Genomic DNA, 461,373 nt, shown 5'->3' with positions numbered 1-461,373 from the left:
GTTTGTTCATTCATTTTTCTTTAACCACCGAGCGAAATTTTCCGTTACGACCACGCGGAATTTTTTGCACCTGCTCAACAGTAACGAGAAAGTCGTCGCCAAGCCTTTGTTTACAATTTGAAATAAGGATATTCTCATTAAATTCTTTTGTTGTATTTTTCACCAGCCTGATTGTGGCTGAGCCAGGTTGTTTTTGAACAACCTGTGCCTCTTGAATACCATCTACGCCTTTGAAAATATGGTCAATGCGTCCTATCTGGCGTCCATCGCTTGTTTCGATGTAGTCGTCGACTCTTCCGTTAACAGATTTTAGCCCAGGTGTGCCGCTAGCCGATAAGGCTGTATCCGCTAAGGTCGCTGTGTCGCCCAGGTTGTACCTTAGCAAAGGCATTTGCCTGTTGGTCAAGCTGGTGGCAAGTAGTCTGCCTGTATCATCCGAGTCTGTGCCTGTTTCAACCTCTGTTATCCCGATTATCGGGTTAGGCCTATAGATTCCTGACTTGTCTTGCCCTGCAAATATCACGTATTCAGCGGTCCCGTAGTAGTCATAAACCGGGCAGCCAAATACAGATTCAATCGTTTCCCGCTGCCACTGGAGGAGAGTTTCTGAATTCGTAATGATGGCCTTCGGCTGAAAGCCAGGCTTTGAATCGGATTTCTGGTAGTGAGTGGCAAGATCGTAGATGGCTGATGGATAACCGATCAGTTCTTCAGGCTGAAAGTTATCCAGTTCATTCTTATAGTGGGGGAAGGTGTTTTCGTTAACGTGGTAACTGGAAAAAAGTCTCTGGTTTTCCGCCTGGTTAAAGCGGGAAAAAGGAGGTTTCATGTCTTCAGCGGGTTTGAGCATTCTGCCTGCGAAGGTGGCCCGTTTAGCGCCAAAGGGAATGCAGTGAGCTTCTTCGTGATCCACCAGTAACGCCATAGCCAGTTTGTAGGTGCGTTCATCAACGTCGAGAGCTAGCGGTGTACCAGTGCTGCCGCTTGTATGTTGAACCATAAAAGGTTTTAGCGGCTCTTTGGGTCGGAAGTTATGACCTTGCTGCAATATTGTCTGTTTGTTGAGAACAGGCAATTTTTGCAGATCTTGAACCGTTGTAATGTCATTTGGTCGAATCCCGTGCTCGGCGAAGAGCTTTTGGTAGTAGGGGACTTGGCTTGAGCAGTAGGTCACCATCTGGTGCAGGCGCTCGTCCTGGTAAGCTTTTATCTCTGGGGCGCTGAGTTCCTTGATGTCGTCAAGCTCTTTGCGGAGCTTATGGTATATGCCGGTGTATCGCTTTTGATAAAGCTTGTACCCGTACGCTGATATCAGAATATTCTGAAGCAGTGGGGGACTACGAAAGTACAGTTTTTCAGCGATTTTCATTGCGAACCGCATCCCCGTTTTTCGTATCTTTTTTGTTCGCGGACAGGTAGTAATCTACGGTTTTTATCTTACAGACCATATCCATGGTTGATCCTGCATCTATACCATTTTTTTGATTCGTGGCTATAGTTTTTAACATCCGTTCTTTTGACCATATATCGGAATTTAGCGAGTCTATAGTGGTTTTGAAAAAATTTCCGGTATAAAGGTGTTCGTAGTTAAACCAGCCAAGGTTAGGGCGGTTTTTCTTTAACTTGAAGAAGGTCTTTTCAAAAACTATTCGTAGAACTCTTGATAGTTCTTGAATGATTATGGGGCGCTTGGCTTTTGCCAGAGTCGCTGCCATGGGGAATTCCAATAAGTCAGTGTTGAGTTCAGAAATTACGCTTCGGGTTAATCTGTTCTGTACCCGTTGTTTAAAGGGCACATTGTAGACCATTTTTAGTAGATCCGGGTGGCTAAGAGGGGAGTAGTAACCCTGAAAGGGTTTAGCCATAGTTGGCTGCTTCATCATGTATTGACGGCTTACATGATCATAGTTGAACTTTTCAATCGCAAAGGAAAAGTCGTCGTCTTCCTCCAGATAATGATCGAGAGTGTCATGAATGCTTTTGGTTATGCTGATAGCGGTTTTGTTAAATCGTCGCTCACCTTTTTCGCTGGTGAACCAGAACTGCTTGGGTGCCGTCACGCTTTTCTTAATATCGTTTATTATCTTTTCTTTCGAAACTATTTTCGGGCTAATCAGGTGTAACGAATTAAACGTTTTTTGGAAACGGCTTCCAACAGTGGGGAAGCCGTTGTGACCGCCTAATCGGGCACCTATCACGCCACTTGTGATAGGCAGGAAAAACTTCTCTGATATAAGTTTGCTGGACAGATGCCATATTGGCCAAAGGCAGTGCCCGTGAAGTTCCAGCATTTCATGGAGCAAATCTGTATCTATCACCATTCCTTTTACATCTTTGAAATAGTGATCCGTTCGTAAAGTACCTGAGAGTTTTTTTGCAATGGTGCTTTCTCGGCTGGAGATATCTCCATGGGTGTAGGCGGCTGTTATTGGTGAGTGTGGCGGAGCTAGAAGCGTTCTGGAATCCCACCCTGCCGACATCATCAATGCCATCGGCCTGTAAGTTTGCATAATGTTAGCAAGCATTTCCGCAAACGTTTTCCCGTTGTCAGGCAGCGTTGCAGAATTTGGTAGTCGGGGAGTGTCATCAGAGACCTGCTTTGCAATCGCCAGGGACTCGGTATTTACGTCTAATTTCTGGTTAGGCAGTGTTTGCTTAATATTTTCGAAAAAAGAACTTTCTCCCAATGTATAGCCAAATGCCAGGTAACAGTGAATAGCATCCCAATTGGGCTGGTCATCGCCTCCCGTCAGATTGTCCAGTCGATTGGACAACTTGATTGTTGAATCATCTACCCGGTAGTAAACAGGCTCGGCGCCGGCCAGGTCTGTCCTTACGATCACTTTCTGGTCCGCAGCAGAGTAGATTACTGACGTGCCATTGATGGGAGTGTTGAAATCGAACGTTTCACTGTCCTTTCGTTCACCAAAAAATAACTGGAAGTCTCCAGATTCATGGACCTGGTGGCGGATATAATAAGGATTGGCATCCTTTACCTGAAGTACCACCTGGGAACGAGGATCCTTAGGCTCAGAACCTTTATTATCGTTGGTTCCAATGGTCACCAGAAATGAGTTCGGCTTCAACATTTGTTACTCTTCCTTAGTTCTAGAGCTGATTCTGGCAGCTGGATTTCCACCCCAAATTGCCCCTGATTCCTCAATGGGCCGGGTCAACACTGATCCAGCCGCGACAATCGACTTATCACTGATGTCTGCCATTACAACGGCGCTGTTTCCAATCCAGCAGTCCTCGCCGACTTTAACTTTCGTATATTTGCCTCCCTGTTGCTGAATAGGCGTTTGCAAATCGTTGAAGTTATGTTGCTGGTTGCCGCTCAGTATGTGCACACCGCTCCCCAGGAGAGTGTTCTCACCGATTGTGCATTTCCCGATGTTGCACTGTGGGCCAATGTACACCCCTTGGTGAATAGACGTATCCCGGTGGGAAAGCACCGTAAGAAATCCAATCAGGATATCGTCTGAGGTATCCGGGCAGGCAAGCCGGTAAAATGCAGCCCGGAGGTAGATCCCGGTTTTCCCCGGGATCAGGCTGAGCATTTGCGAGAATGTCTGGAATGTGCCATCTGGATTGCCCGGCAAGCTAAGAAGCCGGTATAGGGCGTAGAGGGGAAATGCCAGCATAAGGAAAAGGTTTTTTACCGTTCGTTTCAATGTATGGCGCATGTTCAGTGTCGATCCAATCGGGTATATAACCAACGCTTCTCGCGAGAGGGTCGGAAGGTTACGAGAGCCCGCAACACCCGCCCTCCAATCCGTGATAAGAGTAGTCTCCATGTCATAACCGGAGGTGCCCAACGCTGGTGTGCGGGCCTGGGATGATCATTTGATTGAGAGTGCTGGGCGGAAAGCAATTGAGGGCCGTAATTCTGCATGAGAATGATGAGGATTCTGGAGAAATGGCGCTCTTTGCTGTGTTTAAGTGTTTCTGTATGTTCTTTCAGCCATTTCTGGCCGAGTTCAAGATATTGATCGGCGTTTTCATGATCCAGTTCAGACGCCTGGAACATAAGCATAGCTTTTCGCATATCCTGGGCAACCCAGGTGTCGTTGGGAAATTCAAGCCGACTCTTGTCTTCCATAAACGGGCGCTCATTGCTCAGCATCCATTGGGTGTAATGCAGCACCGATTCTTTGGTGTAGTCGTAGTGCTCGTCGTAGCTGTCAATCTGACGTTTTAAATAGAGATAGCGAAAAAGGGCGGCAAGGAGCACGAGATAAGACCACCTGTTTTCAACGTCGAGTAAATCCCGGTGCTCGATCACATCCAGCGGATGAATAGTTTTCCGGATAACTGCTTCGGCCTGTTGCAGCCATGACCCATTCTCATCAAGTATCCAGGCGTCCAGGAGGGTATTAAGGTAATTTCCGGTGCCGCGATTGAAGCCATATCTATGGGTTGATACGGTTTCACCACGAATCATCTTTTTCAAGGAGGGAACTTCTCGTTTCTTCAAGGCAAGTATCTGTTCAAGAAAACCGCCTTGGCCTTCATGAAGTGCTGTCATCCAGCGAGCAAGCTCGAACACGGCCTGGCGGGACTTTTCATTCCCTGTGAGGTAATGATGGTAGAGGAGGCCCGTTGAATAACAATGCTCTTCAGCTGGGCCGCCGCCGGTTTGTCCGGGGGTTGAGCTGGAATCGTTGAATGTTGAAAACGTTCGATGTGTTGCGGTATAGGCATCAAGGTAGTGGTCTGTATGCCAGAAAAGCCCGTTGTTGTATTCGCTTCTGTCTTCTTCAGTATGGTAGATATCTATATCTGTCACGTGTCGTGCCAGATCATCCATTAACCGAAACCAGCGCGTATCGCCGGTGAGGGCAAACTGCCTTGCGAAGCCGTATAGTGGATCGTACTGGTTATTGTAATGAGAGATATACGGTGGCTCGCCCTCAGTTTGGTAAAGAGTTTCATGGTCCGCAAATATATCGCCAAAATTACGCCAGCCAAATTCGTCAATGACTTCTCTCTTTGCGAAAAAGTTAGAGTCGCTCTCTAGTCCTTCCGCTATGAGTTCATCAATTACTCCCGGCTGAGCATTGGCTTTGAACCAGGGGAAGGCGTCTGCCTGCTCATAGCACTCGGGAGTAATCACAGGTACGAGAGGTGCATAGGCAGTTGCAGAGATGCTGTTGCTGGAGTTGTGAGTCATCAGGAAGCGCAGTGTTTTCTGTTCTCCACCCTGTAACTCGTAGGCACTCTTTGCATCTTTAGGGAACAGACCGATTGTTAGCGTGTTTTCTTCTTTGCGGACACTTGTTGGAAAGTTCTGCCAGAAGTCGGGTACAGCCAATGCCAGATGTCCGCCATCATAATCAAGGCTAACCAGTGGATCAGCACGCTTGCCTTCATGTATGAGCCTGTCGGGGCTTGATAATCTGTAACCACAGAATTGAGTGCACACTTCACCGTTACGGTCTATATGGTTGCGGCTTTGCCAGTTCCTGCCTCCGCTGGAATCCTGGTAGAGGTTGAACTCGGGCAGATGAAATACGTCAGAGGTTTTATCGGTCGCCTGGGGAGTCACCTGAGCCAGAATTTCCGCCGGCAGCGTTGTTTCGACGGCAAGGTCCCGAAAGTACACTGAACCCGGATCTCCCAGGTCCCACAAACCGCCGGAATGTCGCGCACGTTTGGGGTTATGGGTTGTGAGTTCTACCTGAATGAGGCCGGTTTCCAGGAAAATACGAAGCTCACAATCGAATTGTGCCAACAGGTCATTATTTTGCGTATGCCATTGGCCTTTTGTACGCGCGGAGACAAAGACAGCGCCTTTCTTGGCAATTTCCCATGTGGATTCTACTTTTGCAGTGCAGGGTGCGCCCGTCTCATCACGCAGAGTTACTTTCGAGTCAACACTTTCACTGCCGGTACTATTAAAGCGCCATGCCAGGGTGCCAGGCTTTAAATGAACGGAGCCAGCGGATGTTTGTACCATAAGGCCGTCAAGCGTTTGATTAAAAACGGCTTCTGGGCCAGTGGAGGACGGCAGTTCTGTTTTGGAAAGGTTTAACTCTTTTGCGCTGCCGGCATCCAGGCTGATCAAAAAGCTGGCATGAACCCACCGGATGCTCCCATCTGGCCAGTGGGCCAGAGGCTCAAGCTGAATGCTGACAGGTTGCGAGGAATCCAGAAGTTCAAGTTGCGCTGCCTTCTGCACGGCACCTCTGGGCAGCGGAATGCCAAGGCTAACAGGCTCCTTAATACGTGTAATGCCGGTATTTTCTACTAAACGGATGGCTATTTTTTCCATAAATCTGCCTACTGCCTGGCTCCCTGTGTGGTGCATAGGATAGTCCGTTGATTTTGTAACATAAAGCTACATTTTGAACCTGACTGCATTGAGAGCTATAGGTTTCAGGCCTTTCCTTTGCCGAGAGCTTTGTTTGCCAGATAACGAAGCTGGCCCCACTCTTCGGTTTCTTTAAGCAAAAACAGACCAATAACCCCAGTGCTTAGCGCTGCTGTTATTACATGAAGAGTGCCAAGAACGAAAAACTGAATCAGAAAATTGCTGCCTGAAAGATCAAGCGACTGAACCACAGCAACAGCCAATGACGTTCCTGCCAGAGTCGGGATGCATAGAAAGAGGAGCTTCATTAGTGAGAACCTTGTTCGTTGCTCCAGGATCAGCAGCAGCGCAACCGTGGTTGCAGCAGCCAGCCAGCCTCGAGCCCAGGCCATGATTTCCAGACCACCTGTAGCCGTCAGCCAGAGAACGGCAATAATTACCGCGGTTGAAATGACGTCGAACCAGAAAAGCAGTTTGACCTTTCCTTGGGCAATAAGGGCATCGCTCACCAGAGCAAACAGGCAGAAAGTGAAGAAAAAAAGCCCGAAGGGCTTCAGCAGTGAGGAAAATTCAGACCAGTCCTGGCCAAGCAATACCCGAATAATCAGTTCGGGATATAGCATGATGAAGGTGGTTACAGGCGTAAGCACCGTTATCATCAACGCAAGGCTCAAACGAACACGGTAAGCGAGAGCCTCTCTATCTGATTTACTGTCTGCGATCGCGGCCAGTAATGGTTCACTCATGGGGATTATGGCTGAAAGTGCTGGCAACAGACTGACTTCACGTACCAGGTTATAACCACCCAGTTGAGTGGTTCCAAACAAGCGGGAGACCATTAGGTTATCAATTTGTGAGCGGGTGAATCCGACGATGCCTCGTAAAAGCAACCACTGAGAAAATCCCCACTGTTCACGAAGTTTTTTTAGGGACCAGCTGGGCCGGTAAGAATCTACCTGGTAGGAGCCAACAGTAAAAATAACGGCGGCAACCAGATTCCCGGCTATGATTGCCCAATAGCTGGGATGGATAAGTGCAATTGTAATAACGGTCAGAAAGGAGATTCCCTTTTGCCAGAGGCTTAGTTTAAAAAGGGGTTTGTAGTTTATGTGCCGTGCAAGGCGCAGCATTCCTGGCGTTTTCAGGGCACGTATTGGTAGGGCTAAAGCGGCAACCGCGAGTGCGAGAGTGAGCTCCGGCTCATTGAACCAAGCTGCGACAAAAGACGACGCGCATATAATGAGTCCGGCAATCAGAGATTTCGACAGGAAATCCAGAGTCCACGCGGTATTGAGATCTTCGTCTTCAAGTACCGATTTCTGAACGATGTATTGCCTGTTACCGGTTTCCACTAATAATTCAAAAAACTGAAGAGCGATGGTAACCAGTGCAACGATGCCAAAATGATCCGGAGTTAATAGCCGGGCAAGAATGAGTGTACTGACAATTCCTAAACCACGATGTATGAGCTGCAAGCCCAGTAGAAATCCTGCGCTTTTGACGACTTTTTGGCTAATTGACATAAATTTCAGGTACGAAATGCCTTATCACTTTGCGAAACTTTTCAGCCGGGCAGTGAGTTCTATAGCAACCCTGTCTGAGCGGATGTAAGTCCAGGAGTAATCGATAATGTTAAGAACCGAATATACAGCAAGTATGAGAATTACCGTTTCAATTGCGCCACCTTTCGAAAAAAAATGCTCTGTAATGAGATCGAGTGCTGCGCCAAACCAAAGCAATATAGTGAAGCCATTATAGGATGTGCTCGCTACTCGGAAGCGGGAAATATAGGACCTGATGCCGGATCTGGTTTCTTTGTGCTCGCCACCATCGCCGTTTTCATTATTTACGGGTTTGGGGCTAACTGATTGCTTTAGTACCTTCGACAGATTGGCGCGCATCATCTCACGTTCAAGCAATGGGTACCGCGATAATTCTTCTGACATTATGTTCGCAGGGAGTTGGGCGAGCAATACACGAAAACGGTTCCAGATATAAAGAATCCACACCGCAATCCATGGCCAGACCTGGCCACTGTCAAGATATAAACCAAAAGCAAGGCAGGGAAAGGTTGCTGACTCTACGAGGAAGTGATTCCAGCGATCCAGTACCGCTCCGTTTACGCTGGCGCGGCCGTTATGTCTCGCAATTTGGCCATCCACGTAGTCAAACAAGTGGTGCACTACCAGAAAAGAGGCGCCTAAGAGAATCCCCCAGGGGCCAAAGATCATCAAAGCAGCTCCAATAAGGCCGGTGATGAACATTGAAGCTGAGGCATGGTTCTCGTTCAGCCCGAGATTCAGATACAGATTGGAAATCCGGAGTGAAACAGGAAGGCCAAACCAACGCGTGAAATAGTCACCTCTTTCCGCGAAAAGAGACCATTCACGTGCTTTGAGCGTTTGGAACTCATTATTTTTATCCATTGTAAGAGTCCTTTCTTTTCGATTAGCGAACCATTTGAAAAGCCCCAAGACCGCATTGTTCTTATCATTCAGTGTAGCAAGGATCTAAAAAGGCTACTCCTTCTTATAGATAGCGTTGATTTTTGCAAGCGTCAGTATAATTTACGAACTTTGTGGTCAATCCGCCGTTTACGTTTGTTTTTAGTCTTGGAAGGACTTTCAAATGATTCTTTAAATGTTTTTGTTCTGAGAGGTTCTGTTGGAAGCACCACTAAAATGCACATGCCGCTCCAGGCGGGGTATATGCACCCCTTTAATGTCGAAGATATTTACACCTACAGCTACATACCGGTTAATTTTTCATTTAACATTATTTCACTTTGTTGATAGGTAACAGTTTTAAGTACGTGGCATGGATGATGCTCTCTACTCTTTAGCGCTGACCGACTGATCTGAATTTCAGCTGCCGGCGTCCACCTTCAAGGAGAGAAAACCATGAAAACATCCCTAAAAAGAACGCTTTTATCATCCCTGGTCGTACCTTTTGTATTAGGCGCGCAGTCAGCCAGCGCTGCTTTGGTTACCGATTGGGGCTTTAACGTCGAAAGTGTGTTCGATAACATTTCCGACACTGGCGGAACCGGCTCTGTTTCCGGGGAAGGCACTAATCTTCTCTCGTGGGGCGTTGGGGCGGGACCTCAATCATCTGTCGGGATTTCGAGCGCCAGTGCGCCAAGCGGTTTAATCACTGATGGAGGTTACGTAAATGGTGGGGTATTCACCCATACCAATAACGTTCTTCCCGCTGCGGGCACAGCGTTGAGCAGCTTTGACTTGATTTCTACCCTCACATTGACTCCATTCAGCCCCGCAGCTCCTTCGCTTCCAGCGGCCGATACGACGTTTGCGAGCTTCTTCACAGAAACACCTAATGGTGGAGCATGTGTCGAGCCAATCGGCGCTCCCTGTGCTGACATTTTCACCATTGCGGACGTGAGCGGTGCTGATCTCCTTTTGGATGGCAGCTATGAATTTAAATCCGAGTTCGATTATAGCGGCTACACCTACTCGTTGTTTCTGAACCTGGCTAACCTGACAGCCTTGGGTGACGATAGCTGCGCAGCAGCGGGTGCTCCAAACGGCTGTGTGGGGCTTGTGACGGCAGAGAATGCTGTTACCAACTTCCAGACTAAGTTCCGCATTACAGCCGTAGAGATGGTACCTGAGCCAGGCACTTTGGCTCTGCTGGGTATGGGTCTCGCTGGCCTTGGTCTGTCACGTAGAAGAAAAGCAGCAAAGGCATAATGTAAAAAAGCCCCGCTAAGAAGCGGGGCTTTTTTAATGATGCAGGATGAAATTACGCAACCTGTCTGGCGTTTAGCTTATAGTCGGTGTCAGGTTTTGCCGGCAAATATCGTCCACCGTCAGTAACCAGAGACCACACATCCGGCCGGCGACTCCTCATGCCTTCAATCAGCGATGCGGCTTCGGTGAAGGCCGGACGGCGGCTGCCGTGATATTCCATTACGGGCCCCACGTGATCGAACTCCACACCAAACCGCTTTAACAGGCGCAGCTGTGCAGGTTCCATGACGGCCATCCAGTGGGTTATGCCGTGTTTGACCGACATCTGGAGAATTGCGCAAAAAAGCCCGAGGCTGATATAGGGCATGGCGCGTTTGCCATTTTCCGAATCGCTGTAGTATGCGGGCGCACTGATGCCGGAGACTGATTTCTCCTCCGTGAGTCGCCGACGAAACTCCCGGCTGACCGCCATTCGTGATATTTCTGCGATCTGTTGGCGGGGCGCCTCGGCAAGTGCTTCCTGTGCGGCCTGGTCCATACGGTGAAAACAGGGACCTTCCATGGGAAAATCGGCCTGTTCGGGATTTTCGCCGGCCATAACGAGGCGAACGGCAGCTACGCTGTCTCCTGTCATTTTGTGACGAATCAGAGCGTGTGTAGATCGGGGATCATAATCATCATGTTCGCGTTTATCCGCGAAGCAATTTGGGTCCTCGAATGGGCGGTCGATGCAATAAACCTGATAGCGCAGCTCGAAAACTTCGTTAATAGTCTCTGGTGACGTCGCCAGTTGGACGTTGAACACCGAGTTAAAAATGCTACTGACATCGGTCTGGGGCAGGTTGTTGTTAGTTATTTCTGCTTTAAGTTGATGAGTAAACCCTGAGTTCATTTTAAAATCCTCATTCTTTCCCGGTCCATGGGTTTTTATGCCGAAAAAGTAGTGCCGTTTTAAAATAGACAGGCGGCTTGCTACGGGTGTGTCGAGGTAACAGCAATCAGACCTCGGAACGCTTTACCCTGGGCACGTAACGTCCGGGTGCCAGGATGAAATTAGGGTCGACGGCAGCTTTCAGTTTGCTGGTCAGTCCAGAGTAAACAGAGCCACCGGTATTAAGAATGTCCATGGCGTCGATATTAAGGCGGTAGGGCAGAAAACCTTCCCGCTGTCCGGCGGCGTATAGTGCGCGATAGCAATCGTTGGCCCGCGCAGTTGCTTCCGTGTCATTTCGATCAAAAAGCAGCGGAACGGTGGAGTCAAAGCAGCGATCGTTTACGGTTGTCAATGTAATGAGGGGATTGACACCGTACTGGGGGCACACTCTTTCAACCATTTGGATATAGCGGCGAGCGTCATTGCTCCGTATTGGAACCAGAGGTGCGAACCATATAAGCCCACAGCCGTCCCGAGCGGGATTTTTGGGTTGCCCGGGAGCGGGCAGGGCGCCCGAACGCCAATATGCCAGTGCCAAAGCCACATCATTAGGGGTGCCGTGCATGATTTCCAGGGCGCCCGCGAGCGTATCGGCCATGCCTTTAACTCGTGTGCCCAGTCCGCCAGGCATTACGCGGGCAAATGTTCTTGCCATCTCAACTTTGCGCTGATTGATAAAAATGAGTCGGTCGGTAGCCGGCCCGAGAAGTCGCCGTAGCGTGCGTCTGGCCGCCCGGGCTACTTCCTTTGAGGCGTAAATCGCGCCAACTCCACTCCACGCTGGAACGCCATGGCGGTTGGCAAGACTTTCAACTTCGTGAGCCGGGAGCACACCGTCAACGGCCTTGTCTTCGGGGAAGGGTGTCATCATCGAGAGCATGCGCTGGCTGTTGAGCAGATTAATTGCCACAACCGAACCTCCGAGTGCTCGCAATACCTCCCGGACTGCCGGTACGAGGGCTTCCAGTTTTTCGTCTTCTTTCGTCGAAAAGAAAAATGCGGTCACTGTGTCGGGAACTGGTGCAAGAGCAATCGTCATGTTCACCACAACGCCGAAATTTCCCTGACTGAAAAGTCCATCGAGATAAGGGCCTAGCCCCCACTTGAAAAGCCCGTCGACTTCCGCACCGCCAAGTTCGCTGAGCGGCGTCCGATAAAGGGAGCCGTCGGGAAGGACTGCTTCTATTCTTGTTACCGCTGCAAAATGGTCCGTAATCGGTGTGATGCCATAACCCCGTTCAAGCGCGTTGCCAAGAATGCTGCAGGTGGGGCCCGCTCCGGTTACCGGGACCAGGTAGTTGCCGTCATGACTATCAAGGAATTCTCTGAGAGCGCCCTGGGTTACACCTGGCTCGACTGTGACTACACCCAATTCTGGGTCGAAACCGGAAATGCGATTGAGCCGGCTAAGATCAAGAATAACGCAGCCGTTTTCGACCGGGTTTGCACTTCCATAGCCCCAGTTATTGCCTGTACTTACGGGGTAAACTGCGACTTGCCACTTTTGCGCTACCTGAAGAACCGCTGCAACTTGTTCCTGGTTTTCTGGTCGGAGCACAGCCGGAATAGAGCGCTTTGTTCCGATTGTCGAAATACCAAAGTCTGCTGCACGAGCCGTAATGACTGCGGGCTCACCAAGAATAGTGACCCATTCGGCAATTGCAGACTCGGTTGAGGTGCGGTTCACTGGCGCTTCCAAGTTGTATTGGTGACTTTACGAACACGTAATCAAATTCTGTGTCGTAGTTTTCATTAGAGGCGACGATTTTAATCGAGAAAGGGTTGACAAAATATGTCGTATAGTTAAGGGCGTGAAAGCACCTTGCCTAAAAGAATGGGCGTGCAAACAATCAGTTGGAGCGAAATCAGAAGAATTTGGCTAAGTGTAATTTTGTTAAATAATGTTAAATTGGTTGTTTTTTAACCTGATGTGAAGGTTTCATTAAAACTGGTTCTCAACCGAAGTTACTGTTGTGCGCATTCGAGGCAGCACCTCTGCGCAATCCCGGGGGCCGCAGAATGTCTGAATGGTGATCAATGCAAATCGTGCTTCACCTGCAAATGCCGCAGGTATCTGCAATAGCTTGGCGTTGCGATAGCTCAAGCTTGTGCGTGAGCCCACCTTATACCATTGAGCTACCAGTACCTTATTCCTGGTGAGGATGTTGCGATACACCCGGAGACCGGGTTCCAGTTGTTCTTCAACATGCCAAATGGAATTATCAAACAGCCGCGGAAGATAGGGTACGAGTTTTTCATCAACATTCTTTTTGTGGCTCTGTGCAAATGAAATCCAGGTGTTGGCGGAATACCAGGCTTGCTCATCAAGATCTCTTGGAAGAGCCATCGGTAAGGGCATTTTCTCAGGTTGGACTTGCTCGAAGTTTGGAAGGTTGATTGTCCATGCTGGTTTTTGGCTTGCTGTGTTTTGAGCGATTACGAGTGCAATCGGGCCAAGAACAACAGCGGCTACAATCGCAATAATGCCTTTCCTGTACACGGTGTCGCCGCTGACAAGAGCGCTTTGCTTTGCTGCGCGCCTGCGAACCGGTGAAAAGTACAGTGCCGGAAGGATGAAAGCCCCAAACACCATCCAGCCCATGGTTTCATGGTCCGCAATTATCTCGCTTTGCATGTCGGTTTCGTAAGCAACGACGACCAGGATGGTTATGCGAACCCAGTTTGCGACCAGGCCAATTAAGGCGGCGCTCAACAAAGTGATCAGCCAGCCGCGCCAGCGGTAGTCGTTAAGTATTGATGTCATCATGGCCAGCAGGATGGCAATCGCAAAATAGCGTATCCCCGAGCAGCCGTCGGCAATGAGAAGGCGACCGTAGGGCAGGGTGATGCTGTTACCTTCAATAAGGGCTGTCATTCCGAACCAGCCAACCCAGGTTCCGACGACAATGCTTGCAAGATCCACGAGGGCCGGCACCACATCTGCCCAGATTGGCAGTGAAAGTGAGAGAAGGAGGATGTAGGGAAGAAACTTCAATGTTCTGGGGAGCCCTAGCAGTGCCCAGGCAGTTGCGATCAGGCCCGCAGGTAACAACAGATAGGCCAGGGTGTCTATGCGAACCAGTTCCAGTAACCCCCAAACCAGCGTTGTCATAATTAACAAAACTGCGCCGGCAAGATGGTAGGGTTTGAGCGGTGCTTGGCGGTCGATTTGCCCGGGCGGATGGATCAGCAAAAGGCCAAGAAAGATAATGGCTGTTGCAAGGCCGTGTGCCAAAACCTGTTCAAACTCAAGCCAGGCTTCTGCGAGTCTGGTCCAGGTGGGATAGAAAATAAGGACCGCAATCGCTGTAACGAATAGATAAGGCCTGGAGAGAGGTAAATTGTCTAACGTTTTCCTTAACATTGTTTGTCCGTCCAGACTGCTTATCAACCGACAGGATACTGTGTATTTCGTTTACATAAAACTCAAATTCAGAACAAAAAAAGCCAGCCGAAGCTGGCTTTCTTATTAATCAACCGAAATCAGGCTTTCTGACGACGGCGAGCTGCACCAAGACCTGCAAGGCCGAGGCCGAGAAGGGCCAGGGTGCCGGGCTCAGGTACCGGAAGGAAGGACTCAACCATAACGACCATATCTGAATAGTCCCGATCAGAACCACTCAGCACGAGATCTTCCCACGCAAGAATAAAATTGTTGGAAGTGAATGACTTAAAATTACCGTCGCCATTCGGATCCATGTTCAGGGAGCCATCTCCACGATAGGTAACCATGTGGTTATCATTGACACCGTTGTTGTCTGAATCGCCGTTTAGCGCAGATTGAGAGTAGAAGGTGTTATTTTGCGGAGTTGTTAAATAGAAGCCAAAGTTCGAGCTGTTAAATGTAGAGCTGTTCTGCCCCGCATAGTCACCGATTTCATCGAAGTAAGTGGCTTTGAACGTGCTACCAATCTGTTGGAGGCGAGCAGTATCGCCGGTTGCAGCGCTGCCTGAGAAAAGCTCAAGCGTTGCGCCGGAATACAGATCGTAAATACCCAGTGTATTTGAAGTGGCAAATCCTGCGACTTCGAACATCATGAGGGCGTTGCCTGCGCTGACTGCGTCCAGTGTCCACACATCTGATGGCGAGTACTGGTCAGTAGTGACGTCTTGGTTGAACGTTCCGCCCTGAGAAGCACTGTTAAGGCCATTTTGAAGGCTGTTGCCATTGATCTGTGTGAGTGCGCTAGCAGAGCCTGCAAAAGCAATCAGACCTGCCGCGAGGACCAAGCGTTTAAATTCCATATCGATTTCTCCAATCTTTGTTGACGTTCCTTCGCAGCCAGGCTGTCTCTTTTTGTTTGAGATCCTTGGCTTTCCGTCCCATCCTCGCGAATGGTTTGGCGTTCAGTCAGAATGGTTTCTAACCTACTTTACAGTTAAGCTATAATCATGCCAATACAACAAGATGTTGATTTATAAAGTTATTCTGGTAGGTATTTAGCGGTACTGTAAAGAGGATCGACACTAAAATAAACAAAGGTCTGAAATGTTTACATTTCAGACCTTTGTTTTTTGTGTTCTTGAATGTTGTAGATAAAGTTTGTTACAACGACTTCTTCACGGTATCAAGGTGTGCCGATATCTCCGCATTCCCCGGCGCAAGGGAAAGCGCCTTTTCTATAGCGGTTTTGGCTTCTGCGTGCATGCCGTTCAGGTGGAGCACCCACCCATATGTATCCAGAACAGCAGGGCTGTTGGGTGCCAGCTCACTTGCCTGCCGTGCGAGGTTCAGTGCGCGGTCGGAGTTTTTCTCGCGCAGCACCCAGGCCATATTGTTCAGCGTAGCCACGTTGTTTGGCTGTTGTGCAAGAATTTGCTCATAGTGGTTCGCTGCTGCAGTTTCCTGGTTATTGGACATCAGCCACTCAGCTCTCGCCATGTGCGCTGCAAGGCTTTGCGGGGTTTCGTTAAGCCAGCTTTCTGTGAGGCTGTCGACGGCGTCAGGGGCTTCGGTTTGTGCCAGCCCAAGTAGGGCGGGCATCAGCTGGACGTCTTTAGTGGCTTGCCAGCTTTCAGAAAGGTATTCATAAGCAGCTTCTGAGCCCTGCTGTTGCTGAAGCAACTTGGCACGGGAAAGTCTGGTTGCAGTCACTTCGCCGAAGGTTTTCTCAACCGCTTCCAGTGCTGAGATGGCCTCTTCTGTTTTGCCTTCTACCTCTGCAATTCCCACGGGTAATAGTGCAAACCTGAGGTTCTCTGGCTCAAGAGCAATGGCTTCGGCAGCTTTAGCCCTTGCTTCAGTCCATTCCTTATTCTTAGCGGCGGCCCGTGCTTCAGCAACGAGCAATTGGGCATAAGCGCGTTTTACTGTTGGGGAGTCTGACTCCTTCAATGGTGACAGAGTTGCTCTTGCCTCTGTCAGTTGGCCTTGGTTGATATCAATCAGCGCGATCAGCGTATCCGTGTTCTGTTTCAGTTCCGGGTGGTCTTTGGCAACACCACTGAGCCAGGTCTTGGCCTCACCTATCGTATGATCCAGCGTATAGATTTGGCCTGCCTGCTGAAGGGGACGGATAACATCCGGAGTTATGGCAGCGGCGTCCACCAACAGGTTGACTGCACGTTCGCGTTTGCCGGATTGTGCATAAAGGCTCGCGAGTGCAACTTTGGGCGCCTGTAATTGGGGGCTATCCTTAACCAGTTTTTCTAGTCGTGCTGCGGCTTGTTCGGGGTTGCCCAGCTTGGCGTCCGCGAGGCTTGCCAGTAAAACGGCTCTGGGCTGATCGCCGTAACCGTTAATTAAGGAGTCGCGGATTTCTCCGGCTTCCTGCTTTTCACCTTGCTGGATCAGCACATTCATATAGGTGCTGGTGGTGGCCCAGTCTGCAGGGTTGGTGGTAAAGGCCATTCGCAACTGGCCTAGTGCCTGCTCGGCCTGGTTGTTCTGGAGGTAGTGCCTTGCCAGCGCGAGCCGCAGGCGCACGCGCTCTGGCTCATTGCTAATGGCTTTGCTGAGGCTGGCAATACCGTCGTTCTCGTGGCCTGGGAGGCTGAGTGCCAGAATGCCATGCATGGCTAAAAGTTCGTTATCGTTGGGTCGGGCTTCTATGGCGCGATCCAGTGTTTTCAGGGCAGCTTCCCGGTCTCCGGTATCAATCTGAGCCATTGTGGCGGCCCTGATGAACTGGGTAGGTGTTGTTTCCGGGTCCAGGTTTTCCTTAAGCAGCTGAGCGCCTTCCTCAAGTTCGCCGGTGCCTGCAGAAATAGCTCCAAGCAGCATGGCTGCCTGTTCGTTTTCAGGGTCCAGCTTGAGGCTATCCCGCAGGATCGTTTTCGCCTCTTCAAAGTTGCCCTCTTTAAGGGCTGCGATAACGGCTTCACCTTGTTCCCGTGCACCGGTGTTAACATTTTCAGCCAATATCCGGTTATAGATCTGGGCTTCGGTAATCTTGCCTTGCTCAGTCAGCACCCGGGAGAGCGTGGCAAGCACATTTCGGCGAATGGGTAGGAAAAAGTCGGATGTGGGGAGTACCCCTACGGCATCTGTCAGAGTAGCAGCTGCCTGTTCCAGTTGGTTCTGTTGATATTGAGCTACGCCTTTCCAGTATAGAACTTCTGGCGCCTGTTCATTTCCTGCTAGCCATCCGTCTGCGGTCTCTACCGCCTGTTGTGTATTGCCGAGGTTGAGTTGGGTTTGAAGAAGACCGGTTACCGCCTCTGTGTCGGCTGAGTTACTGGCGACGAGGTTGTCATATAGCGCCAGTGCTTCGGCGAGTTCTCCGGATTTACGCAAAGCCTCAGCCCGGATCAGAGAAGCTTCCAGTTGGTCTTCCGGGGAACTGGGTGTTTGAAGCGCCAGGGTTTCTACTGCGGAAAGATGTTTACCCTGTTCCACATAGGCGCGAGCGAGAGTGAGGGCCACGGCTTCAGGTTTTTCATCTATCCAGGGGGCGAGGAGTTCGGCGGCTTCTTTCGCGGCGCCTACCTGTAGATAGAGATCAGCCAGGCGAACGATGTGTTTCACGTCGTTCGGGTCTTTCTGGATGGCATTTTTGACTTCAAGCAGGGCCGAGCGGAACTGCCCCTGGTCCGCGTATGTTTCTGCGCGGGTAACGTGTGACATAGCTTCTGACGAGTCTGTGTTGTTGTTACAACCCGTCAGTAGGGGCACTGCGAGTAGAAGGCTGCCCGCCAGCGCCAGCCTTGAAAATGTTTTTAATGTTGTTTGCTTTGCGATCATGTATATCTGCTCCTTGATCCGCTCGCTGCCACCGGGTGCCTGGAAAGTAACTTAGATTTCCGGAGCTTCTGCCGAGGTGTCGATTTTGTATTTATCAGTGAGGTTGTAAAGGGTCGGGCGTGTCACACCCAAAAGCCGGGAGGCTTGCGTCATGTTGAAGCCGCTTGTTTGCAACGCTTGCATGATGGCTTTGCGCTCGGCCTGCTCGCGAACCTGGCGAAGGTTCAAGTGGCATGCTCCTGGCTCGTCGCTACCCGGCAATTCAAGATCTTCACTGGTAATCCGTTTGCCATCGGCCATGATAGTGGCCCGTTTTACCTTGTTGATCATTTCCCGGACGTTGCCGGGCCAGGCGTAACCGCTGATAGCGTTAATGGCATCTTCGGAGAAGGTGAGGTTTTGTCGGTCCATTGTTTTGCCGAGGGATTTGAGCAGGGACTGGGCTATGACCAGCGCATCCCCGTCTCGTTCCCTTACAGATGGCACATCCAGCGTTATTTCGCTTATCCGGTAGTAAAGATCCTCCCGGAAATCTCCGCTTTCGATCAACTGCTGCACATTGCGGTGCGTTGCGCACACCACGCGCACGTCTACGGGTATTGGCTTTACTGAGCCCACTCTGTCGACAACACGTTCTTGGAGAAAGCGCAGTAGCTTCGCTTGCAGGGGCATTGGCATATCGCCGATTTCATCAAGGAAGAGCGTACCGCCGTTTGCGCTTTCAATTTTGCCTTTTTTGGCTTGGGTCGCGCCGGTAAACGAGCCTTTTTCAAAGCCAAACAACTCGCTTTCAAGAAGGTTTTCGGGAATGGCGGCACAGTTGATAGCTGCGAATACGTTTCCAGCCCGGGGGCTCAGGTCGTGCAGGGCTCGGGCGAGTACTTCTTTGCCTGTGCCGGTTTCACCCGTGATAAGGGTGGTTACATCAGTGGGGGCGACTTTCTCTAATGTTCGACATACAGCCATCATTTGCGGGCTTGCCGCAATAATACCCTTGATGTTGGTGCCGTTGCCCTGGTGTGCGAGTGCCTGATTTTCCTTTTCCAGCTCCGCAAGTCGGAAGGCTCTGTTTACCACAAAATTAAGAATATCGGCATCCAGGGGTTTCTGGTAAAAATCGGAGGCGCCCATGCCGATGGCTCTGACCGCGTTTTCTTTGTCTTCGCGGCCGGTTACCACAATCACTTTGGTCATGGGAGAAAGTCGCAGAATTTCTTCCAGAAGAGCAAAACCTTCCGTCGCACCACCCGGGTCTGGTGGCAGACCCAGGTCCAGTGTTACTACATCCGGCTCTTCCCGTCTGAGCGCCGCGAGAGCGGTTTCTCTGTCTGAGGCGGTTGTCACCTCCAGATCCTCGCTGAAACACCAGCGCATCTGGCTTTGAAGCCCCGGGTCATCCTCTACAATTAGCAGTCGTCTAGTCACAACAGCAACAATTCCTTTGTTTGGGTGTTCCACTACTGATGATTCTTAACTGAACATTGACACTTTGCAATGATCGATTTGCCCGTTGTAGAGGGCTGTCATTTAATTGGCGATTTCTTTCGGGTCTTCCGCGTCGGAAATTGAGCGCTTCGCTCCATTCTCACTAGGTGTTCGAGCCTCTCGTTCTGTTGGGCTGGCAAAGGAATCGCCCACCAGCGGAATTCTAACGGAGAAGCAGGAACCTACGCCGGGTTCGCTTGTTGCATCAACGGTACCACCCAGTTTTTGGATGTATTCCCGGGCCTGATAGGCGCCAATGCCCATGCCAGTAAGGCCTTTGGTGCTTTCAAAGGGTTTGAATAGTCGGCTGCTGATGAAATCTTCTGTCATGCCGCAACCTGTATCCTGAATAAACAGCACAACGTTCCCTTTGGCAATTTTAAGAGAAAGGGCAACTTCTCCATCTGGAGGTGTCGCATCCTGTGCGTTCTGGATCAAGTGCCCAAGAACACTCCGCAATTGTTCGGGGTCCGCTTTAATCATGATTTCTGGCGGATCACCCTCAAGCCTTGGCAACGGCTGCTGCCGATCGTAGTGTTTCAGGAGGCTTGTAACGAGGCGGGTCAGGTCCAGTGCTTTGGAGTCATCATCGGCGCCTGCGGATGGTTTACGTATATGCTCAACCAGGTTGGTCATCTTGCTGACTGCATGGTCTGTCGTTTTAATCATGTCATCAACAAACGCTGGGTTGTTCCGGTGTTTTTGAGCGTTGTTCACTAAGAGAGAGAGTTGGGCAATCACTGTTTTCAGGTCGTGGACCATAAACGCAGAGGCTTTGCTGACCGCCTCGAATTGCATGGCTCGTGATAACCGGTGCTGGGCATCTGCCTGCGCCAGTAGATTGCAGGTCTGGCGGGCCACAACTTTGATCAGGTCGAAGTTCTCCCAGTTCAGATCGACCCTGGCGTAGGGTTGGCCAATCATGGCAATACCGTAGAGTTCATTGCCCAGGTACAGGGGTATTAACAGCCAGGCATCCGGAGTGCTGGAAATCGCGTCGGGGATTTCCAGCAGGTTATAACTCACCGGGTCTGCCCTGTACTCATCCAGATTGATAATCCACTCTTTCTCGGAAAAGAAGCGCACCAGATCCGAGTCTTCATCGATGATCATGTATTTGGGGGTGGCCAGGTTGGCGGACTCTTTGAGGGTGAATGAGCCCTGTTCGCTTTTGAGCCAGATAGCGCCAGCGTTACTTTCTACAAGGCCTGTGAGTATCCGGATTGCTCGAAGGGGAAGGGGAGGCTCATCGCTGAGATCCGACAGTTCTTTGGTCATCTTCAGCCATTCTTCACGGTAATCGTATTTATAGTCGAAAAAGTTCTGGCTGATGAGCACCATCAGCTTTGCCCGTATGCGTCGTGAAAGCAAAAGAGTTGCCAGGAAAACCAGTGCCACGGCGGATAAAAGGACCTGAAGAGCCTCCCCCCAGTTTCCACCAAGAATTCGTATGTAATATCCACTGATGGAAAGCAGTAGAAGGTAGGCGCCTGCCAGAACCAGTGTGCCGACATGGAAAACGGCTGAACGTGAGAGCTGAAAATCGATGGGTTGTTTGCGGGTGTTAACTACGTTTATAGCGAACAGTGGCACCAGTGCCGCATTTACAAAACCGCGGGCGTTCCAGAAGGAATCAGCGATCGTGCCGAATAACAGCGCATCCGCGTACATGAAGAAATCAAACAGGAATATGGTAGCTGTGCCGATGCACAGATATTTCATGCTGGACCGGCCGAAGGCGGGGGCGTTGCGCCATATCTGCTCCACCAGAGACAAACCAAGAAGTGATAACGCAATCTGGCCGATGAGCTTGGTTTTTCCGTCTACCAGTGCCAGGCCGAAAATAAATTCAAGGCTGCCGAGCGCCAGCAAGGTGATGAGTACAGTAATCGTTGCGATGCCGAGGAACTTCTTGACTTGCCCGCTCAGGCGCCCCAGCCGGAAGGTGTCCCGCAGCATTGCGAAAAGAAGCAGAATCCAGGCAGTATCGCGGAGAAGTTCTAGGAGGTATCGAATAAAAAAAGCCGGCTCTCCCCAAATACTTTGAGTAACGAGAGCAGAGGCCCACAGGGTTGTTACCAGTGCCGCAAGAAACAGGGCCCGGTCTATGTCACGCCTTAGATAGCGAGTGCCCACGAGTAACGCGAGTATTGCAAATACTACTGCAGCCGCACCGTGGCTTATTACGCTCAGATCTGGAAGCATCTAATCCGCCTGTTCCTTGGATAGCTGTAGTTTGAGGCGGGCCGCAGTTCAGTGCAACTCCGGCTTGTTCCGGAGCTGCAGCTGCAACTATAACGGTGTTTTATTATCCCGGTAAAACCGGAAGATTTCTTTCAGCGGCCGCTTGGGGCTGAAACCGAATTCTTCCGCAAAGGCCCGGCCGTCGATTATTACGGGGTATTTGAAAAAATCCATAAGGTAGGCAGGAAAGCTTCGCATGCGCAGTGCCCGCATCAAGAAACGAGGCAATACTGGCGGGACAGAAGGGACCGGGATCCGGGTGCAGCCGCATAGCTCCAGTGCCCGCTGGTAAGCAACCCAATCATCTGACGCCACATTGAATATTCCTCTGACCGGCTTCTGGTAAGCCAATACGATGGCATCTGCCATATCGTCAATGTGGATAAACTGCATCATGGGCGAAAAGCCGGCAAGTACCGGGGCGCGCTGACTGGAAAGCAGGGTGCTCATGGTATTGCTCACGCTCGGGCCTACGATATTGCAGGGGCGGAGAATGGCAATGTTCAGCTCCGGAAAGCGCCACAGATAAATGTTCGCCAGGTTTTCCAGTTCCACCGAGTCGATCAGATCTGCACTCAGGCCCGCGCTTTTCATGGGGGCGGATTCGTTGATCAGGGCGGGGTTGTATGCCATGGCACCATAGACATGGAAGGTAGACAGCACGACAATTCGCCGGATGTTGTACTTGTGGCTCAGGTCCAGCAGCTTCTGTGTGCCCAGAACATTGGCGTTGTAGCGCCGCATCCGGGTGAGCTGGCTTGAGCGGATCCGGCCCAGATGTATAACCCCGTCAAACTGGTAGCGGCGAAAGAGATCCTCAAAGTTGCGGTGGTTGAAATCGAGGCAGTAGCTGGGAATGTCATCGCCGAGCGGAACCTGTATTCGCGCATCGACGGCGACCAGATCACAGGTTTTGCGAATCCGCTCGATTACCTGCTTTGCCAGTGCGCCAGCGGCGCCTGTTATCAGGACTCTAGGTTTACACTGCCTGGTCTTTGGAGCACTCATCAGAACACCCTTTTCCTTTCTTCCAGTCCTTTGTCGATCAGCCGGTTTATTTCGGCTTTAACCTGTTCGACGCGCTCTTCTATCTGGTCTTCCTGAAGATCCGCGTTATCGAAATACATGGGTGGTCCGAAGTTCAGGTGAACCTTGGCGGGCAACACTACCGGCATGGCAACAGGAACATAAGGGACCCCGAGGGCTTTGGCCAGAGGTTTGATGTTGGCGATGGCAGGTATGGTTTCTTCACAGCCCACCACACCGACGGGCACGATGGCAGCCTTATGCTTCATAGCCAGGTGCATGAACCCGTTGCCAAACCGCTGAAGTTTGTAGCGATCCCGGTAGGGTTTGCCGGAGCCGCGTATGCCTTCGGGGAAAACAATGATGGCTTCGTTATTTGCGAGCATTCGGGCGCAATTCACCGGGTCGCCCAGTACTGCTCCGACTTCATTCAACAGATTGCCAAGCCAGGGTACCGTGGGGAAAAAACGCTCAATCATGGCCCGTGGAATGCGTGGGTTTTTCTCTCTTGAGGCAATTGCGTAACCCACGAGGATGCCATCAATGGGGAGTTGGCCGCTGTGGTTTCCTACAATCAGCACTGGCCCTTCCGCAGGCACCTGATCAACGCCGTGGGCTTCCGCGCGGAAGTACTTCTCATAAATCGGCTTTGTCAGAGAAAAGCCATACTTGAAGGTTTCGTTGTTGTAGCCCCAGGGGTCGTACCCCAATGAGCCTATTGGTTTGCGGATGCGATTGATTTGTTCATCCAGCTTCGCTGGAATCAGCCGGGATTTCAGAAACGATACCAGGCTCATGCATACTCCCTTATAAGCACTATTCAGCCACGCCCTAACAACACGCCGAGTGTGTGGTTCTGGCCTTCATTAAGCACGCGATAATCACTTGCTGCATTGGCAGTTTCGACGCAGAGCATGGTCTTCCAGGCGGCGTCTGGAAAGTCGCTCAATGTAATGGCTTTGTCCGGGCCCGGGTTCCATACAACGGTAGAATCACTCCCAACCCCGGTCAGCTTGCGGCTGACACCAGGCGTTACGATCGTGAGCGGATCGCCGCTTTCGTATATCCGGTCTGTTTCGCCCTCGAAATACACGGCGCCGTCCTGAGTGCAATATTCCCAGTCTTTGAGCGTATCTATGTAGTTGCTGAAACCAAGGCCCAGCACCCTTGAACGCGCAATACTGTTTGTAGGCAAGTAGGTATGCAGGGCCTGGCTTAATGCCAGAGGGCCTGTGCCGAGGTTGGTTGTGGTCAGGGCAAGCTGGCATCCTCTTACCGAGAAGCTGAACGTGATGAGGGCCAGGGCGTGGCCATTCCAAAGGTCGGAAAAGTCGTCGTTTGCGTCCAGGGAAAGGCTTATTTCGACCTCGTGGGCGTTTTCTCTCACATCCTCCAGTTTCCAGAGGGCGGTGCGGGCAAACCCGTGTGGGTCTGGTGTTTTTACCCGTTTGCGTACTTCCGGTGCGTTGCGGGCGGGATCGCCAAACCAGGGCCAGCATATCGGGATGCCGCCCCGAATGGCGCGACCGGGCTCGAAGCGGACATCAGGGCTTAGCCATAGCCAGTCGGATTCGTTCTTCGGGATAAAGCGGGTGAGGTGCGCGCCTTGCAGGAACAGGGTGGCCTCGAAGAGGGGGTGGTGAACCTCCAGTGCTTCCAGTTGTCCAATTGTATTCCAGCGGGTAAAAGACCATTGTCCTGGTAACAGGGATAAAGGTGGCTTGTTGCTGCTCTCGGACATAAGGCTTGGTTCCGGGCTTAAGTGCATCTGCTTACTCAGAGAGTAAATCAAATCTATGTTTCGGGCGACAACTGACCGTAAAATAGTCCCACGAACCCGGGAAATACTGTTTGAAGGAGTGTCATTGGACAAAACGCAGTGGTTGGATGAACTTGCGGAAGGCCTGAGTGATTACGGCTGGATGAGTTTTGACATAACGCCATGGCTGGGCACAGATCTGTTGCAGTCATTGCAGCGGGAAATCATTGCGCTTGATCAAAGTGATGCTCTCAAAATTGCCGGTATCGGGCGGGGTGCCGAGCTTGTCCGGGATCGCTCGGTGCGCCGGGACAAGATCGCCTGGCTGCAGGGCGATACGCCGTCTCAGGCTGGATTGTTCGAGTTTCTCGAAAGTCTTCGTATGGGGCTGAACCAGCGACTCTTCCTGGGTCTAAAGCGGTTTGAGGCTCATTACGCGACTTATCACAGCGGGGATTTCTACCGGGCCCATGTTGACAGCTTTCAGGGGCGCGCCTCCCGGATTGTCAGCCTGGTGCTGTATTTGAACTATGATTGGCAGCCTGCAGACGGTGGAGCGCTTCAGATCTACAGTCGGGGAGACGGGGTTGAAGCCGGTAGTTTAGTATTGCCCGAGGCGGGCAGGGTGGCACTGTTCATGAGTGAGGAAATTCGCCATGAGGTGCTGGAGGCCCACCGCACGCGTTACAGCCTGGCGTGCTGGTTTCGGCAGGATGTGATTCCATTGCCGATATCGGCGGTGATATAGATTCTCGCGCGCACGGGTGGATTTGCCGTTGTAGTCCGCAAACCCTTTTGTTAACATTCGCGCCGCTTTCAGGGATATTGTCCTGAAACGCCGTTATGGTGGCTCCGCTGGTGCCTCCGCAACATGAAACCGTGAACCCGGTCAGGCCCGGAAGGGAGCAGCCGCAGCGGTGGAATTGTGTGCCGGAGTGTTGCTGGTGGGGCCACCCCCAGATTTCTTCCGTATACAGCCCTCCTGCTCAAGTTGAAATTCGCTCTCAAGCCCCTGATTTCTGCTTCTTAATAAACTCTTATAACTTCTTATAAAACGGCGACCATGCTAAGGTTAAAGGCGTTTTTCTCAGCATTTGGCGGATCATGAGCTACCAGGTACTTGCCCGTAAATGGCGCCCTCGCACCTTTGAAGATATGGTGGGCCAGGAACACGTTCTCCAGGCACTAATTCACGCTCTGGAAAACCAGCGCCTGCACCATGCCTACCTGTTTACCGGCACTCGGGGCGTGGGTAAAACAACCATCGGGCGCTTGCTTGCCCGTTGTCTTAATTGTGAAACCGGTGTTACTCCTCACCCTTGTGGTACTTGTGCCAGTTGCGTGGAAATTCAGGAAGGCCGGTTTGTTGATCTGATTGAGATTGATGCGGCATCCCGTACTGGTGTGGATGATATGCGGGAACTGACGGACAACGTTCAGTACGCTCCCAGCCGTGGCCGCTACAAGGTGTACCTCATAGACGAGGTGCACATGCTCACGAATCAATCGTTCAATGCGTTTCTCAAGACCCTTGAGGAGCCGCCGGAGCACGTTAAGTTCCTGCTGGCGACGACCGACCCCCAGAAGCTGCCTGTAACCGTTCTTTCACGCTGCCTGCAATTCAATCTCAAGCGCATGACGCCCGAACACATTGCCGGGCATCTGACCCATGTTTTGACTGCTGAGAACATCCCTTTTGAAGAGCCGGCACTATGGCTGTTGGCTCGCGCTGCCGATGGCAGTATGCGGGATGCTCTGAGCCTGACAGATCAGGCCATTGCCTTTGGTAACCAGAAGCTCTCGGCCAGTGATGTCAGCAGCATGCTGGGTACCATAGATCAGCGGGACATCGAACGGATTGTGAATGCGCTGGTGGAGCGTGACGGCCCGAGCCTGCTGGGGGAGATAAACCGGATTTCGGATTTTGCACCTGATTACAGCATTATCCTCGCGGATCTGCTTTCCCTGTTCCACCGCGTGACCATGGAGCAGGTTGTTCCCGGCAGTGCAGACAATACGCTTGGCGATGCTGCTCAGGTTCAAACTCTGGCGCGTAAGCTGAGTGCAGAAGATGCCCAGCTTTTTTACCAGGCTGCGCTTTTAGGCCGCAAAGATTTGGCAATTACGCCCGATGCCCGGATGGGCTTCGAGATGACACTGCTGAGAATGCTTGCATTCCGACCTGGCTCGGACCGGCGGGCACCACCTGCTGCGAATAACGCGGGATCCAGTGTCGACGGGGAGTCCCGGGACGAACCTGAGCCAGCACCTGTTAGTGCTCCGCCTCAGGCTCCCGAACCGGCACCGAAGCCTGAGCCTGAGCCTGAGCCTGAGCCCGAACCGGCGCCAGAACCAAAACCAACGCCTGAGCCCGAGCTTGCCCAACCTGAGTCTGCACCTGTGCAGGAGCAGGCTCCGCAGGATTATGCTGACGCATCAGCCGATGACGCTTGGCTTGCAAGCCTTGATGCGCAGGCTGAAGCCACCCCTGATTATCCTGAATTAGAACCGGAGCCAGAGGTAAGGGCAGAACCTGAACCAGAGCCGGAGCCGGAGCCGGAGCCGGAAGTGCAGGTAGAGGCCGAACCCGAGCCTGAGCTTACCGCGGTTCCTGCTGCTGATGGGGAGTTTGTCTGGGAGCGGGATTTCCGCAATCTCGGGATTGTGGGCATGCCGGGTAATCTGGCCAGTCACGGTGCTATGTCCCATACCGGCGACACCATTACGCTGCTGATCGATGCAGGCCACGCGCGGTTGCTGAATGCCCGGCACGAAGAAAAAATTCTTGCCGCCTTGAGAAATCAGTTCGGCGACGCCACTCAGTTAAGAATAGAACAGGGCGACCCGGGGCCCAACACGCCGGCGGCTTTTGAAGAGCGGCTGCGCGTGGCCCGTCAGAGTGCTGCGGAGGAGTCGATCCGTAAGGATCCGCTGGTCAAATCCATCGTGGAACGGTTTGAGGCGCGGGTGGTCGAAGACAGTATTAGGCCAATAAAAGACAGGCCAACAGAGACAAGCAGGAGATAGACGTATGATGAACGATATGGGCGGCCTGATGAAAAAGGCCCAGAAAATGCAAGAAGAAATGCAAAAGGCTCAGGAAGAGGCGGCAAAAGCGGAAATTACGGGAGAGGCCGGCGCGGGCCTTGTTAAGGTCACCATGAACGGTCGCCACGATGTTCGCAAAGTGGAGATCGATCCATCCCTGATGTCTGAGGAGAAGGATATTCTGGAAGACTTGCTGGCTGCGGCTGTTAACGATGCGGTGCGTCGTGTTGAAGCCAACCAGAAAGACAAAATGTCGGGAATGATGTCTGGTATGGGCTTGCCACCTGGCTTCAAGATGCCGTTTTAAGGCTTTTCCGGAACTGAAGTTTGAGGATGTTTCATGGCGTTCAGCCCACTGGTTGATGAACTTGTCGAATCCCTCCGGTGTTTGCCGGGTGTCGGTCAGAAAACTGCCCAGCGCATGGCGTTTCACTTGCTTGAGCGGGCACGCTCCGGCGGCACGCGGCTTTCTGATGCGTTGAGCAAAGCCATGGAGGGTGTGCGGCGCTGCGAAAGCTGCCAGAATTTTTCGGATACCGAGGTGTGTGGTATCTGCGAAAATCCTGCCAGGCGCACCGGCGTACTCTGTGTGGTCGAAAGCCCGTCAGATCTTCTGGCCATTGAACAGGCCGGGGACTACAAGGGCAGCTATTTTGTGCTGATGGGTCACTTGTCGCCCATTGACGGTGTGGGCCCTGAGGAGATCGGTATAGAGCGCCTTCTGCGCCGTGTGCGTTCAGATGGTGTTACCGAATTGATTCTTGCCACCAATCCGACCGTTGAGGGTGAGGCAACGGCACATTACATCTCCGACCGGCTTGATGGTTCCGACATTCTCATTACCCGTCTCGCTCACGGTATACCTGTAGGTGGCGAGCTTGGCTACGTAGATGGCTTTACACTCACCCATGCGTTTCGCGGCAGAAAACCTCTGCTGGACTGATTTCTGCGCCAATCTTCTCAAGGCGCTTTTAACTGGCTTTTTCTATGACCTTTTCTTTACCGGCTATTGTTGTGCCACCGGCTCCCGCAACCATTGATTGGATAACCCAGCCGGAGGAGCTGAACACTTGGCTGGACAGCGCTCCGGGCCACCCGCTGGTGCTGGATACCGAATTCGAGCGGGTGAGTACGTTCTATCCTGTTCCCGGTTTGGTTCAGCTCGGCCTTGGCGATCAGTTTTGCCTTGTAGACCCTGACGTTGCAGAGCAATCCGTCCGGTTCAGGGAAGTGATCGCAGACCCTGATTTCACCAAGTTGCTTTATGCAATGAGTGAGGACCTTGAACTGTTCCGCGACTGGCTCGGTATAAACCCAAAAGGTGTGGTGGATTTGCAGATTGGTGCTGCCATGGCAGGTGCCGGTTTTTCTCTGGGCTATGCCCGGTTTGTCGAGACGCTCTTTGGTGAGGAACTGGATAAATCGGTTACTCGCTCTGACTGGATTTCCCGCCCGTTGAGTGATGCTCAGCAGCGTTATGCGATTGATGACATACGTTTTCTGGCACCCATGCACGAGTGGATCACGGCTCATCTTCGTGAACGGGGGCTTGAGGCAGCTCTGGTGGAGGAGTCGACCCGATTTGCGGATGAGCTGGCAGGCCAGGATGACCCTGAAAAACACTATCTTCGCCTGCGTGGAGGCTGGACTCTGAAGCCACAACAGCAACTTGTGCTCCAGAAGCTGGTGGTTTGGCGCGAGCTTGAGAGCAGGGAGCGTGACCGTCCTCGGGGTCGGGTGCTGGCAGATCCTCTTCTCATTGCCATTGCAGACCGCTTGCCGGCATCGATCGGTGAGCTATCTGACATTCAGGGGATTCCAGGGGGAGTTGTTCGCCGTTATGGTGAGGCCTTGCTGGCGCTTGTCAAAGAAGGGCTTAGCGCCGACAGTTCCGGGCTCGAGCGCATTGCGCCACCCCTGAACCGGGATCAGCAAATGTTTTTCAAGCAATTAAAGCGTTTTTTCAGAAGTGCCGCAGAAGCTGCTGATATTCCGGTTGAATTGCTTGCTCCGAGAAAACGGCTTGAGAAAGTTGTTCAGGACGGAACGCTGGCGGACAGCCCTTTTTTCCAGGGTTGGCGTGCACAGATTCTGGAGCCGGTAATGAACGATATCGAGGATTATCTGAAATCATGAAAGATCGGGAGTTCGTGTCTGTTTTTCGAAGCAGCAAGAAAAGCGACACCTATATTTATGTTCGTCGCGGACAGAAGTGGGAAGACTTGCCTGAGAGCCTGCGAAGTATTTTTGGTAGCCCGGTGCACTCGATGGATCTGGTTATGACGCCGGAGCGAAAGCTCGCGCGAACAACCGGTGAGCAGGTGCTTGGTGCAATTGCTGAAAAAGACTTCTTTCTGCAGATGCCGGAAGAGCGGGATTCGTACGTTATTGATTTTCGCACAAAGCCGGGCCTGAGAGATTCATGATTGCCCAAATTCCCTTCTGGCAGCGTAAGCGCCTGAGTGAGATGGCGCCTGACGAATGGGAATCCTTGTGCGACGGCTGCGGAAAATGCTGTCTGAATAAGCTTGAAGACGCAGATACCGGCGAGGTGTACCACACCGACCTGGTGTGCCGTTTTATGGATACCGACAATTGTCGATGTACGGTCTACCCGGAGCGCCTGAAAAAAGTTCCGGGATGCACGGTGCTGACACCGGATACGGTGAAAGACTATTATTGGCTGCCTTATACCTGTGCCTATCGAACGCTTGCAGAGGACAGGCCTCTGGCTGACTGGCATCCGCTGCGAAGCGGACGCCCGGATTCCGTGCATGAGGCGGGCGTCTCCATACGCCATAAAGTGATCTCTGAGGATCTCGTGGCCGAGGAAGATTGGGAAGAACACATCATTCACTGGGTTCTGTAATGATCGATACTGATACACAACTTGCTTACGGCATCTTCTGGGCCGCTTACGTAATTGCTTTCGTCGTGTTTTTTTTCATGATGAAGAAGCTTTTCCGAGTCTTGCCGTTATATGGCCTTCGCACTCTGCTACTTGCGGCATTGGTGGCTTTGTTGCTAACGCCGGTTGAGTCTCCCGAGCTGGCGGGCTGGTGGATACCCGCTTGGCTTTTCGGAGGTTACGAACTCGTTCTGGGCGACGCAGACAATGCCGGCCGGGCAGTGCTTAATCTGGGGATCGCGGGGCTTGTAATGCTCCTTGTCTGGATCCTGGACATGGTCCGTTACCGCTTATCACGCCGGTGAGATAACCCACACAAATTTTTGAGAACAATAATGCCGAGACTCCTTACGCTGGTTTTTTTCACTGTTTTATTGCTGCCCGTAACCTTGTGGGCGCAAGAGCCCACGAAGCTGACATTGCCGGAAAACCCTGATGTCCGGATTATCGTGGACATTTCAGGCTCTATGAAGGAAACCGACCCGAATAATTTGCGACAGCCTGCTGTAAGGCTGTTGGCCCGGGTGCTGCCAGAGGGAAGTACGGCTGGTGTCTGGACCTTCGGCCAGTACGTGAACATGTTGGTGCCACACGGTGAAGTGTCTGAATCCTGGCGTGAAACCGCTATTGCAGAGTCCAGTAAGATCAATTCTGTCGCTTTGCGTACCAATCTGGGCAAAGCGATCGAAGTTGCTAGCGATGATTTTGTTACCGGTGGTTCACTGGAGAATACGCACTTTATCCTGCTGACAGACGGCAAGGTAGATATCTCGGACAGCGCGGATGTAAACCAGGCCGAAGAAGCGCGCATTCTGGGCGCGCTGTTGAATGATCTGGTGGCCAAAGGCGCGACTTTTCACCCGGTTGCACTTTCCGACCAGGCCGATGCGGGTTTTCTAAGGACACTTGCCGAGGAATCGCAAGGCAGTTTTCGTGTTGCCGATACGGCCGAATCTCTCAATCTGGCCTTTCTGGACGCCCTCAATACGGCAGCCCCCCAGGAACAGATTCCCATCGAAGGTAATGCGTTCACGGTTGATGGCGGTGTAAAAGAATTTACCGCATTGATCTTCCGCGGCGAGACCAGTGGAAGCGAAGCGGAAGAGCCAGCCAGCCTTGAGCTTGTGCGGCCTGATGGTCAGAAGCTCCTCTTTGCTGCCCAGCCAGACAACGTTCGTTGGGCGCGGGAAACAGCCTATGACCTTGTCACAATTACAGAGCCCCAGGCCGGCGAATGGCGGGTAACCGGTGAGCTGGGTGAGGGCAGTCGTGTGACCGTTGTCAGTGATTTGAGAATGGTTGTAAGCCCTGTGCCCGCGACCTTCACTCCGGAATCACCGATTGATATTCGCGTAGCGTTCTTCGAGAAGACTGAAACGATAACCAACCCGGAATTTCTCAACGTTCTGAGTGTAAAGCTCAGCGTGACCTCTGAAGACGGGCGCAGCGGAAGCAAGGCGCTTTCAGCGGATCAGCCCCCGGAAGACGGTGTTTACGCAGACGCGATCAGCAAACTGCCGGCGGAGGGTCTATACAGAATAGATGTTGTAGCCGATGGCAAAACCTTTGCCCGTAAATTCACCGCAACAACCCGCTTTTTGGTGCCTGTTGGTATGGTTGAACCCACCATCGGGGCACCCATAGATACCAGTCTCGTAGAACAGTCTGAGCCTGAGCAGGCCAGTGAGATTGAACCAGCGGAACCCGATGAGCCGGCCTCGGCTGTTGAAGAAGAGCCTTTGGCGGAAGAAGCGCCATTGGTCGATGAAGTGCCTTCAGCCAATGAAGAACCAGTAGCTGAAGAGAAGCCTTCACCAAATGAAGAACAGGAACCGGCATCAGCGCTGCCCATCCCACTGTGGATGATAGGAGCCGGAGTCGGAGCGCTCGTCATTATCGCATTGATCATTCTTCTTCTGATTCGCAAACGACGCTCTGCGGCAGCCGGAGAGGATACCGAGAATGCCGAAACTGAGAACTTCGATGATCTGAAACAGGAAATGGCAGATATAGAGGCGGAAACTCCGATTGTAATGCCAGAGCCAGAGCCGGAATCTGAGCCAGAGCCAGAGCCAGAGCCAGAGCCAGAGCCAGAGCCAGAGCCAGAGCCAGAGCCAGAGCCAGAGCCAGAGCCGGAACCAGAGCCCGAGCCGGAACCTGAGCCTGAGCAAGAACCGGAACCTGAGTCTGAAGTTGTGCCCGAACCTGTTTTGCAGCCAGAACCGGAAGAAGAGCCTGCCGACGAAGATATTCCTGTTGCCAGTGCAGTTGTGGAGCCGGAAGAGGTTATCCCGGAGCTGGACGAGCCAGTGGACGAAGACGATGAAGAAGAGTTCGGTCTGGACGATTTTGATTTGTCCGAATTCGACGATTTGCCAGATTATGATGAGCCGGAAAACGATCCGGACGATGAACGGAAAAAGTAACCTTTAAAAAATTCAAAGTAACCGACAGGAACCATACTGATGAAGTTTACCGGTACCGATAAGTATGTAGCCACCGATGACCTGCAAATGGCCGTAAATGCGGCCATTACGCTGCAACGCCCATTGCTGATCAAAGGCGAGCCCGGCACCGGCAAAACCTTGCTGGCTGAGGAGATGGCGAGCGCTCTGGGTATGCGCCTGATTCCCTGGCACATCAAATCTACCACTAAAGCTCAACAGGGCTTGTATGAGTACGATGCGGTGTCCCGTTTGCGGGACTCCCAGTTGGGTGATGAGAAGGTAAAAGACATCAGCAACTATATTGTGAAGGGCAAGCTCTGGGAGGCTTTTGAAGCAGAAGAGCAGGTCGTGCTGCTGATTGATGAAATTGACAAGGCCGACATCGAATTCCCTAACGATCTGTTGCTGGAACTGGATCGCATGGAGTTTTATGTATACGAAACCCAGCAGTTCGTTAAAGCCAATAAGCGGCCGATCATAGTGATCACCAGTAACAATGAAAAAGAACTGCCGGATGCCTTTCTGCGCCGTTGCTTCTTCCATTACATCAGCTTCCCGGATCACGACACCATGAAGAGCATCGTGGATGTTCACTTTCCAGGTATTCAGCAGCAGGTGGTCAAGGACGCTCTGGAAGTGTTCTTTGATGTTCGCAAGGTGCCAGGCCTCAAGAAAAAGCCTTCTACCTCGGAGCTGATTGACTGGCTGAAACTGCTGATGGCAGACGAACTGACAGCCAAGTTGCTTCAGGATAAAGACAGCAGTTCGGCGCTGCCGCCACTTTACGGCGCGCTGGTGAAAAACGAGCAAGACGTACACCTTCTGCAAAAGCTGGCGTTTATGGCCCGTCGTCGCGGCTGAAATTCGGCAAGAGTGCGGTTTTATGTTGATTGATTTCTTTCTCGAAGTGCGGCGGGCCAAAGTGCCTGCCAGCCTGCGCGAATTCCTCGATCTGCTGGAAGCGTTGCAACAGCGCCTCGCGTTTGCGGATATGGAAGAGTTTTATTACCTCGCCCGGCTATGCCTGGTGAAAGACGAGCGCCACTTCGACAAGTTCGACCTGGCCTTCAAGTCCTATTTTGAGGGGATTGAGCATCTGGATCAGATGCTTGAGGCCCTGATTCCTGATGAGTGGTTGCGCGCCGAGTTCGAAAAAAATCTGAGCGAGGAAGAGAAAGCCAAAATTGATTCACTTGGTGGTCTTGAAGAGCTGATTGAGACCTTCAAAAAGCGCATGGAAGAGCAGAAAGAGCGCCATGCTGGTGGTAACAAGTGGATAGGTACCGGAGGAACGTCTCCTTTTGGTGCCGACGGGTACAACCCGGAGGGTTTCCGAATCGGTCAGAAAAAAGGCAGGCACGGGCGTGCAGTCAAGGTTTGGGAAAAGCGTGAGTTCAAGGATCTGGACGACAGCGTTACCCTGGGTATTCGGAACATCAAGGTAGCGCTCCGGCGTTTGCGCAAGTTCGCCCGGCAGGGTGCTGCAGACAAGCTTGATCTTGACGACACCATTCGCTCGACCGCCCGTAACGCAGGTTATCTTGATCTTAAAATGGTTCCAGAGCGCCATAATGCAGTAAAAGTGCTGATCTTTTTCGACGTGGGCGGTTCGATGGACCCGCATGTACGGGTGTGCGAAGAGCTTTTTTCCGCTGCGCGCCTCGAGTTCAAGCACATGGAGTATTTTTACTTTCACAATTTCGTTTATGAGAGCTTGTGGACGAACAACGTCCGGCGCATGAACGAGACAACAAGTACCTGGGATATTCTCCACAAGTACTCGCCGGACTATAAAGTGATTTTCGTAGGCGACGCTACCATGGCGCCCTATGAAATATCTCACGCGGGAGGTTCCATTGAGCATTGGAACGAAGAAGCTGGGGCGACCTGGTTTCAGCGCATCAGCGAACATTTCCGCAAGGTGGTCTGGATTAACCCGCTGCCTGAAAGTTACTGGGGCTCTGGTGGCTCATTGGGTATGACTCGTCAGCTGGTGAACGACCATATGTATCCGCTCACTGTGGAAGGCCTGGAATCGGCCATGAAACATTTGAGCAAATAAAAAAAGCCGATGCGGTTGAGACATCGGCAAAGCTCGGCATATCAAGCGGGGATGCGTAAACGCATCCCCGCCCATCTGGTTTTAGCAATTTAAGGGCCATCAAAATATAAAGTTGTAAAAACAATGGCTTGAGCTAAACCTTATCCAGAATATTATGCATGGCTTTGGAAGTCTCCTTTCCTGTACGTTAAATAATTCGACACTTCCCCCAATTGGCCGGTCAACAGACGGAACTCCGGATTTTCTATTTGGTGATCTGCTTACCGTTCTGCTTTGTTACCTGGTGTTACTCTTCTTGTCAGTTTGTGATCAACAGACGAAAGGTTGAGAGGCGGCAGGGAGCAGGCGGCTTATGTTTAGCCCACAAAAAACACAAGAATGCCGGGGCAGAAAGAATAGAGGCTTAGCGTTTATATGCAGTGGCCTGACCACTCTTTCGCTAGTGTTCAGCCATGGCGAGGCCTTTGCGGCCTCTATCGATGAGGAGATCGCAGAACTGAAGTCCGCAGTCACAGCACATGCGAATGAGGTCTTCAAGTTTGAACAGAGGGTGCTTCACCCCGTCGATACGCGACTGGCAGTTTTTCTGACACTCGCCAGCCGGGATGTCCTTGATCTGGATTCTGTAGAACTGTTTGTGAATGGCAAACCGGCAGCTTCGCACCTGTATACCGGTAAAGAGAACGCTTCTCTGCAGCAAGGAAGTATTCAGCAGCTTTTCATCGGTAATCTGGCTAGCGGAGAGCATGAGTTAAAAGCAGTGATCACGGCGCGGGCAGCTAATGACCGTTTCGTGCGCCGGGAAACCTCTCATCGCTTTCAAAAACGCCCTGGCGTCCTCCGTTTACAGATGGCGCTGGAAGCTAAAGCGCCTGAATTTGAACCTCGCGTATCCGTTGTTGAGTGGAAGTAACCGGTGATGAGGTTATTGGCTATGCGCACCGGTCTGGCTGTTCTGTTTGTCTTGATGGCGGTCCCGGCTTGTAGCGAATCATCTGAACACCTTAAGCCAAGGCAACAGGCTCTTTTCGGGCAGGCCGAGGTTGCCCGTTCCCGCGGAGATGTCGAGGAAGCGGGTAAGATTCTTGCCGATATGGCTGCAGGGTACTGGTCTGCAGTTGGTTACCTTAATCTTTCATCTGACTACGCACGCAATGACCTGAACCCTTCCCGCGCTTTGGTTGCGTTACGAGTAGCGCTGGCCATGGCAGATAAGGATGCCGACACTCAGCGTAAAACCGATCTCCAGGCCCGTATTTTTCTGCGTGCTGGCTATCTTTCGTACATCAATTCCGAGTATGAGAAGGCCATTGGTTTTCTTGAAAGAATACCGCTGAATAGCCACAAAACTCCCCAGGCGCTCTACTTTCATGGCCTGGCGCTGGCAGAACAAGGTCACCATCGCGCCGCCATGCAGAGCTGGCACCGAGCGAAGAAGTACCCACTCGCCTATCCTGGAGTTGCGGAAGCCTGGTTAGGAATGGGGCGTGGTTATGACCTGGCGGGGTATCTTGGGCAAGCTGGCGAGGCCTACCTGTCAGCAAATGCTGCCTATGAAAGTGAGCGCGTTACCCTACGAAAACTGGCACGCCAGATTGAAGATCAGGGTGCTTATAAGGCGCTGGTTCTAGATGCGCAAGGCTCTTTTTTCGATGAGTCTGGCTTTGGCAGCCCGAAAGTAGAATGGTTTCTGGCAGACAGTCGAACGCTTGCTCAGCCTCGTATGGCCTACCTGCTCGGCTTTATGGAGCAGCCCGCTTCGCAAGAAGCTGTAAGCCGGGTCGCGAATCTCGAACAGATGGAGGTTCAGCTCCAGGCTAATGTCCAGGACCTCGATGTTTTTATCGCTTCCATTACTGGCCAGCTTGAATCATCAGACTCCCCAAACGAGACAGTAAAACAGGAAGCCTTGAATCGTGCTCATTCACGCTTACAGACCCGCCTGAATGTTCTGTTGGAGCGTTTGGGCAGCCGTGAGTTGAGCGCCGATCAGCGTCAGCAGCTGAGGATAGCCAAGATGACGCTTCTGGATTCCGGGCGGCAGCTTGCCAAATTTCAGGGACTGTTTGCCAACCGTTCTCGGGATCTGAAAGCCTTGCTTGTCGAGGCCCGGCAGCTACGCGAAAGCTCACTGTCTCACCTCGAGTCTGTGAGTGCTTTGCGTGGGCCTTCAGAAGTTTTGCTTGATGAGTTGGCGCTGGGGTTTGTTAAAAAACGGGACAAAAAGATGATGGTTGCTCTGGACAAAACAGAGCAACAGATCGCCCATCTCTATGAGTATCTGGCCCTGAAGGAACTGGAGTCCGGGGAGCAGGGCAGATGAGGCTCCCAGGCTTTAAAGGCGAAAATTTGAGGAACCTGCGCGTTGCTGCACTGCCACTGTGTTTGTTTTTCAGTTTCGCCCATGGGCAGGAGCCTCTTCGCGTAGAGCTAGGCAAGGACGGCGAAACCATTGCGGACATGCGCCCCGTATTTTTGAAGTTCGAGTCCAGACCGCTTCCTGCAATATCCCCTGCCGAGGTAGCCAGACGTTACCAGCGATTGTTCAATACGACTGGTGAGCCTTCAGTGCGTGTAGATGCATTGAACCGGCTGACTAATATTCGCGATCGCTCCGGTGAAGATAATGGGTTCAGCCCCGCGGAAGAAGCAGACGTTTACCGACAGGCGATTGAAAGCTATAAGACCATTCTTGAGCGAGGCGTGTTTGGCGGGCGCCTTGATGAACTCCTCTACCAGATGGCAAAAGCCCACGCGTTAACAGGGCAGCACCAGGCCTCGGTAAAACGTCTGCAACAACTCGTGGGGCTGTATCCGGATTCGCCTTTGGTTCCGGAAGCTTGGTTCCGGATTGCCGAATCGGCATTTGCGGCTGGAGATTACGCGGAAGCCGAGGCCGGGTATCGGAAACTTGTTGATGGGAACGGCGATCCCGGTGAACTCGAAAACAAAGCGCGTTACATGCTCGGGTGGGCGCTTTTCAAGCAGGGACCGCAGGCGTGGGAGCGGGCAGGGCGCACATTTGTGGAGGTGTTGGATGAATCCCTGCCAAACGCTGAAAGCCTTGCTCAGCTACCTGAATCGAGCGTAGACACCGTAGATGACACGCTACGGATTCTGGCGCTGATGGCCAGCCGCCTGGGCGGCGCAGAAACATTGATGGACTGGCTCCAGCCCGGAACGCCAAGCGTTTGGGCACCACTGGTATTCGATCGCCTTGCCGATTTCTATGCAGTACAAGGTGACGCCGAGGCCAGTGTGGCGACCAACCGGGCATTTGCAGAGTACTTCCCTGAGCATCCGCAGCGGGCCGGTTTTATGGCGCAGGTTGTCGACGTATGGAACCGGGCCGGTCAGTCTGAAATGGCCCGGCGAGCTATGGCTGACTACATTTCCCTGTTTGATGATCAAGGGGATTACGCTGCCCTTGAGGCTGGATACCGAGAAAAGTGGCGTGAGTTCAGCCGTTTTCTCGCAGATTATTACTACGCACAGGGTGTTCCCCAAGCGGAGGATGCCGCTGCACAGTATTCGGTTGCAGCAGCCTATTACGAAGGGCTGGCCAGTCGCAGCAAAGCACCGGGTGAGCTTTTTCGTCTTGCGGGCGATGCTCGGCTACAGGCAGAGGATTATCTCGCTGCGCTCGCAAACTATCGCGCTGCCGCTTACGAGTTAACAGACTACGAATATGCTGCAGATGCCGGCTGGGCTGCAATCGCTTTGGTTCGGGCAGGCACAAGGGATGAATCGGTTTCGGCAGGGTATGCGCCCGACCTTGCAGACCTTGCCGCTGAATTAGATCGGTACGCAGAACAATACGGTAGCGATGGGCGGGTTCCGGGTTTGTTGGCAGAGCTCGCAACTCACTGGCTGGAATCCGGGGAATATGAGCAGGCATTACGTTATGGCACTCAGGCTGTTGTTCACCAAAAGGCCGCACCTGATTCCCGATTCGCCGGCTGGCTGGTTACTGCCCAGGTGCGTCAGCATATGGCTGAGTACGGGCTTGCAGAGAGGGCCTGGCGCGAGGCAATAACCCTGGCCTCCAAGGAGTTCGCAACCGATGCTATGAAACAGGGAATACCGAATCTGCAAGAGCAGCTCGCTACCGCGATCTACCGGCAGGGCGAACAGGCTGCCGACGCTGGCAAAGTTTCGATTGCAGTAGCGCATTTTCAGAGGGTTGAGACAGTGCTGCCGGGCTCGGAAACGGCTATCAAGGGGCGTTTTGATGCGGCAAATACGCTGGTCAGGGCCTCGCAGTGGCAGTTGGCGATTAACGAGCTCAACCGCTTCCGCAATGATTATCCGCAACACGCACTTGGCCCGGAAATAAGCGAAAAACTGGTTCTTGCTTACACCTCATCGGATCAACAGGAGCTGGCAGCCGGCGAGTTAATGTCTATGGCTGACGACCTCGGCCAACAGCCGCGATTGGAGGGTGATGTATGGGGTTATCGGTTACGGGCGGCTGAACTTTTCCATACAGCCGGAGAAGATGAACAACGCAATGCGGTTTACGAAGGTTATCTTGCCAGCGGCCCGGTCGCACTGGAAGCCAATGAACATATCCGCTTGCAGACGATGCGCTACAGACTCATAGAAAAGGGAAGCTCTCCCTCGCAATGGCGCGCTGATATGGTGTCCGCAGAGCTGAAAAGCAGCTGGCATTCGGAAGTTACGCTTAAGTGGGCGGCGGATGGCGCACTGAAACTGGGGGCAGAAGCCGCCGAAGAATTTGCCAGTATTGAGCTCAACAATCCTCTTGAGCAATCACTTGATCGCAAGCAGGCGGCCATGGCCAGGGCGCAGGCCAGTTTCCGCAATGCAGAGTCTCTTGGTGGTTCAGCAGTATTTTCGGAGTCACTGTTCCGCCGCGCTGAGCTTCACCGAATTATGGCCAGAGATCTGATGGCATCCAGCGCTCCGGAAGAATTGAATGAGCTGGAACAGATGCAGTACAGGATGTTGCTTGAGGAGGAAGCCTACCCATTTGAAGAGCGAGCAATTGCGTTGCATTCGCAAAACCATCGGCGCATCACAGCCAACGGGTTTAATTCCTGGATCGGAAAAAGTCTGGGCATGCTGGCAGAGTTGCACCCTGGTCGCTATAGCCGGTCTTTTCGTTGGATGACCGTTACGACAGAGGGCAAAGACGATGCCTGAACAGATTTCTTTCCGCTTGTTTGTGTTCAGGATTTGGATGTTGTGTGGCGCACTGGTTGCCGTTTTTATGTTAGCAGGCTGTGCCACGCAGTCGATGAAAACTTCTGAGGCCATTTCACCGGAGCCGGTTGATGTTGCAAGCCTGAATAATCAGGCGCTTAAGTTTATGCAGCAGCATCGTTACGGTGAGGCCGCCATGCTGCTGGAGACCGGTCTTGAGAGCGCTCCAGACGTTGCCGACCTGCACTACAATCTTGCGGTGATTTCCGAGCTTTACCTGCTTGATCTCGACCGGGCACTCATACACTACCAGCGTTACCAGACACTCTCCGCCAATGAAGACAAAAAGGTAACGGGCTGGATTACTGATCTGAAAAGAAGGCTGGAGTAATGATGGAAGCGGCGTTCTGGATTTATAACCGGGCCATCTTGAATGTCTCATTCGGGCTACTCACCCTGATATTTGTAACGGCTCCGGCTCTTTGCGCAGCTTCGGATAAACCGCGATACCTGGGTATCGAGAGTATTGAGAGTATCGAGGGTATCGAGGGTATCGAGGGTATATCCGCCAGTATGGGAGAAGATGAGCCCCGCGTGCTGAATATCTTGCCTTGGCGAGCACCCACACTACCACGCCGGCCGCGCGCGGAACTGGAAAACACCGCACCGGAACTGGTGCAGCCTCTTGATCCTTTGGTGCTTGAACGCCATCGTGAGTTTCGCCAGAACCTGGGTATTGCGAATCCTGCCGTCCGAGCTGGGGAATGGCAATGACGGCGATGAATACGATGCCTGTGAGTAGCGATTTCGGCGCCCTTGAGCATTTCGGGCGGACCTCTTTGTCGTCGCTATCCTGGAGTAGGGAAGAGGGGGAACGCTTACGGCTGGTACTCATCACAGCCTTGGCCCTTCTACTATTCGTTCCACTTGCCATGATCATTCCTGTACTCGATGTTCCGGAGCTAGAGCGGACGACAACTGAAAGCTTGCCGCCCCAGCTCGCAAGGCTTGTGGTGAAGAGAGAAGCCCTTGAAAAACCAGCCCCTGAATCTGTTGAGACACTGGCTTTGCCTGAGCCAAAACCTGCCAAAACTGAAGCCATGGAGGCTGAGCCCGTAAAGCCTCAACCGGAACCAAAGCCCAAACCCAAGCCGATCACTCAGCTGTCAAAGGAAGTTCAGCCTGTGCCGGTGAAACAATCACCAAAGCCAACTGCCCAGCGTGTTGAATTGGCTCGTGAAAAAGCATCTCGTTCTGGCCTTCTGGCCATGAAAGACCGCCTGGCATCCATGCGCGAAACTGCGCCAGAAAAAGCCCCCGCCATACAGGCCAATGTGAATAATCAGTCTGACACTGTCCGTACCGCTAATGCAGGAGCTCAAGGTTCTGCCGATGCTCTGCAGGGGAGTGGTGGTGTACAGGATGTCCAGGCAATACGCTTAGATGCAGAAGTTGCCGGCCACGAAGTAAGAAAAGTCGAAGCTGCTCGTCAATCGGAACCTGTTGTGGCCAGTACGCCAGCGCCTGACAAGGCTCCGTCGATGGGTGAGCGGGCAATGAGTAACATTCGGCAGGTGTTTGATTCCGGCAAAACAGTACTCTATTCCCTATACCAGAGAGAGCTCAGGCAGGATCCGACCCTGGCAGGTAAGGTTCTACTGGAGCTCGTCATAGAACCCGACGGTTCGGTGTCTGCGTGCACGGTGGTAAGTTCGGAGCTTGAGAACCCGAAGCTGGAGCAGAAAATTGCTATGCGTGTGCGACTTTTCAACTTTGGCGCCGACAAGGTTGAAGCCCGGAAGGTAAGGTTTCCAATCGACTTTTTGCCGGGCTGAAATAGAGATTTTTGCGTTCAGTCACGACCTTCAATTGTGATTTTCGGAAGTGTCGGCTTGTAAAGGGAAACCTTCTCTGTTGGCGCAATAACCCTGGCTTCTCCGGTAACAACCTTTTGGTTGTTCTGGTTTGTCACGTCACACTTTAAAACAACCCGGTTTTTGGGGGCTTTGCGCAGCACTGTAAGGCCAACGGTCAGCGTATCGCCGAGCTTTGCGGGGCGTTTGAACGACAGGCTTTGCTCCAGATAAACCGTACCCGGGCCTGGCATAACCGTCGCAAGTGCAGCAGAGACCAGGGCACCGCTCCACATACCATGGGCTACCCGTTCCTTGAACATGGAATGGGAGGCATATTCAGGGTCCAGGTGTACTGGATTAACATCCCCTGAAACAGCGGCAAACAGAACGAGATCATCTTCCGAAAGTGTCCGGGTAAACGTAGCGGTGTCACCCTCGTTTAGCTCGTCATAGGTAATGTTTTCAAGAGTATCAAGGGTGTCGCTCATCAAGTGCTCCGTGCTTAAGGTTGGCAGGGGGTAGTCCTTCTTGTTATGCGTCGAAACTACCTCATCGGTAACAAAACTGCTATTCTCTCCCGACTTTTTGAGGCTGATACTTATGTCGAGTTGATTTTTTGATCGCACGGCATTGGTAAATCATTATAAAGAAAAGCGCCAGACAGGAGATAGCGATGGATTTTGAGAAGTTCTATCAGGACAAATACCCTGCCAGTGTCCCACGCGAAGTCGATCTGAAAAAGTACAACAGCATGGTGGATGTGTTTGATCAGGCGGTAAAGAAATACGGTGACCGCCCGGCTTTCAGTGCTGTCGGTGCAACTCTGACTTACCGCGAACTGGATACTCAAACCCGGAACTTCGCTGCCTGGCTGCAAAACAAAACCGATCTGAAACCTGGTGACCGTATCGCGGTCCAAATGCCCAACCTGACCCAGTATCCGGTTGTAGTGTTTGGTGCCATGCGTGCTGGCCTTATTGTGGTCAATACCAACCCGCTATACACCACGCGCGAGATGGAGCACCAGTTTAACGACTCCGGTGCCAAGGCACTGGTGGTGCTTGCCAACATGGCTGAAAACGCCGAGAAGGTTCTGCCCCATACCAGCATTGAGCATGTGATCGTTACTGAAATTGCCGACATGCATTCGCCTATTAAGCGCACGCTGATGAATGCCGTCGTCAAGCATGTTAAAAAGATGGTGCCACCGTTCAATATTCCGCAGGCCCATAAACTTCCGGCCGTACTCAGTGCAGGTGCCCGTGAGAAGTTTACTCCAGTTGAGTGTAAGCAGGACGACATTGCTGTGCTGCAGTATACGGGCGGAACAACGGGTGTCGCCAAAGGTGCGATGCTCACACACGGTAACCTGGTTGCAAACCTGCTGCAGGTTCGTCCGATGATGGAAGACACCATCATTGAAGGGCAGGAAACGGTGATTGCCCCTCTGCCTCTTTATCACATTTATTCGTTCACCCTGAACTGCGGCATCATGCTCGAAGCCGGCGGCCATAACGTGCTGATTCCTAACCCGCGGGATATTCCAGGTTTTGTCAAAGAGCTCAAAAACCACAAGTTCACAGCATTCCTTGGCCTGAACACCTTGTTTGTTGCCCTGTGCAACAACGAAGAGTTTCAGGATCTGGATTTCAGCCACCTCAAGCTTACGTCTTCAGGCGGTATGGCGCTGACCAGCGATACAGCGAAGATGTGGGAGCGGGTAACTGGCTGTCCCATCTCGGAAGGCTACGGCATGACCGAAACGTCTCCGGTGGTTACCTTCAATCCCCGCAGTGCCATACAGTTGGGCACCATTGGCTTGCCGGTTCCATCGACCCAGGTCAAAACTATTGATGATGATGGCAATGAGACTGCGCTGGGGACACCGGGCGAGCTGTGCGTGAAAGGTCCGCAGGTAATGCGTGGCTACTGGCAGCGCCCCGAGGACACGCAGAAATCCTTCACTGAAGATGGTTATATCCAGACCGGGGATGTGGCGTTGATTCAGGAAGACGGGTATATCCGAATTGTTGACCGTAAGAAGGACATGATTATCGTGTCCGGGTTTAACGTTTACCCGAACGAGATCGAAGATGTCGTGACCAGCCATCCGAAGGTGGTCGAGTGCGCAGCTGTTGGCGTCCCGGATGCCAAAAGCGGGGAAGCAGTGAAGGTCTACCTCGTTCCGACAGCCGAAGGTGTCACTGAGAACGAGTTGAAAGAGTTCTGCCGTGAGCGCCTCACAGCCTACAAAGTACCGCGCTTCTTCGAGTTCCGCGATGATCTGCCCAAGACTAACGTAGGCAAGATTTTGCGCCGCGAATTGCGTGATGAACCGGGGAACAAGTAATTACGGTGACTTTGCACTCTGATATCCGGGCTGCCCTGCACAAACCAATAAGTTTTCCGGCAGGGCTGCCGGTATCTGATCGCGTAGACGACATCCGGGAGGCGATTGAGAACCACCAGGTTGTCATCGTTGCTGGTGAAACTGGCTCCGGAAAAACCACTCAGATACCCAAAATCTGCATGAACATGGGCCGCGGGATTCGCGGCCTAATTGGTCATACCCAGCCGCGGCGCATTGCGGCTCGTAGCGTTGCATCCCGTATTGCTGATGAGCTTGGTGAGCAGACTGGTCAGCAGATCGGCTATCAGGTTCGTTTTGCTGACAATACTTCGAACCAGACCCGGGTCAAGGTAATGACCGACGGGATTCTGCTGGCGGAAGTCCAGCACGACCGCTATCTAAAACGCTACGACACACTGATTATTGATGAAGCCCACGAGCGCAGCCTGAACATCGACTTTCTGCTGGGCTACCTGAAACAGCTTCTACCCAAACGTCCTGATCTCAAAGTCATCATTACTTCTGCCACCATTGAAGTAGACCGTTTCAGCGAGTTCTTCAACAAAGCGCCGGTGCTTGAAGTGAGTGGGCGCACCTTCCCGGTAGAGGTTCGTTACCGGCCGCTCACTGGTGATGAAGACGATCGCGACCAGGGCTGGAATGACGGGGTTCTCGCGGCCCTTGATGAGATCGAACAGCACGAGCGCAGCGACAAGCTACCGCCGGGCGATGTATTGATATTTCTGCCGGGCGAACGTGAGATTCGCAACCTCAGCAAAGTATTGCGCCACGCAGAACTCCGGCACACGGAAGTCCTTCCTTTATATTCCCGGTTGAGCAACCAGGAGCAGAACCGGGTATTCCAGAACCATCGTGGCCGCCGGATCGTGCTTTCCACCAACGTTGCCGAAACGTCGCTCACGGTGCCGGGTATTCGTTACGTGATTGATACCGGTGTTGCGCGAATCAGCCGCTACAGCGTTCGCTCCAAAATACAGCGTCTGCCCGTTGAGCCGGTATCGCAAGCCAGCGCCAACCAGCGCTCGGGCCGTTGTGGCCGGGTTGCCCCGGGTATCTGTTTTCGTTTGTATGATGAAACGGATTTTCTCAACCGCCCCGAATACACCGATCCGGAAATACTACGTACCAATCTGGCCTCCGTTATTTTGCAGATGGCCACGTCCGGCCTCGGTGAGATTCGTAATTTTCCGTTTCTTGAGGCGCCAGACAAGCGCCTGATCAACGATGGCTACAAGCTGCTTGAAGAACTGAGTGCTGTCGACGGTTCCCGGCGAGTTACGAAGCTCGGGCGCACCATGGCGAAGCTTCCACTGGATCCGCGCCTGGCCCGAATGCTGGTAACTTCCGCAGACCAGGGCAGCCTGGCAGAAACGCTGATTGTTATCGCGGGCCTGAGTGTTCAGGATCCGAGAGAACGCCCGCAGGATAAGCAGCAGGCTGCGGACCAGGCTCATGCGCCGTTCAATGATAAAGATTCCGACTTTATCACTCTGTTGAATATCTGGAATTTTTACGAGGAACAGCGCCAGGAGATTTCCCAGAATCAGCTCAAGAAGGTGTGCCAGAAGAGTTTTCTCAGCTGGATGCGTATGCGGGAGTGGCGCGACATTCATCGACAACTCACCCTGATTTGTCGTGATCAGAAATTGTCATTTAATAAAGACGCTGCTACCTACGACAAAATTCACAAGGCTATTCTGGCGGGGCTGCTGGGGCAGGTGGCGACCAAGGTCGAGAAAAAGGAATACCTGGCCACCCGTAATCGCAAGGTGTTGATTTTTCCCGGCTCGAAAGTGTCCAAAACCGGACCGAAATGGATTGTCGCCACAGAAATTGTTGAGACCAGTCGGGTGTTTGCTCGTATGGTGGCCGCGATTCAGCCCGAGTGGATAGAACCCTTGGCCGGGCATGTGGTGAAGCATCACTATTTCGAGCCTCACTGGGAGCAGAAGAGAGCCCAGGTGATGGGTTTCGAAAAGATTACACTTTATGGCCTGGATGTGGTGCCAAAACGCCGCATAGCGTTCAGCAAAATAGACCCCGTAGAGTGCCGCAACCTGTTTATCCGCCATGCACTGGTAGAGGGTGATTATCGATCGAAAGCTCCGTTTATAAGCCGCAACCGCGAGATGCTGGCCAGTGTAGAGGATCTGGAAAAGAAAACCCGCCGCCGGGACCTTTTGGTGGACGACGAGGTGCTGGTTGGTTTTTACGATGAGCGCCTGCCTCCGGGGATCGTAAGCGGTCGTCATTTCGAAAGCTGGTGGAAAAGCCTCACGGCTGAACAGCTTCGCAATCTGGAATTGACCGAAGAGGATGTCCTGCAAAGGCCTGTTGACGCGTTGGCGGGTGACTTATATCCGGATTTTCTGGAGTGGGAGGGTGTCCGTTATCCCCTGAGTTACGAGTTTGAGCCAACCAGTGAGCGTGATGGGGTTACGCTCCAGGTGCCATTGATGGCACTGCGGCAAATTCCTTCCCGGCGCCTTGAATGGTTGGTGCCGGGGCTGCTTCGAGAGAAGTGTATTGCGTTGGTTAAAGGGCTTCCGAAGTCCCTGCGCCGAAACTTTGTGCCGGTTCCGGATTTTGTGGACGCTGCTATTGCCAACCTTCAGCCGTCCAACGAGCCTCTGGCTTTGCAGCTGGGCGATCAGCTGCGGCGGATGACTGGAGTGCGTATTGAGCCCGAAGCCTGGCCTCGGGATGAGCTGCCTCGTCACCTGAGAATGAACCTGAGAGTACTTGGGGATGGCGGAAAAGTGATCGCCGAAAGTCGTGAAACGGGTGAATTGCAGAGTCAGCTTGAGGGGCGTGCTGAAGAGGCTCTTGCGTCGGCAACAAGCGATACCCGGAATCAGGAGCCTGCGGGCGAGTACGAGGCTTGGGAGTTTGGCGAGCTGCCAGCTCAGGTGCAGACCGAAAAAGGCGGAATGCAGATCACGGTTTATCCTGCGCTTGAAGATTTGGGCAAAAAGGTTCGTGAGATTCGCTGCCTGGATCGCCTCACTGCAGAAGATACAACTCGCAAAGGGGTAGCGCGCCTCATACTTAACCGGTTTGGTAACACTCTGGATGACCTGGAGAGGAAACTGCCTCTCTTTAAACAGTCCGCCCTGATGTTTGCAACCGTCGGGCAGGCAAAGGTGCTTCTGGATGACTTGCTTGTTTCCACTGCAATGGAACACTTTTTACAAGGCAATGTCCCCAATAGTCGGGAGGCTTTTGATGCTCTGTTTGATCAGAACAGAGGCGATTTTATTCCTGCTTTGGAACAGGCGGACGAACGCCTTCACCGGGCGATGACCGGTTATCAGAAAGTCGCAAAACGACTGAAAGGCAAGATCAATCTGGCGCTTGCAAACAGCATGGCTGACTTGAAGTTTCAGATGCAAAACCTTGTTTATCCTGGGTTTCTGGTGGAAACATCCCCGCAATGGCTGGCGGAGTTTGGGCGTTATTTTGAAGCAGCGCTGGTCCGGCTTGAAAAGATGCCCAGGGAGATGGGGCGTGAACGGGAATTTTTGCATACCAGTGAATCGCTGTGGAGTCGTTACGCAAGCAAGCGCGACGAGCAGCGAAAACAGGGTGTTCGTGATCCCGAACTCGTTACCTACCGCTGGATGCTTGAGGAATACCGCGTTTCGTTTTTTGCTCAGCAGCTTGGAACGGTCATGACAGTATCGGTAAAGCGGCTGGACAAACAGTGGGAACTGACCCGGGTATGATCGGTCAAGCCCGCCTTTTGTAGTGGCTTCTGCGGGGCGGGCAAATCCCCGGGACTGTGTTAGTATTTCCGAAAGTACGATATTCCTGTCCTTCTGTTTCCATCTTCATGACGTGGGGTTAGCGTGATTAAAGCCGTCATTAGCGGAACCGGCCTGTATACACCGCCGGCAACCATTGATAACGATGAGCTGGTTGAAGCATTCAACCAGTTTGTCGAGATGTACAACTCTGAACATGCCCAAGAGATTGAGAGTGGTGAGGTTGAGGCACTTCAGCCTTCGTCCTCGGCGTTTATAGAAAAAGCTTCAGGTATCAAGCGCCGGCATGTTATCGACAAGTCGGGTATCGTCGATCCCAAGCGGATGGCGCCCTACATTCCTGAACGTGGTAATGACGAGCCTTCGGTTCAGTGTGATATGGCGGTTGTGGCCTGTAACGAAGCACTGGCTCAGGCAGGAAAGAAAGCCAGCGATGTGGACGCGGTTATCGTAGCCTGCTCCAACTTACAACGTGCCTATCCTGCGGTTTCTATCGAAGTTCAGTCAGCTCTGGGTATAGATGGCTTCGCCTACGATATGAATGTAGCCTGCAGCTCAGCGACATTTGGCCTGCAAGCAGCTGTTAACTCCGTGGAGAATGGCTCGGCGCGAGCTGTTCTTGTTGTCAGCCCTGAAATCTGCTCCGGCCATTTGAATTTCTGTGATCGCGACAGCCATTTTATTTTTGGCGATGCCTGTACAGCCATCCTGGTTGAGCGTGAGGAAAATGCCCCGGCAGGGCAGGGGTTTGAGATTCTTGGCACTCGATTGAAAACGACCTTTTCCAACAATATCCGGAATAATTTCGGCTTCTTGAACCGGGCTGATGAAGCCGGTGTGGGCAAACCGGATAAACTGTTTATTCAGCAGGGTCGTAAAGTATTCAAGGAAGTTTCACCTCTGGTTGCTGAAACTATCCAGAATCATCTTGAAAGTTTGTCGCTGGCACCTGAAGATCTGCGCAGAATGTGGTTGCATCAGGCAAACCTGAACATGAATCAGCTTATCGCCCGTCGGGTGCTTGGCCGCGACGCGGCAGAGGATGAGGCTCCGGTGATTCTTGATGAATATGCGAATACCAGCTCGGCAGGTTCAATCATTGCATTCCACAAACACAAAGATGATCTGAAAACCGGCGATACGGGTGTGATCTGCTCCTTCGGTGCCGGTTATTCCATTGGCAGTGTTGTCGTGCGCCGTCGCTGACTGTTATGCAGCGGCGCGTTAGCGCTGCTGCAAAGCAAAATCAACAACCCAAGAGTTGACCATGACAAATTTTTCACCCCGAGGCTGGTTGTTGGCCACGCCGCTGGTGGCCGTGTTGGCTATTGGAATGTCTGCACAGCCCGTCATGGCTCAGAGTTCGCAAGAGCCGGCCCGCGATGGCTCGGCTGTTCAGGTAAGCGCTGACGACCCTTATGAAAGTTGGAACCGCAAGGTTTACACTTTTAACGATACCATTGACCGCTGGGCTCTTAAGCCGGTAGCCACGGCCTACCGCACGTTTATGCCCGAGTTTGCTGACCGCGCCATAACAAACTTCTTCAATAACCTTTCAGAAGTCCGCAATTTCACCAATAGTGTGCTGCAACTGAAGGGTGAGTCTGCAGTTGTTGCCGCCGGCCGGTTTACCTATAACACAGTGTTCGGTCTTGGTGGGTTGATTGATGTGGCGACTGCATTTGACCTGCCGGAAAGGCCTGAGGATTTCGGGCAGACTCTGGGACACTGGGGTGCTGGCTCTGGCCCTTATCTGATGCTGCCCTTTCTCGGCCCTTCCAGCCCACGCCATCTAAGCGGGTTCGGTGTAGACGGTTTTGTGCTCCCCTCATTGTGGGACAACGTTGATAGCCCGGATAACTATTATGCGCGGGGCCTTCAGGTTGTGGATAAGCGGGCAGACCTGATTCCGGCTGAAGGTTTTATTTCCGGCGATACCTATATTTTTGTCCGTAACGCTTTCCTGCAACGCAGAGAGTTTCTGATAAACGACGGTAAGGTGACTCGGGACCCGTTCGCCAGCGATGACGATGAAGAGCTGATGCTTGACGATTTCTGATCCTGACGGACAGTTGAAGGAGAGACACGGTGCTGCAAGATCCAAGGGTTCAAAAGTTCCGCAAGATGCTGGATGAAGCACCGAACTATGAGGTTTGGAAAGCCGCAGCGCTTGAGCTCGACTTTCTTGAAGGCAATGCCGAGTGGAAAGAGGATTTCGCCTCGGAGTTCTATAACTATGAGCTGCTCTATGATCGCCTGAGCAATATCAAACAGTATCGCCAGCAAAATGATTTTGATCGCCTGAAGCGGGCTTTGCGTGAGGGGCTGCATCATGACCTCGGTAATATGGGCAACCCGGCTCTGTATACTCACTCCAGAGTTGGTACCAAACACCTGATCGAAGAGTACATTGCCCAGGTGTGCGAAGCCCTGGACTTCCTGTGTGATAACCCGGTTCCGGGCTTTCCCGTTGCCGATAAGCTTCAGTTTTTTCGTGACACCCTGACAAGTTATGGGCGGCCGACACTTTTGTTAAGCGGTGGTGCCAGCCTCGGCATGTTCCATTTTGGTGTGATCAAGGCGCTTTGGGAAAAGGGCCTGCTTCCACAGGTTGTGACAGGCTCAAGCATTGGTGCAATTATCGCCGGAATGCTAGGTGTGCACACAGATGCCGAAATCCCTGAAATGCTGGTCCCTGAAAACCATAACCTTAAAGCCTGGAAATGGCGCGGGCTGGTAAGCGCTATGCGAGGGGGCGGTTTGATGGATCAGGATCAGCTGCGTACCTGCCTGAGAACCAACATAGGCGAGTATACGTTTGAAGAGGCCTATCTGCGCACCGGCCGTTCGATCAATATGAGTGTTTCGCCGGTTCAGGCGCATCAGAAGGCGCGGCTGCTTTCCGGTTATACATCGCCATACCTTATGGTGTGGAGCGCAGCGCTTGCCAGTGCCGCGGTGCCAGGTATTTTTCCGCCGGTTACTTTGATGAAAAAGGACATTCACGGGCAAGCGCTGCCGTATATGCCCAGGCTCAAATTTGTGGATGGCTCGGTCGTCAGTGATCTGCCCATTGACCGCTTAATGCACCTCTACGATGTGAACTTCACCATCGTTAGTCAGACCAACCCGCACGTGGTGCCTTTTTTAAACGCCCGTGGTCAGGATGAAAAGCTCTCCCTGACGAGCTTGCCCTGGCACCTGATGAAATCCGAGTTGCAGTTTCATGGGCAGGGAGTTTTTGACTATCTTCGGAAACGGGCCAAGCCTGAGTTACTTCGGCAGATCTCTGGCCAGATGTACACCATCATGGCTCAACGCTATTCCGGAGACGTAACCATAGCGCCCAAATACAGCTTCAAGCATTACCGGCGCATGCTTGCCGATCCCAAGCCTGAATTTGTGCGTGAAATGATTTTGGCCGGAGAGCGCGCAACCTGGCCAAAAATCTCAATGATTCGCTCCCATGCGCGTATCTCAAAAACCCTGGAGCGCTGTGTGCGGCGCTTGAAACAACAGAACCGGCGTAGCGCTGCGGACCTTCGGCTGATAAACAGTGTGGATTCCGCGCCATCCTGAGATGACAGGCCTGCGAAGCGGGCGGTATGATACGCTGCTGAATAGCCCGGCTTGGCAACTGCCCGATCAGCCCGGTGCCTGAGCATTTTACTGGACGCCCATGTATTACGATTTCTTCGGCTTCAAAGAACCGCCGTTCTCTATTGCGCCTGATCCCCGTTACCTTTATCTGAGCGAACGTCACAAAGAGGCGCTTGCGCACCTTATGTACGGTGTTCAGGGACAGGGCGGCTTTATTGTCATTACCGGAGAAGTTGGTACCGGTAAAACAACAGTGAGCCGGTGTTTTATTGAAAATGCGCCAGCCCATGTTGATATTGCCCTGATTCTCAACCCCCGGCTTTCTGCGCGGGAATTGCTTGCTGCAATTTGTGACGAGCTTGAGATTACCAACCCGGCGGGTGCCAGCATCAAACAGCTGGTGGACCTGATCAATCGAGACCTGCTCACGGCCCATGCTGCCGGCCGGCACAAGGTTCTGATGATTGATGAGGCGCAAAATCTGTCTGCCGATGTGCTCGAGCAACTGCGCCTGCTGACCAATCTTGAAACCGCCGAGAAAAAACTGCTGCAGATCGTGTTGTTGGGTCAACCAGAGTTGCAGCAGATGCTGGCCCTCCCAGAGCTTCGACAGCTGAACCAGCGTGTAACGGCCCGCTACCACCTGGATGCGATCAGTCCCAACGAGCTCCCCGCCTACCTTAGCTACCGACTTGGAGTGGCGGGTATGCGGGGCGACGTGTTTTCTCCCTCCGCCGTCCGTAAGCTCTACCGCCTGAGTAATGGTATACCTCGCCTGATCAATCTGATCAGTGACCGTGCGCTTCTTGGTGCTTATGCCGAAGGTGAACATGAACTGACACCGGCACATATCCGGCAGGCAGCAAAGGAAGTCGGTGGCAGCAATCTCGGGCCAAAGCCGGGTCGGGCTGGAGGTAAACAGGGTTTTTCCGGTTATCTCATGCTCGCCGCATCGCTGGTTCTGGCGATCATCAGCACCTTCTGGCTCTATCAACAATGGTTCGGGCCAGAAGCGGTAGCTGAATCGGACGAGTTAGTCGTGGAGCAAGGCGGGACGGTTCAGCGCGAAAGCGAGCCCGAAAGCCAGGTTGTCGATAACAATGGGGACCAGCCTGGGGAAGAACAAGCGGCAGGTGTGGCGCTGCCTTTCACTGAAGCCGAACGCCTTGCGAACGCTGCCCCGAGCGAGCTCTCTTTCGAATTCCCGGAGCAAGCCCAGAACCTGGCGGAAGCTTTTACAGGGCTGTTTGAGCTCTGGGGCATCGACTACAGTCCTCAGGCGTTTCCGGTCGCCTGCGATTTCGCTCGCGAATCCGGCCTCGGCTGCCTTGAACGACAGGGTAGCCAGCGAAGCCTGATGTTTCTGGATAGGCCGGCCATATTGTTGCTTCAGGATGATGCAGGTAATCGTGGATACGTTGTGTTGCAACACCTCAATGGCGGGCTTGCCGACATTACCCTGCCCACAGGGCCGGTTCAGGTGCCTTTCTCAAGCCTGGAGCCGTACTGGTTTGGGGAATATCGGGTGCTATGGCAGCTTCCTGATCATAAGAAAAGTTCTCCGGTCGACGGTGAGGGTGCAAGCGAAGAGCTCTGGATTGGTGGGCGCATGATGGAGCTCGCAGACGCTCATAGTGAGTCCCTTGCCGACAACGCAAGAATCAAACGCTTGTCGGGGAATGAGCAGGTGCGCTGGTATCAGTCATTAAAGGGCCTGACAGTCGACGGTATCGCAGGTGCAATGACGATCATTCAGATCAATAACGATCTTAATGCAGATGTTCCGAGGCTGTCAGCTACCCGATCCCGATCCGGGGGGGAGGAATAGGGTATGTCCTATATTCTTGATGCCCTCAGAAAATCAGAAACGGAACGCCGACAGGGCAAGGTGCCGGATCTCGGGCAACAGGTACAGCTGATTCACCGCCCCAAAAAGCGGCGGATCTCTCCAGTGGTCTGGGTGGCGCTCGCGTTACTCGTGAATGCTGGCGTGCTGGCAGTTGTTTTCTGGCCGGAACGCACAAGCCATTTGCCAGTCGAGCCGGAGGCGCCAATAGCTAAGGCTGAACCTGCACTGGAGCAACCGTTGAAACCGGAATCTACAGAGCCGAAAATCTCTGGCGGTGCGCCTGTTCGCCCAATCCCGGAAGATCTTCCGGAGGCGCAGACGGCCGTTGTATCCCCGCCAGAACCTGAGCCCGAGATGGAGCAGGTAGCAGAACCCGTCCGGGAGCGGCCAACGATAATTACTCCTGCAATTCGTTCGGAGCGGCAGGTGCCGGCATCAAGCCAGGACGATTCACGCGCAGGTATTCGTGAAAGAGTGCCGCACCTTGTAGAGTTACCGCTTTCATTCCAGAAGAGTATTCCTGACCTGATGTTTAACAGCCATATCTATTCTTCCGATCCCTATGCCAGTCGGGTGATGATCAACGGAAACTACCTTCGACAGGGAGAGTCTTTTTCCGGCATTACCGTAGAGAAAGTAACTGAGGATGGTGTTGTGCTGAGCAAACAGGGCAGAAGCTTCCGTGTAGGCATAGTTCGTGACTGGGTGAGCCCGCGCTGATGGCTTTGAGCGACGACATCAAGAGCCAGATTCAGCAGGGTTACCGGGACGTATTGGCGGGCAAGGGTATTCGGGCGCGCTACGGTCAGCGCCTGATGATCGCTGAAATCGCCCGCTATATGGGTGATATCACTGAAAATGATGGCCAGCGTACCTCTCCGCCTGCAGCATGTGTTGTCGAAGCCGGCACAGGTACTGGTAAGACGCTGGCATACCTGATTGCAGCAATTCCTGTCGCGAAGGCTTTGGGTAAAACCCTGGTGATCTCTACGGCCACTGTGGCACTGCAGGATCAGATTGTTCTGAAAGACCTGCCGGATCTGAAAAAACACAGCAAGATGAACTTCACCTGGACGCTTGCCAAAGGTCGCGGTCGATATCTGTGCATGTCGCGCCTGGAGTCGCGGCTGCATGAAGAAGGCAATGGCGACAGCGATACCATGCCTTTATTCCTTCTGGATAACCCCGGAACCGAAGAGCCGGGTACCCGGGCATTCTTTGAGGAAATGCTGGCAAGCTATGGTTCCAGAAAGTGGGATGGTGATCGCGATCACTGGCCTGAGCAGATACCCGATGATGTTTGGCGCCAGGTCACAACCGATCACCGACAGTGCACGAACCGCCACTGCAGCTACTTTGACAGCTGTGCTTTTTTTGATGCCCGCAAAGATCTGGACGAAGTGGATATTGTGGTGGCCAATCACGATCTTGTGCTTGCCGACCTGGCCTTGGGCGGTGGTGCCATATTGCCAGAGCCCGAGAACGCGCTGTTCATTTTTGATGAAGGCCATCACTTGCCGGACAAAGCACTGAACCATTTTGCGGCGTCTGTGCCTTTGAATTCCACGCGCCAATGGCTCAAGCAGTTATCCCAGGCATTGGCCAAAATGCAGCCTTATCTAGCGCCTGCTACCCAGGCAGCCAAGAGCATTGATCGCATAAGTACTGCCGCACGCGATGTGGATCTTGTTCTAACGCGGGTTTATGAGGAAGCCGAGCAGAATACCGGGTGGGAGTTTAACGAAGAGCGCCGTTCAGCGCAGTGGCGTTACCCGGAAGGAGAGCTGCCAGAAGCGTTGGCAGATCTGGCTGCGGAAAGCAGGATTGCCACCGCCAATCTGGTACGGCATCTGGGTGTTCTGGCGGATGAACTGCAAGGCGCCTTTGATGAGCGTAAACAGCACGAGATTGATCGCGATACCGCTGAAGCCTGGTACCCGGTTATCGGTGCATTCCATAGCCGCGCTGAAGATCAGTTGCGTCTCTGGACGGCGTGGACAGAGCAGGTTGGTGGCCGCAAAGCGCCAGATGAAAGCGAGCAGGGTGTTGGTGACGACTCGGGTGATGATAATCAACAAAACAGGGGGCGGATAAATCGTAGTCCACCTCCGGCTCGCTGGAGTGTTCGGCAGCGCTGGGATCATGCCGAAGATATTACGCTGTTCAGCTCGCCGGTACTGGCAGATAACCTGCTGTATTCAAGGCTCTGGTCACGCGCCTACGGCGCCGTGCTTACCAGTGCGACTCTGACAGCACTTGGTCGTTTTGACCGGCTACAGGCGAGAGCCGGATTACCGGAAGCCAGCCGCTTGCTGGTTGTGCCCAGCTCCTTCCGGTACGGAGAGATGGCGACCGTTGAAGTGCCAGCCATGGCTTGTATGCCCACTGATGACGGGTTTGCGGATGAACTGATAAAGCGCCTTCCGGCAACCTGGGCTGGTGAGACGGCCACGCTTGTATTGTTTACCTCTCGCCGTCAGATGCATCAGGTGCGGGATGCACTGGCGCCTGACTACCCGGACCTGATTGTTACCCAGGATGACATGTCCCGGGGTGAGGTTCTGCGGCAGCACAGGAACCGGATTGATGAGGGTAGGCCGAGTGTGTTGTTCGGGGTGGCCAGCTTCGCCGAAGGTATCGATTTACCCGGTAAGTATTTGCACCACGTGGTGATTACGCGGCTACCTTTCTCGGTGCCAGATGATCCTATCGAAGCTGGTCTGGCTGAGTGGATTAGTCAACGTGGAGGCAATCCGTTTATGGAAATCACAGTGCCGGACGCCTCCATCAAGCTCGTACAGGCGGTTGGCCGGTTGCTGCGTACAGAGGAGGACACCGGCCGGGTTACGATCCTTGATCGTCGCATTGTCGCCAGGCGCTATGGACAACTATTGTTGGATTCTTTGCCACCGTTTCGCCGGATTATCGAGCGTTAGGAAAAAAAAGAGCCAGCCCGAGGGCTGGCTTGATTCGAAGGGGTCCTGGAAGAACCCATGTGTAGAAACAATGGTTTACAAGAAGTCTGAAGGCCTGAAGTTTCAGAATTCAGAGGGAGGAGTTGCCTACCCTTGGACACAATAATAAAGCAGTAGGGGGCTTAGCCGAATCGTCCAAAGGGCGTAGTGCGATGTGAAAGTTCTGGCTGAACGTGATGAGTGTCACGAAAGCTTCTGCAGGCTATTGGGTAAAAATGCCCAGTTCCCGCGCCCGGGCAAGCGCTTCCGTTCTGCGCCCAACGTCGAGTTTGCCATAAATGTTGCGTATGTGAGCCTTTACCGTTGCCGGTGCAACGCTCATGCGTTCAGCAATGTCTTTATTCGAATGGCCTGCGTTAATCAGTCCGAGTACTTCCAGCTCACGTTGGCTCAGAGGGTCGGCAAGGCTCGCTTGGACGCTGTCTGTCCTATTTACCTCTTTGTGGGTTTTAAGCAGAGATTTTACGCTTCGCTGCCAGTTTCCGCGGGCCTTCAGGCCAGGTAAATCAAGGAGTAGGTTCCTTAAATGCGGGCTTTCTTCAGCGAACAGACGAACGAAACCAGCCTCAGCTGCCAGGGCGACGGCCCGTTCGAACTGTTCTAGACTGCGTTGGTCCTGATTGGCTAGAGCAAGAGCTTCACCATAAACGAGAAGCGCTTCTACCAGGTGCCGGACATGCTCATTACGTTCGGCTTCCGGAATCACTGTCTCAAGCACCTTCAGCGCCTTTTCTGGCTTACCTTCCGCAACCATAAGCCGGGCAAGGCTGATGCTGTTCTGTTCCCGATGCAGTGGGTTGGTTGCGGGGTTGCTATTCAGTGAATCCAAGCTTCGGCGAGCCTGAATTGTCTGGCCCGCTGCCAGGAAGCACCTAGCCAATAGGGCTGCGCTGGCAGGAGGCTCAAAGACAATCTGCTCTCTGCGCTTCCGGCCCATTTGTTCCGCGTCTTCAAGAAACTCAATTGCGTCCTGATAGCGGCCTTCACTGAAGGCCAGGTGCCCGCGGACATGTTGAATGATGACATGTTGCCCCGGCTCTGTGCCCTGAGCTACATGTTCCAGTAAAGGCGCAAGGTGAAAAACTGCATCCTGTGGTTGATTTCGCTCCCGGTAGATCTCGGTGAGAGTGGCATTGAGCCAACATGAAATCAGTCTGGGCTGGGACGGGTCCGCATAGTGGAGGCCTACCCATCTCTGGATTTCAGTGCAGGTATCCAACGCGAGGTCCATATCGCCACGGTTGTATTGTATCCAGGCGAGCAAACCGCCGCTGGAGAGAACTGTGCTGGGCTTGCGCTCAATCTGCCCGTAATGGACAGCGGATTTCAGGGACTCCTCAGCGCCCTTGAGATCGCCTTTGCCATAGTCATCGAGTCCTAGCCCGTAATAAGTAACCGATTTCAATGGGATTCTTGTGTGATCAATATCGGCAAGAACCTGACGCGTAAGATCACTGGCGCTTTTTTCATCATTTCGCGACCGGGCGAGGTAGGAGCGTATAAGGGATATCTCACTTTGCAGGCCCAACGCGCCTTCGGCGTCTGGAGCTGAGTCTGCGACAAGACGATCGAGTAAGTCTTCAAGGCTGCAAAGTAGCGGCTCCAGCTGCTCAAGCCGGTTGGCAAAGAAGCGACTCCAGATACGCAGCATCTGTAGCTGTGCGTTTTCGGCTACCTGATCTGCAGGGAGTGCATCGAGCCAGGCCAGCACAGGCAAATGGTAGCCTCCGTGAATCAGGTTGTTGCCATGGGCCGAAAGAACTTGCGCAAGCCAGGGCCAATCCTTCCTTCGCACTATCTGCGCAATGGCTTCCTGAACTTGTCCATGCTCCAGAAGCCATTCTATCGTTCGTTGCCAGAGCAACTGGGAGCGGGCGAAGTCTGTGTAGCGTATACGCTGTTGCAACGCATCACGGAACAGGTCGTGGTAACGGAACCATTCATTGTGGTTGTCCAGCGGGACCAGAAACAGGTTCTGAGAAAGCAAAGTTTCCAGCTTTTCCTGACCGTCATCAGTGTTGCGGATGGCGTTGCACAGAGATGCGCAAAGCCTTGGGCAATTGGCGGTATCCAGCAAAAAGGCAACGATTTCATCAGGCTGCTTATCAAGTACTTCACTGAGCACGTAGTCGCTGATGTGCCGCTCATCAATGCTGAGTGAAGGCTTTTGTCTGGCGGGGCTCGCATGTTCGCCATTTAGCAGGGTGCTGTTACTACCTGATAACGCAGAGAGCTGCATGGCGGCGACCCAGCCTTCTGTGCGGCTGAAAATTGCTTCTACATCCTGTTCTGAAATGTCGAGCCCCATTGTCTGGTGGAAAAAATCACGGGATTCCTCTTGGGAAAAGGCCAGCAAAGCGGGGTGGATCTCTTGTATCCACCGGCTGACACGCCAGCGGCTCAGGGGAAGGGGAGGTTCAGTTCGGGATGCCAGAGTAACTGTGACGCCTGGAGGAAGGTAGTCCACAAAGTAGCCGATTTGTTGCTGAATCTTGTTGCTGGCAATGAAATGAAAATCATCCAGAACAAGAATCCAGGGCCCACCGTCGGATGCAAGTGCATTGATCAACGCGGTGATTGCACCGTTTAGATTGTCGTCTGCGTTGTCGGAAAGATTTTTATGACAGGTTTCAAGTCCAGTGAGGCCCGCATGCTCGAAGGCAGCGGCGACGTAGTGCCAGAACCGGTGTGGCTCGTTGTCCTGCTCATCCAGGGACAGCCAGGCGATCGGCCCTGTAGAACGGGAACACCACTGGCTCACCAGTGTTGTTTTACCAAACCCGGCTGGTGCGATCACAAGGTTCAGGCGCTTGGGGGCGCTCGGTGCCAGCAGTGAGCTGAGGCGTTCGCGCTTTACAGCGCGGGGGTCAGAAGCAGGCCTCAGGAATTTGGTGGTTAACAGCATTGCTTTCCCGGATACCGGATAAATGTTGATATCGGATTGTGTGCTTTGTCTCTGTCAAGTCAAGAGCTGGCGAAACAAACATGAACGTCATAAGCTGCGCGAGTGCAATTTTGGTCTAAACTGAGGCAGAGTGCTGTCCTATACTGAAATAGAATGAAAAATAAAAACGTTATGCGTATTCTAGAGCATTGTCAGAATATCTACATTTATATGCAGCCCGCCACAGGCCGGAAGCTCAGGGAGCGACAGAGTCAATGAAACTACAACAGTTGCGCTATATCTGGGAAGTTGCGCACCATGATCTCAACGTGTCGGCAACAGCCCAGAGTCTTTTTACTTCTCAACCGGGTATTTCAAAACAGATCCGCCTTCTTGAAGATGAGCTCGGCCTGGAAATATTTGCCCGTAGCGGTAAGCACCTGACTCGTATCACCCCGGGTGGGGAAATCATTGTGCGCGAAGCCGGTGAGATTCTTCGTCGTGCGGAAGGCATTAAAAAGATCGCTCAGGAATTCAGCAACCAACGCAAGGGTGACCTGAGCATCGCCACAACGCACACTCAGGCTCGGTATGCGTTGCCGCCCATCATCAGCGGGTTTATTGAATCCTATCCGGATGTGTCACTGCACATGCACCAGGGCACGCCGATGCAGATTTCCGAAATGGCGGCAAGCGGCGCCGTTGATTTCGCCATAGCGACTGAAGCTATGGAGCTCTTCAACGATCTCATCATGATGCCTTGTTACCGCTGGAATCGAACGGTGATTGTTCCCAAGGATCACCCTTTGGCGCAGTTGCCCGAGTTGACGCTGGAGAAGCTCGCAGAATATCCGTTGGTGACTTACGTATTTGGCTTTACGGGACGTTCAAAACTTGATGAAGCGTTCCAGTCTAAAGGTCTGACGCCGAAAGTTGTGTTTACTGCAGCCGATGCCGACGTTATCAAAACCTATGTGCGTCTGGGCCTTGGTGTAGGCATCATTGCGAGCATGGCGTTTGACCCCAAAACCGATCCGGATCTGGTTGCGCTCGATGCCAAAAAGCTATTCCGCCCGAGCATTACGCGGATTGGTTTCCGCAAGGGCACCTTCATGCGTGGCTACATGTACGATTTCATCCAGCGGTTCGCGCCGCATCTGACAAAAGAAGCTATTGATGAAGCCGTTGCTCACCAGAGCAGCCGGAGCGAGATAGAAGCCTTGTTCAAAGACGTGGAATTACCCACTTACTAAGCAGGGGCAGGACCCGCCAGTCTTTACTGGCGGGTTATCAGATTACCAGCATGCAGACCACATTCTTTTTGCGTTGCTTCTTCCCACCACCAGCGGCCTTCGCGCTCATGCTGTCCGGGTAAGACCGGGCGGGTGCAAGGCTGGCATCCGATGCTGATAAATCCTTTTTCGTGGAGCTCGTTGTAGGGGGCTTCTGACATCCGGATGTAATCCCACACTTCTTTCGAGGTCCAGTTGGCCAGCGGGTTGAACTTGATGAGTGTTTTATCGGGGCCCGAGAAGGTTGAATCCTCTTGAATGACCGGTACGTCGTTACGGGTACCCGGGCTTTGATCCTTGCGCTGGCCGGTAATCCAGGCATCAACGCCTGCGAGCTTGCGTTTGAGGGGGTTGACCTTGCGAATGCCACAACATTCACTGTGACCATCCTCGAAGAAACTGAACAAGCCTTTTTGATTCACCAAATCCTGAACTTCATTTGTGTCTGGAAACAGAACTTCGATGCTAATCCCGTAGTGCTTGCGAACGCGCTCGATGAATTCATAGGTTTCCGGATGTAGGCGGCCGGTGTCCAGAGTAAATACCCTGAGATTATCCGTCAGCTTGTGGGCCAGTTCGATGAGTACCACGTCCTCGGCACCACTGAAAGAAATCGCGATATTGTCGAAGCGTTTGAAGGCAGCCTTCAGAATAGCTCTTGGGCTCTCGCTGCCAAGTTGGTCCTGTAGCTCACGGATATTGTTCATAAATCGTCATTACCTGATGCGAGTTTCGGTGAAGGTTAGCATTAAATGCCTAATTCCATGAAGGAATGACAATCTATATGGTTATGCCCCGCTTTACACATATATGCTGAATACCTTGCGATTTTATTGCGATGTACGATGCATTCTTTGCCCGTTTTTTTTATGATACCGCGTCAACGAAAGCGGAGCAGGCCTTGCTCCCATTCGGAATTCTCACCTGGAAGATGAATCAGGAGATCACTGTGGAACTGGCATGTCTTGACCTTGAAGGCGTATTGATCCCGGAAATCTGGATCGCGTTCGCGGAAAAAACCGGTATCGAAGAACTCAAGGCGACTACCCGCGATATTCCTGATTACGATGTGTTGATGAAACAGCGCCTCCGAATTCTGGATGAACATGGCTATGGCTTGCCTGCAATTCAAGAAGTGATTGGCACACTGGACCCCTTGCCGGGCGCCCGGGAGTTTTTGGACTGGCTTCGCGAGCGTTTTCAGGTTGTGATTCTCTCCGATACTTTCTATGAATTCGCTATGCCGCTGATGAAAAAGCTGGGTTACCCTGCGCTGCTTTGCCATAAACTGGAAGTTGCAGAGAGTGGCCAGATTACTAACTATCTGCTGCGCCAGAGAGACCCCAAACGGCAGTCGGTACGCGCGTTCCAGTTGTTAAATTACCGCGTAATTGCGGCGGGTGATTCGTACAACGACACTACGATGTTGGGGCAGGCAGAAGCGGGCATTCTATTCCATGCGCCTCAGAATGTGATTGAAGAATTTCCTCAGTATCCGGCTGTACACGAGTTTGAAGACCTGAAGAAAGAATTTCTGAAGGCGAGTGCTGTTCATAGCAACTGATATATAAGCTCGTTGAATCAGGGCGGTTGCTAGTCGTCCTGGTTCAGGCTTTCTAGAAAATCCATCAGTGGTTTCACTTTGGTGAGTGTTTCCTGATACTCGCTTTCCGGGCTTGAGTCCGCAACTATTCCTCCACCGCCGCAACAGCGGATAGTTCCTTTCTCTTCTGATGCATCCTCTTCGCTGTTGTCTTCGCACAGCATGGTCCGAATTGCGATGTTGCTGTCCAGCGTTCCGTCCAGGCCGCGATAGAATACGGACCCGCAGTAGGGACCGCGCCAATGGGGCTCCAGCTCCCGGATGATTTCCATAGCACGGATTTTTGGAGCGCCTGTAATAGAACCTCCGGGAAAAGCATCGAACAGAGCTTGCATGGGTGAGGCGCCGGGTGCCAGCTCCGCGCGAATGTGGCTGACCAGATGGTGAACATTCCGGTAAGACTCGAGTGCAAACAGCTTGTCTACGGTCACCGACCCTGGCGTTGCGTGGACGCTGAGATCATTGCGCAGCAAATCTACAATCATCAGGTTCTCAGCACGGTCTTTCTCCGAAGCTTCCAGTTCAGCGGCATAGGCCGAATCGGCTGAGGGGGTATTTCCCCTCGGACGGGTACCTTTGATCGGGCTGGTCTTTATGGTTCGGCCACGAATCTCCAGGAAACGTTCGGGGGAAATGGATAGGACCGAACCCGAGCCAGTTCTAAGAAATGCGCTGTAGGGCGTCGGATTCGCCTCGGCGAGTGCTTTGAAGGCCAGCCAGGAGCTACCTGTGTAGCTGCCTTTAAATTCCTGGGAAAGGTTGGCTTGATAACAGTCACCAGCGTTGATGTAGTGCTGCACCGCTTCAACACCTGCTTTGAACTCTTGGGCGTGCTGGCGGGCCTTGAAGGGTAATGTCATTTTCCATGCAGTTGTGTTGGGAGTTGGTGCGGAAGATAGCCAGAGCGCTAGTAGGTTGCACGTCGTTTCCGGGCATTCTGGGTGTACCCAGAGTTGGTAAGTATCGGTTTCCCGGTTGTGGCTGGCGCTCCAGAGATAAAAGCCGGCAAAGAGCAGGGGAGTCGCGGGTACAGGGCAGAGTGCCGATAGGCGTTTCTCTCTGATGTACCCAAACTCATAGCTCAGCATGCCTATCCACCCACCCGTGAGAGTGGGTTGCTCGCCGTGCATCGGAACTTGGTACCTCTGAATCAGGCCCTCCATTTCTGACGCTAGCATGCCTGTGTTTAGGGAGTCTCTTTCGCTGGGCTTTATAAACTTCGTGGCAATTGCACCAGCTGTAAACCCACTGAACGAACCTCGTCCGTCGCCACCCCCAACACTTCCAAGGTAGGCAAAATCTGCCTGGCTGGCGGCATGGGCAAGCAGTTGCTCATACATTTCGCGGGTAAGAAGAGAGGAAACAGGAAGTGCCAAATTAACCCCGGTTAATTAGAAGAATGATACTCAGGCCACAAAACGGGCATTGTCGGCTCCAGAGGGCCACTGGTCTAATGAGTACGCTCAAAAACAACAGGTGCCAGCCCAGAATAAGAAAACGCCATTCTAGCGGAGTTGGCCAGTCTTAGCGTGGAAAATTAACGCGACTAAAACAGGAATAATAATGATGCCCTACCTTGGAAAATCCCTGCTGAGTGCCATTTTGGTGACTGCCTTTGCCTTTACATCCGCCTTGAGTGCAGAAGAAACATCCGGCGGTCAACTTTCTGAAGAGCAGGAGTTGGCCATAAAGCAGGAGTTGTCTAAATATGCCGTTCTCGGCCAACAGCAAATACTGCACCTGACCCAACAGGCAATTGAAGACTATTCAGGCACATTGACGGACCCGGTCCCCAATATGCCCTCTGCATGGATGCTCCTAGAAGATGGCACGACGATCAAACGCATCGACCTTGATGGTCAGGCGGAGGAGGCGCCCGCTCAATTACGCATTTTGATGTACCGCGCAGCCTTAAAGTCTGTGGCTCGCCGGGGAAAAATACACGCGACGGCGATTCTTTACACCGGAAAACTGCGTGAAGACAGCGAAGATGAAGCGCTGGTGATCGAGTACGAACACCGCCTGGGTATTGCAGGAAACAAGGTTATTCCCTACCAGATCGAGAATGGCAAAGTGGCCTATGGGGAACCGGTTACCAGTGAAAAACCTTTCCAGATTTTTTACGACAGTAGGGCTGATACGACAGGCAATGCCAATTGATTTGAGACTCAGTCGCGCTTTGTTACAGGCTGTAAGTGATGGGTGAAGAATTGTGAAAGCAGTCACGGACTAGGACTGTTAAACAATCTTAAATGGATTCGTGGGGTGCTGAACTCCACACCCAAAACTAAAAACTCAGATAACAACAAAATGAGTTTATAAGGAGATAACAATGAAAGGCCTGAAAAAAATTGCTCTGGTAGCAGCTATTACTGCTGCACCCTTTGCAGCCAACGCGGAACTGCAAGCTTTGAACGATACCGCGATGGGCGACGTTACCGGTCAGGCCGGTGTCACCATCGAGCTGGAAACCAAAGTCAGCATCGGTCAGTTCAAATATACGGATGAAGGCTCCTTCGCGGTTAACGACATTGTGCTCGGTGGTGCTGGTGTAACGGCTGACGGCGCGACCGCCGGCTACGGCGATTTGCTGGACCAGCTGAAAATTGACATTGACGTTCTCGATGATGGCGATGCCAAGATTCATGTCGGTACACTTGACGGCGCTCCGATTGACTGGGGTCTGGAAATCGGTTCCATGGAATTGCTGGCAGGCGGGACCGGTTCAGATAGCACAACTCTGATTTCCAACCTGAGTGGTTACGGTAACCTCGCACAGCTGGATATTCAGGTTGATACGGCAACGGATCATCTGAACCTTGTGGCGGCATTTGACGTTACTGATATGGACTTCGATGTGGAGTTCCTGGGGGTTGGTATTCGCGACTTGGCGATCACCGGCGCCGGCGGTAACTTCGACTATGACGGTGACGGTTCTGTGATGGCTGCTGACGCGGACGGTGAGTTTGGACTGGCGCCAACATCTCAGGAAGCTCAGGTGTTGGCAGGATTTGCTAACGTTAACCTGGACATCTATAAAGGTTCAGGCTTGGGTGCATCCACTGCAACTGATGTTCTGCGTGTTGACGTAAACAATGTCTACATGGACGTAACAGTTGGAGCTGTTGAAATCGGTGGCACTTCCATTGGTTCACTGGCCATCGACAACCTGGCTGTAACCGACACCAAGCTGGCTGTTTACGGTCACTAATCTGACCTGAACATCAGTCGTGTTGAAGCGCCCCGCATCGCGGGGCGTTTTTTGTTATTGATCAGGTACCTGAATCGAAAGATCGAACCCGCCGCCAGGCCTGGGTGTCAGCCGGATGGGCCCTTCGTTAATTCCTTGTGGAATGTTTATCTGGTCGATTCCCGGCGGAGTGCCAATGGAGAAGTTCAGGTTCTGGCCGTCAAACCCGATGCCCAGCTGATCGTTAAGAAAGGTCTGGGTGAAAGGTTCATCCGGAATCTCCATCTGTTGCCCGAAGATCAGCGGCGGAATGGTTGGCGTGAACTCTGCCGGTGGCTGGGCTCTTGCCAGTTCCTCCTGGGGCAGAAGCAGGGCGCGACGAAGAAACTCTTCTTCTGCATTGGCAAGGGCATCTGACTTCCCTTCGTCGGAAAGTCGCTGAAGCGCTTCGCGATAGGCTTCTTCTTCTGCTTCTGTGACGACGGGCTCACCCGGTGAGATCGTAAGGGCGCGAATGATACGTTGGCGATCGGTTTCCGATTTTCGGTTTTCTCTCGGTACTACGATGACCGCAGAATCTTTTACATAGGTTTCAACCATCTCATCGGACGTCATCGCCTGAACGCCTGCAAAAGCCGGCACTGCAGTTGCGGAAGCAAGTGTGGCTGCCATAGCTGCAGCAATCCGTGTGGCTGTTGAGAAAACTGGCGCGTAGACAGGTGCGCCGTTTGGAAGATTCTTAGGTTTCATAATCCGGCCTCTTGCTGCAATAAGCTCAGGTAGGAGGCGTGTCTGAGGTTACAGCAATCAGTACGCTTCTCATTCCGAGTATTCGGGTTGTCAGACAGTATTTCAAGCTCAGGCAGGCCGGTTTGTGATCAGGATCCTTGATTCGTCGTACTGTTATAAAATTCAGCACTAAGACGGGTAAGATACCCGTTCGCGTTTGCTGATTTGAACTTTTCAGAAATAAACCGGCCTCAGGGGCACAATGCGCAAATTTATTCATAGCCGCTGGCAGCGTTGGGTTAATCGCCGAATTCCACGTTCTGATGTCCAGCTACTTACCCAAAGAAACCTTTTCATTTTGCCAACGGCAGCTGGTGTGGTGTTCGGTATGTTGTTGCTGATCATGCTGATTACCGGCATTAACTATCAGAACAGCTTGATCTACCTGGTAACTTTTCTTCTGGGCGCGGTGTTTGTGGGCGCCATGCACCAGACCCACCGAAATCTTTCCGGACTTGAATTGACGCTTGTTCAGGCAGGCGAGGGGTTTGCTGGTGATGAAATCCTTTTTCGTTTGCGAGCAGCCGCTGGAAAAGACGATGCTGTGGCAATTTCTCTTTCCGGCGATGATGTATCTGTGCGTGTGGGCCATGTGCCGTCTCACCAATCGGTCGATGTAGCTTTTCCAGTGCCTTCTGCGTTCCGAGGGTATCTGCGGCCAGATCAGATAAGGATTGAAACCCGCTTTCCTTTTGGTTTATTGAAAGCCTGGTCGTGGATGCGACCGCATTCCGCTGCTGTGGTTTTTCCACGCCCGCTTGCGGCCCCCGAGGTGATCAGTGCGGTAGACGATGGCGATGAAGCTGCAAGTTCCCGCTCGCCGGAAGGCAACGACCACGCAGAAATAAGACCCTGGCGTGAGGGCGACATGAGCCAGCGCGTAATGTGGAAGAGGTTTGTGCGCAGTGGGCAGATGGTGGTTGCAGATTGGGAAGCGGATAAGGGGAGCCCCCATTGGCTGGATTTCAATGCATTTCCGGGCGCAGACCATGAATTACGCCTCAGCTATCTCTCCTGGCTTGTTCTTGAACGCGGTAAAAACGGTGCCAGATTCGGCCTTAACTTGCCGGGCCAGGTGATAGAACCGGACACCGGCCCGGCCCATGTTACTCGTTGCCTGCGGGCCCTGGCGATCTGGGGCGAAGAGAAACCAAGGGATGCGTTTGCAGAGCCGCATGGAACGCGTAGTGCCAGCGATCCGGCAGGGCGTTCAGGCGCAACCTCAGGAGTTCGGTCATGAGTTTTTGGAACCGTCGGACCGCTGAGGCAGAACAACAAGGTGATGGTTTGCCTTCGCGGGCCTTGCTTTGGTTGATCCTGAGTTTTTCCTTGCTCCTGCTGCCTCAGCTTGATCGTTTACCCCCGTGGCTGATCGCGGCGTGTATTGCCTTGGCAGGTTGGCGCTGGCTTGCGCAGCAGGGGCGTGTGCGTCTACCGGGGCGCTGGTTGCGCACGAGTATCATGCTTTTATTGGTGGCGGTTTATCTGGTTCGCGTGCAGGGAAGTTTTACCGTTGATACTGCTGCCTCATTCTTTGTGCTGGCGGTTGGCTTGAAGTGGCTGGAAACCCGAACGCCACGCGACTTTTATGTGCTCTTCTATATTCTGGTGTACCTGGCTGCAGTGAACTTTCTGTTTCATCAGGAAATTCACTGGGCGCTGATTAATATAGGTTCGATTGCACTGTTACTGGTTGGTCTCCAGGTGCTCAATGCACCGGAACTCCCCGGAGGTTTGAAGGCGGGTTGGAGCAGGCTGGGCGTTATGCTGTTGAAGGTACTGCCGGTGGTTGTGCTGCTGTTCGTGTTTTTCCCCCGGATGGCCCCGTTGTGGAGCGTGCCCTTGGTGTCTGGACAGGCACGCACCGGGATCAGTGACACCATGCGTCCAGGGGACATATCCAATCTTGCGCAAAGCAGTGAACGGGCCTTTCGGGTAACTTTTGGTGGCTCAATGCCTGAGTATCGGGACAGGTACTGGCGCGGGCTGATTCTGGACAATCTTGACGATGGAACCTGGCGCCAAAGCAGGTACGAGCCTCGTCGCCGGCCAGGGCGGGTGAGCGTTGATGGCGGCGTTGGCCAGCTTGCTCCCCTGGAATACGATGTATTGATGGAACCCACGGATCAGCGCTGGGCTTTTGCTCTTCAAGGGTCGGTAGCCGTTTCGGATAACGTAATAAAAGAATCCGATGATCTTTTCCGCTTCCGCAGGCCGGCAGACAGCCCGGTTCGCTACAGGTTGGCCCGTGAAAACGCCGAAAGACCTTCAGAGGAATCCCTGACACCGGGCGAGGCCCGTAGATTTCTTCAGCTTCCTTCGACAGGCAACCCTCGGGCACGAGCCCTGGCTAATGAGCTGAGGCAGTCAAGCAATGATATTGGCGTGATTCGCACTTTGCTGACTCGTTTCAGAGAGCAGCCTTATTACTACACTCTACGCCCACCTCAAATGCCGGAAGATGGCATTGACAGTCTGCTTTTCGATGAGAAACGCGGATTCTGCGCTCACTATGCCGGTGCAACGGCCTTTGTTTTACGTTCGGCGGGGATCCCCGCGCGGGTCGTCGTCGGTTACCAGGGTGGTGAGAGTGGTGTAGGTAACGAATACCTTATCGTTCGCCAATATGATGCCCACGCCTGGGTTGAGGCCTGGGTTGAAGGTCAGGGTTGGGTGCGTATTGATCCAACGGCGGCCATAGCGCCCAACCGGATTGAGTCCGGTTTGCGGGAAGCAGTGGCTGAGGAGGGCTCGTTCCTGGAGAACGATTGGACCTCTGCCCAACGTTACGGCGATGTTGCGGTTATCCAGTGGGCAAGTCTCCAGCTTGATCGGATTAACTATCAATGGCAGCGGTGGGTGGTTGGTTATCAGGGCCAGAGTCAGATGGATCTGATGTCTCGACTGCCCGGCGGGTTCGGGATGCGCGAACTGGGGTATCTTACAGCGGGTATTGTGGGCGCCGGCCTTCTGGTTGCGGGTCTCATATCTGCTCTGCAGCTGCGCCATGGTGGTCAACGGGATGGATACCAGCGTGTGTTGGAGGCTTGGCACCAGTTGTGCGGGCGGGTGGGGGTACCTGTCAGAAATGGCGAAACTCCTGCAGTACTGGCTTCCCGTCTGGCCGTTGCGGAACCTGCATTAGCCGATTCTGCCAGGCTTTTTGCCCGAATGGTCAACAGCCATTACTATAGTGACCAGTCTGCCAGGGGCGCGACAGATGATCTGCAGCGATTACGGAGACTGCTAGCTACCATGAAGCGCCAGCTTCGCAGAACAGATAAAAAGACCACCCGGAATGCTCCGGCTCAAGCTTCACTCAGGAAAACACTGTGACTGATATAGCCCTAGAAATGCCTTGGCTTCAGAATGCCTGGCAGGACGTCCAGAAGCGTTTTGCCGAGGACAGGCTTCCCCATGCGCTATTACTGACTGGAGAGTGTGGTGTGGGCAAGAGGGCCTGGGCTGATGCAGTTGTTGGTCTTCTACTGTGTGCTAGCCCCGCAGTAAACACGGTCAGTGGCAAATCGGTGGCCTGTGGGGAGTGTCGTCAGTGTCAATTGCTTGCCGCTTCGAGCCACCCGGATGTGCGGGTGTACTCGCCCGAGAAATCCCGAATGATAAAAATTGATCAGATAAGATCGCTTTCGGCGTTTGCGGTTTCCTCACCTCAGGTTTCGGCTCGTAAGGTCGCCATTATCGACCGGGCCGACCAGCTCAATATCAACTCCGCAAATGCTCTGTTAAAAACACTCGAAGAGCCGGTCGCGGATTTCGTTCTGCTGCTTCTGCAGGAAAGTGGGCGGCCCGTGCTTCCGACCATTCGATCAAGGTGCCAGGTATTGTCGATACCTCTGCCTTCCGGCGATCAGGCCGGTCAATGGCTTGCCAGCAAGGTGGCAGAGCTTGAGGATGACAAACAGCCCACTGCAGAGTTAATGGCAAAGTCGTTGATGCTGGCGGGTAATGCTCCTCGGTTAGCGTTTCAATACGCTACCGGCGAGTTCCCTGGTTTACGGGATGAGGCGTTCGATAAGTTTCGGCAGTTCATGAAGGGCCAGATCACTGTGTCTGAAGCTGCCAAGGCTTTCAAGGCGTTGGGGCTTGAAGATATGCTCTGGTTGTTTGAAGGCTGGGCTGCTGACCTGGCGCGGCTGTGCGCCGGAGGTAAAGCAAACGATCACGAAGCAGAGGAAATGATCGGCTTTTTAGCTGGCATTAATCCAGCGTGGCGCGCACATGAATTGCTGGACCTGGTTCGGGAAGCCCGGGCTGCTGGCGTATACAACGTCAATCCGGAACTTGAAGCCAGCCGGTTGTTAATCGCCTGGCGTGGCTTGATGCCGTCCAGGCGACGTGCCTCCTGAGTGCGCTTTTGCTTCGAACAACTGCTATGATTCCGGATTATCAGGGATTTTTAAGTATCCGATTATTTAGAACTGACTATTTCTATTCACACTAAACAATTTTTAAAAGGTGTCAGATATGGGGCCCGGATTTGGTGCGCGCAGCGGCATTCTCACCCTGACGATTAAAGACAAGGCGGTTTTATATGCCGCTTATATGCCTTACATCCGCGAGGGTGGGCTGTTTATACCAACCCAGAAACAGTACAGGCTTGGCGACGAAGTTTTTCTGCTGCTGAACCTCATGGATGAGCCAGAGAAAATACCGGTTGCTGGCAAGGTTATCTGGATCACGCCCAAGGGAGCTCAGGGTAATCGAGCTGCAGGCATAGGTGTGCAGTTTAATGGTGATGACCCTAGCGCCAGAAACAAGATTGAATCTTATCTCGCCGGGTCGTTAAGCTCTGACCGACCAACGCACACCATGTGAGGTGAGGCTAAGAGATGAGTGATATCGCAACACTGCCAGGCCTTCACGAAGACGAGGTTGCTGTGCACGAATCCGAATGGCGGCTGCGACATATCACTCTGGCAGGCCTGAGCTGGTCTGCGGGAAATACGTCACAAACAACCAGCCCACCGATTATTATGCTGCACGGCTGGCTGGACAACAGTCTGACGTTCACAAGAATTGCGCCGGAACTCGCGAAACATTCGTCGTTGCACGCTGTGGATATGGCCGGCCACGGTCACTCCGGGCACCGCCCGCCGGGGCAGGGCTATCTGCTGATGGATTATGTTGCAGATATAGCCGAACTTATTGAAGAGTATTTTCACGAGGGGAAGGTGGATATTGTAGGTCACTCCCTGGGCGGTATTGTAGGCGCACTCTACGCGGCTGCTTTCCCTGAGAAAGTACGAAAGTTGGTGATGATCGACAGCCTGGGTGCGCTTAGTCGCCCTGTCAGTGAGACGGTTCCTCAGCTTCGCAAGTCCATTAAAAAACGCATCGCCGGTTCTGGTCGCGCTGCAGTCTATCCCGACGTGGTTACTGCGGCAAAAGTCCGCGAGGGCGGGCTTAGTCCGCTTAGCCACGAGGCCGCACTAAGCCTCATGCCACGCAATCTGAAGCCTGAGGGCGGAGGATACAGTTGGTGCACGGATTCCAGGTTGCGACATCCGTCCCAACTGATGATGACCGAGGAGCAGGTTGTTGCTTCGTTGGAAGCCATCCAGGCCCCGGTTCTGTTCGTACGTGCTAAAGAAGGATTGTTGGCGAACCGGAAAGGAATGGATATCCGGGCAGATGCCGTGTCGTATTTGCGAACAGTGGATGTCCCAGGCGGGCACCATTGCCATCTGGATGGAGACACTCGCCCGGTTGCCGACGCTGTCAGAAACTTTCTTGAGAATGAGTAATACTTTGCCAAAGTCTGTTGTATTTCGTTTTCTTGCTGTCGTTCTGCTTTCGACGGGCTCGGCTTTTGCCAGTGCGTCACTGCCTGAGACGCTGCCGGAGGCTTTCGCCCAGTCAACCCTGGAAACGACGGCTTCGATTGAATCTTCCGGGCACCTCGTTCTTTTCAGCCCTGTTCGCGAGATCAATAACGAGATTCGCTCAGAATCCATGGCCCGACTGCCGGTTAGCGGGGAAGGGCAGTTATATCAGATAGCCCGCGACTCAAGTCGTCGGGAAGCCAGGGAACACTATCTTGGATTGCTGCGAGACCGCGGTGCGAAAATCCTGTTCGACTGTTCCGGCATTCGCTGCGGACGAAGCAATGTGTGGGCAAACCAGGTTTTCAGCCAGTCGGTTCTCTACGGACGCGACGCTACTCAGGATTATCTGGTGGCAGGCCAGGTAGCCGATGATGGCAGTCGATGGCTGACGTCTGTATACACAGTAACTCGCGGCAATCTCAGGGAGTATGTTTGGGTTGAACATCTGAAGGTTGCTGCCGGGGCGACCGTTCCCGGTCTTGGCTCTGTCAATAACCGGATTGTTGGCCCAGTGGTAGTGCCCTGGCAAGGTGGAGTTACATACCGGTTTGACTGGCAGGCGACAGACCGCCGGAGAATAAATGATCTGGCGCGGACCGAAGGCGCCAGAGTGGTACTTGTGGGTTACTCAGAACTGGCCGCAGATGAGTCATTCAGTGATGCGATGGGTCGAGCCCGCAAGGCTACTGAATCGCTTTCTGAGGTCTTGGCTAAAACTGGGGTTTCCCGGCAGCAGCAGGAACTCCTGATTGTTGGGCCCTCAGTACTGGTTACCGATCCGGCCCGGCAGGGCGACCGAGTCGAAGTGATGGTTATAACGAGGTAATCAGGTGGCTGAAAATAGTGTGTCCAAAATTTTGGAGAGCTCCGATATCTCGGCCGCTGAGTCTACCACCACATCCGAGGGCACAGGGCATGAGCGCAAGCGCCCAACGGTTGCTCTTACTCTGGGTAGTGGTGGGGCCCGGGGCTATGCACACATTGGTGCCATAGAAGTACTGGCCGAGCGCGGCTATAACATAGTTGCGATTTCTGGGTGCTCCATGGGCGCTTTGGTCGGCGGAATGTATGCCGCCGGAAAAATGCAGGACTACAAAGATTGGGTAACCGGTTTGGGCCAGTTTGATGTGCTCAAACTGCTGGACCTTACCTTTAACGCTGTCGGCGCGATCCGGGGCGAGAAGATTTTTTCTGTGGTGCGGGAGATGTTGGGTGATACCCGTATCGAGAACCTTCCACTGCATTACACGTCCGTTGCCACTGATTTGCTTGCTCATAAGGAAATCTGGTTTCAGGAAGGACCACTTGATAGAGCCATTCGCGCTTCGGTCGCTATCCCCGGCGTTGTTACGCCTCTGGTTCTTGATGGGCGGGTTCTAATCGACGGTGCTGTGCTGAATCCGCTTCCCATTATCCCGACCATTTCGTCTCACGCAGATATTATCGTGGCGGTTAATCTCAGTGGTGAAGATGATCGCCGTCAGAGAATACCGGATGCTGCATTTGCCGGCCATGACAGTGGTGGGGGAGAAGTGGATGAGTGGATGGACGCTCTCCGTGACAAGGCATCAAGGTGGTTTGACTGGGACGCAATAAGAGCTCTGGGGCCCAAGAAGACGAGCGCCGATGACACGCCAGAAGAAAAAATCTCCAAAGAAATTCAGAAAAAAGAACAGGACAAGCCAGCCGATAAAAAATTGCTGGAAGAACATGAAACTATAGATTGGGACAAGCTCGGCATTGGTAAGTTTGATGTAATGAATCTCACGATTGAAACCATGCAGAGTGCGTTGGTCCAGTACAAGCTTGCCGGTTACCCGCCGGACCTTCTGGTGAATATCCCGAAAAATGCATCGCGCAGCTACGACTATCACAAGGCGCCTGAGCTGATTCAGCTGGGGAGGGAGCGTATGTCTGCTGCCCTGGATCGCTTCGAGGACAGCCGGAGCAGTTCCGGGCCACTGGCGATCTGAGCCGGTGCAGTCGCGGTGCGCTCACGTGGCTGCAGCAAAGCCATGAAACAGCGTATAATTCCGCGCTAAGCCGAATCTACAGGAAACAGTATTTGTGACCAGCCCGATTGACGATCTCCATACCGTTCGCGATTATCTTCGTTTCGCTTCGTCCCAGTTTTCTGCCTCCAGGGTTTTCTTTGGTCATGGCACTGACAACGTTTGGGATGAGGCGGTGCAGCTGGTAATGCGTAGCCTGCATCTTCCGTTGGAAAACAATACGCTGTTCCTGGATGCGCGCCTTACCCGTGGAGAGCGGGAGCTTGTGCTGGAGCGCATTCGCCGCCGCATCGAAGAGCGTGTTCCTATGGCTTACCTTCTCGGGGAAGCCTGGTTTATGGGTATGCCGTTCCATGTAGATGAGCGAGTACTGGTGCCGCGCTCGCCGATCGGTGAGCTGATTGAGAACGGGTTCCAGCCCTGGCTGGGGGATAAGCCGGTTGGTCGGGTTCTTGATTTGTGCACGGGAAGTGGCTGTATCGGTATAGGCGTAGCTTCGGTGTTTGAGGAAGCCCATGTGGACCTGTCTGATATTTCGCAGGACGCACTGGCAGTTGCCGCGTCAAACATTGAATTACACGAACTCAGCGATCGGGTGCGCACAATACAATCCGATGTGTTCGCGAGCATAAGCGGGAAGTACGATATTATTGTCAGTAATCCGCCCTATGTGGATGCGGAAGATCTGGCGGATATGCCGGAGGAGTTCCATCATGAACCGGCCCTCGGTCTTGCGGCTGGCAACGATGGGCTGGATATTGCCCACCGGATTATTGCCGGAGCTGCAGAGCATTTAACGCCGGGCGGTTTGCTGGTGGTTGAGGTGGGGAATAGCTGGGTAGCTCTTGATGAGGCTTACCCGGATCTTCCGTTCACCTGGCTGGAATTCAGTAATGGCGGCGATGGTGTGTTCGCTATTGCCGAACAGGATCTCCGCCAGTGGTGCAGTAATTCTTAAACCTATTTTTAAAATACCCTAACAAGATATTGAATTATGTCGGGAAATTCTTTCGGAAAACTGTTTACCGTTACTACTTTCGGCGAGAGCCATGGGGCTGCGCTGGGCTGCATTATTGACGGCTGCCCGCCCGGGCTGGAACTCTCGGAAGCTGATATGCAGGCGGACCTTGATCGTCGCAAGCCCGGTACGTCACGGCACACAACGCAGCGCCGTGAAGCGGATGAAGTCCGCATTCTTTCCGGCGTGTTTGAAGGTAAAACCACCGGTACGCCGATCGGGCTGCTTATCGAGAACACCGATCAGCGCTCCAAGGATTATTCGAAAATTTCGGAACAATTCAGGCCGGCCCACGCCGATTACACCTATATGCACAAATATGGCGTGCGCGATTACCGCGGCGGCGGGCGCTCGTCAGCTCGTGAAACGGCCATGCGGGTGGCAGCCGGGGCTGTGGCGAGGAAGTTTCTGCAGCAGCGTCTGGGTATTTGTATTCGCGGATATTTGTCTGAGTTGGGTCCTATTCGCGCCGAAAAACTGGATTGGGACCAGGTGCATCAGAATCCGTTTTTCTGCCCGGATGCCGATAAGGTTTCGGAGATGGAAGCCTACATGGATGCCCTTCGTAAGGAAGGTGACTCTATTGGTGCACGAATCAATGTGGTGGCCGAAGGTGTGCCGCCGGGGCTGGGCGAACCGGTGTTTGACCGGTTGGATGCAGACCTTGCTCATGCGCTTATGAGTATCAATGCGGTGAAGGGCGTCGAGATTGGTGCTGGCTTTGGCTGTGTGGCCCAGAAAGGCACGGCACACCGTGATGAGCTGACTCCTGAAGGCTTTCTGTCGAACCACGCTGGCGGTGTTCTTGGGGGGATTTCTTCCGGGCAGCCGATTCTTGCCAGCATTGCGCTGAAGCCAACGTCGAGCTTGCGTTTACCGGGGCGCAGTATTGATGTGAGCGGCAACCCGGTGGAGGTTATTACCACTGGGCGTCACGATCCCTGTGTGGGTATTCGGGCCACGCCGATTGCTGAGGCGATGATGGCGATCGTATTGATGGACCATTATTTGCGCCATCGTGGTCAGAATGGGGATGTTGCTGTTTCTACGCCTGTTATTGGGCAGCTCTGATCTTCACGGTCTCTTTATCGGAGTAGCAGCTTGGGCTGGCCTGGTCGTTCAAAAAACGCCCGTGAATACGTCCGTGTAGGGCTCGGTCGCGCCATCCTTGGCGCTCCACGTTTTTGAACGACCAGGCCAGCCCAAGCTAACCGGCATTCTACGTCTACCCGCCGCGTATGCCTCTCAACTATCTGAATATGCGGGGAGAACGGGTATTTACTGGCGCCTTTCCAATCTCTACTTCTGGTTTTTCGCCCTTTTGGGCGGCCTTTTGCCTTATTGGTCTTTGTACCTCCAGGGGCAGGGATTTTCCTATCTGCAAATAGCCACCTTGATGGCGACCATTCAGCTCACGAAAATTGTGGCGCCAAGCCTCTGGGGGCATCTGGGGGATAAAACCGGCCAGAGGGTCCGGCTTGTTCGTTTAGGTGCCATAACCGGTTCGTTGTTTTTTGCCGGGGTTTTTCTGGAGCCAGGGTTTTACGGGTTGTTGCTGGTGATGATGGCCTTTACGTTTTTCTGGAACGCCATTCTTCCTCTCTATGAGGTGATAACGCTGCGCTCGCTCGGTGAGCATCGCGAACGGTATGGCAAGGTCCGGCTCTGGGGCTCGGTCGGGTTTATTGGTGCTGTGGCGGGGGTTGGCCTGATTCTGGACTGGGTCTCGATCAGCTGGTTGCCTTGGCTGTTGCTGCCGGTGTTTGTTGGAATTGTCGTGTCTGCGTTTCTTTTGCCGGCTGAGCGTGGTGAACGCAAGCCTCCGGCCCCCAAGGGCAGTTTGAAGGCAATTGTGACGCATCCTGCGGTGGTCGCGTTCTTTCTGATGAATTTCCTGCTGCAGGTTTCCCACGGCGCCTACTATACGTTTTTCAGTATTCATCTGGAGCAGCACGGCTATGGCAATCTTGCGATCGGTTTGCTTTGGTCGTTAGGGGTGGTTTCAGAAATCGGGTTGTTTTTGGTTATGCACCGCTTAACCCGTAATTTTACGGTGCGGCAGATTGCGATTGGTGCGCTTGTGCTGACAATGATCCGCTGGGTATTGATCGCGGCGTTAACAGATGTCCTGGCCGTATTGCTGTTCGCGCAACTGTTACACGCGGCGTCTTACGGCGCACTTCATGCGGTTTCGGTTCAGTATGTGCAGGGCTTTTTTGGTCAGCACCACCATGGCCAGGGACAGGCGCTCTACAGTGGGCTGACGTTTGGCGCTGGTGGTGCGCTGGGCGCCTGGATGTCGGGCTTTCTGGTCGAAGGTCTCAGCACGTCTGCCGCTTTTTGGGGCGGCGCAATTGCTATGGCAATTGCGATCGTTATAACAACCCGGTGGCTTCAGGCTCCACCTGATCCCTACTCAAGGCCGTCTTCTTCTTCCTGAACAATAGATAAGAGTGCCTTAGCGGCGTTGCCGGGTTGTCTGCCGGTAAGTCCTATAGCGCCCAGCACCCGGGAAACCCGATGCTCGGCCGCTGTTTTTTTTGCCAGCACACCATCGAGTACTTTCAGGCTCCCGTCTGCCATGCTCAGGGGAAGTACGCTCCAGCCCAGGCCGACACTGGTCATCATCTTGAGGGTTTCCAGGTAGTTGGTCGGCATTTGTGGGTGCAGGGGCAGGTTTTCTTCGAGAAACAGGCGGCTTATCACACGATAGGTCGAGGTTGTCGTGTCGGGCAGTAGAGCAGGGTGTTTTGCGAGGTCAGCCAGTCTTGGCCGATCCAGAAGAGCTACAGGATGATCCGCACCTACGACGAATGCCATGGGGTCGGGCCAGTGGGCGAAAACGTCAAAACCTGGAATCATGCTGTCGCTCAGTGTGACGAAGGCGAGTTCAGCGTTGCGTTTACGCATTTGTTCATAGGCCGCGTCTGATTCCATAAACTGCAGGTTGATGGCAACCTGAGGATATTCACGCTTGAATCGGCGTAACCAGTTAGGCAGGTGGTGGAGTCCTATGTGGTGGCTGGCAATAATCTGCAATTCACCCTCAATCAAGCTTGAGTCCGGAGATAGCGCAATTCGGGCATTGTGGATTTCATCGAGAATTTTTCGGGCATGAGGCAGTAGCCTGGCACCAGAGTCAGTCATGCGTAGTTGCCGATGGCTTCGATCCACCAGGGTAGTACCAAGCTGATTTTCCAGGGCAGCGAGGCGTTTGCTGATGGCGGGCTGGGTCAGATGCAGTTGCTCGGCGGCTTCCGAGAAGGAGCCCTGATCGACAATGGTAATAAAGGCTTTAAGGGCGTTGGAATCCAATGTTCGTGGTCCTGGACGAGTTCCGGTAGGTGAAGATTAATCTATAACCATCTGGAATGCGATGAATGATAAAGATGAATTGCGGTTATTCAGGGGTGGGCGATATGATGGGCCCAGAGAATCAAAAACTGTGCCTCCAGAGAGTGAGAGAGAATCATGGCGGGTAAAACTTTATACGACAAATTGTGGGACGACCATCTGGTCAAGCAGCGGGACGATGGTTCTGCGCTGATATACATTGACCGGCAACTCCTGCACGAAGTGACATCACCTCAGGCTTTTGAGGGGCTGCGCCTTGCAAAACGCAAGCCGTGGCGCATTGATGCCAACCTGGCAACGCCAGACCACAACGTTCCGACGACTGATCGTGCGAAAGGTATTGACGGTATTGTTGATCCGGTTTCCCGTATCCAGGTGGAGACGCTTGGCAAGAACTGCGATGAGTTCGGGATTCTTGAGTTCAAGATCAAGGATCAGCGTCAGGGCATTGTGCATGTTATTGGTCCGGAACAAGGTGCAACGCTACCGGGTATGACCATTGTTTGCGGTGATTCGCATACCTCTACCCACGGTGCGTTTGGTTGTCTTGCCCACGGTATTGGTACGTCCGAGGTTGAGCATGTGCTGGCGACTCAGTGCCTGGTTCAGCAGAAAATGAAAAACATGCTGGTCAAGGTAAACGGTGAGCTGGGCAAGGGTGTGACCGGTAAGGACGTCGTACTGGCAATTATCGCCAAAATCGGTACCGCAGGCGGCACCGGCCATGCGATCGAATTTGGCGGCCAGGCCATTCAGAGCCTCAGCATGGAAGGCCGTATGACCATTTGCAACATGGCCATCGAAGCCGGTGCCCGGGTTGGTATGGTTGCCGTTGATGGAACGACCATCGATTACGTCAAGGGCCGCCCATTCGCACCCAAGGGTGAAACCTGGGACGCAGCCGTTAAATACTGGCGAACCTTGCACAGCGATATGGACGCTGTGTTTGATAAAGTGGTTGAGCTCGAAGGCGCAGATATTCTCCCGCAAGTAAGCTGGGGTACGTCTCCGGAAATGGTCACGAACGTTACCGGCAAGGTTCCGGACCCATCGAAAGAAGAAGATCCTATCAAGCGCGAAGGCATTGAGCGGGCACTGAAGTACATGGGATTGAACCCGAACCAGGCGATTACCGATATTAAGCTCGACAGGGTGTTTATCGGTTCCTGCACCAATAGCCGTATTGAAGATCTTCGTGAGGCGGCAGTTGTGGTCAAAGGCCGAAAGGTGGCTGACAGTCTAAAGCAGGCAATGGTTGTACCAGGCTCCGGACTGGTAAAAGCGCAGGCGGAAGCGGAAGGCCTCGACAAGATCTTTATCGAAGCGGGCCTCGAATGGCGTGACCCAGGTTGTTCCATGTGTCTGGCGATGAATGCAGACAAGTTGGGGCAGGGCGAACACTGTGCGTCTACGTCTAATCGCAACTTCGAGGGCCGGCAGGGCTTTGGGGGGCGCACTCATCTGGTTAGCCCGGCCATGGCAGCCGCCGCTGCAATAGCCGGCCATTTTGTTGATGTTCGCGAACTGCTGAACTGAGCCACAGGAGAGAACTGAACCATGCGCGCATTTACGCAACACCAGGGCCTTGTGGCCCCCATGGACCGTTCCAATGTGGATACGGACATGATCATTCCCAAGCAGTTTCTGAAATCTATCAAGCGTACTGGCTTCGGCCCGAACCTGTTTGATGAGCTTCGCTATCTTGACGAAGGAAAGCCTGACCAGGATTGTTCCCAGCGCCCCTTGAATCCGGATTTTGTGCTCAATCAACCTAGATACAAAAATGCCAGTGTACTTTTGGCACGCAGTAATTTTGGTTGTGGGTCCAGCCGTGAGCATGCTCCCTGGGCTCTTGATGATTACGGTTTCCGGGTTATTATTGCCCCGAGTTTCGCTGATATATTTTATAATAACTGCTTTAAGAATGGCCTGTTACCAATTGTTCTTGAAGAGAAAATTGTTGATCAGTTGTTTCAGGAGGCTGAGGCTTCGGAAGGGTATCAGCTGACGGTGGATCTGGAGGCCAGAACTGTGATCACGCCGTCTGGTGAGTCGTTCGGATTTGATGTGGATGACTTCCGTCGCCATTGCCTGCTTAACGGGCTTGATGATATTGGCGTAACACTGGAAGACGCCGAGCTGATCAAGACATACGAAGATCAGCGTCGCCAAACTGCTCCATGGTTGTTTGGCGCAGGCCAATAGGCCGCTTCGTTAACGCCCATTTCGGCGATACTTATAACTTGCCGGGTCAACCCCGACCCGGCTTACCAAGGTTTGGAAACTCATCATGTCCAGAACTGTATTACTTTTACCAGGTGACGGCATCGGCCCAGAGATTGTCGCAGAAGCCGAAAAAGTCCTGCATGCCATCAATGAGAAATTTGACCTGAAACTCAATTTTGAGTCGGGCCTGGTCGGTGGTGCCGCGTTGGACGAAACAGACAGTCCACTGCCTGAGGATACCCTCGAGAAAGCGGGTAAAGCCGATGCGATTCTTTTGGGCGCTGTAGGGGGGCCGAAATGGGACAGCTTGCCCATGGCAAAACGCCCTGAAAAAGGTTTGTTAGGTTTGCGCTCCAATCTGGAGCTGTTTGCCAATCTGCGCCCGGCAATTCTTTATCCGCAACTGGCTTCAGCTTCTTCCCTCAAGCCTGAGGTGGTTTCAGGGCTTGATATCATGATATTGCGTGAGCTCACCGGTGGTATCTATTTTGGCCAGCCGCGGGGTGTGCGTGTGCTCGAGAGTGGCGAACGCCAGGGCTATAACACCTACGCTTACACTGAATCCGAAATCCGCCGTATCGGCAGGGTGGCCTTTGAGGCCGCACAGCAGCGCAGCAAAAAACTGTGCTCGGTTGATAAGGCCAATGTGCTCGAAGTTACCGTGCTTTGGCGTGAAGTAATGAACGATCTGAAGCGCGAGTATCCGGACGTGGAACTGTCCCATATGTATGTGGATAACGCCGCAATGCAGCTGGTTCGCGCACCAAAACAGTTCGACGTGATTGTGACTGGTAATATGTTTGGTGATATTCTTTCTGACGAAGCAGCCATGCTAACAGGCTCTATAGGCATGTTGCCGTCGGCATCACTGAACTCTGAAAAACAGGGCATGTATGAGCCATGCCATGGTTCGGCTCCTGATATCGCCGGCAAGGGCATAGCCAATCCGCTGGCAACTATTCTCAGTGTTGCCATGATGTTGCGTTACAGTCTTGATGAAGAAAAGGCTGCTGCTGCAATAGAAACGGCTGTTAGCAAGGTGCTGGACCAAGGGCTGCGTACGGCGGATATCATGTCGGAAGGCAGTACTCAGGTCTCTACCCGTGAAATGGGTGAAGCGGTACTGGCTGCTCTGTAATTACGATACTGCCCGACAGCAACGCGATGCGGTTGCTGCGGGATCATTCATCCCGTCCCTGCCGGCGATATAGTCAGGGGTGGGCACAAGAGAGGTTCAAAGGTCGCACATGAAGCGAGTTGGACTTGTAGGCTGGCGCGGTATGGTGGGCTCTGTCCTCATGCAGCGTATGCGCGATGAAAGTGATTTCGCTGATATCGATCCGGTATTTTTCTCCACTTCCCAGACTGGCCAGCCAGCTCCGGACGTGGGGAAAGAGGGTGTCCCGCCATTGCAGGATGCATTCGATATCGAAACTCTGAAAACTCTGGATGTGGTGCTGACCTGTCAGGGCGGTGACTACACCAATGCGGTCTATCAGAAGCTGCGTGACGCAGGCTGGGAAGGCTATTGGATTGATGCGGCATCTACGCTGCGGATGGCGGATCACTCTGTCATTGTTCTGGACCCTGTAAATCGCAATGTCATAGACGCTGCTCTGAACAGTGGCGTGAAGGATTACATTGGTGGCAACTGCACGGTCAGTTTGATGATGCTCGCCCTCGGCGGTTTGTTGGAACAGGATCTGATTGAATGGGTTTCCCCCATGACGTATCAGGCCGCCTCCGGCTCTGGTGCCCAGAATATGCGTGAGTTGCTCAATCAGATGGGAGAACTTAACCGCAGCGTTGGAGATGAGCTGGCAAGCCCCTCTTCGGCGATTCTGGAAATTGATCGGAAAGTGACTGAAACCATGCGTTCCGATGGCTTTCCTACCGAGCACTTTCAGGTACCGCTTGCTGGAAGCCTGATTCCGTTTATCGACAAGCAGCTTGATAACGGGATGAGCAAGGAAGAGTGGAAAGCAGGTGTTGAGACCAACAAGATTCTTGGTCGCTCAGAAAAACCGATTCCGATTGATGGCCTTTGCGTGCGCATTGGCGCTATGCGCTCCCACAGTCAGGCTTTGACCATCAAACTGAAGAAAGACCTGCCGGTCGCAGAGATCGAATCCATCCTGGCCAAGGCCAACGACTGGGTTAAGGTTATCCCTAATGATCGCGACGCGACCATTGAAGAACTGACACCTGCCAAGGTGACCGGGACTCTGAGTGTGCCTATCGGGCGTATTCGCAAGCTGACCATGGGGCCTGAGTATATTTCTGCATTTACCGTAGGTGATCAGCTTCTTTGGGGAGCGGCAGAGCCGTTGCGCCGTATGTTGCGAATTCTGCAGGAACGTTAAGAATTGTTACACAGAGGCAATAAATGCCAACTGTGTCCGGTTTCAGAAAGCCGGTCAGGGGGCGGAGGCTGATTTCAGGCTCCGCCCCTGTTATTTTCAGCGAGACTAGGGAGTTCCGTGCAACAGGTAAATCAATGGTGCAACGATTGCCGCTGATTGATTGATAAAATAGGCTTTATCAACAATACTTGCCGGACTGAAAATTAAAAACACGTCATATCGAACGAGAATTCTGCAGGCGGAAGTTTAAGAGCCAAAGCAGATCCTGTTTGAAAAAAATCAGTCACGAGTAACGGGGACTGGAAAGGAAAAAGCATGAAGGTACGCAAGCTTGCGGTTGCACTGGCTCTGGCTGGAGGACTCGGATCCGGCGTCGCTCAAGCCCTCGGGCTGGGTGAAATTGAACTTCAGTCTTATCTGAATGAGCCAATGGATGCGGAAATTGTTCTGCCACAAAGCCAGGGGGTGGACCCCGGTGATGTGTTCGTGAACATAGCTCCGGAGAGGGCTTATCAACGCCTTGGTCTGCAGCGGAATCAGTTTCTTGGGAAACTTCGTTTCGATGTGGCGACCCGTTCTGATGGTAGCCTCGTTGTTAATGTCTCATCCAGAGAGCCTCTGCGAGAGCCGTACCTTAACTTTCTACTCGAGCTGACCTGGCCTAATGGCCGGCTGATGCGTGAGTATGCCGTTCTTGTAGATCCTCCGGTTTATGCCGAAGAGTCCGGTGTATCCGAGCAGGTTCGTGCGCCCTCAAGTGCCCCGGCAGCCCAGTCCGGAACATCTACGCGCAGCGCCGAATCGGTTCGTCGCCAGGCAAGGGTTGAGCAGTCACGTGCCTCAAGCGCTGGCTATGGTGCTGATACGTTCGGACCTACGGGCGCATCTGACACCTTATGGACAATCGCGGCAGAAGTGCGGCCGGATAATAGTCTGTCGATGCAGCAAGTTATGTTGGCTCTGCAGGATCTGAATCCGAACGCATTCATTGGCAATAACATCAACAGATTGAAGCGTGGCGAGGTGCTGCGTGTTCCTTCTGCGGATCAGATTCGCAGCCGTACACGAGCTGAGGCCACGCGCGCCGTTGCGCAACAGAACGAGGAATTCCAGCAGCCCAGACGCACAGTCGATGCGACGGTTGCTCCGCAGCCTGCAGACGGTGCTGGCGCTGAGGTGGCCTCATCAGGGGGTGACGAACTCAAACTTCTTGTTGCTGATGATGAGGGCGCTCGGAGCGAGACTGAAGGCGGTTCCGCTGGTGGAGACGGTCAGCTTCCAGGAGGCGCGGATGCCGGTACTGCCGTTGCCATGGAAGAACTTGAAAGTGCCCGCAGGGAAAACGACGAGCTTAACACCCGTGTTGATGACCTTCAGGATCAGGTACAAACCCTGCAGCGCTTGTTGGAGCTCAAAAACAGCCAATTAGCAGAGATTCAGCAGACAACCGTTGCAAATGATGCCGCTGACGCGGCTGAGACTGCTGACTTGGCCGAGACTGCCGACACGGCTGAGACTGCTGACATGGCCGAGACTGCTGATGCCGCAGATGACACGGCTTTGGTTTCCGGTGAAGAGGGAGTAGCGCCCGAACAGTCGGAAGAGATGGCAGGCGATGATGAGTCCATTCTTGAGCCCGGCCAGGAAAATTCTGGCGAGCCTGCAGCTGCAGTTGGCGAGATGGATGCTTCTGAATCTGACGTTGAGCAGGAATCTGTCAGCCCATCCGATGAAGCTGCGGATATGGAGCATGGAGAAGGTGATGCGGAGGGTACGGCGACAGGGGTCGAAGAGGATGCGACCAGTAATGATCTGGTCCCTGCGTCAGGTGATCAGCCTGCACAATCAGAACCGGTAGAAAAGGCGGAGGCTGAGGTTCAGCCCAAGCCGGAACCTGTAGTCGCTGACAAAGGTTTCCCGGGCAACGTGATTGATGCCATTACCGGCAACACCTTGTATCAGATCGCCCTCGGTGGCGGCCTGATAATCCTGATGCTCATTCTTCTGCTTCTAGCTCGGCGTAATGCCAAACGTGAGAAAGCATTTTACGAGCAACTCAATAACGAGCCAGATGGCGCCGAAGATTCTTTCGACCTGAGTCTGGATGAAGAGGAATCGGAGCAGGGCGCCACCGGCAATCCCCTGGAGGAAGCCGACGCCTATGTAGCTTATGGTCGATATGATCAGGCGGCGCAGACTCTGGAAACGGCTATTTCGCGGGAGCCAAGCCGTACCGACTTGCGTCTCAAATTGCTGGGTGTCTACGCAGACAATCAGGACCGCGAATCGTTCGAGAAGCAGTTTAGCGAAATTCAGATCCTGGAAGACGATGAAGCAACAGCTCAGGCAAACGAGCTTCGCTCACGTCTTGAAGAAGCAGAGTCGATGCCTAGCATTGATGATCTTGAATCTCAGCTTCGCTCCGGATCCTTGGGTGGAGAGTCAACTGCTTCAGAGCCGTTCAATGCCTCTGAAAATTTTGAAAACGCCGATACATCCTTGTCGGATGAGCTCCTTGCGGATCAGTACGACTCAAGCCGTGAAGAACAGGTTGAGAACGAGTTCGGTGATTTCGATTCTGATCTGGCTGATTTCGACCTCGATACACTTGAAGAGTCAGAGAAGTCTGCTGATGCACAAGACAACGAGGCGGAGAAGAGTAGCAGCGACGATCTGATCGAATATGATCTGACGGGATTAGAGCTTTCAAAGGCGAAAGATGGTGCTGATGCAGATCAACCTGAAGAGGAAAGTGATTTCTCCTCTCTCGAAATAGATCTCGATGAACCTGAAGAACCGAAAGAACCTCTGGCTGACCTGGCCCCCGAAAAAGCCCCGGAAACTGCGCCTGAAACAGAAAGCGCGGCGATTGATTCGCTTGATGAATCTTTCCTTGATGAGCTGGATGCTGAACTGGACAAGGTCGCCAATGAAGAAGACGAGCTTGGTGAATTGGAGATGGAAGAGTCCACGCTTGATGATCTTGAGCTGGATGTGTCTGATGAGGATCTTGCCTTGATGGGAGAATTCTCGGATTCTGCAGATTCTGCCAACGCGAGCTTTGAGGACGATGAGCTGTCCCTGGAAGACGAACTCTCCCTGGATGACGCGCTCAGCGAAGACGACCTGGCAAACGAAGATGGCGCACCTGAGGAATTGACCGAAGAGCCGTCCGACGAAGATCTGCCGGTGGCTTCCGACGAAGTTCAGGACGCCGTTACGAAATCACCTGTTGCTGAGATTGATGAAAATGATCTGGGTGACGACGATGATTTCGATTTCCTCGCAGGAACTGACGAAGCAGCGACCAAGCTGGATCTCGCAAGAGCCTACATTGAAATGGGTGACAGCGATGGGGCTCGGGACATTCTCGAAGAGGTTGCTCTTGAAGGGGACGACGAGCAAAAAGCTGAAGCTCAGGATTTGCTTAAAAATCTGTCCTGATCCGCTATAATCAGACTATTGAGTCAGCAAGCGCCGGCCGCCGGGAATTGTCCCGGCATTCAGCCGGCGTTTTGTGTTTTCAGCAACATACTTCCCGGATGTACATTTGTTTCTCTACCCGCAGGAACTTACAACGGATAACGCTATCGGCGGCGGACGGGTCGCGTTGGCTTTCGAGTATGACGGCCGCAATTTCCATGGTTGGCAGCTTCAGAAATCGGGAGTTCGTTCGGTTGAGGCCGAGCTCACCAAGGCTGTAACGAAAGTCGCTGACCATCCAGTAGATCTTGTATGCGCCGGGCGCACTGATGCCCGTGTGCATGCTAGCTATCAGGTTGTGCATTTCGAAACATCTGCTATCCGCAACCTTCGCTCATGGGTTATGGGTATCAATACCTCTCTGCCATTCGACATTGCTGTTCACTGGGCAGGAAATGGCGGTGCCGATTTCCATGCGCGTTTCTCTGCGGTGTACCGGCGTTATCGCTACGTTATCTACAATAGCCCGGTGCGGCCTGGTATTCAGCGCGGACAGGTGAGCTGGACATTTCGTGAGCTGGATGCGGAGCGCATGCATATTGCAGCCCAGGCCCTTGTCGGAGAGCATGATTTTTCGTCGTTTCGTGCTGCTGGCTGTCAATCCCGGACACCTGTTCGGTTTCTTGAACAGATAAAGGTAACCCGGAAAGGGAATTTCGTCGTAATTGATGTGCAGGCCAATGCTTTTCTGCATCACATGGTTCGGAATATTGCCGGAGCACTCATGGCTGTAGGTACTGGAAATCAGCCGGAGAACTGGATTCGTGACATACTGCTTGCAAAAGATCGCACGCTTGCAGGTGTAACGGCTCCGCCAGATGGCTTGTATCTGGTTGATGTAGGATATCCCGATGATTTTTCAATACCTGCTGCAGAGTGTGGCCCGGGGTTTCTCCGGCCCTGGTTCAGCCGGGCAGAAAATAGTCCGGTGCATCCGACGCACATCCACCCGAAACAACAACCGGTAACAGTGCTATGAATACACGCGTCAAAATTTGTGGTCTGACTCGTGTTCAAGATGTGAAAGCTGCGGTAGAGAGCGGGGCTGATGCCTTGGGGTTCGTGTTCTACGAGCCTAGCTCACGCGCGGTTACGGTTGCTGATGCCGAGGTGCTCGTCAGACAGGTACCTGCATTTGTGTCAGTTGTTGGATTGTTCGTGAACCCATCAGCAGAGCAGGTCAGGGAAGTCCTAGATCGAATTCCGCTGGACTTGCTTCAGTTTCATGGCGATGAGACGGCAGATTTTTGCAGTCAGTTCGGTCGCCGTTGGATCAAGGCTGTGCGTGTTCAGAGTGCGGAGCAGATTGAACAGGCGTTCACAGAATACCAGTCATCAGCGGGTCTTTTGGTGGATGCATGGGACCCTGACCATTATGGCGGTACCGGTCGATCATTCAATTGGGACCTGGTCCCGCTAGAACGTCCCTTGCCACTTATATTGGCCGGTGGATTGTCATCTGATAACGTATTCAAGGCGGTAGAGCAGGTGAAACCCTGGGCTGTAGATGTCAGCGGCGGCGTTGAGAAAAGCAAAGGCATTAAAGACATCGAAAAAATTTCTGACTTTATTAAAGAGGTCCACCGTGTCTGTAAAATTGACTGAAGAAATGCTTACTGCACTACCTGATAACAGAGGGCATTTCGGTGCCTTTGGAGGTCGGTTCGTATCCGAGACTCTGATGGACTCCCTGATGATTCTGGAAAAGGAGTACCTTCGACTCAAGAAGGATCCGGAATTCCAGGCAAAGTTTGACAAGGATCTCGCAGATTACGTCGGTCGCCCCAGCCCACTGTACTTTGCCGAGCGCCTTACCCGCGAAACCGGAGGCGCGCAGATCTGGCTCAAGCGCGAAGATCTCAACCATACCGGTGCGCACAAGGTTAACAACACGATTGGCCAGGCCCTGCTGGCCAGCTTTCTGGGCAAAAAGCGAATTATCGCTGAAACGGGTGCCGGACAGCATGGTGTTGCGACTGCAACCGTGTGTGCCCGCCTGGGACTGGAATGCCACGTATTTATGGGCGCAGAAGATGTGCAGCGTCAGTCGCTTAACGTCTATCGTATGAAGCTTCTGGGGGCACAGGTGCATGCGGTTGAGAGCGGAACCCGCACACTCAAAGATGCAATGAACGATGCTATGCGCGACTGGGTTACTTATGTTGATGAGACATTCTATATCATCGGCACTGTTGCCGGGCCACATCCATACCCCTTGCTGGTTCGGGATTTCCAGTCAGTGATCGGACGTGAAACCCGCAGTCAGTCCCTGGAAAAGACAGGAAAACTCCCGGATGCGCTGGTCGCTTGTGTTGGTGGTGGATCCAACGCCATTGGCATGTTTTACCCGTTCCTGACGGATGAATCTGTGCAACTCTACGGCGTTGAAGCCGGTGGGCTTGGCATTGAAACCGGACAGCACGCAGCGCCGCTCTGTGCCGGGCGCCCTGGTGTACTCCATGGCAACCGTACATATCTTATGGAAGATGAGAACGGGCAGATTGCAGGCACCCATTCGGTCAGTGCAGGTCTGGATTACCCAGGCGTTGGGCCAGAGCATAGCTGGTTGAAAGATATCGGGCGCGCGAACTACGTTTCCGTTACGGACGACGAAGCGCTGGAAGCTTTTCGTATGCTGACCCTGGTCGAGGGCATCATGCCAGCACTGGAAACTGCCCACGCAGTGGCTTATGCAGTCAAACTTGCGGCTACGATGGATAAAGACCAAATGGTTGTCATTAACATATCCGGACGCGGCGACAAAGATATTCATACCGTTGCGCAGTTGGATGGTATCGAACTCTGATGAATCGACAGGAGCAGGCATGAGCCGAATTGAAGGGGTTCTAAAGACCCTCAAAGGACAAGGACGCAAGGCACTAATTCCATTTATCACTGCCGGTGACCCGCATCCGGATGAGACAGTTGGTTTGATGCACACTATGGTTGATGCGGGTGTGGATATTATTGAATTGGGCGTGCCTTTTTCTGATCCGATGGCCGACGGTCCGGTTATTCAGCTGGCCTGTGAGCGCGCGCTCAAACACGGCACATCTTTGCGTCGCGTCCTGGCGATCGTGCGAGAGTTCCGAGAAACCAATGACACAACCCCTGTTGTGCTGATGGGTTACCTTAACCCCATTGAGGCCATGGGTTATGAAACCTTTGCCGACGCGGCTGTGGAGGCTGGCGTAGACGGAGTTCTTACGGTGGATCTGCCGCCGGAGGAAGCCGATGATGTTGCGCCTCTGTTTTCCCAGAGGGGGCTGGATCCGGTTTTCCTGCTGGCGCCAACGACGACTGATGAAAGAATTCGTGCTATTGCCGATCACTCTTCGGGATATGTGTACTATGTTTCATTCAATGGCGTGACCGGAGCTGCCAGAATAAACGTAGACGAAGTCGCCGCAAAAGTAGCTCATATTCACGAATTAACGGCTTTGCCTGTAGGTGTTGGCTTTGGGATTCGCGATGCGGAAACAGCGGCTGCCGTGGGACGGGTATCCGATGGTGTAATTGTTGGCAGTGTGCTGGTCGATACAATAGCCAAAAATCAGGCAGACATCGAAGCTCTGAAACGGGCACTGACCGATCTGCTCAACCCGATGCGCGAAGCACTGGACAGCCTGGCTTCCTGATCCTGAAGGTGAAGGTGAGTCAGAATCAAAGGACAGGATATAACCATGAGTAACTGGCTTGACAAGATAATGCCGGGCAAAATTCGCTCGGAATCCAATCGCAGAACAGGTGTTCCGGAAGGTCTCTGGAAAAAGTGCCCGAAATGCGGCGCCTTTCTATACAAGCCGGAACTGGAGAAGAACCTGGATGTTTGCCCCAAGTGCAACCATCACCTGAGAGTCGATGCTCGCCGGCGCCTCGATATTTTTCTTGATGCCGAAGGGCGTGAAGAAATCGGAGCCGGTCTTGAGCCTTGGGATCGGCTGAAGTTCAAGGACTCCAAGCGTTACAAGGATCGCCTGGTACAAGCTCAAAAAGCTACGGGTGAGAAAGATGCGCTTGTCGCGATGAAGGGCAAAACGCTGAATGTCCCTTTGGTCGCTTGTTCCTTCGAATTCAATTTCATGGGCGGCTCCATGGGGCAGGTTGTTGGTGAAAAGTTTGTCCAGGCTGCCAACGTAGCACTGGCTGAGCGTATCCCCCTGGTCTGTTTTTCCGCGAGCGGCGGCGCTCGTATGCAGGAAGCCATTCTTTCCCTGATGCAGATGTCAAAAACGGCTGCCGTGCTTGAACGTATGAAACAGGAAGGTATTCCGTACATCTCCGTCATGACCGACCCTGTTTTTGGTGGTGTGTCCGCAAGCCTTGCAATGCTGGGCGACCTTAATATTGCAGAACCCAATGCACTGATCGGATTTGCCGGCCCGCGGGTTATCGAGCAGACGGTCCGGGAAAAGCTGCCCGAAGGTTTCCAGCGCAGTGAATTCCTGTTGGAGCATGGTGCAATTGATATGATTCTGCATCGCCACCAGATGCGTGAGCGTATTGCACATGTCCTGGCCAAGTTCACCGGGCAAGAACGGCCCGATACGGAAGACCCCATAGAATTTGAAATATCGGAAAAGCCAGACATTGAGCCAGCCGCAGAATAAACAGAAATCCCGCCCTCCTGAAGCACCGGGGGGCGGGGCGACAGTTGATCAGTGGCTGTCCTGGCTTGAACTGATACACCCTACCGAAATAGACCTGGGGCTTGACCGGGTTCTGGTGGTACTTCGTCGCCTGTTCCGCAAGAAGCCTGCGGTACGGGTCGTTACCGTCGCCGGTACCAACGGGAAGGGCAGCACGGTTGCGACGCTCGAAGCACTTCTTCAGGCAGCCGGGCGGCGAACTGGCGCCTACACATCTCCCCATCTACAGAAATATAACGAACGCATACGTATCGACGGCCAGGACATTGATGATGCGGGTCTGGTCTGTGCGTTCGAAAAAGTGGAAGCTGCTCGTGGCTCAGTAACACTGACTTATTTTGAATTTGGCACACTGGCGGCTTTTGTTGCGCTGGCCGAAGCTGGTGTGCAGGACTGGATTCTTGAGGTTGGCCTTGGCGGCCGCCTTGATGCGGTTAATGTTTTAGATGCCAGCCTGGCGATTATAACGTCCATCGACATTGATCACGTGGCGTTTCTTGGAGATAACCGTGAGGTTATCGGTTTTGAGAAAGCCGGGATTCTTCGCCCTGGAATACCCGCGGTCGTTGCCGATGTTGATGCTCCGCGCTCCGTTATTCAGCAGGCAGAGGCTCAGAAGGTAGCGCTCATTCTTGGGGGGCGGGACTATACCATCCAGGAGGCCAGAGAGGATTCCGGCGACATCACCACAAGGCTTCATGTACAGGAGGCCAGGTTCAGATTGCCGTCTGGGCCTCTTCCAGTTCAGAGTGTCGCTGCGGCAGTGGTAGCAGTGCGTGTACTCGAGCCTGGTCTCGAAAAAGACGTGATCGAGACAGCTCTGTGTGGTGTCAAGGTGCCAGGACGGTTCGAGCGCCTGGGACGCAATCCGGATCTGTATGTGGATGTAGGCCATAATCCTCACGCTGCTGGCTGGCTTTGCAAAAGGCTCCAGGCATTGAAGGGTGAAGATCAGAAGGTTTTCGCGGTTTATGCCGCTCTTGCCGATAAAGACGTGGAGGGCGTGGCCAGCGCTATGGCTCCGGTTGTTGATGACTGGTATCTGGCAGGACTTGATGTTCCCAGAGGTTTGGATTCCGTCGCTTTGTGGCAAAGACTGGAGTCCGGGTCGCTGTTTGGTAAGCTGCACGACGGGAGTAGCAGCCCCCAGGTCAAAGCCTATAGTTCTGTGGCCGCAGCAATTTCCGAGGCAAAGGCTAACGCAGGAGAAAAGGACATCATCATTGTATTTGGTTCTTTTTTTACTGTCGCAGAAGCACGCACTTTGCTCCTTTGAGCGAGTGAACCCGGGCGCCTTAAACTTTGTCCATAGCGGTTCCCGGGGCTTTGAGTTATGGCATGCAGGCGGTTAGTATGTGCTGGGTCAACCAGGCGGGGAGTCAAATAACGTGGATGGATTGAAACAAAGAATAATCGGTGCGCTGGTCCTGGTTTCACTGGCCGTTATCTTTGTGCCCATGGTGTTCGATGAACCTCACTCTGAGCGAACGTCTACTACGATCAATATTCCCGAAGAACCGCCTTTCCCGGAAGTTGAAGCTCCCGTTTCGGATGTGGCACCTCCGCCTCCTTACCAGCAAGATGAGCCTGCAACAGCAGACTCGGGCGTCCAAGACTACCGAATTCTTGAAAGTGATGAATCGGCGCTTCAGCCTGTACCTGATAGCACTGCAAACCCTGAGCCTCAGGCGACGGAATCGGTACAAACTGAGCCTGCTCCCTCTCCGTCTGTCTCTCCAACTACCGCTGCAGCTCCGCAAGAAAAGCCAAGCGCACCCGCACAAACTGAGCCGTCTGCACAGACCGAACAAGAAAGTGCCGAGTTTACCCGTTCCCTGGAAGGTGCATGGGTTGTGCAGTTAGGCAGCTTTGGTAACGGCGACAACGCTCGTCGTCTCAGGGACAAGGTGCGCGAGAAGGGCTACAATTCCCACCTTCAGGAGGTCGTTCGGGGCGACAGCACGCTTACGCGGGTCTTCAGTGGACCATTTGCCGAGAAAACCGAGGCAGAATCAGCAAAACGTGCACTGGATAAGGCGTTTAGCTTGAACAGTCTTGTCACATCTGGCGATAAATAACCTTTTCACACTGCTTTATGTGGTTCCGGCGGTTTGGCGAACCGGCGTTTCCTGATAGAATTCGCGCTTCCTTTTCTCCACCGGGATTTCCATGGAAGCGCTGATCTGGATTGACTGGGTTATAATTGCCCTGATTTCAGTTTCCACTCTCATCAGTTTGAAGCGGGGCTTCGTGAAAGAAGCGCTGTCTCTTGTGACGTGGGTGGGTGCATTTATTCTTGCGCGAACCTTTCATCCCCAGATGCAGGCCCTGCTTGAGGGCACAGTTGAAACGCCGTTGGTGCGTCTTATTGCTGCCTTTGCCATTCTCTTTTTTGGTACGCTCATCGTTGGAGCTATCATAAACAACATGATCGGACACCTCGTTCGTGCAACGGGTCTCTCTGCGACGGACAGGGTATTGGGCATGGGGTTTGGCCTTCTGCGGGGAATTGTTGTAGTGATCGTTGCGATCGCATTTATCCGTTACACCCCTTTGGCTCAGGATACCTGGTGGAGGACGTCAATCATGATCGACCGCCTGGCAGTAGTCGAAGATTGGTCCAGGCGAACGTTTGGTGACGAGTTCGCCCGTTTCCTGGAGCCGGAACCTCAAAAGGCCGTGGAACCCACGTCCGCATCCCGCTAACATTCAGAATTAACACTCGGAGATTACCTTATCCATGTGTGGCATTGTCGGCATCGTCAGTACTTCTCACGTAAATCAGTCGCTCTATGATGCGCTGACTGTACTTCAGCACCGGGGCCAGGATGCAGCGGGCATTGTTACCTTCCAGGATGAACGCTTCTATCTGCGCAAGGACAATGGACTGGTTCGCGATGTATTCCATACTCGCCATATGCAGCGTTTGGTCGGCAATGTCGGAATAGGTCATGTGCGGTATCCGACTGCGGGCAGCTCCAGTTCTTCTGAGTCACAGCCCTTTTATGTGAACAGCCCGTACGGCATTACCTTGGCTCACAACGGTAACCTCACCAACGCCGATGAATTGAGCCAGGATCTGTTCCGTACAGACCTTCGCCATATCAATACCAATTCGGATTCAGAAGTGCTGCTGAACGTTTTTGCGCACGAGCTGCAAAAGCTGCGCAAGCTTGATCCGACCAAGGAAGAAGTATTCTCGGCAGTCAGAGCGGTTCACCAGCGTTGCCGCGGTGCCTACGCGGTTATTGCGATGATTACCGGGTACGGCATCGTCGGCTTCCGCGATCCAAATGGTATCCGTCCGGCCTGTTACGGTGAACGTACTTCCGAGAGCGGCCGGAAGGAATACATGATTGCTTCCGAGAGCGTTGCGCTAAGCGCAGCCGGGTACACACTGGTAAGAGACATAGCACCAGGCGAGGCCGTTTACATCGAAACTGATGGCACTCTTTACACTCAGCAGTGTGCACACGAACCCCGCCTGTACCCGTGTATTTTCGAGCATGTTTATTTTGCAAGGCCGGATTCCATCATGGATGGCGTCTCCGTCTACAAGGCGAGGCTACGGATGGGTGAAACTCTGGCAGATAAGATTCTGCGAGAATGCCCGGACCATGACATAGATGTCGTTATGCCCATTCCTGATACCAGCCGGACCTCGGCAATGCAGATGGCGCACCGGCTGGGCGTGAAATTCCGCGAGGGCTTTATCAAAAACCGGTATATCGGCCGCACTTTCATTATGCCTGGCCAGACCATGCGTAAAAAATCTGTGCGTCAGAAGCTGAACCCCATTGATCTGGAGTTCAAAGGCAAAAACGTCATGCTGGTTGATGATTCCATTGTCCGCGGCACCACCTGCAAAGAGATTGTGCAGATGGCCAGAGACGCCGGCGCACGAAAGGTTTACTTCGCATCTGCTGCGCCACCGGTTCGATACCCCAATGTATACGGCATAGATATGCCGTCGGCCAGTGAGTTGATTGCTCACGAAAGAAGTGTTGAGGAGATTCGCGATCTGATCGGAGCCGATTGGCTGCTGTATCAGGATCTGGAGGATCTGGTGACTTGTGTCAGCGATGTAAACGAGAGCATAGAAGGGTGGGAGTGTTCTGTGTTCACCGGGGACTATATAACCGGTGATATTGATGAGGCCTATCTCAATCGCCTTGATGAGTCCCGTAATGATGTCACCCGCTCAGGGGATGTTAACACCGGGTCAGCTGATAACGGCATCATCGACCTCTACAACGACGAAGACTGAACAGCAAGCCTTGTCAGGAGACGCTAATGACTTTTTACCGCGAAGAAACCGCCCAGATTCCTGAATCGGATCTGGACGGAATGTCTCTGGATACATTGGCGGTGAGGGCAGGGCAGCTCCGAACTGGCCAGCTTGAACACAGTGATGCAATTTTTCCGACCTCGAGTTTTGTCTACAATAGTGCGGCTCAGGCAGCAGCGCGTTTCGGGGGAGATGAGCCGGGCAATATATACTCCCGATTCACCAATCCGACGGTTCAGGCTTTCGAGGGGCGCATCGCGGCGATGGAAGGCGGAGAGCGTGCTGTAGCGACAGCATCGGGTATGGCCGCCATTCTCAGCACCTGCATGGCGCTGCTGAAGAGCGGTGACCATGTTATCTGTTCTCGTGGCGTTTTCGGAACGACCAACGTGTTGTTTCAGAAATACATGGCCAGGTTTGGCGTAGAAACAACCTTTGTAAGTCTTACTGATACGCAAGAGTGGACCGCCGCGATACGACCAGCCACGCGTATGCTGTTTATCGAGACCCCATCGAACCCGCTTTGTGAAGTTGCCGATATGGAGGCACTGGCGAAGCTTGCCCACGATAATGACGCACTGTTCGTGGTGGATAACTGTTTTTGTACGCCCGTGCTACAGCGCCCTCTGGAACATGGTGCGGACATAGTTGTTCATTCTGCAACCAAGTATCTGGATGGACAGGGCCGTTGTGTAGGCGGTGTAGTTGTTGGCGCAACAAAGCTCATGGAAGAAGTCTACGGTTTTCTCAGATCTGCCGGCCCCACTATGAGCCCCTTTAACGCCTGGGTTTTCCATAAGGGGCTGGAAACCTTACCAATCCGTATGCGAGCCCACTGCGACAATGCGTTAGAGTTGGCCGTATGGCTTGAGCAGCAACCGGAAGTCGAACACGTTTATTACGCCGGACTGGAAAGCCACCCGCAGCATGCACTTGCCAAAAAGCAGCAAAAAGGTTTTGGTGGCGTGCTGGCGTTTTGCCTCAAAGGTGGTCGGGAGGAAGCCTGGGAATTCATCGATGCAACACGGATGATTTCAATTACAGCTAACCTTGGTGACGTGAAAACGACGATTACCCATCCGGCGACCACGACACACGGGCGGCTCTCTCCCGAAGACAAATCCAGAGCTGGCATTACAGAAAACCTTCTGAGACTCTCGGTTGGTATCGAAGCAGTCGAAGACCTGAAAGCAGATTTGTACAGAGGCTTTCAGGCGCTTCAGAACGCAAGCAACACTTAACGTTTGAGCATTCATGGCCGAATCTGCAAAAGCGAAGAAATCACCACAGCAACTGACAGAGAAACAGCTCCGCTTTCGCCGCCTTGCAGCTCAGGGCGCGCGCGAAGGTGCAGTGATTGGCCTGGTAGCGCTGTGCATCTATCTGGCCATGGCGCTGGTTACTTTTAACCCCGCAGACCCTGGCTGGGCCAGCATTGGCCATGATACCAGCGTACTTAATTCAGCCGGCCGCTCCGGAGCTTGGCTTGCTAGCCTGCTGAGAGATTTTTTCGGCCACGTAGCCTACCTGTTCCCGGTGATGGTCGCAGGGTACGCTATCATGTTGTTCCGCTGCAGAAACGAACCGCTGGATCTACATTGGCCGTTGTTTTTAATGAGGTTCGGCGGCTTCCTTCTGATTTTGTTATCAGCGACCAGCCTTCTGTCCCTTTATTCGGTATTTGGACTGGGGGCCACGTCGGGCGGTGTGCTTGGAACCACAGTCGCGGACGCCATGGTCCGTTTCTTTAATCTTCCGGCAACAACACTACTGCTTATTGCTATATTTCTCTTCGCATTGACGGTTACCCTCAGCCTTTCATGGTTCTGGCTGATGGATCAACTGGGCGGCCTTGCTATTCGTCTGGGTCAGGCGCTGAAGAAACTGGCGACGCCGGATAAATCCAGGCCGGCGTCCGAGAAACCTGCAATACCTGCAAAAACAGCCCATAGCCCCGCACCTGGGCCTGAACCCGAGCAAGAAAAGGCACGCGGGCGTTGGTGGCACAAAATCCCTGGCTTTGGCCCGAACAAGAAAGCCAGATCGGAAAAGCCAACGAAGGGGCGCCTGGAGCCAGCCCTTGAAGGTTTCTCTGCTGACGAGGAAGCAGAGCCAGCACGCCTGGAAAGCTTCAGTTCCAGAGATGAAGCACCCTCGAAAAGAAATGCACAGCCGAGTGCGTCTGTTAAAGAGAAGGCGCCTTCTGCTAAAGAAAAAGCACCTTCCGGGAGCGGCCGCTCCCTGAAGATCTCGCCGTTCAAAAAAGATGAACAGACACCGCATGCCGGCAACGCTAAAAACTCGCAACCTTCGTTGCTTGAGGACATAGAGAGCCCGATCCCTCCTGTCTCACTGCTTGACCCGCCAGAGGAACACAAAGAAAGCGGCTATTCCGAGGAGGCGCTGGAGCATATGTCGCGCCTGCTTGAGGAAAAGCTGGCCGACTTCGGCGTGTCGGTTGAGGTTGTTGAAGTTAACCCGGGACCGGTGATTACCCGGTTTGAGATAAAGCCGGCTGCGGGGGTTAAAGTCAGTAAAATTTCCAACCTGGCAAAGGATCTTGCGCGGTCCCTGGCTGTGCTCAGCGTTCGGGTTGTGGAGGTAATCCCGGGTAAATCCGTCGTCGGTATCGAAATCCCCAATGAGAAGCGGGAGATTGTTCGCCTTAGTGAGGTTTTGAGCGCAAGAGTGTTCACCGAGTCCAGCTCGGCACTGACAATGGCACTGGGTAATGACATAGGTGGGAACCCGATGGTGGCAAACCTCGCCAAGATGCCCCATCTGCTGGTTGCTGGTACCACCGGGTCTGGTAAATCGGTAGGGGTCAACGCCATGTTGCTGAGTATGTTGCTCAAGGCCGGCCCGGAAGACGTACGTTTCATCATGGTCGACCCCAAGATGCTGGAGCTAAGCATCTACGACGGAATTCCCCATCTGTTGGCCCCGGTCGTTACAGACATGAAAGAAGCCGCAAATGCGCTGCGCTGGTGTGTGGCTGAAATGGAACGAAGATACCGTTTAATGGCGGCTCTGGGTGTCCGAAACCTGGCTGGCTACAACAGGAAGCTGAAAGACGCTGCGGCGGCTGGCGAACCTCTTCTTGATCCACTCTGGAAGCCAGATGAATATCTGGCCAATGACGAACAGGAACGCCCGGAACTGGATCATTTGCCTTTTATTGTGGTGGTTATCGACGAATTTGCCGACATGATGATGATTGTTGGTAAAAAGGTTGAAGAGTTGATCGCCCGGATTGCCCAGAAGGCGAGGGCGGCAGGTATCCATCTGATACTTGCAACCCAGCGGCCATCAGTGGATGTCATCACGGGCCTGATCAAGGCCAACATTCCAACGAGAATGTCGTTCCAGGTCTCTTCCAAGATCGACTCACGCACAGTGCTGGATCAGGGTGGTGCCGAGCAGCTTCTTGGGCACGGTGACATGCTTTACCTGCCGCCGGGCTCCGGGCTACCTGTCCGCGTCCACGGGGCCTTTGTAGACGATGATGAGGTTCACCGTGTGGTGAGCGCCTGGAAGGCCAGGGGTGAACCCGTGTATGTGGATGATGTTCTCAACGGCGCTGAGGGTGAAAGTCTGCCCGGTGTGCCCACATTATCTGACGGTGGCGATAGCGAGGGTGATGCACTGTTTGATGAAGCCGTCGCTTTTGTGACAGAGGGGCGCCGGGTGTCGATATCCTCCGTGCAGAGAAAGTTCAAGATAGGTTACAACAGGGCGGCCAATCTGGTTGAGGCCATGGAAGCGTCGGGAGTGGTCAGTTCAGCGGGCCATAATGGCGCCCGTGAGGTTCTGGCGCCGCCCCCACCAAGAGATTAGGAGTCGTATACTATGCAACAGATTTTTCTGAAACCCCTGGCGACCGTCTCGGCAGCGTTGATTATGGCTCTTGTGTTCAGTAGTTCACTAATGGCTGCAGACACAGAAGGTACAGCGGCTGAGCTCGCCTCTTTGTTAAAAAGCTACGAAACGTATCAGGCCGATTTCATTCAGATCGTGGTCAATGAAAACGGCAGTAAGGTGCAGGAATCCCGTGGTTCACTGAAAGCCAAAAGGCCAGGTCTGTTTTACTGGGAAACTCAGGCACCTCTATCCCAGTACATTGTCAGTAACGGCCAAAGCGTGGAAGTGTTCGACCCCGACCTTGAGCAGGTAACCGTGCACAACCTGGACGACCGTGTTCAGACCACACCTGCGCTGTTGCTCAGCGGAGAAGTTGATAACCTCGAAGACACCTATCGGGTTTCCGGTCGTCAGGTCGGTGATCACACGAGGGAATTCACTCTTGAGCCCAAAAGTGAAGACTCCCTTTTCGTATCCTTGAGGCTGACGTTCTTCAAGAACGAACTGCAAGAAATGCGCATGCAGGATTCTCTGTCTCAGCTTAGCGTGCTCAGCTTTAATGACATTAAGCTTAACGAAAGCGTCGACGACAGCGCTTTTACGCTTGAGTATCCGGAGGACGTTGACGTAATCCGGGACGAAGGCTGAGATGCAGGATAGCCTGTTCACCGAGCAGGTCGGTTTTCGGCCTCTTGCGGCGCGCATGCGTCCGGAAAGTCTTGATGATTACGTGGGGCAGATGCACCTCGTCGGGCCTGGGAAACCGCTCCGCAGAGCAGTAGAGCAGGGCCAGCTCCATTCCATGATTCTCTGGGGGCCACCAGGGGTTGGAAAAACGACTTTTGCCCGGCTTCTGGCTAGCGTGGGTGAATTGAGCTTTGAAACGGTTTCCGCGGTTCTCAGCGGCGTCAAGGACATCCGGGCAATTGTCGAGCGAGCGCGCAACCGCAAGCTCTCTCAGGGCCAGGACACACTTCTGTTTGTGGACGAAGTTCACCGATTCAACAAAAGTCAGCAGGATGCTTTCCTGCCACATATTGAAGATGGCACCTTCATCTTTGTGGGTGCTACCACAGAAAATCCTTCGTTCGAGCTGAACAGTGCGCTGCTTTCCCGCACCCGCGTCTATGTGCTCAAAAACCTGGAAGATTCAGATATCCTCAAGCTGCTGACCCGCGCTCTTGATTCAGCAGAGGGTTTTAATGGTGAGCTAGCGGTGTCGAGCGATGTGTTGAATTTGATGGCTTCGGCATCCGGTGGGGATGCCAGGCGCGCGCTCAATATTCTTGAGATTTCGGCTGATCTGGCAGAGCCGGACACTGAAGGGAAAAACCGGATAAGCGAAAAGCATCTCGAACAGGTAATGCAAACAAGCCTGCGCCGATTTGATAAAGGCGGAGACGTTTTCTACGATCAGATATCCGCTTTGCACAAATCCGTGAGGGGTTCAGACCCCGACGGCTCGTTGTACTGGTTATGCCGGATGCTCGATGGTGGTTGTGATCCTCTCTATGTGGCCCGTCGATTGGTGCGAATTGCAAGCGAGGATATCGGCAATGCCGACCCCAGAGCCTTGCAGCTGAGTATGGAAGCGTGGGACGCCCAGGAACGTTTGGGCAGCCCGGAAGGTGAGCTGGCTCTTGCGCAGGCGGTCACCTATCTGGCTCTCGCACCCAAAAGTAACGCAGTCTATAAAGCGTTTAATCGTTGCATGGCAGACATTCGTGAGGACCCGGATTACGAGGTGCCGGTGCACTTGCGCAATGCGCCGACTAAGCTTCTCAAGAGCATGGGCCACGGTGACTCCTATCGTTATGCTCACGACGAAGAATACGCGTTCGCAGCAGGAGAATCCTATTTGCCGGATGCGATTCACCAGCGCAGGTACTATGAGCCAGTGGATCGGGGCCTGGAAATAAAGCTCTCAGAGAAACGCCAGAGGCTCGACGCTCTCAACGAAAAAAGTCCCAGGCAGCGCCACACCTGATTCACCTGTAACCTTGGATGTCAGCGGTAGCCACAAGTGCCGGCACGGGTATAATGGTGAGCTGATCTACATACATCGCAAACCGGAAAATCCAGGATAATCATGCTCGATCCCAAACTCGTCCGTAACCAGACTGAAGAGATCGCCCGTCGGCTGGCCATCAAGAACTTTGCTTTTGACGTAGCAGCTTTTGAGCAGCTTGAAGAGCGTCGTCGCGGCCTTCAGGTGCGCACTGAAACCTTGCAGGGTGAGCAGAACAAAAAGTCGAAGTCGATTGGTAAAGCAAAGGCTGCCGGGGAAGACATTCAGCCTCTACTGGATGAAGTAGAGAGTTTGAAGTCAAGCAGGTCGGAAGCTGAAGAAGAACTGCGTAAGCTTCAGGAAGAGCTTAACGGGTTTCTGGCAGGTCTCCCTAACCTCCCGGATGAGGGTGTACCGTCGGGAGATAGCGAGGACGACAACGTCGAAATTCGTACCTGGGGTACGCCGAGAAAGTTCGATTTCGAACCCAAAGACCACGTTGCTCTGGGAGAGAGCCTCGGTGGCCTGGATTTCGAGACGGCAACAAGACTTGCTCACTCACGATTTGCGGTGATGCGCAGCCAAGTGGCTCGTCTGCACAGGGCGCTTGCCCAGTTCATGCTGAACCTGCATACCGGTGAACATGGCTATTCCGAAACTTATGTGCCGTATCTGGTAAACGCAGAGACGCTTTATGGCACAGGACAATTACCGAAGTTTGAGGAAGATCTGTTCAAAATTGATGGGGATCATCCGCTTTATCTTATTCCTACCGCGGAAGTTCCGGTTACCAATCTTGTGGCAGATTCCATTCTTGATGCGGCAGATCTGCCCTTGAAAATGGTTTGTCATACTCCGTGTTTCCGCAGTGAAGCCGGCTCCTATGGCCGCGACACTCGTGGCATGATCCGCCAGCACCAGTTCGATAAGGTTGAGCTTGTGCAGGTGGTTCGCCCGGAAGACTCCGATGCGGCACTGGAAGCACTGAGTGGTCACGCTGAAAAGGTGCTGCAGCTGCTTGAGCTTCCTTACCGGGTGGTCGCCCTGTGTGGCGGCGATATGGGCTTTTCTGCTGCGAAGACATACGACTTTGAAGTCTGGCTACCAGGGCAGAATAAGTACCGGGAAATCTCGTCTTGCTCAAATACTCGCGACTTCCAGGCCCGGCGCATGGGTGCACGCTGGCGCAATCCGGAGACGGGCAAGCCCGAGCCAGTGCATACATTGAACGGATCCGGCCTTGCGGTAGGCCGTGCTCTGGTGGCGGTTATGGAAAACTACCAGCAGGAAGACGGCAGTATTATTGTTCCCGAAGTGCTCAAACCCTACATGGGCGGCGTTGAGCGTATCCAATGATGGACAAGCCCGGAAAAGACGTAGGAGCGGGGGTTGGCGCAACGCCAGCGCCCGTACGTTACAGAACAAACCCTGTTACCTTGAACCCGAACAGCTCTGCCGGGGAGGTTGCTCTTGTGGGCGCCGGCCCCGGAGATCCGGAACTGCTCACACTCAAAGCCTGGCGCCTCATTACGTCTGCACAGGTCGTACTCTACGACCGACTGGTGTCTCCGGAAATTCTTGCCCTGATTCCAGATACGGCTGAAATGATCCATGTGGGTAAGCAACGCTCCAACCATACCTTGCCGCAGGACCAGATCAACCAGCGGTTGGTCGATCTTGCGAAGGAAGGTTACCGGGTTGTGCGTCTCAAGGGCGGAGATCCATTTATTTTTGGCCGTGGTGGAGAGGAAATCGAAACCCTGGCCAGCGCAGGCATCCGTTTCCAGGTTGTTCCGGGCATTACGGCGGCCTCAGGGTGTGCTGCTTATGCGGGTATTCCTCTGACCCATCGTGACCACGCTCAGTCCGTGCGCTTTGTTACGGGGCACCTGAAAAATAATACCTGCGATTTACCCTGGAAGGACTTCGTGCAGAACAGCCAGACGCTGGTCTTCTATATGGGTCTGGTTGGGCTGCCGATTATCTGTGAGCAATTGATACTGCACGGAATGGCGGCGGATACGCCAATAGCTCTGGTTTCCAAAGGAACTACTCGGGACCAGCAGGTTGTTACGGGCAATCTGGAGACGATTGTACAGCGAGTAAACGAAGAGAAGGTCCAGGCGCCTACACTTGTTATTGTTGGCCATGTGGTCGCGCTGAGGGACAGGCTGGACTGGGTCGGCGGCTTACCAACCCAGTCTGCTTGAGCAGTTTCAGGCGGGCTTACGGCCCGGCAGAACGTCCTTTAGCTTAGCGTGCATCTCGCGGATGGCCTTTTCTGTTGTTGGCCAGTCGATACAAGCATCGGTCACCGATACGCCGTATTCCAGATCTTCCAGATTCTCCGGGATAGACTGGTTACCCCAATTGATGTTGCTTTCAATCATCAGGCTCTGGATTGAGGTGTTGCCTTCCAGGATCTGATGGCTGACATCCTGCATGACAAGCGGCTGAATCGCCGGGTCTTTACTGGAGTTGGCGTGGCTACAGTCCACCATGATGGATTTGCGCAAGCCGGCTTTATCAAGAGCCTGCTCGCACAGCGTCACGCTGACCGAATCGTAATTGGGCTTTCCGCCGCCCCCGCGCAGAACAACATGCCCGTACTTGTTGCCCTTGGTGCGAATAATGGCCACTTGCCCTTGCTGGTCAATTCCGAGAAAGCTGTGCGGGTAAGAAACCGACTTCATGGCGTTTACAGCAACATCGAGGTTGCCGTCAGTGCCATTTTTAAAACCGATCGCCATCGAAAGGCCGCTGCTCATCTCGCGGTGAGTCTGGGATTCTGTGGTGCGAGCGCCAATCGCTGACCAGGCAATTGTGTCCTGCAGGTACTGCGGCGAGATCGGGTCCAGTGCTTCTGTAGCTACCGGTAGCCCAAGTTCGTTGATATCAAGCAGAAGACGCCGGCCGAGCTTGAGGCCATGTTCAATGTCAAAAGTATCGTTCAGGTGCGGGTCGTTAATCAGACCTTTCCAGCCAACCGTCGTTCTCGGCTTCTCAAAATAAACACGCATGACGATAAGCAGGGTGTCGCTGACTTCATCGGCAAGTTTCTTGAGGCGGGCGGCATAATCACGCGCTGCATCCACATCGTGAATGGAGCAGGGGCCCACAACCAGGAAAAGACGGTGGTCTTTGCCATCGATAATGTCATAAATCGCCTGGCGGCCTTCAGTAACCGTCTTGGCTGCGTCGCCCGAGAGAGGCATCTTCTGTTTTAGCGTTTCAGGGGTAATCAGTGTTTCCTGGCTCGCCACATTCAGATCTTCTAGTTTATTGCCGGACATTTTCTGCTGTTTCCCCAATTCTTATCGTTACAATAGCGCCGGACCCGGTTGTGGCCAACCCCGGCGAGTTCGTTATACTGCTTTATTTATTGGGCCTTTTCAACGCTTCTTGAGCACGGGGAATGGATGTCACAAAACAGGCCGAAGTCGCACCAGGTGGCCTTACGGAAGGCGGTTGCCAAGCAAATTGACGATGTGCTTGCCGGTATTCGGGTCCCCGACCTGCCTTATCCCGCAGGGAAACTCGCGCCAGAAAGCGTAAGTGACTGGCAACCCCTGCTATTTTCATGCTGGAAGGAACAACGAAACGAGCGCGTAACCCATGTCCTGCGCTCTGTGCAGCGTGACTGGTCCGTGCGCCAGATTAATGCAGCCTATGTGGCGGACCGCATCATGGATGTGTTCCTGAAAACCAGCGGGCTCCACTCTCAGATCATCCAGCGTATCGCGCGCTTAAGATTCTATCTTGCGTGGCGTATGAATCTGGACGGCAATTACGCCTTCAGTGACACACTGCTGAACTGGCTGGACAGCCTCCAGGAATGGCGGGGCTGGAGTGATTCTGGTGGCCGGTCATCGAAGGCTTTGCTTGATCAACTGGATGCGTTGGTTGTCGCTGTCTCTGCCGCGTTTGAAACTGGCACCACCGATACTGTCAGTGCTTTCTGCCAGCAATGGCAGGAGGACTCGCTCAGGCGTAATGCACAGGCAGGCAAACTACGCCAGAGATTGCTGGTAACAGAGCAGGGCGCGGCGCGCCAAAGACGGGCAGATCAGACCTCCAGAGCCCTTATCGGGAGGGCCTTACAAGGGCGGAAATTGCCTCAGCCCGTGCTCCATTTTATTTTTGATCACTGGCAAAAGTTGCTGAAACAGGCGGTATGGGATTCCGGTGTTAACGGTGAGACCTGCAGGCATGGCAGCAAGCTACTCGAATGGCTGGTATGGGTGGGCGATCCCTCTCTCTCTGACAAAGACAGAAACCGGCTCTACCACGTAGGTGAACAGATAGGCGATCGACTTCTTGACGTGTGGAGCCGCGTATTCGATCACCCCCTCACACCGAATGCCCTTGCCGGCATCGGAACCGTGATGATGTCCAGGTTGCGCGGTGAATCACCTGAGTTGGTGGAGGCGTTGTCTGATCAGACAAGTTTCTCATGGAGTGGCTCCTGGCTTAGTTTCGAGGTGCCCAAGCAGGCCGATTTTCAAGCCATGGAGAACAGCTGGTTTGTAGAGGGTGAAGGGGCAACGGAGCAGCGTCGTTACTTTTGTGCACTGCTCGAAGACACGGCAGAGATCCTCTGGACAAACGGTACCGGGGTGAAACTTGGACTACAGCCCTGGGATGCATTCTGCGAGGCCAAAACAGCTGGCAGTATTCGTCCACTGCCTGCTCAGACCCCGTTTGGCGAGGTTCTCGCAGGGACCGTCGAACTGTTGGCCAGAGCGTTTGAAAAACAGCGCAAACAGCGTGAGCAGGCTGCAGAGGCGGCCAGAGCCCGTGCCGATGAGCTCCGTAGAGAGAGAGAAGCCCAGGCGTTGAAACGCAGGGAGGCGGAGGCCGCGCGTCAAGAAATTCTGGATCGGGAACGGCAAGAAACCGAAAGCAAGCGTCTTGCAGATGAACAGGCTGAACAGGATCGCCTGTACAGAGAAAAGACAGCTCTTGCGCAAAAGCACGTGGATAACATCAATCTGGGTGGTTGGATATTGGAAGTTTCGGACCAACCGGAGACAGAGGGCACCAGGCTCAAGCTGGCTGTTCGTACAAATGCATCCCGCAAGCTGATTTTCGTTGATCGCCTGGGCCTGAATCGGCGCGAGTTTCAGGAAGAAGATCTGGTTCTCGCAATCGTTGAAGAGCGCATACGTGTTCTTGGTAGTGCTGCGGAATTTGATGACACCTTGAGCAGGGTGGTGGGCCGTATACGTGTCGGGCGGAAGTAACGGAATGAAAAAAGCCAGGAATAATAATGAAAGACGCTGACTATACGTTTGGAACTCGGGACGACCCGCCCGATGGGCAGGATAACCGGTTGTATTACCGCCTGACTGCGCGTGCCAGGATTTCGCTGGAACTGGAGGCCTCCTGTCCGAAACCCCAAGGGCTGCCAATTGCGTCCAACAGAGAACTTGCATGTGGCGTTCGCGACCTGTCGGCAAGCGGGCTACGATTGCTCTCACACGAAAAGCTTGTGGTGGGTGCTTTGCTTTCAGCTTCTGTTTTGCTGGATAGTCAGACGGAACCCTTCGCACTGATTGTGGAGGTGATCTGGTGCCGCTCTCATGGGACGGACTACTTGGTGGGGTTAAGAATTATCGAATCGGAACAGACTGCTTACGTTGAATGGACAGAGGCTGTCGCGAAAGTTATGGAAGCGCCCTGAGTGCAAAGCTGTCCCGCTTCGTGTTTGGCAAAGCCGTGAACGCTGAGCAGGGAGTCAGCGCCTGGCTGCCTCCCTGCGTCAGAGCTTAATCTTCAGATGTTTCTTCTTCCAGTTCGCCCATGCCAGTGATGTTAAAGCCGGCATCTACGTACATGATCTCACCGGTAATACCGCTGGCCATATCCGAGCCCAGAAAAGCCGCAGCGTTGCCCACTTCGTCTGTGGTTACATTCCGGCGTAGCGGAGCGCGCCTGGCGTTTTCCGCAAGCATCTTGCGGAAGCTCTTAATGCCGGAGGCTGCCAGTGTCCTGATGGGCCCTGCAGAAATGCCGTTTACCCGGATTCCGTCACGGCCGAGGCTCGCAGCCATATAGCGTACGTTTGCTTCCAGTGATGCCTTGGCAAGCCCCATCACGTTGTAGTTCTGCAGAACCTTTTCGGCGCCCAGATAACTCAGAGTCAGCAGGGAGCTGCCCTCGTGCATCATGGAGCGTGCACCCTTGGCCAGAGCGACAAAGCTATAAGAGCTGATGTCGTGGGCTATTTTGAAGCCTTCCCTGGTGGTTACGTCAACGTAGTTGCCATCAAGTTCGTGCCCCGGTGCAAAGCCAACGGCGTGGACAATGATGTCGATGTTATCCCAATGCTTGTTCAGTTCTTTGAACACATTTTCAATTTCTTCATCGCTGGCGACATCGCAAGGGAATATGAGGTTGCTTCCCCATCCCTCAGCGAACTTCTCTACCCGCGGCTTGAGCTTTTCATTCTGATATGTGAAGGCCAGTTCTGCACCTTCGCGGGCAAAGGCATCTGCGATACCGTATGCAATGGACAGCTTGCTGGCTACGCCAACAATCAGCGCTTTTTTGCCGTTCAGTATTCCCATGGGTGGTTCTCCCTGTGTTCCTGATTTTGATGCATTATCCCCGAAGTATCCCGTCAGGAGTAACGCTCAAATAGTCGTAGTGGAATCGGCATTTTTCTGGTTATAGAAAAGCGCCGCGTTAAGCAACTCTTGTGTGTACTGTTCTTCGGGTGCGTGGAAAATGTCGCTGGCATTCCCGTATTCCACAATCGCTCCCTGTCGGAGGACCAGCAACTGGTGGCTGAGTGCCCTGACAACGGCCAGATCATGGCTGATAAAGATATAGCTTAGACCATAGCGCGCCTGAATATCCCGTAGCAGTTCGATAACCTGCTTTTGAACCGTTCTGTCGAGAGCGGAGGTGGGTTCATCGAGAATGATCAGGTCTGGCTGCAACACCAGTGCACGGGCAATGGCGATGCGCTGGCGCTGGCCCCCGGAAAACTCATGGGGATACCGGTGGCGGGCCTCTGGATCGAGGCCCACGTCCGTCAACGCCGTAATGACTTTCTGTTCGTGTGTTTGGGCGTTTTCAGAATCGTGTATTTCCAACCCTTCCCGCACTATCTCGGCAACAGACATGCGGGGGCTGAGGCTGCCAAAAGGATCCTGAAAAACAATCTGAATCCTGCGCCGCCAGGGGCGGAATGCGCTTTGGTCGAGCCCGGCGAGCTCTTGCCCGTTTAACTTTATGCTGCCTGTGCTGGAAGTAAGCTTGAGAAGCGCATGGCCAATGGTTGTTTTCCCGCTACCACTTTCACCCACAATGCCGAGTGTCTGGCCCTGTTCGAGGGAGAAGCCGACGCGTTTAACCGCGTGAAAGTACTCTTTTACCTTGCCAAATAATCCTCTACGCACAGGAAACCGCACATCAAGGTTACCTACTTCAAGCAAAGGTTTTCCGCTCCCGGCTCGAGCCAGGGGGGCCTCCGGAGGCTCGGCATCGAGAAGTTTACGCGTGTAGGGATGGCTGGGTGACGCAAACAAAGCGGCGGTTTTTCCTTCCTCGACCAGCTTGCCGTGTTCCAGCACTGCAACCCGGCTGGCATAACGGCGCACTATCGTCAGGTCATGGGTAATCAGCAGAATCGCCATGCCAAGCTTCTCCTGCAATCCCTGCAGCAGTTCCAGAACCTGCTTCTGAACCGTCACGTCCAGAGCAGTGGTTGGCTCGTCGGCGATGAGCAAATCTGGCTCATTGGCCAGAGCCATGGCGATCATAATGCGCTGCTTTTGGCCTCCAGAAAGCTGATGCGGGTAAGCACCCAGCCGGCTCTCCGGGTTGTCTATGCCTACCAGCTGTAACAACTCCAGGCAACGCTCCCTGGCTTGCAGGCCACGCATGCCTTTATGCAGCTCCAAGGTTTCGCTGATCTGCTTCTCAACGCTGTGCAGAGGATTAAGGGAGGTCATGGGCTCCTGGAAGATCATGCTGATTTCCCGCCCACGAACCTGGCGCAAGCGTTTCTCCGGCGCTTGCAGCAGGTTTTCGCCACGGTAGCGGATCTCACCACCGGGATAGTTCGCATGCCGTTCATCGAGCAGCCGGAGAATGGATAATGCGGTGATCGACTTGCCGGAACCGCTTTCGCCAACCAGAGCCAGAGTTTCACCCTGTTGTAGGCTGAGCGACACAGAATCCACGGCCTTCGGGCCCTGGTCAAAGCAGATCGAGAGATTGGTTATCTCTAGCAGCTCGCTCATATCGGTTCGCTCTTATGCGTTTTTTCGGGGGTCAAAGGCATCACGCACGGCTTCACCCACGAAAACCAGTAGCGTGAGCATCAGTGACAGGGAAACAAATGCCGAAATGCCAAGCCAGGGAGCGTGAAGGTTTGCCTTGCCCTGGGCAATCAGTTCACCCAGCGATGGTGAGCCAGAGGGCAAGCCGAAACCCAGGAAATCAAGAGATGTCAGACCGGTAATGGCACCGGTCAGGATGAATGGTAAAAACGTTAATGTTGCAACCATGGCGTTTGGAAGAATATGGCGAAACATGATTTTACGGTTACCCAGCCCGAGTGCTCTCGCTGCTTTAACGTATTCAAAATTGCGGGCTCTGAGGAATTCAGCGCGAACCACATCAACCAGACCCATCCAGCTGAACATCAACATGATGCCGAGCAGCCACCAGAAGTTCGGCTGCACAATTCCGGAGAGGATAATCAGGAGGTAGAGTACTGGCAAGCCGGACCAGATTTCGATAAAGCGTTGGCCCACCAGATCAATCTTGCCGCCGTAAAAACCCTGTATAGCGCCGACTATGACGCCAACAATGCAGCTGGCAATGGTTAGAGTCAGCCCAAACAGAACAGATATACGAAAGCCATAAATTACGCGCGCGGCCACGTCTCGTCCCTGGTCGTCTGTTCCCAGCCAGTTTTCAGTGCTCGGTGGTGCAGGTGAGGGCACATCCAGATCGTAGTTTATGGTGTCGTAGCTGAAACGGATTGGTGGCCAGAGCATCCAGCCGTTGGCGAGTATTTCGTCAGCAATGAAAGGGTCCCGGTAATCAGCATCTGTGGGCAGAAAACCACCAAAGGTCTCTTCCGGCACGGATTCAACTACCGGAAAATACAGAGTGTTCTGATAGGACACGACGAGGGGTCTGTCGTTTGCTATCAGCTCTGCAACGAGCGTCAGCCCGAAAATGGCCAGAAATACCCAAAGAGACCAGAAGCCCCGGCGGTTATTGCGAAAGTTGCGTAGACGTCGCTGTTGAATCGGAGTCAGCGCCTTCATGTTACGCGCCCTCCCGACTTTCAAAGTCGATGCGTGGGTCTACCAGCACGTAGGTAATGTCGCTGATCAACTTAAGTACCAGCCCCATCAGGGTAAATATAAACAGAGTGCCAAAGATAACCGGATAGTCCCGGTTAAGTGCGGCTTCAAAACCCAGCAGGCCGAGGCCATCCAGAGAGAAAATAACTTCAATCAATAGCGAACCGGTAAAGAACAGAGACACGAGCACACCGGGAAGGCTGGCAATTACAATCAGCATGGCATTTCGGAATACGTGCCCATAAAGTACCTGCTTCTCGTCCAGGCCTTTGGCTCTGGCGGTTACAACGTAGTGCTTGCCGATCTCATCAAGGAACGAGTTCTTGGTGAGCAGGGTCAATGTCGCAAATCCACCGATAACGTTGGCAGTTACTGGTAGCGCAAGATGCCAGAAGTAATCTCCGACTTTTTGATACCAGTTGAGTTGGTCGAAGTCAGAGGAGGTGAGCCCGCGCAGGGGGAACCAGTCGAAGTAGCTGCCGCCGGCAAACAGAACAATCAGCAGAATGGCGAACAGGAAACCGGGGATGGCATAGCCAATCACAATGGCTGAACTGCTCCAGACATCAAACCGGGATCCGTCTGAGACCGCTTTACGGATGCCCAGAGGGATAGATATGAAGTAGATAATCAGGGTAGACCAGAGCCCCAGTGAGATAGAGACGGGCATTTTGTCCAGTATCAGCTCGGTAACGCTTTTTTCCCGGAAGAAGGAGTCGCCGAAATTAAACGTGGCGTAGTCCTTTAGCATTTTGAGAAAACGTTCATGCGCCGGTTTATCGAAGCCGTACATCACTTCAATTTCTTTCAGCATTTCATCGGGAATGCCACGGGAGCCACGGCGATCTCCTGACGCGTTGGCCACTTCTCCGCCTGTGTCGCCGCCAGTCGCCCTTGCAAGCGCGCTGCCGCCATGGCCCTCCATTTCTGCAATCAGTTGCTCAACCGGACCGCCAGGGGCGGCCTGTACGATCACAAAGTTGAGAAGCAGAATCCCAATCAGGGTAGGGATAATCAGCGCCAGGCGCCGGAGTATATAGATGCCCATTTAGCGGCAGCTTCCTCAGGGCTCAGCCCACCAGTTGTCGAGGTCAGTACCATTCTTGGGTGTCTGTTCCGGATGCTTCAGGTGGCTCCAGTAGGCAACACGATCTTTCGCCAGGTGCCAGTGCGGCACGACGTAATGCCCGCTAAGCAGAACCCGATCCAGGGCCCGGGTACGCTGTATCAACTCTTCTCTGTCCGGCGCCTGTATAACCAGGCTCACAAGCTCATCAACAACAGGGTCGCTCACGCCGGCATAATTACGGGAGCCGTTAGCGTCTACCGTCGAGGAGTGCCAATACTCCCGCTGTTCATTGCCCGGAGAGTCTGACTGACCGATGGCCTGGGTGATCATGTCATAATCGAACTCCCTTACACGCTGAACGTATTGGTTGCTATCGACCAGGCGTACAGACATCTCAATGCCGAGCTTTGCGAGGTTGTTTTTGAAGGGCAGAACAACTCTTTCGAAGGTTTTCTGAAACAACAGAATCTCAAACGCCAGAGGCTCGCCGGTTTCGGTATTCACCATTTTTCCTTCACGAACTTCGTAACCGGCCGAGCGCAAAAGCTCCAGGGCCACTCTCAGGTTCTGCCTGAGACCTTGCTTGCCATCGGTCGACGGCGCGGCGAAGGGTTTGGTAAAGATGTCTTCTCCCAGTTGCGACCGGTACTGTTCAAGAATTTCCAGTCCCCTGCCGGAGGGTAGGCCGGTTGCGGCCAGTTCACTGTTTTCGAAATAACTGTTGGTGCGGGCGTACTGACCGTAGAACAGGTTTTTGTTGGTCCACTCAAAATCAAAACCGTAGGTCAGCGCCTCCCTGACCCTGGGGTCGCTGAAGACGTCTTTGCGGGTGTTGAACACGAAGCCCTGCATACCGGTGGGGCGGTGGTGTTCAATGGCTTCTTTTTTGATCGTGCCGTTATCAAACCTCTCGCCGGTGTAGGCAGTTGCCCAGTTCTTGGCTGAGGTTTCCACTCTGAAATCAAAGCTGCCGGCTTTGAAGGCCTCCAGGGCCACGGTGTCATCGGTATAGTAGTCATAGCGAATGCGGTCGAAATTAAACCGACCCTTGCGAACGGCGAGGTCCTTAGCCCAGTAATCGTCGAGCCGCTCGTAAACAATAGAGCGGCCAGCTTCAAATGCACCAATCTTATAGGGGCCACTGCCAACGGGTGGGGTGAGACCGTTCTTGCCAAACTCCCGGTCTTCCCAGTAATGCGCGGGCATAATCGGCATCTGTCCAAGAATCAGAGGCAGCTCACGATTACTGGTTTCCTGGAAATCGAAACGAATCCGATGCGGGGTCTCAACCGTTACCTTGCTCACATCTGCGTAGTAATTCCGGTAAAACGGATGGCCCTCTGTGGTCAGGGTTTCAAAGGAAAACTTTACATCTTCGGCGGTAATGGGTTCGCCATCCTGAAACCTGGCTTCCGGCCTGAGGTTATATACTACATAGCTTCTGTCCTCAGGAGTTTCCAGTGACTCTGCGATGAGTCCATACATGGAAAAAGCTTCGTCTGCCGAATACTCAAGAAGTGTGTCGTAAATATAACCGCTGATTCCGGCGGCTGCGACACCACGAATAACGAATGGATTGAAGGAGTCAAAACCGTTCGCCACTACTGCCATTTTCAGAGTGCCGCCCTTCGGAGCATCGGGGTTCAGGTAGTCGAAGTGTGTGAACCCCTCCGGATACCTGGGTTCGCCGTGCATTGCCAAACCGTGAATTGGCTGGATTTGCTGCTCTGAAGCCTCAAGGGTGGTGTCACTGGCATAAAGAAAACCGGGGGAGGCCAGCAAGGTCAGGACTGTAAAAAGCGATCTGGGGCGTAAGGCGGATAGGAATCTTGTCATGGGTCTCGCACATTCTGGAGGTTTCAGGTCGGCGCACCGGGCATCCCGCCCAGTGCTCTTGTCCGCTGAATTTTTATGATTCTTATAGATACTGAAAGTTCCGGGCCCGAGAATCTGTATTCTTTACGGGCTGTTCCGGACGTCGACGTAGAGTACCAGACTTTGCCCCGGTTGAAGATAACGGGAGGTGTTCAAGTCGTTCCAGCTTGCGATATCCCGTACATTCACAGAAAAACGGTTGGCGATGAGTGCGAGTGAGTCGCCCTTGCGCACGCTATAACCGACTTTGCGAACCATGGCGTTACCGCGGGCGCCGCTGGCTGACGCCAGGGTAGGCTGGGCTGTATTGGACCAGATAACCAGTTCTTTACCCGGAATGAGAGGATCGCCCGGAGCCATCCCGTTCCAGGCTGCGAGCTGGCGTACAGAGACTCGATGTTCCCGGGCAATGTCCCAGAAGGTATCTCCACGACGGACTGTATGCCGCAATTTACTGCCATCGCGTTTCTTGTCTTGTTTGCGCTCAAGCCGGTTGGATGCACTTAACGCATAGCTATCAGAGTTCTTGGACGCAGAGGGAATCATCAAGCGCTGGCCGATCCGGATCAGGTCGCTATTAAGGCTGTTTACCTGTTGCAGCACTGCCGGCGTTGTTGAGAACTTTCGGGATATCGTATTCAGGCTGTCTCCCGATTTAACCACATAATTACGCCAGGAAACGCGCTTACCAGGGGGGATTTCCTTTAGAGCGATGCGGAAGGGTTCCGCGTTCTGATGGGGTACCAGTAGCCGGTGCGGGCCGTCTGGTGACGTTGCCCAACGATTGTAAGATGGGTTGAGCAGGTAGATTTCATCAATATCAACGCCCGAAAGCTCGGCGGCCTGGGCCAGATCCAGCTGTCCACCGGTCTCGACAACGTCGAAATAGGGCTCGTCCAAGAGATCAGGTAGCTCAACACCGTAGGCGGCCGGATCATCGAAAATTTTCGCAAGAGCGATCAGTTTAGGGACGTAATGACGGGTTTCCCTTGGCAGTTGCAGCGACCAGAAATCTTCCGGTTTGTTGCTGTTACGGTTGCGGCGCATTGCGCTGGAAACCGTGCCGCCGCCACTGTTATAGGCCGCAAGAGCTAATGTGTAATCACCGCCAAACCGGTTTGATAGGCGGTCAAGATAAGTCAGTGCCGCATCCGTAGCCGCGATGACATCTCTGCGCTCATCATGCCACCAGCTTTGGGTCAGGCCAAAGTATTTGCCGGTCGATGGGATAAATTGCCAGAGACCTGCAGCGCGACCGTGGGAATATGCGAAAGGGTCAAATGCACTTTCGACGATGGGCAGCAACGCAAATTCAGTAGGTAGGCCGCGCTTTTCAGTTTCATTGACGATGTAATAAAGGTAGCGGCTTCCACGTTCAACCACGCGATTGATGTAGTTGGGGTGTTTTGCATACCACTTCAGTTGATCCTGAACGCGTTTGTTGTCGACATCATGGTCAAGTTCAAAGCCTGCTCGCAGGCGATCCCACAGTACTGCCTGCCCGGGCTCCTGGTCTGCGCTCTTGTCAGAGACACTTTTTGCACCAGTTTCCAAAGCAGTTTGCTGAGGATTCTCAAGCTTTTCCCGGGCTTCGCGTGCTGCCGCCTTGAGTTCTGGGGCCATGGCATCATCAAGTGGCTCATTGCGAACAGCATCGCTGTTTTTCCCGGATTCGACCGACTCCTTTAGGCCTTCGTCTCCGGCTGCAACACTTACTTTGTCCGAATCAAGCGGGTTTCCCTGGGCCATGTCTGTTGACGTATAAAGCGAACTGCAGCCACCTGCCAGGGCGCCAAAAAAAACTAGCAGGGGCAAATGTTTGACCGACATAGGCAATTTCCAGGTCTGGGTTATTGCCGGGTCTCCTGTCTGAAAACCCGGCATATTTAGTAAGTTACAAGCAAAATGTTAAATGATTCTATGGGAGCCTGTTTCTAGCGGTCAAGAAGCCTCTCGTTACGACGTTGAAAGGATTTGTTAACCGCTCAGAAATTATCCTTACCGTGCCTTATGGCTGCAAAAATGGCAGTGTCTGAATCTGCCGGCAAACCTTGGTCGGTGCAATATCTTTTGGCTGCGCCTACAACAACCGGGTCATCCCAGCGCAGGAACGGATTGAGTCGTTTTTCATTCTCAAGTATTGAGGGCACAGTAGGCTTACCGGCTTCCCTGAGTTCCTTGCACTGTTGCTCGAAGGCTTCGAGTTCATGGTCGTCCGGCAACCAGCTGCGAGCGAAGCGAAGATTGGCCAGAGTATACTCGTGGGCGCAATATACGGCGGTGGTGCCGGGAAGCTCGCGGAGGGACTTCAAGGATTCAAGCATTTGTGCGGCAGTGCCTTCAAACAATCGGCCGCAGCCACAAACGAAAAGGGTGTCGCCACAAAACAGTGCAGGGCGGCCGCTGATCTCGACATCGGTAAAAAAGGCTATGTGATCCAGCGTGTGTCCCGGAACACTCATCACCTGGAATGTGACATCTTCCCAGACGACCTCGTCACCGGGGTGTACGTTATTGGTGTTGCCTTTGAATGGGGATTCGGCTGGTCCGGTTACCCGACAGTCCGGATATTCCTTTACCAGATCGCTGATTCCGCCAACATGGTCGGGGTGGTGGTGAGTAACCAGTATGGTATCCAGATTGAGGCCATTTTCTGCGAGGTGACGCTGTACTGGCGCGGCCTGGCCGGGGTCCACAATCAGAGCTTTCCCCGTGTCAGTGTCGGCAAGACACCAGATGTAGTTGTCACTAAAGGCCGGGATGGCAGAGATGGTGAGCATCAGATGTCCCCGTATATGCTTGGCAAGTGTGCCTGATATGATAGAGCATTAAGTTGATAGCCCCAAGAACCGCTGAACCAGTGGCTTGTTCAAAGGCTATCTTCCATGAAGGAGTGCAGGCAGTGTGAAAAGCAAAAAGGTCCTTGATTATCCCTCCCGGCATGAGCGCTTTGAACACTGGTTCCAGACGCCTCTCGGGCGCTCGATGCTGGCGGACCAGCGGCGTTTTCTGGATCACAAACTCGCCCCGCTAACGGGTGCGCGGCAGCTTCACGTAAGCGTCAGTCACCGGATACCGCTGATCAATGGTACCGATTTCTCCCACAAAATAATGACGACACCAAAATGGTTTCCCAGTATTCCAGATGGGGTTGTTGTATGTGACGCAAATGAGTTGCCGTTTCCAGGCGACTCCATGGATCTGGTTGTGCTTCACCATACAGCCGACTTCTCACTGTACCCTCATCAGGCGCTCCGGGAAGCGGGCCGGGTTTTAAGGGGCGAGGGAACGATTGCTCTTATTGGCTTCAACCCGGTAAGCATTTGGGGGCTGCGCAGGTTTATGTCACGTCATCACGCTGGCCCATGGGGAGGCCGCTTTCTTATGCGCAGGCGCATGGATGACTGGCTTCATCTCCTGGGCTTTCATGTTGACGTTTCGGTTACCCGTTTTTTTCGCCTGCCCCTCCAGCGTAGCGGCCGCAAGAGCTCGGGCCGGCTCGGGGAGCGATTGACGGGCAACGGGCTCCTGCCAGTCGGGGCTTATTACTGTATTCTTGCCAAAAAAAGGGTGAACGCTCGCATTCCCAGGCGACACGCATGGCGACAGAACAACGTCATCGTGATCCCGGGAACCGGAACTGTGGGCGCATCCAGGGGCTGTCCACCGCAGAACCTGAACCACCCCGACGACTGACCGGCCACTAAGGGCCGCCAACAACTATATATACGCAGGAGTTTTAATGTCCGCAAAGGTGATTCTTTATACCGATGGAGCTTGTAAGGGCAATCCGGGGCCCGGTGGCTGGGGTGTGGTGCTCCGTTATGGCGATGCACGCAAAACGATGCACGGAGGCGAGCCCCATACCACCAATAACCGAATGGAGCTGATGGCTGCCATTCAGGGGCTTAAGGCTCTTAAGCGAGGCTGTGAAGTAGAGCTTTATACCGATTCCCAGTATGTGCGCAAAGGCATCACCGAATGGCTTTCAGGCTGGAAACGTAATGGCTGGAAAACATCGGCGAAAAAGCCGGTGAAAAACGATGACCTATGGCGTGAGCTCGACTTGGAAACGGCAAATCATAAAGTTAACTGGCATTGGGTTAAAGGTCATGCCGGTGTGCCCGATAACGAGCTGGCAGACGAACTTGCCAACAAGGGCGTTGAAGAATTGGCTCGCAACTGAAAACTCTCCAATCCTGAATCGATGTGGACGTTATGAGACAAATTGTACTGGATACAGAAACAACAGGTATTGACCCGGCGGAAGGGCACAGGATCATCGAGATCGGCTGTGTTGAAATGATGGAGCGTAAGCTTACCGGCCGCAACTACCACGTCTATATTAACCCGGAGCGGGAAGTTGAAGCGGAAGCGATCACCATCCACGGGATTACCAACGAATTTCTGGTTGATAAGCCGAAATTCGCAGAAGTTGCCGATGAGTTCTTCGAGTTTATAAAGGGCGCGGAGCTTGTCATTCACAACGCCGCGTTCGACGTTGGATTCATGGACTCCGAGTTTGGCCGGATTAAGCCGGTGCGAAAAACGGCTGATCATTGCGGGATTGTGGACTCCCTTGCAATTGCCCGGGCGAAGCATCCGGGCCAGAAGAACAACCTGGACGCTCTCTGCAAACGTTATGGCGTTGATAACAGTAACCGGGAGCTTCATGGCGCCCTGCTGGATGCGGAGATTCTGGCGGATGTGTACCTGCTGCTCACGGGCGGGCAAACCGCTTTGTCTCTCGACGCCGGGTCAGAGAACGGGGGTGTCTCCGGTGGGGTGCGAAGGTTGAGTCCGGAAAGGCCGGCGTTGGCTGTCATCAAACCGTCCGAAGCCGAGTCTGACGCCCACCAGGCGTTTATGTCCGCACTCGAAAAGAAAGCAGGAGGAAGCGTTTGGAGCAAACTGGAAGGCTCAGAATGAGAACTGTGTCTGCCTGTACCAATTGTTACATTCCTGCCTTGTTGAAGTGCTTGAATTTTATGTTATAAGTAGTGATAAGTACGCTATTTTTGAGATCGCATACTTTGGCCGGAAGGATTACAAACGGCTACTAATAACAAAGGTCTGGCACGGATCGTTGCCAGGCCGTATTTCACTTGGACGGCGCGGAAGTTTCCGCAGATTAACAGGAAGCGTTTATGGTTCAATCGTCTCTGGCGACGAAATCGCAGTCGTTTGATCTGGTCAAAAGTGAAATAGAACAGACCATCAAGCAGGCCGAATCGAGTCTCGAACGCTTTCAGGAAAACCGCGAAAGCGGTGAAGATCTTCAGAACTGTCTGGATTTTTTGAATCAGCTTCGCGGCATTTTCATTCTGGTGGAACTTCGTGGCGGAACCTTGTTGTGCCAGGAAGCGGTAACCATGGCAAATGACGTTCCGGTAGGGGCGAACGACGACAAAAATATCCTGCTGACCACCTTGAGCAACGCGTTGTTTATCCTGCGACGCTATGTTGAGTACTACCATCAGCAGCGAGAAGACCACCCTGAGTTGCTGCTCCCGGTCATCAATGATCTGCGCGAAGCTCGTAGAGAAAAACCTTACCCCGAATCGCGTTTTTTCGAAGTCGACGTAAAAGACCGACCGGATTTTTGTAAGGGTCTTCCGGCTCCGGCTTTCGACGGTAATGAGTCCGAATACGAGATTGTTGCCCGGCGTATGCGCCTGACTTTTCAGGTAGCGCTTCTGGGTTTGCTCCGGGATCGCAACCCGGTGGTCAGCCAGAAACTCATAGGCCGCTCAGCCCGTGGTTTTGTTCGTCTGTGCCAAGGGGCACCGATGGGGCAGATGTGGTGTCTCGTAGCCATAGCCGCGGATACCATGCTGGATCGCGCGATGCCTTTTACCAAAGCCCGCAAGCGTATGTTCATGCGAATCGAAAAGTATGCGCGTGAAGTGGTGTACGTGGGCAAGGTGGCAACAGCTAAAGATGCACCAGACTCCCTCGTTCGTGATCTTATTTATCTTTTGTACCGCAGCGGCTCCGGAAATCCGGAAGTTACTGCCGTGCTCTCAGACTTTCAGCTGACACCTGCAGAATTTCCCGATTCTATTCTGGAAGCCCATTCGCGCCGACTTTATGGGCCGGGCGCTGATGTACTCAAGTCGCTCTCTGAGGCTTTGCAGGATGAGCTGAACCAGCTCAAAGACAAACTCGACATTATCGAACGTGGCATTGAGCCAGACCTGGCAGAACTGTCGTCGATTGCCGAAACCCTTGAGCGTCTCGGCAACACTCTGGTAATGCTCGACCTCAGTCGCTTGGCGACCATCGCCCGCGATGAAGCTGTCAAGCTGCGGACCTGGGAGAGCGAATCGCGATTGCCCGGCGAAGAAGAACTCTTCCGCCTCGCGGATTCAGTACTGGGTATTGAAGATGCCGTTATGCAGATAGTCAGTCGCGGCATTACGTCGGAAACCGATGCGTTGGCGGGAAGTGAGCACAGCCATGAAGAATCGGTTTATCTTCAAGAGGCCGTCTACGTAGTGGCCGACGAAGCACGAAGCGCACTGACGCTGGCCAAACGTGCGATTACTGCGTTTGTTGAATCGGACTATGACAAGCTTCATCTCGCTAATCTGCCGGCAACGTTGCACAGCATTTGGGGTGGGCTGCAAATGGTTAACGATCCTGGAGCCGCGCATGTACTCGAGAGGGTTTCAGCGTCGATACAGGAGCGTTTACTGGATGCCAACGACGTACCTGAAACTCAGGTCCTGGAAGCGCTGGCGGACGCTCTGACATCCCTTGAGTACTATATAGAAAGCATCGGCAAGCCGGAGGAAAGTAACCTGGATCTGCTCAGACTTGCAGAAACGTCTATGGACGACGTGGGTCTTTGATAACGGTTTGATCCAATATTCCAGGCAACAAAAAACCCGCGTTTGGTGCGGGTTTTTTTATGAGCTCAACTCTTGATGCCTCAATAGAGACCATCAGCCCATATTGAACAGCTCGCCCAGTTTGGTGGCCAACATCATGTCGCCTTCGGCGCGCAGCTGGCCTGCCATAAAGGCCTGCATGCCGTCGGTTTCGCCGGAAACAATACCCTGCAGGGTTTCAGAGTTCATGATAAGCGTTACTGAAGGGTCTTCGTGAGGGCCTTCATGCAGTGTGCATGTTCCGTCTTTGATGACCAGATGATGGATTTTGTCATCTTCGATATCAAACTGGAATACAAGATCCAGGCCCTGAGCTGCGTCTGCGTTGAAGTTCTGCTCGAGTTTCTGAAAGATTTGATCTACAGACATTATTTTACCCTTTTTGATGGTTGTCTTGTCATGATAACGGCTTTGGGTGCCTGGCTTTGCAAGCCTCGGCGGCAGCCGGGTAGAGCCGACTTCGCCATTCGACTTTATGGTGAGATTTAATCACTGTCAAGCTCGATCGAACGCTTGTTTTAATTTTTTTGCTCTGCTTATCACCAGAGTTTCGGTAAGTTACACTCTCGTGCTTGCTTAACTGGCTGGAGAAGCGATTTGGAGTTCCTGACTGAATACGGTTTGTTTTTGGCAAAGGTGGTCACTTTTGTTATTGCAGCAATAGTGGTCGTGTCCATTATTGTCTCGGCAACCCATAAAGAGAGGGGGGACCACGACGAGGGTGAGCTGCAAATCCGCAAGCTCAACGATAAATATCGAAAGTTGCGTGAGTCTATTCAGGCTCGATTGATGTCTGATTACGAACGTAAAGCCTGGAGTAAAGCCAAAAAGAAAAAAGACAAGGCAGAAAAAAAAGCGGATAAAGCCAAGAAGTCCGATGCCGATTCTCCTGAGGCTGCTCCTGCACGCATCTATGTTCTGGATTTTGATGGTGACATTAAAGCCAGTGAAACCGATACACTCCGTCGTGCTATTTCTGCGGTACTGAGTGTTGCAGAGCCTGGTAAAGATGAAGTGGTTATCCGGTTGGAAAGTGGCGGTGGACTGGTGCATTCCTATGGCCTGGCGGCAGCACAACTTGACAGGATCCGTAGCAAGGGCATCCACCTCACAGCTTGTGTAGATAAAGTGGCTGCAAGCGGTGGTTACATGATGGCCTGTGTGGCGGACCGGATTATCGCCTCGCCGTTTGCTGTACTCGGTTCGATTGGGGTGGTTGCCCAACTGCCTAACTTTAACCGGCTACTTAAGAAAAATAACGTGGATTTTGAAGTGCTGACAGCTGGTGAGCACAAGCGGACCATGACCATTTTCGGTGAAAATACAGAGAAGGGCCGGCAAAAATTCCTGGAAGACCTGGAAGATACGCACGTTCTGTTCAAGGAATATGTAAGCGAACGTCGCCCGGAACTCGATATTGCGGCTGTAGCTACGGGCGATATCTGGTTCGGGAAGCGTGCTCTGGAAGTGAAGCTTGTTGACGAGATCAAAACCTCTGATGAATATCTTATCGAAGCTTGCGACAGGGCAGACGTAGTTTCCGTTTCATTCGAACGTAAGCGAACCCTTCCCGAAAAACTCGGATTGGCGACCAGTGCGGCACTTGAACACTCTGTATGGAAGGTTCTCAGCGCGCTTCGCAACCAGAAAATCCAATAGTACTTCGAACATTCAGGGGCGGCAGGCCTGCCGCCCCTGAATGTGTAACCCGGCATTAAGGCTAAGACGCTCTGCGTCGAAACAGCGGCAAATCTGTGTCCGTCGCTGCCTGGTAGCCCTGACTGAAGAAGTTCAGAGATTGTGCCGCTTTGCGGATATCTTTATCAGGCCGAAGCTCATAAGTATCAAAGCCGCAACGTTTCATAAACTGAAGTTGATCCAGTAGCACATCGCCAATCGCCCGCAGTTCGTTTTTATAGCCAAACCGTTCTCTCAACAAGCGGCCTATGCTGTAACCCCGCCCATCACTGAACTTTGGGAAATTCACGGCAATCAACGGCAGTTCATGAACATAGTCTGCCAGAATCTCCGGCTCATCATGGCTGTCGAACCACACCCCGATATCATCTCTTCCGGCGAAATGTTGGCGACCCTCAAGCCAAACCTCGGCCGGTATCAGCGCGCTTTTATTATCAGGAATATCCAATGCATCCCCGGCTTCTGAGCGGGGAACAACAACCCACCCGTTCTGACGGACACTGCCGTCCTGAAAAATGATGTCAGGCATAAACCCGCTCCTTGAAAGGTCCGATTCCAACACGACGATAAGTATCCAGGAAAGATTCCTCTTCCGTGCGTTTGGTTACGTAAACATCGACAATCTTGCTGATTACCTCGGGCATCTCATCCCGCGCGAAAGAAGGGCCCAGAATTTTACCGATTGAAGCATCATGCTGTGATGACCCACCCAGGCTGACCTGGTAGAACTCCTGACCCTTTTTGTCGACCCCCAGAACACCGATAGTGCCGACATGGTGGTGGCCACAAGCATTCATGCAACCCGAAATGTTCAAGTCGATTTCGCCTAGGTCATACAAAAAGTCGAGGTTGTCGAAACGGCGCTGAATCGATTCGGCTACCGGAATGGACTTGGCATTTGCCAAGGCACAGAAATCACCACCAGGACAGCAGATAATATCTGTCAAGGTATTCAGGTTGGCTGTTCCGAACCCCATAGGAACAATCTGCTGCCAAAGCTCCAGCAGGCGATCCTGACGAACATCTGCCAGCACCACGTTCTGTTGATGAGTTACCCGCACTTCACCGAAACTGAATTCATCTGCAAGGTCTGCAATCTGTTCCAGCTGCCGGTCGGTCACATCGCCTGGTGGTGTGCCGGTTTTCTTCATGGTTAAAGAAACGATGGCGTACCCGGTTTTTTTATGGGTATCCACGTTGTGCTTCACCCACTGATCAAACTCACGGTTTTCGAACCGTTGCTGCGCCAGCAGGTCAGCTCGGCTGTTCAGGGCAGCATATGCAGGCTCGGTGAAGTAGCCCTGAACCCGCTCAATCGCCTCAGGGGTCAGGCGGCTTGGCGAATCCTTGATGTGCGCCCATTCAGCTTCAACTTTCTCGGCAAAACCCTCTGGCGTCAAAGCCTTTACCAGGATCTTGATGCGTGCCTTGAACTTGTTGTCGCGGCGACCATAGCGGTTGTAGACCCTCAGAACGGCTTCCAGATAGGTAAGCAAGTCTAGCTCCGGTAGAAACTCACGGATAACCGGGGCAACCATTGGCGTGCGCCCCAGGCCACCACCTACATGAACCCGAAAACCAATCTCTCCCGCTTCATTGCGCACAATTTGAAGCCCTATATCGTGCACCCGGATAGCAGCTCTGTCAGTTTTCTCTGAGGCATTGACGGCAACCTTGAATTTTCTTGGCAGAAACGCAAATTCCGGATGAAAGGTCGACCACTGACGAATAATTTCGCAGTAGGGCCGGGGGTCTACCAGTTCATCTGACTGTACAGCCGCAAATTGGTCTGTCGTGGTATTCCTTATGCAGTTTCCGCTGGTCTGGTTGGCATGCATCTCCACTTCCGCCAGTTCAGCCAGAATGTCAGGCACGTCTTCCACTGCCGGCCAGTTAAGCTGGACATTTTGTCGTGTCGTGAAGTGTGCGTAACCTTTATCGTAATCTCGTGTAATCCGTGCCAGACGGCGCAGTTGAACAGAGCGCAACATACCGTAAGGCACACAGATGCGCAGCATGGGTGCAAGCCGCTGAACGTAGAGACCGTTCTGAAGGCGCAAAGGGAGAAATTCGTCCTCTGCCAACTCTCCGGCCAGCGCCCGCGTGGTCTGATCCCGGAATTGTGCAACCCGCTCGGCCATCATTTGCCGATCGTGTTCATCGTATACGTACATAAAGGAAAGTCCTGGATAAAATGTCGTAACGGCTTGCGCCGGACAGATTCAGTTTATGAATTGCCAAGTGCGCCCGAAATCGGGGCCTTATATCTGAAACGAAGGATAACAGCGGCTTTTTATTCTAGAAACGATTATTTCAAGATATGTTTATCGATTCAGGTGATAAGGAGAGATGCGGCAAGCTGGACGAATGTCAATTTGCTGCTTTAATGAGGGAAGAATAACAATTTGCCGTCTTACCGAGAACAAAGGAGCACACGATGAAAAAACTCATGCGATCAGACAGCTACGCCGATGCCATAGCTTCAGTGGCACTTGTGGCGCTTGTAGTTGTGTTCGCCGTGGTTTGGGTTTCAGGGCAGTAGACCTACTACTGCCCGGATAGAACTACCCGCACGACAAGAACGAGTGTGCCAACGAAAAGTGTTGTGAACAGCAGGCCACCAATAATGTATGGCCAGGGGCTATGGCTCGCAAAATCTTCTTCATGGCGCTTGTTGGACTGAACACCCAGAGCGCCGGCTGCGACGCTCTGCATTACTTTAAAAACGCTGGGGCCGGTGCCTCTGGCTTTTTTATTATTGGTTTTTTCTGTATCCGGCGCATTTGTCATAAAGCTCATCCTGTCTGAGTGTGAGACTGATCTTTATTCGGCCGGATCGTATGCCAAGCTGGGTGCCAGCCAGCGCTCCGCTTCCGCCTTGGAAAGACCTTTACGCTCAGCATAGTCCTCAACTTGATCCACGCCAATTTTACCCACTGCAAAAAACTTTGAGTCCGGATGTGAAAAATACCAGCCTGAAACAGCTGCCGTTGGGAACATCGCAAAGTGTTCCGTCAGCTCTATGCCGGTTTTTTCTGTTGCATCCAGCAGTTGGAATAGCGTCTCTTTCTCGGTGTGATCCGGGCATGCCGGATATCCCGGGGCAGGGCGAATACCACGATAGCGTTCTTTGATCAGGTCTTCGTTCGCCAGTTGCTCTACTGAGTCATAGCCCCAGAACTCTTTGCGCACCCGTTCGTGCATGCGCTCGGCAAAGGCCTCCGCCAGACGGTCGGCCAGGGCTTTTACCATGATGGCGTTATAGTCATCGTGAGCATCTTTATACTCTAGTGACATCTCTTCGGCGCCAATGCCGGTGGTTACCGCGAAACCACCAACATAGTCGCAGTGGTCTGAGCCTTCTTCTGCAACAAAGTCCGAGAGGGCCATCATCGCCTTGCCCGGGGCTTTTTCATCTTGCTGGCGCAAATGGTGCAGGGTGGTCAGCTCTTCGGTACGGCTTTCGTCCGTGTAAACGACAATGTCGTCCCCGCGACGGTTAGCTGGCCAAAATCCGATTATACCTGAAGCAGTTACACGTTTTTCCTCAACCATTTTGTGAAGGATGACCTGGGCATCGTCAAACAGGTTGCGAGCCGCTTCGCCGCGCTTGGGGTCATCAAATACCTGCGGGTACTTGCCGGCGATATCCCAGGAGATGAAAAACGGCGTCCAGTCTATATAGGGCACCAACTCATTGAGATCATACTCTTTGAACACCCGGGTGCCGGTGAAGGCAGGCTTGGGCGGCACATAATTCTCGAACGTGATTTCTGGCGCGCGCCCGCGGGCCTCTTTCAGGCTGACCAGTTTGGTACGGTCACCCCGGTTCTTACGGCGCTCCCGGATTTCATCGTATTCTTTACGCGCGGCGTCCACGACTTCCGGTTTAGCCGTTTTGCTTAGCAGTTGCGAGGCGACATTAACGCATCGTGATGCGTCTGAAACGTACAGGGCAATGTCATTCTTATAGTGAGGTTCGATTTTTACAGCGGTATGTGCCTTGGAGGTAGTGGCACCGCCAATCATCAGTGGAAGTTGGAAATCCAGGCGCTGCATCTCCCGGGCCACATGAACCATTTCATCCAGTGACGGTGTGATCAGACCGCTCAGGCCAATAATGTCCACATTGTGTTCTTTGGCTGCTGCCAGAATCTTGTCACAGGGAACCATTACGCCCAGATCAATAACCTCGTAGTTATTACATTGCAGCACCACGCCAACGATGTTCTTGCCGATGTCGTGAACATCGCCTTTTACTGTGGCCATCAGTATCTTGCCTTTGGCCTGCTGGTCTTCGGACTTCTCTGCTTCGATGTACGGGATAAGGTGGGCCACAGCCTGCTTCATTACGCGGGCACTTTTGACAACCTGGGGCAGAAACATCTTCCCGTCGCCGAACAGGTCGCCGACAACGTTCATGCCATCCATCAACGGGCCTTCGATGACGTGAATCGGGCGCTCGGCCTGTTGGCGACACTCTTCTGTGTCTTCAATAATAAAATTGGTAATGCCTTTTACCAGGGAGTGTTCCAGGCGTTTGATCACCGGCCACTCGCGCCAGGCAAGATCTTCCTCCTGGGTTTTCCCGCCTTTACCTTTGAAACGCTCTGCTATTTCCAGTAGGCGATCCGTGGCATCTTCGCGTCGGTTGAGTACAACATCTTCAACCAGCTCTTTAAGCTCCGGTTCAATCTCGTCGTAAATCACCAGCTGGCCCGGGTTCACGATGCCCATGTTCATGCCGGCTTTGATCGCGTGATAGAGGAACACAGAGTGAATGGCCTCACGCACTACATCGTTTCCCCGGAAGGAAAAAGATACGTTGCTCACGCCGCCGGAAATGGACGCGTGGGGCAGATTCTTACGAATCCAGCGGCTGGCGTTTATGAAATCCACCGCGTAGTTGTTGTGTTCTTCGATGCCTGTGGCAATGGCGAAAACGTTCGGATCGAAGATAATGTCGCCGGGGTTGAAACCCATGCCAACAAGGATGTCGTAGGACCGCTTGCAGATCTCGGTTTTGCGCTCATAGGTATCGGCCTGGCCCTGCTCATCAAAGGCCATAACAACCACCGCAGCGCCGTAACGCATGCAGTCGCGAGCACGTTTGATAAAGGCTTCCTCGCCTTCCTTGAGGCTGATGGAATTCACTACGGCTTTACCCTGAATGCAGCGCAGACCAGCTTCGATGACTTCCCACTTGGAGGAGTCAATCATGATGGGTACTCTGGAGATATCCGGCTCTGAAGCAACCAGATTCAGGAAGGTAACCATTACCTCCTTTGAGTCCAGCATGCCTTCATCCATGTTGATATCGATGATCTGGGCACCGTTTTCAACCTGGTCCCGAGCCACGCTAAGCGCTTCTTCGTACTGTTCTTCTTTGATGAGACGCAGGAATCGCTTGGAGCCGGTAACGTTGGTCCGCTCACCCACATTAATAAACAGAGTGTTCTCGTCCCCGGTAAACGGCTCCAGACCGGAAAGGCGCAACGCTTCGGGCCGTGTCGGAATCTTTCGGGGTGGGTATTTGGCTACAGCCAAAGCGATTGCTTCAATATGCTCTGGGCGAGAGCCACAGCAACCGCCAATAATATTAAGGAAGCCGTCCCGCGCGAAGCCTTCAATGATGTCTGCCATCTCTTCCGGCGTTTGATCGTATTCTCCGAACTCGTTTGGCAGGCCAGCGTTCGGATGTGCGCTAACATAGGTAGTTGCCTTGGCTGACAGTTCTTCTACGTATGGCCGCAGGGCGTCAGCACCGAGAGCGCAGTTAAGGCCTACAGAAATGGGCCGCGAATGTGCAACGGAGTTCCAGAACGCCTCCGTGGTCTGCCCGGAAAGCGTGCGACCGGAAGCATCGGTTATGGTGCCCGAAATCATGATCGGAAGTTCTACGCCGCTGTCTTCAAAATACTGCTGGGTCGCGTAGATTGCGGCTTTCGCGTTCAGAGTATCGAAAATGGTTTCAATAAGAATAAGGTCGCAGCCGCCTTCAACCAAGCCTGCGACCGATTCGTAGTAGTTGTCTACCAGAGTCTGGAAATCAACGTTTCGGAAGCCCGGGTTGTTTACGTCCGGCGATAAAGATGCAGTACGCGAGGTAGGACCTACAGCGCCGGCAACAAACCGGGGCTTTTGCGGGTTCTTTTCGGTAAATTCATCGGCTACTTGCCGAGCCAGCTTTGCCGCGGCGACGTTAAGCTCTTTAGAAATTTCTTCAAGACCGTAGTCCGCCTGAGATACCCGGGTAGAATTAAAGGTATTGGTTTCAATGATATCTGCGCCGGCATCCAGGTACTCGGCGTGAATATTCCTCAGCAGAGCCGGCTGGGTGAGATTCAGCAGGTCATTGTTTCCTTGCACCTCCCGGTCGTAGTCGGCGAACCGATCGCCACGGAACGCTTGCTCGTCCAGTTTCTGATTCTGGATCATGGTTCCCATGCCGCCATCAAGAATCACAATGCGTTCTTGCAGGGCTTTGTGAAGTTGTTTCAGGCGAGTAATGCGATCGGTCATAGTCAGTTCCGGATGTCGGTATAAACAGCGTATTTGTGTCTTTGGCGCGCGATCATAGCAAAATGGCGGTGCCAGTCGTAGTTTCGTGCATGGTTATTCTTTACCTACGTCAAGCTCCGGGCATCGGGTATATGATACGGGTAAGTCATTACCCGGCAAAAGACCAACTAATTTACTTGGTCTTTCATGTTGCAGCGAACTGCCTTAAAATGAATACAAACTTACCAACGGGTTTACAAACATGGCATTGGTTACTGTGACAGATCCCGCACGGGATTATCTTGCACAACTTATCGAAAAGCAGGATGTGGAAGGCATGGGTGTGCGAATATTCGTAACTCAGCCAGGCACCAAAAATGCTGAAACCTGCTTGGCGTATTGCCCGCCTAACGAGATTGTACCTACAGATGAGCAGGTAGATCTCGAAAAGTTCACTTTGTACCTGGATCACAACTCCGTACCTTTTCTTGAAGAGGCCTTCGTTGACTACTCCAAAGATCAAATGGGTGGCCAGCTCACTATCAAGGCACCGAATGCGAAGGTGCCGAACGTTGACGATGATGCACCACTGCCTGATCGTGTGAATTATGTACTGGCTTCAGAGATAAACCCCAATCTTGCTGCCCACGGCGGTGATGTGTCACTGGTGGAGATTGTGGACGAGTCCGTCGCTGTACTTCGCTTTGGTGGTGGTTGCCAGGGCTGCTCCGCGGTCAGTCTTACCCTGAAGCAAGGCGTTGAATCGACCCTCAAGGAGCGAGTACCTGAAATTACCGCCGTTCGGGATGTAACGGATCATACGCAAACCGAAAACGCCTACTACCAGTAATGTACAGTGCGGGCGTTCTTGCGCCTGCACTTATTCTTTCGCGGTGGCGGTTCGGCCAATGCCCTTGGTGCCGAGCTATAGCATTATCTACTCCATAAACAGAGGCAGTAAATTCTGCCTCGGCCTGCGGGGAAACGAGATACTCTACAGGCCAGACTTCTGCTTTTATGGGGTACCGCTTGATCGACGCTGCACTTCTTTCCGTGCCCATTATGGCCGCCTTTACGGGCTGGTTTACGAACTGGCTTGCAATACAAATGTCGTTCTATCCGGTTCACTTTATGGGGATCGGGCTAATAGGGTGGCAAGGCGTTATTCCCCGCAAATCAGAAAAGATGGCGCACATCTGTATCGACCGGACCCTCAGGCAGTTTGGTGATCTGAACGCCGTTTATCAGAAACTTGAACCCCAGCGCATAATCGAACAGGTAATTTCCCAGGTAACACCAAGATTGGATGAGTACATCGACGAGGTGATGTATGAAATCCAACCGGTGCTCTGGGACAATCTGCCTTTATTCTTGCGTCGGCGGATATATCAGTGGGCTCGAGAGCAGTTGCCTGACAGGGTGGGGGATCTTGTTGATGATTTTGGTGATGACCTTGGGGAATTGGTCGACCTTAAAGCCTTGCTGAGCACTGAGCTGAAACACCACCCGGATCTCATGAATCGCATATTCCAGAAGGCGGGCGCAATTGAGCTTCGTTCCGTCGTTAACCGTGGGGCTGTTATTGGTGGTCTTTTGGGGTGTGTTCTTGCGCCAGTCTGGTCATCTTATCCAGTGCCATGGCTGCTGCCTGTTGGCGGCTTTGTTATTGGTTTCACCACGAACTGGATTGCCATCAATCTGATTTTTGCCCCGTTGAAGCCCCGACGATTTCTGTTCTGGAAAATTCAGGGTTTGTTCTTGCGACGCCAGCCGGAAATCAGCGAGATCTGGGCCAGGCTCGTTGCAGAGGAACTGATAACCGTCGAGAAGGTCGCTGACGCCATGATTAACGGTAGCCAGGGCGACCGTACCCGGGCGATCATCCAGAAGCACCTCAGGCCTCTGCTGGACAATTCCTTGTTGATGAAATTGGGTGCTCAGGTAACTGTAGGCATGAGCGGATATACCGAGCTGAAAAAAGCCATGAATCAGCAGGCACTACTTGCCACCCATGACGTGTTCAGCGACCCCGAGTTCAATAAAGAACGAGCGCCCATTGTTGCGAGCGTATTGTCCGGGCAAATGAAAGCGCTGCGACCTGCGGAATTCCAGGACATTCTCCGGCCCGCATTTCGTGAGGAGGAGGTTAAGCTCATGTTTGTCGGTGGCGTGTTAGGCGCCGTTGCTGGCGCAATTCAGCTTTATGCGTTGGCGCATTTTGCATTGTGACGTCCGGAATCTCGAAAGGAGAGAGCCATGCCTGAATGGACATTGATTGTTACACAGTTTTTGATAACCGCTGCTGCTGTTTTTGTTGTCCTCTACGGCTTTTGGGTACTCATCATTCGGCCCCATCTGGATCGCAAGGTCGCGGAGCTGATTGCAGCAGCAGAGGGTATTGAACCCCGTGTGGTTCGCGGCGTAAAAGCGGGTGTTTCCGAATCGCTTCGGGAGCTGCCTGAAAGTGCCTGGGACGGGACTGTAAAAGAGTCTACCCGGCAGTTTCTCAAGTTCGGGTCCGGACTGTTCGAGAACGGTTTAAGCAGTTTCCTGGGCGGTGCAGCGGATTTGGAGCGCAAGAGGCAGCAGGAGCAGGCCTCAGCTTCGCCGGAGGCCGAACAGAAACCTGAAAAGCCCACAGAAAACTAACCGCTGCGGCGTCGGCACTCGTCAAATATGGTCTACAGGCAGTTAGTTGGACGCGGCAAGCCGGCTATTCGGCAGGCTGTTTTCGCAGGTGTACCAGGGAACAGTTGCATGAGGTAGATACTGTTGCCCCTATCCTCGCCCAAAGCCTCTTTCACTGCTTTTACGAATAGCCTGTTTGAAGGCGGCGACATTTCATGTTTGCTGTAAAATATACGCAGGAACTCAATGATCTCCCAGTGTTTTTCACCGAGTGATATCTGGTCAGCCTCAGCGATCATGCTGGCAACTTCTGGAGTCCATTCGTGTGCATTTTCCAGAAAACCCTCATTATTTCTGGCTGGCGTTTCGAGGTCTGCCATAGGTCACCAGCTGATTATGTTTTGAGCCTGGGCTGTGAGATCAACCATGGCTGGGAAGTCCACCAGATGTGTCTCTGATGCGCAATCATCAAGACCCCGCGCCAGTACGTCTGCCTTCAGCGCATACACGGTAGTGTTGGGGTCATGAACGTCTGTTGTGGCGATAGCCAATACTGCACTCTCGGTGAGAAGCAAAGCGTCTCCAGCTCTGAGGGAGCGCATGCACTCAACAGAGCGTGAGTGCTCTGGAGCCTTGTTCAGGATGTGAAGGGTAGCAATGGGTTTCATAATGTTTTCCAGCTATCTACGTGAGGGTGCCTTGGGATCAACCTGAAAAAGCCGTGTGGGAATATTGATGTAGCAGGTTGGAGCTGTTTTCAGCTATGGCTACACCTGCCAACATGTTTTCGATTGTAAGCCCATATCGGGCGCAGGCTGAAGCCTCTGCGAACATTGCTTTCACGCCGAAAATGGGCGCCGCGGAAAGGTTCTTTTCTATGGACTTTTGTTCTATCCCGTCTGTTTTCTGGGATTTTCTTAGCCAGTTAACACCTGCCCCCGTGAACAGCAGCGAAACGCTTTGATCAAACGCTGCCAGGGAAAACGCCATATCGAGTGCCTCACGGCCAGCCCATGTTCCATAAGGTGGCTGGTCAATCACTATCAATGTGCTCACGCTCAGCCTCCCGCATGAAAATAGATAATCCGTGACGATGTCATGGTGCTTTCTACCCACTCCCCAAGCCCGGCAATAATAAAAGGCTCAAGGAGGTTGCTTGCTACCAGTTCGTGCCGCTTTTGCTCGGCATCGTCTACCAGGCCACGCCTTAAAGCAGATGCAATACAGACTACACCCGGGATACCGCTTTCTTTCAGGAACCCGGCCCATTCGCCTGGCCAATGAGTTTCATCTGAAGGCGGCGAAGAAAGCGCGGAAGCAAGATGAACTCCGTCGCCGTACAGAAATATCCTGTCTACTCTATGGCCCTTGGCAAGCGTAGCCCGAGCGAATGCCAAAGCCGTCTGCGGGGCCTGAGAAGAGTAGGGGGCCCCGGTAATTACCAGCGTATAGTTTTGCAGTTGGATAGCCGCCATGGTTTCGGTTTCTGCCTGAGGTAGTTCCAGTGTACCAATAGCAAAAACCCCGGCAAAGGCCGGGGTTATGCAAACTTACTGGCGCGAAGAGCGCCGGATATTAATCGTTGCCTGAGAAAGCACCGATGAGGTGGAGCAGGCTCACGAACAGGTTGTAAATGTTCAGGTACAGACCGGTTGTCGCCATGATGTAGTTGGTCTCACCGCCGTTCACAATACGGCTGGTGTCATACAGGATGAAGCCTGACATCAGGAACACAATCGCTGCACTGAGGGCCAGACTGATCGCTGTAACCTCAACACCAAACATGCCTGCTACCATGGTGCCCAAAGCGGCAACCAGTACCACGACCAAACCAGCAACCAGCATGCCACGCATGAAGCTGAAGTCTTTCTTGGTAGTCAGCACATAGCCGGAAAGGGCAAAGAATACCAGACCAGTTCCACCCAGGGCTTGCATGATAATCTGGCCGCCGTTGGAAAACTGCAGGTAATACATCAGGATCGGGCCTAGAGAAAGGCCAAGCAGCCCTGTAAAGGCGAACACAACGGCAATGCCGGCAGAGCTGTTAGCAGTGCGTGGCAGCACCAGCCAGATCAATGCAAGCGCCCCAAGGCTGCAAACAAGGCTCGCGCCCCGGCTCAAACCGATAGACATAGACACACCTGCCATGACTGCACTGAATAGCAGTGTCATCGCAAGCAGGGTGTATGTGTTACGCAAAACCTTGGTCGCTGAAGCACTGATCGGTGCAGTCGCGGACCCGCGGGCAATCATGCCCTTGCTGTCCTGCTGAACGTTGTACTGTCTGTTTTGCATTCTGATCTCCGGTTTGTTCCAGCTTGTTTGATTGCTTGTTTGCGCCCAGCCTCATGGCCTGATGGACGCCAATCACCCGTAATTACACTTCATAATAATGTCGAATTCTGAACTTTCAATCATTTACGACACGAAAGTGCTCTCCAGATTCCATTAAAAGCAGTTAATGTCGAAATATACGTCGGGTTTCACTCAGGGCGTTGACAGCACAGGCAATTCCGGTATCATGCACACCGCTGTCGACAGGCAGCAATGGAAAACCGGTGGGCTGGCAGAGTGGCTTAATGCAGCGGTCTTGAAAACCGCCGTACGTTAGTAGCGTACCCGGGGTTCGAATCCCTGGCCCACCGCCATTTTCCTTTCTTTCAGTGTGTTACCCTTCCTCAGACAATCCCTGAATATGCAAGTTCCATAATTCTCTCGCAGAATTGTCCATAGCCACAGCGATCTTTAAAGCACCAGACTTTAAACTTCAGGCAAACTACCCCATCTTCTCGTATATCGGCATTAATTGAACCTATACACAGGCAATCGGGAGAAGGTTATGTCAGAGAACAAATCAGCCACCGACCCAGATACGGATACTGGCGATCGCCGTGATCGCAAATTTTCTGTTTCCACCAATCGGGGCAAGGCAAGCCATCGCGTTCGCTATGTCGAGGCGGGTGGAGCGGCTGTAGATATTGATGAGTGTACTTTTTGCGAGTCGACGCCAGATCTATCCGAAACGTCGCAGTCGCCAAAGGGAAAAGAGGAAGATTAGGTTTGTCACGAAGGTTGCCGAGGCTGTGAGACGTGGCTCAGAGGCGGTCTGAAAGAGCGCGTCTGAGCCTTTTAATCAAAGATTGCGACCCGGGTAAACCAAGTCCTTTTGTTCGTCAGCGAGCTTCTGGCGGGTGGCCAGCTTATCAGGGTGGTTGTCCGTAGGTTGCCAGCCTTGCAGGTTTTCTTCTATCAGCTGTACCAGAGCATTGATGTGCCCGGGTGTGGCATTCAGGGCGGTTATGTAGCTGAAACCCTCACCGCCGGCTTCCATAAAGTAGCCACGGTTTTCTTCGTCAATTTCTTCAATGGTTTCGAGGCAATCCGATGAAAAGCCGGGGCAAAATACATCGATCGACTTAACACCTTGCCCCGGGAGCGCTTTCAGCGTCTCGTCAGTGTAAGGCTTGAGCCACTCTTCTTTGCCAAACCGCGACTGGAAGGTAGTGATGTACTCATCTTTCGATAGTCCCAGCCGCTCAGCCAGAAGCCTTGAGGTCTTGTGACACTCACAGTGGTAGGGGTCGCCCTTGGTCAGGTACTTTAGCGGAACTCCATGGTATGAAAGCACCAGTTTCTGGTGCCGACCATGGTTGGCCCAGTGTTCTTTGATATGGCTGGCCATGGCTTCGATGTAAGGCGGGTAGTCCGGATAATGGGAGATAAACCGCAAATCCGGTAACCAGCGGCGCTTGGAGAAATTTTTAGCGATCGCATCGAACGTGGATGCAGATGTGGACGCCGAGTACTGGGGGTAAAGCGGCAAAACCACCAACTTTCTAACGCCCTGGTCCTGCATTTCATCCAGTACTCTCGGTACCGACGGATTGCCGTAACGCATGGCAAAGCCAACCACCACGTCGGGACCATATTTCTTTTTCAGGATCTCTCGAATACCCTCGGCCTGCTTTGCGGTATGGATCAGCAATGGGGAGCCTTCGGGCTGCCACACGCTTGCATAGGCCGCTGCACTGCGCTTTGGGCGGATACGGAGGATAACGCCATGCAATATAAGCCACCACAGGGGGCGGGGTAGTTCGACAACTCGCGGATCGGAGAGAAACTCCGCCAGGTAACGTCGCAACGCTGAAGGGGTCGGGGCGTCTGGCGTACCAAGATTGGTGACCAGCACGCCAATTCTATCCGGCTGGTTATGCTGGAAATTCTCTGAACCTTTGTATTGCATGGGAAGGTGAATCCTGAGCGTTGAGCGTTCTAAGCGAAGCGGTTACTGATTTTCGGACTGCTGCGCCATGCGCGGAGCAAGACCACTCATGTCGTAGCCAGCACTACTGGCTTTGGTAAAAATTTCCTGGGCCGGCGTCGTCCGGGCAGCGTTCAGTGCCCAAAGTACCGTGCAGCGGGTTCCTGTCCTGCAAAAAGCCAATACGGGCTTTTCGGCATCACGGATCATTGCCCCGAAATGGTCAACATCGGCATCCGTAACATTTCCGGATTGAACGGGCATGTATACCCATTCCATCCCGTTTTCCCGAGCCGCAGCTTCAATGTCTGCCATTGCAGGCTGACCGAACTCTTCCTGATCCGGGCGATTGGCAACCAGTGTTTTGAAGCCGAGTCTGGCCGCCTCTGCCACATCTGCGTAGGCAATCTGGGGAGCGACAGAAATTGTGTCATCGATCTTTCTGATATCCATGGGGTTTATTCTCCGGATTCGGTAAAAATAGCTACGCCATCATCGCATAGGTGGTGGCACATGTCAGAATGAAACTCTGTAAAACAGCATACTTACGGGCGTTTTGTATCAGTGTTCAGCGAAACGAAATGCAGCTTTTCGTCGTTCAAGGATTTCAAATATTCCCATTCCAGCAACCATGGATGCCACGAAGACCATAGCTTTAACTTCACCAGCCCCTAAAGCTACGAGGCCAGGCCCCGGACAGAAACCAGCGATGCCCCAGCCAATGCCGAACAACAGGCCACCAACGATCAGGCGTTTATCTATGTGTGTGTGCCCGGGTACCTTCATGTCGAAACCAAGAAAGGAAAGGGTTCTCTTGCGGGCGAAGGTAAAAGTTACAAGGCCTACGATAACAGCACCGCCCATCACGAAGGCGAGTGAGGGGTCCCAAAGGCCGGCAATATCGAGGAATCCAAGCACCTTTTCGGGGTTTGCCATACCGGAAACAATAAGACCAAAACCAAACAGTAATCCCGCAAACAACGATGCAACAGCAGATTTCATGGAATTATACTCCCAGCACATGGCGGATAATGAAGACGGTTACAAACCCTGCAAACATAAAACTCAGAGTGGCTGCCAATGATCTGGGTGACAAGCGTGACAGACCACAGACACCATGACCGCTGGTACAGCCCGAGCCGTAGCGAGTTCCAATGCCGACAAGCAAACCGGCGATAATAAGTGCAGGGTATCCCGCCTCTATTTCGATGGGCGGTAATTTTGCGGCCAGGGCCCACAGGGCTGGCGCTCCGATAAGTCCGGCAAGAAAGGCAATTCGCCAACCTATGTCACCGGCAGAGGGGGTCAACAAACCGCCCAAGATGCCGCTAATTCCGGCAATTCGTCCATTCAGCAATAGAAAGCTCGCTGCGGCGAGGCCAACAAGCACGCCGCCAGCCAGCGCCGTCCAGGGAGTAAAACTACTCCAGGCAATATCAATCATTCAGAAACTCCTCGGTGCACGGTCTTGGAACAAAAATTTGGTATTACCGCCGATTTTACCCGAATCCAAAAGCTATTTTTGGAATAACCTTATAAGTAGATGCAATAATACCAAAAAAAAGCCCGGCTGGAATGCCGGGCAGAGGCGTGCGAGTAGTATCCATGAAAGACTTCCAGACAAACCGGCGTCAGCAGAGACTCCGGTATGCATAAGTATTGTCTATATTTTGAACACTTCAAGCGCCGAGGTGTTACGTCTGAAAACATTTTTTCATATGGAATCAATCTTTATATCGGAGCCTTTGATTCTGCGGCGTACAGGCCGACTGAAATCAATGGCAACCTGTAATATAATGCGATTTCGAGAGCATTTTTCTATCCCAGAGGTTGTTACATGTCTGACGAGAACGACAACAAGCCCGAAAATGATCCGCAGCTGGCTGCAAAAATAAAGGGTTCGGCCCGTCAGATATGGCTTGCGGGCCTGGGAGCCTACACAAAGGCGGAAGAAGATACCGGCAAGTTTTTTGAGCGTTTGGTACAGGAAGGCGAGCAGCTGGAGAACAGAACACGCGGAGTGGTAGAAAAACAGATTCGCTCTGTGGAAGACCGGGTTGAGGGTGTGCGTGAGCGGGCGACGGGTACCTGGGACAAGCTTGAACATCTGTTTGATGAGAGGGTGTCCGGAGCGTTGCGCCGGCTTGGCATTCATCGCCGTGAAGATATCGAGGGACTCGAAAAGAGAATTGAAGTACTTGAAGCGGAATTGGCAGAACTGCGCAAGAACAACCGTAGCGATGAAGAAGAATAGTTCGAAACGCCGGTAAGTACCGTATATCGGGGTCAGGTCTATAGATAGTCCTGGCTGGCCAATTTAGCGTGCTCTCGCTCATCCGGTGCGAAATACGGCAGCATAAGGTGCATCATCTGGTACACCCCCCGGCCAGGATCCACAGAATCACGATCATCAAGGTGTGAAAGAGTATCAAAAGCACTCCAGTAACACGCCGTAAGGGTTAGCTGTTTGCAAAGCGAATCCAGCTCCTCCTGCCCAATCTGCATCATGTTCTGGCGCCGCAGGCTTTCGCAGATACTCCTGAAAGCTTGGGTCTTCTTCTTCAAAATACGTCGAAAGCGAACCTGCAAGCGTTCATAACGAGATAGTACGTTAACCAGATCCTGATACAAAAACCGATAACGGGCCACGGCTTCAAAGAGTAGGTGAAGGAAAAAGCTCTGTTGATCTAGGCTGACATCGACGTCCTCTGGCACTGCCAGCAAGTCCAGCACTTCGGCTTCAAACGCTTCAAACAGCTCTTCGACGATATCGCCCTTGCTTCTGAAATGGTAATACAGATTGCCGGGGCTGATATCCAGCTCATCGGAAATCAACAGGGTCGTCACGTTGGGCTCGCCCAGATTATTGAACAGCGACAGGCTGGTGCTGAGGATGCGATCGCGGGTTTTTATTTTTGTCATATCACCCCCGATTAGCGTTTAAAGCTCAAATTTTGCCCACACAGGGCAGTGATCAGATGGCCGTTCCATACCGCGGAAATCGATAGAAACACCCGCTTCGTATGCCTTCGGCAACAAGCTATCGCTGGCCATGATCAGATCAATGCGTAAACCGCGCTTGGGCTCCCTTTCAAAACCTTTGCTGCGGTAATCAAACCAACTGAATGTCTGTGCATCATCTGGGTGAAGGTAGCGAAATACATCGGTGAAGCCGCGACTCTCGACCTGGCCGAGCCATTCCCGTTCTTCCGGAAGAAATGAGCATTTCCCTGTGCGTAACCAGCGCTTGGCGTTATCCGGGCCTATTCCTATGTCTTTATCGGTTGGTGAGATGTTCATGTCCCCCATGATAATTACATGGCCGTCCTGTTTGTTAAGCTTATCCAGGTAGGCCATCAGGTCGGCGTAAAATTTTTCTTTTGCTGGAAATTTGACCGGATGGCTGCGGCTTTCACCCTGCGGAAAGTAACCGTTAATAACTGTCAGCTTTTGACCATTAACGGTGAATTGGCCGGTAATAAGGCGACGCTGAGATTCTTCATGATCACTGGTGTAACCTTTGATTACTTGATCTGGCTCTATGCGGGAGAGCAGGGCAACGCCGTAATGGGTTTTCTGACCATGGAAATGCACGTGATAACCAAGTTCACGAATGGCCTCGACCGGAAACTCTTCATCTCTTACCTTGGTTTCCTGCAATCCGATAACATCCGGGTTATGGCTCTCGATCAGCGCTTCAAGCTGATGCAGGCGGGTACGGATACTGTTGACGTTAAAAGATACAAACATCATGACTGAATACTCTCCGGCATTGGTTGCGGGAGGAGTTTAACACATTGAATCCGGTGCGCTGTCTTCCGTGAGGCGCCGCATTCAACGGGTCAGTTCACATTCCGGATAGCGGCTTACTGTATAACGGATGGCTGCGGTGTAGTTCCGGTCAGCATTCTCTCGCACGTTGGTGAGGCCGGAATAGGCTGTTAGCGCGCCCTTGCTGTTGTAGCCGAGAATGATAGGGTCGACGAGAAATTTAAGTACAAGGTTGACCGGGCGGATTTGCACCACATGATCAGCATCGATTGCCTCGCTCTGTGCTGGTTCAAGAATAAAAGCGTAATCCGTTCCCCGAGTAGGCGCGAGAAAGCGGAATTTTACTGAATTCTTGCTGACAACCTTCTCCCAGTTCTCGCGCACAAGATTGTCAAAACCTGCATCTACCACCAGGTTATCGGAAACCTTCACGCTGGAGCGCTCAATGTCACCCCCAGGCTTTTGCCAGGCAACTGCCACAGATCCGGAATCCGGATAGGTGATTTTCAGTGACTCCTTAAAATCCGGCTGCCGGAAATTCACCCCTGGCCGTATAGAAGATGGGGTGTAATCGAGCATTTTATTCGCGAAAGCTTTTTCACCAGCTTCAGCTCGGCGAATATAGGTCACCTGGTGTTCAAGTGGCTGGAATATGCCGCTTTCACAGAAACCCTCAACCCGATGTTGCTCATCATAAAGTGGTGTTCCATCTGCACGTTCAGCAGAACCCGTAAACTGGAATAGATCGGCCGCGACGGGCATTGCAAGGGCTGCCATGAGCGCGGATGCCGGCCATAGCCGGAGGTGGCGGCTCATCACGTCAACTCCGGATAGAGTGATTTACGGGCAAATAGCAGCAAGGGGAAGACCAACAGCCAGCCAAGAGCCAGAGCGATGAGTGATGGAACCAGTTCAGGCAGTTCCACCACACCTATTTTTGTTGCTGACCAATAGGTAAACGGACCGGCGATTGGTGCAAAAACAAAAGCCAGCCAGACCTTTCGACTGATCCAGTTCAGGGAATGGCTGAGGGTGGTCATGAAAATAGCCCAGATCGCGACGAGCCAGGGCGGAGTAATAAGCACGGCTCCAGTGCCGTCATCCAGTACGCCGAGCCGAAACCACAGCCCGTCGAGGGTAGCGCCCACAACGGTTCCGAGCCCGATGAATTGAAGCTCAGTAAAACGATTCTGACTGACAAAAATAAAATGAAGGATCAGAAGTGCCAGAACCAATAGCGGGCCAAACAGCTCAGGGTAGACCACACAGGAAAACCAACCGATCTGGAACAGCGTGAAATTCAATATATTACGGGTGGTCTCTGAAGTGATCATACACTTAATATGTTTTGCCGCTTGTTGTCTGGCTTTGCAAATACCAACTGTGAAACCCCGATGGCCCGCTCACTGAAGCCCGCTTCGCAATAAGCGAAGTAAAAGTGCCATAGCCTGCGAAACGCCTGGTCATACCCTAAGGATTCGAGTTGCTCCCGGTTGGCCATAAAACGATTAAACCAGTCGCGGAGGGTGCGGGCATAATGAAAGCCTGTGTCCTCTGAATGGGTCAATACCAGGTTTGACTGGTTACGTACGGATTCGAGAATCGCTCCAAACGATGGAATGAAACTGCCGGGGAAAATAAATCGCTGGATAAAATCCACATTTTTAAGTGCGCGCTGATAACGTTGCTCGGGCATGTTAATAGCCTGAACAAGGGCAAGGCCGTCTGGTTTCAGAAGCGCGTTTATCTGGCTGAAGTAACTATCCAGAAATTGTGGCCCCACCGCTTCGATCATTTCGATGGAAACGAGCTTGTCGAACTGGCCGGCCAGATCGCGGTAGTCATCAAATAACAAAGTAATCCTGTCTTCCAGACCTTCACTGCGAACCCTTTCTTGCGCAAGTTCCAGCTGTTCTTTAGAAATAGTGGTGGTGGTTACGTGGCAGCCATAATGCTTGGCCGCGTGAATGGCAAAACCGCCCCAGCCGGTTCCTATCTCGATTACCCGATCGCCTGGGTGCAAGTCCAGTTTCTGGCAAATGGTATCGAGCTTGTGCACGGCGGCTTCTTCAAGCGAAGATTCCTCGCTGGGGTAAATCGCTGAGGAATACATCATGGTTGGGTCGAGGAATGTCTCAAACAGATTGTTGCCAAGATCGTAATGGGCGCTGATGTTCTTTCTCGAACCGTCTTTAGTGTTCCTGTTGAGCCAGTGCAAGCCTTTGAGGGCAGGCTTGGTAACCCAGCTGAAGCGATCCTCAAACTCGTTCATGCGATCGATGTTGCGGGTAAAGAACCGCAGCAGAGCGACCAGGTCAGGGCTAGACCAATCTTCCGCCACATAGGCTTCTGCAGCGCCAACACTGCCGCCGGTGAGCAAATCACGCCAGGTACTCTCATCATTAACGATAAGTTCTGCGGGTGGATGTTTGGTGTTGCCGTCGCCAAAAACCAGATCATCCATTCCGGCCTGTCGTATGGTCAGAACACCTTCGCCCAGCTGACGGAGTTGCTGAACCACCAGACTCTTGGCAACCTGGCTGACGAGGGAGCTTTTTTTATGTGAGCTGGCAAGCGAGTTTGCCGATGTGTTCATGTTCTCCATGAGCTTACCTTTCCTCGAATCTTTTTGGTGTCGTCTGCACTGGTTACGTCCAGGCCCTGGTCACTGTTTCCCAGCCGGTAAGCAGGGTCGGTCCCTGCAAGCTTGTCCGGGTGGGTATAGAAGGGCGCGCCCTTGAGTTTCAGTTTCAGGGCATGCCAGTAGATACCGGCAGCAACCTTGAGCGCTTCCACAGGGAATTGGCGCAGGCTTCTATGGAGAGTTTTACGTGTAAGCGGGGTTCTCTGGACTACCAGAGTGGCATCAAAATGTTTTTTTCCTTCTTCAAGCACATTCATATGAACTCTCAGGTCCGGCCCCCGAAAGCTGAATGTCCATTCGTAGTGCTGTGCCATAGCGTTGAATGGAGAGACATGAAAGCGCTTGGTGAATCCGAATTGCTCAGTGCGCCAGCCGGCAGCATTAGGTTCACTGCCTGTGGTTTCCAGGCAATAAACGTGGCGTTCATGCCAGGGCGTATTGGTTATTTGCGCAACAATCACGGCAGGTACGTCACCATTGGCACCGCTTTCACCAGCGCGGTAACAAAAGTAAAAGCTCACGGGGTTAAACACGTAGCCGGCGTACCGCGGGTGCGTGATCAGTTCTACTGGCCCGTCTGGGAACCAATCGGTTGCGGTTTCAACCTGTTCCCGTACCGCTTCTGAAAGCAGGCCGGCCTCGGGCCTGAAATAGTCCTTGCGCTTTAATGACATCCAGTTAAAGCGTTCAAGGGAAAAGAACGGGCTCACGTTGGCGACCTGGTTCCATTCATCCGTATCCAGAGCCAACATGCCTGTGTGGTACTCAAACTCGTGCCGGACAGGATACAGGCGACGATGGCGAATTGAGCCTTGCAACCATTGGCTACTCATTTTCAGAGCTCCACCCCGAAATCACCGGTTACCCTTAGAGCACTGCGCACTCCATCCTCGTGGAACCCATTGAACCAGTAAGCGCCGCAAAAGTGCGTTCGGTTCTTGTTGCCAATTTCCTCGTAACGCTCCTGAGCCTGGACTGCATCCAGAGTAAACACCGGATGGGAGTAGTTGAACTGCTTTATTACCTTCTCCGGAGCTATGTCATGGCTTCGGTTCAAAGTAACGCAGAAGGTTTCCGGCGCGCTGTGGAAATTCTGCAAGATGTTCATGTTGTAGGTTACCGATACAGGCTCGGTGCTGTGTTTCGGGATAAAGTAGTTCCAGGCGGCCCAGGCTCTCTGGTTTTCTGGTAGCACACTGCTGTCAGTGTGCAGCACTACATCGTTGTCCTGATAAGGAATGGCGCCCAGAATTTCGCGCTCCTTATCGCTGGGATCACTAATCATCGCCAATGCCTGATCACTGTGGCAGGCAAATATAACTTGATCGAACTGGCGGGGCTGACCTTGGGTGCTCACGGTAACGCTGCTTTCGTCCCGGCTGACGGCTTGTACTGGAGAATTCAAATGAATGCGATCTCCAAGGCGTTCCATCATCGCCTTCACGTATTGTGCGGAACCACCGGAAATAACCCGCCAGGTGGGGCGGTCATCTACCGAAAGCATGCCGTGATTATTAAAAAACTGCAGAAAAAAACGTATCGGAAACTGTTCCAGCACGATTTCCGGTGCTGACCAAATAGCCGCGCCCATGGGGACAATATAGTAGTTCCGAAAATACCGGGAATAGCCGTTGCGGTTAAGGTACTCGCCCAAGGTTTCCGTGCTCTGGATCTTGCCAGCAGCCATATCTGCCCGGGTCTCTTTATTGAACCTCAGAATCTCGCGAACCATATTCAGAAAGCGCAGGTTCAATATATTTTTACGCTGGGCGAAAAGTGTATTCAGGCTGGTTCCGTTGTACTGCAGACCGGTGGTGCTGCTATCTACACTAAAACTCATATCACTGACTTCTGAGGGCACACCCAGGCGTTCCATCAAACGCATGAAATTAGGGTAGGTCCAGTCATTGAAAACGATAAAGCCTGTATTCACCGGCCAGGTACGTCCACCTGCCTCGACGTATTCCGTGTTGGTATGACCACCGGCGTAATCACCAGCTTCGAAAACTTCCACATCATGCTTTTCAGCGAGGAGCCATGCCGCCGTAAGGCCGGATACACCGGCACCAATAACGGCAATACGCTGACGTTCATTATTCATTCCTTTGCTTCCTGTTCGCTGGAGCTTTTTCGGGCCATCGAGGCGGCCATCCGATCAATCAAAGACTGGGGAAGGGCGCCCAGACTTTTAAGAATCCATGTGAAACGCTTTGGGAAGGCAACGTCGTTGTGACCTTTAACAATACCGCTAATGATTCGTTCGGCTGCGTCTTCAGCAGTGACCAGAAAGGGCATAGGGAAATCGTTACGATCGGTCAGAGGGGTTTTCACAAAACCTGGGGAAACCAGAACAACATCAATGCCCTCTGCCGAAAGATCTGCCCTAAGGCTTTGGGCAAAATAGGAGAGTGCAGCTTTAGAGGCTCCGTAGCCTTCCGCACGGGCGAATGGGAACCACCAGGCAGATGAACCCACAATAACAAGAGTGGCGGGTAAACCCTTCGCGCGGGTGCGACGCAATGCAGGCAGGGCGATGTCTAAGCAACGGGCTGTGCCGATAACGTTGGTTGTTATGTTTTTTTCAATTACATCGCTATTGTAATCTTCGACATCCAGATATTCACAGGTTCCGGCGTTAAGGATTGCCATATCCAGATCGCCGTGGGATTCCAGCGTTGCCGCAATCGCTTGCAACTCATCTTTGCTTGTCGTATCTGCAGCGGCAGGAGTAATCCGCTCCGGTGCAAGCAATTTCAACTGCTTCAGAGGTTCGGCCCGACGCCCGGTGATAACGAGCTTGTGTCCGTCACGAACCAGAGCGTGTGTTATGGATTCACCTATTCCGGAACTGGCGCCGGTAATCCAGATATTGGAGGAGGTTTCGAGACGAGCACTCATCCTGCGTACCCCTTGACCCAGCGGATGACGCCGCCAACTACCGGGAGATTTTCATAGAGGAGTTGGCCGGCGTCGAAATAGTCTCGGTGATAACAGATTTTTCCGTTTCTGACCTCCAGGTGGCTGATCCCGGCAACCTGTATCTCACGCCCACTGCGTATCCGTTTGTGCCGTAGATGCATCACCCAGGGAATCGTGGCGAAGCGGTCCTGAACAACCTCCGGCTCGAAGGCGAAGTGACACGAAATAACGTTCGCGTAGGAATTTGCGAAGTACTGAGTCAATGCGTCCAGCCCTTCGACAGCGCCAAGCGGATCCTGAAACCGGATATCTTCGCTGTATACCGAGGGTAACTTGTGAAGGTTGCCTTTATCGAGTTCGTTAAAAAGAAACCTGAAATGCTCCAGTGTCGCCGGTACGGCAGAATTCTGATGGCCTACTTCAATAGTTGCGACAGGTTTCATTTATGCGCCCTCCTCATTTGGTCAAGCTGGCGGGTTTCTTCCTGAATATGTTTTGGGATCGGGTTCAGCTCCCAGATGATGCCCAGTTTTGACAACGCCCACAGTCCATACCAGGTAATGTCGACCTCATACCAACGAAAGCCCTGTCGGACCGATTGGGGCCAACGGTGATGATTGTTGTGCCAGCCTTCTCCGAGGGTCAGTAATGCAAGCCAGAAGTTGTTACGGCTGCTGTCTGACGTTTCAAATCGGCGTTTCCCCCAGACATGGGACAACGAGTTAATGGAGACCGTGGCGTGGAATAGAGCAACAGTGGATATAAAAAAGCCCCATACGAGCATTTGCAGGCCATTGGTTCCCAAGCCTGGCGCCCATACAGCAAGGCCTTCACCAAGGCTGTAAATCAAAACAGCTGCGATGGCGGGTACCAGCGCGTCAAAGCGGTTAATCAGTTTAAGTTCGGGGAATTTGAGCCAGTCTCGTATACGCCGTTCGTCAGTAGCGAAACCCGCATCGCATGTAAACCAGCCCATATGCGACCACCAGAAGCCACCTTGATGGGGGGAGTGAAGGTCCTGTTCCCGATCCGAGTGCTGATGATGGTGACGGTGATGGGCTGCCCACCAAAGCGGGCCACGCTGAGCAGCACTGGCCCCAAGCAGTGCAAACACGAACTGGGCAGGGCGGCTGGTTTTGAAGGTCTTATGTGCAAAGTAACGGTGGTAAAATCCGGTAATCGCAAACATCCTCACAATGAAAAAAGCAAAGGCAAACCCGGCGGCAAAAGCGCTGACGCCGGTATAGAATGCAAGCAGACAGGCCAGGTGAAGCGCCAAAAAAGGTATGACGCGTACGAGGTTGAAGGATCGGGAGGTTACGTCCAGGTGATCCGAACCGGCGTCGGAATCGAACCACCTCATAATGTTAATAAACCAGTTTTGCACTCGGGTCATACTGTGAAAGCCCTTTTTCTCTGAGTTGAAGCTGAACAGCGAGGTTTTGGCGAAACTTTCAAAAAGCCCGGGCCCTGTCGCTTAACGGTTTGTACGCTCTCAACACAATACTTGGATTCACCAATTACCATGTTTAATGAGACATTTCATAAAAATCATATACGCCGTATCGCGATTGTTGGTTCAGGTCTTGCCGGTCTGACTGCAGCTATTAAATTGCAGCGGCAGGGCCACAAGGTGACTATCTTTGAAAAAAGTCGAGGCCCCGGCGGCAGGCTTTCAGCAAAACGGGTAGACGGCGGCTCCGTCGATATGGGCGCTCAGTACTTTACCTCTCGCAATCCTGATTTCCTGCCTTTTCTAGCGGAGTTTGCCGGAGAGGACAGCTTTGCTACCTGGAATGGACAGCTTGGCTTTCAGAGTAAAGATGGCAGTTGGCAGTCGTTTCCGGAGGAGCCCCGGTATGTTGGTACGCCAAGAATGACCGCACTGTCGCGCGCGCTCTCCGTTCATGTAAATGTGATTGCAGAAACCCGAATTGAACGTATGTTGCGGACAGAGAAATGCTGGATTTTGTACGATATTACTGGGGAACCTATGGGGCAGTTCGATCAGGTTATCATTACTACGCCACCAGCCCAGGCCCGAGACCTGCTTGCCCAGAGTGAATTGCCGCAACTGGCGGCACAGCTTGATGATGCGGTAAGCCGAGTGTTGCCATGCTGGGCAGTAGCCGTGCAATTTAGTGAAAACCCCTGGCCCAGGCATAGTGGAATGAGATGTGACCACCCGGCGCTATTCTGGGTAGCTAACAACTCCAGCAAGCCCGGCCGTGACAGTAACAGCCCCGATCAAAAGGGCACTTGGTGGGTGCTCCATGCAACCCCTGAGTGGACTAACCAAAACGTAGACGCCCCAGCAGACCGGGTGACAGCAGAGTTAATCGCAGCATTCAGGGAGCTAACGGGTACTGCGGTTGATGTTACAGATGCCATTGCACACAGATGGCTGTATGCCCGTTCCGAAGGCGGCGCCCAACCGGGCCATCTGTGGTTTGAGGAACAGGCTATTGGTGTTGCGGGAGACTGGCTTGGCGGTGGCCGGGTTGAAGGCGCTTTTGACAGCGCCTGTAGCCTGGTGTCGGCATCTGCTGAACCACCTGTTAGCCGTTAACGACTGGCCCGGAATTATTCGTGATATCCGGGCAGTTATAGAAGTGCGTAATGGTTCCATCGCTAAACTTGCTGAAAAAAGCACTTACGTCGGTGATTTTTTTCAGAGAGCGTGTGCGATTGACCGGATCACGGATTAACACCTTGATACCATTAAAATTGTCCTGAATATTGGAAAAACGCGCCCGCATGGAGCAGGTAACAACGTGTGCCGGGTTGAGCTCCATGGCCTCGGCCAGCCAGGCACTGTGGCTCGCAATCCCGCTGACAGAGAGGTCTTCTCGGGTGTCGAGGTGGTTCAGTTTTACCCTGTTCACGATGCAGAAAGCGAAGCTTTCAGGACGCTGGCGCGCAACTTTACGGAAGGCTTCCCAGAAAAAGTTGTCAGTGAGCTCGGCAAAATAGCGCATGTTGCTCAGGCAAGTGTCTATCCACTCAAAGCTCTCCGGGTCTTCCAGGACTTCGTTAATGGCCTCGCGCAGTAGCCAGTCAAACCCCAGCGCTGTTTTGTGGGCGTATACCTTGCGGTACATCTGGTAGCGGCTATAAACAAAGTCTTCCAGTGCCCCCAGGCCTTTTTGCGTAATGGCCAGCCCCAGCCAGGGTTCGGACTCATCCCAGCCAAAACGCAGGTTGCTGAGAAGGTGGTCGAGATTGAATCCGCCAATAGTGACAGACGAGTGGAACCCATCCCGCAGCATATAATCTGCGCGATCGGCGTCGATTTCCCCCGATACGATCGACGAAAGCAGATCCAGCACCAGGCGCGGAATGTTTTCGCTAATCAGTGATTCCGCTTCTGCGTCCTCTCCGGCAATAAACCCCCAGAAAGTGCGGGCATGGCGGCAAAAGGTTTCGCTGGGCGTAACGTCTGTGGTTTCCATAATGCCGATGACATCCCGCGCGTGCAGTCCAGCGCTTTCGAGATCAATGGCTGACAGCACATCATGGGCGACCCTTACCGAGTAGTGCTCGTGCTCGAGTTCATCGGGTTCCGTACTGTGATATGCGGAATAATCCACTCCTTCCCAAAGATCCGCGAACCGGCCGGATCGGGACATAAGCTCACGAATCCGCTGTGCCTGGGTAAACTGATGAGAGAAGCTGGAATGGCCGCTGTCGTGCAACAGACAGCCAAGGCGAATGGTCTTTGCAAGATAATCGATGGCGTCGAGTTGGCTGAGGCTCAGATCGGTTTGCTCGCTGAGCTGACGCTCCCGGAGATAAGCATCAATCATTGAACGGAACATGCGTGTGCCGACATGCATTACGCCAATACTGTGAAGAAAGCGGGAGTGGGTTGCGCCGGGAAATACCAGACTGAGAATATCATTCTGGCAAATATTGCGCAGGCGCTGAAACAGAGGGTGGTCAATGACCTGAACTTCATGCCGATATAATGGAATTGCGCCGTGAACCGGATCCATGATCAGCTTGTCATAGGCACCTAACAGGTCATTTACCGCTCGTCTCATTCGCAGGAATCTCCGGATTTCACCAAACTGGCCTTGTTATATAATGGGGGCGTGCCAGAATAGCCTTTGACACGCCATTTTTCGTTTATCGCTGGTAGTTTAGGGCAGTAGCCATGACCTCGCGCACCGGGCGCCTTTTAGTTCGTATATTGATCATTGATGCAGACGAGAAGGCTCGCGCTGATCTTGCGCGCTTTCTGGAAACCAGAGGGTTTTACGTCTCTGGTTACCACGACGTCGCTTCTGCCAGCGAGATGATTGACGATAACATGCCCGACGTTATCTTTGCAGATCTCCCGCCTCCGGAAATAGAAGGGCTTGCTGATCGTCTGGAAGAATCAGAGTCACTTACGCCAATCGTGGCCTGCTCAGTTACCCAATCCAGTAAAGATGTTGTCGATACCCTTCGGGCAGGTGCATCCGACTTTGTCCTCAAACCTTTCGGTAAAGATAAAAAAGCTATCGCTGACGTTATTCGCAAGCTCCTTGACCGGGTTCGGGTAGGGCGTCTTAACCAGTTGTACCGGCAGGAACTTGAAGATGCCAACCGGGACCTGAGAGACGGAATTGCCGAGTTGCGAGCGGATCAGCGGGCAGGGCGTAAAGTCCAGTTGAGAATGTTGCCGGAAAAAGAGCGTTTCACGGGTGGCCTTTATGTTGACCACCTGATCAAACCCTCCTTATACCTCAGTGGCGACTTCCTTGATTATTTTCCACTCACGGAAGACAAAACGCTGGTTTACATTGCTGACGTGTCCGGGCACGGAGCCAGCTCTGCGTTCGTAACCGTGCTACTTAAAAACCTCAGCAACCGCCTGCAACGCAATCTGCGCCGTGGATCTACTGACGATATTCTCTATCCCGACCGTTTTCTTGAACGGGTTAACTCGGAGCTGCTCGATACCGGGCTTGGTAAGCACGTAACAATTTTCGTTGGTGTTATTTCCTTGAGCGAACGTACGTTAAAGTATGCGGTGGGGGCACATTTCCCGATGCCAGTGCTGTCTTTTGAAGGCGGTGAGACTGCCTTTCTGGAGGGGAATGGCCTGCCTGTCGGACTTTTCGAGTCCCCGGAGTGGGAGGTTTACGAAGTTGCTTTGGAGAAGCCTTTCCATCTGATTCTGTTTTCAGACGGGATTCTTGAAGTCATCAGGCAGAAAAGTCTTGATGAAAAGGAGCAGAGACTACTTGAACTCGTATCTGGAGGCCGTCACACTGTCGCATCTCTTAGTGAGGCTCTCAATCTCGACGAGATCACAGAGTTACCGGATGATATCGGTATTGTGACGGTTACTGATACGATGACAGTGTCAGAAAACACATCGTTGAAATAACGGCAGTGTGAGAGGCATGGCTGGTTACAAAATCCTACAGGCTGAAAAGCAGGGCATTTATGTCCTTAAGTTTATTGGAGAAATCCGGCTGAATCTTTGCTGTACGCTGGATAATCTAGTGGACTCCATCACCCTTGACCCTCAGTTCAAGACCGTGGTGATTGATCTCACTGAAACCGAAGTTATTGATAGCACCACTCTTGGGCTTATCGCTAAAATAGCGATGGCAGCCCAAAAGCAAAGCAATTTTTTGCCTACGCTGATCACCACCAATCCCGACATTACCCGTATTGTCACCTCCATGGGTTTCGACAAAATCTTCATTATTGTCCGTGAGCCTGCCTCCCGTATTGAAGAGCTGGAAGAAATACCCGTGTTGAGGGCAAGCGAGCAAGACGTTCGTGACAGGGTGCTGGCCGCCCACAAAGTTCTTATGGGGCTGAATAAACAGAATCGGGAAGAGTTCAAAAATCTCGTGCGCGCCCTGGAATGCGAAGAGCCCGGCTGAAGTACCGCATTGACCAGCCTGGCTTGTGTGGTTCAGACCTGATTCAAAACAAACGGAACAACTATGCCTGAGAAAAATGAGCCCCTCACGAACGGGGCCAAAGAACCAGTACATGATGTAGCGGTTCTCGGGGGAGGCAGCTTCGGTTCTGCCATGGCGAAAGTTCTCGGTGAGAACGGTCACCGGGTTCATTTCTGGATGCGTGACGAGTCTCAAGTCGAAGAAATTCGCACAACAGGCGTCAATAGCCGTTACATGCCCGGGGTAGAGATTAAAGGAAAGATCCAACCGACTACCGACCTGGCAGATGCGGTAGATAAAGCTGAAATCGTATTTGTTGCCATTCCGAGCAAAGCCTTCCGGGCAGTTATCCATGCAAACCGCGACAAATTCAAAGATGGCCAGATTGTTGTCAGCCTGACCAAGGGTATTGAAGCTCATGGTTTCAAGCTCATGAGTGAAATTCTTCAGGAAGAGATTCCCCGCTGTCGTATTGGTGTGTTGAGCGGCCCAAATCTGGCGAGCGAAATTGTGAGTCGCGATCTCACCGCAACTGTCATTGCGGCCAAAGATCCGGACGTGCGTCGCACCGTTCAGGATCTGCTTGGCTGCGAATATTTCCGGGTCTACGCCAACGTGGACATATACGGCGTTGAACTCGCGGGCGCACTTAAGAACATATATGCCATCGTCGCAGGCCTGGCTTCTGCCCTGAAGATGGGCGAAAACGCCAAAGCGATGCTGATAACCCGTGGGCTCGCTGAAATGAGCCGTTTTGCTGTCAGCCTGGGCGCTAACCCCATGACCTTTATGGGCCTTGCGGGCGTCGGGGACCTGATTGTTACCTGTACCTCCTCCAAAAGCCGTAATTTCAGGGTTGGCTATGCCGTTGGCCAGGGGCAGAAGCTGGATGATGCAGTGGCTGAACTGGGTCAGGTGGCAGAGGGTATCTACACTCTGGAACTGGTGAAAGAGAAAGCGGAGGCAATCGGCATTTATATGCCTCTTGTTCGTGGTCTGTATGAGATTCTGTACGGAAATGCGTCCATCAGCGCAGTGATCAATAGCCTGATGATGTCTGTGCAAAACTCCGATGTGGAGTTCATCCTGCCGCGGACTATCACACAGTAACGAGGTTTAGCACCGGAGGTATGCTGTGTTATTACTCATCATGCGTCATGGCGAAGCTGGCTGGCACTCTCTCGATCAAGAGAGGACTCTCACTGAAACTGGCCGCCATCAGGTTGCCGGGTGCGCTGCACAGATTGCGGCTTCGCCCTGGAGACCGGCTCAGATATGGGTCAGCCCCTACGTGCGCGCACGGCAGACTGCGGCTATTGTTTCGGAGATACTGAACTGTCCAGTTGAAGAAAAGAGCTTTATTACCCCTGAAGACGACCCCGGCTTGTGCCTGAATGCGCTCCTTGAAAACCCTCATCCGCGCCTTATGCTGGTCTCCCATATGCCTCTTGTCGGCAGCCTTTCAACTTTACTGATTGATGGTCATCGGCGCGGCATCCCCTTTATGACCAGTCAGACTGTGGTGCTTGATATGCCCGTGGTCGGCCCAGGCTGTGCAGACTTGAAAACCCAGTTTCTGCCCTGATTGAGTTTTGATCAGGGTCACATCTATAATTTGAGTGCAGCATATGTACAGCTTTCCTATTGATTACGTTGAACCGGTATTTCGTCCACCCAGTGAGGCGAAATCTCTGATTCTGCCTGTTACCAATGGTTGTTCCTGGAATAAATGCACCTTCTGCGAAATGTACACCCAGCCTCAGAAAAAATTTCGGGCTCGAAAGCCAGAGGATGTGCGTCAGGACATTGCGAATGCGGCAAAAAGCCTGGGCGGAATAAAGAGGGTATTTTTGGCCGATGGCGACGCCATGGTATTGCCAACGCGCCGCCTGCTGGAAATCCTGAGTGAGCTCAAGGCTGCGTTTCCGGAGCTTCAGCGGGTGTCCAGTTATTGCCTGCCAAGAAACCTTGCCAGGAAAACCGTAGAGGAGCTCACTTTGTTGCGTGAAGCCGGGCTAAAGATTCTCTATGTAGGAATGGAATCCGGGGACGATGAGGTGCTGGAGCGGATCAACAAAGGGGAAACCTGGGAGTCAACGCGGTCAGCACTGGTCAAGATCCGGGAAGCCGGGCTTACCAGTTCCGTTATGGTGCTTAACGGTCTTGGCGGTTCAACGCTGTCACGCCAACATGCAGTAAATACCGCAACCCTGTGCAACGAAACCCAGCCGGATTACCTGTCCACCCTTGTGGTGAGTTTTCCTCAGGGCGAACAGCGCTTCCGAGAGGGATTCGGCCCGGATTTCGAGCCTCTGTCTCAGCAAGGGTTATTTGAAGAAATCCGGACTTTTCTCGAGCACCTCCAACTGGAGCGCACGGTGTTCCGGAGCGATCATGCGTCGAATTATCTAGTGCTGAAAGGCAACCTGGGCCGTGATAAGCAAAAACTGTTGGATCAGGTCAGCCTTGCCATCACGAATCCGGGCGCGGTGCCACTTCGTACTGAATGGCAGCGTGGACTGTAAATCATGGCTTACGGAGCAAAGATATGAGCCAGAACCCGGAAGATCTCGCCAAACAGGTTCAGCAAGCAGCAAACAACCTTAACCAGCCACCACTCGATAAATGGCGGCCGGAATTGTCCGGAGACATGGACCTGCGGATAAGCCGTGATGGGCAGTGGATTCATAAGGGGCAGCCACTGGGACGGGAGGCTATCGTCCAGCTGTTTTCGACGATTCTTCGGCGCGAGGAAGACGGGCAGTACTATCTGGTCACACCGGTAGAAAAATGGCGAATTCAGGTAGAAGACACTCCATTGCTGGCTCATTCCCTAACGGTTGAAGGTAGCGGTGAGCAACAGATTATAAAGCTAACCACCAACGTGGGTGAAACCCTGGAGGTTGGCAAGGAGCATCCTCTGGAAGTTGGTAGCTATGAGGATACGAAGCAGCCCCGGCCAGTAATAGGTGTACGCCATGGTGTCGTTGCCCGCTTGGTAACCGCTGCGTACTATGATCTGGCGGAGCATGTTGTGGAGCAAACCATGGGTGGAGAGCCAGTGCTCGGTGTATACAGCCATGGAAATTTCTACAAAATCGGGAAAGGTGGTTGAAAAGATTGGGGCCGCCCCCAGAAACGATTGTAGAAAACGCACTATTTCACTTGTTAAACTGTGTTTTCATACTTGTTACGAGCCTGGCTCTCAAACGAGGCCCGGTGGTCGTTAGTCCCTCTGTTCAGTCTGGCTGTTCATGATTACTTTCGATTGCCCTTAATCAATCAAACAGTCATTGCGACACTCAAGGAGATCACATGGCCCAACCTCGCGTTGTTACCATCCACTACACGCTCACCAACAACCAGGGAGAAGAGCTGGACTCCTCCCGCGTAGAAGGTCGTGAGCCTCTGTCGTATCTTGAAGGTGCACAGAACATCATCGGTGGACTGGAAAGTGCACTGAACGAAAAGAGCGCAGGCGACCAGGTTAAAGTTTCTGTCGAGCCGGCTGAAGGCTACGGCGAAGTTAACGAAGAGCTGGTTCAGCCAGTTCCGCGCACCGCCTTTGAAGGCGTTGACACCATCGAGCCGGGCATGCAGTTCCAGGCACAGACTCCGGGCGGCCCCCAGGTTGTTCGTGTTGTCGAAGTAAACGAAGAAACCGTTACCATCGACGCGAACCATCCTTTGGCGGGTGAAACTCTGCACTTTGATGTAGAAGTTATCGAAGCTCGTGATGCGACTGATGAAGAGCAAGAACACGGCCACGCTCACTAAGAGTGTCGGACCGGTTGTTGAAGAGGGGCTCCTGCGGGGGCCCTTTTTTGTTTCTGTAACACTTATTCCGACCAGATTTGCACAAATTAATGTATTTCCCTATTTAGCAAAGCTTAAAAAACTCGCTTAAACTTAGAGCAGGTGCAGGAACGCCGTCCCCTCACTGGAGCTGTAAATAGAGTATCCACCACACCAGCTGGAAATGGATGCTTTTCTGGGGCGATAACTCTCACTCAATATCCATCCTTCATAGTCATACCCGGAGATAGTTATGCGCGCCAAGAAACTCCTTTTTATGGCAACTTTGTTTGCATTAGTCTTCCCAGTTGCTGCGTTGGAGAAAAACGACCCTCTTCCTTCCTGGAGAGACAGCGACGCAAGGGCCGCAATCATCACATTCGTTGAGACGGTTACCGACGCATCAAGCGAGGACTATGTTCCGCCAGAAGACAGAGTCGCTACTTTCGATAATGACGGGACACTCTGGACTGAGCACCCGGTTTATACCCAGCTGGCCTATGCCCTAAGCCGCGTTAAGGAGCTGGCGCCTGATCATCCGGAATGGAAAAGCACGCAACCTTTCAAAGCCGTTCTGGACGGTGATATGAAGGCGCTTGGTTCAGCAGGAGAAGAGGGCCTTGTTGAATTGATGATGGCCTCCCACGCAGGGATGAGTACCGCTGAATTTGAGTCGATCGTCGTCAGTTGGTTCCAGACCGAGAGGCACCCCCGATTTAACCGGCCTTATACGGAACTCACCTACAAGCCCATGGTGGAGCTGCTTGAGTACCTGCGTGGGAATGAGTTCAGCACCTACATCGTCTCGGGAGGAGGGATAGAGTTCATGCGGCCGATGACAATGGAGGCCTATGGTATCCCGTCACAGCAGGTGATTGGCTCGTCGATCAAGACTGAATACAAGGTTGTGAATGGCACGCCGACGTTAGTACGCCTGCCCGAGATCAACTTCAATAACGATAAAGGTGGCAAGCCTGTCGCTATCAACCAGTTTATCGGAAAACGGCCGATTGCCGCCTTTGGTAACTCTGGCGGGGATCAGCAAATGTTGGAGTGGACAGGTGCGGGTGATGGGGCGCGCTTGATGATGTTGGTGTTCCACGACGATGCCGAGAGAGAATACGCGTATGGTCCCGCAAATGGCGAGATTGACACACATTTCGGAAAGTTTCCGCAATCATTGATGGTGAAAGCAAAGGAGCAGGGCTGGCATGTTATCAGCATGAAAAATGATTGGGCCAGTATCTTTAAACCAGTCGCTGAATGATCTTTTCACTTACAGCAAAATAAACAAAGTAGTCGTCTCGACTCAATAAAAAAGCGGAGGAGCAGTCAAACCCGCTCCTCCGCTTTAAAAGCACCAGATTAACCGGCGCCTTGAGCTATCAACCAAATCACATGTTAGGGTAGTTTGGACCACCGCCACCTTCTGGCGTTACCCAGGTAATATTCTGGGAGGGATCTTTAATGTCACACGTCTTACAGTGAACACAGTTCTGAGCATTTATCTGGAACTTCTTACCGCTGCCATCATCCTTCTCAACCACTTCGTAAACCCCTGCAGGGCAGTAACGCTGAGCAGGCTCATCGTATTTTGGCAGGTTTACCTCAATAGGAATATCGGGATCCGTGAGCTTGAGATGAATCGGCTGGTCTTCGGCATGGTTGGTGTTGGAAACAAACACCGATGTAAGGCGGTCGAAAGTCAGCTTGTTATCCGGCTTCGGGTAGTTCACTTTCTTACACTCAGACGCGGGCTTCATGGTCGCGTAGTCTGGCGTTGTATCGCGGAAGGTGAAAGGAAGGCTTCCACGCAGGATGTTCTGCTCGAAGAATGCAATGGCGCCGCCAATATAGTTGCCAAACTTGTGCATTGCCGGGCCGAAGTTGCGCTCGTCGTAAAGCTCTTTATAGAGCCAGCTGTTCTTAAAGCGATCACCGAAGCTGGTGATTTCTTCACCCGACTGTCCGCTCTTCAGTGCTTCGAATACCGCTTCTGCGCCCAGCAAACCAGACTTCATTGCAGTGTGGGAGCCTTTGATCTTGGAACCGTTCAAGGTACCTGCATCACAGCCCAGTAACAGGCCGCCCGGGAAACTCATTTTGGGCAGGGCATTGTAACCACCTTTGGTGATGGCGCGGGCACCATAGGACACTCGCTTGCCGCCTTCCAGATACTTTTTCACTTCCGGGTGCAGTTTCAGGCGCTGAAACTCTTCAAACGGGCTCATGTGAGGGTTGCTGTAGGAAAGATCTGAAATCAGACCCACGTAAACCTGGCCGTTTTCGAGGTGGTACAGGAACGAACCGCCGGTAGAGCCACTTTCCTTCAACGGCCAGCCTGTTGTGTGCACAACCAGACCTGGCTCGTGTTTCGCAGGGTCAATGTCCCACAATTCCTTGATGCCAATACCGTAATGCTGGGGATCTTTACCTTCGTCCAGGTTGAATTCGCTGATCAGGCGCTTGCCCAGGTGGCCGCGGCAGCCCTCTGAAAACAGAGTGTATTTTGCGCGCAGTTCCATACCGGGCATGTAACCGTCTTTCTCTGATCCGTCACGTGCCACGCCCATATCACCGGTAAGAATGCCTTTTACCTGGCCGTCTTCGATAATGGTCTCAGCCGCGGCAAAGCCCGGGTATACTTCTACGCCCAGCGCTTCAGCCTGTTCTGCCAGCCAGCGACACAGATTGCCGAGGCTAATAATGTAGTTGCCATGGTTGTGCATGTTTTTGGGAACAAAGGCATTGGGGACCTTGGTCGCTTTGTTCTGATCTTTCAGCAGAAAAATGTCGTCACGGGTCACCGGAGTGTTCAGCGGAGCGCCTTTCTCTTTCCAGTCAGGGAAGAGTTCGTTCAGAGCGGTCGGCTCAAATACAGTACCGGCCAGAATATGAGCACCGATTTCCGAACCTTTTTCCACTACACACACGGTCAGTTCTTCGCCGGCTTCCTGCGCCAATTGCATAACTCGGCAGGCTGCTGACAAGCCGGCAGGGCCGCCGCCGACGATAAGAACATCAAATTCCATCGATTCGCGTTCCACGTTGGTCTCCTCAAACATCTTGAATGGATCTTATATGCCCGCAGGCTTGAATTCTGGAGCGTCATCATACCGGTAAAACTACCCATAGACGACTACCCAGAGCCAAATACTCCTGTTTTACAGGCTCAAAGGATAACGTATTTAAAAAATCAAACAAACGTTTGTTTGAAATATGAACAAAGCTTTGGCATTGTAGTTTTGTACAGTAATTCAATGCGCTGCACTGGTTAGCAGGTATGCAGATGCCTTGAATTATACAAGATGCAAGGGCGGGTTGGCATAGGGAAGGGGCACGACCGGTTTCATCGGACTATTGACCCACTTTATCTTTGCCTTCAGTATAAGTCCGCCGTGACGGATGGCCCCAGTGCGAGGCCGCTGTTTGTAACGTTCGGCACGAATACCCATAATCCCGGTATCTTGCCGAGACGAAGCAATCAGGAATACTCTGCAAACCCGCCCAAACCGGGCCGGCCTGAGAGCAATTCTGATTGAGAGTCATTAACCCATCGTAGAAGAACGAGGAATCTATGAAGGTTCTGGTCGCTGTAAAACGAGTAATCGACTACAACGTAAAGGTACGTGTCAAGCCGGATAACACTGGTGTTGATCTCGCCAACGTCAAAATGGCAATGAACCCATTCTGCGAAATCGCTGTTGAAGAAGCGGTTCGCCTGAAAGAAAAGGGTGTTGCAAGCGAAATCGTAGTGGTTTCCATTGGTCCCAAGGCCTGTCAGGAGCAGATTCGTACTGCGCTGGCGCTGGGTGCTGACCGTGGCATTCACATTGAAGCTGATGAAGAAGTCCAGTCTCTTGATGCGGCCAAATTGCTTAAAGCCGTTGTTGAGAAGGAAGAGCCCAAACTGGTCATTCTCGGCAAGCAGTCCATCGATTCTGATAACAACCAGACTGGCCAGATGCTGGCTGCGCTGACGGGTATGGGGCAGGGCACCTTTGCTTCAGAAGTGGTTGTTGATGGCGAAAAAGTGAACGTTACCCGTGAGGTAGACGGTGGTCTGATGACCCTTTCCCTGAACCTCCCTGCGGTCGTAACCACAGACCTGCGTTTGAATGAGCCGCGCTATGCTTCTCTGCCAAACATTATGAAAGCCAAGAAAAAGCCGCTCGATACCATGAGCCCGGCTGATCTGGGTGTCGAAATTGCATCGCGCCTGTCCACGCTGAAAGTTGAAGCGCCGGCTGCCCGTTCGGCAGGTGTTAAAGTGGCCGACGTTGCAGAGCTGGTCGATAAACTGAAGAACGAAGCGAAGGTGATCTGATGAGCATCCTTGTAATTGCTGAACACGACAACAGCAGCCTGAAACAGGCGACCCTGAGTGTTGTAGCGGCTGCCAAAGCCATCGGCGGCGATATTGATGTGCTGGTTGCCGGTGAAAACGTTGGCGCCGTTGCCGAAGCTGCCGCTAAAGCGGACGGTGTTGCAAAGGTACTGGTTGCAGACAATGCAGCCTACGGCCACTTCCTGGGTGAGAACCTGGGTGATCTGGTTGCTGAGCTGGGTAAAGGTTACAGCCATATTCTGGCTGCTGCCGGTACAACTGGTAAGGACTTCATGCCGCGCGTTGCTGCGCTGCTGGACGTTGCTCAGGTTTCTGACATCATCCGTGTTGAATCCGAAGACACCTTTGTTCGCCCAATCTACGCCGGCAATGCTATTGCAACGGTAAAGGCGAGCGACAGCATCAAGGTTGTAACCGTACGCCCGACCGGTTTTGATCCGGTAGCAGCTGAAGGTGGTTCTGCCTCCGTTGAGCAGCTGGACATTGTTAAAGATGCAGGTCTGTCTTCTTTCGTGAGCGAACAGAAAGCTGAATCTGACCGTCCTGATCTGGCGAGTGCCGGCATTGTAATTTCTGGTGGCCGTGGCATGCAGAACGGTGAGAACTTCAAGATGCTTGAGCAGGTTGCTGATCTGCTGGGCGCTGGCATGGGTGCTTCACGTGCTGCAGTCGACGCAGGCTTTGTGCCGAATGACATGCAGGTTGGCCAGACCGGTAAAATTGTTGCCCCGCAGCTGTATATCGCAGTTGGCATCTCCGGTGCCATCCAGCACTTGGCTGGCATGTCTGATTCCAAGGTGATCGTTGCGATCAACAAGGATGAAGAAGCGCCAATCTTCCAGGTTGCTGATTACGGCCTGGTAGCGGATCTGTTTGAAGCAGTACCGCAACTTGAAGAAGAGCTGAAGAAAGTTCTGTAACTTTCTTTCAGGCTTATAAAAAGGCACCTTCGGGTGTCTTTTTTATTGCAGTTCCATAAACTATAAGCACGTCCCTGTAACCCGCTTGAAACCCCGGATACCGCGCATGATCATCAGACCGTTTGAAGCTCTTGCCTGCCCAATTGACGGTTCTGCATTGCAACGGAACGAGAGAAGCTGGCAATGCGGTGCCGGGCACAGTTTTGATATTGCCCGGCAGGGTTATATCAACCTTCTCCCTGTACAGAACAAACGCTCTAAAGATCCAGGCGATAACAAGGAAATGGTTGCAGCTCGCCGAAGGTTTTTGAACTCAGGGTTCTATCAGCCAATAGCAGAAGCTGTGGGTAACGCCGTGTTCCATGAAACTGGCGGCAGTGAATCTTCCTTAAGCTGTCTCGATGCCGGGTGCGGAGAGGGATACTACATGCGGTATCTCGCTGAAAAGGCGCCGGAAACCGCAACTCTCTCTCTTATCGGGCTGGATATCTCCAAGTGGGCAGTCCTATCCGCCGCCAAACAGGACAAAACACCAGCCTGGGTTGTTGGAAGCAATGCCAATCTGCCGGTGTTACCTGAAACGCTCGATCGAATCTTGTGCCTGTTCGGTTTTCCCGTTTATCAGGAATTTGCCCGAGTATTGAGGCCGGGCGGCGAGATAGTCCAGGTAGATGCAGGGTCGGATCATCTGATTGAACTGCGAAGCATTATATACCCGGAGCTGAAAGAGGCCAGAAAGCAGCCGGAAATTGCACCGAATGGCTATAAAACGGTGGAGACGTCCTCCGTTCGCTATAGCCTCACGCTCCCCGACAAAGGTGCCATAGCTCACCTGTTAGCCATGACACCACACCTGTATCGGGCAAGTGCAGAAGGCCTGTCCCGCGCGGCGGAAATCGAATCGTTAAACGTCACAGTAGATGCCACCATAAAACGTATCAGAAAAATCTGACCAGCATTCCAGCCTAATGGTCGTTTTTCGGCGCCTCTGTGGGGGGAGCCTTACGTAACAGGGCCCGCTTTTCCGCTTTCGTTATAAAGAGAGTGTCGGCGAGAATGTGTATGGCTTTGTTTGTCGTGCGCACCGCGCGGTAGACCTGTTTGCTGGCCTCATCGTGGGTCTTTCGGGCTTTTTGTGCGCCTTGCCGGAACTGATCATCTTTTGAAAAATGGTCAACCAGGCTGAACGTGGTATTGGAAATGACTCTGTGCACCTTTTCAACTGCCCTGGCACCGCCGGATACAGTGTCTTCCAGAATTTTGGCTCGGTTGCGAACCTCGTAGATATCCATGCGGCGTTTCTGAACAGCGCTGTTGGTCGCGATATGGTAGGAGTTCAGCCTGCGTATCAGCATTCTGGAGCGATGATGCTGCCAGAACCCGTAGCAAAGGGTGCCGGATGCGAGCGCCAGAAAAAGTATTGCCAGAGCTAACTGAAACGTCAAAGTGGGGTTCTCCTAGCGATACTCAATATTCATTTCTACGTCGATGTTTCTTTGGATCATTTCTTCTTCCAGCTCTTTCATCACACCCTGATAGACCATTTTACGGACCATCACCGGGAGCTTGTCTGCTAGCAGCCGCGCAGAACGAGACTCACGTTTGGCCACATCAATCGGATTGAGTACTTTCAGCGTAAGGATCAACTCTGGCTCTTTCTCCATACCCGGGGCAGTGTCCTTCTCGTCAATTCCGGCCATCATGCTTGTTATGATCTTGCGCTGCTCTATAACTTGCAAGCAAAGCACGCCGCTGAAAATGACTAGAAGTAAACTTAGTATCAGGAGGAAAGTGGCCAATTCGTATCTCCGGGTATTTATACAAACGATATTCAGCAGTGTGCCTTATACAACGGGCTGTGCGATTGGCCGTGACGACGCCTCCACGGCTGTAAATGTGAAGTTAGATCACAGGCTCAAAACTGTTAACATCGAATCAATACGACATTCAGTAGATAATGCGCGTAAAACGCATAAAAGGACGGGCAATGAGCAAATCAACAGGAACCACTTACGACCTGGTTATATTCGGTGCTACAAGCTTCGTTGGACAGATTCTTACGCAATATCTGTTCGAGTCATACGGTATTACCGGGGAGGTCCGATGGGCGATTGCCGGCCGTTCCGAATCTAAACTCAGTTCGCTCAAGTCTGATTTAGGAACCGGTGCCGCTGAACTGCCGGTGATCATCGCAGATGCGACTGACGATAAAGCGCTGACGTCCATGTGCGAACAAACCCGCGTGGTGATCTCAACGGTTGGCCCTTATGCGTTGTACGGAGAGCCTTTGGTTAAGGCCTGCGTGGAAACAGGCACTGACTATTGCGACCTGACTGGTGAAGTTCAGTGGATTCGTCGCATGGTGGAGCGCTATGAGGACCAGGCCAAAAAATCTGGGGCGCGGATCGTTCATTGCTGCGGTTTTGATTCCATTCCTTCGGATATGGGCGTGTACTTCTTGCAGCAACAGGCCGAAAAGACCTTTGGTGAAACTTGCCAGGACGTACGTATGCGGGTGAAGGTCGCAAAAGGCGGGCTTTCCGGTGGCACCGTTGCCTCGATGATCAATATAGCCAAAGAGGCTGCCGCGGATCCGAAACTTCGCAAGGAACTGGCTAACCCGTTCTCTATCTGCCCGCCTGAACACCGCTCGAAGGTTCGCCAACCGAGTCTAAAGGGAGCGGAGTTCGATAAGACATTCAACGCATGGCTGGCACCGTTTGTTATGGGCGCTATCAACACCCGCATAGTTCACCGCTCAAACGCCATGCAAAATGCCAGGTACGGTAAGGAATTTACATACGATGAGGCCATGATGACCGGCCGTGGCACCAAGGGTCGTCTGGCGGCTTACGGTATAACAGCTGGACTGGCAGGCTTTTTTACGGCATCTGCAATAAAGCCCACTCGCTGGCTGGTGGAGAAATTTGTACCTCAGCCCGGTGAAGGGCCGACTCCTGAGGATCAGAAAGCGGGATTCTACGACATTCGCTTTGTAGGGCGCACCCAGGACGGAAAAACCATGATCACCAAGGTAACTGGCGATGCTGACCCAGGTTACGGCTCCACCAGCAAAATGCTGGGCGAAGCTGGTATGTGCCTGGCATTCGATGTCCCTGCTGAGCAACCGGGCGGTTTCTGGACACCGGCATCAGCGCTAAGCGACAAATTGCTTGAGCGCTTGACCAGCAAAGCCGGCCTTACCTTTGAGGTGGTTGAGACCCGTTAAGCTTGCCGAATCAAACTCCCAGGTAAAGCACACGGTCGGTGCCCGGCAGGGCGTCCGGCCCGTGTGCCAGACTAATCACCGTTCTACCTTCCAGCCAGGCATCAATTAAAGGGGTTATTCTTTCCCGTGTAGCTGCATCAACGCCGGTAAATGGCTCATCCAGAATCACCAGAGGCTCAGAGCTCAAAAGCACCCGCGCAAGGGCTACACGGCGCGCTTCACCGCCTGAAAGCCGGCTACCTGAACTCCCTAACCAGGTATCCAGCTGGTCCCTCTCCGTCTGGAAGCGGTCTGCCAGGTCAACCAGTTCCAGAACACGCCAGAGCTGTGCGTCACTTGCTTCAGGATCTCCTAAAAGCAGATTTGCCCGTAGCGTATCCTCAAACAACACGGTTTTCTGTGTGAGGTAAGCACAGGGCAGGCTGCTGCAAAAACCGTTAGAAGGCGTCAGAAGCCCAGCAAAAACATCCCCAAGCGATGACTTCCCGCTACCAGAATGTCCAAGAATACCGACTCGTTCACCTGCTTGGATCTGGAGATCAAAATGTGTAAATAGCGGCGCATGATCAGGGTACTTTACCGCAAGATTCTTCACTAGCAGGGCGGTGTTCACCGGCAGGGCTATCACCTCGCCAGCAGCTGGTACGCTATCCGCTTGCCGGCAGTCACGGTTTAGTCGCGCGGCAGAGGCTTGCGTGGCTCCCAGCTTCCCAAATGCTTCAGGTAGCATGCTGTAGACTTCTGCAAGCCCGAGCAGAACAATAGGTAGTAAAACCAGAACTGGCCCGGAAACCTCCCCTGAACGAAACAGCCCAAAACCAGCCCAGAGCGCAAAAACCGCCGACAGATTAATCAACAGATTCGAACCGGCCTGGTGCCAGCCAATACGTGAATCCGCCTTTACCTGCTCCGACGACGATTGGTGCGCTTGCCGCATGAGCCAGGCACCATGTTTGCCTGTGCGCCCGGCGGCAGTGAGTTCGGCGAAACCTTCCAGGTGCTCAACAACCGCAGTTCTCAGTGATTCCTGCTGATCACTCTGGCGAGACGAAATCTTCACTGTACGCGTATATGTAGCGAGGGTTGCGATGCCGAAAGCTGCTACGAGTATAAGGCCGATTCCGGCGGCAATCCGGATATTAAAAAGCACCGATGCCAGTACCACGACCAGCAAGGTAACCAAAGCCGCGAGAGCGGCCGGAGCTATCAGGCGCAGGTATAGAGTATCCAGTGCATCCACATCGCTGGTCAGTCGCGAAAGCCACTGAGCACCTGTTAGCTCCCGTCGCTGGCCTCGGCCAACAGAAGACAGTTTGCGAAACAGAGCCACGCGAATATCCGTTAACAGCCTCAATACGGTGTCGTGGTTATAGAGCCGCTCCAAATAACGGGAAACCGTGCGTGATACCGCAAAAAACCTGATCCCGCCACCGGGAACATACAAGTTGACCGTGGCGGGCAAACTGGCAGCCAAAAGAATACCGACCAGAGCGGTTTCCGTTATAAACCAGCCCGAGAGCGCCAGCAGGCCGAGACCTGAGAGCAGGGCGGCCAGCATCAACAGGGCACCGATAAAAAGTCTTGTAGGACGTGCACCGATCAGCTTTAACCAGGGTTTGAGCTCAAACATCTCTGACCTCTCCGCCTGAAACCAGCAGCACTCGATTGGCGAGCGCCAGCAGTGCATGGTGATGGGTGGAAAAAATCAGTGTCTTGCCGGCCAGAGCAAGCTTGCGCAGAGCTTCGAGAACAAATATTTCAGTGTCGCTATCGAGTCCGGCAGTGGGCTCATCAAGAAGAATCAAATCATAGTCAGCAACGAAAATTCTGGCCAGGCTGAGGCGCCGGGCCTGGCCCCCGGAAAGCCCTTGCCCGTCTTCTGAAACCTTGCTGTGGATACCTTGATCCCGGCTCTCAAGCAATGGGCCAAGACCAACGTTGCTCAGAGCGGTTTCAATGGCCACATCGGATACATTCGGGCTGGTTAGCCGCAGGTTGTCTGCCCAGGTGCCGTGAACCAGAAAACCGGTCTGGCCGAGCCAACCGAAGGCAAAGGTTCCTGCTGGCTTTCCAAATACCTTGATATCGCCACTGTCGGGTGCAAGAAATCCTGCCAGAAGATGCAAGAGTGTGGATTTACCGCTGCCGGAAGGGCCGGTAAGGGCGATCACATCACCTTTCGCAACAGTCAGTCCAATATTCGAAAGGACAGGGTGGTCCGCACGGAATGCCAGTGACACGTCGCTCAGCTGAATCGAACCGCTATCAACAGCAGGCGTAACGAATGAAAGGTCGTTATCGGATTCTTCAACGTCGTGATCTGCAGCAGGCGAAGCGGTTTGTTCATCACCCAGTCGTGCCAGAATCTCAGCGCCAGCGCCAAGAGCTGCTGCGCGGTCATGATAGTACTGAGAAAGCGTGCGTAAGGGCTGGAAGAACTCTGGTGCGAGCAGCAAAATCAAAAGGCCGGAGAAAAGTGTCAAATCCTGGGATGGTCCATAAGTGATATAACCCAGAAGACCAAAACCGATATAGATAGCAATCACTGCAATGGCGACAGAAGCAAAAAACTCCAGAACTGCTGAAGAAAGAAATGCGATACGAAGAGTTTTCAGCGTAACCCTGCGATAGTGATCTGATCTTTGTTGGATCACTTCTGCGGCGCTTTCTGTTTGTCCGAACAACTGCAGCGTGGTCAGCCCTCGAACCTTATCAAGAAACTGGCCAGACAGCCGGCTGATGACTTCAAAATGCTGTTGGTTAAGCTTTTCCGCACCCATACCCACAAGTGCCATAAAAAGAGGGATCAGCGGGGCGGAAAGGAGCAGGAAAATTCCCGCGAGCCAGTCCAGATAGAAGACAAGCAGCAGAATTATCAAAGGCACAATGAGGGATAACGTCATCTGCGGAAGGAAGCGGGCAAAATAGCCGTGCAGAGCATCAACGTGGTCGATCCATTCCCGCGCCAGACTACCTGCAGACGTTTGCCCCAGCGCGAGAGGGCCGCTGTTACGCCAATACCTGTGTATCTGGCGGCGGGCAGTTCGTCGGACCTGCTCGCTACATCTTGCCGCAAGATGGGTCTGCACACCCTGAGCAATAGCCCGTAGAGTTATTGCCAGCACCAGGCCCGCAAAAAGAGGCGCCAGCATGGAAGCTGACGCATTTTCAATCACACCAAGGTGAACAATCCTGGCCAGAAACACCATTTGGATAATAGTGGCGAAACCAGCCAGTGTGCCGGCAGCAACCGAGCCCTGGATCCACCGCCGGTTCCCTTTGGCGAGATCCGAGAGCCAGCGCCGGACAGCACTGCTCTCGACCTGCGTTTCAGTCACTTAGTGATAACCCTCGCCAGCCCGTACCTTGCCCCGGAATACCCAATAGGTCCATGCGGTGTAAACCAGCACAAATGGAATCACGATCAGCAAGCCTAACAGCAGGAACAGCTGCGAGTTGTAGGCGGAAGCTGCATCCCAAACAGTGTAATCAGGAGGGATAAGATAAGGCCAACGACTGACGATAAGCCCCAGGTAGGTCGTTATAAATAACCCCATAGTTGCTACGAACGGCATACCTTCCAACCGATTACGCACTGAGCGGAAAATCTGGATAGCACACAAAAGAGTCAGTACCGGCAGCACCCAGATTATACTGAGATTGCTAAACCAGCGCTCACGCACCATATCGTCAATGAAGGGCGTCCACACACTGATAATACCGAAGATTACCAGTATCGCTCCAAGCAAGGGCAGGGTGATCTTGTAAGCCCATTCCTGCAGCCGTCCTTCGGTCTTCATGATCAGCCAGGTAGAGCCAAGCAGAGCATAGCCTGCAACCAGACCGAGGCCTGTCAGTACAGTAAACGGCGTGAGCCAATCCAGGGCGCCACCTACATATACGCCGTTTGCAGTCTCGTAACCCTGAATGTAGGTGCCTACAACCACACCCTGAGCAAACGCGGCAATCGTGGAACCTCCGGCAAAGGCCCAGTTCCACAGATAGCGCGAAGTACGTGCTTTGAAGCGGAACTCAAACGCAATGCCACGGAAAATCAGGCCAGCGAGCATCAGGAAAACACCGATGTACAGTGCCGGTAACAAAACACTGTATACCAGGGGAAATGCACCCAGAAGGCCAGCGCCCCCGAGTACCAGCCAGGTTTCGTTGCCGTCCCATACAGGCGCGACCGTGTTCATCATGGTGTCGCGATCCTGTTCCGATGGAGCAAAGGGAAAAAGAATACCCACACCCAGATCGAAGCCATCCATCAACACATACATGATGACGCCAAAACCGATAATAAACGCCCAGATTAATGCGAGGTCAAACAGTTCCATTATAAAAGCCCTCCCTGTTTGGCTGACTGCTCGTTTTGGTCGTGAAGCTCAAACGTAGTATGGGCTGCCGAGAACGGCCGTTTGGGTCGTTCACTCTGAGTGTCCGGCTCATGAGGATTGTTTTCCATGCCCTCATACAGGACACGCATCAGGTAATAGACACCAGCAGAGAACACGAGCGAATAGACCACCACGTAGCCAATCAATGTGAACAATGCCATACCACCAGTCAGCGACGGGGTGACCGCTTCGGCCTGGGTCATCTGGCCGTAGACGAGCCAGGGAGCACGCCCCACCTCAGTGACGAACCAACCCGTGAGAACCGCGATGAACGGCGCTACGCTCATGAAGCGCAGTCCTTGTAGAAACCAGCGTGCGCGCCAGAGTCGACCACCGGGCCGCAGCGCCAACCCAGTAAATGCAAACAAGATCATCAGCATTCCGAGACCAACCATAATCCGGAACGACCAGAAAACGATTGCAACCGGTGGCTGCTCTTCAACCGGGACCTCCTTAAGGCCGGGAATTACCCCATCCATGTCATGGGTGAGAATAAGGCTGGCCAGCCCCGGAACCCCGATTTCGAAGAGGTTAGTCTGGTTTTCCTGATCTGGAATCGCGAATAGCAGCAAGGGAACATTGTCTGATGTTTCCCAGTTTCCTTCCATTGCAGCCACTTTCATCGGTTGGTGTTCAAGGGTGTTAAGCCCGTGAAAATCACCGACAACCAGTTGGGTTGGGGCGAGAATTAACAGCATCCAGAGGCACATAGACAGTGCTTTGCGGTTAGCCTCCACTTCACGACCCTTGAGCAGATACCACGCACTGACACCAGCTACAACAAAACCACCGGTCAGGAAAGACGCAATCACTTTATGGGCAAAACGGTACTGGAATGATGGGTTGAAGATCGCCTCGCTCCAGGAAGTTACGTGAAAAACGCCGTCCCGAAGTTCCGTGCCCGCAGGGGTTTGCATCCAACTGTTGGCAGAGAGAATCCAGAAAGAAGAAATGAACGTGCCTGTAGCAACCATAATCGCAGCGAACAAATGCACGCCCGGGGGCACACGATCCCTACCAAACAGCAACACGCCAAGGAATGCGGCTTCGAGGAAGAAGGCCGTAATTACCTCATAACTCAGCATGGGCCCGAGGAAGTTGGCCGAAGCCTGAGAGAAATTACTCCAGTTGGTACCAAACTGGAAAGACATAACTATGCCAGACACGACACCCATGCCAAACACAACGGCAAAAACGGTCGTCCAGAAAGACGACAATTTTGCCCATACCGGATTCTTCGTTTTGAACGAAAGCCCCTCGAGCACGGCAATATAGGATGCCAGACCGATGGTGAACACCGGAAAAATCGCATGAAACGATACGACAAACGCGAACTGAATTCGCGACAGGATAAGAGGATCTAGTTCCACAGGAACACCTCGGTAATGTTAATGTAACAACAAACGAGCGCAGCATACCCGCTCAGCCGCTGCCTTAGCATTAATTGTTATATTGTTATTACCGGCAGATGGCTGTCATGCTACTCGATATGTTAGCAAAATGGATAGGGCAGATTGTCGCACTCGTTGACTAAAAACAACTATGGTAAAAAACATGAGTTTTTACGAAGAGCGAATTCTCCCTCACATCATAGACCGGGCCTGCTCGATGGGCCAGCTCATGAAGCTGCGGAGCCAGCTGGTGCCGCTCGCCAAAGGTCGTGTTCTGGAAGTGGGAATGGGTTCGGGCGTTAACCTGGAATTTTATAACCCCGACAAGGTTGAAATGATCTACGGCCTTGAACCCTCTGAGGGCATGCGACGTAAAGCACTTCCAAATCTGAAGCGCTCGCCGATACATGTTGAGTGGCTTGGCCTTCCGGGAGAGCAGATCCCACTGGCCGATAACAGCATAGACACCATTCTCCTTACGTTTACGCTTTGCACCATACCCGATTGGAATGCGGCGCTTCTTCAGATGAAGCGGGTGCTGAAACCAGGAGGCGAACTCCTGTTTCTTGAGCATGGCGAATCCCCCCACGAGCATACCCGGAAGTGGCAACACAGAATTACACCCGGCTGGAAGAAACTGGCCGGTGGTTGCCATCTAAACCGACATATTGCAGATCTCATCCGCCACGCTGGATTTGAATTGATTGAACTGCAAAACCTCTATATTCCCAAGGCTCCGAAAATAGCCGGCTATATTTATAAAGGCATCGCCCGGAAATCGACTTAAGGACGGCAGAAGTTCTTTACTGAAAAAGAAAAAGGAGTAACGAAAGTGGGCATGAAAAGCCAAGTAATTACAGCCTTTACAATCCTGACTTTCAGCTTGACGGCAGCGCATGCAGTTGAAGGCGATCCTGTGGCAGGGAAGCAAGCGGTAGCCGTGTGCCAGTCTTGCCACCAGCCCGATGGTTCGGGCATGAATATCCCCGGCGGCGAATCCTGGCCGAAATTAGCGGGGCTGAATGCCAGTTATCTGTACAAGCAACTGCTAGATATAAAAGAGGGCACGCGCAAAAGCCCTACAATGAATCCATTCGTCGATATGCTGAATGAACAGCAGCTTAAGGACGTCGCCGTATATTACAGCCAGCTTCCGCCGAACGAAGGCAAAGGCGGGGAGAAGGCTACCGACGAGCAACTGGCGCGTGGCGAAAAGCTTGCGACTGATGGCGACTGGAACCGTTACATCGTTCCATGTAGCAGCTGCCATGGCTCCGATAACCAGGGAGCAGGCGATCATTTTCCGGGCATTGCCGGTCAACATGCGGGCTATATTGCTGACCAGTTACGCGCCTGGAAAAGTGGTAAGCGGGACAATGACCCACAGCACCTTATGCTAGCCATTGCTGAGCGCCTTGATGATGAAGACATCGTTGCAGTTTCAGCCTGGTTGTCGCGTCAGCCTGCCAAGCCAGCAAAGTAAGGGAGGACATACTAATGGACGGCCTATTCACAAAGAGCAGCCTGTCATTGGCGGTTGCAGCCGGAGTGCTCAGCTTTACTCTTCAAGCAGCAAACACCGAACATCGAGTGCCCACCAATATCCCTCAACCTGAAGAAGGGCAGTTCGTGCATGTGCCGCCAACCATGGACGATCTGGAGAAAAGCAACCTGCACCCGGAGTTGAAGCGCGTTATCAGGCGTGGACACGACTTGTTCGTTAACACCCAGCAATTGCGGGGCAAGAACGTGTTTAACGGCATGAACTGTAGCAGCTGCCATCTGGGGGAAGGGCGTCAGCCGTTCTCTGCGCCAGTCTGGCCGGCAGCTGTCGTTTTACCGAACTATCGTACGAAAAACGATCACGTAAATAGCCTTGAGGAGCGGATTGTTGGCTGTTTCTCATTTTCGATGAATGGCAAGCCGCCAGAGTATGGCAGTGACAATATGCTTGCGCTCGCTGCGTATCATCAGTGGCTCGCTAAAGGGGTGCCAATGTATCAAAGCGGCAAATCCATGTATGGCCGTGGCTTTCCAAAACTCCCGGAACCTGAAAAAGGTATGAGCTTTGAGCGTGGCAAGCAGATTTATGAGGCAAACTGCAGCATCTGCCATGCCGCAGATGGCAGCGGCCTTGTGCAGAATGGAGAAGTTGTCTTCCCGCCGTTATGGGGCGATACCTCTTACAACTGGGGTGCCGGAATCTCGCGCAACTTCACCTTGTCTTCATTCATAAAGCACAATATGCCACTGGGCCAGCCTAACAGCCTGACTGGCCAGGAATCCTGGGATGTTGCCTCCTACATCAACAGCCACGAGCGGCCGCAGGACCCCCGCTATACCGGCAATGTGAAGGAGACCCGGGAAAAATACCTCGACACTTTTCATAAATACACAAACTACGGGTTAGAGGTTAACGGCAAACTGCTCGGAGACCACGATAATCTTGGCGGTGAAAAAGACTTCTTGAAGCCAGACGCGTTGCGGCCACGCACTTTTAGCGCTGAATAGCCTTCACACACCGTTAGTGTCATCGCTGGCGGTGTTTTGAATTGCGTTATCGCCCAAGGCCTTATACAATTCTGGCGCTCAAAACCTCCCCCGATTGCTCCGGTGGTGAAATTGGTAGACACAAGAGACTTAAAATCTCTCGACCTCACGGTCGTGCCGGTTCGATTCCGGCCCGGAGCACCATTGAGAAAAATCCCTTTAAAATCAGCGTCTTAAGTGCAGCTCTCCAACTTCTTAAATCGATAAAATCAATGAGTTACGATTCCAGCAACTAGATTTTTGGATTCTAGTAGAGCTCACTATGTACACCTCGGTGTACACCCAGTTCGGTGTACAAGCAAAGATCAAGGCGTAGATCATTCTCGCTACGGAAATAGCTTGAAACACCGGATTCATGGGCATTCATGCGCTTTTGTCCTTGGTATCCGTAACGTGCGGGTTCGATGCTTTTATCCGGAATCGAGAGAATGCCACTAAATCCCCTTTCCGAATCAAGCGGTTTTGACGATTCTCCGACTACTGAGTAGTTTGACTCATTAGGGCGAAAGGGCTCCGCCCTCAAATCTCAAAACCCTACAGGGAATGGTGCCTCAGTGAAGTCAGTTGAAAAGATAAAGACGCAGAAGCTTGTGACTCGAATTGAATCAGGGAACTTCGATGAGAATGACGTTGACAGCCTGTTTATGAAACTTAGGGCTTACTCATACGGCTTCTCGGTTTTCAGAGAGATCGCTGACTTTGTGGCTCACAATGACAATCGGGATCGTGGCCTCGCAAAACAATCTCTCGAGAACATGTACCTGTCTATGAGGTTTTTTCTGGAGTTTAATGCAACGAAAAAAAGTCTCGATCTATCCAAGCCGTTTCCCATTTGGATAAAGAAGCTGATGATTCTCCAAGTAGGGAAATGCGAAAAGGGTGCTCTCAAAGAAAAGTTCAATGTTAATCCTGAAAGACTGGTAAAGCGGATCAAAAAACATTTCAAAGAGGATGCTGAGTCAGGGCTCGTAATTTGGAGTAAAGAAGGAATAAATGGAAATACTTTAAAAGCTATTCAGTACGTAATGAGTTTTATTAGCGGCAGAGCTGCATTTACTCAAGATGATCTCATCCATGATCTCATCGGGGTTCTGAAGAAAAATAGAATAGACTTTGACCCCCTGGTCTTTGAGGGACTATCAGACAAAATAACGGTCTGTGTCCTATTGCTGCTCCATAAAACTCAATTTGAAATCGGCGGTCACAAGACTGCCTTTTGTAGTGTGGCAGCCGAGAAAAGTCGTATTCCTCACAATGTCCAATACGTTGATACCAATGGAAATCCTGTAGATCACCACGAATTCTTTGGGCCGTTGTTTGTTACCGGCACAGTGTTTGTAGAGAGGGATGGGAAGGACTTGGGAGTCTCTCACTCCGTGATGTCGACGAATCTCGATGCTGAGACTTGGTGTTCTCAGAAGTTGATGCGGATCGAACCATGGGCAGATGACAATCCAAATTCACTCTGTAAAAAGCTAGATCTTGATGATGACCTTACGGTAGATGAGGACTTCAAACTGGCGCCCAGCCCCCGCTAGACCTTGCTTCCGGGATTTTGTACACCTGCTTGTACAACTGTCAGTCTCTTCTGCTAACTATCTGATTTATGAATGGAGTTCGATGGTGGCCCGGAGCACCATTAAAACCACCATCCCACAAAGCCTCAATTCCAAACCAGTTCCCTTCAGTTCTATCCTGTTTACAGACGTATTCCCGTTTGCTTTCGAACAACAGCTTTCCAGAGATGCTCTTTTGAGGAAGTAACTCGATGACGTGGTGATACCAGGTGGAGTGAGCTAAGCTTCTGTTAAAATGAAAGATTAAGGCTCCGTGGTAGAAAGCAGAATGCGTCATTATGTTGAACATACTCTTCTGCACTACCGCGGAACGCGGTCTAATCACCGTTAGACGCTATAGGAGCAATCGATGCTTACGGCAGTCGCTTCAAAGGCATTGGTGATTTGGGCCAGCATCCTTGTTTTAGCAATTGCCAATGGAGTACTGCGTGAATTCGTACTTATACCGTTCCTCGGAACCCCGGCAGCTCTTGTGCTAAGCGGGTTGTTGCTTTCAACCTTGATCATCGGTGTCGCGTACTTATCGCTTCCTTGGCTGCAAGTTCGTCGCCCCGTTCAGCTCTGGGCCATTGGGTTGGGCTGGCTCGCACTCACACTCATTTTTGAGATTTCGTTTGGGCTCTGGCAAGGCAAATCGTGGCCCGAGCTGCTTGCGGCTTATACGTTCAAAGGTGGCAACGTCTGGCCAGTTGTTCTCGTCGCAACGGCCGTCGGGCCGTACATTGCCGCTCAGTTGAGGGGGAGTGCGTAGTGCGCCAAACCTGCCAATTAAGTTCGTTCCGGCCTGCGGCCTACACCGGATGCCCCTGTCGGGGCGCCGCTTTGCTCAGGGTTATGTGTTACTGCCAACAGGGGAATTTCGTTGCCTGAGCTGAAAACAGTCGGCCTTTTTCTTGTCACCGCATTGGCAGAGATCGTTGGTTGCTATTTGCCTTACCTCTGGCTTCGTGAGGGCAAAACCATCTGGCTTTTGGTGCCAGGTGCGTTGAGCCTTGCAGCATTTGCGTGGTTACTGTCGCTCCATCCAACCGCTTCTGGCAGGGTCTATGCTGCGTATGGCGGTGTGTATATTTTTATGGCGATTATGTGGCTTTGGGCTGTTGATGGGATTCGCCCAACGGTTTGGGATTTGGTTGGGTCTTTCGTTGCGTTGGTGGGTATGGCTATTATTATGTTTGGCCCGCGTACCACATAACCAACAGCTTTAGTCCGCTGTCCTACATGAACCTTGCTAAACAGGGGCCTTACGTATCAATAGAAGTGCATCAAACGTTACGCTGCCGTCTGAAAGGAGACCTTGACCGAATGGATGAAGACCGCACCGACAACCCACTTACCCTGAAGTTTGGGAACGAAGAGCTGGTCATTCGTCGCCGTTACGAATTAATCAGTATCATCAATGACTTCTTTATCGCTATCTGGTTTCTGGTGGGCAGTATTCTGTTTCTGTTTCCCGAGCACGAGAAGTCGGCTGTCTGGCTGTTTATTATTGGTAGCTTTCAGTTTCTGGTTCGCCCGACCATCCGACTCATCAGTCACATTCATATACAGCGAATTCCTGCCAGCAACTGGGAGAGTTAGAGGAGGAGGTATGCGATATCGTCTCAGCTCTGATGGAAGCTTGAACAAGCACCTTTGCAGGCTGCTTCAGTCTATCAATGATGATATTGCACTCGCTCTTTTACGGGCCGTCCGCGACCCGGAAACCGGGATCCATGAGGCACGCAAAGGCTGCAAGGAGATACGTGGGATACTGAGATTGCTGCGGCCTCAATTGGGGGAGCGTGAATTCAGCTATTGGCAGGATTTCTATCGCTCACTTTCTAGCAAACTCTCGGGCCATCGCGACCACCTGGTTCGGGAGCAGACCTGGCAAAATCTTGTAAGTGAGACCCCGCGTCTTCAACGTAAAGCATTCGTGAGCCTAGCCAGGTTTCTTTCATTGTCGCCCGAACCGGCTATTCCTGATAACAAGAGCAGGGATACATTTCTGGAACTTGCTCTGGATGTGGTTGAAAAGAGTGATATGTTTGGGGGGCGGGACCTTGCGAAATCTCTGGCCGAGCTGCTCCCAAACCTTAAAACTATCTACCAGAAAACACGCGATGCAGAGAAAATCGCCAATGGATCGGATGACATCGAAAGCTTTCACCGATTCCGAAAACGTTCCAAGGACCTGTTTTATTGTCTGAGGGTTCTTAAGCCGGTGTTTGGTAAAAGCATCAAGCCCATAGTTGCTAATCTCCAGAAGTTGACTGAGGTCCAGGGGTTGGCCAATGACCAGGCCGTCTTGCTGGAGTTCCTGACTGAACATCGGGACGCCCTGGGTATTGATGATTCACATTGGGAGCTGGTAGAGAGTCTTATAACTAAAAGGCTTTTGGGGTTTCAAAAACAATCCCACAAAATGGCGAAAAAGCTCCTGTCAGAATCGCCTGGAGCTTTCATTAAATTTCTATAGACGTCAGTCAGAGATGGTTACTAATCACTGAGGATCGGGAGCGCACTATCAATGAAGGTCAAGTTCGATACGAATCGATTCCGCGTCAAAGAAGAAGAGGTTGTAGAGCTTGGTCAGTGGCCCACCAAGGTGAAACCTTTTTACAAATCCAAAAAAGATTATAAAGAGCTTCTCGAAAGTCAGGTGTCTGAGTTGAGTGAGCTGCAAAAAAAACACTATGCCTCTAACCGTCATGCGGTGCTGTTTATTTTTCAAGCGATGGATGCAGCCGGCAAAGATGGGGCTATCAGGCACGTGATGTCTGGCGTCAACCCCCAGGGCTGCCAGGTTTCCAGCTTCCAACACCCCAGCGCCAAGGAGCTCGACCACGACTTTCTCTGGCGCACAAATAAAGCACTGCCGGAACGTGGCCATATTGGTATTTTTAACCGTTCCTATTACGAAGAAGTGCTGATCGTGCGGGTGCACCACGATATCCTCCATAGCCAGAACCTGCCCGATGGATTACTCGACGAATGCACTATCTGGGAGGGCCGGTACCAATCTATCAGCGACATGGAAGCTCATTTACATCGCAACGGGACGCATATCTGCAAGTTTTTCCTGCACCTCTCGAAAGACGAGCAGCGGAAGCGCTTTATTGATCGCATTGATAACCCGGATAAAAACTGGAAGCTCAGCATGGCCGATATTGAAGAGCGGAAATACTGGGATGACTATATGCGGGCCTATGAACATTGCCTGAGCAATACCAGTACCGACGAGTCGCCATGGTATGTGATACCCGCCGATGACAAGAAAAACGCTCGACTAATGATCGCTCAGATCATTATTAACACGTTCAAGAGTCTCCCGATTGCCTATCCAAAGGTTTCTCCGGCGCGCCGGCGTGAGCTCAAGCAAATACGCAAAACGCTAACTCAAGGCTCTGGGGCGGTCTGAATCCTATTGATATCGCCCGTTGGTACCGCTGGCTCATCAATCATGAGCACGTAAATGCCGCCACCAATAATGGCCGCTGTGAGAATGGCTTTGAGTAAATTGGAGTTGAACATTGGCTCCTCCATTTCTGAATTCGTTGCTATAGGTACAGACCTATGGGCGCTTTCGGATGTTAACAACCCTTTGATTTGCATTCTACAAAAGTCGCTTCGACAGCCAGCGCACGCTGTCCGATACTGGATGGCTCTATAGCTCTGGCTTCCAACAAAAAGAGGTAGTGAATCGTGACGGACCTGCTGCTAAAGCATACTGACGAAAATGGCATAACCACTCTCACATTGAACCAGCCTGACCGACGAAACAGTCTTTCCATGGCGATGTTGGGAGCGCTCTCTGATGCGCTTAAGGTCTTGGCAACTGACGACACGACACGTGTGGTGGTTATTGCGGCCGAGGGCAAGGTTTTTTGTGCCGGGCACGATCTAAAGGAAATCCGTGAGGAGCTGGACAGCAATGAGTTCCAATTGGCGCTATTCAGGCGGTGCAGTGCGGTCATGCAGCAGGTTGTCAATTTGCCGAAACCGGTCATTGCGAGAGTAGCGGGTGTGGCAACGGCGGCGGGGTGTCAGTTGGTAGCCAGCTGTGATCTGGCTGTTGCGGCGGATTCCGCGCGTTTTGCTACGCCGGGTGTAAACATCGGGCTGTTCTGTTCAACTCCTATGGTGGCCTTGTCCCGCAATGTTTCCCGCAAGCATGCCATGGAGATGCTCCTTACCGGGGAGCTGATAAGTGCTGCGCGCGCGGAGCAGCTTGGGCTGGTTAACCGTATTGTTGATGAAACACTGCTGGATGAAACGGTTTACACGATGGCTCGTACAATTGCAGAAAAATCCGGGCATACACTGAAGATAGGTAAGGGCGCTTTCTACCAGCAACTGGAGATGTCGCTGTCCGATGCTTATGACTATACGGCTGAGGTAATGGCTGAAAATATGCGTGCCGATGATGCTCGAGAGGGCATATGTGCGTTTCTGGATAAACGCAAGCCAGACTGGAAGGACTGCTAGCGAGGCTTGCAGTCCTGTTTTTCCAGTTTGAGGGTGTCTCCCAAACCGATGCCATTTGCCTCAAAAAATCCCGCGTTCATTTCTACTGCGGAAATGAACGCAACGCCAGATGGATAGCTGGGGCATCGGGAGCCATCCCTGGAGGTGCAGGGCACCATCTGCCTGATACTTCCGATTGAACCCTTCTCGTCGAGGTAAGCAATATCCAGCGGGATGAGGGTTTGGTACATCCAGAAGCCATGATCCGGGCTCTGGCTTTGCTGATACTCAAACAGCATGCCTGAGCTGGCTCCCAGAGACTCTCTCCCCATCAAGCCCTTGCGTCGCTCTTGCGGTGTTGCAACAAGTTCAAGGCTGACATTGATTGTGCGAGTATCGGTGACGAAACAGCCTTTCAAAACCGGCAGGTCTGCCGTGGGCTCCGCATCGGTGCTGGCGGAACATCCCGCCAGAACAAGGGCAAGAAAGAGCAGGGCGCACCGGTAATTCATCAGGAGCGAAGCCGGTAGCCGGTTTTGAATATCCACCAGATGCCCCCCATACAAGCCGCCAGGAATAGCAGGGTCATGCCTACGCTAATACCCACGTGTACATCCGAAACACCATAAAACGCCCAGCGAAAACCGCTGATAAGGTAGACCACCGGATTGAACAGGCTGATGGTCTGCCAGATTTCAGGCAGCATATCGATGGAGTAAAAAGTGCCGCCAAGGAAGGTCAGCGGGGTCACAATCATCATGGGAACAATCTGAAGCTTTTCGAAGCCGTCGGCCCAGATACCAATGATAAAGCCGAACAGGCTGAACGTTACTGCCGTCAGTATAAGGAAGGAAAACATCCAGAACGGGTGCAGTACGCTGTAGTCTACAAACAGCTTGGCCGTGGCAAGGATTATCAACCCCAGAATCACTGATTTGGTGGCGGCTGCACCCACGTAGCCCAGCACGACTTCAACATAGGATACAGGGGCAGAAAGCACCTCGTAGATCGTGCCCGAGAATTTCGGCATATAGATACCGAAAGAGGCGTTGGAGATGCTCTGCATCAACAGAGACAGCATAACCAGCCCCGGAATGATGTATGCACCGTAATCGATGTTATCGATCTCACCCATGCGAGACCCAATAGCCGAGCCAAAGACAACAAAATACAGACAGGTAGAGATGACCGGCGAAAGTACGCTTTGCATCAGGGTGCGCCGCATGCGGGACATTTCAAAGTTATAGATGGCTTTAACACCGTAAAAATTCATGCCTTTCTCCAGTTAGCCTGCGGTTTTTTCATGCACCAGGCCGACAAAAATCTCTTCCAGGGAGCTCTCCCGGGTACGCAGATCGCGGTACTCAATGCCTATGTCGCCGAGGGTGCGCAGCAAACGCGCCACGCCAGCTTGTTCCTGTTGCGAATCAAAGGTGTAAATCAATTCATAGCCATCCTCTGACAATTCCACCGGTTCCAGGGTGAGCTCGCCGGGCACTTTGTCGAGCTTGTGCTGAAGTTGCAGGCGGAGTTCTTTCTTACCAAGTTTGCTCATCAGCAGGCTTTTGTCTTCCACGAGGATGATTTCGCCCTGCCGAATAACCCCGATACGGTCTGCCATTTCTTCCGCTTCTTCGATGTAATGAGTCGTGAGAATGATGGTTACGCCGTCTTCCCGAAGCTTGCGGACCATCTCCCACATATCACGGCGTAGTTCAACGTCTACACCCGCTGTGGGTTCATCCAGGAATAGTATCCGCGGCTCGTGAGAGAGGGCCTTGGCGATCATCAGCCGGCGTTTCATGCCGCCGGAGAGGGTCATAATGCGACTGTTGCGCTTGTCCCACAGCGAAAGATCCCTTAGCACCTTTTCAATATGGGCAGGATTGGGCGCTTTGCCGAACAGGCCACGGCTGAAAGACACCGCATTCCAGACAGTTTCAAAGGAATCGGTATTGAGCTCCTGTGGCACCAGCCCGATGGTTTCGCGGGCTTTGCGGTATTGCTTTACGATGTCATGACCTCCGGCTTTGACCTCGCCGGACGACAGGTTGGTGATGCCACAGATGATACTGATCATCGTGGTTTTGCCCGCACCATTGGGGCCGAGCAGAGCAAAAATCTCGCCGCGGTTTATTTCCAGGTTGATATTCTTGAGGGCCTGAAAACCGCTCTCGTAAACCTTGTTGAGGTTCTTAACAGAAATATCCGGCTGCACGGGTGTATCCTGTTCCAGAAGATGGGTCGTAAATGAAAGCGCAGCATTTTCTCATGTCTGGCGCCGGTTTAGAAATTTTTGAATTGAGGCAGATAGTGTCCATAATGCCTCAACTGTTTTAACTGGGTGTGGGTATGTTACGAGCGATTGTGGTTGTAGGTTTCATCTTGGGTCTGATTTCAGTCATTGTATTTGGCCCCACCTGGATGCAGACCACAGAAAACAAAGCCACTGATACCGACTTGCCCGCTTGCGACCTCCTTTCAGGGCCCTGTGATTGGGAGGCTGAATCTGGCCAATGGCAGGTGGAACTGAAAACTATAGGCGATAAGGGGCAGGGCACAGAATATGAGCTAAGGGTTATCGCCCCAGCAGCACCGGATCGGTTCCTTGCAGTATTACGCGGCGAATCCATGTACATGGGAGAGTATCCGGTTCCGCTGCGGAGTGAGAAAGATGGTAGTTATTCCGCTCACTTTACCGCACCTTTCTGCACCATAGACTCCGAAATGGTGTGGCGCATTGACTTGCAAGCAGGCCAGAATGCACTCTCGGAACCAACCCCATTGAAACTGACATTCCAGGCTCAACATAACCCACGCCCTTAAATTGATTCAAACTCTGAGAAAACGTGATGGATTACGGTGAAAGTGTACAAAAAGTGTTGATGCGAAAGATCCGCAAAGCCGAACAGGATCTGATGCAACTGAAGCTGGACTACTGCCGCTTTGTCTTCGGGCTGGCACAAAGAGCCAGAGTTGTTTCAGGGGGCGTCACTTATCTGGTTCTTTCTGTTGATGTAGATTCTATGGTTTCTACGGAGGAGGGTGCATTTACCCGCCCGGACTTGGCGGGAGTCCCTGTGGACAAGCCAGATCAGGTGGAGAGCGTTCAGCTGGGGAATGACTGGGCACTGGAGCACTGCAACAAACAATCGAAGTAGCTTATATCAGTGCGTTTGCAGTAAAAGCGGCGTGGAGGCTGATGAAGTCACGATGGGTTTTGTATCCTTAAAAGGAGTCCGATGACCATTATTCTGGTGCTCCACACACTTCTGGTAATAACGTTTACTGTCCGAATTCTGCTGCGTGATGACCTTTCGCCTCCGGGACGGCTGGCCTGGTTTATCGTTTTGAATGTGTTGCCTTATTTTGGCAGTGCCATTTACTTTCTGTTCGGTGAAATTGATCTTGGCCATCGCGCGGACAGACGTCATAAAGAAATCTTTGAGGAAATCCGGTCGAAAGCCTCGTGGTTTATGGGTGAGGCCGCGAACACTGAACAACTGATTGAGCCGGTCTATCGGCCGGCCTTTCGCTACGCAGGTTCAATCAACAGGTTCTATCCTTCGGCGGGCAACGCCGCTGAACTCATGGCTGACGGAGAAGAGACGCTCACGCGAATGGTTTCGGATATTGATGCAGCCACAGATCATGTGCATGTGCTGTATTACATCTGGCTCGATGATAATACCGGCCACACCATAGCCGAAGCGCTGATCCGCGCAGCGCGAAGGGGGGTTACTTGCAGGGCTATGGCTGACGGCCTTGGGTCGCGGGCAATGATCAATTCCCTGCTGTGGAAACGCATGAGAGACGCTGGCGTTCATCTTGCTGTTGCACTATCACTTAAGCATCCTATCCGCACAATTCTCACCAGCCGGCTGGATCTTCGTAATCACCGGAAAATCACAGTAATCGATTCACGGATAACCTACTGTGGTAGTCGCAACTCGGCTGACCCCGAGTTTCTGATCAAATCAAAGTACGCGCCCTGGGTTGATATCATGCTGCGGTTCACCGGGCCCGTTGTTGCACAGAACCAGTTGTTGTTTGCGAGTGACTGGATGCAAGCTACCAACCAATCCCTGGATTGTATTTCGTTATCTTCCGCACCAGCGACAGGTGGTTTCCCGGCACAGGTAATGGGCGTGGGGCCAACCGAGCGTCACGGCGCCACGCCACAGCTCTTCGCCAATCTGATAGCCTGTGCCCAAACCGAAATGACACTCTCCACACCTTACTTTGTTCCGGATGCGACGGTTCTGGAGGCTCTGTGCGCGGCTGCTCATCGCGGTGTCGCGGTTTCACTGATCTTTCCCAAGGTAAACGACAGTTGGATCGTGGCGGCTGCAAGCCGAAGCTATTACCATCGTCTGCTGGATGCAGGGTGTGTTATTCATGAATTCAAGGGGGGCCTTCTTCATGCAAAAACCCTCACAATCGACAGCAAGGTCAGCCTGATTGGATCTTCAAATCTGGATTTACGCAGCTTCGATCTGAATTACGAAAACAACATCCTTCTTCAGGATGAAGAGATCACTCTTGCGATCAAAGAACGCCAACAGACCTATATAAGCCGCTCTGAAGTCGTCGATTTGCCTGGGGTTCTGGGCTGGCATTATTACCAAAGAATCTGGCACAACGTGATCGCAACTATAGGCCCGGTTCTATAGAGCCAGGACAGATCGCTAATCAGTGAATCAGCAGTTAGGCAGGGTTTGCAGAGCCAGTTTGCGGCGAATATAACGCCCAAGAGCATCCACGCCGATGTTGAGCAGGGCGGTTACCAGGATCAGTACCATCGCTCGGTCAAACCGGATGTTCTGAATGGCACTGTCGACATAAAACCCGAGCGTATAAATGCCAAGAATCCCGAGGATGGCTGTTTCCCGCATGATGATTTCCCACCGGTAGAAAAGAAATGCCAGGAATGAACGGTACACCCGGGGCACCAGCTCCCAGGTGTACCGGTTAAAGCCGGTTGGCGCATCCGGGCGGAGCTTGAGGGAATTGGTCTGCCTTCCGATCAGGTGCCCGATGATTCCGCCATTGTGGAGTGCCAGAGCAACCACCGCTGGCAGCATCGAGGGCCCCCAGAGTTGCAGTAGAATGTAGGCCAGAATGTACTCAGGCGTCGAGCGTACAATAACCAGAGCTACATGGCCGGCGCTACGCCTCATAGGCCCGCCGAAATGATTGGAGATCAGAGGGAATGCAAGCAGCGAAAGAATACCTGTAGCGACCAGCGCAATCTGCGTTAGCACAACAGTATTCCAGATGCCGGGCATAGCTTCATTGATCATCAGGTCGTTCAGCCAGGGCGTAAGCCCTGCCAGGCCTTCACCATTACGCAATGGTGCTGGAACTATATCTTCGGTGAAGAACCTAAGTACGTTACCCCAGACAATGGGCAACCCCTCACCGAGAAAGAAAGGGGCCCCAAGAAGATAGATGGGAAGCAGCTTTGGACGCACCCAAAGGGGCATGGTGGCAATCAGTACATAGAACAGAATCAGCATTGCGCCGGCGTCTGAATACAGGCCCTGTGAAAATGACGCCTCAAGATAGAAACCTAGTGTAGGCAGGCCAACAAAGCCGAGAATGGCACTGGAACGCAGGCCGCATTCCAGTCGGTAGGCTGTATAGGTTCGCATCTTCACCCAGCAGTCCGGAATTCGGGTATAAAGGAAGGCAACAATGTTCCCCGTGCCCGGCGGCAGGGCTCGTCCAGGCTCTGGATCAGCCTCTTCGAGTATTTCCGAATATACCTTGGCAAAAATCCCGGCGTAGGGGATAGCGATGGCCAAAACGCCGGTGAGTGGATGAAAGCCAAAAAACTGAAGGAAGATCAATGCCCAGAAAAGTTCGTGAATGGCACGGATAAACGCACAGAAGATACGCACGGGCAGAGACTGATAAACCAGCGCCAACAAGAAGCCAAAAAAACTGCCAAGTGCAACACCAACGAATGCGAAAGCGACGGTTCGCAGTAGTGCTGTCAGTAACCCTTCACTACTGAAAAAATTGGGAGTGACAATTCCCAGAAAGAAGTTGCCCAAATCCCGCCATGGGTTGGATGCGGTGATGGCAATATCCGCAAAGAGCAATCCGACCAGGGCGATGGCCAGGAAAATGAAGCTGATACGAACCGTTGGGGAAGCGAACATGAAACGGCCCGTGTTACCTAGTAGAGAGACATTATGTCTGTAGCGGCAAGATTCTCGGTTGGTTGATCCAGAGCAATCTGGCCACTTTCTATACCAACAATCCGGTTACAATAATGTAGCGCGAGATCCACATCGTGAAGCGCGATGACGCTGGTTGAGAATCGGCCCCGGAGGTGCGTCATTACCGAGTTGGCCATGGGGCCATCGAGAGCGGACACAGGTTCGTCTGCCAACAGAACGGCCGCGTTGCGGTAAAGCGCACGGGCAACGGCTACACGCTGCCGCTGGCCGCCAGAAAGAGAGGCAGCAGGTGTCCAGAGTTTGTCACCCATGCTCAGGGATTCCAGCAGGCTAAGCACTTCTGCCTTGTCTTTGGCGAAGGGCCGGGCAAGCGTTAGAGTGCTGTACCAGGTCGCATGCTTGTCCAGTTGCCCCATGAATACGTTATGAAAAACCGAAAGGGCGTTAACCAGGCCCAGGTCCTGGGGAACGAGGGAGGAATTCCTGTTAATCCGTTCATGAATCAAGCGAATCAGCGTGGACTTGCCCGCGCCGCTTTTTCCCACCAGAGCGATTTTGTCACCAGGATTAACCTTTAGCGAAAGCGGGCCAATGACCCGCTTACCGCTAAATGATGCCGTCAGGCCAGAAAGATCAAAACCCGACATCAATCGAGGATTCCGATCTCTTCGGCTGTTTTACGAATCGGCTCATAATCGTCGTTTGAGGCGGGAATGAATCCTGAACGTGGAAAGCTTTCCAGAAGCTCCGGGTTATCGAGATTCAAAAGCGCCTCTGTAACGCGTTGCTTGAAACCTTCCCCAAAACGATCGTTTACATCACCACGAATCGTCCATTGATAGTCCGGGTAAGCCGGTGTTTTCCAGATCACCTGAACCGCATCGGTATCAATGTTTCCGTCGCTCAGCTCTTTCTCCCAAACCTGAAAGTTGAGCGCACCTACTTCGTAGGTGCCTGCTTCAACAAGTCGAAGAGTGCGTGTGTGGTTACCACTGAAGCCGACACGTGAGAAAAAGTCCTCAGGCTTTGAGCCAAAAGTGTCGCGCACATAGAACTCTGGCATCAGCCTGCCAGACGTCGAGCCCTTGGAACCGAAGGTAAAGGTTTTACCCTGTAGCTCATCTTTCAGATCTGAAAGTTCATCAGCTGGCGCAATACCTGTGTTGGAATTGGCAATAAAGTAGGTTTCGAACGCTTCATCTTCCACGCCTTGAGCTATGGCTTCAGAGCCTGGCACCAGTCTGCGGGCCTGAACTCCCGAAAGGCCACCAAACCATGCAAGCTGAACCTGATTATTACGGAATGCTGAAACGGCAGCTGCATAGGACTTCACGGGAATGTAGCGAACGTCCACATCAAGTTGCTCGGAAAGGTAATCCGCTACTCCACGAAAACGCTCGACCAGTTTGGTTTCGTCTTCATCCGGGATCGCAGTGAATACAAACGTCTCAGCCGATGCCGCAGCAGCGGTGAAACATAAAAAGCTGGAAAGCATCAACTTCCGTATGATATTCAAAGCCATTTGAATTCCTTGATTTGTTATCTGATTGATTAAACAGAAATGCCGCTTACGTATTAAATCATAAGCGTCTGTGAGTTGGAGGATACTCTGATTTCCTGTAACCCTGAACCGCTATGGATCTCATCATGGCTACGTCGGGCGCTACTTCTCACTCTCGCAACGTGATCGGTTCTATGGACCCGTTTTCATCCTGAAGGGTAACCCTCCCGATGATAGCTGCGTGCGGATACCCCAGCGCTTTGAGTTCCCGGACGCAGTCTTCCGCGTTATTCACCGATACGCCTGCCAACAAACCACCTGCGGTTTGTGGGTCGAAAATAAGTGGATAGCGAGGGTGTTTTGCCCACGTCTGCTGATCCCGGATACTACAACACATCCGTATATTCGCCGGCTGCAAGGAGCTGAGAACGCCTGCCGCTGCTGTTTCTTCAGCTCCGGGTAAGATCGGGACAGCTGCAAGATCCAGTTCCGCATCCACTCCGGAAGGTTGCGTCATCTCTAACAGATGGCCCAGCAACCCGAAACCGGTTACATCCGTACAGGCTTTTGACCCAAAACGTCGGAAGCAGTCTGCGGCGGATTTGTTGGACTGAACCATAGAGGCGAGGGCGGAATCAATCCAGCGACCTTTGGCTGCAAGGCGTGCGTGGGCCGCAAACAGTGTTCCAGTACCTATCGGCTTGGTGAGGATCAGGACGTCGCCCGCTCGCAAGCCACCTTTACTCATCACCTGATCCGGATCAATCAAGCCATTAACTGCAAAACCCAGCGCAAGCTCACGACCCTCTCCCGTATGCCCTCCAACCAAGGCGCAGCCGGCTTCATTTAGCACATCGACGGCACCAGACATCATCTGGAATACCACGTCTTCAACTTTGGATTCAATGCCGTAGGGTACCGTAGCCACAGCGGTCGCACTCTGAGCTTCCGCGCCCATGGCATAGATATCACCGAGGCTATGGTTCGCTGCGACGCGACCAAAGGTGTAAGGGTCATCGATGAACGCCCGGAAGAAATCGACAGTGTGAACCACGGCTTTTCCGGGAGGTACTCGTAAAACAGCAGCGTCATCTGGGGCATGAAGGCCAATGATGATGTCGTTCCGATCGATAGGTCTGAGTTCACCCAGAGCCCTTAACAGTGCGGTGTTGCCTACTTTAGCACCGCACCCTCCGCAGCGCATGGCAACCGCCGATATAGCCTGAGCGGCGTCTTCGGAATTCTGTGCTGCGGCGGTATCGGGCAGGGTAGCGACTTCTTCCATGGGCGGGAGATCGGTGAATTTTTTCATGAACTGGCGATCAATCCAGTCTTTCCAGCGCCACACCATAGTGCCGTCAAACTGCATATCGCCGCGAGACGCTACTGCAAATTTATCGCCAGTACTGATCAGTGCCAGCCATTTTTTCTGGGGATGAAAGTCCTTTGGTGCTTTGCCCAGAGCCATACGCTTGAGGTTATCCGCAAGAGGCGGTCCTTGGCGTACCGCAAACACTCCGGCTTTTTCCCGTGGGTGATTGATTACATTGGCAATGTCACCTGCGGCGAAAATGCTGTCATCATTTTCAACCTGTAGCGTGTCGCGAACACGCAGAAACAAGCCTTCATCCAATGCGAGCCCGGTTTCCTCAAGCCACGACGGTCCGCCCGCTCTGGTTACCCAGAGAACTTCATCTGTCTGCAAGGTTTCGCCAGCAGCCGTACGTAAAAGCCCTGCGCCAACTTTTTCAACAGGAGATCCAAGGTGGAGTTTTACCCCACGCTCAGAGAGGGTTTTCCGGAAGACTTCACGGACCTTGGCGTTATGGGTAGGAAGAATTTCCTCGGCAGCATCAAATAGATGAAAATGCAGTTGATCGGAATCCTGACCGCGCTGCTTCAGCTCATTTTTCAGGCGATACTGCATTGCCAGTGTAAGCTCGACGCCCCCCGCACCTGCGCCCACAACAGCGACAGTAAGCGGACCCTGGTGACCTTCAATCCGCGTAAGCAAGGCGAGCCAGCGATTGTTGAAGCCGGTAATTGGTTTTACCGGAACCGCGTGTTGTGGAGCACCTTCAACCTCATTCACTCTGGGAGAGGAGCCAATATTGATCGACAGTATGTCATAGGGAGCATCTGGACGATCTTTACAAATCACACGTTTGTTATTTCGATCAATTCCGGTAGCTTCTGCGCGGTAAAAGCGTGCACCGGCAAACTCGGCCAGGCGGCTCAGATCAATATGAACATCATCGTAGGTGTAATGCCCTGCAACATAGCCAGGTAACATTCCGGAGTAGGGGGTATGGGTGTCTCGGCAAATAAGGGTCAGCCGGACGCCGGGAACCGGTTTCATTGCAAACCGTTTGAGTACCCCGACGTGGCTGTGCCCGCCGCCAATCAGAACAATGTCCCGTAAAACAGGCTGGTCAGGCGTTAGCATCAACTAATTTTCTTGGCTTCGACTGTAAACTGGTCAGAACCTTTGATGTTTGTAAAACCCTTCAACGTTTCCAGATCGGCGGCTGATGGGTTGGCAATCTGGTCAATCGAGGTGATTCCTGCCTCTTTCATTTTTTTCGCAGTCGCCGGCCCGATACCTTTCACCAGAGTAAGATTGCTTTTATCAACCGGTTTTTTGGCTCTGGCTGCTGGCGCCTTCGCCACTGCAGGCTTTGAAACAGCTGCTTTCTTGGCTGCCGGCTTCTTGGCTGCGGCTTTCTTGGGTGCAGCTTTTTTAGGTGCGGCTTTCTTGGCTGGCTTCTTGGTAGCAGGCGCCTTTTTGAGCTCTTTTATGCTCTCTTTTTCGGCTTTACGAATATCTTCTTTAGAAGCAACCCCCAAGCGTTCGAGTATGTTGGATTGCAGCTCATGGAACTCGTCCAGGCGGCGCTCGAACTCATCGTTAAGGCGCTTCATCTCACGTTCGCGAAGCTCATCAACGTCTTTCAAAAGCTTACGAACCGGATCCTGAACCTGATGTTGAAGGGTTTCAAACTGCTTCATAGCATCGCTGATCAGTCCTTCGATTTGAGAGGATGTTTTCTCAAATTCCTGGTTTACCTTCTTAACGATCTTTTCAACACTCGCTTTGGCTTTCTTCGCCATGGGGTTGTCTCCTCGCAGACAAATAAAACGGATAATGTGATCAGGCCATCTGCCGGAATCCGGGCATGGAACCTGAGGAACGACGTGATTTTAACGACTGCTTTTTGGTAAGAACTTCTCTGATGCGGCGCAGTTTTTCTTCAAGTGCGGTACCGCCGTCAGACTTCAAGTCAACAAAATCAATAGAATAGAAGAAGTTGCTGCAGTGCTTTCTGCGCTCGGTAATAAGCCCCGTAACATTCTCCGCACGAATCTTATCAAACGGCATGTCCATAATCAGATCGAGTACCACGGTATCACCCGGATTGAACATTTTGTCCGTCTTCATAACGCAACCATATCCATCCAATTCGAAAAGCGCAGCCTCGACCCGTTCCTTTCGGAACAGGCCGTGCCGGACAATGAATCGGGCGACAAGATCGGGCAACGCTTCTTTCATGAATACAGGGTCTCTAACAGAGATTACTTGATATTGATTAAACAATAGACACTGGCAAGCTATTATGCAACGCCATCAGTGCCATACGATAAACCTTTGAGGCTGTTCTTCAACACTTAACGGGTGATAATTTCATACATATCAATTCTGCGGTCTTTAATGTTGGTAACAGAGCCTTCATTGCGTACCAGTTTGAGCTTTTCCAGGTCCATATCCGAGAACATGATCATCTCGGTATTTGGTGTCGTTTCTGCCATCACGGCATCATGAGGAAAGGCGAAATCTGAGGGCGAAAACACGGATGACTGAGCATACTGTACGTCCAGATTTTCGACCTTCGGCAAGTTTCCTACGCTACCGGTAATTACCACGTAACATTCATTCTCGATCGCACGAGCCTGGGCACAGTGGCGGACACGCAAATAGCCGTTTTTGGTGTCTGTCCAGAAAGGCACGCAGATAATATCGACTTCGTTTATGGCTGCAATTCTGCCCAGCTCAGGAAACTCGATGTCATAACAGATAAGAATGGCAACGCGCCCGGCATCTGTGTCAAAGACTTCAAATTTGTTCCCGCCTTCTATAACCCAGTCGCGACGTTCGTGAGGCGTAATGTGAATCTTGCGTTGTTCGTCCACCCGGCCATCCCGGTGACACAAATAGGAAACATTGAAGACCCGGTCGTTTTCCAGTAAAGGCATAGAGCCGGTGATAATGTTGATGTTGTAGCTCACAGCCATTTCGGACATGCGATCCCGAAATTGTTGGGTGAACCCGGCGAGAAAGCGGATAGCGCGGGTTTGGTCTACCTGGTCAGTCAGCCCCATCAGCGGCGCGTTGAAAAATTCCGGGAACAACGCAAAGTCGCTCTTGTAATCCGACAATGCATCTACGAAATACTCAACCTGCTCCAGTACCTCTTCAACAGATAAAAATTCACGCATCTGCCACTGAACGGCACCCATACGGACCTGGGTTTTCTTTTCGTTCAACACTGAGGAGGGCGGGGTATAAAGGATGTTCCGCCATTCAAGCAAGGTCGCATACCCCTGAGACTTCTCATCCTCCGGGAGGTACTTGTGCATTAGCCGGGTGACCTGAAAGTCATTCGACAACTGGAAGCTCAGAATCGGGTCGTAAATGTCTCTGCGGTCGACCCGGTCAATGTACTCGGCAGGTGAACACTGATCCGAATACTTGAAATAACCAGGTATACGGCCTCCAGCAAGGATAGCGCGCAGGTTAATGGCGCGGCAAAGCTCCTTGCGAGCTTCGTATAACCGTCGGCCAAGGCGATAACCACGGTAGTCCGGGTGAATGAAGACATCCAGTCCATACAGGGAGTCACCGTTTGGGTCATGCCGGATTTGTTCGTTGCGTTTGATGAGATCGTCATAGGTATGAGGGTTACTGAAGCGCTCGTATTTGACGGATACCGTAAGGGCCACAGCAACCAACTGCCCCTTGTCCTCAATACAGATCTGTCCATCCGGGAACTGTTCAACCAGCGCTTTGATGGTGTCTTTTGGCCAGGCACCGCCAATATCGTCATACACCCGGTCCATCAATACCTGGAGTTGTTCGTAATCATCAAGTGTCAGGTTGCGAAGATTAAGATGCAGTTCTTCATGGGCCATTCAGCGGGGCTCCTGTATGGCTGGGAATGGATTTGATAACCAAGTTTAACAGAAGGCTTCAAATAGGTCGCACAGGGAGCTAAATACCTGCGTGGGGCTCAGCGACTAAGCAGCTCAAGGCGCCAGCGCAGGTTGCGCAGCGTTTGGCGCCCCAGGTTGTCAGATTCATCACTTAGAAACGGATTTTCCAGAACGATCATCGTGCGACGATCAAGGTTAAGTGTCGAGACCGCGGCTGCGTAATATTGCTGGAGAAAAGCACCGAAACTCCCATCCCGGATAGCTCGTTCCATTCCCAAGTGCAGGCGGTGTGCCGTGGCGAGATCTTCAGGCCCGACAAACAGGTAAGAGGGCATTGGATAAGCCAGCATCAGCGTTGGCTCTATTACCAGCTCCGGATCATTTTCAACTCCAAGGTCGTTCAGAACTTCGCTGACGCCCCTGGCAAAACAGTCGAAGCGCTCATTCTTCAGCATGCCGAACAGGATTTCATAGCGGGAATGGGTAATTACGGGTATCTTATTTTCGATCAGGACCGGCGTGTCCGGCCAATGCGAACCCTGGCCTATCCGAATGCCTTTCTCACGAAGATCTGCAAGAGAATGGATGTCCTCGAACAACGGAAGGCTTTCAGCTGTAACGACACACACTCGAAAACCAAGCAGTCCACCATCCACAGGAACCGGAACTGGGGTGAGAAAAACTTCTCGCTCTACCGAAGTAGCCACATTCGCTATATCCAGCAGGCGGTTATCGCCTTGCGCGAGCTCCCGCAGCGCTCGGCCCTGGCTCAGCTCCTGACTTCTAAGAATGCGGAAATCGCCGTATTCCGGTGTTTTCTGCAAGGCGAGGCTAACCAAAGCATGAATCGCCGGGCTGTCGTAATTCCGGTACCACAGAACATAATCTTGCGAAGGGGGGTTAACTGAATGATCGACAGCCCACAGTGTCGTGGATGTGCCCGCTAATAAAAGCACAACAGCGACAGTTAACCTGACACCCAAACGAACACAAGCTGAAAAGCCGTGGCCACATCTCAATTTCTGAATCCTTTTTCTTGTCTGCTCTGAATCCATTCCTGCGAACTCAATACCTGATCGCACGTGCATCGCGGTTTATGCATCTTCGCTCTTACTCTAGATCAGAATGAATATGGCGAGTGTGAATCCAGCAAAAATATTGTAAAAGAGTGTTGCGATGTGCAGGTGCCATTGTAATGATTCGCTCCAGGCAAAATTCAGGAGCGTAAAAATGGCCTTAATTGACAGTATTATCGGTGCAACCGGAAACTGGATTTCCACAACGGACCCTAAGGCAACCTTGGCACAACCTGTCGAGTGGTTAAAGAAAACCGGGGGATATGCGGCCGTGAATCGCATCATAGGATTGTCGATTCCGTTTGCGCCCCGAAATCGCTTCAGTGTGGAAGAAGTTAGACCAGGATATGTTCGAGCGCGCATACAGCTGAAGGGCAACAAGAACCACTTCGGTAGCTTGTATGCCGGCGCCTATTTTCTTGTAGCGGAAATTCCTGGTGGGGTGCTCACGCTGTTTGATCTTGGCCCGGCCTACACGCCAATCCTGAAGGAAATGACTCTTGAGTTTCTGCAACCGGCTAATTCTGATGTCACAGTGGAGTTCTCTCTGTCGCCGGAAGACGTTGCTTCAATCCGAGCAGATGCCGACTCTACCGGCCGCGCCAAATTCATGCTGAAAGGGGAGTTACGTGATGGTGATGGCAATCATGTTGCTACATCTATCGCGCAGTACCGGGTACGCAAGAAAGGATTCCAGCAGGCTGCATAAATGAAAGCTCCGGCATTTCCTCATGCAGGATCCAGCCGGGCGATGGCAGAGAGGAATATCTCACCATACTTCTCCAGCTTTGCAGCGCCGACGCCGCTTACGCCAGCAAGCTCATCAAGGGTTTGCGGCTTGCGTTCAAGCATATCGAACAGGGTGGTGTCATGGAAAATAACGTAGGGTGGCACTCCCTGCTTGTCAGCAAGCTCCTTGCGACAGGCTCGCAAGGCGTCCCAGCCGGCATGATCAGTTACCTGATCCTTGACCGCGCTGCCGGTTCTGCCGCCAGACCCACGCCCAGCCGATGCCTTAACAACCGGATCCTTGCGCAATTCAACCTTGTGTTCACCTTTCAGTAGTGGCCTGCATTGTTCAGTTAATTGAAGAGCGCCATAGCCCTCCGGGTCGGCCCGCAGGTATCCGTTAGCCACCAGTTGCCGAAACACGGATTTCCACTCGTTTACGGAGAGTTCCGTTCCTATGCCGTAGGTTGAGACCTGATGGTGACCCGACTGCATAACCCGCTCGTTTTCCGAGCCGCGCAGGACATCAATCAGATAGGTAACCCCAAAGCGTTGTCCGGTGCGGAATACACAGGATAGAGCCTTTTGAACAGCAACTGTTCCATCCCATGTTTCGGGCGGATTAAGACAGGTGTCACAGTTGCCGCAAGGCGCCTCAAGCTCGTCACCAAAATAGTTCAGCAATACCTGACGACGGCATTTTGTGACTTCACAAAGGCCCAGCATGGCATCCAGCTTCTGCCTTTCTACACGCTTGAAGTGATCATTCCCCTGAGAGGCTTCCAGCATCTGCCGAAGCTTGATCACATCCTGCAGACCATAAACCATCCATGCAGTAGAAGGCTTGCCATCACGGCCTGCACGGCCGGTTTCCTGATAATAGGCTTCAAGGCTCTTAGGCAGGTCAAGGTGAGCAACAAAGCGCACATCGGGCTTATCGATGCCCATGCCAAAGGCAATGGTGGCCACAATAATTACCCCGTCCTCCCGCAAAAACCGCTCTTGATTCTGGGCCCGGTCATTTGCTGGGAGCCCGGCGTGATAGGGCAATGCGGTGTAGCCTTTTTGCGCCAGCATTTTTGCTGTGGCATCAACCTTATTACGCGAGAGGCAATAAACAATCCCGCAATCTTCTTCATGTTCTGCTTTTATAAAATCCAACAACTGTTTGTTTGCATTGGTTTTCGGGGCTATCCGATACTGAATGTTAGGGCGATCAAAGCCACTTATGAAATGCCGGGCTTCGGTCAGGGATAGGCGTTCGGCGATTTCCTTACGAGTACGCTCATCAGCGGTCGCAGTCAGCGCAACCCGCGGAACGGTTGGAAACTCATTTGCCAATACCGCCAGCTGCAGATAATCCGAGCGGAAATCGTGCCCCCATTGGGAAACGCAGTGGGCTTCGTCGATGGCAAACAATGAGATGGACGCGTCATGAAGCAGCTCCAGGGTACGGGGCTGAATCAATCTCTCCGGAGCACAATACAGGAGGTCCAGTTCACCGGTGCTCAGCGCATATTCGGTAGCCCGCGCCTGCTCAAAATCCATCGTTGAATTCAGGAAGGCTGCCCGCACTCCCAGTTCTCGAAGGGCTGCAACCTGGTCCTGCATCAGGGCGATCAGCGGCGAAATAACGATGGCCGTGCCTGAACGAACAAGTGCGGGAACTTGATAGCAAAGCGATTTACCACCGCCGGTGGGCATCAAAACCAGGGCATCTCGGCCTGCGGCCAGCTCACGGATGATCTCACCCTGCAACGGACGAAAGGACTCATAACCAAACACCTCATGCAATACCTGTTCAGGGCTTCTGCCGGAGGTAGTTGGGCGCTGTGCAGAGAGCTGTTCAAAGTCTTGGTCGGGATACATAGAATAACCGGCTAATCGCTATGCTGGGGTGAAATCTGGTAGCGGATCATACCAGATTCAGCGCAAGGAAAGGCCTTAAGGGCAACCTTTGGGGAGGCAAAACCACAGAAGAAACGTTACAATGGCGCGGTTTCAAACTACCGTTTCACGGCTCAACATAATCGTTACTGATAACAACAGGGCACCCATGCAGGAATTTGACGCCATCCGTCCGTATTCGGACGACGAAACTGGCCCCGCAATTCAACGATTGTTAAACGACCAAGAATTTCTGGATATGGTGGGGCGCTTCAAGTCGCCGGCACTGGCGCGCTGGGCACCCTCACCACTAAGGTTTTTTACGCGCCGCTGGCTCGCTAGCCATTTTGGCCATGTTACAGAGGTGGATGAACTTCAAGCCGGGCTTTCCGGATATATCGGTGAGCTGATTACAGGTACGACCACCCGAGTTACCACCAGCGGTGTGCAGGATCTCAGTAAAGATGGCGCCTACCTGTTCATCTCGAACCATCGCGACATTGTGTTCGACCCGATGGTAGTCAACTACCTCCTTTTTCAGAACGGGCTGCGCACCACACGAATAGCTATTGGCGACAACTTGCTGGCCAATCCCGTTTTTGCCGAAATGATGCGCCTGAACAAGAGCTTTATTGTTCGCCGCAACATGACAAGCCCGCGTGAAATGCGTGACGCCTATATTCTGCTTTCGGGATTTATTAATCACAGCATCGCTAATAACGAGAACATCTGGATCGCCCAGCGAGAGGGGCGTGCAAAAGACGGCCTGGATTTCACCGATCCTGCCATCATCAAGATGTTCTACATGAGCTGTAAGAAGAGCGGCCTTAGCTTCGCTGAAGCAATGAACAAGCTCCGCATCGTTCCGGTATCCATATCCTATGAATACGATCCATGCGATGGCGACAAAGCCCGCGAGCTGGAAACCAAGGCTAGGGCTGGCAGCTATAAGAAAGCGGAAGGCGAGGACACAGAGCAGATCATGAAAGGCCTGACCGGTTTTAAGGGCCATGTGCACGTTCATTTTGGCGCTCCCATTGTAGATGCACCTGAAAATGCCAAAGAGCTTGCAGCCCTGATCGACCATGAAGTGCATGCCAATTACCACCTGCATGCCTCTAATCTGGTGGCCTACGAGAAGCGTGGACTGCATTCCCCCGGGATCATGGATGCAGAGAAGATCCGTGAATCTGTGGTAACTGCCGGAAACTGGTCTGAAGATGACATGCAGGTCGCACGCCTGGAAATGGAAAAAAGGTTGGAGGCTTGTGATCCCGACATCCGACCCTACCTACTGGACATGTATGCTAACCCGGTGCAGACCGCGTTAAATGCAAACACCAGTGAGAACACTCCGGATTAATCCGGACCACACATTCTTTAAAAGACGAGGTACTGCGTGCAGGATCTTCAGTATATTGAGGTAGAAACCCGAGCCAACCCTACAGCGGCCGTTATCTGGCTGCACGGTCTCGGCGCCAGTGGCCACGACTTCGAGCCTGTAGTGCCGGAGCTAGGTTTACCGGACGATGCTGCCGTACGTTTCATCTTCCCGCATGCGCCCAACTTGCCTGTCACTATCAATGGTGGCATGACCATGCCTGCCTGGTATGACATAAAAGCCATGGATATTGACCGGGTTGTGGACACCGAACAGCTGATGGATTCTGCCCGGGCGGTAGGCAAGCTGATCGAGCAGGAAATAGAGCGCGGTATTCCTGCAGAGAAAATCATTATTGCCGGTTTTTCACAGGGCGGAGCAGTTGCCTATGAACTGGGCCTGTCTTTCCCAAAACGCCTTGCAGGTATTCTGGCGCTCTCGACCTACTTCGCCACAGAGAAAACTGTCCAGCCGTCGGAAGCAAACGCAGGTATTCCTATAAACGTCTATCATGGCACTGCCGATCCGATGGTTCCGGAAACACTGGGCGTGCGAAGTGTCGCAGCACTGAAAGGCATGGGCTACGATCCCGCGTACATGACCTTCCCGATGGAGCACAGCGTGTGCCTTGAAGAAGTTCAGGACATAGGGCGTTTTATCTGCAAGCACGTACTCTGACAACCCCGTCGGCTGGATAGGCTCCAGAGACGGCAACGGGCTGAGGCGGGCTTGTTCCGCTGCCTCAGCTGCGCCAGAAAGCTGGTGAAAGCACAATGACCACGCTCAGAATCTCCAGCCGCCCCATGAGCATACCGACAGCCAGCACCCACTTGGCGGCATCGGGCAGTGGGCCGAAGTTCCCCGCAGGGCCAATAATGTCGCCCAACCCAGGCCCTACATTGGTCAAGGCTGTAAGTGCCCCGGATAAAGACGTAATGAAATCGAGCTGCATAGCGGCCAGCGCAACGGTGATCAGCAACAGACACAACAGGAATATAAAGGTGTAGGCGATCATCGACGCGATGATATCGTCACTGACAGCACGGCCATTGTAATTGCGAGTCAACACCGCACGGGGGTGCAGTAAACGGATCATTTGCTCCCGCAGGACGATCACGGATAACTGAAAGCGGAAAATTTTCATGCCCCCTGAAGTGGAGCCTGAACACCCACCAATAAACATCAGGAAGAAAAACAACACAAAAGCCAAGGGTCCCCAGGCCGAATAATCCTCTGACGCGTAGCCAGTTGTTGTTACAACAGATGTTACATTAAACAGCGTTGCAACATAGTTATGCAGAGGATCAAAAGGCACAGGAGAAACAGCCCAACGATATAGAGTGAGAAGAGCAGGCACCACTAGCAAGATAGTCAGGAACAACCTGACCTGCTGATCCCTGAAGAGCACCCCACGCTGGCCGTGGAGCTCCCTTACAAACAGAAAGAACGGCAAGCTGCCGATCATCATGAAAAATGAAGCTTCCATCAATATCAGATCATTGAACTTACCCATGCTCAGATCTGAAGTAGAGAAGCCGCCAGTGGCGATACTGGTCAAGCCATGGTTGAAGGCATCGAAGAGCGTCATGCCCGAAAGCCAGTAGGTCACAACTGCGATGATCGAAAAGCCGAGATAGACAAAAAGCAGACCGCGGCTAAGTGTTTTCATTCTCGGAAGCGCCTTGTCAGTCCACTCCGATGACTCAGTAGCGAACAGCCGCATTCCGCCAACACGGAGGAATGGCAGCACAGCTACGAACATGCCGATAATCCCGATCCCGCCTATCCACTGCAGGATAGAGCGCCAAAGGAGCAGGTCCCTGTCCATGGTATCCAGACCACTTAACACAGTCGCTCCAGTCGTGGTTATACCGGAGGCACCCTCAAAAAATGAATCTGCCGCAGAAATACCATGGCCACTAAGGTAAAAAGGGAGTGAAGAGAGCAGGGCGATGATGAACCAGGAGGAGACCGTAAGCACGAACATATAACGTGGCTTCAGCTCTCGGGGTTGTCTGTACGTGGACACAATACCCAGCAAACCAATGCCGAAGACAATCGCCGCCGACTCCACAAACGACGCTGCGTTCGGCGCTTCCGAGCCGAGTAACAGAAATATCGGCAGCGTCATGAATATGCTCAGCAGCACAAACATAAGGCTGACAATAAAAACAACGGGATAGAGGTTTCGCAATGGATGCCCGAATCAGCTGAACCGAGAGATGCGTCAGAATACCTGCGGTGAACCACATCCGCAAGGTAACCGGGGGCCTGTAGCTTTATGAACCACACATTAAAACACCGACAGTTAGGGCCTCGTGTAGCGGTTGGATATGGAAAAACGGTCAAGTTTGATGCAGTCTCAATAGTCACCATCAACACAAACATACCGGGATTCGAACGTTGAACCATCTCGCCCACCTTTTTCTTGCCCCGGACTCGCCCGAAGCACGGGTGGGCAGCCTGCTTGGGGACTTTACCCGGGGCGTGGATCTTGCGGCGTTGCCGCAGACCGTAAGGTTTGGCGTTCGACACCACCTGGCAGTGGACACTTTTACTGACAGGCACCCCGATGTATTGGCAAGCAAACGGCTTTTTTCCGGACAGCGACGCAAATTTGCGGGCGTGGCTCTGGATATTCTGTACGACCACTTTCTTTTGTGTCATTGGAGCGAGTTTACTGATACCGACCCGAACACTTTTATAAGGGACGTCTACAAGGAGCTACAAGCCAACGAAGATCTGATGACACCAGATATGAGCAGGACAACCCGGCACATGGTGGCGCACGACTGGTTTGGGTCCTACCGTAGTCTCGACAACATTGGATATGCGCTGGACCGGGTTGCAGCACGCATACGCTTCCAGAACTCGTTTACAGGCATCATTAACGAGATACGACCGCTGCACTCAGAACTTGAAGAACATTTTTTATCATTTTTCCCGGATTTACAGGAATTTGCAGGAGGAATTGAATGAAGTCCCTGATACCTTTATCACTCGCCACAGCACTTGTTTTTCCAGCGGTTGCATGGTCAGAAACAGCCCCAAAGAGCGAACCGTCAGTTCCCGAGACACTCGGCTTCGTAGAGTGGGTCGTGATGAACGACACAGGCCTGAGACTTAAAGCACGATTGGACACAGGTGCGAAAACGTCATCATTACACGCTGTGAACGTAGAAGAATTTAAACAAGACGATCAAAAGTGGGTGAAGTTCCAGATACCGCTGGCAGACCACAAAGATCACCCCTCAGAAGGCGATATTGACCACGAAGAGATCATTCTGGAGCTTGAACGACCGGTAGAACGCACAGTGCTTATAAAGCGCAAAGGCGCGCCGTCCCAGAGACGCTACGTGGTAATGATGGACTTCTGCATTGCCGGTGCCAGCCACAAAACCCAGTTTTCGCTTACCGACCGCGGCAACTTTTCCTATCCGGTGCTACTCGGCCGCCGCTTCATGAGAGACGACAATATTCTGATCGACTCCGCAGACAGCTTTATCGCTAACAAGGAATGCGAGTACATGAGCCTGGAAGAACTCGCGGAGGAGAATCAGGCCAAAATCGTCAGTACGGATGCAACTTAGTGATTGGTCTGGTCCCCTAAGGCAACGGGCACCAAATACTCATCAACAAAATCGCTGACCAGACGCACAACGACATCCGGCTTTTCCCGGTGTGGAACGTGTCCGCATTCGTTTAGCAGCTCTAAAACGCAGGGCCCGGCCGGGAGTGAGGTATAAAGTTCCGGGTGGGCGGCTGTCCCGAACTCGTCGTTCTCGCCGTGAATGGCGAGTACAGGGCAGCTCACTCGGGATAAGGTTTCGTTGAGGGTCCAATGCTGGAAGTTTTCTGATAGCCAGGTTCCCGTCCAGGCGCGCAGAACCCAGTCTGCCTTTTCACCGTGGTATTTTCTTAGACGATCGATCTGACCGTCCTGCGCAAAAACCTGTTCTGCATCTCGAATTCCTTTAACCGTAAGATCCTCAACAAACGCCTGGGCCGCTTCGGTGATTAGGGCAACACATCGATCGGGGAAAGTTGCTGCGCAAACGGCAGCCATAGCTCCGCCCACACTGTGCCCGAATGCGATAAAGCCTTTTATACCCAGCTCATCAAGTATCGCTGTGAACGGCCCGGTTGCCTCGCTAATGATGAAGTCTGATTCCAGCGCGTCCGCGCGGGCATAGGAGCGTCCGAACCCGGGGCGGTCATAGGCAATAACCTGGCGACCGAGCGAGCGTGCCAGCAGTTCCGGAAAATCCCGCCAGAGCTCAACACTTCCAAGGGAGTCATGAAACAGCACAACCGGTGCAGTGGTTGCGGGTTTGATGCCTGAAACCGGCGTCCAGCTCTTTACAAAGAGCTCGCCGTCAGAGGTCGAAATAAAGCGTTCGGTTGCTGATACGGAAGGCATGGCTTTTATTCCTGTCAGAGCGTATGCGGATCAGGGAGCAAGATAGTCCACGAGCGACTGGGATGGAAGGTTTGGATGAATTAACATGTATTCTCCCGAGCCCGCCATATTTTATTAGTGAGTGCAGCAACGTGTCGTTTTTGAACCTGTCTTTGTTGTCGGCCTTCATCCCGACCTTTTTTATTGTCTCGATCACACCCGGTATGTGTATGACTCTGGCATTGTCGCTGGGCATCACTATTGGCGTGCGGCGGGCAATGTGGATGATGGCAGGCGAGTTGGTAGGGGTGGCTATAGTTGCATCGGCCTCAGCAATTGGCGTCGCAACCTTTATGCTGCGTTACCCGGCCGCATTTGAATTGTTCAAATACGCCGGCGGCGCTTACCTTATCTGGTTGGGCATCCAGATGTGGCGCTCACGAGGCAAGATGGCCATGCCCGAGGGCGACGCAGTGCCTAACACTGCATCGCGGTGGCAGCTCGCAGCGCAGGGGTTTATTACTGCAATTGCCAACCCTAAAGGCTGGGCTTTTTTTGTTGTATTGCTGCCCCCGTTTATTGACAGCTCCTTGCCTGTTGCGCCGCAGTTGAGCGCGCTGGTCATTATCATTCTCACGCTCGAGTTTGCCTGCCTACAGATATACGCCCACGGTGGTAAAACCCTGAGTCGTGCACTGAGAAAAGGGGGCAGTGTTCGCCTCGCAAATCGCATATCCGGAAGTTTAATGATGCTGGTAGGCGTGTGGCTGGCGCTGGGCTAATTACGCATTCTTGTGCTCTTTAATCAATTTATTAAAAATAATTTGCTCGATTGTTTTTGTCGCCCCACTGCAGTGCCAATATCATTTTAATAAAACAACTCTGCTTTAATGACTCTGAATTTTATTTTCTGCGCATGATATTTTTACCTGCCGACAACTTGGTTAACAATCAGCGTAAGTTGTAAGTTAAGTCCTATAAATAATGCACATTTGTAAAATCCCTAATAAATAATAACTCATATGCATTATTATTTATTAAATCCCTTGCAGTAATGAAGACGCGTCCTCCAGGGCGCCTGATCAACTAGAAGATTGATAATCTGGGGGGTTGGCGCGGAGTTTACCAGCAACAACAGTTAACAATTTTGTTTCGAAGTTGGTTTGCAAGCATCCGATTCGCTCTAAGTGTCAATGTTATAGACATGTATAGTTTTAGCTAGATGAATGATGTAAGACCAGCTGTTTTGATCCTGGCGTTTATGTCTTGCTGTAAAATAAGTTGGAACTTTTTTGCACACTGCCAAACCTTGCCTATACTGATCCCTGTCATAGTAAGTTGTCATGACGCTGTTTGCTGTTAATGGGCCTTGGGCCCGAATCCACGCAACAGGGTTTTGATTGTGCAGTCCGGTCAATCGGAGGAAAGGAAGCTGATCCTCCGCCGGTCAATTAGCCTGCGTACACTTGCCGCGAGGGAAGGCTATGGCAACGTTCGCTAGATCTTCACTAATCGATTTCAGTCGTTATAAATGGCTGAAACCTCTGGATGCCAGCCTGCTTCTTGATATTGGCGACCGGTCTCCTGACTTGCTCTCCGTTCCAACCAAAGATGCCCAGGAAGTTCTCAGTAAAACCGTGCGGCTGGTCTTGGATCTTCCCCGAAATTCAACACCTCTAGTGGTTTGGACTCAGGGCGACAGTGAGCTTCTGGTTCATAGCGATCAAACTCGTATCGGCTTTTCCAGTGGCGTGGTGGCTTTGCGTATTACCGTTGAGTGCGAAGAGCACGGAAAGCTGGTTGTGCCTGTTCCTATAGGTGTCGGGACGAGTCAATCGCCCACTGGGCTAATTATGTCCACCTTCGAAGATCTTGAAGGCCCCACCGAACTGGTTGACGCCTGGCGCGATGCGTTGATTGCGTTTGCCTGGGAAGCCTTGCTGGAGATCGCCCGCGTTATTTGTGCAGAAGTAGGGAACGACAAGCGTGGATTGCCGCTTGTACCAGGGTCGATAGGTGCATCGCCAGACCGGCTTCTGTTACAGCCGGTTTCCCGTTTCTCGTTATTGCCGGGAGCCTGACATGGGTGCACAACCGAATCTCGATGTGTTTGCGACTCTGGCGGAGGCCGTTGGGCTGACGCGCGACGGAGATCTTCAGGGACAGTGGTTTCAGGATCCGCTAGGCCGACCTGATGGGGCCCGGCGTGGCTTGAGTTCCATGATGTATCGCGACGATCAGCGTGATGCTCTGATCGAATTTGTAGACGATGTGCTGGGCGGCGCTGAACGTGACTCTGTGGGAGACGCAATCTGGGTACCGCTTTTCAATGATGCTGGTGCCACTATTTTCGTCGTTGTCCAGGAGGCCAGCGACCGTGTGCTGGTCGGATTCGGTATTGAATACGAGAGCGGCGGTCAGGCTCCTTCTGTCGCTGTTCGAGCTCATGTTCCAGTATTCCAGTTTGAGCGTCAGAACGCTGATACCAGCGAGCCCCTGGGGACGGGCGCTGATCCTGAGTGGCTCGCGCTCGGTCAAAGCGGCGCGAATATCGACATATCTCTGGAAGTCGGCATTTCGAACGAGGCACCGGCACCGGGCGAGCTGTTCATCGGTGGTGTTTACCTGGGACTTCACCTTCCAACCGATCCTTCCGACGATCTGACGTTCAGTGTGGGTTTCCGTCGCCTCCAGTTACCTGGCAGCAGCGCACCGAAAGACTTCGATTTAACCGTTGATTCCATCGACGAACTCGGCGGCGACTTCCTTGAATTCATGACCGGCCTTATCCAGGCACAGGCTGAAGCACTGGATTCAACCAACCCCGCTACGGCTCCGTTCGCCGCGCTAACGGGCTTGGCCGGGCTCAGAGCCGTAAACAACATTCCGGTATTTCCTCTGGAACAACTGATTTCGAGCGGAATTCCGGCGGTAACACACTGGCTTGAATCCATCCTGCTGAATACCGATTCCCGGAATGCCTGGCTTGGACAATGGGCCGAGTTACTTGGGGGTGCGATCAACACCACTCGCAGCTCGATCGAGTTCAGCAACGGCCAGCTAACCGGGTCTGTCGGTTTGCGAATGCAATCGTCTTCGGGCGGCGGACTGATCGTCACGCCCTGGATGGAGGGTTCATTGCGTCCTCAGTCCGGAGCTGAGGTCAACGCTCACGTGGATCTACTAACGTTGCAGACCCAGGCGTCATCCGTCACGGCGTTACCCAATTTGTCGCTATCTGCAGTCTTCGGGCAAGAGGCAGGTCTGGGATCCGGGCTTCTTACGGGTGATCCGGGGCTGGGCTCCGTCAAGGTGGGCTTGGTTCTGTCCGATGGCAGACCCGCTTTTGCGCTGACGGCGCACGATGTGACCCTGGGGGGCGTGAGTCACGAGCTGCTGGACCTCTCCAGCCCCGAGGCTGCACTGGACGCCGCCGATGGTGTGGTTGATACCGCTCTGGTTGCCGCACTGAACAGTCTGGGAAGGCCCGGAGAAATTTCCGCCCTGGTTTTGGGGCTTGATCCGCCAGCCGGTATCAGCGGGCCATCAGCGATTGATTTGCTCACCGACCCGCTGGGCCGGATTTCTGGGTATTGGAACTCTTTGCGAGGGTCCTCGGCATCGATGAATCTCGTTTTGACTGCAATACAGGAACTTATAACTGGTTCTTCATCTCCGGTATCAGGAAGTGGTACCTCAGAAAACCCATGGCAAATCAATCTTGACCCGGTCAATTTTCTTGTCGCTCTGGATGGTGACTGGGTTCATTTCGATCTTCAGGCGAGTGTAGAGCAGGGCGTATTTGAAGGGAAAGCCGCAGAGGTGTTTTTTGAAGCACGCCTGCTTAAAGTAAATTTCAGCAGCCCGGCCGTTGAGTTTTTCAGCCGGGTAAAAGCGGGCGCAAGGCTAAGGGAGTCGGGCGAAGACACCCTCAGGCTGGACCTTGGGCCGATAGACCTCCTCACCCGTTCGATGGGCGTAGCGCTAGGCTGGACTGCATCCGGGGGACTGAATGCAAAGGTGGAAGCGCCGGAACTTCGCGTTGAACTGGAGTCCGCTCAGGATTCCATCAGCTCGACCGTTTCTATACCGGTTCCACTCCCGGAGTTCCATAACGACGGCAGTGTGACCTTTGCGCCAGACTGGGCTGCTATTGAACAGGCCATCGCGGCGCTGCTGCTGCGCATGGAGTCCCCCGTAATCAATGTGGGTCTTGACCTGGCAGGCTGGTCGGGCTCGGGCGCACGCCTTTCTCTCGCCACGTTGCTCTCTGATCCCAAGTCCGCCCTTGAGTCCTGGCTCGGGAGTCTTGTCCTCAATTGTGACCATGTCCGTGAAGCCATGGTTCCGTTGGCTTACCTTTTGAGCGGATTCAGGCAGAAGGCTCCACTGGGCACAGGCAATGAGCGGACACCGTTCCGCGCAGCCATAGCCGCCGAAGCCCAGGCACCGGGCATTGCAGTATGGCTGGATCCCGGCTGCGCTATCCCTCATGGGCGTTATGAGCCTGCAGCCGGCTACTTTGACTACAGCGAGGCGCCAGAGCCATCAACCATGGCGGCGGCCCTCAAATCCGCAGGGGCCGCGCTGCCGGATCTTGATGACTTGATGACGGGCAGGAATAGTCTGGGAGATGGTTTCCAGGCGTTGCTGGATCGTCTCACGGGCACCGATGGCCTGCTTGGCAGGCCGGCGTCACTGCCGGACGGCGTTAACGGTGTCGATATACCCGGTCTCAGTTACCGCGAGTTGGTGGCATACGGTGTTCTGAACCTGTTACCCCAGGAGGCGGCTGGTATTGCTCCGGATTCAGTGCTCTATGTGGGTTGCGAGGATATCTGGGCAGATTGTTTCGGAACAGACAGTTTCGACGCCCGAACCACCAGCGGAAACCCGGTAATTCCGGCCTCGGCTCAAGGCCGCTGGTCAATTTGTCTTCCCGGCTTTGCAGCCGCTGCTTCAGCACGACCTGATCGTGGCGCCGTCGAGGAGCAGGCACACCGGTTGATCATTGTGCTGGAAGATCGTCTTGAACCCGTTACGGTTGTTGCATTTGGTGCTGCAGGTGCAGCGGTCATCAGGGCTGCCAACTCCATAGCCAACATAGATCATGTGATCACAGTCGGCACGCCGTGGAGCCCGGTTTCATTGAATGGATTAATCTCGGGGTTGAGTGGCGACGCCCTCAGAGTGATTGAGCTGATTCGGCGCCCCAATGAAGAAACTCTTGCAGAAGAGGAAATCGCGGGCGAATCAGGGCCTGTGTTGCAGTTCGGGTATGTCATCGACCGTGCCGTTACTGCAGCAGGGTTTACAGCCGAGCAGTTAGGTGGGCTGCCGCGCGCAGATGAGCAAACCCGCCGCACGGGAATGCCCGTTCATGCCGTGTTTGGTTCACTGGATGCAGACACACTCGAAACCGGAATGGCCGCATTGATTGCGGATGCAATTGAGTACCGGTACGAACAGTTTGAAACGCCCGAGACACCACCGCAAAAGCTTCACCTCGGTGTCGATCTTCCGGTCTTCGACGCGGATCTTGGCGGCGTACTTGTTGGCGCTGGCGCAATTCTGGAACTTGCCACCTGTGACAGGGGAGAGAGCGGTGATGGCTTTGCAGTACAGACAGAGCGCCAACTAATTGTTGATCTGCACTTTGGCGTTCACGACGGCTGGTTGATCGGGGGTCCAGGTGCGGAACAGGCGGATATTGAAGTGCGCTGGATTTCTGTCCGGCTATATTTGCCCCTCCAGGGCAGCGCCCGGGTTTCGGGCGCAAGGATAACGCTTCATGAGGCCAACTGCTTTGGTGTACGCAAAGAGCGGTGGGTGATCCAGAATGGCGCGGACCTGGCGGATGCCATCCTGCCAACGCCTGAGATCCACCTGATCATGGCCGAAGTGGTCTCGCGCTTGTCATCGGCATCGTCGTCACTGTCACAACTGTTGGCGGATGTCGGGCTGGTTCAGTCCGGAGGCTATAACCCGGAGGGTCTGGATGAGCTTATTGTAGACGCCGGTTCTGCGGTATCTGCGGCATTAGGCAGTTCTTCTGAGTCCATGGCCAATGCCGTTCGCGCTCTGGGTGGCTTTTCCGGCACAGGTGCTGAAATTTCATGGGCCATCGATGCGGCTAGCATTACGGTAAATCTTGACACTCGAAACATCCGGGTGAGTGTCGAACACATCGCGGGGGATTTAGCGCCCATCTCTTTGTCTGTGGCGGTGTCTGCCGCTTCCGCATCCCTATCGGCCGGCCTTGGGCAAATACGCGAAGATGCAGGAGGGATTCGGTTAACAGGAGGCGCGGAAACCGGCTCTGCAGCCGCAAACCTTGGAATTGAATGGCGGTTGCCGGGTGCACCTGCAACCAGAACCATCAACCTGCTCGCGCCAACCCAGCTTGACGAGCTCGCAAGGCTTGGCGCCTCTTTGATTCCCGCAACACTTGTTGCCGGATTCGCTGACCACCTCCGTGACAACGCGTCTGAAAACGCCCGGCAAGCCATTGACGCCTTGTTGAGCAGCCTCGACTTGCTGGCGCCAGCATCGGAACTCGCAACTCAGAGAATCCTGCTGCCCTGGGCTTTATTCCTCGACCCGGTAAGCTGGTTGAAGTTTGGAACCCGACAATGGGCCCTCGATCCTTTCGGCCAGTCGGTCCAAACCTTGAATGCCTTGGGGCAGCTGCTGATTCCAGGTTTTTCGGGCGATGGGTACGAGCTAAGCAATGAGGTCGCTGTCGGCTATGGTGTCAACGACGGTCGGCTTGAGTTAGCGGTCAACGTAGAAGCCCGCCATGCTCTGGGGCCAACTCCAGTAAGCATATCGGTTGCGGGTGGACTGTCGATTACGACATCCGGTTCGGTTGCGCCCACTATGGCAACGACCGTTACGTTTGACGGCAAGGGCTTGTCGCTGACTGTGTCTCCGGACGTCCGCATTGACCTGATTCGCGCGGATCCGGCAGCACCAATGCCTGTCTATCCATCGGGACCGGGAATAGGCGCTCTCCTTTCCACGGGGGCAGGCATGGCCATTCCTGTGGTCTTGAACGCGCTGATTGCCGAGCGCAATGATCCCGCGCCATCGTTAACAAAAGATGTGGCCGCTGCCATTTATGAACTGGGCAGCGCGTTGGATCTGCTCGAATCAGACCAATTCGCCGACGCCAGTATACAGGTGTTCGCCGCCAACCCGGCGGGCGTTCTGCTCGCCCGATTGCCAAACCTGGTGGTGTCTGCCGTTGATCAATTGGCGAATGCCCTTGATCCATCCAGCACTTTTATCAGCGCATCGTCGGTAGGGCCGGGCATCTCCCGGTTGGCTCTGGGTAGTTCAGACCCGGTGGCGATTACGCTCGATGCCAGTGGTTCTGGCCCCGCCATCGAAGTTTCGGCATTCCTGACGATTACCGATGTCGGAACTATCGGGTTTGAGAAGATTCGGTTAAGCGAATCCGGGGTTCAGGTGTCTGTTTCCTATACAGCATCGGGCTTTGATCTTGGCAACGGTCTGATACTGCGACCTGTTGCCCGTGTTGATGCGGGCATATCCGGTTCCGGTTTTCAGAGACTGGCTGCCATTGGCCTGGCGACCGATGGCGTAGGCGATCAATCCGTGCAATTCCGGTGGGCACTAAACCAGACTCCACCCAGAATGGCCCTGGTCGCAAAAAGCGCTACCGGTGAAACCGAGAACACAGATCCCGCTTCAGTTGCCCTGGCGCTACTTTCCCAGGCTATCTCCATGGCGGCCGGCGTTACGCTTGATGCAATGGGCACTCTGGGCAGCGACACCGTCGATGCTCTGCAGAACGTTCTCTTCACAGGCAACTCCGCCACCCTCGACCCAACCCTGTTTGACGACTTTTCAAATGCAGACCGGATGCTGCAGCGGCTGTTCCAGTTAGGCTTCAACCTGGCAGACAAAAACCTGAAGATCACGATCGACAACAAAATAGAGGTCGGATTCACCCTGAATGGGAACCAGGTGGGGGTGTTCCTCTCGTTGCCTGAAGGTGAACGAATAGCGCTGAACAGCAGTGACCCAACGGTGGATCTTGAAGTTGTTGCAAACTGGATTAACTCGCCAGGCATTGCGCCGGGATTATCCATTTTTCTGTTGGAGAAAGTGGACGAACGCCTGGAACTAAACGCGGGGTTCTCACTTGCTGGCCTCGGGGTCCGGGTCGGTAAAAATTCAGGCCCGCTTCTGAACCTGGGAATCATGAGTATCGATGCCATAGGGGTTCATATATACGGCGAAGCCACCTCTGCCGGGCCTGGTGGTGGTGTACAGGTACAACTTGACGGTCTGGCGATTGTACCTTCGGCAGCAGGCGGCGATAACGCGGTTGCAAACACCATTATGAGCGATGCGGGTAATGATGCTTCTCCTGCCGCTCGCCCGGCATTCAGCCCGTCTTTGGCAATTCAAAAACCACCAGGGCAGGGTCTTGGTATTTCCCTTAGCGCTGGAGATCAGCCCGGGCCATGGTGGTTAACCATCCAACGACAGCTTGGGCCTCTGTACCTTGAGCAATTCGGGTTTGACGTAGCCGAAGCGAACGGCACCGTTACCGGCATTTCACTGCTATTCGATGCACGCATCTCCCTGTTTGGCCTGACAGCATCCGTTGACGAGCTCGGGCTGCATTGGCTCGGCGGAGATCTATTTGAACTGAATAACTGGGCTGTCGATCTCCAGGGCTTGGGCGTGGCAGGGGACTTTTCGGGCTTGTCGATTTCAGGTGGGCTTCTGAAAACCGAACTTGATGGAAAGATCGGTTATCTTGGCATGCTGTCGGGGCGGTTTGGTGTCTATGGGCTTTCGTTATTCGGGGGCTACAACGAAGACAATGGATTACCGTCTTTCTTCGTATTTGGTGCCATTCAGGGGCCGATTGGCGGGCCGCCGGCATTTTTTCTGACGGGTATCGGCGGGGGGCTCGGGATCAAGCGCGGCCTCCGTGTGCCCGACGACCTTTCAAAGTTCGGCGAATACCCGTTCATCAAAGCACTGGACCCTTCTGCCAGCGCATCAAGTGACCCCCTGGAAGAACTGCGGCAATTGGCTGCGTATTTCCCGCCGGAACCCGGAAATTTCTGGTTTGCTGCAGGCATCAGCTTTACCAGTTTTTCACTGGTCGACGGCGTCGCCGTTCTTTCAGTGTCCATTGGAAACGGTCTGGAGTTGAACCTGTTTGGTTTGGCGAGATTAGCACTCCCCAGACCACAAGCTGCTCTGGTGTCGATTGAACTAGGCCTATTAGCCCGATTCTCGTCGTCGGAAGGGCTTTTCCTGATTCAAGCACAGCTTACTGATAACAGCTGGCTGCTGTACCCCGAAGTGCGACTGACCGGCGGTTTTGCCTTTGCAACCTGGTGGTTGGGGCCAAATGCGGGCCAGTTTGTTCTGACTCTGGGCGGCTACCACCCCAGCTTCCACCGGGACGGATATCCGGTGGTTCCGAGGCTCGGGCTTCAGTGGCGAGTGACCGATGAAATTGTCATCAAGGGTGAAGCGTATTTTGCGTTGACCTCTGAAGCACTGATGGCGGGTATTGATGTCGAAGTCAGTGCAGATTTTGGTTGGGCCTGGGCAAGGATAGCGTTTGGTGCCTACGCCATTGTCTATTTTGACCCTTTCTACTTCCAGGCGGGAGCCTACGCCAGAATATCGGCCGGCGTCAGAATTAAAACCTGGTTCGGCACTATCCGCATCAGCGTAAGCCTGGGCGCCCAAATTCAGGTGGAAGGGCCGGACTTCAAAGGTAGGGCCACTCTCGAAATCGGGCCTTGCGATTTCACGGTAAGGTTTGGAGGCTCGCGCGAAATCCGGGAGCCATTCATCGTCTGGGATGATTTTGTAGCCAAGTATCTGGAAGAAGCAGGATCGGGCAGGGCGCGAACTCTTTCCGGTATTTCCGGCAAGGGTAGCTTGCCCGCTTCGACCGATGGCGCCAACTCGGCACCCTCCAGTGACGGCAGCCTGGCAAAGCCATTTGAAGTCTTTGCTGAATTTGAGGTCTCAATTGTCGCGTCGGCACCGATCACCGAATTCGATTTTGGTGATTCTGAGGGTTTTTTCGAAGTTGATGGATTACGCGTGAATAAAGTTATCTCACCCAAGCTGCCAGACTCAACGATAGTGACCATGGGTATCAGCCCAATGAATGCTTCCGGGCTCAAAGGCACTCTCAAGGTCAGGCTTTCGCGATGGGACGGAGAAGACTGGATAGATGAAACATTGCGGCTGCGTCCTTTAGTTAAAGGAATGGTAGACGAAAAAGTATCCAAAGAAGGTCCTACCTATGGCATGGAAGCCTTCCCGATTGGCGTTTGGGGCACCGCAGAAGATCACGAGTCGTCCACGAGTGCTCTCCCCAAAGGCGACGTTATATTCGCAGGCAGCAGGTTAAAACTCGTCGCTGCGGCGGATATGAGCACTCAAACCGGCCCGGAAATAGATTACTACCGTGTCGAGACAGGCCGCAGACTCCTGCCGTTATCTGCCACCGGCAATCGCCGCCAGAACAACATCGATCGGGGCGCATCCATGGGGCTTTCTGCCAACGTCAACTCTGTGTCTGATGCGTTTAATGAGGCCCGGAAATACCTGTTTGCAGAGGGTGTACGAGAAGTGCCCGAAGGTTTGCTTGCCGTTGGATCACGGAGCACAAAATCCCAGGCCATCTATGAAAGTTCAAGAACCGCACCACCTATGTTTGGTTCCCTGATGGATGGGCTTGAACCATTCAATGCTGAGAACGCCTCAGTAAGCGTGATGGCGACAGGCGCAACCGTAGCTCCGCGGAAACCCGCCAGGCCATTCGTGACTGGTGTTATGACCAGCGGTGCCGGTGTGGCTTTGCGAGCGGTGACCACCTCAGTTTCGGATGGGCGAATCAAGCGCAGGCCTGCACCTTCCATCGAATCTGTGCGTGGCCGCCTGGGTCGTAGTTTGCCGATCAAGCTCAACCTTACTCACGCTCCCTCGCGCATGAGCAACGAGACCGTTGTACTCCGGGGTTCACTACCACACACCAGCATTGCGGGCCTTTCGCAAACGTACCTTGGGGACCGCGTAGGCTCGGGTGCTGGAACCGGCTATGTAAAAGGTCTGGTTTCCGGGCCAGCACCCCAGGCGCCTCAAACCAGCCTGCGACCCGGTGACTTCGTCACAATGCGCTGCCCGGATGCAGCGATTGACACAGGTACTGCCCGTCCTCACCTGCGCATTTCCGGTTTCGCTCGCGTTGTCATGTTGCTTGGCAATGGTGCCGTGCTTCATGACACCACGCTTCAAGACTCGAAACTTGAAGTGCCTGCCCAAACCAGCCTCATCGCGGTGCAGGCCAGCGGAGGCGGCGATGGCCGTGCGACGGGGCTGCAGGTACAAGGCTGGCACGATCAGTCACGACTGATACGGTTGTCCGGACGGTCAGCGCTGGGCGCAGGCTGCGTACTCATACTCAACGGCACCAAAGGCCGCACCCGGATAGGTTGGAACATCGCGCAGGATATAGTGCGCGGTGCGGCCTCCGTTTCAACCCGTTTTGGCTCTCATGTCACCTGCATTGGTGTGGTCCTGAAGGGCGCCAGCTCCAACGCTTTGAATGATGTTGAGGTTGAACTATACGGAGCGACTCACCGAACAGAACCCGTGGAGCCCATCGTGGTTCAGGCCGGCGCCAGATCCATTCTTCTGTTCGATGTAATCCCGGATGGAAAAAGTCCAGGCATTTCAGTTCGCGTCATTCAGGGTGGCGCAAAGGAAATAGCCGGCATGATAGCGGCAGTTTCTGACGCAGATTCTCTTGCAGAACTTGTTGCTGAAAAGGGGTTGCCCGTCACCGTTTCACGCTTACGGGCGGTGTCGGACAAGAGCTGTGATATCGAATGGATTCCGGTGGAGGAGTGAAAGCACATGCCTGTTGGTGAAGGAAAATTCAAGCTTCATGCCAAATTGGCGGCGCCATTAACAGCCGGTTTGTGGCGGCTGAGAGCAGATCAGCATTTCACGGCACAATCCGGGGATACACCGCTCGATGAGAGCGACCTGCGCGTGAATCAGGAAAACGTGCACTTGCGCATACGATCGCCCCGATATCTTCTGCCACCGGACCAGATTCTGTCTACCTACCCACCTGCAAACTCATTCGGGAGCTATGGAAGCCGCTTACCGCAGGTGGTGATCAAACGCCGAACGCTGCCTTGGGAAAGAAGCCTTGATGGTGCGCCAGAAAACACTCCCTGGCTTGCTCTGGTTCTGATTGCCGAGGGCGAAGCAAAACTTGAATCCTCAGTGGATGTGAACAACTGCGTAACAGCGGGTGTGGAACTGAAAGGCCTGAAAGAGGTTGCGAAAGGCAATTGTCTGGTTGCCAAAAGGTCTCTGATTAACAGTGTATTCCCTACCAAGAACGATATTGATCTGCTGGCCCATGCGAGGGAAGTGGACATCCGGGACACTGAATTGATGATGGGTGATGACGATGGGTTCCTCGCTGTCGTGATCAGTAACCGTCTGCCGTTGCCAGGAAAGGACGAAGAAGGAAACGACGCACCAGTTAAATACCTGGCGTGCCTGATTAATCTAGAAGGCCAGTACGATGTGTTACTTAATCGCTCGCCAGATCCCGCACCCGCCTTCGCAACGCCGTTCCTGTTCAAGACCCTTCTGTATCAGGAACAGCCTGCGCAGGATGATCATCGGGTTATGGGAACGGCACTTGCACCCGGAGGTCCGGGTATCAACCCTGTAGATCTGGGTGAACTGACCAATCCGGTACCATTAGCACAAGGAATCAAAGGCTCTCGCAGCACCCGGTACCAATCCGGTGCTGCGGTGGGCGCGGGGGCAAAGCCCTTTGCGGGCAGCGGTCAATGGTCAACATCTTCACCGGTGATCAACACATCGGCGAAAGTTTCCCTGCAGATGGCAGAGCCTTTTCGCATTGTCGATGATTTTCAAATGCATCCTTATGATCCGGAATATCGTTTCCCGGTTCTTTTACACTGGAGCTTTACCACAACGGGCGATACCACTTTCCGTTCCCTGATGACCAACCTTGATTCCCGTTTGCTTGGCGACAAGGGCGGTTCTGCAAAGCCTTCAAATGGGCGGCTTCCCCTTGAAGTTGCCGAGAGCGGACATGTCGGGCTGGGGCATCAGACACGCGAAGGCGACCGGGTACGGGCCTGGTATCGCGGTCCTCTGGTACCACACCCTACGAAAAACACCGGCTCTGACAGGCTGAAGCTTGCGCATAGTTCGGACCAACTCAGGATCGTTATCCCCGATGGCCGCGAAGACCTCTCGCTGGCAACGGCCTTCGAAATCGGGCGTTTACTGACGCTTTCGCAGCCCTCCATTATTGCCTCACTGATGCGCTGGCGTCAGGCGGATTACCACGCGGCACGTCTGCATTCGCTAATGGCCAGTAACCGAAGCCTTTGGGAAGAGATGCTGGGTGTCGGTTTTGAAAAGATCGACGCTCACAAAATTGGCCCCCTGGTAGGCCGGTTATTTGCAGACGCCATCGTCAAAAACCCGGATCAGTTCCTTGGCAACCCCCTAGCTCGTGTTACGCCCGGTCGACCGCTGGAGTTCGAGGGCAAGGCAAGCGCCGTGCTGGCGCGAGGGCTTGGGTTGGAAAAGTCTCTTTTTACCGGGGATCTGAGCAAGGTACTCAATGGGCTGCGTGATGCCAAGATTCCGAGGGACGACTTGCTGTTAAACGAACTGGGGCTCGTCGATGTTCGGGACACCCTCGGAGTGGATCTGGACAAACAAAGGATCGATCTGGTTTCCGGTGCGCTTTCAAACAAATTACTGGACGACCACCTGACGGGCCCGGCTTTCCCGGTGACAGAACGCTTCAGGGTAGACGTCCTGAACGACAATCTGGATGTAATCCTGCGTGACCCAAGGCGTCATGGCTTCACGGATGAGGACGAATCATGATCAATATAAGCAGCGATATTCTTGAACACCTTGGCGCTGAAATTGTAAATGCGGAGCGACGTCCCTTTACAGAATTCAAGCCTGACGAAAACACCGCTATGCCGGCAGAACTCAGAAACTGGCTCGTTCGGCTGCGGTTACTGGAAGGTGTGCCTTTTGCCAACCTGGTTGCCGACAGCGAACTGCTTCCACAAGAGTCAATTCGCTGGTTTTATCTGGATCGACGTTGGACAGACGCCGTCGTGCAAGGTGCGCTGAGTGTCGGCACCGTGAACAGCGACGACCGAATACAAATCGATGCCCAGTACCCCGCTATTCGCGCAGAGCTGGATACCGAGGAACGGAATGTTCGACGAGTCGAAGGCATGGCCAGATTCGCAGGGCAGCCAGGCCCCATCAGCGGCTTTCTTTTGCGCTCTTCGGCCGTATCCGGCTGGCCAGGTTTTCATGTCCGTGCATTCAATGTCGATCTGGAAGACCGCGAAGATGACCGATTCCCGGAGGACGATCCCCGTCGAATGCGCCTGTTGCGCCTTGAACGTCTGGCCCCGGCGGTGTTGCTTTGCATGTTTGACGGCATCCCCAAGGTCGTCCACATCGAGGAGCCAAGACAGGGCGTTCAATTCGGATTTATGCATGAGGACAATGGCAATCAGCGCTCTGCCAAGCTGCGCCCCCGTAACAAGGATGACTTTGAATACCTTGATGAAGATGGCGCAAAGGATATAGACGTTCCTTTCCGGGTTGGCTCATCTGGCGTGGTGGATATTCGCCGTTTGTCTGAAGACCTTGCGGCACATGATGAGACAGGTGCCAACGATGACGGTCTGGACAGTGCCGAATACGCTCTCCAGCTAATCCGCTTTCCATGGCGGCAGGTGTTTGGCGAAGTTCAGGTGCCGCCGGTCCATGAAATGTTCCGGCCTTCCATCGAGTATGTGTCGATGGTCAATACCACCTTCAAACTGTGAGGCCGGCCATGTTTAAACACTTGCTCAAAAAGGAAACTCTCACCAAGGCCGTTTTCGACGAACGCTGGGCATGGCTGGTCAGGGCGAACACAGACTTGGGTTCTGTTACAACCTGGGACCCGAACCTGCGCCGAAGCAAACGAATACTGGTTCCCATTGATGTTCAGGCCTACGTCGCCAATGAGGGCAACCGGGAAACCCTGGTACCCGTGACAGGAGGGCCGGGTGATCCATTGCCGTTTGCCGAAGGCACGTTGCCTGAGGCTGGCATACATCTGCACTGGGCGTTACCCGATGCGTTGCTCAGAGGCGGCGATTCAGCAGCAGGCGGCGAACTTGAAATGACCGAACTTCCCGACCGCTGGGTGGTTATTCGCTCGCTGTTTCCTGTGGGCATCAAACGACCCATGCTCCGGGGCTGGGTGGTGGATTCAAAGAAAGGATCCGTAACACCACTGGACCAATATAGTGGTGAAACCAATAACAATGAGGATAAACCGACCTTCGGCCAACTTGACGGAACTATTGGCGGGTCACCCCTGTGGACAGCGTCCTACCAGGCGAGTGCAGGGCGGTTTGGCTTTCACGATGCCCTGGAGGATCTGCCCAGCCTGAAGAAAGTTGCAAAGGACGGCTTCGAGAAGAACGTGGCTACCTACGTGGTGGCAGGCTGGCATACCGACAGCAACAAGGACCCCCTGGCTGTCGGCAAGGGGGATCTGCTGGATGTATTGTCGGAGCTTGGTTGGCAGCTTGACCCGGAGGCCGAACCGCCCGGAAACGAGCCAGACCTTGCTGTTGCAGAGCGGTTACTCGCCAAGGGCAAGTTAAAGCAACCGGCCGAAACAACACCCACGAAAATCGTTTCCCGCGGCAGAGAAGAATCGTTCACTTACATTGATGTTGTCCCGGACATGGCTCTGCCGGTTTTAAAAGCATCCAAAGTTTTGATTGCTCAGAAACCACCTGAATTTCTGTCGCTCTTTCACGGGATGATCACCGGTGTGCCCGTGGATGCATTGCTACCAGACGCTGATGAGCGGCCCAGAAAGGCGTCGCTATCTGTTTCTGCGGGTTTTGATACCGACGACCTGGTTACAGCTCTCGGTGCTCAAACGTTAGGAGCCAGCTTGTCTCAGCGGCGTGCAGCAGAAATGATAGCGGCAGCTTTTACCAGCGATCTGATTGACAGGATTGGAACCCAGGATGGCCTCAGGGATATTGCCGAACGCGAGCACAATGACACGTTCAGCTCCTTGCCCGGAAAGCCCTTGCCGGCAGCGAAGCTCGACCACCTCAGAGCTGAGGACTCCGCATCGGTACATGCCACCACAGTAGGCCGAAAAGGCCGGGCGAAACTCGGGCCACAAAGCAATGATAAAAACCTGAGCCCGGTGCCAAAATGGCGGGACAAGGTGATCTTCCGGCCAGCAGGCAAAAAATCCAGCGGAAACGCACGCAATATTGAAGAAAAGTCGGCTAAAACTGTGCCAGGGAACCGTCGAACCGTGGAGCGGCCAGCCCCCAGAGTATTTATCCCTCAACCGCCCTCTATTGCCATAAAAGGGGCCCGACCCAGCCTGCGTCACCACTTCGATGGCTTACACGACGATGAAGGCCGTTTGCGGTGCCGTTACCCGAACGAAGCCCAAAAAGGTATCGCAGGCGTCGTTAAAGCCCGCGACCTTGTACCAACTCTCGGGTCGGGTGCCATTCCGCCAGAAGTTTTAACGGTCGTGCGCGAGGCAATGGTGCTGAATCCTTATTGCAGCCGATGGCTGGCCAACGCTGCCGCAGACGAAGAAGCGAATCAGGTTCAGTATCAGCATCGCATCGAAGGTGAAATGCTACGGATGTTTTCCATCGATGGGCGTTACGATGGGAGTGGGGTATACACGCTGTCCGAGAGCGAACTTAGTCCACAGGCACCGGGAGAGGAAAGCTGGCGCTCTGTGTCTTTTTCCCGGACCGCGTTGAAGAAACAGGCCGCGGCCGAACTGAGCCGTGCTTCATACCTCGAAGGCTCCAGCCCGGACCCCTTGGGGGTGACCGCATGGCGGCAGCCCTGGGTCCCCCTATGGCTGGAGTGGCGTGTAGAACTGGAAGGATCGACCCGGATCAGCGATTGGGAGCTTGGCCAACTGGAGATGATTCGTCGTGGCGATTCGGCTGACATCCAGTTGGTAGAGATTTCGGGCCGCAGCCCGGTCAACAGGGGGCTTGGCACAGCACTTCATAGCGGCATTGAACGGTGGATAAAAGCCGAACAGGAACGTGAGGCCACCAATGAGTCACTCACTGTGTCACAGCAAAGTTCACTCGAATCACTGGCGGATTTTCTGGAGCCACTGGATCTCGCTTCAGCTTCGTTAGACGGAATCCGCGAACAGCTTTTAGGGCTTAACTATCGCGGCGGTTTTTTCTCTGCCCCCGAAGCCGACGATCGCCCGGAAGTGGTTGCAGACCCACTGCCGCTGTTTGGTGGCACTCTCAAATTCAGCGCACTGCGGTTGGTGGATGCGTTCGGGCGAGTTCTGGATGTGCCCACCAACAACATCCACACGATTACATCATTAGAAATCAGCGACGAGCCCTCGTCCATGAAGATGTCGGCAAGGATACAAGGCGGGGCGCGCTGGCTGTTTCGCCTGGTTGACTCTGCCTACCTGGGCGAGCCTTTGCTCGCACCGGAAGCCTTTGTTAATCAATTGGAGCCGGATCTGGCGGTCAATCCTGTCGCCGGCTTCCTGCTCAGCGATCACATTGATGAATCGCTGGAGGTGTTTGATATTAAGGGAAATGCTCTCGGCCAGATCAGCCATCATGAACTCACGGGGGCCGTGCGCTGGGAACCTGCACCGGGGCGGCCACTACCGCCGGGCGCTGGCCCCATGGCAGAGCTTCCGCTCAGCGCCACGCCTTTGGGCAAGCTGGCAGCCGGTGTTATCCGGTCAGATGTCCGGCAGCGCGACGGCAAACTTCCTCAATCTGAAAGCTCTTTGACCGCGCTTCTCCGCGCAATCGACACCACTCTCTGGACAGTAGACACCTACAGCACACTTGGATCGGCAACAGTCGCCGGGCTGGTTGGCCGCCCGATTGCCGTGGTGAAGGCAACGTTAAGGCTCGATATTCCTGATGATCTGGATGACGTTCGGGTTGACTCGGAAGAAACCGCGAATGCCAGGCGCGCAGCTTTTGACGCCTTACGGGATGAGTCTTTTCCTGTGCGTTTGGGCGACTTGCAGAGAAGCGACGATTCGTTGCTCGGTTATTTCATCGACGACAATTACGACCATTTTCATCTGGTCGACAAATCCATAGCCGCTCTCGCCCGGGATTCCGGTCGCCGTCGTGGCCAGCTTGGCTTGCTGGGCCAAGTCCACATACCCGATGTTCAACCCCTGGATCACCCCTACTTGTTCAGCGACGACACGCTCTATATCCGACCCGGCCAGTCATATCGACTGACGTTGCTGATGCTTCCAGCGGGCAAGGTAAACCTGACGTCGGGTGTATTGCCCAGAAAATCCCTGGCGCTGAACGATGCGTGGATCAACCAGGGGCTGAAACGTGTTATTCCCTCAGTAAGAGTAGGGCCGGTGCTGGTGGACCCGGAGGAAATCAGACTGCCGAAGGTGAATCTGTTGGGAGATCGACAACAATTCACTAAACGAACGGGGCCGCTGACATGGAGAGATGATCCAATCGTGTCTGCGAGCCAATCCGCCTTGTTACCGCGCATGCCTCATGAATTTCAGGAAGGCTGGATTCGCATAATCGAGGAGGATGAATCATGACCAACGCATCCACCGATCCTCGCATTTCCGCGGAAAAAGCATGGAAGCGCAGGCGAGACAGGAAAGCCAAAAAACAAAAAAATTCAACGGCTCGAGATGCCTTTCTCGAGGGGAGTACAGGTTTTGTAGACCGCCAGGCCCTGTCGGCGTCGTTAAGTGCATTCATGTCACAGGCGGGAATTGGCGAATTTGATGAGCCTGGTCGAGCACCGGGGCCGTCACCGATGGCTGGGCCTGCACCCATGGCGTTTGCCGTTAATAACTCTAATCGCTGGGTCCCCATAGGTCCCTCGGTTGTCAGGCAAGGGCAAGCGAATGGACGCCCCAGAGTATCCGGGCGAGTCCGCGATCTGGCCGTCAGCCCCGATGGCTTGCGGGCCTATGCAGGAGCGGCCAAAGGTGGCGTTTGGTACACTGGCGATGGCGGCGCAACCTGGGAACCGCTTGGTGGCTGGGCCAATGAGCCGAGACGAATGGGTGGCCATACCAGTGCTTTTGCTACCGGCTGTCTGTTGGTGTCATTTGGTGCCGATGCGGTAGCTGATTTTGTGATGGTAGGCACAGGGGAAATTGGTGCGGCCCAGGATTCGGCTGGCTCGGCACCAACCCTTGGTATGGGCATTCTCGCGGCCTGGGGTCCAGCACATACGGCTTTGAATGCTGATCCTTGGGAAACGATAACCGGCATCGACAGGCTGGAAGGTGTTTCTGTTGTTCGTATGGTAAGAGTCCCTGGTGCAGTCGCCGGTTCGGATACAGATCAGGTTATCGCAGCAACATCCGGCGGCTTGTTCCGGGGCACACGATCCATGGTAGGTGCCAATCTGGCCTTCGCATGGATCCCGCTGCAGTTCCCACCCGCACCGGCAGTGCCGCCTGCTCGAGGTGTTGCGATCCAGTTCGTCGACCCCACTGATCTCTGCTACGTAGGCAATCGGCTGTTCGTCTGTTTCAGCCACACAGGCGTTGCCTTCTCCGATGACAACGGCAATAGCTTTTCCTGGGCAACGATGAACTTTCTACCGCCCCCGGCAGTACCTGTGATCAGTCGCCTGCTCGGCCGAATGAGCCTCGCCGTAAACGACGATAACAACCGAATCTACGTGCTGGGCGAGGTGGATACCAACCCTTTCGCCGATAATTCCCCCCTTGTTGCTCACGTCTGGCAGATTGCGAATCCCGGTGCGATTGCGCCCGCGGTGCCCAACGCTACCCCACTCAACAATGTGCCCACCACGGCTGATCTCTGGCCGGGACAGCGGGATTATGACCAAGCCATAGTGGTTACTACCCGGGCATCCGACAGTTCCCCTCCGGCCAGAATCGACCGCGTCTACATCGGTGGATCTCTCATCTGGCTGACAAACTGGAACGCGTCTATCTGGGCCTTTGATGTCAGCGGAAACAATCTGATTCCTTCGCCGGGCGTTTCTGATCAAATCACCAACACATCCGAGGGTCCTGTGGGACCGGGGCTCATTGGCCACACAGTTCACCCTGACGTTCACAGCCTGCGTAAGGCCAACAATCCCGACGGAACGAACCAGATCTGGGTAGGATGCGACGGAGGTGTGTTCGTTTCCCTGCGTAACGGACAAACCAACACATTTGCAGCAAAGAACGTGGGGCTAGCCTCCATCGAGTCGGTATTTTGCGCAAATCACCCGACCTCCAGTCACTTCGCGATGCTGGGCTGCCAGGACAACGGTCGACAGGTGAGGGTAGGCAGCACAGTCTGGGAAATGAAAACGAACATGCAGGGCGATGGCGGTGGTGTCATTTTCCATCCGGTGCAGTCGCATTATGTGATGGGGCAGTTTAACACTGCGGACTGGGCTTGTGATCCTTCCGCAAGCTACGTGCCGCCGTGCATACCCCCGAACCCGCGTGACCCGACTGGCAGTGACGCAGAATTCGCCGCCAGTAATTTCTATTCAGGCATTGCCGCCATTCGTCGTGCGGCGGGAAACCTTGGCCGAATTGCCTTGGGCACCAACCGGGTCTGGATCACGGATAACCTGGGAACCCGCAACCCCAATACCTGGAGAGTTCTGGATGCCAGCGCGGCCGGCGGGTTTGTACAGGCCCGAGATCCACGCACGGGCGGACGGGGGCCCAGCACACCCGCAAACCTGGCCTTTGGCGTGCCGGCCGGCGGGCTTGGGCCAATTGTCACGGTGAAATGGGCAGATGAACGCACGGTTCTTGCACTGTTTAATCAAGGTGTTGTCCGATACCAGGAAAGCTTAGACAATCCCGGGCGCTGGAAGTCGACGATCTTGCTATCGCCGGCTACGCTGGCTCCTGCTGCACCATTGGTCCTGCCGAAAGCAACGTTTTTTACAGATATTGAACCGGTGCCCGGAACGAGCGATTTCTACGTTACGGGAACCGGCCAGACCAGCCAGTGGACACCTGCAATCCCTGCTTCGCCCCCAAATGCCGCCGTGGCTGCGGTTCCACCGGATGTGGCTCAGGACACCTGCTACTATTTTGACAATGCCGCAGGCGGATTTCGCCTGACCGGTCTGGGGCAGGTCCTGCCGCCAGTCCCGCCGTTACTGAACGGTCCCATCGATCCGGCGTATTCGGTTGTTGTCGATCCGGCCAACGCCAACGCCGTGTATGTGGGCACCGCGTCAGCGGTTTGGCGTGCCACCAAAATAGCCGGTAACGCTCACGGCCCATGGCAACTGTTTGTGAATGGTCTGCCAGAATCCACCGTTCAGGACCTGACTGTATGGACTGATCCTGCCGGCGCAGCAGGCTCACCCCGCCTTCTGCGGGCGGCGTTGCAATCCCGTGGCGTATGGGAAGTAAACCTTGCAGCCGATGAACCGAGCCGCACTTATCTGCGGGTACACGCCCGGGACGACCGCCGGATGTTCCCGACACCGATGCAGAATCCCAGGCGGCGGCCAGGCGCAACAGCAGAACCCTTTTTCGCCAGCCCCGACATCTGTATCCGCCCCGAGGCACCGGTTGCAACCCCGCCGTCTTTCCGTGGTTCCATTCTCCGGAACAGCAATCTTCGCTACCAGCTTTGGACATTCCAGACGGCTTTTCGTTGGATTTATCCGAGTGTCATTTCCAATGGCCAATGGAGTGACCAGTTTGGTGATCTGGTAGAGAGACACCGCAGATTGCTAACACTTCCAGCGCCCGGATCCCGGCGAGTAGATGCTGCGTTATGGGCAGCTGTTATGGCCAATGCTCAGGATGAAAATGGCGCTCCCGGCGTTTATCGGGCTCCCTGGCAAAACGCAGCAGTTCCCGATCTTCCAGGTTCTGAAATAGACCTGATGGAGACCGTGGTGCCGCAGCGAGATACCAATAATGTTTGGCGGGTTTTTCGAGAGCGAAGCACTGTGGACGTGTTATTGCATCACCGTGACACAAGGCCGGTCGCGGCTAACGGTGCGTTCGTTGTGCTTTTGTGGCGCTCTGATCCGTCCCAGAACATTTTGTTGGCAACCGATTGCACCGATCTCATCCCCTTCGCCAGGAGCCTTACCGGCGGCGCGCCACAGCCAATACCAGCGGGATGGAATGTGCCGCTTGCCGCTGACGGCATGCCTCTGCACAGATTGCAGGTTCCACTGGCTGCGCGTATGCCACGTGCTGTCTCTATCAACATTGACCTCTCAGCAGTGCCCACCGGGCACCGCGTTCTGCTTATAGCGATCGCCGGATCAACAGCAGATCCGTTTTCGGCAGTTCCCGCTGGCGCACTGGAGCGAGTGGAAAACCTGGTTCGGCATTGGCCGCACGCAGCAGCTCGGGTCATCAGTGTCTGGCGCAGGCCCGGAACCCAACTCTTTCCCTGAGTTTTTCTATTTAAAGAAGGAAGCCACCCATGGAATTTGATGCACTGACTATAGTTATCCTGGCGCTGGTTATTCCGGCCTCATTTTTGCTCTCGGCCGCCGCCGGGCTTGGCGGATCACTGGTTCTTGTGCCAGGCCTGATGCTCGCCATCGGAACCCGTGAGGGGATTGCTGTGGCTGCGTTGCTTCTGGCGTGTAACAACATAGCCAAGGTGATCGTTTACAGAAACACACTACCCTGGGCCTCGTCTGCATTGATTGTGGTTGCCGTTATGGTTGGGAGTGCGTTGGGCGCAATCCTGATGCTGCAAATGCCAGAGGTGTGGGTTCGCTATGCGGTCGCAACCATGCTGTTGCTTACACTTGCCGGGGACTTCTTTGTCCAAGGGCCTGTTCGCAAAGCGTGGGCGGTTTTCCTGGCCTTTCTTTCCGGCAGTACCTCCGGTTTCTCGGGTACATCCGGCCCCTTGAAAGGCGTTGCTCTCCGGAGCCTCCAGCTGGAGCGTTTTTACTTCGTTGGGGCGGCGTCGCTGGTCTCAATGGTGGGCGACCTGACAAAAGCTCTGGTATTCAGTCAATCCGGCCTGATTTCCACGAGCCATCTTTTACTGGCTGGCGCATTGGTCCCGGTTATGGCCGGTTGTACCTTACTCGGCCGGAAAATCAATCGCGACATCGGGGAAAAGTGGTACAGCATACTGTTCTGGACCGTAATGAGCGGGTATCTGACTCGTTTAATGGTGGCGTAAATGGCGGACAAAAAGCAGCAAGGCACTGAAAAAGCTCACACCACCAGCCCACAGGAACCCGAGTGCCAGCATGAGAAATGGCATCACGCAGATAAGCACGAGGTCTGCAAACCAGATTTTGATGAAAAAGATTCAAACATCTCACCAAACCGCAAAGCAGCGGGACCGAACCTGAGAACTCTTAACCGGTCAGCGGATCCAGAGAGCAACACATCCGAGCAGGCCCCTGAAAAGGCCAGGCCGCCTGAAGCAAAGATCAAGAATGAGCCACCTCCCGAGCCCGGGCGCTGATCATGACAACCATTGTCGACAACTTTGAACTCGACCTATCAGCAACTGGCGGCCAGGCCGGAACCATCACAGAGCCCAGCTTGGCAAGTTCGGGGAAACGGATAATCGTGACCGGAAACTGGTTTTGCTCACGCTCAACAACAGGAGGGAAAACGTGGAAGTTCATCGACCCATACACAGAGCTGCCCCCGGTGGATGCCGGTTTTTGCTGCGATCAACTTATCCACTACTGCAAATCGCGCCGCCTCTGGATATGGTTGTTGCAGTTTTCCGCAAACAGCAACGGCAACATAATTCGTGTGGCCGTCAGTTCGTCCGGCAAGCCGGGCACCTGGACGTGGTGGGACACTCGCCCTCAGGACATAGAGGAAAACTGGGATCACGTATGGCTGGATTATCCGGACATGGCAGAAACAGATGCCAACCTTCTGCTCTCATTCAACGTGTATTCAACAACCTCGAATCGCTGGCAAAAAGCCGTCGTTTTGAGGCTGCCGCTCGACCAGCTCAACGCCCGCGAAAAACTCACTCGTGAAGCCTGGTCAACGACCGGGTTCGGATCTCTACGCTTTGCTCGAGGTGAGGGCAGTACGGCCATTTTTGCAAGCCTGAGCACCAGCCGACCGTCGCTTGAAATATTCCGCTGGCCCGACTCTGAAAGTGATGTTTCGCAGGTTTCAGTGCCGGTTACGCCTTGGAGTAATGGGCCATACACCTCCAGTACCGACGCTACCAGCGCATGGATGAACCGATTGGACGACAGGATAACTGGCGGCTGGAGTTCCGATGGCGTTCTCGGATTTGCCTGGACAACCTCTGCCGACGCTCTGCATCCGTTTCCCTATGTTCGAGTAGCGCGCGTTGATGGAACAACAAACGAACGCATCGATGAGCCGGACTTGTGGAACTCTGACCGCGCATGGGCTTACCCGGCAATCAGTCCAAACCAAAGAGGTGACGTAGGCATAGTGGCATTTTGCGGAGCAGGGGGGCGGCACCCCACTTTAGGTGTGGGACGTCTCGATCCGTCGACAGGACTTTGGAACATGACGCTGGGTGCCGCTTCAACCCACCCACCTGCAGCCCGAGCCTGGGGTGACTATCTTGATATACAAGCTGATCCCAGGCGCACAACGTATTGGATGGCATCGGGGTTTACTCTCAGAGGGGGTGGCGAAAGGGGCAACATCTTGCCTCGGGTTTTAATTTTCAAGCCTTAACTTTGGCTTGGAGGCCGTCAGGGAGAATTGAAGGTGGCTATTGCCTCTAACCGGGGCTGAAACATGCGGGCGCAGCCTGCGGTGACATTTGCAGGCTGCGCAATAACTCAAGCTTTCGGGTAGTTCTGTGGAAACAGTTCACGCCTTGCAGCTTCGTCACGTTCCGTCTTGAAGTCGAGGTCCTTACCCACCTCACGTGCTCGCGCAGCGGCAGGACGGCTGTTAATGCTGTCAAACCAACGCTTCAGGTTCGGGTAGTTTGCCATCCCGTCCTCACCCAGAATGAAGGGCCCCTTGTCGATCCATCCCCAAGCGGAGATATCCGCAATGCTGAAGCTCTCGCCAACCAGGTAATCGCGGTTTTCCAGGTGTTTATCCAGCACCTCATAATGACGCTGGGTTTCCCGCTCGTAGCGATTGATGGCATATGGAAGTTTTTCTGGCGCCATATGTTTGAAATGAACTGCCTGACCCGAATAGGGGCCGACGCCACTTGAAATGAACATCATCCATGACAGAATTTCGGCGCGATCCTCAGGGGCACCACCCAATTTTCCGGACTTCTCGGCGAGATAGAGCAAAATGGCGGTGGAATCGAAAACGCGAACGCCGTTGTCGTCAATGGCGGGTACTTTGCCGTTAGGGTTGATACTGCGAAATGCGGGTAAATGCTGCTCGCCTTTCAAGGTGTCGACCGGTACCAATTCATAGGGCAGGGCCGTTTCTTCCAGGTAGAGGGCAACTTTCAAAGGGTTGGGCGTGGGGTGAAAAAATAATTTAATCATAGGTCGCTCCATTGATTTTGAGTGATCATTCAAGCATTTCTTGAGCGGTCATTCAAGTTTATTGATTTTTTTTGTGGAGCAACAGTGCTGCCCGAGCCAAAACCGTTCGGTTTACCGGATTGGAGTCGTATCAGAAGTTAGAAACGGGGCTGGGTTTTATCGATTTCAGAACATGGGAAGGCGAAATTAGGGCAAGTAGCAACGAGTCTACTCGCCCCGATGTAAGCGTTAAGAAGATATTACAAATGTGGCGGCTTGTTCGCACCCGTGCGTTCTGCCTGCCATTCAGTCAGGGTCTGTGCGGCTTTATCGCCTTCAAGTGATCCTATCACTTCAAAAAAATCGCTACGCAGAGGATCGTTTACAACCTGATCCCTTTTTTTACCACGGACAACATAAACCGTTTGCAGATTCTGATGGTCAAAGGCACGCCATTGCTGAGTGTCTTTCAGTAGGGTGAATTCGTGACCCTCGAGCGCTTTTATAAGATCCTGCGTGTTTGTAGTGCCGGCACGCTCGACGGCGTCTTTGTATTGATAGACGATGCCATAGGCAGTGGCTGCTGTAGAGGTTGGCCTTACGCCGTATTTCTCAGTAAACGCCTCCGCAAATTCCTGACCACGGACAAATCCAAGTTGATAGGGGATCATCCACTCCCATGGCGTGGTGGATATAACGTCTTCCATAATGGTTGCGCCTGCATTCTGGGCGATTCCCAGAGTAATATTGGGCAATACGATTTTCATCTTGTCTTTCAGGCCCATCTCATAGGCAACCTTGAGCGCTCTGACCAGATCATCACCGTATAAAACAAGAATGAGCACATCAGCTCCACTTGCGTCAGCTTCCGTAAGAGCTTTTTTGAAATCCTTGATAAATGCTCGTGGGAACGGGGTCAGAGCATGGGGATGGGTCTCTGTGTCAGAGGTGTTCGTAAACTTGCGGATGGAGGCTTCCGATGACCAGCCCCAGGTGTAGTCGGCGGTAACGTAGAAATACTTTGCGTCATCAAATGTAGAGGTGAGATAACTGCCAAGTGCGTTTGCTGTCATCCAGGCATTAGGGTACTCACGAAACATATGGTCGTGTCCCTCGCTACCAGTTGTGGCATTCGCGGAGGTTGTTGTACCAAAATAGAGGCGGCCCAGTTTTTTTGCGACTTTTCCAGAGGCAATCGTCACAGCGCTGGAAGCACCACCAAAAATCATGTCCGCTTTTTCTTGCTTGATGAGCTCTTCAGTATTGGTGACGCCACGCTCGGGCGACCCGGCTGTATTACGAATAACCAGCTCGACGTTCTTACCAAGAATACCGCCGGCGTTGTTTATTTCTTCTACAGCCAGAAATGCAGCGAGTCTTTGTTGCAGGCCCAAATCTTTGTAACGACCAGACTCCGGATAGTTAAACCCAAGCTTGATGGTATCTGCCAAAACAGGGAAGCTGCACAGAAAAATCAGGAACCCTGCAAACACGGTTGCTTTTTTGTTCATTGATTATAGACCTCGTCATTATATGACTATTATTTTTGGACCGGAGACTATATAACCAAATCATGACAAAAATCAGGTTTCCAAAGTTACAAAGGGCGCGGTTAACGTTACCGAGTGTAGTCGCGCAAGTGCTTAGAACTGGCAAAAGAGCCTTAGCAGAGCTCTCTGGAGAGCTCTCTGGAGAGTTCTCTGGAGAGTTCTCTGGGTTGTTGAGACGTACGCCCAAAAGACACACAGGATTAACAGCTATAAAATACACCATTTAACATAATATACATTATGCGCAGTACGGTATGCTGGTTTGTTAAAATGGCGACTTATGGACGACCATAGAAAACGCTAAAGAAAAATTACCGCCCCAACAACAGGTACTCGGCCACTGCCTGGTAAGCTGGCAAGGAAATCGGATCTATCTTTCCGTTCTTCGCTGTTGGATAGGAAGCAAACCGGACGATTACCATGTCTGCCTTCGGATCGACATAGATCGTCTGCCCATGGACGCCTCGGGCCGCATACGAATCGTGCTCGTTGTGAAGCAGCCACCACATGCTGTGATAGCTTCCGCCTTCCAGGGTCGTGTAGCCGGCCTTTGCAAAATCGTTCTTACTGCCACCCTTACGAATGTTGGCAACCACCTTTGATGGAAACAGTCGCTGGCCGTTAATTTCGCCTTCGTTTAGCATCAGCAAGCCTATGCGCCCCAGATCTCGCAAGCCTGCACTCAGACCGCCGCCGGCAAACGGTGTGCCCTTGCCGTCTACCGTAATGTAGGCATCCTGCTCGGCCCCCATCCGACGCCATATGCGCTCTGACAGCAGCTCGGTGACTTCCAAACCGGATACACGGGAGATTATCCAGCCAAGGGCGTCTGTGTTGATCGTTTTATAATGGAACGCATCACCATGATCGCCTTCGGGTTTAACAGTTTGAAGGTATTCGAAGTAACCATCGGGCCCCTCATAGCCAGTAGGCTTTGGAAACGGGCTGGCTGCTCTGGAATATATCCAGATGTCGGCGTCGGGATCGGAGTAGTCTTCGCTATAGGCAAGCCCGGTGGTCATATCCATCACCTGCCGGACGGTTGCGGACCCGAATGCACTATCGGCAAGCTCTGGAACGATGGAGGAAACCAGTGCATTTTCGTCCAGCTTTCCTTCTGCCATGAGTATTTCCGCAAGCAGGCCCGCCATCGACTTGGTCATCGACATAGCTCCGTGCTTGCCGGTCTCGTCGAGGCAGCCGAAGTACCGCTCGTAGACAATCTTTCCTTCATGAATGATGAGCATGCCGTCGGTATAGTTTGCTGCCAGCGATTCTTCCCACGTCATCGTTTCGCTGCTGCCCATAGGTGTAAACGTCAGCGCATCGATTGCAGCCTCATTGAGGTTGTACTCAAGGAGAACCGGTGCGCCAATTCCACGGCTAACCTGCTCCGTCGGCAAAAGTTCGCGAAAATGGCAAACGGTCCAACGGAGCTTCGGAAAACTGAAGAAATTGGAGTCTGGCTGCGTTACCAGTTTGTCTGGTGGCGGTGGAAAACCTTGCATCAAACCCAGTTTTTTCGGATCCGATGCCGCCGCGTCCAGAGTGTCGTTTTTGGCGGCCACACCAACAGAGATAAACAGAAGCAGTGAGAAACCAAGCTGCAATATGTGCATTGGCCAGGACACTCCTAGGAAAATTCCGCGATGGTTTGAATTGAGTGTAGCAGCCTCCAATGGCCTGCCCCGTATTAGGTCCACCCCGAGTTGGAAAAATCCGCTTCTTGAGCTGGACGACAAATTAAGTGCTGCCTGGACGACAGTTCGCTTCACCCAAACCGAAAGGCTGAGAGTTGTGTTTCCATAACTCGTTCTGAGTAAACTTGGATCCCAAGGTCTTCATTAGCGGCACCAGCAACAACCATCAACGGAATCAGATGCTCTTCCTCTCCGCTGGGATGACACTCCAATGCATGAGGAGCAAGCGTCCAATCTTGTAAATGCTGAAACTTCTTATCCGGACCTGATTGGATCGTTTCTTTCAACCAGGCATCGAACTGCTCGGAGGCTGTGGTAAAGCGGTCATCTCCGTATCCGGACATGTTGTGGAAACTCATTCCGCTACCGATGATCAATACACCTTCTTTGCGGAGCGGGGACAACGCCTTGCCGGCCTCCAGGTGCGCAGCCGGAGAAAGCCCATGCCTGAGTGAAAGCTGTACAACAGGAATATCTGCCTTGGGGAACATCACCTTCAGTGGAATGAACATTCCGTGGTCAAACCCTCGCTCCGCTTCCTGATGAACCTCCAGGCCGACATCATGCAGTAGATCACTCACACGCTGAGCCAATGCAGGCGAGCCTTTAGCAGGGTATTTCAACTGGTAGGTGTGCTCCGGAAACCCGTAATAGTCATAGATCAAGCCCGGTTGCTCCGCTGCCGTTACGCTGAACTTCGGTGCCTGCCAATGAGCCGAAATCAGGACAATCGCTGTCGGCCGTTGCGGGAGAGAAGTCTCAATGCTGCGAAGAAAATTTTCCATGCCATGCCAAGTGCCGACGGGATTCCAGTCCATAAAGAAGCAAGGGCCCGCTCCATGCGGGATAAAAAACACGGGTTGAACGCTCTTGGCACTTTTACATCCCGACACGGGTTATCCTCTTTGAATCTTGATAACGCATTTGACTAACGTGAAGCTGCAGAGTCCTGGCTATCACTTTGTTTTGCTTTCTTATGCCCATCTTCCGTCTGGCCGATCTTCCAATAGCTGGACACATAGAATTGGGCTTTCGGCACATCAAAAACCTGGCGAAAATACTGCCTTAAGGCACGCATAGAGCCGAATTCACAGGCTGCCCATACCGAAGGTGTGCCCGGCATAACAGCCAAAGACTGCACTTTCTCCAATAGAGGGCGCCCCTCAGGGCATGGTTTTGGGTTGATGACCCAGTGGGTTTCCAGTCCAGGCGGGTGCTTCAAGGTCTGAATGTCGCCCTCCTCGCGAACTTCGATCACCGCATAACCGCGAGCATCCGCGGGGAGTTGTTCCAGATTGACGCTAAGGGCCGGAAGGGCGGTCATGTCAGCTGCCAGCAGGAACCAGTCGCCGTCTTGACTGACAAGCTTCCGCGCCCCGGGGCCTGCCACAAGAATCCTGTCTCCGGGCTCAGCTACACTGGCCCAGGCAGACGCCGGACCATGGTCCTCGTGTATGACAAAATCGACGTCGATTTCTTCGGAGCGCTGATCGCGGATAGTGTAGGTTCGCATCAAGGGGCGAGCGTCACCGCCTTGAGGAAACAGCAGTTTGATATAGGCACTCTCCTGCCCTTGTGGAAAATCTTCCAGCCCATTGCCGCCGAGGGTGATTCGGAGCATGTTTTTCGTCACCCACGAACGCCTTTTTACTTCGAGCTCTCTCGCTTGGGGTTTAGCCAAAACGTCACTCCTGATTTATCTAGGGGGTATCAATAATTAAGGAAAAGAGTGCCTGTGTAGTTTCCAGCCCCTGCACTATAGCCAACGCATCTGTGTGTTAGAACCGGCTATAATCACTGGAGAGCTTTAACTGAGAGTAGGAAGTAAACATTGGACCGGTATACCAGTATGCGTGTTTTTGTCCAGGCGGCCTCTCGCGGCAGTTTGTCAGCTGCGGGACGGACGCTAGGAATATCTCCGGCTATGGCGACCAAACATGTCGATGCCCTTGAAGCGAGATTTGGAGTCAAGCTGCTCCATCGGACAACCAGAGGGCTGTCCCTGACCGATCCTGGCAGAGAATATCTGGAAGGATGCCAGCGTATTCTTCAGGATCTGGACGAAGTGGAATCTGACATCTCCGCCCAGCGGCAAGAAGCAAAGGGGCGTTTGCGGGTTAATGTTCCGCTCTCCTTCGGGCTTCGGTTCATTGCTCCACTGATCCCCGGGTTTACCGAGCGCTACCCGATGGTGGACGTTGAACTGGGGCTGAGTGATTCACGGCACAATCTATTTGACGGCAGCTGGGACCTGATTTTCCGCGTGGGCTATCTGGCGGACAGCGATCTCAGAGCGCGGCGCCTGGGAGATAGCCCCATGAAAGTCTGTGCCTCGCCGGATTACCTCGCCAAGCACGGCACACCTCAACGCGTGTCTGATTTATCCAGCCACAACTGCCTGAGTTACACCCTGTCTCCGTTCCAGAGCAAGGGTTTTTGGGCGTTTGGCCACCATGGCGATATAGAGGTTCCAGTAAAGGGCAACCTCAGAGCCGACAATGGCGATGCCTTGATGGCGGCCGCCATTCGGGGCCAGGGCATTATCTATCAACCCGAGTTCATCGTGGCAGATGCCCTGGTCAACGGCGAACTGATATCCCTGAGCCTGGACCACCCACCTCTGGAGCCAGGCGGGCTATACGTGCTGTTCTCGCCTGATCGGCGGCTACCCCTTAAAGTCCGGGCAATGATTGATTACCTGGTTGAGGTGTTTTCGGCCGAAATCCAGGAGTGACCAGCGTGACCAGTAAGGATGGCGTTAGCCATCCTTACTGGGAATTTCAAAGGCTTCACTTCTCAAAACCTTCCAAAACAATTTTGCCAACCGCTTTGCCGGCTTCCAGCTCGGTGTGTGCAGCACGCAGGTTTTCGGCGTTAATCAGACCAAGGTTTTTTCCGGCCGTGCTTCGAATAACCCCCAGATCCACGAGACTCGCTACCGTCTCAAGAAGGTTGTGCTGCACCTGTATGTCATCGGCGCCGTGCATAGAACGCGCAAACATAAACTCAATATGCAGTGACAGGCTTTTGGGTTTGATTTTCATCACATCCAGCACAGCAGGATCGTCAATCATGGCGATCTTGCCAAATGGCTGGAGCAGAGCCACGTAATCATCGAAATACTGATCGGTGGCATTCAGGCTGGCGACATGTGTGATCGGGGCAATTTTGCCCTCTGACACCAATTGTTCAACCTGCGGCTGCAGTGATTCCCGGTGGTTTACAACGAAGTCGGCCCCCAATGATTCGACCCATTCGCGGGACTCTGGGCGGGAGGCTGTTGCCACAACGGTGGCACCCGTCAAGTTCTTCGCCAGCTGGATCAGAATGGAACCAACGCCGCCCGCAGCGCCAGTCACAAGGATCACCTGCTCACTCGGATGCACATTTCCCGGCTGCTGCTGTTCAAGCCCGAGATGGTCAAACAGCATTTCCCAAGCCGTGATGGTAGTCAGGGGCAGTGCTGCGGCTTCCGCATCACTCAGGCTGGCGGGTTTGCGACCAACAATGCGCTCGTCAACGATCTGGTATTCCGCATTGCTGCCCTGCCTGGTTACATCGCCTGCGTAGTACACCTGATCGCCGGGCTTGAACAATGAGGCGCCCTCACCTGTCGCTACAACTTCTCCGACAGCGTCCCAGCCCAGAACCTTGAACTGGCCCGGCTCCGCGGCTGCTCGCTGACGTACCTTAAAATCAACCGGATTGACGCCAATCGCCCGAATCCGGACCAACAGGTCCCTTCCGTTTGCAATTGGTTTTGGTATTTCAACATCCTGAAGGGATTTTGGATCGTTAATGGGTAAGGATTCAGTGTATCCAACTGCTTTCATGTTGTTCTCCACAGTGAGCCGGTCGTGTTTGATCATGGCCAGCAGTGTGATCTCTCTTTACACTATGAAAAACAGGCCAATCCCATAAACATAATCAAATAATTTTTGAAAATGACCTTTGACGATCTGAACGTTGTACTTAAAGTGGCCGAATTCCGGAACATTACCGCTGCTGCCACCAGCCTCGATATGCGAGCCGCGACCGCCAGTGCCGCCGTCAAGCGCGTGGAACAGGAATTGGGGATTGAGCTGTTTATCCGTTCTACCCGCAAACTGCGACTCTCGGCAGCCGGCGAAAAGTATCTGCCTCAATGCCAACAGGCATTGGGATTACTGAGCAAAGCCAGGCAGTCCATTCATTCAGGCAGCGAAACAGTGGCAGGAGAAATTCGGCTATCCGTCTCCTCCGACCTGGGAAGGAACCGGGTAGTGCCCTGGATTGACCAGCTTATGGCTTCGCATCACGGGCTAAGTTTACGCGTCCAGATTACCGACAGTAATGTGGACTTTTTCCGGGATTCGGTCGATATGGCCCTCCGCTATGGGCCACCGGACGATTCCAACCTGTATGGGTTCAAAATCTGCGATGTTCCCCGTCTTCTCTGCGCCACACCTGAGTACCTGAGCGAACACGGTACGCCAGAACACCCCCACGACCTGGCAGTTCACAACGGACTTTTCTATCAGCTGCAGGATATTCCCTACGATTTGTGGACCTTTAAACGGGACAGTGAAGAGTTCCGGGTAAAAATGAAAGGCAACCGGGCATCGAACGACGGCGACCTGGTTAGACGCTGGTGCGTGGCCGGACACGGCATAGCCGTGAAATCCTGTCTCGACATGTCGGACGACCTGTTGGCCGGCCGAGTAATCAATGTCATGCCAGAGTATACGCCACCGGTTTCGGAGTTATGGTTGATTTGCCCAACACGACAATCCATCACGCCAGCAGTGCGATTGTTGAGGGATTCTCTTAAACAGTATTGCCATGGCATCATGAAAAAAATGAACGAGAAAGGGATCCTATGTCAACAACAAAAACAAGTGTATCACCGGCAAGTTTCCGCGCTTTCAGATTTCTGTCTGGCAACACCGCATCCCTCAGAGCCAGATCGAAACTGCCCTGAATGAGGTCCAGCTCCATATCAGACAATCGCAGAGTGCCAGACACACGCTCATTGCCAAACCCCATCGCGGCCATCGCCGCGGTCGGGTCATCGTTGCGCATCCTTCCTTCGATAACCACTCCGCGATCAGTGATGTTGTGAATGTGGGGTGGCGACTCGACGCTCTGCTTGAATCGAACGAGCTGAGGCTGCGCGAGAACATTTAAGGGCTCCAAGAATCTGTGAAAAAGTGTGCTTCTCAAAGATTCGTCCAACGCTGGGCAAAGAAGTCCAGAAACACCTGAATACGCGCCGACAACGTCGTATTCCGGTAATAAACCGCATTGACCAACTCCCGGGGATTCGGCCGGACTACGTAGCCATCCAGCAGCTCCACCAGGTCTCCTTTTTCGAGGTCATTGGCGATCATAAAGCTGGACAGGTAGGCAACTCCGTTGCCCTGTAGGCAAAGCTGGCGCACCGCTTCGCCGCTGCTCGCTCGAATGGTCGGTCTCATCCTCATTCCCTCTCCCAGGTGCCAGATATTCAACGACTCCGGGGCGGTAAAACCAATAATGTCGTGTTCCTGGAGGTCGGCAGGCGCGGCACACCCACCTCGACGTTCCAGATACTCCGGTGATGCAACCACTGACAGCGGAGAACGACCGAGTACCCGGGCGTGGAGGGTGGAGTCATCCAGTGCGCCGATCCGAATGGCGATGTCGATTCGACGTTCCAGGAGGTCAACGATCGTGTCGCTCGCCGTCAGTTCGAGCTCGAGGTCCGGATAAACGTTCCTGAATTCCCGAACGTGCGGAACGATCTGATGCAACAGAAACGGGTTTGCGGCGTCTACCCTCAAACGCCCGGCCGGCCGTTGCTTGCGAATGGCGAGTTGCTCCTCCGCCTCTTCCAGTGCGGCCAAACCACCTCGCACCTTCTCCACAAACAGGCGCCCTTCCTCTGTCAGCCCTACTTTTCGGGTGGTTCGATTCAGAAGCGTGGTGTTAAGGGACTGCTCTAAGCGGGTAACCGCGCGGGAGACCCGGGTTACGGATACCTCCAGTTGCTCCGCTGCGCCACTGAAGCTGCCACTGTCCACCACCGCGAGCAGGAAGTGGAGATCGTCCGAACGACTTTTCATTTTCATTATCCGCAAAAGTAATTATCAAAAAGCACTGTTTATCGCAAAAGTATGGAAGACCACACTAGGCAACGTCAATCAACTCCAATGGAGAACCGTTATGCCTATTGCACTATTCGCACTGACGTTAAGTGCTTTTGCAATTGGAACCACCGAATTCGTGATCGTCGGACTGGTTCCAACTATTGCCCAGGATCTGGGCGTTACGCTTCCTTCGGCTGGCCTCCTGGTCAGCTTGTATGCTCTGGGGGTCGCCGTTGGCGCCCCTGTACTTACCGCATTAACGGGTCGCTGGAATCGTAAATGGGTGCTGCTGTCGCTGATGAGTCTGTTCATCATTGGCAATGTGCTTGCCTGGATGGCCCCAAATTACGCTTCGCTGATGACTGCTCGAATCCTCACCGGGCTCGCTCACGGTGTGTTCTTCTCGATCGGTTCAACGATTGCCACCAGCCTGGTTTCGAAAGACAAAGAGGCCAGCGCCATCGCGATCATGTTCACCGGCCTCACGGTTGCACTGGTGACGGGCGTGCCACTGGGAACGTTTATCGGACAAACCTTCGGCTGGCGCGCTACGTTCCTGACCGTCGCTGCCCTGGGTACCATTGCACTGATTGGCAGCGCGCTGCTGGTGCCGAAAAATCTGAAGAAATCAACGCCTGCAACGCTTCGCCAACAGCTTGAAGTTATCACCCATCCACGACTGCTCCTGGTGTACGCCATGACCGCCGTCGGCTATGGCGGCACCTTCACGGCCTTCACTTATCTGACACCCATTCTGGAGGATGTCAGCGGATTTGCGCCTGGAATGGTCAGTCTGCTGCTTCTGGTATATGGCATTTCCGTAGCCACTGGCAATATCTGGGGCGGCAAACTGGCTGACCGCCTTGGGCCGACCTCGGCGCTGTACATCATTTTCAGTGGCCTGGCCGCCATCCTCTTTGTGCTCACCTTCACGGCCTACAATCCAGTTGCAGCAGTCATCACCCTGCTTGTTTGGGGCGCCTTTGCCTTCGGCAACGTACCTGGCCTGCAGGTCTACGTAGTTCAACTGGCAGAGCGCTATACGCCCCATTCTGTTGACGTTGCATCCGGATTGAACATCGCTGCATTCAACATCGGCATTGCCGGCGGCGCCTGGCTCGGTGGGCACGTGGTCGAGGATATGGGGCTGATGAACACGCCCTGGATTGGTGGGGTTATTGTACTGAGCGCCCTGCTCCTGACCCGGATTTCTTCAACACTGGATAACCGCGAACCGGCTACGGCCTGAACCATCAGAGGCCTCCCGGAAGGGAGGCCCATTGAGGTGTACGATGACGCTTTCAAAGCTAACCGCCGGCCCCCTGACCATTGGGCTGGAGCTTCCGCTAGACAACGACTGGACCCAGGACGGCCAGCGTCAACGCATGCTCGACAAGCGGCCGTTTGGTGTACCGGATCTCAGCCAACATCAGTCACTGGCCAGACTGGCCGACGAACTCGGGTTCCGGGCCTTGTGGATTCGGGATGTTCCTCTATACGACCCGTCGTTCGGCGACGCCGCCCAAGTTTTCGATCCACTGGTGTATCTGGGTTTCCTGTCCGGGATAACCCGAAACATTCTGCTTGGCACTGCGGCAGTTGTTCTCCCACTGCGCAGCCCTTGGATCGTACGCAAATCCGCGGCATCGGTTCAGGCACTGAGCCAGGACCGCTTGATGCTCGGAGTGGCGAGTGGAGACCGCCCCTCGGAATACCCATTGTTTGGCGCAGACTATGAAAACCGCGGACAAGCCTTCCGGAACAGCGTGGAGATTCTGACCGGCAAACAGGACTCGCGATTGTCACCGGGCCAGGCCATTTTACCGGATACCCGAACGCCACCCCTGCTGTCCGCCGGGCTATCACAGCAGTCACCGGAGTGGATCGGCCAGCACATGAGTGGCTGGCTGGCTTATCCGGGAACGCCAGAGGAGCATGTGCATCGCGTCAAACTATGGCGCAACGTCGCCAGCGACAAGCCCTATGTGTCCTTTATTCACTTGGACTATCTCGACGATCCCAAAGCGCCGCGTCGACGTCATCGCTTCGGCCTTCAGACCGGAAGGGAGGGGCTGCTCCGGGAACTGGAGGAGATGCAGAGTGCTGGTGTAAACCACATTGGACTTCATTTCAGGCGCAACCAGGCCCCGGTGGACGAGTCATTGCGGCTCATCGCCCAAGATGTTCTGGGGGTGTTTCATGATGCGAACTGACAGACCAATGACCTGGGGCGTCGTGGGAAAGGACAAGCCCACCATCGCCCTGCAATGGAAAAACCTCAACTCAATACCCATACCTGGCCCCGACGACGTTGTCATCCGGAATGAATACATCGGCCTGAACCCGGTTGACTGGAAAATGATCCGGAACTGGCCAGAGAACTGGAATATAGGTCACGCACCCGGCGTTGACGGCGCAGGCACTGTGCTCAAATTGGGCGAGAACGTGAAGAGTCTTGTTCCCGGGCAAAGGGTTGCGTACCACCAGGATTTGCACCGAAACGGCAGCTTTGCCAGCCACACGGTGGTCGATAACCGGGCCCTACTGAAAGTTCCTGACATCCTGCCTCTGGTTCTGGCAGCAGCGCTGCCCTGCCCATTGATGACGGCCTGGCAGGCGATCGAAAAAGTCCCGCATCGAGCGGAGGCGGATGTTCTGATCACGGGAGCCGGCGGCATGGTTGGCCGATTTCTAGTTCAGCTGGCGGCGCAGCGGGGCTACCGGGTGACGGCCATGGCCTCGGCCCGGCACCACAAGACGCTTCGTCAGTTGGGAGCCGAAACTGTAATCGCCTGGGAAACCAATTCTTCTCAAAGCCAGTTCTTCGCCGTGTTTGACACCGTCAACGCGCAGCATGCTGCGTCGATGGCCGACTTGATTGAGGCCAATGGCCACCTGGTTTGTATTCAGGATCGTTTGGAGACACCTCCGGTGCCACCCTTTGACAAAGCCTTGTCTCTGCATGAGGTGGCTCTGAACGCGCTGTTTCGCGTAGGCACCGAGCGCCAATGGGCTCAGTTCCGTCAAGCCGGAGAGGAACTTCTCACAATGGTGGCTCGTGAAAACCTGCTCGCCCCGGAACCACGCATCGAACCCATCACAGCGCTACCAGAAGCGCTGGAGGCAACCACAACCCGGGACCGTCCGTTCAAGACGGTCATCGACGTCCGCTATTTTGCAAACCAGGAGTAAAATATGAGAACCGCTATCCCTAATCCCGGTCTTGGAACCTTCCGCCTAAAAGGCGATGCTCTGAAATCCGCTGTTGCTGAGTCGCTGGACCTTGGGTACCGGCACATCGACACCGCTCAGATCTACGAAAACGAAGATGAAATTGGAAACCTGCTTTCTGCCTCGGGCATTGATCGGTCGGATCTGTTCATCACCACCAAGGTTTGGTACGAAAATTTGGCACGCGACAAGTTCATTCCCAGTGTGCGCGAGAGCCTTACCAAATTGTGGAGGTCCATCCTTTCCTACAGAATGACGCGGTAGTCGAGTTCTGCCAACAAAATGGTATTCAGGTCACGGGTTTCATGCCATTGGCAGTCGGCAAAGCACTGGAAGACGACACCCTGCAGAGGATTGCTGAAAACCACAACGCAAGAACACCAGAAGTGGTGCTTGCATGGTTAAGACAAAGGGATATTGTGGCGATTCCCTCATCTACCAAACGAGCGCATCTGGCATCGAATCTGAAGGGAATGGACTTGTTTTTATCTGACAACGAACTGTCTGAAATAACAATGTTGAATAGTAATCATCGAATAGCAGATCCGGACTTTGCGCCAATCTGGGACTAATAGAATCAATGGCGAACAGCGACCATGTACTTTCAGGTTATTTTTGGTCGCTGATGGCTTTAGTAGCGAGAAAGTTCGCTCTTGTTTGAAAGTTTGGGAAGCTCGGCTTGGTCGCAAAGCGAACATTCAGGTTTGGGGATAACGTCAAAAACAGCGACGTATTTATACGTCCGACTGCTTTTTCTTGTTATGAGTCATCTTTACCATGTTGGCTTTATGCTCGAGATCGATGCGTGCTTCGTATAGATGAGTCAGAAGCGATTCTAAGAGATCAATAGATAAGCAAAGAGTGTGTTTGTCAGTCGCATTCAACCGGTGGGCTGCATCATCGCCTATGAACTTAAGGCCATTGAGCCCATCTATAATCGTGTTCGGAATGTTCGGCAATTCTTTCAGCTGTTCAATTTTCTTCGCAAGCCCCCAAGCCTTCTTATCGTCGATTCCCTCAATAACACAGATACCTTCTAACAAAGCACGAACGCCCATTGCCGTCACAATTTCCAAGCCTTGCTGAAAAGCTGTAACTATTTCTTTGAATGAATTGTTGAGCTTTTTATCTACATGGTGAAAGCGTTTTACTTGACGCTCGCCAAGGTTTTTCCTTTTTGGATGATAGCTGTAGGAAAATACCTCATCTCCGTTTTGGTCATACATTCCTGAGCATGTCCACTTTTCTTCCATAGTAGCAGTGTCGCAACCACGACATATGAGAAAACGGAACTGTGTCTCTTCGTAATAGCCAACAAAGGTCTGCCCATGATCTTCAAACTCTTCATGAAACGACTGATCATGAGAAGACTTAACGTCGTGGTTGGTCTCACCTTGACAGGTATTGCAATAGATCTTGACTCTGTCTGTCACTCTGCGCTCCGTAATTCATAACGCTTGCAGCATGCACGTCCACAGAATGAAACCGAAGTCGCAATGGAGGGCATCGTCGTGTCTGCATTAGCTATAAGTCATTTCACTACTCTTAAATAAGGAGGAAGCCTCTTCCCTCCGGCTCTTTGAGTATCCTCATCCAAGAAGGCTTCCCGAGCTTCGTCTACGACCACCTCAAGTTCCTTCAGGTAGTATTCGGAAAGCTCTTCGATAGACTTTTTCTTCAAATCGTCATCATCTGGAACCGGCAGTTCGCTGAAGTGCTGCTGAACCTTTGCCATGCTTTCGGGGAGGTCAACGTAATACTTTTCCTTTGTCCCATCCGGCAACTCGATTTCCCACCCACTACCGCCAGTTTGATCTCCGATGAAAAATCCGCTGGCTCCTGGGGGTGGAGTTCCCAACTTTTCCATGTCAGAAGATGAGAAGTTGATTGAGGCGGAGGTACTGACCGGAAGCTTTCCCTGCTTGAGTATTTCGTTTCTCAGCGTGACGAAATACTTCATCAGAACATCAGACTTCATCTTTGCCTGTATCGGTTGATACCAAGCATCAAACCGATCAGAACCGACAGGCGTTTTTAGGTTTTGAATTACGAAAGTCACCGAGCGGCCAAAAACGACTAAATTCCGGATGCCTGAATATCTTCGGTAGCGATTTCCGGACGTGAGATCCTCGTAACCAAACCGAGCAGTTTGGAGCGTTTCCTCAGCCTTCTGAATTATCGCCCGAATTTCATTATTCACTCAGAACCTCAATGACTGATAACGCTATGGCTTTGCGGCGCACCGGAGCGCCAGCGTAGGTGCGTCCGACAACAGCCACTTGTTAAGTTCTGGCCGGCGACCCGCGCCCGGCGTTGACAATGCTTGCAAGATCTCGAAGCTCATCTCTTTCGTTAGCATACAAATCTTTGAGAACGCTCTCCATCGCTCGGAATCCAAAGGCCAAGTCGCATTCACGCAATGACCCATCATGGCTAGCGTCGTTACCCAACCACTTGATCGCCATTAGCAAGTGCGCTGGCTCCCTGTGGGACTCTGATAATACTTCTAGTTTTTGGTGAAGAGTCCCATTAAGGCTTGGATCTAATTCAAATATCAACTTCTCAACTGCAACTCTCAAACGATTACACCCTGATGCCAGATCAGCCCATGCAACTGAAAATGCAGACTTTAGTATTTTCCCTATGCTATCAGGGCACCCTTTCGGAATCGCAAATAACGGGATCGCTGGCTCAAAATATTTTGGGATAAACTCTATATCTTCGAAATCTTCATCGCCAGCTTCCACTGCTGGGTAAAAAGTCTCATTTCCTATCCCACATACAAAGGTAATACCTGTGCACTTATTGCATTCAAAGGAAGCGGTAAATCGGTAGTCAATCCAGTCAGGCTCCCAATCTGGATGCGAGTGCAAAGATCTCGAATCTGGGGTTTCTTCGTAAAAAAGTGAATCTTTCCTCAGGGAAAGAAGACCGTTTTCACAATGGGGACACTTCCAGTCTGGTGTGGATGACCGATGAAATGGTTTGATGAAACGGTAACTCAGGTACCGGAGGTATTGCTGCTCATTCATACTTTGACCTCAGGAACTCAACGCTTGCAGCATGCGCGCCCACGAAATGGAGCCGAAGGCGCAATGTAGTGGGCGTCGCCGTGCCTGCACTGGTTATGTCTGTATAATCGACACGCTCATAGCAAATAAAAGCATCACAGCGCCGACCAGCGCTGTAATCTGCTTTAGCCCGAACGCTAGGCGCCTAAACCTGTATGAAATGGACTTGTCGTCATATCGGTACCCGTCAATCTCATTACTTAGCGCTGCTTGAACAGCAAAATAGCCAGCAAGAAACTGAGTGTAATCGAGCACAATCGTGAGAACCCCAAAAAAGCCTGCCAACAGCAGCAACTCATTTTTGCTCTCGTAGATACCTGAGAGTGCCCCGGAATCTGATGTGAGTATCGTATAGACTACCGCGACTAGGCCAAAACCAATATACCGAGATAGGTCACTGATTTTTGAGGACACATGCCGTTTCTCCTCAAGGACTGTTGTCCGCTTTTCGCTATCGGTCATGGTCATCTCTCCGACTTGGCGAAATCACTAGGACCTGGATCGTCTGTGCTTCGTTTGACAGTATCTCGGAGCTTTTTGCCAGCCCGTAAAGCCGGCACCTTTGATGGAGCGATTTTCAAAGCTCCGCCGGTTCTCGGATTGCGCCCCATTCGTGCTGCACGTTCTCGAACTGTGAATGTACCGAAACCGGTCAGATTAACAGGCTTTCCACGGCCTAAAGATTTGGAGATGGTACTGAATACGGCATCTACGGCTTTTTTGGAATCAGCCTTTGACAAGCCTGTCTGCTCAGCGACTGAATCAATTAGCTCCTGCTTGTTCATTTTTCTTCCTCACATTCGGAGTTTCTTTGCGCACATAACAGCAGCTAGACAACGCGCTTCATCATTGCAAAAAAATTTAGCTGTGTCGTTATTCCAGACTCTGAACCGTCCATCGCACCGCCTATAAAATTATAAAACAACAGCTTAGCCCACCATCGTGAGCTCTGCCACGGAATCATTTGGCGTCTGTAATTTGCTCCGTCAATCATACTGGATGAAAGGCCAGTGATTCGCTTGGAACCTTCAGGGGAAGGCCTGACTCGAATGTTCGCTTTTGTTTAGGAGCTTCCCTTCGGATGGGTGCCTTCTGTAGTGGTTGCCTAGCCGGTGAATGGAACATCTGCCGGCTTACCCAGGTCGCCGTTTCCTGCAGCACACCGGGGGCAAAGACAGACTTTGTTGGCCTTTTCTGCAGGCACCCGAGCCAAGGCGTGTTTGCTCACGGTTGCATTGAAACACCAGCATGGCGCGGCCACGTCTGCAGTGGTAGCACGCGCGCACTGATTGTCACCGCCACAAAGTGGGCAAAAACAGGCGGGAGTCTGCTCCATGTTTATCTTCTCCATATCAAGTTACCGACTGGCATCACTGGAAATGATGTGACGTATACCGCATAGGAATTTTTTGTTCGCTTCACAAACAACGAGAATCACTACCAAGCCAATCGGGTGAAATTGTTTTTCTCAGTCCTTTCCAAAAGTGGAATCGTTATATGAAAGCTATCAACAAGTTCCTGTTCGTTTTTTCAATTCTTGCCTTCTCTGTACTTGCACAGGCAGAAGGTGTAAGCCAGGAAGATATTGAGCGTGGAAACAATCCGTCTTCTGTCACTGATTCTGGAACAGGTCATTAATTAGCCGGCTCCGGAGCCAATGGGTTAAGAGCTCCTTCACCCATTGGCAATAAAATCCAGACTGGTTCACGCCTACCTGGCTATGACTTGGCCGCTGATTAATCTGACTTTTGCTCGGCAACCAAATTTCTCGATCGGCCACACGGAGAGTTCGTCATGACGTCATGCCAGCGTTCCTGAAGAAGCCTTTCGATTTGATCCCGCATCCAGATGACCCCTGGGTCCCGGTCGTGGCGGGCATGCCAGATAAGGTAGAGACTGGTTGGATCAACGTCGAACGGCAGATCACCCATCCACAAATCATTCACGAAACCGCAATCCTGGCTGATTATTTCCGGAATGGCCGCTATCAGATTTGTTTCTTTTAATATTTCGGGAACACCAGAGAAATGATTGGTGGTGGCCGCAATGCGGCGACTCTTCCCTTTCTGGTCCAGATAGTTGTCTACGAAACCGTGAGCGTCTCCGGACATGCTCACCAGCAGATGACGGGCATCCAGAAACTCCTCCATGGTTATTTGCCTACCGGCGAGTGGATGATCTGCTCTCATCGCCAGTGCATACCCTCCGTCAAACAACCAGCTGCTGCGAAGACTGTGATCGTGGTGATTCAACATCCCAACTGCGAGATCAACATGGGCTTCACGTAAAGCATCTCTAGTACCTTCCGGTGTGTACGGCACAGCATGAAGGTCAATGCCCGGGGCCTCATGTTCAAGTAGCTCAAGCAATTGACGCCAGATCAACTCAACAATTACGTCGGTCGCCGCGACCCGGAACTTCCTTCGAGAAGCCAAGGGATCAAACTGGGTGGCATGTACAGCATTTGTCAGGGCGAACATTGGCCCTCCAACCTGATCCCAAAGGCTTCTTGCGTATGAGGTTGGCTCAATATTCCGCCCCTTTCGCACGAAAAGAGGGTCATTCCAGATATGTCTCATCCTGGAAATTGCGTTGGAGACCGCTGGCTGGGTCATCGCAAGCCTGTCGGCTGCACGGGTGACTGAACGCTCCGTCATGATCGCGTCAAAGATATAGAGCAACTGAAGCTCTTGGGTTTTCATGGCTAAAGTACCTTGGCAAGAAGAGCCGTGTTCAGTCTGACCGGTAAAAGTTACCGTCGCAACCAGGTTAAACCGACGTGTTGAATTCCAGGCAGACCAAAATGAAAAGCCTCCGAACGCGGAGACTTTTCAAAGACGGCTATAAGTGCCCTTTCACAAAACTTCGAAGCTGGCCCAGGCTACCGGCACCGGTCTGCTGCGCCACTACATCGCCATCGCGGAAAAGTACCAGCGTTGGAATGCCTCGAATTTTCATCCTCGCAGTCATTTCAGGACTGTCGTCCACATTTACCTTGACGACAGTTAGCTGATTTTCGAATTCGCTGGCAATTTCCTCAAGAAGCGGCGCCACAGTTTTGCATGGGCCGCACCATGGTGCCCAGAAGTCGACCAGAACTGTCTTTTCATTCCTTTCGACTACTTCGCCAAAGTTCGCGTCAGTTACATGAACAATATCCGTCATCTGTATACTCCGGTTATGGGTTGGTTCTCATCAAAATGCACCGGATTGAACGTGATAACTAATACGCTACAGATATAGTTTGTATTTCCCTGAGTGATACCCCAACTAATTCACCAAAGGCTTTGGCAACTCATCACACGAAATGATGTGTCGCATATTGTTTCAGAATTATCGCCCCACGCTCGTTAAACCCATACTTCTCCCATCTGATATCGAGTCGGTTTTCTACATCGGTATGAGCGTTAACCCATCGAACTTTGGAGAATATGTTATGCGTAAATTTGTACTGATTGCTCTTGCTTCTGTTTTTGCGGCCGCGGCCTTACCAGCAAATGCTACCTTGGCAGACCGGAAATCAGACGAGCGGAACTTCGAGCACGTTCAACCTGCACCATACAGCGGTCAGGTCGTCATTCGCGGTGAAATCCAGGGCCGGGACTCAAAGCGAGATGCTGCCGAACCCGCTCCGTACAGTGGCCAGGTCGTAATTCGTGGTGAGCTAAGGTCTGAAATCCACGGTTGAGTTTTAGGATTGGTTATCTATAGAGCGTCGCCGCAGAGGCTGAATAGCGCCTGCGGCGTAATTCCCCGTGAACACGTTAAAAACCGGCATCTCAGCTAAACGGTATGGGGCGAATTATTCAAGCGCCCTCAATACCCAGTCCAGCCTATCCTGTCCAAAGTGCATTTCATCATTAACGAAAAAGGTTGGAGCTCCGAATACGCCCCGGCTAACCGCATCATCCGTGGCTTCAATCAGCGCGCTTTTAATCTCGGGCAGTGCCATCGCCTCCATCACTTCGTCCGCATCAAAACCTGCTCTGATAAGCGTATCCCTCAGAACCTCGCGAGATGAGAGGTCTTTACCCTCGCCCCATGCAGCAGAGAACATGGCATGGTTGTAGTCTTCAATTCGATCCACGGATAACGCCCAAAGTGCGCCACGCATCGCGTTTACGGTACTGAAAATGAAGTGCGGGTTTTGCTGGAATGGAATGCCATAATAATCAGCGTGGCGCTGAAAATCGGCCTTGATCCACTCCCATTTCGCCGGAATGGTGACAGGAGACGTGTTGCCCGTGGCCTTGAAGACCCCTCCAAGCAGGATCGGTTTGTAATTGATATGGGCGCCGGTACCTTCAGTGAGTTTCGACAACCGCATATACGCAAAATATGACGAAAGGCTTATGAAATCATAATAGAAATCGATGCGCTTACTCATGGTGCATACCTATCTTGAGTTGGTAGTGAATTACCAGGATTCGGAGAAAGGCCGGGCGTCCTGCTCGAATGTCCAGGCCGAACGGGGCTGCTTATGGAGCTGCCAATAGATTTCCGCGAGGTCGTCGGGCTCGATAATGCCCCCCTCTCCTTTACTGGCATAAAGATCAGGCAGAAATTCGGCGGTGGCCTCATTGCGTATGAGCCCGTCAACAATCACATGGCCAACGTGAATACCTTGTGGCCCCATCTCCCGTGCCATGCTCTGAGCCAGCGCCCGCAAGGCGTGCTTACCTCCGGCAAACGCGGCGAATCCACGCCCTCCCCTCAGGCTCGCGGATGCTCCTGTGAACAGGATGGTTCCCTCGCTACGGGGCAGCATTTTTTTTGCTACCTCCCGCCCAACCAAAAACCCTGCCAGTGCACACATTTCCCAGACCTTTCGATAAATCCGTGCGGTTGTGTCGCAGACATCAAACTGAACGTTTCCACCAACATTGAACACGGCGACCCTTATCGGGCCCAGTTCGGATTCCACCCGTTCAATCAATTCGCTGACTTGGTCTTCATCCCGCGCATCCGAATGAATCGTGGTTGCACTCGATCCGAGGGCAGTGATTTCGGTACTGAGCGCCTGCAAATCTCCGCGTCGACGGGTCACGACCAGGTGAAAGCCCTCCCTCGCGAAACGACGGGCAATTGCGCCTCCCAAGTGATCTCCAGCTCCGATCACTAACGCGACTGGCTTGTCTGTGTTGCCCATTCTTATCTCCTGATTGCGTCAAAGAACTGGTAACAGCCTAGACCAGCACTTAGCATAGATAAAATCGATTGTTTAAATTCAAACCACAAGCAATGGTTATTATATGGAGCTACAACAACTGCGTTTGTTTCTGGCAGCTGCCGAAACACAGAGCTTTACTCGAGGTGCAAAGAGAGCCTTTGTTTCGCAGCCGGCGCTATCAGCGTCGATCGCGAAACTGGAGGGGGAGCTGGGAGTCCGACTTTTTACAAGGAACAAACGCAGCGTTGTATTAACGCCTGCAGGAAAAACCCTGCTCAAACGAGCAACGCAGATAGTAAATGAATGCAACAAAGCCCGGGATGAGCTAAAAAACCATGGCCAGTTAAGGATGCTGCGAATAGGCGTTGTGAACACATTGTCTATCGCCAACATAGCCCGTCTGATTGAGCCTTATCGACGTGAGAATTCCAGCCTGAAGCTACAGGTATTCGACGCCTCAAGCGAAGAAATGGAACGACTAATGGAGTCAGGCCGGATTGATCTGTCACTAACCATAATTCCGGAACGATCTGAAAAAAGAAGGCATGTCAGCTATTCAAAGCGTCTGTTTTCGGAGTCTTATAAAGTGGCTATGGCGGCCAATCACCATCTGAGTGAATCGCCTACATTATCTCTTGCCGACTTGGAGACGGAACCCTTTGTCTCTCGCTCTCACTGCGAATACCGCCACATGTTGAAAGCGGTAATAAAAACAGCTGGCGTGCGATTGAATGTTGCGTATATCACCAACCAGGACGACCGGGCGCTTTCCTTGGTGGAACAGGGGGCAGGCATTGCTATAGTTCCAGAGCACTACGAATCGCTGAATATCGTTAAACGCCCAGTTACCGAGCTGTCAGCGACGCGATCCATTGGTTTTGAATGGGGTGAAAGCGAGAATCAACATGAAATCGACCGATTCATCACGTTTGCGTCAACGGTCAGGTGGCCGGAATAGGCTTTAGCATTTTCCGAGGTGCTCCACTGTATATCATCCGAATCGAAAGGCAGACCAGGGCCAGCTCCATGAGGGATAAAACATGGGTTGGACACTATTACCAGGCGGGCTATACGTGCTCTTCTCGCCTGATCGGCGGTTACCCCTTAGTAAGTGAAAGGTGTCTGATAATGTCAGCCTCACGTCATCCAGGGTGGTTTCTGGCCAATTCGCTCCACCAGAAAATCTATAAAAACCCGAACTTTTGCGCTTAATGCGTTGGACTTGGGGTACACCAGCCAAAGGGCCGGCTCCGCGCCCATCCGGTAGTCTGGAAGCACTCTTACAAGAGATCCCTCAGAAAGTTCTTGATGAACACTCCAAAGTGAGTGGATCGCAACCCCCGCCCCCGCCATGGTCGCGATCTTGTAACTCGAACCATCGTCAATGATCAGGCGATTCTGCGAGCCACGAGGGTTGAACTGCCCCTTTTCTCCCTTTGGGCCTGCCAGCGTTATCGTGGCCTGGGATTTAAAAGCAATTAATTGATGGGAGTGTAAATCAACGGGATGCTCCGGAGTTCCCCATTTCGCCAGATAATCTGAAGAAGCACAGAAAACACGCACATCGTCAGCCAGTTTCCGTGCTTTCAGGTTGCTATCCGGCAATACGGAATCTCTCAGTGCCAAGTCGAAACTGCCCTGTATGAGGTCTAGCTCCATATCCGACAATCGCAGATCCAGATTGATACCCGGGTACTTTTCCAAAAACGCCGGTACCAGCGGCACAATGTATTGCTGAGCGAAGGTGCTGGAGGCCGTAAATCGCAGGGTTCCGGACACATGCTCATTGCCAAAACCCATTGCGGCCATAGCCGCGTTCTCCTGTGCCAGGATCTCCCTGGCAAAGGGCAGGAATTCCGCGCCTTCGGTTGATAGCGCCACCTTTCGTGTGGAACGGTGCAGCAGGTCAGCGCCGACGGCTTTTTCAAGCTTGGCCAACCGTGCACTCGCGACGGCTGGCGGCATCCCCAATTCCCGGCCGGCCGCACTAATGTTGAGCTTATCCGCTGCCAACACAAACAGTTTTATTCCCTCGGTATCCACGCTTTATATCCATTTTGCGAATTCTGAATACCATTATTGGTCATTTATCTCGTTTTCGCGACCACTTAACCTATTCAGCACACACTTGGACAACCCAAATACGAATTGGAGACAGACGATGAAAGCAATGGTCCTCAAGCAGTACGGCGCTCAGGCTGCGTTTGAGCAAGCGGATATGGCTGCACCCGAAGCGCGTGCAGGCCAGGTAATCGTGCGTGTTGCGGCAACGAGCATCAATACCGTCGACACCATGATTCGCCAGATGGGTAAAGATCTTCCCCTATCCCCGGACCTTCCGGCAGTCCTCGGCATGGACTTCGCTGGAACTATCGAAGCGATTGGCGAAGGCGTGACCGGTTTTGCTCGCGGTGACGAAGTCTACGGATGTGCGGGGGGCCTTGCCGATCTGCAGGGCGCACTTGCCGAGTTTATGCCCGCTGACGCACGGCTGATTGCACATAAGCCAAAGAGCCTGACGATGCGCGAAGCAGCCGCCTTGCCATTAGTTGGCATCACTGCATTTGAGGGCCTGCAAAGAGCCGGTGTGAAGGCCGGTCAAAATGTGTTGGTGCACGGTGGAACAGGTGGCGTGGGCCATGTCGCGGTTCAGCTGGCCAAACACTTTGGTGCCACTGTGTATTCAACGGCTTCCGGTGAAAAGGCATTCGACATCGTCAAAAGCTACGGCGCAACGCCGATCGATTACAAGACTGAAACCGTTGCAGACTATGTGGAGGCTCACACCTCAGGTGTCGGCTTTGATGTGGTTTTCGATTCGGTCGGTGGCGGCAACATGACCAACAGCTTTGATGCTGCAGCCCTCAATGGCCATGTGAGCACAACCGTAGCCCTGGTTGAACTGGACCTGACCCCGGCTCATTTCAAAGGCCTGTCGATTCACGTAGTCTTCATGCTGATTCCGATGCTGCACGACCATCACCGGGAAGCGCACGGGAAGATTCTGGCTCAACTGGCGCAGATTGTAGATCAGGGCGGCATAAAGCCACTTCTGGATGAACAGGCTTTCAGCCTATCTGAAGTAGGCAAGGCCTATGATCGTCTGACCAGCGGTCAGGCCATCGGTAAGGTTGTCGTGGAGATCTAACAAATTTCGGCGTAAGGACTAAAACCATGACCAAGAAAATTCTGATCACCGGCGCCACTGATGGCATCGGGCTTGAAACCGCAAAGCGTCTCTATTCAGAGGGCCACACCTTGCTGTTGCACGGAAGGAGTGCAGAGAAGCTGGCAACGACAGAAAGAATGTTGGCAAACAGCACAGGCACGGGACTGATCTACACCTATAAAGCGGACCTATCGCGCCGGGCTGAAGTGCATTCACTGGCAGACGCCATCAACAAAGAGCATGAGCAGTTGGATGTAATCATCAACAACGCAGGCGTGATGCGTGTTCCCGAAACCGTCACCCAGGACGGACTGGATGTCCGGTTTGAGGTGAATACGATCGCCCCGTACCTGCTGACAAAACGCCTTCTACCAATTATGGGCCCAACTTCACGGGTGATTAACCTGTCGTCCGCGGCACAGGCCCCAGTAGAGATGGACGCTCTTCGGGGGAAAATACGGCTTCGGGACGACATGTCGGCCTATGCCCAAAGCAAGTTGGCACTCACCATGTGGAACAATGCACTGGCTGCGTCACTTGGCAGCCAAGGCCCAGTATTCGTTGCAGTCAATCCGGGGTCGTTATTGGCATCGAAGATGGTCAAAGAAGGTTTCGGAATCGCAGGAAAGAGCCTGTCGATTGGTGCCGATGTACTCACCCGAGCTGCGCTTTCAGACGAGTTTGCCAATGCGTCAGGCTATTATTTTGACAACGACAAAGGTCAATTCGGCCCTCCCCATCCAGATGCCCTGAATGATCAGAAGTGCTCTGAGGTTGTAGCCGTTATCGAGGAGCTGATTGGCAGCGCAAAGTCCTGAAATATTCAGCTTAGGCAACCACTAATGCCGTATTTCGGTAATAAACGGCATTGACCAGCTCCCGAACGGGAGGCCCACCTCTACTCGACAAATCCAGCTTTATTGCAATGGGCCCGGAATTCCAGCTTGCTGATTCGATCATCTCCGTCAGCATCTGTGATCTGCAAAAATCGTAGTCCGAGGTCAAAGTCTGTCTTGAGTGGTCGCTCTTTACTGTCGTCTGGAACAGGGCCACACGCCAGACCCTCGGTGATTCCGCATTGGCGCAAATAGATCAATTCGGATTTGTCTATGTATTCATTCCCATTACGATCCGCACATTTGAACTGTGCCATTGTTGCTCCAGCAGCCGCTTTGGCAGTCCCAGTCTGCGCAGAGGACTCAGTTGTAGTGCACCCGGACGCGCTTATCCCCGCGGTGACGATCAGTGTAGCTAGCAGTCGCGTTTTCATTGGAAGGATCTCCGATAGGTTCAGGGTTAATATTGTTTTTCGATACCTTTAACGATTGCAGAAGCCTGCGCCCGTTAGTCTATGTTAAGTGGAAAAAGATGATAGCTGTGTAGCCCAACACTGGCTTCGATTAAAAGCCCACCATCAATTAGAGTAAAAAGAGCAACGCCTTTATTATAAGAAGGATTATAGCTCGCGCCCCACAGTACCACCGTCGCGTTGGCCTGACCGGCAAACTGGAAAGTCCTATTCCTGAATAGCGCGACGTCTCTTGCATCTTTCAGGAACAATATCTGTTGGTACACCTGAAAGCCAAGGTCAGCTCCCGCCAGAAACTGCCAGTGCCAGACGATGTCCGTGGCAGCGCCATCCTCGACTAACCAACCTTTACCGACGGCACCTCCGAACCCTGTTCCTGCGCGAAAATTATTGGGCAGGATTACAATGGCCTCAGCGTTATCGAAGTAGTAATCCAGCTCGGGAATGTTACGAAAATCCGAAAAAGCGTTTTCAAGTTCGGTCTGAAACCCGGTGGTCAACTTGCTACTATCGCCATTATCAGGTGAGGAAGCGCAAGCACTGAGCAGAAAAGTCAGCAGAAATCCTATGGTTTTGGGCAGGCGCGACAGGCTCATCGTTTGCACTCCAGGTGACCGGCAACGACATCTGAACCTCCGGATACATTACCCAGGATATCCGAGGTCGCGAAAATGCCTGAACGATGAATCAACGTGATTCCTGCATAGCAATTACGGACGCTTTTAGCCTCTATGAAATTGCGCAAAGGAACGTCCACCTGCGCCTCAAGGTAGTTGAGAAAATGCGACGTATACCGCCCTTTCCTCTCTTGCTTTATTTGCTCCACCATCGGTATTCGTTCTGCATAGTCAAAACCAAAGCCAAAGCCATAGCGAAATACCTCACGCTGGCTCCAGGGTGAGTAACCCGTCCCCATGGCCATCACATAAGCGCTGTAGTCCCAGAAATTTTCCTGCATACCATTCTCGAAGCGACGGTTCATCGAAACTTTGCCCCAGAAATCGAGAACATCTCCATCCGAAAGCAGCTTGCCCAGAGTCAAACCGGCCAGGTAGGCATCTACATCTTTGCTGCGGCTCAAGTCACCGCGGTGAGATTTGTGGAAGGTGCCCTCAGCCTGATATCCAGTCTGAATGCGCCAGGACCAGTCCTTCACTGACCAGTTGGAAGGGCTACTCTGATCGAACACATTGCCAAATTCATAATGGAACCCAAGGAACGCCATATAGATCTGGTCTTCGTCAACCAGCGGACTGTTCCTGATCTCCTTGTCCAGTTGCTCCCAGCTCAGGTTTGCAAAAACATGCCAACCTTCAAAAACACGATAAGAGCTGTTCAAACCCAAGCGAGTCAGGTAAACGGCCTCCGGGTGATATTCAGGCAAATCACTTCTGGATTCTCCAGCGCTTACACCATAGTAGTAATCTACCAGCTCCTCGCTTTGGTAAATCAGACTGATATAAGGCGTAATACGCAAACGGTCGTAATCCAATAACTGGCGATAAGTCAGATCAGTAACGTAGCCATTGTGGTGGCCCTGGATGTCGTTCAGCACGTTCACGGAAAATTCATGGGTACCCCAAAGACGATTTAGCGCGAGACCACCTTCCAACGTCTGGCTGCGCTTCTCCACCGTCCGGTAAAAGTCACTGGTTTCCGGTTCAAGCCGGTCAAAGCGATATTGCACAACGGCATCAACACGGAAGCTGTAGTCCCATAGATGCAGGCCTGCCCGAGTACCATGTGAGAACAGGTACTCACCTTCATAAAGGTACAGTGGCACCCTGTCCGCGTTGTTCTCATTCTCTAGACTGGAGAGTGACTCAACACCCCGGTAAGGGCTCCGCCCGAAACGTAGGCCCGCACCAAGCCCCACTGTACCCGCAGGGGTATCCGCGAAAGGAATCTGAGTGACCTGGTTATCTGCTTCCAGAGAGGACGAAAGGAGTAGTCCGGCCGCAACGACGAAAAACCACTTCTTGGCCATGTGCTTTGCCATTCGCTTGTCGCCCCGCCAACCCTGTTACCTGACGGATAGGGCTTTAGTCAGCTGAAAGTCAATCAAGGTTCCAGGCGGGATAACCACCTGATTACCCCCACTCAAGACAGCGACTCCGGCGCCCACCTTTGCCCCTGTCCGGGCTCCACTGGACCCGTCGGCTAAAGCCCCGACCGCCGCACCTCGAGCCACCTTGCCCGCGGAGGACGCGCCTGTTGGAAGGGTTAGTGCGTTAATGCTGCTGGTCGAGATGGGGACAATAACCCCGTCCAACTTGACCCCGGTAATGGTGATAACCAGACTAGCTTTGCCTGCGACCCGCCCCGATTTTTTGGCCTCAGTAACCTCTCCATAGACCGCGCTGCCGGCCGGAGCGACGGTGGTGCCGTCTACCGATAATGCGCCTTCCAGCGAACCTGTAAACTTGTGACCACGGGAATGCTGTCCACTATTCAGGCTATCCACCAAACGCACAGTAAGCTGAGTGCCAGCAGGCACTATGGCGGAACTTCCGTTTGATGTTTTTTCCGCCGTCTCAGACGAGGCCGCTGGACTCCCAGCCGCGCCCATATCAATCGCCTCGACATCCTCTGCTTTGAACGTCATGGTGATGCCGTCGGCATCAAACTCGATACTGTCCCCCTCACGACCAATAAACGTCCCCTCAACGGTCCTGCCATTTTTGAGCTGGATGGTATCTGCAAGACACAGGGTTGAAATGAAAAGGGTGGCGAAGGAAAACAAGAAAAAGCGTTGCATGAGATTATTCCTCAGTGAAACTCACCAAAAAGGGCTACCCGACGCCGCCCCTCCATTCCTGAATTTCAATTCGAGAAATTTGTTGTTTTTTCGGGCTTAACTGACACTGCCACTGCTTCGGTGTAGGTTACCAAAACCTGATCCCCGGCATTCACTGCCTTAAAATGGTCAGGATTCTTCACCAGAAGCTCGAATATTCGACCCTGTGGACCTTTCAGAGTAATCGTTCCCTTCCCAGGGCTGACAGCCACGACATCGGCAAGGGCCTGAATGACCTGCCCTGCCCCTCCAGAGGGTTTCACGCCTAATTCAGCGCTTGCCGCAGCGACGCCGATTGAGGTGTCACTGTCATCGGAGCGGACTTTCTTCAAGGTCAGTGACAACGATTGGATATACTCAACATAGATTTCATCGTTCAGGCTGATCTGGTCGAAATTACGAATCCGCTCATCCGCAGCGACCTCAACGAAATCACCGTCAGCAAACTCCAGCATCAGTGTTCGGGTTGCTGTTTCGATTCCTTTAACGATTGCAGAGCCAGTGACGATGTTGGTTTCGGTTACGCTGCCAGCCCGGCTGTCGGTTATCGAATGCTCCTGCGGTGGGCTCTGCGCTAAAACAGGCCAGGACACGAAAGACAAAGCCAAACATTTGATCAACATTAAATGACGCATTGTGCTTTCCCTATTTTCAGTTAGCCGTTAATGACTTTTTGATCGCAACATGCGTAATGCAAAGCCCGTCAGCGACATTCTGCCGCTATTCGAAAAGTTAACAGCCTGCAGCAATGCAAGACATTGGCCTTTGGACCTAATGTTGTGCTCCGGTTTTTTAAACCAGTGTGGTGTTGGTACCCCTCATTAGCCACCCAGACCGGTTTTAGTGCCATCCAGAGTCAGAGAAATCCGGTTGATCGACTGAAATACAAGGAATCGAGATCCTCACATGTGAAACGTGAAGATATGCCAACGCTGAGAGGAGAGGGCTACCGAGGGCGAAATACCCAATGCCGTCGCAGGCTTGATCGATGCCGGGAACCTCAAGCGCGCCCACGCCCTGATTAAAACCTGCAGAGCGCAGGGCAAGATTGTAGTGGAGGGTTTCCGAAATACGGGAGCTCAGGCGGCGTGACCGATTTAGCTGTTGGGCTCGTTCGCAAGATCCTTCAGTGCGGCCATGGCCTCATCGGCTCGATCGCTGGGTACAAACATGTGGTCGTGATAAAAGCCGGCGATTACATTTGTGGTGATTCCCCTCTCTGTAAGCAAGGTGGTTACAACCGACGTAAGCCCCAGTGCTTCGAGGCTGGAGTGGCCTTTAAGCGTGATGCGACGAAAGACTCTGTAGTAATCCAGGCCCTCATCTTTGGCCTGCTCCAGAGGAATTACCAGAGTAAGACCTTCCAGTTCCGCAATGCTGACTATGGGGTTGAGGCTTCCCAATTCGCCATACTTTGCTTCAGGAACCGTGCAGTAGACATAGGATTTTGAATCCAGCGCTGGCGAGAGTTGCTTGATCAAATCCTGGAGGAACTGTTTGCGCTTCATCTTTGGGTGTCCTTTAGCCAAATGGCATGGGTGTCGCTTTGCGAAATATCAAAATAGTCTGTTAAAGGATAGACAATTACGAACAATGACACCAACAAGTTACCGGAGAAGCCGCCTGAAAACCGACGCCCTACCCTTTGTTTTACGACCTTGAGTCACACCCTGCAGTTGATCAACTTGAATTTTTTCGAATCACCTTCTGTAGCTCGCCAACCAGACCATTCCGGAATGCCAGCACGCAAATAACAAAAACAACGCCCATCAATACATGGATGTAGTTTGCCAGAGGGCCAGAGGCAAGAAAGTTCTGCATTGAAACAATCGTTGCTGCACCGATAACCGGGCCCCAGATCGTGCCCATGCCGCCCAGCAGTGTCATCAGCACCACCTCACCCGACATAAACCAGTGAACGTCTGTGAGTGAGGCCAACTGGAAGACCAGTGCTTTGGTCGAACCGGCCAGACCGGCCAGTGTTGCCGAAAGCACGAAAGCCATCAGCTTGTACTGATTCACTTTATACCCCAGAGAAATGGCCCGGGGCTCGTTCTCGCGGATCGCCTTCATCACCTGGCCAAAGGGGCTGTGAACGGTGCGGTAGATGGTCAGAAAACCGATAATGAAGACCGCGAGAACAAAGTAATACATGGTGAGGTTGTCGGTCAGGTCGATCAGGCCGAACAGATTGCCGCGCGGGATCCCCTGAAGACCGTCTTCGCCGCCAGTGAACGGTGACTGCAAAAAGAAAAAGAACGCCAATTGGGCTAATGCCAGAGTAACCATGGCGAAATAGATGCCTTCGCGGCGTACCGCAAGTTTGCCGTAAATAAGGCCGATCAACGCGGACATAACAACGCCTGCAAGAATCCCGAGCTCCGGAGTCAGACCATAGGTAACCATCACATACCCGGTAACATAGGCCCCCGACCCCAGAAAAACAGCGTGGCCGAAAGAAAGCAGCCCGGCGAACCCCAGTAACAGGTTAAAGGCGCATGCGAACAGAGCGAAGCAAAGCACCTTCATGAGAAAAACAGGATAGAGAATAAATGGGGCGATCAGCGCGAGGCCCAGCAATACCAGGTTGAGTTTTTTGTTGTACATGTTTGTTACCTTAGAGCGAAACAGCGGCGAAAATTTAGCGAAGTGATTCCTACGCTTCCTTACCGAACAAGCCTGCCGGTTTGATTAGCAGCACCAATACCATCACCAGAAAGATCACGGTATTGGAGGCCTCGGGGTAGAAGTATTTGGTAAGGCCTTCAACGATACCCATTGCCAGCCCGGTGATAATGGCGCCGCCAATGGAGCCCATGCCGCCGATAACAACGATTGCAAAAACCACGATGAGGATATTCGAACCCATATCGGGAGACACAGTGTAGATGGGGGCTGCCAGAACACCGGCTAGCCCTGCCAGGCCAACGCCGAAACCATAGGTCAAGGTGACCAGTAGCGGAACGTTGATACCAAAGGCCTGCATCAATTGAGCGTTTTCGGTCCCGGCACGCAGATAGGCACCAAGCCTGGTTTTCTCGATCATGAACCAGGTGCAGGCGCAGACCAGCAACGAGAAAACAATGATCCAGGCCCGGTAGTTGGGCAGGTACATGAATGGCAATCGTGTGCCGCCCTTCAGCGCTTCAGGCATTGCGTAGGACAGGCCGGATGACCCATACCAGTGGGTGAAGAGACCTTGTAGAATGAGGGCGATACCAAACGTCAGTAGCAAGCTGTAGAGGTGGTCTTCGTTGGCAATAGGACGAATCAGCGTACGCTCAATTACAATACCGAAGGCTCCGACAGCCAGAGGGACCAGTATCAGCGCCCACCAATAGCTGATCCCCAGGTAGTTCAGCGCTATCCAGGCGGCAAAAGCACCCAGCATATAGAGCGCGCCCTGAGAGAAATTAATGATCTTCAATAGCCCAAAGATGATCGCCAGGCCCAACGCGAGCAGCGCGTAAAAAGAGCCGTTGATCAGCCCGATCAGCAGTTGGCCAAACAGGGCAAAAAGATTGATATCAAAAAAAGTCGCCATAACCACACCCGAAAGTCTTTAGATAGAAGCAAGCGCTTCTTTTTCTTGTCGTTAGTCAGGGGTACGGGGCAGGCGCACCTGCCCCGGAACGGTTACTTCTGGTTCAGCGCGAATTCGCAGCCGCCATCTTCGAGCTTCAAGAAGGCGTCTTCACCCTTTATCACTTTCTCTATCGCAAAGATGTCGTTGGCATCACTACGCTCATCAGCGTTTTTGATCCGAACCTGCAACATGTCGTGGACCATTCGGCCGTCTATACGCAGGTACCCGTTACGGGAAAAGAAATCCTCGACTGGCGTCTCCTTCATCTTGGCCATTACGGCATCAGAATCGTCAGTGCCAACCGCTTCGACAGCGTTAAGGTAGTGCATAACCGAGGAATAGGCGCCAGCCTGTGCCATGGAGGGGAGTTTGCCATCCATACGCGCCATATAGCGTTTGGACCACTCGCGGGTCTGCTCATCCATATCCCAGTAGAAACCTGTTGTAAGCTTCATGCCGCCGGCAATTTCAGGGTCCAGAGCCTGGGCGTTAGGGGTGAAAACCAGCAAACCGGCAACGTCGGCCATCTCTGTGACACCGAATTCGGCGGCAGTTTTAAGGGCATTAACCATGTCACTGCCAGTATTGGCCAGTGCGATTACATCAGCGCCAGAAGACTGGGCTTGAAGGATGTAGGAAGAAAAATCGGAGGTTCCGAGAGGCGCACGTACGCCGCCGACTACTTCACCGCCGTTGGCTTCGATGACACCGGTAGCAACGGATTCCAGTGCATGACCAAAGCCATAGTCAGCGGTGACGAAAAACCATTTTTTTGCCCCCCCGGCAACCATCGGTTGCACCGTACCATTTGCCAAGGACACTACATCGTAGCTCCAGTGCGCGTTATAGGGAGAGCATCCTGAGGTAGTAAAGGCGTGACTGGCAGGTGCAGCGATCAAAGTGATCTTTTTGGCATCGCTCATTATTTTGGTTACAGCTCCGGTTACAGAGCTGGCGACTGCCCCGCTAATAACGTCGACCTGTTCGTTCTCGATCCATTGGCGCGCAATCGTCGAGCCGATGTCAGGCTTGAGCTGGGTGTCAGCGCTGACAACTTCGATGGGCTTACCAAGAACTTTACCGCCGAAATCATCGACGGCCATCTGCACGGCCTCAATACTGCCCTGCCCGGTTATATCCGAGTACACGCCACCCATGTCTCCCAGAACGCCTATCTTGACCTTGTCATCAGAAAGACTGGCGTGGGACAGGCTGGCCGCGGTAATCAAAGCGGTAGTAGCAGCAGTTTTGAATATTCGTTTCATGGTTTTCTCCAGTGTCATTGTTTTTATTTCAGGGTGTACTTCGTGAATGAACGCCTACCGGGATCTAAACGCCCAGGTAGGTATTCAAAAGTTCGGTCTTCTCTTTCAGTTCGTGGGCTTCGATTTCGGCTACCATATGACCGTGCTCCATCAGGTAGTGTCGGTCGGCAATCGGCGCCGCGAAGTGAAAGTTCTGTTCAACCAGAATGGTCGTCAAGCCTCGCTCTTTGAGCTTGGTCAGCACTTCAGCAAGCTTTTGAACAATGACCGGAGCGAGGCCTTCGGTGATCTCATCGAGGAGTAATATGTTGGCGCCGGTTCGCAGGATTCGGGCCATGGCAAGCATTTGCTGCTCACCACCTGAGAGTTTTGTCCCCTGGCTTTTCCGGCGCTCGGCCAGGTTCGGGAACATGTCGTAAATTTCCTCAACCGACATGCCTTCAGAACGCACCTTGGGGGGCAACATCAGGTTTTCCTCAACATTGAGGCTGGAAAAGATGCCACGCTCTTCGGGGCAGAAGCCTATCCCGAGGTGCGCAATCTTGTGGGACGCCATGTTCAGGGTTTCCCGGCCGTTGATTACGATGGAACCCGTGCGTTTCCCCACCATGTTCATGATCGCCCTCAGGGTGGTGCTGCGCCCCGAACCGTTTCTTCCCAGCAGGGTCACCAATTCTCCCTGGTTAACCGTCATGTCGATGCCGTGGAGAATGTGGGACTCGCCATAGAAAGCGTGAAGGCCGTTTATCCGAAGCTTTTCGCGGTTGGATTCAACTTTCAGAGCAGTGCTCATATCGTGTCCTCCACCACGGGGATATGGCCTGAAGCGCCCTCACCTTCTTGTTCATCCTCCTGGACACCCATATAGGCTTCACGCACCCGAGGGTCGGCCGAAACTGTCTCGTAATTGCCTTCGGTGAGGATCGCGCCCCGCTGGAGCACGGTAATCGTATCGGAGAGGTCTGAGACCACGTTCAGGTTGTGCTCGACCATGAGGATGGTTCGGTTCTTGCCGACCTCTTTGATCAGTTCGGCAACCACGCTGATATCCTCGTGGCCCATGCCCTGAGTCGGTTCGTCCAGAAGCAGCAATTCAGGATCTAACGCGAGAGTGGTAGCTATCTCCAGCGAGCGTTTTCGGCCGTATGGCAGATCGACGGCCAGCGCCTTGGAGAACTCCCTCAGCCCAACTGAATCGAGCAGATCCAGTGCGCGGTCGTTGAGTTCATCCAGAATCTTTTCAGAGCGCCAGAAGGCGAAGCCATCATTACGTTTTTGCTGCAACGCCACCCGGACGTTTTCGAGTACCGTCAGATGAGGGAACACGGCTGAAATCTGGAAGGAGCGGACAACCCCCATTAGAGCGATGGAGGCGGAATCTTTCCCGGTTATATCCTGGCCGTTGTACAGCAACTTTCCCCGGGTAGGCGTCAGAAACTTGGTCAACAGGTTGAATACCGTGGTTTTGCCCGCGCCGTTGGGGCCGATCAAAGCATGGATGGTTCCACGCTCAATTTTCAGATTGACGTCGTCGACAGCGGTAAAACCTTTAAACTCTTTGACGAGACCTCTCGTCTCGATAATCAGATCCTGGTTCATAGCTTTTCCTTGTTATTATTCGAAACACCGAGCCGTTATTTCTATGCATCTAACTCGCTACGAATCAGCTTTTTATTGATCTTTCCCACGCTGGTTTTCGGAATTTCATAAACAAATTCAATCCGCTCCGGAATGGCCCATTTCGCAATTTCACCGCTTTCGACAAACTGCTTCAGGTGGGCCTTGATAGCGTCGGAGCTCACATCAGCACCTTCTCTGACCACGATGGTAGCGACCGGACGCTCATCCCAGCGCTCATCAGGAACGCCAACCACGGCTACTTCCGATACCGCCTCGTGCTTGCTGATCAGGTTTTCCAGTTCAATGGTTGAGATCCACTCGCCACCGGTCTTGATCACATCTTTGATTCGATCCTTGATCTGCAAGGTACTATTGCCATCAATCGAACCCACATCTCCGGTGTGTAGCCAGCCGCCTTCCCAAAGCTCAGCGCCTTTCTCCGGCTCCTTCAGGTAGCCCTGAGTCAGCCAGGGAGCACGTGCGACCACTTCACCAACAGACTCGCCATCGTGCGGAACATCCTTGCCTTCGGTGTCAACGATTCGAATATCAACCAAAGGTGTTGCGACGCCAGCGAGGATGCGAGCTGCGCTTTGCTCAGCGATCGGCAGCGCACGCTCTTCATCTTTCAGGTTAACCATCGTGATAACCGGGCAGGTCTCGGACATGCCGTATGCAGTTACGAAATTGATTCCTCGATCCGCCATCTGGGCGGACAGAGCCTGGGTCGGCGCGGAGCCCCCGGTGAGCATGTTCCAGCCAGACAGGTCCGTGCTTTTTGCTTCTTCGCAATTGAGTACCATCTGCAGCACAGTCGGGACGCCGTGAGAGAAGGTAACGCCCTCATCGCGGAACAGCTGAACCAACCGGTTCGGCTCGTAACGACCCGGATAGACCTGTTTTACTCCGAGCATTGTGGCGATATAGGGAACACCCCAGGCATGAACATGGAACATGGGGGTCATGGGCATATAGACATCGTCGCTACGCAACATGGCGTTTGCGTCCGAGCTGCCAAGTGAGATAGCTGTAACCAATGTATGAAGCACCAATTGGCGGTGACTGAAGTACACGCCTTTCGGATTGCCGGTAGTTCCCGTCGTATAAAAAGTCGTTGCGATCGAGTTCTCGTCAAAATCCGGGAAGTCATACTCTGAGAGAGCTTCAGCCAGCATCGATTCGTACTCGCCAACAACGTTCAACGTGGTGGGTGCAGCGGTTGAAGAATCTGTCAGCTGAATATAGCCACGCACAGTGTTGAGTTCGGGAGCCACTTGCTCGACCAACGGTAAAAAATCGTCGTGAACCAGCACCATGTCGTCTTCTGCGTGATTCATGGTGTAGATAATCTGGTCAGGGCTCAGACGAATATTCACGTGATGCAACACAGCCCCAATCATGGGAATGGCAAAATAGGCTTCCAGGTACCGATTGCTGTCCCAATCCATGACCGCCACTGTGTCACCGGCACCGATACCGGCCTTCTCCAGTGCATTGGCCAGACGCGCGATGCGCTCATTCAAAGTCAGGTAGTCGTAACGGGTGATATCGCTATACACGATTTCGCGATTTGGGGAATAACGCTTACCTGACAGCAATAGGCTTTTGATCAGTAGCGGGTATTCATAAGCATTTTCGGCGCTGGGGAGCAGCTTGGTTTTTTTCATCATTGGCCTCGTTTTTATTGGAGCTCTGTCATGGGTAGAGCAAGGCCAATGCCAACTGAGGAAAAACCAACAGGCTATTGTTTTTATTAGAAAACTTTACAGGAAAGCCCAGGTGGTGCGGGGGAGCGAGCGGAAAGCGCTCAGTTTTGATCGGACTATGAGCGGGTAACGCTCATAATAAACCCGTTCATGAGCGGACACCGCTCATGAACCATGGGGCAAGGAAACCGAAACTATCATTGGCGTATAATCAGACTGACCGGAGCTCACCAACTTCAACGCTTCAACGGCTCAGCTCCGGCATATAGATCTTCCAGTTCCCCAACATACGTGTTGCGGGTGGATAGTCTTCGTTGGGAAGCGACTCGCCAATAGCGATAACCTGCATCATCTGATGGCTGACAGGGTCTATCCACGATTGAAAGCCTTGAGGATCCTCCGGTAATGACAACTCCAATCCCTCTAATGCCTGGCGCACACCTTCGGCATCTTTAACCTCGGCGTTCCGCCAGGCCTCAGCCACCGCCAGAACGACGGAATAACTGGTCTGAGCCATGAAATTGGGATACCGGCCGCTCCTTCGATAGAACTCTTCTACAAACTCACGGTTAACCGGAGTGTCAGGCCAGTTATTGTGGTGATGCCCTGAAAGAATCACGCCGGGAGGCATGTCATCCCCCAGCGCCGACATCACACTGTACCCTCCTCCGGTATCGAAGTTAGCCAACTGACTTACCTCCAACAGTCCCTGCTGGTGTGCCTGACGTACAAAATTGGCGAAATCATCACCGAAAAAATTGCAGACCACGATATCCGGCGGCGAAACCAACAGTGCTTCGATATACGCGGAAAAATCCGGCTCCGAGAGTTTTGGATAGTACTCATCGGTGAGTTTGAAGGGCACCTCAAGAGACTCCAAGCCCTCTAACAGGTCATCCAAAGCCTGATGGCCATAGTCATAGTCAGGGCCGACGTAGGCCAGTGTGGTCCAGGGATTAGCAGTCTGTATTTCTTTGAGGTAGCGCGCACCGGCCCGCATGGATTGACGACTGTCATTATTGACCATGAAGTACCAGGGGTTGACGGGTACCTCCGTTAGCCTTGATGACGTGTGCCCCCCACCAATGAAAAGGACCTTCTGCCGTTCAGCATAAGCGCTGATCTCAAGAGCAATACTCGAATAAACGACGCCACACAGAATATCAACGCCTTGTTCTTCAACCAGTTGCCGGGCCAGAGTAGCGCTACGGTGGCGTTTGCCCTTGCTGTCTTCGAGGAGTACCTTCAGGCGCGGATAGGGGCCGGGCTCACCGCTGTTTACGAGCGTTTGGTTCAAGTGCTCAATTTGATCCACCGCCATACCCAATGCCACATCCGCGTCACGACCAAAAAATCCCATCGGACCAGTAAGAGGATACAGACAGCCGATCGTCACGTCGGGTTCTACCGGTTCATCAATAGCCCGGGGTTCCTGTCCATAAGCTGAGGGCAATACTGACAAGAGTGCAATGGTCGCAATCAGTGCCTTGCGAAAGGAACGCGATACACTCAAACGACTCTGGAGTTTCATTCTGCAATCCCCAACTTCTGTAATCGTCGTTTGAGTGCATGCCGGGATATGCCCAGCTTTACCGCTGCAACGCCCTTGCGCCCGCCTGCCTGCTCCAGGGTTCTGATGATAATATCCCGCTCTGTTTCGGCCAGGCGATCACTAATAGAAGCATCAGACGGGTCGGCGGATGGCTCTGGAGCGTCGATCAGTTGCATTTCCGGAGGCAGCATGTGAAGTGTTACAACTTCACCAGGATAGAGCACTGTCAGTCGCTCCAGGAGGTTCTTCAGCTCGCGAATATTGCCAGGCCATACGTAACCTTTCAGGTGCTCCAAAACCTCTGGCTCAAACAACACAGGTGAACAGCCCTCACTGGCAGCCATCTTAAGGCTGAAATGCTCGATCAGCAAAGGGATATCGTCCCTTCGCTCTACCAGTGCCGGCACACGAATCGGCATCACATTAAGACGGTAATAAAGGTCTGCTCTGAAGCTGCCCTCTTCCGCCGCCTGCCCCAGCTCGCGATTGGTGGCTGCAACAATACGCGCTTCGGCCTGATAAACGCGGCTGGAACCGATGGGGCGGTAGCTATGATCTTCAAGAAAACTCAGCAGTTTGGCCTGCAGCGCCAGCGGCATCTCACCAATCTCGTCCAGAAACAGGGTCCCGCCATTCGCCAACTCCACGAGACCTGAACGACGTTGGTGAGCCCCCGTGTAAGCACCCTTTTCTGCTCCGAAAAGCTCGGCTTCCAGCAAGTGTTCGGGCAAGGCTGCGCAATTCACCTCAACAAAAGGGCCAGAAGCCACCTTCGATAGTTGATGGATTTCCCTTGCAACGGCCGTTTTACCAGTGCCCGAGGCACCTTGTAACAGCAGAGTTTTGGCACCACTACGCGCGATTCGGGTCAGATCTTCGTGCAAGCGCCGCATTGCCTCGCTCCGACCGATCAGCCGAACTTCTCCCAGTTGGCGCTCGCGAAAAAAACGCACCTCTTTATCCAGCCTGCAGCGCTCGAGCGTGCGGGCAATCAAAGATTTCAGTTCATGGATATCAAAGGGTTTGGTAATAAAATCCAGAGCGCCACTTTTAACCGCTTCGATTGCGACCTTGATGTCACCATGAGCTGAAAACATGACGACTGGACAGCCAGCCAACTGCAGTTGTAACTGTTTTAACACTTCCAGGCCACTGAGGTCCGGTAGCCGCAGATCCAGTAATACCAGGTCCGGCTGACAGTCCAGCGCCGTCTCAATGCCTTCATTACCCGTATGGGCAGCGGCAATCCGGTAGCCATCCGTTTCCAGTGCCAACTGCAGCGAACGCACCAGTCGCTGCTCATCATCAATAATCAGAATCAGTGCCTTATCCATGAGTGCCCTTAGAAGCGTTGAAAATAAGCGACACCCGTGTGCCAGTGCCTGGTTCACTGTTAATGCTCAGCTTCCCACCATTGAGCTGCACCAAACGTTTTGAAATTGACAATCCCAACCCCGTTCCCTGAGTTCGGGTGGTATAGAAGGGTTCCGTAGCCCTCTCCAATGCTTCAGGCGTCATACCAGAACCCGTGTCGCTGACGGTGATCACTGTATTTTGTTTAAACGCCTGAACATCCAGCCTCAACTCGCCACCCTCCGGCATCGCCTGAATGCTGTTGAGCGCCAGGTTCATAAGCACTTGTTGAATCTGATTTTCATCCACACACAGACACGCGTCCATGTCACCCGAGAGAAACAGGTTGGTGTTCTCCCTGACGGCAAGGGGTTCAATCAGCGCCGCCAAACGCCGTAGCAGGTCACCCCCTGTGAACCATACACGTTCAGGATCGAAAGGCCGGGCAAAGCTTAGAAGGTTTTCAACTACGCCATTTACACGATCGATTTCCTCCAGAACCAGCGTAATCAGCTCCTTGCTTCGAGGGTCCTCGTCTACTGGAAAACTCTGGACGCACACTTTGATGGTGGCCAGCGGGTTACGTACCTCATGGGCGATACTGGCAGAGAATTCCCCAAGAACAGCTTTCTTTTCAACCTCCAGACGCGAGTCAATCAGCGCCTTAAGCCTTCCACCCATTCGATTGAAGGCTCTGGCAAGCAGGGTTATCTCATCATTCCCGTCGGGAGGGATATGCACATTCCAATCCCCTCGAGAGACCGCTTCCGCGCCCTCTATTAAGGGCACAAACCTTCGTTTTAGTCGCAGGATAAGAGTCATGAAGAAGCCGCCAACAAGTACCACAGACGCGCCCACACCCAGCAGAAAAACGGGGCGCCTGAGTTCCTGGCTAAGATCAACAGCCGGATCGTGTTTGATTACTTCAATTGACCAACCCGGGGCAAACTCTTCACTGAGCCAGCTGGGAGTCTGCTCCATTGCAGGTTGACCATTCACCGTAAATCTATGCCCTTCGGCGGTACTTAAGAGTGGCCTGAACCCGTCGATCCGAGCCTGGCTTTTGAGTAGTTCGGTCAGGCTGGCAAACCGAACATGTAAGGCCACAAATCCAGAAGAGGACGTTTCGCCTGAAGTCGCCGGTAATGGCGCTGCAAACAAAAACCAGCCTGAACGACCGGGGAGAGGTGCTTGGGGGCCAATCAATACGAAATCAGCAAAATTTCTCCTCGGCAGCCCCGCCAGAGATAACTGCTTTTCGCCCCAATAAGGCGATCCCGATGATACAACACCGGGTAACGCCGTTTTTAATTGCCATTGGGCATCAAAGAAAAGTACACCATAGATATCGAAGCTGTCCGTCTCGAAGCTGATCAACGCACGAGTTGACTCCAACTCCGGTGAGAGCGGATCCCCTGAAACGAACCGCTCGATATCAGGCAAATCTACAATAGTTTCTAGTTCAAACTGCCGGGCTTTCAGAAAGCCAGACAATGCAGCACGGGTTGCATTCATCGAATGCTGAACTTTTTGCTCCCCCAGATTCTCAAGCAATTCGCCAGTGAAACGGTCATAGAGCCAGGTAACCACCAATAGGGGCAGTACAGCGACCAGCAGCGCAAGCACCAGATAACGCCTTAGCAGGCTGTTACGCCATAAACTGATTTTTGTCTGAGTTACGGAAGGTTCCTTCAACGCTGATTCGCTCTTGAGTATTGGCCTGCGCCAGAGTTTGTCACTATTAATAACTATCGAATGAAAAGCAATTAATAGGCCAAGCTCAATACCAGCAGTGACTGCGATCAACAAAGTGGATCAGGCAAACACGTCTACCTCAACTTATTATTGGGTTCATAACAGCTACGAAGAGCAGCTGTAATGGGACGATCCGCCGATATCAAATAACTCTGCAGGCTTCAGCCTGTAGTATTTCTCCTCTACGTCTTCCGATTGCTCTTCATAGGGCTGCGTCATGACTTTCTGGAGCTCTCGAATCAAAGAATAATTACCCGCTGCTGCTTGTTGATACGCAGGCACAACCAACCATTCCCGCAAAATGTATTTCGGGTTGGCAAGTTTCATCTCCCGCGACTGCGCCTCGCGAGAGCGAGATTGAGCGGCCGATTTCCATTTTCCAAGCCATGCCGACCAGCGCTTCTCGAACTCCAACGGATCGGAAACATTCCTTGAGTTTTTATAAAAGCTCTTTTTCAGCGGAGTAATGTTGTCGGGTACGTTTGAGAGCTCGCGGAAGAAAATGGTGTAATCCACTGGCGTTTGCACCATCAGCGTTGCAAGTTCGCTAAACAGTGCCGGGTGAAAGTCTGCAAGCCCCAGTTTTGCAGCCCACATGCTTTCCATTTCCGCCTGCATCACACCCGCAAAACCCTCTCTGATCTCATCAAGTTGCTGCACGCTCTCGCGATACTCGGTAAGCAATGGCCGCAACGCGGAACAAAACGTGTGGAAGTTACGCTCTGCTGCAGCCGGCTGGTTCAGGAATGAATAGTGAAGTCCCCCACCCGTCCATGGCTGGAAACGCGGATCAAACACATCGCAGAATCCGAAGGGGCCGTAGTCGAGTGTGAAGCCGCCGGCCGCGCAGTTGTCGCTATTGAAGTTGCCCTGGCAGTAGCCAACCCGGATCCAGTTCGCCACTAGCGATGTGAGTCGCCTGCGGAATTCGCGTGCCAACAACACCACTTTTTCGGTAGTGGCCAGCGTATGGTCGATCACGTCTCCGTACTCACGGTCAATCAAATGCAACACTAGCTTCTCAAGCTCCTCCATCGCTTGCGGGTGTTCGTGTTTGCGGGCTCGCCGCGCGAAGAGCTCAAGCTGTCCGACCCGAATGAACGACGGCGCTACCCTCGTTGTTATGGCGACGGGTTCAAAGACGAGTATGTCTGGGTTTTGGGAGTGTGAGCCCTCCGAATACCATGGTCGCTGCACCTTCTCCGTTTTCGAAACGTACAGACTCAAGGACCGTGACGTCGGTACCCCGAGTGCGTGCATATGCTCCTGCGCCAGGAACTCCCGTACACTCGAGCGCAGAACGGCCCGACCATCGCCGCCGCGGCAATATGGCGTCCGGCCACTGCCTTTTAGCTGCATTTCCAGACGTCGGCCCTTGATAACCGACTCAAACACTGAAATCGCCCGCCCATCGCCGTATCCGTTGCCAGTCTGGAATGGGCACTGCTGGGTGTATTCTGTGCCGTAGATAGAAAGTGCGTAGCCGCACGCCCAACCAACCTTTCGCATAGGCTCTGGAACGCCCGTCAGATCGCCTGAGAAAACACGAACGAAATCGGTCGACTGGGCCATGCTGTCGGCAAAACCCAGCTCGCGAAACAAGTCTTTGCTGTGGACGACGTACTCTGGGTTTTCGATTGGTGTGGGGCTTACGGGCACAAAGTGGCCCGTAAAAACCTGGCGCGGCTCGTGGTCGCGGCCATTTGCTTTCGCGTCAGGATCGCAATTGAGGGAGTCCATCAACGAATAATTTGCTGACTTTGCAAGGTCACCGAGGTATGTGAAAGGTAGCGTCAAACTAAAACCTATTGCCCGTTTTTAGAAACCACCGCGTCCCATTCTTCTTTAGTCATCTGGTTGCGGATAGCGAATCGATGATCAAGCGCACGGGATTGAGCTGACTCCCAGTCGGCATTCATCGAGTCAAGCTGTGCCTGCATGCTGGCGGTTTCTGTGTCGTAATTTTTGTATAGCTTGCTTAATTCCCGTCCAGACTTCGCGAACACCTTGTCGAACTGCTTAAGTTCACTATTGAGTGCTTTTAACTCCTGTCGCACTGCTTCCGCCCTATCAGGGTCTGTGATGACCTGCTGAGCGAACGTTTCGAAGCTCTTGATCATATCATGGGTCAGGATAGCAGCGGATGCGCTGGGCCCACCAAGGAAAAAAGCAACCAGTATTGCAACTAGCATCTCATTGGCCTCCTGCTGTGTAGCTCATGGTTCGGGGGTTAAGATTCTTGAGTTCAAACTTCGCCAACGTTTCCCATTCTTTAGCCGTAACCGTTGCTTTCATCTTGCCCATTAGCACCAGAAACCTGGTTTGAGCAGCTCGGCGTTCCTGATTGTATTCCTGAATGAGGTTGTCCAGTTGCTCGCGTTCGGTCGAGTAATCCAGGTTCATGTCCCTCAGCTTTTTCGAGTATTGCTGCACTGAAGCTGCATGTTGGCTGACTAGTCGATCCCGTTCTGCCGATAAAGCCGCGAACTCTTTAGCCCTTAGCGGGTCGTCGATTTCACTGGCAATCAGGTTCTGATAATCGGTATGTAATTCTGTCTGCTTTGATTCAACCTCTTGCGGACTGAGATCTTTGGATGAATTGGCGCAACCAATTAAGGCTGACCCTGCGATGCTGGCAATGAGTACGATAAAAATATGATGGCGTTTCATCTGTTTTTCCTAAGCCTCTAGAAATCTAATTTAAGATAGGCCAGCGCGCCCTCGTATTGCCAGCTCATGTTCCCATCGAATCTGTTTTTGGAGACACTCACATCGAGCTCTACAGCATTAACACCAACACCAATTGCAATGGTTTTCGTTAAGCTAAAGTCGAGACCGGCGAAGACGTCGTACAAAGACCCCTCGTAATCTCCGTAATCAACAAAAAATATTTCGCCGCTACCTCGCAGCGCCCACCGATCAGCAAACCGGTATTCTCCGCGCAGACCAATAACGGGCAAAGGAGCTGTAAGGTCGTTCGATTCGGCCCTGGCACCCCCCGATGTGGACAGAGTCGCTCCAAAATCTGCAACGTAAACGCCAACCGTCGCACCGAGAAAATTGCGATCGCGTTTCAGAAACATCCAGGTGTATGCAGCCTTATAGATCGTCAGGTCGAGATCGGTTTTTACGGTGCTGCTGAGCGGGTAAGTTGTGTTATCCCAGATGATTTCCTTTTCAATCTGTTTAGAGGATGAGCGGGACAGGTCGAATGCGCTGAAGTCGAAACGATGCTTCTCGGCAAATCGCCAGTAGCCATCCACGCGGAAAACAGTATCGGATTTCTTCAGCCCGAGGTCGTCCTCAAGATCTATGTCCGTTCCCCGGCCCGAGTCCCCATCGAGTCTCGACCGGCTTTCACGGTCAGTGAAAAAAGCGCCGATGCTTATACTGAATGTTGGGTCTTCCTGCGCGATCGCCGTACTCGTGATCATCAGTAACATTAAAAGCCACGTGGCTCGCATTTCATCCCCTCCCCTGACTTTATCTCCTCAGTATTCTCCTCAATGCGTCTGCTCGCTATCAAGAAAGCGCATGGCACTATTTCCAGCACATATTCTTGCTACCACCACTGCCGCCCTGTGTCCACTGTGTCTTGCGCATAACTGATAGCTCCATAGAGACGAACAGGTGATGCTAACCCAGAAGCTTTAAACACGTCACCGGCTCGCACACAAAACAAATTAGAGATCAATCAGGAGCAATTGCTGTGAAAACATCCCTTCACACCGCCTTCAAACTCACCATCGCAAGCGTGTTTGCGCTAGCCATGCTGCCAGCCGGTTCTGCTAGCGCTGCTGGACCCGCTGTAACGCCAGCCGAAGCCCGCGCCATCGCCAAGGACGCATACGTCTACGGTTTCCCGATCGTCGACAACTACCGCGTCTCGTACGCTTACTACACCGACAAGAGCGACCCGAACTTCAAGGCACCCTGGAACCAGATTGCAAACATCGCGCGCGTCTTCACCCCGGCCGATACAGCTGTGCAGACACCGAACTCCGACACGCCCTATTCCTGGATGGGTATGGACCTGCGTGCCGAGCCGATCGTTCTGACCGTGCCGGCGATGGAAAAGGAACGCTATTTCAGCGTCCAGTTGACCGACGCCTATACCCAAAACTTCGACTACATCAGCAGCGGAGCAACAGGGAACGATGGCGGTGTGTTTGTCGTGGCCGGCCCGAACTGGAAAGGCGAGAAGCCTGAAGGAGTGGACAAGGTCTTCCACTCGGAAACAGAACTGGGCGTAGCGGTCTATCGGACGCAGTTGTTCAATCCGGGCGATATCGACAACGTGAAGAAGATACAGGCGGGCTACAAAGTCGAGACGCTGTCATCATTTCTCGGGCAACCGGCCCCAGCTGCGTTACCGGCTATTGATTTCCTCAAGCCTCTGACGCCCGACGCACAGAAAACGTCGCTGGAGTTCTTCAAAATACTCAACTTTGCTTTGGGTTATGCGCCGGCTGTTCCGTCTGAAGTGGAGTTGATGGAGCGATTTTCCAAGATCGGCGTCGGCCCCGGACAGACATTCGATGTGGCGTCCCTGTCGCCCAAGATGAAAACCGCAATTGAGAACGGCATGGCAGAAGCTTGGGCAGAATTTGGCCAGTTCCGGAAAGAAAAAGTCGACACCGGCGAAGCGACATCTGGGGATTTTTTCGGAACCCGCGAATTTCTGAAGAACAACTATCTCTACCGCATGGCCGGTGCTGCTCTTGGCATCTACGGCAACTCGAAGCAGGAAGCGATGTATCCGGTTCTTGCGGTTGATTCCAAAGGGGAAAAATTGAACGGTTCGAACCGGTACACTCTGCATTTCCCCGCGGCGGATCTTCCTCCGGTGAATGCGTTCTGGTCAACAACCATGTACGAATTGCCAGCAAGCCTGCTCGTTGCCAATCCGATCGACCGTTATCTCTTGAATTCAACGATGATGGCGCAATTCGTCAAGGACGCCGATGGTGGCATCACCCTCTACTTCCAGAACGAGAATCCCGGTAAAGACAAACAAGCGAACTGGTTGCCTGCTCCCAAGGCTCCATTCTGGGTCATCATGCGGCTCTACTGGCCAAAGGAATCTGCGCTGGATGGTTCGTGGACCCCGCCAATGCTGGTCAGGGCGGAGTGAAACGGCTCGGGTAATGCGCCCCGTGCATTTCGCCTGCGCAGATTGAGCATCAATCTGCGCAGTGTTTAAACACAAACAAGTACTTCTATCAGTTGATTACTGCCAGTCCGATATCCGCTCAGGTCGTGGGTGTGAATTCAAAGTATCTGACGGCGATTCGCCAAGCAGTCGCTTGTAGTCGATCGAAAACTGCCCCATGTGGGTGAAGCCGCATTCGCGCGCGATATTCGCAACCGTGGCTGTAGATGGGTCGGCATGCTGCAGTAGCCTCCTGGTTTTCATCAAACGCTCCCGTTTAACGAAGGCCATGGGTGTAATACCGTAAGTGCGCAAAAAAAGATAACCAAGCGTCCGCTTGCTCACACCTGACACTTCAGAAAGCTGACCGAGCTGGATTCTTTCTTTCATGTGTTGCGTGATATAGGTGAGCGCTTCATTCAGCCTGTCAGGATGGTTCGATCCCTTCATTTGCATGGTCTTATTAATGGCAGCCACTCCTGGATACCAGGTTGCGTAAGAGTTGATTCTAATCAGGTGAGAAATAGCTTCGCTATCGCGAATACGCACGGTATCGATTGGCGAGAAGGGACAGGAAATCAGGCTTACGTATCTATATGGTCGCTCGCGCAAGCGTGGCACTTGGACATTCACCGAATGCATTCTTGTACTGGGTGGTAAACAGACTCAGGTGGTTGAAGCCGAGCCCGAAGGCCTCATTGGTGACAGTTGTTCCGCCGCCTGAAGCTTTAAGTCTCTTGCGCACCTGGTGCAGCCGCATCAAGCGAAAGTAGCGTGAAGGGCTTGTTCCAAAGGCCTCTGCGAAGGCGTATTCCAAGTATCGACGGCTGGCGTTCATGGCCACACACAGTTCGTCGATGCTCACCGGTTCTGCGATCCTCTCCCGCATATAACATTCGGCACGCTTGGCGATAATGAAATGCCCCCGGGCCTGAGACATGACTTTCGCTGGAGCAACGTCGATAGAGCTCAGGGCGGCGCCCAGCGCATTACGAAGATCGGTAACCAGCCAATCGGCTGCACGAGTATCCAGCGGAATTTCAGCGGGCTGTACTATGTTTTCAATGGCTTGCCACAGGTCTTTTAATCTCTCCGGATCAGGCCTTATGGATGTACAGGAGGTGATCTGAGTCAGGTTCGTGCGCAAAGTGGTTTGTTCAATTGACTCGATCCACTCGGGGAGAATAACCAGAGAAGTCCACCCATAGATTGTCGACGCACACCCGCTGATTTCCTCACCTGGCTTGCAGAACAGCAATTGCGATTCATCGACAGAGTTGCCATTCCAGTTCGCATGAGCCCCCTTAGTGAAAGCGCCAATGCTGAACCGCGTCGGGTCAAGTTCGCCCATCATGCGGATAGGCAGGTTGATGGTGCCGAGATCAATTGAAACATCACCCAGTGAAATCTGATCAAGCGCAATATCGAGGTTTCCGGGCTTCAGTTGGACAAATTCGAGATTAGCGCCACTAACGGCATGATTAACCTCGTCCAGATCGTGATATCGAGCCGGGGGATGGTATTGCTTCCCTAAAATATAGAACCCTTCACTCATGGAACGCTTCCTGCGCTTTTTTGATAGGCACATCAAAGCATAGGCCAGATAACACGTCACCGCTACAAAATTAGCAACAAGCAGTCAGCCAGTGTCGCTCTTGAAAATACGCCCTGAATTCGGCAATGCCTTGCGCATAATTGATAGCGCGATATGAGCGAACGGGTAATGCTAAGCGTTATGAAGCTCACTTTTGGTGCATAAAATAAAGGATTAAAAAACATGGAATATAGAACGGCTGTGACGTCGGCAAAAAAACTTTCCTTGAAGCTGATGATGGTGATTGCCTTGATCGGTTTCGCAGCAGTTGCTCAGGCTGTTTCAAACACTGAGCACAAACCCGAAACGATCGCCGAGCAGGCTTATACTTACGGTCTCCAGCAGGCAATCTTTTACGGCCAGCGCTGGATCTATACCCAGAACGATGCAGCAAGCAATGATATCTACTCGGGGCTGAACCGTTTGTTCTGGGTGCGGAAACAGATCACTCCGGATTTCCCCGTTGTGACACCGAACGCAACAACACTTTATGGGTCCGGTTTCCTGGATTTGCGTGACGGGCCTGTCGTTATTGAGGTTCCGGAAATCACCGACCGCTATTTCAGCGTTCAGATCATGGACCAGTATGGAATCTTCAGGATGATCGTTGGGTCGCCCTTTAATGGCACCAAGGCCCGCAGCTACATTCTCCTTCCACCGGACTTTTCTGGAACGGTGCCGGCTGACTTCCCGACAACAGACATAGTTCAATGGCCAGCGAAAACTGCCTACGGCGTTGTCCGCATGGGTGTTGAGACTGGGTCGGATGCCGAAATCAAAACCATTAATGCTTACCAGGACCAAATTACCATGACGCCTCTGGCGGACTGGCTGTCGAACGGACATAAAGGCGTGGCCCAGGCAGACCGAGCCATTGTGCCGGGCGATTTTCCCATCCCTGCCGGATTGCCGGAGTATGCGGTTGGACAAGTAGACAAGCAGACAGCTGAGCAGTACTACACCCTGCTCAACACCATCCTGAACGATCCAACCATGCAAGTGATTGAAGATTCGCTTCTGGAAACCGAGATGCTTGCCCAACTCGAAACAATCGGAATTGGCAAAGGAATGAACTTCGATTGGTCAAAGCTGACGGCAGAACAGAAAAAAGCCTTGGAGAACGGATTCAAAGCGGGTTTCGAGAGTGTGCGCAAAACGTTGAAAACAAACCTCATCAACATGAACGGTTGGGGCATCGTGCGCAATGATGGTGGCTTTGAAACCAGATGGATGGACAGAGCAGTCATTGCCGATGCAGCTTGGGCGGCTCCAGACAAAAACATCTCCCACTCCGGTGCATTCCTGTTCACCGACGCCGATGCCAAACCACTGACCGGCGACAACAAATATACGCTGACCTTCGACATGAACGACCTGCCACCGGTAACCCAATTCTGGTCGATCCCGATCTATGACGCCAACGGATATTTCGTCGCCAACGAGATCAACCGCTATACCGTGAACAGTTTCATGCTGGAGGCCGGCGACCTCGTTGCCAAAGACGGCAAGCTGGTGATCTACGTGCAGAACGAGAAACCCACCGATCCGGATCAGGCAAAGAACTGGCTCCCGGCTCCGGCTGAAGGGTTCAGGTTTACAGCGCGGTTCTATGGGCCTTATGCCCCGCTGACGAACGGCACATACAACATGCCCAAGGTCGAAAAGTCTCTTTAACCTCTCAATAATGGCAAGGAAAAATAATGAACAAGCCAGCGATCGCATCGCATCTCGCCACCGCGCTGTTATTTAACGCCGGCACGGCACAGGCAGACAACGACCGGGAAATTGAGTTGGTAGAGAGCAGCTCCAAAGGGGTAACGAAATGATCACCCGAATTATTGCAACAACAATCGTTATGGCAGTCGCTAGCCTTCCTGCGTCAGCCGAGGTGTCGAAGGCTGAGCTGGAGTCCATTTCTATTCCGGATACACTCGAGACGCCTATTGGCACGTTGGAATTCTTTGATGGCGTTCCCACCGACGCCACCATCGACACAGTTTATGACAACCTTGATCGCATGCGGGCAGTCGAGGCATACCTCGACAATCAGGGTGCCGCTTCGCTGTTTGCCATGCGCAAAGGCAATGCAGCCATCGGCGCGACGTCAAACAAAGTCAGCATCACCGAGCAACTGCTCAAGCCGGAATCCCTGTACCTGACCGGCAATACCTCCACTTTGTATGCGTTGACCTATCTCGACCTGAAAGTCGACGGTGCGCTGGTGGTCGAATTGCCACCAGGCATGCTCGGCTTTCTGGACGACGCCTGGTTTCGCTATATTGAAAACATGGGGCTGCCCGGCCCGGACAAAGGAAAAGGCGGTAAGTATCTGCTGTTGCCTCCAGGCTATGACGGCGAGGTGCCTGAGGGGTATTTCGTCGTCAAGATGCCCACTTACCATAACCTGATGTTCTTGCGCGGCTCCATCGCCAAAGGCCTGGAGCCAGCCGTCAAAAATATCAAATCCCAACTCAAGATCTATCCACTGTCCAAGGCCGACAATCCGCCTGATACGGAGTTTGTCAATATCTCCGGCACAAGCTACAACACCTTAGTGACCCGAGATCTGAGCTTCTATGAAGGCCTGAACCAGGTTGTTCAGGAAGAACCAATTGATGCCATAGGGCCTGAGGTGCGCGGCACTCTGGCTGCCATCGGTATCGTCAAGGGCCAGCCGTTCAATCCCGATGCGCGCATGCAGAAGCTACTGGCCGAGGCCGCTGACATAGGCGCCGCCACCGCACGTGCCATCACCTACCAGCCTCGCATCGATGGTGTGGAAATCTATCCCGATACTCACAGCGCCTGGACCATGGGATACGCGAACAAAAACACCTCGTTCACAGCTGATGGAGCCATGAATCCCGATGCTCGGGTATTGTTCTACTTCAACGCTACTGGCGTCACTCCGGCCATGGCAATGACGAGAGCAGGCGCCGGCTCCGATTATGGCATTGCCTATCTGGATGCCAACAAGAAGGCATTTGACGGCTCCAAAAGCTACAAGCTACACCTGCCACCTAACGTGCCTGTGAACAATTTCTGGGCCGTCACTATCTACGATACCCAGACACGTTCACTACTACAGACATCTCAACCGTTCCCGACGCTCGGCAGTCAGGATAGTCGCATTGAAAAAAATGCGGACGGTTCCTACGAGCTCTATTTCGCACCAAAGGCGCCAAAAGGAAAAGAAGGTAACTGGTTGCAGACCCTACCAGGAAAAAGCTGGTTCGCCATCCTGCGGATGTACGGCCCACTTGAACCCTGGATCAACAAAACCTGGCGCCCGAGCGAGATAGAATTAATAGAGTGATTCAGTAATACCCAGCAGCCCATTGACGGCATCTCGAACCTCTCGGTAACGCTCCGGATTATGGGCCAGGGTATCCAGGTTGTCCTCGGGGAAGATATCTTTCATCTTTTTACCCGCTTCCTCACTGGTAAAAATAGATGGAAGAATCTGCTCCAGGCAACGCAACATGACTTCCGGCGATACCGACGCCCCGGGTGATGCACCTAACAGTGTGCCGTAGGTTTTGTCACTTGATACCAGAATCTCGGTGCCCATCTGCAGGTCACCATCCCGGATGATCTGCACACGCTGCCCTGCCTCAACTGCCTTCCAGTTGAACTTTTTACTCATGCCCGGGGCGAAGTTATCCAGCTCCTTGAACATGCTTTTCTCACCTTTGAAGGTCTCCGAAACCAGATACTTGACCAAAGGAAAGTGCTCAATTGCCACGTTCAGCAAGCCCGGAATATCATGCAGGCGCATGGAGCGCAGGTAATCGAGGAAACCACGGCCTCTCTCAAGCACAGGTTTGAACGACGCGAAGGGGCCGAACAGCAGGTAGTGCTGGCCATCAGCGACCCGAAGATCCAGATGCGGGACAGACATCGGAGGCGCACCAACCTTCGCTTTGCCATAGGTTTTCGCCCGGTATTGCGTAGCCTGCTCGGCGCTGATCGGCGCCTGCAAGAAGCGACCACCAACGGGGAAGCCGGTGAACCGACGGGAGAAAGGCAGGTGGCTCTTTTTCAGAATCGGGAATGCGCCCCCTCCGGCACCGACGAAAAGCACGTCCGCCTTGTACTGCCGATCAACCCCCTTATTCTTGGTTTCAACAAGCCAGCTCCCGGCTGGGCTTCGATGCACACGTTTAACATGGGTGCCGTATTCAATCTTTACACCCAGATCTTTAACCGCATAACTGGCCATTTGCTCGGTCAGCGAACCAAAGTTGACGTCCGTACCCGTTTCGATCGCGGTCGCTGCCATTTTTTCGTGGCGGGGACGCTCCTCCATGGTGTAGGGAATCCAGCTTTTGATCTCGTCGAAATCTTCGGAATAGCGCATCTGCTCGAAAAAATGGTGGGCGGACATTTCCTTGAAGCGTAACCGCAGTTCTTCGATCGCCGATTCGGAAACAATAGTGCAGTGCTTGGTCTGGTTTATGAACGATTTAGGGTCTTTGATAGCGCCCTTCTGGACGAGATAGGCCCAGAACTGTTTGGCCACATTGAACTGGGCGTGAATTTTCACCGCCTTATCAACCGAAATAACCTCTTCGTCCACCGGGGTGTAATTGAGCTCACAATTCGCCTCATGCCCGGTGCCGGCGTTATTGAACACCCAGGAATTTCCTGCCCCGGGGCCGTCAAGCCGTTCAAGAACTGTGATATCCAGCTCCGGTGCCAGCTCTTTTGCCAAAGTGGCAAAGGTGGTCCCCATAATCCCTGCACCGATAATAATTATGTTCATAAGATCTATTCGCCAGAGTCAGTTTTATGAAAGTTACAGGAAGGGCTCAATGCCCGCTTAACACGTGCGCCTCCCCTATTTCTGCCCAATGAGTAATACGTTGCTTGTCTCCATCCCAGAAGTATTTCAAGTGAGGTCCTTGCACTGGAATAGAAACGGCTCGCGGTTTGAACGCAGCGATACATTCGCTGCCGGGGCACCGGACACTGTTGTATAAAAGCCCGTTTGATCCTTTGGTGCGCCAACGACTTGCAAACTTCTGGCTCAACACGTAATCATCCGCATCCGGATTATGCAAATCTGCAAACTCTGGGCCCCGAATGTCGTGCATGTCCAGCGCCACACTACCAATGTAGGCGCGCATGGTAAGCGCTATTGAATCTTCATTCGCGGCCGCCATTTCACGTTCTTTGTGATAAACGGTTTCCCGGATTGCAGCATCAAGGCTGCTGGCTGCGTAGTAAACCCCAAAATGCCTGTCGGCGAAGCGACTTCCAAAGCCCAGATGGGTAAACGATGCCATCACAGGGGTACTGCCTGGCCCGCTGACTCTGTCGTCAGGACGAACGAGTTCAATATCCCCTACCTGATCCCGCAACCGTGGATTTGTCATGCCTTCGATCTCGAACGCAAGCTCGAATTCCTCTGGATCGTAGATGCGCTCAAAAAGGTCTATGGGTGGATAATGGCTGGGGATGATTCGATAGGTATCCCACTCAGGGAGGTGTAAAGGGGGGGTGGAGAACATCACCACCCCCGTTTGGCATCAAAATACTGACGGGCCAACATAAGGTTCATCATCGAGCCTTGCGTCATGAACTCCATCGCCGACTTTCCGCCAAAGGGCACTTCAGACGTTTTAAGGCGGATCCTGCGATTCGCTCGCTCATGAGTCGGATACAGAAGCTGAAGAGCCTTGTAGATGCCCAGGATGTAGCTTATTCGCTCCATTGTGTCATTGGAAAGTTTGGTCGGATTAAGCTTTGCGTAGTTATAAAGCGTTGTCCTGGATGGACCGCCAAGAAGCTTGCTGCGCTCTTCAGCATTACACCCCCATTCTTCCGTTACCCGAAAGAATCCCTTTAGCGCAACGCGCCCTTTCTCGGCTTCACGGTCGCCTTCCGCGCTTTTACGTTCAACCACAGCTGTCATGGTGCACTCCTCACCGCATGCTGTTCATATGTGAACAATATAACAACAATTGTATTTTTTTGATAGCCTTGAGTTTGTACTCCGAATCTTGTCATTTACGCTGGAAAGCGGCATTGATGCCGAGTTGTCACCATTTATCTGAAAACGGGCCATTTGCGTGCGCCAGGATTTGCCGGATAGTGTTCTATCCTATGATGAGAACGTTCTGAACGACTTCTGGAGCACAGTAAAATGGTATCAATCAAATCGATACACGGTTCCGCCCAACTACTCCTGGATGTTACCAGTGGCGTTACTCAGATTGTCGAAAGAACGCATCGCACTATTGCGAGGGAAGTGAACCCACTGAATCGACTGCGCGACATGGCGGGAGTGCCTCCTGAGGAGGGGTCTCAGGGCCGGACTTACCAGGTCATCCAGTCGACCACTTCATTGCTGCAACAGGAGCTACATCGGTCGCTTGACAAATTCTCAGCCCAGGAGGATATCCTGAAGTCATCACAAAGCGTGAAGGTTGCAGCCGCACTGAACGGAGTATGCGGGGATCATCTGGAAGCCAGCAACAATCCCCTGGCCATTCCCATGCATTTTCGAAACAGCGCTGGTCAGAAAGTCGGGCCAGGCTCTGTGAATGGCTTTGCCTCAATTCAGGATGCCAGCTCAAAAATCGTAGTATTGGTTCATGGTTTATGCCTCTCCCATGAGTACTGGAAAGGACACAATGAAGGGGACCTGGGTACGGAGTTGCAACGTGAGTCTGGCTTCACACCCTTGTATCTGAATTACAATACTGGAAAGCATATTTCACACAATGGCGAGGAGTTAAGTCAGTTACTTGAGAATTTAGTTGAATCCTGGCCAGTTGAGATCGAGGAGCTTACCCTGATTGGCCACAGCATGGGAGGGCTCGTTATTCGTAGCGCCTGCTGGTACAGCAGTGAACTCAACCTGCCGTGGACCGGGCTTTTGAAAAATGCCCTTTATCTCGGCTCGCCTCATCATGGCTCAGCCGTAGCCAAGGCCGGAAATATGCTGACCTTCGTTATGAAGAAATTCCGTTACGCCAGTCCGTTTGCTTTGGGCCAGCACACCAGCGCAGGTATCAAGGACCTGCGACACGGCAATTTACTGGACGATGACTGGGAGGGTATCGATCAGGATGACTTCCACCCGGACTACCGCCAGCCGGTTCCGCTGCGAGAAGGCACGCGGCACTTCTTTATAGCTGCAGCCATTGGTAAGAACGTCTCCGACTTTACCAGCATGATGGTAGGCGACCTTCTCGTTCGACTGGGCAGCGCAAAAGGGCATCATTCTGATAATTTAAAGAAGCTCTCCATAAGCCCCGAAAACTGTCGCGTGTTCGAAAATCTGAATCACCTGGACTTACTCGACAACAAGGTGGTGCACGATCAGATACTGGAGTGGCTGGCGGCATCCCCCGATGCTTGCAAACCTGTCAATCGGTTATGATACGTTTTCCCTGAGAATCAATGCCATCAAATCCGCGGCCGGTAACTCCCGCGCCAAAGGTGCTCCTTGCCCCGCCCATTGCGCAGCGAATTCATGGTTGCCAAGTCTGGACGCCGCTCCATTGAGATATTTAGCTGCATCATAGGCAACCGGGTAATCGGCTGGCGGTGGGCTGTCTTTGGCTTCGCCAAACGAAATGAGCCGGTTGACGATCCCCCGTGCCGGCCTGCCGGAGAGCACTTTGGTTAGTCGCGTTTGCTTTGCTCTTTCGCTTTTCAGTGCTGCCCGGTATGCATCATTTGCAGCGGATTCCGAGCATAGAACAAACGCGGTGCCGAGCTGCACAGCAGCTGCACCGGAAGCCATCGCGGCTTTCATGGCAAAACCGTCCATGATTCCACCGGCAGCGATAACAGGCAGAGCTGTCTGGCGTGATAGCAATCGTACAAGAACCAGAGTGCTCAAACCTTCATCTGTAGCTTCCGTATTGAAAATCCCCCTGTGTCCGCCAGCTTCAATTCCCTGTGCCACGATGGCGTCAATTCCAGCCGCTTCAATCTGCGCTGCTTCGCCCGGGCTTGTGGCCGTGGCCATGGTATAGACTCCTGCTCCCTGCAATACCGAAATGTATTCAGGCGATGGAATACCAAAGTGAAAACTGACAACCGCAGGTTTCAGCTCAAGCAGCATTTCGAGCGTTTCGGCGTCTTCAACAAACGATGTGTAAATTTCACTGAGCGAATCCGGTGGCTCCACGCCCGCTTCAGCGAACAAGGGTGCCAGGTACTTCAACCAGTTGGCCTCCCGGGCAGGATCTCGTCGCGCAGGCTGATGACAAAACACATTCACATTGAATGGCCCAGTGGTCAGAGCCTGAGTCTGCTTGATCATTTCCCTGGCCTGAGCTGGAGAGCTTGCGCCTATTCCCAAGGAACCCAGGCCACCAGCATTGGTAACGGAAGCCGCAAGTTGAGGCGTCGAGACCCCGGCCATTGGCGCCTGAACGATGGGATACCGAATACCGGATCGTTTCAGAAAACTATTGTGCGAGTTCATTCCAGCTCCTTTGTTGATCATGTGTTTGTCGCCAGCATTGTCCGGAACGCCAGACACAGGCGTCTGCAATTCCAGACACTGGCATCATGAAAGTATCACCAAACCATTTAAAAACAGATAGATAAACGCAGGCCTGGTTTTTGCTTAAGTACTCCGGGGTGTATCACCTCAGATTACTCGGCCGTCTGGCCCGCTTTCCTTTCAGCCAAAAAACAATAAAAGGTCATTTCATGCGTTTTCTTATCCTAGCTCTTTTACTGGTCAGCCCTTTATGTTTCGGAAAAACCGTCGTCGTTATCGAAAGCTATCACGATGAATACAAATGGGATGCTGATTACCTCCGCGCCATCGAATCGGTCCTGGGGGCTAAATATGACATCCGCGTACTGGCGCTCGATACCAAGCGCCTACCTAAATCAGAGTGGCCTCAGAAAGTAGCAAGCATCCAGCAAACTGTGGCTGAAATAAAACCGGACGTTGCGATATTGGGTGATGACAACGCATTTACACTCATGGCACAGCACCTTGCCGACAACGAAATCCCTGTGGTCTTTTTCGGAGTAAATGGTGGCCCTGACCAGCACCCAGCGCTGACGCACCCCCTTGTCACCGGTATTCTTGAGCGCCCTTTCTTTGCTGAGAACGTTCGCCATATGCGTAAGGTACTGAAGCAAAATGAACGCTTTCTGGTCTTGATGGACGATTCACCAACTATGAGAAATGCGGTTGAGGAATATTTCGGAGATGTTCGTCAAACCAGGCTTCATGGCTCTCATCTCGATATCGTGCTCACCAACGATAAGGACGCCTGGCTAAACGCCGTTTTCACAGCACACGAGCGATATGATGCGATCATCGTAGGCACCCATCACACCATCCGTGACCGAAACGATAAATACATCCAACCCAGGGATCTGATGGATCAGGCGTTCATTCGCTCTCAAGTTCCCATATTTTCATTCTGGGATATTTTCATCGGGGAAAATCAGGGCATCGGCGGATTTACCGTTTCCGCCTACCAGGAGGGGGTCACGGGTGCCCGGCTGGCATCACTGATTCTTAATGGCCTGAAGCCCCACCAGATACCTCAAATCAAATCTATCAGTGGACATTACGTGTATAGCCGAAGCGGCATGCAACACTGGAATGTTGCCCTCTCACCCCTGATCGCAAGTCAATCCAGCTTTGTTGATTAGAAGCCCCAGAAACGAATCAGACACCGGATGAAAAAGACCGGCCAAACGGAAGTTTTCACCGGTGTCTTTGACAAACCGCTAATAACAGACAAAGGTTCAGAGGTATAGCATGCTCGCAAGCCAAGGAGCGTTTAAAACGCATTGAGTGCCCGAGACATCATAAGGGCGCTATAGATGCATATTGCTCCCTAATCGGACACACCGTGGGATTTTCGCGAATGACCTTTGCACGTATTGCCGGCACTGGCTCTTATCTGCCAGAGAATATAGTTACCAATAAAGACCTCGAAAAGACAGTCGATACCACAGACGAGTGGATCCGTGAGCGCACAGGAATCGAACGGCGGCACATTGCTGTTGAGGGCCAGACAACAGTGGACCTGGCCGAGCAGGCCGCGCTCAATGCCATAGAGGCCGCTGGTATCGATGCCAGCGATATCGATCTGATCATTTTTGCCACATCCACTCCCGACAAGATTTTCCCGAGTTCTGCCTGCATTCTGCAGGCACGGCTGGGTATTCGTGGCTGCCCGGCTTTCGACATACAAGCGGTATGCAGCGGCTTTGTCTACGCTCTCTCGGTTGCCGACAAATTCATAAAAACCGGAAGCAGTAAAAAGGCACTGGTTGTGGGTGCGGAAGTGTTTTCTCGCATCATAGACTGGTCAGATCGAGGCACCTGCGTGCTATTCGGTGACGGTGCGGGCGCTGTTATTCTTGAAGCACATGAAGAAACCGGGATTCTTTCCACGCACATCCACGCAGACGGTAAGTACGAAAAACTCCTGCATGTTCCCTGCGGCATTGCCGATGGCTACGATCAGGTAAAAGCCGGGCTGGCTTTCGTGGAAATGAAAGGCAACGAAGTCTTCAAAGTTGCTGTAAACACCCTGGGCAAGATTGTTGACGAGACCCTGGCAGCAAACCGAATGAAAAAGTCTGATATTGACTGGCTGGTTCCCCATCAGGCCAACCTCCGAATCATTTCTGCCACCGCAAAAAAACTGAATATGTCCATGGACCAGGTGGTTGTTACCGTCAACGAACACGGCAACACCTCCGCTGCTTCCATTCCCCTTGCCCTGGATGTTGCGGTCAGAGACGGGCGTATTCAACGCAATGAGGTTATTTTGCTTGAGGCGTTTGGCGGCGGCTTTACCTGGGGTTCGGCGCTGTTACGCTATTAATTGGAATTTTAAAAGCCTTCCCGACGAGCTGACAGCTTTCGCCGCTCATGGGTGTTTTTCTATGTGATAGTCGGATACACTGTATGCTTATACAGTAAAGCAGACATTCACTGCGAGGAATGACCATGGCGGTACAAGCAGTCTATTTTTCCGATAGGGACGGCCTGGATATGGCATTAAAAAACCCTGACACCATGCTTTTCACTTCAAAAGCAGACGCTGATGCCCGAGACAAAATACTCGAGCTGGCGGAAGAAATTCAGGTTTTTCTGGCGCGGAAAGTTGAAGGCCTGGGCGATGATATGGCCGAAAAGTGCGCCATGGCCATCGCCGAGGACAAAGATCTCTTCCAGAAAGCTCTGAAAAAGCCAGACCTTCTGAACGCTGCTCAGGATTAACCTGGGCAGCCATACCAGACACCCTCATCAAACCGTTCCTGCCCGCCCCCCGGGCAGTACACTCTGTGCAGCCACCCACACTGTCCTAAACTGCCATACCGCGCGTTACGCCAGGTGCGTATAATGAACAATGCGTCACTATTATAATAAAACGGTTGGACCAGCAGATATGACTCAGCAAAACAGCAGTACACAGCCCTCAATCATCATAATCGGAACCGGGTTTGGCGGCCTGGGCATGGCGATTCAACTAAAAAAAGCAGGCTTTGAGCGGGTCACACTGCTGGAAAAAGACAGCCACGTTGGTGGTACCTGGCGCGACAACACATACCCCGGCGCTGCCTGCGATGTGCAATCGCACTTTTACTCCTACTCTTTCGAACCCAAACACGACTGGTCGCGCAAATTCGGGCTACAGCATGAACTCCTCGGGTACATGGAACACTGCGTTGAAAAGTACGGCCTTGGAAATCAGATCCGTTTCAACTGCGAAGTGGCGGAAGCGACGTTTGACGAAAGCCTCAACCTCTGGTCGCTAAGACTTACCAGCGGTGAAACTCTCGAAGCACAAGTCGTCATCACGGCAACCGGCCAGTTGAATCAGCCTGCGTGGCCCGATATCAAAGGCATGAACGATTTTGAAGGAACCTGCTTTCACTCGGCACGTTGGGATCATGTTTATGATCTTACGGACAAGCGCGTTGCGGTTATCGGTACCGGAGCCAGCGCGATTCAGTTCGTACCGGAAATTGCTGGCAAGGTTCAATCGCTTTCCCTGTTTCAACGCTCAGCCGCCTGGGTTCTGCCAAAAGCAGACAGGCCCTTCAAACGCTGGGAGCAAACCCTGTTCAAGGTCATTCCCATTTGGGACAGGCTTTACCGCTATCTGATTTATTGGAAGAACGAAAGCCGGGGCCTGGCGTTCACCCGTTTCAGTCGCCTGCTCGACATATTTGCCAGACAGGCCAAAACGGAGGCCACCAAATATGTTTCGGATCCGGAAAAGCTCAAACACATCATTCCCGATTACCAGATTGGTTGTAAGCGGATTCTGATTTCCAATGACTGGTATCCAGCCATTAACCGACCCAATCTGGACCTGGTTACAGACCCGATCGAAAAGATCGACAGCACTGGCGTCCAGACACGGTCCGGTGACCACTATCCTGTTGATGCCATTATCTTTGGAACCGGCTTCCGTGCCTCGGAGTTCCTGTCTCCAATTCGTGTAACCGGGCGCGGAGGAAAAACGCTTAACGAAGCCTGGCAAGATGGCGCTGTTGCCTTCAAAGGCATTACGGTCTCCGGCTTCCCGAATCTTTTTATGCTGTATGGGCCGAATACCAATCTGGCGCACAATTCCATTCTGTACATGCTGGAATCACAATTTAACTATGTACTCGATTGCCTGAAGGTTCTGCAAAAGTATCCCGGTGCCGCCATGGACGTTCGAAAAGATCGCCAGGAACGCTATTCCAGCGTTGTTCAACAGGGGCTTGAAGGCAGCGTGTGGAGTTCTGGTTGCAATTCCTGGTACCTCGATGCCAACGGAAAGAACACCCTGAACTGGCCAGGCTTCACCTTTTCCTATCGTTTTTCCACCCGCCACGCCGACACAGCTGACTATCAACTACTCGATCCGCCCGGGTGATACCCGCCTTTAGCTTCAGAGTTTGCATTGCCCACAAATACATAGGATGATTGGATGATCGGTTAAACGGATGATAGGCTCATGTTGAAAAGAATCCAGAAAGGCTCGTTGGTGGAAACTGCGATAGAAAGCCTGAGACACGCCATAGAAACCGAGCAGTGGCCGATAGGCGGCAAACTGCCCGTGGAATCAGAGCTTTCAGACGCTCTTGGAGTGAGCAGAAACACCGTTCGTGAAGCCGTGCGAGTACTGGCCCATGTCGGGATGCTGGAAACCAGACAGGGCGATGGCACCTATGTACGGGCCACCCGAGATGCCGGGGAAACTCTCAAACGCATCGCCCGCACCCAACTCACGGACCAGTTGGAGGTCCGGATCATGCTCGAAACAGAAGCATCAAAACTCGCAGCGCAACGACGCACAGACCACGACCTCCGCACCATGACCATGGCGCTGGATGCAAGAGGCAAAGCGGATACCAACCTCGAAGCCCGCATTCGCCATGACGAGACCTTTCACCATGCACTGGTGGCTGCATCCCATAACTCTGCATTGGCGGAGCTCTATGATTACTTCTCCCACGCCATCACGCAGACAATCGAACGCACTGAAAGCGACGCGGACTTACCCGAGCCATCGCAGGAAGATCATGAACTGCTGCTGGCCGCGGTGCGCCGACAGGATTCAGTAAAAGCTGAAAAGCTTGCCCGAGAGCTTCTTGCCCCCAGCCTCAAAGCGCTTCGCAAGAGAGGCTCCTGATCATGAAGTTCAAACCAGACATCTTTACCATCCTGCTGCTAGGCGCCATTGTCCTGGCTTCATTTCTGCCCGCAACAGGCTCTGCCGGGGATGTTCTGGCCAGTGCCGGGACAGTAGCCGTCGCCCTGCTCTTCTTCTTTCATGGTGCCGCACTGTCGAGGGAGCAGATTGTTGCCGGCGCTTCACACTGGCGACTGCACATTCTCATCACCCTGCTCACGTTCGTGTTCTTCCCTCTGGTTGTGCTCCCCATTAACGGCATGAGCAGTTTTGCACCGTCTTGGATGCCGGCAGACCTGGGCCTTGGTTTTCTCTACCTGGGAGTACTCCCCTCCGCGGTATCCTCATCCATTGCCTATACCGCCATGGCGCGCGGGAACGTCCCTGCAGCCATCTGCAGCGCTGCGGCATCCAATGTGTTTGGCATGATGCTCACACCCTTCTTGCTTCTCTTGCTCGTGAGTTCCGCCGGTAGCGGCGACTTTGCGGTGGGCGAAGCCCTGAAAGATATCGTCTTGCAGCTGTTATTACCGTTTGCAGTGGGGCATGCCATGAGACCGGTTCTGGGAGGGTATTTGGCGCGCAATGAAAGCCTGATGGCGCGCTACGATAAATGCGTAATCTGGCTGATCGTGTATTCCGCCTTCTCGCATTCAGTGGAAAGCGGGCTCTGGCAAAACCTGCCTGCAAAAGCCATTGTCCTCACTATCCTGCTGTGCATCGCCTTGCTGGCATTGTTTATGTTTTTTGCGAGGTTGCTGGTGCGGCGGTTCGGGTTCAGTCTGGAAGACGAAGCGGCGGTAGTTTTCTGCGGCTCCAAAAAGAGCCTGGCTTCCGGGCTGCCAATGGCAAAGGTGCTATTCTCCGGGCACCCCGGGTTTGGCATGATCGTTTTGCCGATCATGTGCTACAACCAGGTTCAAATAATTCTCGGCGCGATTCTGGCCCAGAAATACCGGGACAAAATTGCCGAGTCCAGATCAGCGCAAACAGAAACGGATAAAGCGTGAGCGGGTGGTGACGTCAGCCACCGCCCATGCCGCCAAAAAGCATGGCGAGTATGACAAGCCCGATAACCCAACCGATAACCGCCGGCCAGAAATTGACCATTTGCGGAGGCTCTGACTCTATCCCCTCCTCTGCCATATCCGGCTCTGGATAACTACGCTCATCTTCCAGAGCTACGGCGTCCTGAAGGCTGTGCCAGTCAAACCATTCTGCCAGAAAACGCACAACCGGCCCGGGAAAACTGCCATTTTCAGCCATGGGGCGAAGCTGGGGCTCCAATTGCCGGCCTATCTCCCGGCGCACGGGCAACTGGTCAGCCGGGGGCTCGCAGAGAATGGCTTTCCATATTCCGGCATCCGAAGTCCTGCCAGAGTCATTCAAAAGCGCCTTGATCTGAATAACAACCTCACGGGCAACCTGGCTTTCCGAGGCATCCAGCTCCCGAGTTTCTGAACTTACTGCCGGGGCTACGGGCGTCTCTTCAACCGGCTCACCAATCGCTTCCCGGAACGCTTCTTTCAGCTGGACAGCTTCGCTATCCGACGCAAACCGAAGCTGGTTCTCGTATGCGTCCTGAACCCTCTGGCGATCGCGGGTAGGCTCAATTCCAAGAATTTCCCAGCAATTCATATCAGGCTTACTCCTACCCTTGTAATTCATGACATTTTTGAGAGACAAACACCATGTAGTCAAATACGATAGTGAAAAACACAAGAAAATTGTTATTTCGCTTTTAACTCGGCAATTATAGAACGACACCCATGTCCGTTACGAATTTCAGAGATCACAGTCGACGGCGTTCCTCGCCCTGTACCCTCAAGTTTTTAACGAGAGGGATTCTGGGATTGCTACTCTCGACTCCAACCCTTGCGCAGCCGCTTTCCGAAGAATCTGGCCAGATTGGTTTCTACGGATTCAACGACGAGATACCGGAAGTACTGACGACTACCCGGTTACGGCAGCCCAAAACAAGGGTGCCCGGAACGACCACCGTTATCGACGGCGCGATGATTCGTGACCTCGGCATAATGAGTCTGGCGGAGATATTCCGCCTTGTCCCGGGGATGGTTGTTGGAGATGTGGGCAGCGGCACTCCAGTCACCACCTATCATGGCACTGTACATTATGAACAACGGCGCATGCAGGTTCTGGTTGATGGCCGCACCGCGCACCGCGCTACCCTGTCTGATATGGACTGGCAAACCATGCCGGTTCCGCTGGAGCTTATCGAAAGAATTGAAGTAAGCCGGGGCCCGAATTCTGCCGCCTATGGCATTAATGCCTTTCTGGGTACCATCAACATCATTACCCGCAATCCGGCCGATACCGCCGGTACAGAGATTCGCGTTGTTGGAGGCTCCAGAGACTATCACCGTACCTTTGCTTCCGTTGGCGATGTCAGCGACAGCTACGACTGGCGGTTAGCGTTTGAAAAGCGCAAATTCGGCGGTTTTGATTATCAACTTGATGACGACGAAGAGCCTATACCTTTTAACAGCGGCCATGATATCAATGTTTTCAACTATGACTCACGACTCAAGGTTAACTCCGGCTTTAATGCAGATATTCGCCTCGGCGTAGTAGATGGAATAAACGAAGAAGATTTTTTTAAAGACGGCGAACTCGGCGCCACTGACAACCCGGACATCGACGTGCGGGACTATTATCTTCAGACGCAGCTTAACTTCACCACATCGAGAACCCATTTTTTTCACGTTCAGGTGAACTTCGAGAATTTCAATCGCAGACAGCGTTGGCCCATAGAAGTACCCGAATCAGTGGTAAATTGCCTCATCATCGGTGCCGATGTATTTGACGAAGCTAATAACTGCTTTCAAGCAGGCGGCACGCCACTGACCGCCAACGTAAACTCAGACTCCGAAGACTCCAGACTGGAATTCGAATTTCAGGATACGTTGTTATTTAGCGATGAGTTGAAGCTCGTTACCGGATTGGGTTATCGCAAAGACACGTTTCGGTCTGAGACCTTTTTCAACGGGCGGGGGACCAGCTACCAGTCGCGAGTATTTGGTAACCTGGAATATACCCCTATCGACTGGCTCACATTAAATGGTGGCGGTAACTGGGAGCGCACGACAACCACCGACGAGGGCTACTTTTCACCCCGATTTGCTGCAAATTTCACACTTGGAAACAATCACGCGCTAAGGTTTGTGTATTCGAAAGCTGTGCGCACACCTGATAGTTTTGAGCAGAACCCGGAATATGGGTATACATTGAGAGATATCGCGCCGGCGCAATACGCTTTACTCGAGGGCTATCGGGTAGAATCCCCCCTTGATACTCGTGCGGGAACGCTTGAAGAAGAGAACATTATTTCCCGAGAAATCAGTTATTTCGGGCAATTCCCTCTGGATCAAGGCCAGTTCTCTCTCGAAGTCAGGGTATTCAAGGACAAGATGCGGGATATGATAAGCGGCATCATAGGGTTCCAAGACTGGACGATCGACAACAACGTGGATATCGACCAGAAAGGTTTTGAAGTGGAAGCAGCCCTGGATTACCCCGGAACAACATTCAGAGTCAGCTACGGCTATCTTGATCAGGACGACTGGTACAACGGTCCAGAAATTTCTAATAACGAGACTACCAACTACAAGGAAAAGAAGTACAAGGTAGCTCTTCTGGGAAGACTTTCGGCAAGGCACTCCGGCAGTATCGTATTGATTCAGAACTTGCCGTTCGGTCTGAAAGGCTCCACCGCCTTTTATTGGGCAGATCAACTCAAAGAATCCAGGTTTGAGCGCCTCGACCTTCGCCTGGCAAAATCGTTCCTTCAGCCCCGGTACACGGCCGAGTTTGCTGTTACAGTGCAACATTACATGAACACAGATCCAGATGTGAGTATCGATAATAATATCGAGGATCAGAACCAGCTTTTCCTGGAAGCAGGTATCCGTTTCTGATCTTTAATCAGGGAATGCTTCTGGCCCGGGATGGTATGACAGAAAACGCCGTTTTGTTTTGGAAACTGGCTAAAGCCACTTTGCTCCGCGCTGTGTTGATAGCGGTAGTAGTTGTCGGTTCAGTTTCCGCTCAAACCGGTGGTATTGAGCGTTCACCAGTCTACCTGGCAGTTTCGGGCAATGTTGCCCTGGACCAGCATATCCATGACCTCCTGCAGCAAAGTTTTCATAAGCATTGGGATCTGATTTCCGTTTCGGGTGAACAGGCAGCCCTGATTGAAGACGCTCCAGTGATTACAATCGGCCCCGGCGCGTTTTCCCGAGTTCGTCAGGCAAACCGAAAGGTCCCAGTTCTTGCCATGCTGACAACACGGGACTTTCTCGAAGGCTTCGCTAGCCGGTCTCCTGGGCAGATTTCCGGGGTCTATTTCGATGTCCCATTACTCCGGCAAGCTTTGATCGGAAAGACCATTCTTCCCCACGCTAGCCGAATAGCATTGATTGCTACCACAGCTTCCGCTGAGCTTTACGACTCTCTTATTGATGAGCTTCCGCAATACGGGCTTGAGGCACAGCTTTTCATTGTTAAAGAAGATAAACAGCTTATCCCGACACTCGTTCGGGCGCTCAGTTATGGCGATTTCTTATTGGCTGCACCAGACAACGCCATATATAACCCCAGAACTATAAAGCACGTTCTGCTCACCGCTTACCGCAGGAACAGAATCGTTATCGGCCCCAGCCAGGCCTATGTCAAAGCGGGTTCCATCGCAGCCGGTTACGCGCCTTTCCCGGTTATGACCGAGATGGCAGCGGAGTATTTGCAAGAATTCTTTGAAACCGGAACTTTCCCGGAACCGGATTACCCCCCCTCCTTTAACATCGCGATCAACCAACAAGTTGCCAGGTCCCTGAACATTCCTCTCGCCCCCAAGGAGCAGATCGTTAAGTCCGTTGAATTACAGATAGAAAATAAGGGAGTGCAAATAGATGAGTGAGCGTAATGCCGCCGGCACTCCACTGTCCCGGAAGTTGTTGCTGTTAGGCTCAATGCCCGCCATTGTGATGTTTATAACCCTGATCGGTTTCTTTACATCTGTGCGGCTCGAAGATGCACGTCAGGATCTGGCCGACAGCAACCAGCTCATGGCGGATAGCCTGGCACCCTCTCTCGAGTACGCAGTTGTTTCCGGGAACACCCTGGCACTGCAAGAAATACTCTCCCAGTCGATCAGGCATAGCAAGGCTGACTGGGTGCGCGTAACAGACGTGACCGGTGAAGAGATTGGCATTGCGGCGAATGGCAAAATCGAACTGTTTGAGCTGCCGGGTGAGTTCAAGGTTTATGAGGCCGAGATTCTTCAGAAACCGCTAGAGTTCGAAACGGACAGGGACACCCATTGGTTCGAACCAGAATACGGATACGGATCAGGTGCACTGCGAGTCGGCACCGTTCAGGTGGGCGTCAGCGATGAGGCCCTGGAAGCACGACGCCGGGATATCCTCTGGACATCCGTGACACTTGGCATTTCGCTGCTGCTGTTTACCATTCTGGTAGTCAAACGCTCAGTGACAGCGATCCTTTCGCCTATTCACGAGGTTTCCGGGCGTATCAAGCGCCTGATCGAACGAGATTACCGGGCAGCAAAAGTATCTACAAAACGCAACTCAAGAGACGTGATTGCCATACAGCAACAACTCAACGAGCTAGCAGAACATCTTAGTGCACTGCGAGCGTTACAAGAGAAAACCCTGGCCGTTTCCGAGCAGGCTCGTGAAAAGGCAGAAAACGCCAACCAGACCAAGTCTGAGTTTCTGGCTACCATGAGCCATGAATTGCGTACTCCGCTGAACGGTGTACTGGGTATGATTGACCTTGCGCAGGAGGATACGCTCACTCCGAGACAGCGGGATTATTTGCAAACTGCCCGACAGTCCACCGAGGATCTGCTTACTGTTATAAGCGACATTCTTGAATACGCCCGCATGGACAGGGGCGCGGTTGTTCCGGAGCAGAGGGTTTTTGATCTGCGGGCACTCATCACGAATTGCGTTGCCTCATACCGTCATGTGGCTGAAGCACAGGGCTTGGCCCTTACGCTTGATTTTTATGGTGACTGGCCTGAGACCACGCACGTAAAAGGAGATGCGCCGAGGATTCGGCAGATTTTTGCGTACCTGCTCGATAACGCAATCAGGTTCACAACCGAGGGTTTTGTATACGTACAAGTTGGTTGTTTGGGCGTTGAGGATGGGTGCATGATTCTCAACTGCTCTGTAAACGACTCGGGTAACGGCATACCTCATGATGCTCTACCTGATATGTTCAGTTCACTCGAACAGCTGGATACAGACAACGCCGGATCTTTTGGTGGTGTCGACATGGGTTTGTCTCTAGTCCAGCGCCTCGTTGAACTATTGGGTGGGCACATACAAATCGGAACAGACCCGGGTAAAGGCTCTTCGTTCCGCTTTGAGTTGCCTCTGGAGTTTGTGACTCTGGCTGAAAACGCGATATCGTCTGAAACAACAACGCAAGGCGAATTATCTCTCTCCATGCAGGCACTGGTTGTCGAAGACAATCCCGTAAACCAGCGCGTTGCAACCGCAATTCTGAACCGACTTGGCTTCAATACAGACACAGTTACGAACGGAAAGGAAGCCCTGAATAAGGTCCGAAACAGCCATCAAGGTTACGACGTAATTCTGATGGATTGCCAGATGCCGATCATGGATGGCTACGAAACCACACGCGATATCCGTGAATGGGAAGTTGGAAACGGCTTGGGAAGAACGCCCATTATTGCCCTCACAGCCGACCTGCTGCCAGAGACTCACCAAAAATGCCTTGAGAGCGGCATGAACGACTACTTATCCAAACCTGTGAAAAAGGAAGATCTGCAGGAGGTGTTGAAACGCTGGGTAACGCTGACAGAAAGCTGATCGCTAGTGGGTGAAGAACCGAGCCCATCCATGGGCTCCTGCTCTGATCAGGACACAGGTTCCCGCATGGTGACGAACTCTTCTGCAGAAGTTGGGTGAATGCCCATGGTGGAATCAAACTGAGCCTTGGTTGCACCCGCCTTGATAGCCACGGCAAGCCCCTGGGTGATCTCACCAGCGTCTGGCCCGACCATGTGCGCACCAAGAACCCGATCAGTTGCGTCATCGACCACAAGCTTCATCAGGCAGCGTTCATCACGACCGCTGAGAACATATTTCATGGGCCGGAACTCAGACCGGTAGACTCTCAGGGTGTGCCCTGCTTCCCTTGCATCTTCTTCGGTTAGCCCTACGGTACCGATATTAGGCTGACAGAAAACAGCCGTCGGGATTGATGTGTAGTCCATCTCTCCCTCGCCATCCCCGAACAGCCTGCGCGATAGCACCATCGCCTGTGCTATTGCCACCGGCGTCAGTTGCGGCGTACCGATAATATCGCCCAGCGCCGTTATAGAAGGGACTGAAGTCTGGAAATGGTCGTCCACAACAACATGACCGGATGCGTTAAGCTCAATACCCAGCTCAGTCAGGCCCAGACCATCTACCAGGGCCCTTCTGCCGGTTGCCGCCATCACAAGCCCGGTCTCCATAACCGTCCCGTCACTGCGTTTGACCTTGTAGTGGGAGTTCTCGGCTTCAACCGACTCAATCGTCACACCAAACTCAAGCCGGATGCCTTTTTTACGCATTTCCTGCTCGGTGAAGCGCCGAACATCGTTATCAAAGCCGCGAAGGAACAGATCGCCCCGGTAAAGCAGCGTGGTTTCGACCCCGAGACCTGCCAGAATACCGGCGAATTCCACTGCGATATAACCACCACCCCAGACTACCGCCTGCCTGGGTAGCTGCGGCAGATAGAACATCTCGTTCGACGTGAGGATGCACTCCTTACCCGGAATATCCGGAACCACCGGCCAGCCCCCTGTCGCCACAGTGATGTGGGATGCAGAGTATTCCTTTTCGCCTACCGTGACCGTGTTCGGGTCTTTAATGGACGCGGTACCATTGATCACCGTAACACCCGCATTCTCAAGCATGCGCGCGTAAATACCGTTAAGCCTCTCGATCTCGGTATTTTTATTAGCGACCAGTGTTGGCCAGTCAAAGCTAACGTCGTCGAGTGGAACCTTCCAGCCGTAACCTGCCGCGTCTTCCAGCTCATCATGGACATGGGCGCCATAGACAAACAGTTTTTTGGGCACACAGCCAACGTTCACGCAAGTACCCCCAAGATAGCGGGACTCAACTACCGCTACCCGGGCACCACGCCCGGCCGACATACGCGCCAAGCGCACGCCGCCTGAACCTGCACCAATAACAATCAGATCATAATCGTGGCTGTCAGACACAGTCTCTCCTGCTGTTAAGAAAAATGTTAGTTTTGGTTAACCGTAGTTTTGGCCTCAGGGCGGATTTCACGGAACAGTATATGATCCTCATAACCACCAAGCCGTATTTTTCCGAGACTACGGAAGCCTTCCGATTCATAAAAAGGGAGATAGCGGCTATTGCCAGTATCCAATACCAGCCCGCTTGCTCGCGGATTTTCAGCACAGAGTTTCTGAACAGCCCTGAGCAGAACCCGACCGTAACCGCGATTCTGATACTTCGGGTTCACGCCCATCATTGGCAACTGGTGAGCCAATGGCTGCGGTAACATTGCGCGTATTTTTTCATGGTAATCAAGATAGCGCCGGGTAGAGGCAAAACCGGCTGTAAGTACCATGCGGATCCTCCAACTGAACTGACTCGCCAGGTCCATACGCAGATCCGGGTCGCCGATGAACGCAACGGCAACCAGTGTATCGTCGACCATCACGCCGACCGCTTCCTGCTCCAGCTCAAAGTAGAGATCAACCAACTCACGAATGGTTGCCCGAACACGTTGCTTGTAACCAGGTTTCCGGTGATTGAACAAAAACTGAAAGGTTGGCTCCCCCCTGTATGCGTCATACAGAATTGACCTGGCTTCATTCAAAGCGCTGACATCTAACCGGACAATGACCGGTTCTGGCTTATTATTGTTATTGCTGTCGCTACTCATGCTTTCACTCCTGCCTCTGTCCGGAGAGATAACCTCCGGCACCCTGTCACTCAAAAGTCAGATTGCCAGTGTTAAACGCACCGACACCCTGCCAGGTTCTCCAGACCGATCGATCGCAGCCTGATCAATCACTACACCGTGTTTACCATTGAGCATTTCAAGCCAGCCTGCAAACTCCGCATAGGGAACGGTTTCCAGCCACACACGGATCGCACCCTCTCCGCTTGGCTCAAACCTTTGCAACGTAAGGCCGGATTCTCTTGCCGAACGTGTTACCAGAGCCATCAGCGCCCGGCCATCCTGGGGGACATCCGCTGACGTTGCAGCCTGCCCTGCGCCACTGCTTCCCAACCGCCTGATAGTCGGCTCATTGGATTGTATCCAGGCTACAAGCTCTGAGGCATTTTCCTTACTTGCAGCCGCCTGATCGTGAAAACCGGTAACCGGCTTCCAGATCGCAAAATAGAGAATCCCGAGAAACACAGCAAGGGCCAACACCACAAGTGCCTGCTGATCCCGACGGGGGAGCTGATCATACTGAGCAATTAACTTGCCTACCGAGGGCTGTTCTTTCAGCTTCGTCAACATGATCCTAGCCTCCCGAGACCGTAAGGCGGCCACGGGCACCGCTGGATTCGTTTACTACGGAGCCAATCTTGGCATCAAGCCCCTGACCAGCCAGGCCGTTGCGCAAAGCGCTCAGGCGATCGTAGCTTTCGGCACGCACATCAACGACCAGCTCTCCACGAGACTGGCTATAGTTAATGGAGTTGAACGTTACTGAGCCGGTATTCGCCACTTGGGAGTACTGCTGGCCGGTGTACTTCATCAGCGTGACAAAACTTGCATCCGGGCCGTCCGAGCCGGCCATGCGCAACTGGCCTTCGACCACACGCCTGACATTGCCGGCATGAGTTCTGCTGTCACCCGGAAACGACGCCCGGTAAACCGACATCGCCTGCTGGCGCAATTCATCTGCCTGCTTCTGATAATAAAACCCCATGCCCGCTTCAAGGGTTACCTGCACCACAAACCACAAAGCGGCTACCGCAATTAACGGCTTCCAGGGCTTTAAGGGGCTTGCCTTGCCACTGCTGACTGAGAAGTCTCGTTGGCAAAGGTTAATCGGCCGGCAAAGGTGATTATGATGGGCATGGGCCAGCAACTCCAGCGGCATCAACGCCAATGACTCCCGGCGAACTGAAAGCCGTTCAGGAGCCATAAGTTCCCCAAGCACAGCTTGCTGCTCTTCAAATTCCGTTTCTGTGCCGTAGACCACCACAGGTACTTCAACCACAACATCTTCTGAAGAGGGGGCGGCCAATGTATGCGCGAACATTCCCAGGTTGGCAGACTGCATGCTCAGCCATTCGCCCCGGTCGCTCACCATCATCGCGTTATCACCATCGAGGCAAATGGACCAGCCACCTTCTGTCACCGGAAGCAGCGCGGCGTCTGGATAGATGGCATCAAGCCTGGTATGTAACCAACCGCTGAATAGCTCAAGCCATTCAGCCATTCTGCCGCGATCAATCGCTGCTACCCGGAAACCTTCCTGAGTGTGCAGGCCTAGTGCCAGGTGAACGCTGTCTATGTCCTGTGCAATCTGCTCTTCCACAGCATATGGCAGCGCCTGGTTGATGAACCGGCTTTGTTTCGCTGGAATATCCGCAACGCAGAACAGTGCCTCATCGCCCGGAATGAGTCCTGCCAGTAAAACATCATCGAGCCCATTCTGGCTCAGCGTCTGTTCGACCGTACTGCGCAGATCGCGGCTTCCCTGTGCCTGGGCGTCACCGCCGGCATCGTATAGCACCCAGTTATACAACCGGGCTTCCGGGTCTTCTCCGCTACCCGCGCTGAGCGGTAACGGCCGCACGTAAAGGCGATAAGACATGATTATCCTTCTGAGATGGTATAGGGCTCTTTCGTAATGCGATTCTTTTGTCCGGTATCCCTGCGAACGGTCCGGACATTACCTTCCTGATTGCGAAAAACGGTGCTCACCATGCTTACCACACGATTATCGTAGGTAATCCGTGAAACAACTTCAAAAAAACGGGTTTGCAGCCCCAGCCGATCGGATTTCAATCCCAAACCGGCAAACTCAGGAAGCGCGAGAAAATCCTGAATACTCTCGAACCGCTCCTCCTCCCGTTGTTCAAGAATAGACTCAGCCTGCGCTGTCGTCAGCTCTTCATGTAACGACATCAACACTTCCGCTGTAGCAGTGTTTACGTTGATACCCAAACCTCTTACCGGCAAGGTGGCTACATGAGGCCGCAACGCCACATATATTTCCTCAGTCATGCCTTCAATCAACCGTAATTCAGACACGCTGACAAAGGGCTGATTGGCCGCGCGAAAGCCGGGTTCTGCCATCAGGTACTGGCCGTCTTCGGCACCGTAAGCACTGATCGTTTGATCATCGGGATCAACCCAGTCAACTAATGTGTCCACAGAGACACCTGTAATTCCGAGAGCGATCAACAAGCGCTCAAGGCGGTCTTTGGTTATCGGATCTACCTGACCGGTAACAGCAACCAGATCATTGAGATTTATCCGTCCGCCCAGATCATCGATCTGCACTTCCGCTACGCCATTGTCATCCAGAGGTAGAATGGCAGCGTTCATGGCCCAGAACTCGTCAAGACTGTCGACCATCAGGCTGTCTTCTTTATCCTCTTCGAAATCCCGTACCAGAATCTGGCGCGCAAAGGCTTCTGCACCGAGGGCTATGCTTTGTCCCTGCTGTTGCGCCAGATAATGCCCGGCCTTGAACACCCTTATACTTTGCTGCTGGGTCATTCCTGAAGCCAGCATAACCACCAATGCCATTGCGAGCAGCACCATAATCAACGCTACGCCCTGCTGAGAATGCGGTAACGAACGGTGGGAAGAGCCAACCATAACCCTAGCCTCCCTGCCCTGTTGTACCTTGGACAGCACCCTGTTCAGCCTCTGCTTCCTCTTCACTTTCGTTGCTGCCGACTTCATTCTGTTGGTCAACGAGCCCCTGAGCACCTGCCGGATCATAGTCTGGCAATACAAACGTCCGAACAAGCTCACCAAAGAGTTCGTGCTCCAGAGTGATCTCTATCCCACGAGGTAAGGGAATATCGGGTCGGCTGCCGGGGCTCAATGCCATCATGGCTTCGTCGGAAGGCCACTCTGTCTCCCAGGAGTTCTGTTCATTGAGAAACCGCAGATCAAAGGCTGTTATCTCTTCAAGCAGCAACAAGTCCTGACTGTTTTCCTCCTGGCCTTGATCCAGCGTTGGCCAATATCGGCGCCGCAATTCGCTACCGGTAAACTCCCAGCCGACCCGTTGCAGGCTGCTGCGCCGGATACCCAGTGGGTTGCGCCAGCCCTGCCGCGTCAGCAGCAATGAAAAATCATCCTCACGACTGGTCAAGGCAGGCTTGAAATCGCCGTAGAGATCCCGGGCCGGCCGGTTGACTATCTGGGTGATGTCACGCTCAAGAAGAAGCATTGCTCGCTGAAGACCATCAAACTCCTCGGCCAGTTCATCAACACGGTCACGCGAGAGGATAACGCCGTTCAACACCTGCCACACACCTATACCAATAACCGCAGTGATGGTTATCGCAACCAGCACCTCCAGAAGTGTGAACCCCCGCTGGCGCCGGCCTCTCATTTTTCACCCACAAAAGCAGAAAGTGTATGCACCGGGTAGGGTTTCGAAAGGTCACCCCGATAGCGGGCTACGTTAACTTCCACGCGCCGCATTTTAGGCTCTGCAGTGGCCAGCACCCTGGTCGTCACCTGCCAGCGGAAAGGGCCATAGTCTTCGTCTTTCGAATTCTCGGAGACCCCTGGGAGGTTTTCTTCCAACCGGATTTCGTTGATACGATTGTCGGCAACCCAGCTCGCGAGGGTTTTATCACGAATTCTTTCATAGCTTGAGATGTACTGGCTGCCAACCTCGGAGGCGGCGGTCGCAATCAACCCGAACACCAGCAATGCGATCATCACCTCAATTAGCGTGAAGCCTCTCGCTGATTTCCCTAATGTTAAGGGCTGCTCTGGCTTCACCTGTTTTCCCCCACATCTCCAGGCTGCCGCCACTCGATTGGAGAGATTCCGTCTGAAGCAAGGATTTGCGTGTAGTCCGTATCGCTGCCAATTGTGAACTCCAGCTCAAACGGTGTGGTTTCTCCACTCGAGAAAAAAACCACATCTGGCCGTAGCTTGTCTTCAGCAGAGGCAAGGCGGGGAGCATCACTTTCAATAAAAGGCGTCGTCACCAACCATTCGGGAAAGCTTCTTGCCCGGAATAGTTGCTCACCGGACCCTTTCCAATCGCCTGTTTCTTCCTGAAATGCCACGAAGCGATACCCGTTTTCCTCGAGCAGTAACCCTAGCTCCAGGTTGTTTACTACTGCCTGGTCCGATGCTGTCTGCATAAGCAGATACAGCTCCCGCACCTCATTCTGCAGCTCACGCTGTTGGGAGTTACCTCCCATGGTAAACACCGCCAAAGCCGCGAGCAGCCCCATCAGAACCAGGACAACCAGTATCTCGATCAGCGTGAACCCGCTACTGTTGTTTCCTGATCTTTCAAAAATCACCAATTAACCGCCGATGTCCCAGAGGCTGATGTCAGCAGCGTCGCCTTCACCACCATCCTGACCATCAGCTCCCTTGGAGTAGAGATCGTAAGGGCCTTCTCTGCCCGGGCTCACGTACTGGAACTCGCTGCCCCAGGGGTCTTTCGGAACACTTTTCATGTAGCCGTCAGGGTTCCAGTTCTTTGGCTCGGGGCTGCCGCTGGGGCGTGACGCCAGAGCGTCAAGACCCTGCTGAGTAGAGGGATAATGGCTGTTATCCAACCGGTATAGATCCAACGCCTTGGAAATGTTGGTCAACTGGGTTTCCGCCACGGTTATTTTCGCCTGATCACTCCGGCCCATAATATTCGGCGCCACAACAGCCACCAGCAGGCCGAGAATAACCATCACAACCATGATTTCGATAAGGGTAAAACCCCGGTTTGACTTAGGCGTATTCAGTTTTTTCATCGTCATTGTGTCACTCGTTGTTGGCTTCAAAAGCTATTTTCACAAAATACTATTTACGATTACCGGCCAAAGATTTTAGCCCACCAGGTTGCTCATGTTGAGTATGGGAAGCATGATGGCCATCACGATAATCAGCACCACCACGCCCATTACCAGCAGCATCATGGGCTCAAAGAGCCCGACAATGGCAGCTATTTTTGATTGCAGCGTGTTCTCCTGCATATTTGCAGTACGTTCCAGCATGCTGTCCAGTTCCCCACTGGCCTCTCCGCTCGCGATCATAGTCAGCATCATCGGCGGAAAATAACCCGACTGGTCCAGTGCCCGATGCAAAGAGCCACCCTCACTTACCTTCCGCGCTGCGTCTCTCAGCTCTTGACGCAGATAGTCATTGGAAAGCACCTCACCTGCAATTCTCATGGCATCGACCAGAGGAACACCACTGGTTGTCAGAATGCTCAGGGTGCTGGCGTAGCGCGCCGTATTGACGCCACGCACCATTCCTGCGAACACAGGCAGATGTAGCAGCCGTTTGTGGAAACGCATACGGAAAGCGGGCTTGGTAAGCGAAAAACGGAAGGCCAGGAAGCATCCAACCAGAAGAATAAACAGATAGAGGCCGTAACTGGAAAGAAACTCCGACATCGTCAGCATGGCTACGGTAAGCCCGGGCAGTTCCTGCCCCTGTTTTACGAAAACTTCAATAATATCAGGAACAACATAGGTCAGCAGAAAAACCACAATGCCGATCGCGACAAAACTCAGAATAATGGGGTAGATTGCTGCAAGCTGAATTTTCTGGCGTGATTCCTGTCGACTCTCTGTGTAATCCGCCAGCCTGTTCAAAACCAGATCCAGGTGCCCTGCATGTTCACCTGCCGCTACGGTCGAACGGTAGAGCCGAGGAAATGCTTTGGGAAATTCACCGAGGCTATCCGCCAGCGTGTAGCCTTCCATGACCTTCGCCCGGATAGCAATCAACATACTGCGCGTGCGTGGCTTGGCCGATTGTCTGGCGGTTGCCGAAAGCGCCTGCTCAATGGGAATACCCGATTGAATCAGTGTTGCCAGTTGGCGCGTTACCAGAGCAAGGTCGGAGGCAGAGAGAGAGCCCCGCCCGCTAAGGGGGTTGCTGCGGCTCTGCTTTTGAGACGCTGGCTCAACTTCAAGTGGCGTGAGGCCTCTCTCCCGAAGCTGCTGCCGCACGGCGCGAGGCGCATCTGCCTCTAACACACCCTGTTTCTGTTTGCCCCGCGCATCCAGAGCCTTGTATTCGTAGGCAGCCATAGCTTACTGACCCCGGTGCGTTACGCGGAGCACCTCTTCCAGCGTAGTGACACCGTCCAGTATCTTCCGGACACCGTCTGAATGAATGCTGGGGCCCTTAAGCCGGGCAACTTTTTCCAGATCCAGCTCACCTGCACGCTTGTGAATCAACGCACTGATCTCCTCAGTTACTTCAACCACCTCATAGATACCAATGCGCCCGCGGTAGCCAAGCTGATTACAATGCTCACACCCTTTTGCCCGATACACCGTTGGCGGGTTGGTAAAATCCTGCTGCAGGAATTCGCAGTGCTCTTCCGTGGGCGTGTAAGGCTCACGGCAATCCTTGCACAGCACCCTCACAAGACGCTGAGCCACAATACCCACAAGGCTTGATGAGATCAGGAAAGGTTCAATGCCCATATCCATAAGGCGTGTGATCGCACCTACCGCAGTATTGGTATGCAGAGTAGATAACACGAGATGGCCGGTGAGACTGGCCTGAACAGCGATTTCGGCAGTCTCCAGGTCCCGGATTTCACCAATCATCACCACATCAGGATCCTGACGCAGAATGGCCCGCAACCCCCGCGCAAACGTCATCTCGACCTTGGGATTCACCTGAGTCTGGCCAATGCCAGGCAGGTTGTACTCGATAGGATCCTCAACCGTAAGAATGTTTCGGCTCCGGTCGTTTATCTCTTGCAAGGCGGCATAAAGGGTTGTGGACTTACCCGAGCCGGTAGGCCCGGTGACCAGCAATATGCCATAGGGCCGATGTATGAGGCGACGCAGGATTTTAAGATCGTCGGTTGCCATACCCAGAGACTCGAGGCGTATTGCACCCGCCTGTTTGTCCAGCAAGCGCAATACAACCCGCTCGCCACCAGACGACGGCATAGTCGAGACCCGGATATCCACCTCGCGGCCGGCGACCCTCAGTGCAATCCTGCCATCCTGGGGCACCCGCTTTTCGGCAATATCCAGCTTTGCCATAACCTTGATTCGTGAAACCAGTAGCGGTGCCAACGCTCGTTTAGGCTGCACGACTTCTCGCAACACACCATCAACTCGGAAGCGCACAATCAGCTGCTTCTCGTAGGTTTCGATGTGCACATCCGACGCACTGCTTTTTACCGCTTCCGTCAAAATCGCATTGATCAGACGGATGATGGGCGCATCGTCTTCCTGCTCCAGCAGATCCTCGGTTTCCGGAACCGAATCGGCAAGAGAGGCAAGATCCATATCATCGCCAATGCCTTCAACCATCTGCATGGCTTCTGCAGAATCGTTTTGATAGGCAGCGTTCAACGCCTGATCAAAATAGCCAGGATCGATCGTCGTAAACCGGGCACGCCCGCCGCTTATTCTGTTGGCTTCGGCCAATGCAGAATGGGGAGCGCCGGGCCTGACCAGAATAACCGGGTTGCCGTCATCAGCGCGGGTCAGGATAACTCCATTGCGCTTGGCAAAGGTGAAAGGAAGACGACCCAGCGGAGCATCCTGCGGCTGAAGTTCGGTTTCTGTGGTCAAGGTTGTCCTCGTTCGTGTCAGGCAATCATGGGAAGGCTATCACAGGACATAGGCCCGCTGAATAACTCTGTACACTATACTGCCAATAAAAGGTTTCAGTCTGATAACCTGTGTACCTTTCGACGGCGTCCGGGCAGTTGGCGAACTTAAAATCAGGACTATCAATGCTTTCTATCAATCGAAGGGTTCCCCTCATTCTGGCTTTGACAGCCGGGCTTGCCATGGTGGCTCTCACCTCCTGGCAAGGCTACAGCTTTTGGCAGACCGAGAACCGGCAAGCCGCTTCGGGCACTCAAAACGCTGCGAAACCCCTCGTACAAAAGCCCAGCGTTCCTTCCGTGCCCCTCGCCTCTCTGGATTTTTTTGGCAGAGCTCAGGCCGCGGGAGCTGAGGAGCCCGAAGATACAGAGAACCTGCCAGAAACCAACCTGCGAATTTTCCTCAGGGGTGTTCTCGCAGCCGACGGCGACTTCCCGGGTAGTGCCCTGATTGAGGACGACAAAAGCAAAACCGAAGTTTTCCTCGTGGGCGATGAACTACCCAGCAACGCCAAACTCCATTCCGTTCACCCTAACCGTGTGATTCTCGACCGGTCCGGGAAACTGGAGAACCTGTATTTTCCCGAGTCTGATAATCAAACAGGAATGACCTTTTCGTCAGACGCCGACAACATCCAGGAAGATGCTCAACAGCAAGCCCGGGTTCCCGATATCACCGATCGATCAGCTCGGTCTATAACGCCGCCAGCAAACGAGCAGGAGCGCCGGGAAGAAATACGCAAACGCCTGGAGCAACTCCGGGAGCGCCTGCGCACCAATAATGGCTGACTTGGAGCCGCCGCACACGTAACCCTGTCGGTAAATGACACCCATGATGTCGCTATGGGACAGTGTAAGCACCGGATAAGCCTATAGACTAGCGCCCATTCAATTAAATAACGGGAGTGAACTTTGATGCGACGGTGGAATGGCTGGGGAGATGAGCAGTTTGATCTGGAGCTACCGACTCAGGGGCGAAGCTTTCTCGCAAATCGTATCGGTTCCGGCGCACCCCTGAGTGACGCCTCGCTTGAATCAGTCCTCCCTGGGGTTCCTGAGTCTCGTCTGCCGTCAGATGCCAGCGTTGATGCGCTGATCGACACCGGCGCGGAAGCGCGCGTACGCCATGCCCGTGGCCAGAGCCTTCCGGATTGGCTGGCCATGCGTAGTGGCGAGTTCGGGGTTTTCCCGGACGGTGTAGCCACTCCCGAAACCAGTCTCGATATACAGAAATTATTGCAGTATGCGAGAGCCCACAAGATTGATCTGATTCCATACGGTGGTGGCACCAGCGTTGCCGGGCATATAAACCCGCTTCCAGGTGACACTCCAGTACTTACGGTGGACATGGGTGGCATGAACCGCCTCATGGACATTGACCACGAAAGCCAGATAGCCACCTTCGGCGCGGGCACACCGGGGCCACTCGTAGAATCCCAGTTGCGAGCGCACGGCTATACTCTCGGACACTTTCCCCAATCTTTTGAACTGTCAACCATTGGGGGTTGGGTGGCTTCCCGCTCAAGCGGGCAACAGTCCCTGCGTTATGGTCGCATCGAGCAGCTGTTTGCCGGCGGCCGGGTTGAAACGCTTAAAGGTACCCTTGACCTGCCTACCATACCGGCTTCAAGCGCTGGCCCGGATATTCGCGAAATGATTCTGGGCTCTGAAGGCCGTATTGGCTTTATCACCGAAGTCAAAGTCCGGATCAGCCGTTTACCAGAACAGGAAAGCTTTCACGTTGTATTCTTCCCTGATTGGGACAGGGCTCGCACGGCTTGCAGGAAACTTGTGCAAAACCGCACTCCGCTTTCTATGCTGCGACTCAGTAACGCCATTGAGACTGAAACCCAGCTTGCACTGGCAGGACACCCCCACCTTATCGGCATGCTGGAAAAAGTACTCTCCCTGCGCGGAGCCAATGAAGGCAAGTGCATGATGACCTTCGGGCTGACGGGCAGTGCACGACAATGCGCCAGTGCCAAACAGGAAGCAAAACGCATTTGTTCAGAATACAAAGGTGTTTATACCGGCACCCGGCTTGGCAAGAAATGGGCTGAAAAACGTTTCACCATGCCCTATCTCCGTGAGGCACTCTGGCAGATGGGCTACGCGGTAGATACCCTGGAAACAGCAACCGACTGGGATAACGTTGATAACCTGCTTGGCTTGATAGAAGACAACCTGCGCCACGGGCTTCAGGCTCGTGAACCTGACACCAACGAACGCACCCACGTGTTTACCCATCTTTCCCATTTTTACGCTCAGGGCTGCAGCATATACACCACCTATGTTTTCCGTGTTGCAGACACCTATGGGGAGACGCTTGCGCGTTGGAAACACCTGAAAAACACAACCTCAGAACTGATCGTGCGCAACCGGGGCACCATCAGCCACCAGCACGGCGTCGGCAAAGACCACGCACCCTACCTGCCTGTTGAAAAAGGAGAGCTGGGAATCCTGGCCATCCGCTCTCTGTGCCAGACCTTCGATCCGGACGGTATTCTCAACCCGAAAACCCTGGTGGAGTGAGAGAAATGAAGGGTCGGGACACACTGCTTGATGAGCTACGAAACAGCACTCATACGTTCGACGTTGTTGTGGTTGGCGGCGGCATTACCGGCGCCGGTATAGCCCGAGAGGCCGCTGGTAGCGGACTGAGAACGCTGTTGATTGAGCAAAAAGACTTTGCCTGGGGAACCTCCAGCCGATCCTCGAAAATGGTACACGGCGGCCTGCGTTACCTCGGCAGTGGGCAATACAGGCTGACCCGCGATGCAGTAACCGAACGCCAGCGCCTCATGGCAGAAGCACCCGGGCTAATAGAGCCATTGCGCTTTATGATGCCGCACTTTCAGCGTCAGTTTCCCGGGCCAAGGCTGTTTCAGATATTACTCAGGATTTACGACAGAATATCCCGCACCCATTCGCGCCAGTTCCTGACACCCGGCCAGACCATGCAATGGATACCCGGGCTGAACACCGTGAAACTAACTGGTGCCAGCGGCTTCATGGATGCTGTAACCGATGACGCCAGACTGGTACAACGAGTCATCACCGAGGCCCGGCAAGATGGATCCTGGTGTCTTAATTACGTTAAAGCACAGAAGGTTCTACGGAAGGACGGCCAGGTCAGAGGGCTTGAGCTGAAGGCCGAAGATGACGCCGCGACTTTCACGGTTAATTCGCCGCTGATTATCAATGCCACCGGCGTTTGGGCTGACCAGCTTCAGCAACGCGGCGGCGATGAAAAGCCGATGACGATCCGGCCATTACGCGGCAGTCACCTGGTTCTCCCCTGGCGCAAGCTCCCGGTTTCCTGTTCTGTTTCATTGTTCCACCCGGATGATAAACGCCCGGTTTTCGCATTCCCCTGGGCTGGCACAACCGTACTTGGAACCACAGACCTGGATCACACAGACAGTCTCGACAAGGAGCCGCGAATCGCCGAGGAGGAAGTTGACTATCTATTGAGAGTCTCTAACAGCCTGTTTCCCGGAGCAGCGGTGTCCCGAGGCGACATTCTTTCCACCTGGGCGGGCGTCCGCCCAGTCGTCACTGGCGCCCAAACTACGACCGGCCCCAAGGCTCCATCGAAAGAAAGCCGTGAGCATGAGTTTCGTGAAGATAAAGGATTGATCAGCATCGCAGGCGGAAAACTGACCACCTTCCGGCTGATAGCAAGGGAAGCACTTGCCAGAGGGCTTGGAGGCGCAGAACGTTTGCGACCGGAGAAGGATCCGGTTTTCAAACCAGCGACCGCCTCACGACGGCCCCAACACATAAGCCATCAAAACTGGCAGCGGCTCACGGGTTTTTACGGTTCGGATCTATACGCGGTTCTGCAGGCCGGGCCCACGGCACCCGTTAGCGATGATGCGGTTTCTTGCACCGTTCCGGGTGAATTGCTGTGGGCCGAAGTTGTGTGGGCCTGCAAACATGAAGATGTAAAACACCTCGATGACCTGATGCTACGCCGCACCCGGCTTGGGCTGATAGCCCCAGAAGGCGGTAAAGCGCTGCTGCCAATAATCCGGCAACACTGTCAGAACATACTCAACTGGAGTGATGAACACTGGCAAACCGAAGAGACCCGGTACCTTGCCCTATGGAACGAGGCCTATTCGCTTCCGACCCGCAGGAAGCAGACATATGTCGGCTGACCCTCTCATCCTTGCCATTGATAACGGCACCCAGAGCATACGCGCCCTGCTTTTCGATACCCAGGGCAATCTGGTCGCCAAAGGCAGACAGGAGATTCAGCCGTACTTCTCAGATCAACCGGGGTGGGCCGAACAGCACCCGGAATATTTCTGGGATAACCTTGGCAAGGCTTGTGAACAGCTTTGGGAATCCACAAACGTCAAGCCAGACAGAGTTGTGGGCGTTACCCTAACAACCCAGCGCGGCACGGTGATCAACCTTGATGAAAAAGGGAAACCTCTGCGCCCGGCGATTATCTGGCTGGATCAACGACACGCCCACATTGATGGGCCGATTAAAGGCCCCTGGGGCTGGGCTCTCAAACTGGCACGGCTTGAAGCGACGATCAACCGCTTTCGCGAGAACACCCAGGCCAACTGGATTGCCCAGAACCAGCCAGAGATCTGGGAGAAAACCCGACATTTTGTTTTGCTGTCTGGCTACCTGAATTACCGCTTAACCGGCGAATTCCGGGATTCCACCGGCAGCCAGGTGGGCTATTTGCCGTTTGATTACAAAAAGCACCGCTGGGCCGGCCCCCGGGATTTCAAATGGCAAACCATGCCGGTAAAACCAGCCATGCTACCGGAACTGGTCAGCCCTGGCTCCCCTCTGGGCCACCTTACCTCTCAGGCCGCCAGCCATCTGGGCCTTCGAAAAGGACTGCCTGTAATTGCTGCCGCCTCTGATAAAGCCTGTGAAATACTCGGCTCCGGCGGTTTGACGCCGGATATAGGCTGCATGAGTTATGGCACGACCGCGACGATAAATGCCACCAACAAGCGCTATGTGGAACCGGTGCGCTTTATGCCGCCCTATCCTTCCGCCCTGCCCGGGCACTACTCCACTGAAGTGATGATTTACCGGGGCTTCTGGATGGTGAGCTGGTTCAAGCGAGAGTTCGGCTTGCGGGAACGAGAAATCGCCAAAAAGCGGGGCATCGAGCCGGAAGAACTGTTTGATGAACTGGTCAAAGCCGTACCAGCCGGCTCCATGGGCCTGATGCTGCAGCCCTACTGGTCACCCGGCATACGCCAGCCCGGGCCGGAAGCAAAAGGCTCCATCATAGGTTTTGGCGATGTTCACACTCGCTCGCATATCTATCGAGCTATTCTGGAAGGCCTGGCTTACGGCCTCAGGGAAGGCAAAGAAAAAATCGAAAAGCGCAGCGGAATAAAAATCCGCAAGCTCAGGGTTGCCGGCGGCGGCTCCCAGAGCGACGCCGCCATGCAGTTAACCGCGGATGTATTCGGCTTGCCGGCCGAGCGCCCCCACACCTATGAAACCTCCGGGCTGGGAGCGGCGATTGATGCCGCCGTTGGCCTTGGCCTGCACCCGGATTTTGATACCGCGGTGGCGGCGATGACCCGGGTTGGCGACGTATTCCAGCCTGATCCGGAAGCCCAAGGTCTTTATGAGAGGCTCTATTCCGAGGTTTACTTACGTATGTACCCTCAGCTACAACCGCTGTATCAGAAGATTCGGGACATCACCGGTTATCCCAAGTAGGCGTATTTGCTGTGCCTGCCACTATGTATAGCCATCACCAAGTGAGTACAGACAAAGCAACACGTTCCGCAATTACAATCTCGGCAGCGCGGTTCCCTCCGGAACCCGAATCTCGAACCCTGATTTCACAAAGACCGTCTGACCGGCAGGTACTTCGCGATTCCAGGCCAGGACGCCCTTCTTGTCATCAACGCCCCGCTCCACTGGCTCACTGATTTCCAGTGGCTTAACGGTCAGAGTATCCTTCTGCGATACAGGTAGCCGGTCAAAAATCCGAACCTGTACGGGCTCCGAGTGATGGTTGGTGATCTCGAACCGGTTTTGTCGACGCTGGACATTCTCGCTTTTCCATACGCCCTCCTCTCCTGTGCGTTCAAGTTCATTAACCACAGCAACCCGGATACCCTCATCGACACCGAAGCCGAGCGTCAGCTCTTCGCCACTGGTAAGCTCCGGAAGCCTGCTTTCGCCCACACTCTGGCCATCCCGATAAAGGGTTACCCGCCCAGCTGGTATGGGTGCCTCAGACTGAAAAGTGCCCGTCGCATGCACATATCCGGTGGTGTTCTGGACAGGCGCTGTCCAGATTGCAACTTCAACCGGAACCCGGTGCTCCGCAACCGAAAGCCGCTGGCCCGCAGCGCCACTGGGAACATCAACCGGTTGTTGCAGCCGATAGCTTTGAGTAAACGTGCTTTGGCGCTCCACAACAGCCGAGCTCTCCATAAGTGAATCGGCCTGCATTTCAGCCATAGGCGCCAACGCCTTTGAGCGATAAACCTGGGGCGGCTCAGGATTCACAACCCAGGAATACAGAGGCGGCATAGCAATTCCCCTGCGAGCGTTTGCGGTTGCAAGTTGCAGCTCAACACCCTGCCAATCGGTTCCGGTTGCCTGCTGCACAACGGCTAGGTGCTCCAGCATCACCTCGCCACCAGATCCGCCTGCCAGCCGGCTTTTCAGGCGCGCAGTGTATTCACTCCGCCAACTGGCTTCGGTCGTCTGAAACCTGAGTTTTACCTGCAGTTCGCCGGCCGTGGGAGCCTGATATCGAATTGAAACTTTTTTGGTTGCCTTGGCGCTCTGTTTAACCTGAGCAAGCTCCCTCGATAAACGGTCTCTGATGGCGATATCGTCGGCCAGTTTCACCCGGATTCGCCGTATCTCCGCCAGCGCATTCTGTGTTGTATCTTTCAACGTAGCAGCCATGTCGTTCAGCTCTGAAGCAGACAGTTCGTGGGGAGACTCCGCAGCTTTGCTCATGAGGGTAACTTGCTGGCTCCACGCCCGGATCGAGTCTTCCTGTTCCTGAATTCTCAGGCTAACAGCCGCTAACTCATCACGGATACGTCGGGACTCCCCAGCAACGAATTCAGCCTGTTCCACGCGGCTAACCTGTACCTGCCGGATCTGTGATCCCGACACGCCCTCAAGCACAACCTGCAAACTCTGATCCTGGAGACTGACTGGCAAACCCTCAACCTCAAAGGTTCCTGCACCAGAACTCACCTGTTCGCTTTCCTCCCAGGTAAGCTCCGCATGAGAAGGATACAAGGTTGCAGCTGTGATCTCCGCCTGAGCCATCAAGGGTGTAGCTGCAACGGCAATCGCCAGCAGGCAGTATTTTTTCATGGGGAGGGTCCTTCTGGTTACGGCGGTATTGGTGCCAGCTGTTTTGGCATGACGCGTGTTATTCACCCGGCTCGGGCACATCGTGTTTGCTCGCGCTCTGATCCCGAACGATGTCTTCTGCCCGGCTGTGGTCCTCACCGTCTGGTCGAAGTGGTTCCTGGTCTTGCCCGCGAACCGGAGCCAGTTTTACTCGGGTGAGAAACGGGAAGTGGTCCGAGCCTATCGACGGCAAACGGGTAATGGAGACAAGCGTAAAGTGATCACTGTGGAACAGGTGGTCAAGTGGCCATCGTAATGGCCAATAATCTGCGTGAAACGTGCTGTAAAACCCTCGGCCTACCCTTGGATCAAGCAATCCGCTCACTTTACGGAACAGGCGAGTCGTCGGCGACCAGGCCACGTCATTCAGGTCACCGGTTACGATGACAGGCTCGTCACTGTCGGCAACACTGCGACCTACGATCACAAGTTCTGCATCCCGCTCTGTTGATTCGTCGTTTTCTGTAGGGCTGGGCGGCGCAGGATGCACAAAGTGCACTCTCACACAGTCGCCCGACCGAAGCTCAACCAGAGCGTGCATGGAGGGCACTTTTTCCTCTATCAGAAAGCAAACCTCAGACTCGTGCAACGGTAACCGCGAGAACACATGCATGCCATACAGGTTATCCAGCGGGCACTTGATGGTATAAGGCATTTCCTTTTCGAGAGCCGCAAGCTGTTCCTCCCACCACTGATCTGATTCCAGCGTGACAAGAATATCGGGCTGGTGCTGCTCAACGAGTTTTAAAAGTGCCGGGGCGTTGCGGTTAGGGGTCAGTACATTCGAGGTAAGTATGGTCAAAGTCCGTTCAGGGTCTTCGGCCCGCGCATCTTTTACCTCTTTTGGCCAGATCGCAGTGTATGGCAGGATCCACCAGAGCTGTGCCGCCAGTGAAAGCCCTGTGATGATCACCAGCCCCCAGCTTGCAGGCCGAGACAGGTCAAGGAGCAGCAACTGGACGATCAACAAAAGAGCTGCAAGAAAAGCCAACTGAAGGCGCGGAAAGTCGAAGCTCCGAACACTCCAATGTGGGTTGTGCCAAAGAGGCAGAGCGGTCGCTATAGCTATGGCAAAAGTACAGACGAGCAGCGTAATGAACATCAGTGGCCTGGCGTGTCCCGATAAAAGGTAAAGTAATAAAATCACCGACTGGTGATCATGGCGATCAAAAACTGCAAAGCGTACAAATGGCAAACCCGCGCTTCACGTTTAAAAACCATAAGCTGGCGCCGGGTATAAGTCCAGCCATCGTGCTTTAACTGTCTTGCAGGCTCCGAAACGCATCTTTCACATGGAGTGCCAAGGCATCGTTCAGCTCATTGGAGCCTTTACGCACAAGGGCCAGCTGGTAGGAGCCTATCTCGGGTAAACCCTGGTTGACTATTTCCTTCAATGGCGGGCGCACAAGGCTCTTCGGGAAGGGTGCAACGGCGAGATCAGCCACCATAGCAGCTTCCTGACCAGAGCAATGTTCACAGGTGTAGGCAATCCGATAAGGCTTTGCGGCGCTATCGAGGGCCCGCAATGTCATTCGCCGCCAGGAGCAACCTTCGTGCGCCACTGCTACCGGCAAGGGCGTGCGCAGAAACGCGGAGCCCTCCTCCAGTCCTGCCCAGGCCAAAGGTTCTTCATAAACAACCTCGCCGCGAATATCCCTGACTTCATCCGCTACGGTAACCAGTGCCAGATCCAGCTCTCCAGAATCCAGCCGGGCGAGATTTTGTTTACTCGATCCCACAACCACATCCACCAACACTGCGGGATATGAGCGTGCAAACTGGGCGAGTACCTCGGGCAGGATGCGGGTACCAACATCGTCTGATGTTCCGATACCGACCTTGCCTTCAAGTGATGGTGAGAGAAAATACTGAACCGCCTCTTCATTCAACCGCAACAATCGACGGCTATAGTCCAGAAGCGCTTCGCCTTCCGCTGTCAGGCGTACCTGCCGCGGTTCGCGAATAAACAGGCATTTGCCAAGATTCTGTTCCAACTGCTTGATTTGCATGCTGAGTGCCGAGGGGGTTCGGTGCACCAACTTCGCGGCACCGGTGAAGGTACCGCACTCGCAAATCGCTACGAAGGACCTGAGTACCTCATTGTCGAGCAACGGTATTGCCACGTGATCACCCTGACTCCTAACTGGACGCAAATATGACTTAAGCATATTTGAACGCAGAGTTAAATTCTTTTCGTTTGATTGAATCTAATTGAAGCTCCATCCTTTCGGTAACAGTGCACTTGAGGGGCAGTTTCGCCCACTCGAATGCCACCAACTCAGGAAGGTCAGAATACGGGTGAAGACAATGCTGAGCATCAAAAGCAACGACCAGATAAACGGGCTGAATATTCTGCCCTGGATGAGGAGCTATACCCGGCGCCAGCAGTTTCGGCGGATGGCTATGTCACTTCTGGCAGAGAAAGACGATGTTCTCTCCGACTTGGGGTATGAGCGCAGGCACCTTTACGGTGCGATGAACCTGCCACTGCGAAATGATGCCGCAAGGTATCTTGAGCAGCATCGCCGGGTTTGATGCCAGCATCAGGCGTACAAACTCATTAACCCGCTCTTGCTTGTTCTCGAAAGAGAGCACGCCCCAGGCTCGCGAAATACTGCGAAAAAGCGGCATTGATATCCTGCCGGTGTTTGCCTGTTGGGTAGAGCCCGGCCCTGGCTTCCTCTGAGTGGCGTGTTCCACGCACCAGAAAGCTGTTGCCGGGCTCACTGTCTTCTACAAACGCTTCGAAAGCCCTGGCACAGAGCTCTTCAGGTTGCGCGTAATACAATACATTACGTTGCTGATCAGCCTGCTTTGAGCGCAGAAACAGCGTACTGGGCTGGGTGCCATCTTCATTCAACATAATCGTTCGAAAACACCTGCCCAGTAGCTCAATAAGCGGATGCTCTTTCTGGTCCGCGCTATCCAGCCAGGCCGCGGATGCAAAGCCATGCTTGCCAGAGCTGCGAAACGCTTTGCTTCCCATATAGTGGTCGAACGCATGAAACCATTCATGGGCAAGGCTCCCTGCCCCCGCATTCTTCGCTAGAGCCAGTTGCCGGGTAGCGGGAATATAGTGTGCGGCGACGCCGGGCCTGCCACCAATTCCGTACTGAAGTCCCAGCGAGCCTCGCAGGGAAACAAGTGCTTCCGGGCCCCGAAGAATGAGTAACAGATCGCTGAGCGCCCGATAGAAGCGGCCAGCTGCTCTGTCGCGCTCTTCCGGCGTTACCCAGTTCCCGACTTCGATGCTCCTGAAGTCGAACCGGCGTCGCACTGTTATAAAAGACACCGAAGCTTGTGCCATCATCACTTCCTCCGGATTTCCACGACAAAGGCAACCAAGCTGCTGGCAAGAGGCAAGCTACACGCCAACAACTGGCTATATATACAGTATATTGGGCATAGACGACTTCTGAGTCAACACTATTGGAAAAGACCAGCACCGAGGTACCCCTGCAGAATACTGCGTCGCCGGTGCGTCGCTGAGCCTAGCCTCCTGAGCCGGGCATCTTCATGCTGATGATCGCCTGCAGGATTTTGCCTACCGGGCCCTGACTGTCGAAGAGGGTCGTTTCCACCAGACCGACACCGGTATTCTGCATACGGCTGCGGGCATCCAGCCCCAGCCATTCGCCAACCGGGCTCCGGTGAAGGTAGAGGGTGACGTCGGCGTTGATGCAGCCAGTTTCACTATCCAGATTGAGTTGACCAACGCCGTTACCAAAATCGCAGAGCGTGGCCGCCATAACAGAAGGGCTCATCTGCACGCCCTGCACCAGCGGCATCGGTAGTTTCATCCAGGCTATCCCGTGGCCCTTGCCATTTACACCGTCGATAACTACCGCCTTTGCCGTGCTGTGCAAACCCTCAGGACTATACTGATTCTGCCAGCCGGCGGCCTCAGAAATATTTTCCTCAACGGGCCCGGAAGGAGGATCAAATTCTGGTTCAGGAAAGCGACCGTATTCCGGCACCGAGACCGGGTTGTTCTCAAGGAATAGTGCGCTTGCCCGGGCCACTTCAGTATCACCCGCCAACAACGACGCTTCCATAATCTGGAGTCGTTTACCGCCACGCACCAGCCGGGTGGAGATCGCCAAGGGTGAATTGGGAGCCGGACGAAGCAGATCCACCGTAAGCCTTGTCAGGTTCAGATGCCCGCTATCCGATGCCTGCTCCACCGCATGGGCCATCAAGCCTACCACCGGCCCACCGTGCAGATGTTGGGGGCTCCAGGGACTACAGCACTCGGGCGTAGGCACATACAGTTCTTTATCACGCAGAAACAGTGCTTCACTCATGGGGTGCCCTCACCTCTTCGCCATGGATTCCAACATCCGGTTTACCGCATCCAGGTGCTCCGGCTCGTTGTGAGACATTCCCTGAAACACAGCGCAGAGGTCCAGAAAGTCCTTCAGTTCCATACGCTGAGCCATCTTCATCAGGCGTTTGGTCAGGCGGGTCGCCTTCGGGGGCTGGCTGGCAATACGTTTTGCCATAGTCATCACGGTAGGCATCAGCTCATCAGCCGGCACCACCTCCAGAACCAAGCCCAATTCTTTGGCTTCACTCGCCTCCACAATGCGGCCGGTCAGCGTAAGTTCGAAGGCACGCTGATAACCAATCAGGCGCTGCATGAGCCAGGCACCGCCGTCGCCCGGGATAATGCCCAGGTTCAGGAAGGTTTCACCAAATTTGGCCTTCTCCGAAGCGATACGAATATCGGCCATGTTAGCCAGATCAAAGCCGGCACCGATGGCTGGACCGTTCACTGCAGCAATAACGGGAACTTCCACGCCCTGCAAGGCCAACGGAATCTGCTGAATACCTTTGCGGTAGCGGTCCGCGCACTCGGCCACATCGCCGGCGAAATCACCGCCCCGCTCCGCCATATCGCGAACGTTACCGCCTGCACTGAAGGCAGAACCGGCTCCGGTGATAACCAGTACAGACACATCGTCGCAATGATTGACCCAGTCGGCCGTGGTGACGATGTCGTCAATCAGGTGAGAACCGGTCAACGCATTGCGCAGGTCGTGGCGATTGAGGGTCAGCACCGCAACCCGGTCTTCGAGGGTTAACAAAGCATCGGTGAGATTCGGAAGGTTGCTCATCAGGAAATTCCTTTGAGGTTGGCACACGCCCGGTCACAGCCAGGCAAAATTTGGTGCCTAGGATAAACCACCGGCCGAGGATTATCTCACCAAAGTGGCAAGCAGCAACCCAGAGAATGAATTTCCTGGCGCTGAACGAAGCTGAAATCGTTCACGTCGCTTCCGCAGCGCTAGAGGCCGCCCACAAACAGAAGAGTATGCAGATTATTTGCGCTGTACCTGGACGCACTTGAAGATATAGAGGGGAGCTATGTGGGAAGCGCCCTACCGGGCGCCCCCATGAGGAACATCTTACTCAGTCGCCTGCCCGGCTTCATTACCCATCTCTTCTACGCCTTGCTTGACGTTATACCAAGCTGAAGAAGTGGCCTCTTTGGTGTTTTGCCAAGCATTCTCACTGACGTCCTTGGTGTTTTCCCAAGCCTGCTGCAAACTCTGGCTTGTCTGGTTCCACCAGTCCTGGTCATACTCAGGCAGTTCTTTAAGTTCATTCTGGGTCATTTCCACATGAACTTCATACTCAACGCTGCCAAAATCGGCGTTGCCAGGGGCTGTCGCAACAGTAAAAGTGCCACGCTCTGCAATGACTTCTCTGCCCCCCAAGCCAAGTACTTCACCGGTTTCTATAACGAGTGAGTGCAGTGACATATCGTCACTCAACAGAATATCCTCGACCTCACCAATCTCTTCGCCGGTGCTATCGAAAACATCGGCATCGCTTAGCTCATCCATAGTGTAAAGCCCTTCTGCGGCAACCGCCGAAAGACTCAATGCCACTCCACCTGCCAGCAGCGAGACGCCCATTGCACGAGTAGTAAACTTACGCATTGTCGTACTCCTTTATGAAGCTTTTCGTGTGGTCGGCCAAAGCGAAGACGCTTCAAAGGCGCAACGCTCGGTAGACGTGATCAGCAACCGAGGGCATCGCCCCGGTGAACTACGTCAGCCCCAACCTAACAAAGGCCCTCACGTTGACCAAATTACCCTCCAGTAATGGTGAGGTCTCCGCGTCATGGCAAGACATCAAGTGATAGGTTTCGAGGACTTCGAGACTAGTTCTTTGCGGAGATCTCGCGGCAATGTTCGTCAATGTCTGGTACAAGGACAGGCAGCCCCTGTGCCAAGTTCAACGCGATACGTTTCATTAAAGCTGTTTCAATCATCTCGTAATTGGCCGAGGCCCCTTCTTCGGTGTGAAGCCGCTCGCGAACCAGCATGATTTGAGCAAGAGCGCCCTGAACCTCTTCGTCCTCAGGATATTTCGCTTTCATAGCTTCTGGCGAAAGTCGCAGGAAATCTTTAGCCAACGCCTCGTGATCAGGTCCTTCAACTTCCATAGCGTTATCTCCTATCAGAGCGACTGTAGCTGCATCATCCAATACGGCTCCCCTTCTGCAATTCGGGCAGAGGCGAAGGTCGGGGCCCAATATGTTAAATATAGTTAAATTCCTGTAAAGAACAAACGTCGGCCTATTGCTCGACTCGGGTATCAACATATAGCCGCTTGACAACAACCATCCCCAACACCGTTAAAGGTGCCGCGAGAACCAGGCCAAGAATCCCTGCAGTCAAACCCATAATAATCTGAGCTGACAGCAGCAACGCGGGAGGAAGCTTCACTGATCTGCGGTCTACAAGCGGCGTTATCATGTTGCTTTCCACCGCCTGTACAGCCAAGTAAAGCACCAATACAGGCAAGAACTGGCCATCCGGAAGCGCCACCAGTAACGCAGGGATCGCCGCCAGTATTGGCCCTAAGTTAGGGATCGACACCAGCAATGCTGCCAGCAGCGCAAGTGAGAGCACCATGGGCACCCCCAACAACCATAGCCCCATGCCTGTGGCCACACCGACCACAGTCATTGATAGAAGGCGTCCTAATAACCACCAATATAGGCGCTGGCTAATTTCTGTAGTAAGCGTTGTAACTGTAGCGCGTTGGCGCGGCGGGATAAGAGAAAGCAATCCCGATCGATAGGTGCCTGGTTCGAAGGCAAAGAACAGAGCTATGAAAACAACAAAAAAAAGATCCAGGAAAATACTCAATGTGGACGAGAGGAATAACGAAACCTTGGAAAACCACTGGCCGAAGAGACTATCTGCTGCACCCTCCTGACTGAACCGCTCAATAATCTGAGTACCCATAGGCCACTTACGAAACTGCTCTTTTAATTCCGAAACGGAATCCGGCAAAATCTTAGCGAGCTGTTCAAACTGCTCGTTCACCCCGCTTGCAAACTGCATTCCCAACAAGGCCAACAAACCTGCTATCGAGAGAATCACAGCTGACAGAGACCACCCGCGCGACAGAAAGCTATGGCTGCATAACCAACCAGCCGGAACCAATAAAAAAGTGCCCAACAGAAGTCCGGCGAAAATCAGCAACAGAACCTGAAAACCATGCCAGAGCAGAATCAAAGCGCCCGCCATAACCGCACTAATGCTTACGGCGATCCAGACTTTTCGGGTGTAGCTGCTTATTGGTGTAGGGGCATTGCTGCCGGGCATGTCGAAACCTCTCGATTAGCCGTTTGAATTTACGTTTAAGAACCAGGCTACCGGACCAAGCGTCCCGAAAAACAAGAATGCCAACTTCCGGCTCAGTTCTGACCTATGGCCCTGAATATTGCCCGAAACCTTAAATTTTACAATTACATAACCTGTAACAGATTAGTCACTTCAGAGACATACTCGCACGCTACAGTTTTCAGTCTGTCACAACGTCTCAAAACCGTAGGAAAACAATCGAATGTCTCCCTTATACCCGAAATTAGCGTTAGCTTTGGCTATTACCTCTTTAACTGGTTGTTTTAACGGATCAGGTTCGTCCTCAGACTCAAACGAATCACCTACTCCTGACTCATCTGAAAATGATGAGCCATCAGTGGTAGCAGACAGCCGCTACTACGCTCTACCGTATTTGCAAAATCCCGCTCCAACAGAAATGACCGTGACCTGGTTTAGTGATTCCGACAAGCCAGGAACCCTGGCCGTTAATGGAATTGGTGAGTTTGCTTCAAATCCCGAGTTGGCAGACAGCCTTACCTATGGTGCCTCTGAGATCGAATACATACACGGTGATCAAAACTTTAGCAGTATTCATTCCTATGCTACTGAGGGGGCTGCTCCCGCCCCGAATTACAAGCATTCTGTCAGGGTTACCCAACTCACACCGGAAACCAGCTATCAATACTCTGTAGATCAACCGGGCGCTGACACATTTGCGTCGGAATTCAAAACAGCGCCTATGACTGGCAGTCGAGAGGCGGTTCGCTTCATTGCCATGTCAGACATGGAAACCGAACCTGAGTCGACACAGAAAACCGTACGCTGGACAGCGAATGCATTGGCAGTTGGCGGGGAAAAGCTAGGAACCGACCCTGATACCTATACCCGGCAATACCCTGTTGATCAAACAGAGGGATACAAAGCAAACCTTGGGTACGCTGCAACACGTGGCCCGGACTTTTGGGTCATTGCTGGTGATCTGGTCGAAAAGGGCGGGCGGCAGCTGGACTGGGACGAGTTCTGGCGCCACAGTGCTGGCGAATGGGGCACTCTGGCATCTACAACACCCATCTTCCCTACCCTCGGCAACCATGAAAACTACTGGCACCCGGAGGCTCCGGGATATAACGCCCAGGCATCCATGTTGTCCTATGACAAATGGAACACTTACTGGGATCTGCCGACTAATTACGCTACGGATGAGCGTTATGAGAAACGCTACTATCGCGCTGACTATGGCCCTGTGACCTTGATCTCACTCGATTCCTCCAACGGCAATGATGATGACCCAAGCCAAGACACTAACCTGATGATTAATGGAGTAGAGTCTCGCGTTCCCGACTTCAATCCAGGTAGCGAACAATGGAACTGGGCTATACGTGAACTTGCAGATGCACAAGCGCAAGGCCAGATAATCTTTGTTCAATTCCACCACACAGCATTTGGTACAGGTGTACACAGCTTGCCATCAGGAAGCGCAGGCATCGCCAACGGTGAAGACAGTCAATCGGGTGTTCCGATGCGGGCTTATAAAGAACTCTTCGAACGTTACGGCGTGACAGCCGTGCTATCCGGACATGATGAGTTACTGGAGTATGTTCGCATAAACGGAGTCCATTACTGGGATGTCGGCTTCGCAGGTGATGGCCTGAGAGGGCCTGGATACCCGCCGACCACTACATACGTCCCTTTTGATCAATTGCCGGCCGAGGCCCAGGAAACACACTGGAGCGTTCACGGCGACGTACCGGAGATGTGGAACGGAAACCAACTTATTGATGGCGGCAAGCACTATGGTTTCCTTGAGGTGGACGTTCGCCCCAGTGGCGACTATGGCTATGAAGTCGTCATGACGCCGCGGTATGTTTTCCCCATAACGGATGGAAATGGTGAGCCCACGGGTGAATTTGACCATCGCCAATATAACAAGGTGGTTCGGGTGGTAGTAGAGCGCTGAGGTTATCTTAGCGGGCGAACCCAGGTTCGCTCGCTAAATAATAGAACTCAGATCGAACGAAAGGGAGTTTCAGGGATTGGGGAAGGGGCGATTGCGGCATGGCATCATCCTGGTGGTTTGAGTTCGTTTATTTTCGAATCATTATCCAAGGTCTCATTGCGCCTGTTCTACGGGTATCAACACCTCGTTCCGTCTCAGAAACCATGGAATGAACGGCGCGTTATAACGGGCCCATACCGGCGCTCCAGCTGCGATGTACCCCTTTTCACCAATCCACCTTTCCAGCCTGGACTTGTTCTTTTGGTAACCTGATTCACTCCAAAGACCGGAGTAGCGAATGGCTGCCATCGTCTGTTCCGGCACAGAACGTAAAGCGATCCGTTCATCGTTGGGTTTCGGTATGCTGCCCATCGTAAACGAACTGGGCATCATGAAACTCACTACCCATTTACCATCAACCTGGGTCTGCCCGACCGGCGCCGTCATGTCGATTTTCTGGCTCTCAGCCACCTGGCCAACAGGCGCGGTCATGGCGATTTCCGCTTGGGATTGGTTATTGCCGGAAATGTATTTAAACAAACGACCAAAAGCTTCACTGCCCGCGTCTTCAAATTCCGTATCAACGACCGTCTCTGCAACAATCTGCGGCTCATACTGACGAACTTCCAGATTGTCGTCCTTCAGGAGTACTGTGTATTCCGCTTCTTCTGTCGCCATGGTGGTTGCCGATAAGAACATTGAGCACAGTGCGATAACTAGCGCTGCCTGTCGTTTAAGCATGATGTTTCCTTTAATACTTGCCTTCAAGCCCGAGGTCTATCCTCGCGCTTTCAGGTTTAAATTCTCGCTGCGTGATCTTCAAGTTGCAGTGAAAAACTGATCTAACTTTTACGACGACGGATTCAACCATTGCCATTGACAGGTAATAACTACAGTCATGGTGTTTTAATCCGTCGATCTAAGCCGTAATTTCACGCTCATTGGCTTACTTCCCTCATGGCTTTGATATTCAACGGGGCCGAAATAAGTGAAGGGGGCAGCTTTGCCATTGCGCAGCTTATTGTCGCGGACAAATAAGTGCACTGAGAGCCCGAGCTCTTTGTGGCTGATCAACTCCCGCCCTCGTTTGCTCTGGGGCGTAGCCGAGTTCTGGCTCTGCCAATGAAATGTGTGCTCATCAATCCAATGATCAACATAGCGGTGCTGGACGCCTTTGCCCTGCTTGTTTAACGTCACCAACAAAATGTGGGCATTGGCATCTTTGAGAAAAACATGACCGCTTTGCCAATTGCCAGGATTAAACGTCGCTCCGAACAACTCCGGAATCTCCTCTCTCGGGATTTCCTGCCCAACAGCCATCTCCAATGGATCTATAATCTCGCAAAAGCGTGCGAACGTTCGAAACTGTTCGAGAAGCACGGGAGTGACAATAATGTCTTCATACTCTGGGTTAGCAGCTTCGAGCCGATATTCACCTACGGGGGATTTACGAACCGTCCGGAGAAGATATTGTGTGTCGCCGGCCTCATCCATCCGTTCAATCGCGAGCGTTTTCCCTGTGATCGATCCAGCTTGGTTTGGGTTGATCTGCTCAAGCAACAGATAATCACCATCGTGAATCGGCTGCTTTCCGCCATTCATAGAGTTACCCGATGCTCTGGCGATGAAATGACGATTTGGCTCTATTCGCCCGTGTCCCAATCCGATAGACCTGTAATCCGGTTCTTCAGCGTTACTGCTTCTGAAGTGGCCACAAGCAATCTTCAAGGATGGGAAGTAAGGCAACTCCGTTCCAGAAGGCGTAAGCGGGACTACATTTTCATACGAAGACGGCTCTTGCTTGGAAGACTGCCGTGCTTCGTAGGACGCAAGGCGGTAATCAATTAACTCCTGCACCATCTCCTCGAAAGTAGGTACCTGATCACCCTCCAGTCCAACTACTGGCTTAAATTGATCGTTCTCAATCTCAAAAACGGCTGGAGACTTATTGGTCCAATGATCGACAGGGTTCTTCTTCCAGTATTGCTGCCATTGCGCAGAGGAACCATCAACGCCCTTCACTGAAGCAGCAATTTCTTGATATAGCCTTGGTCGGCGCTTCAGTGTCTCCCAGGATGCTTGGGCCAGTTTCGAGAGCTTTGGTGGTCTACGCCAACCGCCTAGCTGTTGGAACGCGTCTAGCAATATCATTTTGAATGATTTGCTCATGGCCGTGGTTTCAACTTCCAGCAAAAATGCTTCGTAACGGGACAAAATCTCTGTCTCAATATCGATGAGATCGTCCATGTCACGAACCAATCCAAACCAGCTTCCGTGCAACTTGCGGGTTTTAGTGATGCTGGCACCGAAATGATAGTACTCGGTAAGCGTTGGACGACGACCCAATGTATCTTTCAATACCTGATAGTCTTTTTCAGCGCCCTGATGATCAAGAGCTTTGAGGAAGTCGATCACCTCCAGATCGTAGTTGATAAAGCAGCCGTCTGGCAGGTCCAACTGATTTTTTTCGGCTTTCCTGGCGAACTCCGCTAACTGTCGGTGATTCATCGCCTGTCCAATCAACGCCTGAGGTTTGTGTAGGAAACTCTGGTGGTTACCCACAAAATCCAGAATCACAAGCTTGTCTTTCCCGGTAGCCAAGCTTTTCCGTAATCCCCTGCCAATTTGTTGGAGAAACAGAATCTTGGACTCCGTCGGACGTAATAGCAGCACTGTATCAATTGCGGGCAGATCGACACCTTCGTTGAATAGGTCGACAGAAAAAATGACTTCGAGTTGACCGTTTTCCAAGCTCTCCAAGGCCTCGCCACGAGACATTTCAGATTCACCGTGAACGGCTGCCGCCTTGATTCCTTTTTTCACAAACTGGCTGGCCATAAAATCGGCATGGACGCGTGAAACACAAAAGGCCAAGGTCCGGGTTTGCTTCTGTTCACTCCATACCTTGAACACGTGTTTGGCGCGCCCATAAGTAGCCAACTTATTGGCGAGCAAATTGGGGTCAAACTTCCCGTTACGCCAGGGTATTTCGGTGTAATCGACCGTCTCGTCGTAGATACCGTAGTAATGGAAGGGCACCAGAAATTGACCCCTGACGCCCTCAAACAACGGGTATTCGAAAACCAAGTTGTCGTCACACAGCGACAGGATATCCGAGCGGTCTGTCCGGTCTGGGGTTGCCGTTAATCCCAGGAGAAATTGCGGCGCAAAGTAACTCAAGAGTCGATGATATACGGGCGCTGCCGCGTGGTGGAATTCATCGACAACAATATAATCGAAATGCCGGGGATCGAATCGTTCCAGATGGACTTCTTTGCCAAGTGTTTGTATCGAAGCACAAAGGATGTCGACTGTTCGATCGCGCTGCTTACCCATGTAAAAGCCAACGCGGCTATTTGGCTTGATCCGCAAATAGGTCTCGGCCGCTTGATAAAGGATTTCTTCGCGATGGGCGACAAAAAGAATCCGACGGGCGCCCATTTGAACGGCATCAAAGGCTGATAGCCAGGTTTTACCTAAACCAGTTGCTAACACGACCAACCCTCTTCGGTAGCCTTCTACGCGGGTCAGATCCAGTGCCTCTAGCGCTTCCTTTTGCACTTCGTTGGGTGCTGGAACTTCCTGCGTCTCATCACTACCCGGTTCCAGTGACTGTTCTGGTGGTTTCCTCCGTTTCTCGTACTCATCGATCCAGTTGTCAGTTAGAGGCACAACATTGGGGTGCTGAAACAGTTCATCGAACCTGCTGGCAGCCTCGAGGTATCCAGAGTCGGGCGGGAAATCCACCTGATAATTCCATTCCAACCCGTCCTGAAGGGCTTGACGGCTGATATTGCTGGAGCCGATAAACGCCCGACCCCACATTTGCTGATTCTCAACATGGCCAGCGAAAAGGTAAGCTTTCAAATGAAAGCTACTCCCTTTGCTCTGATAGACACGCACCTGAGCTCCATGGTCATGCAACAGAACAAGCTTCCGAAGGGCCTCTGTGTCGGTAATGTCCAAATAATCACTGGTGAGAATGCGGATACGAGTTGGGTCAGGAGTTCGTTGCAGCGCGCTCACCAAATCCGGGAACAAGAGATTTAAACCGGTGGTTTTAACAAAAGCTACCGCCATATCTACCTGATCAGCAGCTTTAATTGCCTGGCATAGCTTAGGTAGAAAATGATGTTCTTTCCCGCCCGTCGTCAGCTTTTGGTGGGAAGCGGGCGCCTTGGTCAGAAGAATGTTCAACCACTGCTCATTCCTATCAGGACGCTGATCATCAGTGCGCCACATCTGGCAAGCTTCAAAGTCTGTCAGATCCTGAATCCACTGTTCGGCAATCGACTCGTCAGCATCAGTAAAGTGCCGACCATTGTGGTCACGCTCCCCCTGGCCAATCTTGAAACTCATGTAGAAAACGCCATCCGGTTTCAGGGCTTTCCACAGCTGTTCAATAGCTCTGGGTAGTTCAACGAGAGGCAAATGCAAAAGGCTGGCACAAGCCCAGATGCCGTCATACGTGATGGATTCTTGTACGTCTGAAAAGGACCTGTTCTGAATTGGCAACCCGGTCTTTTGGCAGGCAAGAGAAGTAATAGCTTTTGAGCCATCGAAAGCAGAAACGCGGTAGCCATTCTTTTTGAAAAACAAAGCATCTCGACCAGAACCACAACCGGCGTCGAGAATATGTCCACCTTCGGGAATTTGTGGCAAGAACTCTCGGTAAAGGTCTTCCATGCTGACCTCAAACGTAGACTCGACAAAGTCATCGGCATTGCTGTCGTAATAACTCAGCGTATCCTGCATTGAATAGTTCCCTTGCGACTAATTAGCCTGAAGTCGATCTAGACCAGGCTACCAGGCGGACAGGTCGTCGCCAACAAACTAGGGAGATCTACTCTAGAACTTCCCTTCAAGATGCAGGAGTGGTTTTTGAATCACTGGTCTCAGGCCAACACCGCAACAAACTCTCCAATGACTCTCAAGTCGTGAAGATCATCGTCTTCAATCACGATATCTTGATAACCATGAGCGCTAGTGACCGGTACCAAGATGACTTTTTCGTTAACGAGTTCGTCGCCGGACATCGTTTTTTCACTGCGATACAGTTTAACGGTGAGGCAACTGCCGTTGTCAGGGTCTTCAATAGCCCGATGTTGTACCAAGACTATCTTGCCATTCCGCGTTCCTCCTGGGTTCGCGTTAAAGAGGCACCAAGCGCCATTGGGTATTCGCTTATTCATGGATTCGCCAACAACCTGGGCGACAAACTGACCCGGCCTGGTGGCAAAATGTTCAGGCAGATTTACCCACTGAGCCTCTTCGGCGGGCAACTGGAATTCACTAAATTCGCCAGCTGCTGCCTGCAGGTCGTATAGAGGTACAAAACCGTCATAAGGGGTTGCTGATTCATAATCAACCACCTCATACGGAAATGGCTGGGCAGAAACTTCATCCGTCTGTTCAGTGATCTGGGTTTCGGCAAAGCTACGAAAATGCTCTCTAGTTTCGGCATCTGTAGAGTAGACGTAACATCCTTTCATACCCCGTGTCATCAGGGTGCGATAGGTGTTCTTGATGATCATGTCAGCATCCGCCAGGGCGCTCTCCCGATCCTCTTTCAGCCTTTTTTTGTATCCACGAACAGACCGATCCGATTTTGAGCGCGCGCCAGCGTTTGTAACCGCAACGCCATCTCGGATTACAAAATCATCTCCAATAATCACGCCTACGTAATCGAGCTCCAGCCCCTGGCAGGTATGGATACAGCCAATCTCACTTATCGAATCCTGAGCGATAAGCCATTTGGCGCCGTGCTTGTCCAGATTCCATCTTGCCCTGAAATCATGCTCAGCGAGTTCAATATCAAAACTGCCTGGATCCTTCTTGCTCTTCCAATCCCAGCAATATCCGGCTACCAGTCGTGCCTTGTTGGCGCGGCGATTTCTCTGCTCAATAACGTTTCGCAGCTCATTCGGATCGTCGAAAACCCGAAAATCATAGTCGATGCCATCCAGCGTTGTATTTGCGGTTTCCCTGACCTGAAGAACATGATCAACCCACGCCAGATAACCGTCAGAACCATTGCAACGGAATTGGGAACTCAATTCGAGGACAGTTATCTCTGAACCCAATTGCTTCGCAAAATACCGAATCTCTTCCACTGTGCCGATATCCGAGAGCGTGACGCGCTGATCTTCATCAATAAAGAAGATCGAGGTTCGGGCGCTGGTTATCAGCTCTTTTATCTGGTTCTCTCCCAGGTTCCCGTAAAGGCCAGATTTTTCGTTTAACCTGTGGGCCTCATCAACGACCAGCAAATCAAAGAAGTTATTCTCGGTGTCTGTATAGCCCCCAGAACCGCGAAACAGGTTATCGATGTGGGTTTTGCGCATAGTACCTGTCAGGCGTGCCTTGAAAACTTCCCGGGGTGCGGCATTCTTGCTAACAAACTGGGTCAACATCTCCCTATTGGTTGCTTCAACGATAAGGTTAATTGCAACAACCGATTTACCCGTACCCGGTCCACCCTTCACAATGAACGTCTGTTTTGGAGTTTCGCGCCCTATTTCCGCCAGCTCCAGCGCAGTCTCGTAAACAAGTTTCTGCTCATCCAGCAGAATGAATTCCCTATTCCCACGAAGCATTGAGGCAAGGGCGTCGGCAAGCCCTTTTGACGGTTTGATTACACCATGTTCAATTCGATACATGATGTTGTCGCTGTCGCCATAGCGGATATTTCGCCTGAGGAAATCCGACAACTTTTTCGCATCGCTTGAAATGTAAACCGGCGCCCTCTCTGTGTGCTCAGCATAGCGCGAGTCGTTAATAGCCGCGCCACTCTCCATATTGTGCAGATAAGCGCAGGGTTGTAGGCTAATGCGCTCTTCTCGGACTGTTTCGTTGTAATCCTCAATCAGGGCTGAATATGACCAGGCTTGATAGGAGGGATGGTTAACTTCACGGATGGCCCCGTTCAGGAATGTTCTGACTATGGCGTCTTTGTCCGTAACCTCTGCTTCGGACCACTGTTTCAGTTCAACGATGATTGCGGTGTCATTTCGCGATGCATTTTTGCCCGTCAGGATAAAATCCACTCTGCGACTGGTCAGTGGTATCGTATATTCAATGGCAACACCGGCCGACGGGGGAATGCCCTGATCCAGCAGGGCGTTAAACATGTATTGAAGCGAATTTTTCCAGGAAGCAATTTCGGATTTTGGAGTTCTTCGTTTAAGCTTTCTCCAGACCTCTTCCTCGATAACCTTCTCAATCTGATTGAACTTCACATGTTCAACAAATTCCGCCTTGGAAGCCGAATAGACGATCACGAATAACCCCTACAACTCGTTATATTTAGTGGACCTGCCTTTAGCCTTGGCAACAGGGTATTTGAGGGCATTTGCCTCTATTTTACGGGCGGACTCTTCAGCAATATCGACACCCAAAGAATCCGCTAGGAGAACAAGATACAGCTGTATGTCCGCAATTTCGTCTTTCACTGCTGCCAAACGTTTTTCACTGAGGTTTTTCGAGTCGTCTTCGCTAAGCCATTGGAATTGCTCCGACAACTCACCAGCCTCACCACAGAGGGCCATGGTCAAGTTCTTCGGAGAGTGGAACTGGCGCCAATCGCGTTCTTCAGCAAACTGCTTCAATTTCAGGCGCAACTCTTGCAGCGAATCCATTTTGGCTAAACTCCCCTTTCTCGTGAAATACATTTGCTTTCGATCTATTTGCAGATTAACCAAACTCGAGTGCGCCGGTCCACATAATCCATATTGAATACACCAGCGTCGGCCTTCCGGCTTGCCGAAGCAGGTCGGCATAGGCCACGCGGCTAATCAGCCCCATCTGTTCCCGCGCCCCAAAACTCAGTTCGGTGATTTGCCCCAATTCAGTACCCCGGCTGAAGGTGCCGCGCCGTAGCTGTTCGTCGACTCCCAGGGAGACTTCCGGGAAAAGCACCGAGAGATAATGGTTAAGGTGCTTTTGCAGCGGTGCCTGCAGCCTCAGGACATCAGTGATAGCTTAAGTGCTGGACTCAGTAATCCGGATATCGCCCCCAGAGCTCTTTGTTATCCACTCAGCTCGTCCAGAACCAACAAACCCAAAGGTCAGGGGCTCTTTTAATTTAGTGTCATCGACCAAAGCGGAAATATTCACGTCTAACACGGCGCCACTCAGGTAACCGCTCGGATGGCTATGTGTGAGTTCAGCCCTCCTGTTGGGTACGAGTATTATGCGATGAGAAAGCGTCTCCACCTGTCGCAATAAACTTATATGATCTCAACCATTGAACACATGGTGAGAAAACCTGATTTCACGCCACCGAACCTGGGAGAACTCATGACTGAGTCGGCACTAAAAAATTCAGCTCCTTCAGAAAACCAGGTTGTGTTCGATCTCAGCGCCATCCTTAACTACCCCATTCAGTTGGTTGTGCAAAGCTGGCACTCTGCCGAGCCACTGCGTTGGTTCAGCAGGAATGATGACGGCATTGTGGCTGAGGGTCGCTTTCTGAAAGCTCCAGGCCTGCCGCTGTTCACGCTAGAAGATCAAATGGGAAGGCGGGTTTCGGACGGCATACCCGAAGACATATTGGCTGTAACCCGCTTAATGCCGGCGATGGACTTTGAACTCGCACAAGCCTGTGCGGCGTCGGAAGCTGCTCGTGAGCTGGCAGAAAGCTCTCCCCTTCTGTTCATTCTTCTGGTGAACCACGCATGCAGCCAGCCGCTCTCTATTGACGAGTTTGAGCAATTGTTAGCATTAAAGCGCACGGCCATTCTTGAGCGGGCCGGCCTGCCAGGCAGCAAATCCCTGGTTCGTCTGGTAAACAGGGTGGAACTCTCTCCGCTACTCCCCTGGGAGCTTGAGGATGTCAGCCGATCATTGGCTCAGCCTGAATTTCTTGCTGTGCTCAGGCACCACCCGAATCTTCACCTGAATCATCTGCGCTTTCTGCTCCGCCAAGGACAGCCGCTTTGGACGGGCATGCTGAATCTCGTTGATAGACACTCGTCAGCTTTGGACATCACCTGGCTATGCCGAATGATTCGCGACACGCTGAACATGGCAGCGGGCAATATGCAAAGGCTGACTCGGGTGAGTTCTGGGCAAGAACTGCAAGAAGTTCATGATCAGTTAGTTGAACGCTTTAACAGCATGGGCTCCGAAGCCAAGCGCAAAGCCCATGCTGCTGCTCTTGCGCAGGAACATGGGGTTTATCCAGAACCACCTCTACCCGCCATTGACGGCATCGAGCCACTGGAATCCTGGCTGGAGTTATTGGATGAGGGCTCATTCATGCACCACTGCGTGGGTAGCTACGATAGGTTCGTTGCGCTTGGTGAGGTGTTTATTTACCGCATGATGGAGCCAGAACGGCTGACTATTTCAGTGGAACGTCGGAATAACACCTGGGTGATTGGCGAAGTGCGGGGAATCCGAAATGCCAACCCTTCACCGCAGGCATTGAATATTGTCCAGCGCTGGGTTGAGCGCTAATGGCCGTTAACAATTTCAACACATAACCGCTCATACCATGGTCAGAGCTCCACAGTAAAGCTGAAATGATTTATGTTAGGGGTTAACTATTTTATGATGGTGGATCAACACGGCTGTCCACCTGCCAAGAGACAACTTATTAATGATTCGTTCAAGAACGTTTACGCCAACCCATGTGGTTTTATCAGCTGCTGCGTTATCACTGATTCTGGTGGCCGGTTTCTGGTCGACACAGAGTGAGTCATCCACAAGTATCCAGTTACCGAGTAACGAAGCGCTAAACCATTTCGCAGATCTCGCGCAGCAGCCAGGCTCCCAGACCACAGGTCAGCCATTACCATCAGGCGCCGCAGGTCTCGCCGGGGCAACCAACATCGTCGAGCACAGGGTCGAGCCCGGCGATAGCCTCAGCAGCATTTTCAGCCAAGCCGAAGCCTCGCAAGCCGACCTGAACCGTATTTTGAAGGCGGATGTGGAATATCTGGCGCTGGAAACCCTCAGGCCGGGAACAGAACTCAAATTGAAGTTCAATGAACAGGGCGAATTCCAGCAACTGGCACTGGATCTTGATCCGGCCCGTTCTATTACCTACACCAGAGTGGATAGCGATACGTTCGAATACCAGGAATCCGTGCAAAACACACACTGGGTATCGGAGGTGTTGAAGGGTTCCATTCACGGTAGTTTTTACCAGTCAGCCAGGAATGCCGGGCTCTCCGCCACACAGATTGCATCCGTCCAGCAACTGCTTGAGCACCAGATCAATTTCAGACGGGAACTGAGGGCTGGGGATACTTTTGCGGTCATCGTCGGCCATGAAACGACGGCCACAGAAAGCACTGGGAAAACCCGCATTGAAGCTGTGTCGCTTGAAAGGCGCAACCATACTCACACGGCGTTCCTGTTCGACGACGGCAACTATTACGACCAGAACGGAAAAAGTGTCTTGCCCGCATTCAGGCGCCTGCCTACGGCCAAATCCTTTCGGGTGAGCTCGCACTTCAACCCGAACCGGCTTCACCCCATTACTGGCCGCATCTCGCCCCACAACGGGGTTGATCTGGCCACACCCGTCGGTACGCCAATCATGAGCACCGGCGACGGTGTTGTCGAGCGAGTGGGCAATCACCCCTATGCCGGCAAATATGTCGACATCAATCACGGCAATGCCTACAAAACCCGTTACTTGCACCTGGATAAAGTGTTTGTGCGGAAGGGACAGCAGGTCCGGCGTGGCGAGAAAGTCGCACATTCCGGTAATACGGGCCGCAGCACCGGCGCTCATCTTCACTTCGAACTGCACATCAACCACAAACCGGTAAACCCGTTGAAAGCCGACATCCCTACCGCTTCAGATGTCCCGAAAACGGCGTTCAAACAGTTCGAAAAACTCGCCGAATACAGACTCGCGGTGATGACTGACGCCGCCAGCCGGTCGAACCTGATTCTCGCAGGCATAGACACCCAATTCGATTAACTTCCGGTTTTTGGGTGCATTTCTGTAGCCGTTCGGCTTTGTGCAATGTCGGCAACTAATGCCCCTGGAGCCATTTGAATATCCGGGAACGAACCTCCGGGAAGTAGGCCCCTCCTACCGTCCAATGGCAGCAATTCTCTATTTCCACCAACGAAGCTTGCTTGCCGAAACGTTGCGCGATGCTGCGCTGGATGTTGATGGGGGTAATTCGGTCTGCAGTTCCACCTACGATCAGAACCGGGCACTCAATGCTCCGTGTGTTCACGTGTGTGGCAGACCGACTCCCGAGCAACGACCCTATGCTGATCTGGAACGTGGCCATGCCAGATTCGTATGTACAGCTTTCGTAGATGTCTTTCTGTACAGAAGAGGTTTGGGCATTGGCGATGCCGTACTCCACATTCGCCAGTGCGACTTCCGTGACACTGGTCCATAAAGGAAAACGCAACAGGTTGCGGCCGAGCGTGCGGATAGCGGACCAACTCAGGCCGTTTATGCCGGCCGGGGGCGCGGATGATAGAAGAATCAGTCGGTCACAGGGTACCTGGGCGGCCACCAACTGCGCCAGGAGAGCACCCATTGAATGCCCTACCAGTATTGGTGGGGAGTCCAGGCGTTTCACCTGCTCTACAATAAATGCTACATAGTCCTGCACGCGCGTTCTGGCCAGTTTCGCCCGGCTGGCCTCTGTATGCTCCGCTTTTGGAAAATGGTATGGGAGGCATAAGGACTCCGCCGTATAGCCCTGATCCACAAAGGCCTCTTTCACATCCCTCAGAGTGTCCTGATTGCTCCACATTCCGTGAATCAGTATCACCGCCGGCTTACCATTGCTCTCCTTGTCCATAACCCTTCTCTTTTGTTGTTATAGTTTGGCTTCAGGCCGTAGTGGCTTGCTGAAGCAGACCTGACTCCTGGGGTGAAGCTGAGGGCGCAGTTTCAAACTGCAAAATTCCATCATCCACAGGGTCTTGAACCAGCATTTTTTTATCCTTGCCATAATGCATGGTTATCCTCCAGGGATCGGCCTTACCCTGCCGGGGCATTTTATCGATTGCCCGTACGATATAACCCGGTGCAAAACCATCCAGCACACTTGCATTGGTCGCATTATTCCCTGTGTCTACAGCTGTTGCGACTGACACTCCCGTTTGGTTCATGTGAGCGAACAATCGACACAGATAGCGCCCGCCAATATCGCACTTGAGTGTCCAGGGCGCGTTGGTGTACCCGAAAATCCAACCGTAGTTAGGCACGTCCTGAATAAGAATGCCTTTGTAGGCCATTTTCTTGGGCAGGTTCACTTCCTCACTGTCGATACTGAGCGTCGATCCGCCCATCAACTGAACCTCCAACCCGGTCGCAGCAACAACAATATCTGCTTCGATATGCTGGCCGGATTTGAGCACAATGCCCGTTTCATCAAAGCGATCTATATGGTCGGTTACTAGCTCCGCCTTCCCTGAGCGCAAACTTTCGAAAAAATCACCATCTGGAGCGGCACACAAGCGCTGATCCCAAGGCATGTATTCAGGTGTAAGGTGTCGTTTATCAACGTTTGGGGCATGTTTATACATATGCGACAAAAACATCTTGCGCATTGCATTGGGCCAACGCTGGCAGGCCAGATAAAGTGCACGCTGGAATAGAATGTTGCGTCGGCGGGCCAGTTTGAATACCCAGGCTTTTGGCAACAGTTTGTTCAACACCATCGATATCTTGTCGGTATTCGGCAATGACATGATGTAGCTGGGTGAGCGCTGCAACATAGTGACTTTTGCCGCTTTATCCGCCATGGCCGGCACCAGTGTTATGGCCGTCGCGCCACTGCCGATAACCACCACTTTTTTACCGCTGTAATCGAAATCTTCAGGCAATCTCTGCGGGTGAACGATATCCCCGGTATAGACTTCTTCGTCAGGAAAAGCTGGGCGGTAACCCTGATCGAAGTTGTAGTAGCCGGCACAGTTCACCAGGAAGTTGCAGGTAAATACTTTCTCCTCCCCCGACGCTTCCTGCACAGAGGAGACGGTCCACTTTTGATCTTTGGTCGACCAATCAGAGTTCTTAAGTTTTAAGCCGAACTTGATCTTTTCGTACAAACCGAATGCTTCTGCAGTTTCGCGCACATACTCACGAATATCGCCGCCCTGGGCTAATACGTTGTCGGAATACCAGGGTTTGAAGTTAAACCCGAAGCTGGCCATATCGGAGTCGGACCGTATACCGGGATAACGGAATAGGTCCCAGGTGCCACCCACATTTTCCCGGCGCTCCAGAATCGCCAGAGACTTTCCGGGGTGTTCCCGGGCAATGTGACAGGCCGTGCCGATGCCGGAAAGCCCCGCACCGATAATGATGATGTCGTAGTGTTTGACCGTCATCTGAGTATCCTTCTTGTTATTAATCAACTGACGTTAATTCTGATTCTCGCAAACGCTGCCTTGACAATATTGACAAAACGAGACATTTTTTTGATAAATCACGACATATATCTTTTAAAGCACCACCGCGGTGGTACTGCACCAGCGAGCTGAATCACTGCAAAAAAACAGGCGGAGACCTGGATGGCCAATTTGATTAGAGCGACAAACCTGAGGGGCTTCGAGCGGCTTATAGAGCAAAGAGGCGGCGACCCCCTCCCCTTGCTGGAAAAGTACGATATTCCCCCGGCGCAACATCGGGATGACAGCAGCTTTCTGCCTTTTCGAAACCTGGCAGATCTTCTCGACGACACGGCTAAAACCCTGACCTTTCCCGAGCTCGGCCTAAAGCTGGCTGAGTCCCAGGGATTGGACATTTTGGGTCCAATCAGCGTTATTGCCCGCAACTCAGGCAACGTAGGTGCGGCCATTAATAATATTAGCCGCTACCTTCATCTACACAGCCCGGCCCTCAGCATCAGCGCTACTCACAACAGCTCATCAGATGAAGAAAGTATAGATTTCGAATTTAGAATTGATCACGAAAATACCGGGGGATATCACCAGCAAAGCTATGAGCTAAGCCTGTCCAACTCGATGCAAGTGATGAAACTGCTGTGCGGCGATCGTTTCAAGCCTTTTAGCGTGCACTTTATTCACGCCCAGGTTGCTGAAACGTCTATCTATCAGGACGTATTCGGTTGCGAGGTTCTCTTTAATCAGAGCTGGTGTGGCATGCGGTGGCCTGCTCAAACCTTTCATCACCCTCTCTCAAAAGCAGACCACCAGACTTTTGGACTCGCAGAACAGTACCTTTCGTCCCAGCGACCACCAAATGCATTGAGCCTTTCAGAGGACGTTACCCGACTCATCACCACCCTGCTGCCCACAGGCCAATGCAGGAGTGACGTTGTTGCAGCCCATTTCCACATGGATAAACGCACCTTGCAGCGTCACTTGGCCAAAGAAGATACCTCCTTTGGAAAGCTGCTGAATACAGAAAAACTAAAACTGGCACATATATATTTGAAAGAGCCCAACATGAAACTCAGCCAAATTGCCGGGTTGCTCGGCTATTCAGAGCAATCAGCTTTTAACCGGGCGTGCCGTGACTGGTTTGGGGTGTCGCCGCTTCAATATCGCAAACAGGCTGGGTAAAAAGGGAGAAATAATGGAGGCGCGGGTCGGAATCGAACCGGCGTACGCGGAGTTGCAGTCCGCTGCATGACCACTCTGCCACCGCGCCTAAAAAGATCGAAGGAATCGAATCTTTGTGCTCTCAGGTTGGCATTGAGAGACTTGGAAGAAATTGGAGCGGGAAACGAGATTCGAACTCGCGACCTCAACCTTGGCAAGGTTGCGCTCTACCAACTGAGCTATTCCCGCTTAAGCTACCGAAGCAATGCCCCGACAACGGATGCGTATTCTACGGATTACGGTTCTTTCGTCAATACCTTTTTTTAAGTTTCTGTTTTACCGCGATTTGTTGGTTAAAGTTTGTACGGTTTATGGCTTTTTTGATCAAACTTCCACCAGGCTTTGGAAAAGCTATAGTCAGTATATATCACTACGATATAACGATATTCTTTGATGGTATTCAGTGCAAAATATATATTCATATACACAGATGTAGAACGATCACACCACCGGGATATTTCACGATGAAAAATGTACACGATTTGGTTGAGGCCGCAAAAGCCCATGTCCGAGAGATACCTTTGGAGAAATCCGAACAGGCCATCGAACAGGCGGACGTTTTGATTGATGTACGTGAAGCGGATGAATTTCACGCCGGCCATATTCCAGGCGCCTTGAATATCCCCAGAGGCATACTGGAATTCAAGCTGACCAATGATCCCGCCTTCGAAAACAGAGGGCTGAATATCGTGATCTACTGCAAGAACAGCGGGCGTTCCGCCCTATCTGCTAAAGCTATGAAGGAGATGGGCTATATGCATGTGCAGTCCATTGCTGGAGGGATTGAGGCATGGCAAGAGGCAGGTAAGCGTGTGATCAAACCGGAGCTACCAGACTTCGATTAAGCCGCCCTCAAGTGGGCGACTTATTGGGTATCCCCTTCAACCAGCCTTACCCTGTAATTTCAGTGCTTCGAGATCCCTGGGTTCAACGCCCAGGTCCCGCCATTTTTCCGGATGACAGGTAAACAGCAGTATCTGGTGCCGGGTGGCTGCGTCGAACAGGATGCGCTTCATACCATCCAAACGCTCAGCATCGCTGTGAACAAGGGTGTCATCAAGAATGATCAGGGTTGGGCGGCCTGCTTCCTGTAGCAGGTCCGCATAGGCCAGGCGGCTGATCAGCCCCATTTGTTCCCGGGCGCCATAGCTCAGTTCAGCCATTTGGCCCAACTCGCTGCCCCGGCTGAATTTTCCGGGCATCAAATTTTCGTCCACTTCCAGGCTCGCCTCCGGGAAGAGTACGCTCAGGTAGTGGTCCAGATGTTTCTGCAACGGGGCCTGCAAACGGCGCGTCAGAGCCTGGCGCTTATCTTTAAGCAAGTTCAGCAGCAGATCCAGTGCCTTCGCCCTTCGATCCAGTTCAAGATATCGGCGGTTAACATGCTCCAGTTCCGCGGCTTGTTCGTTGTGCTGTTCCTCCAGCCCTTCAGCGCCCCAGGCCTCAAGCCTTGCGCGGATCTCACTCAGTTCCAGCGCACGGTTTTGTTGGGCTTTTTCCTGGTGTTCAGCGGTAGCCCGGTAACGTTCAATGTCTTGTTTTAGAAGCGCGGGGCGTGCCTCGCGAATTTGGGCGTCGCGCTCCTTCAAAGAAGACTCGAGTTCAACTTTCTTTTTTTCAGCAGCGGCTATATCGCGGTTCAACTCATCCATTTGCTGCTGGCGCTCAGGGCTGTTCAGTTCTTCCCGCATCCGCTGCCACTCGCGGCAAGCGGTTTCGCTGACATAACGGGCTTTAAGCAAATGCGCTTCCTGGTTTCTCTGCCTGGCCTCAGCATCTGTTAGTCGCTCTTCTGCCTGTTTCAGTTGTGATTCCACAAGGCTCAGAGGCTTATCATCGCTTTCAATGGCGGCAGCTGCTGGCAAGGCTTCGAGTTCAGCGGTGCGGGTGAGGAGCTCTGATTCCACCTCAGTTTTCGCCGAATTCAGCTGTTCAACGCCTTGCGGGGCGAGGGACTTCAGCAGATCATCAAAGCGCTGTATTTGTGCTTCAGCTTCCTGCAGGCGCCCTTGCTTCATTTCAGCAGTCTCAACAGAATCAACCGACATTGCGCTGAGTTGTTGCGATACTGACTGCTTGAGCCGATCCTGCTGGCGACGCAGGCTTTCGAGGTCCTCACCTCCAGGTTGAATGCCCAGGCTGCCCAAACCAGGAATTTCCAGAACACCCGGCTCCAGCAGAAGCTTCTCGCCCTGCCCCGCGATGCTCTGTCCATCCAGAGTCAGTTCTTTTCCAGAATCCAGCTGCCAGGTCACGCGGGTGGCAACGGTCTGGATCCGGATATTGGTGTCATCCAGTTCACGTTGATTCTGTTTTAGTTGGCGCAACACATTGGCATCAATAAGGTTTTGCTTTTTCTGTTTTCGGGCGCCATCCAGTGAAGCCTGGATACTTTTGGCCTGTTCCTGGTTTTGCCTGAGCTTGGCCAGCTCCGCTTCAAGCCTGGCACATTCCTTCTGCAGGCGTTCCCGCTTATCTCTGAGATGAGCCTGCTGCACGGCTTCGGTGGCGGTTTGATAGTGTTTACGGGCAGTCTCAACCGCTTTTACCAGCTCAGGGCTTGCAAGCTCTTCCTGTTCGAGTTGTTTTGTCGCTTTCTGGTAGCTCTGATGGCGCAACTCAAGCTGCTCATTCTGACTTCGCCAGTGAGCCTGACTTTGCTGCAACAAGTTCAGGTTTTGCTGCAACTGTTTGAGGGTATCCATTCCTCGGGTTTGTTGTTCCTGCAGCGCCTCGACCTCGCGATATTTTACTTCTGCGCGCTGCATACCTCGGCGGGCTTCCTCCCAGGGGCGGTCGCGGCTGGCCTGTTCATGCTCGTTTGCCAGAATGCCCAGGCGGTCTACCTGAACCTTGTACTGATCAATCCGCTCCTGCAGATCACCGACTTCCTGCTGTAAGGTTTCACGGGTATTGGCCAGGGCGAGATAGTCGCCTCTGGGTTTTCCCGTGGCTGTGAGCAGTTCCTGGCGTTGCTGTTCCACTGCCTGGATAACCTCATCGCCTCCGCTACTAGCGACTTCACCCACCAGGTTATTCAAAGCGGATTTCAGATGGCCGCCAGCATGCAGAACGGCCTTTTCGATATCCTGTCCCGTGCCCTGCTCGACCCAGAGCAAGCCAGGAATGCCCCAGTGTTCCTCTTTGCTGGCACCTTTTTTCGGGAACTGGTAACCCAGGAGTTCAGCAAGCTTCTCTTCGGCTTCTTCGCCACTGAACGCGGTGCTGTCTACAAGCAGGTCACAACGATGCCGTTTGAGAAAACGCTTATCCAATTGCCAGCGCTGCCCGTTGTGCTCAAACAAGATCTCAACGGTGGGCGCTGCTGACGAGTCACCCCAGGGCGCCAGGTCTTCTGCCGATTTCGACCGGTAGCGTTCAAAAAACGCGGCTCGGATGGCGCGCACCAGAGTGCTCTTGCCGGATTCATTTGGGCCGTGTATCAGGTTAATGCCGGGCTGCAAATCACCAAGCTCAAGGCCCTTCGAGAACTGGCGGAACTGCTCGACCCGCAGGCTCTGAAGCTTCACTTGGCCACCTCCGGTTCTTTGTGCGTTAGAAGGCTTGCCAGAATGGCCAAGGCATCGCGGGCTTCCTCCGGGTCAGCGGCTGTATGCTGGCTTTCCCGTAACTCCTGCACCACCTCTCCGAGGTAGCCGTCCGCATGCAGTGCGGCAATATCCTCTTCTGTGGGCTCCAGTTGTATGCCGGTACGGTCACAGGTAACGCTGCGGTAGCGTGCCTCGGCAACGGATAGAGCTTCGCTCAGTTTTTGATCTCCGGCCAATGTCAGAGTGCCGTCCAGTTTGAGATCCAAAACAGACGCCTCCGGCAACTGGCTGATGCGGTTCAGTAACTCATCCAGATCGGAAGGTACAGACAAGGTTTCCCGCCACTGGTGCCATTGATAGCGGGCTGTTTCATATCGCGTCACCTCGGGCTTAGCGCCTGGTTCTTCAATATCAACAATCAATACGTAGCCGGCGTCGTTGTTACGAAACCGCTCCGGCTCGGGCGTGCCGCTGTACCAGGTACGTGGGTTGGTCTCCCGCACACCATGCCAGTCACCCAGCGCGAGGTAGTCCAGGTTTGCGGTTTCTGTTCGGTCGGGGGCGATGGGATTTGTGGCGTCGATATCGTCAGGCAGCACGCCTTGTACGCTGCCGTGGGCCAGGCCGATACGCAGCAGCCCGGGGCGCGTTCCTATCTCGTTGAAAGGCTGAGTCAGGTCGCCGTAGGTGTGGCGCTGGGTCAGGGGTGCAGCCAGCACAGCTATTTTCTGCTCTGGTAATTCGGTAACGCCGGGCTCCAGCGCCAGGTGAACATTAGCTGGCACTGCTCCGAGGCGCTTGGCACGAGTCCAGACGCTTTCTGCGAGGGCCGCATCGTGGTTGCCTGGCAGCATCACCCAGGGGCCAGCAAAGCCACGGGTAGCATTAAACACTCGCCGAATGGTTCGGTCGGAGACCGTCTGGGCATCAAACACATCACCGGCTACCAGCACCGCATCGCATTGATGCTCGGTCGCCAGCGCGGCCAGTCGTTCGATGGCCTGGTAGCGAGCTTCCACCAATGCTGCACCGTCTTCGGCATCAAACCGGCTGTAGGTTCGGCCCATTTGCCAGTCCGCTGTGTGTAAAAACTTTGGCACCTGCGTTCTCCTTGCTTCTTACCATTGCTCATCGCCAGCATGGTACACTTTATTCAACTCAACGGGGTGCCGGGCAAATGCCGGGCTGAGACCATACCCGCGGAACCTGATCCGGATTATGCCGGCGAAGGGATTGAGCACTCATCGGCTTCGGTGGGGCCCGCGGCACGCTTGCCTCTTTTGGCTACCCCTGATCTGCTGCGGAGGTTACATCAATATGCTCAACCGAGCGTTTACACTGTTCCTGTTTACCTTGTTCTCTGTGCCTGCCAGCGCCGAGAAGGCATCAACTCTCACCATCTATACCCACCCTTCATTTGCCGCAGAATGGGGCCCGGGGCCAGCGGTCAAGGCAGCGTTTGAGCAGTCCTGCGATTGCCAGATCAACTACGTAGTACTGGACTCCGGTGGCGACATTCTTCAGCGCCTGCGCCTTGAGGGAGAAAGCACCGAAGCTGACCTGGTACTGGGCCTGGACACCGGCACTATGGAGACAACGCGGCAGACCGGTTTGCTAGCCAATCATGATACGGATCTGTCTGCCTTGAGCCTACCGATCGACTGGCAGGACCCTGTGTTTGTGCCTTATGACTGGGGCTACTTCGCGTTTGTTTACGATACCGAACAATTGCCCGAGCCGCCGAAAAGCCTGGAAGCACTGATTTCAGCCCCGGATGATCTCAAAATTATCATTCAGGACCCTAGAACCAGCACACCCGGCCTCGGCCTGTTGCTCTGGATGCGCCATGTATATGGCGATCAGGCTTCAGAAAAATGGCAGCAGTTGAAAGGCAAGATTCTCACTACAACCAAAAGCTGGAGTGATGGATATTTTTCGCTGTTCATGAATGGTGAGGCACCCATGATTCTGTCTTACAGCACCTCTCCTGCATACCACATGGCCGTGGATAAAACCGACCGCTACCAGGCCGCAGAGTTCGAAGAAGGTCACTACTTGCAAGTGGAAGTAGCCGCCCTGGTGAAATCATCCGATCAAAAAGAACTTGGTCAGGCCTTTCTTGATTTTATGCTGAGTGAAGACTTTCAGCGCCACATTCCTCTGAAAAACGTTATGTATCCGGCCACGGACCTGGGCGACGAATTGCCTGCCGTGTTCGATAAGCTGATTCAGCCGTCAGATGCCCTCTACTTTGACCCGAAAACAGTGACCGATAACCGCCGTACCTGGCTGAATGAATGGCTGGATGCCATGACGCGCTAACAGCAGAAAATGAGCCCTGTCATTCAACACCAAAGGCGTTCGTTACCCGCCTACCCTGCACCTTTGAGCCACTCGCGCTGGAAGCTCTGGCCCGGGCTGACCATCGCTGCGGCGTTGATAGTGCTCTCGCTGGCAGGGCTGGGCGCGCTGGTGTGGGAGGCCGAACTGCCGGGCCTCAGTGAGTTCTGGAGTAACCGTTACCTTCGCACTGTAGTTACCTTTACCATCTGGCAGGCCTTCCTCTCTGTCGTCCTCAGCCTGCTTGTGGCCTTCCCGGTTGCCAGAATTCTGGCACGGCAACCCGCCTTCCCCGGCCGCGCCTTTTTGCTGCGTTTGATGGAACTGAGCCTCGTGCTCCCTTCAATTGTATTGGTATCCGGTATTATCAGTGTTTACGGACGCCAGGGCTGGTTTACCGGCCTGGCTAACGAATGGCTAGGCACTTCCTGGAACCTCTACGGTATCAACGGCATTGTGCTGGCTCACGTTTTCTTCAACGCGCCTCTGGCCGCAAGAATCCTGCTGCAGGCCATTGAGAGTGCGCCGGCATCGCAGCGACGTGTGGCGGCCCAGCTGGGTCTTGGCCGGTGGTGGTACTGGCGCGCCGTTGAATGGCCGGCCGTCAAACCGGTTCTGCCCGGCCTGGCGGCTCTGGTTTTCACTCTTTGCTTTACCAGTTTTGCCATCGTAATGACCCTGGGGGGCGGCCCGGCAGCCACAACTATTGAGGTCGCCATCTACCAATCATTGCGCTTCGAATTCGATGCCGGCCAGGCCGCGCTTCTTGCCATGGTTCAGCTGGTTATTTGTGGCTTTTTCTGGTGGCTGGCGGCCCGCCACGGGCTTACGGCTTCGCTACTCCCAGACAGACGGGTGGCATCGCATCGCAGCAAAGCCGGCAGCTCAATCTGGGCGCGCCTTGGGGACGGAACCGCTCTGGCTGTGTTTGTGCTGTTTCTGGTTACTCCACTGATGGCCATTTTGCTGCGAGGATTGCCGGGGATGGGCTCGGCGTTTTTTCCGGACGGTACTTTCTCGGTAAATCCGGCCCTGCTTGATGCCACTCTGAGAAGCCTTGGCATCGCGATTCCCGCCGGGCTCATGTCGGTGATCGCCGCGCTACTGATTCTGGCTTCCGGAACAAGCCAATCCAGGCCGACGATTACCCGGCTTTCGGACGTGGCAGCCTATCTGCCGTTGATGGTTCCTCCGTTGGTTCTCGGCACCGGGCTGTTTCTGCTGTTTCGACCAAGCCTTGGCAACTCCAGCGAAGGGCTCGCTCTGGTTACGCTGATCAACGCGATGATGGCCCTGCCCTTTGTGTTGCAGATGCTAAGAGGCCCGATGGGAAGCCTGGACTCAGCCAGCCGCATGCAGGCGGATCAGCTAGGCGTGCTGGGCTGGTATCGCTGGCGCTGGCTACATTGGCCGCGCATGCGACGGCCGCTGGCATTGGCTATGGCGTACGGCACAGGTTTATCGCTAGGCGACTTCGGGGTTATCGCTCTCTTTGGTAGTCCGGGCCAACCCACCCTGCCGGTTCTGCTGTACCAGCAACTGGGCAGCTACCGGATTGACGCCGCTGCAGCAACGGGGTTGTGGCTTGTTTTGCTTCTGCTGATGCTGTTCAGCCTATTCAACCGGCTCGGCTCGCCCTTGTTCAATTCTGGCCTGGCGCCCAAATCATCCCGCACAGTTCCGGAGCCTGAACATGCTTGAGGTACAAAACCTGGTTTTCGCCTATCCTGGCCAGGAGACGCCCTGGAACTTCCAGTTCTCCGCTGAGCCTGGGCACTGCATCGCCATACATGGCGCCAGCGGATCCGGAAAATCCACTCTGATGAACCTGCTTGCCGGTTTTCTTGAGCCCCAGTCCGGCGATATTCTCTGGCAGGGTAAAAGTCTTCGCCACGCAGCACCCTGGCAGCGACCGATGACCAGCGTATTCCAGGAGCACAACCTGTTTGAACACCTGAGCGTGACGGCTAATATCGGCCTGGGCATTCACCCGGGGCTGAAGCTTGCGCCGGAAGACACGCAGGCCATCGAGCGTGGGCTGGACAGTGTTGGCCTGAGTGGCTTCGGCCAACGTTTGCCCAGCGACCTGTCCGGTGGCCAGCGGCAGCGTGTTGCGTTACTGCGCGCGATACTGCGTAAACAGCCGCTAATGCTTCTGGATGAGCCTCTTACAGGGTTGGACAGAGAAGCACGCGACCTTCTTCGGCAACTGTTACTGCAGCAGAAAGCCCAGGGCGCACTCATCGTACTTGCCAGCCACGATGAGGAAGACCGTCGTATACTGGCAGACAGCGTCTGCACCCTCTAAGCTAGTGAGCTAACAAACCAACTTTCGGATTTCTGTCACCCGTGCCAATAAGTGCCAGCTCCCCAGAAAATGGAAATACCTTCCAGGCAAAAAGTCAGCATGGATGGCTGACCAATAAAAATGGCACCTTGGCTATCCACGGGGACTGGACCCTCAACGATTATCAAACGCTCAAACAGCGTGTGGCGGAATATTCAGGCCAGCAGTGGAATACCGCGACGATTGATATCAAAAGCCTTGGACGGGTTGATACAGCAGGTGCATCACTTCTTGCCAAGCTACTGGGGCCAGAGCTACTTGCCGCCCTGACCGCACAGGAAACCAGCCTGCCCAGTGAACAGAGCGCTTTGCTTCACGCTGTGGCTGATGCGTTAATGCAGAAGCCCTCACCCGAGCCTGAAAAGCTCACACCAGTGTCGCAATTCCTTACAGAAACCGGCAAGACGGTTGAAGCCATCTGGCACCTGATCTATCTGCTGTCGGGGTTCGTTGGTCAGATTATCGCCACTTTGTCCGTTGTGCTGCCAAGGCCCAAACGCTGGCGTGTCACCGCCTTCGTAGCAGCCATTCAGAACACCGGTCTTAACGCTCTACCCATCGTTGCCCTACTCACCTTTCTGGTCGGTGCCGTGGTCGCATTCCTTGGTGCCACGGTTCTTGAAGGTTTCGGTGCCACCATTTACACCGTTAATCTGGTCGCCTTCTCGTTTTTACGCGAATTCGGTGTTCTACTCGCCGCGATTCTGCTGGCCGGCCGCACCGCCAGTGCATTCACGGCACAAATCGGTGCTATGAAGGTGAACGAAGAGCTGGATGCCATCCGCACTCTGGGGCTGGACCCGGTTGAGCTGCTGGTGATCCCCAGGGTTCTGGCGATGATGGTCAGCCTACCCATTCTGACCTTCGTGGGAATGCTCTCCGGTTTGGTCGGTGGGGCTATGGTCTGTGCAATTTCCCTGGATATTTCCCCGGCCCAATTTATGGCGATTATGGAGCGGGACATTGCTCTTCAGCACTTCCTTGTCGGTATGTCGAAAGCGCCGATTTTTGCCTTCCTGATCGCGGCTATAGGCTGTCTCGAAGGTTTCAAGGTCGGCGGCAGTGCACAATCCGTTGGCGTACATACAACATCCAGCGTGGTTCAATCCATCTTTATCGTTATTCTCCTGGATGCTGTTGCTGCACTTTTCTTCATGGAAATGGGTTGGTAAATCATGGCTGACTCCAGGTTTGACACACCCCGCAAGCAGGCTAACCCCGTTATTGAGGTTCGGGATCTGGACAACCGCTTCGGCAGCCATGTTGTTCACAAAGATCTCGATCTGGATCTTGTCAGAGGCGAAATTCTGGGCGTTGTTGGCGGTTCGGGAACCGGAAAATCGGTACTTCTCAGAAGCATTGTGGGGCTGCATAAGCCTTCAGCTGGCCAAATACGAGTATTCGGTAAAGATCTCGACAAGCTAAGCGACTCAGAGCGCTCAGAAACGGAGCAACGGTTTGGCGTTCTGTTCCAGAGAGGTGCGTTATTCACCTCTTTAAATCTTATACAAAACATAGCCTTGCCATTGATCGAGCATTGCGACCTGTCCCGTTCCGATGCGCAAGAGCTTGCCCGAATGAAGCTTGCACTGACTGGATTACCGGCGGATTCCGCTCTCAAGTACCCGTCTGAACTTTCTGGTGGTATGGTCAAACGTGCAGCGCTGGCACGTGCTCTGGCGATGGACCCTGAGATCCTTTTCCTGGATGAACCCACCGCTGGCCTGGACCCGATTGGCGCTGCCGCTTTTGACAGGCTCATTGTTACCCTACGGGACGCATTAGGGCTGACGGTATTTCTGGTGACCCATGACCTGGACACACTTTATACAACCTGCGACCGGGTTGCCGTTCTGTCTCAGAAAAAGGTTCTGGTGGCAGACAATATTGAAAAAGTTGCAGCGACCGACGATTCGTGGATTCAGGAATATTTTCAGGGCCCCCGCGGGCGGGCCGCCAGTTATGCATTCCAGGCTCATGAATCGAGCCGGATACGGGAGTAAGAGTCTATGGAACCGAAAGCACATCATCTGATCATCGGGCTTTTTACGCTGATTGCGGTGGTGGCAGCGCTGTCTTTTGCGCTATGGCTGGCCAAATCGTCTGCAGACCGTGAGTGGGCCTACTATGAAATTGTGTTTGACCACGCAGTAGGTGGCCTCGCAGAAGGCAACCCGGTTCTTTACAGCGGCGTTAAAGTTGGCGATGTGCTTGACCTCAAACTGGACCAGACCAAACCCGGCCAGGTAAGGGTTCTGGTCCGTGTGGAGCAGACTGTTCCCGTGCGGGAGAACACCCGTGCAGGGCTGGTGCTGGCCAATATTACCGGCAGCATGAGTGTTCAGTTCAGCGGTGGCAGCAAAGATAGCCCCGTGCTGGAGGGTAGCAGAGAGGACCCGGCATTGATCATCGCTGAGCCTTCAGCGTTCAACAGCCTCCTCACAAACGGCGAAGTTCTGCTGACCAAAGCGGACAAGTTGCTCACCAGCGCAAACAGGCTTCTATCAGAAGAAAATACCGAAAACCTGACAGCCATACTCCGCAATGCGAGAGAGGCAAGCGACTCACTGCTGAGCAGCCGGGACCAGCTAGCAGCCTTGCTGGAACGCATGGACAATGCCAGTCAACGGGCTGCCGAAGCTGCATCCAGGGTTACGGCCGTCTCGGATAACGCCAACACCTTGCTGCAAAACGAAGGAAAGGCTGTATTGATCACTATGAACGCAGCCATGACCGGAATTGAGGAAACGGCCAACCGTATTGATCAATTAACCCTGGATAATGAGGGCGCCCTGGATTCCGGGCTTCAGGGTATGGGTGAACTGGCTCCGGCTCTGCGAGAGCTGCGCAACACTCTCCGAAACCTGAATCGCTTTACCCACCGACTGGAAGAAGACCCAAGGGGCACTATCTGGGGCGGCCCAACCATCAAGGAGGTATCCCCGTGAATCAAACAGCTACAAAGGTATTCAGATTTGCGGGTGCCGTCCTGGTATTTTCCGGGATGATGACTGCCTGTACGGTTTTCCCCAGACCGGAACCGCCACGGGTAATGGACTTCCCAGCCCCGAAGAGCCTGCAAAAGAGTGATATCAGCCGGCCTGAAAGCCTTCGCATTGATACACCTTTTGCGTCTGAGCCTTTCAACAGCACCCGGATTCTCTCCAAGCCTGAACCATGGGAATTCCAGGTATATAGAGGCGTACGCTGGCGGGATACGGTGCCGGTAGTACTTCGAGACATGCTAACGGGGGCTTTCAGGGCGAACGCAGGTTTCCGGGATGTCGCCACAGATACCAGCCCCGGCAATACCGATCTCACTCTGGCAACCGAAATTACGGGCTTCCACTCAGTTAGCTATGGCGAGAGCACACGGGTAACCATTGCGGTTCATGGTCAGCTGATCAACAACCGTTCAAGAGCGATTTTGTGCTCCGACAGCTTCATTGTTTCAGCACCAGCAGAAGACAGGGGTGTAGAAGCGGTTGTACAGGCGTTCGGAAGCGCCGGAGAAGATCTGGCGGGCCAGGTTATCGAATGGGCAAACGCCTGTGAAACGCGCCCTGATCAGTCCTCCTGAGGGAAGAGGTCTGGCCAGGCCGCTTTGATGTAAAGCCCCATGGACCAGAGAGTCAGAACGGCGGCAACGTACAAGAGAACAACAGAAAGCTGAGAGAGAAGCAGGCCCGGAGGAAAGGCCAGCAGACCCACGATAGAAGCCATCTGCGCCGTGGTTTTAACCTTGCCAATGTACGACACCGCAACGCTCGCACGGCTGCCAATTTCCGCCATCCACTCCCGCAATGCAGAGATCACAATCTCCCGACCAATGATTACCGTTGCCGGTATGGTGAGCAGGATTGCGGAATACTCCTGAATTAATAACGCCAGAGCTACCGCCACCATCAACTTATCTGCAACCGGGTCGAGAAAGGCACCGAAAGGCGTGCTCTGGTCAAGTTTGCGCGCAAGGTAACCGTCCAGCCAGTCAGTGGCTGCTGCTATCCCGAAAATCGCCGCACTTGCCATGTAGCTCCACTGCACGGGGAGATAGAACACCACCACAAAGACCGGAATCATAACGATGCGGGAGAGTGTGAGCAGATTCGGTAAATTCATAGGGCTTTTACTCATCGTGCAGTGCTGCGTATATGTTTTCAGCCAACGATTTACTGATGCCCTGTACCTTGGTCATCTCATCAACGCTGGCTTTGCGTAGGTCTTGTATGCCGCCGAAATACCGAATGAGCTCCCGGCGACGTTTGGGGCCAACCCCCTCAATGCCTTCCAGCGTGGACTGACGGCGTTTTTTGTCACGCCCTTTTCGATGTCCGGTAATGGCAAAGCGGTGGGACTCGTCCCTGATATGCTGGATCAGGTGCAACGCCGGCGAATCAGCCGGCACCCGAAATACGTTTGCCGTCATGGCATCAATTAACTGCTCCATGCCTGCACGGCGGGTTACTCCCTTGGCGACGCCGATTAGCGGAATATCCGAAATTCCAAGTTCATCAAACACTTCCCGGGCAATGTTCAACTGGCCCTTACCACCGTCGATAAAAACAAGGTCTGGCCGTTTACCCTCACCCGCAACCATTCGACGGTAGCGACGGGTTAACACCTGCCGCATGGCGCCGTAATCGTCGCCGGCAGTGACACCTTCAATGTTATATAAGCGGTAATCACTTTTCAGCGGCCCATTCTCATCGAAAACGACACAGGATGCGACGGTATTCTCCCCATGACTGTGGCTGATATCGAAACACTCCATCCGCGAAGGGGTTTCCGCAAGCTCCAGCATGTCCCGCAGAGCGAGCAACCGACGATAGACCGTTTCTTTGCTGGCAATATGTGTAAGCAGAGTTTGCCGGGCGTTGGTCATCGCCAGCTCCAGCCACCGGCGGCGTTCGCCTCTTACGTTACCACGTATACGGGTTTCACGGTTCGCCGCATCAGAAAGCGCCTGCGCAAGAAGTTCCTGCCCTTCCACATCAACAGGTACCAAGACGTCTTTCGGGATCTCCCGGCGAGTGTTGCCGCCAAAATAGTATTGCCCGAGAAAGGCGCTAAGCAGCTCACCTTCAGATTGCTCGAGCGAATAACGGGGAAAGTAGTCCTTGGTTCCCAAAACCCTGCCGCCCCGCACAATAATCACCACAATACACACCACACCGGCATCCTGTGCGATGGCAATAACATCAGCGTCTCCGCCCTCACCGTCTACCGATTGCTGTTCCTGTACGTGGCGCAAATGGTTGACCTGATCCCGGTAGGCTGCGGCTTTTTCGAATTCCAGGTTTTTAGCGGCTGTTTCCATGGCGTTCATCAGATCACGAATGATCGCCGGGTTTTTGCCTTCGAGAAACATGGTGGCGTGCCGGATATCCTCCCTGTAGTCCTCGGGCGAAATATACTCCACGCAAGGCGCTGTGCATCGATTGATCTGATACTGAAGGCATGGGCGGGTTCTATTTCTAAAATAGCTTTCACTACAAGATCTTATGCGGAAAACCTTTTGCAATACATTAAGGCTTTCCTTAACAGCTCCAGAGCTTGGAAAGGGCCCGTACCAGGTACCTCCCCCTTTTTTCGTGCGCCCACGCCGGAAGGTTAATGAGGGATAATCGGTGTGGGAGGAAACGTAAATGTAAGGATAGGATTTATCATCCCGGAGCAGGATGTTATAGGGCGGACGCAATGACTTGATCAGGTTCTGCTCAAGCAGAAGTGCTTCTGTCTCGCTCCCGGTAATCGTCACTTCAATGGAGGCAATTTTGGCAACCAGTGCTTCGGTTTTTGGCGCCAACCCGGTTTTGCGAAAGTAGCTGCTGACTCTTTTTTTCAGGTTACCCGCTTTCCCTACGTACAGCACAGAGCCACCGATGTCATACATGCGGTAGACACCGGGCCGTTCTGTCAGCTGTTTCAGGAAGTGCTTACTGTCGAACTCCCCGTTAGTTTCACTCGGGGAATCAGATCTTGTGGGCATCGAGCAACCCAAGACGAACGGCCATTAAAGCCAACTCAACATCACTGGAAATTTCCAGTTTTTCGAATATGCGGTAACGATAGCTGTTGACGGTCTTCGGGCTCAGGCAGAGTTTGTCTGAAATATCCTGAACTTTCTGACAGTCCACAACCATCATGGCGATCTGCATTTCACGCTCGGACAGGCGATCAAACATCGATAACTCGCCTTCCTCGTCCTTATCACCACCCAACTGCTTGAGTGCCATCTTCTGGGCAATTTCCGGACTGATGTAGCGCTGGCCAGAGTGGGCCATGCGAATTGCGCGAATCATTTCGCGGATATCAGCGCCTTTGGTGACATACGCGGAAGCGCCGCTCTGCATTACGCGAGCTGGATAGGGGTCGTCTGCGCAGGCAGTTACGACGATCACACGAATGGTATCGTCTATTCTCAGAATGCGTCGCGTAGCTTCCAGACCACCAATGCCCGGCATGCGGATATCCATCAATACGACATCCGGGCGGTCTTTGCGCACGAATTCTATAGCGTCTTCACCTGATGAAGACTGGCCGATAACATCAAAATCGGGATTATCCGCGAGCATCCGGGTTATCCCGGAACAAACCAGCTCATGGTCATCTACAACCAGTACCCTGATCAAATCTCACCTCGCATACTGCTTTCGGAAATCAGCGCGATTGTAACGTTTACAGGCGCCCCCGGGTAGGTGCAAACCGAAATACACCGGAATGCTGCCCCTTCAATTCGGAGAGCCAAGCCCGGCTGAATTCTCAACAGGATCGAACCAGACTACCAGATCGCCCCTGTTAATGGCTGCCCGCACCCCACTTAGCTCGGCCAGAGGGTTTTCGGTATCATTCAAGCCGTGGTAGCGAGTGCAATACTCTTCTGCCAGACCATTCAACTGATCTTCCGTCAATAACTCCCTGTCTACAATGAACTTTTCCTCTCGGGGATCAGACTGAGGCTGATGCGCGGTTTCGTCGCTCATATTATCTCCTTTAAAGACGCCTATCTTAGGGATTATGCCGGCCGGGGAGAAGTCTCCCCCACTTTCAAAATCCCGGACGATTCTCTATCATCCTCCGCTTTCAGAAAGTTTGGATGCTAATGAACCCGTTGGTTTTTCGCCTCACACTTCCAATTCTGTTCGGCTATCTCCCGCTCGGGATGGCGTTCGGCGTGCTGTTTACAACCCAGCTCGACTACGCATGGTGGGCAGCGCCCCTGATGGGCGTTGTGATCTATGCAGGTGCCGGCCAGATTCTGGCGGTCAGTCTGCTGACAGTGGGGGCCGGCCTGCTGGAAGTATTCATTGCCATGTTCGTACTCAACGCCCGCCACCTTTTTTACGGACTTTCCTTACTCGGGCAGTTCCGGGGCGCCGGCTGGCGCAAGTTGTATCTTATTTTCGGGCTGACCGACGAGACATACTCACTGCTCACCAGCCGACCGCGCTCTCCCAATACCAACCATGAGCTTGATGTGGATTTTCGAATCACGGCATTCAACCAGGTTTACTGGGTGATTGGCTGCACGCTAGGTGCGCTTCTTGGACGTAATGTTGTGTTCGACAGCACAGGTATTGAGTTTGCGCTTGTTGCGCTGTTTATCGTTCTCACCATTGAACAACTCAAAGCCCTGGGGGACGCCTTTCCGGTATGGGCCGGTGCTGCGGCTGCGGGAATCTCTATGATCTTGCTACCGCCAGCGCATCAGCTAATCGGCGCTATCGCCATTGTTACCGGCGTACTCTTACTTCAATATCGCAAACTGCGAGCCAAACCCGGCGCGGAGACTAGCCACCATGTCTGACACTGGTTATCTGGTTGCATTCATTGCTGTGGCCGCAATCGCGACCTTTGCAACCCGGGTCATACCTTTTCTGTTTTTTGAGCGTCATACCGAACACCCGTTAATCAAACACCTGGGGCGCTATTTACCTGCAGCTGTGATGGCGTTGCTGGCAACGGTTTTCTTGCAACGTTCGGGAGACTGGTCAGGGGCGGCGCCTGGGCTAGACGCAATTCTTGCGGGTGCGCTTGTGGTGATTGTTCATTTATGGCGTCGCAATGCCCTACTCTCAATTGCAGCAGGGACAGCAACTTACATGGCAATACGCCAAACCGGGATACTGGACTCAGGGCTCACGGGCTGAGGTGCGGTCTCAGCCTTGGCCTTCGAGGTTTGCAACCAGCCTTGAGTCGCTCAAAGCGGCGGTGCGATGTTTCACCACCCCCTTGTACTCGGTGCTTTCAATCATTGCCATAAACGCATCGATTGAGGGGTAGCGTACAAGCAACACTTGATCCCAGGATTCATCTGGCGGCGCAATAAGGGAGCCAACACTGCGGCCAGACCATATAACTTCGGCTCCCACGGCACTGACACAGGCGGCAGCTTCGCGCATATACAGTTGGTAGGCTTCACGCCCGCTCCGGTCACCGGATTCATCGGCGTAGTCAGCTTTATCGCGAAATCTTAAAAGGTTCAGCATAACCACGGGCTGGTCTTTGGGCGTGTCTGCCAGTACCTTTTTTAGCTGCTCCGGCGTGGGGTTTACGGCGTTCATGCTTGCCCTCATGTCCAAATTAGGTTGCGCACTACTATAGCCCACCCTCTACGTCTCTCGGCAAGTGATTTCATTACCTTTCCGTCAGAACTATGATACGGGCATCAATCCTCAGACTTTTGGCCAATCAAATGGATCTTATCAGCATTTTCCTACAGACACTGGAAACCACCCTCCCAGTCTTTGCCATGGTCTTTATCGGGCTGGGCCTTCGAAGAATTGGTTGGATTGATGACTCTTTTGTCCACACTGCTTCTGCATTGGTTTTCAAAGCCACACTGCCGACTCTGGTTTTTCTCAGCATTATTAAAGCCGATCTCAATGCATCCCTTAACCCGAACCTTCTTATTTTTTACCTGTTTGCAACGCTCGCCAGCTTTGGCCTCACCTGGCTGTGGGCTCGCTGGAAGGTTGCTCACGAAGACCGGGGCGTGTACGTTCAGGGCGCCTTTCGAGGCAACTGCGGCATTGTGGGCCTGGCGCTGGCGGCTAACCTCTACGGAGAGTTCGGGCTATCGGCAGGCGGCATTCTACTAGGGATAGTCATACTGTCTTACAACGCGCTTTCTGTGATCGTGCTCACCGCCTATCAGCCGGGGCACTCCCCACAATGGAACCGTATCCTTCAGGATATTCTGCGCAACCCTCTGATACTCTCTGTATTCGCTGCCATTCCTGTTGCCTGGCTTGATCTGAAACTGCCCAACTGGGTAATGACCAGCGGTGATTATTTTGCCTCCCTTACATTGCCACTGGCACTGCTGTGCATTGGCGCCACCATTTCTTTCAGCGCTCTTCGCAGTGACAGCTCAACCGCATTCAGCTCTTCGCTCATGAAAATGGTCATACTACCAGTGCTTTGCACCGGTGCCGCATGGGCGATAGGCTTCTCCGGGCCGGAACTCGGCCTGATGTTCCTATTTTTCGCAAGCCCGACTGCGGCCGCGAGTTTTGTAATGGCGAAAGCACTTGGTGGCAACGACCGTCTGGCGGCAAACATCATCGCAATAACCACGCTGATGGCAAGCGTTACCATAACCCTGGGAGTGTTTATCCTGAAGAGCGCCGGCCTCGCCTGAAATGGAGCAACCCCAACTTTTCAAGAATTTGTGACCGCCTGTTTCAGCAACGAAAACCCGCGCCGGCACCCATCCAGATAGCCTGAACCGAAAAGGTTGTAGTGGTTCAGGTAGTGATAGAGATTGTAGATATCGCGCTTCTGCACATAGACCTCTGACCGCGGGTAAAGCCGATCGTAAGCTGCATAGAACGCACTGCCAAAACCACCGAACATTTCGGTCATCGCCAGGTCAGCTTCCCTGTCACCACAATACACCGCAGGGTCAATCAACCAGGGATCTTCGGCATCAAACAACACGTTACCGCACCAGAGATCCCCGTGCAGAAGGCTGGCATGAGTGCAATGTTCATTCAGCCAGTCAACCAGGCTCTCTTGGTAGGTACTTAGACAGTCCTCAAATGCGGCTTTTACAGAAGGCTCCCGAATTATAGAAACCTGGTACCCAAGGCGATCCCTTACAAAAAACTCACCCCAGTTCGCAGACCAACGGTTTGGCTGCGGCGATAGCCCGATGTAGTTATTCCAGCCCCAACCATATTGTGGTTGCCTGGCCTTGTGCATTCGCGCAAGGCCTTCGCCAAACATCTTGAGCGTAGTCGGTGACGCAGAACACGAATCAACCGCCGTAACCTTGAGTTCACTTTCACTGACACTGTAAACCTCCGGAACTCGTAAACAGCTTATCCCCTGGTCGCGAAGAACTTCCCTCAGGCTTTCAAGTCCTTTCGCTTCACAGACCAGCGCATCTGCATACCCGGTGCTGTTCGGTTTGATGAATACGCCCGCCATACTCCGTTATTCTCCTTGGACACTCTCGCTTTCAAACGTTAGATTCATACGGAGCTTGGCACTTCAAACATCCAGCGACAAATCAGGGGCCCCGATGACTGCAGGAAAGCCATTTTCGCAAGCCTGCGAGAATAACAAACAGGTTATTCTCGAAAAACTTGCTACGGTATTCAGCCAACCGGGAACCGTTCTGGAAATAGGAACAGGAACCGGACAACACGCCGTTCATTTTGCAGGTAACCTATCGCACCTTACCTGGCAGCCCAGCGACCATCCGAGTAACTACCAGCTATGCGAGCCATGGCTGACAGAGGCTCGCTTGCCAAACATCAACAAACCACTGGCTCTGGATGTTTCCGTCGAAGAATGGCAATTGCCGCGAATAAACGGAGTTTTCTCTGCCAATACTTCCCACATCATGTCGTGGCCAGAAGTTGAGGCCATGTTTCGGGGGGTATCCGCCAACCTCCAGCCAAATGAAGCCTTCTGCCTGTATGGTCCATTCAATTACAACGGTCAGTTTACCAGTGCCAGCAATCAACAGTTCGACGCGCATCTGCGGCAACAGAACCCGGCAATGGGGATTCGCGACATGAATGACCTGAAGCGCATCAGTAATGAAAACAAACTGTTTCTGGAATCGGATTTCGAGATGCCAGCGAATAATCGACTGCTGGTCTGGCGAAAGTGCGAAACCGACTCCGACTGATGAACTACTCTCTGAGAAATACGCGACCAGACGAACTTGAGTGGCTCTACACGTTGAACAAAGAGTCCTTCCTAGATGTTGTGGTTCGTCAATTTGGCGAATGGGACGAAACCTTCCAACGGCAGCTTTTTTTCTCAAAGTGGGATCAGCCGCGACCGGCCCAGGTTATTGAAACAGGAACGGATCGCGTCGGCGTTGTGATTCTGGAACAGCTTGAGGATTGCAACTGGCTGCATGAGTTGCAGATTTGGCCCGACTACCAGCGGCTAGGTTTGGGAACCACTCTTCTGAATAACCTGCTGGCAGACGCACGGGCGCGGGGAGTCCCGCTTCGCCTTCAGGTTCTGCACGCCAATCAGGATGCGAAGCGGCTGTACGAACGATTGGGCTTTGCGGAAATCGATAAGCTGGATCACCACTATCTTATGGAAATCGTTTAACCGCGCCTAAAACTGGGCGGAGCGCAAACCGCAGGATTACGATGCGCTCTACATGGTAATTAGAATGCCTCCGCTCGCCATGATGATCACCACCGCCCAGGCGGGCAGCTTCCATAGACTTAGCAACAGAAAGCCCGTAAGTGCGAGAGCAAAGTCTTCAGGGCCGAGAATCGCGCTGGTCCAGACCGGTTGGTAGAGGGCTGCGCCCAGAATACCCACCACTGCCGCATTTGCTCCGCTCATCAAAGCCCGCGCGTTGCCCCAGCAGCGGAATCGGTTCCAATGGGGCAAGACCGCGACCAATAGCAGCATGCCCGGCAGGAAAATCATAACCAACGCCAGAGAAGCGCCGAACAGGCTGCCGCCAAGCGGCGTCATTGTCATTCCCAAATAGGAAGCAAAAGTGAACAGTGGCCCCGGTATTGCCTGAGCCGCGCCATAGCCTGTCAGGAACTCGTTCGCCCCAACCCAACCGGATTCCACAACCTCCGCCTCAAGCAGCGGCAATACCACGTGGCCTCCACCGAATACCAGGGCGCCAGCGCGATAAAAGGCATCCATTACTTGCAGACTTTCGGCGGGGTTGACCCACACCAGAAGTGGCAAGCCGACTAACAAGGCAGAGAAGATTACGCCGGCCATGCGACTGGCACGGATGGAGACGGGTATTAATAACTCGTGAAATTGAACTTCGGTATGGGCTTGGCAAAGTGCCATCCCCGCCAGCGCACCAATCACAATGGCTGCAACCTGACCCAGGGGGCCATTTGCCAGAACGACGATAATCACTGCTGCAAGCGCAATGCCGGCGCGCTTGCGATCCGGGCAGAGATTACGCGCCATACCCCACACAGCGTGAGCCACGATGGCTACAGCCGTTACCTTGAGCCCGTGGATAATGCCCTGACTGACAGGGCCATCAAGTACAGCCGATCCCAAAGCAAAGAGCACCAACACCATGGCGGAAGGCAAAGTAAAAGCCGCCCAGGCTGTAGCGGCACCCCAGGGGCCTGCGCGCATCAGACCCAATGCGAAGCCTACCTGGCTGCTGGCCGGACCCGGCAGGAACTGGCACAGAGCCACCAGATCGGCGTATGCCTGTTCGGACAGCCATCGACGGCGCTCAACAAACTCAGTGCGAAAGTAGCCAAGGTGGGCGATGGGGCCGCCGAAAGAGGTCAATCCCAGCAGTAAAAAAGACATGAAGACTTCTCTGATACGACTAACGGAGTGCATTCTATTCATGCTTGCTACAGATCCCGATCAAAGAGTGTCATCTTTGCCACGCCCAGGAGCTTTCCCAAAAAAGCGCAACCAGAACCTCTTATATCAAACCCGTCACGGCGAATGTATTTTTGTTAATTGAATGTTCACTCAAATACATATTGAGCGATTGCTCAATTTGAGTTAGAGTCCTTCCGTCGAACTCGCACATACGCTGTATTACGCAATGAACTGAGCGATCTCTTCAATTCGTTACAGCCTATGCAATTGCGAGCTATATCACTTTGATATTAACTGGAAGGAGGCAATCCATGGCCAAGTTTACTCTTCACGATAAGCAAAGTGCGCCGCAGGAAAGCAAAGGCCTACTCGAAAATTCCGTTGAAGCCTTTGGTATGGTTCCAAACCTGCACGCGGTTATGGCCGAAGCTCCTGGACTGCTTGAAGCTTATCAACAGCTTCACCAACTGTTTCTGGACAGCAGCTTTGATGACGAGGAAGTCACTGTGGTGTGGCAGACTATCAATGTTGAACATGCTTGCCATTATTGCGTGCCCGCCCACACCGGCATCGCGAAAAACATGAACGTTGATGACGCCATTACCGAAGCGCTGAGAAACGAAACGCCGCTGCCAACTGATCGACTTGAAGCCCTGCGCGAATTCACCCTTGCTCTCGTGCGTGGCCGTGGCAATGTCGACCAAAAAGCAGTGGACGCATTTCTGGAAGCAGGTTTCACCAAGCGCCAGATCCTTGAAGTGATTCTTGCCACCGCGCAAAAAGTGATGAGCAACTACACCAATCATCTTGCAGAAACCCCAGTAGACGAGCCATTCCAGAAATTTGAGTGGCATAAGGCAAGTTAATCATAAAGGCTCGAAAGCCGGCTTGCTGGATTCCCCAAAGGGCAGCTTTCCGGCTTCGAGCGCGAAAACGTATAGGAGATCAGGGTTATGTCGGATACCAATCAGTACCAACCACCAAGCGTCTGGACCTGGGACGCAGAGAATGGCGGTGAATGGGCCAGCATTAACCGCCCCGTCGCAGGGCCGACCCATGAGGCCTCATTGCCGCGAGGAAAGCATCCCTTGCAGATTTATTCAATGGGTACACCCAACGGCCAGAAAGTGACCATCATGGCCGAAGAATTACTCGCTGCTGGTGAAACTGGCGCAGAGTACGATGCGCATCTGATCCGTATTGGCGAAGGTGATCAGTTTTCATCAGGTTTCGTCGACATTAATCCGAACTCAAAAATCCCTGCGCTATTAGATACCGAAACCGGCATCCGGGTCTTTGAGAGTGGCTCGATCCTTCTATATCTTGCCGAGAAATTCGGGCAATTTCTGCCCAAAGAAACGGCCGCACGCACCGAAGTGCTGAACTGGCTCTTCTGGCTGCAAGGATCCGCTCCTTATCTGGGCGGTGGCTTCGGGCACTTCTATGCCTACGCACCTGAAAAGTTTGAATACCCGATCGATCGTTTCACCATGGAAGTCAAACGCCAACTTGACGTACTGGACCGGGAGCTGGCCGAGCATCGCTACCTCGGCGGAAACGAATACTCCATTGCGGATATCGCCACTTGGCCCTGGTACGGAAACCTGGTGCTGGGAGAGGCCTATGACGCAGGCGAGTTCCTACAGGTGGAGAGCTATAAGAACGTGCGCCGCTGGGCAAAAGACATTCTTGAACGCCCAGCCGTTCAGCGTGGCCGTATAGTGAATCGCACCAGAGGCCCGCTTTCAGAGCAACTGCATGAGCGCCATGATGCCTCGGATTTTGATCGGAAAACGCAGGATAAGCTGGCGCCGGAATCAGCGGGCTGACCTTCGGGCCTTGAACAACCTGCTCTGTGGATGAGAACCATGAGAGCAGGCAAATACCTCAGAACTATCAGTGCGTATCACTACCTGTTTCACCATTGATGCGCAGCGCTTCCAGTGACAGCGCCATATCTTCTGCCAGGGCATGTACGGCAGCACTGTCCACATCACGCTGAGCGAAGGCCCTCAGCCCCATCACCTCAGCCTGCAACCTGCGGCCGAGCCGGATGGGATCGAGCCGGCTATCCAGTTCCCCCATCCTCTGAGCGTCAGCGAAACGAGACACAAAGCGCGCCTCCATACCGGCCAACAACTCTTCTGCTTTGCTCCGGGCAGCGTGCTCACGCTCACCCAATTCAAGCAGACTTTTTACCAGCATACAGGCACGACTTGGTAAACCCTGATCACAAAGCCCGCCAAGCCCGCGCAAATAAGCCGCCAGGCCAGCTAAAGGTGATTCATGGGCGAGTAAGATACGTTCAAGATTCGCCAGCCCCAGACTGGCATATCGCTCCAGAGACTCCTGGAAAAGCCCGTCTTTGCTACCGAAGGTTGCATAGATACTCCCCGGTCGCATATCGAGAGCTTTCTCCAGGTCCTTCAGCGAGGTGGCATGAAAGCCTTTCTGCCAGAACAGGTGCAGCGCCCGCTCCAGAGAATCTTGCCGGTTGTGAATCATTGCTCGAGCCATGGATATTCCCAGTTATTGGTGCCGAAATACTATACGGCGCTGGAGTTTGAATGATTACTCAATTTTATATTGAGCAACCATTCAAGTCCAGTTAGAGTCATGGAATCCAACTAACATTCCAACAAGTTCCAGCGCTCCGGAAACCTTAACAAGAGAATGCCTTATGCCAAATGAAGCCTTTCCCTCGATAATCGTATTTGACGTAAATGAAACGCTTCTGGATATCACTACCCTGGAGCCATTGTTTGATCGAATCTTTGGCAATCCGGGCGTGCTTAGAGAATGGTTCGCACAGCTTGTACTTTATTCCCAGACAATGACCCTCTCGGGACTATACTCGCCCTTTGGAGAGCTAGGCATTGGTGCCCTGAAAATGACGGCGAGTATCCATGGCGTGAACATTGCGGATACGGATGTTGCAGAGCTGAAAGAACGAATGAGTTCAATGCCGGCACACCCTGACGTTTTACCCGCACTCACCCGCTTGCAGGACGCCGGGTTTCGAATGGTGACGCTAACCAACTCAGCCGCCGGCGCCTCCCCCACTCCGCTTGAGAAAGCAGGATTAAGCAGTTTTTTTGAAAGGGCTTTCAGTGTCGCTGAAGTAGAAAAATTCAAGCCGGCTCCGGAAACCTACCGTCTTGTCGCTAAAGAGTTGGAGGTCGAGACTTCAGATCTGTGCCTCGTAGCCTGCCACCTGTGGGATACCATCGGTGCACAAGCTACCGGATGCCAGGGCGCATTTCTCAAACGCCCCTACAACGACATGCTGCCTGCAACCAATGTCCCCGTCCCCGACCTTTGTGCGTCAGATCTTACTGGCCTTGCCGACGAAATGATCAAGCGCAGACGAAGCACCTGACCGACCGGGCATCGGCCAAGGTGCCCCAAGCATTTCAGTATGCGCCTTCGCTGTAGATCAGCTCATAGCTGTGGCTGTATATCTCCAGAATGTTCCCGAACGGGTCTTCCATGTAGATCATGCGGTAAGGCTTCTCACCCGGATAGTAGTAACGCGGCTTCTGCATACGCTTCTTGCCACCGGCTGCTACGATACGATCAGCGAGTTCTTCAACGTTCGGATCCTGCACGCAGAAATGGAAGATACCGGTTTTCCAATACTCAAAGTTATCCTCCGGATTCGTCTGGTTTTTAAACTGGAATACCTCGACACCAATCCTGTCTCCGGTAGACATGTGGGCAATGCGGAAGCTTCCCCAACCTTTGCCAAACACCTCGGTGCACATTTCACCAATGGTGCTGTCATCCTCAACGATCTCCGTTGGCTCCATGATCAGATACCAACCCATCACCTCGGTATAAAATTTAACGGCATCTTCAAGACTGGGTACTGAAATACCGATGTGCGAAAAATTTCTTGGATAAACGTTGTTCATGTCCTGCACTCCTGTTTTAACGTAGAGACAGGTTACAATCGCCTTATAAGTACGTAAAATTATCGTTTATCATGCATATGAGTATAATTTGTAATGACTAACACTACCTGGCTCAGGAGCTTTTGCACACTCGTTGAGGTAGGTCACTTCACTCGCACGGCTGAGCGCCTGCACATGACTCAATCCGGAGTCAGTCAACACGTGCGAAAACTGGAAGACCAGTTGGGCGTTGCCCTTCTGATTCGTGAAGGCAAACAGTTTTCGCTCACAGATGCTGGCGAACTGCTGTACGCCGAAGGACGTGCGATCCTTCAGGCGCTATCCAGCCTTGAACAAAGAATCGTCGAAGACCCTCCGTACGAAGGCTTAGTTAAAGTCATGTCCCCGGGAAGCGTGGGGCTCAAGCTATACCCTCACCTCCTAAATTTGCAAAGCCAGCATCCCGGGCTTGTGATTGATTACCGGTTCGCTCCAAATGCTGACGTCGAAAACGCGCTTTCCGATTACAGGATCGATTTTGGGTATATGACCAGCGCGTCAACTCTGGAAGAAGTGAGCTGTTCACCGGTCGCAAAAGAATCTCTCCTGCTAGTGACGCCCGCCGATATTGTTGAGCCCAGCTGGGAATCGTTAATCGAACTCGGATTTATTGACCACCCTGATGGAGCTCATCATGCGGGTATGCTGCTTGGTGCCAATTACACTCAGTTTCAGCACAGTAACCTGTTTCAAAAGAAAGGTTTTTCGAATCAGATTGGTTTGATTCTGGAGCCGGTGAGCATGGGATTAGGATTTACCGTATTACCAGCCCATGCTGTCGAGGCCTTCGGGAGACCCAAGTGGGTGAAGACGCACCGGCTTGCCACCCCGGTCAGTGAGACTCTCTACCTTGCCGTTCGTCGCGACAGAACGCTGCAGAGCAGAATGAACACAGTGATTGCAGAATCGAAGAAGTGGCTCTGAAATCAAAGCCAGTATCGAAAGCCTGCAGTCCGTCCCCTCCTTTCTGCATCTACCTTCTCAAGTTTTGACATTTTCCTGATAAAACCTCCACAAAGTCGTGATACCGCCAGAGCTAAGGTACTCACTCACGAGTAGCCCGACTTCGTCTGTCTTCAAGGGGGTCATTTTCGCTGTGATCAGATTTTCACCACCTTTCTTCTCACGCCAGGTGCAAGGATTCCTGGCTGCCGGGGGCCTTGCCACGCTGTTTCACTGGCTTGTTATGGCTGCGTTGATTGGCGCCGGGCTTGAGCCAACAGTCGCAACCGCAAGTGGAAGCCTGTCGGGCGCCGCACTGAACTATGGTCTACAGCGACGCATGGCCTTCCATAACGCTGGCCCGCACAGATTTACCCTATGGCGCTACGTCGGATCCTGTTTTTTCGCCTGGCTGTGCAATCTCGTATTTTTCTTCCTGTTCAATAACCTTTTGGCACTTCCCGTACCGCTTTCCCAATTGGCTGCTACGGGGCTTGTCGCTGCAATGAATTACACCGTTTACCAAAGGCTGGTTTTCCATGAACAAACGCGTTGAGTTCCCTGCTGTACCGTTTGATAAGCCATTGCTATCACTCGTAGTGCCGCTATTTAACGAGCGCCCCATGCTGCCTCTTTTCTTTGAGCGGGTTCTACCGGTGCTCGCTCAACTGGACCTGAAGTGGGAAATCGTGTTGGTTGATGATGGTAGCGACGATGGCAGTGCCCAATACATCCGCGGCGTTGTTGACCGAACGCCGGGCATCCGTCTTGTTAAATTGAGCCGGAATTTCGGCAAAGAAGCCGCAATGACGGCGGGCATGGAACATGCCACGGGCGATGCGGTGATCGTGCTGGATGCCGACCTGCAGGATCCGCCCGAGCAGATTCCGGGCATGGTCGAATGCTGGCAGTCTGGTGTAGATGTTGTTCTGATGCAGCGTCGTTCACGGGCTGGGGAAACGGCCTTAAAGCGCTGGAGTGCGCACATTTTCTATCGGTTGCTGAACCGAACCAGCCGGACAAATATTCCGGTAGATACCGGTGATTTCCGATTGATGAGTCGAAAGGCGGTTAACGCTCTGTTGTCTCTGAAGGAGCGCAATCGCTATATGAAAGGCTTGTTTGCCTGGGTCGGCATGCCAACCAGAATAATTCAGTATGACCGAGAATCCAGAGTCGCAGGGGAAACAAAATGGGATTATCCAGGGCTGGTTGGGCTTGCGCTTGAAGGGCTGACTTCATTCTCGGTGTCACCTTTGCGCTGGGCTACGTTGATCGGACTGATCGCCGCCACTATGGGCGCGGTATTCGGGCTGTGGATCGTCGTCAAGGCTATCATGCTGGGCGATGCGACCAGCGGCTACCCATCACTGGTGGCCATCATCAGCTTTCTCGGTGGCATTCAATTAATAAGCGTGGGCATCGTGGGCGAGTACGTCGGCAAGACCTATATGGAATCCAAACAGCGACCGATTTACCTGACCGAAGAGGTGCTTGAAAGCCGGGTCAGTGTTACGCAGCAGGCTAATCGTAAAATGACAGGGGCACGACATGTCAAAGCGGTTTAACGTCTGGTTGCTGATACTGGCGGTAATTCTAGTGAGCCGCTTCATTAGCATGGCGCTGTTTCCCTTTGCAGACACTACCGAGCCTCGTTACGCGGAAATCGCCCGCTTGATGGCGGAAACCGGAGACTGGATTACGCCCTGGTTTGAACCCGGCGTTCCTTTCTGGGGTAAACCGCCATTGTCTTTCTGGGCCCAGGCGGCGTCCATCAAGATGCTCGGTATCTCGGAGTTTTCGCTACGCTTTCCTTCCTGGCTGGCAACGCTCGGCATGGTGTGGCTGGTGTGGCGACTGGCGCGGCAACTCTGGAGTGTTCAGGTGGCTCAATGGAGTAGCCTGGTTTTCGGGACCATGGCCCTCACGTACATCAGTGCCGGAGCCGTAATGACCGACGCCTTTCTGGCTCTTGGCACCACGCTTACGCTGGTCAGCTTCTGTTTGGTGATGTCGGGAGAACGCGGCGTTTGGCGATGGCTTTTCTTTCTTGGAATGGTGATCGGACTTCTGTCCAAAGGCCCCTTGGCCCTGGTGCTGACCGGAATTCCCCTTGGTTTGTGGTTACTTCTCTCATGGCGTGAGGCGACCACATACTTGCGAAGACTTCCCTGGCTGGGAGGAACGCTGATAACTGCGCTGCTGGTCTGCCCCTGGTATGTCATGGCTGAGTTAAAGACCCCCGGGTTTCTGGATTACTTTATCATAGGGGAACATATTCGCCGGTTCCTGGACCCGGGTTGGGCTGGAGACCTCTACGGCAGTGCGCATAACCGGCCCAAGGGCATGATCTGGATATTCTGGTTGTGGGCATCCTTTCCATGGGGAATTCTTGCGCTGGCGAGCCTGGCAAGTGCATTGCGCAGTGGCAAAAGAAACGAAGCCCTGCACACAGCCATATCAAATCCCGGAGTCCGCTTTCTACTGCTCAGCGCAATAGCGCCTATGCTGTTTTTTACGCTCGCAGGCAATACACTCTGGACTTATATACTGCCTTCACTCCCGTTTACCGCCATCCTGATCGGTCGCCGGGTCTCGCATTGGGAGACTTCCCCGTTGTTTAGGGTACGGGGCGGCCTGGTGGCGCTTGTGCCTGTTTTACTGAGCGTCTTCGTCGGTCTGGCCGCGACAGGCTGGACGCCGGTCAAAACGGAGAAGGAACTGGTAAGCTATTACCAACAGAACAGGCAAGCACAGGACAGCCCGCTGTTGTATCTGGACAACCTGCCCTTTTCCGCCAGGTTTTACTCAGGCGGGGATGCTCTCGAAGTTACCCGGGGTGGTTTGAGTAAGTTGCAGTTGGCCGACAGATTTAAACGTTTGTACGTGGCCGTTCCGAGGAGCTGGTCAGAGAATAACGTGGCTGACTTATCCATTTCGAACCGGAAGATTATGGAAAATAATCGCTATCAATTGTTGATTATTGAGGGCTCGCGCCACGGTCAACATACAGTGTCTGGCGCCAACGGAGTTCGCTTGAATGACATCTGATCACTCTTCTGCACTAACTCCTGCACTGACTTCTGGCAAAAGGTCTGTCAAACCGTCTCTCAAGCTTTTGATTATTGAGGACCAAGTGGATCTGGCTGAAAACCTGTTCGAGTTTCTGGGTGAGGATCGTTACGCTCTGGATTTTGCCGCTGACGGTCTGACCGCCCTGCATTTGCTCGCCACCCAGACCTACGACGTTATCGTGCTGGACCTGATGCTACCTGGCATCAATGGTTATGATATCTGCCGGCGTATCCGCCAGGACCTGAAATGCGAAACGCCTGTTATTCTGATGACCGCATTGAGCGCACTTACCGACAAGGAAAAAGGGTTTGATTGCGGTGCTGATGATTACCTTGTAAAACCGTTCGAGTTGCGTGAGCTACAATTGCGAATTGAAGCCCTGCACCGGCGCTATTCACCCCAGAGGCCCGTCTTGTCGGCCGGCGATGTACGGTTCGACCCGGGCACACTTGAAGTGGAACTGCACGGGCGGAAAACAGCACTATCCGGCACGCCGGCTCGCCTGTTTGAATTATTGATGCGAGCCTATCCGAGCTTCCTCAGCCATGAAGCACTGAGCGAAGCCATATGGGGAGCTCATTATGGCGAAACGGAAGGAAACAGCCTGCGAACTCATATTTACACACTCCGGAAATCCCTTCAGGCCAGCGTGGGTAGCGGTATGGTAAAAACCATCCATGGACGAGGGTACAGGTTAGAGGTCCCTGCGGACCCCCTTGAAAAAGAAAGCACCGATACACCATGAAATTCTCCCTGACCACGCGTCTGGCCCGAACCCTGTTTTTCCTGATCGCCGCCACGACTGCTCTCTCGATGTTTATCGTCGAGGTGTTTGTAAATGATGTTGAGGACACTATTCTCAGCCTGGAGCTGAAGGCAGATGCCCAGTTTTTCACAGAGCAACTCCGGGAAGGGAGCTTTCAACCTCTAAAAACAGCCCAACTGGAAGCCACTTTCCTTCCCGAAGGTGAGCATGAAGACCGCCTGCCAGACTATTTTCAGAGCCTCCCTCTGCCGTTTTCCCAAGAGGTCGAGATAGGTGAAACAACACTTCTCATATTCGGCGAGCAGGTGACTGCGCCAGACGGAAAGCTGTTTCTGGCTCAGGATATTACGATCATGGAAAACCGCGAGTCCCTGGTTCAGCTTGCTCTGGCAGGTGTAGCCGGCTTCATGCTTCTTGTCGGTTTTTTTGTCGCCCGCACAGGCGCCCAATACCTGGTGCGCCCCTTTAAAAAGCTGACTCGTGAAGTCCTCAACACAGCACCGGGTACCAGGATGCCGCAAATCACTACGGATTATCATGATCAGGAGTTTTGCGATATCGCTGCTGCATTTAACCGCTTCCTTTCCGCTTCAGAGCGCCATATCGAGCGCGAGAAGTCGTTTGTGAAGCTAGCGAGTCATGAGTTGCGCACACCCCTTGCCGTGATGAGTGGCGCCCTCAACGTACTCGAGCAGCGCCAGAGTTTGTCTGCAGCGGACGAAAAAACCCTCGCTCGTATCCGCCGGGCCATGCAAACCATGCGCGACGATACAGATGTCCTGCTTGAGCTCGCTCGCAGTGAAACGCCCAAAGACGATGCCCGAACCGTGATATTGCAGGAAATCGTCCAGAACACCATTGATGACCTGGAACAGGGGCTTCCGAATCATGCCGGGCGGATTACTGTCTACTCAGACAGCTCGGAACTGAGAATAAACACTCATCCCGCTCTGGTGCGCATGTTGCTGAGAAATCTGTTGCAAAATGCATTAAGGCACACCGTTTCCGAGGTGGAGGTTCGAATGTTCGACTCCAGCATCTCGGTGCGGGATTTCGGCCCCGGACTTCCTGATCGAATTACTGCAAGCCTGAATACTGACGAAGCACCCCGCGCCATTACGTCCCCGGCCGGAGAGTTCAGCAACACCACTTTCGGGTTGCTGATTGTCCGGCTGGTTTGTGAACGACTGGGCTGGGATCTGGAGGTCTCGCAATCAGACGGCAAAGGCACGGAGTTTTTGATCCACGTTCATAGCCTGGCCTGATACGCCTGTTCCCGATACAACATCAGTGGAAGGAGTGCATGGGCCAGCGCTTTTTCAGTCGCAGCTTTCTCCGGACTGTCTTCCAGATATTCTGTGCTGCCCTTTTCTCGGGAATAGACTCCCGCTAAAGCTTCCTGACCGGGCCGCAATACTGTCACGTTGAAGCGGTCGTCCATCCACGCATAGTAATCATTGAACTGCATGATCGCCCGGCCGGGCTCTTCCGGAAAACTCAGCAGATCACGGCCTATCATCGGGTGGTCACTGGCAATGCCCATTAGTGATAACAGGGTTGGTGCAAGATCGATCTGGCTGGTCACTGTTTTAATGCGCCGGCTTTCAATATCAGCCCCAAGTATCAGCCCCGGAATCTGAAAGTTCTTCACGGGCACCAGCTCGTCACCCCAGACCCTGGCGTCATGATCAGCAACAATCAGGAACACCGTATCCTCCCAGTAGTCACTGTTTCGGGCAGTATCGATGAAATTACCCAAGGCGTGATCTGCATATTTAACGGCATTATTAACAGTATTTTTCTCATCGTCGTAACGCTCTATTCTTTGGTCAGGGTATTCAAATGGAGTGTGATTGGAAGATGAAAAAACCAGACGGAAAAAAGGTTTCTCCGACGCATGGAGTTTCTCAAGGTCTTCATGGGTTTTTGCGAACAAATCTTCATCGCTGACCCCCCAACTCCCGGTAAAAACGGGGCTGGTGTAGTCCTGTTCGTCGATGATCGTGTCGAAACCGTTTCCGGAGAAAAAGCTGCGCATATTGTCAAAATGGGCTTCACCGCCATAAATGAAACCTGTGTCGTAGCCTTGATGTTTCAGCAGCTCACCCAAGGTAAAGAACCCTGTCTGGGACAGTGACAGCTTCACTACGCTCCGTGCCGGAGAAGGCAAATAGCCGGAGACAACAGCTTCAATACCACGAACAGACCTTGTACCCGTCGCATACAGATTCTCGAACCACCAGCCCGAGTCTTTCAGGGCTTCAAGGCGAGGAGTAACCGGGGTGCCACCCAATGACTCAACAAAGGTCGCACCCAGGCTTTCTTCAAGAACAATGACCAGATTAAGTGGGCGGGACTTTTCGAGTACAGGGCGCTGCCGGTGTAGCGTCGGAAACTCACTTGAGCTGAAAGCGTAGTTACTGAGCCAGGGCGCACTCCTCACCTCATCAAGTATTTTGGAAACTTCCATTTGGCCGTAGATGTCACCTGCGTCGTCCTCGTGCTTGAGATTGTAGATAGCAAAGGCCACCGACCAGGTTGAGTTGATTATCAGCGAATTCACCAGGGCATCTGAAGTCAATGCGAACATCGCCGGGTTAGCAGGTCGATGGCCGGTCGTGGAGCGAATACACATAAACACGGCGAGAATTACGATCGGCCAAACCAGAAGCGCTCGAGGATAGCTGCCCGACCTGACCTCCCCTGACCAGGGTCGCAGCAACCAGGCAAACAAAAGCGTCACTGAGACACAAAGAAAGACTCCGGCAACAACTGTCGGCAAGTATCCCTCCCAGAGCATACTCAGTACCTCTTTGGGATAATTCAGATACTCAATGAACAGGCGGTTGGGCCGGGTATCGTATTCTGCAATAAAGGTTGGCGTTGCCAGCTCCATGAACAGAAACACGAAAACAACAAAAAGCGACCACAGGCCTGTCAGACGCTTCCAGACTGTCCAACTGAAACGATGACCCAGAACCGGCAAAAGAAGGACCAGAGGTGCCACGGCCATACCCGCCATGATCAGATCCACCCGTAATCCATGAAGAAAAATGTCTGGCCAGACGGATGTTTCCGCAACCCGATCGAACTGCCATGCCACCAGCAGAAAACGGGACAACCCTCCGATGAGAAGTATTGCCAAAAATAGCATCAATATCGGAGCATAAGCACCGGTCCAGCTGAACCGTTGATAGATACGTTCCGGCAATGAGCGTATCGGGAAAGACAATGAAGTCATATCTGCACTCTGTGTAAGAAGCTTCGCCTCAGGCGACTTATTAACCGAAGTGCAGAATAGAAGGGACCACGTCAATGGCGGGTCAAAAAGGTATCAAAAATTTGTCAAATCATGGGAAGTGTAGGTCGGCGGGAGCCCCGTACAGCGTGCCCGCCTTACGGTCTTATTCACCTTGAATCTGGAAACGGGCAATAAGCGCTCTCAGCGATTCCGACTGCCCCTGCAACTGTTCACTCACCGTCTTGGTTTTGCCAATATGTTGATCCAATCCCTGTGAACTTTCTCCGAGCGCATCCACATGCCGGCCCACACGGCCAATTTCATCACGCTGAACGAGAATCGCCTCATCTACTTCATTGGAAAAATGGCTGAGGTCATCAAAGGTTTGTTCGAGGGCTACAAGGTGCGTTTTGAGTGTTTCCAGCGTATCGCGACTTGTATCACCGGCTGTACGGGTTTCATCGAGCAGGCCATGGGCGCTATCAACCTGAGCCACCAACTCATTAACCCACTGACGGATCTGGTTAGTGGATTCACCTGTTCGTCGTGACAGGTTTCGCACTTCATCGGCAACAACGGCGAAGCCTCTGCCCTGCTCTCCTGCACGGGCCGCCTCAATGGCTGCGTTCAGTGCGAGAAGGTTTGTCTGCTCAGCGATGTCCGCGATCACACCAATAACCTGTTCGATCTTTACACTGGACCCGCGAAGCGCTTCAATCGCCTCGGCAACGCGATTGATCACCTCAACTGCGTGTTCTGCTGCATGCTCGCTCTCTCGCAGCTGGTTCTGAACATCATCGTTACCCTTCACGGCACCACTAACCTGCGCTCTGGAGTTCTGAGCCGTTTGCTCAATCTGGCTAGCGCTATGGGTAATCGCGCCCATTGACGAAACCACTTCATGGATCTGCAGGTTGGTGCGCTGCGATGAGGCCTTCACTGCATCGGCCTGCTCGTCCAGATTGGCCGAACGCTGCTGCAGAGCCATCGCCGCACCCGTGACGTCATCCACGAACAACTTGAATTTTTCAATCAATCCGTTGATCGCCATTGCCACTGCAGTTACTTCATCGCGTCCTGAAACAGGTAGTGATTTAGAAAGGTCTGAGGCGGCTTCCATTGAGCGGAGGCACTCCGCAATCAACTGAAGTCTTGTGGTTACCGTGCGACGTAACCAGAACGTCAGCAGCAAAACACCAATCAAAACGACAAGCGAACCCAGAATTAACAAATTCTGTTGTTGTTCGAGAAAATCAATCAGTGAGATGGCTCCTTCATCGGATTGCTGGCGGCCTGCAGAGAGCTTGGCTTCGATCTCAGCAAGAATTGGATCAAGTGCTTGATAAAGATGAAAATCAACAACTTGGCCAACGGAGTAGTAGCTCTTTGCATCAATGGGTTCTTTCAGAGCCTCGAGCAGTTCCAGAATTGCATAATGAGCCTCCATGTTCGCCTCTGCCCAACCTTGTAAGCGTGGGTTATCAAGCGCCGACTGCCACTGCCCCTTTATCGCTGCTGAGTTTTCCTTAAACTCTGCGTTGATCTCGTCCCACAGCAACAACTGGGCCTTAATTTTGAAGGCAAGGTCCTGGATTTGGCGGTGGCTGCGATCAAGATCAGTCAGCAACCAGACATCCGACATTTGCTCTTGAACAAGCCTACCTGTGGCTTCCTCAGCCTCATCAACGACTGTCATCGACAGCAATCCCAGGCCGGCAAGTGCAACTAAACAAAACCCGGAAAATACAAACAAGCGCTGACGGACGGTAAGATGTATAGACATGAATTACCTCATAAAATTGGCATTTTGAGGATATGTCAGGAATATGACAGTTTGGTTGCAACAGTGAGTACACATAGGTAAAGCGGAAAGATTTTACATTTGGCAGAACCAAGAAACGGCCAGCCTGGGGGCGACTGATGCTGCACCTAAACGAAAAAACCCCGACTTTCCAAATGAAAGTCGGGGTTTTTAATTGGCGGAGAGAGAGGGATTCGAACCCTCGAAACGCTATTAACGTTTACACACTTTCCAGGCGTGCGCCTTCAGCCACTCGGCCACCTCTCCAATAACCTGTTTCAAATCAGCTATGTTGTCGCTCATTTGAGGGCGCAAACTTTAATGGTTTTGGCGGCGCTTGGCAACTCTCTTACGCTATATCGAGGTAAAATTTACCGTTTACGCCAATAATCATGTGTATGGTATTCGGCGCCCTTGGCTAGGGGTACTATGGCAACCCACTCTACTTAGCATATTGATAAAGCCTGGAGGCCTTCAATGCTCATGAAATCGGAACAATCGACTCTGCTACTGATAGATGTCCAGGAAAAGCTGATGCCCGCGATTGCGTACGGCGCTGAGGTAATCGACCGTTGCACAACCCTCGCTACAATTGCAGGGCTTCTGGAAATACCCGTGCTGGCCACCGAGCAGCTGCCTGAAAAGCTGGGGCCTAATGCAGAGATCGTCAAAGAGCTTTGCGACCAAACTATCGCCAAATACCACTTTGATGCCTGCCCGGACGGGCTGGTTGAGAATCTCCCGGAAGGCCGACAACACATTATTATTGCGGGCTGCGAAACCCATGTATGTATGATGCAAACGGCGCTAAGCCTGATCGATGCAGGCTACAAGGTGTGGGTGGTTGCGGATGCGACCGGCTCGCGCAATGAATTTGACCGGGATGTTGCCCTTGATCGACTCAGTAGCAGTGGTGCACGTATTGTTACCGTAGAAATGGTGGCATTTGAGTGGATGCGACACTGCAAACACTCTGCATTTCGTGATGTACAAGCGTTGATCAAGTAGCGGTTAGCCCATTCATCCATTCGTTGCTTGGTACCGTAAAGGACATCTCGACTTTATTTAGGAGGCACACAATGCTGAACATGGATTTTGGCAGCAGGGTTGTTGTCCGCACCAGTGAGCAGGAGTGGGTCCCCAGCCCTGCGGGCGGTGTTCTAAGGAAACCTCTGGCCAGAGAAGAAGCTGAGCGCGGCCATGCCACCAGCGTTGTGCGGTACGAGCCTGGTGCCTCATTCAAGAGGCACGAACACCCCCTTGGCGAAGAGATACTGGTCCTGGAGGGTGTCTTTTCGGACGAAAACGGTGATTACCCGGCCGGCACCTATCTGCGAAATCCACCTGGAAGTGGTCACGCACCGTTCAGCAAGGATGGCTGCACGCTGCTGGTAAAGCTACACCAGTTCAATGATCGCGATAAAGCCACCGTTCAGATTGATACCCGGAGCAAAGGCTGGTTACCTGGAATCGGCGGACTTGAGGTGATGCCACTGCATGAATTCGAACACGAACATGTAGCCCTGGTAAAATGGCCTGCCAATGAGGTTTTTCAGCCCCATCGGCATTTTGGTGGTGAAGAGATCTTCGTGCTCTCAGGGGAGTTCTGCGATGAGCACGGCCGCTACCCGGAAGGCTCCTGGATAAGAAGCCCTCACTTGAGTCAGCATCACCCATTTGTGGAGCAAGAGACCATTATCTGGGTTAAAACCGGCCACTTACCTTTCTGACCGAGACCTACTCAACAGGGCGGTGATCCACCACAATGAGCTCGTCCAGATCAAAGCCCGCCTCAACAGCCGCCCGTCGGAAACGGGCCATCGCTTCTTCACTGACTTCAGGTGTGCGTGAGAGGAACCATAGATAGTCCCGGTCGTAGCCAGTGACATAAGCATACTGATACCCATCCTGGTCCAGCTCGAAGATAACGTAAGATGCGTAAAACGGGCCAAAGAACGATACTTTGAGATGTCCAGTGGTCTCATCACCCACGAACACCGCCCTGCCCTCAGCAAGACTCCATTCGCCAGCCTCCGCATCGAACCCGCGATTAATCACCTTGATGCTGCCATCATCCTGCAATTCGTACTCGGCCGTTACCTGGCTGAGCCCTTCCTCGAACGAGTGATCAAGGCGGGCAATTTCATACCACTCCCCCAGGAATTTTTCCGTATCAAGCCCGGTTACGGGCTGTATACCTTGCGGCACGCCGGTACAAGCTGCGACTAACAAAAATAGTGGCGCAAGAGCCAGAAGCTTCAGATGATTGCGTGAAAATGCCATGGAACTCTCTCTGTATGTAAACGAATAGGGGCACGAGACAATGATTCTACGCAACGATTACACAAAGAGAAAAAAAGAGCCCCTAAGGGCCCTTTAAGTTGGGGTTACACGAGTGCCAAGAGTCTTCACCAGTCCGAGGCTGCAAGAGGCTGGTTAACAAGACTATCGTTCTCAGGTTCCACACCATCTGCCTGGTTTTCTGCCGGCACTGCGAATACGTGGTACGCCTCTGGGCCGAACTGATCAAGTGCGGTATCTATATATTCAAAGTCCCTGGGCACAGGCTCCCCGGAAAAGGCGACACGGAACTGCCGCTTCAATACAGGGGCTCCCACGTTCAGTGGCTGTTCCACCCAAAGGTAAACGGCTTTATCGGGTATAAGGTACTCGCAACGAACTACTCGGTAACCTTCGGTAAGCGATAGGGTGGTTGGCTCTTTACCCGGTTCAATGCGGAATTTGTGGATAGTTTTCATGGTGGCCTCTCCTTTTGGGCTACTGCCTTTTACACCTCCATAGTGGCCACATTTAAAGCTCGATAAAATAATGTTTTATAATCAATTCACATCGTTTTTTTCGATGTATCTCTGGGATTCCTGAAATCTGTGCGTACTTCGCAGATGGCCCGAACGCCCTCGTGATCTAGCCGGCTCCCACGGGTGATGGCGAACAACTCATCTGTTACGTCATCAATAGCAAGGAGGTGTTCCACTTCATACTGCCGGCAGACTTCGTGCTGAATGACGGTAGGTGCAGCAAAAACACCGAAGCCTTCATGCCCAAAGACCTTAATCAACGCACTGTCATCCACTCGAGCCACCAGATTCATGCGAACCCCATTTAAAAGGAACCAGTTCATAAGGCGGTCGAAGTAAGGCACATCGGTGGCATTGGCAAGAAAGGGCTCTCCGTTCAGTGACTCCGGCAATCCGGGTCTTAATCTTTGCGCCAGCGCCGGCGCGGCAAAGAGGCTGATACTGGAGTTGGCAATCGGGTGAACGGTCAAATTAGTTTCTTGCTGTATTCCTGGCATGCGGTCTGTGAGGACAACATCCAGCTCTTTTCGCTTGAGACTCAAAATCAGCCCCTGGGTTCGGCCCGTCTGGCATTCAAGCTGAACCGGTCGTTTGATCGCCATAGCTGGCTGCAAAAGGTAATAGACGATCAGCTTGTGGATAGAGGCAGAGATACCTGCCGATAACGCCAGAGGGCGGTCCGCGGGACCCGATCGCAAGGTTTCTGTTAACTCTCCTGTAAGAGCAAAAATATCGTCGGCGTACCCAAGTGTCAGCCGGCCAAGATCTGTCAGGACGAGCTTTCGCCGTTCCCGCAGAAACAGTCGACCGCCAATAGAAGCTTCGAAGGTCGCAAGTTGTCCACTCAAGGTTTGCGGCGCCAGATCCAGCACGTCGCTGGCGCGGGCAATCGAGCCTTCTCGGCTTATCACCCAGAAATAGTAAAGATGGCGAAGGTTAAGCTGCTCCATATACGCCTCAAGTTACGAAGCCTCACTGGCCCCTACTTCTTTACGGGTTAACCAGACTGTCATCAGCACGCCATGGATTACCAGAAACGGCACGGCGATCATTACGAGCGAAGACCAACCCAGCCAGGAAAGGATAACCCCAGCCGATAGGGCGGCAGTAGCCTGCGAGCCAAATACAAATATATCGTTCAGCCCCTGAACCCGGAAGCGTTCAGCATCTGTGTAGCCGCGGGGTAGCAAGGTGGTACCACCTACAAAAAGGAAATTCCATCCGACACCCAATAGTAGTAGTGCAGATAGGTAATGGTGAAAACTGACACCGCTGGCGGCCAGTACAACGCATCCCAGATAGGCCAGCAGGCCTGCCGCCATCATCAGAGGTATGCCTAAAACCCGGGTGAGCCAGCCACTGATGAGCGATGGCAAATACATGGCCATGATGTGCAGCTGAATAACCCGCTTGGCATCATCCAGATCATGCCCAGCCATTTCAGTCATGCTCAGTGGCGTTGCGGTCATGATAAAGCTCATAACAGCGTAGCCAATAGCAGCAGCGCTAATAGCTACCCAAACCAGAGGGTTGGCCAGGATTTCCCGCATGGGCCTGCCACCACCTGCGTGTGTCTCTCTTACCCGCTCGCCTTTTGCCTGGTATCCCACACCGAGTATCACCAATGCGAAAAACTGAACACCCACCAGAGCCAGCCAACTGGTAAGGAACGGGTGCTCTGCCCCGGCTCCGTTGCCCAATGTGGCTACTTCAGGACCGAGCCACGCAGCAACCAGCCCACCAAGCAACACTCGGGCAGCAGCTGAGCCCGCCATGTTATCTGGCACGGATTCCATCGCCGCGAAGCGATACTGATGCACCACCGCCAGCCCGGTTCCTCCCACTACTGCAGCCAGACAAAGCATCGGAAACTGGCCGAGCCAGGACGCCAGTGCACCGAGAATACCAGCGAGGATGCCCATTAACGCACCAAGCAACATCACGCGCTTGCGCCCTAGCCTTTCCATCAACCAGGTAGCAGGTTTTATGGCGAGAACCGTACCCACAACCACGAGGCCGACAGGTAACGTGGCGAACTCGGGGGCTGAGGCCAGTAGGCGTCCCTGAATACTTCCGATAAATACAATAAAAGGCGCAGTACACATGGCCAAAGCCTGTGCCGCTACAAGCACCCATACGTTAAATGGCATGGCTTACTTTTTCCTGTAAATAATCCCCGGATGACACTGCACCATCTCATAGAGATCCGGCAAACCGTTGAGAGACTCAGAGGCGCCAAGAATCAGGTAACCACCCGGGTTGAGGGTGGCGTGAATGCGGGTCAGTATGTCTTTTTTCAGGTCGGCAGAAAAATAGATCAGCACGTTGCGGCACATCACTATGTCGAATTTACCCAGCATATAACGCTCAAGCAGGTTCAGTTCCTTGAACTCAACCATACTTTTGATTTGTGGCCGTATCTGCCAGCTACCACTTGAGGAAGGCGTAAAAAAGTGTTTCTGGCGCTCAGGCGACAGGCCCCGGCCAATGGCGATCATTTCGTATTCACCACGGCGCGCGACTTCGAGTACGCTTTTCGATATGTCCGTTGCGGTGATTTTCACATCACGCAGTTTGCCGGGCTTCTGGCGCCGGAACTCATCGACAATCATACTGGCCGAATACGGCTCTTGCCCTGTAGAACAGGCGGCAGACCAAATCCGCAGGGGTGCAACAGAGGTTCGCGCAGCAAATTCCGGAAACAACTTTTCCTGCAGAATACGAAATGGGTGATTATCCCGGAACCAGAGAGTTTCATTGGTGGTCATCGCATCTATGACCAACTCTTTAAGGCTGGCCCGGCCCGGTTTTTTCAAGCGCTCCAGCAACTCTCCGAGAGAATTTAACCCGTTCTCTTCCAGAATCCGCCGTAACCGGCTTTTCACAAGGTATTGCTTGTTGTCACCCAGCAAAATACCACACGCATCCTGCAGGAACGTTTTGAAGGATTCATATTCCTGTGGCGTAATTTCTACGTTCATTGCATCTCAGTTCTGAATGAATTACCCGACAAATGAGTAGAGTCAGCTCTGGTCAACTATTTCCATGATTCGTTCAGCGAGCTCATCGGGGCTGAATTTTGCCATAAAATCGTCTGCCCCGACCTTCTGCACCATCGCCTTGTTGAAAACACCGCTTAACGAGGTATGAAGCATAATAAACAGCGTGTTGAGTGCGGGATCGCTTTTGATCCGGGTGACCAACGTATAACCATCCATTTCAGGCATTTCCACATCGGAGATTATCAGTGAAAGATGATCCTTTCCTGTCGATCCGTCCGCCGTGATTTCTTTAAGGTATTGAAGTGCCTGTTTACCATCATTCCGGGTGATCACTTCCATACCGATCGCAGTCAGGCATCGCTCAATCTGGCGTCGCGCTACAGAGGAGTCATCAACGACCAGAACCGGCAAATGCCCTGGAATTCGTTCAGCGCTTTTGTTCCGGACTGCTTCAGTAACATCTTCCCGAAGCGGAGAAACCTCTGAAAGAATCTTTTCTACATCAATGATTTCAGCAAGTTTATCATCTATCTTCGTAACTGCAGTAAGGTAGATATCCTTACCCGTCCCCTTGGGCGGAGGAAGAATATCTTCCCAGTTCATGTTCAGGATCCGGTCTACTCCGGTTACCAGAAACCCCTGCGTCTTGCGATTGTACTCAGTAATGATCACGAAACTGCTGGGCAATTCTTCCTGAGGAATCCCTGGCAAACCGATGGCCATACCCAGATCTATAACCGGGATGGTCGCTCCCCGGGTATGGGCCACGCCACGCACAACCGCCCGGCTGTTGGGTATGGATGACAGCTTCGGGCACTGGAGTACTTCTTTGACCTTGAACACGTTGATGCCGTAAATCTGGCGTCCCCGCAATCGAAAAAGAAGAAGCTCCAGGCGATTCTGCCCGACCAGCTGCGTACGCTGGTTAACACTGTCCAATACACCTGCCATCGCAGTCTCTCCTTGCCTGCCAAAAGCGTCGGCATGCATTTTGCTGTTCTTAAGAATGAGTTGCCTGGGTGACAGATTAACGTCACCCAAAAACGGATTAATCTGTTTAACGGCCAGAACGCCGCAAGCCTTAGGTATTTGCCGCTAATTTTGCCGTTTAACTGACAGCATAGGACAAACCAGAGCATATGCGCACCACGCTTTTAGTCTCGCTCCTGATTATGTCAGCCCTGACCAACTCTGCACTGGCGCAAACAACTGCAGATGAAATTCGCCTGGCCGCCAAATCGTTTCTTGACGACTTTGCTCGCACCCAGGCTGAAGAGGGCTATCAGGTCACCTTTGAGACGGGCAACATTGACAGCAGAATCAATCTCGCGCCCTGCACAGCGCCACTTGCGGTGGAGTTTACCGGTGACCCCTGGAAAAGCGAGCACCCCTCTGTACAAGTGGCTTGCAGTGGCGGACGGCCCTGGCGCATGTTTGTAACAACCACTGTGACGATAAATGGCCCCGCTCTGGTAGCAGCCCGGCCGTTCGGGCGCGGCGAGCGTATAACTCAAGACATGCTTGAAAGCCGTTCAGTCGTTGTGAATGCCAGCCGGCGAGGAATCATAACCGACGCCAGCCTTGTACAGGGCATGGTTGTGCGCAGACCTGTCAATAGCGGCTCGGTTCTGACACCGGACCTTCTGGAAGCACCAGACGCCGTTTCGCGGGGCGACCATGTTATTATCACCGCCCGCAGCGGATCCTTTGCGGTTCGTTCCCGGGGCAAAGCCCTGGCAAATGCATCCGTTGGTGAGCAGGTTATGGTGCAAAATCTTGCATCATCGCGAACGATCAGGGGCAACGTCACTGCACCCGGGCACGTCGAAGTCCCAATGTAGTTTTCTCTGCGATCTTTGCCTGGCAGATCTTTTCCGCCGGCAAAAAACTGCCTAAATCGCAGGAAGAACAGTGCCGCAAAGGTGCATTAGAAATGTGACAGAATGTTAACAAAAAGTGTCTATCTGGCCCTAAAGTATGACGGCAGTGTGCCGTTAAGAAGATATAAACCCGAGTCAGCCCACGTGTGTGCGGCTAAACTGTAGAGCAGGTAACGATATGTCAGTTGACTTAAATGGAATTGGCCAAGGCCAGGTCAACATCCAGAGACCAACGGCCGACAAGTCATCCAACAGCCAGAATACCGGGCAAACCACACCGGAGCAGGCCAATAATGCCAAGGCTCAGGGTGCGCGTGGCGAAAACGTTAATTTGAGTAGCCAGGCCAGGAATCTGAAACAGCTTGAACAGAAGCTGGGAGATTACCCCGAGATGGATGACGAGCGGATTGAAGAAATTCGCGCCGCACTGGCGGATGGCACGTACAAAATTGACGCTGAGAAACTGGCCCAGAAAATGCTTGATATGGATAAAAGCATATTCGGGTGAGTAAATCATGGCTGCAATTGATGATCTGAAGAATCTTCTTTCACTGGATATCCACCAGCTTGATTCCCTGGTGGACGTTCTGCAGAAGGAAAAATCCTGCCTTTCTGGCTCCGATGCCAAAGCACTTGAGACATTAACCCGCGAGAAGAATGCACTTCTCGGAGAAATCCGGGAACGTGCGAAGCAGAAGATCCGCACGCTGGTAGCTATGGGATTTCGCCCGGATAGCGGCGAACCCTCTCGCTTCATCCGCAGCGCTGGCCTTGATGACCTTTACACTCTCTGGCAGAAAGCCGATGAAAAGCTTCGGGAATGCCACACGCTGAACCAGAACAACGGGCGAATTATCAACCACCTGCAGAAGCGCCTCACCCGTCTTACAGACATCTTCAGGGGAGCCTCCGGCCAGCAGAAGCTATACGGCGCCAAGGGCCAACAAACCACCGTATCAAGCCGCACAGTTCTTGCCAGCGCCTGATAAACGCGTATGGGTGGCCGTTCTGATCTTCCCGATGTGCTCTGGTAACGCCAGAGCAATACCCCGCTTTCACCCACAGCCCACCTCAACACCGCTCCGTCAGGCTCATAGCCGTTACTGCTGTAGCCGGCATGCATCCCGAACCACGAATCAAATCTGTTAAGATCGGGGTACAATCAAGTTCAAGTAATTATTGCAGGAATTCCACTTACCGCTAACCGACTGAGAGCCCAGCGATGAGAAATTTGGCAAACCCCCTGAATAATGTAATCCACGTCGTAGTTGCGATTCTCGCTTTATCTTTTTTATCGATTCCAGCTCAAGCCCAGACCGAAAGCAAAGATGCCGAAGCTGAGCTACCGAAGGTACGGATCCTCACCAGTGAAGGCGCTATTGAGCTGCAGCTACGGCCAGATGTAGCTCCCAAAACGGTTGAGAACTTCCTGCAATATGTACAGGACGGCTATTTTGACGGCACCGTTTTTCACCGGGTTATTCCTGGCTTTATGATTCAGGGCGGCGGCTTTACTGAAGATATGGCACGCAAGGAAACCCGGGCACCTATCAAAAATGAGGCATCGCCAACGCTTCCAAATCTCCGCGGCACAGTTGCCATGGCACGAACCAACGCCCCCGACTCAGCAACGTCTCAGTTTTTCATCAACGTAGCAAAAAATGATTTTCTGAATGCAGGTGTTCGCGGACCAGGCTACGCCGTTTTCGCGAAGGTAACGGCTGGCATGGGTGTGGTTGACACCATCGCCGGTGTTCGGACTGCCCGTATCAAGGGCATGGCGGATGTGCCGGTAAATGCTGTTGTAATCGAGAGCGTTACTCTGCTGGAGTAACATAACAGGACAACTGAATGACTTCCCCTGCCATTCCGCCAGCCATAGAGGCGGCGGAATTGATCTGGCGCGATGGCCTGCCGGAATCGAAGCAAATCGAAGATATCTGTTCTGACCTCCGTAACGGGCGGCTGGAATCTGGTGACGAATTCATCGAACGCTACAACCTGATCGAGCAGTTTGCCGCAGTTCCTGAGGCAGGTTCCTTCGTAGTTGCCAAGGCAGGCTTCGGTACAGGCTTGACGTTTCTGACCACATGGCAAGCCTGGCAAGCACACGGTCCCTCTCATGCGGCGACGCTTCACTTTGTCGCCGCTGAACCTTCTCCACTCTCCCGGAGAGATCTTGAGAGCGCGCTGACGGCTTGGCCCGAACTTCAAAGTTTATCGAAAGAACTGATTTCGAATTACCCGCCTCTGATTCAGGGTACCCACCGCCTTATTCTGGATGGTGGTCGTATTCGCCTGACACTCTTCTTCGGCGATATAAATACCGCCTGGGATCAGCTCGATTTTCAGGCTGACGTCTGGCTAGGGGATAACCCTAAGGTTCCGGAAAGCTCTGTAACACGAGATACCACCGAGACGCCTGCCAATTCGGTCGCGGTTATCGGCGCTGGTATTGCGGGCTGCCTGCTTGCAAACAACCTCGCACGGAGAGGCTATAGCGTCACACTGGTAGATGCCGCAGACGAGGCAGGCTCAGCGGCATCCGGCAATCTTCAAGGTGCAATGTACGTAAAGCTCGGTGTCGAGTTTAACCACCAGACTCAGCTTGCTCTGTCTTCACTGACGTTTAGCCAACGCTACTACGCTCCCTATCTCGACCAATACTGGCACCCAACTGGCCTGCTACAACTGGCCTGGAATGACAATGAAAAAGATCGCCAGCGACGGTTTATCGAGCGAAACCGCTATCCGGAAGAAGTTCTGCGCGCGGTAACCAGGCAGGAAGCAGAAACTCTTACAGGCAGCAGTCTTGAGAGCGGTGGCTTATGGTTTCCATCCAGTGGATGGCTGTCCCCTGGCAAGCTCTGCAGATCACTCGCTTCCCACCCGGGCATCCGAAAAGTTTTTGGTTTGTCGGTGAGACAACTGGTGGCTTCTGAGGGCAAGTGGCTCCTATCTGCGACTGACTCTGAAGATATCCGGGCAGACCAGGTTGTTATCTGCGCCGGGCACTTGAGCCCGAAGTTGATACCAGGCCAGGGAACATTCCGCTTCAAAGCCATTCGCGGGCAGGTCACTCATATCCCCGCCTCCCTGGTTACCAACCCAAAGGCTGTTATCTGCGGTGCCCGTTATTTCAATCCGGCTCAAGGCGCAGAAAGCGAGCAACTGGCCGTCATTGGTGCCACATTCGACCTGCACAGCGACGAGCCCGCCCCGACTGCAGCCAGCCACAGGGAGAATATCCGGGACCTTTCGGCGATGGTACCGCAAATGCTGTCAGCAGAGATCGCATCGGGCAACCTGCCCGATCAACTGGCTGGACGCGTCGGCTTCCGTTGTACAACCCATGACTATCAACCTGTCGCCGGGCCGTTTTTCGATGCCAGTGGTCAGGTTCAGGAGGGCCTTTACCTACTGACCGGATTAGGGAGCAAAGGCCTGACCTATGCACCTCTGCTCGCGGAGTTCGTTGCAGATCTATTAACGGACCAGCCATCGGCACTTCCTGCGCAACTTGCAAAAAGAGTCGCTACCGGGCGTATGCATCGAACAAAAGTGGCGTCTTCGTAATTAATTACTGCTAATGGTCTGCAGTAGCGCGCCGATACACTGTCTGACAGGTGTCGTCTTCAGAGGGTAATGCAGGTGTCCATTTTTGTCAGCGAGCCAGGCCGTCCCGTAGGGACAAGATTGCCGGAAATATTCCGGGGGCGACGCGTGGGTGATGTCAGCGAGCTCACGGAGAGCCAACCCATCAATCCACAGCGCGGTGAAGCAACAGACTCCGAGTTTCAGCTTGCAGCTCAGTCGGGCCGCCATCGTGCTCTGGAAGAGTATGGCGCGGCCGCCGCGGGCGAACGCAAAGATCAACGGCCTTATCTGCCAGTCTCCTCTATTTGCTCGCCATCGCTTTACTCCATATCCGCCTCGGCAACCGTGAGCGAGGCTATGACAATGATGGACGAACAAGGTGCCAATCATCTTGTCGTTACCGCTGACACAAACGTTGCCGGGCTCGTAACGCAGCAGTGGTTACTGGCCTGGCTATACGAAAATCAAACCAATACGATTAACCAAAGCCTGACCCATATTGAGTTACCCGCATTCCTGACCGCCTCGCCGGAAACCGATGCCCACCAGCTTGCCAGGCTGATGCTGGCACACCAGCTTAATGCAGCTCTGGTTGTAGACGCTCAGGGCGAGGCTATTGGCATTATCACCAGCACAGATTATCTTCGCCTTTACGCCAGTGTCGGCGGACAACAAGGCAGTGTTTAGCTCCTAAGGATTCAGCAACTGTCCCTCAGGGCTGAATAACAATACCAACCAGGAAGAACCCACCCGGGCCAGAGCCACAATTTCGTCGTCCCGGTAGTTGGCGAGTTGAATGATTTCCGAGTCACCAGCAAGTAACTGGCTACGCCATTCATTACGGAACACACTCGTCTCTGCATCCGGTTCAGGTTCCGATACCAGTGACAACCGCGAAATAATACCCGCGGCACTGCCACCGGAGTTAGCGGTGCCAGTATAGTCTCCATCGGTAACACCGGCCGCCACCAGATCACCGGCAAAGCCAGTTAGCGAAGCGAAGTGCTCGTCCGAGACATCTCCGTTATCATTCAGATTAAACGCGCGGATAACATCACCGGTGGAGGTGTAACCCAGCACAAAACCACTTGCGCTGGAGCCTGGCAGACTCGTCAGGCTCAGGCTGTCTTCTTCCTGCTCGGCCGTGTATTCATTGCTCCCATTACCCAGCAACCATAAGGTGCTTCCATCTGCCACACCTCTTGAAATCCTCTCATCCGCGTCAGTCCCTCTCTGATATACCCTTAGGCCAGTGTCTGCGGATGTCGTGTTGTAAAAATAAGCATCCTCTCCACCCAATGATGGCTCACCGCCAACAGCGCCCCTGGCAGAGCCGAACAGTGACGCTCCGATACCTGCCACACTTGCGCCAGCTACCCGGTCATCTGCAGAAGATCCGACCTGGCGTGTCCAGGCCAGCGCTGGAACCAGGCCGCTTCCATCAGCAAGCGAATCTATGCGCTGCAGAAAACTGTCGAAGCCTCCGTTTGCCATTTGCCCGGGCCATACACCATCGGTCTCACCAGCAATCACAACAAAACCATTTGCGACATTTATGCCCGCCCAGCGAACCAGATCGTCTCCAGCTGTGCCTGTACGTGTCGTCCAGGCTTCAATATACTCACCACCGTTGCTTGCTTCGTCGTACCAATACAATGAGCTTACAATATCCGTACCGCCCTGCTCTGTGGTACCGGACACGGCTTTATCTGTGCTGTAAGCCACCAAAAGTTCAAAGCGATCGGTCTTTATGTTGTTCTTTGTCACCTCTCGTTTGGCTACGCTGATCATTGGCTCTGGTTCAGTCAACTGGTCTCCGGCCCCTGACACGTCAAGAACTTGAAGCAAGCCACCCTTCTGGCTGAATATACGCACCAGAACCCTGTCGTTATCTGCACTGTCGTATCCAGCCACAAATATTCGCCCGCTATGTCCCGTAGCTACGTCCGTTGCGACAAAACCGCCTCCAGATCCAACAACAAGTGGCGACACCAGCTCGTTAATACTGATTCGTAGCATTTCGTCTTCCGCTGCACGGGCATAGTTTTCGCGACCGAGCTGAAAGTTCTCGTTCAGGGCCAACAGGATAAAACGGTCATCCAGACCAGAGTTGTTATAAGTTCCAGGGTCAGCAACACGGATAGTGAATGTGACCTCATCCACCCCATCCGGAAATACAAGCTCATCTCCCGGCAGACTGGTGCTGAACTCGGTACCTAATCGAGCGGTGGAATCGTCCGAATGAACAATCTTTGCCCGGACCGCTCCCTCCCGCTCCCCGGTCAGGCGCGCTGCGTATGTTCGGGAGCCACCAACATTCAACGTATCCCGCGATCCACCTGCGATGGTTTCAAGGCTCACTCCAGGCTCATTGTCATCAATCACCAATGTGGTGCCGACACCTCCATTGGTCTCTCCCAATCCTGCAAGGCCGGAGCGCACTTCCGTGAGGTTCAGCTGCAAGGCCTCTGAAGGCTCGGGAAAACTGTCGTCCACAACTTCCAGGCGAATGTAGCACTCGGTGATTCCCGGCTCGAATGTCACGACACCGCCGGCATATACTCCGGTGATGTCGGTTTCGTAGGTCAGGTAGGAAAGCTCTTCGAGGAGTGAATCACTGCCGCTGCCCATAGCCACGATATCCTGCCCCGGGATGGCATCACCGGCGTTGGCTTTGCTGTGATCACACCGTTGATCAGGAGCGGTCACACCCGGATCACAACTGGATGCGTCGTAACCCGATGTCAGTTCGAAGGCGACCGCTACCCGTGTTACCGACGGCTGATCCAGCAGTACTTTTACAAAAACAGGCCCGGTTGGCAGCGTTAGGTCGCGGGTGCCGGAAACAGCACCGTTTGTATCATAGGTGTTGATCGTAAAACTGTGTTCACCGGGAGTTTCCAGATCAGGTAAATCACAATGCTCCCGGCGGGTATCCGGAATAGTCGGTGATGCGCCTTCAATGAACGTCTCTGATTCCAGCGCAAGTGCGTTGTATTTGACTTCAATATTGAATGGCTGAGTGCCCGCCATCTCGCCGTCGGTGCTTACAAGGTTAATATTTTCCAACTTACCAAGGTCTGCATCGCCTCGGGCGCCCCCACTGAGGCCCGGCACACCGCGCATGATGATTCCTTGCCGAGCTTTGTTGCTCGTATCTTCAAGCGCTAGCCAGGACGGCGCATTCGTCAGCGTATAATCGAGTATGTCCTCGCCGCCGTAGGCGCCAAAATTGTAGTAATACTCCACCCCAAGATAGGCTGCCGCCGGAGGGATGCCCAGAATCGTTAGCTGATCCGGATCCTTCTCGGTTTTACAGCCTGAGGCGGCAGAGACAAGCAGCAGTATAATTGCCATGTTTGCAAGGATGGCAGGGCGGGGATACGACTCGGCGCGCATGGGAAAATCCGTTTCGGAATATTGTTGTTATGGCAGTGCATGCACACTGGTACAAACCAGTGATTTACACACCGTTACAGAACAACGCCATGTTAGCCAGTTTGGGAAATGGGGTATCTGCGCGAGTTCTCAGATTCGCCGGCCAGCCAAAGCCTGAGGGGTTGTTCCCCGCAAACTTCGACGCCAGTGCTCAAAACAAACCGTGCTCCTTCAGCATTTCCAGCAACGCCGGCTCATCCAGAACCTGCACGCCAAGCTGTTCAGCTTTTGTCAATTTGGAACCGGCCGCCTCACCCGCCACAACACAGGCTGTCTTTTTCGAAACGCTGCCAGCCACCTTGGCGCCCAGTGACTCCAGCTTTTCCCGGGCCACATCGCGGGTCAGTTCCGACAAGGTTCCTGTAAGCACCCAGGTCTGGCCCTGAAGCGGTCTGGCACCAGCAGTAACTTCCTCCTCCTGCCACTTTACGCCGGCCTCACGCAGCGCATCCAGCGTTTCCCGGTTATGGGGCTGGTCGAAAAAGCTGCAGATATGTCCGGCGACTATCGGTCCTACATCGGGTACGGCAACAAGCGCTTCTTCATCCGCTTCTGCTACAGCCTCCAGAGAACCGAAATGGGAGGCCAGGGACTTGGCTGTGGCCTCCCCCACTTCCCGGATACCCAGTGCGTATAGAAAGCGCCAGAGTACTGGCTCCCGGGCCCGATCAATAGCCTCTACCAGGTTAGAGGCAGATTTTTCCCCCATGCGCTCCAGGCGGGTTAAATCCTTCGTGGTCAGGTGGTAGATATCCGCAACGGTTTTCACCATGCCCTGGTCTACAAGAATATCGATCCACTTATCGCCAAGCCCTTCAATATCCAGCGCCTTTCTGGACGCGTAATGCCGAATCGCTTCTTTTCTCTGGGCCGGGCAATACAGCCCACCTGAACAACGCGCGATCGCTTCACCTTCAATCTGTATAACATCAGAGCCGCACACGGGGCAGTGCTTGGGAAGTTCTACCGATTCAGCATTTTCCGGGCGCTTTTCTACAACCACCTTCACAACTTTGGGAATAACGTCACCGGCCCTGCGAACAAACACGGTGTCGCCGATATGAACATCCAGCCGGCGGATCTCGTCCATGTTGTGCAAGGTAGCATTACTGACCGTCACCCCACCCACAAAGACCGGCTTCAGGCGCGCTACTGGCGTAACGGCACCCGTACGTCCCACCTGAAACTCCACATCCTCGACAACCGTCAGTTCTTCCTGGGCCGGAAATTTCTGGGCAATAGCCCAGCGCGGCGCGCGGGAGACAAACCCAAGCTTCTCCTGATAGTCCAGTCGGTTGACCTTGAATACGATGCCGTCAATTTCGTATGGCAGCGTATCGCGCTTCTGCATCAGCTCCTCATAGGCCGCGAGACATTCGTCGGCGCCCTGGGCTCTTCGCATTTCCGGATTGATACGGAAGCCCCAGCGCTGAACTTGTTGGAGGCTCTCCCACTGTGTATCAGGCAACAGATTTTCATCTGTCACTGCAACACTGTAGGCGCACATTTCCAAGGGGCGCCGCGCCGTGACCGTAGACTTCTTCTGGCGCAGGCTGCCGGCTGCTGCGTTCCTGGGGTTTACGAAGGTTTTCTCACCCAGCCCCGTCAGCCGGCTATTTAAAGCCTCAAAGCCGGCCCGAGGCATGTAAACCTCACCCCGGACTTCCACAAGGTCGGGAACATCCGGGCCTCTCAAACGCAGTGGCACCGAGGGAATGGTACGAATGTTTGCCGTAATGTCCTCTCCGGCATAGCCGTCGCCACGGGTCGCTGCACGGGTAAGCGAGCCCTGCTCGTAATGCAGGCTGACAGCAAGACCGTCCAGCTTTGGCTCGCACACGTACTCAACGTCCTCATCGCTGTTGAGGCGTTCCCTTACCCGGCGGTCAAAATCACGAAGCTCGTCTTCGCTGAATGCATTATCCAGAGACAACATGGGCAGACGATGGATAACCTCATCAAAGCTGGTCTCGGCACTGCTACCTACACGACGGGTAGGCGAATCGTCCGACGCCAGCTCGGGGTATTCATTCTCGAGTTTTTGCAATTCCCGAAACAGGCGGTCGTACTCCGCATCCGGAATACCCGGATCGTCCAGCACGTAATACCGGTAATTATGCTCATCAAGGGCTGACCGCAGTTCCTCTACCCGCTTGATAGTGTCCGGTGAAGGCTTACTCATAAATTCGTGCTCTTGGCTGTCAAAAAAATGCCCGGATGGCTCCGGGCATTGTTATTTCAGTTCTGACCCAGGCCGGCTCAGTGGAGTGGCGACCGCTGCTTGCGCTCGAACTCACGGATACGCTGGCGGCAGTGCTCGATGGTCTGGGCTGTCATCACGCTACGACGTTCATCCTTGAGCTCTCCACCCAGGTTACGAACGACGCACTGGGCGGTTTCAAGCATGAAATCGAAGGCCTGTAAGGCCTTGGTCGGCCCCGGCATACTCATGAAAAAGCTGATACCCGGTGTCGTCATTGCGGCCACATCGTCAGGCTTGAATGTGCCTGGCTGAACCGCGTTCGCAACACTGAACTGTACAGGGCTAGTGGTATCCTCTGCCTCGTGGCGGTGATAGATCTCCATATCGCCATGGGCCAGACCGCAGGCTTCAAACAGTTTCTGCAACGCGCTGCCACTAAACTCCTCTCCCTGGCGGGCAAGCACATTAATAACAATAACCTCGCGGGCTTCCGGGCGGTTTGCGCCGGCCGGTGGCTGCTTGGGATCGGCTTTCTTTGGCTCGCGGCGGGCGGTATCTTCTTCTACGTCAATTGACGCCGCTGCAGATGTTTCTGGTACAGACAAGTCATCATCTTCTGCACCCCAACCTGTATCAACTGTTAACTCTTCTTGCTCAATGGAAGAAAAACCAGCCTCTTCACCATCGCTGCGGAGTTGCTCATCAGGTAACTCGTCTTTTTCCTGCAGCGCTTCGCGAACAGGCCGTGTCGGTTTCTGTTGCGGGGTGCGGAACCGCGAGGGTCTTTCACGCCGCACATAGCCGCGTTCTTCCAGGGTATCCTTTGAAATAGCCCTGGCCCCTCCGTTTGGAAGCTCAGGATTATGATCCTCATCCAGCGGAGACTCTTTGAGATCGTCAGCGCCCATCCCGGAAGAAATCGCAATAGATTCCTTGCGGGCACGGCGCATGCGCCTTAAACCATCTATAACAATGCCGATGATAACCAGGGTACCGATGGCAATTAACCATTCCCTAAGTGACATAGTGCTGCTGTCCTGTTTGCAGATCGGGTACGGGAGCAAATAAGACGCTCCGTCTATTACTCTAAAAAAAGCCCGTAATGAATACAACGCAAAGCCGCATCACATGGCTTTATTGTCATTCTTGACGAATTTCTGGTCAGTTCGTTCTCAGGCTTCCGCCAGGGCGGCCGCCTCATCCACATCCACCGAAACGAGACGCGAGCACCCTGGCTCATGCATGGTAACGCCCATAAGCTGATCTGCCATTTCCATAGCGATCTTGTTATGGGTTATGTAGATAAATTGTACCTGTTTTGACATTTCCTTGACCAGATTGGCGTAACGACCAACGTTGGCATCATCAAGAGGCGCGTCAACCTCATCCAGCATACAGAAGGGCGCCGGGTTGAGCTGAAAAATGGAGAATACCAGCGCGATAGCGGTTAACGCTTTTTCGCCCCCGGACAACAGATGGATAGTGCTGTTCTTTTTACCTGGCGGCCTTGCCATGATCGTGACACCAGTTTCCAGAAGGTCCTCGCCAGTCAATTCGAGATAGGCATTACCGCCGCCAAATACTTTCGGGAACAAGGCCTGAAGGCCCCCGTTTATCTGGTCGAAGGTTTCCTTGAAGCGCTGACGGGTTTCCCGGTCAATCTTGCGAATCGCTGTGTCAAGAATCTCCAAGGCTTCGATAAGGTCTTCGTGCTGGCTGTCGAGATAGGTTTTGCGCTCACTCTGGACCTGATACTCATCAATCGCAGCAAGGTTAATGGCGCCAAGACGCTGGATGCGGTTACCAATTTTCTCAAGCTCCGCTGCCCACTCGTCCTGATTCGCATCCTCTGGCAACTGTGGCAGTATGTCCTGCAACTTCACCTGCAACTCTTCAAGCTGCTCAATATAATTACCGGAGCGTATCTCAAGCGCCTGGGATTCCATCTTCAGCTTCTCGAGCTTTGAGCGGACTTCCTGAATCCGGTGATCTGTGCCGCTTCTGCCCTGTTCCTTCTCCCGCACCTGACGATCAATCTCTTCGAGCGCATCGCGGGCGACGCCAAGTTTTTCTTCTTCCGCGAGCCGACGATCCAGCAGCCCCTCAAGCTGCATCTGGAGATCTTCCATGGGCTCTTCGGCACTTTCCCGGGATTCTCTAAGCATCTCAAGGCGCTCTTCCAGCCGTTCTTTCTGCAACTGCATGCGGTCTATCGTCTGCTTTAGTCCGTCGCGCTGACTGCTAAGGGATTGTAGTTGCAGTTGCAGCTGATGAGCGTGGTCCCGGTCATTCCGGGCTTCCTGGCGCAGGCCATCGAGTTTTTCCCGTAACATGTCACGTTGTTCGAGTAGACGCTCTTTTTCATCCTCGCCATCCTCGCTCAACATCAGCGCCTGCTGCCACTCTTCGCGAGCGATGCCAAGACTCTCCTGCTGCTCTTCCAGATTCAGTGCGACGTCAGCGACATCCTCGTGAATGCGTGTCAGGCGCGCATCAATCTGTTCGGCGCGAGCACGGAGCCCGCTGATTCGGGAGACAACCTGGCCAAGCTCCCGATCACTTTCGCTCAGCCGGGCCTGAGCATCATCTCTCGCTGCCTCTGCCTTTTCTGTGCGCTCCTGCAAGGCCTCATAGCGCCCCTGCACTTCTTCCAGAGATTCTTCGGCCTGGGACAACTGCTGAGTCAAGTCATCCACTTTTTTCTGTCGTTCGATAACACCTATCTGGCCGGCGTCAGAATCCGGCATTAAGACCCAATCGCGGGCAACCCATACACCCTCTCGGGTGATAAGGCTGTGACCTTCTGCCAATCCGACTCTCTGCGCCAAAGCGTCATCAAGAGTCTCCGACGTACCGATACCCGCCAGCATGGCAGTTACCGAATCCATCCCGTCAACCTTTGAGGCCAGACCCTGAGCGGAAGTACTGTCACCAGAGCCAGGCTGGATAACGGCCAGCCCCTTTGGTGCGCTGTGCAGAGCTTCATTCAGTTGATCAATATCCGGCAACAACAGCCCCTGGCTGAAGCGCCCGATCACCTGTTCCAGCGCAAATTCCCAGCCATCATCTATGCGGAGCTTTCCTGCGACCCGGGGTAGATCAACCAGGCCATGTTCCCCCAGCCAGGCTTGCAACCGGTCATCCTGACCACCCATCTGTTCGTCGAGCAAAGCCTGTTGGGATTCCATACTGGCCTGCAGGCTCTGAACCCGCTGACGGATTTCCGACAGGCTCTGTTCGGTATCCCGCTGGTTATGGCGTGCATCCTGAAGTTCGTCGTGGGTGGCTTCAATGTGTTCTGCGGCTTCCTCTCGCTGCAGTTCCAACACCTCTTGCTGCTCCTGGAACGACTCAAGTTCCGCCCGATCAATCTGTCCGTCCAGCTGGGCCTGTTCTTCCTGAAGCTTGTGCTGACGAGCCAGCAACTGTTCGATAGCCTGTTCAAGTGAGCGGATGCGAGACTGGGCAAGCTCCGCCTCCCGGCGGGCGTCTGCGGACCGTGAGCTGAACTCTTCCCACCGATGCTGCCACTCGCTCATGGCGTCTTCCGCCTGTTGTAGCTTTTCACCGGAGTCTTCCGAACGGATGGCCAGAGCCTCTTGCTCGGGCTCAATCATTGCGAGTTCTTCGCAAATTCCTTCCAGTTTTTCCTCGTCCAGGCTCAGTTCGCGGCCGAGCTCGCGCTGGTTCGCCATGGCCTGGTCCAGTTCTGCGGCCGTTTGCCGGCTGCGCTCTCGCTGATGCTCAAGGCTTTGTTCAATTCGGGCGATATCCGCTCCAGCCTCATAATAACGGGCCTGGGCACGGTTAAAGTGCTCTGTGCGTTCGTGGTGGCCATCCCGAAGAGATTCGAGGGACGTCTCCAGGCTGATACGCTCCGCCAGCTGCTTCTCAAGCTCCAGCTCGGTGTCACGGATTTTCCCGCGCCAATTTTGCAGGTCGTTATCCAGTGACTGCCACCGCAAAACAGTAAGCTCGGCTTTTTTCTGGCGTTCGTCGTGTTTATAGGCTTTGTACTTTTCTGCGGCCGCAGCCTGCCGTTCAAGGTGCTGCAGCTGGCGCCCGAGCTCTTCACGAAGATCGGTCAGGCGCTCAAGGTTTTCCTGGGTGCGACGCATCCGGTTTTCTGTTTCCCGGCGACGCTCTTTATATTTTGATATACCGGCGGCTTCTTCAATATAGGTTCGCAACTCCTCTGGCTTGGCCTCAATCAGCCTTGAAATCATCCCCTGTTCGATAATGGCGTAACTTCGAGGGCCAAGACCGGTGCCCAGAAACAAATCCGTAATATCCCTGCGACGGCACTTAGCGCCGTTTAGGAAATATTCCGATTGGCCTTCACGGGAAACACGGCGACGCACTGAAATTTCGTTAAACCGGACAAATTCTCCGGGAGCAGAGCCGTCGCTATTATCAAAGACCAGCTCTATGGAAGCCTGCCCCACTGGTTTGCGGGCACTGGATCCATTGAATATAACGTCGGTCATGGATTCGCCACGCAAGTACTTGGCAGAACTTTCACCCATCACCCAGCGAACGGCATCGATAATGTTGGATTTGCCACAGCCATTGGGGCCTACCACCGCCGTCAGATTCGTGGGGAACGGCACAGTGGTCGGGTCTACAAACGACTTGAACCCGGCAAGTTTTATAGACTTCAGGCGCATGTCACGCGCTCTCCTCCTCCCTGAGAATGCTCAATACCTGTTGGCGCTGATGCTCGCCAAAGGCCGTAATTGCAGCTTGTAAGCGTTCAGAATCCCCACTTGCTGCTGCCTCGCCGAGGCGTCTGAAAAATTCAGCCGTCTGCCCAATACTTTCCCGGAAATTCTCCAGGGCAACAAAATAAGTGCGACTTATCGCAGGCCGGAAGTTTTCCAGGGTTTCTTCAAGAAACGGATTATCGACCAATCCATAGGCGTGGCGCATTACACCGAAACCGGCATCAATAATTTTTTCTGCAGCATCCGGGCCTGTTGAGTTCACAGCCTGAATGACCGCCTCGACTTCCCGGACTCGCCCCATGACGCCAACCAGTTCATCGCCAGTCCAGCGCTCAATAACCTTACGCCCTAGCATGCACAGCAAGTCGATATAGATATCATAGAGGCTGTTAACGCTCGCCACGGTCAGGCTTGAAACAACCGCGCCCCGACGTGGGAAAATTTCAATCAAATGTCTGCGTTCCAGAATGAGCAAGGCCTCACGCACCGAACCACGACTGACGTTGAGGTCGCCAGCAACCTTTAGCTCCTGGATGCGACTTCCGGGTGTCAGATCCCGCGTCACGATCCGCTGCCCCAAATGCTGGGCGATCTGTTCAGAAAGACTTTCCGGGGCCTGAAACGTCATAGGGAATGTAGCTCACTTCTGCAAACGGCGAGGATGTTGGTCGCAGAGTTTAGCACAGGGTTTCCCCATCCCCATCCCCTAGTAAAAGCGCATTTTCCGGCAGGAAGCGCATCCAACGGAACGAGCTTGCCGTATTTTTGACACTCAGGTTCACCTTGGCACGCTGGTGCCACAGAACACTTCATAATTTCCATATATCTATATGTTTTTAAAAAAAACTTCGGTTTCCGGCACGAAGCATGCTCAATCCTCCCTTAAGAGCATCACCAATTTTGCCAGAGAGTGAGATCCAGTGAAAAACATATCGTCGATACAGAGCGCCACCTCTCAGCCAAAGGATCTGGCAGCGCTACAACAGGCCTACCGGAGCTGGTCGAACACTTCCGACCCCTTCAGCAGGCTTACACGACGCCTTGCCACGACACTGTCCCTGGAAACTCAGCTCGGCATTCTGGCGGAAGAACTGGGAAACATCATCCCCTTCGATTCCCTTACCTATCGCCACCAGATCGGGCATCGTGATTTTGTATACGCAACCGGGATTGGCGGCCCTCACCGCTGTGAGTATCGCTTGAATCTCGAAGGAGTGTGCTACGGAACGCTCTCAGTAAATCGTCGGCAAAAGTTTTCAGACGACGAGCTCCAAGGCATTGAAATGATCATCAGTGCAGCCGTCTGTTCGCTCCGCAATGCCTGCCAATTTATTACGATAGAACAAGCAGCATTGACCGATGCGCTGACTTCAATTCCGAACAAGCGCGCCCTCGACGAACAGCTGCAACGTGCATGCTCGCTTGCCGACCGCCATGCGGGGGAGTATTCCCTGATTCTCTGCGATCTGGATCATTTCAAATCAGTAAACGACCAGCAGGGGCATGTGGTAGGTGACCACATGCTGCGATTGGCCGCCAGCACTCTGGAAGCGGCAATCAGAAACTCAGACAGCGTATATCGGTTTGGCGGTGAAGAGTTCGCCATTCTGCTACCACACACAGGCGAACTCGAGGCGCGGGATGTAGCAGATCGTGTGCGCAATGCCATTGCGGATCTTCGGGTAGACTGTGGTGGCACCGAGCTGTCTGTGACAATCAGCTGCGGTGTTACTCGCTATATGCCGGGGGAAAGCGCGGACCAATGGATAGCCCGCGCCGACGAGGCCCTTTACAGAGCCAAAGAACAGGGCCGGAACTGCACAAGGGTGTTTGCCACCATTGGCTGAATAACGCGACCCGAAACGAATTTTAACCTATCTGCCCGACTTACCAGGACTCCCTGTCTGGGCCTTGCGAGGTCTGGCAGGGCCTGTTTTAGGCTTGCTTGCTCCGCCACGGGGTTTATCTGAGCCACCTTTGCGAGCAGGTTTGGTATCACTCACATCCCAGCGCCGGCCTCCGCTTTTCTTGCTGCCACTGCCAGGGCTCTTTCTTCTCAACCGGTCATGAGCGGCCTGCTCATCCGGCGTTTTCTGCGGTATATCTATCGAATCAAGCCCGACCACTTTGCTCAGGGTGTCCACTGTTTTCTGATCCAATTCTTCCCATTTGCCAAGTGTCAGCCTGCTGGGGAGAAAAATCGGTCCATATCGCACACGCTTCAAGCGACTTACACGCACGCCCTGAGACTCCCACAAACGCCTGACCTCCCGGTTTCGGCCTTCCAGAAGGGTCACGTGAAACCAGCGGTTGATTCCACTGCCGCCAGCCTGGCTTATATCACTGAATTTGGCCATGCCATCTTCAAGAAGAACCCCCGCCATCAGGCGCTGGATCATGGCATCATCAACCTCGCCAAAAATCCTGACTGCATACTCCCGGTCAATCTGGCTCGAGGGGTGCATAAGGCGATTTGCCAGTTCACCGTCGGTGGTAAACAACACGAGCCCGGTGGTATTGATGTCCAGCCGGCCTATCGATATCCACCGGTTATCCTTGAGCCTGGGCAAACGGTCAAATACCGTTGGGCGCCCCTCGGGATCCTTACGAGTAGTCACCTCACCTTCGGGCTTATTGTAGATAAGCACCCGGCGCACAGTCGTCGCCGCACCCGCAACCTCAAGTCTTTTCTCATCCAGCTCGAAGCGATCATTCACGGTCGCCTTCTGGCCCGGCACAGCTGCCTCACCATTGACGGTCAGGCGCCCGGTTTCCATCCAGCCTTCAATTTCCCGGCGCGAGCCAATACCTGCGCGGGCAAGAAGTTTCTGGATCCGCTCCGGGCCTTCGTTAGTAGCCGTGTCTGCGGCCGGTTTTGCTTTTCTTCCGGGGCGTTCTGACGCCATGAACATAATCCTTAATCGCTGACTGACACCCGAATGATGTCAGTGAAGTGTCTCACCCGGGGAATTATCCTCTGCGGGCTCCGCCGAAGTTGAATCAAACTCAATCTCGGCCTGAATGCTTTTTTCAATCTCTCTGCCAATTTCTTCCAGGTCCCGGATCTCGGATAGAGGTGGCATCTGATCCAGGCCTGAAAGGTTGAAATAGTCCAGAAACTGTCGGGTTGTTGCGTACATCGCAGGCCGACCAGGAACGTCTCTGTGCCCTACAACGCGAACCCACTCTCGCTCAAGTAACGTACGAATGATATTGCTGCTTACCGTAACACCCCGGATGTCTTCAATTTCGCCGCGAGTTATTGGTTGGCGGTAAGCAATAAGGGCAAGAGTTTCCAGTAGCGCTCGGGAATACCGTTGCGGTTTTTCCTCAAACAACCGGCTGACCCAGGGAGCATATTCCTCACGCACCTGAAGCCGGTAGCCGCTGGCCACTTTACGAAGTTCAATCCCCCGGCCCTCGCAAGCGTTACCAAGGAGCATCATCACATGTTCCATAACCTGCCGGGCCGGACGTTCATCCTCGGTGAACAGTTCTCGCAACTGGTCTACAGAGAGAGGCTTGCCCGCCGCCAGCAGTGCGGCCTCGACAATCGCCTGAATTCTGGAAAGATGCTCTTCATTCATGATCGCTATCCGTTCTTCGGTACGCCGTTTGCCGATACAATAGGGCCTAACGGGCAGCCCGGGCACGCATGTGAATGGAACCCAACACGTCTGTCTGCACGACTTCAACCAGCTGTTCTTTCACCAGTTCCAGCATGGCCAGAAACGTAACCACTACCCCAAGCCTTCCTTCCTCCACGGTAAAGAGGCTCTCGAAAGTAACAAACTGATCATCCTGCAACAGAGACAGAATGGCCGACATGCGCTCGCGCGTGGAAAGCTTTTCCTTTTCCACGTGATGGCTGGTAAAAAGATCCGCTCGCTCCAACACTCCTCGAAGCGCAAGAATCATCTCCCGAAAGTCGACATCAGGATGCGGCTGGGTAGACGGCAATTGTGGCAAGGCTGCCGATACAGAAAAACTGTCCCGCTCCATCCGCGGTAACGATTCGATATCCTCAGCGGCCTTTTTGAAACGTTCATACTGTTGCAGCCGGCGAATCAGTTCAGCCCTGGGGTCCAGCTCTTCGTCTTCATCAGATTCGTGCTTCGGCAGCAGCATGCGGGACTTTATTTCTGCAAGCGTGGCTGCCATCACCAGATACTCGGCAGCCAATTCGAAACGCATGGCTTCAACGGCTCCGATGTAGTCCATGTACTGCCGGGTAATTTCACTCACGTCTATGTCCAGAATATCCATATTCTGGCGACGGATGAGGTAAAGCAATAGATCGAGCGGGCCCTCAAAGGCTTCCAGAAATACCGCAAGCGCGTCCGGCGGTATGTAAAGGTCTTTGGGAAGATCGACCAGCGCCTTCCCGGATACCTTTGCTAATGGGGCCTGCTCTGGCTCTGGCTTCACGGGATCAACGATAGCTCAGGCCCATTGCGGCACGGACTTCATCAAGCGTATCACGAGCCGCATCACGGGCGTGTTCACGCCCCTCTTGAAGAATCGAATGCACCAGATCCGGGTTCCCTTCGTATTCCAATGCTCGCTCCCGCAAAGGACGTTGCTCTTCGATAATTGAATCAATCAAAGGTTTTTTACAGTCCAGACACCCGATACCGGCACTGCGGCAACCCGTCTGAACCCACTCTTTTGTTGCCTCATCTGAGTAGACTTTATGCAGCCCCCAAACCGGACACTTCTCCGGCTCACCCGGGTCTGTGCGCCGCACCCGCTGCGGGTCAGTCTGCATGGTCCGCAGTTTCTGGGCCACGCTATCCGGCTCTTCCCTCAGGCCAATGTAGTTGTTGTAGGACTTGGACATCTTCTGCCCGTCCAGTCCCGGCATTTTGGATTCAGGCGTCAGCAATGGCTGCGGCTCCGGAAGTATGACCTTGCCGCCACCCTCAATGAAGCCATAAAGGCGTTCACGATCACCGATGGAAATGTTCTGCTGCTCCATAAGCAATGCACGAGCAGTGTCCAGAGCTTCAAGATCACCTTCTTCCTGGTAGCGCTTCTTGAGGTTACGATAAAGCTTGGCGTTTTTCTTGCCCATCTTGGTGATGGCTGATTCCGCCTGCTCTTCAAATCCTGGCTCACGCCCATAAATATGGTTGAACCGACGGGCGATCTCACGGGTAATTTCAACATGAGACACCTGATCTGCGCCAACTGGTACTTTACCCGCGCGATACATCAGTATGTCGGCAGTTTGCAGCAGTGGATAACCGAGGAACCCATAGGTCGCCAGGTCTTTTTCCCGCAGCTTTTCCTGCTGATCCTTGTATGTAGGGATACGCTCCAACCAGCCAAGCGGCGTGATCATGGAGAGTAAAAGATGCAGCTCCGCATGTTCAGGCACCTGTGACTGAATGAACATGGTGGAAGACCCGGGATTAACGCCAGCTGCGAGCCAGTCGATCACCATGTCCCAGACGCTTTGCTCGATGCCAGAAGGGTCATCGTACTGCGTCGTCAGGGCGTGCCAGTCGGCAATAAAGAAGAAGCACTCAAATTCGTGCTGGAGTTTCACCCAGTTTTTCAGCACACCGTGGTAATGACCAAGATGAAGCTTGCCGGTCGGACGCATACCGGACAAAACCCTTTGCTGGGAATCTACAGAACTCAAAGCACAAACTCCTTCAATTGAATGGGACTCGGCCCATAGTAGATCAGACGACCCGGCATTATAAATAAAAAACCCCCGCTCTGCAGAACAGAAACGGGGGTTTTAGTGAAAGAAACCAGCTTTACCAGCCAGTCACTTCCTTCAGAGCCTTACCAATCTCGGCCAGACTGCGCACGGTTTTGACACCAGCGTCGTTCAGAGCCGCGAATTTTTCGTCTGCAGTACCTTTACCACCGGAGATGATGGCACCGGCGTGGCCCATACGCTTGCCTGGAGGCGCTGTAACACCGGCAATGTAGGAAACCACTGGCTTGGTGACGTTTTCCTTGATGAAAGCAGCCGCTTCTTCTTCAGCGGTACCGCCGATTTCACCAATCATCACGATAGCTTCAGTCTGCGGATCTTCTTGCAGCAGCTTGAGAATATCGATGAAGTTTGAACCCGGAATAGGGTCACCACCAATGCCCACACAGGTAGACTGGCCGTAGCCGAAGTCTGTGGTCTGCTTGACCGCTTCGTACGTCAGGGTACCTGAACGGGAAACGATACCGACCTTACCTGGCTTGTGAATGTGCCCTGGCATGATGCCGATCTTGCACTCACCCGGTGTGATAACACCTGGGCAGTTAGGCCCGATCATGCGAACGCCTTTACGGTCAACGTATTCTTTGGCGTACAGCATATCGATTGTCGGGATGCCTTCGGTGATGCACACAATCAGCTCAATGCCTGCATCCGCCGCTTCAATGATGGCGTCTTTACAGAACGGAGCCGGAACGTAGATCACAGTTGCCTGAGCACCAGTCTTCTCTACAGCGTCGCGAACGGTGTTGAACACCGGCAGACCCAAATGCTCGGTGCCACCTTTACCCGGGCTTACGCCACCAACCATCTTGGTACCGTACTCAATAGCCTGCTCAGAGTGGAATGTACCCTGTGCGCCGGTAAAGCCCTGGCAGATTACCTTGGTGTCTTTATTAATCAGGATGCTCATTATTTACCCCCTGCGGCTTTAACGACTTGCTCTGCAGCATCGGCCAGGCTGCTGGCGGCGATGATGTTCAGGCCACTATCAGCCAGTACCTTGGAACCCAATTCAGCGTTGTTACCTTCAAGGCGAACAACTACGGGCACTTTAACGCCAACTTCTTTAACGGCACCAATGATGCCTTCGGCAATCATATCGCAGCGAACAATACCGCCGAAGATGTTAACCAGTACGGCTTGCACTGCATCGTCAGACAGGATGATTTTGAACGCTTCGGATACGCGCTCTTTGGTCGCACCGCCGCCAACGTCCAGGAAGTTAGCCGGACGGCCGCCAGAAAGCTTGATGATATCCATGGTACCCATGGCCAGGCCAGCACCGTTAACCATGCAGCCGATGTTGCCTTCGAGGGCAACGTAGTTCAGTTCCCAGGCTGCAGCTTCAGCTTCGCGAGCATCTTCCTGTGAAGGATCGCGCATTTCCTGAAGCTTCTTCTGGCGGTACAGAGCGTTGCCGTCGACGCCAATCTTGGCATCCAGGCAGTGCAAATCACCAGCCGGAGTGATAACCAGCGGGTTGATTTCCATCAACGCCAGATCGTAGTCTTCAAACAGTTTCGCCAGACCCAGAAAGATCTTGGTGAACTGCCCGATTTGCTTGCCCTCAAGACCCAGTTTGAATGCCAGCTCGCGACCCTGGTATGGCTGTGCGCCAACCAGCGGATCGATCTCGGCTTTCAGGATTTTTTCCGGAGTTTCTTCCGCAACGGTCTCGATCTCAACACCACCTTCGGTGGATGCCATGAATACGATACGACGAGTACCACGATCGACAACAGCGCCCAGATACAGCTCTTGGTCGATATCAGTCAGGGATTCAACCAGAATTTTGCTGACTGGCTGGCCGTTCTCGTCAGTCTGGAAAGTCACCAGCTGTTTGCCCAACCACTGCTCTGCGAACGCTCGGATGTCATCAGTGTTCTTGACCAGCTTTACACCGCCAGCTTTACCGCGGCCGCCCGCGTGAACCTGAGCCTTTACAACCCAGCTGTTGCCGCCAATTTTTTCTGCAGCTGCTACTGCTTCGTCCGGGGTATCGCAGGCAATGCCCTGCGATACTGGCAAGCCATATTCAGCGAAAAGCTGTTTGCCCTGATATTCGTGCAAATTCATAGTTAGTGTCCCGCTCTTTGATGGAGGATAACCACGTACGGAAATTGAACCCGCGACTCCCCGTCAGGAGAGTCTTTACTGCGAATTCCTTTCGGCGAGCAGGTTTTCAACTCAGCTCGCCATGATCGCAACAGGAAATCGGCTCTTTTTATGGTAAAGGGGCGCCATCACGGGCGCCCCTGTTTCCTGGTTTGCGTTACTTCTTTTTACGACGGTTCGCAATATGAATCGCGCCACCGCTAACTGCCAGCGCTGCCTCGTGCACAGACTCCGACAGAGTCGGGTGCGCAAAACAGGTCAGAGCCAGATCTTCTGCACTGGAGCCAAATTCCATGGCAATAACACCCTGAGCAACAATTTCTGATGCCTGAGGGCCCACAACGTGGAAGCCCAGAATCCGGTCGGTCTTCTCGTCGGCAATGATCTTCACCATGCCAGAGGCGGAGTTTGCCGCCATCGCACGACCGTTGGCCGCAAACGGGAATGTACCAACGTTATAGGCTTCACCTTCACTCTTGAGCTGCTCTTCCGTTTTACCTACCCAGGCCACTTCCGGCGATGTGTAGATTACATTTGGAATGCAGTCGTAGTTAACCTGAGGTTTATGGCCGGCAATACGCTCTGCCACCATAACGCCCTCTTCGGAAGCTTTATGCGCCAGCATAGGACCACGCACAACGTCGCCTACGGCCCAGACACCCGGAGCCTCGGTTTTACAGTTTTCATCAACAAAGATGAAACCACGCTCATCCATGCTGACGCCGGAATCTGCTGAAAGCAGATTGTCTGTAAATGGCCGGCGACCAACAGCAACAATCAACTTGTCGACTTTAAGTTCCTGTTTGCCCTTGCTGTCTTCGTAGTTCACATAGACCAGCTTGCGCTTCACTTCGGCGCCGGTTACGCGGCCACCCATGACGATGTCCAGGCCTTGCTTGCGAAACTGTTTCAGAGCGTCCTTGGCAACCTGCTGATCCACGGCAGGCAGGAAGGTATCCTGAGCTTCCAGTACAGTTACTTCAGAACCCAACCGCGCCCAGACACTGCCCAACTCAAGCCCGATAACGCCAGCGCCGATGATGCCAAGACGCTTGGGAACTTCATCAAATTCCAGCGCGCCCTCAGAGTCCACAATATAGCCTTCCGTCATCGGAGCAGGCGGTATATCAATGGGCTTGGAGCCGGTGGCAATAATGACATTCTCGGCTTCATAGGTCTTTGTCTTACCGTCTTTATCGGTGACTTCAACCTGACGATTTGCCAGCAGCTTGCCGTGGCCATGTATGGAAGTAACGCCGTTGGCTTTAAACAGGCCTGCGATACCGCCGGTCAACTGTTTAACGATGCCACTCTTACGCTCCATCATCTTGGCGATGTCCATTTTGACATCTTTGGCGATGATGCCCTGCATTTCATAGTCGTGGCTGGCTTCCTCAAACTTATGAGAAATTTCCAGCAGGGCTTTCGAAGGAATGCAGCCTACGTTCAGGCAGGTACCGCCAAGTACCTGACTTTTGCCATCCTCGGAGGTCCACGACTCGACACATGCGGTTTTAAGACCAAGCTGAGCAGCTTTAATGGCGGCAACATAGCCACCAGGGCCTGCACCAATGACAATTACGTCGTACTTATCAGACATAGTTAATCCTGTTTTCTGATTCGTTAAATGTCAGCTCAGACGTCCAGCAGAATACGCGCCGGGTCCTCGAGCATTTCCTTGATGGCCACAAGGAACTGCACCGCCTCCTTGCCATCGACCATGCGGTGGTCATAGGACAGCGCAAGGTACATCATCGGACGGATTTCAACCTTGCCATTGACCGCCATCGGGCGCTCCTGGATTTTATGCATACCCAGAATAGCCGTCTGTGGCGGGTTAAGGATCGGAGTAGAGATAAGCGATCCAAAAATACCGCCATTGGTGATGGTAAAGGTGCCACCAGTCATATCTTCGATTGCAAGCTTGCCACCTTTTGCCTTGGTACCATACTCAACAATCTTCTTCTCAATGTCTGCCAGACCCAGTGCGTCGACATCACGAAGTACCGGAACCACCAAGCCACGATCAGTCGAGACCGCAACACCGATATCCTGGTATCCGTGGTAAACCATATCGTTACCATCGATAGACGCGTTCACAGCCGGGAACCGCTTCAGCGCTTCAGTAGCTGCCTTGGCGAAGAACGACATAAAGCCCAGCTTGATTTCGTGACGCTTCACGAAGCTGTCCTGGTACTGCTTGCGCAGTTCCATAATGGGGCCCATATCGACCTCATTAAAGGTCGTCAGCATAGCAGCGGTTTGCTGAGCATTTACCAAACGCTTGGCAATACTGGCACGAAGACGAGTCATGGGTACGCGTTTCTCAATACGCTCACCCGTAGAAACATTGGCTTCGGGCGCAGCAGCCTTTGAGGCTCCACCTGAAGACTTGGCATTATCTACATGATTCTGAACATCTTCTTTAGTAACGCGACCATCTTTACCAGTACCTTTTACGGAACCCGGGTCAACATTATTTTCCTCGGCCAGTTTACGTGCTGCCGGGCTAAGAATAGCGTCGTCAGAACTCTGGCTTTGTTCAGTTTTGGCTTCGTCCTTGTCAGCATCGGCCTTGGCCTTGCTTTCGTCACCGCCTTTGCTGTCGGCAGAGCCAGAGTCGCCCACGGCGCCTGCCTTGAATTTGCCGATAACTTCACCGCTTTCTACGGTGTCGCCTTCGCCTTTAAGGACTTCTTCTATTACGCCGTCGGCCGGAGCAACAACCTCGAGAACGACCTTGTCGGTTTCAATATCGACAATCAGATCATCACGTGAACAGGCTTCGCCCGGCTGTTTGTGCCAGGTCGCGACGGTACCCTCTGCGACCGACTCCGGGAAAACGGGTGCTTTTATCTCAGTAGACATTACAGTTCCTTAGCTCGGTAGCTCGTCAGATTTCGAACGCGTCGTTAACAAGATTTTTCTGCTCTTCAATATGAACAGACATGTGACCTGCTGCCGGCGCAGCAGAGGCCTCACGGCCGGCATACTGAAGGTGAAGCTTGGGGTTCAGCCGCTGCAGCGCATTGCGCATATGGTGCTGACTGCTGTACCAGGCGCCCTGGTTCATTGGTTCTTCCTGACACCAAACCACGTGCTTCAACTTTGAGTAATTGGCCAGTACCTCATCCAGGTCTTCGCTGGGGAACGGATAAAGTTGCTCAATGCGCACAATGGCAACATCGTCACGTTCATCAGCTTTCTTCTTTTCCAGAAGGTCGTAATAGACCTTGCCGCTGCAAAGAATAACCCGGGAAACTTTTTTCGCCTCCGGCAGTTCTTTCTCAGGAAGAACGGTCTGGAAAGTGCCTGATGTCAGGTCTTCCAGATCAGAGGTTGCTTCCTTGTGGCGCAACAAACTCTTGGGTGTAATCGCCACTAGCGGTTTACGCAGCGGGCGCTTCACCTGGCGACGCAACATGTGGAACACCTGGGAAGGCGTTGTCGGCACGCACACCTGAATGTTGTGCTGCGCAGATAGCTGCAAGAAACGCTCCAGCCGCGCAGAACTGTGCTCTGGCCCCTGCCCCTCATAACCGTGAGGTAGCAGCAGAGTCAACCCACAAAGGCGACCCCACTTGTGCTCACCGCTCGTGAGGAATTGGTCAATAACCACTTGGGCGCCGTTTGCAAAATCCCCAAACTGCGCTTCCCAGACCACCAACGTATCCGGGGTCGTAGTAGCGAAGCCATATTCAAAAGCCATCACTGCCTCTTCAGAGAGCAGTGAGTCGTATATTTCAAACTTCGGCTGAGTGTCAGTAAGTTGCTCGAGAGCAATATGCCTGGAACCGTCTTTCTGGTTATGCAAAACAGCATGCCGGTGAGAGAAGGTTCCGCGGCCCACGTCCTGGCCGGTCAACCTGATCGGGTGCCCTTCATTCAGCAGAGTCGCATAAGCCATTATTTCGCCATAGCCCCAGTTGATAGGCAAGGCACCGGCTGTCATTTTCTCACGGTCAGAAACAATCTTGGAAACCTGACGCTGAATGCTGAACCCTTCAGGAACCTGGGTCAGTTTCTTACCAAGCTTCTGGATCGTTCTCAACGCCACACTGGACTTACACTTGGCTGTCCATTCGTGTCCCAGATAGGGAGCCCAGTCAACATAAAGATCTTTATTCGGCTCTTTAACCAGAGATTTGACCACGTGCTCGCCATTATCCAGCGCGTCACGGTACTCATTTTCCATCTGCTTGGCTTCGTCTTCGCTCACAACGCCAGCAGCGACCAGTTTGTCCGCATAAAGCGTGCGGGTGGTCTTCAACTTGCGGATCTTCTCGTACATCATCGGCTGGGTTGCCGCAGGCTCATCAGCCTCGTTGTGACCCCGACGACGATAACAAACAAGATCGATAACCACGTCGCCTTTGAACTCATTGCGATAGTCCATCGCCATTTGAGTAACAAAGACAACTGCTTCAGGATCATCCGCATTCACATGAAGTATCGGCGCGTGAACCATTTTGGCCACGTCGGTACAGTATTCAGTGGAACGAGCGTCTTCCTGCTTGCTGGTCGTGAAGCCGACCTGGTTATTGATAACGATGTGGATAGTGCCACCCACGCCGAAACCGCGGGTCTGCGACATCTGGAAGGTTTCCATTACCACGCCCTGCCCCGCAAACGCGGCGTCGCCGTGCATGATAACAGGAACGACCTGATTACCCTCATTGTCAGAGCGTCGGGTCTGACGAGCACGCACAGAGCCTTCAACTACGGGTGATACAATTTCCAGGTGCGACGGGTTAAACGCCATTGCAAGGTGTACTTCACCGCCTTCGGTCATCACGTTGGATGAGAAGCCCTGGTGATATTTGACGTCGCCGGAACCGGAATCGGCCAGTCGCTTGCCTTCAAATTCGTCAAACAACTCTTTCGGATTCTTACCCAGCGTATTAACCAGCACGTTAAGGCGGCCACGGTGGGCCATACCCAGAACGATTTCCTTGGCACCGTATGAGCCGGCACGCTGGATCAACTCGTCCATGCAGGGGATAAGACTTTCGCCGCCTTCAAGCCCGAAACGCTTTACACCGGGATAACGGGAGCCTAGATATTTTTCCAGACCTTCAGCTGCCGTGAGGCGCTCCAGAATGTGCTTGCGGGTTTTTGTCTCGTAGCCCGGCTCGGAGCGGACAGGTTCCATCCGTTGCTGAAACCAGCGTTTAATGCGGGTATCAACTATGTGCATATACTCGGCGCCAATGCTGCCGCAGTACGTCTGCCTCAGACCGTCAACTATGTCTCCGAGTTTCATGGTTTCAGAACCAAAACTCAGCGAGCCTGTCTGAAACGTCAGATCCCGGTCAGAATCGGATAAATCATGGAACGCCGGATCGAGGTCTTCTACCGACGGGCGCTGCCAGACCCCAAGAGGATCCAGTTTCGCTTCCTGATGACCGCGGAAGCGATACGCATTAATAAGCTGGAGAACACGGGTTTGCTTTTTATCAGCGTCCGACGTTGCACTGACAGGCACGCCGTTACTCGCGAGAAAACGCTGATTGCGGGATATGTGTCCAAACTGTTCACGAATCGTAGAGTGCAAGACATCTCGGCCATGAGAGCCGTCGACGCTCGGAAGCTTGTCAAAATAGCTCCGCCACTCTTCGGAAACGGAATTAGGGTCTGTCAGGTAGGTTTCAAAAAGCTGTTCAACATAGGCCAGATTTCCACCTTGTAAGTGGGACGTCTGCCATAACTGCTCCATGATGCTTTCTTGCATTTTGAATAGCTCACCTTGGGCTGGTGCGGGGGAGCCCGGTATGGTCGGCCAGGGGTAATTACCAGTCAATACGGGTTTTTACGGGATCGACTGTAGCAAACCACACCCAACACGGATGCTTTTCCGTTCCCCAATGATTTTTTGTACTCAGCGAAGCCGCAAGAAAACCGGATGAGTTCCCGCCACGGCTTGCGTAGTTTGCACCCGGGTAAGACCTTTGACTATAAGCCTTTGGTTGAAGGCCCCGCATAAATGCGAGGCCTTCCGGGTTCCAACCTGATCAAGTCAGTATAGCGTCTGTCTGCAATTTTGCCGCTTAAGTAGCACGGTGTAGCAGAAGATTCCGGATATGGCCGATAGCCCTCGTCGGGTTAAGGCCTTTCGGGCAAACGCTAACACAGTTCATGATTCCCCTGCAGCGGAAAACGCTGAACGGGTCATCGAGATTGGCAAGACGCTCAGCCTGTGCGGTGTCGCGACTATCCGCCAGAAAGCGGTATGCCTGCAACAGACCCGCAGGGCCAATGAACTTGTCCGGGTTCCACCAGAACGACGGGCAAGACGTTGAACAGCATGCACACAGAATACATTCGTACAGGCCGTCAAGCTTTTCGCGATCTTCAGGTGACTGAAGACGCTCGATACCAGGCGCAGGAGTGTCATTTACAAGATACGGCATCACTTTTTCGTACTGCTTGTAGAACAGGCTCATGTCCACAACCAGATCACGGATAACCGGCAGTCCTGGCAGCGGGCGCAAAACCAGCTTGCCATTCTTGACGACCTGCGACATTGGCGTAATACATGCCAATCCATTCTTGCCGTTCATGTTCATGCCGTCAGAACCACACACACCTTCACGGCATGAGCGGCGATAGGCCATTGAAGAGTCCTTTTCCTTGATCAGGTTAAGAACATCAAGAACCATCAGATCCTTGCCGGCCGGAAGCTCCACATCGACGTCCTGCATATAAGGGGCGCTGTCAGTTTCCGGGTTATAACGATAAAGGCTTACCAACATAATGTACGTCCCCCTTAATAAGTCCGAACTTTCGGCTGGAAGGTATCGACAGTCTTCGGCGCGAAGTTAACATCACGCTTGCCAATACGCTTGTCCAGCGGGAAGTAGAGAGAATGCTTCAACCAGTTCTCATCATCGCGCTCGGTAAAGTCATTACGGGCATGAGCTCCGCGACTCTCTTTGCGTTCGTTTGCAGCAATCGCAGTTGCCTGGGCCACCTCAAACAGGTTATCCAGTTCCAAAGCTTCGATACGAGCGGTATTGAACGCATTGCTGGTATCAGTAAGCTTGGTATTGCGAACTCGCTCACCAATCGCTTCGAGCTTCTTCAGGCCTTCTTCCATGCTATTGCCGTCACGGAATACGCCAAAGTAGAGCTGCATACAGTTCTGAAGATCCTTACGGACCTCAGCAACACTCTCACCTTCTGAAGCTGTGTTCAGACGATCAAGACGCGCCATTGCACGCTTGATGTCTTCATCAGTGGCACCGTCGGTTTCGAAACCACCGCGCAGCTGCTCTTCAATGTGCAAGCCAGCGGCACGACCAAATACTACGAGATCCAGCAGCGAGTTACCGCCCAAACGGTTTGCACCATGAACGGAAACACACGCAGCTTCACCACAGGCAAACAGACCCGGAATTGGCTGATCATTACCGTTTTCGTCCTGAGTCAGCGCCTGGCCACCTACATTAGTAGGAACACCACCCATCATGTAGTGACAGGTAGGTACAACAGGAACAGGCTCTTTCACAGGATCCACGTGAGCAAATGTGCGAGACAACTCACAAATACCCGGCAAACGCAGATTCAGAGTTTCTTCACCCAGGTGATCAAGCTTCAGCAGTACGTGATCCTTGTCCGGGCCACAACCGCGACCCTCAAGAATCTCGATAACCATGGAGCGTGCAACAACATCACGACCAGCCAGGTCTTTCGCATTTGGAGCATAACGCTCCATAAAGCGCTCGCCTTCGGCGTTGATCAGATAACCACCCTCGCCACGGCAACCTTCTGTTACCAGCGTTCCGGCACCGTAGATGCCTGTTGGGTGGAACTGCCACATTTCCATATCCTGCATCGGGAAACCTGCACGCAGCGCCATGCCAATACCATCGCCGGTATTGATCAGGGCGTTGGTGGTAGACGCATAAATCCGACCTGCGCCGCCCGTTGCCAGAACCGTAGCTTTGGACTTGATGTAAGCCACTTCGCCTGTTTCGATTTCAATTGCAACAACACCAACAACTTCATTCTTGCTGTTCTTGACCAGATCGACGGCGTACCACTCGTTCAGGAAGGTAGTACCACCTTTCAGGTTTGCCTGGTACAGAGTGTGCAGCAGCGCGTGTCCCGTACGGTCGGCTGCGGCACAGGTGCGTGCGGCCTGAGTAGGGTTGTCAGGGCCCTTGGACTGACCACCGAAAGGACGCTGGTAAATACGGCCCTGTTCGGTACGTGAAAACGGCAGACCCATGTGCTCAAGTTCGAAAACAGCTTGAGGGCCAACTGAACACATGTATTCAACGGCATCCTGATCGGCAATGTAGTCCGACCCTTTTACTGTGTCATACATGTGCCAGCGCCAGTCATCATTGGGATCAGCGCTTGCGATTGCACAAGTGATACCACCCTGGGCCGACACAGTGTGCGAACGCGTTGGAAATACTTTAGTGATACACGCAGTCTTAACGCCCGATTCGGTTAACTGCAGGGCCGCCCGCATACCGGCGCCGCCGCCACCGATAACAATCGCGTCGTATGACATGGTATTGATATTAGCCATCTATTAAAGCCCCCAAATAATCTGAATGCCCCAGACCACATACACGAAAATCACGAGAATGCATGCCGCCTGAAAGAGAAAACGCTGCATCGCGGATTTGATGTAGTCGGTAGATACTGTCCAAAGCCCGACCCAGGCATGCGCACCGATCGAAAGCAGCGCCAACAATGTGAAGACTTTGAACCATGCCTGATCAAACAACGCCGACCATGACTGGTAATCCACATCTGTTGTCACGAAAAAGCCGAGCAAAAACAGCGTATAAAAAGCTAATACGTAGGCAGAAACACGCTGGATGATCCAGTCCTGGATTCCGTTACGGCCAATGTTGGTCACACTATTCATGCCCATACCCAGACTCCTGCCAGAACAATGAGGATGACGGAAACTGCAATTGTGATTTTCGCGGCTGCACGCCCGCTTTCCAGCTCTTCACCGATACCCATATCCATGAGCAGATGCTTGATACCCGCAACAAGATGATAAAGCAGAGCAGACAGAATGCCCCAGATAATCAGCTTTGCCAGGAAGCTGTTCAGCAATTCACTAACCTGACTGAAGCCTTCTTGCCCGGAAAGGGAAAGCTGAAGTCCGTAAAGCATGAACGCAACACCAACAAAAATGATGATGCCGCTTACGCGGTGCAATATGGACGTAATGGCTGGCAGTGGAAAATGAAACTTGCCGAGATCGAGATTTACTGGTCGTTTGCTATTCACAGCGCTCTCACACTCTCTTTCTAGTACCGCGAAGCCGGCGAACCGGTGGCGGATGGTTGGTATGTAAGGATCGAATGAAGGATACGGAACCGACAGTCGATTGGCTCAGGAGGGCGGACACCTATCAGGTAGCTTGCTACGAACAAGCGTACACGAAGAAGATGCATCCCCGATTCTGGGCTAGGGATTATAAGGAGGCGCCCGTATAATTACAAACGCGCAACCCATGCAAAAGCAACGAAGAAACCGCAAGGGCACAAGCTATAAGGCGTATTGACAAACGTTTTTTCTGGTCGGAAGTCACGTTATTCGTGATATCCCTGATTTACAAAAAGGACTAGATCGAAAGGTTTCCCCACTCTTTCATTGACAAAAAAAGCCTACGCCCTATATTTTGCCGCCAGTTTTGCGATAATACGCGCCTTCTTGCGCAACTATAAAGGCAGCCCATGCTGCAAAAGCTGATAAACAGGAGAGCACTATGACCGACAGGAAAGCCACGCTCTCGGTGGGGGACAAGTCCATTGAGCTACCGGTTTACTCCGGCACAGTTGGCCCTGACGTCATCGACGTACGAGGCCTAGTCCAGCAAGGTGTTTTTACTTACGACCCGGGGTTTGTTTCAACAGCCGCCTGCGAGTCGGCCATCACTTATATTGATGGTGATAAGGGCGTTCTCCTGCACCGGGGTTATCCAATCGAGCAGCTTGCAGATCATTCAGATTACCTTGAAGTCTGCTACCTGTTGCTGAAAGGTGAACTGCCAACTGCCGCAGACAACAAGCAGTTCCACGAGACCATCAAAAAGCACACCATGCTGCATGACCAGATGCGCAATTTCTTCAACGGCTTCCGCCGGGACGCGCATCCGATGGCCATCATGTGCGGTGTTGTTGGTGCCCTGTCCGCGTTCTACCATGACCAGATGGATGTCACGGACCCCAAACAGCGTGACATTACGGCCCATCGTTTGATCGCGAAGATGCCAACGATTGCAGCCTGGTGCTACAAGTATTCCAAAGGCGAGCCGTTCATGTATCCGCGCAACGACATGTCGTATGCGGAAAACTTCCTGCAGATGATGTTCGGAACGCCCTGCGAAGACTACAAGCCAAACCCGATTCTGGCGAAAGCCATGGACAAGATCTTCATTCTGCATGCAGACCATGAGCAGAACGCATCCACTTCGACTGTGCGGCTGGCTGGCTCTTCTGGCGCCAACCCCTATGCCTGCATAGCCTCTGGTATTGCAGCACTCTGGGGCCCAGCTCACGGCGGCGCTAACGAAGCCGTTCTGGACATGCTTGCAGAAATCGGTGACGAAGCAAACATTGATACCTTCATCGCCAAAGCAAAAGACAAGGACGACCCCTTCCGCCTGATGGGCTTTGGTCACCGCGTTTACAAGAACTTCGATCCGCGCGCCAAAGTAATGGCCGAAACAGCTCACGAAGTACTGAGCGAGCTTGGACTCGAAAATGATCCACTTCTGAGAATCGCCCAACGTCTCGAGCAGATTGCGCTTGAAGATGAGTACTTTGTTCAGCGCAAACTGTACCCGAACGTGGACTTCTATTCCGGCCTGATCCTTAAGGCAATCGGAATTCCAACATCCATGTTCACGGTAATTTTTGCCATGTCACGGACTATTGGCTGGTTCTCCCATTGGAACGAAATGGTCAGCGGCGACTACCGTATTGGCCGTCCGCGCCAGCTTTATACCGGTTTCCCGGCAAGGGATTATCCGAAAGGGTAAATTCTGACTGCCCTGAAAACCCAAAGGCCGCTGACTCAGCGGCCTTTTTTTTCGTCCGCAACAAATACAGCTTTTGCTCAGGCAACCCTTTAACTCTGTGCTAACTTAAGCTCCATAACTCAAAGAGGAGACAGGAATGACTACCGCAACCTTTATCGGCCTTGGCGTTATGGGCTACCCGATGGCAGGCCACCTTGCAAAAGCAGGCCTCACCGTCCGCGTATGGAACCGCTCAGCACAAAAAAGCGAACAATGGGCAAAGGAATATCCGGGAACCGCCTGTCAAACGATTGCAGAGGCCGTTAAAGGGGCCGATTTTGTTATGACCTGCGTGGGCGCAGACAAAGATCTCATTGCGGTTTATGAAGGTGAGGACGGCATTCTGGCGCATGCGCGCTCTGGAGCCATTCTGGTTGATCACACAACCGCATCAGCCGGAGTAGCCGAAAGACTCGCCAATTCGGCTCAGAAAGCCGGCATGGCATTTATTGACGCACCTGTGTCAGGGGGCCAGCAAGGCGCGCAAAATGGACAGCTCACCATAATGTGCGGCGGATCTGAACCGGATTACGCCAAAGCCGAACCCTTGCTCCAGCATTATTCCAAAGCCCTCAATCTGATGGGCCCGGCTGGCAGTGGCCAGAAAACCAAAATGGTCAACCAAATTGCCATTGCAGGCCTGGTTCAAGGGCTATCTGAAGCACTGCACTTCGCCGAACAGGCAAACCTCGACGTCAAGAAGGTTGTCGATGTAATCTCTAAAGGAGCCGCCCAGTCCTGGCAGATGGAAAATCGATCAGGAACCATGATTGACGGTGAATTTGATCATGGGTTTGCCGTCGACTGGATGCGTAAGGATCTGGGGATTTGCCTGGACGAAGCGCGTAAAATCAACGCCTCACTGCCGGTTACGGCACTGGTAGACCAATTCTATGGTGATGTTCAGGAGATGGGTGGTAAACGCTGGGACACGTCTTCACTGATTCAACGACTGAGAAAATTCAGATAAGCGCAAATAAATTTGCCAAATAAAAAAGGGGTCAGAACAACCATTCTGACCCCTTTTCTTATCTTGAGCACTCTGCCCTGATTATTTCTCGCGGGGCTGCCACTTCCCATTCACATACCATGCAGACCAGCCGGTAGCTTTGCCGTCTTTTTCCGACATAACATACTGTTCTTTGGTCTTGCGACTGTAGCGAATGACCGTAGGATTGCCCTCCGGATCACGCTCAGGTGCCTCCATCAGGTAATCGTGCTTCGGATCGATTTCCTTACGGTGCGGCTTGATCTCCATAACGAGCGGCGGCCGGGTTTCACGGTTTTTCGGAAATTTACTGGCCGCCAAAAACATTCCGGATGCCCCATCACGCAATACATAGGTGTCATCCACCTTCTGGCATTGCAGCTCAGGCATTGGTACCGGGTCCATTTTGGGTGGCGCGGGCTCCCCGTTCTTCAAAAGCTTACGAGTGTTTTTACAGGTGTCGCTCATACAACCGAAATACTTGCCGAATCGACCTGTTTTCAGCTGCATTTCGGAGCCGCATTTATCGCATTCCAGGGTCGGCCCGTCGTATCCTTTTATGCGGAACGTACCCTCTTCTACCTCATAACCGGAACAATCAGGATTATTGCCGCAAACGTGGAGCTTGTGGGTTTCATCCACAAGGTAGCTATCCATGGCTGTAGAACAGATGGGACACCGCCGCTTCTTGCGCAGCAGGCGGGTTTCACCCTCGCCTTCCACATCATCGTCCGCACTGACAACTTCATCACCCGAAACCAGGTTAATGGTGGTTTTGCAACGCTCCTTCGGCGGTAGCGAATAGCCCGAACAACCCAGGAATACACCGGTGCTGGCCACCCGAATCTGCATATTGCGTCCACACGTGGGGCACGGAATACTGGTTTCCGTCGGATCATTCGGGCGCATACCGCCCTCACCGTCTGCACCCTCGGCAGATTCAAGCTGCGAACGGAATCTCGCATAAAAATCGTTAAGAACCTTCTTCCAGTCCACATCACCTTCGGCAATGTGATCCAGATCGCCCTCCATCTTCGCGGTAAAATCGAAATCCATCAGGTTGGAAAACGATTCACAAAGACGCTCGGTGACAATCTCACCCATTTTTTCAGCGTAAAAGCGCCGGTTCTGAAGGCGAACATAGCCCCGATCCTGAATGGTCGAGATGATCGACGCATAAGTTGATGGACGACCGATACCCTGCTTTTCCAGTTCTTTTACCAGGCTAGCCTCAGTATAACGCGGTGCCGGCTTAGTGAAGTGCTGACTGGGCTCAAGTTTTTCGAGGCTCAGCGCCTCCCCTAACTTGATGTCAGGCAGGGCCACATCTTCTTCTTTTTTAGCCGATTGCGGGGCAACCTTGAGGAAACCATCAAATTTGATAATGCGGCCGCGTGTACGCAGCTCGTAATCACCGTTGGCAACCACGATCGAGGTACTGAGAAACTCTGCTTCTGACATCTGACACGCCACGAACTGACGCCAGATCAGTTCGTAAAGTTTCTCCGCATCCTTCTCCAGGCCACTGATAGCCGCGGACTGACGGGTGACTTCTGTTGGACGGATGGCTTCGTGAGCCTCCTGAGCACCCTCTTTACTACCATAAAGTTTGGGCTTCTCAGGCAGATACCGGTCACCGAACTGGTCCTGAATATAATCACGGCAGCTATTGATGGCGTCCTGGCTCAGGTTCGTCGAATCCGTACGCATGTAGGTGATATAACCGGCTTCGTACAACCGCTGTGCCAGCATCATGGTTTTCTTGACGCTGAACCCCATTCGATTACTCGCCGCCTGCTGCAACGTCGATGTAATAAACGGAGCGCCAGGGCGGGATCTGGTTGGCTTATCTTCCCGCTTGGCCACTTTAAAGCTGCCGGATTTCAGGCGCTCTACGTGCTCAGTACTTTGCTGTTCGTTAATCGGGCGATAGGGTTTATCGTTATACCGCGTAACCTCAAAACGAACAGGTTGAGCACTGTTCTCGGCACCAAGGCCGGCAAACAACTGCCAGTATTCTTCTGGAACGAATATACGAATGTCTCGCTCACGCTCCGCAATCAAACGCACAGCAACGGACTGGACACGACCCGCAGACAGGCCTCGGGCAAGCTTAGCCCATAACAGCGGCGACACCATGTAACCGACAACCCGGTCAAGAAAGCGCCGTGCCTGCTGGGCATTAACACGATTGGTATCGAGCTGCCCTGGATCTTTGAACGCTTCCTGAATGGCGCGCTTGGTAATTTCGTTAAACACCACACGACGATATTTTTCTGGCTCACCGCCAATGGTCTGTTGGAGATGCCATGCAATGGCCTCCCCCTCTCGGTCAAGATCCGTCGCGAGATAGATATGGTCAGCATTCTTGGCGAGTCGTTTGAGCTCACTGACAACTTTTTCCTTGCCCGGAAGAACTTCGTAACGGGCGCTCCAGTCTTTGTCAGGGTCTACACCCATACGGGCAACCAACTGCTCCCGGGCCTTGCGTTTTTTATGCGCAACCTTGTCTTCGGGGCTGAGTTTGCGAGTGAGCGCGGCCTGTCTGGCGCGCTCCTTCGGGTCAGACTGGGATCCGCTGCCACTAACGGGAAGATCACGAATGTGCCCAACGCTCGACTTCACAATGAAGTCAGGGCCCAGATACTTGTTGATGGTCTTCGCTTTCGCTGGTGACTCGACAATTACGAGACTTTTACCCATATCGGAGATCTGTATCCTTGGCGATAAATCGGTCAGTAAATGAGCAGACCGTAAACTCGCTGTAAAATCAATCGGCTGGAAAAACTATAGGAGCCGCCATTGTGTATAGGCTCACTGTTTTACAGTGTCAGGATTAGCAAGACAACCCATTCTTTGTTTCCATCCTGCTTTTTTCCCGTTTTCGGAACGCCCTCTTAGGCCACCCTGAACGCAAAAAGGCCCGGCGCGAGCCGGGCCTTCCATGAAAGCGTTACCGTGTCCATCTAGCGGATCACAGACGCTCCCACACCGTTGCAATGCCCTGACCCAGGCCGATACACATGGTGGAAACACCAAGCTTACCGCCTTTGTCTTGCATTACGTTCAGCAGGGTTGTGGAGATACGAGCACCGGAACAGCCCAGCGGATGGCCAAGAGCAATCGCGCCGCCGTTCAGGTTAACTTTCTCTTCCATTACACCCAGAAGCTTCAGGTCTTTCAGAACTGGCAAAGACTGACCTGCAAAGGCTTCATTCAGCTCCCAGAAGTCGATATCTTCGACTTTCAGGCCTGCACGCTTCAGTGCCTTTTTGGTTGCCGGCACAGGACCGTAACCCATGATCGCGGGATCACAGCCAGCGACTGCCATGCTACGAATCTTCGCGATCGGCTTCAGCCCCAGCGCTTCGGCACGCTCTGCAGACATCAGTACCATTGCAGCGGCACCGTCAGTCAGCTGAGAAGACGTACCTGCAGTGACAGTTCCGTTCTTGGGATCAAAAGCCGGCTTGAGCTGACCCAGTGATTCCGCCGTAGTTTCCGGACGAATGGTCTCATCGTGCTCAATCAGCGTCTTGAAGCCATTTTCATCATGACCTTCAATCGGAACAATTTCGTTCTTGAAGCGGCCTTCCAGCGTAGCTTCCTGAGCAAGGCGATGCGAACGCGCACCGAACTCATCCTGCTGTTGACGGGTAATGCCGTGCATCTTTGCCAGCATCTCGGCAGTCAGGCCCATCATGTTGGAGGCTTTGGCAGTGTACTTGGACGCAGCCGGGTTATGATCGAAACCCGCTGTCATGGGAACATGGCCCATGTGCTCTACACCACCCACCATGAATACATCACCGTTGCCGGTCATGATGGCTTGCGCCGCAGTATGGATTGCACTCATGGCAGAACCACACAGACGGTTTACGGTCTGGGCTCCAGACTCATGAGGAACACGGGTCAGCAGTGATATCTGCCGTGCCACGTTAAACCCCTGCTCCTTGGTCTGGTTTACACAGCCCCAAATCACATCTTCTACTTCTTTCGGGTCGAGCTTGGGATTGCGCTCGAACAACGCATCAATCAGCGTTGCCGACAGGGTCTCCGCACGTACATTGCGGAAACAGCCATTCTTGGCACGACCCATCGGAGTCCGCACGCAATCGATGACGACAACGTCTCTCGGATTAAGGCTCATAGATCTTTCTCCGTTCGGAAATCTCGTTCAGGGTTAGCCAAAGAACTTTTCGCCAGTTTTGGCCATTTCGCGCAGCTTCTCGGTCGAATGGTAAAGGGGACCGAGGTCTGCAAACTTGTCTGCCAGTTCGACGAACTTGTCTGCACCCATATCATCGATATAGCGCAGCGCACCTCCGCGGAACGGCGGGAAGCCGATACCGAAGATCAGACCCATATCGGCATCAGCCGGGTCTGCAACAATGCCGTCTTCCAGGCAGCGAACAGTTTCAAGGCACAGAGGGATCATCATACGAGCAATGATATCCTCATCACTGAAATCGTTCTTACCCTGAACAACAGGTTCAATCAGCTTGTAGGTGTCTTCATCGACAACCTTCTTCTGCTTGCCCTTGCGATCCAGTTCGTACTTGTAGAAGCCTTTATCGTTCTTCTGACCGTAGCGATCATTCTCGAACATCACTTCAACAGCTGACTTGTAGTCGGCCTTCATACGTTCCGGGAAACCGTCAGCCATTACTTCATTGGCGTGCTTGGCAGTATCCATACCAACTACGTCAAGCAGGTACGCGGGGCCCATTGGCCAGCCGAACTTCTCCATGACTTTGTCAATATTCTGGAAGTCCGCACCGTCACGGACCAGAGCGGAAAAACCACCGAAGTACGGGAACAGAACACGGTTAACCAGGAAGCCCGGGCAATCATTCACAACAATCGGGGTCTTGCCCATTGCTTTTGCATAAGCAACGGTTGTTGCAATAGCGCGATCGCTTGTTTTCTTGCCACGGATAACTTCAACCAGCGGCATCATAGGCACCGGGTTGAAAAAGTGCATACCGCAGAAGTTTTCAGGCCGTTTGAGGTTCTTGGCCAGCAGGTCGATAGAGATGGTTGATGTGTTAGACGTCAGAATGGCGTCATCACGGGTCATCTCTTCAACTTCACGCAGAACAGCGTCTTTTACCTTGGGATTCTCAACAACAGCTTCAACAACCAGGTCTACGTTCTTGAAATCACCGTAATTCAGAGTCGGAGTGATGCTATTGAGAACATCAGCCATTTGCCCTGCATTCATGCGGCCTTTATCAACACGCTTGGTCAGCTGCTTCTTGGCTTCTTTGAGGCCCAGAGCTATACCGTCCTGGTTGATGTCTTTCATGATGATAGGCGTGCCTTTCAGTGCTGACTGATAAGCAATACCACCACCCATGATTCCGGCGCCCAATACAGCAGCCAGTTTCACTTCCGAAGCTTCTTTTTCCCACGCCTTGGCTTTCTTCTTCAGCTCCTGATCGTTCAGGAACAAGCCCACAAGGCAAGCAGCAACGTTGGTTTTTGCCATTTTGGCAAAACCTTTCGCTTCTACTTCGATGGCCTTGTCACGAGTCAAGCCCGCATGCTTCTGCATTACCTTGATCGCTTCCACCGGTGCAGGATAATTTTTACCGGCTTTACCGCCAACAAATGCTTTGGAAATCTCAAACGCCATCATGCTTTCCATGGCGTTCAGCTTGATCTTGCCTTTCTTCTCTTCACGGCGCGCTTCGTAATCCAGCTTGCCTTCGTTGCACTGATCAATAATTGCAACAGCTGCTTCAACCAGTTTCGCCGGCTCGACAACTGCGTCCACAGCGCCGGTTTTGAGGGCTGCATCCGCGCGATTTTCAGTACCGCCACAAATCCACTCAACCGCATTATCCACGCCTACCAGACGGGACAAACGAACAGTGCCACCAAACCCCGGGAAAATGCCCAGCTTGACTTCTGGCAGGCCAACTTTCGCTTTGGGCGCCATAACCCGGTAATCGGTTGCGAGGCACATTTCAAAACCGCCGCCCAGCGCAATGCCGTTGATTGCTGTAACGGTAGGGAACGGAAGATCCTCAACCGCACTGAAAATCGCATTGGCTTTCAGGTTGTTGGCAATCAGATCTTCTTCGGAACCGGCAAACAGGTCAGTAAACTCTGTAATGTCGGCACCAACGATGAAACTGTCTTTAGAGCTGGTTACAACCAGACCCTTGAGTTTCTTCTGTGCTTTTAATGCATCAGTCGCGGCGTGAAGCTCTTCAATAGTAAGACGGTTGAACTTGTTTACCGACTCGCCCTGCAAGTCGAAGTCCAACTGAGCTATCCCGCCTTCGATCTCTTTAACCGTGATGGCTTTACCTTCGTAAATCATCAACTGATCTCCAGTCTGTGTTTGGAACTGCTTCCAATTCTGGCAGGTCTCGATGACGATCCGCCAGAGTGGTTTTGTGCAGCGAGATTTCGGTCACTGCCCGATTAATCGACTCAAAAAATTCATACAGTCGTTTGAATCGTGAGGGCACACGATGAGAAAAAACAGAACGTTTGTCAATTCGTTTCTTTATCAACGCACACCAACCGCTTTGAATTTCGATACACCCTAAAGGTAAAATCTATTAACTTCAGATGCTTAAGTGTTACTTTAAACAATATACCTTAACTTAATCGTGCAAATTTCAAAGATATTTACATTTCCACGAGCCAGCAGTATCAAAACCGCTTGATTGGCCGGGGAAGTTACTTTACCTTCCAACTACGACTTTGGTACACAATAATAAACGTATTACGGAGAGTCATCCGATGAAAACCATCCGCCTGCGGACCCATTGCCTGGTCTCTGCACTCTTGCTTTTAATGCTCACATCCATAAGTGCCCAGGCACAAGACACTGACGACTTTCTGTCTCAACTCCACAGCTTTCGTGTCAGTAATTACGTTTCTCTGGATGCTTACTACCGATTTATTGGTAGTGGCACCAACGACACCCTGAACGAGATAGTAGCGGGTATCAACACAGCCAACGACTCTATGAATCTGCTCGCAAAAAACACACGCGGCATCTTGAGTGGTGAACAGATTGAAGGGCTTAACAGCGAATTTGACAAGTTCAAGGCCCTGATGCGCGACAACATCAATGACGTGCGTAATACCGGGTACCCAGACTTGCGTCTTGTCTCCGATATGGCCAATCAGGCGCTGATCATGAACGATACAGCAACTGAACTTTACCAGGTTGCCCAAGAAAACTCCCAGACGGAAACTGACCCACGAGTTGAAGCGGCAAGATTAAGCGCAGTGAAGATCGCCCAGATGATGGCTAAATATTCTGTTCGCACCAATTCATCCGTAGCTCAGACCTTTCAGGGTTCATCCACTGAAAAGCCTCTGGATGAACAGGCAATGGAGTTTGATCAACTTCTGGCTAAGGTTGTCGGAGGAAAGAGCGATGGCGAGCTGAAGGTCCTACTCGATGACGTCGAGGCAAAATGGCAATTCATCCGCGGCTCTTACGTCAATTACAACGAGAACAACGTAGGCTTTGTGATCGACAGGTACTCGAAACGCATTCTTGAAAGCCTGACCATGGCTATCGGCTTGCTTCAGCAAAATGCCTGAGAACCCGGTAGCTCTTTCCCCAACCGGACTCTCGTATTATGCTGTAAGAAAGATTGAACACTAAGGAGCTAGGGATGTCTGCTTACAAGAAATTGCTTGTTGCCATAGATCTTACCGAAGAGGCGCCACAGGTTCTGGAAAAAGCCAGAGCCATGAGGGAAGCACATGGTGCCAATCTGGTCCTGGTACACGTTGTGGAGCCGGTAGGTTACGCCTACGGTGGTGATATCCCGATGGATCTTACAGAACTTCAGGATCAGCTCGATAAAGCGGCCCGGGAACAGCTTGCCGCGTACGGCAATGAATATGGTGTCGATAACGCCAATCAGATTGTGACTGTTGGCAGACCAGAATCCGAGATACATCGTTTGGTCAAGGAACAGGAAGCCGACTTGGTGATTGTGGGAAGCCACGGCCGCAAAGGCTTTCAACTCCTTCTTGGCTCAACCGCCAACGGCGTATTGCACGGAACCGAATGTGACGTTCTGGCCGTTAGGATTCGCTGACTCCCTACGCCTGAATACCCTATGATAAAAAAGCCCGGAGCAAACCATGCTCCGGGCTTTTTTATATCACCAGCTAGCTCAGTTGAGCGCTTGCTCCTCAAGCTCCATCCATCGCTCAATCACTTTTTCCAGGCGAGCCTCAGTCTCCTCCAACTCACGCAGCGTAGTTGCAACCGTATCGGAAGGGCCTGAGTAAAAATCAGCTGCTGAAATACGCTCCTGAATGCGGGCAACTTCCAGCTCCAATGCTTCTATCTGGCCCGGGAGCTGCTCAAGTTCAAGCTTCAGCTTATAGCTGAGCTTCGCTGTTTTGGATTTGTTCGCCACCCCACCCTGAGAGGCAGACACACTCTGCGCCTCGTTTGCAGACGAGCCACTCTGTTTACCAGACTTCGCAGCCTTGTCATGACGATCAGGGCGAGCACCATTGGCCTCGGCCGGGAAACGGCCGCCCTGGCGACGCCAGTCGCTGTAGCCGCCGACATACTCACGCACCTTTCCTGACCCATCGAGAAAAACGGTCTCAGTAACCACATTATCCAGAAACTCACGATCGTGACTGATAACGATTACAGTGCCGGCAAACTCGGCAAGCTGCTCTTCGAGCAATTCCAGAGTCTCGACATCCAGATCGTTGGTTGGCTCATCGAGCACCAGAATGTTCGCGGGTTTACTGAATAGTTTGGCCAACAAAAGCCTGGCTCGCTCGCCTCCGGAAAACACCCTCACGGGTGAGCGAGCCCGCTCTGGCGCGAACAGGAATTCCTGCAAATACCCGAGGACATGCTTACTCTGGCCATTGATGTCAATAAATTCCCGGCCTTCAGACAGGTTATCAAGGGCATTGCGACTCAGGTCCAACTCTCCACGAAGCTGATCAAAATAGGCAACTTTGAGGTTTGTGCCGAGACGGATGACACCTTCTGTTGGCTCAAGATCTCCAAGAAGCAAACGCACCAAGGTGGTCTTACCTGTGCCGTTTTCTCCCACAAGGCCGATCTTGTCGCCCCGAAGCACAGTAAGATTCATATCCCGGATAATCGGGGTTCCGTCGGGATACGCAAAACCAGCATCAACAGTCTCGACCACGAGCTTACCTGAACGGGCCGCATCTTCCACTGCAAAGGTTGCTGTTCCACCGCGCACTCGGCGCTGACGGTGCTCTTCCCGCATTGCCTTAAGCGCCCTCACCCGGCCCATATTGCGGGTACGGCGCGCTTTGATGCCCTGGCGAATCCAGGCTTCTTCTTGCTTCAGACGTTTGTCGAAAAGAGCGTTTTCCCGCTCTTCCTCTTCAAGGGCTTTTTCCTTGAGCTCCAGATAGCGGTCATAAGTAGAAGCAAAACTGATCAGTTTACCGCGATCCAGCTCCACAACGCGGGTTGCCATGCGCCTTATGAATGCCCGGTCATGGCTGACAAACAGCATTGCGCCACGAAACGCACCAAGCGCTTCCTCAAGCCAGGCAATCGCCGGCACATCAAGATGGTTGGTGGGCTCATCCAGCAACAGAATATCCGGCTCACCTACGAGTGCACGAGCCAACAATACTCGACGCTGCCAGCCGCCAGAAAGTGTATTGAGCCGCTGGTCCGGGTCTATTCCATATTGTGCCAGCACTGCTGTCACCTTCTGATCAAGACGCCAGCCATCAAGGGCCTCAAGGCGCTCCTGAACCTTCATCATACGATCAAGGCTTGCCTCGTCTGCAGATTGTGTAAGCGTGTGAAATTCCGCCAGGAGCTGGCCTGTTTCAGGAAATGCACCGGATACGACCTCGTACGCCGTTCTCGAATCGTCAGAGGGAAGGTTCTGTGGCAGAACCGCCAGAACAGCACCATCCTCAAGGCGCACTTTCCCACCATCCGGCAGAACTTCACCACTGACGATTTTGAGCAGGGTTGATTTACCTTCACCATTCCTGCCCAGAAGACACACACGCTCTCCGGCATCGATATTGAGAGACGCCTGATCCAGCAGAGGGTGCATCCCGAAGGCCAGGGAAATCGAGTCCAGCGTTAACAGTGGCACGTTGCGTTCTACTCCGTTTCAATAGCAGTGATGGAATCACCCACATGGATAACTCCCGGTAATTCGTTAATTGCATTCTGACCGAAAATCACGCCGTCGACCGTTTTTCGATAACTGGAAAGCATTCTCAAAGGTTGCAAACCTGGGTCTTTAACTCCGGTGTCCGGATCAACCGTTGTCAGAACACAGCGTGAACAGGGCTTAACAATGGAAAACCGTTGCTCTCCTATCAAAAGTTCACACCAGCGATCCTCCTGCCACGCAGCCGCCCCCTCAACAACAATGTTGGGCCGGAACCTGCGCATATCCACCGGGACCTCAAGGCGACCATTCAATTCCTTCAATGACGCCAGGCTGGTAATCAGAAAAGGGAACCCATCGGCGAAGCCTACACGACGGTATTCAGTTACCCGGCCCGCATCAACACGCCGAAACGACGAGTCTGGCATATAAACAAAACGTAAGTCCTTGCCACAAAACCGGCTCAGCGCCTCACTTGCATCGGACTCGCCTTCTTGAGCCTTGACCCAATCACGCCAGACCAACACTCGCAACTCCTCACCCGTCGCCTTTAATGCGAAATCACCCTCACCCGGAATGTGGATATTCACGCCAGCGTCAGAAACAGAAGTAGTAATCTTCGCGAGCTCAGGGGTGGCCCTTTGGGTGACAAAATTGCGATCTGTATCAACGACCATCCAGCGACGATCACCTTTTGGACCAAAATCATCCATTTCAAGTGACGACACCTGGATACCGGTAAGTGACTTGACCGGGTAGATATGGAGCGAGTGGACTTTCACAAGACGCATCTCCGTAACAGAGCAAATGTTGACGAGACGGCCAGTATAACCAAAAACAAAAAACCCGGTCTCTTTCGAGGCCGGGTTTTCGGAATCTGGAGCGGGAAACGAGATTCGAACTCGCGACCTCAACCTTGGCAAGGTTGCGCTCTACCAACTGAGCTATTCCCGCTTATCTGCTGGAGGCATTGCCTCTCAACGGCTGCGTATTTTACGCATCCCACCCCTTTCGTCAACCTACTTTCAAACTTTTTATTGTCCAAACCGTCTGCCACTGGCGAGATATTCCTGCTCAGCTTCCGTAGACGGGCGATTGAGAGCCTGATTCCTGTGTGGAAACCGACCAAAACGTTCAATGATTTCGTGATGATCCTGAGCTGAGCGCAAAAAGCTTTTCAGGAAATCCCGGAGGACACCAGAAGAGGACGCGACCAGCTGCTCATAACATTCGACCGAAAGGGCCTGGTCTTCAAGACGCTCGGAGTGCTCCAGGGGCATATAGATAAACGCCCTTTGAATAGAAGGAAGCGCCATATCATGACCCTTACGCATGGCCTCCTTGCAAAGCTTGTTCGCCAGCTTGTCTTGCTCAAAGGCCAGCGCCCCGCCGCGGAAAATATTTCTGGAGAACTGATCAAGCAGTATGATTTCCGCAAGCCTCCCGCCAGCTTCCGTGCGCCAGTGATCAAGACCCTGCTCAGATGCAAACAGAACCATGGAAAGAAAACGGCGCCTGACCTCCTGATCAAACCTCTTACTTGATCGAAACCAACGGTTGCGATGGAAGCTATCGGGCAGACCATGCTCATCAAAATCTCCGAACCAGAAATCCAGAATGCCTTTCCAATCGAACATTAGAATATACCCTGTTATCTTGATTGGCGGGATTCGCTGAGAATAACCGCCAGTAAAAGAAATTACGACAGACACCTTCGATTCCAGTATCCAGGAGCTTTATGAACAGCCGCCGCATTATTCTGTTAGCCCACGGCAGCAGCGACAAACGCTGGTGTGACACCTTCGAGGCCCTCGCAGACCCTACCCTCAAAGCGGTCAGCAATTCCAGAATCGCTTACATGGAACTGGCCGAGCCATCTCTGGATCAGGTCGTTCAAGACGGGGTAGCCGAAGGGGCCCTTGAATTCACTGTCGTACCGCTTTTCCTGGCAGCGGGCCGGCACCTGCGCAAGGATGTACCGGCCATGATAGAGGCCTTGGAGCAAGCTACAGGGGCAAGCATCCATCTTTCGCCTCCGATTGGCGATAACCCTCTTCTCGGCCAGGCCATAAAGGATGTGGTTACCCTTCAACTGGACCAGAACAGCGGCCAATAAGGAATACAACCATGGAAAAGCGCGTACTGATTACAGGTGGCACAGGGTTCATTGGTCATGTGCTGTGCCACGAGTTGCTGAAGCGAGGTTACAGACTGACGGTTTTAAGTCGGCAAGCGGCAGATAACGTACGCGCAGTGTGCGGCCAGGTAGAAGTTATCGCCGACCTTGAGAGCCTGAGATCCCACCCGGGTTACGATGCCGTGATCAATCTCGCAGGAGAAGGCATCGCAGACAAGCGTTGGTCTGACCAACGAAAAAAGGCGCTACGTGATAGCCGCATAAGTCTCACAGCGACTCTTACAGAAGTCATCACTAGCTGGGAAAAACCGCCAGAGGTAATGATCTCAGGTTCAGCGGTTGGTTTTTATGGCGACCAGGGTTCAACCCGGGTAACAGAAGAAACCGCTCCTCATGACGAGTTTACCCACCGCTTATGCAAAGACTGGGAAGACGCTGCGTTAGCGCTGGAAACATTGCAAGTGCGCGTATGTCTATCGAGAACTGGCGTGGTGGCTGGCGCCGGTGGGGGCTTTTTGCAGCGCATGATTCTGCCATTCAAGCTTGGGCTGGGTGGGCGCCTCGGTGACGGTCAGCAGTACATGCCCTGGATTCACCGCAGTGATGTCGTGGCAGCGCTTATCTGGATGCTGGAAACACCCGAGGCCTCGGGAGCATACAACGTGGTAAGCCCAAACCCCGTTACAAACCGGGAGTTTACACGCTGTCTGGCAACTACCCTCAAACGCCCTGCAATATTCCCGGCACCCGCACCGGTTCTAAACCTGGCGCTAGGGGAAATGTCGCGCCTGCTACTGACAGGCCAGCAGGCAGTTCCTGAAAGGCTGACCAATGGCGGGTTCGTGTTTCAGTACCCCAGGCTCGAGAAAGCTCTTGAAGACGTTGTAAATTAAAACGTTCTTTTTTCAACAAAAGCGTTGACAGGTGAGGAAGGCTTTCTTAATATACGCGCCACCTCGACGAGGCACGGTTTTGAAGCGTTGCGTCCCCTTCGTCTAGTGGCCTAGGACTCCGCCCTTTCACGGCGGCAACAGGGGTTCGAACCCCCTAGGGGACGCCATTTCTGCTTTACAGACTTATAGCTCTGAAAGCAGAAACAAGCTTTAGCAAAACCAGATCAAATCAGCAGTTTTCAGACCGGCTTCCCACCGGCCTTCAAATCTTTAGCTTGCTGCTCTACGCCATGCGACTTCTGGTCGCGCATCACAAATACGCCTACACCAACGAAGAATGCGACCATCAGCAACACAGTTGCGATTCCAGCGAAAACCACAGCGTCCATATACATAATTTTTCTCCTGGCCCATATCAAACTTGATTAAGCTCAGGTTACGTCTTTACAAAATATCAATGTTGATCTGCGTCAATGGATAACCCCCCTCTTAAAACCAGAAAGCCCAGAAAATATCGACCAGGGCATGTTCCTCTCACCTTTTCACATATATGCAAAGAATTTGCGGAGCGGGGCTGTTATAGTCATCAAGTGATAGACTTTCAGCATTTATCAACTGGCCAGGGTGGCTGAAGTTACGAGATGCCAAGACTACCGACGCGCATTCAACGATTTCGTAAAGGCTCTCCCCTGTCATTCAGGTTGCTTGCCTGGATACTTCTATTCAGTTCGGCTTTCACTCTGATCGCCTCAGCCATTCAGATATACTCCGACTACCGAAAAGACCTTGCCCAAATTGACAGCCGAATGCTGGTTGTTGAGTCAGGTTATGCGTCCAGTCTCGCCAGAAGCCTCTGGGCTCTTGATCAGAAACTGCTTCAGACGCAAATGGAGGGTATCCTCAGCCTGCCAGACATTGTCCACCTTCGTCTGCGCATTGAGCCTGACTCCGAGCTGGTTATGGGAGAGATACCTCGCGGAGCCGATACTCAATCTCACAGATTCGACCTGATTCATCAGGGGGAAGGAGCGCTGAAGCTCGGTGAACTGACCGTCACTGCGAATCTGGACCGCGTCTATGAGGATATGAAGGTGAAGGTTGGCATCATAATGGCCACCCAATTCCTCAAGACATTTTTCGTATCCATATTGATCATCTTGGTCATTCAGCATTTTATTACCCGCCATCTCACAACCATGGCGAATTACGCAAAAGATTTTTCTCTGGCGAACCTCAGCACGCCCCTTACGCTGGACCGCCCGGATACACCCTCACACCGTAATGATGAAATCGGCCGCGTAACCGAAGCGTTCAACCAGATGCGCGAAAGACTGAACGACGACCTGGTGCGCCAGAAGCGAGACGCAGCCGAGATCCACAAGTTCTCTAAAGCAATCGAGCAAAGTCCCTCTTCCGTTGTTATCTGCGATCGCCAGTGGCGGGTTGAGTTTGCCAACCATAAATTTACCCAGCTTACGGGCTATAACGCGAAATCCATTGTTGGCCGGCACCCGGGTGCTTTAAGCGACGATAACGTGAATAACCGTGACAACCGCCACCTATGGCAATCCATCCGGTTGCAGGTTCAGCGGGTTGGTGTCTGGCAGGGTGAAGTTAACAGCGTGCGCCGCAATGGAGAACGGTTCTGGGAACAACTGATCGTCACGCCCATAAAGAATGGTGCCGGGGATGCCACTGGCTACCTCATTCTCGGTGAGGACATCAGTATCCGGAAACGCTATGAACAACAATTGTTACGCCAGGCCAACTACGACATCCTGACTGGCCTGCCCAACCGCATGCTTGCTCTGGACAGGCTCAAACTCGCTTTGGCTCAGGCACGGCGCGAGAACTCCATGGTCGGTGTGATGTTTCTGGACCTGGATAACTTCAAGCACATCAACGACACGCTGGGCCACGACGCCGGTGACAACCTGCTCATAGAAGCAGCCCGACGAATTTCCAGCTGCCTGCGTGGAACCAGCACAGTGGCGCGACTCGGGGGAGACGAATTTCTCGTCATTCTGCCAGGACTCGCAGGCCCCGAATCATCGTCACAAGTTGCCGAACGTATATTGAGCACGTTTGCTCCGGCCTATTTTCTCAATGGCCAGGAAGTGTTTGTTACAACCAGCATAGGTATTGCCATTTATCCTACGGATTCCGACAACAGTGGCACCCTTCTCCAGCATGCCGACGCAGCCATGTACCAGGCAAAGCACCAGGGGAAGAGTTCCTATGCGCACTTTACCCAGGAAATGTCCGAAGTTTCTCACGAGCGCCTGCAAATGGAATCGCGCTTGCGACGCGCGCTCGAATTGCAGGAAATGGAGCTTTACTTCCAGCCAATCATAGATACAACAACCGGCAGCCTGAAAGCGGCTGAAGCACTGATACGATGGAATAATCCGGCGTTGGGTATGATCATGCCAGATCGATTTATCCCGCTTGCCGAAGAAACCGGTCTGATTATTCCCATTGGAGAATGGGTGCTTGAACAGGCTTGCCTTGCAGCAGCTGGCTGGAAGTCGGTCACCGGCCAGGACATCGGTATATCAGTTAATGTATCTCCACGTCAGTTTCGCGACTCCGGATTTACCAAAGCGGTTATGGGCGCTCTCTCCAACGCTGAACTGGCTCCTGAAATGCTGGAGCTTGAAATCACCGAGCGCCTGCTTCTTGATAACTCGATAGAAACGGCTGAAATCCTCAGCAATCTGGATCGCGCAGGGATACGCCTGTCAGTAGATGATTTTGGCACTGGCTACTCAGCTCTCAGCTACCTGAAAAGCTACCCGTTTGATACGCTCAAGATCGACAAATCGTTTGTCCAGGATGTGATGAAAGAGCCTGAGGACGCGACCCTTGTGCGCGCTATTATCAACATGGCTCACAGCCTTGGGCTTAGCGTAGTTGCCGAAGGCGTTGAGGATGAGGCTCAAACCCTTTTCCTCCGCCAGGAAGGCTGCGACTTCGCTCAAGGCTATTTTTATAGCCGCCCCCTACCCGCTGAAGAATTTAACGAGTGGCTGAATCTCAATCACCGTACATCAACCTGAAATCCGGGAAGCTGTGAGAACATGACAAAATCCATTCTTGTTGTTAACTGCGGCAGTTCGTCCCTAAAACTCGCTCTGTTCGACGAAAATGAAAAAAAAATAGCATCGGCGTCTGCAGAGCGCCTGAACAGCAACGACGCATCTGCTCGAATTGATAGTGACGAGCGCATAGTTGCTCTCCCGAAGGGCGCCGACCACAAACAAGCTCTACAGGTACTGGTTTCGACGCTGCGTGAACGGCAAATGATGCCCGATACCCCAACATCTGTTGGCCACCGCGTTGTCCATGGCGGTGAGACGTTTCGCGAAGCGGTTTTGATCAATAACGATGTGATAAGTGCGATCAAAGACTGTGCCAGCCTGGCCCCTCTCCACAACCCGGTCGCCCTTGCCGGAATTGAAGCAACTCTTGAGCAATTTCCCGATACACCTCAGATTGCAGTATTTGATACCGCTTACCATCAGACTCTTGCGCCACGCGCGTATCTCTACGCGCTGCCAGAATCCTACTACCGGGACTGGAGCGTTCGACGCTATGGATTTCATGGCATCAGCCACTTTTTCATGGCGAATGAAGCAGCAAAGCGGCTCGATAGAACACCGGCAACCACATCAATCATATCCGCTCATCTTGGCAACGGGTGCAGCATAACGGCGATCAAAGATGGCCTGAGCGTCGATACCAGCATGGGGCTAACACCTCTCGAAGGGCTGGTCATGGGCACCCGAAGTGGTGATATCGACCCGAGTATTTTTAGCTACCTCTGCTCTCGCGGTATGTCACTCAGCGAAGTGCACAGAGCACTTAATCACGAAAGTGGTCTTCTCGGGATTTCGGGGCAGACCAACGACATGCGCACGTTATGCGACCTGGCGGATCATGGCCATGAACCATCAGCTCTGGCGATTGAGATATTCTGCTTTCGCCTGGCAAAATACGTGGGAGCCATGATGGCTTCGCTAAATCAACTGGATGCTCTGGTTTTCACTGGCGGTATTGGAGAAAACAGCAGTCGGGTGAGGGAGAAAACCCTGAGTCACCTTGGGCTCCTGGGGTTTGGTATTGATGCCGACATGAATGAACATCACGGTGGGTACAGCGACGGCAGAATAGACGATACAGCTTCCCGCTTCCCGGTTCTGGTTATCCCAACCAACGAAGAACTTGTAATCGCCCGTGAGGCCACGCGCCTGGCCGCCAATGTATAAAGAACTACCAAAGTAACTATCTGGAATTCCATTATGGCCAAAAGCCTGTTTATCGCCCCCACATCCATAGATTCAGGGCTTACATCAGTATGCCTGGGCCTTTTGCGCGCAATGGAGCGTGTGGGGATCAGTGTTGGATTCTACAAGCCCTTTTCCCAGTCGGTTAATCTGGGGGAGTCCATACATAACGATGGTAAAGACTCATCGGTTAACTTCGTGCGCTCGCGCAGCCACCTGCAGTTACCAGACCCCATTCCGCTGAAAAAGGCGCAACAGTGGCTGAACCGTGGAAAAGCCGACCTGTTGATGGAAACAGTGGTTGGTGAGTACCAAAAGGTTGCCAAAAATGTCGACGTAGTGATCATTGAAGGCCTGGTTCCCGATCGCCGCGAAGCCTACATAGCACGGCTAAATGTGGAAGTGGCGCGAAACCTCGGCTCCGAAGTGGTATTGGTCAGCACGCCGGGCAAGAGTAGCGCGGCTGAACTGGACGAAGAACTGGATTTCTCCGCACGTATATTTTCCGATGTGTCCGCGCAGGATGTTATCGCAGTTATTCTCAACAAGCTTGGTGATCCTGGGCGATCGGGGCTCGAACCCTACAGCACTGTCAACCAGACCGAATGCGAACCCCCTGACTACCGGAACGCGTGCAAGGTCTTCCGAGACGGTCGTTTCCGCTTGCTGGGCGAAATTCCCTGGCAGTCCGATTTACTGGCTCCGCGCGTCTCCGATATTGCCCGAGAGCTTGGTCTCCCGGTGCTATACGAAGGCCAGATGCATACTCGCAGGGTGCAGAAGGTCTCTGTATGCGCAAGGTCTATCCGCAACATGACGGAGACCCTGAGCCCGGGAACACTGATGGTTACCCCCGGTGATCGTGAAGATATTATCGTAACGACAGCAGTTGCGGCTTTGAACGGTGTGCCTCTGGCAGGCCTCCTGCTGACGGGCGGGCTAATGCCAGATCAGCGCGTAATCGATCTTTGCTCTCGTGCGCTGCACACCGGCATGCCGGTACTCAGCTCGCCCACAAATACGTACGAAACCGCACATATACTGGCAAACCTTTCGACAGCTATCCCTGTCGATGACCCCGACAGGGTCGAAAAGGCGATGGAAACAGTTGCAACAAATATTGATACAGACTGGCTTCAGGAACACCTCCGCGTTGAGATTCAGAGCCGGCTATCCCCCCCTGCGTTTCGCTATCAGCTGTCCGAGCGCGCCCGGGCGGCCAACAAGCGCATTGTGCTTCCGGAAGGCAGTGAACCGCGGACCCTCCAGGCTGCAATCATTTGTCACCAACGCAAACTTGCGCGCTGTGCTTTAATCGGCGACGAAAGCGAAATCCGGGGTGTGGCGGCCTCACATGGTCTTGAGCTACCTGACGACATTGAAATAATTGATCCTACCCGCGTGCGCAAAGAGTACGTCGCACCTATGGTCGAGTTGCGCAAACACAAGGGTCTTGCCCCGGACATGGCGGAAGCCATGCTTGAAGACAATGTCGTCATGGGCACCATGATGGTCGCTCTGGATGAAGCCGACGGGCTGGTTTCAGGCGCCATACATACCACAGCCAACACCGTGCGCCCTGCTTTGCAGCTGATCAAAACCCACGAACAGGCCCGGGTTGTCTCCTCGGTTTTCTTCATGCTGCTGCCGCAGCAGGTTCTGGTGTATGGTGATTGCGCTATTAACCCAGACCCAAACGCAGAAGAACTCGCTGATATTGCCATTCAGAGTGCCGAATCAGCTGAGGCCTTCGGTATTGAACCTATTGTAGCGATGATCAGCTACAGTACCGGAGCGTCCGGAAGCGGGCATGATGTGGAGAAGGTGCGCGAGGCAACAAGGATTGCCCGGGAACGCCGGCCAGACCTGCTTATCGATGGTCCCCTGCAATACGACGCGGCTGCCATCGAGAGTGTGGCCCGGAGCAAGGCGCCAGAAAGCAAGGTTGCAGGTAAAGCCACGGTGTTCATCTTCCCCGATCTCAACACCGGCAACACCACCTACAAAGCGGTTCAGCGAAGCGCAAATGTAGTAAGTGTCGGGCCGATGCTTCAGGGCCTGAGAAAACCGGTGAATGACCTTTCACGGGGTGCGCTGGTGGAGGATATTGTGTTTACTATCGCGTTGACAGCGGTGCAGGCAAAGCAGGTAGAGGACGCGGGGCTGGCCTGAGCCGCCCCGCTAAATAGAAAGGCCTGTCAGCGTTTGATGCTTTTCTGACGGGTCTTTTTCACACGGCGTCCTGCCTTCAGATCATTATCCTGCTTGACCTTTTGGCGCGGCGTTTTCCGGTCAACGTTGCCAACGAAAGGATTTTCACTGGAGCGGAACTCAAACCTTATAGGCGAGCCCGTCACCTTAAGTACTTTGCGAAACGTATTTTCCAGATAGCGTTTATAGGAGCCAGGCAAGGCTGCGGTCTGATTACCATGAACAACAATAACCGGGGGGTTTGAACCACCCTGGTGAGCATAACGCAGCTTGATTCTGCGGCCCCGAACCAAAGGCGGTTGGTGCTGGGAAATTGCATCTTCGAGAATTGTGGTTAATCGGTTGGTCGGCCACTTCGCCATGGCGGATTCATAGCAGGCTTCCACCGACTCATACATAACCCCCACGCCAGATCCATGAAGCGCGGATATATAGTGCTTGTCAGCGTAATCAAGAAAGTCCAGGCGACGCTTCACCTGCTCTTTTACCCTGGCACGCTCTTCCGGATCCATCCCGTCCCATTTATTGACTGCAACCACCAGAGAACGACCGGCATCAAGAACAAATCCAATCAGGTGCAGGTCCTGATCAACGAGCCCTTCCCTTGCATCGATCACAAGTATCACCACATGGGCATCATCGATGGCTTTCAGCGTTTTGATTATCGAAAACTTTTCGACCGCCTCATTAACATTTTTACGCCGCCGTATCCCCGCCGTATCAATCAGGGTGTATTGCTTTTCGTGCCGCTCATAGGGAATGTAAACACTGTCCCGAGTAGTGCCTGGCATGTCGTAAACCACCACGCGATCTTCCCCTAGCATGCGGTTAACCAGGGTTGATTTACCAACATTGGGGCGGCCGACAATGCCTATACGAATTCCGGGGTACTTGTTCGCGTTATCGGCTTCCTCCCGGTCTTCTTCAGACGGAAGCAACAACTCCAACATCGAACGAACGCCACGGTTATGGGACGCCGCTATCATGAATATAGAATCAAATCCGAGGCTGTAGAAGTCGGCTGCGGCGATGTCCGGGTCCTGGCCATCGGTCTTGTTGACCACCAGATGGCCCTTTTTGCCCGACCTGCGCAGGTGATCAGCAATTAACTCATCACCCGCCATAAGCCCTGCGCGCCCGTCGACCAGAAACAGAACAATGTCTGCCTCATCGATAGCCTGCAACGACTGCCGTGCCATTTCGACATCCAGCCCTTCTTCTATGCCGGTAAGACCACCGGTATCAATAACGATAAAACGCTGGTCTTCGTAGGTGCCCTCACCGTATTTACGATCCCGGGTCAGGCCAGGAAAATCTGCCACCAGAGCGTCGCGGGACCGCGTCATCTGGTTGAATAGTGTCGACTTGCCAACATTCGGCCGACCGACAAGGGCAATTACTGGGGTCATAATAATTCGCTATAAAGTCGTTTTAGGCCCCGCATTAAGCGGGGCGTTGAGGGCTTGCGGATCAGTTCCGCTCCCTCAGCTTGAATACAGACAGCTTACCGCCGTTTCCGAAAACCATCAGGTTTCCATTCGCCAGGCGCTGAAACGGAACCCGAAGGCCATCGCTGTCATAGCGCTTCTGGCCTACCAGGCTTCCGTCATCGGCGGACAACACGTGTAGATAGCCCTCATAATCTCCGACCACAAGATAATTCTCGTACACAGCCGGTTGGGTCAACTGACGCCAGGACAACGCATCTTGAAGCCATAGCTCTCTGCGGTCTGAACCACGGTATGCAACAACATCACCATTCGCAGATGAAAGGTAGATATTACCGCCGCCAATCATTGGAGAATGCAGGCTTGATGCCTTCCGGCTCCAGATTTCCTGGCCAGTCCGAATATCAACCAGTGCAAGCTTTCCCTGATACCCGGAGACCATCACCGCAGACTCAAGAACCAGCGGCTGCCCCGAAATGTCTACCAACCTTTCAAGTTCTGTACGTCCCTGCGGTTGCCCCACTTCGTATTGCCAAAGCGGTTGACCGGCGTCCGCCGACAAAGCAATAAGCTTGCCGTTAGAAAACGACGCGATCACAACGTCACCGCCCACCAAAGGCTCTGCCGCGGCGCGCAAAGACAGCGCCGGAATTACACCATCGTACTGCCAACGTTTCTCACCGTTGGTTGTATCGAAAGCGAGGACTCTACCATCGGTGGTCTGGGCGACCACTAAACTACCGTTTGACTGGGGCGCGGCTAGCGCTTCCATTGGCAAGGCGCTGCGCCAGAGTTCACTGCCGTCTTCCCGGGATAGTGCAATCAGGTCTGCTTCACGGGTAACCAGATAAAGCTGGGTGCGATCGCCACCAACTCCGGCAAAGATACGACTTTCAAGATCACGCTCCCATTGCAGCTTGCCTGTCTCTGCATCCAGAGCTAAGAGTTCACCATCAGCAGAAGCGGCATACAGTGTTTCGCCAGCATTTAATGGTGACAGGTACAGGAAGTCACCATCGTGCCCCTCGCCAACCGATTTACTCCACACCGTTTTGAACTCAACCGTGCTGTCCACATCGGGAACCGGCACAGGCTGCTCAAAGGTATCAGTGGTGCTGCATCCGGAAACACCCAACGCCGCCGCCAAAACTGTAAAGACGCCTGCCCGGACTAGCCCGCTACCAGTCATCCGCATCAGGCCTCCTCTCCTACGCCCAGGTCAGACAGTTTGAGTTCCAGAATGCCGGTACGGCTTTGCTGACCCTGCTCCCGAGCTGCCAAATAAGCGTCCCGAGCACCCTCTTCGTTACCCTGCGCCAGTAGAATATCGCCACGTAGTTCAGAGAAAATTGCCGCAAAGGCACCTGTATTTTCAACACTTCCAGCACCATCAATGGTGGCCAGCGCATCGTCATACTGTTCAGCGGAGAACTGCGCCCGGGCAAGGCGATTGCGAACGACTAGCGCCAGAGCCTTATGCTCGCCCGCTTTTCCAAGGGCCCATTCAAGCGAATCAATCGCCGCTTCGGCGTCGTTATCCTCAACCAACTGCTGACGAGCAAGAATCAGATTTCCATATACCGCGTATGCACTGTCGGTATAATCCTCTTGCAGGGTTTTTGCTACGAAAGCCACTGTCTCGCCCGACGTTTCGTCGGCTTCGTTGGAAAACGCGTTCAACAGCGTCGCAAATTGATTGGCTGCCTCTGCGCGCTGCTGGTCCTGATGGTTCTGCCAGGCCTGCCAGCCGAATACAATCGCCAGGGCGGCACCGATACCAATGAGCAGAGAACTACCATTCCGCTTCCACCAGTCCTTGATCGCCTGTACCTGTTCTTCTTCGGTGCGCAATTCCGCCATGTTGACTCCTGTAATGGTTTTTTACTTTTATGTTCGTACGGATCAGTTTGTCAGGGCTTTCGCAAGCACGGCTGCCAAATCACTCTGCGCAACGCTACTCTGCTCTTCGCCCGATCGCAGCGGCTTGAGGCCTGCCGTGGCATTCTCCAGCTCATTCTCTCCAAGAATCACAGCGTAGCGAGCGCCACTTTTGTCTGCTTTTTTCATCTGACTCTTGAAGCTACCACCACCGCAATGACTGACAATTACCCGGCCTTTCAGTTCGTTACGCAAAGTCTCAGCAAAAGCCAGAGCCGGTGCGACCGCCGCTTCACCCATAGCCGTTACATATACATCCGCGTTACTGTTGGCTTCCTCTGGCACCAGTCCGAGCGTATCGAGTAATAAAATGAGGCGTTCAAGGCCCATAGCAAAGCCAACTGCAGACGTCGGTTTCCCACCAAGCTGTTCAACCAGGCCGTCGTACCGCCCACCCGCACAAATAGTGCCCTGGGCGCCAAGACTATCGGTAACCCATTCGAAAACAGTTTTGCCGTAGTAGTCGAGCCCGCGAACAAGAGCCGGGTTAACGGTGTAGGCAATCCCTGCTGCATCAAGAAGTTTCTTGAGCTGGTCGAAGTGTTCCCGTGATTCGGCGTCAAGATAACTTTCCAGACGCGGCGCGTCTGTAAGCAGTTTGCGCGTGCCCGGGTCTTTACTATCAAGAATACGCAGCGGATTGGTATCTAGGCGTCGCTGACTATCTTCATCAAGCTGCGTTTTATACTGCCCCAGGTAGTCCACCAAGGCGCAACGAAACTCTTTGCGTGCCTGTGAAGAGCCAATGGAGTTGATTTCAAGGCGTGCATGCGTGCCAAGACCAAGCTCTTGCCAAAGCCTTGCCGTGAGAATCAGCAGCTCCGCGTCAATGTCCGGGCCCTGAATGCCAAAACACTCAACACCGATTTGATGGAACTGACGGTAACGGCCCTTCTGTGGCCGCTCATGCCTGAACATGGGGCCTGTGTACCACAATCTGCGAGTCTGGTTAAACAACAAGCCGTGCTCTTCTGCCGCACGGACGCATCCAGCGGTACCTTCCGGTCGAAGAGTCAGGCTGTCACCGTTGCGATCCTCAAAGGTGTACATCTCCTTTTCAACGATGTCTGTAACCTCACCGATGGAGCGCTTGAAGAGATCCGTCTGCTCCACCACGGGCATTCGGATCTCCTGATAACCATATTGCCGCAAAACCCTGCGTGCGGTGTCTTCAACAAACTGCCACAAAGGTGTCTGTTCTGGCAGGATATCGTTCATCCCGCGTATTGCCTGAATCTTAGCCAATGTAAACCCTTAAATCTTTCTGAATACGAGGTAAACGATCATTTGTCTGAACGCGCAATGATGGCATCTTCCTGCTCTTTGCGCTGGGCAATCTCTGCACGAATCAACCGCTCAAGGTCATCGGTAAGGCTTGCATTATCAAGCTTCTGATTCGGCTTACCTGCCCTGTAAAACAGGTTTTTGGGGCTTCCACCGGTCAGTCCGATATCCGCCACTTTTGCTTCACCAGGGCCATTTACAATGCAGCCAATGATGGCAACATCCAGAGCTTCGTTCACATCTTCCAGGCGCACTTCCAGATCGTTCATGGTCTGAATAACATCGAAGTTCTGGCGAGAGCAGCTTGGACAGGCAATAAAATTGATACCCCGGCTGCGTAGGCGCAGGCTTTTGAGGATATCGAAACCAACCTTGACCTCCTGAACCGGGTCCGCCGCCAGAGAAACCCGAATAGTATCGCCGATACCGTCCATCAGCAGCATGCCGAGGCCAATGGAAGACTTCACCGTGCCTGAACGGAGGCCGCCGGCCTCGGTGATGCCAAGGTGAAGCGGCTGCTCAATCTGGGAGGCAATTTTGCGATATGCGGCTACCGTCATGAAAACTTCCGAAGCTTTCAGGCTGACCTTGAAATCCTGGAAGTCATGACGGTCGAGAATGTCAATATGGCGCATGGCCGACTCAACCAATGCGTCATGAGTCGGCTCTCCATACTTACGCTGGAGTTCCTTTTCCAAAGAGCCTGCGTTCACACCAATGCGAATCGGAATATTACGATCACGCGCCGCGCTGATCACGGCACTCACACGGTCTTCACGGCCAATATTGCCTGGATTGATACGCAGGCAATCCACGCCTAATTCGGCAACCCGCAGCGCAATCTTGTGGTCAAAGTGAATGTCTGCAACCAGTGGCACCGAAACCCGATCGCGGATCTTTCCGAAGGCATCAGCAGCTTCCATGGAAGGTACCGAAACCCTCACGATATCAGCACCTGCATCCTGCAACGCGACAATCTGGCCTACCGTCGCATCAACATCGCAAGTATTCGTGTTGGTCATGCTTTGCACCGCGATTGGCGCATCACCGCCAACGGGTACATTTCCAACCATGATCTGGCGGGATTTGCGTCTTATGATCGGGGATTCGTGTTTCATGTGCTTGGGACCGAAATAGATTAATGCAAAAATTTTCAGATTGTGAGGGTGAACTCCGCACGGTTGTTCTCAACGGGGAAATCACCAATATCCACAGACTCTCCCTGGAAGCGCATCGCTTTTACGGTATTAACAGCACCAATCACAACGGTCAGAGGCGCCTCTCCGGTCACTTCAAGCTTCTCACCCGCTCTTCTCAGGGAGCTTGTCAGCCGGGTGCCAGTCGCATCCTGCACCTGAACCCAGCAATCGCCGGCGAAATCTATTTCCAGCCTGCCTGATACGGGGCTCGCATCTGCAGTTAGAGATGGCTGAGCCAACGCGGGCTCTGTGGACTGAGCAACCACCGGTATCTGGTCTTCCACAATGTCACCGGACTGCACAGATGTTGCCGATTCAGCTTCAGCCGCAAAGGTCTCCTCCGGCTCGGCACCTGTTGTCGCTGGCAGATTCTCCGTTTGAGCTTGAGCTTGAGCTTGATCGGCATCGTTGTTCACAGATGCGTCTGCTGTTTCAACTGCAGGTTCAGGATCATCGCTGTTCAGGTTTGGCAGTGTTTCCGACTCACCCAACGAATCTGCTTCCAAAGCCCTCTCATCCGGTGCCGTCATTGTGGAAAGTGACGCGCCGGAATCACCGGTGCTGAACTTAGGTACCACAAACATGACAACAAGAGCCGCTACGAGCAGAACCGCCAGGATAAGTAACAGCAGTTTGCCAACCCTGCGCTTTCTGCGCTTACGCCGCTCGATATCCACCAATGGATTGGCTTCCAGTTCGCGCGCTTTCTTTTGCCGCAATGGCTCAAGTTCAAGATTCAGGTCCGCAATAATTGCGTCCCCGTCGAGACCAACCTGCTTTGCATAAGCCCGAACATAGCCTTTAAGAAAAAGTTCACTGTCGATCTGGCTATGATCGTCATTTTCGATTGCCTGGATGACGCCATTTCTCAAATGCTGCGCATCGGCTATCTGGGCAACGCTTAGTCCATGCCTTTCTCTAGCTTTCTTAAGTTGCTGACCAACGGTTTCCGTCGACGCAGTCTGTTGAATCTCATCACTTGTCATTGGAAATCAGCGCCTTGTATTGTTGATACTCTACTGACTCCGGGTACTTGTTTTTCAGTTGCAACACCATGCTGGACTCTTGGTTTACATCTCCACGATAGCGCGCAATGCGTATACCCGTTAACAGGCTTTCAGGCGAATGCTGCAGTCCTTCGGTTCTTTGTATGATCAGCAACAGTCGATTGTAGTAATGCGCAGCGCCATCCATGTCGCCGGAAGCCGCCATCACGCGGGACAGCGAAAGCAGTGACCGGGCGTCGCCACGGCTCAACTCGGAGGCACGACGATAAGAGACTATAGCTTCATCCATCTCGCCGAGTCGTTCCTGGGTCATACCAAGATTATAAAAAATGGACGCACGATCGCTGTACTCTGTGTCCCTGGACGCAGCCCGAAACTGGTCGCGGGATTCATCCATTCGCCCCTGGGAATATAAAAATGCACCGTAATACACTCTGGCGCGTGTATAACCGGAATCGTTGGAAATTGCCTGCTGGAAGCTCTTTTCTGCAAGCTCAGGCTCGCCATCTGAGTTATAGATCAACCCTTGGGCCGCCAGTGCAGAAGAACTATCCGGAGACAGCTCCAGCGCTCGATCAAGATGATGCCTCGCCCGCTCAATATTACCCTGGCCGATATAAGCCGTCGCAAGCTGGACATAACCTTCAACGGCTTTCTGCCGATCGGCCTCGCGGGAGAAACGGCTGTCGGTTGTTGTGACACACCCTGTGATCAAGAGAGTGCACAACAAGGTTGCCATGACAGCAAAACGTCCAGTCAGCAGTTTTTTAGGCACAGATTGCGTTCCTCGCAGATTGAGCATCGCAGGAGCCCGGATTCAGGGGTTCACCTGCTGAACATTTATATAACGTTGGCTTCTACGGGTGCGGTCTTCTACCTTTCCAACCAACTGGCCACAGGCAGCGTCAATATCATCGCCCCGAGTCGTCCTGATGGTTGCGATATAACCGGCATCGTTCAAGACAGCCTGAAACCGCCGGGTAGCATTCATGCTGGGCCGCCGGAAGTCACTCTCAGGAAACGGATTGAAGGGAATAAGGTTGATCTTGCAGGGAAGATCCCGCAGCAATTCAGCCAACTCCACGGCATGCTCCGGTTTGTCGTTCATACCTTCAATGACCGTGTATTCTATAGTCGCTTTTCGCTTTTCCGGCAAACGGCTAAAGTAACGACGCGTTGCCGCCAGAAGCTCGGCGATCGGGTATTTCTTATTGAGCGGAACCAACTTGTTCCTCAACTCATCATTGGGCGCATGTAGAGAAATGGCCAGTGAAACATCCGTAACTTCTGCAAGACGGTCAATACCTGGCACGACCCCGGAAGTGCTCAACGTAACCCGACGCTTGGAGATGCCGTAAGCGAGATCCTCCATCATCAGATTCATGGCATCCACCACGTTGTCGAAATTCATCAGAGGCTCACCCATCCCCATCATGACAACGTTGGTAATCGGCCTGTCCGGGCCCGGCTCAAACGGCATAAAGGCCTTGCGTGCGACCCATACCTGTCCGATGATTTCGGCAGCGGTCAGGTTGCGATTGAAGCCGCGCTTGCCGGTTGAGCAGAAAGTGCAATCAAGCGTGCAGCCGATTTGCGAAGAAACACACAAGGTACCCCGCTCTCCATCGGGGATCAGCACAGTTTCTACACTGTTACCGTTATCCATGCGCATGACCCACTTTCGGGTGCCATCCTTCGATGTTTCATCATAGACAACTTCGGGGCCACGAACCTCAGCCACTTGCTTGAGCTTGTCCCGTAGGGATTTGCTCACATTGGTCATTTGATCGAAGTCATCCACGCCACGCTGATGCATCCACTGCAGGATCTGAGTAGCGCGAAAACGCTTTTCCCCCAGAGAATCGAAGAACGCCTCAAGCTTGTCCTTCGGCATTCCTAGCAGGTTGGTCTTTTCAGCGGCCGCTGTCATTTTATAACCTCAATCAGATAACCAATACGGAGACTGCCGGAGGCAGCCCCCGATCAACGTAATCAGCCGCGCGGGCAGATCTCGTTGTCATTGAAAAAATATGCGATTTCGCGCTCTGCAGAAGCAGCAGAGTCAGATCCGTGAACCGCGTTCGCATCGATAGATGAAGCGAAGTCAGCGCGAATGGTGCCTGCTTCAGCTTCCTTCGGGTTGGTAGCACCCATCAGGTCACGGTTTTTCAGGATGGCGCCTTCGCCTTCAAGAGCCTGAACAACAACAGGGCCAGAAGTCATGAAGGCAACCAGATCGTTGAAGAACGGGCGCTCTTTGTGTTCAGCGTAAAAGCCTTCAGCCTGCTCCTGGGTAAGATGCATCATGCGTGCAGCAACGATGTTCAGGCCAGCCTTCTCGAAGCGGCTATAAATCTCACCAATTACATTTTTTGCGACTGCATCAGGCTTGACAATAGAAAGCGTGCGCTCGTTAGCCATGGTATTTCTCCTATTAGGGTTTGGGTAAATTTCAGGCCTGCGATTATACGCAGTCGGAGGCCTACTGCCTACCGCACTGCACGAAGACGAGTAACAACATCAACAATTTGCGCGCTGGCAAAGGCGATTTCTTCTGCGGTCGTGTAACGCCCGAAGGAAAATCGTAAAGCGCGATTGGCCTGTTCATCACTTAAACCAATACCACGGAGCACAAAAGAGGGCTCTACGGCCGCGGAGGCGCAGGCGGAACCCGAGGAAACCGCCAGATCCCGGAGCCCGAGCATCAGAGACTCTGCATCGACGCCGTCGAACGACAGATTCACAATCCCGGGCACGCGAACACTATCGGAGCCATTGAGGGTAACGCCGGACAAGTCCTTCAATCCATGCAGAAACGATGAGCGCAGAGACTCAAGGTGATGCATCTCCTCCTCAAGGCCGGCCTCAGCAATCGCAAACGCCTTACCCATACCGGCAATCTGGTGCGTAGGCAGGGTTCCTGAACGCATGCCGCGCTCGTGGCCGCCGCCATGAATCTGAGCTTCTATGCGCACATCGGGCGAGCGCCTGACGTAGAGAGCACCAACACCCTTGGGGCCATAGACCTTATGACCAGAGAGAGACATCAGATCCACAGGCATGGTCGTAACGTCAATGGGCATTTTGCCGGCAGCCTGGGCTGCATCCACATGAAACATCACACCACGACTGCGGAGTTCTGCACCAATAGTTGCTATATCTGTTACACAACCCAGTTCATTATTCACCAGCATCAGGCTCACCAGGACCGTCTCCGGCCTGAGTGCATTGAATACCTGAACCGGCGGAATACGACCGTCGCTGTCAGGGTTCAGCCAGGTAACCACAACACCCTGCCCTTCCAGCCACCTGCAGGTATCCACTACAGCCTTGTGCTCAATAATTGACGTTACGATGTGCGCATTATCACGACCGGCAACCGCCCCCTTGATCGCAAGGTTATCTGACTCTGTCGCGCCAGAAGTCCAGACAATTTCGCGGGGGTCGGCGTGAATCAGATTCGCAACCTGACCTCGAGCCGACTCGACAGCGGATTCCGCTTGCCAGCCAAATCCATGGGAACGGGATGCCGGATTGCCGAAAAGGCCATCGGGGGTAAGATACTTGATCATTTCATCTGCGACTGCGGGGTCAACGGGCGTCGTTGCCGCGTAGTCGAGGTATACGGGCTTTTTCATAGAATACAGAGGCTTGATTCAGGCGGGCGCCTGATCTGTCAGACGCTCGGTATTAATCGTGTCAGAGCCGCCATCAACCTGAAGACGGTTCTGCCTGTCCGCAACCTGGCGGATTTCATGTCTTTCCATCAGATCACCGAGGCTTATCTCGCTGAGAAACTGATGAATCTGATCACTCAGATCAGACCAAAGGTGGTGTGTCAGGCATTTTTCACCATTCTGGCAATCGCCTTTATTTCCACACCTTGTGGTATCGAGCGATTCACTAACCGCGTCGACGACGTCCGCAATGTATATCTCGGCAGCCACACGACTCAGGCGATAACCGCCTCCAGGACCACGTATACTGGCCACTAGCTGCCGGCGCCGGAGGCGTGAGAATAACTGCTCGAGGTAGGAAAGAGAAATTTCCTGACGGGCTGAAATATCCGCAAGAGTAACCGGCCCCTGCCCCCCGTGAAGGGCAAGATCCAGCATTGCCGTGACGGCGTAGCGGCCTTTGGTAGTCAACTTCATGGCATCAGCCCCATGATGGGATTGAATCTCGATATCGGAGTCCGAGTATGAATTGACCAAGTATTCCAGTCAAGTATTCAGTCCCGATCCTCTCTATCGTCCCGCACGCAGTCAAAATCGTCTTCATCCAGTACAGGCAACTCGCCATTCTGGTACTCACTGTTAACCTTACGGAGTGCCTTGCACATGGTCTCGATACGATCATCGACAGCATGCATATGATCCAGCAATGCCCTCACAGAGCGCGCCACCGGGTCCGGCATCTCCTCGGTTACGCCATAGGCATCGAAGCCCATACGCTCTTCCATGACCTTGCGACGCGCGTCGTCTTCCGTTTTTTCCTTAACAATGATCCTGCCCGGAATACCCACAACCGTCGCGCCGATCGGTACCGCTTTTGTTACAACAGAGTTCGATCCGATTTTGGCGCCCTCACCCACTTCAAAAGGCCCCAGAATCTTTGCGCCGGCACCAACAACAACGCCGTCGCCAATAGTGGGGTGACGCTTACCCTTGTTCCAGCTGGTACCGCCAAGAGTGACGCCCTGGTATAGAGTTACATCATCCCCAATAACAGTCGTCTCACCAATCACCACACCCATGCCGTGATCAATAAAGAATCGCCGGCCAATCGTGGCTCCGGGATGTATTTCTATACCGGTAAACCAACGCGCCAGGGTCGAGATAGTGCGCGCCAGCCATTTCAGCCCTGCATTCCAAAGCCAGTGAGAAACCCGGTGAATAAGCAGAGCATGCAGCCCCGGATAATTCGTGAGCACCTCAAAGGTATTCCTGGCGGCAGGGTCTCGGTGAAATACACTTTTTACATCTTCACGCAAATGCCTAAACATGGCGATCTTCCTGTCCGGTCGGTTCTGAACCGGCCTCGGTTTGTTTCGTGTTCCCAGACACCCCCGCAGCTTTCTGCACCGCGCTCAGGATCCCCCGAAGAATATTGATCTCCATCCGATCGAGTTTTGCCCGCTGAAACAGCCTGCGCAAACGAGACATCAACTGCCGCGGGTTGTCTCGGCGATGGAAATCGACATCATGCAGCGTCTGCTCAAGATGGACGAAAAAGCTCTCAACATCCCCCACCTTGGCGGGTGATACATCCCAACCCGCATCACCCGGTGCCAGCATCGGCTTTAAATAGGGACTACCTTCACCGCCTTCAAGGTTACGCAGAAAAAGCATGCGCAATTCGTAGCACATGATCTGCACAGCCATCGCCAAATTCAGAGAACTGTAATCCGGGTTCGATGGAATATGGATGTGGTAATGGCAGCGCTGAAGCTCATCATTACTCAAGCCGTGATTTTCCCGCCCGAAAACCAGGGCCACCGGGCCAGAAAGGCTATTTTCGGCCGCAATTGCAGCCGCCTCAGGTGGTGGCACAACTGGCCAGGGCACCTTGCGCCCCCGGGCACTGGTGCCCAACACCATGACACAATCTTCCAGAGCCTTATCCAGCGTTGGAACTACCTGGGCCCGATTCAGAATATCGGAAGCACCGGCGGCACGGGCGTATGAGGCCTCATCAGGAAATGAGTTCGGATTTACCATCCATAGGTTGGCAAGCCCCATGTTCTTCATGGCCCGGGCAACAGCACCAATATTGCCTGAGTGAGAAGTCTCTACAAGGACAATCCGGATCTGATCCTGAAATGCGTCCGGCCCTTCCAGCGGGGGAGATGGTTTGTGCATTGGCTGCAAGCCCAAAGTTAAAATTTAAGGCCGGCAATGATAGCAGAAACGACTCGCTTTCTGCTCCCCCCGAAAAACTCATCATATGGCGTTATCCGTGCTATTCCTGAGTCAAAAAGCATACAAGAGCAAGGTTCTTTTGCTATCATACCCGGCCTTCACACACCCGGATAACGAACACTCAGATGGAACCAGCTATTAAAATGGCCCTGCGCGTTGCGCGCCAAGGGTCGGATTACCTGAAAGCCCACTTCGAGCGCCAGGAGCCCACCGGAAAGGACGACGACGAACGTCGCCTTCAGTTGGACCGGGTAGAGCAATCCATTTACGACAATTTTGCTGAGCAACTCGGAAAGGCCTACAAAGATCACACCATCGCGCCGCTGAATGAAGCAGATGCCGGCACCAGCGAGAGAAGCTGGCACATTTTCCCGACCATGGGTCGCGAAAATTTCCTCAGAGGCATCCCTGAATTTGCCCTGGCACTGGCACAAAAGAAGAACAATCGCACTGAAAACCTGCTTCTGGTGAACCCGGTTACAGGCGAGGAATACTCCGCCAGCCGTGGACGCGGTGCCGCATTGAACAGCCGCAGAGTTCGCGCTTCAGAAGTTCGGCATACAGAAAAAGCGGCCTTTGCAAGCAACTTGCTTGACCAGGCACGCAAAGGCGACAACCCCCTGCTTTGGGGCGAAATGGCCGCCGTGCTGGCTCAGAACTCAGGCATGTTCCGCACATCAGGCTGTGTGGTTCTGGATATCGCCCGGGTTTCTGCGGGTCTTCTGGATGCAGCCGTTATATTCCGCCCGGAAACTGTAGATCTGGATCTTGGCGTAACCCTGGCAATGGAATCCGGTGCACTGACCGGCGATTTCGCAGGGAATCCATCAACTGGCAAAGCGCGACAGCTGGTGGTTGCGAACCCCAAGCTGTTCCGGGAAGTGCTTAAAGTACTCCAGCCGTTCCGTGGTCGCATACCTGCTTAAAGCAAACACCCGGTTCTGAATCAAATATCAGATTCCGGGCACAAAAAAACCGCCAACTGGAAAGTGGCGGTTTTTTTGTGCCCGGAGATTCGCCCCGGGAAAATCACATACGGTTAAGCCATTCCGGTGGCTGCTCGTCTTCTTCGGAATCGCCAGTACCTTCTTTCGCTGGAACCATCAGGTCTTCGCGAGAAACGCTCATTGCCATCAAGAGGTTGGCAGATACATAGATGGACGAATAGGTACCTACGACAACACCGATGATCAACGCAAGCGCGAAGTTATTGATCGCTTCTCCACCCAGGAAATACAAAGCCAGCAAAACCACCAGCGTGGTGCCCGACGTGTTAATAGTACGGGCAATGGTCTGGTGGATAGACTCATTGATGATATCCCAGGGCTCGCCTTCCCGCATTTTCCGAAAGTTTTCACGGATGCGATCCGCCACAACAATGGTGTCGTTCAGCGAGTAACCGATAACGGCCAGCAAGGCTGCAAGAACAGTCAGATCGAAGGTCCACTGGAACAATGCGAAAAGCCCGAGAACGATAATAACGTCGTGGGCCAAAGGCACTACCGACGCGATACCGAATTTGAACTGGAATCGCATACCCACATAGATGAGCACCACGGCGAGCGCCAGAAGAAGGCCGAGGCCACTATCCTCTTTAAGCTCATCACCAACCTGCGACCCCACAAATTCGGAACCGATCAGCTCAAGCTCATCACCACCAGCCTCAAGAGCGCTGGTGATCTCCTGGGCAAGCTGGTCATTACCGGCTTCAGACAAACGCACCAGAACAATGGTATCGGCACCAAAGTTCTGCACTACAAACTGATCGTACCCCGCCTCCGTAAGCGTCGAACGAACCTCGTCGAGCAGAGGCGCTTCCTTATACTCCAGCTCAACGGACGTGCCGCCAGTGAAGTCCATGCCAAAGTTAAGGCCACGGACTCCCAGAAGCACAATGGAAACTACTATCAGTGAAATGGAGATAACAGAAGCAATCTTCCGGAACCCCATAAAATCAAACGGCTTCTTCTGATCATCAGACATTGGCGATCTTTCCTCCGATCGACAGTTTCTCGACCCTGCGGCCGCCATAGACGGTATTGACGATACTCCGGCTAACCATCAGCCCGGAGAACATGGACGTCAGGATCCCGATGCACAATGTCACCGCGAAACCTTTAACCGGGCCCGAGCCCATTGCGAATAGAATAATAGCTACAAGCAGAGTCGTGATGTTCGCATCGAAAATGGACACAAAGGCGCGGGAGTAACCTGTGTTGATCGCCAGCTGGGGTGATACACCCCCTTTGAGCTCCTCTTTTATGCGCTCAAATATAAGCACATTGGCATCGACCGCCATACCCACAGTCAATACGATGCCGGCGATACCAGGCAAGGTCAGTGTGGCCGAGAGAATGGACATGCACGCTATAAGAAGCATCAGGTTGATGGTCAGAGCAATATTTGCCACAACCCCGAAGCCCCGGTAATAAACCAGCATGTACAGAAGCACAAGGATAAACCCGAGAGCCACTGACATCATGCCCGCATCAATATTCTTCTGACCCAGGCTTGGCCCGATAGTGCGCTCCTGTACAAAGTACATGGGCGCAGCCAAAGCACCGGCTCGCAGAAGCAGTGCAAGTTCCGCGGCCTCAGGAATGGAGTCCAGACCTGTAATGCGGAAGCTGCTGCCCAATGCTGACTGAACAGTAGCCAGGCTGATAATACCTTTCTCAACAACCCGCTTTTCTGACTCCACCGGCTCGCCATTGACCATTCTGGTCTCGGTTTCCGTGCGGAATTCAATAAACAGTACGGCCATGCGACGGCCTATGGCATTGCGCGTCGCCCGGTTCATCAAGTCGCCGCCCACCGAGTCCATGGTGATACTTACCTGAGGCTGACCGTTTTCATCGAACGCCTGCTGGGCATTCGCAACGTTATTACCTGTAGCAATGACATCACGCTCCAGGCGAGCACTACGCTGGAGCTCATCGCGGAAGCTGAACTGCTCGGTCTCGCTCGCCGCAGCATCCTGACGAGCTTCCATACGGAATTCCAGGTTTGCTGTAGCACCAAGAACACGTTTGGCCTGAGCCGTATCCTGAACACCCGGCAGCTCTACGATAATCCTGTCAGCGCCCTGCTGCTGCACCAGAGGCTCGGCAACGCCAAGTTCGTTCACCCGGTTACGGATAGTGGTCAGGTTCTGCTCAAGGGCATACTTGCGAATGGCAGTCACCTCAGCTTCTGACAAGGTAAGAACAATCAAAAACTCGTCACCACTGGTTCGCTCGTCGAGCAAAAACTCGTTGTACTGACGCTTGATCAAGTCAAAAGCTTCAGACCGGGAGGCTTCATCACGAAAACTCAGGACGATATCACGGTCACCTTCAACATCACCGCCGCGATAACGAACACGCTCTTCACGAAGTTCTCGCTTTATCTGGCCGGAGACAGCTTCCAGTCTCTGGCCAACGGCTGTATCCATATCGACTTCGAGCAGGAAGTGAACACCGCCACGGAGGTCGAGGCCGAGTTTCATCGGCCCTGCACCCAGGCTTCTCAGCCAGGAGGGTGTCGAAGCTGCCATATTGAGAGCAACAAGATAGTCTCTACCAAGAGCGGCCTGAACCGCTGGCCGGGCGCGCAGTTGGTCATCGGAACTGGTCAACCGGATAAGGGCATCCCGATCCTCAAGAGAACTGCTTTTAACCTCGATACCATCCGATTCCAAAGCCTTGAGCGCCCTCTCGAGCACGGCAGAATTAACTTCGGTACTACTGCGCGCACCGGTAATCTGCACAGCGTAGTCATCGGGGAAAAGATTGGGTAGAGCGTAGATAAACCCGATCAGAATCGCGATCAGGATAATCAGGTTTTTCCAAAGCGGGTACTTGTTCAGCATGGGATCCCTTGTAGCCGGCCCTGAAGCCAGCCTTGGTGTTTCAGCCAGGAAGGTTCAGGCCGGCGGGTATCAAGGCCGGCCCTGAGAGACCTTGCTCAGATATCTTTGAGCGTACCTTTCGGCAATGCAGCGGCAACAGCGACTTTCTGTACCTTGATCTCAACATTGTCAGCAATTTCAACAATGATGAAATCGTCGGTTACTTTCGTGATTTTTCCGGCAATGCCGCCGGATGTAACCACTTCGTCACCCTTGTTAAGGCCGGACATCAGTGTTTTGTGCTCTTTAGCGCGCTTGGATTGCGGGCGCCAGATCAGGAAGTAGAAAATCAGAATAAAGCCGGCGAAGAAGATCACCTGGCCCATAACACCCATGCCACCAGCAGGACCCGCTTCCTGAGCCATCGCAAGTGCGGGCATCATTGCCATTAGGCCGGCTAAAAACAACTTGACTGATTTCATTAAAACTCTCCGTTGATTAAGCAAAAATAGTTACCCATTACCCAGCGCTGGCACTGTCTCGCCGCGCAGAGCATAGAAGTCGCTTATAAAGTCCGACAATGTACCTGCTTCAATGGCGCCGCGCAATCCAGCCATCAGGTTCTGATAGAAGCGCAAGTTATGGATTGTATTAAGCTGGGAACCCAGCATTTCTCCACACTTATCCAGATGATGCAGGTAACTTCTCGAAAAATTCTTGCAAGTGTAGCAGTCACACCGATCATCCAACGGTGAGGTATCGTGACGATGCCTGGCATTGCGGATCTTTACGATGCCGGTAGATGTGAACAGATAACCATTACGGGCATTTCTCGTAGGCATCACGCAATCGAACATGTCGACACCGCGCCTTACCCCTTCAACGAGATCTTCCGGGCGCCCTACCCCCATCAGATAACGAGGTTTGTCGGCCGGCATTTTCGGCGGCAAATGATCAAGGATGCGGATCATGTCTTCTTTTGGCTCACCTACCGACAGACCACCAATGGCATAACCATCGAAACCTATGTCGGTAAGGCCTTCCAGAGAACGGTCTCGCAGGGACTCATACATGCCACCCTGAACAATGCCAAACAGAGCTGCGGGATTACCCTCATGGGCGTCCTTGCTGCGCTTCGCCCAGCGCAGTGAAAGCTCCATAGAGTCCTTTGCCTGCTTCTCTGTTGCAGGGTATGGAGTGCACTCATCAAATATCATAACGATATCCGAACCGAGATCACGCTGGACCTGTATCGCAATTTCCGGTGACAGCTCAACCGGTGAACCGTCTATCGGTGACCGGAAGGTTACTTTTTCTTCGGTAATTTTGCGCATCTCGCCAAGACTGAAAACCTGAAATCCGCCAGAGTCGGTCAGGATCGGCCCTTTCCACTGGGTAAAGTCGTGGAGATCACCGTGGGCTTTTATCACCTCTGTGCCTGGGCGCAGCATTAGATGAAACGTATTACCGAGGATGATTTCAGCGCCGATTTCGTGAATATCGCGCGGCAACATTCCTTTGACCGTTCCATAGGTGCCTACAGGCATAAACGCCGGGGTTTCAACCGTTCCCCTCGGAAAGGTCAGCCTGCCGCGTCGCGCCAGACCATCTTCTCCCAATTTTTCAAAGGACATGAAACAGGGCTGGCTCAAGACTTGTCTCCGCTATCAAGTGGTGATTGAGTGCCTGCCTGTGCAGGCTCATCAGGTACTCCAAGCAGCATTCCCCTGCTCGGCTCCTGTCCGGTTATGAACATGGCATCGCCATAACTGAAAAACCGGTACTTTTCGTCAACAGCTTCGTGGTATGCACGCATCACATGCTCGTAGCCCGCAAACGCGCTCACCAGCATGATCAGTGTGGATTCTGGCAAATGGAAGTTGGTAACCAACGCGTCGACGGTCTGAAACCGGTAGCCGGGATGGATAAAAATATCCGTTTCGCCCCGGAAAGCGCGCAAAAAACCTCCCCTGCTTGCAGACTCGAGAGACCGCACTGAGGTTGTCCCAACGGCTACTACACGGCCACCCCGGGCACGAGTGCGATTAACCGCCTCTACCGCCGCCTCGGGCACATGGACTATTTCACTGTGCATCACATGCTCGTCGATACGGTCTACGCGTACAGGCTGAAAGGTTCCAGCCCCTACGTGCAAAGTAACGAATGTGCTTTCCACGCCTCGCGCTTTGAGAGCCGCTAACACGTCTTCATCAAAATGCAGGCCAGCCGTCGGAGCTGCGACGGCCCCGGCTTCCCTGGCATAGACTGTCTGATAGCGCTCCCGGTCCGCAGATTCATCTGGCCGGTCAACATAAGGCGGCAGAGGCATATGCCCAATACGCTCCAGCATATCCAGCACTGCCTCATCAGCCTCACTCGCAAGATGAAACAAGGCATCACTACGGCCGGTCATGCGCAGTACAGTACCGTCTTCAAGAATGACCTTTTGACCATCCTTAAGGGCTTTAGACGCCCGAACATGAGCCACCAGGTTACGTTCATCAATTACGCGCTCTACCAATACTTCAACCTGACCGCCGGTTTCTTTCTTGCCAAACAGGCGAGCCGGTATCACACGAGTATCATTGAAAACGAGCAGATCGCCTGGCTGCAGCAAATCCGGAAGGTCCGTAAAACAACGGTGCACAGTATCGCCTGTCGTACCTTCAAGGCATAGAAGACGGGAAGCGCTGCGCTCTCTTAGGGGGTACCGGGCGATGAGTTCGTCCGGGAGATCAAAGTGAAAATCGGAGACGTTCATGGACCGGACTGTTCACGACGTCGCACTATGCGACTTGAATATGGTAGCGGCGGGCCAATTCAAGATCCGGGCCGCTGCTGGTTAATTTTCGTAAGTGACTGATTTAATTAAACTCAACCACTTACGAAAGCGGCGTAGTATGGCATGCGCACCAGCTCGGTTACAACCACACCGCCCTTGGCAGTGCGCGCCAAGGCACAATCAAACCGTTAGGTCGACACGGCCTTAGTTACCCTTCTTTGCATGGGGCAAGGTTTTTCGAAGTGCTTTAACTATCACCTTTCCGAAATCTTTGGCGGCAACGTCTATGCTTTTCGGATCAACTGTACTGGAATACAGCTGCCAGACGGGCTTGGCAGAGTCCGTGTCGAACAACGTCGATTTCAACGCATAGCTTATGGTTTCTTCATAATCTGCTGGCACTACTGTAGTTTCCATATAAGTGGTTGATGCCAGTGGCCCAACAGATGTAACAACAGGCTGGTGAATAACCTGCTCCGGAACATATCGGGATTCGCGATGCTTGCTGATCAGAGAAACCACCAGTACACCATCGTATTCGCCGCTTCTTGCATCCTCAGCAATCAGGTTCTGTAATCGGGTCGGGTCACCCCAGGGGATCTCTGAGTTCTGCATTTCGAAGCGACTAGCTTCGAATTCATGCTTGTTCAGTTCCGCCACAAGCTCGGTTTCAATAGCCGACCGATTGTGCTCTTTTTGCGTTACAGCGAATACCAGAACACGGCTGTAGTTTTTATCTACTTCCGCAACCGCATCAATGCGCTCGACCTTTGTGCCGGAGCTGGCGCACCCGGCCAAAATTGCTGCGAAAAAAAAGCAGATATATTTCATTATTGTAGATCCCTTCATACTTGCCCTCTTAATTCCCTGTAGCCCATAGACAGCCGTTTCTTTGGCCACCCTTGCTGTATTAATGACACGCTGTTCCGACAATCATTGTAGTTCAGAGCTATGGTGAGCACCCGAAAAAATAGCCAGACATCTCATCTGTTGCTTCGGACAATTATCGAAGAAACCGAACAGACACAAAAAAACCAGCCTGGAAGCTGGTTTAATTTTTCTCTAGGAAACTGATCTCAAATCAAGTTTTGGTAGCGGCGGGCGGACTCGAACCGCCACTCCGGTTAAGGAAACGGATTTTGAATCCGTCGTGTCTACCAATTTCACCACGCCGCCATCGAAGAGAGGGGGAGATTATACTGAGCCTGATCGTGAAAGCAACACGCTGAGACGCGAGTTTTTTCACGGCCCCTCACATTTACAGTCGGTCGAATAACGACAACTGGGAAACCTGGGCAAAGGATTGCTGCGCAGCCTGCAACACAAAGCTCTGAAAACTGAGATTGCTGATCGCTTCCGCGTAATCCACATCCTGTAGCTGGGAGCGGATTTCATTGGTATACACCGACGAATCTGCCAGGAAGTTCCTGGTGGATTCAACCGCATTCATGCGCCCGCCCAACTCAGTCTGCTTGAGGAGAATGCTCTCCTGGGCATTATCGAGATTTACCAGCGACTGAGCGATAAGGTCATCATATTCGGCAAGGCCCTCTGGCGTGCCTTTATCGATGGACTCTAGCCCCGCAATAAGGTTTTCGATGGTACCGAATACCGATTGCCGCTCGTTGGGCTTCAGCGTGAAGGAGTCCCCTGCGCCCGGCGTTATATCGGCAATAGTGGCCTCAACCCCGGCAACTACGAAGGGTTCACCACTTTCATAAGTAGCAGGGGTAACGGCAAGTGCATTACCTTGGCTATCCTGGGCCTGAATAATACCGGCAGCGTCGACTGTGAGCGCAATATCGCCGGGAAAGCCACCGCTGAAGGCTGCGTTAAGGTCAGCCTCATTGACAACTGACACTCCAGATATAAATCCACCTGAAACATTAGTGGTGTATTCTCCGGTTGCAGCGGCCGGGATATTCACGAAAATACCCTTGCCATTGTCACTGATCGGGACGGTAACGCCATCATCGATTTCAAGAACGCGCTGGCCCTCGTCACCCTGATAGACGTAACTCCCTTCCTCGTTCTGCTGAAAAGCCTGCACAGAGCCCTGAAACCCGCTGAAAATATATTCACCAGAGGCATCCCGGGTGTTGCCAATATTGGCCAACTGCCCCAGCCTTTCTTCAATTTCCGAGGAAATGGACTGGCGATCATTCGCGGACAGAGACCCATTGCCTGCCTGGACAGTAAGTTCACGAATTCTCTGGAGTATATCTATGGAGCTTTCCAGAGCGTTCTCCTCCTGGCTGAGACGGTTGTCGGCCAGATCCACGTTGCGCTCATAAGTGCTAACCCGGGATAGCTCCTGGTCAAGCTTCAGAATGCGGGCCGCAGCCACCGGGTCATCCGAGGGCTTATTAACCCGCTTACCCGTGGATATCTGCTGCTGGGTGCTATTCAGATTACTGTTTAGCTCCTGCAACCGGTTAATACCGCTTGAGAACACTTGTTGTGATGAAATCCTGATCATGTCACATCACCTCTATCTGTTACCGGAACGTCTGCAACAGCGTATCGAACAAATCCTGGGCCACCGAAATCACCTGCGCTGAGGCGTTATAAGCAGCCTGGTACTGAATCAGTTTGCCGGCTTCCTCATCGAGGTTTACCCCCGAGACCGACTCCCGCTGGGCAGACGACTGCTCCAGCAGGGTATTACCAGCTTCCAGATCAAACTGGCTCTGGCGAGTTTTAACGCCGATATCCTCAACAAGGCCCGCGTATCCTTCCGTGAAGCTCTGGCTATTGCCGTTGAGTGTATTTGCGGTGCCCAGCGCAGCCATTAGTTCGGCATTCCGGTTATCCGAGACACCATTGCTGTTGTAGTTAATCTCGAAGGTGTCGCCTATTGCCGGCTGGCCTGTTAACTTGAACTGGTAGCCCTGGTAATCATCACCCGCAGCAGGGTCACTACTGAAAACCAAATTGATATTGCCGCCGGTGTACTCTTTTGGCGAACCAATAACAGGTGCGGAAGAAGGATCCCCAGCAACTGCCTCAGGGCCCTTTACGACGTACATCATGCCCGTAGAACCGCCCGCCTCAAAAGAGATAGTTAAAGGCCCATTCGCTAAATCACCCGCCGTCTGAAACCCCGGCAACAGTGAGCCGGTAAACGGGCTGCGCACATCCAGCATAGTGCCCTGATCGATCTGTCCCGTTCCCACATTTTGATCGCCGGTAGTGGCGCGAATAGGGCTGGCAAACGCCAGATCTTCTTCCCGATCAACCTGCAGCCCCATTGATTCTGCTGCGTTACGGCTGGGCTGAATCAGGTACTTGTCGCCAGCGTTGAAGCTTCCACCCTCTACCCGGATATTGAAACCCGGCATGGTAATTTCGGACTGAACGGGATCCGGCAACCGGCCCTGATTAACAATTTCCCCGGACGCCTCGTCGATAAGCTCAAAATTACGCCCGTCGCCGCTGAACTGCAGCGTCCAGCTTCCGGCCGGTAGTTTGCTGCTGTCGGTAATTTCTACCGCCAACTGCCCATCATTTGGCAACTGGTTGTCTGCATTCGCCACAACACGGCTTCGCTGAACTGCCAGGTCGTTAACGTCGTTAAAAAACAAACCACCCAGATCACCCTCAAGATCCATACCGATTTCGTGTTGGTGATTCATGCTGGCAGCAACGCCAATCGCGATCCGCCCCAACTCATCAAACGCCGGCTTCAGCGCTTCGCTTTCGAAACGTTTCAGCCCACCGAGCTTACCGCCGGAGATCTGTTCATCTATGTTAAGGGTGCGACCACCATTGGAGAGCGTAAACTCCAGACGCGTCGGATCTTCCGAGCTGCTCCGGGTGCCCATCTGTGCCGCATTATTTCCAACTACAAGGGAAAGGCCATTGGAGAGGGAAACGTTTACCTGGCTACCCTCGGCTTCAGTCACTTTTATGCTCACCAGCTCAGAGAGCTGGCGCAATTTTTCATCCCGCTGATCCAACAACTCATTCGGCATCTGGCCCTGGGCCAGCCCCGGAGATTCAGAAATCGCCAGATTAAGGTCTGCAATGCTGTTCAGCAGAGCGTTGGCATCTTCAACACCCTGCTGCATCTGAGTCTTCACAGACTCCCGCTGCTGAATGAATTCCTGGCTAAGGGCCTGGAAACGGTTAACTACCTGTTGCGCTTCACTCAATACCAGCTGTCGCTGCGGTAGCGAGGTGGGATCCTCCGCGGCGTTTTGCAGACTTGCAAAGAAGTTATTCAGGGCATTATTCAGGCCCGTAGTTTCACCACCCAGCAAGTTGTCGAGCCGGCTCAACTCGGAATTCAGTGTTTGCTGCTCACCCGTCAGCGTGCTGTCTTCACGCACCTGCTGCACAAGAAACTCATCCGCCAGCCTGCGAATATCCACAACGCTGACGCCTGAACCAATGGTTCCGGCACCAGTGCGCTGCCCTTGCTGGGTTTCGAACACCACTTCCTGCCGGCTGTAACCAGGCGTATTCGCGTTGGTGATGTTGTTGCCTGTGGTATTCAAAGCGCTCTGATGCCCGAGGATACCGGTCAGGCCAATACCTAGCAGTCCCGCCATAATAATTACTCCCCGGCCCCATTGCTCATTGAAAGAGTCATCAACGAATCGCGGTTCATAATCCGATTGATTTTCTCACCGTACTGCGGATCAGTGGCATATCCAGCTTCCTGCAACTTCCTCGCGAAAACTTCTGGCTGATCGGCACTTGCGAGCACATCCCGATACCGGGGATTCGACTCGAGGAATGACACATAGTCCCGGAAGCTGGATTCATAATCCGGGTAAGCCCGGAAATCCGCGCGCTCTTTCATTGGAACACCCTCACGGAACTCGGTGGTGGTGATGGTTACCGCATCACCCTCCCACCGACTGTCAGCCTTGATACCGAAAAGGTTATAACTGTGCTGGCTGCCATCGCCCCGGATCATGTGCTTACCCCAGCCTGTTTCCAGAGCTGCCTGGGCCACCATCAATTTGGGATCAATACCTGTATCCGCAGAGATACTTTCTGCAACAGGCAAAAGCGTGCGCACAAAGTGCTCAGGAGAATCGAACTGCTCCGGCATTTTTTGTGCCTCAGGAGACGCCGCCGGGTTTTTATCGACCTCAACCTCTGAGACTTCTTCAACTCGCTCAGGAAGGCGGGGCGACAGTGGCGGTATGCTACGTTCATAATCCGCCAGTGCAGTTTTGTGAGATGCGAGAAGCGCTCCCTCTTTATCGATTCCGGGAATGTCTTTCCCCAACTGCCGCACCAGAGCATCAGCAAGCCCGGTGCCCTGCCCGCCCGACATGGTAAGGCTCATCTGGCTGTCGAACATGTCGCGGTAGAATTCCGACTGGCTGCTGTTGAGGTAGTTACCCTCAGCAAGCACATCTCCTGCTTTGCGCATGGACTTCAGCATTTCAGACAGAAAGATACTTTCAAACTGACGTGCCACTTCCTCAAGCGCCGCCTGTTTATCATCACGGGCACCGTTTTTCAGTGCATTCAGCCCGCTGAAATCCGTGTATACCCTGGCCTGTTGAAGCTGATAATCCTGCATCATGTCACCTAGATAACAATAAGCTCGGCGCGCAATGCGCCTGCCTGCTTCAGGGCTTCCAGTACCGCCATAACGTCGCCGGGCGCGGCACCTACCTGATTCACAGCCTGAACAATGTCGTTCAGCGTAACCGCCGGTCCGAACTTGAACATGCGAGCCGGGTCTTCGGTAATAGCAATCTGGCTATCCTGCACAACCTCAGTGTTACCAAGAGCAAATGGATTGGGCTGCTGCACTTCCGGGTTTTCCTGGATAGTCACTGTGAGATTGCCGTGAGTAACAGCCGCTGGGCTCACCTGAACATTCTGCCCAACTACAATGGTGCCCGTACGGCTATTGATAACGACTTTTGCAGCATCTTCCGCAGGATCCACTTCAAGGTTTTCCAGAATGGAAAGAAAGCTCACACGCTGCGAAGGGTCACGGGGCGCGCGCACAGAAATCGATGTCGCATCGTGGGCATAGGCCATATCGGGGCCCAGATTCTCATTGACCACTTCCACCACTCGGCGAGCCGTTGTGAAATCGGGGCGCATCAGGTTAAAAGTGATGGTGTCGCCACGAGTAAAAGGAGAGGCGATTTCACGTTCAATCGTGGCACCGTTTGGTATGCGGCCAACGCTGGGAACATTTACGGTGATACGCGAGCCGTCCAGCCCTTCAGCACCAAACCCGCCGACAACAAGACTGCCCTGGGCCATCGCATAAACGTTGCCATCAGCACCTTTAAGAGGTGCCATAAGCAGAGTACCGCCTCGCAGACTATCCGAGTTACCAATGGACGAAACCGTGATATCTATTTCCTGGCCCGCTTTGGCGAACGGCGGCAGAGTCGCGCTCACAGTTACGGCCGCTACATTGGCAAGATTCGGGTTCACCCCGTCCGGCAGGGTGATACCGAACTGGTTCATCATGTTGCGAAATGTCTGATTAGTGAAGGGCGCCTTGTCACCCGTACCATCCAGCCCCACAACCAGCCCATAACCCACGAGCTGGTTGTTGCGCACGCCTTTGATTCGCGCCAGATCCTTCAGGCGATCGGCCAACACTGGCGCCGCCATTACCGCAAGCATCAGCGAAAGAACTACGCATCGACGTATCATCACAGAGGCCACCACTCGCTATTAAAGAATCGGGCCAGCCAGCCCATCTGGTTTGCCTGATCGAAATCACCGGTACCACCATAAGCAATTCGGGCATCCGCAATACGATTGGAAGCCACAATGTTGCCTGGGTCGATATCCTGTGGCCGAACAAGACCTGTCAACCGAACGTATTCATCGCCATTGGTCAACGACAACCATTTCTCGCCACGAATTTTCAGTACGCCGTTTGGCAAAACATCTGTAACCGTGACGGTAATGCTGCCCGCAAGGCTGTTGCTCTGGTCAGCTTCCGCTTTGCCGCTAAAGTCCCGCTCGTTCGTTATAGAAGTAGCAACGCCAAAATTGCTTTTTCCCAGCACTGTAGGCTCTGGCAAGGTGATTTCGTTGTCTTTCGTGATGCTGGATTCTGCGTTCTTGCTTGCACGGGTGGACTCGTCAAGTGTGACCGTCAGCACGTCACCAATATTCAGTGCAACCGTGTCCCCATAAAAATTGTAGTTGCGGGAGCTCTGGTATATGGCTCCGGATTCCGGGTCACGCTGCATCATTGCCTGGGCTCGAACCGGCGCATAAGCGGGATCATCCGGCACAGCTCGCGGCCGGCTCATGGCGGTACACCCCTGCAGTAGAATCAGCATCCAGACCAGCAGAAAAGTCCCTGCCCGCCCGGTTAACCAGGTTGATGTAGTCGGTTTCATGAGTTCACTCCTCACTTCTTTCGCGCGCCTGACATTTCAAAAACATGCCATGGCAAAGCATTAACCAATGTTGTTGGTAATAAACTGGAGCATCTGGTCTGTGGTGGAGACGACCTTAGAGTTCATCTCATAAGCACGCTGGGTAGTAATCATATTCACCAGCTCTTCAACCACTTCCACGTTGGATGACTCCACCATGCCCTGCTCCAGCGTACCCAGCCCGGCCAGACCCGGCTCGCCCTCAGCAGGGTCGCCACTGGAATTGGTTTCCTTGAACAGGTTGTTACCTATCGCCTGCAGACCCTGGGGATTGATAAAGTTCACCAGAGTGATCTGGCCCAGATTGACTGGCGCCGCCTGGTCATCAGTGATCGCGGAGACCGTACCGTCTTTGCCGATCGTTACGGTTGTAGCGTTTTCCGGCACGTTAATGTTCGGCTGGAGTGGGTAACCATCCGGTGTAACCACATCGCCGTCGGCATTGAGCTGGAACTGACCATCTCGCGTGTAGGCTGTCTGACCATCCGGAAGCTCGATCTGCAGAAAACCACGGCCATTAACGGCTACATCAAGAGGCTGTTCAGTAATCTGGAGGTTGCCCTGGCTGAATTGCTTTGCCGTTCCGACTACCCGCACACCTGTACCTAACTGCAAGCCCGAGGGCAGCTCGGAGTTCTGAGTGTTCAAACCGCCCGGTTGCCGGTTGATCTGATACAGCAGATCCTGAAATACCGCCCGATCCCGCTTGAAGCCCGTGGTGTTTACGTTGGCCAGGTTGTTGGAGATGGTGGACATGTTGGTGTCCTGGGCACTGAGACCCGTCTTACTAACCCATAGAGCCGGATGCATAGTCTTTACTCCTTGCCGATGCCTGGTTTGCGGCCAAAATTTGCCGCTTTTCGCCAGGCTGGCGTTGTTTTCACGTTTTTTTCAAAAGTTATCAAAGGTTCTGCAACAGCCGTGCCGCTGCTTCGGAATTCTCGTTCGCGGTACTCATAACCTTCACCTGCATCTCGTATTGACGGGACAACTGAAGGTTGGAAATCATTTCTTCCACCGCATTAACATTAGAGCTTTCGAGAAAACCAGACGCCACGCGCAACGTGGCATCGGCAGGCTCTTCACCATCAATCGCCTGGTCCGCCTTGCGATGAATAAAGCCATCCAGCCCTTTTTCCAGCGCCTCCGGGGGAGGATTGACCAGTTTCAACCGATCCACTTCTACTAGCTGGTCGGGGGGCCCACCCACGGGAACAATAGAAACAGTGCCGTCGGCACCGACCTGGACATTATCAAAGGGAGGAAGGGCAACCGGTCCGCCGTTACCCAGAACCATCTCGCCACTGGCCAGCCGCACCATGCCGTTAACATCAATTTGCAAGCTGCCGGAGCGGGTAAAGGCTTCTTCACCGAGGTTGTTCTGAATAGCCAGCCAGCCTTCGCCTTCTATGGCGACGTCCATTTTTCGGCCGGTCTGCATCAGTGCTCCCGCCGATAGATCTGTGCCGGGGCGCTCCGCCATAGCGTATGCACGGGTAGGATGATGTTCCCCGAATACAGGCATGCTGCGGGCCTGGGCAAAATCCTTCTTGAAACCTGTGGTGCTTACGTTGGCCAGGTTGTTGGCATGGGCACGCTGGGAAAGCATATTCTGCTTCGCGCCAGACATACCGAGATAAAGTGCTTTGTCCATGGGACAACTCCTGCCGGAATTTTGACTGTTTCCAGTGCTCTTTCAGACATTCTTGCAGGAGTCATGCCATATTCAGACAAAAGCCTGTTTAGCGGAGGTTGATGATGGTCTGGGTGACCGCATCGGAGGTCTCGATCGTTTTGGCGTTCGCCTGATAGTTGCGCTGGGCAATAATCAGGTTCACCAGTTCTGCAGAAAGATCCACGTTGGACTCCTCAACCGAACTGGCTGCGATACTGCCGAGCGTTCCTGTATCTGGCTGGCCAATAATCGGCTGACCGGATTCGAACGTTTCTACCCAGCTGGTATCTCCTATCGGCGACAAGCCGTTTGTGTTGTTGAACGAGGCCAACGCCACCTGCCCCAAAGCTTTCGACTGGCCGTTGGTATAACGGGCAAACAGTGTTCCCTCACCCGAGACATCAAGGCCAGACAAACGACCGGTGGTATAGCCATTCTGGCGCTGATCATCAACACCAAACGCTGCGCCATACTGGGTTGTACCCCCGAGGCTCAACACAAAAGCCGATGATGTCGGTGGCTCCGGAATGGGCGTAACAACATTAGTGCCCGCCGGCGGAGGACCGTCCGCTCCGTTGGGTTGGCCGTCGCTGTCCTTCGGAATCCAGTCGGTGATGAGAATTTCGCCGTTGGCATCGCCATCAACGGACTGCAGGGTGCCGTCCTGATCAAATCTTGCGGTATACGGCGTAGTGTCGGTACCCGCAACCATTTCACCGTCAATCTGCAGGTAAACGGACCACTGGCTAACACCCACGCCGTTCCCCGGAGATGGTTCTTTCACAAAGAACTGAGTCATTTCGTGGGAGTTGCCCAGGCTATCGAAGATAGAAGTGGATGTGGCGTGATTGTAAGTACGCTGATCCAGTGGGTTGAATTCATTGGTGATTCGGATAGGCGAATTGGTATACGCATCCGCAAAATCCGTGTCCGCTCCAAGGCCCGACAAACCAACAATTGATCTGTCACCCGTAACATTCACGTCGCCTGATACGGTGATAGGTGTGCTTACGGAATCAGCCGGAGTACCGTTACCATAACTGAACTCCAGATCCTCCCCCTGGTTATGGATAACCCGCAGTACGTCATTGCCAGTCCCATCATCCACTACAGACGCCGAAATAGCGGTATCGCTGGAGCGGTTGATGGCGTCCCTGAGGCCCAACAAGGTTGTCGCGGTGCTGGTATCAAGCTGAAGTGGCGCATTGTTGACACTAAGGCTGAACGAGAAGCTCCCTGCGGTCTGTGCTGCCGAAATATAGGAATCGGTCAGCGGCGGGGCCGCGGGCACATTGGTATCAACGATCGACGCAGTCGTGGTCGCTGAAGCACTCAGGCCAGGTGCATTGGTGATAATGTCTGCAATATCACCGGCTGTTGTTGCCGGGCTCAGATCCACAGAGTAGTTCGGAGTGCCATCAGAATAGGTGATTTCAAACTGCTCAC

The 461,373-nt window shown here is 53.1% G+C and carries 408 protein-coding genes, 8 tRNA genes, 1 other RNA gene, 1 pseudogene and 2 riboswitches (2 of these 420 only partly in view); of the genes and pseudogenes, 193 read left to right on the top strand and 225 right to left on the bottom strand.

Annotated features, from left to right (window positions below; translation table 11 throughout):
* The 7 genes from Q4501_RS10205 to Q4501_RS10175 form a co-directional block, all read right to left on the bottom strand.
* Positions 1-14: the beginning of a glycosyltransferase family 2 protein gene (locus Q4501_RS10205; protein ID WP_303596109.1), read on the bottom strand. Its footprint begins 958 nt before the window's first position; only the first 14 of its 972 coding nucleotides appear in the window; the start codon lies at positions 12-14; its stop codon lies off the left edge, out of view.
* Positions 11-1,369, bottom strand: a complete 1,359-nt coding sequence (locus Q4501_RS10200; RefSeq protein ID WP_303596108.1) for a phenylacetate--CoA ligase family protein — start codon at positions 1,367-1,369, stop codon at positions 11-13. The genes Q4501_RS10205 and Q4501_RS10200 overlap by 4 nt, the downstream gene beginning before the upstream one ends.
* Positions 1,356-3,089 (bottom strand): hypothetical protein, encoded by a 1,734-nt coding sequence (locus tag Q4501_RS10195; protein ID WP_303596107.1) that lies wholly within the window; start codon positions 3,087-3,089, stop codon positions 1,356-1,358. Before Q4501_RS10195 ends, Q4501_RS10200 begins: the two co-directional genes overlap by 14 nt.
* A gap of 3 nt (positions 3,090-3,092) precedes the next feature.
* Complete coding sequence (locus tag Q4501_RS10190) at positions 3,093-3,686, bottom strand: DapH/DapD/GlmU-related protein (RefSeq protein ID WP_303596106.1); 594 nt, start codon at positions 3,684-3,686, stop codon at positions 3,093-3,095.
* A gap of 2 nt (positions 3,687-3,688) precedes the next feature.
* Complete coding sequence (locus tag Q4501_RS10185) at positions 3,689-6,274, bottom strand: hypothetical protein (protein ID WP_303596105.1); 2,586 nt, start codon at positions 6,272-6,274, stop codon at positions 3,689-3,691.
* 104 nt (positions 6,275-6,378) lie between these two features.
* Complete coding sequence (locus Q4501_RS10180) at positions 6,379-7,836, bottom strand: lipopolysaccharide biosynthesis protein (protein WP_303596104.1); 1,458 nt, start codon at positions 7,834-7,836, stop codon at positions 6,379-6,381.
* A 24-nt stretch (positions 7,837-7,860) separates the two neighbouring features.
* Positions 7,861-8,787, bottom strand: coding sequence for a CDP-alcohol phosphatidyltransferase family protein (locus tag Q4501_RS10175; RefSeq protein ID WP_303596103.1), 927 nt, complete (start codon positions 8,785-8,787; stop codon positions 7,861-7,863).
* Between the two features lie 426 nt (positions 8,788-9,213).
* On the opposite strand from Q4501_RS10175, the gene Q4501_RS10170 reads away from it, so the two are divergent.
* Positions 9,214-10,023: a THxN family PEP-CTERM protein gene (locus tag Q4501_RS10170; RefSeq protein ID WP_303596102.1), complete on the top strand. Its 810-nt coding sequence runs from the start codon at positions 9,214-9,216 to the stop codon at positions 10,021-10,023.
* Positions 10,024-10,075: 52 nt separating this feature from the next.
* On the opposite strand, the gene Q4501_RS10165 is transcribed toward Q4501_RS10170, so the two are convergent.
* The 10 genes from Q4501_RS10165 to Q4501_RS10120 all read right to left on the bottom strand — a co-directional run bounded on the left by Q4501_RS10165 (position 10,076) and on the right by Q4501_RS10120 (position 24,636).
* Entirely contained in the window at positions 10,076-10,915 is an 840-nt protein-coding gene (locus tag Q4501_RS10165; RefSeq protein ID WP_303596101.1) for a PEP-CTERM/exosortase system-associated acyltransferase, read from the bottom strand.
* 106 nt (positions 10,916-11,021) lie between these two features.
* Positions 11,022-12,644, bottom strand: a complete 1,623-nt coding sequence (locus Q4501_RS10160) for an FAD-binding oxidoreductase (RefSeq protein WP_303596100.1) — start codon at positions 12,642-12,644, stop codon at positions 11,022-11,024.
* 255 nt (positions 12,645-12,899) lie between these two features.
* Positions 12,900-14,321, bottom strand: a complete 1,422-nt coding sequence (locus Q4501_RS10155; protein ID WP_303596099.1) for an exosortase/archaeosortase family protein — start codon at positions 14,319-14,321, stop codon at positions 12,900-12,902.
* A 119-nt stretch (positions 14,322-14,440) separates the two neighbouring features.
* A complete protein-coding gene (locus tag Q4501_RS10150; RefSeq protein ID WP_303596098.1) occupies positions 14,441-15,202 on the bottom strand; it encodes a DUF4114 domain-containing protein in 762 nt (253 codons plus the stop codon).
* A gap of 29 nt (positions 15,203-15,231) precedes the next feature.
* Positions 15,232-15,312: riboswitch (cyclic di-GMP riboswitch) on the bottom strand.
* Positions 15,313-15,503: 191 nt separating this feature from the next.
* Entirely contained in the window at positions 15,504-18,140 is a 2,637-nt protein-coding gene (locus Q4501_RS10145) for a tetratricopeptide repeat protein (RefSeq protein WP_303596097.1), read from the bottom strand.
* A gap of 51 nt (positions 18,141-18,191) precedes the next feature.
* The gene (gene prsR / locus Q4501_RS10140) at positions 18,192-19,565 is read right to left on the bottom strand and encodes a PEP-CTERM-box response regulator transcription factor (protein WP_303596096.1); all 1,374 of its coding nucleotides are present in this window, start codon (positions 19,563-19,565) and stop codon (positions 18,192-18,194) included.
* 102 nt (positions 19,566-19,667) lie between these two features.
* Positions 19,668-21,830 (bottom strand): XrtA/PEP-CTERM system histidine kinase PrsK, encoded by a 2,163-nt coding sequence (gene prsK / locus Q4501_RS10135; protein ID WP_303596095.1) that lies wholly within the window; start codon positions 21,828-21,830, stop codon positions 19,668-19,670.
* Between the two features lie 87 nt (positions 21,831-21,917).
* Positions 21,918-22,877: an SDR family oxidoreductase gene (locus Q4501_RS10130; RefSeq protein ID WP_303596094.1), complete on the bottom strand. Its 960-nt coding sequence runs from the start codon at positions 22,875-22,877 to the stop codon at positions 21,918-21,920.
* A complete protein-coding gene (locus Q4501_RS10125; RefSeq protein ID WP_303596093.1) occupies positions 22,877-23,692 on the bottom strand; it encodes a lysophospholipid acyltransferase family protein in 816 nt (271 codons plus the stop codon). Before Q4501_RS10125 ends, Q4501_RS10130 begins: the two co-directional genes overlap by 1 nt.
* A 23-nt stretch (positions 23,693-23,715) precedes the next feature.
* Positions 23,716-24,636: a D-hexose-6-phosphate mutarotase gene (locus Q4501_RS10120; RefSeq protein ID WP_303596092.1), complete on the bottom strand. Its 921-nt coding sequence runs from the start codon at positions 24,634-24,636 to the stop codon at positions 23,716-23,718.
* Between the two features lie 124 nt (positions 24,637-24,760).
* Here Q4501_RS10120 and Q4501_RS10115 point away from each other — a divergent pair, with 124 nt between their 5' ends.
* From Q4501_RS10115 to Q4501_RS10030, 18 genes are all read left to right on the top strand, one after another.
* A complete protein-coding gene (locus tag Q4501_RS10115; protein WP_303596091.1) occupies positions 24,761-25,402 on the top strand; it encodes a 2OG-Fe(II) oxygenase in 642 nt (213 codons plus the stop codon).
* A gap of 105 nt (positions 25,403-25,507) precedes the next feature.
* Positions 25,508-25,604: signal recognition particle sRNA small type (gene ffs / locus Q4501_RS10110), an RNA gene on the top strand.
* A 154-nt stretch (positions 25,605-25,758) separates the two neighbouring features.
* On the top strand, positions 25,759-27,681 hold the full coding sequence (gene dnaX / locus Q4501_RS10105; RefSeq protein WP_303596090.1) for a DNA polymerase III subunit gamma/tau: 1,923 nt from the start codon (positions 25,759-25,761) through the stop codon (positions 27,679-27,681).
* 4 nt (positions 27,682-27,685) lie between these two features.
* Positions 27,686-28,009 (top strand): YbaB/EbfC family nucleoid-associated protein, encoded by a 324-nt coding sequence (locus Q4501_RS10100; RefSeq protein ID WP_144776667.1) that lies wholly within the window; start codon positions 27,686-27,688, stop codon positions 28,007-28,009.
* 33 nt (positions 28,010-28,042) lie between these two features.
* Positions 28,043-28,645 carry a recombination mediator RecR gene (gene recR, locus Q4501_RS10095; RefSeq protein WP_303596089.1) on the top strand — a complete coding sequence of 201 codons (603 nt, stop codon included), beginning with the start codon at positions 28,043-28,045 and terminating at the stop codon, positions 28,643-28,645.
* Positions 28,646-28,689: 44 nt separating this feature from the next.
* Positions 28,690-29,838, top strand: coding sequence for a ribonuclease D (gene rnd / locus Q4501_RS10090; protein ID WP_303596088.1), 1,149 nt, complete (start codon positions 28,690-28,692; stop codon positions 29,836-29,838).
* Positions 29,835-30,128 (top strand): YcgL domain-containing protein, encoded by a 294-nt coding sequence (locus Q4501_RS10085; RefSeq protein ID WP_303596087.1) that lies wholly within the window; start codon positions 29,835-29,837, stop codon positions 30,126-30,128. The genes rnd and Q4501_RS10085 overlap by 4 nt, the downstream gene beginning before the upstream one ends.
* The gene (locus Q4501_RS10080) at positions 30,125-30,571 is read left to right on the top strand and encodes a YcgN family cysteine cluster protein (RefSeq protein WP_303596086.1); all 447 of its coding nucleotides are present in this window, start codon (positions 30,125-30,127) and stop codon (positions 30,569-30,571) included. Before Q4501_RS10085 ends, Q4501_RS10080 begins: the two co-directional genes overlap by 4 nt.
* The gene (locus Q4501_RS10075) at positions 30,571-30,915 is read left to right on the top strand and encodes a hypothetical protein (protein ID WP_303596085.1); all 345 of its coding nucleotides are present in this window, start codon (positions 30,571-30,573) and stop codon (positions 30,913-30,915) included. The genes Q4501_RS10080 and Q4501_RS10075 overlap by 1 nt, the downstream gene beginning before the upstream one ends.
* A gap of 30 nt (positions 30,916-30,945) precedes the next feature.
* Entirely contained in the window at positions 30,946-33,036 is a 2,091-nt protein-coding gene (locus Q4501_RS10070) for a vWA domain-containing protein (protein WP_303596084.1), read from the top strand.
* Between the two features lie 39 nt (positions 33,037-33,075).
* Entirely contained in the window at positions 33,076-33,918 is an 843-nt protein-coding gene (locus Q4501_RS10065) for a MoxR family ATPase (RefSeq protein ID WP_303596083.1), read from the top strand.
* 22 nt (positions 33,919-33,940) lie between these two features.
* The gene (locus Q4501_RS10060) at positions 33,941-35,119 is read left to right on the top strand and encodes a VWA domain-containing protein (RefSeq protein WP_303596082.1); all 1,179 of its coding nucleotides are present in this window, start codon (positions 33,941-33,943) and stop codon (positions 35,117-35,119) included.
* Between the two features lie 352 nt (positions 35,120-35,471).
* Positions 35,472-36,032 carry an AraC family transcriptional regulator gene (locus tag Q4501_RS10055; RefSeq protein ID WP_303596081.1) on the top strand — a complete coding sequence of 187 codons (561 nt, stop codon included), beginning with the start codon at positions 35,472-35,474 and terminating at the stop codon, positions 36,030-36,032.
* Positions 36,033-36,053: 21 nt separating this feature from the next.
* Positions 36,054-37,442 carry a lipopolysaccharide assembly protein LapB gene (locus Q4501_RS10050; RefSeq protein WP_303596080.1) on the top strand — a complete coding sequence of 463 codons (1,389 nt, stop codon included), beginning with the start codon at positions 36,054-36,056 and terminating at the stop codon, positions 37,440-37,442.
* Positions 37,439-40,285, top strand: a complete 2,847-nt coding sequence (locus Q4501_RS10045) for a tetratricopeptide repeat protein (RefSeq protein WP_303596079.1) — start codon at positions 37,439-37,441, stop codon at positions 40,283-40,285. The genes Q4501_RS10050 and Q4501_RS10045 overlap by 4 nt, the downstream gene beginning before the upstream one ends.
* Positions 40,278-40,676, top strand: coding sequence for a hypothetical protein (locus Q4501_RS10040; RefSeq protein WP_303596078.1), 399 nt, complete (start codon positions 40,278-40,280; stop codon positions 40,674-40,676). Before Q4501_RS10045 ends, Q4501_RS10040 begins: the two co-directional genes overlap by 8 nt.
* Before the next feature lie 2 nt (positions 40,677-40,678).
* Positions 40,679-41,059 (top strand): hypothetical protein, encoded by a 381-nt coding sequence (locus tag Q4501_RS10035; protein WP_303596077.1) that lies wholly within the window; start codon positions 40,679-40,681, stop codon positions 41,057-41,059.
* Complete coding sequence (locus Q4501_RS10030) at positions 41,056-42,120, top strand: AgmX/PglI C-terminal domain-containing protein (protein WP_303596076.1); 1,065 nt, start codon at positions 41,056-41,058, stop codon at positions 42,118-42,120. The genes Q4501_RS10035 and Q4501_RS10030 overlap by 4 nt, the downstream gene beginning before the upstream one ends.
* A 17-nt stretch (positions 42,121-42,137) precedes the next feature.
* On the opposite strand, the gene Q4501_RS10025 is transcribed toward Q4501_RS10030, so the two are convergent.
* Positions 42,138-42,629, bottom strand: coding sequence for a MaoC/PaaZ C-terminal domain-containing protein (locus Q4501_RS10025; protein ID WP_303596075.1), 492 nt, complete (start codon positions 42,627-42,629; stop codon positions 42,138-42,140).
* 185 nt (positions 42,630-42,814) lie between these two features.
* On the opposite strand from Q4501_RS10025, the gene Q4501_RS10020 reads away from it, so the two are divergent.
* The 8 genes from Q4501_RS10020 (at position 42,815) to dinG (ending at position 56,661) form a co-directional block, all read left to right on the top strand.
* Positions 42,815-44,491 carry an AMP-binding protein gene (locus tag Q4501_RS10020; protein ID WP_303596074.1) on the top strand — a complete coding sequence of 559 codons (1,677 nt, stop codon included), beginning with the start codon at positions 42,815-42,817 and terminating at the stop codon, positions 44,489-44,491.
* 5 nt (positions 44,492-44,496) lie between these two features.
* Positions 44,497-48,237: an ATP-dependent RNA helicase HrpA gene (gene hrpA, locus Q4501_RS10015; protein ID WP_303596073.1), complete on the top strand. Its 3,741-nt coding sequence runs from the start codon at positions 44,497-44,499 to the stop codon at positions 48,235-48,237.
* Positions 48,238-48,360: 123 nt separating this feature from the next.
* On the top strand, positions 48,361-49,482 hold the full coding sequence (locus Q4501_RS10010; RefSeq protein WP_303596072.1) for a beta-ketoacyl-ACP synthase III: 1,122 nt from the start codon (positions 48,361-48,363) through the stop codon (positions 49,480-49,482).
* A 145-nt stretch (positions 49,483-49,627) separates the two neighbouring features.
* Positions 49,628-50,335, top strand: a complete 708-nt coding sequence (locus Q4501_RS10005) for a VacJ family lipoprotein (protein ID WP_303596203.1) — start codon at positions 49,628-49,630, stop codon at positions 50,333-50,335.
* Between the two features lie 29 nt (positions 50,336-50,364).
* Entirely contained in the window at positions 50,365-51,855 is a 1,491-nt protein-coding gene (locus Q4501_RS10000; RefSeq protein ID WP_303596071.1) for a DUF3336 domain-containing protein, read from the top strand.
* A gap of 100 nt (positions 51,856-51,955) precedes the next feature.
* Complete coding sequence (locus Q4501_RS09995) at positions 51,956-53,704, top strand: ExeA family protein (protein WP_303596070.1); 1,749 nt, start codon at positions 51,956-51,958, stop codon at positions 53,702-53,704.
* Between the two features lie 3 nt (positions 53,705-53,707).
* Positions 53,708-54,445: a general secretion pathway protein GspB gene (locus tag Q4501_RS09990; RefSeq protein ID WP_303596069.1), complete on the top strand. Its 738-nt coding sequence runs from the start codon at positions 53,708-53,710 to the stop codon at positions 54,443-54,445.
* Positions 54,445-56,661, top strand: a complete 2,217-nt coding sequence (dinG, locus tag Q4501_RS09985) for an ATP-dependent DNA helicase DinG (protein WP_303596068.1) — start codon at positions 54,445-54,447, stop codon at positions 56,659-56,661. The genes Q4501_RS09990 and dinG overlap by 1 nt, the downstream gene beginning before the upstream one ends.
* Before the next feature lie 241 nt (positions 56,662-56,902).
* Here the strand turns inward: dinG and Q4501_RS09980 are convergent, their stop codons facing one another.
* Entirely contained in the window at positions 56,903-59,605 is a 2,703-nt protein-coding gene (locus Q4501_RS09980; RefSeq protein ID WP_303596067.1) for a LuxR C-terminal-related transcriptional regulator, read from the bottom strand.
* A gap of 254 nt (positions 59,606-59,859) precedes the next feature.
* Between Q4501_RS09980 and cysB the strand changes: the two genes are divergently transcribed.
* Complete coding sequence (gene cysB / locus Q4501_RS09975) at positions 59,860-60,837, top strand: HTH-type transcriptional regulator CysB (protein WP_303596066.1); 978 nt, start codon at positions 59,860-59,862, stop codon at positions 60,835-60,837.
* Positions 60,838-60,860: 23 nt separating this feature from the next.
* Here the strand turns inward: cysB and Q4501_RS09970 are convergent, their stop codons facing one another.
* The gene (locus tag Q4501_RS09970; protein ID WP_303596065.1) at positions 60,861-61,583 is read right to left on the bottom strand and encodes a phosphoadenylyl-sulfate reductase; all 723 of its coding nucleotides are present in this window, start codon (positions 61,581-61,583) and stop codon (positions 60,861-60,863) included.
* A 242-nt stretch (positions 61,584-61,825) separates the two neighbouring features.
* Between Q4501_RS09970 and thrH the strand changes: the two genes are divergently transcribed.
* Entirely contained in the window at positions 61,826-62,440 is a 615-nt protein-coding gene (gene thrH, locus Q4501_RS09965) for a bifunctional phosphoserine phosphatase/homoserine phosphotransferase ThrH (RefSeq protein ID WP_303596064.1), read from the top strand.
* A gap of 29 nt (positions 62,441-62,469) precedes the next feature.
* On the opposite strand, the gene pabB is transcribed toward thrH, so the two are convergent.
* Positions 62,470-63,855, bottom strand: coding sequence for an aminodeoxychorismate synthase component I (gene pabB, locus Q4501_RS09960; RefSeq protein WP_368497466.1), 1,386 nt, complete (start codon positions 63,853-63,855; stop codon positions 62,470-62,472).
* Between the two features lie 187 nt (positions 63,856-64,042).
* Here pabB and Q4501_RS09955 point away from each other — a divergent pair, with 187 nt between their 5' ends.
* Together Q4501_RS09955 and Q4501_RS09950 are read left to right on the top strand one after the other, a co-directional pair.
* A complete protein-coding gene (locus Q4501_RS09955; RefSeq protein ID WP_303596063.1) occupies positions 64,043-64,639 on the top strand; it encodes a hypothetical protein in 597 nt (198 codons plus the stop codon).
* A gap of 172 nt (positions 64,640-64,811) precedes the next feature.
* The gene (locus tag Q4501_RS09950; RefSeq protein ID WP_303596062.1) at positions 64,812-65,690 is read left to right on the top strand and encodes a DUF6160 family protein; all 879 of its coding nucleotides are present in this window, start codon (positions 64,812-64,814) and stop codon (positions 65,688-65,690) included.
* Between the two features lie 54 nt (positions 65,691-65,744).
* On the opposite strand, the gene Q4501_RS09945 is transcribed toward Q4501_RS09950, so the two are convergent.
* The gene (locus tag Q4501_RS09945) at positions 65,745-66,341 is read right to left on the bottom strand and encodes a hypothetical protein (protein WP_368497511.1); all 597 of its coding nucleotides are present in this window, start codon (positions 66,339-66,341) and stop codon (positions 65,745-65,747) included.
* Between the two features lie 319 nt (positions 66,342-66,660).
* On the opposite strand from Q4501_RS09945, the gene Q4501_RS09940 reads away from it, so the two are divergent.
* The 10 genes from Q4501_RS09940 (at position 66,661) to Q4501_RS09895 (ending at position 77,774) form a co-directional block, all read left to right on the top strand.
* On the top strand, positions 66,661-67,698 hold the full coding sequence (locus tag Q4501_RS09940) for a DUF58 domain-containing protein (protein ID WP_303596060.1): 1,038 nt from the start codon (positions 66,661-66,663) through the stop codon (positions 67,696-67,698).
* The gene (locus tag Q4501_RS09935; RefSeq protein WP_303596059.1) at positions 67,695-69,794 is read left to right on the top strand and encodes a DUF3488 and DUF4129 domain-containing transglutaminase family protein; all 2,100 of its coding nucleotides are present in this window, start codon (positions 67,695-67,697) and stop codon (positions 69,792-69,794) included. The genes Q4501_RS09940 and Q4501_RS09935 overlap by 4 nt, the downstream gene beginning before the upstream one ends.
* Complete coding sequence (holB, locus tag Q4501_RS09930) at positions 69,791-70,825, top strand: DNA polymerase III subunit delta' (protein WP_303596058.1); 1,035 nt, start codon at positions 69,791-69,793, stop codon at positions 70,823-70,825. Before Q4501_RS09935 ends, holB begins: the two co-directional genes overlap by 4 nt.
* Positions 70,826-70,943: 118 nt before the next feature.
* Complete coding sequence (locus Q4501_RS09925) at positions 70,944-71,294, top strand: PilZ domain-containing protein (RefSeq protein WP_303596057.1); 351 nt, start codon at positions 70,944-70,946, stop codon at positions 71,292-71,294.
* 14 nt (positions 71,295-71,308) lie between these two features.
* On the top strand, positions 71,309-72,223 hold the full coding sequence (locus Q4501_RS09920; RefSeq protein WP_303596056.1) for an alpha/beta fold hydrolase: 915 nt from the start codon (positions 71,309-71,311) through the stop codon (positions 72,221-72,223).
* Positions 72,216-73,130 carry a DUF4892 domain-containing protein gene (locus Q4501_RS09915; RefSeq protein ID WP_303596055.1) on the top strand — a complete coding sequence of 305 codons (915 nt, stop codon included), beginning with the start codon at positions 72,216-72,218 and terminating at the stop codon, positions 73,128-73,130. The genes Q4501_RS09920 and Q4501_RS09915 overlap by 8 nt, the downstream gene beginning before the upstream one ends.
* A 46-nt stretch (positions 73,131-73,176) precedes the next feature.
* Positions 73,177-74,277 (top strand): patatin-like phospholipase family protein, encoded by a 1,101-nt coding sequence (locus Q4501_RS09910; protein ID WP_303596201.1) that lies wholly within the window; start codon positions 73,177-73,179, stop codon positions 74,275-74,277.
* Positions 74,278-74,371: 94 nt separating this feature from the next.
* A complete protein-coding gene (prmB, locus tag Q4501_RS09905) occupies positions 74,372-75,274 on the top strand; it encodes a 50S ribosomal protein L3 N(5)-glutamine methyltransferase (protein WP_303596054.1) in 903 nt (300 codons plus the stop codon).
* Between the two features lie 36 nt (positions 75,275-75,310).
* The gene (gene aroC, locus Q4501_RS09900; RefSeq protein ID WP_303596053.1) at positions 75,311-76,405 is read left to right on the top strand and encodes a chorismate synthase; all 1,095 of its coding nucleotides are present in this window, start codon (positions 75,311-75,313) and stop codon (positions 76,403-76,405) included.
* Between the two features lie 97 nt (positions 76,406-76,502).
* Positions 76,503-77,774: an MFS transporter gene (locus Q4501_RS09895; RefSeq protein WP_303596052.1), complete on the top strand. Its 1,272-nt coding sequence runs from the start codon at positions 76,503-76,505 to the stop codon at positions 77,772-77,774.
* Here Q4501_RS09895 and Q4501_RS09890 read toward each other — a convergent pair.
* Positions 77,747-78,649 carry a LysR family transcriptional regulator gene (locus tag Q4501_RS09890; RefSeq protein ID WP_303596051.1) on the bottom strand — a complete coding sequence of 301 codons (903 nt, stop codon included), beginning with the start codon at positions 78,647-78,649 and terminating at the stop codon, positions 77,747-77,749. The two genes, Q4501_RS09895 and Q4501_RS09890, sit on opposite strands and share 28 nt — an antisense overlap.
* Positions 78,650-78,805: 156 nt before the next feature.
* Between Q4501_RS09890 and leuC the strand changes: the two genes are divergently transcribed.
* From leuC to cobA, 20 genes are all read left to right on the top strand, one after another.
* Complete coding sequence (gene leuC / locus Q4501_RS09885; RefSeq protein WP_303596050.1) at positions 78,806-80,224, top strand: 3-isopropylmalate dehydratase large subunit; 1,419 nt, start codon at positions 78,806-78,808, stop codon at positions 80,222-80,224.
* 21 nt (positions 80,225-80,245) lie between these two features.
* Complete coding sequence (gene leuD, locus Q4501_RS09880; RefSeq protein ID WP_303596049.1) at positions 80,246-80,893, top strand: 3-isopropylmalate dehydratase small subunit; 648 nt, start codon at positions 80,246-80,248, stop codon at positions 80,891-80,893.
* 85 nt (positions 80,894-80,978) lie between these two features.
* Positions 80,979-82,052, top strand: a complete 1,074-nt coding sequence (gene leuB / locus Q4501_RS09875) for a 3-isopropylmalate dehydrogenase (protein ID WP_303596048.1) — start codon at positions 80,979-80,981, stop codon at positions 82,050-82,052.
* A 109-nt stretch (positions 82,053-82,161) separates the two neighbouring features.
* A complete protein-coding gene (asd, locus tag Q4501_RS09870; RefSeq protein ID WP_303596047.1) occupies positions 82,162-83,277 on the top strand; it encodes an aspartate-semialdehyde dehydrogenase in 1,116 nt (371 codons plus the stop codon).
* Positions 83,278-83,592: 315 nt separating this feature from the next.
* A complete protein-coding gene (locus Q4501_RS09865) occupies positions 83,593-86,721 on the top strand; it encodes a FimV/HubP family polar landmark protein (protein WP_303596046.1) in 3,129 nt (1,042 codons plus the stop codon).
* A 106-nt stretch (positions 86,722-86,827) separates the two neighbouring features.
* A complete protein-coding gene (truA, locus tag Q4501_RS09860) occupies positions 86,828-87,739 on the top strand; it encodes a tRNA pseudouridine(38-40) synthase TruA (RefSeq protein WP_303596200.1) in 912 nt (303 codons plus the stop codon).
* Entirely contained in the window at positions 87,736-88,365 is a 630-nt protein-coding gene (locus Q4501_RS09855) for a phosphoribosylanthranilate isomerase (protein ID WP_303596045.1), read from the top strand. Before truA ends, Q4501_RS09855 begins: the two co-directional genes overlap by 4 nt.
* 4 nt (positions 88,366-88,369) lie before the next feature.
* Positions 88,370-89,566, top strand: coding sequence for a tryptophan synthase subunit beta (gene trpB, locus Q4501_RS09850; protein ID WP_303596199.1), 1,197 nt, complete (start codon positions 88,370-88,372; stop codon positions 89,564-89,566).
* Between the two features lie 19 nt (positions 89,567-89,585).
* Positions 89,586-90,398, top strand: a complete 813-nt coding sequence (gene trpA, locus Q4501_RS09845; RefSeq protein ID WP_303596044.1) for a tryptophan synthase subunit alpha — start codon at positions 89,586-89,588, stop codon at positions 90,396-90,398.
* A 45-nt stretch (positions 90,399-90,443) separates the two neighbouring features.
* Complete coding sequence (gene accD, locus Q4501_RS09840; RefSeq protein ID WP_303596043.1) at positions 90,444-91,370, top strand: acetyl-CoA carboxylase, carboxyltransferase subunit beta; 927 nt, start codon at positions 90,444-90,446, stop codon at positions 91,368-91,370.
* Complete coding sequence (folC, locus tag Q4501_RS09835; RefSeq protein ID WP_303596042.1) at positions 91,351-92,685, top strand: bifunctional tetrahydrofolate synthase/dihydrofolate synthase; 1,335 nt, start codon at positions 91,351-91,353, stop codon at positions 92,683-92,685. The genes accD and folC overlap by 20 nt, the downstream gene beginning before the upstream one ends.
* A 112-nt stretch (positions 92,686-92,797) precedes the next feature.
* Positions 92,798-93,487 (top strand): SPOR domain-containing protein, encoded by a 690-nt coding sequence (locus Q4501_RS09830; RefSeq protein ID WP_303596041.1) that lies wholly within the window; start codon positions 92,798-92,800, stop codon positions 93,485-93,487.
* Positions 93,488-93,578: 91 nt separating this feature from the next.
* A complete protein-coding gene (locus Q4501_RS09825; protein ID WP_303596040.1) occupies positions 93,579-94,115 on the top strand; it encodes a CvpA family protein in 537 nt (178 codons plus the stop codon).
* 34 nt (positions 94,116-94,149) lie between these two features.
* Complete coding sequence (gene purF, locus Q4501_RS09820; RefSeq protein WP_303596039.1) at positions 94,150-95,676, top strand: amidophosphoribosyltransferase; 1,527 nt, start codon at positions 94,150-94,152, stop codon at positions 95,674-95,676.
* Between the two features lie 26 nt (positions 95,677-95,702).
* A complete protein-coding gene (locus Q4501_RS09815) occupies positions 95,703-96,938 on the top strand; it encodes an O-succinylhomoserine sulfhydrylase (protein ID WP_303596038.1) in 1,236 nt (411 codons plus the stop codon).
* A gap of 13 nt (positions 96,939-96,951) precedes the next feature.
* Entirely contained in the window at positions 96,952-99,534 is a 2,583-nt protein-coding gene (locus tag Q4501_RS09810; protein WP_303596037.1) for a DNA translocase FtsK, read from the top strand.
* Positions 99,535-99,546: 12 nt separating this feature from the next.
* On the top strand, positions 99,547-100,206 hold the full coding sequence (gene lolA / locus Q4501_RS09805) for an outer membrane lipoprotein chaperone LolA (RefSeq protein WP_303596036.1): 660 nt from the start codon (positions 99,547-99,549) through the stop codon (positions 100,204-100,206).
* 1 nt (position 100,207) lies between these two features.
* Complete coding sequence (locus Q4501_RS09800; protein ID WP_303596035.1) at positions 100,208-101,545, top strand: replication-associated recombination protein A; 1,338 nt, start codon at positions 100,208-100,210, stop codon at positions 101,543-101,545.
* Between the two features lie 102 nt (positions 101,546-101,647).
* On the top strand, positions 101,648-102,922 hold the full coding sequence (serS, locus tag Q4501_RS09795) for a serine--tRNA ligase (RefSeq protein ID WP_303596034.1): 1,275 nt from the start codon (positions 101,648-101,650) through the stop codon (positions 102,920-102,922).
* Positions 102,919-103,776 (top strand): uroporphyrinogen-III C-methyltransferase, encoded by an 858-nt coding sequence (gene cobA, locus Q4501_RS09790; RefSeq protein WP_303596033.1) that lies wholly within the window; start codon positions 102,919-102,921, stop codon positions 103,774-103,776. Before serS ends, cobA begins: the two co-directional genes overlap by 4 nt.
* A gap of 6 nt (positions 103,777-103,782) precedes the next feature.
* Here the strand turns inward: cobA and Q4501_RS09785 are convergent, their stop codons facing one another.
* Complete coding sequence (locus Q4501_RS09785; RefSeq protein ID WP_303596032.1) at positions 103,783-104,859, bottom strand: 3-deoxy-7-phosphoheptulonate synthase; 1,077 nt, start codon at positions 104,857-104,859, stop codon at positions 103,783-103,785.
* 126 nt (positions 104,860-104,985) lie between these two features.
* On the opposite strand from Q4501_RS09785, the gene Q4501_RS09780 reads away from it, so the two are divergent.
* Together Q4501_RS09780 and Q4501_RS09775 are read left to right on the top strand one after the other, a co-directional pair.
* A complete protein-coding gene (locus Q4501_RS09780) occupies positions 104,986-106,809 on the top strand; it encodes a DUF1631 family protein (RefSeq protein ID WP_303596031.1) in 1,824 nt (607 codons plus the stop codon).
* Between the two features lie 26 nt (positions 106,810-106,835).
* Positions 106,836-107,249: a PilZ domain-containing protein gene (locus Q4501_RS09775; RefSeq protein WP_303596030.1), complete on the top strand. Its 414-nt coding sequence runs from the start codon at positions 106,836-106,838 to the stop codon at positions 107,247-107,249.
* A gap of 85 nt (positions 107,250-107,334) precedes the next feature.
* Here Q4501_RS09775 and Q4501_RS09770 read toward each other — a convergent pair whose 3' ends face one another.
* From Q4501_RS09770 to gloB, 7 genes are all read right to left on the bottom strand, one after another.
* The gene (locus tag Q4501_RS09770) at positions 107,335-108,135 is read right to left on the bottom strand and encodes an enoyl-ACP reductase (protein ID WP_303596029.1); all 801 of its coding nucleotides are present in this window, start codon (positions 108,133-108,135) and stop codon (positions 107,335-107,337) included.
* A gap of 66 nt (positions 108,136-108,201) precedes the next feature.
* Positions 108,202-109,818 (bottom strand): ABC transporter ATP-binding protein, encoded by a 1,617-nt coding sequence (locus Q4501_RS09765; protein ID WP_303596028.1) that lies wholly within the window; start codon positions 109,816-109,818, stop codon positions 108,202-108,204.
* 12 nt (positions 109,819-109,830) lie between these two features.
* Positions 109,831-110,856 (bottom strand): ABC transporter permease, encoded by a 1,026-nt coding sequence (locus tag Q4501_RS09760; protein WP_303596027.1) that lies wholly within the window; start codon positions 110,854-110,856, stop codon positions 109,831-109,833.
* Between the two features lies 1 nt (position 110,857).
* Positions 110,858-111,943, bottom strand: a complete 1,086-nt coding sequence (locus tag Q4501_RS09755; protein ID WP_303596026.1) for a microcin C ABC transporter permease YejB — start codon at positions 111,941-111,943, stop codon at positions 110,858-110,860.
* Between the two features lie 15 nt (positions 111,944-111,958).
* A complete protein-coding gene (locus Q4501_RS09750) occupies positions 111,959-113,659 on the bottom strand; it encodes an extracellular solute-binding protein (protein WP_303596198.1) in 1,701 nt (566 codons plus the stop codon).
* Positions 113,660-113,923: 264 nt separating this feature from the next.
* Complete coding sequence (locus Q4501_RS09745) at positions 113,924-115,669, bottom strand: LysM peptidoglycan-binding domain-containing protein (protein WP_303596025.1); 1,746 nt, start codon at positions 115,667-115,669, stop codon at positions 113,924-113,926.
* A 155-nt stretch (positions 115,670-115,824) separates the two neighbouring features.
* Positions 115,825-116,619 carry a hydroxyacylglutathione hydrolase gene (gene gloB / locus Q4501_RS09740; protein WP_303596024.1) on the bottom strand — a complete coding sequence of 265 codons (795 nt, stop codon included), beginning with the start codon at positions 116,617-116,619 and terminating at the stop codon, positions 115,825-115,827.
* Positions 116,620-116,743: 124 nt separating this feature from the next.
* Between gloB and Q4501_RS09735 the strand changes: the two genes are divergently transcribed.
* The 4 genes from Q4501_RS09735 (at position 116,744) to Q4501_RS09720 (ending at position 120,693) form a co-directional block, all read left to right on the top strand.
* On the top strand, positions 116,744-117,535 hold the full coding sequence (locus Q4501_RS09735) for a class I SAM-dependent methyltransferase (protein WP_303596023.1): 792 nt from the start codon (positions 116,744-116,746) through the stop codon (positions 117,533-117,535).
* A gap of 46 nt (positions 117,536-117,581) precedes the next feature.
* Positions 117,582-118,025 carry a ribonuclease HI gene (gene rnhA, locus Q4501_RS09730; RefSeq protein WP_303596022.1) on the top strand — a complete coding sequence of 148 codons (444 nt, stop codon included), beginning with the start codon at positions 117,582-117,584 and terminating at the stop codon, positions 118,023-118,025.
* A 32-nt stretch (positions 118,026-118,057) separates the two neighbouring features.
* Positions 118,058-118,768 (top strand): DNA polymerase III subunit epsilon, encoded by a 711-nt coding sequence (gene dnaQ, locus Q4501_RS09725; protein ID WP_303596021.1) that lies wholly within the window; start codon positions 118,058-118,060, stop codon positions 118,766-118,768.
* A 218-nt stretch (positions 118,769-118,986) separates the two neighbouring features.
* Positions 118,987-120,693, top strand: coding sequence for a chemotaxis protein (locus Q4501_RS09720; protein WP_303596020.1), 1,707 nt, complete (start codon positions 118,987-118,989; stop codon positions 120,691-120,693).
* Positions 120,694-120,786: 93 nt separating this feature from the next.
* Here the strand turns inward: Q4501_RS09720 and Q4501_RS09715 are convergent, their stop codons facing one another.
* Positions 120,787-121,101: an SCP2 sterol-binding domain-containing protein gene (locus tag Q4501_RS09715; RefSeq protein WP_303596019.1), complete on the bottom strand. Its 315-nt coding sequence runs from the start codon at positions 121,099-121,101 to the stop codon at positions 120,787-120,789.
* A gap of 228 nt (positions 121,102-121,329) precedes the next feature.
* Here Q4501_RS09715 and sohB point away from each other — a divergent pair, with 228 nt between their 5' ends.
* On the top strand, positions 121,330-122,391 hold the full coding sequence (gene sohB / locus Q4501_RS09710) for a protease SohB (protein WP_303596018.1): 1,062 nt from the start codon (positions 121,330-121,332) through the stop codon (positions 122,389-122,391).
* A 61-nt stretch (positions 122,392-122,452) separates the two neighbouring features.
* Here sohB and Q4501_RS09705 read toward each other — a convergent pair whose 3' ends face one another.
* From Q4501_RS09705 to metH, 4 genes are all read right to left on the bottom strand, one after another.
* The gene (locus Q4501_RS09705) at positions 122,453-122,959 is read right to left on the bottom strand and encodes a DUF934 domain-containing protein (protein ID WP_303596017.1); all 507 of its coding nucleotides are present in this window, start codon (positions 122,957-122,959) and stop codon (positions 122,453-122,455) included.
* Positions 122,952-124,604, bottom strand: a complete 1,653-nt coding sequence (locus Q4501_RS09700) for a nitrite/sulfite reductase (RefSeq protein WP_303596016.1) — start codon at positions 124,602-124,604, stop codon at positions 122,952-122,954. The genes Q4501_RS09705 and Q4501_RS09700 overlap by 8 nt, the downstream gene beginning before the upstream one ends.
* Before the next feature lie 373 nt (positions 124,605-124,977).
* A complete protein-coding gene (locus tag Q4501_RS09695) occupies positions 124,978-125,220 on the bottom strand; it encodes a DUF2970 domain-containing protein (protein WP_303596015.1) in 243 nt (80 codons plus the stop codon).
* A 33-nt stretch (positions 125,221-125,253) separates the two neighbouring features.
* Positions 125,254-128,952, bottom strand: a complete 3,699-nt coding sequence (gene metH, locus Q4501_RS09690; protein ID WP_303596014.1) for a methionine synthase — start codon at positions 128,950-128,952, stop codon at positions 125,254-125,256.
* 241 nt (positions 128,953-129,193) lie between these two features.
* Here metH and nfuA point away from each other — a divergent pair, with 241 nt between their 5' ends.
* The 3 genes from nfuA to Q4501_RS09675 all read left to right on the top strand — a co-directional run bounded on the left by nfuA (position 129,194) and on the right by Q4501_RS09675 (position 131,580).
* Positions 129,194-129,781 carry a Fe-S biogenesis protein NfuA gene (gene nfuA / locus Q4501_RS09685; RefSeq protein ID WP_303596013.1) on the top strand — a complete coding sequence of 196 codons (588 nt, stop codon included), beginning with the start codon at positions 129,194-129,196 and terminating at the stop codon, positions 129,779-129,781.
* A gap of 179 nt (positions 129,782-129,960) precedes the next feature.
* Positions 129,961-131,160, top strand: a complete 1,200-nt coding sequence (locus Q4501_RS09680) for a DUF445 domain-containing protein (protein ID WP_303596012.1) — start codon at positions 129,961-129,963, stop codon at positions 131,158-131,160.
* Between the two features lie 27 nt (positions 131,161-131,187).
* Positions 131,188-131,580, top strand: a complete 393-nt coding sequence (locus tag Q4501_RS09675; protein WP_303596011.1) for a hypothetical protein — start codon at positions 131,188-131,190, stop codon at positions 131,578-131,580.
* 32 nt (positions 131,581-131,612) lie between these two features.
* On the opposite strand, the gene Q4501_RS09670 is transcribed toward Q4501_RS09675, so the two are convergent.
* The 5 genes from Q4501_RS09670 to Q4501_RS09650 form a co-directional block, all read right to left on the bottom strand.
* Complete coding sequence (locus Q4501_RS09670) at positions 131,613-131,939, bottom strand: TusE/DsrC/DsvC family sulfur relay protein (protein ID WP_303596010.1); 327 nt, start codon at positions 131,937-131,939, stop codon at positions 131,613-131,615.
* A 3-nt stretch (positions 131,940-131,942) separates the two neighbouring features.
* Positions 131,943-132,227 carry a sulfurtransferase complex subunit TusB gene (gene tusB, locus Q4501_RS09665; protein WP_303596009.1) on the bottom strand — a complete coding sequence of 95 codons (285 nt, stop codon included), beginning with the start codon at positions 132,225-132,227 and terminating at the stop codon, positions 131,943-131,945.
* 37 nt (positions 132,228-132,264) lie between these two features.
* A complete protein-coding gene (locus tag Q4501_RS09660; protein ID WP_303596008.1) occupies positions 132,265-132,615 on the bottom strand; it encodes a DsrE family protein in 351 nt (116 codons plus the stop codon).
* A gap of 2 nt (positions 132,616-132,617) precedes the next feature.
* On the bottom strand, positions 132,618-133,034 hold the full coding sequence (tusD, locus tag Q4501_RS09655) for a sulfurtransferase complex subunit TusD (RefSeq protein ID WP_303596007.1): 417 nt from the start codon (positions 133,032-133,034) through the stop codon (positions 132,618-132,620).
* A gap of 100 nt (positions 133,035-133,134) precedes the next feature.
* Positions 133,135-133,854 (bottom strand): Bax inhibitor-1/YccA family protein, encoded by a 720-nt coding sequence (locus tag Q4501_RS09650; protein WP_368497446.1) that lies wholly within the window; start codon positions 133,852-133,854, stop codon positions 133,135-133,137.
* A gap of 262 nt (positions 133,855-134,116) precedes the next feature.
* On the opposite strand from Q4501_RS09650, the gene Q4501_RS09645 reads away from it, so the two are divergent.
* Positions 134,117-134,207, top strand: a tRNA-Ser gene (locus tag Q4501_RS09645).
* Positions 134,208-134,398: 191 nt separating this feature from the next.
* A complete protein-coding gene (locus tag Q4501_RS09640; RefSeq protein ID WP_303596006.1) occupies positions 134,399-134,617 on the top strand; it encodes a hypothetical protein in 219 nt (72 codons plus the stop codon).
* A gap of 75 nt (positions 134,618-134,692) precedes the next feature.
* Here Q4501_RS09640 and hemH read toward each other — a convergent pair whose 3' ends face one another.
* From hemH to Q4501_RS09620, 4 genes are all read right to left on the bottom strand, one after another.
* Positions 134,693-135,802, bottom strand: coding sequence for a ferrochelatase (gene hemH, locus Q4501_RS09635; protein ID WP_303596005.1), 1,110 nt, complete (start codon positions 135,800-135,802; stop codon positions 134,693-134,695).
* A gap of 42 nt (positions 135,803-135,844) precedes the next feature.
* Complete coding sequence (locus Q4501_RS09630) at positions 135,845-136,273, bottom strand: TIGR01244 family sulfur transferase (protein WP_303596004.1); 429 nt, start codon at positions 136,271-136,273, stop codon at positions 135,845-135,847.
* 108 nt (positions 136,274-136,381) lie between these two features.
* On the bottom strand, positions 136,382-136,822 hold the full coding sequence (locus Q4501_RS09625; RefSeq protein ID WP_303596003.1) for a YeeE/YedE family protein: 441 nt from the start codon (positions 136,820-136,822) through the stop codon (positions 136,382-136,384).
* A gap of 4 nt (positions 136,823-136,826) precedes the next feature.
* A complete protein-coding gene (locus Q4501_RS09620) occupies positions 136,827-137,264 on the bottom strand; it encodes a YeeE/YedE family protein (RefSeq protein ID WP_303596002.1) in 438 nt (145 codons plus the stop codon).
* A 393-nt stretch (positions 137,265-137,657) separates the two neighbouring features.
* Between Q4501_RS09620 and Q4501_RS09615 the strand changes: the two genes are divergently transcribed.
* Positions 137,658-138,074, top strand: coding sequence for a phasin family protein (locus Q4501_RS09615; RefSeq protein WP_303596001.1), 417 nt, complete (start codon positions 137,658-137,660; stop codon positions 138,072-138,074).
* A gap of 38 nt (positions 138,075-138,112) precedes the next feature.
* Here the strand turns inward: Q4501_RS09615 and Q4501_RS09610 are convergent, their stop codons facing one another.
* From Q4501_RS09610 to Q4501_RS09565, 10 genes are all read right to left on the bottom strand, one after another.
* A complete protein-coding gene (locus Q4501_RS09610; protein WP_303596000.1) occupies positions 138,113-138,742 on the bottom strand; it encodes a TetR/AcrR family transcriptional regulator in 630 nt (209 codons plus the stop codon).
* Between the two features lie 18 nt (positions 138,743-138,760).
* On the bottom strand, positions 138,761-139,573 hold the full coding sequence (gene xthA, locus Q4501_RS09605) for an exodeoxyribonuclease III (RefSeq protein ID WP_303595999.1): 813 nt from the start codon (positions 139,571-139,573) through the stop codon (positions 138,761-138,763).
* An 81-nt stretch (positions 139,574-139,654) separates the two neighbouring features.
* A complete protein-coding gene (locus Q4501_RS09600) occupies positions 139,655-140,407 on the bottom strand; it encodes a hypothetical protein (RefSeq protein WP_303595998.1) in 753 nt (250 codons plus the stop codon).
* Positions 140,407-140,925: a DUF2878 domain-containing protein gene (locus Q4501_RS09595; protein ID WP_303595997.1), complete on the bottom strand. Its 519-nt coding sequence runs from the start codon at positions 140,923-140,925 to the stop codon at positions 140,407-140,409. Before Q4501_RS09595 ends, Q4501_RS09600 begins: the two co-directional genes overlap by 1 nt.
* Positions 140,922-142,196: a cyclopropane-fatty-acyl-phospholipid synthase family protein gene (locus Q4501_RS09590; protein WP_303595996.1), complete on the bottom strand. Its 1,275-nt coding sequence runs from the start codon at positions 142,194-142,196 to the stop codon at positions 140,922-140,924. The genes Q4501_RS09595 and Q4501_RS09590 overlap by 4 nt, the downstream gene beginning before the upstream one ends.
* A complete protein-coding gene (locus tag Q4501_RS09585) occupies positions 142,184-143,068 on the bottom strand; it encodes a DUF1365 domain-containing protein (RefSeq protein ID WP_303595995.1) in 885 nt (294 codons plus the stop codon). Before Q4501_RS09585 ends, Q4501_RS09590 begins: the two co-directional genes overlap by 13 nt.
* A 2-nt stretch (positions 143,069-143,070) precedes the next feature.
* Entirely contained in the window at positions 143,071-144,336 is a 1,266-nt protein-coding gene (locus Q4501_RS09580) for an NAD(P)/FAD-dependent oxidoreductase (RefSeq protein ID WP_303595994.1), read from the bottom strand.
* Positions 144,333-145,133 carry an SDR family oxidoreductase gene (locus Q4501_RS09575; RefSeq protein ID WP_303595993.1) on the bottom strand — a complete coding sequence of 267 codons (801 nt, stop codon included), beginning with the start codon at positions 145,131-145,133 and terminating at the stop codon, positions 144,333-144,335. Before Q4501_RS09575 ends, Q4501_RS09580 begins: the two co-directional genes overlap by 4 nt.
* Positions 145,130-145,597, bottom strand: coding sequence for a nuclear transport factor 2 family protein (locus Q4501_RS09570; RefSeq protein ID WP_303595992.1), 468 nt, complete (start codon positions 145,595-145,597; stop codon positions 145,130-145,132). The genes Q4501_RS09575 and Q4501_RS09570 overlap by 4 nt, the downstream gene beginning before the upstream one ends.
* Positions 145,594-146,550, bottom strand: a complete 957-nt coding sequence (locus Q4501_RS09565; protein ID WP_303595991.1) for an acyl-CoA desaturase — start codon at positions 146,548-146,550, stop codon at positions 145,594-145,596. The genes Q4501_RS09570 and Q4501_RS09565 overlap by 4 nt, the downstream gene beginning before the upstream one ends.
* 129 nt (positions 146,551-146,679) lie before the next feature.
* On the opposite strand from Q4501_RS09565, the gene Q4501_RS09560 reads away from it, so the two are divergent.
* Positions 146,680-147,723 carry an NAD(P)/FAD-dependent oxidoreductase gene (locus Q4501_RS09560; protein ID WP_303595990.1) on the top strand — a complete coding sequence of 348 codons (1,044 nt, stop codon included), beginning with the start codon at positions 146,680-146,682 and terminating at the stop codon, positions 147,721-147,723.
* Here Q4501_RS09560 and Q4501_RS09555 read toward each other — a convergent pair.
* Entirely contained in the window at positions 147,713-149,197 is a 1,485-nt protein-coding gene (locus Q4501_RS09555; protein ID WP_303595989.1) for an HD domain-containing protein, read from the bottom strand. The genes Q4501_RS09560 and Q4501_RS09555 overlap by 11 nt on opposite strands.
* Before the next feature lie 113 nt (positions 149,198-149,310).
* Here Q4501_RS09555 and Q4501_RS09550 point away from each other — a divergent pair, with 113 nt between their 5' ends.
* The 8 genes from Q4501_RS09550 to Q4501_RS09515 all read left to right on the top strand — a co-directional run bounded on the left by Q4501_RS09550 (position 149,311) and on the right by Q4501_RS09515 (position 156,122).
* Positions 149,311-150,531, top strand: coding sequence for a PP2C family protein-serine/threonine phosphatase (locus Q4501_RS09550; protein ID WP_303595988.1), 1,221 nt, complete (start codon positions 149,311-149,313; stop codon positions 150,529-150,531).
* A 16-nt stretch (positions 150,532-150,547) separates the two neighbouring features.
* Positions 150,548-151,039 (top strand): STAS domain-containing protein, encoded by a 492-nt coding sequence (locus Q4501_RS09545; RefSeq protein ID WP_303595987.1) that lies wholly within the window; start codon positions 150,548-150,550, stop codon positions 151,037-151,039.
* A gap of 63 nt (positions 151,040-151,102) precedes the next feature.
* Positions 151,103-152,170 carry an NAD(P)H-dependent glycerol-3-phosphate dehydrogenase gene (locus tag Q4501_RS09540; protein WP_303595986.1) on the top strand — a complete coding sequence of 356 codons (1,068 nt, stop codon included), beginning with the start codon at positions 151,103-151,105 and terminating at the stop codon, positions 152,168-152,170.
* 25 nt (positions 152,171-152,195) lie between these two features.
* Positions 152,196-152,645 (top strand): histidine phosphatase family protein, encoded by a 450-nt coding sequence (locus Q4501_RS09535; protein ID WP_303595985.1) that lies wholly within the window; start codon positions 152,196-152,198, stop codon positions 152,643-152,645.
* Positions 152,646-152,688: 43 nt separating this feature from the next.
* Positions 152,689-153,585 carry a radical SAM protein gene (locus tag Q4501_RS09530; protein WP_303595984.1) on the top strand — a complete coding sequence of 299 codons (897 nt, stop codon included), beginning with the start codon at positions 152,689-152,691 and terminating at the stop codon, positions 153,583-153,585.
* A 23-nt stretch (positions 153,586-153,608) separates the two neighbouring features.
* Complete coding sequence (locus tag Q4501_RS09525; RefSeq protein ID WP_303595983.1) at positions 153,609-154,175, top strand: DUF1285 domain-containing protein; 567 nt, start codon at positions 153,609-153,611, stop codon at positions 154,173-154,175.
* A gap of 200 nt (positions 154,176-154,375) precedes the next feature.
* Positions 154,376-154,837 carry a peptidylprolyl isomerase gene (locus Q4501_RS09520; RefSeq protein WP_303595982.1) on the top strand — a complete coding sequence of 154 codons (462 nt, stop codon included), beginning with the start codon at positions 154,376-154,378 and terminating at the stop codon, positions 154,835-154,837.
* A 271-nt stretch (positions 154,838-155,108) separates the two neighbouring features.
* Complete coding sequence (locus Q4501_RS09515; protein ID WP_303595981.1) at positions 155,109-156,122, top strand: HAD family phosphatase; 1,014 nt, start codon at positions 155,109-155,111, stop codon at positions 156,120-156,122.
* A 127-nt stretch (positions 156,123-156,249) separates the two neighbouring features.
* Here the strand turns inward: Q4501_RS09515 and Q4501_RS09510 are convergent, their stop codons facing one another.
* Positions 156,250-157,902, bottom strand: a complete 1,653-nt coding sequence (locus Q4501_RS09510; RefSeq protein WP_303595980.1) for an electron transfer flavoprotein-ubiquinone oxidoreductase — start codon at positions 157,900-157,902, stop codon at positions 156,250-156,252.
* Positions 157,903-158,432: 530 nt separating this feature from the next.
* Here Q4501_RS09510 and Q4501_RS09505 point away from each other — a divergent pair.
* From Q4501_RS09505 to Q4501_RS09495, 3 genes are all read left to right on the top strand, one after another.
* Positions 158,433-159,182 (top strand): electron transfer flavoprotein subunit beta/FixA family protein, encoded by a 750-nt coding sequence (locus Q4501_RS09505; RefSeq protein WP_303595979.1) that lies wholly within the window; start codon positions 158,433-158,435, stop codon positions 159,180-159,182.
* Complete coding sequence (locus Q4501_RS09500) at positions 159,182-160,123, top strand: electron transfer flavoprotein subunit alpha/FixB family protein (RefSeq protein WP_303595978.1); 942 nt, start codon at positions 159,182-159,184, stop codon at positions 160,121-160,123. The genes Q4501_RS09505 and Q4501_RS09500 overlap by 1 nt, the downstream gene beginning before the upstream one ends.
* A 106-nt stretch (positions 160,124-160,229) precedes the next feature.
* On the top strand, positions 160,230-161,075 hold the full coding sequence (locus Q4501_RS09495) for a putative RNA methyltransferase (protein WP_303595977.1): 846 nt from the start codon (positions 160,230-160,232) through the stop codon (positions 161,073-161,075).
* A gap of 13 nt (positions 161,076-161,088) precedes the next feature.
* Here Q4501_RS09495 and Q4501_RS09490 read toward each other — a convergent pair whose 3' ends face one another.
* Together Q4501_RS09490 and Q4501_RS09485 are read right to left on the bottom strand one after the other, a co-directional pair.
* Positions 161,089-161,568 (bottom strand): hypothetical protein, encoded by a 480-nt coding sequence (locus Q4501_RS09490; RefSeq protein WP_303595976.1) that lies wholly within the window; start codon positions 161,566-161,568, stop codon positions 161,089-161,091.
* Positions 161,569-161,580: 12 nt separating this feature from the next.
* On the bottom strand, positions 161,581-161,871 hold the full coding sequence (locus tag Q4501_RS09485) for a hypothetical protein (RefSeq protein ID WP_303596196.1): 291 nt from the start codon (positions 161,869-161,871) through the stop codon (positions 161,581-161,583).
* Positions 161,872-162,110: 239 nt separating this feature from the next.
* On the opposite strand from Q4501_RS09485, the gene Q4501_RS09480 reads away from it, so the two are divergent.
* Positions 162,111-163,352 (top strand): trans-acting enoyl reductase family protein, encoded by a 1,242-nt coding sequence (locus Q4501_RS09480; RefSeq protein WP_303595975.1) that lies wholly within the window; start codon positions 162,111-162,113, stop codon positions 163,350-163,352.
* A 10-nt stretch (positions 163,353-163,362) separates the two neighbouring features.
* Here the strand turns inward: Q4501_RS09480 and cydC are convergent, their stop codons facing one another.
* From cydC to Q4501_RS09460, 4 genes are read right to left on the bottom strand one after another with little or no spacing between them, the layout of a single operon-like run.
* The gene (cydC, locus tag Q4501_RS09475; protein WP_303595974.1) at positions 163,363-164,982 is read right to left on the bottom strand and encodes a thiol reductant ABC exporter subunit CydC; all 1,620 of its coding nucleotides are present in this window, start codon (positions 164,980-164,982) and stop codon (positions 163,363-163,365) included.
* Complete coding sequence (gene cydD, locus Q4501_RS09470) at positions 164,975-166,690, bottom strand: thiol reductant ABC exporter subunit CydD (RefSeq protein WP_303595973.1); 1,716 nt, start codon at positions 166,688-166,690, stop codon at positions 164,975-164,977. The genes cydC and cydD overlap by 8 nt, the downstream gene beginning before the upstream one ends.
* Positions 166,691-167,692 carry a cytochrome d ubiquinol oxidase subunit II gene (cydB, locus tag Q4501_RS09465; RefSeq protein WP_303595972.1) on the bottom strand — a complete coding sequence of 334 codons (1,002 nt, stop codon included), beginning with the start codon at positions 167,690-167,692 and terminating at the stop codon, positions 166,691-166,693. It lies immediately after the preceding gene.
* Entirely contained in the window at positions 167,692-169,122 is a 1,431-nt protein-coding gene (locus Q4501_RS09460) for a cytochrome ubiquinol oxidase subunit I (RefSeq protein ID WP_303595971.1), read from the bottom strand. Before Q4501_RS09460 ends, cydB begins: the two co-directional genes overlap by 1 nt.
* A 184-nt stretch (positions 169,123-169,306) precedes the next feature.
* On the opposite strand from Q4501_RS09460, the gene Q4501_RS09455 reads away from it, so the two are divergent.
* The 10 genes from Q4501_RS09455 to Q4501_RS09410 all read left to right on the top strand — a co-directional run bounded on the left by Q4501_RS09455 (position 169,307) and on the right by Q4501_RS09410 (position 176,673).
* A complete protein-coding gene (locus tag Q4501_RS09455) occupies positions 169,307-169,930 on the top strand; it encodes a class I SAM-dependent methyltransferase (RefSeq protein ID WP_303595970.1) in 624 nt (207 codons plus the stop codon).
* Positions 169,931-169,981: 51 nt separating this feature from the next.
* A complete protein-coding gene (locus Q4501_RS09450; protein WP_303596195.1) occupies positions 169,982-170,626 on the top strand; it encodes a cytochrome c in 645 nt (214 codons plus the stop codon).
* A gap of 14 nt (positions 170,627-170,640) precedes the next feature.
* Positions 170,641-171,654 (top strand): c-type cytochrome, encoded by a 1,014-nt coding sequence (locus Q4501_RS09445; RefSeq protein ID WP_303595969.1) that lies wholly within the window; start codon positions 170,641-170,643, stop codon positions 171,652-171,654.
* A 96-nt stretch (positions 171,655-171,750) separates the two neighbouring features.
* Positions 171,751-171,837, top strand: a tRNA-Leu gene (locus tag Q4501_RS09440).
* A 410-nt stretch (positions 171,838-172,247) separates the two neighbouring features.
* Positions 172,248-173,231 (top strand): hypothetical protein, encoded by a 984-nt coding sequence (locus Q4501_RS09435; protein ID WP_303595968.1) that lies wholly within the window; start codon positions 172,248-172,250, stop codon positions 173,229-173,231.
* A gap of 388 nt (positions 173,232-173,619) precedes the next feature.
* On the top strand, positions 173,620-174,021 hold the full coding sequence (locus Q4501_RS09430; protein ID WP_303595967.1) for a hypothetical protein: 402 nt from the start codon (positions 173,620-173,622) through the stop codon (positions 174,019-174,021).
* A gap of 111 nt (positions 174,022-174,132) precedes the next feature.
* Positions 174,133-174,465: a YnfA family protein gene (locus Q4501_RS09425; protein WP_303595966.1), complete on the top strand. Its 333-nt coding sequence runs from the start codon at positions 174,133-174,135 to the stop codon at positions 174,463-174,465.
* Positions 174,466-174,575: 110 nt separating this feature from the next.
* Entirely contained in the window at positions 174,576-174,851 is a 276-nt protein-coding gene (locus Q4501_RS09420; RefSeq protein ID WP_303595965.1) for a YrhK family protein, read from the top strand.
* A 10-nt stretch (positions 174,852-174,861) separates the two neighbouring features.
* Positions 174,862-175,731: a CHAD domain-containing protein gene (locus tag Q4501_RS09415; protein WP_303595964.1), complete on the top strand. Its 870-nt coding sequence runs from the start codon at positions 174,862-174,864 to the stop codon at positions 175,729-175,731.
* Between the two features lie 51 nt (positions 175,732-175,782).
* Positions 175,783-176,673, top strand: a complete 891-nt coding sequence (locus Q4501_RS09410; protein ID WP_303595963.1) for an ADP-polyphosphate phosphotransferase — start codon at positions 175,783-175,785, stop codon at positions 176,671-176,673.
* Here Q4501_RS09410 and Q4501_RS09405 read toward each other — a convergent pair.
* Positions 176,652-176,786 (bottom strand): hypothetical protein, encoded by a 135-nt coding sequence (locus Q4501_RS09405; RefSeq protein ID WP_303595962.1) that lies wholly within the window; start codon positions 176,784-176,786, stop codon positions 176,652-176,654. The two genes, Q4501_RS09410 and Q4501_RS09405, sit on opposite strands and share 22 nt — an antisense overlap.
* Positions 176,787-176,957: 171 nt before the next feature.
* On the opposite strand from Q4501_RS09405, the gene Q4501_RS09400 reads away from it, so the two are divergent.
* Positions 176,958-177,740 carry an enoyl-CoA hydratase gene (locus Q4501_RS09400; RefSeq protein WP_303595961.1) on the top strand — a complete coding sequence of 261 codons (783 nt, stop codon included), beginning with the start codon at positions 176,958-176,960 and terminating at the stop codon, positions 177,738-177,740.
* Here the strand turns inward: Q4501_RS09400 and Q4501_RS09395 are convergent.
* The 3 genes from Q4501_RS09395 to Q4501_RS09385 are packed head-to-tail and all read right to left on the bottom strand — an operon-like array spanning position 177,737 to position 179,937.
* Positions 177,737-178,267, bottom strand: coding sequence for a DUF192 domain-containing protein (locus Q4501_RS09395; protein WP_303595960.1), 531 nt, complete (start codon positions 178,265-178,267; stop codon positions 177,737-177,739). The genes Q4501_RS09400 and Q4501_RS09395 overlap by 4 nt on opposite strands.
* Positions 178,231-178,992 carry an ABC transporter permease gene (locus tag Q4501_RS09390; protein WP_303595959.1) on the bottom strand — a complete coding sequence of 254 codons (762 nt, stop codon included), beginning with the start codon at positions 178,990-178,992 and terminating at the stop codon, positions 178,231-178,233. The genes Q4501_RS09395 and Q4501_RS09390 overlap by 37 nt, the downstream gene beginning before the upstream one ends.
* 12 nt (positions 178,993-179,004) lie before the next feature.
* Positions 179,005-179,937 (bottom strand): ABC transporter ATP-binding protein, encoded by a 933-nt coding sequence (locus Q4501_RS09385; protein ID WP_303595958.1) that lies wholly within the window; start codon positions 179,935-179,937, stop codon positions 179,005-179,007.
* Positions 179,938-180,071: 134 nt separating this feature from the next.
* Between Q4501_RS09385 and Q4501_RS09380 the strand changes: the two genes are divergently transcribed.
* The 3 genes from Q4501_RS09380 (at position 180,072) to cls (ending at position 182,392) form a co-directional block, all read left to right on the top strand.
* Positions 180,072-180,545 (top strand): hypothetical protein, encoded by a 474-nt coding sequence (locus tag Q4501_RS09380; RefSeq protein WP_303595957.1) that lies wholly within the window; start codon positions 180,072-180,074, stop codon positions 180,543-180,545.
* 26 nt (positions 180,546-180,571) lie between these two features.
* Positions 180,572-180,880 (top strand): hypothetical protein, encoded by a 309-nt coding sequence (locus Q4501_RS09375; protein ID WP_303595956.1) that lies wholly within the window; start codon positions 180,572-180,574, stop codon positions 180,878-180,880.
* Between the two features lie 81 nt (positions 180,881-180,961).
* Positions 180,962-182,392, top strand: a complete 1,431-nt coding sequence (cls, locus tag Q4501_RS09370) for a cardiolipin synthase (RefSeq protein ID WP_303595955.1) — start codon at positions 180,962-180,964, stop codon at positions 182,390-182,392.
* Between the two features lie 27 nt (positions 182,393-182,419).
* On the opposite strand, the gene Q4501_RS09365 is transcribed toward cls, so the two are convergent.
* From Q4501_RS09365 to Q4501_RS09330, 8 genes are all read right to left on the bottom strand, one after another.
* Entirely contained in the window at positions 182,420-183,886 is a 1,467-nt protein-coding gene (locus Q4501_RS09365; RefSeq protein WP_303595954.1) for an ABC transporter permease, read from the bottom strand.
* A 17-nt stretch (positions 183,887-183,903) separates the two neighbouring features.
* Positions 183,904-184,554 carry an ATP-binding cassette domain-containing protein gene (locus Q4501_RS09360; RefSeq protein ID WP_303595953.1) on the bottom strand — a complete coding sequence of 217 codons (651 nt, stop codon included), beginning with the start codon at positions 184,552-184,554 and terminating at the stop codon, positions 183,904-183,906.
* Positions 184,554-185,429 (bottom strand): putative selenate ABC transporter substrate-binding protein, encoded by an 876-nt coding sequence (locus Q4501_RS09355; RefSeq protein WP_303595952.1) that lies wholly within the window; start codon positions 185,427-185,429, stop codon positions 184,554-184,556. The genes Q4501_RS09360 and Q4501_RS09355 overlap by 1 nt, the downstream gene beginning before the upstream one ends.
* Positions 185,430-185,577: 148 nt before the next feature.
* Positions 185,578-187,854, bottom strand: a complete 2,277-nt coding sequence (gene selD, locus Q4501_RS09350; RefSeq protein WP_303595951.1) for a selenide, water dikinase SelD — start codon at positions 187,852-187,854, stop codon at positions 185,578-185,580.
* Positions 187,854-188,519: a phage tail tube assembly chaperone gene (locus Q4501_RS09345; protein WP_303595950.1), complete on the bottom strand. Its 666-nt coding sequence runs from the start codon at positions 188,517-188,519 to the stop codon at positions 187,854-187,856. Before Q4501_RS09345 ends, selD begins: the two co-directional genes overlap by 1 nt.
* Before the next feature lie 40 nt (positions 188,520-188,559).
* Positions 188,560-188,958, bottom strand: a complete 399-nt coding sequence (locus Q4501_RS09340) for a hypothetical protein (RefSeq protein WP_303595949.1) — start codon at positions 188,956-188,958, stop codon at positions 188,560-188,562.
* A gap of 116 nt (positions 188,959-189,074) precedes the next feature.
* Positions 189,075-190,595, bottom strand: coding sequence for a bifunctional GNAT family N-acetyltransferase/carbon-nitrogen hydrolase family protein (locus Q4501_RS09335; RefSeq protein ID WP_303595948.1), 1,521 nt, complete (start codon positions 190,593-190,595; stop codon positions 189,075-189,077).
* Positions 190,596-190,693: 98 nt separating this feature from the next.
* A complete protein-coding gene (locus tag Q4501_RS09330; RefSeq protein WP_303595947.1) occupies positions 190,694-191,572 on the bottom strand; it encodes a hypothetical protein in 879 nt (292 codons plus the stop codon).
* A 274-nt stretch (positions 191,573-191,846) separates the two neighbouring features.
* On the opposite strand from Q4501_RS09330, the gene Q4501_RS09325 reads away from it, so the two are divergent.
* Positions 191,847-192,401, top strand: coding sequence for a DUF4442 domain-containing protein (locus tag Q4501_RS09325; RefSeq protein ID WP_303595946.1), 555 nt, complete (start codon positions 191,847-191,849; stop codon positions 192,399-192,401).
* Positions 192,402-192,421: 20 nt separating this feature from the next.
* On the opposite strand, the gene recQ is transcribed toward Q4501_RS09325, so the two are convergent.
* Positions 192,422-194,290: a DNA helicase RecQ gene (gene recQ / locus Q4501_RS09320; protein ID WP_303595945.1), complete on the bottom strand. Its 1,869-nt coding sequence runs from the start codon at positions 194,288-194,290 to the stop codon at positions 192,422-192,424.
* A gap of 187 nt (positions 194,291-194,477) precedes the next feature.
* Here recQ and Q4501_RS09315 point away from each other — a divergent pair, with 187 nt between their 5' ends.
* On the top strand, positions 194,478-195,671 hold the full coding sequence (locus Q4501_RS09315) for a 1-acyl-sn-glycerol-3-phosphate acyltransferase (RefSeq protein WP_303596194.1): 1,194 nt from the start codon (positions 194,478-194,480) through the stop codon (positions 195,669-195,671).
* A 36-nt stretch (positions 195,672-195,707) separates the two neighbouring features.
* Positions 195,708-196,367 carry an alpha/beta hydrolase gene (locus Q4501_RS09310; RefSeq protein ID WP_303595944.1) on the top strand — a complete coding sequence of 220 codons (660 nt, stop codon included), beginning with the start codon at positions 195,708-195,710 and terminating at the stop codon, positions 196,365-196,367.
* Between the two features lie 64 nt (positions 196,368-196,431).
* Here the strand turns inward: Q4501_RS09310 and Q4501_RS09305 are convergent, their stop codons facing one another.
* Positions 196,432-197,844 carry a TrkH family potassium uptake protein gene (locus Q4501_RS09305; RefSeq protein ID WP_303596193.1) on the bottom strand — a complete coding sequence of 471 codons (1,413 nt, stop codon included), beginning with the start codon at positions 197,842-197,844 and terminating at the stop codon, positions 196,432-196,434.
* A gap of 248 nt (positions 197,845-198,092) precedes the next feature.
* Between Q4501_RS09305 and Q4501_RS09300 the strand changes: the two genes are divergently transcribed.
* Positions 198,093-198,668, top strand: a complete 576-nt coding sequence (locus tag Q4501_RS09300) for an ACP phosphodiesterase (protein WP_303595943.1) — start codon at positions 198,093-198,095, stop codon at positions 198,666-198,668.
* A complete protein-coding gene (locus tag Q4501_RS09295; protein WP_303595942.1) occupies positions 198,665-199,279 on the top strand; it encodes an ATP-dependent zinc protease in 615 nt (204 codons plus the stop codon). Before Q4501_RS09300 ends, Q4501_RS09295 begins: the two co-directional genes overlap by 4 nt.
* Here Q4501_RS09295 and Q4501_RS09290 read toward each other — a convergent pair.
* Positions 199,276-200,109 (bottom strand): alpha/beta fold hydrolase, encoded by an 834-nt coding sequence (locus Q4501_RS09290; RefSeq protein ID WP_303595941.1) that lies wholly within the window; start codon positions 200,107-200,109, stop codon positions 199,276-199,278. The genes Q4501_RS09295 and Q4501_RS09290 overlap by 4 nt on opposite strands.
* A gap of 131 nt (positions 200,110-200,240) precedes the next feature.
* Between Q4501_RS09290 and Q4501_RS09285 the strand changes: the two genes are divergently transcribed.
* The 10 genes from Q4501_RS09285 (at position 200,241) to Q4501_RS09240 (ending at position 224,917) form a co-directional block, all read left to right on the top strand.
* A complete protein-coding gene (locus Q4501_RS09285) occupies positions 200,241-200,870 on the top strand; it encodes a LysE family translocator (protein WP_303595940.1) in 630 nt (209 codons plus the stop codon).
* A 702-nt stretch (positions 200,871-201,572) separates the two neighbouring features.
* The gene (locus tag Q4501_RS09280) at positions 201,573-202,169 is read left to right on the top strand and encodes a hypothetical protein (RefSeq protein WP_303595939.1); all 597 of its coding nucleotides are present in this window, start codon (positions 201,573-201,575) and stop codon (positions 202,167-202,169) included.
* 1 nt (position 202,170) lies between these two features.
* Positions 202,171-212,013, top strand: coding sequence for a DUF6603 domain-containing protein (locus Q4501_RS09275; protein WP_303595938.1), 9,843 nt, complete (start codon positions 202,171-202,173; stop codon positions 212,011-212,013).
* Between the two features lie 6 nt (positions 212,014-212,019).
* On the top strand, positions 212,020-214,059 hold the full coding sequence (locus tag Q4501_RS09270) for a hypothetical protein (protein ID WP_303595937.1): 2,040 nt from the start codon (positions 212,020-212,022) through the stop codon (positions 214,057-214,059).
* Positions 214,056-215,030, top strand: coding sequence for a hypothetical protein (locus Q4501_RS09265; protein WP_303595936.1), 975 nt, complete (start codon positions 214,056-214,058; stop codon positions 215,028-215,030). Before Q4501_RS09270 ends, Q4501_RS09265 begins: the two co-directional genes overlap by 4 nt.
* Before the next feature lie 8 nt (positions 215,031-215,038).
* Positions 215,039-218,830 (top strand): hypothetical protein, encoded by a 3,792-nt coding sequence (locus tag Q4501_RS09260; RefSeq protein ID WP_303595935.1) that lies wholly within the window; start codon positions 215,039-215,041, stop codon positions 218,828-218,830.
* Positions 218,827-222,657 (top strand): hypothetical protein, encoded by a 3,831-nt coding sequence (locus Q4501_RS09255; RefSeq protein ID WP_303595934.1) that lies wholly within the window; start codon positions 218,827-218,829, stop codon positions 222,655-222,657. The genes Q4501_RS09260 and Q4501_RS09255 overlap by 4 nt, the downstream gene beginning before the upstream one ends.
* 29 nt (positions 222,658-222,686) lie before the next feature.
* Positions 222,687-223,406 (top strand): sulfite exporter TauE/SafE family protein, encoded by a 720-nt coding sequence (locus Q4501_RS09250; protein WP_303595933.1) that lies wholly within the window; start codon positions 222,687-222,689, stop codon positions 223,404-223,406.
* The gene (locus tag Q4501_RS09245; protein ID WP_303595932.1) at positions 223,407-223,697 is read left to right on the top strand and encodes a hypothetical protein; all 291 of its coding nucleotides are present in this window, start codon (positions 223,407-223,409) and stop codon (positions 223,695-223,697) included. It abuts the gene before it with no gap.
* Between the two features lie 2 nt (positions 223,698-223,699).
* On the top strand, positions 223,700-224,917 hold the full coding sequence (locus tag Q4501_RS09240; protein ID WP_303595931.1) for a hypothetical protein: 1,218 nt from the start codon (positions 223,700-223,702) through the stop codon (positions 224,915-224,917).
* 107 nt (positions 224,918-225,024) lie between these two features.
* Here the strand turns inward: Q4501_RS09240 and Q4501_RS09235 are convergent, their stop codons facing one another.
* The 5 genes from Q4501_RS09235 to Q4501_RS09215 all read right to left on the bottom strand — a co-directional run bounded on the left by Q4501_RS09235 (position 225,025) and on the right by Q4501_RS09215 (position 230,612).
* Complete coding sequence (locus tag Q4501_RS09235; RefSeq protein WP_303595930.1) at positions 225,025-225,702, bottom strand: glutathione S-transferase family protein; 678 nt, start codon at positions 225,700-225,702, stop codon at positions 225,025-225,027.
* A gap of 239 nt (positions 225,703-225,941) precedes the next feature.
* A complete protein-coding gene (locus Q4501_RS09230) occupies positions 225,942-227,192 on the bottom strand; it encodes an ABC transporter substrate-binding protein (protein WP_303595929.1) in 1,251 nt (416 codons plus the stop codon).
* Between the two features lie 350 nt (positions 227,193-227,542).
* On the bottom strand, positions 227,543-228,850 hold the full coding sequence (locus tag Q4501_RS09225; RefSeq protein ID WP_303595928.1) for a serine hydrolase: 1,308 nt from the start codon (positions 228,848-228,850) through the stop codon (positions 227,543-227,545).
* 152 nt (positions 228,851-229,002) lie between these two features.
* On the bottom strand, positions 229,003-229,824 hold the full coding sequence (locus tag Q4501_RS09220) for a class III extradiol ring-cleavage dioxygenase (RefSeq protein WP_303595927.1): 822 nt from the start codon (positions 229,822-229,824) through the stop codon (positions 229,003-229,005).
* Positions 229,825-229,859: 35 nt separating this feature from the next.
* Positions 229,860-230,612: a siderophore-interacting protein gene (locus tag Q4501_RS09215; RefSeq protein WP_303595926.1), complete on the bottom strand. Its 753-nt coding sequence runs from the start codon at positions 230,610-230,612 to the stop codon at positions 229,860-229,862.
* A 168-nt stretch (positions 230,613-230,780) separates the two neighbouring features.
* Between Q4501_RS09215 and Q4501_RS09210 the strand changes: the two genes are divergently transcribed.
* Entirely contained in the window at positions 230,781-231,665 is an 885-nt protein-coding gene (locus Q4501_RS09210; protein ID WP_303595925.1) for a LysR family transcriptional regulator, read from the top strand.
* 55 nt (positions 231,666-231,720) lie between these two features.
* Here Q4501_RS09210 and Q4501_RS09205 read toward each other — a convergent pair whose 3' ends face one another.
* Entirely contained in the window at positions 231,721-232,764 is a 1,044-nt protein-coding gene (locus Q4501_RS09205; protein WP_303595924.1) for a zinc-binding alcohol dehydrogenase family protein, read from the bottom strand.
* Between the two features lie 111 nt (positions 232,765-232,875).
* Between Q4501_RS09205 and Q4501_RS09200 the strand changes: the two genes are divergently transcribed.
* A complete protein-coding gene (locus tag Q4501_RS09200) occupies positions 232,876-233,895 on the top strand; it encodes a LysR family transcriptional regulator (RefSeq protein ID WP_303595923.1) in 1,020 nt (339 codons plus the stop codon).
* Positions 233,896-233,965: 70 nt separating this feature from the next.
* Here Q4501_RS09200 and Q4501_RS18515 read toward each other — a convergent pair.
* Both Q4501_RS18515 and Q4501_RS09195 read right to left on the bottom strand, forming a co-directional pair.
* Positions 233,966-234,106: pseudogene (locus Q4501_RS18515) on the bottom strand (DUF4437 domain-containing protein); the annotation flags it as partial.
* Positions 234,107-234,129: 23 nt separating this feature from the next.
* Positions 234,130-235,014 carry a LysR family transcriptional regulator gene (locus Q4501_RS09195; protein ID WP_303595922.1) on the bottom strand — a complete coding sequence of 295 codons (885 nt, stop codon included), beginning with the start codon at positions 235,012-235,014 and terminating at the stop codon, positions 234,130-234,132.
* A 100-nt stretch (positions 235,015-235,114) separates the two neighbouring features.
* On the opposite strand from Q4501_RS09195, the gene Q4501_RS09190 reads away from it, so the two are divergent.
* The 5 genes from Q4501_RS09190 to Q4501_RS18505 are packed head-to-tail and all read left to right on the top strand — an operon-like array spanning position 235,115 to position 238,841.
* Positions 235,115-236,287, top strand: coding sequence for an MFS transporter (locus tag Q4501_RS09190; RefSeq protein ID WP_303595921.1), 1,173 nt, complete (start codon positions 235,115-235,117; stop codon positions 236,285-236,287).
* 43 nt (positions 236,288-236,330) lie between these two features.
* Entirely contained in the window at positions 236,331-237,251 is a 921-nt protein-coding gene (locus Q4501_RS09185; protein WP_303595920.1) for a TIGR03571 family LLM class oxidoreductase, read from the top strand.
* Positions 237,238-238,230, top strand: a complete 993-nt coding sequence (locus tag Q4501_RS09180) for a zinc-binding dehydrogenase (RefSeq protein ID WP_303595919.1) — start codon at positions 237,238-237,240, stop codon at positions 238,228-238,230. Before Q4501_RS09185 ends, Q4501_RS09180 begins: the two co-directional genes overlap by 14 nt.
* A gap of 3 nt (positions 238,231-238,233) precedes the next feature.
* The gene (locus Q4501_RS18510; RefSeq protein WP_368497419.1) at positions 238,234-238,533 is read left to right on the top strand and encodes an aldo/keto reductase; all 300 of its coding nucleotides are present in this window, start codon (positions 238,234-238,236) and stop codon (positions 238,531-238,533) included.
* The gene (locus tag Q4501_RS18505; RefSeq protein WP_368497417.1) at positions 238,497-238,841 is read left to right on the top strand and encodes an aldo/keto reductase; all 345 of its coding nucleotides are present in this window, start codon (positions 238,497-238,499) and stop codon (positions 238,839-238,841) included. The genes Q4501_RS18510 and Q4501_RS18505 overlap by 37 nt, the downstream gene beginning before the upstream one ends.
* A gap of 162 nt (positions 238,842-239,003) precedes the next feature.
* On the opposite strand, the gene Q4501_RS09170 is transcribed toward Q4501_RS18505, so the two are convergent.
* The 6 genes from Q4501_RS09170 to Q4501_RS09145 all read right to left on the bottom strand — a co-directional run bounded on the left by Q4501_RS09170 (position 239,004) and on the right by Q4501_RS09145 (position 242,676).
* The gene (locus Q4501_RS09170; protein ID WP_303595918.1) at positions 239,004-239,702 is read right to left on the bottom strand and encodes a DUF4145 domain-containing protein; all 699 of its coding nucleotides are present in this window, start codon (positions 239,700-239,702) and stop codon (positions 239,004-239,006) included.
* A gap of 98 nt (positions 239,703-239,800) precedes the next feature.
* On the bottom strand, positions 239,801-240,469 hold the full coding sequence (locus Q4501_RS09165; RefSeq protein ID WP_303595917.1) for a hypothetical protein: 669 nt from the start codon (positions 240,467-240,469) through the stop codon (positions 239,801-239,803).
* Between the two features lie 82 nt (positions 240,470-240,551).
* Positions 240,552-241,301, bottom strand: a complete 750-nt coding sequence (locus tag Q4501_RS09160; protein ID WP_303595916.1) for a DUF4145 domain-containing protein — start codon at positions 241,299-241,301, stop codon at positions 240,552-240,554.
* Positions 241,302-241,394: 93 nt separating this feature from the next.
* Positions 241,395-241,802 (bottom strand): hypothetical protein, encoded by a 408-nt coding sequence (locus tag Q4501_RS09155; RefSeq protein ID WP_303595915.1) that lies wholly within the window; start codon positions 241,800-241,802, stop codon positions 241,395-241,397.
* Between the two features lie 2 nt (positions 241,803-241,804).
* Positions 241,805-242,125 carry an HU family DNA-binding protein gene (locus Q4501_RS09150; protein WP_303595914.1) on the bottom strand — a complete coding sequence of 107 codons (321 nt, stop codon included), beginning with the start codon at positions 242,123-242,125 and terminating at the stop codon, positions 241,805-241,807.
* 320 nt (positions 242,126-242,445) lie between these two features.
* Entirely contained in the window at positions 242,446-242,676 is a 231-nt protein-coding gene (locus Q4501_RS09145) for a cysteine-rich CWC family protein (protein WP_303595913.1), read from the bottom strand.
* 161 nt (positions 242,677-242,837) lie between these two features.
* Here Q4501_RS09145 and Q4501_RS09140 point away from each other — a divergent pair, with 161 nt between their 5' ends.
* A complete protein-coding gene (locus Q4501_RS09140; RefSeq protein ID WP_303595912.1) occupies positions 242,838-242,978 on the top strand; it encodes a hypothetical protein in 141 nt (46 codons plus the stop codon).
* A gap of 98 nt (positions 242,979-243,076) precedes the next feature.
* Here the strand turns inward: Q4501_RS09140 and Q4501_RS09135 are convergent, their stop codons facing one another.
* Together Q4501_RS09135 and trxA are read right to left on the bottom strand one after the other, a co-directional pair.
* The gene (locus Q4501_RS09135; RefSeq protein ID WP_303595911.1) at positions 243,077-244,042 is read right to left on the bottom strand and encodes a LysR family transcriptional regulator; all 966 of its coding nucleotides are present in this window, start codon (positions 244,040-244,042) and stop codon (positions 243,077-243,079) included.
* Between the two features lie 139 nt (positions 244,043-244,181).
* Entirely contained in the window at positions 244,182-244,505 is a 324-nt protein-coding gene (gene trxA / locus Q4501_RS09130; protein ID WP_303595910.1) for a thioredoxin, read from the bottom strand.
* 271 nt (positions 244,506-244,776) lie between these two features.
* Between trxA and Q4501_RS09125 the strand changes: the two genes are divergently transcribed.
* On the top strand, positions 244,777-245,028 hold the full coding sequence (locus Q4501_RS09125; protein ID WP_303595909.1) for a hypothetical protein: 252 nt from the start codon (positions 244,777-244,779) through the stop codon (positions 245,026-245,028).
* A gap of 114 nt (positions 245,029-245,142) precedes the next feature.
* Here the strand turns inward: Q4501_RS09125 and Q4501_RS09120 are convergent, their stop codons facing one another.
* Both Q4501_RS09120 and Q4501_RS09115 read right to left on the bottom strand, forming a co-directional pair.
* Positions 245,143-245,727, bottom strand: coding sequence for a 2-hydroxychromene-2-carboxylate isomerase (locus Q4501_RS09120; RefSeq protein ID WP_303595908.1), 585 nt, complete (start codon positions 245,725-245,727; stop codon positions 245,143-245,145).
* A 30-nt stretch (positions 245,728-245,757) separates the two neighbouring features.
* Entirely contained in the window at positions 245,758-246,489 is a 732-nt protein-coding gene (locus Q4501_RS09115) for an SDR family NAD(P)-dependent oxidoreductase (protein ID WP_303595907.1), read from the bottom strand.
* 103 nt (positions 246,490-246,592) lie between these two features.
* Here Q4501_RS09115 and Q4501_RS09110 point away from each other — a divergent pair, with 103 nt between their 5' ends.
* Entirely contained in the window at positions 246,593-247,468 is an 876-nt protein-coding gene (locus Q4501_RS09110) for a LysR family transcriptional regulator (protein ID WP_303595906.1), read from the top strand.
* 179 nt (positions 247,469-247,647) lie between these two features.
* On the opposite strand, the gene Q4501_RS09105 is transcribed toward Q4501_RS09110, so the two are convergent.
* A complete protein-coding gene (locus Q4501_RS09105; protein WP_303595905.1) occupies positions 247,648-248,553 on the bottom strand; it encodes a LysR family transcriptional regulator in 906 nt (301 codons plus the stop codon).
* Between the two features lie 118 nt (positions 248,554-248,671).
* Here Q4501_RS09105 and Q4501_RS09100 point away from each other — a divergent pair, with 118 nt between their 5' ends.
* Both Q4501_RS09100 and Q4501_RS09095 read left to right on the top strand, forming a co-directional pair.
* The gene (locus tag Q4501_RS09100; RefSeq protein ID WP_303595904.1) at positions 248,672-249,658 is read left to right on the top strand and encodes a zinc-dependent alcohol dehydrogenase family protein; all 987 of its coding nucleotides are present in this window, start codon (positions 248,672-248,674) and stop codon (positions 249,656-249,658) included.
* Between the two features lie 26 nt (positions 249,659-249,684).
* A complete protein-coding gene (locus tag Q4501_RS09095; protein ID WP_303595903.1) occupies positions 249,685-250,497 on the top strand; it encodes an SDR family NAD(P)-dependent oxidoreductase in 813 nt (270 codons plus the stop codon).
* A gap of 80 nt (positions 250,498-250,577) precedes the next feature.
* Here the strand turns inward: Q4501_RS09095 and Q4501_RS09090 are convergent, their stop codons facing one another.
* The 19 genes from Q4501_RS09090 to Q4501_RS09000 all read right to left on the bottom strand — a co-directional run bounded on the left by Q4501_RS09090 (position 250,578) and on the right by Q4501_RS09000 (position 270,065).
* Positions 250,578-250,832, bottom strand: coding sequence for a hypothetical protein (locus Q4501_RS09090; protein ID WP_303595902.1), 255 nt, complete (start codon positions 250,830-250,832; stop codon positions 250,578-250,580).
* A 191-nt stretch (positions 250,833-251,023) separates the two neighbouring features.
* Positions 251,024-251,584, bottom strand: a complete 561-nt coding sequence (locus Q4501_RS09085) for a hypothetical protein (RefSeq protein ID WP_303595901.1) — start codon at positions 251,582-251,584, stop codon at positions 251,024-251,026.
* A complete protein-coding gene (locus Q4501_RS09080; protein ID WP_303595900.1) occupies positions 251,581-252,987 on the bottom strand; it encodes a MipA/OmpV family protein in 1,407 nt (468 codons plus the stop codon). Before Q4501_RS09080 ends, Q4501_RS09085 begins: the two co-directional genes overlap by 4 nt.
* A 24-nt stretch (positions 252,988-253,011) precedes the next feature.
* Positions 253,012-253,746, bottom strand: a complete 735-nt coding sequence (locus Q4501_RS09075) for a hypothetical protein (RefSeq protein ID WP_303595899.1) — start codon at positions 253,744-253,746, stop codon at positions 253,012-253,014.
* A 65-nt stretch (positions 253,747-253,811) separates the two neighbouring features.
* Positions 253,812-254,420 carry a hypothetical protein gene (locus Q4501_RS09070; protein ID WP_303595898.1) on the bottom strand — a complete coding sequence of 203 codons (609 nt, stop codon included), beginning with the start codon at positions 254,418-254,420 and terminating at the stop codon, positions 253,812-253,814.
* Between the two features lie 462 nt (positions 254,421-254,882).
* Positions 254,883-255,293: an ACT domain-containing protein gene (locus Q4501_RS09065; protein ID WP_303595897.1), complete on the bottom strand. Its 411-nt coding sequence runs from the start codon at positions 255,291-255,293 to the stop codon at positions 254,883-254,885.
* A 172-nt stretch (positions 255,294-255,465) separates the two neighbouring features.
* Positions 255,466-256,392 carry a branched-chain amino acid ABC transporter permease gene (locus tag Q4501_RS09060; RefSeq protein ID WP_303595896.1) on the bottom strand — a complete coding sequence of 309 codons (927 nt, stop codon included), beginning with the start codon at positions 256,390-256,392 and terminating at the stop codon, positions 255,466-255,468.
* Positions 256,393-256,441: 49 nt separating this feature from the next.
* Positions 256,442-257,329 (bottom strand): branched-chain amino acid ABC transporter permease, encoded by an 888-nt coding sequence (locus Q4501_RS09055; protein WP_303595895.1) that lies wholly within the window; start codon positions 257,327-257,329, stop codon positions 256,442-256,444.
* A gap of 92 nt (positions 257,330-257,421) precedes the next feature.
* Positions 257,422-258,636 (bottom strand): ABC transporter substrate-binding protein, encoded by a 1,215-nt coding sequence (locus tag Q4501_RS09050; RefSeq protein ID WP_303595894.1) that lies wholly within the window; start codon positions 258,634-258,636, stop codon positions 257,422-257,424.
* Between the two features lie 64 nt (positions 258,637-258,700).
* A complete protein-coding gene (locus Q4501_RS09045) occupies positions 258,701-259,429 on the bottom strand; it encodes an ABC transporter ATP-binding protein (RefSeq protein WP_303595893.1) in 729 nt (242 codons plus the stop codon).
* The gene (locus tag Q4501_RS09040) at positions 259,426-260,235 is read right to left on the bottom strand and encodes an ABC transporter ATP-binding protein (RefSeq protein WP_303595892.1); all 810 of its coding nucleotides are present in this window, start codon (positions 260,233-260,235) and stop codon (positions 259,426-259,428) included. Before Q4501_RS09040 ends, Q4501_RS09045 begins: the two co-directional genes overlap by 4 nt.
* A 41-nt stretch (positions 260,236-260,276) precedes the next feature.
* Positions 260,277-261,923, bottom strand: coding sequence for a fatty acid--CoA ligase (locus Q4501_RS09035; RefSeq protein WP_303596192.1), 1,647 nt, complete (start codon positions 261,921-261,923; stop codon positions 260,277-260,279).
* Positions 261,924-262,206: 283 nt separating this feature from the next.
* The gene (locus Q4501_RS09030) at positions 262,207-263,493 is read right to left on the bottom strand and encodes an ABC transporter substrate-binding protein (RefSeq protein ID WP_303595891.1); all 1,287 of its coding nucleotides are present in this window, start codon (positions 263,491-263,493) and stop codon (positions 262,207-262,209) included.
* Positions 263,490-264,848, bottom strand: coding sequence for a sigma-54 dependent transcriptional regulator (locus Q4501_RS09025; RefSeq protein WP_303595890.1), 1,359 nt, complete (start codon positions 264,846-264,848; stop codon positions 263,490-263,492). The genes Q4501_RS09030 and Q4501_RS09025 overlap by 4 nt, the downstream gene beginning before the upstream one ends.
* Complete coding sequence (locus Q4501_RS09020; RefSeq protein ID WP_303595889.1) at positions 264,841-266,562, bottom strand: PAS domain-containing sensor histidine kinase; 1,722 nt, start codon at positions 266,560-266,562, stop codon at positions 264,841-264,843. The genes Q4501_RS09025 and Q4501_RS09020 overlap by 8 nt, the downstream gene beginning before the upstream one ends.
* Before the next feature lie 165 nt (positions 266,563-266,727).
* Complete coding sequence (locus Q4501_RS09015) at positions 266,728-268,362, bottom strand: YdiU family protein (RefSeq protein WP_303595888.1); 1,635 nt, start codon at positions 268,360-268,362, stop codon at positions 266,728-266,730.
* Between the two features lie 65 nt (positions 268,363-268,427).
* Entirely contained in the window at positions 268,428-268,814 is a 387-nt protein-coding gene (locus Q4501_RS09010) for a hypothetical protein (RefSeq protein ID WP_303595887.1), read from the bottom strand.
* Position 268,815: 1 nt separating this feature from the next.
* Positions 268,816-269,292: a hypothetical protein gene (locus Q4501_RS09005; RefSeq protein ID WP_303595886.1), complete on the bottom strand. Its 477-nt coding sequence runs from the start codon at positions 269,290-269,292 to the stop codon at positions 268,816-268,818.
* A 17-nt stretch (positions 269,293-269,309) separates the two neighbouring features.
* A complete protein-coding gene (locus tag Q4501_RS09000) occupies positions 269,310-270,065 on the bottom strand; it encodes a hypothetical protein (protein WP_303595885.1) in 756 nt (251 codons plus the stop codon).
* Between the two features lie 266 nt (positions 270,066-270,331).
* Here Q4501_RS09000 and Q4501_RS08995 point away from each other — a divergent pair, with 266 nt between their 5' ends.
* Positions 270,332-271,756, top strand: a complete 1,425-nt coding sequence (locus Q4501_RS08995; protein ID WP_303595884.1) for a DUF1254 domain-containing protein — start codon at positions 270,332-270,334, stop codon at positions 271,754-271,756.
* A 96-nt stretch (positions 271,757-271,852) separates the two neighbouring features.
* Here the strand turns inward: Q4501_RS08995 and Q4501_RS08990 are convergent, their stop codons facing one another.
* Both Q4501_RS08990 and Q4501_RS08985 read right to left on the bottom strand, forming a co-directional pair.
* Positions 271,853-272,251, bottom strand: a complete 399-nt coding sequence (locus Q4501_RS08990; RefSeq protein WP_303595883.1) for a helix-turn-helix domain-containing protein — start codon at positions 272,249-272,251, stop codon at positions 271,853-271,855.
* A 115-nt stretch (positions 272,252-272,366) separates the two neighbouring features.
* Complete coding sequence (locus tag Q4501_RS08985; RefSeq protein ID WP_303595882.1) at positions 272,367-273,329, bottom strand: AraC family transcriptional regulator; 963 nt, start codon at positions 273,327-273,329, stop codon at positions 272,367-272,369.
* Positions 273,330-273,551: 222 nt separating this feature from the next.
* Here Q4501_RS08985 and Q4501_RS08980 point away from each other — a divergent pair, with 222 nt between their 5' ends.
* Genes Q4501_RS08980 through Q4501_RS08970 form a run of 3 tightly spaced genes read left to right on the top strand, consistent with a single transcriptional unit; the run spans position 273,552 to position 276,684 of the window.
* The gene (locus Q4501_RS08980) at positions 273,552-275,042 is read left to right on the top strand and encodes a DUF1254 domain-containing protein (protein WP_303595881.1); all 1,491 of its coding nucleotides are present in this window, start codon (positions 273,552-273,554) and stop codon (positions 275,040-275,042) included.
* A 26-nt stretch (positions 275,043-275,068) separates the two neighbouring features.
* Positions 275,069-275,194: a hypothetical protein gene (locus Q4501_RS08975; RefSeq protein WP_303595880.1), complete on the top strand. Its 126-nt coding sequence runs from the start codon at positions 275,069-275,071 to the stop codon at positions 275,192-275,194.
* Positions 275,191-276,684: a DUF1254 domain-containing protein gene (locus Q4501_RS08970; RefSeq protein ID WP_303595879.1), complete on the top strand. Its 1,494-nt coding sequence runs from the start codon at positions 275,191-275,193 to the stop codon at positions 276,682-276,684. Before Q4501_RS08975 ends, Q4501_RS08970 begins: the two co-directional genes overlap by 4 nt.
* On the opposite strand, the gene Q4501_RS08965 is transcribed toward Q4501_RS08970, so the two are convergent.
* Genes Q4501_RS08965 through Q4501_RS08955 form a run of 3 tightly spaced genes read right to left on the bottom strand, consistent with a single transcriptional unit; the run spans position 276,673 to position 279,285 of the window.
* Positions 276,673-278,133: a malate:quinone oxidoreductase gene (locus Q4501_RS08965; RefSeq protein ID WP_303595878.1), complete on the bottom strand. Its 1,461-nt coding sequence runs from the start codon at positions 278,131-278,133 to the stop codon at positions 276,673-276,675. The genes Q4501_RS08970 and Q4501_RS08965 overlap by 12 nt on opposite strands.
* A 46-nt stretch (positions 278,134-278,179) precedes the next feature.
* Positions 278,180-278,881, bottom strand: coding sequence for an RES family NAD+ phosphorylase (locus Q4501_RS08960; RefSeq protein ID WP_303595877.1), 702 nt, complete (start codon positions 278,879-278,881; stop codon positions 278,180-278,182).
* A complete protein-coding gene (locus Q4501_RS08955; protein ID WP_303595876.1) occupies positions 278,881-279,285 on the bottom strand; it encodes an antitoxin Xre-like helix-turn-helix domain-containing protein in 405 nt (134 codons plus the stop codon). Before Q4501_RS08955 ends, Q4501_RS08960 begins: the two co-directional genes overlap by 1 nt.
* A gap of 231 nt (positions 279,286-279,516) precedes the next feature.
* Between Q4501_RS08955 and Q4501_RS08950 the strand changes: the two genes are divergently transcribed.
* Positions 279,517-280,758 (top strand): triacylglycerol lipase, encoded by a 1,242-nt coding sequence (locus Q4501_RS08950; protein ID WP_303595875.1) that lies wholly within the window; start codon positions 279,517-279,519, stop codon positions 280,756-280,758.
* Here the strand turns inward: Q4501_RS08950 and Q4501_RS08945 are convergent.
* Positions 280,753-281,814, bottom strand: a complete 1,062-nt coding sequence (locus Q4501_RS08945; protein ID WP_303595874.1) for a nitronate monooxygenase family protein — start codon at positions 281,812-281,814, stop codon at positions 280,753-280,755. The two genes, Q4501_RS08950 and Q4501_RS08945, sit on opposite strands and share 6 nt — an antisense overlap.
* A gap of 230 nt (positions 281,815-282,044) precedes the next feature.
* Between Q4501_RS08945 and Q4501_RS08940 the strand changes: the two genes are divergently transcribed.
* The 6 genes from Q4501_RS08940 (at position 282,045) to Q4501_RS08915 (ending at position 288,015) form a co-directional block, all read left to right on the top strand.
* Entirely contained in the window at positions 282,045-283,010 is a 966-nt protein-coding gene (locus Q4501_RS08940) for an ABC transporter substrate-binding protein (protein WP_303595873.1), read from the top strand.
* Between the two features lie 218 nt (positions 283,011-283,228).
* A complete protein-coding gene (locus Q4501_RS08935) occupies positions 283,229-284,197 on the top strand; it encodes a beta-ketoacyl-ACP synthase III (RefSeq protein ID WP_303595872.1) in 969 nt (322 codons plus the stop codon).
* A gap of 125 nt (positions 284,198-284,322) precedes the next feature.
* A complete protein-coding gene (locus Q4501_RS08930) occupies positions 284,323-284,595 on the top strand; it encodes a YebG family protein (protein WP_303595871.1) in 273 nt (90 codons plus the stop codon).
* A gap of 169 nt (positions 284,596-284,764) precedes the next feature.
* Positions 284,765-286,246, top strand: coding sequence for an NAD(P)/FAD-dependent oxidoreductase (locus Q4501_RS08925; RefSeq protein ID WP_303595870.1), 1,482 nt, complete (start codon positions 284,765-284,767; stop codon positions 286,244-286,246).
* An 81-nt stretch (positions 286,247-286,327) separates the two neighbouring features.
* Positions 286,328-287,005, top strand: a complete 678-nt coding sequence (locus Q4501_RS08920) for a FadR/GntR family transcriptional regulator (RefSeq protein WP_303595869.1) — start codon at positions 286,328-286,330, stop codon at positions 287,003-287,005.
* A 2-nt stretch (positions 287,006-287,007) separates the two neighbouring features.
* Positions 287,008-288,015, top strand: a complete 1,008-nt coding sequence (locus tag Q4501_RS08915) for a bile acid:sodium symporter family protein (RefSeq protein WP_303595868.1) — start codon at positions 287,008-287,010, stop codon at positions 288,013-288,015.
* Positions 288,016-288,028: 13 nt separating this feature from the next.
* On the opposite strand, the gene Q4501_RS08910 is transcribed toward Q4501_RS08915, so the two are convergent.
* Positions 288,029-288,643: a J domain-containing protein gene (locus Q4501_RS08910; protein ID WP_303595867.1), complete on the bottom strand. Its 615-nt coding sequence runs from the start codon at positions 288,641-288,643 to the stop codon at positions 288,029-288,031.
* 215 nt (positions 288,644-288,858) lie between these two features.
* Here Q4501_RS08910 and Q4501_RS08905 point away from each other — a divergent pair, with 215 nt between their 5' ends.
* The 3 genes from Q4501_RS08905 to Q4501_RS08895 are packed head-to-tail and all read left to right on the top strand — an operon-like array spanning position 288,859 to position 293,883.
* On the top strand, positions 288,859-290,940 hold the full coding sequence (locus Q4501_RS08905) for a TonB-dependent siderophore receptor (RefSeq protein WP_303595866.1): 2,082 nt from the start codon (positions 288,859-288,861) through the stop codon (positions 290,938-290,940).
* A gap of 35 nt (positions 290,941-290,975) precedes the next feature.
* Positions 290,976-291,938 carry an ABC transporter substrate-binding protein gene (locus Q4501_RS08900; RefSeq protein WP_303595865.1) on the top strand — a complete coding sequence of 321 codons (963 nt, stop codon included), beginning with the start codon at positions 290,976-290,978 and terminating at the stop codon, positions 291,936-291,938.
* A complete protein-coding gene (locus Q4501_RS08895; RefSeq protein WP_303595864.1) occupies positions 291,931-293,883 on the top strand; it encodes a response regulator in 1,953 nt (650 codons plus the stop codon). The genes Q4501_RS08900 and Q4501_RS08895 overlap by 8 nt, the downstream gene beginning before the upstream one ends.
* A gap of 47 nt (positions 293,884-293,930) precedes the next feature.
* Here Q4501_RS08895 and gorA read toward each other — a convergent pair whose 3' ends face one another.
* From gorA to gspE, 11 genes are all read right to left on the bottom strand, one after another.
* A complete protein-coding gene (gene gorA / locus Q4501_RS08890) occupies positions 293,931-295,292 on the bottom strand; it encodes a glutathione-disulfide reductase (RefSeq protein ID WP_303595863.1) in 1,362 nt (453 codons plus the stop codon).
* 26 nt (positions 295,293-295,318) lie between these two features.
* A complete protein-coding gene (locus tag Q4501_RS08885; protein WP_303595862.1) occupies positions 295,319-295,987 on the bottom strand; it encodes an N-acetyltransferase in 669 nt (222 codons plus the stop codon).
* Between the two features lie 57 nt (positions 295,988-296,044).
* Entirely contained in the window at positions 296,045-296,575 is a 531-nt protein-coding gene (locus tag Q4501_RS08880; protein ID WP_303595861.1) for a type II secretion system protein M, read from the bottom strand.
* Positions 296,576-296,579: 4 nt separating this feature from the next.
* Complete coding sequence (gene gspL / locus Q4501_RS08875; RefSeq protein ID WP_303595860.1) at positions 296,580-297,884, bottom strand: type II secretion system protein GspL; 1,305 nt, start codon at positions 297,882-297,884, stop codon at positions 296,580-296,582.
* A gap of 2 nt (positions 297,885-297,886) precedes the next feature.
* On the bottom strand, positions 297,887-298,897 hold the full coding sequence (gene gspK / locus Q4501_RS08870; RefSeq protein WP_303595859.1) for a type II secretion system minor pseudopilin GspK: 1,011 nt from the start codon (positions 298,895-298,897) through the stop codon (positions 297,887-297,889).
* A 4-nt stretch (positions 298,898-298,901) separates the two neighbouring features.
* A complete protein-coding gene (gspJ, locus tag Q4501_RS08865; protein WP_303595858.1) occupies positions 298,902-299,645 on the bottom strand; it encodes a type II secretion system minor pseudopilin GspJ in 744 nt (247 codons plus the stop codon).
* The gene (gene gspI / locus Q4501_RS08860; protein WP_303595857.1) at positions 299,642-300,043 is read right to left on the bottom strand and encodes a type II secretion system minor pseudopilin GspI; all 402 of its coding nucleotides are present in this window, start codon (positions 300,041-300,043) and stop codon (positions 299,642-299,644) included. Before gspI ends, gspJ begins: the two co-directional genes overlap by 4 nt.
* Positions 300,040-300,582, bottom strand: a complete 543-nt coding sequence (gene gspH, locus Q4501_RS08855; RefSeq protein WP_303595856.1) for a type II secretion system minor pseudopilin GspH — start codon at positions 300,580-300,582, stop codon at positions 300,040-300,042. Before gspH ends, gspI begins: the two co-directional genes overlap by 4 nt.
* Entirely contained in the window at positions 300,583-301,035 is a 453-nt protein-coding gene (gene gspG / locus Q4501_RS08850; protein ID WP_303595855.1) for a type II secretion system major pseudopilin GspG, read from the bottom strand.
* A gap of 69 nt (positions 301,036-301,104) precedes the next feature.
* Complete coding sequence (gspF, locus tag Q4501_RS08845; protein WP_303595854.1) at positions 301,105-302,316, bottom strand: type II secretion system inner membrane protein GspF; 1,212 nt, start codon at positions 302,314-302,316, stop codon at positions 301,105-301,107.
* 3 nt (positions 302,317-302,319) lie between these two features.
* Positions 302,320-303,828: a type II secretion system ATPase GspE gene (gene gspE, locus Q4501_RS08840; protein WP_303595853.1), complete on the bottom strand. Its 1,509-nt coding sequence runs from the start codon at positions 303,826-303,828 to the stop codon at positions 302,320-302,322.
* A 164-nt stretch (positions 303,829-303,992) separates the two neighbouring features.
* On the opposite strand from gspE, the gene Q4501_RS08835 reads away from it, so the two are divergent.
* The 4 genes from Q4501_RS08835 to Q4501_RS08820 all read left to right on the top strand — a co-directional run bounded on the left by Q4501_RS08835 (position 303,993) and on the right by Q4501_RS08820 (position 309,578).
* The gene (locus Q4501_RS08835) at positions 303,993-304,655 is read left to right on the top strand and encodes a type II secretion system protein N (RefSeq protein ID WP_303595852.1); all 663 of its coding nucleotides are present in this window, start codon (positions 303,993-303,995) and stop codon (positions 304,653-304,655) included.
* 126 nt (positions 304,656-304,781) lie between these two features.
* The gene (locus tag Q4501_RS08830; RefSeq protein WP_303595851.1) at positions 304,782-306,398 is read left to right on the top strand and encodes an FAD-binding oxidoreductase; all 1,617 of its coding nucleotides are present in this window, start codon (positions 304,782-304,784) and stop codon (positions 306,396-306,398) included.
* A gap of 5 nt (positions 306,399-306,403) precedes the next feature.
* The gene (locus Q4501_RS08825) at positions 306,404-308,029 is read left to right on the top strand and encodes a glycerol-3-phosphate dehydrogenase/oxidase (protein WP_303595850.1); all 1,626 of its coding nucleotides are present in this window, start codon (positions 306,404-306,406) and stop codon (positions 308,027-308,029) included.
* Complete coding sequence (locus tag Q4501_RS08820; RefSeq protein WP_303595849.1) at positions 308,019-309,578, top strand: FGGY-family carbohydrate kinase; 1,560 nt, start codon at positions 308,019-308,021, stop codon at positions 309,576-309,578. The genes Q4501_RS08825 and Q4501_RS08820 overlap by 11 nt, the downstream gene beginning before the upstream one ends.
* Before the next feature lie 72 nt (positions 309,579-309,650).
* Here Q4501_RS08820 and Q4501_RS08815 read toward each other — a convergent pair whose 3' ends face one another.
* The 3 genes from Q4501_RS08815 to Q4501_RS08805 all read right to left on the bottom strand — a co-directional run bounded on the left by Q4501_RS08815 (position 309,651) and on the right by Q4501_RS08805 (position 313,372).
* Entirely contained in the window at positions 309,651-311,210 is a 1,560-nt protein-coding gene (locus tag Q4501_RS08815; RefSeq protein ID WP_303595848.1) for a DUF4139 domain-containing protein, read from the bottom strand.
* A gap of 58 nt (positions 311,211-311,268) precedes the next feature.
* On the bottom strand, positions 311,269-312,351 hold the full coding sequence (locus Q4501_RS08810) for an endonuclease/exonuclease/phosphatase family protein (RefSeq protein ID WP_303595847.1): 1,083 nt from the start codon (positions 312,349-312,351) through the stop codon (positions 311,269-311,271).
* Between the two features lie 154 nt (positions 312,352-312,505).
* Positions 312,506-313,372 (bottom strand): LysR substrate-binding domain-containing protein, encoded by an 867-nt coding sequence (locus tag Q4501_RS08805; protein ID WP_303595846.1) that lies wholly within the window; start codon positions 313,370-313,372, stop codon positions 312,506-312,508.
* A 184-nt stretch (positions 313,373-313,556) separates the two neighbouring features.
* Between Q4501_RS08805 and Q4501_RS08800 the strand changes: the two genes are divergently transcribed.
* Positions 313,557-313,784, top strand: coding sequence for a hypothetical protein (locus Q4501_RS08800; protein WP_303595845.1), 228 nt, complete (start codon positions 313,557-313,559; stop codon positions 313,782-313,784).
* 25 nt (positions 313,785-313,809) lie between these two features.
* Here Q4501_RS08800 and Q4501_RS08795 read toward each other — a convergent pair whose 3' ends face one another.
* The 6 genes from Q4501_RS08795 to Q4501_RS08770 form a co-directional block, all read right to left on the bottom strand.
* Positions 313,810-314,559 carry a CLCA_X family protein gene (locus tag Q4501_RS08795; RefSeq protein ID WP_303595844.1) on the bottom strand — a complete coding sequence of 250 codons (750 nt, stop codon included), beginning with the start codon at positions 314,557-314,559 and terminating at the stop codon, positions 313,810-313,812.
* Positions 314,560-314,740: 181 nt separating this feature from the next.
* Positions 314,741-315,553 carry a thioesterase family protein gene (locus Q4501_RS08790; protein WP_303595843.1) on the bottom strand — a complete coding sequence of 271 codons (813 nt, stop codon included), beginning with the start codon at positions 315,551-315,553 and terminating at the stop codon, positions 314,741-314,743.
* 9 nt (positions 315,554-315,562) lie between these two features.
* Complete coding sequence (locus Q4501_RS08785; protein ID WP_303595842.1) at positions 315,563-316,366, bottom strand: enoyl-CoA hydratase-related protein; 804 nt, start codon at positions 316,364-316,366, stop codon at positions 315,563-315,565.
* 291 nt (positions 316,367-316,657) lie between these two features.
* Positions 316,658-317,194, bottom strand: coding sequence for a PRC-barrel domain-containing protein (locus tag Q4501_RS08780; protein WP_303595841.1), 537 nt, complete (start codon positions 317,192-317,194; stop codon positions 316,658-316,660).
* Between the two features lie 224 nt (positions 317,195-317,418).
* On the bottom strand, positions 317,419-317,703 hold the full coding sequence (locus Q4501_RS08775; RefSeq protein WP_303595840.1) for a hypothetical protein: 285 nt from the start codon (positions 317,701-317,703) through the stop codon (positions 317,419-317,421).
* Between the two features lie 133 nt (positions 317,704-317,836).
* Positions 317,837-318,874, bottom strand: coding sequence for an AI-2E family transporter (locus Q4501_RS08770; RefSeq protein WP_303595839.1), 1,038 nt, complete (start codon positions 318,872-318,874; stop codon positions 317,837-317,839).
* Positions 318,875-319,115: 241 nt separating this feature from the next.
* Here Q4501_RS08770 and Q4501_RS08765 point away from each other — a divergent pair, with 241 nt between their 5' ends.
* Entirely contained in the window at positions 319,116-320,831 is a 1,716-nt protein-coding gene (locus Q4501_RS08765; protein ID WP_303595838.1) for an FN3 domain-containing metallophosphoesterase family protein, read from the top strand.
* Positions 320,832-320,984: 153 nt separating this feature from the next.
* On the opposite strand, the gene Q4501_RS08760 is transcribed toward Q4501_RS08765, so the two are convergent.
* The 4 genes from Q4501_RS08760 to Q4501_RS08740 form a co-directional block, all read right to left on the bottom strand.
* Positions 320,985-321,611 carry a heme-binding protein gene (locus Q4501_RS08760; protein WP_303595837.1) on the bottom strand — a complete coding sequence of 209 codons (627 nt, stop codon included), beginning with the start codon at positions 321,609-321,611 and terminating at the stop codon, positions 320,985-320,987.
* A 165-nt stretch (positions 321,612-321,776) separates the two neighbouring features.
* Positions 321,777-325,625, bottom strand: coding sequence for a DUF3427 domain-containing protein (locus tag Q4501_RS08755; RefSeq protein WP_303595836.1), 3,849 nt, complete (start codon positions 325,623-325,625; stop codon positions 321,777-321,779).
* Positions 325,626-325,765: 140 nt separating this feature from the next.
* The gene (locus Q4501_RS08745) at positions 325,766-328,150 is read right to left on the bottom strand and encodes a DNA/RNA helicase domain-containing protein (protein WP_368497391.1); all 2,385 of its coding nucleotides are present in this window, start codon (positions 328,148-328,150) and stop codon (positions 325,766-325,768) included.
* 9 nt (positions 328,151-328,159) lie between these two features.
* Entirely contained in the window at positions 328,160-328,507 is a 348-nt protein-coding gene (locus Q4501_RS08740; protein WP_303595835.1) for a nucleotide pyrophosphohydrolase, read from the bottom strand.
* A gap of 661 nt (positions 328,508-329,168) precedes the next feature.
* Here Q4501_RS08740 and Q4501_RS08735 point away from each other — a divergent pair.
* Positions 329,169-330,329 carry a PcfJ domain-containing protein gene (locus Q4501_RS08735; RefSeq protein ID WP_303595834.1) on the top strand — a complete coding sequence of 387 codons (1,161 nt, stop codon included), beginning with the start codon at positions 329,169-329,171 and terminating at the stop codon, positions 330,327-330,329.
* Between the two features lie 142 nt (positions 330,330-330,471).
* Positions 330,472-331,806, top strand: coding sequence for a peptidoglycan DD-metalloendopeptidase family protein (locus tag Q4501_RS08730; protein WP_303595833.1), 1,335 nt, complete (start codon positions 330,472-330,474; stop codon positions 331,804-331,806).
* Positions 331,807-331,861: 55 nt separating this feature from the next.
* Here the strand turns inward: Q4501_RS08730 and Q4501_RS08725 are convergent, their stop codons facing one another.
* Positions 331,862-332,653: an alpha/beta hydrolase gene (locus Q4501_RS08725; RefSeq protein ID WP_303595832.1), complete on the bottom strand. Its 792-nt coding sequence runs from the start codon at positions 332,651-332,653 to the stop codon at positions 331,862-331,864.
* A 31-nt stretch (positions 332,654-332,684) separates the two neighbouring features.
* Positions 332,685-334,190, bottom strand: a complete 1,506-nt coding sequence (locus Q4501_RS08720; protein WP_303595831.1) for an NAD(P)/FAD-dependent oxidoreductase — start codon at positions 334,188-334,190, stop codon at positions 332,685-332,687.
* Between the two features lie 183 nt (positions 334,191-334,373).
* Here Q4501_RS08720 and Q4501_RS08715 point away from each other — a divergent pair, with 183 nt between their 5' ends.
* On the top strand, positions 334,374-335,387 hold the full coding sequence (locus Q4501_RS08715; RefSeq protein WP_303595830.1) for an AraC family transcriptional regulator: 1,014 nt from the start codon (positions 334,374-334,376) through the stop codon (positions 335,385-335,387).
* A 14-nt stretch (positions 335,388-335,401) separates the two neighbouring features.
* Here Q4501_RS08715 and Q4501_RS08710 read toward each other — a convergent pair.
* Positions 335,402-335,475 (bottom strand) — tRNA-Cys (locus Q4501_RS08710).
* Positions 335,476-335,539: 64 nt separating this feature from the next.
* Positions 335,540-335,615: transfer RNA gene (locus Q4501_RS08705), tRNA-Gly, on the bottom strand.
* A gap of 275 nt (positions 335,616-335,890) precedes the next feature.
* Between Q4501_RS08705 and Q4501_RS08700 the strand changes: the two genes are divergently transcribed.
* Positions 335,891-336,271 (top strand): rhodanese-like domain-containing protein, encoded by a 381-nt coding sequence (locus Q4501_RS08700; RefSeq protein WP_303595829.1) that lies wholly within the window; start codon positions 335,891-335,893, stop codon positions 336,269-336,271.
* Between the two features lie 36 nt (positions 336,272-336,307).
* Here Q4501_RS08700 and Q4501_RS08695 read toward each other — a convergent pair whose 3' ends face one another.
* On the bottom strand, positions 336,308-338,956 hold the full coding sequence (locus Q4501_RS08695; RefSeq protein WP_303595828.1) for an AAA family ATPase: 2,649 nt from the start codon (positions 338,954-338,956) through the stop codon (positions 336,308-336,310).
* On the bottom strand, positions 338,953-340,077 hold the full coding sequence (locus Q4501_RS08690; RefSeq protein WP_303595827.1) for a DNA repair exonuclease: 1,125 nt from the start codon (positions 340,075-340,077) through the stop codon (positions 338,953-338,955). The genes Q4501_RS08695 and Q4501_RS08690 overlap by 4 nt, the downstream gene beginning before the upstream one ends.
* Positions 340,078-340,129: 52 nt before the next feature.
* A riboswitch (TPP riboswitch) is annotated at positions 340,130-340,227 on the top strand.
* A 67-nt stretch (positions 340,228-340,294) separates the two neighbouring features.
* Here Q4501_RS08690 and thiB point away from each other — a divergent pair.
* The 7 genes from thiB to Q4501_RS08655 all read left to right on the top strand — a co-directional run bounded on the left by thiB (position 340,295) and on the right by Q4501_RS08655 (position 347,244).
* Positions 340,295-341,299: a thiamine ABC transporter substrate binding subunit gene (thiB, locus tag Q4501_RS08685; RefSeq protein ID WP_303595826.1), complete on the top strand. Its 1,005-nt coding sequence runs from the start codon at positions 340,295-340,297 to the stop codon at positions 341,297-341,299.
* Positions 341,300-341,308: 9 nt separating this feature from the next.
* Positions 341,309-343,018, top strand: a complete 1,710-nt coding sequence (gene thiP / locus Q4501_RS08680; protein ID WP_303595825.1) for a thiamine/thiamine pyrophosphate ABC transporter permease — start codon at positions 341,309-341,311, stop codon at positions 343,016-343,018.
* Positions 343,011-343,625 carry an ATP-binding cassette domain-containing protein gene (locus Q4501_RS08675; protein WP_303595824.1) on the top strand — a complete coding sequence of 205 codons (615 nt, stop codon included), beginning with the start codon at positions 343,011-343,013 and terminating at the stop codon, positions 343,623-343,625. Before thiP ends, Q4501_RS08675 begins: the two co-directional genes overlap by 8 nt.
* 107 nt (positions 343,626-343,732) lie before the next feature.
* Positions 343,733-344,836, top strand: coding sequence for an ABC transporter permease (locus Q4501_RS08670; protein ID WP_303596190.1), 1,104 nt, complete (start codon positions 343,733-343,735; stop codon positions 344,834-344,836).
* Between the two features lie 3 nt (positions 344,837-344,839).
* Positions 344,840-345,667, top strand: a complete 828-nt coding sequence (locus tag Q4501_RS08665) for an ABC transporter ATP-binding protein (protein WP_303595823.1) — start codon at positions 344,840-344,842, stop codon at positions 345,665-345,667.
* Positions 345,668-345,673: 6 nt separating this feature from the next.
* Complete coding sequence (locus Q4501_RS08660; protein WP_303595822.1) at positions 345,674-346,612, top strand: MlaD family protein; 939 nt, start codon at positions 345,674-345,676, stop codon at positions 346,610-346,612.
* The gene (locus tag Q4501_RS08655) at positions 346,609-347,244 is read left to right on the top strand and encodes an ABC-type transport auxiliary lipoprotein family protein (protein WP_303595821.1); all 636 of its coding nucleotides are present in this window, start codon (positions 346,609-346,611) and stop codon (positions 347,242-347,244) included. Before Q4501_RS08660 ends, Q4501_RS08655 begins: the two co-directional genes overlap by 4 nt.
* Here the strand turns inward: Q4501_RS08655 and pgsA are convergent.
* The 4 genes from pgsA to Q4501_RS08635 form a co-directional block, all read right to left on the bottom strand.
* On the bottom strand, positions 347,232-347,783 hold the full coding sequence (pgsA, locus tag Q4501_RS08650; RefSeq protein ID WP_303595820.1) for a CDP-diacylglycerol--glycerol-3-phosphate 3-phosphatidyltransferase: 552 nt from the start codon (positions 347,781-347,783) through the stop codon (positions 347,232-347,234). The two genes, Q4501_RS08655 and pgsA, sit on opposite strands and share 13 nt — an antisense overlap.
* Before the next feature lie 7 nt (positions 347,784-347,790).
* Entirely contained in the window at positions 347,791-349,653 is a 1,863-nt protein-coding gene (uvrC, locus tag Q4501_RS08645; protein WP_303595819.1) for an excinuclease ABC subunit UvrC, read from the bottom strand.
* Positions 349,637-350,296, bottom strand: coding sequence for a UvrY/SirA/GacA family response regulator transcription factor (uvrY, locus tag Q4501_RS08640; RefSeq protein ID WP_303595818.1), 660 nt, complete (start codon positions 350,294-350,296; stop codon positions 349,637-349,639). The genes uvrC and uvrY overlap by 17 nt, the downstream gene beginning before the upstream one ends.
* A gap of 99 nt (positions 350,297-350,395) precedes the next feature.
* Positions 350,396-350,647 carry a hypothetical protein gene (locus Q4501_RS08635; protein ID WP_303595817.1) on the bottom strand — a complete coding sequence of 84 codons (252 nt, stop codon included), beginning with the start codon at positions 350,645-350,647 and terminating at the stop codon, positions 350,396-350,398.
* A 119-nt stretch (positions 350,648-350,766) separates the two neighbouring features.
* Here Q4501_RS08635 and Q4501_RS08630 point away from each other — a divergent pair, with 119 nt between their 5' ends.
* Together Q4501_RS08630 and Q4501_RS08625 are read left to right on the top strand one after the other, a co-directional pair.
* Positions 350,767-351,471, top strand: a complete 705-nt coding sequence (locus tag Q4501_RS08630; protein WP_303595816.1) for an AzlC family ABC transporter permease — start codon at positions 350,767-350,769, stop codon at positions 351,469-351,471.
* Positions 351,464-351,814: a branched-chain amino acid transporter permease gene (locus Q4501_RS08625; RefSeq protein WP_303595815.1), complete on the top strand. Its 351-nt coding sequence runs from the start codon at positions 351,464-351,466 to the stop codon at positions 351,812-351,814. Before Q4501_RS08630 ends, Q4501_RS08625 begins: the two co-directional genes overlap by 8 nt.
* A 9-nt stretch (positions 351,815-351,823) precedes the next feature.
* Here the strand turns inward: Q4501_RS08625 and Q4501_RS08620 are convergent, their stop codons facing one another.
* Positions 351,824-352,228 carry a DUF1330 domain-containing protein gene (locus tag Q4501_RS08620; RefSeq protein ID WP_303595814.1) on the bottom strand — a complete coding sequence of 135 codons (405 nt, stop codon included), beginning with the start codon at positions 352,226-352,228 and terminating at the stop codon, positions 351,824-351,826.
* A gap of 131 nt (positions 352,229-352,359) precedes the next feature.
* Here Q4501_RS08620 and Q4501_RS08615 point away from each other — a divergent pair, with 131 nt between their 5' ends.
* Positions 352,360-353,307, top strand: coding sequence for an AEC family transporter (locus tag Q4501_RS08615; RefSeq protein WP_303595813.1), 948 nt, complete (start codon positions 352,360-352,362; stop codon positions 353,305-353,307).
* 20 nt (positions 353,308-353,327) lie between these two features.
* Here the strand turns inward: Q4501_RS08615 and Q4501_RS08610 are convergent, their stop codons facing one another.
* A complete protein-coding gene (locus tag Q4501_RS08610) occupies positions 353,328-354,098 on the bottom strand; it encodes a fructosamine kinase family protein (protein ID WP_303595812.1) in 771 nt (256 codons plus the stop codon).
* Between the two features lie 94 nt (positions 354,099-354,192).
* Here Q4501_RS08610 and Q4501_RS08605 point away from each other — a divergent pair, with 94 nt between their 5' ends.
* Together Q4501_RS08605 and Q4501_RS08600 are read left to right on the top strand one after the other, a co-directional pair.
* Positions 354,193-354,807 (top strand): DUF938 domain-containing protein, encoded by a 615-nt coding sequence (locus Q4501_RS08605; RefSeq protein ID WP_303595811.1) that lies wholly within the window; start codon positions 354,193-354,195, stop codon positions 354,805-354,807.
* On the top strand, positions 354,807-355,247 hold the full coding sequence (locus Q4501_RS08600; RefSeq protein WP_303595810.1) for an N-acetyltransferase: 441 nt from the start codon (positions 354,807-354,809) through the stop codon (positions 355,245-355,247). Before Q4501_RS08605 ends, Q4501_RS08600 begins: the two co-directional genes overlap by 1 nt.
* 48 nt (positions 355,248-355,295) lie before the next feature.
* On the opposite strand, the gene chrA is transcribed toward Q4501_RS08600, so the two are convergent.
* Positions 355,296-356,492, bottom strand: coding sequence for a chromate efflux transporter (gene chrA, locus Q4501_RS08595; RefSeq protein WP_303595809.1), 1,197 nt, complete (start codon positions 356,490-356,492; stop codon positions 355,296-355,298).
* 290 nt (positions 356,493-356,782) lie between these two features.
* Between chrA and Q4501_RS08590 the strand changes: the two genes are divergently transcribed.
* A complete protein-coding gene (locus tag Q4501_RS08590; RefSeq protein ID WP_303595808.1) occupies positions 356,783-357,337 on the top strand; it encodes a carboxymuconolactone decarboxylase family protein in 555 nt (184 codons plus the stop codon).
* Positions 357,338-357,424: 87 nt separating this feature from the next.
* Positions 357,425-358,300, top strand: a complete 876-nt coding sequence (yghU, locus tag Q4501_RS08585; protein WP_303595807.1) for a glutathione-dependent disulfide-bond oxidoreductase — start codon at positions 357,425-357,427, stop codon at positions 358,298-358,300.
* 67 nt (positions 358,301-358,367) lie between these two features.
* Here the strand turns inward: yghU and Q4501_RS08580 are convergent, their stop codons facing one another.
* Positions 358,368-358,988 carry a TetR/AcrR family transcriptional regulator gene (locus Q4501_RS08580; RefSeq protein WP_303595806.1) on the bottom strand — a complete coding sequence of 207 codons (621 nt, stop codon included), beginning with the start codon at positions 358,986-358,988 and terminating at the stop codon, positions 358,368-358,370.
* 163 nt (positions 358,989-359,151) lie between these two features.
* On the opposite strand from Q4501_RS08580, the gene Q4501_RS08575 reads away from it, so the two are divergent.
* Positions 359,152-359,850: a haloacid dehalogenase type II gene (locus Q4501_RS08575; protein WP_303595805.1), complete on the top strand. Its 699-nt coding sequence runs from the start codon at positions 359,152-359,154 to the stop codon at positions 359,848-359,850.
* A 34-nt stretch (positions 359,851-359,884) separates the two neighbouring features.
* Here the strand turns inward: Q4501_RS08575 and Q4501_RS08570 are convergent, their stop codons facing one another.
* A complete protein-coding gene (locus Q4501_RS08570) occupies positions 359,885-360,385 on the bottom strand; it encodes a lactoylglutathione lyase family protein (protein ID WP_303595804.1) in 501 nt (166 codons plus the stop codon).
* Positions 360,386-360,478: 93 nt separating this feature from the next.
* Between Q4501_RS08570 and Q4501_RS08565 the strand changes: the two genes are divergently transcribed.
* The 6 genes from Q4501_RS08565 to Q4501_RS08540 all read left to right on the top strand — a co-directional run bounded on the left by Q4501_RS08565 (position 360,479) and on the right by Q4501_RS08540 (position 366,472).
* Complete coding sequence (locus Q4501_RS08565) at positions 360,479-361,348, top strand: LysR family transcriptional regulator (protein ID WP_303595803.1); 870 nt, start codon at positions 360,479-360,481, stop codon at positions 361,346-361,348.
* Between the two features lie 172 nt (positions 361,349-361,520).
* A complete protein-coding gene (locus Q4501_RS08560; RefSeq protein ID WP_303595802.1) occupies positions 361,521-361,922 on the top strand; it encodes a GtrA family protein in 402 nt (133 codons plus the stop codon).
* Positions 361,906-362,934: a glycosyltransferase family 2 protein gene (locus Q4501_RS08555; RefSeq protein ID WP_303595801.1), complete on the top strand. Its 1,029-nt coding sequence runs from the start codon at positions 361,906-361,908 to the stop codon at positions 362,932-362,934. The genes Q4501_RS08560 and Q4501_RS08555 overlap by 17 nt, the downstream gene beginning before the upstream one ends.
* Positions 362,918-364,417 carry a glycosyltransferase family 39 protein gene (locus tag Q4501_RS08550; RefSeq protein ID WP_303595800.1) on the top strand — a complete coding sequence of 500 codons (1,500 nt, stop codon included), beginning with the start codon at positions 362,918-362,920 and terminating at the stop codon, positions 364,415-364,417. Before Q4501_RS08555 ends, Q4501_RS08550 begins: the two co-directional genes overlap by 17 nt.
* Positions 364,407-365,186: a response regulator transcription factor gene (locus Q4501_RS08545; RefSeq protein ID WP_303595799.1), complete on the top strand. Its 780-nt coding sequence runs from the start codon at positions 364,407-364,409 to the stop codon at positions 365,184-365,186. The genes Q4501_RS08550 and Q4501_RS08545 overlap by 11 nt, the downstream gene beginning before the upstream one ends.
* The gene (locus Q4501_RS08540; protein ID WP_303595798.1) at positions 365,183-366,472 is read left to right on the top strand and encodes a HAMP domain-containing sensor histidine kinase; all 1,290 of its coding nucleotides are present in this window, start codon (positions 365,183-365,185) and stop codon (positions 366,470-366,472) included. The genes Q4501_RS08545 and Q4501_RS08540 overlap by 4 nt, the downstream gene beginning before the upstream one ends.
* Here the strand turns inward: Q4501_RS08540 and Q4501_RS08535 are convergent.
* The 3 genes from Q4501_RS08535 to Q4501_RS08525 all read right to left on the bottom strand — a co-directional run bounded on the left by Q4501_RS08535 (position 366,457) and on the right by Q4501_RS08525 (position 370,516).
* On the bottom strand, positions 366,457-368,448 hold the full coding sequence (locus Q4501_RS08535; RefSeq protein WP_303595797.1) for an LTA synthase family protein: 1,992 nt from the start codon (positions 368,446-368,448) through the stop codon (positions 366,457-366,459). The two genes, Q4501_RS08540 and Q4501_RS08535, sit on opposite strands and share 16 nt — an antisense overlap.
* Positions 368,449-368,611: 163 nt before the next feature.
* Positions 368,612-370,231: a methyl-accepting chemotaxis protein gene (locus Q4501_RS08530; protein WP_303595796.1), complete on the bottom strand. Its 1,620-nt coding sequence runs from the start codon at positions 370,229-370,231 to the stop codon at positions 368,612-368,614.
* A gap of 194 nt (positions 370,232-370,425) precedes the next feature.
* Positions 370,426-370,516, bottom strand: a tRNA-Ser gene (locus Q4501_RS08525).
* 210 nt (positions 370,517-370,726) lie between these two features.
* Between Q4501_RS08525 and Q4501_RS08520 the strand changes: the two genes are divergently transcribed.
* Both Q4501_RS08520 and Q4501_RS08515 read left to right on the top strand, forming a co-directional pair.
* Entirely contained in the window at positions 370,727-371,257 is a 531-nt protein-coding gene (locus Q4501_RS08520) for an isochorismatase family protein (RefSeq protein ID WP_303595795.1), read from the top strand.
* A gap of 71 nt (positions 371,258-371,328) precedes the next feature.
* Positions 371,329-371,979 carry a cupin domain-containing protein gene (locus Q4501_RS08515; protein WP_303595794.1) on the top strand — a complete coding sequence of 217 codons (651 nt, stop codon included), beginning with the start codon at positions 371,329-371,331 and terminating at the stop codon, positions 371,977-371,979.
* Between the two features lie 7 nt (positions 371,980-371,986).
* Here the strand turns inward: Q4501_RS08515 and Q4501_RS08510 are convergent, their stop codons facing one another.
* From Q4501_RS08510 to Q4501_RS08485, 6 genes are all read right to left on the bottom strand, one after another.
* Positions 371,987-372,532 (bottom strand): lipocalin family protein, encoded by a 546-nt coding sequence (locus tag Q4501_RS08510; RefSeq protein WP_303595793.1) that lies wholly within the window; start codon positions 372,530-372,532, stop codon positions 371,987-371,989.
* A gap of 125 nt (positions 372,533-372,657) precedes the next feature.
* On the bottom strand, positions 372,658-373,008 hold the full coding sequence (locus tag Q4501_RS08505) for a hypothetical protein (RefSeq protein ID WP_303595792.1): 351 nt from the start codon (positions 373,006-373,008) through the stop codon (positions 372,658-372,660).
* Positions 373,009-373,094: 86 nt separating this feature from the next.
* Positions 373,095-374,018 carry a LysR family transcriptional regulator gene (locus tag Q4501_RS08500; RefSeq protein ID WP_303595791.1) on the bottom strand — a complete coding sequence of 308 codons (924 nt, stop codon included), beginning with the start codon at positions 374,016-374,018 and terminating at the stop codon, positions 373,095-373,097.
* 12 nt (positions 374,019-374,030) lie between these two features.
* A complete protein-coding gene (locus Q4501_RS08495; RefSeq protein WP_303595790.1) occupies positions 374,031-375,218 on the bottom strand; it encodes an MFS transporter in 1,188 nt (395 codons plus the stop codon).
* 3 nt (positions 375,219-375,221) lie between these two features.
* Entirely contained in the window at positions 375,222-376,049 is an 828-nt protein-coding gene (locus Q4501_RS08490; RefSeq protein WP_303595789.1) for a protein-glutamate O-methyltransferase CheR, read from the bottom strand.
* 42 nt (positions 376,050-376,091) lie between these two features.
* A complete protein-coding gene (locus Q4501_RS08485) occupies positions 376,092-377,021 on the bottom strand; it encodes a chemotaxis protein CheV (RefSeq protein ID WP_303595788.1) in 930 nt (309 codons plus the stop codon).
* A 188-nt stretch (positions 377,022-377,209) separates the two neighbouring features.
* Between Q4501_RS08485 and flgA the strand changes: the two genes are divergently transcribed.
* From flgA to Q4501_RS08455, 6 genes are all read left to right on the top strand, one after another.
* Positions 377,210-377,911 (top strand): flagellar basal body P-ring formation chaperone FlgA, encoded by a 702-nt coding sequence (gene flgA / locus Q4501_RS08480; protein WP_303595787.1) that lies wholly within the window; start codon positions 377,210-377,212, stop codon positions 377,909-377,911.
* 217 nt (positions 377,912-378,128) lie between these two features.
* On the top strand, positions 378,129-378,458 hold the full coding sequence (gene flgM / locus Q4501_RS08475) for a flagellar biosynthesis anti-sigma factor FlgM (protein WP_303595786.1): 330 nt from the start codon (positions 378,129-378,131) through the stop codon (positions 378,456-378,458).
* Positions 378,459-378,465: 7 nt separating this feature from the next.
* The gene (locus tag Q4501_RS08470) at positions 378,466-378,936 is read left to right on the top strand and encodes a flagella synthesis protein FlgN (protein WP_303595785.1); all 471 of its coding nucleotides are present in this window, start codon (positions 378,466-378,468) and stop codon (positions 378,934-378,936) included.
* A 236-nt stretch (positions 378,937-379,172) separates the two neighbouring features.
* A complete protein-coding gene (locus tag Q4501_RS08465; protein WP_303595784.1) occupies positions 379,173-379,784 on the top strand; it encodes a peptidylprolyl isomerase in 612 nt (203 codons plus the stop codon).
* Positions 379,785-379,801: 17 nt separating this feature from the next.
* The gene (gene mnmC / locus Q4501_RS08460) at positions 379,802-381,526 is read left to right on the top strand and encodes an FAD-dependent 5-carboxymethylaminomethyl-2-thiouridine(34) oxidoreductase MnmC (protein ID WP_303595783.1); all 1,725 of its coding nucleotides are present in this window, start codon (positions 379,802-379,804) and stop codon (positions 381,524-381,526) included.
* Between the two features lie 75 nt (positions 381,527-381,601).
* Entirely contained in the window at positions 381,602-382,234 is a 633-nt protein-coding gene (locus tag Q4501_RS08455) for a CBS domain-containing protein (protein ID WP_303596189.1), read from the top strand.
* A gap of 3 nt (positions 382,235-382,237) precedes the next feature.
* On the opposite strand, the gene Q4501_RS08450 is transcribed toward Q4501_RS08455, so the two are convergent.
* The 5 genes from Q4501_RS08450 to Q4501_RS08430 all read right to left on the bottom strand — a co-directional run bounded on the left by Q4501_RS08450 (position 382,238) and on the right by Q4501_RS08430 (position 392,540).
* On the bottom strand, positions 382,238-384,946 hold the full coding sequence (locus Q4501_RS08450; RefSeq protein WP_303595782.1) for a hypothetical protein: 2,709 nt from the start codon (positions 384,944-384,946) through the stop codon (positions 382,238-382,240).
* Positions 384,947-385,136: 190 nt separating this feature from the next.
* Entirely contained in the window at positions 385,137-387,167 is a 2,031-nt protein-coding gene (gene ligA / locus Q4501_RS08445; RefSeq protein ID WP_303595781.1) for an NAD-dependent DNA ligase LigA, read from the bottom strand.
* Positions 387,168-387,244: 77 nt separating this feature from the next.
* Positions 387,245-388,213 (bottom strand): cell division protein ZipA, encoded by a 969-nt coding sequence (gene zipA / locus Q4501_RS08440; protein ID WP_303595780.1) that lies wholly within the window; start codon positions 388,211-388,213, stop codon positions 387,245-387,247.
* Positions 388,214-388,360: 147 nt separating this feature from the next.
* Positions 388,361-391,855 (bottom strand): chromosome segregation protein SMC, encoded by a 3,495-nt coding sequence (gene smc, locus Q4501_RS08435; protein WP_303595779.1) that lies wholly within the window; start codon positions 391,853-391,855, stop codon positions 388,361-388,363.
* 1 nt (position 391,856) lies between these two features.
* The gene (locus Q4501_RS08430; RefSeq protein WP_303595778.1) at positions 391,857-392,540 is read right to left on the bottom strand and encodes a GntR family transcriptional regulator; all 684 of its coding nucleotides are present in this window, start codon (positions 392,538-392,540) and stop codon (positions 391,857-391,859) included.
* A gap of 292 nt (positions 392,541-392,832) precedes the next feature.
* Between Q4501_RS08430 and Q4501_RS08425 the strand changes: the two genes are divergently transcribed.
* Complete coding sequence (locus Q4501_RS08425; protein ID WP_303595777.1) at positions 392,833-393,759, top strand: GGDEF domain-containing protein; 927 nt, start codon at positions 392,833-392,835, stop codon at positions 393,757-393,759.
* Between the two features lie 27 nt (positions 393,760-393,786).
* On the opposite strand, the gene rluB is transcribed toward Q4501_RS08425, so the two are convergent.
* From rluB to sdhC, 13 genes are all read right to left on the bottom strand, one after another.
* Entirely contained in the window at positions 393,787-394,818 is a 1,032-nt protein-coding gene (gene rluB, locus Q4501_RS08420; RefSeq protein ID WP_303595776.1) for a 23S rRNA pseudouridine(2605) synthase RluB, read from the bottom strand.
* Positions 394,819-394,857: 39 nt separating this feature from the next.
* On the bottom strand, positions 394,858-395,499 hold the full coding sequence (gene scpB / locus Q4501_RS08415; protein ID WP_303595775.1) for an SMC-Scp complex subunit ScpB: 642 nt from the start codon (positions 395,497-395,499) through the stop codon (positions 394,858-394,860).
* Positions 395,500-395,545: 46 nt separating this feature from the next.
* Positions 395,546-396,340: a ScpA family protein gene (locus Q4501_RS08410; protein WP_303595774.1), complete on the bottom strand. Its 795-nt coding sequence runs from the start codon at positions 396,338-396,340 to the stop codon at positions 395,546-395,548.
* A gap of 4 nt (positions 396,341-396,344) precedes the next feature.
* Positions 396,345-397,559, bottom strand: coding sequence for a tryptophan--tRNA ligase (locus Q4501_RS08405; RefSeq protein ID WP_303595773.1), 1,215 nt, complete (start codon positions 397,557-397,559; stop codon positions 396,345-396,347).
* A 121-nt stretch (positions 397,560-397,680) separates the two neighbouring features.
* The gene (sucD, locus tag Q4501_RS08400; protein ID WP_303595772.1) at positions 397,681-398,553 is read right to left on the bottom strand and encodes a succinate--CoA ligase subunit alpha; all 873 of its coding nucleotides are present in this window, start codon (positions 398,551-398,553) and stop codon (positions 397,681-397,683) included.
* Positions 398,553-399,719, bottom strand: a complete 1,167-nt coding sequence (gene sucC, locus Q4501_RS08395) for an ADP-forming succinate--CoA ligase subunit beta (RefSeq protein WP_303595771.1) — start codon at positions 399,717-399,719, stop codon at positions 398,553-398,555. The genes sucD and sucC overlap by 1 nt, the downstream gene beginning before the upstream one ends.
* A 196-nt stretch (positions 399,720-399,915) precedes the next feature.
* The gene (lpdA, locus tag Q4501_RS08390; RefSeq protein WP_303595770.1) at positions 399,916-401,358 is read right to left on the bottom strand and encodes a dihydrolipoyl dehydrogenase; all 1,443 of its coding nucleotides are present in this window, start codon (positions 401,356-401,358) and stop codon (positions 399,916-399,918) included.
* 35 nt (positions 401,359-401,393) lie between these two features.
* Positions 401,394-402,626 (bottom strand): 2-oxoglutarate dehydrogenase complex dihydrolipoyllysine-residue succinyltransferase, encoded by a 1,233-nt coding sequence (gene odhB / locus Q4501_RS08385; RefSeq protein ID WP_303595769.1) that lies wholly within the window; start codon positions 402,624-402,626, stop codon positions 401,394-401,396.
* A 25-nt stretch (positions 402,627-402,651) separates the two neighbouring features.
* On the bottom strand, positions 402,652-405,489 hold the full coding sequence (locus tag Q4501_RS08380; RefSeq protein WP_303595768.1) for a 2-oxoglutarate dehydrogenase E1 component: 2,838 nt from the start codon (positions 405,487-405,489) through the stop codon (positions 402,652-402,654).
* A 316-nt stretch (positions 405,490-405,805) separates the two neighbouring features.
* Positions 405,806-406,510 (bottom strand): succinate dehydrogenase iron-sulfur subunit, encoded by a 705-nt coding sequence (locus tag Q4501_RS08375; RefSeq protein ID WP_303595767.1) that lies wholly within the window; start codon positions 406,508-406,510, stop codon positions 405,806-405,808.
* A 14-nt stretch (positions 406,511-406,524) separates the two neighbouring features.
* Positions 406,525-408,297, bottom strand: coding sequence for a succinate dehydrogenase flavoprotein subunit (gene sdhA, locus Q4501_RS08370; protein WP_303595766.1), 1,773 nt, complete (start codon positions 408,295-408,297; stop codon positions 406,525-406,527).
* A 3-nt stretch (positions 408,298-408,300) separates the two neighbouring features.
* The gene (gene sdhD / locus Q4501_RS08365) at positions 408,301-408,648 is read right to left on the bottom strand and encodes a succinate dehydrogenase, hydrophobic membrane anchor protein (protein ID WP_303595765.1); all 348 of its coding nucleotides are present in this window, start codon (positions 408,646-408,648) and stop codon (positions 408,301-408,303) included.
* Positions 408,639-409,016: a succinate dehydrogenase, cytochrome b556 subunit gene (gene sdhC / locus Q4501_RS08360; RefSeq protein WP_303595764.1), complete on the bottom strand. Its 378-nt coding sequence runs from the start codon at positions 409,014-409,016 to the stop codon at positions 408,639-408,641. Before sdhC ends, sdhD begins: the two co-directional genes overlap by 10 nt.
* Positions 409,017-409,497: 481 nt before the next feature.
* Between sdhC and gltA the strand changes: the two genes are divergently transcribed.
* On the top strand, positions 409,498-410,772 hold the full coding sequence (gltA, locus tag Q4501_RS08355) for a citrate synthase (protein ID WP_303595763.1): 1,275 nt from the start codon (positions 409,498-409,500) through the stop codon (positions 410,770-410,772).
* A 136-nt stretch (positions 410,773-410,908) separates the two neighbouring features.
* Complete coding sequence (locus tag Q4501_RS08350) at positions 410,909-411,781, top strand: NAD(P)-dependent oxidoreductase (RefSeq protein WP_303595762.1); 873 nt, start codon at positions 410,909-410,911, stop codon at positions 411,779-411,781.
* Between the two features lie 81 nt (positions 411,782-411,862).
* Here Q4501_RS08350 and topA read toward each other — a convergent pair whose 3' ends face one another.
* From topA to fadB, 3 genes are all read right to left on the bottom strand, one after another.
* Positions 411,863-414,502 (bottom strand): type I DNA topoisomerase, encoded by a 2,640-nt coding sequence (topA, locus tag Q4501_RS08345; RefSeq protein ID WP_303595761.1) that lies wholly within the window; start codon positions 414,500-414,502, stop codon positions 411,863-411,865.
* A gap of 271 nt (positions 414,503-414,773) precedes the next feature.
* Complete coding sequence (fadA, locus tag Q4501_RS08340) at positions 414,774-415,949, bottom strand: acetyl-CoA C-acyltransferase FadA (protein ID WP_303595760.1); 1,176 nt, start codon at positions 415,947-415,949, stop codon at positions 414,774-414,776.
* A gap of 33 nt (positions 415,950-415,982) precedes the next feature.
* The gene (gene fadB, locus Q4501_RS08335) at positions 415,983-418,130 is read right to left on the bottom strand and encodes a fatty acid oxidation complex subunit alpha FadB (protein WP_303595759.1); all 2,148 of its coding nucleotides are present in this window, start codon (positions 418,128-418,130) and stop codon (positions 415,983-415,985) included.
* 428 nt (positions 418,131-418,558) lie between these two features.
* On the opposite strand from fadB, the gene Q4501_RS08330 reads away from it, so the two are divergent.
* Positions 418,559-419,374: a hypothetical protein gene (locus Q4501_RS08330; protein ID WP_303595758.1), complete on the top strand. Its 816-nt coding sequence runs from the start codon at positions 418,559-418,561 to the stop codon at positions 419,372-419,374.
* Positions 419,375-419,448: 74 nt separating this feature from the next.
* Positions 419,449-419,880: a universal stress protein gene (locus tag Q4501_RS08325; RefSeq protein ID WP_303595757.1), complete on the top strand. Its 432-nt coding sequence runs from the start codon at positions 419,449-419,451 to the stop codon at positions 419,878-419,880.
* 78 nt (positions 419,881-419,958) lie between these two features.
* Here Q4501_RS08325 and Q4501_RS08320 read toward each other — a convergent pair whose 3' ends face one another.
* From Q4501_RS08320 to Q4501_RS08305, 4 genes are all read right to left on the bottom strand, one after another.
* Positions 419,959-421,911 (bottom strand): ATP-binding cassette domain-containing protein, encoded by a 1,953-nt coding sequence (locus Q4501_RS08320; protein ID WP_303595756.1) that lies wholly within the window; start codon positions 421,909-421,911, stop codon positions 419,959-419,961.
* An 8-nt stretch (positions 421,912-421,919) separates the two neighbouring features.
* Positions 421,920-422,723 (bottom strand): MOSC domain-containing protein, encoded by an 804-nt coding sequence (locus tag Q4501_RS08315; protein WP_368497365.1) that lies wholly within the window; start codon positions 422,721-422,723, stop codon positions 421,920-421,922.
* 87 nt (positions 422,724-422,810) lie between these two features.
* Positions 422,811-422,886 (bottom strand) — tRNA-Gly (locus Q4501_RS08310).
* An 80-nt stretch (positions 422,887-422,966) separates the two neighbouring features.
* On the bottom strand, positions 422,967-423,569 hold the full coding sequence (locus Q4501_RS08305) for a DUF924 family protein (protein WP_303595754.1): 603 nt from the start codon (positions 423,567-423,569) through the stop codon (positions 422,967-422,969).
* 101 nt (positions 423,570-423,670) lie between these two features.
* On the opposite strand from Q4501_RS08305, the gene Q4501_RS08300 reads away from it, so the two are divergent.
* The 3 genes from Q4501_RS08300 (at position 423,671) to Q4501_RS08290 (ending at position 425,129) form a co-directional block, all read left to right on the top strand.
* On the top strand, positions 423,671-424,048 hold the full coding sequence (locus tag Q4501_RS08300) for a sirohydrochlorin chelatase (protein WP_303595753.1): 378 nt from the start codon (positions 423,671-423,673) through the stop codon (positions 424,046-424,048).
* Positions 424,049-424,059: 11 nt separating this feature from the next.
* Positions 424,060-424,962 (top strand): TIGR01777 family oxidoreductase, encoded by a 903-nt coding sequence (locus Q4501_RS08295; RefSeq protein ID WP_303595752.1) that lies wholly within the window; start codon positions 424,060-424,062, stop codon positions 424,960-424,962.
* A gap of 91 nt (positions 424,963-425,053) precedes the next feature.
* Positions 425,054-425,129: transfer RNA gene (locus tag Q4501_RS08290), tRNA-Glu, on the top strand.
* Positions 425,130-425,201: 72 nt separating this feature from the next.
* Here the strand turns inward: Q4501_RS08290 and ccoM are convergent.
* The gene (gene ccoM, locus Q4501_RS08285) at positions 425,202-425,357 is read right to left on the bottom strand and encodes a cytochrome c oxidase subunit CcoM (protein WP_303595751.1); all 156 of its coding nucleotides are present in this window, start codon (positions 425,355-425,357) and stop codon (positions 425,202-425,204) included.
* A gap of 246 nt (positions 425,358-425,603) precedes the next feature.
* Between ccoM and Q4501_RS08280 the strand changes: the two genes are divergently transcribed.
* From Q4501_RS08280 to pta, 3 genes are read left to right on the top strand one after another with little or no spacing between them, the layout of a single operon-like run.
* Positions 425,604-428,021 carry an EAL domain-containing protein gene (locus Q4501_RS08280; RefSeq protein WP_303595750.1) on the top strand — a complete coding sequence of 806 codons (2,418 nt, stop codon included), beginning with the start codon at positions 425,604-425,606 and terminating at the stop codon, positions 428,019-428,021.
* Between the two features lie 21 nt (positions 428,022-428,042).
* Positions 428,043-429,230, top strand: a complete 1,188-nt coding sequence (locus Q4501_RS08275; protein WP_303595749.1) for an acetate/propionate family kinase — start codon at positions 428,043-428,045, stop codon at positions 429,228-429,230.
* Between the two features lie 33 nt (positions 429,231-429,263).
* Positions 429,264-431,420: a phosphate acetyltransferase gene (pta, locus tag Q4501_RS08270; RefSeq protein ID WP_303595748.1), complete on the top strand. Its 2,157-nt coding sequence runs from the start codon at positions 429,264-429,266 to the stop codon at positions 431,418-431,420.
* A 26-nt stretch (positions 431,421-431,446) separates the two neighbouring features.
* Here the strand turns inward: pta and der are convergent, their stop codons facing one another.
* From der to trmJ, 13 genes are all read right to left on the bottom strand, one after another.
* On the bottom strand, positions 431,447-432,868 hold the full coding sequence (der, locus tag Q4501_RS08265) for a ribosome biogenesis GTPase Der (RefSeq protein WP_303595747.1): 1,422 nt from the start codon (positions 432,866-432,868) through the stop codon (positions 431,447-431,449).
* Between the two features lie 61 nt (positions 432,869-432,929).
* On the bottom strand, positions 432,930-434,096 hold the full coding sequence (gene bamB, locus Q4501_RS08260) for an outer membrane protein assembly factor BamB (protein WP_303596188.1): 1,167 nt from the start codon (positions 434,094-434,096) through the stop codon (positions 432,930-432,932).
* Positions 434,097-434,101: 5 nt separating this feature from the next.
* Complete coding sequence (locus Q4501_RS08255) at positions 434,102-434,767, bottom strand: tetratricopeptide repeat protein (protein ID WP_303595746.1); 666 nt, start codon at positions 434,765-434,767, stop codon at positions 434,102-434,104.
* Positions 434,768-434,809: 42 nt separating this feature from the next.
* Positions 434,810-436,090: a histidine--tRNA ligase gene (gene hisS / locus Q4501_RS08250; protein WP_303595745.1), complete on the bottom strand. Its 1,281-nt coding sequence runs from the start codon at positions 436,088-436,090 to the stop codon at positions 434,810-434,812.
* A gap of 38 nt (positions 436,091-436,128) precedes the next feature.
* Entirely contained in the window at positions 436,129-437,247 is a 1,119-nt protein-coding gene (ispG, locus tag Q4501_RS08245; RefSeq protein WP_303595744.1) for a flavodoxin-dependent (E)-4-hydroxy-3-methylbut-2-enyl-diphosphate synthase, read from the bottom strand.
* A 35-nt stretch (positions 437,248-437,282) separates the two neighbouring features.
* Entirely contained in the window at positions 437,283-438,314 is a 1,032-nt protein-coding gene (locus tag Q4501_RS08240) for a RodZ domain-containing protein (RefSeq protein WP_303595743.1), read from the bottom strand.
* On the bottom strand, positions 438,304-439,074 hold the full coding sequence (gene pilW / locus Q4501_RS08235; RefSeq protein WP_303596187.1) for a type IV pilus biogenesis/stability protein PilW: 771 nt from the start codon (positions 439,072-439,074) through the stop codon (positions 438,304-438,306). Before pilW ends, Q4501_RS08240 begins: the two co-directional genes overlap by 11 nt.
* Positions 439,075-439,152: 78 nt before the next feature.
* A complete protein-coding gene (gene rlmN / locus Q4501_RS08230; protein WP_303595742.1) occupies positions 439,153-440,265 on the bottom strand; it encodes a 23S rRNA (adenine(2503)-C(2))-methyltransferase RlmN in 1,113 nt (370 codons plus the stop codon).
* A 62-nt stretch (positions 440,266-440,327) separates the two neighbouring features.
* On the bottom strand, positions 440,328-440,756 hold the full coding sequence (gene ndk, locus Q4501_RS08225) for a nucleoside-diphosphate kinase (protein ID WP_303595741.1): 429 nt from the start codon (positions 440,754-440,756) through the stop codon (positions 440,328-440,330).
* 68 nt (positions 440,757-440,824) lie between these two features.
* Positions 440,825-441,973 (bottom strand): IscS subfamily cysteine desulfurase, encoded by a 1,149-nt coding sequence (locus Q4501_RS08220; protein ID WP_303595740.1) that lies wholly within the window; start codon positions 441,971-441,973, stop codon positions 440,825-440,827.
* Positions 441,974-441,991: 18 nt separating this feature from the next.
* On the bottom strand, positions 441,992-442,489 hold the full coding sequence (gene iscR, locus Q4501_RS08215; RefSeq protein ID WP_303595739.1) for a Fe-S cluster assembly transcriptional regulator IscR: 498 nt from the start codon (positions 442,487-442,489) through the stop codon (positions 441,992-441,994).
* A 77-nt stretch (positions 442,490-442,566) separates the two neighbouring features.
* A complete protein-coding gene (gene cysE, locus Q4501_RS08210) occupies positions 442,567-443,340 on the bottom strand; it encodes a serine O-acetyltransferase (protein WP_303595738.1) in 774 nt (257 codons plus the stop codon).
* Complete coding sequence (gene trmJ, locus Q4501_RS08205; RefSeq protein WP_303595737.1) at positions 443,333-444,196, bottom strand: tRNA (cytosine(32)/uridine(32)-2'-O)-methyltransferase TrmJ; 864 nt, start codon at positions 444,194-444,196, stop codon at positions 443,333-443,335. Before trmJ ends, cysE begins: the two co-directional genes overlap by 8 nt.
* A 185-nt stretch (positions 444,197-444,381) precedes the next feature.
* On the opposite strand from trmJ, the gene Q4501_RS08200 reads away from it, so the two are divergent.
* Positions 444,382-445,182, top strand: a complete 801-nt coding sequence (locus Q4501_RS08200; protein WP_303595736.1) for an inositol monophosphatase family protein — start codon at positions 444,382-444,384, stop codon at positions 445,180-445,182.
* 103 nt (positions 445,183-445,285) lie between these two features.
* Here Q4501_RS08200 and secF read toward each other — a convergent pair whose 3' ends face one another.
* The 15 genes from secF to Q4501_RS08125 form a co-directional block, all read right to left on the bottom strand.
* On the bottom strand, positions 445,286-446,239 hold the full coding sequence (gene secF, locus Q4501_RS08195; RefSeq protein ID WP_303595735.1) for a protein translocase subunit SecF: 954 nt from the start codon (positions 446,237-446,239) through the stop codon (positions 445,286-445,288).
* Positions 446,232-448,106 carry a protein translocase subunit SecD gene (gene secD, locus Q4501_RS08190; protein WP_303595734.1) on the bottom strand — a complete coding sequence of 625 codons (1,875 nt, stop codon included), beginning with the start codon at positions 448,104-448,106 and terminating at the stop codon, positions 446,232-446,234. The genes secF and secD overlap by 8 nt, the downstream gene beginning before the upstream one ends.
* Before the next feature lie 95 nt (positions 448,107-448,201).
* The gene (yajC, locus tag Q4501_RS08185; protein ID WP_303596186.1) at positions 448,202-448,534 is read right to left on the bottom strand and encodes a preprotein translocase subunit YajC; all 333 of its coding nucleotides are present in this window, start codon (positions 448,532-448,534) and stop codon (positions 448,202-448,204) included.
* A 63-nt stretch (positions 448,535-448,597) separates the two neighbouring features.
* Complete coding sequence (gene tgt / locus Q4501_RS08180) at positions 448,598-449,719, bottom strand: tRNA guanosine(34) transglycosylase Tgt (RefSeq protein ID WP_303596185.1); 1,122 nt, start codon at positions 449,717-449,719, stop codon at positions 448,598-448,600.
* A 14-nt stretch (positions 449,720-449,733) separates the two neighbouring features.
* Positions 449,734-450,846: a tRNA preQ1(34) S-adenosylmethionine ribosyltransferase-isomerase QueA gene (gene queA / locus Q4501_RS08175; protein ID WP_303595733.1), complete on the bottom strand. Its 1,113-nt coding sequence runs from the start codon at positions 450,844-450,846 to the stop codon at positions 449,734-449,736.
* A 225-nt stretch (positions 450,847-451,071) separates the two neighbouring features.
* Positions 451,072-451,698: a hypothetical protein gene (locus Q4501_RS08170; RefSeq protein WP_303595732.1), complete on the bottom strand. Its 627-nt coding sequence runs from the start codon at positions 451,696-451,698 to the stop codon at positions 451,072-451,074.
* 258 nt (positions 451,699-451,956) lie between these two features.
* Positions 451,957-452,043 (bottom strand) — tRNA-Leu (locus Q4501_RS08165).
* A gap of 82 nt (positions 452,044-452,125) precedes the next feature.
* On the bottom strand, positions 452,126-453,346 hold the full coding sequence (gene flgL, locus Q4501_RS08160) for a flagellar hook-associated protein FlgL (RefSeq protein WP_303595731.1): 1,221 nt from the start codon (positions 453,344-453,346) through the stop codon (positions 452,126-452,128).
* Positions 453,347-453,365: 19 nt separating this feature from the next.
* Positions 453,366-455,420, bottom strand: a complete 2,055-nt coding sequence (gene flgK, locus Q4501_RS08155; RefSeq protein ID WP_303595730.1) for a flagellar hook-associated protein FlgK — start codon at positions 455,418-455,420, stop codon at positions 453,366-453,368.
* Between the two features lie 5 nt (positions 455,421-455,425).
* Positions 455,426-456,409 carry a flagellar assembly peptidoglycan hydrolase FlgJ gene (gene flgJ / locus Q4501_RS08150; protein WP_303595729.1) on the bottom strand — a complete coding sequence of 328 codons (984 nt, stop codon included), beginning with the start codon at positions 456,407-456,409 and terminating at the stop codon, positions 455,426-455,428.
* An 8-nt stretch (positions 456,410-456,417) separates the two neighbouring features.
* Positions 456,418-457,512 (bottom strand): flagellar basal body P-ring protein FlgI, encoded by a 1,095-nt coding sequence (locus tag Q4501_RS08145; RefSeq protein ID WP_303595728.1) that lies wholly within the window; start codon positions 457,510-457,512, stop codon positions 456,418-456,420.
* Positions 457,512-458,213, bottom strand: a complete 702-nt coding sequence (gene flgH, locus Q4501_RS08140) for a flagellar basal body L-ring protein FlgH (RefSeq protein ID WP_303595727.1) — start codon at positions 458,211-458,213, stop codon at positions 457,512-457,514. Before flgH ends, Q4501_RS08145 begins: the two co-directional genes overlap by 1 nt.
* A gap of 60 nt (positions 458,214-458,273) precedes the next feature.
* Complete coding sequence (flgG, locus tag Q4501_RS08135; protein ID WP_303595726.1) at positions 458,274-459,062, bottom strand: flagellar basal-body rod protein FlgG; 789 nt, start codon at positions 459,060-459,062, stop codon at positions 458,274-458,276.
* A gap of 91 nt (positions 459,063-459,153) precedes the next feature.
* Positions 459,154-459,906: a flagellar basal body rod protein FlgF gene (locus tag Q4501_RS08130; RefSeq protein WP_303595725.1), complete on the bottom strand. Its 753-nt coding sequence runs from the start codon at positions 459,904-459,906 to the stop codon at positions 459,154-459,156.
* Between the two features lie 88 nt (positions 459,907-459,994).
* Positions 459,995-461,373: the 3' portion of a flagellar hook protein FlgE gene (locus Q4501_RS08125; protein WP_303595724.1), read on the bottom strand. 553 nt of this gene lie beyond the right edge of the window; 1,379 of the gene's 1,932 nt are visible here — the last part of the coding sequence; its start codon lies off the right edge, out of view; its stop codon occupies positions 459,995-459,997.

Source organism: Marinobacter sp. 2_MG-2023, from assembly GCF_030546935.1.
GTDB lineage: Bacteria > Pseudomonadota > Gammaproteobacteria > Pseudomonadales > Oleiphilaceae > Marinobacter.
The sequence above is the reverse complement of the archived record's forward strand: the minus strand, read 5'-3'. Positions and strand labels throughout refer to the sequence as shown.

Excerpts from the sequence above, each read along its gene's own strand:
- dnaQ (WP_303596021.1), top strand. The coding sequence starts at position 118,058 with ATGAGACAAATTGTACTGGATACAGAAACAACAGGTATTGACCCGGCG.
- Q4501_RS08220 (WP_303595740.1), bottom strand. The coding sequence starts at position 441,973 with ATGAAAAAGCCCGTATACCTCGACTACGCGGCAACGACGCCCGTTGAC.
- Q4501_RS08820 (WP_303595849.1), top strand. The coding sequence starts at position 308,019 with ATGTCGGCTGACCCTCTCATCCTTGCCATTGATAACGGCACCCAGAGC.
- pilW (WP_303596187.1), bottom strand. The coding sequence starts at position 439,074 with ATGGCAACCTTGTTGTGCACTCTCTTGATCACAGGGTGTGTCACAACA.
- Q4501_RS09500 (WP_303595978.1), top strand. The coding sequence starts at position 159,182 with ATGAGCATCCTTGTAATTGCTGAACACGACAACAGCAGCCTGAAACAG.
- Q4501_RS08940 (WP_303595873.1), top strand. The coding sequence starts at position 282,045 with ATGCGTTTTCTTATCCTAGCTCTTTTACTGGTCAGCCCTTTATGTTTC.
- Q4501_RS08580 (WP_303595806.1), bottom strand. The coding sequence starts at position 358,988 with ATGGCTCGAGCAATGATTCACAACCGGCAAGATTCTCTGGAGCGGGCG.
- Q4501_RS09590 (WP_303595996.1), bottom strand. The coding sequence starts at position 142,196 with ATGGAGAACATGAACACATCGGCAAACTCGCTTGCCAGCTCACATAAA.
- Q4501_RS08380 (WP_303595768.1), bottom strand. The coding sequence starts at position 405,489 with ATGCAAGAAAGCATCATGGAGCAGTTATGGCAGACGTCCCACTTACAA.
- mnmC (WP_303595783.1), top strand. The coding sequence starts at position 379,802 with ATGACTTCCCCTGCCATTCCGCCAGCCATAGAGGCGGCGGAATTGATC.
- Q4501_RS09765 (WP_303596028.1), bottom strand. The coding sequence starts at position 109,818 with ATGAGCGAGCTGCTAGAGATAACCAATCTCTCGATCTGCTTTGACCAG.
- Q4501_RS09365 (WP_303595954.1), bottom strand. The coding sequence starts at position 183,886 with ATGTTCGCTTCCCCAACGGTTCGTATCAGCTTCATTTTCCTGGCCATC.
- flgM (WP_303595786.1), top strand. The coding sequence starts at position 378,129 with ATGTCAGTTGACTTAAATGGAATTGGCCAAGGCCAGGTCAACATCCAG.
- lolA (WP_303596036.1), top strand. The coding sequence starts at position 99,547 with ATGCAACAGATTTTTCTGAAACCCCTGGCGACCGTCTCGGCAGCGTTG.
- purF (WP_303596039.1), top strand. The coding sequence starts at position 94,150 with ATGTGTGGCATTGTCGGCATCGTCAGTACTTCTCACGTAAATCAGTCG.
- Q4501_RS09980 (WP_303596067.1), bottom strand. The coding sequence starts at position 59,605 with ATGCTGTTAACCACCAAATTCCTGAGGCCTGCTTCTGACCCCCGCGCT.
- leuD (WP_303596049.1), top strand. The coding sequence starts at position 80,246 with ATGCGCGCATTTACGCAACACCAGGGCCTTGTGGCCCCCATGGACCGT.
- Q4501_RS09240 (WP_303595931.1), top strand. The coding sequence starts at position 223,700 with ATGACAACCATTGTCGACAACTTTGAACTCGACCTATCAGCAACTGGC.
- Q4501_RS09290 (WP_303595941.1), bottom strand. The coding sequence starts at position 200,109 with ATGCCTTCCGTATCAGCAACCGAACGCTTTATTTCGACCTCTGACGGC.
- leuB (WP_303596048.1), top strand. The coding sequence starts at position 80,979 with ATGTCCAGAACTGTATTACTTTTACCAGGTGACGGCATCGGCCCAGAG.
- Q4501_RS08600 (WP_303595810.1), top strand. The coding sequence starts at position 354,807 with ATGAACTACTCTCTGAGAAATACGCGACCAGACGAACTTGAGTGGCTC.
- Q4501_RS10190 (WP_303596106.1), bottom strand. The coding sequence starts at position 3,686 with ATGCGCCATACATTGAAACGAACGGTAAAAAACCTTTTCCTTATGCTG.
- Q4501_RS08540 (WP_303595798.1), top strand. The coding sequence starts at position 365,183 with ATGAAATTCTCCCTGACCACGCGTCTGGCCCGAACCCTGTTTTTCCTG.
- gspK (WP_303595859.1), bottom strand. The coding sequence starts at position 298,897 with ATGGTTGGCTCTTCCCACCGTTCGTTACCGCATTCTCAGCAGGGCGTA.
- Q4501_RS09150 (WP_303595914.1), bottom strand. The coding sequence starts at position 242,125 with ATGAACAAGCAGGAGCTAATTGATTCAGTCGCTGAGCAGACAGGCTTG.
- Q4501_RS09065 (WP_303595897.1), bottom strand. The coding sequence starts at position 255,293 with ATGAAGCGCAAACAGTTCCTCCAGGATTTGATCAAGCAACTCTCGCCA.
- Q4501_RS10045 (WP_303596079.1), top strand. The coding sequence starts at position 37,439 with ATGAGGCTCCCAGGCTTTAAAGGCGAAAATTTGAGGAACCTGCGCGTT.
- Q4501_RS09920 (WP_303596056.1), top strand. The coding sequence starts at position 71,309 with ATGAGTGATATCGCAACACTGCCAGGCCTTCACGAAGACGAGGTTGCT.
- bamB (WP_303596188.1), bottom strand. The coding sequence starts at position 434,096 with ATGACTGGTAGCGGGCTAGTCCGGGCAGGCGTCTTTACAGTTTTGGCG.
- Q4501_RS08490 (WP_303595789.1), bottom strand. The coding sequence starts at position 376,049 with ATGAACGTAGAAATTACGCCACAGGAATATGAATCCTTCAAAACGTTC.
- Q4501_RS09545 (WP_303595987.1), top strand. The coding sequence starts at position 150,548 with ATGGCTGGTTACAAAATCCTACAGGCTGAAAAGCAGGGCATTTATGTC.
- gspJ (WP_303595858.1), bottom strand. The coding sequence starts at position 299,645 with ATGAGAGGCCGGCGCCAGCGGGGGTTCACACTTCTGGAGGTGCTGGTT.
- Q4501_RS09580 (WP_303595994.1), bottom strand. The coding sequence starts at position 144,336 with ATGAATAATGAACGTCAGCGTATTGCCGTTATTGGTGCCGGTGTATCC.
- tusB (WP_303596009.1), bottom strand. The coding sequence starts at position 132,227 with ATGAAACCCATTGCTACCCTTCACATCCTGAACAAGGCTCCAGAGCAC.
- Q4501_RS09420 (WP_303595965.1), top strand. The coding sequence starts at position 174,576 with ATGGATGAAGACCGCACCGACAACCCACTTACCCTGAAGTTTGGGAAC.
- Q4501_RS09720 (WP_303596020.1), top strand. The coding sequence starts at position 118,987 with ATGGTTCAATCGTCTCTGGCGACGAAATCGCAGTCGTTTGATCTGGTC.
- rnhA (WP_303596022.1), top strand. The coding sequence starts at position 117,582 with ATGTCCGCAAAGGTGATTCTTTATACCGATGGAGCTTGTAAGGGCAAT.
- Q4501_RS09355 (WP_303595952.1), bottom strand. The coding sequence starts at position 185,429 with ATGGCTTTGAATATCATACGGAAGTTGATGCTTTCCAGCTTTTTATGT.
- Q4501_RS09585 (WP_303595995.1), bottom strand. The coding sequence starts at position 143,068 with ATGAGTAGCCAATGGTTGCAAGGCTCAATTCGCCATCGTCGCCTGTAT.
- Q4501_RS08505 (WP_303595792.1), bottom strand. The coding sequence starts at position 373,008 with ATGAAAACTATCCACAAATTCCGCATTGAACCGGGTAAAGAGCCAACC.
- flgJ (WP_303595729.1), bottom strand. The coding sequence starts at position 456,409 with ATGCAGGATTATCAGCTTCAACAGGCCAGGGTATACACGGATTTCAGC.
- sdhD (WP_303595765.1), bottom strand. The coding sequence starts at position 408,648 with ATGGGCATGAATAGTGTGACCAACATTGGCCGTAACGGAATCCAGGAC.
- Q4501_RS10005 (WP_303596203.1), top strand. The coding sequence starts at position 49,628 with ATGGCTCAGAGTTCGCAAGAGCCGGCCCGCGATGGCTCGGCTGTTCAG.
- Q4501_RS09530 (WP_303595984.1), top strand. The coding sequence starts at position 152,689 with ATGTACAGCTTTCCTATTGATTACGTTGAACCGGTATTTCGTCCACCC.
- Q4501_RS08275 (WP_303595749.1), top strand. The coding sequence starts at position 428,043 with ATGACAAAATCCATTCTTGTTGTTAACTGCGGCAGTTCGTCCCTAAAA.
- Q4501_RS09695 (WP_303596015.1), bottom strand. The coding sequence starts at position 125,220 with ATGACAAATGCGCCGGATACAGAAAAAACCAATAATAAAAAAGCCAGA.
- Q4501_RS10050 (WP_303596080.1), top strand. The coding sequence starts at position 36,054 with ATGCGCACCGGTCTGGCTGTTCTGTTTGTCTTGATGGCGGTCCCGGCT.
- Q4501_RS09675 (WP_303596011.1), top strand. The coding sequence starts at position 131,188 with ATGCCTGAATGGACATTGATTGTTACACAGTTTTTGATAACCGCTGCT.
- Q4501_RS09755 (WP_303596026.1), bottom strand. The coding sequence starts at position 111,943 with ATGGGCATCTATATACTCCGGCGCCTGGCGCTGATTATCCCTACCCTG.
- Q4501_RS09430 (WP_303595967.1), top strand. The coding sequence starts at position 173,620 with ATGCTTACGGCAGTCGCTTCAAAGGCATTGGTGATTTGGGCCAGCATC.
- thiP (WP_303595825.1), top strand. The coding sequence starts at position 341,309 with ATGAGCCCTGTCATTCAACACCAAAGGCGTTCGTTACCCGCCTACCCT.
- pgsA (WP_303595820.1), bottom strand. The coding sequence starts at position 347,783 with ATGAATTTACCGAATCTGCTCACACTCTCCCGCATCGTTATGATTCCG.
- Q4501_RS08665 (WP_303595823.1), top strand. The coding sequence starts at position 344,840 with ATGGCTGACTCCAGGTTTGACACACCCCGCAAGCAGGCTAACCCCGTT.
- Q4501_RS09745 (WP_303596025.1), bottom strand. The coding sequence starts at position 115,669 with ATGTCGGTCAAACATTTGCCCCTGCTAGTTTTTTTTGGCGCCCTGGCA.
- Q4501_RS10030 (WP_303596076.1), top strand. The coding sequence starts at position 41,056 with ATGACGGCGATGAATACGATGCCTGTGAGTAGCGATTTCGGCGCCCTT.
- Q4501_RS08470 (WP_303595785.1), top strand. The coding sequence starts at position 378,466 with ATGGCTGCAATTGATGATCTGAAGAATCTTCTTTCACTGGATATCCAC.
- Q4501_RS09085 (WP_303595901.1), bottom strand. The coding sequence starts at position 251,584 with ATGAGCCTGTCGCGCCTGCCCAAAACCATAGGATTTCTGCTGACTTTT.
- Q4501_RS10075 (WP_303596085.1), top strand. The coding sequence starts at position 30,571 with ATGATCGATACTGATACACAACTTGCTTACGGCATCTTCTGGGCCGCT.
- queA (WP_303595733.1), bottom strand. The coding sequence starts at position 450,846 with ATGAACGTCTCCGATTTTCACTTTGATCTCCCGGACGAACTCATCGCC.
- Q4501_RS08570 (WP_303595804.1), bottom strand. The coding sequence starts at position 360,385 with ATGAACAACGTTTATCCAAGAAATTTTTCGCACATCGGTATTTCAGTA.
- der (WP_303595747.1), bottom strand. The coding sequence starts at position 432,868 with ATGACCCCAGTAATTGCCCTTGTCGGTCGGCCGAATGTTGGCAAGTCG.
- Q4501_RS08200 (WP_303595736.1), top strand. The coding sequence starts at position 444,382 with ATGGAACCAGCTATTAAAATGGCCCTGCGCGTTGCGCGCCAAGGGTCG.
- Q4501_RS08350 (WP_303595762.1), top strand. The coding sequence starts at position 410,909 with ATGACTACCGCAACCTTTATCGGCCTTGGCGTTATGGGCTACCCGATG.
- Q4501_RS09045 (WP_303595893.1), bottom strand. The coding sequence starts at position 259,429 with ATGAGCACTGCTCTGAAAGTTGAATCCAACCGCGAAAAGCTTCGGATA.
- Q4501_RS09785 (WP_303596032.1), bottom strand. The coding sequence starts at position 104,859 with ATGTCCGGCAATAAACTAGAAGATCTGAATGTGGCGAGCCAGGAAACA.
- Q4501_RS08900 (WP_303595865.1), top strand. The coding sequence starts at position 290,976 with ATGACAGAAAACGCCGTTTTGTTTTGGAAACTGGCTAAAGCCACTTTG.
- Q4501_RS09560 (WP_303595990.1), top strand. The coding sequence starts at position 146,680 with ATGTTTAATGAGACATTTCATAAAAATCATATACGCCGTATCGCGATT.
- Q4501_RS09095 (WP_303595903.1), top strand. The coding sequence starts at position 249,685 with ATGACCAAGAAAATTCTGATCACCGGCGCCACTGATGGCATCGGGCTT.
- Q4501_RS09380 (WP_303595957.1), top strand. The coding sequence starts at position 180,072 with ATGTTACGAGCGATTGTGGTTGTAGGTTTCATCTTGGGTCTGATTTCA.
- Q4501_RS09275 (WP_303595938.1), top strand. The coding sequence starts at position 202,171 with ATGGGTGCACAACCGAATCTCGATGTGTTTGCGACTCTGGCGGAGGCC.
- Q4501_RS09700 (WP_303596016.1), bottom strand. The coding sequence starts at position 124,604 with ATGTACGTATACGATGAACACGATCGGCAAATGATGGCCGAGCGGGTT.
- Q4501_RS09770 (WP_303596029.1), bottom strand. The coding sequence starts at position 108,135 with ATGGGAATACTGAACGGCAAAAAAGCGCTGATTGTTGGCGTAGCCAGC.
- Q4501_RS09760 (WP_303596027.1), bottom strand. The coding sequence starts at position 110,856 with ATGAAGGCGCTGACTCCGATTCAACAGCGACGTCTACGCAACTTTCGC.
- Q4501_RS09630 (WP_303596004.1), bottom strand. The coding sequence starts at position 136,273 with ATGGATATCAGAAAGATCGATGACACAATTTCTGTCGCTCCCCAGATT.
- Q4501_RS09025 (WP_303595890.1), bottom strand. The coding sequence starts at position 264,848 with ATGGATAAGGCACTGATTCTGATTATTGATGATGAGCAGCGACTGGTG.
- Q4501_RS08950 (WP_303595875.1), top strand. The coding sequence starts at position 279,517 with ATGGTATCAATCAAATCGATACACGGTTCCGCCCAACTACTCCTGGAT.
- pta (WP_303595748.1), top strand. The coding sequence starts at position 429,264 with ATGGCCAAAAGCCTGTTTATCGCCCCCACATCCATAGATTCAGGGCTT.
- sucD (WP_303595772.1), bottom strand. The coding sequence starts at position 398,553 with ATGAGCATCCTGATTAATAAAGACACCAAGGTAATCTGCCAGGGCTTT.
- Q4501_RS09230 (WP_303595929.1), bottom strand. The coding sequence starts at position 227,192 with ATGAACAAAAAAGCAACCGTGTTTGCAGGGTTCCTGATTTTTCTGTGC.
- Q4501_RS09280 (WP_303595939.1), top strand. The coding sequence starts at position 201,573 with ATGGCAACGTTCGCTAGATCTTCACTAATCGATTTCAGTCGTTATAAA.
- Q4501_RS08975 (WP_303595880.1), top strand. The coding sequence starts at position 275,069 with ATGAACAAGCCAGCGATCGCATCGCATCTCGCCACCGCGCTGTTATTT.
- smc (WP_303595779.1), bottom strand. The coding sequence starts at position 391,855 with ATGCGCCTGAAGTCTATAAAACTTGCCGGGTTCAAGTCGTTTGTAGAC.
- Q4501_RS09495 (WP_303595977.1), top strand. The coding sequence starts at position 160,230 with ATGATCATCAGACCGTTTGAAGCTCTTGCCTGCCCAATTGACGGTTCT.
- Q4501_RS09615 (WP_303596001.1), top strand. The coding sequence starts at position 137,658 with ATGTCTGACGAGAACGACAACAAGCCCGAAAATGATCCGCAGCTGGCT.
- Q4501_RS10185 (WP_303596105.1), bottom strand. The coding sequence starts at position 6,274 with ATGGAAAAAATAGCCATCCGTTTAGTAGAAAATACCGGCATTACACGT.
- Q4501_RS09055 (WP_303595895.1), bottom strand. The coding sequence starts at position 257,329 with ATGGCGACTTTTTTTGATATCAATCTTTTTGCCCTGTTTGGCCAACTG.
- Q4501_RS09780 (WP_303596031.1), top strand. The coding sequence starts at position 104,986 with ATGTCACAAAACAGGCCGAAGTCGCACCAGGTGGCCTTACGGAAGGCG.
- Q4501_RS09775 (WP_303596030.1), top strand. The coding sequence starts at position 106,836 with ATGAAAGACGCTGACTATACGTTTGGAACTCGGGACGACCCGCCCGAT.
- zipA (WP_303595780.1), bottom strand. The coding sequence starts at position 388,213 with ATGTCACTTAGGGAATGGTTAATTGCCATCGGTACCCTGGTTATCATC.
- Q4501_RS09410 (WP_303595963.1), top strand. The coding sequence starts at position 175,783 with ATGAAGGTCAAGTTCGATACGAATCGATTCCGCGTCAAAGAAGAAGAG.
- sdhA (WP_303595766.1), bottom strand. The coding sequence starts at position 408,297 with ATGGCTAATATCAATACCATGTCATACGACGCGATTGTTATCGGTGGC.
- Q4501_RS08815 (WP_303595848.1), bottom strand. The coding sequence starts at position 311,210 with ATGAAAAAATACTGCCTGCTGGCGATTGCCGTTGCAGCTACACCCTTG.
- Q4501_RS09125 (WP_303595909.1), top strand. The coding sequence starts at position 244,777 with ATGCGTAAATTTGTACTGATTGCTCTTGCTTCTGTTTTTGCGGCCGCG.
- Q4501_RS08715 (WP_303595830.1), top strand. The coding sequence starts at position 334,374 with ATGGCCAATTTGATTAGAGCGACAAACCTGAGGGGCTTCGAGCGGCTT.
- Q4501_RS09810 (WP_303596037.1), top strand. The coding sequence starts at position 96,952 with ATGGCCGAATCTGCAAAAGCGAAGAAATCACCACAGCAACTGACAGAG.
- rlmN (WP_303595742.1), bottom strand. The coding sequence starts at position 440,265 with ATGACAGCGGCCGCTGAAAAGACCAACCTGCTAGGAATGCCGAAGGAC.
- Q4501_RS08910 (WP_303595867.1), bottom strand. The coding sequence starts at position 288,643 with ATGAATTGCTGGGAAATTCTTGGAATTGAGCCTACCCGCGATCGCCAG.
- Q4501_RS08625 (WP_303595815.1), top strand. The coding sequence starts at position 351,464 with ATGTCTGACACTGGTTATCTGGTTGCATTCATTGCTGTGGCCGCAATC.
- Q4501_RS08305 (WP_303595754.1), bottom strand. The coding sequence starts at position 423,569 with ATGTTCGATTGGAAAGGCATTCTGGATTTCTGGTTCGGAGATTTTGAT.
- Q4501_RS10055 (WP_303596081.1), top strand. The coding sequence starts at position 35,472 with ATGTTTAGCCCACAAAAAACACAAGAATGCCGGGGCAGAAAGAATAGA.
- Q4501_RS09625 (WP_303596003.1), bottom strand. The coding sequence starts at position 136,822 with ATGAAATCTGCTGTTGCATCGTTGTTTGCGGGATTACTGTTTGGTTTT.
- Q4501_RS08605 (WP_303595811.1), top strand. The coding sequence starts at position 354,193 with ATGACTGCAGGAAAGCCATTTTCGCAAGCCTGCGAGAATAACAAACAG.
- Q4501_RS09705 (WP_303596017.1), bottom strand. The coding sequence starts at position 122,959 with ATGCCTGACATCATTTTTCAGGACGGCAGTGTCCGTCAGAACGGGTGG.
- Q4501_RS08895 (WP_303595864.1), top strand. The coding sequence starts at position 291,931 with ATGAGTGAGCGTAATGCCGCCGGCACTCCACTGTCCCGGAAGTTGTTG.
- Q4501_RS09950 (WP_303596062.1), top strand. The coding sequence starts at position 64,812 with ATGAAAGGCCTGAAAAAAATTGCTCTGGTAGCAGCTATTACTGCTGCA.
- Q4501_RS08830 (WP_303595851.1), top strand. The coding sequence starts at position 304,782 with ATGCGACGGTGGAATGGCTGGGGAGATGAGCAGTTTGATCTGGAGCTA.
- cydC (WP_303595974.1), bottom strand. The coding sequence starts at position 164,982 with ATGTTTGAGCTCAAACCCTGGTTAAAGCTGATCGGTGCACGTCCTACA.
- Q4501_RS09335 (WP_303595948.1), bottom strand. The coding sequence starts at position 190,595 with ATGGCCCATGAAGAACTGCATCTTAATCTTCGCAACCTGACACTTGAT.
- Q4501_RS09345 (WP_303595950.1), bottom strand. The coding sequence starts at position 188,519 with ATGGCGAAGAAAGCCAAAGCGAGTGTTGAAAAGATCGTTAAGAAGGTA.
- Q4501_RS08935 (WP_303595872.1), top strand. The coding sequence starts at position 283,229 with ATGACCTTTGCACGTATTGCCGGCACTGGCTCTTATCTGCCAGAGAAT.
- Q4501_RS08980 (WP_303595881.1), top strand. The coding sequence starts at position 273,552 with ATGGAATATAGAACGGCTGTGACGTCGGCAAAAAAACTTTCCTTGAAG.
- Q4501_RS09180 (WP_303595919.1), top strand. The coding sequence starts at position 237,238 with ATGATGCGAACTGACAGACCAATGACCTGGGGCGTCGTGGGAAAGGAC.
- Q4501_RS09800 (WP_303596035.1), top strand. The coding sequence starts at position 100,208 with ATGCAGGATAGCCTGTTCACCGAGCAGGTCGGTTTTCGGCCTCTTGCG.
- flgK (WP_303595730.1), bottom strand. The coding sequence starts at position 455,420 with ATGGCGGGACTGCTAGGTATTGGCCTGACCGGTATCCTCGGGCATCAG.
- cobA (WP_303596033.1), top strand. The coding sequence starts at position 102,919 with ATGATGGACAAGCCCGGAAAAGACGTAGGAGCGGGGGTTGGCGCAACG.
- serS (WP_303596034.1), top strand. The coding sequence starts at position 101,648 with ATGCTCGATCCCAAACTCGTCCGTAACCAGACTGAAGAGATCGCCCGT.
- odhB (WP_303595769.1), bottom strand. The coding sequence starts at position 402,626 with ATGTCTACTGAGATAAAAGCACCCGTTTTCCCGGAGTCGGTCGCAGAG.
- trpA (WP_303596044.1), top strand. The coding sequence starts at position 89,586 with ATGAGCCGAATTGAAGGGGTTCTAAAGACCCTCAAAGGACAAGGACGC.
- Q4501_RS08500 (WP_303595791.1), bottom strand. The coding sequence starts at position 374,018 with ATGGAGCAGCTTAACCTTCGCCATCTTTACTATTTCTGGGTGATAAGC.
- dinG (WP_303596068.1), top strand. The coding sequence starts at position 54,445 with ATGGCTTTGAGCGACGACATCAAGAGCCAGATTCAGCAGGGTTACCGG.
- Q4501_RS08780 (WP_303595841.1), bottom strand. The coding sequence starts at position 317,194 with ATGCGTAAGTTTACTACTCGTGCAATGGGCGTCTCGCTGCTGGCAGGT.
- Q4501_RS09155 (WP_303595915.1), bottom strand. The coding sequence starts at position 241,802 with ATGACCGATAGCGAAAAGCGGACAACAGTCCTTGAGGAGAAACGGCAT.
- Q4501_RS08485 (WP_303595788.1), bottom strand. The coding sequence starts at position 377,021 with ATGGCAGGTGTATTGGACAGTGTTAACCAGCGTACGCAGCTGGTCGGG.
- Q4501_RS09955 (WP_303596063.1), top strand. The coding sequence starts at position 64,043 with ATGATGCCCTACCTTGGAAAATCCCTGCTGAGTGCCATTTTGGTGACT.
- Q4501_RS09315 (WP_303596194.1), top strand. The coding sequence starts at position 194,478 with ATGCAGGAATTTGACGCCATCCGTCCGTATTCGGACGACGAAACTGGC.
- Q4501_RS09595 (WP_303595997.1), bottom strand. The coding sequence starts at position 140,925 with ATGATCACTTCAGAGACCACCCGTAATATATTGAATTTCACGCTGTTC.
- accD (WP_303596043.1), top strand. The coding sequence starts at position 90,444 with ATGAGTAACTGGCTTGACAAGATAATGCCGGGCAAAATTCGCTCGGAA.
- yghU (WP_303595807.1), top strand. The coding sequence starts at position 357,425 with ATGTCGGATACCAATCAGTACCAACCACCAAGCGTCTGGACCTGGGAC.
- Q4501_RS10170 (WP_303596102.1), top strand. The coding sequence starts at position 9,214 with ATGAAAACATCCCTAAAAAGAACGCTTTTATCATCCCTGGTCGTACCT.
- Q4501_RS08775 (WP_303595840.1), bottom strand. The coding sequence starts at position 317,703 with ATGGAAGTTGAAGGACCTGATCACGAGGCGTTGGCTAAAGATTTCCTG.
- rluB (WP_303595776.1), bottom strand. The coding sequence starts at position 394,818 with ATGGCGTCAGAACGCCCCGGAAGAAAAGCAAAACCGGCCGCAGACACG.
- Q4501_RS09245 (WP_303595932.1), top strand. The coding sequence starts at position 223,407 with ATGGCGGACAAAAAGCAGCAAGGCACTGAAAAAGCTCACACCACCAGC.
- Q4501_RS10060 (WP_303596082.1), top strand. The coding sequence starts at position 33,941 with ATGTTGATTGATTTCTTTCTCGAAGTGCGGCGGGCCAAAGTGCCTGCC.
- flgH (WP_303595727.1), bottom strand. The coding sequence starts at position 458,213 with ATGAAACCGACTACATCAACCTGGTTAACCGGGCGGGCAGGGACTTTT.
- Q4501_RS08255 (WP_303595746.1), bottom strand. The coding sequence starts at position 434,767 with ATGGCGGAATTGCGCACCGAAGAAGAACAGGTACAGGCGATCAAGGAC.
- Q4501_RS08825 (WP_303595850.1), top strand. The coding sequence starts at position 306,404 with ATGAAGGGTCGGGACACACTGCTTGATGAGCTACGAAACAGCACTCAT.
- Q4501_RS08835 (WP_303595852.1), top strand. The coding sequence starts at position 303,993 with ATGCTTTCTATCAATCGAAGGGTTCCCCTCATTCTGGCTTTGACAGCC.
- selD (WP_303595951.1), bottom strand. The coding sequence starts at position 187,854 with ATGCTAACGCCTGACCAGCCTGTTTTACGGGACATTGTTCTGATTGGC.
- Q4501_RS09160 (WP_303595916.1), bottom strand. The coding sequence starts at position 241,301 with ATGAATGAGCAGCAATACCTCCGGTACCTGAGTTACCGTTTCATCAAA.
- trmJ (WP_303595737.1), bottom strand. The coding sequence starts at position 444,196 with ATGCACAAACCATCTCCCCCGCTGGAAGGGCCGGACGCATTTCAGGAT.
- Q4501_RS08930 (WP_303595871.1), top strand. The coding sequence starts at position 284,323 with ATGGCGGTACAAGCAGTCTATTTTTCCGATAGGGACGGCCTGGATATG.
- Q4501_RS09525 (WP_303595983.1), top strand. The coding sequence starts at position 153,609 with ATGAGCCAGAACCCGGAAGATCTCGCCAAACAGGTTCAGCAAGCAGCA.
- Q4501_RS09005 (WP_303595886.1), bottom strand. The coding sequence starts at position 269,292 with ATGAAACGCCATCATATTTTTATCGTACTCATTGCCAGCATCGCAGGG.
- ligA (WP_303595781.1), bottom strand. The coding sequence starts at position 387,167 with ATGAGTAAGCCTTCACCGGACACTATCAAGCGGGTAGAGGAACTGCGG.
- Q4501_RS09270 (WP_303595937.1), top strand. The coding sequence starts at position 212,020 with ATGCCTGTTGGTGAAGGAAAATTCAAGCTTCATGCCAAATTGGCGGCG.
- Q4501_RS10150 (WP_303596098.1), bottom strand. The coding sequence starts at position 15,202 with ATGGAATTTAAACGCTTGGTCCTCGCGGCAGGTCTGATTGCTTTTGCA.
- Q4501_RS09070 (WP_303595898.1), bottom strand. The coding sequence starts at position 254,420 with ATGCGTCATTTAATGTTGATCAAATGTTTGGCTTTGTCTTTCGTGTCC.
- Q4501_RS08615 (WP_303595813.1), top strand. The coding sequence starts at position 352,360 with ATGGATCTTATCAGCATTTTCCTACAGACACTGGAAACCACCCTCCCA.
- Q4501_RS09235 (WP_303595930.1), bottom strand. The coding sequence starts at position 225,702 with ATGATTAAATTATTTTTTCACCCCACGCCCAACCCTTTGAAAGTTGCC.
- Q4501_RS08555 (WP_303595801.1), top strand. The coding sequence starts at position 361,906 with ATGAACAAACGCGTTGAGTTCCCTGCTGTACCGTTTGATAAGCCATTG.
- Q4501_RS09260 (WP_303595935.1), top strand. The coding sequence starts at position 215,039 with ATGTTTAAACACTTGCTCAAAAAGGAAACTCTCACCAAGGCCGTTTTC.
- Q4501_RS09135 (WP_303595911.1), bottom strand. The coding sequence starts at position 244,042 with ATGAAAACCCAAGAGCTTCAGTTGCTCTATATCTTTGACGCGATCATG.
- Q4501_RS09360 (WP_303595953.1), bottom strand. The coding sequence starts at position 184,554 with ATGTCGGGTTTTGATCTTTCTGGCCTGACGGCATCATTTAGCGGTAAG.
- Q4501_RS08675 (WP_303595824.1), top strand. The coding sequence starts at position 343,011 with ATGCTTGAGGTACAAAACCTGGTTTTCGCCTATCCTGGCCAGGAGACG.
- Q4501_RS08630 (WP_303595816.1), top strand. The coding sequence starts at position 350,767 with ATGAACCCGTTGGTTTTTCGCCTCACACTTCCAATTCTGTTCGGCTAT.
- cysE (WP_303595738.1), bottom strand. The coding sequence starts at position 443,340 with ATGTTTAGGCATTTGCGTGAAGATGTAAAAAGTGTATTTCACCGAGAC.
- iscR (WP_303595739.1), bottom strand. The coding sequence starts at position 442,489 with ATGAAGTTGACTACCAAAGGCCGCTACGCCGTCACGGCAATGCTGGAT.
- Q4501_RS09010 (WP_303595887.1), bottom strand. The coding sequence starts at position 268,814 with ATGCTAGTTGCAATACTGGTTGCTTTTTTCCTTGGTGGGCCCAGCGCA.
- Q4501_RS09195 (WP_303595922.1), bottom strand. The coding sequence starts at position 235,014 with ATGAAAAGTCGTTCGGACGATCTCCACTTCCTGCTCGCGGTGGTGGAC.
- Q4501_RS10065 (WP_303596083.1), top strand. The coding sequence starts at position 33,076 with ATGAAGTTTACCGGTACCGATAAGTATGTAGCCACCGATGACCTGCAA.
- Q4501_RS09100 (WP_303595904.1), top strand. The coding sequence starts at position 248,672 with ATGAAAGCAATGGTCCTCAAGCAGTACGGCGCTCAGGCTGCGTTTGAG.
- Q4501_RS08945 (WP_303595874.1), bottom strand. The coding sequence starts at position 281,814 with ATGAACTCGCACAATAGTTTTCTGAAACGATCCGGTATTCGGTATCCC.
- xthA (WP_303595999.1), bottom strand. The coding sequence starts at position 139,573 with ATGATGTTTGTATCTTTTAACGTCAACAGTATCCGTACCCGCCTGCAT.
- Q4501_RS08795 (WP_303595844.1), bottom strand. The coding sequence starts at position 314,559 with ATGATGGCACAAGCTTCGGTGTCTTTTATAACAGTGCGACGCCGGTTC.
- Q4501_RS09750 (WP_303596198.1), bottom strand. The coding sequence starts at position 113,659 with ATGCACGGCGAACCCAGGTATCCGGAGGGGTTCACACACTTCGACTAC.
- Q4501_RS08765 (WP_303595838.1), top strand. The coding sequence starts at position 319,116 with ATGTCTCCCTTATACCCGAAATTAGCGTTAGCTTTGGCTATTACCTCT.
- ispG (WP_303595744.1), bottom strand. The coding sequence starts at position 437,247 with ATGAAACACGAATCCCCGATCATAAGACGCAAATCCCGCCAGATCATG.
- fadA (WP_303595760.1), bottom strand. The coding sequence starts at position 415,949 with ATGAGCCTTAATCCGAGAGACGTTGTCGTCATCGATTGCGTGCGGACT.
- tusD (WP_303596007.1), bottom strand. The coding sequence starts at position 133,034 with ATGGCGGCTATCCAACTGCAAAACTATACGCTGGTAATTACCGGGGCC.
- Q4501_RS08735 (WP_303595834.1), top strand. The coding sequence starts at position 329,169 with ATGACTGAGTCGGCACTAAAAAATTCAGCTCCTTCAGAAAACCAGGTT.
- Q4501_RS08920 (WP_303595869.1), top strand. The coding sequence starts at position 286,328 with ATGTTGAAAAGAATCCAGAAAGGCTCGTTGGTGGAAACTGCGATAGAA.
- gloB (WP_303596024.1), bottom strand. The coding sequence starts at position 116,619 with ATGCTCACCATCTCTGCCATCCCGGCCTTTAGTGACAACTACATCTGG.
- Q4501_RS09575 (WP_303595993.1), bottom strand. The coding sequence starts at position 145,133 with ATGAGTGCTCGTCTCGAAACCTCCTCCAATATCTGGATTACCGGCGCC.
- Q4501_RS09340 (WP_303595949.1), bottom strand. The coding sequence starts at position 188,958 with ATGAAAGAAGCGTTGCCCGATCTTGTCGCCCGATTCATTGTCCGGCAC.
- Q4501_RS09815 (WP_303596038.1), top strand. The coding sequence starts at position 95,703 with ATGACTTTTTACCGCGAAGAAACCGCCCAGATTCCTGAATCGGATCTG.
- Q4501_RS09080 (WP_303595900.1), bottom strand. The coding sequence starts at position 252,987 with ATGGCAAAGCACATGGCCAAGAAGTGGTTTTTCGTCGTTGCGGCCGGA.
- Q4501_RS09115 (WP_303595907.1), bottom strand. The coding sequence starts at position 246,489 with ATGGGCAACACAGACAAGCCAGTCGCGTTAGTGATCGGAGCTGGAGAT.
- Q4501_RS09250 (WP_303595933.1), top strand. The coding sequence starts at position 222,687 with ATGGAATTTGATGCACTGACTATAGTTATCCTGGCGCTGGTTATTCCG.
- Q4501_RS09415 (WP_303595964.1), top strand. The coding sequence starts at position 174,862 with ATGCGATATCGTCTCAGCTCTGATGGAAGCTTGAACAAGCACCTTTGC.
- Q4501_RS10100 (WP_144776667.1), top strand. The coding sequence starts at position 27,686 with ATGATGAACGATATGGGCGGCCTGATGAAAAAGGCCCAGAAAATGCAA.
- Q4501_RS08770 (WP_303595839.1), bottom strand. The coding sequence starts at position 318,874 with ATGCCCGGCAGCAATGCCCCTACACCAATAAGCAGCTACACCCGAAAA.
- Q4501_RS08985 (WP_303595882.1), bottom strand. The coding sequence starts at position 273,329 with ATGAGTGAAGGGTTCTATATTTTAGGGAAGCAATACCATCCCCCGGCT.
- rnd (WP_303596088.1), top strand. The coding sequence starts at position 28,690 with ATGACCTTTTCTTTACCGGCTATTGTTGTGCCACCGGCTCCCGCAACC.
- Q4501_RS09505 (WP_303595979.1), top strand. The coding sequence starts at position 158,433 with ATGAAGGTTCTGGTCGCTGTAAAACGAGTAATCGACTACAACGTAAAG.
- Q4501_RS08790 (WP_303595843.1), bottom strand. The coding sequence starts at position 315,553 with ATGAGTGAAGCACTGTTTCTGCGTGATAAAGAACTGTATGTGCCTACG.
- Q4501_RS08720 (WP_303595831.1), bottom strand. The coding sequence starts at position 334,190 with ATGACGGTCAAACACTACGACATCATCATTATCGGTGCGGGGCTTTCC.
- Q4501_RS09255 (WP_303595934.1), top strand. The coding sequence starts at position 218,827 with ATGACCAACGCATCCACCGATCCTCGCATTTCCGCGGAAAAAGCATGG.
- Q4501_RS08785 (WP_303595842.1), bottom strand. The coding sequence starts at position 316,366 with ATGAGCAACCTTCCGAATCTCACCGATGCTTTGTTAACCCTCGAAGAC.
- Q4501_RS09925 (WP_303596057.1), top strand. The coding sequence starts at position 70,944 with ATGGGGCCCGGATTTGGTGCGCGCAGCGGCATTCTCACCCTGACGATT.
- recR (WP_303596089.1), top strand. The coding sequence starts at position 28,043 with ATGGCGTTCAGCCCACTGGTTGATGAACTTGTCGAATCCCTCCGGTGT.
- Q4501_RS10120 (WP_303596092.1), bottom strand. The coding sequence starts at position 24,636 with ATGTCCGAGAGCAGCAACAAGCCACCTTTATCCCTGTTACCAGGACAA.
- Q4501_RS10165 (WP_303596101.1), bottom strand. The coding sequence starts at position 10,915 with ATGAACTCAGGGTTTACTCATCAACTTAAAGCAGAAATAACTAACAAC.
- Q4501_RS09620 (WP_303596002.1), bottom strand. The coding sequence starts at position 137,264 with ATGATTGATATTGCCTGGAGTAGTTTTACTCCCTGGACGGCGCTGGCT.
- Q4501_RS08375 (WP_303595767.1), bottom strand. The coding sequence starts at position 406,510 with ATGTTGGTAAGCCTTTATCGTTATAACCCGGAAACTGACAGCGCCCCT.
- Q4501_RS09640 (WP_303596006.1), top strand. The coding sequence starts at position 134,399 with ATGTCAGAGAACAAATCAGCCACCGACCCAGATACGGATACTGGCGAT.
- Q4501_RS09650 (WP_368497446.1), bottom strand. The coding sequence starts at position 133,854 with ATGCAAAACAGACAGTACAACGTTCAGCAGGACAGCAAGGGCATGATT.
- Q4501_RS09325 (WP_303595946.1), top strand. The coding sequence starts at position 191,847 with ATGGCCTTAATTGACAGTATTATCGGTGCAACCGGAAACTGGATTTCC.
- ccoM (WP_303595751.1), bottom strand. The coding sequence starts at position 425,357 with ATGTATATGGACGCTGTGGTTTTCGCTGGAATCGCAACTGTGTTGCTG.
- nfuA (WP_303596013.1), top strand. The coding sequence starts at position 129,194 with ATGGCATTGGTTACTGTGACAGATCCCGCACGGGATTATCTTGCACAA.
- flgL (WP_303595731.1), bottom strand. The coding sequence starts at position 453,346 with ATGATCAGGATTTCATCACAACAAGTGTTCTCAAGCGGTATTAACCGG.
- Q4501_RS08760 (WP_303595837.1), bottom strand. The coding sequence starts at position 321,611 with ATGCTTAAACGACAGGCAGCGCTAGTTATCGCACTGTGCTCAATGTTC.
- Q4501_RS09390 (WP_303595959.1), bottom strand. The coding sequence starts at position 178,992 with ATGAATTTTTACGGTGTTAAAGCCATCTATAACTTTGAAATGTCCCGC.
- Q4501_RS10200 (WP_303596108.1), bottom strand. The coding sequence starts at position 1,369 with ATGAAAATCGCTGAAAAACTGTACTTTCGTAGTCCCCCACTGCTTCAG.
- lpdA (WP_303595770.1), bottom strand. The coding sequence starts at position 401,358 with ATGTCTGATAAGTACGACGTAATTGTCATTGGTGCAGGCCCTGGTGGC.
- Q4501_RS08510 (WP_303595793.1), bottom strand. The coding sequence starts at position 372,532 with ATGGCATTTTCACGCAATCATCTGAAGCTTCTGGCTCTTGCGCCACTA.
- secD (WP_303595734.1), bottom strand. The coding sequence starts at position 448,106 with ATGCTGAACAAGTACCCGCTTTGGAAAAACCTGATTATCCTGATCGCG.
- Q4501_RS08450 (WP_303595782.1), bottom strand. The coding sequence starts at position 384,946 with ATGCGCGCCGAGTCGTATCCCCGCCCTGCCATCCTTGCAAACATGGCA.
- Q4501_RS10145 (WP_303596097.1), bottom strand. The coding sequence starts at position 18,140 with ATGATCGCAAAGCAAACAACATTAAAAACATTTTCAAGGCTGGCGCTG.
- Q4501_RS09855 (WP_303596045.1), top strand. The coding sequence starts at position 87,736 with ATGAATACACGCGTCAAAATTTGTGGTCTGACTCGTGTTCAAGATGTG.
- ndk (WP_303595741.1), bottom strand. The coding sequence starts at position 440,756 with ATGGCTAACGAGCGCACGCTTTCTATTGTCAAGCCTGATGCAGTCGCA.
- Q4501_RS08465 (WP_303595784.1), top strand. The coding sequence starts at position 379,173 with ATGAGAAATTTGGCAAACCCCCTGAATAATGTAATCCACGTCGTAGTT.
- Q4501_RS09295 (WP_303595942.1), top strand. The coding sequence starts at position 198,665 with ATGAAGTCCCTGATACCTTTATCACTCGCCACAGCACTTGTTTTTCCA.
- Q4501_RS09715 (WP_303596019.1), bottom strand. The coding sequence starts at position 121,101 with ATGTCTGTAGATCAAATCTTTCAGAAACTCGAGCAGAACTTCAACGCA.
- sucC (WP_303595771.1), bottom strand. The coding sequence starts at position 399,719 with ATGAATTTGCACGAATATCAGGGCAAACAGCTTTTCGCTGAATATGGC.
- Q4501_RS08925 (WP_303595870.1), top strand. The coding sequence starts at position 284,765 with ATGACTCAGCAAAACAGCAGTACACAGCCCTCAATCATCATAATCGGA.
- Q4501_RS10020 (WP_303596074.1), top strand. The coding sequence starts at position 42,815 with ATGGATTTTGAGAAGTTCTATCAGGACAAATACCCTGCCAGTGTCCCA.
- Q4501_RS08145 (WP_303595728.1), bottom strand. The coding sequence starts at position 457,512 with ATGATACGTCGATGCGTAGTTCTTTCGCTGATGCTTGCGGTAATGGCG.
- Q4501_RS09555 (WP_303595989.1), bottom strand. The coding sequence starts at position 149,197 with ATGAGACGAGCGGTAAATGACCTGTTAGGTGCCTATGACAAGCTGATC.
- Q4501_RS09865 (WP_303596046.1), top strand. The coding sequence starts at position 83,593 with ATGAAGGTACGCAAGCTTGCGGTTGCACTGGCTCTGGCTGGAGGACTC.
- Q4501_RS09405 (WP_303595962.1), bottom strand. The coding sequence starts at position 176,786 with ATGTTCAACTCCAATTTACTCAAAGCCATTCTCACAGCGGCCATTATT.
- dnaX (WP_303596090.1), top strand. The coding sequence starts at position 25,759 with ATGAGCTACCAGGTACTTGCCCGTAAATGGCGCCCTCGCACCTTTGAA.
- Q4501_RS10155 (WP_303596099.1), bottom strand. The coding sequence starts at position 14,321 with ATGTTAAGGAAAACGTTAGACAATTTACCTCTCTCCAGGCCTTATCTA.
- Q4501_RS08240 (WP_303595743.1), bottom strand. The coding sequence starts at position 438,314 with ATGACAAGTGATGAGATTCAACAGACTGCGTCGACGGAAACCGTTGGT.
- Q4501_RS10130 (WP_303596094.1), bottom strand. The coding sequence starts at position 22,877 with ATGAGTGCTCCAAAGACCAGGCAGTGTAAACCTAGAGTCCTGATAACA.
- Q4501_RS09050 (WP_303595894.1), bottom strand. The coding sequence starts at position 258,636 with ATGAAACGAATATTCAAAACTGCTGCTACTACCGCTTTGATTACCGCG.
- Q4501_RS10035 (WP_303596077.1), top strand. The coding sequence starts at position 40,679 with ATGGAAGCGGCGTTCTGGATTTATAACCGGGCCATCTTGAATGTCTCA.
- Q4501_RS08810 (WP_303595847.1), bottom strand. The coding sequence starts at position 312,351 with ATGTTCATTACGCTGCTCGTCTGTACTTTTGCCATAGCTATAGCGACC.
- Q4501_RS09205 (WP_303595924.1), bottom strand. The coding sequence starts at position 232,764 with ATGAAAGCAGTTGGATACACTGAATCCTTACCCATTAACGATCCAAAA.
- Q4501_RS09140 (WP_303595912.1), top strand. The coding sequence starts at position 242,838 with ATGAAAGCTATCAACAAGTTCCTGTTCGTTTTTTCAATTCTTGCCTTC.
- Q4501_RS09190 (WP_303595921.1), top strand. The coding sequence starts at position 235,115 with ATGCCTATTGCACTATTCGCACTGACGTTAAGTGCTTTTGCAATTGGA.
- Q4501_RS09995 (WP_303596070.1), top strand. The coding sequence starts at position 51,956 with ATGTATTACGATTTCTTCGGCTTCAAAGAACCGCCGTTCTCTATTGCG.
- leuC (WP_303596050.1), top strand. The coding sequence starts at position 78,806 with ATGGCGGGTAAAACTTTATACGACAAATTGTGGGACGACCATCTGGTC.
- Q4501_RS09185 (WP_303595920.1), top strand. The coding sequence starts at position 236,331 with ATGACGCTTTCAAAGCTAACCGCCGGCCCCCTGACCATTGGGCTGGAG.
- tgt (WP_303596185.1), bottom strand. The coding sequence starts at position 449,719 with ATGTCCTTTGAAAAATTGGGAGAAGATGGTCTGGCGCGACGCGGCAGG.
- cysB (WP_303596066.1), top strand. The coding sequence starts at position 59,860 with ATGAAACTACAACAGTTGCGCTATATCTGGGAAGTTGCGCACCATGAT.
- Q4501_RS08660 (WP_303595822.1), top strand. The coding sequence starts at position 345,674 with ATGGAACCGAAAGCACATCATCTGATCATCGGGCTTTTTACGCTGATT.
- Q4501_RS09990 (WP_303596069.1), top strand. The coding sequence starts at position 53,708 with ATGTCCTATATTCTTGATGCCCTCAGAAAATCAGAAACGGAACGCCGA.
- flgA (WP_303595787.1), top strand. The coding sequence starts at position 377,210 with ATGCGCACCACGCTTTTAGTCTCGCTCCTGATTATGTCAGCCCTGACC.
- Q4501_RS08915 (WP_303595868.1), top strand. The coding sequence starts at position 287,008 with ATGAAGTTCAAACCAGACATCTTTACCATCCTGCTGCTAGGCGCCATT.
- Q4501_RS09110 (WP_303595906.1), top strand. The coding sequence starts at position 246,593 with ATGGAGCTACAACAACTGCGTTTGTTTCTGGCAGCTGCCGAAACACAG.
- Q4501_RS09120 (WP_303595908.1), bottom strand. The coding sequence starts at position 245,727 with ATGAGTAAGCGCATCGATTTCTATTATGATTTCATAAGCCTTTCGTCA.
- Q4501_RS10125 (WP_303596093.1), bottom strand. The coding sequence starts at position 23,692 with ATGAGCCTGGTATCGTTTCTGAAATCCCGGCTGATTCCAGCGAAGCTG.
- topA (WP_303595761.1), bottom strand. The coding sequence starts at position 414,502 with ATGGGTAAAAGTCTCGTAATTGTCGAGTCACCAGCGAAAGCGAAGACC.
- Q4501_RS09670 (WP_303596010.1), bottom strand. The coding sequence starts at position 131,939 with ATGGCAGACCTCGAAACGCCAGCCAGAAATAATGAGGGTTTTCTGGAA.
- chrA (WP_303595809.1), bottom strand. The coding sequence starts at position 356,492 with ATGAATAGAATGCACTCCGTTAGTCGTATCAGAGAAGTCTTCATGTCT.
- cydB (WP_303595972.1), bottom strand. The coding sequence starts at position 167,692 with ATGGAACTGTTTGACCTCGCATTAATCTGGGCGTTTATTATCGGTTTT.
- Q4501_RS08610 (WP_303595812.1), bottom strand. The coding sequence starts at position 354,098 with ATGGCGGGCGTATTCATCAAACCGAACAGCACCGGGTATGCAGATGCG.
- Q4501_RS09610 (WP_303596000.1), bottom strand. The coding sequence starts at position 138,742 with ATGACAAAAATAAAAACCCGCGATCGCATCCTCAGCACCAGCCTGTCG.
- Q4501_RS08535 (WP_303595797.1), bottom strand. The coding sequence starts at position 368,448 with ATGACTTCATTGTCTTTCCCGATACGCTCATTGCCGGAACGTATCTAT.
- Q4501_RS09540 (WP_303595986.1), top strand. The coding sequence starts at position 151,103 with ATGCCTGAGAAAAATGAGCCCCTCACGAACGGGGCCAAAGAACCAGTA.
- Q4501_RS08955 (WP_303595876.1), bottom strand. The coding sequence starts at position 279,285 with ATGACAGCTGTGGTTGAACGTAAAAGCGCGGAAGGCGACCGTGAAGCC.
- Q4501_RS08965 (WP_303595878.1), bottom strand. The coding sequence starts at position 278,133 with ATGAACATAATTATTATCGGTGCAGGGATTATGGGGACCACCTTTGCC.
- Q4501_RS09945 (WP_368497511.1), bottom strand. The coding sequence starts at position 66,341 with ATGGCAGCCACACTTGCTTCCGCAACTGCAGTGCCGGCTTTTGCAGGC.
- Q4501_RS10195 (WP_303596107.1), bottom strand. The coding sequence starts at position 3,089 with ATGTTGAAGCCGAACTCATTTCTGGTGACCATTGGAACCAACGATAAT.
- secF (WP_303595735.1), bottom strand. The coding sequence starts at position 446,239 with ATGTCTGATGATCAGAAGAAGCCGTTTGATTTTATGGGGTTCCGGAAG.
- Q4501_RS09480 (WP_303595975.1), top strand. The coding sequence starts at position 162,111 with ATGAGCAAATCAACAGGAACCACTTACGACCTGGTTATATTCGGTGCT.
- Q4501_RS10070 (WP_303596084.1), top strand. The coding sequence starts at position 30,946 with ATGCCGAGACTCCTTACGCTGGTTTTTTTCACTGTTTTATTGCTGCCC.
- Q4501_RS09445 (WP_303595969.1), top strand. The coding sequence starts at position 170,641 with ATGGACGGCCTATTCACAAAGAGCAGCCTGTCATTGGCGGTTGCAGCC.
- trxA (WP_303595910.1), bottom strand. The coding sequence starts at position 244,505 with ATGACGGATATTGTTCATGTAACTGACGCGAACTTTGGCGAAGTAGTC.
- Q4501_RS09450 (WP_303596195.1), top strand. The coding sequence starts at position 169,982 with ATGAAAAGCCAAGTAATTACAGCCTTTACAATCCTGACTTTCAGCTTG.
- Q4501_RS09090 (WP_303595902.1), bottom strand. The coding sequence starts at position 250,832 with ATGGCACAGTTCAAATGTGCGGATCGTAATGGGAATGAATACATAGAC.
- Q4501_RS08295 (WP_303595752.1), top strand. The coding sequence starts at position 424,060 with ATGGAAAAGCGCGTACTGATTACAGGTGGCACAGGGTTCATTGGTCAT.
- aroC (WP_303596053.1), top strand. The coding sequence starts at position 75,311 with ATGTCGGGAAATTCTTTCGGAAAACTGTTTACCGTTACTACTTTCGGC.
- Q4501_RS08800 (WP_303595845.1), top strand. The coding sequence starts at position 313,557 with ATGCTGAGCATCAAAAGCAACGACCAGATAAACGGGCTGAATATTCTG.
- Q4501_RS09000 (WP_303595885.1), bottom strand. The coding sequence starts at position 270,065 with ATGTTACTGATGATCACGAGTACGGCGATCGCGCAGGAAGACCCAACA.
- Q4501_RS08755 (WP_303595836.1), bottom strand. The coding sequence starts at position 325,625 with ATGCAGGATACGCTGAGTTATTACGACAGCAATGCCGATGACTTTGTC.
- Q4501_RS09600 (WP_303595998.1), bottom strand. The coding sequence starts at position 140,407 with ATGAGCCGCCACCTCCGGCTATGGCCGGCATCCGCGCTCATGGCAGCC.
- gspF (WP_303595854.1), bottom strand. The coding sequence starts at position 302,316 with ATGGCTGCCTACGAATACAAGGCTCTGGATGCGCGGGGCAAACAGAAA.
- Q4501_RS09970 (WP_303596065.1), bottom strand. The coding sequence starts at position 61,583 with ATGAACAATATCCGTGAGCTACAGGACCAACTTGGCAGCGAGAGCCCA.
- cls (WP_303595955.1), top strand. The coding sequence starts at position 180,962 with ATGACCATTATTCTGGTGCTCCACACACTTCTGGTAATAACGTTTACT.
- Q4501_RS08575 (WP_303595805.1), top strand. The coding sequence starts at position 359,152 with ATGCCAAATGAAGCCTTTCCCTCGATAATCGTATTTGACGTAAATGAA.
- Q4501_RS08740 (WP_303595835.1), bottom strand. The coding sequence starts at position 328,507 with ATGGATTCGCTGCAAGAGTTGCGCCTGAAATTGAAGCAGTTTGCTGAA.
- Q4501_RS08960 (WP_303595877.1), bottom strand. The coding sequence starts at position 278,881 with ATGTTCTCCACCCCCCCTTTACACCTCCCTGAGTGGGATACCTATCGA.
- Q4501_RS09075 (WP_303595899.1), bottom strand. The coding sequence starts at position 253,746 with ATGCAACGCTTTTTCTTGTTTTCCTTCGCCACCCTTTTCATTTCAACC.
- Q4501_RS08550 (WP_303595800.1), top strand. The coding sequence starts at position 362,918 with ATGTCAAAGCGGTTTAACGTCTGGTTGCTGATACTGGCGGTAATTCTA.
- Q4501_RS18510 (WP_368497419.1), top strand. The coding sequence starts at position 238,234 with ATGAGAACCGCTATCCCTAATCCCGGTCTTGGAACCTTCCGCCTAAAA.
- Q4501_RS08970 (WP_303595879.1), top strand. The coding sequence starts at position 275,191 with ATGATCACCCGAATTATTGCAACAACAATCGTTATGGCAGTCGCTAGC.
- Q4501_RS09210 (WP_303595925.1), top strand. The coding sequence starts at position 230,781 with ATGCGTGTTTTTGTCCAGGCGGCCTCTCGCGGCAGTTTGTCAGCTGCG.
- Q4501_RS09200 (WP_303595923.1), top strand. The coding sequence starts at position 232,876 with ATGACCTTTGACGATCTGAACGTTGTACTTAAAGTGGCCGAATTCCGG.
- Q4501_RS09935 (WP_303596059.1), top strand. The coding sequence starts at position 67,695 with ATGAGTTTTTGGAACCGTCGGACCGCTGAGGCAGAACAACAAGGTGAT.
- Q4501_RS08130 (WP_303595725.1), bottom strand. The coding sequence starts at position 459,906 with ATGGACAAAGCACTTTATCTCGGTATGTCTGGCGCGAAGCAGAATATG.
- Q4501_RS08700 (WP_303595829.1), top strand. The coding sequence starts at position 335,891 with ATGAAAAATGTACACGATTTGGTTGAGGCCGCAAAAGCCCATGTCCGA.
- Q4501_RS08725 (WP_303595832.1), bottom strand. The coding sequence starts at position 332,653 with ATGGACAAGGAGAGCAATGGTAAGCCGGCGGTGATACTGATTCACGGA.
- Q4501_RS09060 (WP_303595896.1), bottom strand. The coding sequence starts at position 256,392 with ATGTACAACAAAAAACTCAACCTGGTATTGCTGGGCCTCGCGCTGATC.
- Q4501_RS09455 (WP_303595970.1), top strand. The coding sequence starts at position 169,307 with ATGAGTTTTTACGAAGAGCGAATTCTCCCTCACATCATAGACCGGGCC.
- Q4501_RS09375 (WP_303595956.1), top strand. The coding sequence starts at position 180,572 with ATGGATTACGGTGAAAGTGTACAAAAAGTGTTGATGCGAAAGATCCGC.
- Q4501_RS08430 (WP_303595778.1), bottom strand. The coding sequence starts at position 392,540 with ATGACGTTTCAGGCCCCGGAAAGTCTTTCTGAACAGATCGCCCAGCAT.
- Q4501_RS08730 (WP_303595833.1), top strand. The coding sequence starts at position 330,472 with ATGATTCGTTCAAGAACGTTTACGCCAACCCATGTGGTTTTATCAGCT.
- Q4501_RS09145 (WP_303595913.1), bottom strand. The coding sequence starts at position 242,676 with ATGGAGCAGACTCCCGCCTGTTTTTGCCCACTTTGTGGCGGTGACAAT.
- Q4501_RS09265 (WP_303595936.1), top strand. The coding sequence starts at position 214,056 with ATGATCAATATAAGCAGCGATATTCTTGAACACCTTGGCGCTGAAATT.
- uvrC (WP_303595819.1), bottom strand. The coding sequence starts at position 349,653 with ATGCCCACAAGATCTGATTCCCCGAGTGAAACTAACGGGGAGTTCGAC.
- Q4501_RS08880 (WP_303595861.1), bottom strand. The coding sequence starts at position 296,575 with ATGTTGACGAAGCTGAAAGAACAGCCCTCGGTAGGCAAGTTAATTGCT.
- thiB (WP_303595826.1), top strand. The coding sequence starts at position 340,295 with ATGCTCAACCGAGCGTTTACACTGTTCCTGTTTACCTTGTTCTCTGTG.
- asd (WP_303596047.1), top strand. The coding sequence starts at position 82,162 with ATGAAGCGAGTTGGACTTGTAGGCTGGCGCGGTATGGTGGGCTCTGTC.
- yajC (WP_303596186.1), bottom strand. The coding sequence starts at position 448,534 with ATGGCAATGATGCCCGCACTTGCGATGGCTCAGGAAGCGGGTCCTGCT.
- Q4501_RS09520 (WP_303595982.1), top strand. The coding sequence starts at position 154,376 with ATGGCCCAACCTCGCGTTGTTACCATCCACTACACGCTCACCAACAAC.
- Q4501_RS09030 (WP_303595891.1), bottom strand. The coding sequence starts at position 263,493 with ATGAAACTCCAGAGTCGTTTGAGTGTATCGCGTTCCTTTCGCAAGGCA.
- Q4501_RS08620 (WP_303595814.1), bottom strand. The coding sequence starts at position 352,228 with ATGAACGCCGTAAACCCCACGCCGGAGCAGCTAAAAAAGGTACTGGCA.
- trpB (WP_303596199.1), top strand. The coding sequence starts at position 88,370 with ATGCTTACTGCACTACCTGATAACAGAGGGCATTTCGGTGCCTTTGGA.
- Q4501_RS08530 (WP_303595796.1), bottom strand. The coding sequence starts at position 370,231 with ATGTCTATACATCTTACCGTCCGTCAGCGCTTGTTTGTATTTTCCGGG.
- flgG (WP_303595726.1), bottom strand. The coding sequence starts at position 459,062 with ATGCATCCGGCTCTATGGGTTAGTAAGACGGGTCTCAGTGCCCAGGAC.
- scpB (WP_303595775.1), bottom strand. The coding sequence starts at position 395,499 with ATGAATGAAGAGCATCTTTCCAGAATTCAGGCGATTGTCGAGGCCGCA.
- Q4501_RS08885 (WP_303595862.1), bottom strand. The coding sequence starts at position 295,987 with ATGAGTAGCGACAGCAATAACAATAATAAGCCAGAACCGGTCATTGTC.
- Q4501_RS09550 (WP_303595988.1), top strand. The coding sequence starts at position 149,311 with ATGACCTCGCGCACCGGGCGCCTTTTAGTTCGTATATTGATCATTGAT.
- Q4501_RS08495 (WP_303595790.1), bottom strand. The coding sequence starts at position 375,218 with ATGCCATTTAACGTATGGGTGCTTGTAGCGGCACAGGCTTTGGCCATG.
- recQ (WP_303595945.1), bottom strand. The coding sequence starts at position 194,290 with ATGTATCCCGACCAAGACTTTGAACAGCTCTCTGCACAGCGCCCAACT.
- Q4501_RS08520 (WP_303595795.1), top strand. The coding sequence starts at position 370,727 with ATGCTCATGAAATCGGAACAATCGACTCTGCTACTGATAGATGTCCAG.
- Q4501_RS08515 (WP_303595794.1), top strand. The coding sequence starts at position 371,329 with ATGCTGAACATGGATTTTGGCAGCAGGGTTGTTGTCCGCACCAGTGAG.
- Q4501_RS08330 (WP_303595758.1), top strand. The coding sequence starts at position 418,559 with ATGAAAACCATCCGCCTGCGGACCCATTGCCTGGTCTCTGCACTCTTG.
- Q4501_RS08325 (WP_303595757.1), top strand. The coding sequence starts at position 419,449 with ATGTCTGCTTACAAGAAATTGCTTGTTGCCATAGATCTTACCGAAGAG.
- Q4501_RS08315 (WP_368497365.1), bottom strand. The coding sequence starts at position 422,723 with ATGCGTCTTGTGAAAGTCCACTCGCTCCATATCTACCCGGTCAAGTCA.
- Q4501_RS08170 (WP_303595732.1), bottom strand. The coding sequence starts at position 451,698 with ATGAAATATATCTGCTTTTTTTTCGCAGCAATTTTGGCCGGGTGCGCC.
- Q4501_RS09225 (WP_303595928.1), bottom strand. The coding sequence starts at position 228,850 with ATGCACATATTGCAGCTTGGTTTCTCACTGCTTCTGTTTATCTCTGTT.
- Q4501_RS09570 (WP_303595992.1), bottom strand. The coding sequence starts at position 145,597 with ATGAAACCTGTCGCAACTATTGAAGTAGGCCATCAGAATTCTGCCGTA.
- Q4501_RS08300 (WP_303595753.1), top strand. The coding sequence starts at position 423,671 with ATGAACAGCCGCCGCATTATTCTGTTAGCCCACGGCAGCAGCGACAAA.
- Q4501_RS10085 (WP_303596087.1), top strand. The coding sequence starts at position 29,835 with ATGAAAGATCGGGAGTTCGTGTCTGTTTTTCGAAGCAGCAAGAAAAGC.
- Q4501_RS10180 (WP_303596104.1), bottom strand. The coding sequence starts at position 7,836 with ATGTCAATTAGCCAAAAAGTCGTCAAAAGCGCAGGATTTCTACTGGGC.
- Q4501_RS08545 (WP_303595799.1), top strand. The coding sequence starts at position 364,407 with ATGACATCTGATCACTCTTCTGCACTAACTCCTGCACTGACTTCTGGC.
- Q4501_RS10025 (WP_303596075.1), bottom strand. The coding sequence starts at position 42,629 with ATGAGCGACACCCTTGATACTCTTGAAAACATTACCTATGACGAGCTA.
- Q4501_RS08635 (WP_303595817.1), bottom strand. The coding sequence starts at position 350,647 with ATGAGCGACGAAACCGCGCATCAGCCTCAGTCTGATCCCCGAGAGGAA.
- Q4501_RS09040 (WP_303595892.1), bottom strand. The coding sequence starts at position 260,235 with ATGAACCAGGATCTGATTATCGAGACGAGAGGTCTCGTCAAAGAGTTT.
- gspG (WP_303595855.1), bottom strand. The coding sequence starts at position 301,035 with ATGACGATGAAAAAACTGAATACGCCTAAGTCAAACCGGGGTTTTACC.
- Q4501_RS08280 (WP_303595750.1), top strand. The coding sequence starts at position 425,604 with ATGCCAAGACTACCGACGCGCATTCAACGATTTCGTAAAGGCTCTCCC.
- Q4501_RS09515 (WP_303595981.1), top strand. The coding sequence starts at position 155,109 with ATGCGCGCCAAGAAACTCCTTTTTATGGCAACTTTGTTTGCATTAGTC.
- hemH (WP_303596005.1), bottom strand. The coding sequence starts at position 135,802 with ATGCAATACAAAGGTTCAGAGAATTTCCAGCATAACCAGCCGGATAGA.
- Q4501_RS10080 (WP_303596086.1), top strand. The coding sequence starts at position 30,125 with ATGATTGCCCAAATTCCCTTCTGGCAGCGTAAGCGCCTGAGTGAGATG.
- Q4501_RS09305 (WP_303596193.1), bottom strand. The coding sequence starts at position 197,844 with ATGTTTGTGCTGCTGAGCATATTCATGACGCTGCCGATATTTCTGTTA.
- Q4501_RS09940 (WP_303596060.1), top strand. The coding sequence starts at position 66,661 with ATGCGCAAATTTATTCATAGCCGCTGGCAGCGTTGGGTTAATCGCCGA.
- Q4501_RS09825 (WP_303596040.1), top strand. The coding sequence starts at position 93,579 with ATGGAAGCGCTGATCTGGATTGACTGGGTTATAATTGCCCTGATTTCA.
- gspL (WP_303595860.1), bottom strand. The coding sequence starts at position 297,884 with ATGTCTTATCGCCTTTACGTGCGGCCGTTACCGCTCAGCGCGGGTAGC.
- fadB (WP_303595759.1), bottom strand. The coding sequence starts at position 418,130 with ATGATTTACGAAGGTAAAGCCATCACGGTTAAAGAGATCGAAGGCGGG.
- prsK (WP_303596095.1), bottom strand. The coding sequence starts at position 21,830 with ATGCTTCCAGATCTGAGCGTAATAAGCCACGGTGCGGCTGCAGTAGTA.
- metH (WP_303596014.1), bottom strand. The coding sequence starts at position 128,952 with ATGACCGATCGCATTACTCGCCTGAAACAACTTCACAAAGCCCTGCAA.
- Q4501_RS09915 (WP_303596055.1), top strand. The coding sequence starts at position 72,216 with ATGAGTAATACTTTGCCAAAGTCTGTTGTATTTCGTTTTCTTGCTGTC.
- Q4501_RS08565 (WP_303595803.1), top strand. The coding sequence starts at position 360,479 with ATGACTAACACTACCTGGCTCAGGAGCTTTTGCACACTCGTTGAGGTA.
- Q4501_RS09565 (WP_303595991.1), bottom strand. The coding sequence starts at position 146,550 with ATGACCCGAGTGCAAAACTGGTTTATTAACATTATGAGGTGGTTCGAT.
- gltA (WP_303595763.1), top strand. The coding sequence starts at position 409,498 with ATGACCGACAGGAAAGCCACGCTCTCGGTGGGGGACAAGTCCATTGAG.
- Q4501_RS09035 (WP_303596192.1), bottom strand. The coding sequence starts at position 261,923 with ATGAAAAAAACCAAGCTGCTCCCCAGCGCCGAAAATGCTTATGAATAC.
- Q4501_RS09015 (WP_303595888.1), bottom strand. The coding sequence starts at position 268,362 with ATGGACTCCCTCAATTGCGATCCTGACGCGAAAGCAAATGGCCGCGAC.
- Q4501_RS10040 (WP_303596078.1), top strand. The coding sequence starts at position 40,278 with ATGCCTGAACAGATTTCTTTCCGCTTGTTTGTGTTCAGGATTTGGATG.
- Q4501_RS08590 (WP_303595808.1), top strand. The coding sequence starts at position 356,783 with ATGGCCAAGTTTACTCTTCACGATAAGCAAAGTGCGCCGCAGGAAAGC.